Origin of the sequence: Leminorella grimontii ATCC 33999 = DSM 5078 (assembly GCF_000439085.1) — a bacterium.
Lineage (GTDB): Bacteria > Pseudomonadota > Gammaproteobacteria > Enterobacterales > Enterobacteriaceae > Leminorella > Leminorella grimontii.
In genome coordinates this window covers 1-461,373 of record NZ_AUUA01000002.1, presented here as the reverse complement: position 1 = coordinate 461,373, position 461,373 = coordinate 1, and the positions used below count along the sequence as shown (strand labels likewise).

The window sequence follows — 461,373 nt, the reverse complement described above, 5'->3', positions numbered from 1 at the left end:
CTAGCAACGCAGAGGTATTTGATAAATGTGGTTTAATCAGTCGAGATGGAAAAACTGTCACACCGGCAAAGTATAACGTTATAGATAAATATCCGGATATTTGGTTAGCATTAAAAGAAAATGGTGATACCGATGTGCTGGATCCCGACGGGAATGTTGTTGGCACCATTTCTGGTACGCCCCAAGTCCCTCCTCGTGGATCGATAATTAAAATTGCTGATAATCTTCTGTTTTCTGCAAAAGCCCATGCACTTTATGACTACCGTGGTACGTTAATTCATGCACTGAAGTCCTCTGAAAATTATTCGGATTATGGTGTGTCTGATGGAATGATAAGTGCGTTGAGGATCACCGATAGTGGTGTAAAAAGGGGATATATGGATATCCATACCGGGACATGGATTCTGGAACCGATTTATTCATCTATAAGCGAATTTAAACAAGGGTATGCAAGCGTTTCTGTAAAAAAAGAAGGGGAGTTTTATTCGACTATCATCGATAAGAAAGGTAAAGAACTTTTTCCCTTCTCTTTGGACACAAGCTTCCACTGGATTTCAAATAACAGATGGATAAAGAGCTATGACCCTTCAGGAATGAGAGGGCTTGTCGATATTCTCAATGAGAGGGGTGAAGTTTTGCTCTCACAGGTGACGGTTGAACCTTATTCGTTTTCTGAACATGCTGTTATCGTACAAAAGCAACAAAATGCAGGCTGTTATGTAGTCAAACTCCCATCAATGGAAGAACGGCGTATTTCTGAACGCTGCCGTCTCAGTAAATTTAGCGATGGCGTTATCTGGATTAAGCGCTTTACAGGAGAAGAAAAAAATTCAGAGTGGGCGTTATTTGATGAGTATGGTAAAGAGCTATTCAGGATGAATTATCGCAATGTTTCTGCATTCCATAATGGTTTCGCCGTTGTCGTTGATAATAATGAAAAGTGGGGCGTTATTGATAAAAAAGGCGAAACGGTTATTCCGTTTGAATATAGCAAAATTGGTACTCCGTGGCGTTCGTTTAGACAGCCAATATATGAAGGCGTTTGGCGTGTAAGAAAAAATGGTGTTAAGGGAGATATGTATATAGATAATAACAATCATGTTATTGCAACGCTCACAAGGGATAATATTTCTCAGGAAGGCCCGTGTAGTCAATATAATCCCATGACTCTGTTAAAAAACGAGCAGGGAAAAATCCTCTGGCAGGAGGATCTTGAAGAAACCTGTAAGGCTGTTAATAGCTATAAACAAAGCCGTTCGGATGCATCGATACGGTAAAAAAATAAAAATCCCGCGCCTGAGCGTATAGCCAATGGCGCGGGTATTACGATGATTCATCTACGTGTTAATTCAATAAAAAACAAAACTCCCCTACTCCCCCTCCATCGCCCTCTGCAACTCCCCCATCACCGCCGGCGTCTTCAAACTAAACCCCAGCAGCGCCAGGTCGTCGACCACCAGTAGCCGATGCTTTTGCCCGGCGGGCGTGTGCTTAATGCCGGGAAGCTGCCAGATTTTCTCTTCGCCGCCCAGGCTTTGGAAGCCGGTGGTAGTGATAAGCAGCAGGTCGGGCGCGGCGGCCACCACGCCTTCCTGAGACAGCGGCCGGTAGCGGCTAAAGCCCTGCATGGCGTTCTTGCCGCCCGCCTGCGTAATAATGGCCTCGGCGGCGGTGTTCTGCCCCGCAGCCATCGGTTCTCCGCCGCCGTAGTTCATCACAAACAGCACCTTGGTCGGCAGTGACTTTTTTGGCAAATCCGCCAGCTGGCGGTTGAAGTCTGCGATAAGCTTCTCGCCCTCCTGCTCTTTACCCAACGCGTCAGCGACGACGGCGATCTTCTTCGTTACCGTCTCCAGCGACGGCGTGCCGGGCACGCTGACGATATTCACGCCGGCGTTTTTCACCTGTTCCAGCGCCAGCGCAGGCTGAGAAAGCTCGCTGGCAAGTATTAGCGTCGGGCGCAGGGAGAGCAGCCCTTCGGCGTTAAGCTGGCGCATGTAGCCGACGTCCGGCAGGCTCTGGGCGGCTTTGGGCGTTAGGCTGGTCGAGTCGCGCCCAACCAGTGCGCCCTGCGCGTTCAGGGCGTAGACGATTTCCGTCACGTCGCCGCCAACGCTGATGACCCGCTGTTCGGCGGCAAAGGCCGCTGCGCTGAACAGGGCGCCGAAAGCCAGCGCCGTTTTTACTAAAGCTTTCTTCATGAAGACTCTCTTATTTATGTAGGCCCCTTTATGCAAGCATCGCGCTTTACGCAAACACCATGGGCTGTTGAAGCAGCGTATCGAGCTGCGTTCTCCACTGGGACTGTTCTGGCTTCCCTTCCGTACGCTGGCCGTAAAGCTGGGCGATTTGCGTACCGTCGGCGGCGAACAGCTCAAGGCTGGTGACGACGCCGTCTTTGGTCGGCTTGCGGGTTATCCAGCTTTCGACGATGTCGTCTTCAATCAGGTGCAGCACGAACTCGCGGTTGAAAATGTTCAGCCACCTGCCGTGGGGAACGACCCGTTCGATTTTGCCGGTAAAGATTTGCACGCAGCCGCGGTTGCCGACGAACACCATGATGTCGTTGGCGTCGCGCTTGGCCATGTCCAGCAGCTGTCGCAGGGACTGATTGTCGACGCGCCGGGCCAAGTCGTTGTCTACTGCCGCAAAGGCCTGCTGGCGCGTGACGTTATGCTTGCGCAGCAGGGTGAAAAACTGGTGGACGTCGGTCATCTCGCGCCATTCGCGGTCAATGGCCAGCTCGTCGATTTTCTGCGCTTTTTCCGATTTGGCCGGTTCCGCCGTCAGTAGCGTCAGGGCAGGGTTGTCGTCCTGTAAGAACGTATCGATGACTTTTTGCCACGCCGACGCGTCGGTGTTTTCCGTCATGTAGACCTTGTGCAGCGCGTCGCCGTACTCGTCGAAAAACTGAATGCTGCGGCGTTCGCCCCGCGCCGTTTGTTCCGTCAGGGTGAAGGCGAAGCGCCAGTGGTTGAGAAACAGGCGCAGATCCAGCGCATACGGGTTCAGGATAAGCCCGGCGTGGCCGCTGAGGTGCTGATTGGCGTAGCTTCCCACCTGCTCGTGCACCGCATATTCGTTGCGGGTGATGGCCTTGGTTTCACCGACGCTTTCAAGCGCCGCCAGCAGCGCTCTAACGTCGTCGCCGTTCAGGCGTCGGGCATCGTGGCCCACGCGCGCGTGGGTCAGTTCCGCTTCGCTGACCGAAAGTCGCTTTGCCAGATCTCTGGCGAACTCCTCCGGATGCTGCTGCTTGGCCTGTAGATAGCGATCGTATAAAGAGATTGTCATCTTTGGTTTCCCGTATGCGGTTGGTTAAACGCGGGCCACGCTTTTTATTATTAGCGCGGCCCGATACTGCTTAGAACTGATAGCTGGCGAACAGCTTCACGTTGCGGCCGTCCTGCAACACGCCGCCAGGCGTGTAGTACTCTTTATCAAAGGCGTTGGAGATCACCACGCTGGTCGTTAGCTTGTCTTTAAATACGTCCGGCTTATAGCTGACGTAGAAGTCGTGGGTGGCGTAGCCGCTTTGCGGCGTCGGCGCGTCCTTGATGCGATCGGCGAAGACGCCTATCCAGCCCACGGCGGCGTTGGTGTTGCCCAGCGGGACGTTAAGCTTGGTCGATACGGTGTCCGGGCTTACGGTCGAAAGCCACTCGCCGGTGTCTTCGTTTTTCCCGCTGGTGCGGTTGTAGGCGACGCTCATGTCGAAGTAGTGGGTCTGGTAGTCCATCATTACGTCCCAGCCCCAGATCTTGGCGCGGGGGATGTTGACCGAGGTGGTTTCGCACGGCGAGCAGATAACGCCGACGCCCGGCCTGTAGCCCACGGACATATTGACCTTGGTATCGATGTAGTCTTCCGCCTTGGTGTTGAAGTAGCTGGCCTTAAACTTCAGGTCGTCGTCAGCCATCAGCAGGTTGTCAAACCGCAGGCCAAAGCCCGCTTCGGTAGTGGCGTTGGTTTCCGGCTTCAGGTTGGGGTTCGGCTTCCAGTAGTTGTTCATGTTCGGCCCCATGCTGAAGTGCAGGGAGTCGTTATACATCTCGCCCATGGTCGGCGCGCGGAACGCCTCGGAGTAGGAGGCGAACAGGCTCAGCCAGTGGGTCGGGAAGACGCTCATCGCCACCTTCGGCGACCACTGGTCGGCGTCGATATCGCTATAGCCGCTGCTTTCGGCCTTGTAGTTGTCATAGCGCACGCCGGCGATAAACGACACGGGCAGGTCGCGCAGCGTTAGCTCGTCCTGCAGCCAGCCGGAGGCGAACTTGATTTCTGCATCGGGGTAGCTGGTGGTTGCGCCGCTGGGATTTTGCTTCTGCTTGTAGGTTTCCGCGCCGTAGGTCAGCTGGCTGGGTATGGCGCTTTGCTGGAATAGGCGGGAGCGGTTTTCCACCTTGATCCCTTCGGTTGTTTGCTTGCGATCTTCCCGGCGGCTGCCGTCCGGCGACGAGTCGATATTGGTCTCTGAGTAATAAACGCGGGTGGTGGCGTTCAGCCAGTCCATATCGGACGGGTTGATGCGATAAACCAGCTGGGCGTCTTTACTTTCCGTGGTGCGGTCGGTCATCACGTCGGTGGTGGTGGTGCCCGGCTTGGCGTTTTGCGGGTTCTTCGGCTCTCTGGCGTCGTTGTTGTAGTAGCGCAGGTTGCCCGTCAGCGACTGGGCGTCGGTAATGTACCAGGTGCCTTTGGCCAGGAAGGAGCCGATATTTTCATCGTTAGGGGCAGTTTCGCCGTTGCTTAGCCTGAGGTTTCCCTTGTCGCGGAAGTTGGCGGAGAAGAGGCCGTCCAGGCTGTCGGTTCGCCCAAAGGCGGTGACGCCCATCGCCTGGCTGTGGTCCAGCGTCGCGCCGGAGCCGAACAGGCGCACGCCGCCCTGCTCGCCGTCGCGAAGCAGGTCTTTGGCGTCGACGGTGTCAAAGGCAATGACGCCGCCCAGCGCGCCGCTGCCGTACAGCTGGGCGGACGGGCCGCGAACCACCTCAACGCGCTTTATCAGCGCCGGATCGAGGAATATGCCGTTCAGGTGGCCGGTGTCGGTGCCCTGACGCACCCCGTCGACCAGCGTCAGGATGCCGCGCTTGTCGTAGCCGCGCATGGTGATGTCCTGCCCGTTGCTGCGGCCGATGCCGGACAGGGTAATGCCGGGGATGGATTTCACCAGATCGGCCGCGCTGTTGGCGGCCAGATTTTCCGGCGCGGCGGGGTTGACGACGGTGACCATCATCGGCGCCTCAAAGGCGTTGCGATCGTTACCCGTAGCGACGACGGTCATTACGTCGTCGCCGGACGTCGCGTTTTGTGATTCGGCGTTAGCCACAAGCGGCAACGCGCAGGCAATGGTAATGCATAAGGGCGATAGGCGAAGCATAGCTGCAACACTCCATGAAAGTTATCAATGAAACGAAAGCGGCTGGCTGCCTTGACGCGGGGTCTGGGTGGCTGGCTGAAAGAAATCCGTCTACGACGCGCTGTCATCGCATGCAAACGGCAGTTTTTTACTTGGTTAAAATTAGTTTTCCCGTCTTGGTGATGCGCAGCTGGTACTGCTGGTTCTGATGCTCGATCAGCAGGATGCCGCTTTCACCAAGGAGCTCCCGGCTGTTTACCTGAGCGGGCTTTGTTGATTGCTCAGCGCAAAGGCTCGGTTCTGACTGCGGGAGGGATGGTAAGTTTGTCGATGCCATAGTGTTAATGATAACTAATTGCAAATTGATAATAAGTATCATTTAAAAAATACACATCAACAAGTCTTTCTTTATCTTTAAAGCGGGAATTTAAGAAATGTGGCTGTTTTTAATCGGATAAAATCTGATAGCCCGATCTTTTATCCGGATAAAAATTATTTACGTTATTAATCACATGGTCATTAGCGTTTGTAAGTGATTTGGTTCCCCTGGCGTTAACCATAGAGGGAACCTTCACTTGTTAAACCGAGAAAAAACTACAGCTTTCCGGCGCTCCCGCAGATAGAGATTTTCTCCTCAACCACTTTGCGCATCGCCACCTTTCCCGGCGCCATATAGTGCCTGGGGTCGTTGGCCTCGGGGTTTTCCTTAAAATAGCCCTTAACCGCGTCGGCAAAGGCGATTTTCAGCTCGGTGGCGACGTTGACTTTGCACACGCCTAATCCTATCGCCTCGCGCACCATCTTCTCCGGCAGGCCGGACGCGCCGTGCAGCACCAGCGGGATATCCACTCGGCGTCGGATCTGCTCCAGCCGGGGAAAGTCCAGCTTCGGCTCGCCTTTATACAGGCCGTGGGCGGAGCCGATGGCCACCGCCAGCGAGTCGATGCCGGTGCGCTTGGCAAATTCAGCGGCGGCGTCGGGGTCGGTGAAGGCGCCGTGCTTTTCGTCCACCGTCAGGTCGTCCTCCTGGCCGACCAGCTGACCCAGCTCGGCCTCGACGCTGATGCCGTAGCGGTGGCACAGCTGGGCGACGCGGCTGACGGTGGCGACGTTTTCCTCAAACGGCAGGTGCGAGCCGTCGATCATCACCGAGCGCACGCCCGCCTCGACCTTTCGTTCAATGTCCGGCAGCGCTTCATGGTGATCCAGATGCAGCGCGAAGGGCAGGCGGTGCTGGCGGGCCGCCGACTGGCAGATGGCGACCAGGTAGTCGATGCCCGCGTAGGTGAAGGTGCCGGGCGTACCGGCGAGGATCACCGGAGACGACATTGCTGCCGCCGTTTCGACCACTACCTGCACCGTTTCAAGGTTGTGAACGTTGAAGGCGGGCACCGCGTAGCCGCAGCGCTGCGCCTTTTTGAGCATTTCATGACTGGGAATAAGGTACATAAGCCTTTAAACCTCAACAAACCACCGTATCCCAGCAGGCAGACGCACCGGGCGTCAGGCCGTCAGGACGGTGATGTTCTGTTTCTGAAATGCAGCCTTGTCCCGCTCGCTGATGCCTTCGTCGGTAATAATCGTGTCCAGTTTGTCGATGGGCAGCACCTGATTAAAGCCGCTGCGGCCAAACTTGGACGCGTCGATAACCGCGATCACTCTGTGCGCTCGGCTGGCCATGACGCCGCTGATGGCGTAGCCGTCGTTGAAGGTGGTAATGCCCTTCTCGGCGTCGATGCCGTCCGCGCCGACGAACATCAGGTCGGCGGCAATCCCGTTGAGGGACTGCTCGGTAATGCTTCCGTGCATCGAGCGCGTCTTGTGGCGCAGCGTGCCGCCGCAGACGAACAGCGTGATCTCTTTATTTTCTGACAGGGCGAAAGCGGCCGGCAGATTGTTGGTAATGACGGTGATATTGTCGATTTTCACCAGCTCCTGGGCGAGCAGCATGGTGGTGCTGCCGCTGTCCAGAATGACGGTGTCGCCCGGCTTAACGAACGATGCGGCCAGAATGGCGATGCGCTTTTTCGGCTCCATTGCCTGCTGATAGCGCTCCTCCAGCATCAGTTCATTGGGAAGGGCCGTCGTCTGTACAGGCTCGTCGGCGGTTTTGGAGGCGCCGCCGTGAAAGCGCGTCAAAAGCCCCTTTTTTTCCAGCTGTCGCAGATCGGAACGTATCGTGACTTCGGAAATTTCAAAAGTATTCGAAAGCTGTGTAACGAACACTTTCCCCGAGGCGTTGACCATATCAACGATTTTATTTCTTCTTTCAAAAGAATTCATAAGGCAGACTCATAGAATAATATTTTCGATTAATGGAGAAAAGATAACCAAAATACGTTCTATTGTCATGTCATTACCAACGGCGTACCGGTAGGCTGCGGTGTTATTCGTTGATTTTCATCAACAGTTTTCCATTCATCGGTTTTCCTTTCAGCGCCATTATTTTCTCAGCGAAGCCTTCCGGATTTTCGATATTGGCGATAAGCGGCTGCAAATCGATGCGCTTTTGGGTAAACAGCTCCGCCGCCAGCCGCCATTCCTCTCCCGGCCACGGCGCGGAGTAGTTCATCCAGCTTCCCAAGATGCTGAGCTCCTTGCGCAAGATCAGGCCGAAGGCGGTCTGCGACAGCGTGAGGTCCTGATGCAGGGTGCCTACCAGGGCGACCTGCGCCCTCGGCCCGGCGACGTTGAGCGCCAGCTCGACGGTCTGCGGCGTGCCCGCCGTTTCCAGCAGCAGCTGATTGAAGCGCCTGTCGAGGCTGCTTTCCCGAATCTGCTCGGCCGACTCGCTCTTAGAGTTATAGACGTGCGAGGCCCCCAGTCGCAGCGCCAGGTCGAGCTTGTCGTCGTTGATGTCGATGGCGGTGACGGAGGCCGCGCCCATGGCGTTGGCGCACTGCAGCGCCAGCAGGCCGATGGTGCCCGCGCCGATAATCGTGACGTGCTTGTCTTTACATCCGCCCGCCAGCAGCAGGGCGTGCAGGCCGACGGTGATGGGTTCGAAAAAGGCGCCCTGCAAAAGCGACACGTTGTCAGGCAGGAGGAACACGTTGTTTTTATTGACGACGATGTACTCCGCGTTCCCGCCGTGCTGCCTTGAGCCGACGAAGTTGTAGCGTTTGCAAAGCGAGTAATAGCCTCGCTCACACTCTTCGCACTGAAAGCAGGGAAGTAAGGGGACGCAGGCCACCGGAGAGCCCGGCTTTACGTGATTAACCCCAGATCCCGCCTCCACCACGTGCCCGCTGAACTCGTGGCCCAGCGTAATCGGGTAAAAGTGCGCGCCGCCGTGAAAAATGCGTGGCAGGTCCGAGCCGCATACGCCGGAGTAGGCGATTCGAATAAGCACGTCGTCAGGGGACGTCAGCGCGGGCGTTGGCCGATTTTCGACGTAGGCCTGCCCGTCGCTGCCTATAGATACAGCTTTCATGTTACCTCCAAATGAAAGGGGAGCGGAGTCGCTCCCCCAAGAGAGCGCTAGCTTTGCCCTGCGGCCTGTACCTGAACGTTGGCCGGGCTTTCCGCCTGTGCGGCGAATCGCTTCGCCCTACGCCAGGTCAGGAAGATGCCGATGCCGTACAGCGCGCCGATGGCGACCAGGCCAATCACGTTTTCCAACGTTAATGCCTGTACCAGCAGATAGGTGATGGGAGAGCCGCCCTGATCCATTGAGGCGACCAGGCTGCCGTCGCCGGTCAGAGAACCGGCGTTGGCGGCAAGCTGGGTGTGCAGACCGATGGTTTGTGTGGCTATCCACAGCGTGATGGACATAATAATGACGCCTGAAATCAGGGTGCGGAACAGGTTGCCCTGATGGACGGCGACCGCCATCGCGACAAAGAAGCCGATAGTCGCCAGGTCGCCGAACGGCAGCACCTGGTTGCCTGGCGTGACCACCGCAATCAGAATGGTCAGCGGAATAAAGATCAGACTGGCGGAGACCACCGAGGTGTGGCCGAGCAGCAGCGCCGGGTCTAACCCTATCAGGAAGTCCTGCCCGCCAAACTTGGCCTGTAGGCGGCTGCGCGCCTGTTTGGCAATCGGCGTCAGGCCGTCCATGATGGGCTTGATAACGCGAGGCATCAGCAGCATGACGGCGGCGGTTTTCACCGCCAGCTGCAGCACCGCTTTTATCTCGTAGCCGGCAAGCAGGCCGATGACCAGCCCCATCACAAAGCCGATGGTGACCGGCTCGCCGAACGCGCCAAAGCGCTTTTGCACGTCGTCGGCGCTGAAGTGGATGCGGTTAAGGCCGGGAATTTTTTCAATCACGGTATCGACCAACACCGCAATTGGCCCCAGATAGGCGGAGGTACCGTGCGGAATGGCGATGCCGTCGAGGCCGAAGAAGTCCCGCGTGTCCTTGGCGAACCAATCCCCCAGCTTGTAGACGAAGGCGGCGTGGACTACGACGCCGACGATGGCCAGCGCATAAGAGCCGGTAGCGATGTGCACCAGCGCGCCGGTAAAGGTCATGTGCCAGATGTTCCAGATGTCGACGTTGACCACGCGGGTCATGCGCGTCATCAGCATCACCAGGTTAACCACGATAGCGATAGGAATGGCGATAAGCGCAATTTGAGACGCCCAGGTCATCGGTGAAGAGCCAGGCCAACCGATGTCGACCACCTTCAGGTTGATGTCGAACGCCTCCGCCATCGCCTTTGCGGCAGGGCCGATGGAGTCCAGCATCAGGCCAATTACCAGCCCGATGCCCACAAAGCCGATGCCGATGTGGATGCCTGATTTAAAGGCGTCTCCCGGCTTCATCTTCAACAGCAGCGAGAAAAGGATGACGACGATGGGCAGCATAACCGTCGGGCCCAGGTCGAGCACGTAACGCATGATTTCTGTAAACATAGGTTACCCCTTCAGAATGCCCAGAATTTTCTCTTTCAGCGCGTCCATACCGACGCCGGAAACGAAAGGCATGCCGTGGACCAGAGGAATATCACCGAAAGTCTGGGTCACTTTGGCGGTGGTGCAGATCATGTCCACATCGTCCTTATAGGTGTCGATTTCGTTGACCCGGCACTGAATGATTTCCAGATTGATGTTGTGGGCTTCACAGAGTTCTTTAATCTCTTCCGCCGCCAGCGTTGAGGTAGCGACAGCGCCGCCACAGGCGACGATAACTTTTCGTTTCACGGTTAAACCTCTTGTTATTGTGTTGTAGGGATGACTTAGCCTTGGAATGGAATGTAAACGACGATCAATGAAGCACCGCCTGAGAAAACAGCGTTGCCATGTCGTCTTCCGGCGCGGCCAGCAAGGCGTCCAGAAACGCGCTGTCCTGAAGCGCGCAGAACAGCCTTCTTAAAAGCGCCAGCTGCCTGTCCGGGTGGGTCACGACCAGAGCGATAATCAGCCTGGCCGGCACCGTACCGTCGTCATCCGCCTGATAAAAAGAGACCGGCTTATCGGGGCGGATAAGGTAGATAGCCGGCTCGTTTGCGTGGGTTGCTTCACAGTGAGGGATGGCGACCGCGTGCTGTTCCAGCGCGATGCCGGTCGGGTAGGTCGCTTCTCTCTCTAATAATGCTGACGGGTAGCTCGCTTTCACTACGCCCGCGTTAAGCAGCGTTTCGCCGATGTGGTGAAGCGCGTCGATATCGTCAGCAAACTTGATTCCGGTACGAATTAAAATCTTGCTTTGTTGCATGGGGTTATTCTCCACAGCCGTACGCATAGGCGCGCAGAACGTCCTGAATTTTGTCCATCACCAGATTTTCAGGCGTCAGACGCAGCTTGTTTTCCATCACCCGTTCAAACTGCTGGGCGAAGTATTGGCTCACTAATCCTAAGGGAATGCGGACGTTTTGTAGATTGGCCATCAGCGTATCGACGCTTTGATTGATGCGCTGGTGAGGCCAGTAATAGCGAATGCGGTCCGACAGGCTGAAGTGGATATCCAGCAGAGAGTGGCTGAAGACGTCGCTGTAGTATTTTTTCCAGTAGCCCGGCTCGTCGAGCATTACCGAGTCGATAACTTCCAGCACCCGGCTGCTTTTTTCCGGCGCTATCAGCGCCTTTTCGATATGGGCCAGCGAGAAGATGGCTTCGCGCAGCGCAAAGGTGAGCGCCGGGCCGACCTTCAGAATGGCGAAGTGGTCGTTGACCAGGCTGCGGTAGCTGGCTTTGGTCTGGTAGTCGGTAGAGTGCGCTTCATACACCAGCGGCGTTGATTCGATAAAGTCGGACAGCGCCTTGGCCTTTTCGGGTTGATAAAGAATAACCTGCGAGTGGTCGAATTCGACGCCCGGTTGAACGACGACAGCGACGATGCGAGAGATAGCGTCATCCAATCCCAGCGCGCGAAACGCCTTTTGGTGTGATTCGATGGTGTAAGCGGCGTCTTTTTGCGTTGTAACGTGGATTTCGTTAATGGCCGACGCCTCACCGCCGGGAACCGGGACCTCGGTGCCGATAACGTAGGTCAGCTGCTGCTTTTGCTCTTCGGTCGCGGCCTCTTCCGCCGCTTTACACAGGCGCGCCGCGCGAGAAGCAACTTCGTCCGGATCCAGCGGAACGGCGTCACCCGCGCAGGACATCGAAGCATCAAGGTGGATTTTGCTAAAGCCGGCCTTAACGTAGTCGGCGACCAGCGTCTGCGCCTTTTGCATTGCGACTTCAGCCGGTTCGTTCTGCCAGCAGTTTGGCCCCAGATGGTCGCCGCCCAGAATAATGCGATCGTGGGGGAAGCCCAGCCGGTCGGCAATGGCGTAAACAAACAGGCGAAAATCCTTGGGCGTCATGCCCGTATAGCCGCCGAACTGATTGACCTGATTGGAGGTCGCTTCAATCAGTACTTTTCGGTTGGTATTCAAATCGAAGTGCAGCGCGGCTTCAATGACGCGAGGGTGAGCGGAGCACACTGAACAAATCCCCTGCGCGCCGTGCTGTTTGTGCTGTTTGACGATCTCTTTCATTTTTCATTCACTTCTTCGTCTGATGATGAAAGCATAATCGTAATGAATCGAAAGTTGTTCAAGCTGTGAATTTTCGAATTGTGATCTAAATCGAATAAAATGAAAGTTGCGGTTAATATTCGAAAGTTATTTGGCGTGTTTAAGCTGATTATCGAAAGAATCGAAAGTTTGAGCGCCAAGAGTACGGCAGAAGCAGAAAATGGTGGGAAAGTTCGTGAGTTATAACCAAAAAGAATATCAAAGCCGTTTATGTTATTTCACTTCTCGTTTCGCCTGCGATTAACTCATCATCAACGGCTTCGTCAACAATAACTATTTCTTTAGGATGGCAAACATGGCTCTCAAACTTCGCGCTTTATCATTCGCACTGGCCGCAGGGCTGGCTGGCGTCGCCGGCATCGCTCAGGCGGACCAGCTCGACGACATTCAAAAAGCAGGCGTTATCAACATTGCGGTATTCGACAGCAACCCGCCGTTTGGCTACGTTGACGCCAAGAGCAAACAAATCATGGGTTATGACGTCGATATCGCCAACGCCATCGGCAAGGCGCTGGGCGTGAAGGTTGAGCTGAAGGCCACCAACCCGGCTAACCGCATCCCGCTGCTGGCCTCCAAGAAGGTGGATCTTATCGCTGCCAACTTCACCATTACCCCGCAGCGCGCCAAAGAGGTTGATTTCAGCGTGCCCTACTTCGCCACCGGGCAGAAGTTCATCGCCCGTAAAGGCGTGCTGAAACAGCCTGACGACATCGCCAAGCTTCGCATCGGCGCCGACAAGGGCACCGTTCAGGAAATCACCCTGCGCGACAAGTACCCGACGGCGAAAGTGATCTCTTATGACGATACCCCGGTCGCCTTTACCGCGCTGCGCAACGGCAACGTCCAGGCCATTACTCAGGACGACGCCAAGCTGGTGGGCCTGCTGGCCAACCTGCCGGACGCCGTAAAAGCCGACTTCGAGATTTCTCCGTTTAGCATCACCAAAGAGTATCAGGGCGTCGGCGTGACCAAAGGCGAAACCCGCCTGACTGAAGCGGTCAACAAAGTGCTGCTGGACCTGGAAAAAGACGGCCAAGCGGTGAAAATCTACGACCGCTGGTTCGGCCCCGAAACCAAATCCGCCATGCCCCGCGGCGACTTCAAGTTTGGCCCGGTAGAACCGGATCCGTCGAAGGGTTAATTCCCCAAATAGATAACGGATGCCAAAAGTAAGTTTTGAACTATGTACGGAGTCAAACGGCGGGAGAGCGTTCCGTGGGGGTCGACTTGGCGCAAGCCAACGACAAACCGGCAAAGCCGGTTTGAACAGCGCTTGCGCTGGCCCTTTAGGGTGAAGCCCTTCGGGCTTCATAACTGCCCGTAGGGACGGTAGGCCCGCCGCACTCCCAAAGCTAATACAGGCGCTCTCCCGGCCGAGCACAATGGCAATATGAGTAGATTGTATTTTCGGCCGGAATATCCTCTGAAGCCGATTTAGCAAATTCTCCACCAATCGCAGGGACTCAAAACGAGTCCCTTTTAAGCTTTCAGCTAGAGATAAACGGGCTCCGCGGACAATAAAAAATGACCGAAAAAATAACCCAATGGCTAATGGCCCCCCAGTATCTGGGCTGGCTGTGGGACGGATTCCTGCTGACGCTCGGGCTGTCTGCGGTATCTATCGTTGCAGCGACACTCCTGGGCGCCATAGTCGCCGGCGCGCGCGACAGCCGCCTCGCGTTGCTGCGCCTGCCCTCGGTGGCCTTCTGCACGCTGTTTCGCAATACGCCCCTGCTGGTACAGCTGTTCTTCTGGTACTTCGGCGTCGGCAAGCTGCTGCCGGAGGGCGTTATCCCTTGGCTGAATACGCCGCACGAGGCGACGCTTTTTGGCGTGACCGTCGCGTGGCCTTCGTTTGAATTCATTTCCGCCGTCTTCGGCCTGACGGTCTACTTTTCTGCGTTTATCGCCGAAGAGATCCGCTCCGGCATCCGCGGCGTGGCGGCCGGTCAGAAAAACGCCGCGCTGGCGCTTGGGCTCACCGGCTGGCAGTCCATGCGCTTTGTGATTTTGCCTCAGGCGATAAAAATCGCCTTTCCCCCGCTGCTCGGCCAGTACATGAACATCGTCAAAAGCACGTCGCTGGCGATGGCAATAGGCGTGGCGGAGCTGTCCTACGCGTCGCGTCAGGTGGAAACGGAAACCCTGCGAGCGTTTCAGGCCTTCGGCGTGGCGACGGTGCTGTATATCGTTACTATCGCCCTGATGGAAGCGTGGGGCATGTGGTATGAACATCGCCTGTTGGCGAAGGGGAGGCGTTAGGGATGGATTTCTCAGTGATTTATGACAATCTGGACTACCTGCTGTGGGGCGCCTATCCGGACGGCCCACTGGGCGGTGCGGCGCTTACGCTGATTATCAGCCTGATTGCGGGCGTCGCGTCGGCCGTGCTGGGCGTCATCTTCGGCGTGTGGCTTGCGATGTTTCGCGGCTGGATTGGCGGGCTGTTGGCCGCCGTTTTAGGCTTTTTTCGCGCCATTCCCGTCATTATGCTGATTTTTTGGGCCTACTTCATGCTGCCGATGCTGTTTGGCGTCGATATCCCGGCCATTACGTCGGTGATTTGCGCCCTGGCGCTGATTTCAGCCGCCTATCTGGCTCACGGCGTCAAAGCCGGCATTATCGCCATCGGCGCCGGGCAATGGCAGGCGGGGCTTTCTCTCGGGTTTAACCGCTGGCAGGTGCTGTGGCACATCGTTTTGCCTCAGGCGCTGCGCATGATGGTGCCTTCGTTTATCAACCAGTGGATATCGCTGATAAAGGACACCTCGCTGGCCTACGTGGTCGGCGTCGGCGAACTGACGTTCCTCGCTACGCAGGTCAATAACCGCAGCATGGTTTATCCGACGGAGGTGTTCCTGTTTATCGCGCTGGTCTACTTCCTGTTTTGCCTGACGCTCGACGTCGTCGCCAACGCGCTCAGCAGGCGCTACGCCGTCGCAGGCAAGGGAGCGGCGCGCTCCCGTTCGCTTTGGCGGTTTCTGCTGCCGATAAAGACCGGCGCTAGAGCGCTGTAGAAGGCTACTCTTCCTGTTCAGAAGGCGCGTCGTGCGCCTTTCTGGCCAGGAACCAGTAGGAATAAACGGCGTTAAACAGCACTACCAGCGCCGTAAAGACAAACACCGCGCGAAAGCCGAGGCTGGCGGCTACGGTAGAGCCTAAAAGCGGGCCGCTGACGTTGCCGATGTCTCGAAACGACTGGTTGTAGCTGAATATCCTGCCCGCCACCTGATTACTGCACTGATAGATAAGCAAGGACTGAACGGCCGGCAGCAGCGCGCCGTCGGCGATGCCTAACAAAAAGCGCAAAACCGCCAGCTGCCACGGGCTTTGCACGATAGACATCGGCAGCAGCACCAGTATCGAAAATATCAGCATAGCGACCAGAATGCGCTCCGGCCCGATGCGGTCGCCAAGCTTGCCCAGGCGCGGCGCGCTCAGCAGGGCGGCGAAGCCCGGCACCGAAGCGATAAACCCGCTGACGAACGCCAGGTTGTTGATGTTGCCCGCAATGTCGCGCACGTACAGCGTAAGAATGGGCGCGATAGAGCCGGTAGCGACCTGAATGATCATGGTGGTGATAAACAGCCCCAGCACCAGCTTGGGCCGCTTGAGCGAGGCGAAGACCTGACGGCCGCTGAGCATGTCCTTCTTGTGAACGCGCACGAACTGCTCTTTAACCGTAAACAGCGTCAGCAGAAAACAGACCAGCAGCACGCAGGCGGTGATGAAGAACACCGGGCGCAGGCCGTAGCGGTCCGCCAGAAAGCCGCCGATAATCGGGCCCAGCAGCGCGCCGCTGACAGCACCCGTCGACAGCGTCCCCAGCGCCCAGCCGCTGCGGTTTCTTGGCACCTGCGTGGCGATAAGCGCGTTGGCGTTCGGCACAAAACCGCCCAATACGCCGAGCAGCGCCCGCAGGATAAGAAACTGCCAGACGTTTTGCGCAAATCCCATCAGCATCATGATGATGGCCATTCCCAGCGCCGAGCGCAGCAGCATGACTTTTCTGCCGCGCCGGTCGGCCAAGCCGCCCCAAAACGGTGATGCAATGGCAGAAAACAGGAAAGTAATGCTGAATGCGACGCCGGACCACAGGTTAAGCTCCGCGTGGCCGGTGATGCCAAGCTGCTCCACGTACAGGGGCAAAAACGGCATTACCAGACTGAACCCCGCCCCGGTCAGAAAGCACCCTAGCCAGACAACGTAAAGGTTGCGCTGCCAGTTAACGGCTGAGACGGTGATGGTTTCGGGTTCTGTCGTCATGAGTAACCTGCAAACGAAAGTAAATGGCCGCTTATCATAATTTAAGTGGGTATTGGCTTAAGTTGCCATTAATGCCACTCTTTTAAAACGGGTCTGACCTCCGAAAATGGGGGCTACGTCAAGTTTAGCCCTGATAAATATTCCAGCCTCGGGCTTTCCACAGCGCAGGTAGCTCATTCATATGATAAAAGGGCGTCACCAGCGGGTGGTGGATGGGGTGCGAGTGGGGATCGGCGCAGTAGTAAAATACCGCAATGCCCGCCGCAATGCCCGCGTTGGCGCCGGAAACCGAGTCTTCCACCAGTATGCATTTTTCCAGCTCGACGTTAAGGCCGCCGCAGGCGAAGGCCAGAAGCGCCGGATCGGGCTTCCAGCGCTGGATGTCGAAAGCGCTGTAGAGCCTTTCGCCAAAGAAGTCGAGCAGGTGAGTAAGCCCAAGTGAGTGCTGCATTTTGCTGACCGGCCCGTTGGAGACGACCGCCATCGGTACGGTAATGCCCTCCAAAAGCGATCTTACGCCGTCAATGGGCTCGAGGCGCTGTTCAAACAGCACCGCCATGTTTTGGCGATACTCTTTTTCCAGCTGTTCGTCGCTTTGTGCAAGCTCGTACTCTTTTCTCACTTCGGCAAACACCTGATAAAGGTTGGTGCCCTTGAAGCGTAAAACGCACTCCTGAGTTGAAAGTGGGATGCCGTAGTGGTTAAACACGATGGAAAACGACTCGCAGCAAAGAATTTCGCTGTCGACCAGCGTTCCGTCGCAGTCAAACAGAACGCACTCAACCGGTTGCATTTTTAATTCCTTATTTTTCGTACAGGCCGCTGCGCGGCGGCGGCGCGCTATTGAGAAAAGAGCGTGTCCATAGATAGTAGAACACCCGTATCGTAAATGATAGCCGTCTGTTTATTTTAGCTTTTTGTCTTTACGCCCGCGGCTTAAAAGCGCGAACGAGGCTGGCCTATCCTAAAGGACATGCCTGATTATGAAAATAAACCATGCAATCGATTGCCTATTTTGGTATATCTAGCGGTTTGATTTTTTACCTTCTCTTCACACTTTTCTTCGGATATCGACATGAACAAACCGGTTTCTGGCCCAACCTCCGAGCGGGGGCTGTTAGAGCGCGTGTTTCAGCTACGTCAGCACGGCACTACCGTTCGCACCGAGATCGTAGCCGGCTTTACAACGTTTTTAACCATGGTCTATATCGTCTTCGTCAACCCACAGATTTTGGGCGTTGCGGGGATGGATACCGAGGCGGTTTTTGTTACCACCTGCCTGGTGGCTGCGTTTGGCAGCATCTTTATGGGCGTTTTGGCTAACCTGCCGGTGGCGTTAGCGCCGGCGATGGGGCTCAACGCCTTCTTCGCCTTCGTGGTGGTCGGCGCGATGGGGCATTCCTGGCAGGTGGCGATGGGCGCCATTTTCTGGGGTTCGTTCGGTTTTCTTCTGTTGACGCTGTTTCGCATCCGCTACTGGATGATAGCCAGCATTCCGGTCAGCCTGCGGGTGGGGATCACCAGCGGTATCGGCCTGTTTATCGGCATGATGGGGCTGAAAAACGCCGGCATCATTGTATCTAATCCGGATACGCTGGTAGCGATCGGCAACCTGACCTCGCTGCCGGTGGCGCTCGGCGTGTTGGGCTTTTTTATCATCGCGGTGCTGGCAGCGAAAAACATCCATGCCGCGGTGCTGGTGTCTATTGTCGTGACAACCGGCATTGGCCTCGTCGTCGGCGACGTCACCTATCAGGGAACGGTTTCTGCGCCACCGAGCATCGCCAGCATCATCGGCCAGGTTGACGTGAAGGGCGCGCTGGACATCGGCCTGGCGGGCATTATTTTCTCCTTCATGCTGATTAACCTGTTTGACTCCTCGGGTACGCTTATCGCCGTTACCGACAAGGCTGGGCTGGCGGATGAAAACGGCAAGTTCCCGCGCATGAAGCAGGCGCTGCTGGTGGACAGCATCACCTCGACGGCGGGCGCCTATCTCGGCACCTCGTCGATTTCTACCTATATCGAAAGCTCATCGGGCGTGTCCGTCGGCGGGCGCACTGGGCTTACGGCGGTCGTAGTTGGCCTGCTGTTCCTGCTGGTTATCTTCCTTTCGCCGCTGGCGAAGATGGTTCAACCTTACGCCGTTGCCGGCGCGCTTATCTACGTGGGCGTGCTGATGACTTCAAGCCTGTCTCGAGTGAAGTGGAACGATCTGACGGAGGCTACGCCGGCGTTTATCACCGCAGTGATGATGCCGTTCACCTTCTCTATTACCGAAGGCATCGCGCTGGGCTTTATCTCCTACTGCGTGATGAAGGTGGGCGTGGGCCGCTGGCGTGAAATCAGCCCCTGCGTGCTGGTCGTCGCGCTGCTGTTCCTGTTTAAGATAGTGTTTGTCGACCACTAGATTGTTTATTGGGAGCGCTCCGTACGGAGCGCTCTTTCACTTGCGCAGCTAAAGCGCGTCTTTTCCCACCAACCTCTTCAGAAACGTGACCAATTCCCCCTGCTCCTGGTGCGACAGGCGCGATAAAAACTCGCTGTCTACGCCGTTGGCGATCGGTATGGCCGCCTGTAGCGCGGCTTCTCCTTCGGGCGTCAGGTAAATAAATCGCCTGCGCCTGTCTTCGCTGGTGCGTTTTCTTAAGATAAATCCGCGTTTTTCCATACGGGCCAGCATTTCCGCCAGCGTCGCCTTGGTGCTGACGGCGGCATTGATAAGCTCCATCTGTTCGATGCCGGGCTGCTGTGCGACGGCGAGCATCACTGCATACTGCGGTTTGGTCAGATCGGGCAGGGCCTTAAGCCATTGAGAGGTGTGTTCCTGAAACAGCTGGCGCATCAGGTGAAAAGCAAGGTGTTCGAGTTTAGCTGCCATGTCGTTCCTTCTTTCGACGTTAGGTGAAGGAAAAAAGATAAACAAAGTATATTTCAACAAGCGTGTGACGTTAACGATTGGATGTTTCATTTTGGAAATATTCGCACAAGAACTTTTTTATCGTTCTCTCTTGCCATCCTTTTCGCTCGGCGATAAATTATTCAACCATAATGTTCGTACACGAACAAATTAATCTGGAGCCGTTATGAAACTGATTGTCGGGATGACGGGCGCCACCGGTGCGCCGTTAGGCGTTGCTTTGCTAAAGGCGCTGAAAAATATTCCCGAAGTGGAAACCCACCTGGTGGTGTCTAAGTGGGCCAGAACGACGATTGAGCTGGAAACGTCGTTGACCATTCACGACGTGGCGGCGCTGGCCGACGCCTATTATAGCCCGGCCGATCAGGCCGCCGCGATTTCATCCGGTTCGTTTAAAACCGACGGCATGGTGATTATCCCTTGCAGCATGAAGACGCTGGCGGGCATTCGCGCCGGCTATGCCGATGGGCTGGTAGGGCGCGCCGCCGACGTGGTGATTAAAGAGCGGCGCAGGCTAGTGCTGGTGCCGCGCGAAACGCCCTTAAGCCCCATTCATCTGGAAAACATGTTAGCGCTGTCGAACATGGGCGTGGCGATGGTGCCGCCCATGCCCGCTTGGTACAACCACCCCAAGACCATTGACGACGTTACCGACCATATTATCGCTCGCATTCTTGACCAGTTTGGGCTGGAACACCCTGGCGCCAAGCGCTGGCAGGGCCTGTCCGACACGCGTCGGTCAAGTGGCGATATCAACTAAAGGAGATAAAGATGGCATTTGACGATTTGCGCAGCTATCTGCGCGCGTTAGAAGAGCACGGGCAGTTACTCAAAATTGAGGAACAGGTAAAAGCGGAGCCGGATCTCGCCGCCGCCGCCAATGCGACCGGCCGCATCGGCGAAGGCGCGCCCGCGCTGTGGTTTGACAACATCGAGGGCTTTACCGACGCGCGCGTGGCGCTTAACACGCTGGGCTCTTGGAAGAACCACGCTATCGCGATGGGGCTGCCGCCGAACACCGGCACTAAAGAACAGATTGATGAATTTATCCGCCGCTGGGAAACCTTCCCGGTTGCGCCGGTTCGTCGCGATAATCCGCCCTGGGCGGAAAACAGCGTCGACGGTGAAGATATCAACCTGTTCGACATTCTACCCCTGTTTCGCTTAAACGACGGCGACGGCGGATTCTACCTCGACAAGGCCTGCGTGGTTTCTCGCGATCCGCTGGACCCGGACCACTTCGGCAAGCAAAACGTCGGCATTTACCGTATGGAAGTGAAGGGCAAGCGCAAACTTGGCCTACAGCCGGTGCCGATGCACGACATCGCGCTGCACCTGCACAAGGCGGAAGAGCGCGGAGAGGACCTGCCGGTCGCCATTACGCTCGGTAACGATCCGATCATCACCCTGATGGGGGCGACGCCGCTGAAGTACGATCAGTCCGAATACGAGATGGCGGGCGCGCTGCGCGGCTCCTCCTATCCTATCGCCACCGCGCCGCTGACCGGGTTTGACGTGCCTTGGGGCTCAGAGGTTATTCTGGAAGGGGTGATCGAAGGTCGCAAGCGGGAAATCGAAGGGCCGTTCGGCGAGTTTACCGGCCACTACTCCGGCGGGCGCAACATGACGGTGGTTCGCATCGACAAGGTCAGCTACCGCACCAAGCCGATCTTTGAATCGCTCTATCTGGGCATGCCCTGGACCGAAATCGACTATCTGATGGGGCCGGCGACCTGCGTACCGCTCTATCAGCAGCTGAAGGCCGAGTTCCCGGAAGTGCAGGCGGTGAACGCCATGTACACCCACGGCCTGCTGGCGATTATCTCCACCAAGAAGCGCTACGGCGGCTTTGCCCGCGCGGTGGGGCTACGCGCCATGACTACGCCGCACGGGCTAGGCTATGTGAAGATTGTCATCATGGTGGATGAGGACGTCGACCCGTTCAACCTGCCGCAGGTGATGTGGGCTATCTCGTCCAAGGTTAACCCGGCGGGGGATTTAGTGCAGTTGCCCAACATGTCGGTGCTGGAACTCGATCCCGGCTCTTCGCCCGCGGGCATTACCGACAAGCTGATTATCGACGCCACCACGCCGGTCGCGCCGGATAACCGCGGCCACTACAGCCAGCCGGTGCGCGACCTGCCGGAAACCAAGGGCTGGATTGAAAAACTGAACGCGATGCTGGCGAACAAGAAGGAGGATGCATGATGATTTGCCCACGCTGTGGCGATGACCACATTGAACTGATGGCGACCTCTCCGGTGCCTAACGTCTGGACGGTGCACCAGTGCCAACACTGCCTGTACACCTGGCGCTCCACCGAACCTCTGCGCCGTACCAGCCGCGAGCACTACCCTGAGGCGTTTAAGATGACGCAAAAGGACATTGACGACGCGCCGCAGGTGCCGACAGTGCCGCCGCTGCTGGCGGAAGGGAGCCGTTAATTCGGTTTCGTTCGTGTTTCAGTCGCTCAGGCTGAAATCATAGTTAACGTCGGCGGTAAACGGTGCGTTTTCGCCGACGGACTCAATGAGAAATTCCAGCGTTGGGCCCATTGAGTCGACGGCGCTCGTTTTTCCGTTCTTGTCCGCTATCTCGTATGACTGAAGGGTAAATCCGCCGAGGATGGTCACGGCGTAAAGCCCTTTTTTCAGCCTTATTTTCTCTTTTCGATGTTGCTTCAGGCTGCTTATCGCTTCCGGCGTGAAGTTTTTCAGGTAGGGAACCGTATAAAGATAGATGTCTCCGTCGCCGACGGTGAGAAGGTAGCCGCTCTGTTTATGTTGCAGCTGATTTCCCTGCTTCAGCAGCTCTGGCGCTTCACCGCCAACGTTGAAATACACCGTGTAGGGCTGGTCGATGCCCCGGATGGGGATAATAACGCCTTTTTCAACGACGTCATCGCCTGAATCCTGCGTGGTAAATTCGCCCAGCAGGTCGTTCAGCAGCCCGTTTTCGCGTTGATATTGCAGCAATAGGTCGGGATCGCCCAAAAATACCGCGTCGTACAGGTCGTTAAGCACTTCTTCAAATTTTTGCGTCGTCACAGCCTAGTCCTTTTTGCTCTGCTTTTCCTTTTCCAGCGCGTCCAAAAACAGGCTGAAAAACTGGGCTGTAGGGTACCAGCTGCCGTCTTTGCGCATAACGGGCATGTCAAAGTTGAAGATGAAGGTCTTGGCCTGCTCGTCGGCGCTGTCGGCGTATTTAACCCGCAGTGGGCACAGATAGCGTTCGCTCTCTTCCCCTTCCATTGGGCGACACTCTCCGGTGAAGTTTATCCAGCGCACGAGTTTTTTCATCGGAGGGCGATCGGGATCGCCTTGGGTTTCAATCAGGTAGCTGTCCAGCTGCCTAAGCCCTGCCATGAAGGCTTCGCCGATTTTTTGTTTCTCTTGGATGAACACATAGTTTTTCAGGTTGGCCTCTTTGACGCGTTCAATGAGCGCCTCTTTTCCCTGATGGATGTCGACGTGGCCGTCCTGGTCGACGGTATAGCCGATTTTACCGGTGAGGTTTTTTTGTCCGCCGATAACGGTAGCCTCTTTGTAGGTGACGGTCGCCTCGCACTGCCGCTGACTGGACATGCTGTCGTAACCGGTTTCGGTTAGGTCTGATACTGAGGCGAAGATAAAGGTGGCGTCGTTTTTACCGTTGCCTCCGGCCGCCTGCGTTTTTTCCTTGTCCCTGTAGCTGTATTCAAACTGCTGGCTCAGCTGAGTTTTGGCTTCCGGATTATGGCATTCCGGTACGTCAGGCTCGGAATAGAATAAAAAATAGATAATAGCGCCGAGAGCCAGCGTAATAAGAATAAGCTTACCCATACAGCCGCGCTTTTTCTTTGGCGCCTGCGCTGCGGGCTGGCGCTGCGCATTCTTGAGAGAAGCAGGGGGCACGGCCTTTTTCTTTTTGGCTTTTTTCGGCGCTTCTTTTCTCTCCGGCGCTTTTTTTACTAATTCCCGCGCTTCCAGCCAGGCCAGCAGCTCGTCGTCATCGTTAAAATGCAGCGGTGGCTGCTCGTCCAGCGCCTTTTTGGCTTTCTGTAACGAGCGTTGGTTAAGGGTGCCGGAGTAGTAAAGCAGCATCAGCCGTTCAAGCACCAGAGCCTGCGCGTCGGCGTCAGAATTTGCCTCGACGTCGCGCTGCGGCGCTTGCGTTAAGGAATTATGGGCGATAGCCTCCTGCTCTGGCTCTGGCTCTGGCTCTGGCTCTGGCTCTGGCTCTGGCTCTGGCTCTGGCTCTGGCTCTGGCTCTGGCCGTGCCTCGATGACGTCTGGCGCTGCGCTTTCCTGTGGCTGCTGAAGCTCCTCACTTTGAACAGTGGGGCGTTCGCTGATAATGCGGTTTTCCAGCAGCCAGTCAATTGCGCCCTCTTCGGTGTCGAACCCAACGTGGGAGATAAACTGGAGGTAGAGCTTGCCCCGGCTAAGCTGATCGGCGGTGATAATCTGTCGTTCAAACAGGCGGTCAAGCAGTTGGGTTCTTAGTTGGCTGTCTGACATTCCTTTTCTCTTTTTATTTCCTGCGTTGTGGACGGCCTATCTTAACCTAGCTTGGAGAAACGAGGGTGATAACGATCGCAACGGCGATGAGGGAGAAAAACGTAATAGTGATCCCGATTAAAAATTTTACGTAGAACGGGGTTTCATAACCTTTGGTTTGTATCTGGCGGTTATGGGGACGAGCCTGATGTATTTCCCCACGCCTTTGGCGTTCTTCCTGTTCAATCCGCTCGACGCTTTGTTCTATTTCGGCCTGAGCCGCCTGCCGGTCGGCCCTGTCGTCCACCAACCCCTGCTCAACCAGCCAGGAGAAAAGGTGATGAGCGGTATTGAACCGCAGATCGGCGCGGCTCAGCAGCATCGGGCGGACGATGGAATACTGCCCGTCGGTGATGAAGTCGGCGTTGTGAAGCTGGGTAAGAAGCTCCTGCGTCTGCCGCTGGGCGTCGGTTATCGTGCTGTTTGTCAAAGGCGGCGGATTCCTGTCTGTTGCGTTAAACGTTTGTATCGCTATACCTTATCCCGAGCGGCGCAGGAGGTAAACGTTAAAAGGCCGTCCGTCGGTTCGACGCAAAACGCCAGCGTATCGACGTCGATTCTCCAGACATCAATTTGCTCTGTCGTAAGCAGAGTATCGCAGGCGACGCTCCAGAGGGTGTGGCTATTTTGTTGAACGTAGCAAAAGGGCTGCGGCTCGAAGTCCGTATGGATACGCCGCTGTGCTGGTGAAATGGCTATTTGCTTCATTTGCCAAACGCCCTTGGCCGACAGCTTCAACACCGACTCCCGCAGCGTCCAAAGCCGCCAGAAGCCGTCAGTCTGCTGGTTTTCTGGCAGTGAAGTCAGCCAAAGGCACTCTTCCTCGCTGAAACTGTAGCGCGCCAGATCCATCAGTTTTCTTCTCGGCCTGCTTTGTTCTATGTCGACGCCGACGCGGCAGCCCTGTGCGAGCGCGGCCATCATGTCCTGCCCGCTGTGGCTCAGGTTGAAGTCCGGCAGAGAAGAGGTGGAAAACGAAGGCCTGCCGTTGACCGGTTCTCCCATCTCGGGCAGCTGAGCGCAGCCAAATTGATGATGCATCAGCTCAGCCAGCAGCCAACGCCCCGCTAAAAATTGACTGCGCCGCTTAGGGGCAAGAGCCTCGCTCTGCGTCAACAGCGCCTGCGGCAGCCTCCGTAAAGAGGGCGGCTGCCAGAATTCGTCGGGCAGCCGTACGGTGGCGATAGTCAGATGAGGAGGCGGCGGCATAATGGTTTACGACCAGCGTTTAATAATTAGCGACGTATTGATGCCGCCAAAGGCAAAGTTGTTGGACTGAATATAGTCAGTCTCGATATGGCGGCCTTCCCCCATAATATAGTCGAGCTTGCCGCAGGCGGGATCCGGCTGCTCCAGATTGATGGTCGGCGCAAACCAGCCGTCGCGCATCATCTCGATGCTCATCCATGCCTCCAGTGCGCCGCAGGCGCCCAGCGTGTGGCCGAAGTAGCTTTTTAATGAGGAGATCGGCGTTTTGTCGCCAAAAACGGCCTCCGTTGCCAGGCTTTCGGCGATGTCGCCGCGCTCCGTTGCGGTGCCGTGCGCGGAAATATAGCCAATATCTTGCGGCGACAGGTTAGCCGACTTCAGCGCCTGTTCGATGCAGATCTGCATGGTTTCTTTACGCGGTTGAGTGATGTGTGAAGCGTCGCAGTTGGTGGCAAAGCCGACGATTTCACCATAGATCGTCGCGCCTCGCGCCTGAGCGTGGGAAAGCTCCTCCAGAATGAGCGTCCCCGCACCTTCACCAATCACCAGTCCGTCCCGCTTGGTGTCGAACGGGCGTGGCGACAGCTCTGGCGAGTCGTTCATTTGGCTGGTGGCGAACAGCGTATCGAATACGGCGGCCTCCGAAGGGCAAAGCTCTTCCGCACCGCCTGCCACCATCACGTTTTGGTAGCCGTGGCGAATGGCCTCAAAGGCGTAGCCAATGGCCTGGCTGCCGGACGTGCAGGCGCTTGAGGTTGGAATGACCCGACCGCGCAGGCCGAAGAACAGCCCGGTATTTACCGCTGAAGTATGGGGCATCATCTGTACATACGTTGTGGCGGTGATGCTATAGACGTTTTTGTCGTTTAGCATGGTGCCGAATTCGCCGATTTGTTTGGTGCTGCCGGTTGATGAACCGTAGGCGATCCCGGTGCTGCCGTCGGTCAGGGCGTCGTGCTCCAAGAGCCCAGCCATTTCCAGCGCCAGCTCCGTTGCCCGGGTGGACAGCAGCGAAACCCGACCCATAGAGCGGATTTTCTTACGCGTGTAGTGTTCCGGCAGTGAGAAGTCGACGATTGGTGCGCCGAGGTGGGTGTTTAGCCCTTCAAACTCGGTCCAGGGCGGCATAAACCTGATGGCGTTTTTTCGCCTCTTAAGCGCGGCGTAAACGCTTGGCCAATCGTTGCCAAGCGCGGTGACGCCGCCCATTCCTGTAATAACGACGCGACGCGTCATATCATTCCTCCATTAATCGATATGACCTGACGCGTCACGTAGGCCGCGGCGTCAGACATTAAATAGCTGGCAAGCCCTGCTACTTCTTCCGGCTGCCCCATGCGCTTTAAGGGGATCATGCGCATGGCTTCATCCAGAGCAGCCGGCTCCATATCCAGAATGCCGGTGTCAATTAAACCGGGCGCGATACAGTTTACGGTAATTTTTCGCTTTGCCAACTCCAGCGCTAACGCCTTTGTCGCGCCGATGATGCCGGCCTTGGCCGCGCTGTAGTTGACCTGTCCGCGATTGCCGGTAATACCCGATACGGATGAGAGCGTGACGATGCGCCCTCCCTGCCTGAGGCCGATCATCGGCATAATGCAGGGGTGAATGATGTTATAGAAGCTGTCCAGATTGGTGTGGATCACGCCGTCCCAGTCGCTTTCCGTCAGAGCGGGAAACGCTCCGTCGCGAATGATGCCCGCGTTGCTGACAACACCGTAATAGGCGCCGAACTGCTCAATATCCTGCTCGATTTTTTCACGGCATTCCTGCCGCTGGCTAATGTCGAAACGCAGTAGGCGTCCGGTTCCGCCGGTGCTTTTTATCTGGCTTAGGGTATTTTCCGCGCCGTCGAGATCGCTTAAGTAGTGAACAATAATGCTAAATCCGTCCCGCGCGAGGCGAAGCGCAATGGCCTGGCCGATGCCTTTACTGGCACCGGTAACTAAAACTGAGCGAGTCATGGTGTGGTGTCCTTTCCATTAGGTGGCTGTATTAGCAGCCGTAATTCCGCATCGTCGGGTTGGTAAACGTTCAGCTTTGTCTGAGTCACTTCTTTGCCATCAAGCGTGAGTCGGCAATCGAAGCTTGCCAGTTTATCATCCTGCAGCAGCATGGTAACGCTAACTAAAAGCCTGCTGCCACTGGGATAAGCAGCAAGCGTTGATTTAAAGCCGCGACCGCCCAGCAGCATGCCGAGCCTGGGTTCTTGGCCTAGCTGCATACCGTGCCAACCTCGCCAGACGCCGATAGTCTGCGCCATGATTTCAATGGCAAACCAGGCGGGAAGCTCTCCCTGAGGCGTGAGAAACGGCGCCAAAATGCCGTTGCAGTCAACGTTGACTTCGCAAACTGCGCCTTGACTATCAATGGCACTCACTTTTTCGACAAACACCATTGGCGTTTCGTGAGGAAGATAGCTGGCCGCTGGCTGAAACTCTGTCATCCAACCTCTCCTAAAAGTACGCAGGCATTATTCCCACCGAAAGCGAACGAGTTGGATATGACGGCCTTTTTCGATAATTTCTGCGGATGAGTAATAAGATTGATATCGGCAAGGGCGCGGTCCTTTGCCGATAATGAAAAGTCCTGAATCGGCAGCGGAAGATCTCGATCGAGAAGCAGAAAGCAAAGGATAGCTTCGGTAATACCCGCAGCGCCCAGCGTATGTCCTGTTAGGTGTTTTGTTGAGCTACAGGGCGTTTCAGGGCCGAAAACGCGGTGAACCGCCAGGCTTTCCGCCGAGTCGTTAAGCACGGTCGCAGTACCGTGCAAATTGATGTAACCAACCTGCTGAGGCGTCATTTTCGCCTGAGCGAGCGCCATGCGCATGGCCCGCTCTGCGCCTTCCCCTTGCGGATGAGGCGCGGACATGTGCCAGGCGTCGGACGATTCACCGTAGCCTAACAGTGCAACTTTTGACGGCTCTCGGGTTAGTAAAATCAGCCCGGCGCTCTCGCCAATATTGATGCCGTCGCGGCCTTGAGCAAACGGGCGGCAGCGCTGATAAGAGACGGATTCCAGGCTGTTAAAGCCGTTTATCGCCATGCGGCATAGGCTGTCCGCGCCGCCGACTAGCGCCGCGTCGGCAAGCCCGGCCCGAATCAGACGAGCGCCGCTGATAATGGCGCGAACGCTGGAAGAGCAGGCGGTTGAAATCGTATAGGCCGGCCCGTTTAGCGACAGCAGGCTTGCCAAAAATGAAGAGGGATCGCCCAACTCCTGCTGCTGGTAGTCGTAGTGCTCAGGCAGCTTGCCGTGCGTTAGCTGATGCGCGATGGCTAGCTCTCCTTCGTGAATGCCCGACGTGCTGGTTCCCATGACGACCGCAATGCGATCGGCGCCAAAGCGGGCGATAGCGTCATCAACCCTTGGCCGTATTTGCGCCAGTGCAGCCATGAGTAGGCCATTGTTGCGTGAACGATGCTTCGCCAAGTGAGGCGGGATTTCCGGTAGCGCTTCGGCCACTTCGCCAACCCAGGTTGACTTGCCGTTTAGCAGCCAGCCTTCCTGCTGTGTGAGTCCGCTGCGGCCTGACGTCAGGCGATCGCCGATTTCGGCAAGCGATCCGCCCAATGCGTTTATCAGGCCAACGTGAGACAAATAAATCATGAAGCGTTATCCATATTCTGTATTTGGATCTGATAGCCAAAGCGATGGTGGATAATAGCGACCGGCTGTCGCTTGCCGCCCTCATTGCGATACTGGATCTCACTGACGGTTTCGCCCCGCTCGTCCTGCAACAGGCGCTTATCCTGAATGTCGGTAAGCCGCCAGCCCTTCGGGAGGTTTGGCGTCCAGGCTTCAATGGGCCAGTAGCTCATCATAATGTCTGATAAAACCTGCTCTGCAGGAGGCAGCTCCCCGAGCGCAACCGACTGTTCCGTATGAATTCCCTTCGCGTCATAAGTGACTTTAAACAGCCTGATGCCAATAGGAGAAAGCGCCGCCAGCGTGATTTTCTGTCCGTCGGCGTCCAGCATGACCATCAGCGACTGGGCTTTACCGTCGACGGTAGCCGTCAATAGCTGCTGTTGGTTTAGTTTTACGTTTAGCGTCGGCGCGGGTAGAACAACTCGAGTACCGGGCTTTAGCCATGCCTTGGGCTGAGCGCCATTTTGCGAAAGCGAGCAGCCGCCGAGAAGCAGAGCAAGCAAAGCGAAACGGGGCCATAGCCTTATGTTCATGAAGATTCCTTTTCTGAAGGCGTATTGCCTAAAGACGATTCGTCCAGGGGCAAACTGGGCAGCGCAAGCGGCGACAGCAAGAATGCGGTAAATATACCACCGCTGAGCACCAGCCCAAAGCCTGCAATCGCCTGTGTTCCACTGGCGGCCAGCAGGCCAAAGCTGAGTTCGGTCGTTAAGGCGGCCATGAAAATGGACAGCATCGACGTTGAGGGCGTACCTGAGGGATTGCTGAAAAACAGCGTATAGTCTATGCCGATGCCAAGCACCAATACCAGCGCCAGCAGTGAAAACAGGTTTAGCGTTTGGCCGCTAAGTCCGAGTACGGAGAGCCCTATTCCGAGCGATAGAAGTGTCGGTATCAGGCACCGTATTCCCTGCCGTAAGCCAAAGCGAAATAGAAACAGCACGGCGATAACCGCAACGGTGACGGCGAGTATGGTCGTTAGATGTTGCCGATAAACGGAAAACAGCGAGGAATACTCACTGTGTTTATCCACCCAAACCACGCCGGTATTGGTGTTGGCCAGTTGGCGTAGTGCATCAGGGCGTTTGACGCCGTTGACCGGCACCAGAACGGCCGAGCGACCGTCCGGAAGGCTTAGCCAAAGCAGTCTCCAGCCTTCGCTGGCCGGGCTTTTTAACCAATCGTCCAGCGAAGCGGGCGCGTCCGGCAAGGGCGTGAACCGGGCCGGCAGTCCGGCGTTTTGCAGCCTTTGAACAACGTCTGGCGCGCGCTGGTTAACCAAGGCGATATTGCTGCGCTGTTGCCGCTCTGAGGGGAACGGCATGCAGCGATACCCTTGTAGCGCCCCTTCCTGCTTTGCAGCCTCCAGCGCTTTGCCCAAAGGCTCCAATCGTTCCAGCGTCTGCTGCGGTGAGTCGCCGAAAACCATAAACCATTTTTGATCGCTGTGCTGCCCTGTCAACGCGGCAATTTGCTGCTCCTGCCGTTGAAACTCCGGCGGCAGGGTTTGCAGCTTGCGAATGTCGTCATCGACGCGAAGTTGGGATATGCCGATTGCGGCAACCACCAGCGCCAGCAGCGGAATGCCAAAGCGGATCGCCTTCTGGTTGCGCCAGCCGTCTATCCAGCGCGAGAAAAAAGCGGGGCGCAGGTGGGGGCGAACCCGCAGTTGGCGAGAAAGGTGCGGATACCAGCAGATGACGGTCAGAAATGCGCCGCAAAGCCCGGCGGCGGCGAAAATGGCCAACTGCTGTAGCCCGGGGAAAGGCGCGATAAACAGCAGCAGATAGGCTACCGCACTGGAAGCTACCGCTAATACTAACGCCGGAAACAGCTTTTTCATGCTGACCAGCGTGCTCTCCTCGTTTCCGTGGATCAGGCGTTCTGTCAGGTAGTGCAGCGCATAGTCGATGGATATGCCCACGACGCTGGTGCTCATTACCAGCGTCATAACGTGAATTTCGCCAAACAGCGCAAAAACCGCGACGCTGCCGCACAGCGCGCCAACCGAGAGCGACAGCAGCGTCAGCCAAAGGGGCCTGAGCGAACGAAATACGAGCAGAATGAGTACAATGATGCCCAACCCAGAGACGGTGCCTATGGTTGATATGTCGTTTTGGGCCTGTTGGCTTGCATAGTCGCTGTAAAACAGCGTGCCGCGCTGTAGCACTTTGGCGCCCGGCCATTTTTGTTCTAACTGCGCCTTCAGCGCGTTAAGCCGTTCTACCGTTTGGCGAGCGCTTTGGATGTCGTAGGACGACGCGCTAAGTTCCCCTCGAATGAGAAACCAGGTTCTTCCCCGTTCGTCGCGGCCGGTCAGCCAGCCTTGGCTTAGGGTAAGCGGGCCTGCGCTGAGCTGCTGGTCCATCTGTGAGGATCGCATCGCGAGCAGCGGGTCGCCGCTGAGCTCAGCGGCGCTGACCCCGGCAAACGGCGAGTAAACCTGACTGAGAACCCAGTCGGCCTGTGCGGAAGGCGATGCGGTTAAACGTGTGCGGGTTGCCTCGTCAAGCAGCGGGTAGCGGTGGTCAAAATAGAACTTTCCCCAGGAGAGCTGGTGCGATTCATCCATGCGGCCGGTGATATCGCGCAGGGCGGAAGTTTGTTGAAGCTGCTGTTGCCACCACGCTGCGGGCGCGCTGCTGTCTCCGCTAGGGGGACTAATAAGCCAAACCAGCTGGCGGTCCAGCCTTTGGTTAAACCCTTCTTCCAGCTCGGGAGGAACGTTTTGCGCGTGCTTATTTGGCAGCAGCGCCATCACGCTGCTGTTGAGCCTGCTGTTTGGCAGGATAAGGATGAGCGTTGCGAGCAGCGCTATCGTACAGGCGAGCCATCCCAGCGCCAAACGGCGATGAATGTCAGGGCGAAAAATAGCGTTTTTCATCTGGCGTGAGCGCGTCCGGTTTGGTTTTTTGGTTAAAGAAGCGGACGTGCGTTCCGTCTCCTTGCATGTCTTCTATCTGAATTTCATTAAGAAACTCTGCGCCGCTGAGCGTAATTTGGCGAAACAGTTTATTAATGGGCGTCGTGGTGGGCTGTAAAACCAGACGCCAGCGTCCGCCGCCGAGATCGCTAAACGACAGGGAAAAGTTTTGTTCGAGCGCCTTCCTGTCGGCGTGAAACAGCGCCGTCAGCAGTGAGTTGAACTGGAACAGCTGCGGGTGGCTCTGCGCCGTGACGATTTGCGGCGCTTGGCCGCTTATGCGCTGCTCCATTTTGACGTCGTTCATCAACATCATCATGGCGAAGGGCGCACTCTGGTTCCACACCAGTCCATCTTCGGGAGAGATGAGCAGGTTACCGCTGGACTTAAGCGGTTGAGACATGCCGCTGATGGTGCGTAGTTGTTCAAACTGCGCCCGCAGCGTAGTTTTTTGAGCGAAGCGCTGCTGGAGGTCGCCAAGCGTCACGGCGCGAGCGGCGGTCGATAAGCTCATCATTGCACCGCACAGCAGTACCAGACAGAGGCGTAGCGTATGGTTCATGCGGCGGCCACTCCCAGTTTCTCAAACAGAATGGGCGGGCTGACGAAACACATCTCGCCGCTTTTCTCCTCCACGGCTACCTGAATGGTGTAGCCCTTGGTGGTTCTTTTCCCGCTTTCTGCATCAGTAATGACATAGTCGATCCGCAGGCGGTTTTCATATTCCGTAAGCCTCGCGCGAACCCGAATGCGCTGCTCAAACAGCAGCGGGGAAACGTACTTAACCCGGGTGTCGATAATCGGCCAGACGTAGCCAGACTCTTTCATCTGACGGTAGCCGTAGTCGAACTGCTTTAGCAGCGCTTCGCGGGCTATTTCGAAATAGCGAAAGTAGTTGCCGTGCCAGACGACGCCCATGGCGTCGGCGTCATGAAACGGCACCGTTATCTCAACGTCAACCGAAGCGCGTGGATCGTGTTTAAGCGTCATGGTGGCGGGGTGTCTCCTTCGTATGCTGCGGTTCGGTGAGCTGCCAAAAGTCATAGAAATTAAACCAGTCAAGCGGCGACGTCAGGCAATAGTGTTCCAGACGTTTCGCGTATCGTTCAACGGCCTCTTGTAACGCCTGCTGGCGCTCTGCTCTAGGCAGCGACAGCGGGTTGGCGAAGGGCTCGAAGTGAATGCGAAACTGCCCGTCGGGCTTGAGGCCAAACATCAGATAGACCGGGCAGCGCAAAACGTGCGCTAAAATAAATGGCCCTTGGGGAAACGGCGCCGGCTGGCCCAGAAAGCGCGTCCAGACTAATCTTTGTTCGCCGTTGTTGTCGCGATGATGGCTAATTGGCGTACGATCGCCAACAATCGCTACCCATTCTCCGTCGTCCAGCTTCTGTTTTAGCATAATGGCGGTATCTGGCCCCAGATTGTCTACCTGAATCAGGTTAACGTTCGAGCGCGGATTGACTTCCTGCATGACCTGATTAAAGCGCGCGGCGTGCTGGGTAAAGACCAGTGCGTTGATCTTAACGCCAAAGGAGAGTTCGCCCAGTGCGCGACAAACCTCCAGATCGCCCAAATGGGAGCCAAGGATAAGCGTGCCTTGCTTGCAATTCATTCGTTCAACACAGGCCTGTTTGTCGGGAAAGTCGACCTGTTCCAGCCTGATGTCGCCAAGCCAGCAGGCCAATTTGTCCAGCATGGCTTCGCCAAATCGCATAAAGTGGCGGTAGCTGTTAAGCCCTGCGGAGAGCGCCACGTTTTTTTGATTCGCCGCTTCTTTCAACCGTGCTAAATACAGCTCGGAAGCCTTTCTTTGTCGGCTGCCGGTTAGCCAATAAAAGCCGATAACCGGATAAAGCAGCGCCTTAAATGCGCGCCGGCCGAAAAGACGGTAGGTTTTCACCATCAGGCGAATGCCCCACTGCCCTTTGCGTTCATCCGTTTCTGACCAGTGCGTACGCTGGTTAAAGTGCCGGGCGATGAGGCGAGGCATTTTCGGCAGCATGGAGAGAAACAGGCGCGTGTGCATCCACGAAATGCGTAGGTTATCGCGCCAAACGTCAAAGTGGGATATGCCGTCTTGCGGGTAAATCACTCGAGTGGGAACAAAGCGGGACGCCGTGCCTTCCCAATAGAGCCTGACCATGATTTCAGTATCAAAGTCCATCCGCTGGCCCAGCGTGGTGCGCTCGGCAAGGCTCAGCACCTCGTTTATCGGATAAACCCGAAAGCCGCACATGCTGTCGCGAATGGAAAATGAGAGCGTTTCAATCCAAACCCAAACGTGGGTGATATAGCGCGAATAAAGGCGAGATTTCGGCACGCTGTCGTCGTACATGGGCTGGCCGGAAACAATTTGATCAGGATAAGCCCGCGCCTCTGCCAACAGGCGAGGAACGTCTTCCAGATAGTGCTGGCCGTCCGCGTCGACCTGTAGCCCGTGGCTATAACCCAGACGCCTGGCTTCGCGCAGCGCGCTTAATACCGCGCCTCCCTTTCCCTGATTTTGCCGATGGCGAACCAGCGTTACCCAGGCGTGTTTCTGGCTTAGTCGCTCCAGCTCGTCGGCGGTTTCCTTCTGGCTGCCGTCATCAACGATTACGCAGGGCAATTCGTAAACTTCCAGCTGTTCTAATACGTCGCCCATCGTTGCGCCGTGGTTATAGCAGGGGATGACCAGACAGGGGCTGAAGGCGTTTTCTAGCGGCATAGGCTTATCCTGCCGCTGCTGGCGATGGCGCCTTGGCAGTCATACTGAAAGTTCAGCTTTTTCTTTTCATCATCCCAGGCCAGCGTTAACACGATGTCTTCATGAGGAAACAGGGGGCGTTGAAATTTGACAACGTCAATGCCGGAAAAAGAGAGATCTAAGGCGAAAGCCTCACGGGCATAGTGCAACACCCAGTGTATCTGCGTGACGCCCGGCAGCAGCGCCTGTTCCGGAAAATGCCCTTTGAACCAAAAAAGCTGCGGCGATAGCGTAAAGTGGAAGGTCGCATTGCTGTTTTCGATACGGTGACTCGTTTCTGCGGGTAGCATCATAAAAACAGCTCCTGTAGTTCGCTGTAGGCGCGTTTGCTTTGGGCATTGTGTGGAATTTCATCGACGATGCGCCAGCGTCGCGGCAGCGCCACCGGTTCGAGCCATTCTCGCAGCGACTGGCGCAGTTCACTTATCACGGCGTTATCGCCGTTTTGCCGCCTGCGTCGTTCTCCCGGCGAGGTCAGTACGATGACGGCAGCTAAAACCGACCTTCGCCCCTGAGTAACGGGAAGAACGGCCGCATCGCGAACGACGTCGAGCGCCATCAGACGCTGCTCTACGTCGGTTAAGGACAGCCGTTTTTCTTCAATTTTGACGATTCTGTCCTTACGGCCAAGAAGGTAGAAACCTTCCGGATGCAGTTCGATCAAGTCATGAATTGTTTTGCCGGCATCTCCGTCAAACAGTGGAGAAACGACGTCGATCGTACCGTCTTCTTGCTGATGAACCGTGATGCCGTCCATCGGTTTCCATAGGCTGCCGATGTCGCGCTGACAGCGCGTTGCAATAACGCCGGTTTCGCTGGTGCCATAAATTTCGTGCGGTAGCGCGTTCAGGCTCTGCTTGACGAGTCGGGCATCTTCGAATTCGAGCGGGCCGCCGGCGCTGAAGATTAAAGCGCATGAGAGCGGGGGCAGCGTTGAATCAAGCCGTTTTAAGTATGCCGGGCTTGCTATCAGCGTGAGCGGCGTCGAGCACAGGGGCTGGAGCTGCTCATGGTATTCGGTTAGCAGGGCGTTAAACGGGAGTCCCATAGCCAGAGGAAGGAAAATGCGAAACGTCAGGCCGTAGAGGTGTTGATGGGTAACCGTCGCAGCAATGCGGGTGCCCGAAAGCTGATTACCCCAACGGCGAACCAGAAGTTCGCTCTCTTTTTCCAATAGTGAAACAGGTTTACGGATAGCCTTCGGCCGACCGGTAGAGCCCGAAGTAAACAGAACGATCTCCGCATCCTGAGGCCAAAGCGGCAAGGATGTGCCGGACGTCTCGTTTTTATGCACTATGGATGAAATCCACAGCGTAGGCGTGCCGATTTGTAGCGGGAGGTCGGTTAGCATGCCGTCAAAGTCGCCCTGCTGATGCTGCTCTTGAAGCTGCTTTTGTCGCAGATGACCGGGGATAACGGGCGTTTTTCCGCAGTAGATTAACGCTAGCAGCGCGGCGGTAAACAGATAGCTGTCTTCGAAGCAAACCGCCCAGCGCTTGCCCTGCGTGGCCTGCAGTTGACGGCAGAGCGTTTTGACGCAGGCCCTCAGGTCTGACAGCGTTAGCGTTTCGGCGTTGCGCCAGGCAATGGGCGTATTGTGAGGGCGGTCCGGGCCGAGGATGTCGCTCAGGCGCAGCGTTAAGTGCGTGTGAGCCTTTTTCTGATTATCCATTCAACACCCATTAAGGTTCCCATTAAAAAATAGCTTATCGCACCGTTATACATCGTCCATATTTCGATGTCGTTATAGAGGCAGGTGAAAAGCGCGACGCCGCCGTTAAAAATAAAAAACCAGCACCATACTTTCGTCACGTTGCGCGTATAGCGAACGCCTTCAGGCGGCAGATCCGGCTCGGTTAATCTGGCCAATCGTTCAACTAGCGTTGGCGGTCGCAACAGTGACAGCCCAAACAGCGTGAGCAGCAAAATATTCACGACAACCGGATAGTAGAACAGCCAGTGGTTTTGCTTGAGCAGCCAACTGGCAAGCGCTAAAAGGAGGCCTAAAGCAGAGAATGCTTTCATCAGCCAGGTCAGTTGGCGGACTTTGCCTCGGGCCAGCACCAGCCTAGCGGCAAACAGCGCTATGAGCAGAGGCGCCAAAACGGCGACGCCCCAATAGCTGAGGCCAAAATAGACGGCAAACGGGTAGCCGATAATGGCCAGCGCGGTCAAAGCCTGAATGATAACGACGGGGCGAAACGGCATACGCCGACGGCTGTTCATCACAGTAGGCAATTGTGTTTAGCCGTTCTTCTTTTGCAAGAGCTGGCCTATCGCGTTAACGACGTCTTCTACCGTACGAACGGATTTGAACATTTCCGGGTTAATCTTTTCACCGGTCATCTTTTGCAGGTGTACAACCAGATCGACGGCGTCAATACTGTCAAGCTCCAGGTCTTCATAGAGTTTGGCGTCCATCGTAATGTCATCGGCGTCAACTTCGAAAAGCTTAACGATAATGGCCTTAATTTCTTGAAATATTTGTTGTTTATCCATGTCTTTTACCCTGGTGATTAACCGCGTTGGGACGCAACAAGCTCGGAGAGCGAAGCGACGGAATAAAAATGTTTACGCGTGTCTTCACTTTCGGCCGAGAGTATAACGCCATAGCGATTTTTAATAGCCAAACCCAGCTCCAGTGCGTCAATCGAGTCCAGGCCCAGCCCGTCGCCGAACAGCGGCGCGTCGGTTTCAATATCGTCCGGCGTCATCCCTTCTAAATTCAGGGCTTCAATAATCAGGGTTTTAATTTCTTTTGCTAAATCATCCATTATTTTTCTCATGAGTTTGAACAGGCTCTGGTATGAGCCTTTGGCTTAAAGTCTGCGTCAAACGGCGAGCGGCGATTGCCAAAGAGGCATCGTCATCTGCGACGTAATCCTTTACGCGTAGTTTTTCTTTTACCGTTATGTGGAACCGTGGTTTTACCGGCGGAATATTATACCACTTTCCCCGCTTCGTCAGCATTGGCTGGTCACAATGAATCGCTACCAGACGAATATCCGCCTGGCAGCGTAGTGCGATGTTGGCTGCGCCGCGCTGAAGGCGCATGGGCTCGCCCGGCGTCGTTCGCGTTCCCTCAGGGAAAATGAGGATCATGCCCTTGTCGTCCAGACGCGCCTTACACTGCGGCAACAGCGTCTCGGATTCGGCGTTAGGGATATAGCCAGCGGCCTTGATGACGCCGCGCATGAAAACGTTCCCTAGCAGAGACTGTTTAATGATGCAGTCGCAGCGCGGCATGCAGGATGCCAAAAAAACGTAGTCCAGCAGGCTGGGGTGATTGGCAACAACCAGGGCGCCTGCGTCTTCCGACAGCTTTTCAACGCCGTCAAAGCGGTAGTCCAGCACGCCGAGCGCTCGGGTTAGCCAAAGAAAAAGGCGAAAGTTGTGTCTGATGCTGCTCTGCGTCAGCGTCGCGCAGCGTTCGCCGTCTTTTACCAGCAGGCGTAGCGCCGTGAACCAGAACGTAGACAGCATGAGCGCGCCAATGCCGAACAGCGAGAAGCAGAAACCGGTTGCGGCAATGCGCCAAGCGCGGTTTAGCACGGACGATTGAAGGGATGGGGTTAGCGATTCCATTGCCAGTCAGACCCTGCTCCTTTAATGATAAATGACGATTCCTTTGTCAAAGCGTGACTGGTCAAATAGTGGCGTAGAAAGTCCAGTGACTGTGGGAGTTCGCTAGTTTCATGCTTCGGGCTGGGCGCTTTTTTTATTGCCTGACAGCGTAGAGCCTGGCCCTGTGTAATCAATAAGCCAACCGCGTAGGCGGGAACCGTATGGGTGATTCTGGTGCTGTAGGCTTCGGGCACGGCACCGTCAAAATCAACCAACAGCACCTTTTGCGCACCGGCGCTGATAATCGCCTGTACTTCCAGCATACCCTGCTGAAAACCGTCGATTCCCGCGGCCAGCGAAGTCATGGGCAACGGCGCCTTTCCTCCGATGGTTAGTAGCCCGGCCGCCGTGTTGTGTACCGACATGGCGAAATCGGTGGGGGATACGTCTTGCTGCCGACACAGGGATTCAATGATTTTATAGGTACGCTCAAGTTCACCGTGCCGGCTGATGAATACGGCGGCATCCGGCCGTTGCTCCAGCAGCGTCATACCAACCTCGACGCTAAGCCTACTCGGAGCGCTCATTCTACGTGCCATCATCATCGGAATATGGGGCGTGGGCGGCAGTGAGACCGACCAGTCATCGAACGATTGGCTTGACCATTGACGCCACTGTTCATGGTTGCTAAGCCCCGGCGCCAGCGCGCACCAGTCAAGGATGTTCAGTGAAAACGTCATGAAGTTAAAGAAGGCCTATGTCAGCTAAAAAACTAACGCAATAATACCTGATTGAGGCCTCATTTTATATGAGGTTAGCAATAGGGATATTCGTAAATTAGAGGGTGCGTGAATGATATCTTGGGCTGGATGCGTTGTGTTTCACAACAACAATGGGCGAGAGTATATGAAATGCCACATTGGTTATGTAAAAAGATAATTCTATTTATTTTCTTACTTGATAGGCGGTACCGAAATTTTTTCCCGTTTTGTAGATTCCCCATTTGGTATTCGGGTATGATTTGACCGGAATTTACACAGGATGGGGAAATTATATGCAGATATTTTTTCCGCTGAACTTATGGAGAGTCGTTAAATGAACATGAAGAGTTTAAAAGCCCTGCTGGTAGGCCTGATAGCCGTTATCTTTATTACCGGATGCAGCGGCAACGTCGCGGCGCGTAATATTAGCACCGATCTGGACGGCAGCTTCACCAATCAGCAAATCGAAAAAGCGATTATGGATTCCGGCAAGGCCCGCGGTTGGGAGATGAAGAAGATGCGCACCGGCCTGATTACCGGAAAAATCGTCACGCGCGGCAACTCTGCGGAGATCCGTATTCCTTATACGAAAACCGGTTACTCCATTGAGTATGTCGGCAGTCAGAATTTAACCTCCGATACCGCAAAAGTGCCGAGCAACTACAACCGCTGGGCGAGCAAGCTGGATCAGGACATTCAAAACAAGTTGCTGGCCGTTAAAGCGCTATAGCTATCGTCGGTCGCGAGTTTATTGATTGATGCGGAGAATTTTCTCCGCATCTTTGTTATTTAAGCGTGATAAGTTAAGGGAATAACCTTGAGCAGCGAAGCTGAAGTCCGTTACGGCTACGATAAAGATTCATTTACGGCGTTTGAAGCCATTACGGAAGCACAAAAGATCGCCTTTGCCCCCATGCTGTTTCAGGCAGCACTTAACCTTAGAGACAGCGGCGTTTTAGCTCATCTGGACGACGCATCAGCGGAAGGAGCGACGATTGACGATATCGCTGACGCCGTGTCGCTAAGCCGCTATGCGATCCAACTGCTGTTGGACGTTGGCTTAAGCAGCCGCATCGTCTTTCAACGAGCCGACCGCTTTTTCCTGGGTAAGGTGGGTCACTTTCTTCTGCATGACAAGATGACGCGCGTCAACATGGACTTCAGTCAGGACGTTTGCTATCAGGGAATGTTCCATTTAAAAGAGGCGCTGTCGCAGGAAAAGCCCGCAGGGCTTCGCGTTTTCGGAGACTGGTCGACTATCTATCCTGCGCTGAGTCAATTGCCTGAAGAGGCGCGTAAAAGTTGGTTTGCCTTCGATCACTTCTATTCTGATGCCGCATTTTCCGCCGCCTTCAAACACATCTTTCCCTTTAAGCCCAAGCATATTTATGACGTCGGCGGCAATACGGGCAAATGGGCGCTGTGCTGCGCGAGAAATGATGAGAACGTTAAGGTCACGCTGCTGGATTTACCCCAGCAAATTGAACTGGCGAAAAAGAATGTTGCCGAAGCAGGGCTCAGTGAGCGCATTGACGGCTATGGCGTGGATCTCCTTCAGGCGAAGCGGCTTCCTGGCGAAGCCGACATGTGGTGGATGAGCCAGTTTTTAGACTGCTTTAGCGAAGAGCAGGTGGTGCACATCCTGAAGCTTATTCACGACAGCATGGATCCAGACGCTCGCGTATGCATTATGGAAGTCTTTTGGGATCGCCAGCCCTTTGAAGCTGGAGCGCTTAGCCTGAACGCGTCGTCTTTGTATTTCACTTGCATGGCGAACGGCAACAGCCGCTTTTATCACTCCAGAGTGCTGTACGACTGCCTGCGCAAAGCCGGTTTCTATGTCGAACAGGACATCGATAATCTGGGGCTTGGCCATACCTTACTGATCTGTAAGCGCCTGTCGAAATAACGCGCAAAGGGAGGCTATCACGCCTCCCTTTGATTGCGCCCCTCCGTATATTTATTACTCCACTTTCCGCCAAAATAAAGTAAGGTAGAGCCTGATTGCCATAACGGTCTGTGAAAGGAATCAGCGGTGTCACCGTGTCATCTATGCTTTGTTCTCGTGGCCAATGGACGCTCTGTTTATTTAGTGGATACGGCTTATGATGCGCCTCGGTCATGAAAACCATTCAGAACCCTCTTTTTTCGCTGACGTGGGTGAACCACTGTCTGGCACCTGTGCTTCAGAAATCAACGGCTGGCGCATCACCGACCGACTGCCTAAGCCCGATGAGCAGCGCGATCGCTACCGGGTAGTTCATGAGGTGGACGGTCGTCGGGGCGTACTTATTTTATACGCCTACGGCTGCGAGCCGGACCCGGCCGTCTATGACGTTGTACATCGTCTTCCCAAAGAGCACGTTTCCGAGCTTTTAGACAGCGGCCGCTGGCGCGATCGCGCCTGGTACGTGATGGAGGCGCTGGACGGCGGTTCTCTGCTGGACGCCATTTCTCAAGGGGACTTCTGGCAGCCGAACGAAGTTCGGGACATCGTCCGCGAGCTTGGCAGCGCGCTGGCTAACTTTAGCGAGAACGGCCTGCGCCACCGCGACCTGCGTCCTGCCAACCTGCTTATTCGAACCCGCCACCCTCTGGATATCGTCATTATCGAATTCGGCTCCGCGTGCCTGTCTGAACGCGACGTGGACGTCGTCTCCCCGCTTGAGATGAGCCGCTACAGCGCGCCCGAGACGCTGGCGGGCGGGGTTTCCAGCGCATCGGACTGGTGGAGCCTCGGCATGATCCTGCTGGAGCAGCTAACTCAGGGGACGTGTTTTGACGACAGGCCGCTACAGGCGTTTCTTATCGAGACGTTAACCAGCGGCGTTACGCTGCCGGACGGCCTTGACGACGATATTTATCCGCTGCTGGGAGGGCTGTTGACCGTCGACCGCCGCAGGCGCTGGCAGTGGTCGGAGGTTGCCGCCTGGCTGGACGGCAGGCCGATTGAGGTCATAGAGGAAGGTTACCGAGGCGACAAACCGAGCGGCCTCCCGCTGTTTTTAGGCGATGTGCCCTATTCGGACCCCGCCGCGTTTGCGCTGGCGGCAGCGCAGGCCGATCTCTGTCCGCAGGCCTTGGCTATGATGCAAAGCGGCGCCATCGTTCGCTGGGCGCAGTCGATAGGCCTGCCGCCGTCAACGATGAATCTGCTGTATCAGGTTATGGAGCTGCATCCGCTAAGCGATGACTTCCGCCTGCTGCTGACGCTTAAGCTGCTAAGCCCCCCTATGCCCCTGATTTATCGCGGAGAGATAGTTACTCCCTCGTGGCTGGCGAAAAACCCTACGCTGGGGTATGAGCTGATAAGCGGCCCTCTGCCGACGTTTTTAGCCGACGTTGAACAAGGGCACTGGCTCGCGCTGCTTAAGGCGCGGGAGGAAAGGGTTCGCGAGAAGGGGATGCGGCTGGAGATAGCGATGGACGAAGAGCGGCTTCGGCTGCATCTTCTGGCCACCTCACGCGCGCGCCTGCTGGCGCTTTGGGAGAGCCAGCGTCGGCTGTTTCCGGAAACTCACCATGAAGGGCTGGCGCTTTTTATCGACCGCCGAACGTTGAGCGAAGAGGAGCTTATCGTTTTACTCAGCGCGGACATCGCCCAGTTTGTGGCGGCGGAAGGCATTCTGGTTCAGGCCGCCGCGCTGGCGCGGGAATATGGCGTGACGGATTTCGATAAAGAAGAGGCTCGCGAATGGATAGGGCTGCCGCGACAGGCGCTTTATCAGGAACTTAACGAGCGGATAAGCGGCTTTAACCGCTGTGCGATTGACGAACTTGACCGCTGGGCCGACGGGTTTGTGCTTGAACGTCGCCTTCCGCTGGAGCGGGCGCTGGTGATGCTGGCGATAGAGCCGCAGGCGTGGAAAATGCCGGAAAGGCAGCGCTACGTTAATCAGGTTCTGAATTTCTTTAGCCGAAAGATTCGCGCTTCATCCATGCGGGGATCTTTGGTACGGATGAGCGTCACGCCGCACTCGGCGCGGATAGATCTGACTGAACTTGACGGCAAACCCTCGGCGCAGCGGCTGCTTAATCACGTTCTGGCTCGCCACCGCTCGGCGATAGGCATTGATTCCACCGCGCTGACGGCGCAGGGCAACGCCGGCGGGCGGCTTCGCACGCTGACGTCGCAGACTCAGATGTACCAGCGCGATACCGGCATAGACAGCCTCTATCTAGGGTTTCCCTTTATTTTAACCAACCTTCAGCCGGGGCAGATTAAGCCGCGCATTGCGCCCTTGCTGCTTTGGCCCGTCAGCGTTTCTATGGCGGCGGGCGTGAGCGGGGCGGCCAGCCTGCGTTTTGACGCCGATCGAGGCGTCGCCAGGCTGAACCCCGCGTTGGAAAACGTCGTCAATGCGGCGTCCGTTAAGCAGTGGCAGGCGATAGTTGACGAGTTAATGAGCCGACGGACGTTAACGATTGACGAGGTCATGCAGGCGCTGGGCATCATGGCGAATGCCGATGGCGCAGAGCTTGTTCGCCTGCCGCCTTTGGACGCCGTCGTTCCCGAGCGTGAGACCCGGCTGGCGTGCAGCGCGGTGCTGTTCCAGGCGTCGTTTCTCAGTCAGGCGATAGGGGAAGACCTGCACCAGCTTTGCCAGCGTTCACCGGTCGGCACCGCGCTGGAAACGGCGCTGGGAATGGGCGAACCCAGCCCGGATGTGCAAGAGCTAGTGGGAGAAGCGTCGCGCTTTTTTGTTTCCGCCACCGACCCTTCACAGGAGGCCGCGGTAATGGCGGCGCGTCGAGCGCCGGGGCTTTTGATTGAAGGGCCGCCCGGCACCGGCAAAAGCCAGACTATCGTGAACATGGTGGCTGACGCCATCGGCCAGCAGCGCAGCCTGCTGGTAGTGTGTCAGAAAGCCACCGCGCTTGACGTTGTATACAAGCGCATTACGGCCAGCGGCCTGTCTGACCGGGTTGTCATCGTCAGGGATGCGCTTTCGGGGCGCGAGACGATCCGAAGCGTCAGGGAGCAGTTGGATAGCTACTATCGGTCGCTAAAGCCGGCCCCCCTCTTCCCCTGGCGAAGCGGGCGGCAAAAGCTGGCCGCTCAGATTGATCGGTTAGAACGGGAGCTGGACGACTACTATCAGGCGCTTTATCAGCCGGACCCCGCCGTCGGCATCAGCTATCGGGCGCTGATGGGAGAACTCATCCGGCTGGAGGGCGTAGCGATGCGCCTGGAAGCGCCCGAGCTGCACGAGGTGATGAAGTCGTGGGGCCTGAGTGAGCTTACGAACCATAAGCTGGAGATCCTGCCGGAAATAGCGCTGTGGCTGGCCGCAGACTATGAAGATAGCCCGCTGGCGAGGCTTAGCCCCTTTATTTCATCGGCATCGGCCATTGCCGCGTTTAGCGATGCGTTTGACGGCTTCCGCAGCCAGGAGCGCGAGCGAGACGTGGCCCTGTCCGATCCTCACCGAGACTTTGACTCGGACGACGTTGCCGGCCGCCAAAGCTGGCTTGAATCGACGGCCCACGGTTTTTTAACCCTTTCCCCAGAGCAGTGGGACACGATGGCGCGCTGGCTGCCGCTGTTTTACGTGCCCATTGGCGCGGCGGGGCCGGGCGAACCTATCTTGACGCAGCTCGGCGTGCTGATTGGCCGACTTCAGGCAATTGACGTCGATGGCAGCGATCCGCTGCTGTTCGAACCCCTTTCCCGCTGCGAAGACAGCGCGCTGATTCAGCTGGCGAAGGCGGCGGCGCAGCAGGCGCAGGGGCATTCTACGCTGCGCTATTTTAATCCGTTTTATTACTTCAACCTTCGCCGCCTGAAGGCGTTTATGGTTGAAATGGGGCTGCCGTTCAGCCTCGGCATGTGCGAACGGGTGCTGGCGTCGGTGCGCCAGGAGCAGCAGTGGCGCAGGGTCAGGGCAGAGCTTACCCGCCTTGGGGAGCCGCTGGGCGTAGAGCCCGTCGGCCCGCTAGACGGGCTTGGGCTGAGTCGGGTGCTGGCGGATCTCTACTGTCGGCTTGAGCTGGTTGAACAGCGGTATCGACAGTTGGCCGAATCGCCGGACGCCGCGCGGCTGGTATCCGCTATCGTTGCGCGGCAGCGGGACGGGTTTATCGAACAGTGCGACGAGATACGCGCCGCCGTAAACCGCAGCCAGGCGAGGGCGCAGAGCCTGAAGGCGTTGGATACGCTGCAAAACTGGCTAACCGCCGACGCGCTGAGCGACTTCACTTGTGCGATTAAAGACAATCGCTCCCTGCGGGAGACCCTTGATTTGCTTACGAGCGCGCTGCCGACGCTGGACGCTTACCAGCGGTTCCGGCCCGTCTCCGCGCAGATGAACGAGCCGGCGCTGGCGGTGCTGCACATCTTACGTCATCAGGCGCCAGCGCTTAAGGCGCTTGATGAAGCCGAGCTTATGCAAACTGTGGAAAATACCCTCGACAGAGAGGCTCGGCGAGTTTGGAAGCAGCTTATCGAATGGCGCTTCCCGATTTTACAGCAGCCGGTTTCCCATAGGGAAAAAGCGATTGCGCATATGGCCAAAGCCAGCGCCATGATGCGAGAGCGCAATATGACCGAGCTCACCGAAAACGTTACGGAAGTGCCGATTCGCCCGTCTCGCGAATGGGAGGAGATTACGCGCCTGAGCGGCAAGCGTATGCGCCGACTGCGGGAATTTATCGAAGAAGGCGTCGAGCTGGGGTTAATGACGCTGCGCCCGGTGTGGCTGATGACCCCCGACGTCGCCAGCCAGGTGCTGCCGCTGACGCCGGGCATGTTCGATACGGTGATTTACGACGAGGCATCGCAGATGCCGGTGGAATACGCCCTGCCGACCCTATACCGCAGTAAGAAGATGGTCGTCAGCGGCGATGAGAAACAGATGCCGCCGTCCGCCTTTTTCTCAGGCCGGTTGCCGGAAGACGACGATGGCGCAGAGGCGGAAGAAGCGCAGCAGGAACTGGCCGGCGAGGTATGGGACTACCGCAAGATAGGCGACTGCCCGGATCTGCTGCACCTGGCGCGGACCGTACTGCCGGTGCAGACGCTGGAGATCCACTACCGTTCGGCCTACCGAGAGCTGATTAACTTTTCTAACCATGCGTTTTATCACAACCGATTGAATATTCCGGTCCAGCATTCCGGTCGGGTTATCGATGCGGTTAAGCCCGTGAGGCTTATCGACGTCGGCGGGCTGTATCAGAATCAAAGCAATCTTGATGAAGCGAAGGCCGCAGTGGAAACGCTGGCTGACGTCTGGGCCCGACCATTTGCCGAGCGCCCCTCCGTCGGCGTCGTGACCTTTAACCAGAAGCAGGCCCAGCTTATTCAAAACGAGCTGGAAGAACGAGCATCGCGGGACGATGCCTTTCGGCAGGCCTATCGCGAAGAGCTGGCGCGCCTTGAGGATGGGGAGGATATGTCGTTTTTCGTCAAAAACGTGGAGAACGTTCAGGGCGACGAGCGGGACATGATTGTCTTTTCCACTACCTTCGGCCGCAACGCGCAGGGCGCTTTCCGACGCAACTTCGGCGTGTTGGGTCAGCAGGGCGGAGAGCGTCGGCTTAACGTTGCGGTGACCCGGGCGAAAAAGCAGGTGACTGTCCTCTCCTCTATGCCGATCGATGAGATTTCCGATCTGTTGACCACTCGCCGCAGGCCCGATATTCCAAGGGACTTTCTGCAGGGCTATCTGGAATACGTAAGAATCCTGTCCGCCGGGGAGTTTGAGCGAGGCGGCGCGTTTTTACGGCGCATGTCGCAAAGCGGCGGCGCGAGCGCGGATCGCGAGATGCAGGACGGACTCGTGCAGTCGGTGAGGGCCTTTATTCGCGACTGTGGGTGGACGGTGGCCGACGCTCGGCGCGAAGGCGCGTTTTATTTCGACGCGCTGGTAGAAGATGCCGACAGCGGGCGTTATGCTATCGGCATCGAGTGCGATATGCCGCATCATCCGCTGCTGGAGCGGGCCAGAGCAAGGGAGCTGTGGCGCCCGTCGGTAGTTGCCCGCACGGTCCCTCATCGCTACCGGATCTCTTTATGGGGTTGGTATCACGATGCACATGAGGAGCGTCGGCGGCTATCGCAAGCCATTGAGCAGGCGCTAACGTCGCTGCGAATGCCGCCGGAACGGGAAGGTACGATAAGGGACATGGAGAAGAGTAATGGCGAAGTCGGATGAAGCGCGGCCCGTAGGGCCGCTTGAGACCAACCACAACCGGCGGTTGGCGGAGCTGTTGGCGCAGGTGTCGCAGGCCGTCGAAGCCGCCGAATCTCAGGACGGCCTGGTGGCAGCCATTGAACGGGTCAGAGCCTTTGACGGACCGCTGGCGTTTAACCATACCCGGCCAAAGCTGGTGGCATGCCTGGCTCTGCTGGCCGCAGCGCTGGTTGGCGGCTATCAGTATTATGTCTATCGCCACCTGAGCGCACCGGTAGTTATCCTGATGGTGATCTTTGGGCTTTGCGCTGTGGGGCTTTTTATCTACATGTGGCGCAAAAGTTCTCGCATACGCGCCCTTGCCGAGCGGCTCTATCAGCGCGATTTGCTGTTTGATAACGACATGCGCGAGCTGGGGGACGAACTGCCTCAGCTGGAAAAGCAGCTGTTCTCGAATTTTTATGAGTTCAACCGCGGCAACTATTCAAGGGAGCTGTCCGCCGGATACGAAGGTCGGTATCAGGGGGCAACGCACGCTATTAGCTATCACTTTTACCATTTCCACTATGTGGATAAGCGAACGGAAGTCTCCACCGACAGTAAAGGGAGAGTAAGAACGCGCACGGTATACGATCATTACGATCGCTATGGCATCATGCTGCCGTTTCGTTACGTAAGCCATTTGGCGATTATCGGTAAATCCGTCAGCGGGCTTAAGGGAAGCGACTATAAGCCTTCTTCCAACCGGTTTAATAAGCTGTTCAAGGTGATAGCCGATACGGAAATGACGGCGGCCCGCTTTCTCAAACCGACGGTAGTATTGGCCTGCGAGGAGGCCGCCAACGGCTTCAGCGCGCTTAATCTGGAGTTTAATGCACAGGCGCAGCTGTGCATGTCGTTTGACAACCGCAGCGTGATTTCGGGGCAGCAGCAGCACGACTTCGCCTCGCCCGACGCCTTTATTGAAGAGGTGAGAGGGCACAACGCGCTGCCCGAACTGCAAAGAGCGCTGGACTTTATTCATATCCTCATGGTGTATTCCGACAGTAACTTTAGAAAGGATGGAGAATGATGGAAATCTTGATTCCCATTGGCGTTGTGGCGCTGGTGATTATTGCCGTCGTCGTGATTTATAACGGCATCGTGGGGCGCATGAACGCGGTGGCGCGCGCGTGGGCCGACGTCGTGGTGCAGGAGCGGCAGAAAAACAACACGATCCCGGCGCTGGAAAAAATTGCCGCCGAATATAAGGACTACGAAGCGACCATCATGAAGCAGGTTACCGAGCTGCGCGCGTCCCTCAAACAGCTCGATACGGGCGCGATGAACTTAAACGCGCTGTCCGAAACCCGCAGCAAGACCACGGCGCTGCTTAATGGCCTGTACGCGGTCGCGGAAAACTACCCGGATCTGAAGGCGAGCGATCTGTACCGCGGCCTGATGGCGGAAATCTCCGAACAGCAGGAGAACATCGGCGCGGCCATTCGCATCTTTAACCGCAACGTTGAAGACTTCAACAACGGTATCGAAATGTTCCCCAACTCGCTGGTTAACGGGATGTTCAACAAGAAGAGAAAGCTTTCGACCTTCAGCGATTCAGAGGCCGAAAGCGGCTTTGAGTACCGGCCGGACGTCCACTGATGGCCTCGCGGCGTGGCGTGTGCAGGTTGTCAGTGCTGAAATGAAGAGAGGAAGATTATTATGCAGTCAGCTTTAGATAGCGTTATCAACCGCGCCGTTTCCCCTGAGTCGGGAGAAAGGCAGGCGATTGTCGGCGCCGTCGTTTGTGTTGCTCAGGACGGTAAGCCGATATATCAGCGGGCGGCAGGGGTTGCCGATCGGGAAAACGCAAAGCCGATGGCGTTGGATACGCTTTTTCGCCTCTCTTCCGTGACCAAGCCGTTTGTGACGGCGGCGACCGGCGTTTTGCTCGAAAGGGGCAAGCTGTCGCTGGAAGATGACGTTACGCGCTGGCTGCCGGCGTTCAGGCCGACGCTGCCCAACGGCGTCAGGCCGACAATCACGATAGAGCACCTGCTTTCTCATTCTGCCGGTTTGAACTATGTCTTTGCCGAAGAGCCCGAAGGCCCCTACCATCGGCTCGGCGTGTCGGACGGAATGAATATCTCCGGCCTGACGCTTGCTGAAAATCTGCATCGCATTGCGTCCGCACCGCTGCTGTATCCGCCGGGAACGTCGGTTGCTTATTCGGTCGCAACCGACGTGCTCGGTGCGGTCGTTGCCGCCGTCTGTGACAGCAGCCTGAGCGAAGCGATTGAGTCGCTGGTCTGTCGACCTCTTGACCTGCGCGACGCCGCTTTTAGCGTGACTGACCCTGCCCGGCTCGCTGTTCCCTACGTTAATACCGAGTCAGCGCCCAGGCCGATGGCGGACGATGAAACAATGGCAAACGCTGACGTTGGGGCGGCAGGAGGCATTCACTTTTCGCCGCAGCGAGTTTTTAAGTTGGATGAGTTTCAGTCCGGCGGTACGGGGATGGTCGGCAGCGCGGACGACGTAGAGCGGCTGCTGCAGGTTTTTCGCATGAAGGGCGCGCCGCTGTTTGGGGCTCAGACGTTCGACAAGCTGGCGCGGGATCGCTGCCAGAAAGGGGAGTTTGGCCCCGGCTATGGCTTCGCCTCCAGCTGGCAGGTGCTGAAAGACCCCGCAGCGGTAAACTCCCCTCAGTCTGCCGGAACGATAAGCTGGGGAGGCGTTTACGGCCATTCCTGGTTTATCGACTTTGAGCGTGATTTGAGCGTGGTGATATTGACCAACACCGCGCCGGAAGGGCTGTTTGGGCAGTTTCCGGGGGACGTTTGTCGCGCTGTTTATAGCCAGTTTTAGCATAGAAGCGCGGTTGCCCCGTTTGGCTGCGCCTTTTACCTTCTTGGTGACGTAATACGCCGTTATTTAATTCTGTCGGCGTTTTGTACTTTAATCTCTTTTTATTTAACAACTCTTTTGTTTTCATTTTATAATATGAGATTGGCGTTTATATTGAGATGGTTTTTATTTTTCGGTTATATGTCGATCGATGTTAACACATTGGGTTATTTTCATTATTTCTCATTCTTTATTTATAATTTTCTTAAATATGGTTGTTAATATTTAAATGACTATTTTCCCTTTTTTATCAGTGCGTTTTGCTTCATTGTTTAATGCGAGTTATTTCCTATAACGGCTGGATTTTTCATTGTTATTATTTGTGATGTGTTATTCTTGAACGATAAGAGATGCATTATATTTAATAGGGTTTTTTCTTAACTTTACTTAATTTTCATTTTTTATTGCATTGGGGATATTCGTTTTATTAAATACCTCTCGCCTAAGGGCAATTGTTTATTTTCAACTTTTAAAAAGGATGTACTATTATGCGTCAATTAGATGTGAAAGAAATGGAAGCTGTAAACGGTGGTTGTATCAATGTTACTGTCGATGAGTGGGCGCAAAAAGCGCTTCAGGACGCTGGTGAGTGGTTCAAGAATACCGCTGATGCGGTTTCTCAGGAAGTAACTAAAGTCTTCGAATCAGAAGAAATGAAAACACTGTTGGACAACACCACGCTGTCTCAGTTTTTTAGCAAGCTGTTCGGCTAATTGATCGTATACTCTCGTTTATTCAAGTAATGGAACATTTCGCCATTGGCGCATCGAACCGTGGATAATGCAATCCCTGATAAATAAGGCTCGTAGATGGGAGTGTAGCGCGGTCGTTGGATCCGTTGCTTAGAAAATGATGAGTATAAAGGGTTTCAATATCCATTAAGCAAAGGGGGAGCGTTTTCCCCCTTTGTGACGCCTGCCTGAAAAAGCCTCTTATCCCCGTTTGTTAAGTGAAAAATCGCTTTAAAAAATGTAACTGCCAGCGATGCGGCCTATATCTTCTACACTCTTAACAGTATTCGTTTGGTGTAGGGGATAAACGTGGGCAATAAAATTCTGGTTGGCGTCGGCTATTGCTCAAAGGATGACGAAGCGCGTTTTGAGGAAGACGACGCGTGGCGTATGCGCGTTTTTGCGCAGCTAACGCCCTATGTGAGCGTTGAGCGCCTTCATGCCGATAGTCCGTTGCCTTTGTCTGAGCCAAAGCGCCTATGTGGCTGTATCCTGTTTGCCGATGCCTCCTGCGCGCGCGACTCGCTTACTGCCATGCTGCGTTGCCAAATGCCGTGGCTGCCCGTTGAAGAAAATGCTCATCTGCTGCACGACGATGCGCTGCGGGAGAACTTCGTTGAGCGGGTTTTTGCGCTGTATGAGCTTAACGAACTGTGGCGAAGGGGCCTGACCCGCGGCGGGCTTATCGCCTTTCACAGCCGCTATAAGCTAGTGCTGCTGGCGCATTCGCAGCCGGCGTATCGCGAGCTTGGCCCCTTTGTCGCAGGAATCGACGCGTGGCGCGACCTGACGGCGTTTGCCGTGGAATATCGCCGTCGCCTGATGTCCCTGCTAAGCCAAAGGGCGACGCGAGCCAATCATACCAACGTGCTGATGCACGTTCAGGGCTATTTTCGCCGCTATCTCAGTTCGCCCCAGCGTCAGGAACTCGCCGATGAGATAGCGCGCTATCGTCAGGGCGAGCTGCCTTTGGCGGAGCCGATCGCTCACTTGAAGCGTTACCTGAATGAATATCCGGATGCCTATTTGTCCCAACAGCGCTATTTTGTCTCTTATTCGCAAGAGATGTTTTTACGCTACGGCGGCTAACTGAAGGAAATATCATGGCCACGCACTTAGTCTGGCTGCGCAACGATTTGCGCATTACCGATAACAAGGCGCTGCATGCCGCCTGCAGCGACTCGAACGCCAAGGTGTTGGCCGTATTTATCGCGTCCCCTGCACAGTGGGCAAAGCACGACATGGCGCCGCGCCAGGCGGCCTTCATCTATCAGAACCTGCTGCAGGTGCAGCGAGACTTGGCCGCATTAGGTATCGAGCTTATTTGTCATCAGGTGGGGGATTTTGCCGAGTCCGTTACCTGGCTGGCCGATTTTTGTCGGCGGCAGCGGGTGACGAGCCTGTACTATAACCGTCAATACGAGGTGAATGAGAGGCTGCGGGACGACCTGCTTGAGAATGTGTTGGGCGCAGACGTCGCCCGTTACGCTTTTGACGACGCGCTTTTGCTGCCTCCCGGCAGCGTGCTGACCGGCAGTGGCGAGATGTTCAAGGTGTATACGCCGTTTCGCAATGCGTTTATTCGACGGCTGGCGACGTCTGACGTTGGCTCGCTTCCCGCGCCACGTTCACGAGGCGCGGCGATTGACGTCGAAAAGCCCGCGCCGTTTGACTACCCGAGTGCCGACGTGGATGCGGCTTATCCAGCCGGAGAGGCGGCGGCTTTACGGCGTTTAACCGCCTTTTGCCGAGAACGGGTGGCCGATTACGCGGCGAAGCGCGATCTTCCCGCCGTCGATGGAACCAGCGGCCTGTCGCCGTACCTTGCCGTCGGCGTCCTTTCGCCGCGCCAGTGCTTTAACCGGCTTCGGATCGAGTACCCGGACGTTTTGGAGTCCGTAAATTCCGGGGCGTTCTGCTGGCTAAATGAGCTGATTTGGCGAGAGTTTTATCGCCACCTTATCGTGGCGTTCCCCCTGCTGTGCAAGCATCGCCCTTTCATCGGCTGGACTGACGGCGTGCCGTGGCGTTCAAACGAGCAAGCGCTGTTGGCTTGGCAAACCGGCGCTACCGGTTATCCCATCGTTGATGCCGCCATGCGCCAGCTCAATAGCACCGGATGGATTCATAACCGGCTGCGCATGATCTGCGCCAGCTTTTTAGTCAAAGACCTGCTGATAGACTGGCGCATTGGCGAACGCTACTTTATGCAGCAGCTGCTGGACGGCGACCTGGCGGCGAATAACGGCGGCTGGCAGTGGGCAGCGTCCACGGGGACCGACGCGGCGCCCTATTTCCGCATTTTTAACCCTACGCTGCAGGGAAAGCGCTTTGACCCAAGGGGGGAATTTATTCGGCGGTGGCTCCCGGAGCTTGCGGGCGTGCCGGGCGACGCGGTGCATCAACCCTACGTTTGGGCGCAGAAACAAGGGGAGAGGCTCGACTATCCGCTGCCGATTGTCGAACACGGCCGGGCCAGAACGGAAACGCTGGCGGCGTTTGAGGCCGCCAGACGTTTACGCCAGCATTAATAGCCTGCGGTCAAATCGTCTTTATCCCTCGGGTCGGAAGCGCCAAACAGCCCTTCCGGCGTAACGACGATGCTTTGCGTACTGCCCATCGTTGGCTTGACGACTACCTTATGCCCCTTTTTCTCCAGAAGTTTGATGGTGTCCGCGCTGATGCCCTTTTCAACGCGCAGTTCTTCCGGTAGCCACTGGTGGTGGATACGGGGCGCGTTGGTGGCCTCGGCGATGTTCATCTTGAACTCCACGGTATTAAGCACGATTTGCAGTACGGTGGTGATGATCCGGCTGCCGCCGGGGCTGCCCGTGACCAGCACCGGCTTACCGTCGTGGGTGACGATGGTCGGCGACATGGAGGAGAGCGGGCGCTTGGCCGGCTGAATGGCGTTGGCTTCACCGCCGATCAGGCCGTAGACGTTAGGTACGCCCGGCTTGGCGGAGAAGTCGTCCATTTGGTTGTTCATCAGGATGCCGCTTTTACCCGCCACGATGCCGCTGCCGAAGTTGGTATTCAGCGTATAGGTGACCGCCACCGCGTTGCCTTCGGCATCGACCACCGAGAAGTGGGTCGTTTGATCGCTCTCATAAGGAGCCAGCTCGCCCGGCTTTATTTCAGACGACGGCCTGGCCTTGTCCATGTTGATTTGAGACGCCAGCTTTTTGGCGTAGGCCTTGCTGGTCAGGGCGGCGACCGGCACCTTGACGAAGTCCGGGTCGCCCAGGTATTCCGAACGGTCGGCATAGGCGTACTTCATGGCTTCCGCCATCACGTGAATGGCGTCGGCGCTGTTTTGCCCCATGGCGTTCAGGTCAAAGTTTTCCAGAATGTTGAGGATCTGAATGATGTGGATGCCGCCGGACGACGGGGCGGGCATAGAGAACACTTCGTAGCCCTTGTAGGTGCCGGAAACCGGCGTGCGCTCCACGGCGCGGTAGGCGGCAAGGTCCTCTTTGGTTATCAGGCCGCCGCTTTTTGCCATTTCGCCTGCGATTTCATCGGCGATTTTTCCCTTATAGAACGCGTCCGGGCCCTCTTTGGCAATAAGCTGAAGGCTGCTGGCCAAGTCAGGCTGCTTGAGCTGCTCGCCCTTTTTCCAGGGCGTGCCGTCCGGCTTAAAGAAAATGGCGCGGCTGGCGGGGTGGTCGAGCAGGACCTCTTTGCCATACACTGCCAAATCGTCCGCCAGCGCGTCGTTGACCTTAAGGCCGTCTTTGGCGAGCCGGATGGCGGGTGCGATAAGCCGGTCCATCTTCATTGAGCCGTATTTCTCATGAGCGAGGGCAAAGCCCGCTACCGTTCCCGGTACGCCCGAGGCCAGCGGGCTGGTGAGTGACTTCTTGCTGTCGGCGTTGCCCTTGTCGTCCAGGAACATGTCTCGGGAGGCCTTGGACGGCGCCATTTCGCGAAAGTCGATGGCGGTGGTTTTACCGTCTTTGGTCCTTATCAACATAAAGCCGCCACCGCCGATATTACCCGCCTGCGGGTGCGTTACCGCCAGCGTATAGCCAACGGCGATAGCCGCGTCAACGGCGTTGCCGCCCTGTTTCAGAATATCGACGCCGACCCGGGTTGCCGTTTCATCAACGGATGACACCATGCCGCTTTTGGCATAGACCGGATGAAAAATATCCTCTTCAACGCCGTAAGAGACGACCTTGGCCGCCGCCGCTCCTTGCCAGAACAGCAGTAGCGCAACGAGCAAAAAGTGGAATGGACTCCTTTTTAACTGCCTTAGCATAGACACCTCCTCATGGATTATTACGCTGAAAATGCAACAAAACGTTCACACTAATGGATAGGTGAACTTTTGACCAGAGAGTAAAAAGGGGTAAATCGCGGATTAAGTGTGATCTTCGTCACGCTATCAAAATAACGTTGTAAAAAGGTAAAATTATTAGAAAATCAAATGCTTCAATGAAGTGCATTGCCCTAATTTAGCGCGGGCAATGCGTTTGTTTTGCACTAAAATGATGCATCGTGTTTCGGGTAGTCGTCGCACAGGGTTTCCCAAGCGGCCTTGGATGCGACGAAAATATGGATTTTTTCCTCTGGATTAATGGGGGTATCCAACGTACCTATCCGCAGGCGGTAGCTTTGAGGCTGTGCGTCTCTGGCGCTATACAGCGGTGAACCGCACTCGCCGCAAAACAGGCGATGCACGCCGGGGGAAGAGGAGAAGCTTTTAATGCTCTCCTTGCCGCTGAGCAGGGTAAACTTGTCGGCGTCTATCAGCGCCGCCGAGTTGAACGCCGTACCGGTCGCCCTGCGGCACTTTTCGCAGTGGCAAAAAATGATTCGTTCAATGTCCTGATCGAGGCGATAGCTTATTCGTCCGCACAGGCAGTGTCCCGTTAACATGTTTAAGCTCCTTGTTGTTTTTTCTGTTTCCCTTTGAGTTAAGCATCAATCTTTCTGAAAAGAAAATGACTCCCATAAAATATCTAATAATGGCTATTTTTTGGGATTATCATCTGATAAATTGCCGAGGTTGACGCAATTAGTGGACGATCCTTTCTCTTTCTCCCTCCCTATAAATCTGATATTGTCCAAAAAGAGCAGAATGATATTGCCGTTTATTTTCTAACGTCACCGGCGGTCATGGACCCATACCACCGGTGACGCACCGTTTTAAAAACCGCGTATTCTCCAGCTTGTCGGTATAAAAATGCCTTTTGGCATATTTCTTGCTGATATTTCCATATGGTTCGTTTGCGAACGATGAAGGCAGTCAGGTTATCGATTTATGCCGGTTGTGAACTGGGGATAAAAAAGGAAGCGTCATGATTGAACAAAAAGTCAAAGAGTATGAATCCCTATTATGCGATATTCGCCACCAGATCCATGAAAATCCTGAACTGGGCCTGGAAGAGGTAAAAACCAGCGCGCTGGTAGCCGAAAAGCTGACTGAATGGGGCTATGAAGTCCATCGCGGTATGGCAAAAACCGGCGTTATCGGCACGTTGAAAGTCGGCGACGGCAAGAAAACCATTGGGCTGCGCGCGGATATGGACGCCCTGCCTATTCAGGAAGCCAGCGGCAAGCCGTGGTCAAGCAAGACGCCTAACCGTATGCACGCCTGCGGCCACGATGGCCACACTACCATCCTTTTAGGGGCGGCCAAGTACCTGGCGGAAACCCGCCGCTTCAACGGCACGGTGCATCTGATTTTTCAACCGGCGGAAGAGCTGATTAACGGCGGTGAAATCATGGTGAAAGAGGGGCTGTTTGACCGCTTTCCGTGCGACGCGCTTTTCGGCATGCACAACATGCCGGGCTATCCGGTCGGCGAATTCCACTTCCGTCCGGGGCCGTTTATGGCGTCGATGGATCAGTTCCAAATTATCGTACACGGCGTCGGCGGCCATGGCGCGATGCCGCAGCACGCTGTCGACCCGATCGTCGTAGCGGCGCATATCACAACGGCGCTGCAAAGCATCGTGTCGCGTAACGTCGATCCTCTGGAAGCGGCCGTCATCACCGTCGGCAGCATCGTGGCCGGCCACACCGCCAACGTGATCCCCGACAGCGCGGTCATGAAGCTAAGCGTACGCTCGCTTAGTCGTGAAACCCGCGAGCTGCTGCTCAAGCGCATCCCCGCGCTGGCCAAGGCGCAGGCGGAGAGCTTCGGCGCAACGGCGGACGTAGAACACGTCAACGGCACGCCGGTGCTGGTGAACGATAAGGCGATGATCGACCTCGCCTATGACGTCGCCAAAACGCAGTTTGGCGAAGATCGCGTGGTTTACGGATCCAAGCCGCTGATGGGCAGTGAAGACTTCGCTTTCATGCTGGAGGCGAATCCGAACGGTTGCTACATGTTCATCGGCAACGGCGACAAGGGCGAAGGTTCCTGCATGGTCCACAATCCGGGATACGACTTTAACGACAAATGTCTGGTTCCCGCCAGCGCCTTCTGGGGCGCGCTGGTCGAGCGCTATTTAAAATAATCCATTAGGCCGGGCGCTGAAGGCCCGGCCGGAAATAACAGCACAGGCGACGCCGCCCGGCGCGCCTTAATAATAAAAAGAAAATTTCCATCGCCACACAGGATGGTTAAGGAAAGGAGACACCATGGCAGACGCACTCACCGCAGAAGATAACGTAACGGACAGGCCGGTCAAGAAGGTCAACGGCCGCCGCATTATTTTCGCATCCGCTTTCGGCAACGCGCTGGAGTTCTTCGACTTCGGCGTTTATAACTTTTTCGTCGTTTATATCGGCGTGCTTTTCTTCCCGCCGAGCAGCGACTCCAACGTCGGCCTGCTGCTGGCGTTTGCCACCTTCGGCGTCAGCTTTTTCATGCGCCCGCTGGGAGGCATTATTATCGGCGCCTACGCCGACCGCTTTGGCCGCAAGCCGGCGATGGTATTGACCATCACTCTGATGAGTATCGGCACGCTGATGATCGGCATTGCGCCGACCTACGCGACGGCAGGGTATTGGGGTACCGTCACGCTGGTTGCGGCGCGTCTGATTCAGGGCGTGGCCGCCGGCGGCGAGGTGGGCGCATCGATGTCAATGCTGGTGGAGTCCGCCCCCGCCAACCGCCGCGGCTTTTACAGCAGCTGGGCGCTGGCGACGCAGGGCCTGGCGACCACCTTCGGCGGCCTGACCGCCCTGTGCCTGACCGTCTACCTGCCGGGCGTGAGCGGCAACCCTGAAGTGATGTCCGAGTGGGGATGGCGCGTGCCGTTCTTTATCGGCGTTGCGCTGGCGCCCATCGGCTGCTGGCTGCGCCTGAGCCTGGAAAACGACATGGCGCCGGCCTCGCGTCAGAATGCCGCCGCCAAAAAGGTTGAAGAGATAACCGAAAGCACCATGTCCCTGCTGATGCAGCACATTCGCGTGATCGCCGTCGGCATTCTGTTGACCATCGGCACGACGGTGGCGACCTACATTTCGCTCTACTATTACGGCACCTTCGCCGGCAAGTATCTGCACGTGGAGCAAAGCTATACCTATGCGGCCATGCTGCTGGCCGGCGTGCTGACCTTCGGCGGAGGCCTGCTGGTAGGCGCGATGAGCGACCGGTTGGGGCGTAAGAAGCTGATTGTTATTGCGCGAATTGCGGTGCTGATCCTTGCCTATCCGTCGTTCTGGCTGCTGGTGAACTACCCGACGCCCGCGGTGCTGCTAAGCGTCGTCTTCGTGATGGTGTGCTTTACCACGCTGGGCGCGGTGCCGGTGATGCTGGTTATCTCCGAGCTGCTGCCAAAGCGCATTCGAGCCATGGGCTTTGCCATGGTTTACAGCATCGGCGTTGCGATTTTCGGCGGCTTCGCTCAGTTTTTCGCCACGCAGTCTATCGTTTGGCTGGACTCGCTGACGGCGCCCGCCTGGTATCTGGGCGGCGCGACGCTGCTATCGATGCTGGCGCTGCCGTTCTTTCGCGATCCCAAGCGGTTGGAAAACTGATAGTCGGCATTACTGCCTGACAGCATGATGAAAGATGCCCCCGGTTTTTTGCGAAGTCGGGGGCATTTTGCTGAATGCACTTTTTAAATCGGATCCATGCCGTTTTTGATTTTAACCTCGTTTGTTTCAGGCGAGGTCAGGTAGTCCAGCAGGGCCTGAACCGCTTCTCTTTGCGCTGACTTAACGGTAATGCCTGCACAAAAGCGGGTAACCGTCTGGATGTCAGCGGGCAGTGGGCCAAGTACGGTGATGCCCTCTTGATGAAGCAGCTCGCTAAGCTGTTGGAAGCCGAGCTCAACTTCGCCTTTGGCTACTAATGCACCTACCGGCACGCCTGCGGGCGCCTGCACGATGCGGTCTTTAATTTGGTCGGCAATGCCCCAGCGTTGGAACAGCTCAAACAGGTATACGCCGCTTGGGCCGGTCGAATAGCCAACGGTTTTGGCGCTCAGAACGGCCTGCTTCACCGCCTCTTCGCTGCCTATGTCCATCCTTGTAGCCCCTTCCCGTACGGCGATGGCTACGCCGGATTTAACCAGACAGGTCTTGCTATCGGGAACGACCTTGCCTGATGCGATAAGCGTGTCGATTGCGCCGGAGGCAAGAATAACAACGTCGAAATTTTCTCCCGCCTCAATGCGTTTGGCGGCGTTTACTCCGCCGACCGACTCCAGCTCAATTCGATATCCCGACTGTTTTTCAAACGGTACGACAAGTTCGGACAGAACCTGACGGGTGGCCATCGAGGAGATGACCCTGAGGGTCACTGGCTTATCGGAAGAGGCGTACGCTGACGCCGAGGCCGCGAGGCCGGTAATGCTCATACATAACCCCACAGCGATCGCTTTAGGTAATTTCATCAGTGTATATCCATATGTACATTTTTCTTACTTAATTAATGTCATTGCATACGACGTTAATTAAAAAATAAGGAGCTGCATCCAAAACGAACCTTATAAATACGCACGCTATTTTTTTATTAAATAAAGGCGGTCGGCCGGTAATAGTTATTATCGGGCGGTAATATATAACGCGATATTGTTTATATGGCGGTCTTGAATTAGTTAACGATCCCCAGGAACTGCCACCAAACGTAGCCGACGGTCATTGTGACGATAAAGCATGCAATCGCAATCACCGCGCCGGATATCCACCACTTTTTAACTTCGCTATAGCCTGCGCCGAAGATAATGGGCGCTGCGCCGCCTCCATAGTGGGTTAATGAGCCGCCGTAAGAATTGGTGGCGGCCAACACCAGCGCCAGGGCCATTGGGTCCGCTCCGGCGACTTTGCCTACGGTAAGGAATACTGGCAGCATGGCGATGGCGTACGAGCTCGCCGAGGCGAAGAAGTAGCGCACGGCAATGCTGAGAAAGCCAATAACGGTTAAAACGATGAACGGGTTGTGTCCAAAATCGATGTTGTTTTGGATAAGCGACGCCAGCCAGTCAAACACCTTGGCCTTGTTCAGCGCGCTTGCCAGCCCGATGATGCCGCCGAACCAAAGCAGAGTATTCCAGGCGCCCTTGTTGTTCAGCACGTCGTCCCACTTGATGACGCCCAGTAGAATACACAGCACCGTTGCGACGATGGCAACCGCCGTTGCGTCGATTTTAAGGCCGATGCCAAACCCTTGCCCCAGAATGGACGGCAGCGCCCAGCCGAGCAGCGCGGAGATAAAAATGCCTACCAGAATTTTTTCATTTTTCGTCATTGGCCCCAGTTCGGCCAGCCCCTCCTGAGCGATCTTTTTATTATCGACGTGGGTAATTTCCGGCTTATCCAGATAGTAGCCGATAGCGGGAACGATCAGCAGCAATGCAATACCGGGGACGATCATCGCCAGCGCCCATACGCCCCAATCGAGGTGTACGTCCAGGATCTTCGCCGCAAAGTCGGCGGTGAGGAGGTTCGGCGCCATGGCGGTAATGAAGATAAAGCTGCTAACCTTCATCACGAAGTAGATGTTGGACATCAGGTAAGAACCTGCTTTCTGGGCACTTTCTCCCGGCTCTGAGCCCAATGCTTTAACGACGGAAAGCACTATAGGAAACACGATACCGCCGCTGCGCGCCGTATTGGACGGCGTGACGGGAGAGATGACGAACTCTAAAAAGGCCGTGACGTACCCGAGGCGAAGCGTCGTGCTGCCGAACGCCCTTATCATATGATAGGCGATGCGTCGGCCAAGCCCGGTCTTTACGAACGCTACGCTGATGCCGAAAGCGGCGAACACCAGCCAGACGGTTGAGGTTGAGTAGCCGACGAGGATTTTGCTCGTATTGTTAAGAAAAATACCGGCGAAGCCTACGGCGGCCATCAGTACGACCGCTTCAGAGAACGGTTTTAAAATAAGGCCAAAAATGGCTGCCAGGTAAAAGCCGAACAGGCGCCATGATGATTCGGTTAATCCGTCGGGGGGAGGAATAAACCATATGATGAGCGGTATTAATACCAAGATACACAACTTCCATATTTTATTATTCATGCTGTGGTCTCTCTTATTTAACGTGCTGTGATTTTCAATAATTCATTAAAAAGCCTTGAATTCTTTTGGGTTACGTCAGCGGGATTCCCCGTTTAGTCATTAGCTGTACCGCTATCAAAAGCGATAGAAATTCCATCCGACGCTTTTTACCGCGTCGGGATTGAATACAAAGTAGCGTGCGTTGACGAACCGAAGGCGAACGCTTCGAGTCCTGATTATGGCGGCGTCAGGTCGTCGAGAGAGTTAACGTAGCGCAGCCCTTTTTTGGCTAGTTTTTCTCGCATCTGATAGATATCAAGGCCCAGCTCGCCGTGGGACAGGCGCAGGCGTTTCTCTTCTTCGAGGTCAACGCGCTTTTGTGCGCTGTCGGCAACGGCTCGCGCCTGCGCTCTCGGTACGATGACGACGCCGTCATCGTCGGCAATAACGACGTCTCCGGGGTAGACGAGCTGACCGGCGCAGACAATCGGCACGTTGACCGAGCCGAGCGTCTCTTTCACCGTACCCTGTGCCCACACCGCCTTAGACCAGACGGGGAAGCCCATTTCACGCAGCGTTTGGCTGTCGCGAATGCCGATGTCGCCTACCAGCGCCGTTACGCCACGCGCCCGTAGCGATGTGGCCAGCAGGTCGCCAAAAAAGCCGTCGTGGCAGTCGGAGGTGGGGGAGACTAACAGTACGTCGCCGGGCCGACACTGTTCCACGGCGACGTGGAACATCCAGTTGTCTCCGGGTGTTACCAGCACGGTGACCGCGCTGCCAGCGACGCTGCGGCCCTGCTGTATGGGGCGAATGCGCACGTCCAGCAGCCCTTGGCGGCCCTGTGCTTCGTGCACTGTCGCCACGCCGTATTCAGCGAAGCGAGGCAGCAGATCGTCTTCTACCCGCTCGATATGGGTGACCACGATGCCTTTTGCGTTGACGACGCTCATGACAGGTTCTCCGTTACGCGCGGGAAGAGGCTCTGATAGCCCTCTCCGTGGGTGATGACCTTGGCGCTAGCGATGCCGACGTTGCGCTTTGCCTGCACGCCGCGCTGCAGCGCTACGCGAGTGTAGTATTCCCACAGGTGCTCCTGGCCCGCCATACATTGGATAGCGGCGTACTTTTTCTCCCATACGGAGGTGATGTCTAGCAGCACGTCAGGCTTCCAACCGCACTGCTCCGGCTGGTGGGGCTCAAAGCAGTAAACCGGCGGCGCGCCGACTATCGGTTCGCCAGGACGATACCCTTCCGCTTGGGCAATGATGCGGGCTTCCTGAGCCAGGCTGGCGGCCAGCGGGTGATCGAAGTTATAGGGGTCGGCCAGCGAATGAGTGAGTACGAAGTGGGGCTGTATCCGACGGTAAACGTCCGCCAGGCGGAACAGGTCTTCCTTGTCGGCCCGCAGAGGGTAGTCGCCCATGTCGAAAAATTCGACGCTGGCGCCGAGGATATTCGCCGCCGCCTCAGCCTCTTCGCGACGGCTCGCCTTGACGACGTCTTCCGTCATGCAGCCCTTGCGCCACAGCTTGGCGGATTCGCCGCGTTCGCCGTAAGAGAGGCAAACGATGTGTACCCGATAGCCTTGCTCAGCGTGCAGAGCGATAGCGCCGCCCGCGCGCCAGACGAAGTCGGCCGAGTGAGCGCTGACCACCAGCGCGGTTTTGGAAGAAGCGTTTGTCATGTCGATATCCTTTTTGCCGTTTATCTCTGTTCTGCATTCTGGCTTGGGCCCATAGGCGGGAGGTAGTGAGTTTTATTGCGTTAGGTATGAATTTTATTTATGTTTAAAAAATGAGCGCTCGCGGAGTGATAAAGAAATGAGAAAGAAGAATGTAAATAATTATATAAAAATTATGCAGATAAGAGCTTTTTGTATGATTGCTGAGCGGGGCTCTGCATCCATGGCTGCGCGTAATTTATTTCGTACTCAGTCCGCAATTACGTATTCAATTCGTGATCTTGAACACATTTTGACCGTCTCTCTGTTTGAGCGGCACGCCGGAGGGATGCTGTTGACAGAAATGGGAAGAAAAGTTTTGCCTCGCGCGCGCAATGCGATGGCCGAACTTAGCCGTATCCCCACTCTGTTGAGCCGACTGCGGCAGCGGGACGGGGTGGAGACCGAAGATGCAGAGCCGGTTTGGCTTTTTAACGAACGCCGCCTGCAGATCTTTCTGTCCCTCTACCGGTTGCACCACACTTTGCGCGTTGCCAACGCGTTGAGCGTGACCCAGCCGGCGGTGAGCGCGGCGCTGAAGGTATTGGAAAAGGGGGCGGGTATCGCACTGTTTGACCGCACGCCTAAGGGAATGATGCCCACGCCGGCGGGCCATGAAATCGCTCCCTGCATCAGCCGTGCGCTTAATGAAATTCGCCACATTCCTGAAGATATCGCCGCCCACCGGGGGCAACTGACGGGAACCGTTTACGTCGGCGCACTGCCGCTCAGCCGCGCCTACCTGCTGCCGCAGGCGATAATCCGGCTGGTTTCTCTTCACTCAGGCATTAAAGTCGCAACTAACGAAGGCGAGTTTTCTTCAATGGTGACGGAACTACGCGCCGGAGACGTGGACTTTATCATCGGCGCGCTGCGCGAGGAGGGCAGTATTCCAGAGGTTCATAATGAAGCGCTGTTTGAAGAGGAGTTGGTTTTATTGGTGAGGCCCGAACACCCTCTGGCCGGAAGAGAGTTAAACAAGACCGAGTTGAGCGACGCTCGGTGGATTTTACCTCGTAACCACGCGCCTTCGCGCTATTTGCTGGAAGACGCGTTTAGAAAGATGGGGATGGCGTCGCCAAAGCCGGTAGTGGAAAGCGGCGACCCCGCGGTAGTGCGAACGCTGCTGCTGGGGTCTGATATGGTGGCGGCGGTCTCTTCGCATCAGCTGGACTACGAGCTTTCTGCAGGCATTCTGGTGGCGTTGAGCATCAGCCTCGCCGATACTCGCCGAGAAATCGGCCTGATGACCCGGCTTGGCGCGCTGCATTCTCCCGCTACCGACGCGCTGCTTCGCTGTATACGCGAAATTATTCAGGAAACGAAAAATTAACCCGCATTTTAATTTGCGTTTTTTAATGCCAAAGCGGCGTTAGATAAACTTGTTTTCTTTCATTTTACGACACTATTTTTTGATGGTTTCCGCTCTCATTAGAATATAAGAAATATCGATTTCATTATCTAAGCAAGCATAATTTGAATGGAAATCAAAAATAAGCACGTTAATAAGCAAAATGGATAAATAGCCTTGTCTGGGCTAAATCCTGGCATTATTTTTTGTAAAATGTGACCGGATAAGAAAAGCACGATAGATTTACCCATCCTGTTTTGATCGCTATCAATGTGTGATTACCTCAAAAGAAGTAAGTTTAACTTGCGCGTATGTCTGCGCGCTTCTCGTCGTGTTATTAGAAAAATAAGCACCCGTTTAAACTTTTAATTGCTACTCATCCCGCTTTTCTTTGGTTGTTATCCATTTAAACACCGGGTCATTGTGCCGTAGAGCGCGGTGGGTTTCATTTTTGTGAGCGAGCGTTATGTCAAAAAAGATGAACGACTTATTAGTCAGGGATATCTCCCGACGAACGCTATTGAAAAATAGTGTTAAAACCGGTGCGGCCGTTACGGCTGTCAGCGCCGTTTCTCTGCCGTTTTCCGCCATCGCCGCTAAAGGCGAGTCGGCTCCAGCCGCCAAGGGTGGAGAAGAGACGGTGCGCCACAGCGCCTGTTTGGTTAACTGTGGCAGCCGCTGTCCTCTGAAGGTGATCGTCAAAGACGACACCATCGTGCGCATCGAGCCGGAAGACTGCAAAAATGACGCCGTGTTCGGCGAACACCAAATTCGCCCCTGCCTGCGCGGGCGCTCTAGCCGCTGGCGCGTTTACAACCCTGACCGCCTAAAATACCCGATGCAGCGCGTCGGCAAGCGCGGCGAAGGCAAGTTCAAGCGCATCACTTGGGAAGAAGCGACGGCGATTATCGCCGCAGAACTCAAGCGCATTACCGAGAAGTACGGCAACGAATCGATTTACTACAACTACCAGTCCGGCGCCTACTATCACACGCAGGGCACCAACGCCTGGAAGCGCCTGCTGAACCTCAACGGCGGCTTTCTTAATTACTACAACACCTACTCGACGGCGCAAATCAGCGTCGCGACGCCGTACACCCACGGCGTCTATGCCGGCAGCCACTTCGATCAGGTCAAGCACTCCGACCTGGTGGTGTTTTTCGGCATGAACCTGTCCGAAACCCGGATGTCCGGCGGCGGTCAGGTTGAAGAGCTGCGCCGCGCGCTGGAACAGTCCAAGGCGAAGGTTGTGGTTATCGACCCGCGCTATACCGACTCGGTCATCGCCGAGCACGCCGAATGGCTGCCGATTAAGCCGACCACCGACGGTGCAGTGGTCGCGGGCATCGTCCATACGCTTATCGTTGAAAACCTGCTGGACGAAGCGTTGATTAACCGCTACTGCATTGGTTTTGACAGCCAAACCCTGCCGGAGTCCGCGCCGTCCAACGCTGGATATAAAGACTATATCCTTGGCCGCGGCGACGACAAGACGGAAAAAACGCCTGAATGGGCGGCGAAAATCACCGGCCTGCCGGCCGAGCGCATTCGCCAGCTGGCGCGTGAAATCGCCAACGCGAAGGCGTGCTATATCGCTCAGGGTTGGGGGCCGCAGCGCCATGCCAACGGCGAGCAAACCGTACGCGCCATCCAGCTTCTGCCCGCGCTGACCGGCCACTTCGGCCGCCCCGGCACCAACAACGGCAACTGGCCTTACGCGACGTCTTACGGCGTGCCGAAGCTGCCGGAAGGCAAAAACCCGATTAAGACCGCCATCCCCTGCTATCTGTGGACGACGGCCATCGACGCGCCGGAAACCATTACGCCGACCAAGCTGGGCCTGCGTAATGCCGACAGGTTGAAGACCGGCATCAAGTTCATGCTGAACCAGGCGGGCAACACCCTGCTCAATCAGCATGGCAACGTCAACCGCACCAAGAAAATTCTGGCGGACGAGTCCAAGTGCGAGTTCATTCTGGTTATCGATAACCACATGACGCCGAGCGCGAAGTTTGCCGACATCCTGCTGCCGGAAACCAGCTATTTGGAAGCGAACGATCTGGTGGATAACTCCTACGCCTCCGGTTCCAACAACTACATGATCGCTATGCAGCCGGTCGTTAGGCCGATGTGGGAAGTGCGCAGCACCTACGACATCTGTGCCGACATCGCCGCGATTATGGGCCAGCGCGACGCGTTTACCGAAGGGCTGACGCAGCAGCAGTGGATTGAGAAAAACTACGCGGAAGTGAAAGCCAAGCGTACCTACCTGCCTGACTGGAGCGTTGCAAAAGACATGGGCATTGTCGACCAGCAGATCGCTACCGAGAAGCAGGGCATCGCGTTTGCCGACTTCCGTGAAGATCCGCAGGCGAATCCGCTCAAGACGCCGTCCGGCAAAATCGAAATCTACTCCGCCCGCCTGGCGGACATCGCCGCCAAGTGGGAGCTGGACGCCGATGAAAAGATCACGCCTATTCCGGAGTTCTGTCCGGCGTGGGAGTCCCATTTAGACACAGAAGGCCTGAAGAAATATCCGTTGCAGATGATCGGGTTTCATACCAAGGGGCGGACGCACTCCACCTACCACACCATCCCGCAGCTTCGCGAAGCGGTGCCGGATGAGGTATGGATTAACCCGCTGGACGCCAAGCCGCGCGGCATTGAGCCCCGCGACCGCGTACAGATCAAAAACGACCGGGGCGTCATTGAGATCCATGCCAAAGTCACTAACCGGGTTGCGCCCGGCGTACTGGCCGTGCCGCAAGGCGCGTGGACTCAGGACAACGGTGACGGGGTCGACGTCGGCGCCTGTATCAACACGCTGACGACGCACCGCACTTCGCCGCTGGCGAAAGGCAACCCGCAACACACCAATCTGGTGGATATTAAGAAAATCTAAGGGAGCTTAACTGTGACTCAATATGGCTTTTTCGTTGACTCCTCCAGATGTACCGGATGCAAAACCTGTCAGGTGAGCTGTAAGGATAATAAAGATCTGGATGTGGGCCCAAAGTTTCGCCGCGTGTATGAATACGGCGGCGGTGAATGGATAAAAGAAGGTGACGCCTGGCGCAACACCACGTTTTCCTATTACCTCTCTATCGCCTGTAACCACTGCGATGAGCCGACCTGCGTGAAGGGATGTCCGACCGGTGCGATGCACAAGCGCCCACAGGACGGCCTGGTGGCGGTAAATCAGGAAGTGTGCATCGGCTGTCGCTACTGCGAACTTCGCTGCCCCTACGGCGCGCCGCAGTTTGACCCGGTGAAAAAGGTGATGAGCAAGTGCGACGGCTGTTTTGACCGCGTCGAGAAAGGGCTTTCGCCCATCTGCGTTGACTCCTGCCCGCAGCGGGCACTGGAGTTCGGCAAGATAGACGAGCTGCGCGCGAAGTACGGCACCGCCAACGAAGTGGCGCCGCTGCCTTCTGCCAGCCTCACCAAGCCTAATCTTATCGTTAAACCTCACCCGAACGCGCGCCCGATCGGCGACACCGAGGGTGCCGTACAGAATCCGTCGGAGGTATAAGATGCATGAACTACCACTCGTCTTTTTTACGGTACTCACGCAGGCCGGCGCAGGGGCGTTTATTCTTTTGTACGTGGCTCACAAGCTGTCGCAGGTGAGTGACCGCCAACTGGGCGTAGGGCTGTTTTGCGCGATGGTGCTGTTCGCCTTGGGCGCGGTGTGCAGTACGTTCCACCTGGGTATGCCGATGCGCGCACTCAACGCGTTTAGCGGCATTGGCCGCTCGCCGATGAGCAACGAAATTCTGGCGACGGCGCTATTTGGCGTGGTCGGCGGGCTTTCCGCGCTTGGCCTGCTGCTCAAAAAGGGCGAATCAGGGCTGTTCAACGCGCTGGCGGGCCTTGCCGTGCTGCTGGGCATTGCCTTTATCGCAATGGTGCCGATGGTGTATCAGCTTGATACCGTCAGCACGTGGGGAAATAGCTACACCACGCTGGTGATGGTGCTGACCGCGCTGGTGTGCGGCGGCGCGGTTGCCGCCACGCTCGGCGCCGTTCGCCTGGGCGCGCTGTTCGGCGCGGTGGGCGCGGCCGTCTCTCTGGCGATGCGTACCGGGTATATCGATACCCTGACGGCGGCCAGCGAGCGTCTGGCGCAGGCGCAGGAAACCTGGTTTACTGTGCAGATGGCGATGCTGGCCGTCGTGCTGGTGCTCTGCCTGATGGCGGTTATTGGCCGCCTGAATAACAGGGGCGTTTTAGCGCTGGCCGCGTTGTTAGCGATTGCCGCAGAGCTGGCGGGGCGCGTCGCGTTTTATAACCTGTGGTTTATTAGTATGTAGTTGTGAGAAAGGCCCGCGGATGCGGGCCTATCAATATTGATAATAAGCACGAGAAGTATATTCAGAACGATTTGCGGAGCTAAACGGAGGGAGAGTCTTCCGTTGGGGTCGACTTGGCGTAAGCCAACGACAAACCAGCGTAAGCTGGTTTGAACAGCGTTTACGCTGGCCCGTTAGGGTGAAGCCGAAGGCTTCATAACGGCCCGTAGGAAGGCTATGCCCGACGCACTCCTAAAGCTAATACAAGCGCCCTCCCGGCCGAGCACATAGGCTATATAAGCACAGCGTATTTTCGGCCGGAATATCCTCTAAGGTTGATTAAGATTGTTTATCAACACGGGATTCAGGGCCTTTCATTATGAAGTCGAGTAACAAACACCCATGGAAAAACCTGTTGCGCTGATGCCGAGAATACTTGGTTCGCTGTTTTACTATTCACCGTCCGACGATCGGATTTGGGCCCTGTTGGAAGATTTGAGTGCGCTGAGCGATCTCTATGCGTGGAGCGATCGGCAGAAGGTGGAACGCCTGTGTGAAGGCGTCGCTTTACCCGAGCGGGACGAGGCCGTCTGGCAATTTTCCTCGCTTTTTGAGGGGCAGGGCGAGATGGTTGCGCCGCCGTGGGGCTCGGTCTATCTGGATAAAGACAACCTGCTGATGGGCGAAACCACGATTGAATACAGGCATTTTCTGGCGCAATACGGCATCAGCTTTGTGTCTGACGTTTGCCAGCCGGAAGATCAGTTTGGCCTGATGCTGCTGGCGGCGGCTCAGCTGCTGGAGTCGGATAACGAGAAAGCGGCGGCTGAACTGCTGGAACAGCACCTGCTGCCGTGGGCCTATCGCTATCTGGAGAAGCTGGCCGTTAACGGCGTGAGTCCGCTTTATGCGGCGCTTGCCGAGGTGGCTACGCTATTTTTACAGCAGGTTCAGCAGGAATATGGGCTAACGCCGCCGGCGCTGCGTTTACGGTTTTAAACCCACGGGTCAATGGCTTATCCGAGGCTCGTCGGATATGATGCCCTAAGATAAAAAACGCTTTCAGACGGACGCGCCGATGACCACCCTGCTTTTTCTTGCCGTTTTAGCCGCCGCCCTGTTTCATGCAGGGTGGAATGCGATCGTAAAGTTCGGCGAGGACCGGTTTTTAGGCGTTGCGCTGGTGGCCGTTTTTTCCGGCCTGGTATCGGTTGTCTGCCTGCCGTTTTTTGGTATGCCCTCGGTAGCATCACTACCTTGGCTCGCCCTGTCGATGCTGTTTCACACCGGCTACTGCCTGTTTCTAAGCCGGGCCTACGCCAGCGGCGATTTAGGCCAGGTGTATCCTATCGCACGGGGCAGTGCGCCCGTGCTGGCGGCGCTGCTGAGCTGGCTGATATTAAGCGAGGTGCCCCCGCTTATGGGGACCATCGGCGCGCTTTTATTGGTGAGCGGCGTATTGATGATGGCGCTGGCGGGGCGTAAAAGCGCTATCAGGATGAGCGGCCAAACGCTGGTATACGCGCTGGTTACCGCCATGTTTACCGCAAGCTATACCCTGTCCGACGGCGCGGGTTCGCGCGCCAGCCTCAATCCCGTCGCCTATACGCTGTGGCTGTTTGCCATTAACGGCGTGGTGATGACGTTTATCCTCTTTGTTCGCTACCGCTCGGCGGGATGGCCTAAAATTCGGCGGCACTGGCGGCCGGGGCTGCTTGGCGGCACGATGTCGCTGCTGTCGTACGGCATCGTTATCTGGGCGATGAGTCAGGCGCCGATCGCGCTGGTGGCGGCGCTGCGCGAAACCAGCGTGCTTTTCGCCATGGTGATTTCGGTGTGGTGGCTTAAGGAGCCCTTAAGCCGCATGCGCATGCTGGCGGGCCTGACGATTGTCGCGGGCGTAGTGCTTACGCGCTTGGGGTGAAGCGCGCTTTCTCCCCGCCCCGGAGAATTACCCTTTGAAATTAATTAGAAATCGCCAACATAATGTTTTATTGAGACGCATGTTTTAGTAATTTGTGACAAATTGTTGCTTAAAATCCAGCCGTTTATGCTTATTTTCGTTAAATAAGTAGCAGTCGTGTAACCATTATTCCGCTATAATCGCCCCATTCAAATCAAGACACATTGATTTGTCCAATACTTAATAGTGCGGACACAGAGACCTCTGTGCCGCATAAAAAATAACACTAGCAAGCTAACAACATGAATCTTATGGAAAATACATCTCATATTCGGGAGCTTACGCTCCGCGGGATTATCATCGGGGCGCTTATCACCGTGGTATTCACCGCATCAAACGTCTATTTAGGGCTAAAGGTGGGGCTTACCTTTTCATCGGCTATCCCTGCCGCCGTTATCTCTATGGCGGTGCTGCGCTTCTTCTCTAACTCCAACATTTTAGAGAACAACATGGTGCAGACGCAGGCGTCGGCGGCCGGTACGCTTTCGTCGGTGATCTTCATCCTGCCCGGGCTTTTAATGATCGGCTACTGGAACAGCTTCCCGTTCTGGCAAACGCTGCTCATCTGCTCCGCTGGCGGTATGCTGGGCGTCGTGTTTTCTATCCCCTTGCGCCATGCGATGGTGGTAAAAAGCAAGCTGCCCTACCCGGAAGGCGTAGCCGCGGCGGAAATCCTCAAAGCGGGCTGTGACGACTATATTGACGAGAACGACAGGCTGGTGAGCGCTAGCCACCATGCCGACGATGCGGTCGAGAAAGACAGCGGATTTCGCGACATTCTCTTCGGCGGCGCTATCGCTTCCGTCGTCAGCTTTGCCACCAACGGCCTGCGCGTATTGTCCGATAGCGCCAGCTACTGGTTTACTCAAGGCCGGGCTATTTTTCAGGTGCCGGTCGGCTTTTCTCTGGCGCTGCTGAGCGCCGGTTACCTTATCGGCATCGCGGCAGGGATCGCCATCCTTATTGGTACGCTTATCGCCTGGGGCGTGGCCGTGCCGATTTTAAGTTCGGGTGCGGACATCCCTGACGGCACCTCAATCAGCGGTTTCGCGATGGGGCTTTGGAAGAACAACGTGCGCTTTATCGGCGCAGGCACGCTGGCCATCGCCGCTATCTGGACGCTGCTGACGCTGGTCAAGCCGATTATCGAGGGCATGCGGACTTCGCTGCGGGCGCTGAACGTGAAAAACGGCAGCGTGACGATCCCCAGAACGGAGCTGGATCTGTCGCCGAAGGTGGTGCTGCTCATCAGCGTGGTGATGTTCCTGGTGCTTATCGGCACGTTCTATTCGTTCGTTGCCGACAGCGGCCTGTCGCAAACTGTCGCCTGGGGGCTGGTGCTGGCGTCGGTGATTTTCGCCTTTCTGATCGGCTTTATGGTGGCTGCGGCCTGTGGCTACATGGCTGGTCTGGTCGGTTCCTCCGCAAGCCCGATCTCCGGCATCGGCATCATCGCCATTACCGTGATCTCCCTGCTGCTGCTGTTTTTGGGCGGCCTGAACGGCATGCTGGAAACCCCGCAGGGCACTAACTTTGCTACGGCGCTGGCGATTTTCACTACCAGCGCGGTGCTTGCGATCGCCACGATTTCCAACGACAACCTGCAGGATCTGAAGACCGGCTATCTGGTAAAAGCGACGCCGTGGCGTCAGCAGGTAGCGCTTTTGATCGGCTGCGTAGTCGGCGCGGCGGTTATCTCTCCCGTGCTGGAAGTGCTGTATAACGCCTACGGCTTTGCCGGCGCGACGCCACGTCCGAACATGGACCTGAGCCAGGTTTTGGCGGCCCCGCAGGCAACGTTGATGACCACTATCGCTAAGGGCATCTTCTCCCATCAGCTTGAGTGGACGATGATTTTCATCGGCCTGGGCGTCGGCGCCGTAGCGATCGTAATTGACCTACTGCTGACCAAAAGCGGCAGCAGGCTGCGTCTGCCTGCGCTGGCCGTCGGTATGGGCATCTATCTGCCTCCGTCCATTACTGCGCCGCTGATTATCGGTTCCGTGCTGTCGTGGGTTGTGACGGTGCTGGTGAAAAAGCGCGCTCGCGCGCAGAATGCCGATTTCCACGAAATGTACAAGAAAGTGGAGCGTAAAGGCGCGCTTATCGCCTCTGGCCTGATCGTCGGCGAGAGCCTGGTGGGCGTTGCGCTGGCGGTACTGATCGTTATCAGCATCAGCAACGGCGGCAGCGACGCGCCGCTGGCGATTACGTCATGGCTGACGCCGATTTTCGGCGACTCGGGCGCGGTTGAGCAGCTTCTGGGTCTGGCGGTGTTCGTCATCGTCTGCCTGACGTTCGTCCGCCGCGTGATGGGTGCGCTGAAGGCGAAATAGCTAACCCAGCTTTAAATAACAAAGGCCCGCGGTTTACCCCGCGGGCCTTTTTCATATCCAGCGTCAGCTTTGTAAAAACGTCAGCCACGGCAGAGTGACAAGCAGCCAGACGGCCAGGAACAGGACGCCGAAGGCGGCGCCGAGCTTCCACCACAGCGCGCTGGGCAGGTAGCCGCCGCCGAAATAAACCGGGCTGGGCCCCGTTCCATAAGGCGTAATGATGCCCATCAGCCCCGCCACCGGCAGCAGCAGAAGAACGAACTGATGCATATTGATACCCGGCATGCCGGCGGCGACGGCGAGGATCACCGGCAGCAGCGCGGTGGCGTGGGCTGAGGAGCTGGCGAACAGGTAGTGTAGGAAGTAGTAGACGCAGGTGAGCAGCACCATAGCTATCGTCGGCGAAACGTCCTGCATGTGGGAGGACATGATGCCGCCGAACCAGCCGACGAAGCCGACGTTTTTCAGCGCGTTCGCCATCGCCATCAGGGTGGCGTACCACACCAGCGTGCTCCAGGCGGTGGTGTTGGAAAGCACGTCGTTCCACTTGATAACGTCGAGAATGAGCAGCGCCGCCAGCACCAAAAGCCCTACCATCGCGGTCGAGATAAACGACCCGCCGACAATCCACAGCAGCAGCGCGCAGAAGACGGCGATAAGCAGCAGGATTTCGTTACGGCTGATTTTCCCCATTGCCTGTAGCTCTGCGGCCGCCCAATTTGGAATGGAATTGCCCTTTTTGATTTCGGGCGGGCACAGCCAGTAGCTTAGCAGCGGTACCAGCAGAAGAAGCAGGATGCCGGCAGGCGCGGTGACGGAAAACCACTCGCCCCAGCTTAGCCGTATGCCGGTGATGCCCTCAACCAGGCCAATGGAAAGCGTATTGGTGGCCAGCGCGGTCATAAACAGCGTGCTAGTGACGCAGGTGGCGGCTATGGCGACCCACATCAGGTAGGTGCCGATGCGCTTCATGCTTGGGTCGTTGGGCTTGGAGTCGTAAAGCGGCGGCAGGTTGCTGATGATAGGGAAAATAATCCCGCCGCTGCGGGCGGTGTTGGACGGCGTAAAGGGTGCCAGCAGCACGTCAGACAGCATGATGGCGTAGCCCAGCGTAAGCGTGCGCTTACCTAGCGCTTTAACCAACCACAGGGCGATGCGCCTGCCAAGCCCCGTCTTGCTGTAGCCCATGGCGAACATGAACGCGCCGAAGATAAGCCAGACGGTGGTGTTGGAAAAGCCGGAAATTGCCCAGGCTAGCGCTTTGTCCGGCCAGTTAAACTTCGGCGCGGCAAGCTGCTCCGGCGAGAAGAGCGCGTGCTGGGCCAACATGGCGGTCGCCACCACGCTGATAAGGCCGATGACCGAGCCCGGCAGCGGTTCGAAGATTAACCCAATAATGCAGCCGCAGAAAATGGCGAAGAAGTACCAGGCGTGCGGCGCCAGCCCGGTGGGTACGGGAAGCAGGCTGATAATCAGCGCTGCCAGAAACGGCATAAGTATTTTTATATAGTTTTTCATGGTTGCTATCCATCATGCGGTTAAAACAAAAAAGACAGAAATAGCCAGAGGAACCGTAGGGATATTAGCACTCGAAAAATCGTTGATTAAGGCGGCAACCGTGCAGGCGATAAACACGTTTCGTGATGAATGGAACCGTGAATGAAGAGGCGTTACGATGATAATCGGAAGCGAATTTATACGGGTGAATAAATAAAAAGGGGGATTTATTAATGCAGCGTTAAATTATTTATTCTTATTTGTTTATAATGACAAAAAGAGAGGGTTTAATAATAAAAAATTTATTCTTAATAATAGAAAGCCCGCCGAATGGCGGGCTAAGATATACTACTTCGAACGCATTATATTGCGCTTAGAACATGCGGATCCCTTCAAATGGGTTCCAGCCGTCCAGCCCTTTGACTTCTTTTAGATAGTAGGCGTAGTTGGCGCTCAGTGCCCACATTGAGGCGAGAGCGATGTTGAGACCCATGTCCACACCGCGCAGGTTAAGGCCGGTCACGATTTGAACAATGGTGAAAACAATGCTGACGCCCATAGCGATACCGAATAGCACGAGATTCTTTTTCCACAGGCCTAATACAAAAAAGTAGATGAAGCCAAAGAAGAACGCGATGATGTTCATATTGAAAAGAATGCGACGACCGAAGGTCTCTGCCTTCAGCGCAGCCTTAAATTCAGGCGTGTTAGGAGCACCATACTGATCGAAAAATGCGAAGCGATCCTGCCATTTTTGTGAATATTTACTTCTGTCCATGTGAGTCCTTTTCCTTGCGTCTTGGTTTTAGTTTGCTAAATAATTAAATGGTGTTTTTTTTTAACAGCGAGATTTTACAGGAGGTAGGTAAAATTACAAGAACGCCTAATGTAAAGGTTTCGTTAATATAATTAATCTGTTTATTCAAAGAGAGCCATTTGGCTTTAAGATAGTTATTTCTATATATAGGTAAGTATTAATATTTTTATTCGATATGGCGTTGCCTACTCAATAATAACGGTTCTCTGAAGAGCGCAATCTATATTGCGCTTTCATCAATAGTCTCTAAAGCGCATCCTTAATGACGGTATGCAGAAGATGGCGCAGGTGGGCCACCGCGTCGCTTGGACTGGAGCTGCTCTCCAGCAGCGCGATGCCCATCTGTGGCAGTTCGGGAAGATCGGGGTCGTTGAGCGTTGTAAGCGTGGTCGGCAGGCCGATGCGGGTTCGCACGGTAATACCCAGCCCGGCGCTGACGGCGGCCCAAATGCCGCTCAGGCTGTGGCTGGTGAACGCCACGCGCCAAGGGATGCCCGCGTGGTTTAGCGCTTCCAGCGCAGCGTTGCGCATCAGGCAGGGGGCTTCAAACAGCACCAAAGGCAGCGGCTCGCTTTGATCCAGAATCAGCGACGGCAACGCAATCCAGCGCAGCGGCAGTTGGGCAATTGGTGGGTTAGGCAGCGCCTGATGGTGCCACGCCAACGCCAGATCCAGCTCGCCCCGTCGAACGCCGTCGACCAGCGGCTGGTTGCGATCGACACGCGCGGTGATGCGAAGCCCTGGGTGCTGGCGGTTGAAGCGCCCGAGCACTTCAGGCATCAGCGATTCGCCAAAGTCTTCCTGCATGCCCAAGTGGACTTCTCCCTGCAGCCGCTCGCCAGTAATTGTGCGCAGCGCCTCATCGTTGAGCGCCAATAGGCGGCGGGCATAGCTTAGCAGAACTTCTCCGCTGGGCGTCAGCCCTAACCCCCGGCCCCGTTTTTCCAACAGCGGCGTGCCGCACTGTTGCTCCAGCTTCTTTAGCTGTGCGCTAACCGCTGAAGTGGAGCGGTACAGGCGCTGTGCCGCAAGGGCGAAGCTGCCGGAATCGATGCCGAATACCAAACTGCGTAGGGCGTCGAGGTCGAGCGCGAGGGGGCTTTTTTCTGTCATCGTCCCGAAATCCTGAACGCTGAGTGCAAAATGTTGCGATTTATTTAAGTATTTTCCAGAGCGATGATGTTTTCAACCTGTTAACTGGAGAAATACGATGACTCGCTCTCTCGATCGCGACACGCTGCAACAGTTGGCGCCAAAGCTGGCGCAGTTGACTCAGGACGTCTTGTTTGGAGATTTGTGGCAGCGCACCGCGCTTACGCCGCGTGAACGGAGCCTTGTTACGCTAGCCGCCCTGACGGCAATGGGAAAAACGCGTCAGCTTCCTTGGCACATCGAGTTCGCACAGCAAAACGGCATTCGGCTCGATGAAATGGTGGAAGTGTTCACTCACTTGGCTTTTTACGCCGGTTGGCCCGCTGCGGTGTCTGCGCTGGAGTGCTTGCCCGAGGAGGAACGCTGATGCCTTTTACCCGCATTATTCTGCGTGAGGGATATGACGACGCCAGGCTAAAGCAGATCTCCGACGTTTTGCATCAGACGTTGGTAGATACGTTCGCCGTTCCGCAGGACGACCGCTTTCAGGTTATTGAGGCGCTGCCCGCCGGGCGGCGGGTGTATCATCCTCGCTATTTGACCGGCCAGCGTTCGGAAGACTTTATTTTGTTCCACATCGTGGCCGGTAAGCCCCGAAGCCGCGAGCAAAAGGCCGCGCTTTATCAGGCGCTGAGCGCCCGGCTCCACGCAGAGGTAGGCATTGAGCCTGATGACGTGATGGTGGTCATTCAGTTCACCCACCCTGAGGACTGGAGCTTTGGCAACGGGATGATGTTTGAGCTGCCGAAGTAGCAGGCGTTCTATCAACTATTGAGGGTGAAAAGGGCAGCGGCGTTGGCGCGCCGCTGCGTTAACGGATTAGCGCCGGCAGACCTCAAGCCGTTCCTTTTCCCACAGGCGCTTGCCCTTGGCGTCGGTGACGATGTCAATGCCGCCGCTATAGCTGTCGCACGGTTCTCCTTTTTTCTGCACGACGCGATGCTGCACGGTGGCGATGAGTTTCCCGCTGCTGCTCATTAGCTGCTGGGTGTCCGGCGCGTCCTTTTTGCTAAACCACCATACGTCGCCGAAGTTTGGCGTTTGCGCTACGGTTAGCCACGGCGTTTTAATATCTTCGTATTCAAGCGGGAAGACGACGCGGTTGCTTTTATCAATAACGCCATAGCCGTTGCTTTGGTTTCGTACGACGGAGAACCCCTGATAGAACGGCTGCGGAGCGCGGTAGTCGGCCTCAAACAGCGTCTGCCCCTGCTGGTTAACGAGCAGCCAGCTTTTAGGCGAGTAGAAGTCATTGCCCTTTTTTCCGGATATCCAGACCACGCCGTCGCTAAAATCACCGGAATAGTTACAGTCTGCCGAAGCGACGGGGGTTTCTTTCAGCGTCTCAAGATCCAGCAGGCCGCATTTGCCTTCTTGAAAGTAAGGCACGATGCGGGCGCCTTTTTCTTTGGTCACGGTGGAAATATTGCTGATAAGGACCTGGCCGGTGGTGTCGATAAGGTCTGACTTTTCCCTGTAGGGCTCTCCCGTCCAACGAAGCCACTTGTTGCCATACAGCCAAAACAGCCGGACGCCGGGTATCAGCGGGGTACGCATTTTTCCGGTTTTATCGATAAGGGTGATTTTTCGGTGGTCTTGATCGCCGACAAAGGCTTCCGCAAAGCCCTCGTGGAATTTACTCACAGAATCGTACGTGGGCGGAACAACCCACTGCAGGTTCATATCCACGTAGCCGGATTTATATTTTTGCCGTGAGTCTTGGGCAGTGGCGCGGATTAGCCCTTCCGACATTGAACCGATGAACTGCACGCTATTATTTTCTACCGGAATTTCGCTTCCATCGTAGCGATAGAAGTGCTTATTGTCGTCAACGAGTATACCGTCGCCGAGCTTATGGATGCTTGAATTGTGAATTTGCCCCAGCGGCTTGCCCTGAAGATCAAACACGTCGGTTTTGCCGTCATGACGAGCGCCAATCCAAACGTCGGGTTGGTTATAAAGTGAACGGTAAATTGGGGGCGCAACCTGTTCACCGTTTCGATTTAACAATCCGCAGTAGGTTTGATCCCAGGAGACGCACACCGGGATAAGCGACTGGGAGTCGATGGCTCTGGTGTCCTGTTTGTCCGATGGCGAACAGGCGGTCAGGCAAAGCAGGGCGAATGAAGCGAGAGCGCGTTTATTGATGCGGTAAAGGGCCATATGATGTTCTTCCATGTTTCGAGCTGTGGCGGGAGGCGGCTGAATGCCCGTAGGTCGCGCCGTTTTCCAATATAAAATGCTTTGGTGGAATATTACTCAACAAGGCGTTGGGCGTAAACGTTCCTGTCGGTTGCCTATCGATGTGAGTACACGCTAACTTTTCTAAACATCTGGCAACTCATTAATTTCCATTCCTGATTTTTTTGTCGGTTATAATATCGGGCGTTAGAGAAATTAGGACATATAGGGTAAAAAGGATTTAACCATGAGATTTTTGATAACTAACGGTATTTTACTGACGACGCTTTTTCTTTCTGGGTGCAGCAGCATTATTACCCGCTCTGATAAATATGACGAATATTACGTTTACCCCGGCGTGCGAGAGTCGGTAAGAGAGCTTAACTACCAGTGCGGCGCGGGCGGCGTTGCTGCAATGGGGTGCATAAGCCACGGTATTGCGAAACCGTTTATTATTCTCGATCTGCCGTTTAGCTTTGTGCTGGATACCGTGCTGCTGCCGGTGGATGGGGTTATTTATGGGGTGAGTTCGAAGGAAAAAGCGCCCGAGGAGCAATAAGTTATATTGCCAACTCTTCATCATTTATAACTACGAAAGTCGTAGTATCCGGCCTTTTGTCGATAACGTAATATCGCGCCATCTTTATTGTTCACAGGGGTAAACCACATGAAACAAGACTGGCATCCGGCCGATATTATTGCGGCTTTACGTAAAACGGGTACAACTCTGGCTGCGCTTTCCCGCTCCGCTGGATTGAGTTCTTCTACGCTGGCAAACGCTTTAGTTCGCCCTTGGCCGAAGGGGGAAAGGATTATTGCCGACAGGATTGGCGTTTGCCCTGAGGAGATATGGCCATCACGATATTTGGGAAGGGAACGGCGCGGAGTTTAATTTAGTAGATAAGTTGAATATTTAGCCTGTGATAGATCTGGATTCCTTGTCTATATCCGCCGGCCATTTAGCTAGCCAATTATTCGCCAAAATTTGGGGTGATGGATTGTTTTTAAATGAATATGACACGGGTTTTTTATTCATGTATTTTTGGCAATATACCCAGATAGAGTATATGTATTCAAACTCTTCATACATTTTTTTAGGGCTAAGCGGTTTTCTACAGACGTATAATGGCGCCTGGCAAATAATGTTATTGCCATCGGGCGTAAATTCGACGAGGTGAACCGCATGGTATGAAGCGCCTCGGCTTGAGGCCATGCTAACGTGCCATGCCCTAACGTTTTCAAAGTCCATCTTTTTTACGCTTAACGGCCATCGAGCAAAAATATTTTTTCTAACCTTTCTTTCGAGAAAGTAGATCTTCTTATTTTTCCGGTTAAATCTTACCGGCATTGCCTGTGGGGTGAAAAAGGAATATCTTACGCTGAATAGACTTATGTAGAGCGCTAGTAGAAAAAATATGTCAGGTATCACCATTATTTTACCTGATGTGAGAAATAGAACTGAAGATAACAAACAGGGTATTAAGAGAAAAGAGAACATAAAGCTCAAAACAATCGTATCAGGGGCAGGCCTGCGAAATTCAAAGTAATTATCATTGATTTCTGTTAACCATGGCATTTTCGCATGAATTTTATTTGATTTATCAGCAGGTGAAAGCTCATTGATTTCAAAATTACTCTTAGATGCTGAGTTAAAAAACGTTTTTGTTTCTTGATAAAGAAAGTCGTGTAGTGCGCTATGTAATAGCTCTTTTTGAATGGAAGACTGCTCCTCTTTTTCGTAGTTCATACCTTTCCTTGTAAAAATGACATGGAGTATTGCATTGCCCTTGTAATACGTGGCTTATTTAACAAAACCTACTTCCCAATACAAAAACTCGAAAAAATCCTTCCCAGAAGATCGTCAGAGGTAAACTCCCCAGTAATCTCGCTTAAGCTCTGCTGCGCCTGCCGCAGCTCCTCCGCCAGCAGCTCCCCAGCGCGAGCGCTTACTAACTGCTCCATGCCTTGGTCGAGATGTTCCGCCGCCGTTTCCAGCGCCTGCAGATGGCGGCGGCGGGCGAGGAAGCCGCCCTCGGTGTTGCTGGTAAAGCCCATGCTGGCCTTCAGGTGGTCGCGTAGGGCCTGCACGCCTTCGCCGGTGCGGGCCGACAGGCGAATAAGTGAGTGACTGCTAACCTCCGTCAATCCCAGCGGTTCGCCGGTCAGGTCGGCCTTGTTGCGCACCACGGTAATCGGGACGCTCGGATTCAGACGGGCGGTAAACTCGGGCCAGATGTCCTGTGGCGCGGTGGCGTCGGTGGTAGTGCCGTCTACCATGAACAGCACGCGGTCGGCCTGGTCGATTTCCTGCCAGGCGCGCTCGATGCCGATGCGCTCGACTTCGTCGTTAGCCTCGCGCAGGCCGGCAGTGTCAATAACGTGCAGCGGCATGCCGTCGATGTGGATATGTTCGCGCAGCACGTCGCGGGTGGTGCCGGCGATGTCGGTGACGATGGCCGCTTCCCGACCGGCCAGCGCGTTGAGCAGGCTGGACTTACCGGCGTTGGGGCGCCCGGCGATCACTACCTTCATTCCTTCGCGCAGCAGGCTGCCCTGCCGGGCCTCGGCGCGAACGCCGTTGAGTTCGTCAATCACCTGGCTAAGCTGGGCTTGGATTTTCCCGTCGGACAAAAAGTCGATCTCTTCGTCAGGGAAGTCGATGGCCGCTTCAACGTAGATGCGCAAGTGAGTGAGCGCTTCCACAAGCTGGTGAACCCGGTTGGAGAACGCCCCCTGCAGCGAATTGACCGCAGAGCGCGCCGCCTGTTCGGAGCTGGCGTCAATCAGGTCGGCAATGGCTTCCGCCTGCGCCAGATCCAGCTTGTCGTTGAGAAACGCCCGTTCGGAAAATTCGCCCGGATTGGCGATGCGAACGCCGGAAATGGTCAGGATGCGCTTAAGCAATAAATCCAGGATCACCGGACCGCCGTGGCCCTGAAGCTCCAGCACGTCTTCGCCGGTAAACGAATTGGGGCCGGGGAAGTACAGCGCGATGCCCTGATCGAGCACCTGCCCTTCGGCGTCGCGAAACGGCAGATAGTCGGCGTAGCGTGGCTTAGGGAGCTTGCCAAGCACTTGCTGTGCGACGATAGCCGCCTTTGGCCCCGAAACGCGCAAAATGCCGACGCCGCCGCGTCCCGGCGGGGTGGCTTGGGCTACGATGGTATCGGTACTGTTCATGGCTTGGCTCTCTGTTTATATAGTGATTGTTTACACCGCTTTTGGCCGAATAGATATAAAAAGGCGGCCGCTATGACTGCCTCAAATAGATGGCGAGCACCTGAAATAGGTTCTGAAAATATACGAAGTTAATCGACGGGAGAGTCTTCCGTTGGGGTCGACTTGGCGTAAGCCAACGAAGCGCCCCTAGGAAGGCTATGCCCGTCGCACTCCCAGACCTAATACAAGCCGCCCTTCCGGCCGAGCACAATGATCGTATAGGCACTGAGTATTTTCGGCCGGAACGATCGCTGAAAGTTGATTTAAATCTTTTACTACTAAATTAAAAGGCGATCTCGCGATCGCCTTTTATGTTTATCTCGTTACTGCGACGCTCGTGAATTACGCTTTCTTCTCTTTTTTCTCACGATGGTGCAGGCCCTTCTTCTCCAGACCGCGGTAGATAAGCTTCTGCTGGATAATGGTCACCAGGTTACTGACGATATAGTACAGCACCAGGCCCGACGGGAACCACAGGAAGAAGACGGTGAAGATAACCGGCATATAGGTCATGATCTTCTGCTGCATCGGATCGGTGACCGGCGTCGGCGACATCTTCTGAATCAGGAACATGGTTCCGCCCATCAGCAGCGGCAGGACGTAGTACGGGTCCTGTGCGGACAGGTCGTGGAGCCACAGTGCGAACGGCGCGTGGCGCAGCTCGACGGAGCCCATCAGCATGTAGTACAGCGCAAGGAAGATAGGCATCTGGATGATCAGCGGGAAGCAGCCGCCCAGCGGGTTAACCTTTTCTTCTTTGTACAGCGCCATCATTTCCTGACTCATGCGCTGCTTGTCGTCGCCGATACGCTCACGCATTGCCTGCAGCTTCGGCTGCAGCAGCTTCATCTTCGCCATGGAGGTGTACTGCGCTTTGGTCAGCGGGTACATGATGCCGCGCACGATGAAGGTGATAATGATGATGGAGAAGCCCCAGTTGCCGACAAAGCTCTGGATAAACTTCAGCAGTTTAAACAGCGGCTGAGAGAGGAACCACAGCCAGCCGTAGTCTACGGTCAGGTCCAGGTGATCGGCGACTTGCGCCATCTGTGCCTGAAGCTCCGGGCCGACCCACAGCTTGGCGCTGAGCTGCTCGGTGGCGCCCGGCGCTACGATGACCGGCGCGTTTCTAAAGCCGATGGAGGACAGGCCGTCTTGACCTTTGGTGGTGAAGAAGGTGTTCTCGCCGTCTTTATTCGGGATCCAGGCGGTCGCAAAGTACTGCTGAAGCATGGCGACCCAGCCGCCTTTGGTGTCTATCTTCAGGTTTTCTTCCGCCATGTCGTCGAAGCTGTACTTTTTATACTTGGTGTCAGTCGACGAATAGGCGCCGCCGCGATAGGTGTGCAGCGCAAAGTTGCTGCTGCCGTTGTCGCGAGCCTTAGGAAGTTTGGCGGTTTGCTTCAGTTGACCAAACATAACGACTTCAAGAGGCTGCTGGGCGGCGTTGTTTACGGTGTAATCAACGTCAACCGCGTAGCCGCCGCGCTTGAAGACAAACGTTTTGGTGTACTTGACGCCGCGGCTGTCGGTGTAGGTCATCGGTACGCTAAGCGTATCCTGACCGTCCGCCAGTTCAAAAACGTCCTGCGCGGTAGTGAACAGAGGGCGTTCGCCGTTGGCCGGGTTGTCCGGGCCGTCGCGGCCTACCAGGCCGCTTAAGGCCAGATAGGAGAAGTCGGGGGTGTTTTCAAGCAGCTTGAACGGCTTGTCTGAGCCCAGCGTATCCGGGTAAGCCAGCAGATCGGCTTCCTGAATATCGCCGCCGCGGGTGTTGATGACGACGGACAGAACGTCGGTTTTAACGGTGATAACACCGCCTTTGCCCGCAGCCAGCTCTGACTGGGTTGAACCGGCGCCGGTAGCGGCTGTTTGCTGCGCGGCGGGCGGCGTTGCCGGCTGCGGCGCATTATCCGTTTCCCATGTCTGCCAGATCATAAAGGTAACGAACAGCAGAGCGATAAGAAGTAGATTACGTTGAGAATCCATTGTTAATGTTCTCTATTATGGTCAGTATTGTTAGGCGGAACCGGATCGTCGCCACCTTCGTGTAAAGGATGGCATTTTAATACGCGTTTGATTGTCAACCAACTCCCTTTAAGCATGCCAAACCTGCGCAATGCCTCAATTCCGTATTGAGAACAGGTTGGCCTGAACCGGCAGTGCGGCCCCAGTAACGGGCTGATGAAAAGCTGATAACCTCGTATCAACATAATCAGGAACCGGCTACCTGCCGACGGTGACGACGCCATAGCTTATCCAGTGTCTCCGTCAGAGAGCGGTTATCCAGGTCGCCGACCCCTTTTTTGGCTATGACGACAAAATCCATCGACGGGAGATCATGCTGATGCAGGCGGAAGCTCTCGCGCGTAAGGCGCTTGATCCGATTGCGTTCATGGGCTCTCTTTACGTGTTTTTTGGCGACGGTCAGACCAAGACGTGGATGTCCCAACGTGTTGAGTCGGCCAAGGATGGTTATCTGGGGGGAACCCGCGCGCTGCGGCTGTTGAAAAACAAACGAGAAATTACCGGGAGTTAACAAACGTAACTCCCTGGGAAATGCTAGCTTAAGCTTAACCACACAGATGGTTAACTCGATTAACCGGCAACAGTTAAGCGAGAGCGGCCTTTAGCACGGCGGCGGGCTAAAACCTGACGACCGTTCTTGGTGGCCATACGAGCGCGAAAACCGTGAGCACGGTTACGCTTTAATACGGACGGTTGGAAAGTGCGTTTCATGGCGTTCTCTACCTAAATCTTAATTATCACTGAAATCAGTCAATGCGTTTGGCTACTCGACCTGAAAACGACCGGCGCCTCAATCACAATGTACAAAGAGGCGGGATTGTATAAATTGTACAGCCCGGAGTCAATTCAGAACGCTTGTCTTCGTTTAAAAACTCGTAGCTTTTGCTACGGCTTCCAGAACCTTAATGCCGTCTTACAAGGCCATCGCCACATAAAGCTGAGCGAAAGCGCTGATAAAACGAACGGGGCCGGAAAACGAGAAGCGCCACAAGTAGGGCTGAGGATTATACGTTTTCCCAAGAAAATGGCAAGGATCCGGCAACGATCCTCAATAAATTGTTGCGATCGTTGATGGTTTGTCCGGTGTATAAATGGACATAGGTTATCCACAGGCCGGTTGTTGCATTACGGTCTCAACCCATCGTAGAATCCAAAACGGGCTCCGTCGGGGAGCCCTTTCTATCTTTAGATAGTAACTTTTTGATCTAAGTAGACACTCGGCGAATCTATTTCTGTAAACTGCCGAGACCTGTGGATAAATAGCCTCTCTTGCTGTGAGATAGTGAAGATCTCTTCTGCGCTTTACGCTATTATCTATGGATGCCGAAAGCGCGCCCGCGGGCGCAACAAGGGGATGCGGATCGTTTGACCGGATCCTCACGCCATCGTCCGCGTCGTTTATAACCGCGCCAGGCCGTGGCCTATTTCGTGGTAAAGGAGTGAAACGGGAAGGATCTGTCTCCTTTGCTTTGGTTATTTATTTCTCGTTCGAGTGGAGTTCGCCGTGTCACTTTCTCTTTGGCAGCAGTGCCTTGCCCGACTGCAAGATGAATTACCTGCCACAGAATTCAGTATGTGGATCCGCCCGCTGCAGGCGGAACTGAGTGACAATACGCTCGCTCTTTACGCGCCCAATCGCTTTGTGCTTGACTGGGTCCGCGATAAGTATCTGAACAACATCAATGCGCTGCTTAACGACTTTTGCGGGACTGAAGTCCCAAAGCTTCGTTTTGAGGTCGGAGCCAAGTCGGTGGCTCCCGCTCGAGGCGTGAAGAAGGCGGCACCCAGCGGCGCAGAGCCTGCGGAGAACGCCCGTGCGGCGGCCGTGAGGCCAAGCTGGGAGAACGCATCGTCTCAGCCCGAGCTGGCCTACCGCTCCGGCGTTAATCCCAAGCATCAGTTCGACAACTTCGTCGAGGGTAAATCCAACCAGCTGGCGAGAGCGGCAGCGCGCCAGGTGGCCGATAACCCCGGCGGCGCCTACAACCCGCTGTTTTTATACGGCGGCACCGGTTTGGGTAAAACTCACCTGCTGCACGCGGTCGGCAACGGCATCATCGAGCGCAAGCCTAACGCCAAAGTGGTTTACATGCACTCCGAGCGTTTCGTTCAGGACATGGTAAAAGCGCTGCAAAACAACGCGATAGAAGAATTTAAGCGCTACTACCGCTCCGTTGACGCGCTGCTTATCGACGACATTCAGTTTTTTGCTAATAAAGAGCGCTCGCAGGAAGAGTTTTTCCACACCTTCAACGCGCTGTTAGAAGGTAACCAGCAAATCATTTTGACGTCTGACCGTTACCCGAAAGAGATCAACGGGGTTGAGGATCGTCTGAAATCCCGCTTCGGCTGGGGGCTGACGGTGGCTATTGAGCCGCCGGAGCTGGAAACCCGTGTGGCTATCCTGATGAAAAAAGCCGATGAGAACGACATTCGCCTGCCGGCGGAAGTGGCGTTTTTCATCGCCAAGCGCCTGCGTTCCAACGTGCGGGAGCTGGAAGGCGCGCTCAACCGGGTTATCGCCAACGCCAACTTTACCGGCCGCGCAATTACCATCGACTTCGTGCGCGAAGCGCTGCGCGACCTGCTGGCTTTACAAGAAAAGCTGGTGACTATCGACAACATTCAGAAAACCGTCGCCGAATACTATAAAATCAAAATCGCCGATCTGCTTTCCAAGCGCCGTTCCCGTTCGGTCGCCCGCCCGCGCCAGATGGCGATGGCGCTGGCGAAAGAGTTGACCAACCACAGCCTGCCGGAAATCGGCGACGCGTTTGGCGGTAGGGATCACACTACGGTGCTGCACGCTTGTCGTAAAATTGAGCAGCTGCGTGAAGAAAGTCACGACATTAAAGAAGATTTTTCTAACTTAATCAGAACACTATCATCATAACGCTTATGAAATTTATCATTGACCGTGAACATTTGTTAAAGCCGCTGCAACAGGTTAGCAGCCCGCTGGGCGGCCGTCCTACGCTGCCCATTCTCGGCAATCTTCTGATTCAAGTGACGGAAGGCTATTTACTGCTAACCGGTACTGACCTGGAAATGGAGATGGTCGCCCGTATCAGCCTGACGCAGCCCCATGAACCGGGCGCTATCACCGTGCCGGCGCGGAAGTTTCTCGATATTTGCCGCGGCCTGCCCGACGGCGCGGAAATCAGCTTTGCGCTGGAAAACGACCGCGTGCTGGTTCGCTCCGGGCGCAGCCGCTTCTCGCTTTCTACGCTGCCGGCGGCTGACTACCCGAACCTGGACGACTGGAAGAGCGACGTGGAGTTCACGCTGCCGCAGGCGACGCTCAAGCGCCTGATTGAAGCGACCCAGTTCTCTATGGCCCATCAGGACGTGCGCTACTACCTCAACGGCATGATGTTTGAAACCGAAGGGGAAGAGCTGCGCACCGTCGCGACGGACGGCCACCGCCTGGCGGTCTGCTCGATGTCCGTCGGCCAGAAGCTGCCGCCGCACGACGTTATCGTGCCGCGCAAAGGCGTTCTGGAGCTGTTCCGCCTGTTGGACAACAGCAACGACGTCAGGCTGCAAATCGGCAGCAACAACATTCGCGCCCACGTCGGCGACTTTATCTTCACCTCCAAGCTGGTCGACGGTCGCTTCCCCGACTATCGTCGCGTTCTGCCTAAAAATCCGGACAAAACGCTGGAAGCCAACTGCGATGAGCTCAAGCAGGCGTTTTCCCGCGCGGCGATCCTCTCTAACGAGAAGTTCCGCGGCGTGCGGCTGCATCTGAATCAGAACCAGCTGAAGATCACGGCCAACAACCCCGAGCAGGAAGAGGCGGAAGAGATCCTCGACGTACGCTACGACGGCACCGATCTGGAAATCGGCTTTAACGTCAGCTACGTGCTGGACGTGCTCAACGCCCTGAAGTGCGAAGAGGTGAGAATGCTGTTGACGGACTCGGTGTCCAGCGTACAGCTGGAAGACTGCGATAACGTCAGCGCAGCCTACGTCGTTATGCCTATGCGCCTGTAAGCGGAGCTCACGTCGTATTTAAATGGCATTAACCCGTTTACTGATCAACGATTTCCGCAACATTACGTCGGCAGACCTGACACCGTCTGCCGGCTTTAATTTTTTTATTGGCCCTAACGGCAGCGGAAAGACCAGCGTATTGGAAGCGGTATACGCGCTGGGGCACGGCCGCGCCTTTCGCAGCCTGCAAACCGGGCGCGTAGTGCGGCATGAGCAGCAGGAATTTGTATTACATGGTAGAATAGCCGACGGCGGCGAACGCGAGCTGTCGATTGGTCTGCGTAAAAGTCGGTTGGGGGATACGCTGGTGCGTATTGACGGCAGCGACGGGCACAAAGTGTCTGAGCTGGCTCAGCTTTTGCCTATCCAGCTGATAACGCCGGAAGGCTTTACGCTATTGAACGGCGGGCCGAAGTACCGTCGGGCCTTTTTGGACTGGGGATGCTTTCACAGCGAGCCTCATTTCTTTCACGGCTGGAATAACCTCAGGCGGCTGCTGAAGCAGCGTAACGCCGCGCTGCGTCAAACCCAACGCTATTCGCAGATCCGCCCGTGGGACAAAGAGATAGTCCCGCTGGCGACGCAGGTGAGCGAGTGGCGCGCGGCCTACGCCGAGGCAATCGCGCAGGATATTACTCAAACCTGCAGCGCGTTTTTACCGGAGTTTTCGCTGTCGTTCTCTTTTCAGCGCGGTTGGGATAAAGAGTGCGACTATGGCGAACTGCTCGAACGGCAGTTTGAGCGCGATCGGGCGCTGACCTATACGGCGTCCGGCCCGCACAAGGCGGATTTCCGCATTCGGGCGGACGGCGTGCCGGTCGAAGATATGCTGTCTCGCGGGCAGCTTAAGTTACTGATGTGCGCACTGCGCTTGGCTCAGGGGGAGTTCCTTACTCGCCAGAGCGGACGCCGTTGCCTGTATCTTATCGATGATTTTGCCTCTGAGCTTGACGTTCAGCGCCGCAAGCTGTTAGCTGACCGCCTGAAAGCGACCGGCGCGCAGGTGTTTGTCAGCGCCGTCAGCGCTGAGCAGATTGCTGACATGATGGACAAAAATGGCAGGATGTTCTTAGTAGAACATGGCAAAATACAGCATCAACCACAGGATTTAGAGTGAGCGAGAAACGCTAATGTCGAATACATATGATTCCTCAAGTATCAAGGTGTTAAAAGGTCTGGACGCGGTTCGTAAGCGACCGGGAATGTACATCGGTGACACGGACGACGGAACCGGCCTGCACCACATGGTATTTGAGGTTGTCGATAACGCGATCGACGAGGCGCTGGCGGGTTACTGTAAGGATATCGTAGTCACCATCCACAGCGATAACTCTGTCTCCGTACAGGACGACGGCCGCGGTATTCCGACGGACATCCACCCCGAAGAGGGCGTGTCGGCGGCGGAGGTTATCATGACCGTACTGCACGCCGGCGGCAAGTTTGACGATAACTCGTATAAAGTTTCCGGCGGCCTGCACGGCGTAGGGGTATCGGTAGTGAACGCGCTGTCCGATAAGCTGGAGATGGTTATCGATCGCGGCGGCAAGGTCTACCGACAAATCTATCGTCACGGCGTGCCGGAAGCGCCGCTTGCGCCTATCGGCGAGAGCGATAAAACCGGTACCCGCATTCGCTTCTGGCCAAGTCCGGACACCTTTTCCAGCAATCTGGAATTCCAGTACGACATTCTGGCCAAGCGCCTGCGCGAGCTGTCGTTTTTGAACTCCGGCGTTTCTATCAAGCTAAACGATGAGCGCGACGATAAGCACGATCACTTCCACTATGAAGGCGGCATCAAGGCGTTTGTCGACTACCTGAACCGCAACAAGAATCCGATCCATCCGTCGGTGTTTTATTTCTCCAACGAGAATAAAGAAGGCATCAACGTAGAGGTTTCTTTGCAGTGGAACGACGGCTTCCAGGAAAATATCTACTGCTTTACCAACAATATTCCGCAGCGCGACGGGGGGACTCACCTCGCCGGCTTCCGCGCGGCGATGACCCGTACGTTGAATAACTATATGGAAGCCGAAGGCTACAGCAAGAAGGCGAAAATCAGCGCCACCGGCGACGACGCCCGTGAAGGCCTGGTTGCCGTTGTTTCCGTTAAGGTGCCGGATCCCAAGTTCTCCTCTCAGACCAAAGACAAGCTGGTGTCTTCCGAAGTGAAGTCTGCCGTTGAATCCGTTATGGCGGAAAAGCTGTCTGAATACCTGCTGGAAAACCCTAGCGACGCTAAAATCGTCGTCGGCAAGATTATCGACGCCGCGCGCGCGCGCGAAGCCGCCCGTAAGGCGCGGGAGATGACTCGCCGCAAGGGCGCGTTGGATCTGGGCGGCCTGCCCGGCAAGCTGGCGGACTGCCAGGAGCGCGACCCGGCGCTGTCTGAACTCTACCTGGTGGAAGGGGACTCGGCGGGCGGCTCTGCCAAGCAGGGGCGTAACCGTAAGAATCAGGCGATCCTGCCGCTGAAGGGCAAGATCCTCAACGTCGAGAAGGCGCGCTTTGACAAGATGCTCTCCTCGCAGGAAGTCGCGACGCTGATTACCGCACTGGGCTGCGGCATTGGTCGCGATGAGTACAATCCGGACAAGCTGCGCTATCACAGCATCATCATCATGACCGATGCCGACGTCGACGGCTCGCACATCCGTACGCTGCTGCTGACGTTCTTCTATCGTCAAATGCCGGAAGTCATCGAACGCGGCTATGTCTATATCGCTCAGCCGCCGCTGTACAAGGTGAAGAAAGGCAAGCAGGAGCAGTACATCAAAGACGACGAGGCGATGGATCAGTATCAGATTACCACTGCACTGGATGGCGCTGCGCTGCACGTTAACCCGCATGCGCCCGCGCTGGCCGGCGAACCGTTGGAGCGCCTGGTTGCCGAGTACTATGCGATTGAGAAGATGTTTAAGCGCATGGAACGCCGCACGCCGATGGCGCTGCTGAACCAGTTGGTATACCAACCTACGCTGACGGAAGCGCTGATGGCCGACAGGGCGTCGGTTCAGTCCTGGGTCGATGCAACCGTAGCGACGCTGAACGAGCGCGAGCAGCACGGCAGCGCTTATATCGCCGACGTGCGTGAAAACGCCGAGCGCGGCGTATTTGAGCCGGTTATTGGCGTTCGCACCCACGGGGTAGATACCAACTACCCGCTGACCGTCGACTTTGTGCTCGGCAGCGAATACCGCAAAATTTGCCAGCTCGGCGAACAGCTGCGCGAACTTATCGAAGACGGCGCCTTCATCGAACGCGGCGAGCGCCGCCAGCCGGTCTCCAGCTTCGCGCAGGCTATCGATTGGCTGGTGAAAGAGTCGCGCCGCGGCCTGACCATCCAGCGTTATAAAGGTCTGGGCGAGATGAACCCCGAGCAGCTGTGGGAAACCACCATGGATCCTCAGGGCCGCCGCATGCTCCAGGTGACCATCAAGGACGCCATCGCCGCCGACCAGCTGTTCACCACGCTGATGGGCGACGAGGTTGAACCGCGCCGCGCCTTTATCGAAGAGAACGCGCTGAAGGTGGCGAACCTCGACGTGTAGCGGGGCGTTTGCCTAAGAGTAAAAGCAGAAAGGCAGCCAGTGGGCTGCCTTTCTTATATAAACAAGGGCCCTTAATATAGCCATTGTCATGAATCACATTGATATTTGTGCCGCTCCGACGCCTCATGGATATAGTGAAGACTATCTGACCATAGACGGTATCCCTATCGTTGATTGTCTGGAACAGTGGGTTTCAGAGAGCAAACACGATGCCCTGCCTCCTCTTAAGAGTCTAAAAGGGCTGTATCCGGCCTGGGGGCCGGAAATGATGTGTCGAGGAGAGCGGCTATTTATTCAGGAGCTGCTGCAAAGCCCATTAACGCAAAACGTGCCGATTCTGGTCTGCGAAGACGATCTGGACTTAAGCTGTCTGGTTATTGTCGCTAAAGTTCGTAAAGAGGCAGAGACAGTGCATTGGGACGGTATCGGCCTGTTTCAGCCCGTAGGCATGAACAATGAAGATGAGGCGATGTCTGGGATGCTGCGGTTTGGCGAACGGTGGAGAGGCTGGGTGAGCGAACGCTGGGACGAAGAGCGGCTGATGCGCTGTAGGAACTATGTGAACCGCTTTTTACAGCGGGATGAAAATATCCTTTGGATAGCGCATCCCGGCTGGAGGTTTGAGAAAAGGGCGTGGGAACAGTGCGTATCTTTTTATCAAAGCCTGGTGCGAGATTAAAATCCCAGAGACACTTTTGCCATCTGGGATTTTATTTATCAATCACATCAGAACTGGTACTTGATGCCTAACGTACCCGAAGTTCGGCTGTAATTATCGGCATCAAACTGCTGGCCAATATTTCCCCAAATAGCGAAATTATTAGTGAGTTTACCCTCGATGCCGATTTTTACTTCCGCGATATCTTTAGCCGTATCGCTTTCATAGCGTCGGGAACCCTGACTAATTTTGTAGTCCACGCCGTAATTTTCATTGCTGTGTAACCAGTTAACTTCAACAAACGGTTGGAAAATCTGGTCGTTGGCTACCGGGGAGCGGCCCTGTAGATAAGTACGGGCACCGACCCTGCTTTGCCAGTAGTCTGGCGTGCCGCTATCAATGATGCTGCCTCGCCCATCGTTAACCTTGTCCGCGTGTATTGCGGACCAGATAATTTGAGCCTGAGGCTGAATAAACAGTGCACTTTGATTAAACTCGCCAATTTTCAGGGTATAACCTGTTTCTAACGATGCGCTATAGCCTTTCGATTTATAGCTAATCGTTGAACGTTCGTCGCCGTTTACGTCGTTATCAAACCAGTTATGCTGCAGCCAGCTATCCACATACAGGCCGTCTTGATGCAAATCCTGATTAGCGTACCAGGTTGCATAAACACCTACGTTGTAGCCCTTGATATCACTTTTGGCCGAGTAACCAACCTGCCGTGAATCCGAGGTTAAATGCGCATCGCCATAGCCCGCCATGAGGCCCAGATGGGTACGTGACTCACCGGTGCTCCACTGGATGATGTCGCCGCCGAGCTGCACTACGCTTGCGTTGGTTTGAACCTCAAGACGTCCGTCAGCCGCATGATTTTTTTCATGGGAACCGACAACCCGCAGCCACATAGACTCCGCCAGAGAGTCGCCCTTGGCGGTAAATTGAGGCTCGCCCATGCGGTCATGCAGATTTAAATTAAATAGCGTGTTTGCGACCGCCTGATTCCCGATATAGGCGCCAACTTCGGGTTCAATAACCGCTTTACTCGAGGGGGTTGGCGTTGGAGCTGGAACAGGCTCCGGAACTGGCTCTGGCTCCAGGGTAGGCTCCGTTGGCGTAGGCGGTGTAGGCGTGACGTCAGAATAAACAGAGCGCAGATACCAGTCGCCGCCGTTTCCAGCCAGGTCGCCTTTATGCAGAAAATACTCATAGCCGCCGTAACCCACGCGGCCTTTTAGCGTGAAGATGCCGTCTGATTGTCCGCCAACGCTGATAACGTTAATACCGTTAACCGTATCATCACCCAGGCCCCCCACGTTCATCACCTGCAAATAGGTATGGCCAAGAGTATTGCCAGTAACGACCAATTTGTCCGTTTCTGAACTGTCATTGCCTAGAACGGTGTTCAGGATAAGGTTGGCGTCGTTTGCTATATAATCGCCGTTAACGGTTAGCGTGCGGCCAGTGCCACTCATATTGGTAAAATTAACGGTACCACTGTTTTTCAGACCGTTGACGGATGAATCACCCGTGACGTTCCAGATGCTGTTGTCGACGGTAAGCGCGCTGTTATTGATGCTGCCGGTTAAAACGGATGAATTTAACAACGCCATATTAACGGCGCTGTCAGAGGTTGCCGTAGTATCGCCGCTCGCGTTGGTATGGTCGAAAGTAATGTCGACACTGGCTGAATTATATGCCTGAAGCAGGCCTTTGCTTCCAGAAATATCCAGATTTTTCAGACTAATATCGCTGTATCCGCCAGCTGTAATAGCGGTGCCGTTTCGGCTGCTCAGTGAGCCGCCGTCCAGGCTGATACTGTTATGGTTAGCGGAGCTCCCGCTGGCAAAGTTCAGGACAGCCGCATTTTCACCTTGAACATCCGCCGTGACGTTAGTTCCAATGATTGCCGCGCCTTGTTGCACGGACAGGGCCGCACTACCTGCGCCTTTCGTTACCAATGATACGTTTTCCAGCGAGCTGGTGGCCTGTCGGCTATCATTGCCTGTATATAACGATATGCCATAGGCGCCATCTCCAGCGGTTTCAATATGGCTGTTGCTTACGTTGATATAAGATGCGCTGCTGTTAACGTTACTGCTTGAAAGATAGAGCCCTGCCGCCCCTTCGCCATGAGTGACAATATTAGAGCCTGATATTTCAGCCTGGCCTCCGGTTGAAAGATGTAAGCCATGCCCTTGCGCCGCGATCGTATCAATATCTACCCGCTTGAGGCTGAATGTACCGCACCCAACGATGCAATTTGCGACAAAAATTCCCCGCCCCAAAGGTTTATTAAGGCCTTGGATAGTCACGTCAGTCAAATCGATGCTGCTGCTGTCAACCATCAAGGAACCAATAATTTCGGAATGGTTATTAAGGATCAAGGTGCTGCCTTGCGTTGCCTGCACTCCCCAACCGTCGTTTCCCTGTAGGCTAACGCCGCTCCCGGTAAGGTTACTACTAAGGAGATTTACGCCCTTATAGTTTCCAATAGCGGAACCGCCGTTAAAAACAACGCTGCTGTTATCTCTGATATCCAGCCCGCTGATCTGACCGATTAACTTCGTATTCTCTACATGCGCCGTGGATGCTTCATCAACCTCCAAGCCGGTTCCGATGGCGGAGAGCGCGTCGACGGTGCTGTTTTTTAGCGTTATCTCCGAGCCCGCCATGGCGATAATGCCGCTATCAGCGTTGAGGTTATCAATATTGGCGGAGGCGTCGACGACTAACAGCGAGAGCGCCATATTGCCTTTGATGGCTACATTGTTCAGCTCTCCCATTGCGCCATCGCGTAACTCGATGCCGTATACAACGGAATAATCTTCCTGAATTCTTGAATCAATCAGTACCAGCTTAGAACCTTCGCCCGTTGCTAGAACTCGTCCTTGAGTAATGGTTGAACTGTCTAAAGAGATCGTTCCGCCATCGTTAGCGTAAATTAGCGTACCGATATTATTTGTGATTGAGGGATCAAGTTTAATATCCAGCCCGCTGCCCTGAATTTCATATCCGGTGCCGGAGGCGATCAATGCGGCGTCAGTATGTGCTAAACCGTTAATGACATAAACACCGCCCTGTAGCCCTGTTTGAGAGCCATGGGCTGCGTCGGCGATGATCTGTGATTCTTGAGCGGAAAGGGTTGGGGTAGCCGTTATGAGTATTGAGCTAATTAAACCAACTAATTGGCGCCTTTTAAATAAATATGTTGTTGGTTTGTTGCTTGAAGGCTTATTTACTTTTTCCATACCAATTCCTTTGATGAGATCAAAAAATGTCCAATGCGCTGTTTGTTTAATTTATAAACATCATCACCAATTATTTTGCTATTTTTGGGCAATGAAACTTGGCAAAACTACTTTTAATGAATGAAAATTTTCAATATTAACTTGTTTAAAATCAGCAGGTAGCTTTAACTAGTGAATTGAGCGATTTTTTAAATATATGATTGACTTGTTGATCTAAACGGTGTTGTTTTCACATATCAAACCCAATGCTGTTGATTGGAGCATTGTGTCATAACTAACATTTTAATCAAAATAATAGATCGAGCTATGTGTAAAAATAATATCATATATCGCATTTTGTTGTGAGTGTGATCTAATTGACTGCTTGATTTTAATTAATCAATTAATTTCACCTAATAAGTGGTTTGATATATTCATTTATTTTAATTACTATTTTATGAGGCGAGTGTGATTATATTCATCTTGTTATTTTGTTGTTTTTTGGATTTTATGGAAGTGTTAGCAGACTACTTGTTCTGACTATAATTCTCTTATGTTAATGGTATCTATTACTTTGGTAGCTACTTTTGAATAATAGAGTAGTCTAAAAGACAATGTGCATGCATAAATGAGTCTTATTGATCCCATAATTTATCTTAGTTATTGAATTTGTTGAAACTGGGCATAATATAAAAAATGTCTATTATTGGACTGTCATCTCTAAAGCAGTCCAATAAATTGGAAGGTTAAATAGGATGGATTAGAGGCCGATAAATATCAAAAAGAAAGATCTTAAGAATAAAAACAGGCTATAAAGCCGGTGATTGCCAAGGTCGGTCTTGAGAAAACGAAGCCACTTTCTTTATCTTTCGAGTTCTGTTATCCGATAAAGGCGCTATGACGTTTTTCTTTCGCTACTTCTTAGCCTCAGGCTTCTTATACCCTGAATCCCTCATCTGCCCGCTGGCCCGCTTCTGTTTGTCTGATTCGGACACCTTTTTTCGGGAGGATTCTCGCCCGTTGGTGGAGCGGTAGTAATCGTAGGGCAACAGTACGGTGTCGAGAACGGCGGTAAACGGCATGTCGAGAGCCACCAGCGAGCGCATCAGCCAGCCGCTGTTATCGTTCTGGAGCTCATTGACGTTGTGTTCGACGCCGGGGTAGTAGCCTTCGTAGGGCGCGACGTGGCCCATGATGCTGGAACAGCCCGACAGTGAAAACATCGTTGCGCTGGCGAAAGTCGTCAATAGCGTACGTTTTATGCTAACCACCATTCGTTGCCACCCACAAATCGGTTATTAAGGCCGAATTCGTTCCCTGAAGTTCGAAGACACAGAGTTATAACATTCATCTCAGAAAATGAGAATAAGCGATATCTCATAATGCTACGCCGCCGTCATTAATTAGGCGGGGCGCAGCCTGAGAAGAAAATCAAAGTCCACTATTGAAATGCGTCCCGATGTCCCCATTTATTAAGTGTAGCTGAGAAGGTTTATGCCGAATGAGGGTAAACCGCTATTTAAACCGTTCGTCCAATGGTGGAGAACGGGAATTATCACCTCGCTGATGAGTTAGGAGGCTTTGTATCTATGCGTAACTTTGACCTGTCCCCGCTGTTTCGTTCCGCCATTGGTTTCGACCGGCTGTTAAACACCCTTGAGTCTGGATTAAATCAGGGCAACGGCGGCTATCCTCCCTATAACGTCGAGCTGGTCGACGAGCACCACTACCGCATTGCGATTGCGGTTGCGGGCTTTGCCGAAAGCGAGCTGGACATCACCGCCCAACCGAACATGCTGATTGTCCGCGGCGCAAAGCAGGGGCAGCAGCCGGAAAAGACCTATCTCTATCAGGGGATCGCCGAGCGCAACTTCGAGCGCAAATTCCAACTGGCCGAGCATATTCAGGTAGAAGGCGCCCATTTGGAAAACGGCCTGCTCTATATCGAGCTGGCGCGCGTTATTCCTGAGGCCTCCAAGCCGCGCCGTATCGACATTAAGTAATTAAGGCTTGGCAAAAGCCGCAGAGATTTAATCGCCTGCCGTAACGGGGGCAAACTTCACTCGCTTCAAAGAAGGAGTTAATACCATGCGTAACTATGATTTATCACCCTTACTTCGTCAGTGGATCGGCTTTGACAAATTGGCTAACGCCCTGCAGGGAAGCGCCGACTCGAACTTCCCTCCGTACAATATTGAGAAAAGCGACGATAACCACTACCGCATTACGCTCGCGTTGGCCGGGTTTAAACAAGACGATCTGGAAATCGAAGCGGAAGGCCAGCGCCTGACCGTTCGCGGCAATCCGACGCAGGTCGAAAAAGAGGTTAAATACCTCCATCAGGGCTTGTCCTGCAAGGCGTTTGAGCTGAGCTTCACGCTGGCGGACCACATGCACGTTTCCGAAGCCAAGTTTGAGCTGGGGCTGCTGCACATTGATATCGTGCGCCAGGTGCCGGAAGCGCTGCAGGCGCAGCGGATAGCGATTGGCACGAAGGTAGAAACGCCGGCGATCGACGTTCAGCAATAGCGCTGACGGTCCAGAAATAAAAAAGGCGAAGCCGTAAGGCTTCGCCTTTTCTTTAAGCAAAATCAGCCTTCGGCGTGAGCTCGCTCGATCTCTTCGGCCAGAATGGCGATGCCCTTTTCTATCAGCTCGGGAGCGGGAACGTAGTTCATGCGCATGCACTGCTGGGTGTGCGGCCACGCCCTATCCAATCCGGGAAAGAAGTGCTGACCTGGCACCATCAGCACGCCGCGAGCCTTGAGGCGTTCATACAGCGTTTGGCTGGTAATCGGCAGGTCTTTAAACCACAGCCACAGAAAGATAGCGCCTTCCGGCTTGTGGATGAGACAGCGCTCCGGCGACAGGTAGCGGCGAAGGATGCCGAGCGTTTGTTTCACTCTGGCCTGATAAAACGGCCCGATAACCTGTTGCGACAGCTTTAACAAATCGCCGCGCTGAATCATTTCCAACGCCAGCGCGGGGCCGACGCTGCCCGGCGCCAGGCTGATAATGCCGTTCAGGTTGCCGAGGGCTGTGATTATCTCTTCATTGGCGATAACGATGCCGCAGCGCGTGCCCGGCAACCCAAGCTTGGACAGGCTCATACACAGGATCGTGTTGGCGTTCCACAAGGGCGTCGCCTGGCTGAAAATGATGCCGGGGAAAGGCACGCCGTAGGCGTTATCGATGATGAGCGGGATCCCTTTTTGGCGAGCGATGGCGTCGAGGCGGGTAAGCTCTTCGTCCGTCAGCACGTTGCCGGTCGGGTTGGTCGGTCGCGAGACGCACATTAGGCCGATATCGTCGCCAACCTGAAGGTGGTCGAAGTCGACGTGGTATTTGAACATGCCGTCCGGCAGCAGCTCAATGGTGGGCTTGTAAGAGACTAGCAGGTCGTCCTCAAGGCCGACGTCCGCATAGCCGACGTACTCCGGCGCCATCGGGAACAGCACCTTTTTTACCTGCCCGTCCGGCCGATGCCCGGCAAACAGGTTAAACAGGTAGAAGAATGCGCTTTGGCTGCCGTTGGTTAAGGCGATATTTTTTGCCTCAATCGGCCAGCCTAGGGTTTGGCTTAACAGCTCGGCCAGGGCCGTTAAAAAAGCGTTTTTCCCCTGCGGGCCGTCGTAGTTGCACAGTGACTCGGTCAGTTTGCCTTCTTTTAGCAGATCGGCGCAAAGCGTCTCAAAGTAGCTTTGCATGGCGGGGATCTGCGCAGGGTTGCCGCCGCCGAGCATAATCGCGCCGGGCGTGCGCAAGCCGTCATTCAGATCGCTCATTAACTGGGTAATGCCGGAAAAGCGGGTGAACTTATTGCCAAAAGAAGAAAAAGTCATGGGTATACGTTAAAAGTCAGGGTGAGAAAACATAGCCGGTAACAATAACCGATAGGCAAAGGCCGATGCAACGGGGCCGCAAGAGGGGATGTGCCGCCGTCGCTTGGCGTAAATGCTGCATTTGTCTTTCTATTTGGTGATATTTTCGGCGATATCCGCCGGTCGTAAACCGATTGGGAATGAGGAGCGAAAAAAACGTTGCGTTTGTGCTGGAGGAAAAAGTGCCGCTTAACCTAACCTGTATCAAAAAGCGTTTGGTTAAGCGGCGCAAAAGGGCTTAGCGGATGACCTGTGGGTTTACGCAGTTGTCGCTGATACTGTCGGCCATGGCGGCGATCAGGTTGTCCACGGCGGATTTCGCCATAGCGTAGCGGGCCTCAAAGGTGGCGGAGCCGACGTGGGGGACGGCCACGACGTTGGGCATGGAAAGCAGCGGAGAGTCCGTGGGCAGCGGTTCTCGCTCGAAGACGTCCAGCCCGGCGCCGGCGATTTTCCCCTGCGAGAGGGCGTCAATCAGCGCATTTTCGTCGACCACGGGGCCGCGCCCGGCGTTGATAAAATAGGCGTCGGGCTTCATCAGCGCCAGCTTCTCGGCGTTGATGAGATGATGGGTCTGCGGCGACAGCGGCAGGATCAGGCACACGTAGTCGGCGGTCGACATCAGCTTGTCCAAATCCATATAGATGGCGTTAAACCGATCTTCCGCTTCGGCATTGCGGGTGCGCGTGTGGTAAATGATTTTCATATCAAAGCCGAAGTGGGCGCGCTGCGCCAACGCAGTGCCTATTCTGCCCAAACCGATAATGCCCATGGTTTTATGATGTACGTCGGTGCCGAACCAGCTTTCGTCAACGCTGCCTTTCCACTCTCCCGCTTTTACCCGTTCAGCGACGTTGACGATGCGCCTGCCGCAGGCCAGCACCAGCGCCATAATGGTGTCCGCGACCGTGTCGGTCAGCGCACCGGGGGTGTGCATCAGCGGGATGCGCCTCTCGGTAAGCGCCTCAACGTCAAAGTTGTCGTATCCGGCGGAAATGGTGGACACGGCCCGCAGCCTGGGCGCTCTTTGCAGCAGGTCTCTGTCGATAGTTAACCCTGCGCCGATAAGCCCGTCTGCGTGCTCAAGCGATGCGAGGAATTCGGGAAAGTTGTCGTCGTTGATAGCGTCAAAGGCGGTAACGTTAAAGCGCTTTTCCAGTTTTTGTTTGAGTTCGGCAGGCAGCTTTTTATAACAGACGATCGAGGGTTTCATGACGTCTCCTCATGGAATAAAACGTAGAGAACAGAGTAGGAACGTAACGATAAACAATAGCATATAAAATGGGCAGAATATGACTGTTTTTTCAGCACAATGCGGCCTGCATTCCATGAAAAAGGATAGCTTTTAATGGCTTTTCTGCAATGATGTCGTTCTCTTTTATAAACAGGGTTTGGAGCGCTCAATGGACGATTTTTCCCCGCTTTTAGACACCGAGCACATGTTTAAATGGTTGGCCGATGAGCCCTTCCCGGCAATCAGAGCTGACGTTGAGTCACTGCTGTGCCAGTCGGTGGCCGGTTCGCGCTTGCTGTCTTTTCAGGTGACGTCGACGCCGCAGTGGCTGACGGGCGGACGGCGCGAGGGTGAAGATGCTAAACATGTGATTCTGGTTCGTACGGGCGTAGCGTTTGAATTTACGCTCTCGGTACAGACGCCAGCGAACGATGTTTTTGATCTAAAAGGCGTCTATACGCGATGCGGATATTGTCTGGACGATCCTGAGAACAGGAAATATCAGAGTTGGCTGGATATCGACGGCGAACTGGCGGCCTTTGGCAAAGACGGGGAGCTTATGCTCAGGCTCTATGAGGAAAATGAGGAATAGCCCCAGCAAGAAATAAAAACGCCGACAAAGGTTTGTCGGCGCCTAGTGTGTAACGAACGGTGATTACAGCGGGCTGAGCGTGATGGTCACGCGGCGGTTTTGTGCCTTGCCCTGTTCGGTACTGTTAGAGGCTACCGGCTGATCCGGACCGACGCCTGCCGTACGGATACGGCCGGCAGATACGCCCTGAGTAATCAACGAGCTGGCGACGCTGTCGGCACGCTGCTGTGAAAGCCGCATGTTGGTCGCGCGCGAGCCGGTGCTGTCGGTGTGGCCAACGACGTTAACGGCGGTTTTGTCATACTCTTTCAGCACCATCGCGACGCCAACCAGCGTATTGGCTCCAGCTGGCTTCAGAGAGCTGCTGCCGGTATCGAAGGTGACGTTATCAGGCATGTTCAGGATAATCTGGTCGCCGTTACGCGTGACGCTAACGCCGGTTCCGGCCATCTTTTCACGCAGTTTGGCTTCCTGCACGTCCATATAGTAACCCGCGCCTCCGCCCAGCAGCGCGCCGGCGGCTGCGCCGATAAGGGCGCCCTTGCCGCGATCTTTCTTCGAGGAGGAAAGCGCGCCTACGCCGGCGCCCACGGCCGCGCCGATGCCTGCGCCGATGCCGGCTTTACCGGCCTGGGATTCACCGGTATAAGGATTGGTGGTACATCCGGAGATAACCAACGTGCCGCTCAGCAGTGCGGCAAGCGCGATTGTCGATTTTTTCATGTTCATTCCTTACGAATTACTGATTTGAGCTACTGCCCAGAATAGCGCCTGAGGCTGCGCCTACCGCAGCACCAGCGGCCGCGCCGATAAGCGCGCCTTTCTTGTAATCTTTATGCGACGAAGAAAGCGCGCCTACGCCCGCACCGACTACGGCGCCAACGCCAGCGCCTACGCCGACGTTAGCCGCCTGATTGTTATTCTGGTTGCCGCCGCCATAAGGGTTAGTGCAACCCGCTAAAGTTAGCGTGGATGCGGCGACCAGCACAACGGTTGCAATCAATGTTTTCATGGTCTGTTCCTCAACAAGAATCAGCGTTTAGATACATTGATTAAAGATCAATTCTAACAAAAGGGAAGATTCTTTACGCAAACTTTTCACTTGCGCGACGTTTCTTTAACAAAGAATATCTGTTTATTTTCAGTGTATTGAGCATATCTCTATAAAAATTGAAGAAAATGTAACAGGTTCTTCTTTTGTTATCTTTTAGATAGATGAGTGGCGTGCCAGCGCATGACGTAAGTGGTTTGGCCCGTTTCCGGATGGGGCTGTTCGGCTACGGCGTTAAATCCGTGTTTTAGATAAAAGCCGACGGCGTTGGCGTTCTCTTTATACACTTCTAACAGCAGTATGGGATAAAGCGTCTTCGCCTTTTCAATCAACGCGCTGCCGACGCCGTAGCCTTGCGCCGCGCGGGTAACGAACAGCGCACCGATAAACTGCCGCTTCATAATGCTGATAAAGCCCAGCAGCGCGCCGTCTTTTTCAGCAATCCAGGTCTCAGCGTCGGGCAGATAGACGTCGCGCACCAGCGCTTCGCTCTCCAGCCAATACGATTTATCGACAAACGGGTGAGCCTCTATGGTGGTTGTCAGCCATAGAGACATCAGCGCGTCCAGCCTGTCCGCCTGAAACGGTCGGATCATGCCCCGTGTTCCGGGTGGCAAAAACACTCAATCATATGATCGTTGATAAGCCCCATCGACTGCATGTAAGCGTAGCAGATAGTGGTGCCTACAAACTTGAAGCCGCGCTTTTTCAGGGCTTTGGCCATGGCGTCGGAGGTCGGCGTTGAGGCCGGCAGCCCCGCGACGTCCTTTAATGAATAGTGGTTAATAACCGGCGCATGGTTGACGAACGACCAGATAAAGTCAGCGAAGTCTTCACCATTCTCGCGCATCGCCAGATAGGCTTTGGCGTTGTTGATAATGGCTTGAAGCTTGCCGCGGTGGCGAATAAGGCCCGGGTTTTGCAGCAGGCGTTCAACGTCGGCATCGGTCATGGCGGCCACTTTTTCCGGCGCAAACTGATGAAAGCACTGGCGATAGGCTTCGCGCTTTTTTAACACCGTTATCCAGGATAGCCCGGCCTGTTGCCCCTCAAGGCACAGCTTTTCAAACAGTTTCTGACCGTCAAAGACGGGGACGCCCCACTCTTCATCGTGATAGGCGATGTAAAGCGGGTCTTGGCTCACCCAGCTACAGCGTTGCATAACGTTCTCTCCTGACGTTGGTTTGCGTTTGGCGCGAGAATTGAGATTTTGCCCTCTGTTTATGGCTATTTATCGCCTTTCTCCTGCCCGTTGCCGCTCGAAATCTATAGGTTATATAGGTTATACTGATTAACTACACTAATTTAACCCCATTCTATCGTGCGCGGATCCAACATGCAGAAGTTTGATACTAAAACCTTTCAGGGATTAATCCTTACGCTACAGGATTATTGGTCGCGTCAGGGCTGTACCATCGTTCAACCACTTGATATGGAAGTGGGCGCCGGTACGTCTCACCCAATAACCTGCCTGCGGGCGCTTGGCCCAGAGCCGATCGCTGCCGCTTACGTTCAGCCATCGCGTCGTCCTACCGACGGGCGCTACGGCGAGAACCCCAACCGCCTGCAGCACTACTATCAGTTTCAGGTGATCATCAAGCCTTCTCCGGACAACATTCAGGAGCTCTATCTGGGCTCGCTGAAGGAGCTGGGGCTGGATCCGACCGTGCACGATATTCGATTCGTTGAAGACAACTGGGAAAACCCGACGCTGGGCGCCTGGGGCCTCGGCTGGGAAGTATGGCTCAACGGCATGGAAGTTACGCAGTTTACCTACTTCCAGCAGGTCGGCGGCCTGGAGTGTAAGCCGGTGACCGGCGAGATCACCTACGGGTTGGAGCGTCTGGCGATGTACATTCAGGGCGTCGACAGCGTCTACGATCTGGTTTGGAGCGACGGTCCGTTCGGCAGAACGACCTATGGCGATATCTACCATCAGAACGAAGTAGAGCAGTCGACCTACAACTTTGAGTATGCGGACACCGACTTCCTGTTCAGCTGCTTTGAGCAGTATGAAAAGGAAGCTCAAAGCCTGCTGGCGCTGGAAACGCCGCTGCCTTTGCCTGCCTATGAGCGCATTTTGAAAGCGGCGCACAGCTTCAACCTGCTGGACGCGCGCAAGGCCATCTCCGTTACGGAGCGCCAGCGCTACATTCTGCGCATTCGCACGCTGACCAAGTCGGTCGCCGAAGCCTACTATGCGTCTCGCGAGGCGCTGGGCTTCCCGATGTGTCACTCTTCATCAGATAAGAAAAAGGTTTAAGAGAACGCCATGACTCAACAGACTTTCCTTGTGGAAATCGGCACGGAAGAGTTGCCACCGAAAGCGCTTCGCTCTCTTGCCGAATCATTTGCCGCTAACTTTACCGCCGAGCTGGACGCGGCCTCTCTGGCTCACGGCGCAGTAGAGTGGTTCGCCGCGCCGCGTCGGCTGGCGCTAAAAGTAGCCGGGCTCAGCGCATCGCAGCCCGATCGTGAAGTAGAAAAGCGCGGTCCCGCCGTTGCGCAGGCGTTTGACGCCGACGGTAAGCCGAGCAAGGCCGCCGAGGGCTGGGCCCGCGGCTGTGGAATTACCGTAGATCAGGCCGAACGCCTGACGACCGACAAGGGCGAATGGCTGCTGTATCGCGCTCAGGTTAAAGGGCAACCGGTGCAGGACATGCTGGCCGGGCTTGTCGCACAGGCGCTGGCTAAGCTGCCTATCCCCAAGCCGATGCGCTGGGGCGATAAAGAAACTCAGTTTATCCGCCCGGTGCATACCGTAACGATGCTCTACGGCAGCGAACTGATTGCCGGTTCCGTTCTCGGCATTGAGTCTTCCCGAGTTATTCGCGGCCACCGCTTTATGGGCGAGCCGGAAATTACGCTGGAAAGCGCCGAGCAGTATCCGCAGGTATTAAAAGAACGCGGTAAGGTCATTGCCGATTACGATACCCGCAAGCTTCTTATCAAGCGCGATGCCGAAGCGGCCGCGCTTAAGCTTGGCGGCATCGCCGACATCAGCGACAGCCTGCTGGAAGAGGTGACCTCCCTGGTTGAGTGGCCGGTGGTGCTGACGGCCAAGTTTGAAGAAAAGTTCCTGGCCGTGCCGTCGGAAGCGCTGGTGCACACCATGAAGGGCGACCAGAAGTACTTCCCGGTGTATGACGCGCAGGGACGCCTGATGCCGAACTTTATCTTCGTCAGCAACATTGAGTCCAAAGATCCGCAGCAAATTATTTCCGGTAACGAGAAGGTCGTACGCCCGCGCCTGGCGGACGCCGAGTTCTTCTTTAATACCGACCGCAAGCATCGCTTGGAAGACCGCCTGCCGCGTCTTGAAACCGTGTTGTTCCAACAGCAGCTGGGCACGCTGCGCGACAAAACCGATCGCATTCAGGCGCTGGCCGGCTGGGTAGCCGAGCAGATTGGCGCCGACGTGAATAAAGCGACCCGCGCGGGCCTGCTGTCCAAGTGCGACCTGATGACCAACATGGTGTTCGAGTTCACCGATACGCAGGGTGTGATGGGCATGCACTACGCGCGCTTTGACGGTGAAGACGAAGAGGTGGCGCAGGCGCTAAACGAGCAGTACATGCCGCGCTTCGCCGGCGATAGCCTGCCGGATTCGCTGGTGGCCTGCTGTGTTGCCATCGCCGACAAGATGGATACGCTGGCGGGCATTTTCGGCATTGGCCAGCATCCGAAAGGGGATAAAGATCCGTTTGCGCTGCGCCGCGCCGCGCTGGGCGTGCTTCGCATTATCGTCGAGAAGTCCCTGCCGCTGGATTTGGCTACCCTGACCGCAGAGGCCGTTCGCCTGTACGGCGGCAAGCTGACCAACGGCAATACGGTCGACGACGTGGTGGAGTTCATGCTGGGCCGCTTCCGCGCCTGGTATCAGGATGAGGGCTACACGACGGACGTTATTCTCGCCGTTCTGGCGCGTCGTCCTACCCGCCCGGCAGACTTCGACGCCCGCGTGAAGGCGGTGTCCCACTTCCGTACCTTGGATGCCGCGACCTCTCTGGCGGAGGCCAACAAGCGCGTCTCCAACATTCTGTCCAAGTCGACGGATACGCTGCACGAAAGAACCAACGCGGCGCTTTTGAAGGAGCCGGCGGAAGTGCATCTGGCGGCGCACCTTGCCGTCATGCGCGACAAGCTGGAACCGCTGTTTGAGGAAGGGCGCTATCAGGAAGCGCTGGTCGAGCTGGCGGAGCTGCGCGAGTTCGTCGACGCCTTCTTTGATAACGTCATGGTGATGGCCGAGGATGAAAGCCTGCGGGTTAATCGCTTGACCATGCTCAGCAAGCTGCGCGAGCTGTTCTTGAAAGTGGCCGATATCTCTGTACTGAGTAAAGCCTAATCCTGCCCTACGCCGCTGAACCATAATTTACTGATATTTATGGTTCGGTGGCGTCATTTTTTGTAACCGCTACGACATTTTTTAACAATATTTCTACCTAAAATTAATTAAAAGGATATTATTTCATCAGCAGCCTTATGGGCAGCTTTTCATTTTTCGCCAAGCGGGCTTATCTCTATTTCCGCTTTCTTTTTCACTATTTCCTGTTTATCAGAGTGGGATTATTTATGGAAAAAATGACGCCACTAAAGCCAGTTCCATCCCTGATTGCAATCGCCGTTACGCTCCTTATCTGGTTTGTTATTCCTGTCCCTGAGGGCGTGACGCCCAATGCCTGGCAGCTTTTAGCGCTGTTTGTCGGCACGATTGTGGCTATTATCGGCAAAGCCATGCCGATAGGCGCGCTTTCTATTATCGCCATTGCGCTGGTGGCGTTAACGGGGGTCACCAATCCAGGCAAGCCGGGCGCGGCGCTTAACGACGCGCTGAGCGGCTTTTCCAATCAGCTTATTTGGCTTATCGGCATTTCGATGATGGTCTCCTTGAGCCTGAGTAAAACCGGTCTGGGGGCGCGCATCGGCTACTATTTCATTTCACTGTTCGGTAAAAAGACGCTGGGAATTGCGTACGCGTTAGCCATCGCCGAGACGACGCTGGCGCCGGTGACGCCCAGCAACACCGCGCGCGGCGGGGGCATCATTCACCCTATCATGCGCTCCATCGCCGATAGCTTTAACTCCAAGCCTGAGCCGGGCTCTACGGAAAAAATCGGTCGCTATCTTTCTTTGGTCAACTACAACATCAACCCGATTACGTCGGCGATGTTTATCACCGCGACCGCGCCGAACCCGCTTATCGTGGCGCTGATTATCAAAGGCACCGATCCCAGTATTGAGCTGACCTGGGGCATGTGGGCTATTGCGGCGATAGCGCCGGCCATCGTTTCGCTGCTCGTCGTGCCGTTGGTGATCTACTGGATTTATCCACCAGAAATTAAAAGCACGCCGAACGCGCCGGTATTTGCCAAAGAGAAGCTGCGGGAGCTTGGGCCAATATCGCTGTCAGAAAAGATAACGCTGGCGGTTTTCGCTCTGCTGCTGGCTCTGTGGGCCGGTATTCCCGTCTTTTTCTTCGGCGACTCGTGGGCAGTTAACCCGACTACGGCGGCGTTCATTGGCCTGGCAGTTTTGCTGATGACCGGCGTACTGAGCTGGGAAGACATACTCAAGCATAAGGGCGCGTGGGATACGATAACCTGGTTTGCCGCGCTGGTCATGATGGCGACGTTTTTGGGTAAGCTGGGGCTTATCAGCTGGCTTTCTCAATCCGTCGGCGCCGCAATAGGCAGCCTCGGCATCGGTTGGATTGGCGGAACGCTTTTGCTGATACTGGTCTATGTCTACTCGCATTACTTCTTTGCCAGTACGACGGCGCACATTACCGCCATGTTCGCCGCGTTTTTCGCCGCCGGGCTCGCGTTGGGCGCGCCGCCGGCTCTTCTTGGGCTGATGCTGGCGTTCGCCTCCTCGCTGATGATGTCGCTAACCCACTACGGTACGGGCACGGCGCCTATTATCTTTGGCTCTGGCTACGCAACGCTTTCTGAATGGTGGAAGGTCGGCTTTATTCTCAGCGTGGTCAACCTGACCATCTGGGCGGTTGTCGGCGGCGCGTGGTGGAAGTGGCTGGGCTACTGGTAACTGCTGCGAAAGGGTAAAAAGCCGCGTTAAGCGGCTTTTTCATTAAGGGCGGTCGCTAAACGACGCCTTTAGCTCGTTAAGCTGCTCGTCCTTACGCTGCCAGGTTTCGTGCAGCCACAGTTGAAACTGGCGCTTGTAGGCTTTGTCGTTCAGATAGTCGCCGCGAATGCTGTCATCTACCGGCAGGGTTTCAATACGCATAACGACGCGCTTCATCTGGCCGCAGAGCAGGTCGATAAACGGCTTTTTCTGATTATCAGGATAGAACAGCGTGACGTTGAGAATTCTGTCGAACTGCGAACCCAGCACGTTAAGCGCCAGCGCGATGCCCGCCGACTTCGGGGGTAGCAGGTTTTCATAGGGGGAATTGTTTTCCAGCCTCTTTTGTTCCGTAAAGCGAGAACCCTCTACAAAGTTAACGATGGTGGTCGGAGTATGGCGAAACTTTTCGCAGGAGCGGCGGGTGGTCTCAATATCCTTACCTCGCTTTTCCGGATGCTTTAGCAGATAGGCGCGGGAATATCTGCGCATAAACGGCATGTCCATCGCCCAGCACGCCAGGCCGATGAATGGCACCCAGGCCAGCTGCTGCTTAAGAAAGTATTTGTGCATGGGAATGCGATCGCGCAGGGCGACGCAGAGCACTACGATGTCCGTCCAGCTTTTATGGTTGCTGATAAGCAGATACCAGCTGTCTTTGCTCAGATTTTCCGTACCTTCGATGTCCCACTCTATACGTCCATTTGTTTTAAGAATAAAGGCTAAAGAGAGGCACCAGCAGTACATCATTACGTTGCAAAAGGCGCTGACGCCGCGGTGAACGGCAGGGAAAGGCAGTAAAAGTTTGAAAACTCCGGCGACGGCCATCGGCACTGAACACAGTGCGGTAAAAATAATCGTTAACGCTGTTGAGTATAAAAATATAAACGGAGCAAACAGGTTTGGCATGTCGTGGCTTTCATTGTTGTCGTTAAAAATGTGAAAATAGGCGAGGCGCTAAATTAGGGCTAATTCTAACAGAAAGCGAAAAGTATGATAAATTTTTGCTGCAATCTTAGCCTGATGCAACAGGTTGGGGTATTAAGCCGTTTGCAGGGAACCCAGAAAGCGTTAGCGTGAACTATTATTAAAAGCGCTAAACGTTGCCCCGATCTTTTGGACTCAGGAGTGGTTTTAGATGAACGCGCTGATATCCTGCCGGTTGATGGGATTATTCAGTAAATTGTCAGGAAGTCTACCTCTCCCCCTTGACAGATATGAATGACTGGTAAATCAAATATCCACAGTTGAAGATCGTGTTGTTAATGGCAAAAAAATAAGTAAGTTAATTATATCTATATGATTCAACGTTAATTAATTTTCACATAAAGCTAATTTGACATTGCTGTATCAGATTAACTTAATTTTAGTCACAGACTTATCCACAGGCATGCGTCTTTTTATGACGCTTTTTTGACGTTTTCCACCGGGCATTTTATCTCTACTTCCCGCCATTGGTTGCAGCGCGCTTAGGCAGCCTATTGTCGCGTGCGATATGTTCCGTATTGGGCAAGGTTTTTTGGTCCTGCGTCAGCGCTGTGTATAATGGACTCATATCGCCAACCTCATTCACGACTCCAACCGCGAAGAATAAATACCATGGCTAAAATAGCAGAAAATTCGTTTGTCCTCGTTGACGGTTCTTCCTATCTCTACCGGGCGTTTCACGCCTTTCCGCCGTTGACTAACCGCCATGGAGAGCCCACCGGCGCCATGTATGGCGTAATGAATATGCTGCGCAGCCTGGTGGCCCAAAGCAGCCCTAGCCATATTGCCGTGGTGTTTGACGCGAAGGGTAAAACGTTTCGTGACGAGCTGTTTGCCGAATATAAGTCCCACCGCCCGCCGATGCCTGATGATCTGCGCGCCCAGATAGAGCCGCTGCACCAAATGGTGCGGGCGATGGGGTTCCCGCTGTTGGTTGTGCCGGGCGTTGAGGCGGACGACGTTATCGGTACGCTGGCGAAGGCCGCGGCGGCAAAGGGGCGCGACGTACTGATAAGCACCGGCGATAAGGATATGGCCCAGTTGGTGACGCCCCAGATTACGCTGATTAACACCATGAACAATACCCTGCTTGGTCCGCAGGAAGTCTGCGACAAATACGGCGTGCCGCCGGAGCTGATTATCGACTTCCTGGCGCTGATGGGCGACTCGTCGGACAACATCCCCGGCGTTCCCGGCGTTGGTGAAAAGACCGCTCAGGCTCTGTTGCAGGGAATCGGCAGTATCAGCAGCATTTATGACCAGCTGGATAAAATCGCCGAGCTGAGCTTTCGCGGGGCTAAAACGATGGCGGCGAAGCTGGAACAGCATAAAGACGCTGCCTATCTCTCCTATCAGCTGGCGACGATTAAGACGGACGTAGAGCTGGACGTGACGGAAGACGCCCTCACGCTGGGCGAACCGGATGTGGATCAGCTTCGCGATCTGTTTGCCCGCTACGAATTCAAACGCTGGCTGACGGAGCTTGAAACCACCGGAACGGTGAGCGCGGGAGCGAAAAACGGCAAAAGCGCGCCAACCTCCTACCAGTCGGCGCCGGTCGAAAAGGCGCCTGCGAGCGTTAGCCTTGCGCGCGACGGCTATGAAACGGTTCTGGACAAGGCGCGTTTTGACCACTGGCTTGCCCTGCTCGCCAAGGCGGACAACGTCGCTTTTGATACGGAAACCGATGGGCTGGACTACATGAGCGCCAATCTGGTCGGCGTTTCCTTCGCCATCGAGCGCGGTAAGGGGGTATACGTTCCCTTTGGCCATGACTACATTGGCGCGCCGGAGCAGCTTCAGTGCGACGAAGTGCTCAATGCGCTCAAGCCGTGGCTTGAAGACGCCTCTATTAGAAAGATTGGCCAGAACCTGAAGTTTGACCAAAGCATGCTGGCGCGCTACGGCATCGAACTCAAAGGCATTGCGTTTGACACTATGCTGGAGTCCTACGTGCTCGACAGCGTCGCCGGTCGCCATGATATGGACAGCCTGGCCGATCGCTATCTGGGCCATAAAACCATCAGCTTTGAGGAAATCGCGGGGAAGGGCAAAAATCAGCTGACCTTTAACCAACTGGCGCTTGAAGACGCGGGCGTCTACGCGGCGGAAGACGCTGACGTCACGCTTTGCCTGCATCAGGCCATGTGGCCTAAGCTTGAGGCGGAACCGGGGCTTAAGAAAGTATTCTGCGATATTGAGATGCCGCTGGTGCCGGTACTGTCGCACATGGAGCGAACGGGCGTGCTGATTGACAGCGGCATTTTAAACCAGCACTCCGTCGAGCTGGCGGAGCGCCTTGCGGCGCTTGAGGTCGAGGCGCACGAGCTGGCGGGCGAGCCGTTTAACCTGTCGTCCACCAAGCAGCTTCAGGCGATTTTTTATGAAAAGCAAAAGCTGCCGGTGTTAAAGAAAACCCCGGGCGGCGCGCCTTCAACCAACGAAGAGGTGCTGGCCGAGCTGGCTCTCGACTACCCGCTGCCGAAGGTGATTTTGGAACACCGCGGTTTGGCCAAGCTGAAGTCGACCTATACTGACAAGCTGCCGCAGATGATTAACCCGGTCTCCGGGCGCGTGCATACCTCGTTTCACCAGGCGGTGACGGCAACCGGTCGCCTGTCGTCCAGCGATCCTAACCTGCAGAATATTCCGGTTCGCAATGAAGAAGGGCGACGCATTCGCCAAGCCTTTATTGCGCCGGAAGGCTATCGCATTATGGCGGCCGACTATTCGCAGATTGAGCTGCGCATTATGGCGCACCTTTCCGACGATAAGGGGCTGCTGGACGCATTCGCACAGGGGAAGGACATTCACCGCGCGACGGCGTCCGAAGTGTTCGGCACCCCGCTTGAACAGGTGACGGGAGAACAGCGCCGCAGCGCCAAGGCGATAAACTTTGGCCTGATTTACGGTATGAGCGCCTTTGGCTTGGCGCGCCAGTTGGGGATCCCTCGCGGTGAAGCGCAGCGCTATATGGATCTCTACTTTGAGCGCTATCCTGGCGTTCTCTCCTACATGGAGCGCACTCGCGTGCAGGCGTCGGAGCAGGGCTACGTTGAAACCCTGTTTGGCCGTCGGCTGTATCTGCCTGACATCAAGTCCAGCAACGGTATGCGCCGCAAGGGCGCCGAGCGTGCGGCAATTAACGCGCCGATGCAGGGGACGGCGGCCGATATTATTAAAACGGCGATGATTGACGTCGACCGTTGGCTTAGAGAAGAAGCGCTGCGAGTCAAAATGATCATGCAGGTACACGATGAACTGGTGTTTGAAGTTCATGAAGCGGAGCTTGCCGAATGCGGTGAGAAGGTGCGTAACATCATGGAGCAGTGCGTTACGTTAAAAATTCCGCTGAAGGTGGACGTAGGCAGCGGTATCAATTGGGACGAAGCGCATTAACGGCCTTTTGATATATTGACTACTCTTTTATTTAAATCCCCGATAGGCATATCGGGGATTTTTATTGGATTAATGTCTTTTTTCTTTAATATATCGATAAAGATAGGTTAACTATAAGTATTAGCTAATGTTTTTTATTTTTGTAATTCATTATTCTTAATCTTGATAGGCTGTTACTTATGCCTTCATTATCATCGAAATAAAATAAATAAAAAGAGCTAAACTTTATTATTTTGCGCTGATAGGCTCTCAATGCCTGATTTTTTAATGGAAAAACTAAGCTATTTCCAATTAAAAATAATAAAGGCGGATTAATTAATTCGTACATTAAAGGGAAAAGAATCACATGCGTGAACTTAATACTAATGAAGTGGAAATGGTTAACGGCGGCTGGGCTAAGAGCATCAGCGACGCTGTAGAAGGCGCGTTGTTCGGCGCTGGTGATGCGATGGCTACCGGTATGGCCGTAGGTACTCAAATCGGCGGCGGGGCTGGCGGTGGCGTACTGGGCTTTGGACTTTTCGGTAGCCTGGCTGGCGTTATCGTTGGTGGCATTGTTGGCTTAGTATATGGTACCGTCGGCGGGTTTGCATTAGGTCGTGAAGACATCGAAGACAACATTGCTGACTATCGCGACAAGTTTGGCGTCCGTTCACAAGGTCTATAATCGGTCTTCCCAACGGGTCGTTGTTAACTGACTCAGCCCGATTTAAACACAGGCGCTTATTAGCGCCTGTGTTTTTTAATAGTGCATCCAATACCATTTCTATACCCTATTGATTTTTTATATCTTTTTTCATGATAGATGAATGTTTTTGTAGAAAAATTACATAGATGCCCGCCAAATTTGTGACGCATCTAACGATGTTGGGCGTGTTTTTTGTAATTTTACTACAAAATAACTTCTCCAGAGTGAACAAATGGAGTAAAGTAACCGGTGTAGGGTACAGAGGTAAGATGTTCTATTTTTCAACCCTGTAATAGGATTGGCTCTATATTAGCCGCCCCGTTCGTTTGAACGGGGCGTTTTTTTATCTGCAAAATGAAACGTAGAAGCTTTACGGCGTAAAACGCTTTGAGATTCAGTTATTAACTGTGATACCAGCTTTTAACCTCGTACCATATTCTCTCGTCTTCATCCCGGTAAGCTTCCGGAACTTCAACGCAAACGCCGCCTCTTTGGCGTAAATCCAACCGTTGCCCGGTATGTACCTGCGGCGGCTGGCGGAGGTACATGCGAAATCCGCTGGCGTTAAATGTGATGTCGCCTCCTCCAAGCTCCAGTCGGTAATCATAGGAACAGGGGCTTTCTGGAAATATTCCTGGGATTGGCGCTGACTGATGAAGCTCGTAAATAAAAAGATGCGGCGGGCCTGCGTTAATATTTAACTTAACGTCTGAGGCCAGATCGAAGATCATGGTTGCGGGAACAAGCTGAAAATGGAAACAGCATTCCTCGTTTGTTGGCGGCGTTATCCACCCCAGAATGTAATCGATATCCAAACGCAGCTGTAAAACGTCGGCGTAGGGGACGACGGCATGTATATGCACGTCGTGCCAACCCATCTGTTCAAAGTCGCTTTCGTCCCAGCGCGTCCTTATATCACTCATTCAGCTTCTTCTGCGGGCGCTTCGTCCGTAAGGCTAAACCATTCGTCCAACTTTTGGCGCAGCTTGTCGACGCCGAACTTTTTCAAAGAAGAGAAGGCTTCCACCTGAATGTCGCCCTGAAAGGGCAGGATGGCTTCGCGCACCATGTTGACCTGCGCTCTGCGGGCGCCCTGCGCCAGCTTGTCGGCTTTGGTTAAAAGCAGCATAACGGGAAGGCCGGAGTCGACCGCCCACTGGATCATCTGCTGGTCTAGGTCTTTTAGCGGATGGCGGATGTCCATCAGAACAACCAGCCCCTTCAGGCATTCGCGCTTTTGCAGGTATTCCCCCAGCGCGCGCTGCCATTTGTGCTTCATTTCCTCTGGAACCTCAGCATATCCGTAGCCCGGCAGGTCGACCAGGTGCAGGTTTTCTTCCACCCGAAACAGGTTTATCAGCTGGGTTCGCCCCGGCGTCTTACTGGTCCGCGCCAGGCTCTTTTGGTTAGTCAGCGTATTCAGCGCGCTGGACTTACCCGCATTAGAGCGGCCGGCAAAGGCTATCTCAATGCCGATATCCTCCGGCAAATGCCGAATGTCCGGCGCGCTGGTGACGAAATGCGTCTGCTGGTAGTTAAGATTTTTTATCGTCAAAGCGTGCGTCTCCTTCGGTCATCGTTTCGGCGGCAATTATACTTATTTACCGCCATAAAGGGGGAATTTCTTGCGGAGCGGCTTGGGCACTAGCAGAAAGGCTGAGAATTGCCACCGTGAGCGTGTGAGACATTTGCCATTGCCGCGTAGGGCAATATCGTCTTTTTTATCTTCGTTTTGAGATGAATATCTTTATTTTCAGCGTGTTAATTTTGACAGGTAAAAATTGGCTCGGATTACACGCTCTGGCTACCTTGTTCGGCGCGCGCAAAGGGGTAAATTACACATCAAGCAAGGGAACGCGAGGAACGAAGTTCACAGGACGTGCGCTTCGGCTCAGGGAAGCATCAGGACGATGCGACGAGCAAAAGGGAATGACCCACAGGATGTGGGAAAGCGTTATCAGGATAGCATAACGCGCAATAGGGAAATTAAGGGAAACGCGCAAGCGTAGTTCAGGATGAACGGCTAAGGAAAGCGCCAGGGACGACTTTTATTCTTCAGGACGAGATAAGGGACGATTTTCCAGGGATTGGGCAGTAAAGCAAAAGGATAGACCGGGACGTCAATTGACTCACAGGGATGGAGCACGACAATTGCATTAGGGCGACAGAGTTATCTGTCGCCTTTTTTCTTTGTTTCTGGTAGATTCCGCGAAAGTTAATCCCCTCTGTTTGAGAACCCACTATGAAGCAGCCGCAGCAGGCCCCAAAAGGCAATATCAAGACTCCAAAAGCAAAGCGCAAAAGCCGCGAAGAGCTGAACGCCGAAGGCAAAGAGCGCAAGCGTCAGAAAAAGCATCGCGGCAACGCGGCGGGTTCTCGCGCCAATGGTTCATCCGCTTCCCAAAATTCGTCTCGGAAGGGGGGCGTAAAAGACCCTCGTATCGGCAGCAAAACGCCCGTGCAGCTGACGGTTTCCGATGAAGCGAAAGTTCAGAAAACGGTGTTAAAAGAAGAGCGCGCGCCTCGCGCCGAGCCTCTGTCTGCGGAAAAAGAGCTGGCCCGGCTTGAGAACGACGAGCGTTTGAACGAGCTGCTGGACGCGCTGGAAGCAGGAAAGGCGCTGTCGGACGAAGAGCACGACTACGTTAACGATACGTTCGATCGCATTGACGAATTAATGGTACAGTTGGGCATCGATCTGGGCGATGGCGATGAGGAAGAAGAGTCTCCCGAACAGAAGGAGAATATTCTTAACCTGCTGAAGAATAAAGGCTAAGAGAGTCGTCCGCGCTATGCAGTGGCTGTTTCCGTTTGTTGGGCTGCTGCTGGCATGCTATTTGGTCTGGCTGTTAGGCCGGCTGTTGTGGCTGAATCGGCTGAAAGATCGCCGCTATTCGGCAAAATACTCCCGCGGCACAAAGGCACCTATAACAACGACGCGACCGCGGAGAAGAAAAAACAAGACGGAGTGAGCAAATGTCTTCGCAGTTGATTGACTGGGATCTGGCCCTTATTCAGAAATACAACTATTCCGGCCCTCGGTATACCTCTTATCCAACCGCCCTTGAGTTTAGCGAAAGCTACGGCGAAGGTGATTTCGCTTCGGCGGCCGAACGTTATCCTTCGCGTCCGCTTTCTCTGTACGTTCATATCCCTTTCTGTCACAAGCTGTGCTATTTCTGCGGCTGTAATAAAATAGTCACTCGCCAGGGGCATAAGGTGGAACGCTATCTCGACATGCTGGAAAAAGAGATAGAACGACGTGCGCCGCTGTTTGCCTCCCGCCACGTGTCGCAAATGCACTGGGGTGGCGGTACGCCCACCTATCTGAACAAAGAGCAGATTACCCGCCTTAACGGCCTGCTGCGCAAGCATTTCCACTTCCAGCCGGAAGCGGAAGTATCAATCGAGATAGACCCTCGTGAAATCGAACTCGATATTCTCGACCACCTTCGCGCTGAAGGCTTTAACCGCATGAGCATGGGCGTTCAGGACTTCGACAAAGACGTTCAGCGTCTGGTTAACCGCGAGCAGGACGAAGAGTTTATCTTCTCTCTGATCCGGCACGCCAAAGAGCTCGGCTTCCGCTCGACCAATATTGATCTGATTTACGGCCTGCCGAAGCAAACGCCGGAGAGCTTTGCGCTGACGCTTAAGCGCGTCGCCGAGCTGAGCCCGGACCGCCTGAGCGTGTTTAACTACGCTCACCTGCCGAGCCGCTTTGCCGCACAGATGAAGATTAAGGATGACGACCTGCCGTCGGCTAATGACAAGCTTTCTATCCTGCAGGAAACCATCGCGTTCCTAACGGAGGCAGGCTATCAGTTTATCGGTATGGACCACTTTGCCCGCCCGGACGACGAGCTGGCCGTGGCCCAGCGTGAAGGCAAGCTGCACCGCAACTTTCAGGGTTACACCACTCACGGCGATAGCGACCTGCTGGGCCTTGGGGTTTCCGCCATCAGCATGCTTGGCGATACCTATGCGCAGAACCAGAAAGACCTGAAGGCCTACTACGCCAGCATTGAGGAGAAGGGCAACGCCCTGTGGAAAGGCCTCGCCATGACGGAAGACGACTGCCTGCGCCGCGACGTCATCAAGACGCTGATTTGTAACTTCCACCTGCGCTTTGCCGACATTGAGCGGGCCTACGGCATTCGCTTCGTTGAGCACTTCGCGCAAGACCTGGCGCTGCTCGCACCGCTGGCGAAAGACGGCCTGGTGACTATCGACGAAGCGGGCATTGACGTGACCGGTAAAGGGCGGCTGCTTATACGCAATATCTGCATGTGCTTTGACACCTACCTGCGCCAGCAGGCGCGCAGGCAGCAGTTCTCGCGCGTGATTTAAAGAACGTCAGAAAAAACAAACAGCCGCAAATGCGGCCGTTTGTCGTTTCGTGACGCGATAGCCGTCAGGAGAACAGCACAAACATAATAACGCACAGCACGGCGGCTAAACCGGTCTGTGGCGATTGCCCGGCCGCTGAGCCAATTTCTGCGCCGGACTGAAGCAGTGAATAGAGACTTTCCAACATAACCATACTCCATGCGGACCCAAAAGGTAGACGCGCGCAGGTCTTTTAAAGGGTTTTAGGCTGTATCTGCCGCGTTTTGGCCACTGTCTTGAATACGGCGCGCCAAGCGCTGCCGATACGATTCACGTAGTGGGCTAAGCCGGCTAAAGGATATCAGAATTTTGGCAAAAAAATGCGCGCCAGATTACAAAAAACGGGCGATAAATGCCTTCGCCCGTACGGTGCGTTATTCCATGCCCAGCTCTTTGAGCTTACGGGTCAGCGTGTTTCTTCCCCAGCCCAGCAGCTGTGCCGCTTCCTGCTTGTGGCCGTGAGTATGGCGCAGCGCGACCGTAAGGAGAATGCGCTCCATGTCCGGCAGCGCTTCTGACAGCAGGTCCGTTTTCCCTGCGCTCAGCGCCTGCTCGGCCCACCGTTCCAACAGCGTCGTCCAGTGGCCGTCGAACGTCGCCGATGCGGGAGGCTTCGGCGCGTCTTCGGCATTGCCGAACAGCTCCGGCGGCAGATCCTGAGGCAGAACTTCTTTACCTGCGGCCATTACCGTCAGCCAGCGACAGGTGTTTTCCAACTGGCGCACGTTGCCGGACCAGCCCATTTGGCTCAGGGCCTTCTCGGTATCAGGATGAAGCACTTTCGCCTCAACGCCCAGCTCCTGCGCGGTCATCAGCAGAAAGTGGCGGGCCAGGCGAGGGATGTCCTCGCGCCGCTCCCGCAGCGGAGGTAAATTAATGCGAATTACGTTGAGCCGGTGGAACAGGTCCTCGCGAAACTTGTGCTCTTTAACCAGCAGCTCAAGGTTTTGGTGGGTCGCGGCGATAATCCTCACGTCGACCTTAATCGGATCGTAGCCGCCCACGCGGTAAAACTGGCCGTCGGCCAACACCCGCAGCAGCCGAGTCTGGACTTCCAACGGCATATCACCGATTTCGTCTAAAAACAGCGTTCCGCCGTCTGCCTGCTCGAAGCGGCCCTGGCGGATCTGCCCGGCGCCGGTGAATGCGCCCTTTTCGTGGCCAAACAGCTCTGATTCAATCAGGTCTTTGGGGATCGCCGCCATGTTGAGGGCGATAAACTTGCCCGCGGCGCGGGGGCTGTGGCGGTGCAGCGCGTGGGCGACGAGCTCTTTCCCCGTTCCAGACTCCCCGTTGATTAATACGCTGATAGAGGAGAGCGAAAGACGACCGATGATGCGGTAGACCTCCTGCATTGCCGGGGCTTCCCCGATAATGTCCGTCGTCGGGCTTGCGTTCTGGTTAACGCTTTCCGGCTGGCGTATTTCCCGATAGTGCCCAATGGCGCGCTCAACTAGGGCAACGGCGTCGTCGACGTCAAACGGCTTGGGTAGATAGTCAAAGGCACCGAACTGGTAGGCGCTGACGGCTGCGTCGAGGTCGGAGTGGGCGGTCATAATGATGACCGGCAGCAGGGGGCGCTGCAGCTTGATTTTTTGCAGCAGCGTCAGCCCGTCGATGCCGGGCATGCGGATATCGGAGATCAGCACGTCAGGCTCGTCGTCATTTAGCGCGGCGAGCGCGCTGTCGGCGCTGTCGAAGCTAACGCATTTGACGCTGGCGCCGGTTAACGCGCGCTCGAGAACCCAGCGAATGGCGCTGTCGTCATCGACTATCCAGACGGTATCCTGACTCATCGTTCCCCCTATTTACGGATAGGCAAGTAGACCGAAAACTCGGTGTGGCCCGGCCAACTGTTAAACTCAATTTTTCCCCGGTGCCGGTCAATCAGGCTGCGGGCGATGGAAAGCCCAAGCCCTGAGCCGCCTTCGCGCCCGCTGACCATCGGATAAAAAATCGTATCCTGCAGCTGCGGCGCAATGCCGGGCCCGTTGTCTTCAATGTCGATTCGGGCGCACAGGCGATAGCGTTCGCCGTGCAGCGTCATCTGGGACGCGGTTCGCGTCCTGATGATGATAGTACCGCCCTGACTCGCCAGCGCCTGCATGGCGTTTCTGGCGATGTTGAGCAGCACCTGTTCAATCTGTTCCGGGTCGTGGCTCAGCTCCGGCATGCTCGGGTCATAGTCGCGCACCAGAGAAACGTTATCGGGCTTCTCCAGCGTCAGAAGCTGGTAAACGCGTTCGGACACCTGGTGAATGTTCTGTTCCACCCACTGGCCGGGATGCTGCGGCCCAAGAAGGCGATCGACGAGGTTGCGCAGGCGATCTGCCTGCTCGATGATGACGCGGGTATATTCCGTCAACTGAGGGTCGGGAAGCGCCTTTGCCAGCAGCTGGGCCGCGCCGCGCAGGCCGCCCAGCGGGTTTTTGATCTCGTGAGCCAGGCCGCGAACCAGCTCTCTGGCCGCCGCCTGCTGTGAATGCTGAAGCTGTTCCTGACTCAGGCGACGGTGGTTATCCAGCGCTGACAGCTCCATCAGAATATGGTCGTCGGCCAGCTTCTGCGCGCTTAGGGTCAGCACGTGCAGATGGCCGTCAATCACCATAGAAACTTCGTTATCGGTAAAGCCTTGGTCTTCGCTCAGGCTGGACCACATAAGCGGAACGTCAAGGGACAGATAGTCCACCAAATCCGGCAAAGGCGTGCCGAACAGCTTGCGCGAGCTTTGAACCAGCAGCTGCTGCGCCGAAGGGTTGGCGTAAAGGATCGACAAAGAGAGATCGAGAATCAGCACGCAGGTAACCTGCGAATTCAGAATTTGCTCCGTATCGGGCAGCGTTTGGCTCGCCATGGATAACTCCTTTGCACCAAGTCGGGGCGTTCATTGATGCAGGCTTAACTCTCGAGGTTAATCCTGAACAATTTGAGGAGTTAAACGGAGGGAGAGTCTTCCGTTGGGGTCGACTTGGCGTAAGCCAACGAAGCGCCCCTAGGAAGGCTATGCCCGACGCACTCCCAAAGCTAATACAAGCGTCCTTCCGGCCGAGCACGATGGTTATATAGGCAGGTCGTATTTACGGCCGGAATATCCACTGGTGCCGATTTAACAGGTTAGTTGAGCCCATCTCACGATGGGCTCTGGTTAATAACGCTTCGTTATTAAACGCTATAGTACAGCTCAAACTCCAGCGGGTGCGGCGCCATGCGTACGCGGTTCATCTCTTCCTGCTTCACTTCGATATAGGCGTCAATCGCATCGTTGGTGAAGACGTTGCCGCGGGTCAGGAACTCGCGATCGGCGTCCAGACAGGCGAGCGCTTCTTCCAGAGAACCGGCGACGGTCGGAATGTTCTTGGCTTCTTCCGGCGGCAGGTCGTACAGGTTCTTATCCATGGCGTCGCCCGGATGGATTTTGTTGATGATGCCGTCGAGGCCGGCCATCAGCAGCGCCGCGAAGGCCAGATACGGGTTAGCGGCCGGATCCGGGAAGCGAACCTCAATGCGGCGAGCTTTCGGGCTGGCGACGACCGGAATGCGGATTGACGCAGAGCGGTTGCGCGCAGAATAGGCCAGCATAACCGGCGCTTCGAAACCCGGCACCAGACGCTTGTAGGAGTTGGTGGTCGGGTTGGCCAGCGCGTTGATCGCCTTAGCGTGCTTGATAACGCCGCCGATGTAGTACAGCGCCGTTTCAGACAGGCCGCCGTACTTGTCGCCAGCGAACAGGTTGGTGCCGTTCTTGGACAGCGACATGTGGCAGTGCATGCCGGAACCGTTATCGCCGACCAGCGGCTTAGGCATAAAGGTAGCGGTTTTGCCAAACGCGTGGGCGACGTTGTGAACCACATACTTGTAAATCTGGGTTTCGTCCGCTTTTTTGGTCATGGTGTTAAAACGGGTAGCCACTTCGTTCTGGCCAGCGGTGGCCACTTCGTGGTGGTGTGCTTCAACGACCAGCCCCATCTCTTCCATCGTCAGACACATGGCGGAGCGCAGGTCCTGTGAAGAGTCGACCGGAGGAACCGGGAAGTAGCCGCCCTTAACGCCCGGACGGTGGCCCTTGTTGCCGCCTTCGTACTTGGTGCCGGTATTCCACGCCGCTTCGATATCGTCGATGTGATAGTAGGCGCCGGCGATGCTGTTGCCAAAGCGGATATCGTCAAACAGGAAGAACTCGGGTTCAGGCCCAAACAGCACGCAGTCAGCGATGCCGGAAGAGCGCAGAAAATCTTCAGCGCGCTTGGAGATGGAACGCGGGTCGCGCTCGTAGCCTTGCATGGTGCCGGGCTCAAGGATATCGCAGCGGATAATCAGCGTCGTCTCTTCGAAGAACGGGTCCAGCAGCGCGGTGCTCGGATCGGGCATCAGCACCATGTCGGATTCGTTAATGCCTTTCCAACCGGCGATAGAAGAACCGTCGAACATTTTTCCGTCTTCAAAGAAGTCAGCGTCGACCTGATGAGCGGGAATGGTAATGTGCTGCTCTTTACCCTTGGTATCGGTAAAGCGCAGGTCTACAAACTTTACTTCATGCTCATTAAGCATGGTCAAAACGTGTTCTGTGGACATGGTTATTCTCCCGGTGACGAATTTCGCTTAGAGTAATCCCCGTAGGGGATGGGCCTTTACTATGCAGGCCTAATGTCGCCAAGCCCGCTGCTATAAGCAAAGGCTATGCGATAATCATGCCAGTTTATTTACTCTTCGTTAACAGGCCGTTTTTCCTGTGGCTACGGGCTATGAGTATGAACGAAAATGCAAATTTTGCATCCCAAAGTGCACTATTTTAGTGCGTTTTTTTATGCGTCGCCGCTTTTTGGTGCGACAAGGCGTTTTTTGTCGTTTTTTCAATCGTGAATGCGATCACAACCTGTTCGTGTAGGCGTTGTTTTTCACGAATCTTTATGATCTTGTTTTTTTACTGCGCCTAAAGTGTGTACAATAGCGCGCTATTTCTTATGCCTGAGGCAAATCTGTGATTGAAAATCTGCGTAACATCGCCATTATCGCGCACGTAGACCATGGTAAAACCACCCTGGTTGACAAGCTGCTGCAACTGTCAGGAACATTAGGGGAGCGTAACGACGCAGGCGAGCGCGTTATGGACTCCGGCGATCTCGAAAAAGAACGTGGGATCACTATTTTGGCCAAGAACACGGCCATTACTTGGAATAACTATCGTATTAACATCGTTGATACTCCCGGACACGCCGACTTTGGCGGCGAAGTTGAGCGGGTGATGTCAATGGTTGACTCCGTTTTGCTGCTGGTTGACGCGATGGACGGGCCGATGCCCCAAACGCGCTTCGTTACGCAAAAGGCGTTTGCCTACGGCCTTAAGCCTATCGTCGTCGTCAACAAGGTTGACCGCCCCGGCGCGCGCCCTGACTGGGTTGTAGATCAGGTTTTTGACCTGTTCGTCAACCTGGGCGCTACCGACGAGCAGTTGGACTTCCCGATTATTTTCGCATCGGCGCTTAACGGCGTCGCCGGTCTGGACCACAACGACCTGGCTGACAACATGGACCCGCTGTTTGAAGCGATCGTCAAACACGTTGCGCCGCCGGCTGTCGACCTCGACGGTCCGTTCCAGATGCAGATTTCCCAGCTGGACTACAACAGTTACGTTGGCGTTATCGGCGTAGGCCGCATCAAGCGCGGTAAAGTGAAGCCGAACCAGCAGGTCACCATCATCGACAGCGAAGGCCAGCGTCGTAACGGCAAGATTGGCCAGGTGCTGGGCCACATGGGCCTGAAGCGCTATGAAGCCGACGTGGCGGAAGCGGGCGATATCGTCGCTATCACCGGCCTAGGCGAGCTGAACATCTCCGATACGGTCTGTGACGTTTCTACGCCTGAAGCGCTGCCGCCGCTGACGGTCGACGAACCGACGGTCACCATGTTCTTCTGCGTCAACACCTCGCCGTTCTGCGGCAAAGAGGGTAAATACGTGACGTCGCGTCAGATCCTCGACCGCCTGCGTAAAGAGCTGGTGCACAACGTGGCGCTGCGCGTAGAAGAAACCGAAGACCCGGATGCGTTCCGCGTTTCCGGCCGCGGCGAGCTTCACCTGTCCGTTCTTATCGAAAACATGCGTCGTGAAGGCTACGAGCTGGCGGTATCTCGCCCGAAGGTTATCTTCCGCGGCAAACAGGAACCGTTTGAGCAGGTGACCGTAGATATCGAAGAGCAGCATCAGGGGCCTCTGATGGAAGCGCTAGGCCTGCGTAAGGGCGAATTGCGCGACATGGTGCCGGACGGCAAAGGCCGCGTGCGTTTAGACTACGTGATCCCAAGCCGCGGGCTTATCGGCTTCCGTACCGAGTTCATGACCATGACTTCCGGTACCGGCCTGCTGTACTCCACCTTCAGCCACTACGACGACATTCGTCCGGGCGAAATCGGCCAGCGCAACAACGGCGTTATGATTTCCAACGGTACGGGTAAAGCGTTGGCTTACGCGCTCTACAGCCTGCAAGATCGCGGCCGCCTGTTCCTGGGCCACGGCGTAGAAGTGTACGAAGGCCAGATCATCGGCATTCACACCCGTTCTAACGACCTGACGGTCAATTGTCTGACCGGTAAGAAGCTGACCAACGTTCGCGCATCGGGCACCGATGAAGCGACGACGCTGTCTCCGGCAATCAAGATGACCCTTGAGCAAGCGCTCGAGTTTATCGATGACGATGAGCTGGTCGAAGTGACGCCGCAGTCTATCCGCCTGCGCAAACGTCACCTGACGGAAAACGACCGTAAGCGCGCGTATCGCAGCGGGAAAGAGTAACGGGTTGTTGATACAGTCCGATAGATACAGAGGGGCCGCAAGGCCCCTTTGCTTTTTTATACGGCAGATTAAAAAGCAGATGGCAGAAGTAGAAAAAGCCGTTCGGACCCAGTAAGGTGAAACCCTGCCTATTTCTTTTACGTTGAAAAAAGGATGTTTCTTCGATGAATAACATACCGTTTGCCGATTTTGACCTTACCGACTTCTGGGAAGACAGCGAGTATGCGCGTAAAGAGTATGTCAGCGCGCTGCCCGACGACGCGCTGATTGCTGAGCTGGAACGCGAATTGGGCTATCGCCTGCCAGCCTCTTACGTTTGGCTGATGAAGCAGCAAAACGGCGGCATACCGCGTAATACTAACTACCCGACCGATGAGCCGACAAGCTGGTCGGAAGATCACATTGCTATCACTGGCATTATGGGCATCGGTAAAGAAAAGCCCTGTTCTCTCGGCGGTGACTTCGGCAGCCGCTTTTGGATTGAGGAATGGGAATATCCTGATATCGGCGTCGCCATCTGCGACTGCCCTTCGGCCGGCCATGACATGATCTTTCTTGACTACCGACACTGCGGCCCAGACGGCGAACCCGCCGTTGTGCATGTCGATCAGGAAGATGACTATAAAATCACCCATTTGGCCGATAGCTTTGAGAGTTTTATCCGCGGCCTGGTGAACGACGACGTTTACGACACCTCTGAAGAGGACAGGCTGGCCGACTTGGAGATGGTGGAAAGTGGTCAATTTTCTGAACTGCTTGCCCGGCTTTGCGCCAGCGTAGATCCTAAGCTCGACGTCGAGAAAGCCATTCGCCACACGGCAAAGCGGATCGTCGAGGAAAAGGGCTTTTTTGCCCTGCACGCCGATGAGTTTTCTTCTCTACTCTACGACATCCAGTTTTGGCTTTACGTCAGTGCTCACCCGGAAGTGACGGAAGAAACGTATTTAAAAGCCTATCCAGATATGATTGCCTTTGGCGGCGATTTCAGTACGGGAGGGTATGCGCCCGGTTTTATTACTGACTGGCTAAAGAGCAAAATCGAGCAGGGCGACATTGCAAATCGGCAGGGGACGCTTTATATGCCCGAGCAGGCAGTGGCGGCGCTGATGGAAAGGGTTGCGGCAGCGGCCCGCTGATTTTCCCACGGGCGCTATTTCTGCGCCTGCTTCAACACGGCGTTAATGCTGACAGGAAAGAAGCGGTTAACGTCCACGCCGACGTTTATCGCCCTTGGCCCCAGCGCGCTTAGTCGCTTGTGCTGTTCCGGGTCTTTGCCCGAGTTGTGGACGTGCCCGTAAAGATGGATAGCGTCTCTGAAATAGCCCTGCCACTCTAAAATCGGATAGTGGAACATCACTATCTTCTGCTTTTGGTAATCCAGCTCGTAGTAGTCTTTGACCCATTCAAACATTGATGTGTCGAACTCCGGGTCGTCTAAAAACTTGTCGTGGTTGCCGCGAATCAGGTATTTCTTGCCGTTAAGCCTGCGCAGGATTTGATTGGCGTCCTGCCCCGTGCCGCGAAAAAGGAAGTCGCCCAGAATATAAATCTCATCCCGTTCGGTGACGAGGGCATTCCAGTTGTGGATAAGCGTATCGTTCATATGGCGCACGCTTTCAAACGGCCTGCCGCACAGGTTGATGATGTTTGAATGGCAGAAGTGGGTGTCTGAGGTGAAGTAAATCATCGCTGTTTTCTTATCGTCCTTGTTATTAAGAAGAGATGTCTGGCGGGGGAAGCGGCGAAGACGAATGCCTTCGCCGGAATCGGACGTTAACCGAACAGTTTCCCTTTAAGCAGCGCCATACCCAGAGACAGCATGTCCGGGTTGACCGGCTCTTCGCCCTTCGGCGACAGCTTGTCGACGATGTCCGGCAGGTATTGGGCGATAATCGCCGATGCCTGACCGTTATCCATGCCTAATTTAGCGGAAAGCTGCTCCATCGCGGCCTGGCTGATGACGTCGCGCACCTGATCTGCGCTGATGGGCAGGTTAGCGCCGGTGCCAATCCAGGACTGAACCAGCTCGGCGAGGCCGCCCTGGCGAAATGTTTCCAGCAGGCCGGAAAGGCCGCCCTGCTGCTCAAGCCATTGAAGAATGGCCATATAGTCAACGCCGCCTTTAGAAGCGCCGTTGCCGCCGAGCATGCCGCCCAGTTGGTCTAATAAACTCATTGTGATAACTCCCGATGCCCGTTTTGTGAGGAAAGCTCCCTGCCCTGCCTCTTGAAAATGACTTTTGATAAACGCCCGGCGTGAGCCGAAAGCAGATGGTGCACAATTCGGACGTTAAACAAAATCGCGAAGGATTATACCGGAGAGCGCCTAAAATGCGCGCGTTTTTCTGCCTGGCTTCTCGGCGTGAAGTAGAAATGAAATGTCTTGAGTTCCCTCTTCTTAACCTTAATCCGGTGTGATAGCGTAGGCCTACGGATAGGTTCGCATTGAGGTAGGTGCACCATGCTGTACATTTTCGACTTGGGTAACGTAATCGTCGACATCGATTTCAAAAGAGTGTTGGGCGTGTGGAGCCGACTGAGCGGCATTCCTCTGGCGACGCTGTCCGAGCGCTTTCGCATGGGAAAACCTTTCGAAATGCACGAACGAGGCGAAATCAGCGACGAGGCGTTCGCCGACCTGCTGTGCGAAGAAATGGAGATGCCGCTGAGCTTTGCGCAGTTTGCCGAGGGCTGGCAGGCGATCTTTATCGATCAGCGCGACGATACGCTGGCGGTCATGCAGCGGCTGCGCCAAGAGGGGAATCAGGTGGTGATCCTGTCCAACACTAACGCGCTGCACTGTAGCTACTGGCCCGCACGCTTCCCCGACGTCGGCGCCTCCGCCGACAGGATCTACCTCTCCCAAGAGCTTGGCATGCGAAAGCCCGAGGTGGACATTTATCTCCACGTGCTCAGGCAGGAAGGCGCTAAGCCGGAAGACGCGCTGTTCTTCGACGACCACCGCGACAACGTTCTTAGCGCCCGGTCGATTGGCCTGCCCACGGTGCACGTTATCGACCGGCGGACGGTGCCGGACTATTTTCGCTAACGCCCCGCGGGCAACGGGTTACTTCTCCAGCAGCTGCCGCGCAAGCCTGTCGATATCCTCATAGAGCCACAGCTTACCGAGCCAGTCGCTTGGTATGCCTTGGGCGCCGTAGTAAGCCCCTGCGATCTGCCCGGCAATAGCGGCGGTGGTGTCTGCGTCGTCGCCCAGATTTGCCGCGGCCAGAACGGTTTGTTCAAAGCTGTCGCTTTGGGCAAAGCACCACAGCGCGGCCTCCAGGCTTTGTACGCAATAGCCCGTACCGAAGATGGCCGAGCGCGGCTTATCAAGGTATCGGCCCTCGGCTATCTGGCGCAGGTTTTCTTGCTCCGGCAGTTCGGCAATATCCGTCAGAACGCGCCTTTTGTCTTTCCCGCTGAGCGCATTCATCAACATCTGAGCGAACAGGCGGCAGCTTTCCACCGCTTCGGGAGCCGCATGCGTTGTGCGCGAAGAGTCGGCCGCATAGCGCAGCGTTTGCTCAGGATGGGGATAATAGTAAAGCACCGCGGGCGCGAGCCGCATCAAAGAGCCGTTGCCCGCCGTTTTAGGATCGACAGAACCGGCAAAGGGATTACCGTCCAGAGAGAATCGCCTCAGCGCCTCGGCCGTCGTTGCGCCGATATCAAAGCACTGGCCGGTGGAGCTGAAGTAGCCCCATTGCCACCAGTTCAGATAGCGGTTCATTTGGTCGCGCGCGTCAAATCCTTTACGCAGAATCAGGCTTTCCGCCAGACACAGGGCCATGGACGTATCGTCGGTCCACTGCCCGGCCTGTAGGTTAAACGGGCCGCCGCCCGTCATCTCCGTGACTTCAGGAAAGGAATCTTTAGGGCTGAACTCAACGGTGGTGCCCACGGCGTCACCGCTTGCCAGCCCCAGCAGGCATCCTCGATATCGATTTAACAGGTCAGGCATGACGTTTCCCTCTTTCTTTCCGTTATCCATACTTAATTAGGTGATTGAAGCCGGTCATTTTTTCCCTCAGCGGCGCGGTGTATTATGGCACTCCCTTTTTCATCGTAGCGAGCGGAAGCAATAAAAATATGATCGCACTGATTCAGCGAGTAACGCAGGCGAGCGTGGTGGTGGACGGCCAAACCGTCGGCGCTATCGATAACGGGCTTTTGGTGCTGCTGGGCGTAGAGAAAGACGATACGCCGGAAAAGTCGGCGCGCCTGTGCGAGCGGGTGCTGGGCTATCGAATTTTTAGCGACGAACAGGGCAAGATGAACCTGAACGTGCAGCAGGCCGGCGGCAGCGTACTGGTGGTTTCCCAGTTTACGCTGGTAGCGGATACGCAAAAGGGCATGCGCCCAAGCTTTTCTCGCGGAGCGACCCCTGCGGACGCCGAGCGCCTGTATCTCGACTTCGTGGAACGCTGCAAAGAAAAGGTGCCGACCCAAACCGGCGTTTTCGCCGCAGATATGAAGGTTTCGTTGGTCAACGATGGACCGGTGACGTTTAGCCTGCAAATTTAGGGCGAGGGACGATGTTTAATAGCAGGAAATGGATGATTCTTGGCGCGGTGGCGCTGGCGTTTATAGGTTACGTTTATTTTAGCGGCGATACGGAGTACAACAACGCGTTTCGCGCCTTTTTGCGTAGCCTTGCGCGAGCGCTGTAACTCGATAGGAAAGAGCGTAGGAAAGGAGTCTTTCAATGAAGTTCGTCCTGTTTTTCTTGACGCTGTTCTGGCCGTTGTTTCAGGCCTGCGCCGATGAAAAGAGTCCTATGGTTGATGCTTATGACGGGGAAGGGATTCTTTTCTCAGAGTACAGCAAGCAAAAAGGGCTTGGAAAAATAGACTTGGTTAATGCCGGAATGGCGGTCGAGCTGGCGGAAATCTACGTCACGCACGTTTATGGCAAAGAATGCGTTGAGAAAGAACGCCCTTTTTACGTAACCGACAAAGGTCGCTACTGGCGGATAGAGGGCTACCTGCCACCGGACATGACCGGCGGCGTTTTTCTTATCGAGATCGACAAAGAGAACGGCAGAGTGATGACGCTGTCGCACGGGAAGTAGCGAAACGAAGGGTGATTTTTCTCTATGAACGATATCGAATTTGATGAAGTTCTCTATCCGGTAGCTTGGCGGCTGAACTCAAAAGACTGTCGCCTGTCGTCAGGTGAGAAAAGGCGAATCACCCTGCTGAATACCGTGCAGGCACGGCGGCTTTGGGATTCGATTTTCCCCTTTAGCCACTTAATGGAAATGCCACGTTCATTTTGTACCGTGTTGGAAAAGAGAACGCTGGACTTTGATGACGTCGAGACGTCATCCCTGTTTTTTACCGACAGGCTGCAGGGCGTGGACGCTATTCATTTTCTCTGGGGACGTAACGCAGGTGCAACGCTCCCCGTCGACGTTTTTATCGCATCGTGGGACGATTTTTTTTATCCCAGTGATGAAAGCAGCGCTATCGTTATTCCGAATGACGATAGAGTTATCTTTTCGTATGAAGAGCATTTCTTTTATGCCCGGATAAATTAAGCGCCTTAGGCATTTCCAATGGAATATGAAAAAGTTGATGAAGAAACGGTCTTCAGCCTAGCCTAGCAGGCATTAGCGGGTGATAAAGCCCATTATCTGTTAGAAACGCTGCACGCGCACTACGCAGAGAATAAGCTATTTTCTGACGGTGGCCGAAAGGGTTGGATTATCTCCGTCAGAATGAGCGTGCCTGAGTCTTTTGAACCCGACCTGCTTTTTATTGAGGTCTCCGATCCTGGCGGAGTGGTTTATATACCGGGCGTGCTGTAACTTCCCATACTCACCGGAGTGCATATTTGGCGTTACTCTTGGCAAAAGAGTAACGCCAAAGGGAGAAATAAAAGGCTTCGCTACGCGCCAGCAAACTTGTATCTCTGGTTCAGGTCGTTAGCCAGCAGCGTGAATAGCTGATTCGTTAGCTTCTCCGTCACCTCCAGCGCTTGAGTGAATACCTTATTTTCGAACGCATTGACCAATCCGAGCGCCTTACTTGAGTCGGATTCGGCGATAAAGGCTTTCTCCAGCTTTTTCTGCATTCGCGCAAACTGCATTTCGGCGTCGCGATACCCTTTCTGAACGATGGGAGCGTACTTGTGGTAGTCAACCATGACCAGCGTCTGGAGCTTTCTGAACTTCCACTGGGCCGATTCTGAGTCCGCACTGCCGTCCGTGACCTTTTTGTACCCATCGGGGAAGTCCGTCAGGCAGCCTGGGTAGAACGGAATGTAGATAGAAATAGACGGCATGCCGTAGGAGACGTATTCCACGTTGGCGATCTGTACCGGCAGGCCGTTTCTTGACTGCAAAATGTGCGACTGCTGAGTGCGAAACAGCGAGATTGGCCGCAGGGTATAGTCCGGCATGGCGGTGTACGGCATTCTGCCGAGATTCTCGTAGGTGTTTCTAAGCCCCGCCTTTACCGCATCGATATCCATTTTGGCGGACGGTCTCTCAAATACGTTAAAGCCATCGGGCTTTTCCAGACGGGTTTTGATCCCTTTCGTGTACAGATGCTGCAGCGCATATACCCGCGGGTAGTTGTAGTAGCGGTCTTTAGCATCGTCGTGGAGCGTATAGGCCTTTTCAAAATCGAATTCGCCGTCGACCTTAGGGTTATACAGCCCGTTGTCGACGGCGTATTTAACCAGCGTCTTCGAGGCCATAAAGTGACTGGTGTCGTTTGGCTTGTATTGGCGCAGCCGGCCCTGATTGCCGGTCACGAAGTAGCTGTCATCGGGTATGCGCGTTGCCAGCCACTGGTGGCCGCTGCCGGTTTCCAGATACCAAATTTCTTTTTCATCGACAAACGCGACGCCGAAGCCTTCGCCCGCGCCCTTTTCATCGATGATTTTACCCAGCTTTGCCGCACCTTCTTTCGCGCTGGTGATATAGGGCAGAATGACGTCGGTGATGCTGTCTTCCGTGATGCCGGTATCCGGCAGGTAAGGATCGTTTTTCAGCGCGGCGTCGCTGGCAAAAATGGTTTCTGTCGCCGTCATGCCGACGCCCTTATCGTTAAAACCCGCGGCGCCCCAGGTCATTTCGTCAGCGCTTTTGCCGGGTAGCCCGTTGGAGAAAGAGGTATAGCCAAAGGCGGTTTTAGGAATGGGGTAGGTGAACCGGTTTTCATTTGCCCGAAACGTGTTACCGGCGTTTTTTCTCGCAGGATGAACCAACAGCACTTTCGACAGGCAGGGATCGTGATCTTCCGTACGGGCGATAATTCTGGAACCGTCAGTCGTCGCCTGGCTGCCGACAAGAATGGTAGTACAGGAATCATAGCGGGCGACGAGTGAAGAAACGGAGGGAATGGTAGCGGGATTATTCATTTCAAACTCCTATCCAGAGGAAGTGACGTCATAAAGCCGCGTTGGGTATGTACGATTATTACGGCTATATGGAATATCTTTTTATTACGCTCTTACCGTTTAACAACATGGGAGAATGTTTTTTAATTAGCACTGTTCTTAAAAAGAATATAACAAGCACAATTAAGAATTTTCTGTGATGGAACTCGGCTTTTATATTTTTAAATGCAGCTTTTTCTATATGAGGTTCCACCCTTTTGAGGCTGAATTATTTTATACCGCAATATCAAAATATGATTATTCAATAGATTTTCTCTGTCTTAGTGAGGCTCCATCTCGTTGATATGATTTTTAAAATTTAGAATTCAGATAAATCACAGAAGAGAAATAACTTAGCTCATTGGCTGAATGATAGTTAGGCTGACCGTATTTATATAAACTGCATGATTTATTCTTAAACGTTGATTTTATTACTCCATTGGTGATTCATTTTTTTCGTTAAAGCTGATGAAATTATCTCTTGTGCTAATAAGATACCTCGATATCTGTAATGAAACTTGATAAAAAATATCATCTTCAACAACAATTAAATTTCGAATTAGGAAAGATACTCCATCTTTTTATAGAAATTAGCCGCGCTTTTACGCTTTTAATCAACGTGACGCTAAAACCAGCCGGAACGCCAAGGTGACCTACCGGAAGCTAACTGTGAATGCTTATAAAGCCAAAGCGCCGCATTTTTGCGTTACCTTTTGGCTCCCCCCATTGCCCTTTCCCCCTGAACGCGCTATCAATATAAAAAAACTATAACCACAACAACAACCAGAGAGCCTTTATGTACCACCTGCGCGTCCCCGCTACCGAACAAGAGCTAAACGACTACTATCAGTTTCGTTGGGAAATGCTGCGTAAGCCGCTGAATCAGCCGATTGGTTCGGAGAAGGACGGCTACGATCTGACGGCTTACCATCAGATGATTATCGATGCGCAGGGGCGGGTGGTGGCCGTCGGGCGGCTATACGTGAATGCGGACAACGAGGGTTCCATCCGCTTTCTGGCGGTGGCGGAGGACGTCCGCTATAAGGGGCTGGGAACGCTTCTGGCGATGACGCTGGAGTCGATAGCGCGTCAGGAAGGGGTAAAGCGGATCGTCTGCCGAGCGCGTGAAGAAACGGTCTCCTTTTTTGAAAAGCTTGGCTTCGTCAATCAGGGGGAAGTCACGGCGCCACTGACCACGCCGGTACGCCATTTTTTAATGCGTAAGCCCGTCGCCTCGCTGGACGATATTCTCCACCATCCCGACTGGTGCGCCGAGCTGCAAAACGCCTGGCACGGCTCTATTCCCCTCAGCGAAAAGATGGGCGTTCGCATCGTTCAATATACGGGCCAGCGGTTTATTACCACCATGTCCCAGAGCGTTAATACCAACCTGCACCAGACTCAGTTCGCCGGCAGCCTGTTTTCGCTGGCGACCCTGACCGGCTGGGGGCTGATTTGGCTGCTGCTTCAGGAGCAGCGGCTCGGCGGAGCCATCGTGCTGGTGGATGCCCACGTTCGCTATCATAAGCCGGTCAGCGGTCGGGCAATCGCGACGGCTGAGCGAGGCTCGGTTAAGGGCGACTTGGACCGTTTGGCGAAAGGGCGCAAGGCCCGGGTGCAGCTCGAAGTGCACGTTTGTGGAGAAGGCGACGTCGGCTGCGTTTTTGAAGGAACCTATATGGTGCTTCCAGAGGCGCATTAACGCGCCTTTCCCCTTCCTAGAACAAAGGCTGCGGAGCCGGGCTTTCTTCCTGTGGCTGCTGCGTTGGCGTCTCCTGCGCTGGTACCGCCTTTTGTTCGTCCGGATAGCGCTGGCCGTCGTCGCCCTGAATAGACAGCGAGCTTTTCAAATCGGGCTTCGCTTCAGCGCCCTTAAGGCTTCCTTTCAGCGTTAGTTTGAGGCTGCCGTTTCCCTTCAGCGGCACCGGCTCCCAGCCCCAGTTTTGTAAGATATTCACCGAAACGCCGCGCCCGCTTAGCGAGAGATCGAGCGGCCTGTCGCTGCTCTGGCCGATGGTTGCCTGCCCTTCCAGCAGCCCGGTTGCGGTGAAGGCGCTGGTGTCGCTAAAGGTAATCGCGTTGGCGTCAGCGTTTACAACGGTGGACGGGTGGCGCAGATCGGTTTTATTCAGCGTCGCCGCAGAGGCGTTAACGGTCAGATTGCCTTTCCATAGGCCGAATTGGCGGTCTTTGACGAGATGTAGATCGCTGCCGCTGCTGTCGAGCGAGGTGAACTGGAACGGAAAGTCGGGATTGATATCAATGATAATGCTGCGATTGACGGCCAACTTATTGACGTACAGTTCGCGAAGCCAGTCGGGCATCGGCTCCAGAAGGGCGCTTTTCCAGCTTTGCGGCAGCGTATAGAGCAGAGAAGTCAGCGCGACGTCGTCAAGCCGCAGGGTATGGTCTTTACGCGACCAGGCGCCGGTAGCGCGCACCAGGCCGTCCTGCCAGCGGCTGCTGAACTGTTTGATTTTTAGCGTATCGCCTTCCAGTTCCAGATTTAGCACCGGATTCACCAGATGCTGGTCGCCCAGCACGACGTCATAGGCGTTGAACAGCGCGCTGCCGGCGTCAGCCTGCCATAGGCCGCCTTCTCGCCGGAGGTCTTTTAAAGACAGTGAGAAGTCGCTAAGCGCCCAGCCGTCGCCCTGAATGTTAGTGTTGATAAGGTCGGCGCGATTTAGCGTTAGGCTTACGCCGTCAACGTAGTTGTCTATTTGCGTTAAAAGCGCAGGCAGCGCCTGATGGCTTTGATACTTGACGTCGCTCAGGCGAAAGTAGTCTATCGTCCAACGGCCGTCCGGCGCGCGTTTGGCGCTGCCGGTCAGCAGGCCTCCGGCCAGGTCGGCGCCGACGTTGGTAAGCAGCAGCTGGTTATCCCGTACGTCGCCCTGAATCAGAACGTTGGCGGTTTCCAGCTCGTTGAGCCAAAGCTTTGACGCGCTGAATTCAAAGTGGGCGTTGTCGGTTGGAATCAGGTCGGACGTCAGTCTCCACGGAAGAAAGCCGCCGTTGACGCCTTCGCCTTTCAGCGCTATCTCGGACGTTTTAACGTCGACGGACACGTTGCGCAGCTGCAGGCGTTGGCTCCTGACGTCCGGCGCGCCGGTTTTATCGGCCGAAAGCGTGAGCGCTCCTCCGTCTACTTCCAGTGAGGCAAAGCTGAGCGGCGTTTGCCAGAAGCCATCGCCTAAGTCGACGGTGAGTTTCTGCGCCTTTACCAGCGGCTCACGCTCTTTTACGCCAAACTCGGCCTGATTCAGCGTCAGCCTGAAGGGCGAGCTCAGGCTGTAGTCCAGATTGCTGAAAGCCAACCGGTAGGGCGAGTTGTTGCTTATCCATTGGCTTATCCATCCCGCGGCGTAGCCGGTTTGCGCAATAAAATAGAGCGCAGCGACGCCCAGAACGATGACGATAAGAAGCGTGTAAAAAGCTTTACGGATAAGTGCCATAGCCGGATTTAAACCACGGTAGCTGATGATAGGCATATTTTATGCCCCATTTGGCGAGGAATCTCAATGATGACGTCGAGGATTTCGAGAAAGAACGCGGTTTTTCCTTAACGAGCTGCCGTTATCAGCCGTTCGTTAAGGAACTATAAAAGCCCCTTTAGCTCGTCTGCACACAGGCTGGCCTCAAAAGGAATGACCTCGGCGGTCGCTAGGCCTAAACGTTGGAAAGGGTCCATTTGTAGACGGCGATGCAGGCTTTCAATACTGTCGCTTTTAGCGAGGATCACGCCGCCGGTTCGAGGGATTTTTCGGCCCGAGGCAAGAAATACGCCGTCGGCATAGCCCTGTTTCAGCCACTCAACGTGAGCCGGTATTTGTTCATCAATTTCGCTCAGGGGTTTGACGTAATTTAAGACGACAACATAAATCATACTCATACTGAAGGCCTTATGGTGTGAAGCGTGGAAATCAGAAAACGCGGTTGAAGCCGCCGCTTTGCGTTACTCACTGCGGGTCGTGGGGTCGGTTTGGGGATGAGCGCAAGGAAAGGGCGACAAGCGGCATTGTAACCGCTTGTCGTAGGACAGAATTTACTTCTCGTGCGGAAACACCAGGTTCAGCACGATGGCGGTAATGCCGCCAGCCGCGATGCCGGAGGATAGCAGGGTTTTCAGCCATTCGGGGGCGAACTGCAGGATCTGCGGCTGTTGAGAAACCCCTAGGCCGACCGCCAGCGACAGCGCCATAATCATGATGGCGCGGCGGTTAAGCTTCTCGCGAGAAACGATGCGCACGCCCGATGCGGCGATAGTACCGAACATCACGATGGTCGCGCCGCCCAGCACCGGTTCCGGAATGCTGAGAACGAACTGGCTGACGACCGGGAACAGGCCGAGCAGCACCAGCATGATGGCAACCACGTAGCCTACGTAGCGGCTGGCTACGCCGGTCAGCTGGATAACGCCGTTGTTTTGGCCGAAGCAGGAGTTCGGAAAGGTGTTAAACACCGCAGACAGCATAGAGTTCAAGCCGTTGGCCAGTACGCCGCCCTTCAGGCGCTTCATGTAGACCGGGCCGGTCACCGGCTGTTCGGAAACGTCAGACGTGGCGGTAATATCGCCGATGGTTTCCAGCGAAGTGATCATAAACACCAGCATAAGCGGGATAAGCAGCGTCCAGTCTATACCTAAGCCGTAGTAAAGCGGCGTTGGCACCATAATCAGCTCGCTTTCCACCTTGGCCTGCTCCGGCAGCATCCCCATCGCCCAGGCCAGCAGGTAACCGATGGCCATCGCAATCACCAGCGAGGAAACCCGCAGGTACGGATTGCGCTGGCGGTTAAGTAGAATGATGGTGGCGAGAACGACGCCGGCCAAAAGCAGGTTGCTTGGCGAACCGAAGGTGTTATTGGTTTCGGACATGGCGCCGTAGCCGCCGCCGATGGAAATCAGGCCGACCTGAATCAGCGACAGACCGATAATCATCACCACAATGCCGGAAACCAGCGGCGTAATGATGCGCTGGGCCAGATGCAGAATGCGCGAAAGGAAGATTTCCGTACAGGAGGCCAGCATCAGCGTGCCGAACAGCGTGGCCATCATGGTCGGCACGTCCGCGCCGCCGTTTTTCAGCGCAGTTCCGCCCATAATCAGCGGGGCGACGAAGTTAAAGCTGGTGCCCTGAATGGACAGCAGGCCCGAACCGACCGGCCCCCATGTGCGGATTTGTAACAGAGAGGCGAGCCCGGAAGCGAACAGCGACATGCTGATGATATGTTGGGTGTCCTGCGCGGGAAGCCCCAGCGCTTGACAGATAAGCATTGCCGGCGTGATGACGGCGACGAACATCGCCAGCAGGTGCTGCAGTGCGGCAAACAGAGTCTGCGCCAGCGGCGGACGGTCCTCAAGGTGGTAGATAAGTTCACTGCGCGAGGGCTTGGTTTGCGGCTCTGCGCGGGCAACGGGGGTAGAATCCGGGATGAGATCGGCGCTGCTCATAGGGGAAAGAAAACCTCTGAAGTTACAAAGTGGGCATTTTAATCGAATTAAAATTTATCGCAACCGTTTGCGCATACGTTTGCTGATTTAAAGAAAATGGCATTTGGCTACGGGCGTCGCGAATCGGTTGAATCGGGCGTCGGTTTGGCCCATTCTCGATAAAAACAGTCGGAGTAAAGAATGAAAAAGATAATGCTCATCGGTTTTGGCGGCATGGCGCATGAGGTGATAGCTCGACTGCCGCAGGGCGTTTCCGTTGGCTGGATTGTCGCCCGCGAGCGCCATCATGCGGCGATCGCCCAGCTCAGCGGAGGAGCGATAAAAGCCATTTCACATCCTATCGAGTGTAGCGAACGCCCCGATCTGGTGCTGGAATGCGCCAGCCAGCAGGCGGTGAAAGAGTTCGGCGAAGCGGTGCTAAGCCGAGGCTGGGATTTAGCGTTGGCCTCCACCGGCGCGCTGGCGCAGGCTCAACTGTTCGAAACGCTGCGCACTACGGCGCGGATTAATCACGCAAAGCTGACGATCCTCTCTGGCGCGGTGGCCGGCATGGATGGGCTGGCGGCGGCGCGGGAAGGTGGGCTGGAAAGTGTTACCTATGTCTCCAACAAAAGCCCGGCAAGCTGGCGAGGAAGCCCGGCGGAACAGCTTGTCGATCTCGATAACGTCAGTGAAGCAACGGTGTTTTTTGAAGGCTCGGCCCGCGAGGCGGCGCAGACCTTCCCCGCGAACGCTAACGTAGCAGCCACTATCGCCCTGATGGGTATCGGTATGGACAACACTCAGGTGCAGCTTCGCGTTGACCCCCACACCCGACGCAATACCCACCGCATCCAGGCGGCGGGCGCGTTCGGCGAGTTTCATATTGAGCTTAACGGCAATACGCTTTCCAGCAATCCGAAAACGTCGATGCTGGCCGCGCTCAGCGCGGTAGAAGCCTGTCGGCGGCTGGTGGACGACGGTTTGGCGGCATAGACGCATAGATCGTCAGGCGTGGGTGTACTTCGCGCTCTCCGGCAGCCAGCGCTCAATCAGGGCGCTGGCGCTGTCGGGGTGATTTTGGTGGATATAGCGGGCGACGCGCTGGACTTCCGGGATCATGGACTGGTCGCGCAGCAGGTCCGCCACTTTAAACTCGGTAATGCCGGTTTGTCTGGTTCCCAGCAGCTCGCCGGGGCCGCGAATCTCCAGATCTTTCTGGGCGATAACGAAGCCGTCGTTGCTGTCGCGCAGCACCTGCAGGCGCTTTTGCGCCGTTTTGCTCAGCGGCGTTTTGTACAGCAGCACGCAGTGGGAGGCGACGGCGCCGCGGCCTACTCGCCCGCGCAGCTGATGGAGCTGGGCAAGCCCCAAGCGCTCAGGGTTTTCGATAATCATCAGGCTGGCGTTCGGCACGTCGACGCCGACCTCAATGACCGTCGTGGCGACCAGCAGCTGCAGCTCGCCCTGCTTAAAGGCCTGCATGACCGCCTGCTTTTCCTGCGACTTCATGCGGCCGTGCACCAGGCCGATGCTCAGCTCCGGCAGGACGGACTTCAACTCTTCGGCGGTTGCTTCCGCCGCCTGGGCTTCCAGCACGTCGGACTCTTCAATCAGGGTACACACCCAATAGGCCTGACGGCCTTCCTGCTTACAGGCGCTTTGAACGCGGGCAATCACGTCATCGCGCCGCGAGTCGGGGATAGCAACCGTGGTGACCGGCGTACGCCCCGGCGGCAGCTCGTCGATAACCGAGGTATCCATGTCCGCATAGGCGGTCATCGCCAACGTGCGGGGGATCGGAGTGGCGGTCATCACCAGCTGGTGCGGGTGGAACCCCTGTTCTTCGCCCTTTTCCCACAGCGCCAGCCGCTGGTGGACGCCAAAGCGGTGCTGTTCATCGATGATAACCAGCGCCAGTGACGAAAATTTCACCTGCTCCTGGAAGATGGCGTGAGTGCCGATCACCATAGACACTTCGCCCGAAGCGACGGCGGCCATCTGCTCCTGGCGCGCCTTGCCCTTTTGCTTGCCGGCCAGCCAGCCGACCTTGATGCCCAGCGGCTCAAACCACTGGCGAAAGCCGTTGGCGTGCTGTTCGGCCAAAAGCTCGGTCGGTGCCATCAGCGCGACCTGTTTGCCGCTTTCTATCGCTGCCAGCGCCGCCAGCGCTGCGACCAGCGTCTTGCCGGAGCCGACGTCGCCCTGCACCAGCCGCATCATGGGGTAGGGCTTTGCCAAGTCTTGCTCAATTTCTGCGACAACGCGCGTCTGCGCACCGGTAGGGCTAAACGGCAGTGAGGACAGCAGGCATCTTTTCAACGCCTCGCCGCCCGCCAACGCCTGTGCGCGATAGCTTTGCGCGCCGGCGCGCGTGGCCAGCATGCTGAGATTGTGGGCCAGCAGCTCTTCCAAAATCAGCCGCCGCTGTGCGGGGTGTTGGCCCTGTTCAAGGGTGGCGAGCTGAATGTCCGGCGGCGGACGGTGAAGGGTTTTCAGCGCCTGCGGCAGGCTGATGAGGTTGCCCAGAAGCTCGGCGGGCAGCAGCTCAACGACGGCGCAGGTGTCCAGCAGCGCAAGGGCCTGATCGGTCAATTTGCGCAGCGTTGCCTGTCGTACCCCTTCGGTGGTGGGGTAAACCGGCGTCAGGTTTTCTTCTAACTCGATGGCGTCCCGATCGCCTTGAATTCGGTATTCCGGATGGAGGATCTCTGCGCCGTGCGTACCGCGCTTTACTTCACCGTAGGCCTTGACCCGCCGGCCCGCCGACAGGCCGTTTTTCATCGCGGCGTTGAAGTTGAAAAAGCGCATGGTAAGCACGCCGGTGCCGTCGGTAATCTGACACGTCAGCATGCGGCGGCGGCCAAAAACGATGTCGCAGCGAACGACTTCGCCCTCGACGGTGGCGTGGAGCCCCGGCAGCAGCTCGCCAATAGGATAAAGGCGCGTACGGTCTTCGTAGCGCATGGGGAGGTGGAACAGCAGGTCCTGTACGGTGAACAGGCCGAGCTTGGCCAGCTTCGCCGACTGGCTGGCGCCGACTCCGGAGAGGGCGCTGAGAGGAACGGCGTCCAGCAGGCGGCCCTTCATGGCTTAGTCCTTCCTACTCTTAGGCTTGAGCGCCTGCATGGCGGCCCACCAGGCGTCGTCGGCGACGATCTCGCCGTTTTCATCAATGAGCGGCTGAGGCAACCCCTTGCGCTTGGCGACGTTGGCCAACACCGGATAGCCGCCTTCAAATAGAAAGCGCTGCTGTTCTTCAATGCTCAGCGTGCTGCCTTCCCGCCGGTACATGCCGGCGTTCTGGCGTTGGCGCTGGGCCTCATACAGGATCAGGGCCGAGGCGACCGACACGTTGAGCGACTGCACCATGCCGATCATCGGAATAATGATATCCCGATCGGCCAGCGCCAGCGCTTCCTTGGTGATGCCGCTTTTTTCCTGCCCCAGCAGGATGCAGGTTGGGCGGGTGTAGTCGATGTCGCGAAAGTCGACGGCGCTGTCCGACAGGTTGGTCGCCAGAATCTGCATGCCCTGCTGCTTAAGGTGGCCGACGGCGCTCTGAATATCGCGATGGGTTTTCACCTTTACCCAGCTGTTGCTGCCCGCGGCGCTGGCAACCTGCGTGCGCATGCGCTCATGGGGCCAAACCGCGTGCACTTCGTGTACGCCGACGGCGTCAGCGGTGCGGATAATGGCGGACACGTTGTGGGGCTTGTGAACCTGCTCAAGGCAGACCGTCAGATCGGTCTGCCTGGTGGCCAGCATATGGCGTATGCGGGCGTAACGTTCTGGAGACATAACGCTTAGTTTCTGTTACGGGTGACTTTAATGACGTCCGGCATGATGCGAATTTTGCGCATGATGTTTGCCAGATGCACGCGGTTGTGGGTGGTCAGCCGAATGTAGGCTATGTAGACCCGCCCGTCCTTCTCTTCCGTATTCAGGCTTTGAATATTGGACTTGGCCGAGTTGATTTCTGCCGTCAGGTTGGCGAGCACGCCCTGGTGGTTGAACATCTCCACCTTGATTTCGGCGATAAACTCCTGCTCGGTGTCTTCCGCCCACTCGACCGCCATGAACTTTTCCGGCTCTTTCTGGTAGCCGCGAATGTTTCGGCAAGACTCATGGTGAATGACCAGCCCTTTACCAGGGCTGACGTGGCCGATGATTGGGTCGCCGGGGATCGGGCGGCAGCACTTGGCGAACGTCAGCAGCACGCCGTCCGCGCCGCGAATAGCCAGCTTGCGCCCGTTGATGGCCGGCTCTTCGTCCTGCGCCTCGGCGTCGTTAAGCAGGTTTTTGGCGATCATGATGCTCATGACGTTGCCTAAGCCTACTTCGGCCAGCAGGTCGTCAAGGGTGGCAAGCTTGAGGCGCTTAAGCTCGCGGTTGAGGCTTTTCGCGTCGATGTCGCTGACCTTACGCCCTTGCCCTAACGCGTGGTTGAGGAGCCTGCGCCCTAAGCCTACGGCATCATCGCGCTTGAGGTTTTTCAGCATTTGGCGGATTTTGGTTCGCGCCTTGGAGGTGACGACAAAGTTTAGCCAAGCGGCGTTGGGCCTGGCGCCCGGCGCGGTGATGATCTCCACCGTCTGGCCGTTGTGCAGCTCCTGCGACAGCGGATAGGGCTGCCTGTCGACGCGAGCGCCGACGCAGGCGTGGCCGATGTCGGTATGCACCGCATAGGCGAAGTCCACCGCCGTGGAGCCTGCCTGAAGCTCAACGATGCGCCCTTTAGGTGTGAAAACGTATATTTCGTCCGGCAGCAGGTCGGATTTTACGCTTTCGATAAATTCAAACGAGCTGCCGGCGCTTTGCTGAAGCTCCAGCAGGCTTTGCATCCAGCGCTGGGCGCGGATCTGCGCGGCTGTGCCTGACTCACCCGCCTGTTTGTAAGCCCAGTGGGCGGCGACGCCCATCTCGGCCATCTGGTCCATGTCTTCGGTGCGGATCTGCACCTCGACCGGAACGCCGTGCGGGCCAATGAGCGAGGTATGCAGCGACTGGTAGCCGTTGGCCTTAGGGATCGCGATATAGTCTTTAACCCGGCCCGGGCGCGGCTTGTACAGGCTGTGAACCTGCCCCAGAACGCGATAGCAGGTATCTACGTCGCTGACGATGATGCGAAAGGCGTAGATGTCCATAATGGAGTGAAAGCGCTGCTCTTTAAGGTGCATCTTGCGATAGATCGAATACAGATGCTTTTCCCGACCGTTAACGCGGCAGGGGATGCCCGCCTCTTTGATCCGCCCGTCTATTTCGGACAGGATGCGTTGGATCATCTCTTTACGGTTGCCGCGCGCGGCTTTCACCACTTCTTTGATGACGCGATAGCGATTGGGATAGAGCGCTTCAAAACCGAGCTCTTCGAGCTCGATCTTCAAATGATGGATGCCGAGTCGGTGCGCCAGGGGGCTGTAAATTTCCAGCGTTTCCCGCGCGATGCGGCGGCGCTTGTCAGGGCGCAAAGACCCCAGCGTGCGCATGTTGTGAGTTCGGTCGGCGAGCTTGATGAGAATGACGCGGATGTCTTGCACCATCGCCATAATCATCTTGCGGAAGTTTTCCGCCTGCGCCTCTTTTTTATCGCGAAACTTCAGCTTATCGAGCTTGGAGACGCCTTCCACCAGTTCAGCCACGCTTTTGCCAAACTGGCTTTCGATGTCCTGATAGGTGGTGGGCGTGTCTTCAATCACGTCATGAAGCAGCGCGGCGATAAGCGTTTCATAGTCCAGCCGCATGCCCGCCAGAATGCAGGCGACGGCGACGGGGTGGGTAATGTAAGGCTCACCGCTGGAACGCGCTTGCCCCTCATGGGCGTCGCGCGCGACGACGAATGCCTGCTTAAGGCACTCTATCTGTTCTTCCGGCAGGTACTGTTTCGCCAGTGTGTTTAGGCTTTCAAACAGATACAAGGGCAAGTCCGCCAGCTATTAACGACGACCTTCAGCAATAGCGGCGACGGCTTGCATTTCAGCGGCATCCTGCTCTTGCTGTTCCTGACGGGCCTGGGAATCCAGAATTTGGCTGTTGATCAGGCCTTCTTCGATTTCACGCAGGGCGATAACGGTGTACTTATCGTTTTCTTCCGGCACCAGAGGATCTTTGCCCTGGGTTTGGATTTGACGAGCGCGACGAGCCGCGACCAGAACCAGGTCAAAGCGGTTGCCAATTTTTTCTACAGCGTCTTGAACGGTTACGCGTGCCATAAATGTATCACTCCACAGATGAAAAACGGACTGGGCATCATACTGAAACCGGCCTCAGTCTGCCAATAGTTTACTGATTAACGCTTCATTTCGCAGTTTCTGACGGTCCAGACGCAGGCGTTCGCTGCGAATGATGGCCCTCAGATCGTGCAAAGCGAGATCGAAATCGTCGTTGATGAGCAGATAGTCGTACTCATCATAGTGGGACATCTCCCTTACTGCCTTATCCATACGCCCGGCGATCACTTCATCGCTGTCCTGGCCGCGTCCCTGAAGGCGGCGGACCAGTTCATCCTTAGAGGGCGGAAGAATGAATACGCTGCGGCTTTGCGGCATTTTTTCCCGGATCTGGCGGGCGCCCTGCCAGTCGATGTCCAAAAAGACGTCAATGCCCTGAGAAAGCGCACGCTCGATTTTTGCCCGCGAAGTGCCGTAGTAGTTGCCGAACACTTCCGCATATTCTAAAAACGCGTCTTCTGCGATGAGGCGCTTAAATTCCTCAGTGCTAACGTAGTAGTAGTGCTCGCCTTCGGCCTCTCCCGGCCGCTTTTCCCGAGTGGTGTGGGAAATGGAAACCTGCATATCGTACGTCGGCTGCGTTTTTAACAGTGCCTGAATCAGGCTGGATTTTCCCGCGCCGCTGGGAGCGGAAATAATATAAAGCGTACCTTTTGCCATCGAACCCTTCGCTATCGTTGTACTTGCGCGCTGCTGCCGTCGTCGTTTGGTCTTGAATATATTGAACAATAGCCCGAAGCGAACCGGATGAGATTGCCGTTCACTTAGCGCATATCGAATATAAAGGCGTAAAAAATCCCCTAATAGTATACACCGTCGCCATTACGCATAAAACCTCGTCACACCATAACCTTCTTATTTTTATTTTGTGCAGCGGAAAGTTTCTATTTCGAGCTGCTTCGCAAAATAAAGCGGCATTACATGAAATACCTTTTTTCTTTTTGGCGCGTTTTCCTCTTTTGCCGTTTTTTACTGGCCGCTTGCGATTGGTCGGATTTTAATGGCGCCAGTCAATAAAGGGAGATCGAACGTGTTATTAATCATAAGGCTGGTGCTGGCCGGGCTGCTGGTTTTTTTGCTGAACCACGCTGCGCTGGCGAAGGAAAACGGCGGCTGCCCGCCGTGGAGCGCAAAGCGGGCGACAAAGGAAATGGACGCGCTGACGTCGGCTCTGAACCGTTGGGATAGCGCCTATCGCCAGAACGGCGTTTCCCTGATTGAGGATGAGGTTTACGACCAGCTGGCGGCGCAGCGGGAGCGCTGGCGCGCCTGTTTTCCCGAGATAGAGAGCAAAAGACGCAATAGCTTACCGCCGCCGCGCGCTTATCCCGTGGTGCATCCGGTCGTCCATACGGGGTTGAACAAGCTGGAGGACGAGCGAGCGGTAAAGATGTGGATAGCGAAGCGACAAGACCTGTGGCTACAGCCGAAGATTGACGGTGTGGCCGCAACGCTGACGTATCAGAACGGCCGGTTGGTGTCCGCCGTCAGCCGAGGCGACGGCGAGCGCGGGGAGGACTGGACTGCGAGGGCGCGGGAGCTGCCCGGCGTCCCGCAGCGAATCAATACCTCCTTGCCGCTGGTTGTTGTGCAGGGAGAGCTGTTTTGGCGGCTGGGCTCCCACGTTCAGAAGCAGGACGGCGGGCAAAACGCCAGAGCGAAGGTCGCCGGCGCGATGATGAGCAAAACGGCCTCTTCGCAGGCGGCACAGCGCGTCGCCTTCTGGGTTTGGGAGTGGCCAAACGGGCCTGAGAGCATGAGCGAGCGGCTGGCAGGATTGGCGGCGATGGGCTTTACGTTCGGCTCCGGGCCTGAGGATACGCGCCGGATTTCCTCATTTGACGACGCCGCCGACCTGCGGAAGTACTGGTTCGAGCACCCTCAGCCTTTCGCCAGCGACGGCGTCGTCATTCGTCAGGGAGAGCGCCCTCCGGGCGACGGCTGGGCTGCGCGATCGCCCATTTGGGCCGCCGCGTGGAAGTACCCTCCGCCGCAGCAGACGGCGGAAGTGACGGCGATTTCCTTTAACGTAGGGCGAACGGGAAGGACGTCTGCGGTGGCCCATCTGAGGCCGGTCACGCTGGGAGATAAGCGGGTAAAACGCGTGGCGTTGGGTACGCTGTCTCGCTGGCGTGCGCTTGACGTTCGCCCCGGCGACGTCGTTGCGCTTACTCTCGCCGGGCAGGGCATCCCGCACGTGAATCGGGTCGTTTGGCGAACGGAGGAAAGGGGTGAGGTTTCCGCTCCGGATCCATCCCGCTACCACCGCTTAAGCTGCTGGCGCATCGAAGAGGAGGAATGTCGGGAGCAGTACGTTTCCCGCTTGGTCTGGCTAAGTGGAAAGCAGGGGCTGGGCCTCAGCGGCCTTAGCGAAAAAAGCTGGCAAAGGCTGGTGGATGGCGGAAAAGCGCCGGACTTGGCGTCGTGGCTGTCCCTAACCCGCGAGGAGATTGAGTCTCTACCCGGCTACGGCCCGCGCGCGGCGAACCGGCTGTATGAGCAAATCGCCAGAGCGAAGAAGCAAGACGCCGCGCTGTGGCTACGCGGCTTGGGTATGACCTTTGTGTCGCGGTCCCACATCCGCGAAACCGGTTGGGAACGTCTTGCCGCCAGAGACGAGTTGGCGTGGCGACAGGAGGCGGGCTTAAGCGAGAGCGGCGCGCACAGGGCATTTGAATTCGTTCATCATCCCGAACTGCTGGCCGTTATCGCGCGCCTTAAGGATGAAGGCATTGAAGGCTTTTAGCACGCTTCGCTCGTCGGCTCTCGGTGCATATAGCATGCGCCTTCGCCGTAGGCCTTTAGCTTTTCCCGCAGCCGCGGCGTTTCGGCTACGGGCCGATACCCCTGATTTTGCCAATAGCTTTTAGCCTGCGCCAGAGACACCAGGCTGGTGTGGCTAAGACCCTGCCGCTTCGCGCTGCGGCGAGCGGCGTTAAACAGTGCCTTACCAACGCCGAGCCGCTGGGCGTTAGGCGCAATGGCGCAGTCGTGAACGAACCAGCTGTCAGCGAACTTTGGCAGCGCGTCCAGCGTTCCGTCCAGCTCGGGCGGGAAGGCGCGTTGCCAGGGGTAGGATATCAGGTAGCCAAGCAGAGAGCCTGACGGCTCAGCGCCGTTCGCCGCGACCCAGCAGCTGTCGGCCGAGAGCGAGAGGCGGTTTTCGAAGAAGGCGGCGCTTTCTAAAATGTCGGGGGAGTAAACGGCAGCCTGTATGCGCAGGACGTTTTTAATGTCGTCCTCGGCCATCGGGCGAATGCGGTACAACACGATAAAACCTTTTAAATTAATGGATAACGGTAGAAATAAAACGCTTTTGGCTAGTATACCTGAAGTCAGGCGTGAAGGCTAAGTTGGGAAGATGCGTAGGCTTGAGTGAAGCTGTCATACTTTTATATTGTGGATTATAATGAACGAATCGAACGATTTAATCGATCTAATTAAAAGGATGACGCTAATGCAAACGTTAACTGCAAATGAAGCTAAGACACAGTTTGGCGATATGCTGCTTAAGGTGCAACGGGAGCCTGTGCAAATTAGCCGTAACGGTAAACCCGTTGCGGTTGTTATTTCAATTGAGGAGTATCAGCATATGGAAATGATTAAGAGACAGAGGTTGGTAGAGAAATTGCAACGAGCGAAAGGGGATATTGCTAATGGTGATATGGTTGATGGGGAACAGTTCTTTTCCGAACTTTTAACTGGCCCCCGAGACTAATGGGACGATATGTTTTAACAGCGGAAGCTCAAAAGGACTTAGTAGATATTCGTAGGTATACGCGTGAACAATGGGATAACCGTCAATCCGTTAGTTACCTTTCCCAAATGCAGCGCACTCTACAAAACTTAGCCGATGCACCAGCAATAGGAAAAAGTAGAGAAGATGAGTTTGGTTTGAACGTTTACAGTTTTCCTTATTCTAGCCACATAATTTATTATGCAAGGCACTCCACCGGAATAGTCATCTTGGCTGTTTTACATCAAAGTCAGATCCCTGCCAGTCATCTTCTTCACCGGCCCCACTAGATTAACCACCCAAGCCACGGCGTTTTGCCGCGGCTTGGGTTTTAGCTTATCACTCGACCGACTCTTCCGCCTTGATGCGGGGCCGGTAGGGGAAGCGCTTGCGCACCAGCACGAAGAACAACGGTACGAAGAAGATGGCCAGGAAGGTGGCGGTCAGCATACCGCCCAGTACCCCGGTGCCGACGGCGTGCTGGCTGCCGGAGCCCGCGCCGTTGCTGATGGCCATCGGCAGCACGCCGAAGATAAACGCCATCGAGGTCATCAGTATTGGCCGCAGGCGGTAGCGGCAGGCTTCCAGCGTTGCCGTCATCAGGTCTTTGCCTGCGCGGTTAAGATCGTTGGCGAATTCGACGATGAGGATGGCGTTCTTGGCCGACAGGCCGATAATCGTCAGGATCCCGACCTGGAAGTACACGTCATTTTCTAACCCGCGCAGCGACGTCGCCACTACGGCGCCGAGTATGCCAAGAGGCACTACCAGCATGACCGAGAACGGAATTGACCAACTCTCATACAGTGCGGCGAGGCAGAGGAAAACGACCAGTAGGGAAATCGCGTACAGTACCGGCGCCTGCGATCCGGAGAGGCGTTCCTGATAGGACATGCCGGTCCAGTCCAATCCGATGCCGTCCGGCAGCTGTGCGACCAGTTTCTCCATGGTGTCCATCGCGGTGCCGCTGCTGACGTTAGGCGCAGCTTCGCCAAGGATTTCCACCGCAGCGTTGCCGTTATAGCGCTCTAGCCTTGGCGAGCCGTAAACCCAGCGGGTTGAAGCGAACTCGGAGAACGGCACCATGTCGCCGTTTGCGTTGTTGACGTACCAGCGGTTGATATCGTCGGGCTGCATGCGGTAAGGCGCTGCGCTTTGGACGTAAACCTTTTTGACTCGACCGCGATCGAGAAAGTCGTTGACGTAGGTCGAACCCCAGGCGGTTTTCAGCGTGTTGTTGATATCGTCAATCTTGATGCTCAGCGCCTGCGCCTTGCGCTGGTCAATATCGACCTGAAGTTCCGGGCTGTCGTCCAGGCCGTTGTGCCGTACGCGGGTGAGCGACGGCTCTTTAGCGGCGGCTTCCAGCAGCGTATCGCGTGCCTTCATCAGCGCATCGTGCCCAAGCCCGGCGAAGTCCTGTAGCTCCATATCAAAACCGGAAGAGCTGCCTAAGCCGGAGATGGCCGGCGGGCTGCTGGCGAATACGCGGGCCTCGCTAATTTTATTGAAGGCGCGGGTGGCGCGCTCAATGATGGCGAACGAGCTGTCTTCCGACGAGGTGCGTTCCTTCCAGTCTTTCAAGCGAACGAACAGGCGCGCAACGTTTTGGCCGTTTCCTCCGGGGCCGGAACCTACGATAGCAAAAGCCGACAGCACGTTTTTCTTTTCATCATCCAGCAGGTATTTTTCTACTTTTTCAACGACTTTCAGCGTTTGTTGCTGCGTCGAACCCACCGGGAGCTGTACCTGGACCATGAATACGCCGCGGTCTTCAAGGGGAAGAAACGAGGTTGGCAATTTCATGAACAGCCAAGCCAGCCCGCCGACTATCAGTACGTAAATCAGGATAGTGCGTCCGCTGCGGTGGATAACGTTAGTGACGCCGCGCTCGTAGCAGTGGGCGCTTTTGTCAAAGGAGCGATTAAACCAACCAAAAAAGCCCCGCCGAGTGTGGATATGTCCGCTGGGGATGGGCTTAAGCATCGTGGCGCACAGCGCCGGCGTCAGAATAAGCGCAACCAGTACCGACAGCACCATGGCGGAGACGATAGTGATAGAAAATTGACGATAGATTGCGCCGGTAGTGCCGCCTAAAAACGCCATGGGGACGAATACCGCCGACAGCACCAGCGCGATGCCGACCAGCGCGCTTTGGATTTGCCCCATTGACTTACGCGTTGCCTCTCGGGGCGAAAGCCCTTCCACCGCCATGACGCGCTCGACGTTTTCTACGACGACGATGGCGTCGTCGACCAAAAGTCCGATCGCCAGCACCATGGCGAACATAGTCAGCGTATTGACGCTAAAGCCGAAGAGGTAGAGGACGGAAAATGTTCCCAGCAGTACGACCGGGACGGCGATGGTAGGAATGAGCGTTGCCCGAAAGTTCTGTAAAAACAGATACATTACCAGGAAAACTAACAAAACCGCCTCAAACAGCGTCTTTACGACGTCTTTGATGGAGGCTTCAACGAACGGCGTGGTTTCATAAGCGTATTCCGCCTTCAGCCCGTGGGGGAAGTAGTGCGACAGTTCGGCAATCTTGTCTTTTACCAGCTTGTCGGTCGCCAGCTCGTTGGCGCCGGACGCCAGCTTAATCCCCATGCCGGAGGCGGGCATGCCGTTATAGCGGCTCAGGTAGTCGTACTTTTCCGCGCCCAGTTCAACGGTGGCGACGTCGCCCAGCGTAACGAAGGAGCCGTCCTGATTTACTCGCAGCGTGATGGCGCGAAACTGCTCCGCCGTCTGCAGCTGGGCCTGTGCGTTCATGGTGGCGTTGAGCGTCTGGCCGGCTACCGACGGCGTACCGCCAACCTGACCGACGGCGATTTGCTTGTTTTGTGAAGAGATGGCGTCGACGACGTTTTGCGCCGTCAGCCTATAGCTATTGAGCTTGTTCGGATCGAGCCAAATCCGCATGGCGTATTGCGAACCGTAGGCGTCCACGCTGCCAACGCCGTTGATACGGCTGATAGGGTCCTGCAAATTACTGGCGACGTAGTCGGCAATATCCTGACGGTTCATGCTGTGATCGGTTGACACAAAGGCGACGGTCATCAGCGAGCTGTCGCCGGATTTCGACACGGTGACGCCCTGCTGCTGTACGTCCTGAGGCAGCTTTCGGGTGGCGCTTTGCAGCTTGTTTTGCACCTGCTGCATCGCTTCGTTGGGGTCAGTACCAGCGGTAAAGGTGAGCGTGATGGATGCGCTGCCGGTGTTGCTGCTCTGGGACGACATGTACATCAGGTTGTCGAGCCCGGTCATGCTCTGCTCAATAATTTGGGTGACCGTGTTTTCCAGCGTTTGGGCCGATGCGCCCGGATAGCTGGCGGAAATTCTGACCGTCGGCGGCGCCAGATTTGGATACTGTTCTACCGGCAGTGAATTGAGGGCAAGCAGCCCGGACAGGCTGAGAATAATAGCGATAACCCAGGCAAAGATGGGGCGGTCGGTAAAAAAGTTAGCCATGGATACTGCTTCTCATCAGGTAACGCCTTTTTATTGAAGACTGTTTGTCAGCATATTTGTCAATATTGCCGCCATTTTACTCCGTCCCTCACAAAAAAAGGTGGAGAAAAAATGGAGATACTGTAAAGAAGTGTGCAGCCTGTGGAAAGCGCCAGCGTATTAATTCTCGCGTTCATCGCTCTGTAGCGCCTATTTACGTCGCTGCAATTTTCCTCAATTCGCCTTTTTCCAGTGAATGGCTGATTTATAGATTATCATTAGGCTGTGTCTTCTGACTGCGTCAATCGTTATTCGAAGAGGCTTACAGGGAGGGAGGATCGCGCGCAGGATGCGGTTATTCGCCGTCAGTTTTGGCGATTTTCACTCACTCATTGATAACGTTATTCATGAAAAAGTTTATCTCCTTTCTCTATAACAGGTTGATTCAACGCGTTATCGCCCATTCGATGTCGATAGACCGCATCGAGGATGAGCGAAAGGTGAAGCACGTCATCTATACCACGGTCTTTACCGCCATTGGCGCTTTTGCGTTCGTGCCGGTTCACCTGTTTGGCGCTCAAAGCTGGCTTGCCGCGCTGTGTAATGCGGTGTGCGGTTTTCTTAGCATTATTATTCTGGTCGATCTGTGGATGAGAGGGCGCTTAAAGCAGAGCGTGTGGTTTACCGTAATATTGACCTCTCTGCTGGTCATCATCGTGTTCTGGGCGCTTCAAGGGGAATACCAAATCAGCGCCTATCTGGTGATCCCGGCGGGCTTTGCCTTCCTTCTCTTGGGCGGAAAGCAGGGGTCTGCCTACAGCGTCTGCTATTTTCTCGTTATTCTGACGATTATGTTAACCCATTTGGGCAGCTGGCCGATGTTCAACCAGAGCTATGTGGCGTTGCTCAACCTGTTGGGAGCCATCGCGCTATCGCTGTTTTGGGGATATATCGGTGAGTACATTCGCGGCGGCAGCTTTCAGGAGCTGGAAGTGATTGCCGATAGCGACAGCTTAACGTCCGCCATTAACCGACGTTCCTTTTTTGCCCACCTGCAGGGATTAAAACAGCAGGCGACGGCTGAGCGAATGACGTTCGCCATGATGATTATCGATATCGACTACTTTAAGTCCGTCAACGATACCTACGGGCATGACAGCGGCGATCGGGTGCTGGTGGACGTCGTCAAGCTGGTGAAGGGCACGGTAAGAAGCGGCGACATCGTCGGGCGCATCGGCGGAGAGGAGTTCGCGCTGCTGTTGCCTAACCTGACGCGAATCGAGGCCTTTAGCAGCGCCAGTCGCCTGTGTAAACGCGTTCAACGCCATGAATTCACCTCGACGGACGGCGCTCGGATCTCTTTGACAATAAGCATCGGCGTAACGGTGATTACGCCGGATAAAGACATGATGACGCCGGAAGATATCTACCGCTCGGCCGACAGCCAGCTGTATCGGGCGAAGAGAAGCGGGCGAAACCGCATCTCTATTGATTCCCGATAGGCCGCGTGCCGGCGCTTACTTCATGCGGCGACTGACGGAGACTTCCTGACCGAGCTGCCAGACGGCCATGGCATAGTGGGTACTGTGGTTGTAGCGCGTAATGGCGTAGAAGTTGGGCAATCCGTACCAGTACTGAAAGCTTTTTCCCATATCCAGTCTAAGCAGGCTGGTTTCCTTATAGTTCCCCAACGGAGCCGTAGGCCTGAGTTTGGCGGCGGCAAGAGCGGTCGCGGTGTAGCGCGTGTTGAAGCCGTGCTTCAGCATGGGGGCGTCGCCCTGAGCGACGATGGCCACTTTTTCGCCCGGCTGCCAGCCGTGGGCCTTAAAGTAGTTCGCGACGCTGCCAATGGCGTCAACCGGATCCCACAGGTTGACGTGCCCGTCGCCGTTGAAGTCGACGGCGTAGTCCTTAAAGGATGACGGCATAAACTGGCCGTAGCCCATAGCGCCGGCATAGGAACCCTGTAGCGACAGCGGATCCCTACCTTCTGCGCGTGCCATCAGCAGGTAAATTTCCAGCTCTTTGGTAAAGTAGGCTGCCCGGCGCGGGTAGTCAAAGGAGAGCGTCGCTAGCGCGTCGATAATGCGGGTTTTTCCCATCACTCGGCCCCAGCGGGTTTCTACGCCAATAATGCCGACGATGATTTCCGGCGGCACGCCGTACGTTTTCTCTGCCCGCTTAAGCGCATCTTCGTACTGGTTCCAGAACTCCACCCCTTTTTGCACGTTATCGGTAGTGATGAACTTGTTGCGATAGCGGATCCAGGCGCCGTTAGGCACCGGCACGCTCGGCGTTTGCGGCGTGGTTTTAGGCGTCGGCGCCTGCTGCTCCATCAGGTTTAAAACGTAGTCCAAGCGCTTGGTCTGGGCCAGAACGTCGTGAAGCTGCTGCCGGTCGAAGCCGTGGGTATTTACCATGTTGTCGATAAAGCGCTCCGCATTCGGATTGCCGGAAAAGTCGCCCGTCAACGGATGAACGCTGTGCTCTGGGTCCAGCTTAAAGCCGCCGGACATGGAACTCTCCAATTCGCTTTTGGCGCTGAGGTCGGGCTTGCTGCTACAGGCGGTGAGCAACAGGAATAGGGGCAGAAAGAGAGTCAGATAGCGCATGTCACATCCGTAGGCGGCAGAATAAAAAAACAGCCACTATGGTAAGACATTCTGATAGCCGCTTAAACCGGAATCTTTCATTGCGGGACGGCTCGCTTTTTACTAAAGATGAACGGACAGAATGCGGCTCGTCTGGGTATACTGCACATCACGACTTTTTCACGAGCAACAGTCATGACGACAACGATAAAGCGGGCGTCCTGGGCGGGCGGATGGGCGACCCTGCGCGATCTGGAAATTGTGCAAACGGTGATAGACGCCGGCAGCGTAACCGGCGCGGCGGAGCGGTTGGGGATTTCTCAACCGGCGGTGAGCCGCACGCTCAACCAGATAGAGACCCGCTGCGGCCGTCCACTGTTCCTGCGGGAGGGCAATCGCCTCAGCCCAACCGCCGACGCGCTAACGCTTTATCAGGAAATAGGCATTATCGCCGAGTCATTTAGCCGGCTGACCCAGTTTCAGCAGCGTCAGCGCCGGGCGCCGCTTCGCATTCTGGCGCCGTCGACGCTGGCCCACGGCTTTGTAAACCGCATAACTGCCGAGTTTATGCAGGCTTATCCTGAGATTACCGTCTATCTGGAGATCGTGCGCAGCGAGCAGATCCCGGCGATGATGGCGCAGGGGCAGGCGGACGTCGCGATAGCCGACGCTGTGGCCTATAACGACAACTACAGCCTTAGCCAGACGCCCGTTCGCAAAACCCGCATCGTCTGTGCGCTGCCCGTCGGGCACCCGCTTTGCGAGACGCCTGAAATTACTCCTGACGACCTTCACGGTCTTCCCTTTATCGCCCTCATCAAAAACAACATCGGCCGCGATCTGCTGGATCGGGCGCTGGCCAAATCGGGCGCCGAGCCGCGTCGGGTTGCGGAGGTCTCCGATCTGGAAAGCGCTCTGACGTTTGTCGAGGCAGGGCTGGGGCTAAGCCTGGTCAGCGCGTTTCCGCTGCCGAATTCGTCGACCGTTTGCTATCGGCCGTTTTTACCGGAAATCCAGAGCGAAATCGTCTGCTTCAGTCGAAAAGCGGCCGACGGCGACACCCAGCGCTACATCGACTTTCTGCGCGCCCGTCAGCCTGAAAGCGACGCGTTTTCCGCGCCGCTCTGAGAGGGCTATGGTCGTTCCAGAATGGCCTGAATCCCTTCGGTGAACAGCGTCAGCCCGGTCGTTAGCGCCGCCTCGTCGATGTCAAAGCGGGCGTGGTGGTGGCCGGCGGTTTGAGACGCGCCGACGATAAAGAAAATCGCCTTGCCGCCGTGTTCCTGTACGCGCCTTACCATAAGCGAGACGTCTTCGCTGCCGCCCATTGAAGCACTGACGTTGGTCAGAGCGGGGAGGCCATCAACGACGCCCTGCATAACGTCGACCATCTCTGGGTCGTTAGTAAAATCCAGCGCTTCGCCGGTTTTCTCTATTTTAGTCGTGAGCTGGTGGATTTGGGCCGCACCCAGCGCGCAGCGCTCGACGTAGTCGACCAAATATTGGGTGATTTCTGCCGTTTGCCCGCGCACTTCGATTTCCATTTTCGCCGTCGCCGGGATAACGTTGCGGCCTTCTCCTGCCCGCAGCGTGCCGACGTTGATGCGCGACATGCCGCCGCTGTGGCGGGGCGCCGCCATGATTTGCCCGGCGGCCAGGCAGGCGCCCGTCAGCGCGTTGTGGCCTTTTTCCGGGTCTGCGCCCGCGTGAGCCGGCTTGCCCTCAAAGTAGACGTCGAGCTTGGTGGTGCAGAGGAAGTCCTTCGGGTCGAGGGCCACTTCCCCCATTTTCAGATTACAGCCCAGGTGCATGCCCATCAGGTAGTCGACGTCGTCCAGCACGCCGCTGTCGCTGATTGGGCGAGCGCCGCGGACGCCCTCTTCCGCCGGCTGAAAAATCAGCTTGAACCTGCCGCGAAGCCCGGCGCGGTTTTTGCACAGCCAGGCGGCGACGCCGAGCCCGATGGCGCTGTGCCCGTCGTGGCCGCAGGCGTGCATCAGGCCGTCGCAGCGGGAGGCGAAGCCTTCTTTGGCCGGGAGGTGTTCTTGCTCATTGGATTCCTGTACCGCGACGCAGTCGATGTCGAAACGAAAGCCGAAGGTGGGGCCGGGAACGCCGGTATCCAGCTCGGCCATACAGCCGGTGAGTCCGTCCATTTCGTCCAACAGTGCTTGAGAAACGCCCTGTTCCTTGGCCGCGTCAATCGCCCGCGCAACCAACTGTTCGTCGCGGCCGAGAATGCTTTCCCGACGCACGATCTGCGGGCCGGTTTTGACCGAAAGCCCCATGCTGCGCAGGGTTTGAATAATCGTTGCGGTGGTGACGAACTCCGTCCAGCCTATTTCAGGATACCGGTGGATTTGCCTGCGCCAGGCGCGGAGCTGGTCTGGGGTGATTGATGTCATGGAGAATTCCTCTTCTTTCGTACGAGACCGGATGGGAAGCGTAAATAATATAAGTTATGATTTTAATAACCCATAAGTTATGAATGAGCAATAGCCAAAGTGAAACTAGACGTTAAACTCTAGACGCTAAACTAATGGTGCTTTAGCTGCTCCACCCCTTCGGCTTCTCGCTGGCGGGCCTTAAGAAACGCGGGCCTGTTCTGGCAGCGGCTGACGTATTCTTCATGCGGTTCTGATAGCGTAATGCCCAAGCCTTTTGCCCAAGAGAGCACGTGGCTAATAAAAATATCCGCGAGCGTAAAACTTTCACCCGTGGGTGACGGCGTGTTCGGCAAGGCTTGATAAGCAAGCTCAAATTCGCGCCGGGCGACGGGCGCGATGGCGGGAACGCGCTGCGCTTCGGGCAGCAGCATTCCGTGCTTGAGCATGGTCCACAGCGGCTGCTCCAGATCAGTCACGGCGTAGGACAGCCACATATCGACCTCAGCCCGTCTCCTTTTTTCTGCCGGATAAAGCCGACCGTCGCCGTAGTTTTCGGCCAGGTATTTACAAATGGCGACGGATTCGAACAGGCGAACGTCGTCGTCAATCAGCGCCGGTACCTTGGTTAAAGGATGCGGGCTGCCGTGGCCGGGGGCGATGCGGCTTTTGTTTTTGACGTCGATAAACTGGGTTTCATAGCTGAGCCCAAGCTCTTCGGCGGTCCATAGGGCGCGGGTAGAGCGGCTGAAGGGGTAGGCGTAAATGAGCATGACGTTCTCCGGTAGAGGTGGGGATCTTCACTTTGGCGTTTAACGGAGGGGATGTCTATAGCGGCCACGCAGTTTGGTTTTGTTTGGGATATTTAGAGCGGAAACCGCCCGACATTCTTATTGGAATTAGTGATAACCTACTAATATATAATAAATAATATTTTAATAATTCCATAATAACCCTTTCAAACCCCCACGCATGTTAGGTTGTTGGCCGTTAATTATTTGGTCTCCGCGATCGTTATTACCTCCTAAACAATGACAGACACACGCTATCGTTTACATTTTCCCTTTGGTCGAACAAAGCGCCTTGGCGTATTTTTGTTTGCGCTGACGCTTGCCTGCCCGCTAGCGGCCAAGCAGACGACGTCGACGGCGAAAGTTAAGGCTAAAGCGCATAAGGTCGTCCACATGCATCCGCACAAGCCGCCTGCTCACGTCGTCCAACCGGTTTTTAGCCACGCCGCGCTGCAGCGTATGCATAATCGGGAAATGCTGCTGGCGAAGTATCACACCTTGCAGGAGCAGAAAAAGGAAAAGATGAAGGGCGTGGTGTTTGCCACCAAGTCGGTCGTAAGGGCGCAGAACCGTAAGCTGGTTGAACAGCATCCCGAATGGTTTACGCCCTATCGAGCGCCTGAATCCCACGAGCCGGCAGACAGCGAATACGTTCAGAACGTGACGGATAAGGCCATCACCCGGCTGGAAGATCAGCTAGGAAAGCCGTACGTTTGGGGTGGTGAGACGCCGCAGGAGGGCTTTGACTGCAGCGGCCTGGTGTTTTACGCCTATAACCGCCTGCTGGCGGCAAAGCTGCCGCGCACCGCCGACCAGATGTACCACTATCCTCGAGCCCGACCGGTGAACAAAGGGGCGCTTCGCCGCGGCGATTTAATCTTTTTCCATATCCATTCGACGGACCATGCCGACCACGTGGGCGTTTATCTGGGCAACGGTCGCTTTATCGAGGCGCCGCGCACCGGAGAGCGCATTCGCATCAGCGACTTTAGCAACGACTTCTGGCAAGACCACTATCTGGGCGCTCGCAGGGTGCTGTCTGAAGATACGGTGCTTTAGGCTGCGCTCACGGCGGTAAGATATGCCTAACGTCGCTTAATAAAGCAGCGTCAGATACAGTAAAAAGCCGGTAATCAGCGCGGCAACGGTGAAGATAAATGCGTTAAAAAATCCCGCTTTTCCTTTCTCATCCTGAGCCTGTGAGGGCGGGAAGGGAACGTATTCCGGCCGGTGCTCCGCCTTATCCGTCGTCGATTCGACGCGGCGTTCATCGATGATTTTACCGCTAGAGCGCTCGACGTCTCGCCGTTGGGCAAATTCGGCCAGCGTCGGGGACGCATACGGCCTGACCTTCACTTCTTCAATCCCGTCGTCGGTCTGAATGCCCTCTTTGGCCAGTTGGAGCGTGGCGCTGGCGGAAGAGCCCAGCTGTCGTATCAGCTTGATTCTGAGCTTTTGAAGCTCAACCTTGTTTAACTCCACCGGTGCGGCAAGGCGGCGCTCGGTGCTTATTTTTTCCACCGCCGCTATGGTACGGCTGTAGAGCAGGGCGGCGCTTGCATCTTCCTCTTTTGATGAACCGGAGCCGGTGGTTAACAGTATTTGCGTGGCCGCCAGCAGAATGGCCTTGTTCAGCACGCCGTCGTCGGCATCGGCCTGTGGGGTCACCGTTTCCGGCACAGGGGCGCTTCTGGCGCCGTTCGTCATTGAAAGCCTTCCCGTCGGCGTCGGTTGATCGTTTTGGCCTGTGCCAGAGAGAGAAATCATTTCGCCTTGTTCCCTGTGTTGCTTTTCTGTCGTTTTTGTTCGTGCGGGCGAGAGGCGTTGAGATCCCGTCGTCCGAGTGGGCATCGCTGATTGATATAAGCGACGCGGGGGGCGGGAAACTTAATTGGGATTTGGACTAAATTGGCCTATAGCGTGAAACGGCAGGGCAAAGCCGATATTTTGCGGGACATCTCCAGACTCTAAATTCCTTTTCTTGTTGCGGATCGTTAGCCGCAGTATCGTCGCATCGTGCCCGCGCAAGTAGGCATCGGGATTGGTTTTCTGAATAATAAACCGCCGGCGGCGTGGGGCGAGTGAGCGTCTTTTTATTAATCGCTCGTTGGAGACTATCTTATGGCTACAGGTTCTAACCAATCCAGCTCATTACTTTTCATTTTTCTTGCTGGTCGAAAGGCGAGTGGCTGACGCAGGAGGCTTACCGCGCTGCCGTTGGGAAGAGATACTAAATCCTTAGATTTAAGAAAGGCCAGAGGCATGCCCTTACTCATACTCTGCGAGTAGCCATAATATAGGCCTTGGGGCGGCCTGGTCGCCGTATTCGTTAAGCTATCATTTTATCTTTTAGGGAAAATCACAGATACTTCCCAAATAGGGAATTTTCAGTCAAAATGAGAGTCAGAGGATTAGGGAAGATTCATGATTTCAGCCAACGGCATAATCGAGCTAGAAGTGCCTTAGATGCTTGGTATGATGAAGTTTGCAGAGCGACTTGGAAAACACCTCAAGACATAAAGAACAGGTTCCCAAGCGCCGACTTCCTTGCTAATAACAAAGTCATTTTTAATATAAAAGGTAACAACTATCGCTTGGTTGTGCTGGTTGTCTACATTGCAGGCGTAGTTGTAATTGAAAAAATTGGCACCCACGCCGAGTATGATAAGTGGAGGCTCTAATGGCACAGCAAAATTGGCGCATCTTCAAGACCCACGATGACTATGAGCGTGGAATGGATCGCTTATTGCAGCTTGCTAATAGCGATCTTCAGCCCGATACCGATGATTTTGATGAGTTCGAACTACTCAGCCTGCTTGTTGGGCATTATGAAGAATCCAAGTTCCCGATGGATAAGCCAGACCCCATTGAGGCTATCAAATTTAGGATGGAGCAGCAGGGCTTAACCCAATCTGACATGACCCGGTTCATGGGTTCTGCATCCAAAGTTTCGGAAGTGCTTAATTACAAGCGTCGCCTCAGTCTGTCAATGATAAGGCGGCTGCATAAGGGGTTGGGTATACCGGCTGATATTCTGATTCAAGATGTTAATCACGTTGAAGCTGAGGATGGCATTAAGCTTTCAGATGAAGACATTTACTGGGCAGCTTGATGCAACCATTAAGAATATGAAAAGAGTTTTTTGAATTTTGATATTTTTTCTTTCTGTATATTATATGTGAAATACAATGTCTGATTTACTTTATCTAATCCTTTGTACGGAACATTATCATTGAATGTATAACCTATGTTATCTAATTTAATCCCCAGCCTTATAAGGTGTTCGTTTTTTATATCACTATGGGATTTTAAAAATTGTATTATATGGTATAGAGCTAGTTTCTTATTTTTATTATTTGATGTGGTAATTATACTTTTTAATTCTTCATGAGATTTTTCTAATAAAAAATCCAAATTAATCAATAAAAAAACTTCAAAAATGCTATAAGGAAGGTTTTCCGCTAATTCTGAAAGTAAAAAAGCTTCTTCATGGGTTCCAAATACCTTTGATGAAGATTCCTGAATATATTTATAGTTTTTATCATAAAAAGCATCGCTTATGTCTTTTAGGAGACCGTCAAATTTATTTGATTTCATACCAAAACCTTATAGGAATAATCCTGAGTGTTATTAAACTGGATCCGACCCTATAAATCCAGGCGCTTTTTGTAATACCCGCCGACGCTGATATTCCCGTGATGAGGCCGAGCCGGGTACGCCAATACCCGCGTCAATGGAGCCGACGCCGCATCACGTCAACGCCGCAAAATAAACCGTCTGCTGCATATTGGCCTTACGCGCTTCGGCAAAGCCTTCACGGACCAGCGTTTTAAGATCGCTGCGCGCGGTGTTGTCCGACACGCCTAACCGTTCGGCGATGTGCGCTACGGTAATCCCCTGACTTTCGTCGGCCAGCATAATGTTCAGCAAAGTGACCTGCCGCTGCGTCAGGCGTTGTAACGCCCCTGAGTCAAAAAGCGTTCTGTCGAGTCGTGCGCGGCGCTTTATGACGGTATCGATGTGGCCATAGAATTTATCTAACGCCCGCTTCACGATGCCCAGCTGATATTCGAGAAAATAGGTTAAATCCATGCCGTCCGTTTCAGTGTACTGATAGCTATAGGCATATTTAGTCGACGCCGCGTAAAGCAAACTGCTGATAGAAATATAGCGAAACGCCTCGTACCCTGATTTCAGCATAAACCAGTAAAACAGGGCCCGCGCGGTTCGCCCATTGCCATCCCGGAAAGGATGCTCGTGTGCAATCATGAAATGCAGGATACAGGCGCGAACCAGCGGATGAACATAGGTTTCCGCATCCGCATTTACCCATGCGCATACCTGCTCAAGCCGTTCGTCAATATGCTCGGCCTTTGGCGGTTGATGAACCACGTTGCCGTCATAATCGGCGATGACCACGTCGTCAGTGGTTCGAAAGTAGCCCGGCGAGTACTTCCGGTCGTCAATGCCCGTCATGCCGACCGAATGAAAATGGCGAATAAGCGCGGGAGTGAGCTGTTCATCAAGGCGTGCGGAAATTTCGCCCATCAGCCGGGCGTTGCCCGCGATCATCTGTTCGCTCTCCGTTCGCGGCTTGCGCCCCGTTTCCAGCATGTTTTTCGCCACCTGCGTGGTGGTGTTGGCCCCTTCCAGCTGGGCGCTAGTGATGGCCTCATCGAGCCGCAGCTGGCTTAGCATTGCGCCAATGTCCTGTAGCCGCTGCTGCTGTTGAAGCAGGGCCTGAGCCGTTGCGTATTTATCCACCCGCTCGCACACTTCCAACATCAGCGGCGTGTTATTGAACCCTGCGCGTTCACCCTGCTCATTGGCATAGTTGAGAAACTGCATCGCGGCGCTACGCGCGCGCCGGGTGAAGCTCCAGACAAGAACCGGATCCTGCTCTTTCTTAACGCGGAACTGAAATTCGTCCCATGGGAGATAGCGCCCTTTATCATCGACAACGCGTGACCAAGAGGCGTAAGACGCCAGCTGTTCGCCGGTGATATGGCTCAATGGGACGAGCGCGGGAGGTCGTTTAATCGCCATCTAAACTATCTCAAAAAATAGGAATGTTGAGATAGTTTAGCCGATGGGGGGAGAATAACAACGCTGTTATTGTCGATTGACATGTGTGATACCGCAATTGAATTCTATTTTTTCCCCATTACAGGTGAAACCATGTTGAAAAGCCAAGTCAATCGCATGCTTTGCACTGCAAAAGATATAATCCCACAGGCAGTTATAGCCATCAAAATCAGGAGGTAGTATATAAAACTTCTTGTCATCTAAAGGTAGATAAAACCCCTCGTTGACTCTAGAGGAACCATACTCTGCCTGCTTGTCATCAGGGATGGTTAAAGATATGGAAATTTCAAATTCTTTATCTGAAGGATAGCGTCTGATTCGTTTATAAACCCCGATGCCATTCGTTGAACGAGAAGTTACCGATATCAATATGGACCAGTCGCCTAAATCACGAATATTAATAGATGCTAATATAGTTTCTACATAAGAATTTAATGCTTTATTAATAGAAAATAAATCAACTTCATTTGCAAGGCCAGGAATCTCACATGGTGTTAATACTCTTATCTTTTCACTCATTACAAAACCTTTTTTCCGCCCCACCCTGACATTCCTTTATCTGACCCACAAGCTATTCTAAGCCAGAGAGCGCTATTCACAAAATCTGTCTATACGCTATTGTGTTACGAGAAACTTTGTAGTCTCCCCAGTTTTTAGTACCACCGCCAGCTGCTCACCGGTGATATAGTTTAATGGGCCGAGCGAGGGAGGCCGTTTAATCGACATGGCAAACTATCTCAAAAAATAGGAATATTGAGATAGTTTAACTGGCAGGGGTAAAATTTCAATATTGGCGGTTGATGCGTGCGTGATACCGCAACTTACATTTTTTTGTTAACTATTTTATATAATTAGTGATGATGGATTAAAAAACACAATACTTTCATCCTTGATGCCACATGGCCATCCCCCAAGCTGATATGCCTTAAACACATTCTCAAGTAACGACCCGGTTATGTAATTATCTAAATATCTATTTATCGCTACGGTACTTAAAACAAAATATGCATCATTTCTTGCCTCAGAAAAAAGAAAGTCATCATATTTGCTATTTATTTTCTTCACTTTTTTCTTTCTATAATCAATAAGTGATGAAGCGTTTTGCGATTGTAGCTGAGCCAACAACGCATTGATGGAATCATCTGCTTCTTGAAACTTATTATTTTTTCTCAATGAGCTACGGATCTGCTCTATAATGTCTTGCCAGACTTTATATCCTCTGGGAAGATTTTGCTCAAATGCGAATTTATATGCCTCATTAATATCATTAATTATGACATAATGTTTATCTACACTGCCTGGAATTCCGCCAAAGAAATTCTCCGTAAATGCAAATTCTATTGGCTCTGTCGTGTATATTTTATCCATCACCGTCCACCTTTATTGAGAGTTATTGCCCAAACAGAATTAACTTTTGAATTATCTATTTCATCATCTACTTTTCTTAAAAAAATCCCATTCTTAGCATTATCTATATTTTGCGAGACATCTCCAGACATTAAATTCCTTTCCTTGCCGCAAAACTCGGGCCGCAGTATCGTCGCATCATGCCCGCGAAAGCGGGCATCGGGATTGGTCTCCTGGATAAACGTCGGCGACATGGGGCGTGTAAGCGTCTCTTTATTAATCGCTCGTTGGAGACTGTCTTATGGCTACAACTTCTAACCAATTTAACTCATTACTTTCCATTCCTCTAAGTTCTACTATGGATTTCACCATTCTTGCCGACTATTGCGAGCAGTTCGCCGAGGCTCAGGCCGAATTCGACTTTCCGGTGCTGCGCCCTCGTTTTGCGAGCGCCTCATCGCCTGCCTGACGTGGCTTCAGGATACGCAGAACGACCCTATCCCGCCCCATCTGGAATCGCAGTTTATTACCGACGCGTATCCTCTCATTTCTCCGAGCTTTGAGCCTGACACGGGGCAGCTGTGCAACTACAGCCTTGCGCTGGCGCAAATCCTGACTAACCGAGAGCTGCCGCACGACGTGGAGCAAGTTATCTCAGACCTGCTGTTTGGGCTGGTTTGCTACCTTGCGGCGGAACTCAAAGCTCCGCGCTGGGTGCATACGGCCAACGGGATCGTTCCCGTTAATGGAGGAGCGCTATGAAGACGCAGGACTGGCATTCCGCTGACGTTATCGCCGCATTAAAAAAGCGCGGCACGTCGCTTGCCGCCGTCTCCCGCAGCGCGGGGCTGGCGTCCACGACATTGGCTAACGCTCTGGCTCGCCGCTGGCCGAAGGGGGAAAGGCTGATTGCCGGGGCGTTGGGGGTTGCGCCGGAGGAGATTTGGCCTTCGAGGTATTGCGGTAGGTAGGAAGGGTTTTCAGGGGGCTTCCCGCGCTGCTGGTGGTGGTGCGGGATTGGTTATATCTAAAAAGTTTCCAGATTTACTATGTAACTTATTAATTTATTTTATAAAAATGAACACACGCTTCTTCCGTAACGGAAATCACATATTCTGGCTGTGTAGAAAACAAAGGTGAAATGACAAAAGGTCTTGAATATCCAGATACTACATCAACTTCATCACTTAAAAAATTTAACAGATCAGCTTTTGAGCATGAAACAAGTGCCTCCCTGAAGAACCGGTTTTTCCCTTTTGTCGTGATAACGTTGAGCGCTATATAATACTCATTATCAGCCATGAGGGAATGTAGGTCAGATAACGCATTAATCCAGGTTGGGTTAATACAATTACTCACGATGTTGTGCATAGAGAAAAAGATAATTTCTTTCTCCTCGATGCTGAAATCCCTCTTTTTCACCAGAAGATTCTCAAAAGAAAATTTTTTCTTCATAACGATGATTCCAATAGTTCATACGAGAAAGATTTCATACGAGAAAGACCTAAAAATTATTCCTGCTGAGCTGAATATAGACACGCTACCGCCACACCCTGATACTCCCTTATTTGCACCGCGCCATTCTAAACCAACGGCCTCTATTTCTAAAACGTCGCGCCAAGCCCGCCGCTCTTCTAACGCCAACGCAAAAAAATATTCCGACCAGCCATCGCGACCAATCGGAATATCCACTAACGCCTACATGAACGAAAAAGAAAAAACCTACGTCAACGACCCCAATATCTTCAACTCCAGCTCGTCCGGCACTTCGTTATAGGAGAGCACCTGCAACCCCGGCGCAAACAGCCGCGCGTAGCGCGACAGCAGCGGGCGCAGCAGCGGGGCGACCAGCAGCACCGGCTCTTTGCCGGCGGCCTTCATCTGCTCTTGTATCTGCGGCATGTTGGTCTGGAACTGGCCGAGCATGTTGGGATCGACCGGTACGCTGTCCAGCGACGTCTTGCCGCCCTGCTGGGCCTGATTGACGACGCTTAAAAGCAGGTTTTCCAGCTCGTTGTTTAAGGTATAGACCGACAGCTCGCGGTGGCGGGCCAGAGACTGCGTAATGCTTCGGCGCATCGCCAGGCGCACGTCCGAGGTAAGGAGGATCGGGTCCTTGGTGTTTACGCTGGCGGTGACCAGCACCGTTGCGACGGTGACGATATCCCTAAGCGAAACGCCCTCGGTGAGAAGCTGACGATACACCTTTAGCAGCTGGCCATAGTTCAGCGCCGCGCCGAGGTCTTCGGCAAGCCTTGGCGCCATCGAGCCCAATCGGTTGTGCAGATATGTGATGTCGTCGTAGTTGAAGAGCTCGGGAATGTAGTTGCGCACGGTTTTGTTAACGTGCGTCGCGATAACGCTGGCGGTGTCGATAACCTGATAGCCGAGATTGAGCGCTTTGGCCTTCTGCGTGGGCTGTATCCAGGTGACCGGCATACCGTAGGCCGGATCGGTGCCTAAAACGCCGTCGATTTCGCCGTAGGTTTCGCTGGAAGGCAGCGCCATCAGCCTGTCGGCGGGGACTTCCCCCTCGGCGGCGTTAATGCCGTTGATGTAGATGGCGTACTGCGTCGGCTTGAGGCGGAAGTTTTCCCGTATGCGAATTTCCGGCAGAAGAACGCCGTTGTTGTCGGATATCACCTGCCGCACGCCGCGTATGCGCTGGGTCAGCGGGTTGCCCTTGGTCTTATCCACCAGAGAAACCAGCTTGTAGCCGAGGCTCAGGCTGATGGGCTCAATCAGCGGAATGGTTTCCCAACTGACCTGCTGCTCCGCCGTCTCGGTGATGGACTTGCTCAGGTCGGCCAGGCTTTTTTCATCCGTCTCCGCTACCTGAGGGCGCTTACTCTGGCGCCATGCGACAAAGCACAGCAGGGCGGTAAAGGCCAGGAACGGCAGGTGGGGCATGCCGGGCACGATGGCCAGCACGAACATAACGCCGGCGGCGGTGTAGAGTATCGACGGCGTTGCCAGAAGCTGAGAACGCACGTCGGTCGCGATATCGCCGCTGTCGCTGATGCGGGTCACGATAACGGCGGCGGCGGTAGACAGCAGCAGCGAAGGAATTTGCGCTACCAGACCGTCACCGATGGTCATCAGCACGTACTGCTGGAAGGCCGCTTCGGCGCTGAGGTTGTGTTTGAAGATGCCGATGCAGATACCGCCAATCATGTTGATGGCGAGGATCATCATCCCGGCGATGGCGTCGCCGCGCACAAACTTCGAGGCGCCGTCCATCGCACCGTAGAAGTCGGCTTCTCCCGCCACTTCTTTACGTCTGGCCTGCGCCTGCGCCTGGTTGATAAGCCCGGCGTTCAGGTCGGCGTCGATAGCCATCTGCTTGCCCGGCATGGCGTCCAGAGTAAAGCGCGCGGAAACCTCGGAAATACGCTCGGCGCCCTTGGTGACGACGATAAAGTTGATGATCATCAGGATGATGAACACCACAAAGCCGACCACGAAGTTGCCGCCGATCACCACCTGACCGAAGGATTCAATCACCTTACCCGCTGCGCCTACGCCCTCGTGGCCGAACAGCAGGACCACGCGGGTCGACGCCACGTTGAGCGTCAGGCGCATCAGTGTGGTTATCAGCAGTACGGTTGGGAACAGGCTGAAATCCAGCGGCCGCTTGGTGGAGACGCTGACCAGCAGCACCAGCACCGCCAGCACGATGTTGAAGGTGAACAGTATGTCCAGCAGCATCGGCGGCAGCGGTAGGATAACCATCGCCAAAATACACAGCAGTACCAGAGGAACGCCAAGGCGTCCGCCCCGTAAGGCTGTCAGCACTCGTTTAATCATTTTCTGTATCCTGTTTCAACGCCTCTTGAGGGATGGATATGTGTTGGTTTAGGTGCGGGCGATCCTGCTGGCCGGCGCGCCAGCTCTTCAGCTGCAGCGTGTAAGTCAGCACGTGAGCGATGGCCCGGTAAAGCTGGAAGGGGATCTGCTGGTTAATCCGCGTGGTGTAGTAGACGGCGCGCGCGAGCTTTGGAAACTCGACGACTTCGATGCCGCTCTCTTTCGCCACCTGACGGATAAACAGCGCAATCTCGTCGGTGCCTTTAGCGACGACGAACGGCGCGGCGGCGCGCGATTGGTCATAGCGCAGCGCGACCGCGAAGTGGGTCGGGTTGACGATCACCACGTCGGCGCTCGGCACCACTTTGCGAATTTGCCCCATCGCCATTTGTCGCTGTAGCCGCCTGATTTTCGCTTTGACTTCCGGCTTGCCTTCCTGGTTTTTGTACTCTTCTTTCACTTCCTGCTTGGTCATCTTCAGCCCGCGGGTGAACATGAACTTCGCCAGCGGAGCGTCCAAGAGTGCGAAAAAGGCGAAGAGAATAATGAAGTTGAGCATGATGCCGGCATACAGCGACAGGCCAGTGGTAACGGCCTGATAGAAAAAGTGGTTTTGCAGATTAAGAAAGCTGTGGAAGTTGCTGCGCAGGCTCAGCCCCAGCATTACCAAAACGATAATCGCCTTGAGCGCCATCTTGCCGGTTTCTACCGTATGCTCTTTGGAAAACAGTTTGCCAAACCCTTTTAGCGGATTGATTTTGCCGAAGTCAGGCAGAATTTTTTTCGGTACGACGATCCAGCCGCCCGGTACCAGCGATGCCGCTGACGCCGCCAGCGGTATCGGCAGCAGCGTCAGGATGAACTTGCTTAAGACGAGCAGGTTATGCAGTAAAAATTGGCCGATGATGGCGTCGTCGCCGACCTGCTGCGCAAACTGGTGTACGGTAATGAACCCTTCGCGAATAAAGTCGCAATACCACGGGAAGCTGGTGCTGAGCACCAAATACGCGGCGAACAGCCCTGCGGCCAGGCTCACGTCTTTGGAGCGGGCGACCTGCCCCTCTTCGCGCGCTTTGCGAAGCTTCTGGGCGGAGGGTTTCTCGCTTTTTTCTTCGCTGCCGTTATCAGCCATGAGCGGGAACCCTCAGCGCATCGAGCTGTTGCAGGACAAAGTTGACCAGATGCAGATAGCGATCCGGCATGCAGTAAAGCAGGGCGGCGAAGCACACCAGCCCGAACAGCATGTTGATGGGAAAGCCTAACGAATACAGGTTGAGCGCCGGCGACACGCGGTTGAGCAGGCCAAAGCAGCCCTGAACGATAAGCATCACGAAGGTGGTGGGCAGGGCCAAAAGCGTTGCCGCGCCGAACGTCCAGGTCATCGCCAGCGCGATGCTGCGAAGCGACTGGGGCGTCAACGCGTTGCCGATGGGCCAATAGGTGAAGCTTTTGTACAGCACGCTAACCAGCAGCAGGTGGCCGTCCATAATGAAAAACAGCAGCGCGGCGTAGATATAAATAAACTGGGACAGCACGGTAACGGACGCTCCGCTGGACGGATCGTTCATCACCGCCATGCTCATGCCCATGTTGAACGAAAGAATTTGCCCCGCCAGCTGCAAGGCAAGAAAGATAAACTGAAACATCAGGCCGAACATCATGCCCCAAAGGATTTGCTCTACCGTCAGCACCAGCGTGTGCAGGCTGAGCAGCCCGGTGGGAACCGGGTGCGGCACCAGCGGCGTAATGATGACGGCCAGCGCCAGCGCCAGCAGAACCCGTACGCGCGAAGTCAGGGCCGTGTTGTCCAGCACCGGGCTAAAGCGAATAAAGGTCATTATGCGCACAAAGGGGTACCAAAGCCCCAGCACCAGGTTGCTGAGCGTTGTGATATCCGTCTGGATCATGTCAATTCACCAGCGTTGCCGCTTGAGTAAACAGGTGCATGCAGAGATCGTGCAGCTGAATGAGCATCCACTTACCGCATACGGCCAGTACTACCAGCGTGACGATAAGGCGAGGCAGGAAGCTGAGCGTCTGCTCGTTGATTTGCGTGATTGCCTGAAAAACGCTGACGCAAAGCCCGACCAGCAGGCTTGGCACCACCATAACGGAAACCAGAATAATCACTATTTTAATACCGCTGCCGACGATGTCGGCGGCGACGTCAATGGTTAACATAGCGGCTCCTACCCTAGTCCCAGACCGCGAATGCTGGCCGTCAGCGTGCCGACGGTCAAACCCCAGCCGTCAATCAGCACGAACAGCATCAGCTTGAAGGGCAGCGAGACGATAAGCGGCGACAGCATCATCATCCCCATCGCCATCAGGACGCTGGAGACAATCAGATCGATGACCAGAAACGGAATGTAGATCATAAAGCCTATCTGGAAGGCGGTTTTCAGCTCGCTAAGCACATAGGCCGGAACGACGATGGAAAGATCCTGATCCGCCGCTTCGCCTTTTGCGTTGGCGATGGTCATCACCTGCGCCATCGCCTTCTTGTTGGTTTGCGCCAGCATAAAGCGTTTGAGCGGCGAGGCGGCCTTGTCGAGCGCCTGCGACATGGTTATCTGGTCGTTTTCAAACGGCACGACCGCGTTGTCGTAGATGTTTATCCAGATAGGGCGCATTACCAGCATCGTCAGCGACAGCGCGATGCCTATCAATATTCGGTTCGGCGGCGTCTGCTGTAGGCCGAGCGCCTGACGCAAAAGCGACAGAACGATGATGAAGCGCGTGAAGCTCGTCATCATCAGCACCATCGTCGGCAGCAGGCCGACCAGCGTCATCAGGATGAGCACCTGAATGTTGACGCTGTATTCCTGCGTGTTGCCGTGGGTTGCGACGTTCAAAAGTGAAATATCGCCGCCCTTGGCTAAGACAAACGGCGACGCGACCATCAGAACGAGGCCTATTGCCGAACCGATAAGGGTCGATTTTTTCATGGGTTCAAGTCGTCAATGCTGTTCGTATTGAATTCCAGTACCCTCAGGCCGTATTTTTCATTAACGACCACCACCTCCGCCTTTCCAAGCAGGATGTTATTGACCTTGATGTCCAGCGGTTCGCCGGCCAGCTTGTCTAGCTCAATCACCGTATCGTCGTCGACGTTGAGCAGGTCAGCCAGCACGATCTCCACCGAGGCGACCTCCAGCGTGAGCGTGACGGGGATACGCTTTAGAAGCGGCATAGAGTCCGTAAGCCTGACTGCATCCGGCGTCGACGCCGAAGGCGTGCGGCGTGGGGATGCGCTGGCGGCGTCCTCAACGTTGAGTTCCAACCCTTGCTCAAGTGAATCTTCTTGGTTACTCATAGGATTTCTCAGTGGTGGTTTCCGTAATTTCTGACAGGTAAAGTTTTTCCCGATCTTCAACGATCAGAGCGTGAAATATTTCTGATTTCCCGATACAGACGGGAAATGTCTCCGGCAGGCTGATGGGCAAAATGTCGCCCGCTTTCAGCGTCGCTAAATCCGCTACGCTTAGGGGGAACTGGGCGACGTTTACTCGAAGAGTCAGCGGCAGCGTATTGGCGAGTGCGTCAACCGCCGCGCGTCTGTTTTCCAGGCGCTGCCGGGCGTCTTCCGGCGTACGAGCCGTCTCTTTTTTACGCAGGAAGTTGAGAATGTGGTCGGTGTGAGCGTCATCCAACAGAATGTAAAAGCGTCCGTTTTCATCGTCAGTCAGGTTGAGGGCTATCTGATAGGCCCAGCGCGTGCATACCGTACTGGTGTCTATCTTGATAGACAGCGGTATGCCAAGCGTATCCTTATGAAAGATAAGGCTGCAGATGTCCATCGCCAGGCGGCTTTTTAGCCGCATTTCGGTTTTTGTCGGGCGGTCGGGCGACGCGTCGTCTCTGGCCTCTTCTAGCCCGTAGAAGTTGCTCAAAAGCGTCAGCAGTAAAGGGCGGTCGATGTCAAAGGCCAAGTGGCCGACCTGCGAGGCCATCAACTCGGCGGTTTTGTTGGTAACATCCATTTCGCAGTCGATCTTTTTTAACGTAATGCTGGTGCGATGCTTTTTCAAAAAGTAGTTATTCAGTCGGGAGTCAATAACGTCAAACTTACTCATAAACATGGTTGGAAGACGGTGATAAGGTCGGCCAAGTCTGTTTCCTTCGAGCTTAAATATGCCCGGGGTTTGGCTGTATTTCAGCATGGCGTTCACTCTCTGAATAATGACATAAGTTGTATGGTTAATTGTGCTTTTTACTCACCGCTAAAAAATATTTATTTTTGCATTTAAGTTTTGCTCATTAAATGCAGCTATTAATAGTGGAGAGAAGGAAATCGTGTTTACAGATAAAGTCTTCGACTGAAACGAAGGCGGTATTTAACAGCAAGTCTATTGTTATGGCAATGGGTAAAAGGCTTTAATATATTATAAATAAATAATTTTCATATTCTTGATATTAGCTCACCTTCCGGCGCTGATACGATTTTCTGTGCCTATCTTATTGAATATTATTCATTAATTTTTTAATTATTCATTTATGTCAACACTCTTTTGATTACGATGGTACTATCCTGCTCGTTCTGAGTTTTCTTTCATTATAGAAATGAACGGAAAAAGAATAACGCCCTTTGCTTCATGCTCATATACATTCTTTTTTATCTGATTTTGAATGTGTCCTTATTCATCTCAATTTTGAGTTAAGCGTTGTAGCAAACGTGAGTGTGAATGCGTTGTGTGGCAAATAAGTGAAAGAGCGACCGCGTGAGTTTATGGCGGCTGTTTTACTTTATCGTGTATTTCTTATTAACCAAACAACTGAATAGGATTAAAGATGTCGGGATTTATCGCCGAAGCGTCCGCCAGCATCAAAGTATTGTCACTGGCCAAACGCGTAGCTTCTTTTAATATACCTGTATTAGTTCAGGGCGAAACGGGAACGGGTAAAGAGTGCATCGCCAAGCTCATTCATTCTCTGGCGTTTCCTGAACCTCAGGATGCTCCTTACATCGGCGTCAACTGCGCCGCTATTCCGGAAAACATGCTGGAAGCGACGCTGTTTGGCTATGAGAAAGGCGCGTTTACCGGCGCGGTGTCTGCGGTCCCCGGTAAGCTTGAGATGGCTAACGGCGGCACGCTGCTGCTTGATGAAATTGGCGATATGCCGCTGGCCCTGCAGGCGAAGATTTTGCGCGTGCTGCAAGAGCATCAGGTTGAGCGCCTTGGCAGCAATCGTTCGATCCGCCTGAATTTCCGCCTTATTGCCTGCACCAATAAAAACCTGGAGGCCGAAGTGGCCGCCGGGCGCTTTCGGGAAGACCTTTACTATCGCCTTTCCGTTGTGCCGATTTCTATTCCGCCGCTGCGCGAAAGGGTCGGCGACATTTTGCCTTTGGCCGAACGGTTTATACAAAAATACGCCACGGCCTTCGGCCGTCAGGCTACGCTCTCTGAATCAGCCAAAACGGCGCTTTTGAAGTACGGCTGGCCGGGCAACGTTCGCCAGTTGGAAAACACCATTCAGCGCGGCATGATTTTAAGCCGGGACGGCGTCATCGTTCCGGATTCGCTGGGCCTGCCTGCATCAACCTCCTCTTCTTATGTAGAACAGCCGTACAAAGAGAACATTTCCCATATCGCTATTTGCCCGCAGTCGCAGCCGCAGGAGAGCGACAGCCTGGGGGAACACGGCCGTTTTGCTCAGTACCAGTACATTGCAGACCTCATGCGCAAATACCACGGCAATAGAGGAAAAATCGCCGACCTCTTGGGCATTACGCCGCGGGCGCTGCGCTATCGGTTGGCCTCCATGCGTAAAAACGGCATTGAAGTGCAGTTTTCCTAAGCCTGATTTGCTTTTTCGTCACGTTCCGCTTTTGAATCAAACAGGATCAATACCATGATAATCACGACCGGCAGCGCCATTGAGTCTCAGCTGACGCAGGAAATGGGTCGAATGAAAACGCTGGCGGAATCGCCGGTGAGCCCCGCTTCCCCTTTGGATACGCCGTTAGCCTCAAAAGCGAGCGGTGACGTTTCGTTCAGCCAAGTGATGAATTCCGCCCTCGGGCGCGTCGACGAGGCGCAGCGGACGGCGTTGGAGAGCCAAACCGCCGTTGAAATGGGACAGAGCGACGATCTGGCCGGCGCCATGATCGCCAGCCAACAGGCATCGCTAACCTTCTCCGCGCTGGTGCAGGTGCGTAATAAAGTCGCAAGCGGTTTTAACGATCTGATGAGCATGTCTGTGTAATCATTATGAAACTCACCTCATTGAAAGACCTGGCGGGACCTCTGCTGGGGAAACTGCCGAAGGCCGACGGCCTGATAAAGTGGGGCCTGCTGGGCCTCGCGGCGTTTGCAGCGACGGCGGCGATCGTCGCCCTGCTGTGGAACGGCGAAGGGGACTATACGGCGCTGTACGGCGCGCAGGAAAACCTGCCGACCTCCCAGATCGTTACCGTACTGGACGGGGAAAAGCTTGAATACCGCATTGACCCCAACAGCGGACAAATTCTCGTGCCGCGAGCCGCGCTGTCGAAAACGCGCATGACGCTTGCGGCAAAGGGCGTTCAGGCCATTTTGCCCAGCGGCTACGAGCTGATGGATAAAGACGAAGTGCTTGGCAGCAGCCAGTTCGTTCAGAACGTGCGCTATAAGCGAAGCCTTGAAGGCGAGCTGGCGCAGAGCATCATGACGCTCAACGCGGTGGAAAGCGCCCGCGTTCAGCTGGCGCTGAATGAAGAAAGCTCCTTTGTCATTAACAACCAGCCGGAGAACAGCGCCTCCGTCGTGGTGCGGCTGCGCTATGGCGTCACTCTGACCGACGACAACGTCAACGCCATCATCCACCTGGTGTCGGGCAGCATTCCCGGCCTCAAGCCTTCGCGCGTAAGCGTGGTGGATCAGGCGGGCAATCTGCTTTCTGACGGCGTCAGCGAAGAGGCGCAGTCCGCCGGCGCCACGCGTAAAAGAGACCGCCTGCTGAAAGACATTCAGGACAAAACGCGCGCCAGCCTCTCCAACGTACTGGTTTCGCTGGTCGGCCAAAACAACTTCCGCGTCAGCGTCATGCCGCAGCTGGATCTCAGCCAAATAGACGAAACGCAGGAGCGCCTGGGCGATACGCCGAAGGTCAGCCATGAGAAAAGCTCTCAGGAGCATAATACCGACAAGCTGGCGATGGGTATTCCCGGCTCCTTAAGCAACCGTCCGCCGGAAACCGGCGCTGCCGCCCCGGCAGCCGGACAAAACGGCGGCGATGCCGCTAATGCGCCGTCACAGGCCCTTTCCCAACATACGGAAAGCCAGCGCGACTACGCCTACGACCGCACGGTACAGCACATCCAACATCAGGGCTTTGAAATTAAGCGCCTGAACGTCGCGGTCGTGCTTAATCAGGATTCGCCAACGGTGAAAGGCTGGACGCCGGAACAGCGCGAGCAGGTGACGGCGCTGCTTAACAGCGCGGCGGGCATTAACGCCGAACGCGGCGATAAGCTTTCTCTGTCAACGCTCTCCTTCCTGCCCGCCGCTCAGCCGGTTGAGGAAAAAGAGCCCTGGTGGCAGAACGCGGGCATTCTGGCCTGGGCGCGGCTGGGCGGCGGGATCCTGCTGGTGCTGGTGCTGCTGTTCGTCGTGATTCGTCCGTTGATTAAACGGCTGTCCGCGCCGAAAGAGCGAGCGCCCCTCAGCGAAGAACCGGCCTCCGCCTTGCCGCAAGAGAGCGATGAACGTAACGCCGATCCTTCCGGAGAAGATGAGCGCAAAAACGTCGATCTGCCTTCGTTCTCCGGCGATGACGGCCTGCCGCCGCAAAGCTCCGGCCTGGAGACCAAGGTGGAATTCTTGAAGAAGCTGGCGATAAACGATACCGATCGCGTCGCCGAAGTCATCAGACAGTGGATTACCAGCAATGAGCGAATTGACAACAAGTAAGAGCGGCACCAGCTATCTGGATCAGGCGGCGATTCTGCTGCTGTGCCTCGGAGAAGAGGCTGCCGCGACGGTGATGCAAAAGCTAAGCCGTGAAGAGGTGGTTCGCCTGAGCGAGCACATGGCGCGGCTGTCGGGCGTGAAGACCAGCCAGGCGAGGCGCGTCATCAACCACTTTCTCGATGAGTTCCGCGAGCAGAGCGGCATCAACGGCGCGTCCCGCTCAATGCTTCAGGGCATTTTGAACAAGGCGCTGGGCGGTGAAATCGCCAGCAGCGTGATTAACGGTATTTACGGCGATGAAATTCGCACCCGCATGGCGCGCCTGCAGTGGATTGAGCCTCGCCAGCTGGCGGCGCTGATTTCTGAAGAGCACCTGCAGCTTCAGGCGGTTTTTCTGGCCTTCCTTACGCCGGAAATCGCCGCCGAAGTGCTGTTTTTTATGAACGAGCCGATTCAAAACGAGATCCTCTATCGCGTCGCCAAGCTGAGCGACGTCAACCGCGACGTGGTGGACGAGCTGGATCGCTTAATCGATCGCGGCCTGTCCCTGCTGGCGGAGCACGGCTCCAAAGTGAAGGGCATCAAACAGGCGGCTGACATCGTCAACCGCATTCAGGGCAACCAGCAGCAGATCCTCGAACATCTGCGCGAGCTGGACGAAGAGGTGCTCGAGCAGCTGCAGGACGAAATGTACGACTTCTTCATTCTGGTGCGCCAGACCGAAGACGTTCGCCGTCGCCTGCTGGAAGAAGTGCCGATGGACGAATGGGCCGTGGCGCTCAAAGGCACCGAGGCGCCGCTGCGGCGTGCGATTTTCGGCGTCATGCCGAAACGGCAGGTCCAGCAGTTGGAAGGCATTACCTCTCGCCTTGGGCCGGTCCCGGTCAGCCGTATCGAACAGGCTCGCCGCGACATTATGCAGGTCGCCCGCGAGCTGGAAGAGGCGGGCGACATCTCGCTGCAGCTGTTTACCGAAAGAACGGCGGAGTAATAAACCATGGCGTTGGAAACACTGCGCGGGCGCTATCGCCTGCACCGCTTTCCTCCTCGCAGTCGTCTGCACGTGGAGCTGGAGCCTGGCCTGTCGTCGGCAGACTTTCAGCGCCGCCTGATGGACGGCTTTCAGGAGGGGATGCAAAAAGGCTTTGAACAAGGCATGCAAGAGGGCCAGGAGCAGGGCTTTAGCGAAGGCCGCCAAAAAGGCTACGACGAAGGCATGCGCGAAGGCTACGCCGAGGGCAGCCTCGCCGGGCAGCGCGAAGGGCTTAACGCCTTCACCGTCGCCGCCAAGCCGCTGGATGCCGCCGTCTCGAGCCTGAACGACTATCTGGCGCACATCGAGCGCAAGCAGCGCGAAGAGCTGCTGACGCTGGTAGAGAAGGTTACGCGTCAGGTGATCCGCTGCGAACTCGCGCTTCAGCCTACCCAGCTGCTGGCGCTGGTGGAAGAGGCGCTCGGCGCCCTGCCGTCGGCGCCCGCTTCGCTGCAGGTGCTGTTAAGCCGCGAAGAGTTTGAGCGCATCCAGAACGTCGCGCCGGACAAGGTCAGCGAATGGGGGCTAACCCCCAGCACGGACCTTGGCGCCGGGGAGTGCCGCATCGTGACCGATACCGCAGAGCTGGACGTCGGCTGCGAACAGCGGCTTGAACAATGTATGTCGGCGCTGAAGGACACCCTGACGCCGGAGGCGGGCGATGAGTGACGCCTCGCTTTTCGGCAGCGCGCTGAAGTCGATTGAATCCATCCCGCTGGCGCGAGTCGCCGGCAGGCTGGTGAGAGTCAACGGCATTCTGCTTGAAAGCGTCGGCTGCCCGCTTGCCACCGGGCAGCTTTGTCGCGTCGAGGGCGCCGACCGCTCGATGATAGAAGCGCAGGCGGTAGGGTTTAACCGCGATATCACCTACCTGATGCCGTTTAAGCAGCCGGTGGGGCTGATGGCCGGCGCACGGGTGTTCCCCGAAGATAAAGCGCAGGACATCACCATAGGCGAAGGCTGGCTTGGCCGGGTGGTTAACGGCCTCGGCGAACCGATTGACGGCAAGGGACGGCTTACGGGCAGCTGCGTGCTGTCCCCTATCGCACCCTCGGTGAATCCATTGACCCGTCGCTCCGTTAACGAGCCGCTCGACGTCGGCGTCAGGGCCATCAACGGCCTGCTGACTATCGGCAAGGGGCAGCGCGTGGGGCTGATGGCCGGCAGCGGCGTGGGTAAAAGCGTGCTGCTGGGCATGATAACGCGCCACACCCGCGCGCAGGTCGTGGTGGTCGGGCTTATCGGCGAACGCGGCCGTGAAGTGAAAGAGTTTATCGACCATTCTCTGGGGGCAGAGGGGATGGCCAAGTCTATCGTGGTCGCCGCGCCCGCCGACGAATCGCCGCTGATGCGCCTGAAGGCGACGGAGCTGTGCCATGCGATTGCCGCCTGGTTTCGCGACAGCGATAAAGACGTGCTGCTGCTGGTGGACTCCTTGACCCGTTACGCAATGGCGCAGCGGGAGATCGCCCTTTCTTTAGGGGAGCCGCCCGCCACCAAAGGCTATCCCCCGTCGGTCTTCGGCCTTATTCCTAAACTGGTTGAAAGCGCCGGCAACAGCGAAAGCCAAGGTTCCATGACGGCCATTTATACCGTACTGGCCGAAGGCGACGACCAGCAGGACCCGATCGTCGACTGCGCCCGCGCCGTGCTGGATGGTCACATCGTATTGACCCGCAAGCTGGCGGAATCCGGTCACTACCCGGCGATCGATATCGCTCAGTCGATAAGCCGATGCATGTCGCAGGTCACAAGCCCCGAGCACCTGCGTTCAGCGCGGCAGCTAAAGCAGAACTATGCCTCCTATATGGAGATTAAGCCGCTTATTCCCCTCGGCGGCTACGTGGCTGGAGCCGATCCGTCCGTCGATCGGGCGGTGAAGGTCTATCCGTCAATTGAACGTTTTTTACGTCAGGACGTCGCAGAAAGCGCGCCGCTTGAGCAGGTGCAAACGCGGCTGGCGACGCTGTTTCCGTCCGGTAAAGCGGAGAGTAGTCAATGAATCAGACAGTCATGACGCTGATGCACCTCAAGCGGCTGCGCGGTAAAGCGGTTACCGAAATGACCGTTGAGCTGGCCAAGCAGAAGCAGGTTGGCATCCGTTACGATAACAACATCAAGGCGTTGGGCTATTTGCTGCAAAAGAACGACGTCGGCGGCGCCGGCTCGTCTAATGCGGAGGCGTTGAAAAACCTGTCCGGCTATAAGGGCAGCCTTCAGCGGGTTATCGAATGGCAAAAGCAGGAGAAAGCGCTGGCTAAGGTGAAAGAAGAGCGCATTCAAAGCGACCTGACTGACGCCGCCTGTAGGGAGAAGGGCATTGCCGTTGCGCTTGAGGAACGGCAAGAGGCGCTGGCCCACGACGCGGACATCAAGCAGCAGAAGACGATCGATGAAATTGCCGGCCAGTGCTGGCAGCGGAGGATGCGGGGGCTGTTTTGAGTTCGATTGATTGGCAGTTTGTCGACAAAGTGGTCTATATCAACCTGGCGAAAAGGCGCGATCGCAATGAACAGCTGCAAAAGCAGCTGGTGGCTCTGGGTATAAGCAAAGAGAAGGTTCTGCGCTTTAACGCGATTGAAGAATCTCCCGGCTATATCGGCTGCGTTAAGTCCCACATTGCCGTCCTGCTGATGGCGATGAAAGAAAAGTGGAATAACGTCCTTATCCTTGAGGACGACGTGACGTTTATCCATGAAGAGAGCGCTCGCGTGCTCATCAATCGCCTGTTTCAGACGCTGAAAAACGTAAAGTGGACCGTCGCCTTCCTGGCCGCACACCACTATCGCGTCACCCCGTTTAAGCACGTCAACTATCTGGTGCGCGTCAATAAAGCATGGTGCGCCTGCGCTTACCTGGTCCAGCGTGACTACTATCCCATCCTGTTGGAAAACTATTTGCAAAGCCTTTATCACCTTGAGCGCGGCGGCTTGCCGAGCCGCTACGCGCTGGACGTAAACTGGTGGTCCCTGATGGAGAAAGACTGCTGGCTGGGGCTTTTCCCCAACGTCGCCTATCAGGCCGCAGACTACAGTGATATTGAAAAGGGCGTCGTGGACTACCGCGAGCTGTTTTTTAAGCCGCTGTCGGAAGTGGTGGGGCAGGAATAAGCGGACGGCTCGTCATCGTTTTTCTAACGCCGCATCCCGAATTTATCGGTAAATTCGGGATGCGGTTGGCCGTTCCGATTAGTTAAACAGCCTGCTTTTTATACTCTCGAGCAGGACGTGCTCTTCCTTGTTCTCCTCAAGCGCCCTAATAATCTCCTGCGCCGCGCGTTCCCCTGCTCGTCCATCCATATAGGCATCGCAGTACCTGCGTCGTAAATCTTCCATATCGGCGCCGCTTGATTCTGCAAGGCGTTGTCGCAGTTCCGCAACGTCGCGGGCGGCGGGCAGGTGGGCACGCAGTTCACGCGAAGCGTCGTCGGCCGTTTGAATGGTCGACTGCTCCTGCGCCTGCAGCACTATGGCGCGTTTACCCGCGTGGAGAGCATCGAAAAGGCGGGCGTCGTCGTCGGAGAGCACCACGTCGGCCTTTTTGAGCAGCGGCAGAAGCAGCGCGTCGTCGTTAACCGCGCGTTTATACAGGCGTTTAAACGAAGCCAGCGGAGAGCGGGCGCGCAGGTCGTCGTCGTTGTGCAAGAGCGTCACCAGATTGAACTCCTGGCTCAGCGGCTCCAGCTGCTCCGCCCATTGGAGCATCGACGCTCGCGCATCCAGCGACGGCGCGTAGAGCAGGGTCGGCTTGCGTTCGTCGAGGCGAAGGGAGGACAGCGCGCTCAGGTCGACGCGATCGTTATGCCAGTCGTCAAAGCGCGGATCGCCGACGATGACGGCGCTGTCGTTAATGGAGAGCGCGCGCCTGTCGTAGCTGCTGTAACAGAGCTGGCGCTGATAGAACAGGTTCCACCAGGCGAAGTTCCAGACCGCGTTTGTCTGCGTCGGCATGGCTCGAACGTTGACTTCCGCCAGCCCCTTTATTTTAGGCGTGTAGAACGGGCTGACCAGGCAGGCGTAGCGCTGCCGGCGATTTTTGACTTCGCTAAGCGGGCTGCCGCTCAGTTCGCGGTTTTCCAGCGATGCCAGCAGTCGCTTAATGCCGTCAAGGCGCTCCGGCGGCTGGGCGTCGTCAAGGAGCAGATCGCAAGCGTAGCCCGCAGCCTGAAGCACTGGCAACACGGTGCGATAGAGCTGATAGTGAAAAGGGTTGCCAATATAAAAGCCGATCTTTTCACCCAGCAGGTTGGCTATCGGCTGCTGGCTGGCCTGTAGCTTCTCCGTCCGGTGGTTTTTATTAACTCGGTTAAAGTAGAAGCGAACGTTGTCGCTCTCTTTTTTCTCAATATCGCTGTAGCCGGCCCGCTGATAGCTGAGGCTTGGGCTGCACGCCAGCCATTTTCCTTGTTCAAGCAGCGGCCGCCACTGTTCTTCAAGCGTGGCCGAAGGGTCAAGGGTCATTTGCTGGGCGAGCGTCGCATAGTAGGGCGCGTTGACCAGATAGGCGCAAACGCGCTGGCAGTCGGCGGCGTGTACTATTCCGGGCAGGCTGTTGAGCGGTCGGCCTCGGTTTATTTGTCCGCCCAGAATGACGGCCTGCCAACCCAGAGCGGAAAGCGAATTGGAAAGCCCGTTCAGGGCGTTGACGTACTTTTCCTGCTTGAGCAGTACGGCGTCGTCTTCCAGCAGCAGATAGTTTTTCCAGCCTTCCCGCTGCGCCATTTTCAGCGCTTTCAGATGCGAGCGTCGGCGACCGGCGTGGCCGTCGTCGTCTTCGCAGGCGCTGAGGCGAACGATTTTATCGGCCGGCGCTTGAAGCTGTGCGAGCTCTTCGCTTATTTGCCGCCAGCGATCCGTTCGACGATCCAGGTTGATGACCACCACCTTATCGATAAATCCCCACTCGATCGGGCGGCTGTGGGTGGCGTTGTGCAGGCTCTGGTACCAGTTTTTGAGCATGGCGTCGCTGATGACGTCGTCAAGCGCCGCGTCGAGCGATTCGCTGTTGCCGAGCACGAAGTCTTTGTCGAAGGTATTGTGGCTGTGGGATACGCACATGATTGTGCGCTCCCCCGGTAGCTGCAGAGGCGAAACGGTAAATCCGTTGGTAAACGCCAGCTCTTCGCCCAGGTTGCAGTCATCGTCATAGCGATGCTTTTTCAGGTAGTTGCGGTGATAGCAGAACGTACCGTTCAGAATGTGCTGGTTGCCGAAGCTGTGGGTCTTGAACAGGCGGTTAATGTGGCTATACCAAATGGGGATCTGATCCGAACCGGAGATAGTTGCCCCGTGCTTTTGCATCATCTCGATGGTGTAGCTGATTTTATCCGCCGGGTAGTAGTCGTCATCATCCATACAGAGGATATATTCCCCCTGCGCCAGCTCGTTGAGCATGTTGCGCTTTTTGCCGAGCGCCAGGCGCTCCGGGTGGTGAATATAGCGAATGTTGAAGCTTTCGGGGCGGCCTTGCGTCAGGGTATTAATAATGTCCTGATGGCTTTTCGGCGAGTCGTCCAAAATAACCAGCTCCCTACATTCTGCCGGATAGTCCTGATAGCGGTACATATACAGCAGGTAGGGCAAAAATTCGGCACGGTTAAACGTCGGCGTGACGACGCTGACAAACGGCAGCGACCGACGGTTTTCTGTGGATATGGCTTTCATGCGAATAGTCTTTGCGTTTAGTTTGTGAGTAGGGAAATGGCGCTGAGGATTTCATCCTGCCTGTGCGGCGCCAGAAGCGCCTCTTTTTCCTCGTCGGCCAGCGGGCCGCAGCGCCAGGCTTCAAACATCGCCACCAGACTGACGAGAACGTCGTCGCTCAAGTCGTCGCCGTCCATCATCCACAGGCAAAGCAGGCTGCGAAGCAGGAAGTAGTCGCTGACTAACGTCAGGTAGCGTGCGGGCATTGGCTGCGTATCGTGATGGGGAAACGTCTCGTGATACAGGCGATAGTAAAGGTAGTTGATAAAGACCCAGGGCATGTCGGCAAACCGGGGAACGCCGCGCTCCCGCCAGACGTCCATCATTTGCTGATGCAGGCGTGAAAGGCCGTTGTCGTCCTGCATTTGGAACAGGCCGATTTGTAGCTGTACGGCCTGCTTGCGCGGGCTTTCCGGCAGGAGGCTCCAGTCAAAAGAGAATGTTCCCAACGCGCCGGTGAGCTGGCGCTGCAGCGTCGGAATAGAGGGAAGTTCGTTAAACTGGCACTGTAGCGCCCCTTCGCGCACAAGCTCTTCAAGCTTTTTCGGCAGCGTGGCAATGACCTCCGGCGTCGTCACCTCTTCTTTGTCCAGCTTGGCGGCGTAGGAAAGGAGAATGCCGAGGGCATAAAGTCGCGCTTCCGGCGTAAGGCCGGGGAGGCCCACGGCGTCGAGCGAGGCCTGGTTGAGCGATTGAGCCCAGTCGGGCAGGGCAGGGAAGTCCGCCGACGCTTCCCGCATGGAGACGTTTAGTTCCAGTGCGCTGCTTGAGGCAAGCAGCGCACGGCAGCGCTCGCTGTCGTTTAACGGCAGGCTCAGGCGGACTTCGTGTTGCCAGCACAGGGACAGCGGTTTGCTCGCGGTCTGGGAATTATTGTTAAGGTATTGCCGAACGAATTCTGGCTCGTAGCACTCAATCTGACTCATCGCGTTTTGCTCTTTTTGTATATGCCCGCAGTTTTACAACTCGCATGTTCAGGGCATAGGGATAGACGTTGCCCGTAAGGGGCGTGCTAAGGTCTTAGCAATTGATGTGCCAATTATTTTATTTTTATTATTCAATTGGTTATTTATTTTGAGGGAAGTAGGGGAAATGGAACTTCCTTACAAACGGCTTTCAGGCTTGGGGAAGCGCAGGCGCAGCGCGCCCTCGGCCAGGACGTTCATCGCGGCCGATTGAGGCGCTTGGTTTTTCGTACGAGCGTTCTAAGGGTGGTAGAGGAAGTCCGGTTCGGTACCTAAAAAAGACTGCGCAAAGGCGTTTTGCATGGTTAGCAGTTCGCCATTTTTTTCATTCCACGCTTTGCAACCGGAAACGCGTTTTTCCAGCTGTTTCCAAGCGCCCTGCGCTCTGCGCTTTTGTTCCGCGGGCAGCCAGGAGAAAACCTGTTCCATTCCGTTCTTGTCCAGCGTTACGCCAAGCTGCGTAAGCAGCGTACGGCGCAGCCGCGTACCCTCTTTCAGCTGTTCATAGCTGTCGGTGATTTGGTCGTTGACGCTTGCCAGCTCGTCGCAGTCGCGCTTGATAATGCACAGGCGCTGGCGTTCCAGCAGGTGGCGCAGCGTCAGATAACGTTCGTCGTCAAGTACGATGCCATGCAGCAGCGCTTTTACCGATTGAAGCTTATCGTTCACGTTGGTCTACTCGTTGTGAGAAAAAAAGTTGAGCATAGATTTGGCCAGATCGTCGCTGTCGACCGTCAGCTCGCCGTTGGCAAGCGCGGTACGCATGGCATCCACCTTTGCCGCGTCGATATCGCTGTCGTCGCTGCTCAGGGTTTCCTGAGCGGACTGCAGGCCCAGCTGGACGATGTCGTCAGCCGAGGGCGTCGCGGGCACGGGCGTTTGTGCCGATGCGGTCGTGGCCTTTGTGTCTTTTTGCGTCTGTAGACGAGCCGCCTGGTTGGCAATTGGCATTGGCGTAATTTTCATACGGACCTCACGCATTGTTGTTTCGCTTTATATATGAGTGTACTCAACTAAAGCGGCGCGGCAGTTACAAAACTTAAATGTTTTTTTCAAACATGTTCGCCGGTCAGGAGCCCGCGGCTACTGCCTTAACGACGCCCTTATCGGTAACGACTGCGCTGACCGTTCTCTGGCTGCTTTCATTGCGTACTTTAATGACGTCGCCTTTGCGTCCGTTTTTCAACGCGATGCCCTCCGTTTGGGCGGTCACGTTGTCGATGCTTGAAATAAGGCTCACCTCATCGTCCCTCTTAACCAGTATAGGCGACTGTAGCGCGCCTTTGGCGATAGGGCGTAGCGGCAGCAGAGTGCGCCCTGCGGTCATGCCGACCACCTCGTCGTCGTTGACGACGAGGTCGCCGTGCTGGTGGCTGAGGTTGTACTTTTTAGATACCAGCTCGTCTTCCGTTATCACCGTTCCGCGCGTGATTTCTTCACGCGGCATGAGGACCGACACGTACACGTCGGGCTTTACGTCGACGCGGATATGCCAGCCTGCGCCATCGGCACAGCTTACGTCATAGTTGAGGCGGTTAAGCGAACCGGACGCATGAGCCGGCGCATCGACCTTAAGGGCTGCGTTACAAAAGGGCACGTTGGCAACGGATGCCGGAATGAAAACGTTCATTTTGTAGTAGTAGTCCTGCCAGCGATTCTGCTTGGCCAGACTGTTGATTTCGTCCCCGGCCTTTTTGATTACGGCGGCGTTAACCTGCTGCCGGGCGCTCTGCGCGGCAGCCTGCGGAAGTGCGGGTGCACAAAGGGCGGAAAACGTCATGCCGAAAAGGGCAGTAAACAGCGCGCTTTCCGCCGTCAGGCGGAAACGATTTTTCCTCTTGGGAAAGGCGACTTTCATAAACACGTTACCTGTCAATCAGTTAAAAACTGGCACGCAATTTGCGTACTCGACCTGCGCGTTCATGTTTAGCCTAAGAGATGTCAACGTTATGGGAATGAGTTTTCAACAAGCGTGGGGTGTTCACCCACAGGCGGTAAAGCTTCGTCTTGAGAGGACCGAGGTGCTTACCGCGAATTTGGCGAACGTCGATACGCCAAACTTCAAGGCTAAAGATATTGATTTTGCCGCCGAGATGCAACGATTAAATCAAACGGGAGAAATGTCAACCCCGACGGTGAAGTATCGCGTACCGATGCAAGCCTCGGAAGACGGCAATACCGTAGAGATTAACACCGAGCAGGCCGCATTCTCGCAAAACAGTTTGGATTATCAAACCAGTTTGACCTTTTTAAATATGCAAATCAGCGGATTACGGTCCGCTATTGAAGGGAAATAAGTCATGTCTTTTAACGACATTTATCAGATATCTGGCTCGGCGATGACGGCGCAAACCGTCAGGCTTAATACCATCGCGAGCAATCTGGCTAACGCGGAGTCCCCTGCGGCGAGCGCAAAGGACGTCTATAAGGCGCGCAGCCCGGTGTTCGCCGCCGTCTATAACAACGGGCTTATCGCTCAGGGGCGTCATGACATCGATGGCGCCAGCGTTCGCGTAATGGACGTACTGCAAAGCGGCGGATCGGTGAAACGCTTCGAGCCGCACCATCCGCTGGCGGACCGCGACGGCTATGTGTATTACCCCGACGTTAACGTTGTCGACCAAATGGCCGACATGATGTCCGCATCAAGGGACTTCGAAACCAACGTCGACGTGCTTAACAACGTAAAAAGCATGCAACAAAGCCTGCTGAAGCTGGGGGATGGAGCATGAGCAACGTAGCCTTATTAGCGGCATCGGCTGAAAAAACGCAGTCCGACAGCGCGTCGACGGTGGCCGGCAATACGCTGGGCGCAGAGTCGACCAACGGCAATTTAACCAGCGACAGCGCCTCTTCAAACTCAAACAGCAGTTCATCGAGCGCGACAACGACCACGACGACCGACGACAGCGCTTCAATGGCGGATACCTTTCTGACGCTGTTTGTCGCAGAAATTCAAAATCAGGATCCGACCGATCCAACGGACCCGACGGAATATATCGATCAGCTTTCTTCTATGGCTCAGGTGGCGATGGCGGAAGAGATGTCGGTTGAAATGAACACTAACTCGGTGCTGATGAGCAACCTGCAGGTGATGGCGCTCGGCAACATGGTGGGCGATGAAATCATGGTGCAGACCACGTCGGTTGACGTAAGCGACCAGACGATCCACGGGCGAGTCACTCTGTCCGATGCCTGTACCAACGTAACGCTGCACTTTACCGACGACGCCGGGGACGACTACACGGTCGATTTGGGAGAACAGTCTCCGGGGCAGGTCGACTTTGATATCGATCCTGCCGACTACGGCATCCCGCCGGGCTCCTATCAGGTTTCCGTCGTGACCAACACCGGCGAAGAGGAAGTGCCGGTAGAAGTAGCCGGCATGGTGACCGACGTTCGCATTCCGCTCGACGGCGGCACGCCGGTACTGAACGTCACGGGCGTAGGCGAAGTGCCGTTCACCATGATTAGTCAGTTCGGCACACCGGACGATGATTCCACGGATACGACGGCCTAATACCGTTTTTGATTATTTTTAATAAGAGATTAGTGAACCATGAGCTATGAAATAGCAGCAACCGGCCTTAACGCCGTAAACGAACAGCTGGACGGCATCAGTAACAATATCGCCAACGCCGGAACGGTAGGGTATAAGTCGACCACGACCCAGTTTTCTTCCATGTATGCGGGCTCGCAGGCGATGGGGGTCAGCGTGGCTGGCACCGCGCAGAGCATCTCCCGCGGCGGTTCAATGGTTTCTACCGGCAACGCGCTGGATCTCGCTATCAACGACGACGGCTTTTTTGTCATGCGCGACGCGGCGGGCAACGTCAGCTATACCCGTGCCGGTTCGTTTACGACGGATAAAAACGGCTATATCGTCAATCCGTCAGGCGACTACTTACAGGGCTATCCGGCTAACGCCGACGGCACCTTGCAAACCGGTACGGTTACCGATCTTCAGATTAAAACCGGCAACATCCCCGCAGAAGCCACCGACAGCATGACGTTTTCCGCCAACCTGGACGCCAGTTCTGATGCGATTGATACTGCCGCCGTGCCGTTTGACCCTACAAACGCAAGCTCTTATACCTCTACCTACACCACGTCGGTATACGACTCGCTTGGCAATGAGCACTCGGTCAGCCAGTACTTTGTCAAAACCGACAGCAATACCTGGGAAGTTCACTACAGCTTCGACGGCCAGGAGCAGACGGGCACGACCACGACCCTGACGTTCGATCCCAACACCGGACAGCTGACCTCGCCGACCGGGCCGATTTCTCTGACGTTCCCTTGCGATGACGCGGCGCCTATTACCATGACGCTCGACTATTCCAGCTGTACCCAGTACGGCTCAGAATTTTCCGTCGCCACCAACACGGCCAACGGCTATGCCTCCGCTCAGCAAAACGGCGTGCAGATCGACGACAACGGCGACGTGTATGCGACCTACAGCAACGGCGAACGCATGCTGCAAGGGCAGGTCGTGCTGGCGACGTTCCCGAATGAAGACGGGTTGGAAGCGGTCAGCGGCACCTCATGGGTTGAAACCGGAGAGTCCGGTACGCCGATTATTGGCGCGCCAGGAACCGGTTCATTAGGCTCGCTCTCTTCCGGCGTGTTGGAAAGCTCCAACGTCGACATCACCAGCGAGCTGGTGGAGCTGATGACGGCGCAGCGCAACTATCAGGCTAACACCAAGGTGATATCGGCCAGTACCGAACTCGACCAAGCGCTGTTCCAGGCAATGTAAGGGGCGGCGACCAATGGATCGTTTGATTTTTACGGCGCTTAGCGGCGCCCGCCATGCGCTGATGGAACAGCAGGTCAGCGCCAATAACCTGGCGAACGTGAACACCGCGGGCTTTCGTCGCGATCTGGAGCTCTCGCAGAGCAATCAGGTGCGCGGAAACGGCTTTGCTACGCGCTTTATGTCGCAGGAAGAAAAAAGCGCCGTTAACGATGCCCCCGGCGTCGCTGAACGTACGGAGCGTCCGCTGGACGTCGCCATTCAGGGAGAAGGCTATATCGCCGTTCAGGGCGAAGGCGGTCGTGAGGTGTATACCCGCAACGGCAACATTCAGCAAAACGATCAGGGAATGCTGACCGTTAACGGTTACCCGGTGGTTGGCGACAACGGCCCGATTATCCTGCCGCCGAACGCGATTGCCTCCTTTGGCAGCGACGGCACGATTTCCGTCACGCCGGACGACGGCGACGTCACCGCCACGATGGACGTTGACCGACTAAAGCTTGTCAACATTCCGGTCAACAACCTGACTAAGAACGCCCAGGGCATGCTGGTGACCGCCGACGGTCGCCCGGCCCAGCGCGACGAGAACATCAAAGTCAGCGGCGGTTATTTGGAAGGCAGCAACGTATCGGCCATCACTGAAATGACGGCCTCCATTTCACTCAATCGCCAGTTTGAAGCGCAGATCAAAATGATGAAGACCGCTGAAGACTTAAGCGACGCAGGCAACCGGTTACTGCGCGGTTCCTGATGGAACGTCCGGTAGGAGATAAACAATGAATTCAGCGTTATGGATAAGCAAAACCGGCCTTTCAGCCGAAGATGCTGAAATGAGCACTATCGCCAACAACATTGCCAACGTTAACACCAACGGCTTTAAGCGCGATAACGCGATGTTTCAGGACCTGTTCTATCAGACTCAGGAAGCGCCGGGCGGCATGTTGGATCAAAACAACGTGTTGCCGAGCGGCATCCAGTACGGTAGCGGCGTGCGCATCGTCGGCACCCAGAAGATTTTTACCGAAGGCAATATCGAAACCACCGATAACTCAATGAACGTTGCCATCATGGGGCAGGGGTTTATACAGGTGCAGAAGGCCAACGGCGATATCGCCTACACCCGCGACGGCAACCTGCAGGTTAACGCCGACGGCGTACTGACCAACTCTCAGGGGCTGCCGATCCAGCCGGAAATCAATATTCCGCAGGGCGCGACGAGCATCACCTTTGGCGAAGACGGCACCGTCACTGCCGTACTGGCGGGCGACAGCGATCCGACCGAGCTCGGCCAGCTGACGCTGGTGAACTTCACCAACCCGGCGGGGCTTCAGGCGGAAGGCGACAACCTGTATCTGGAAACCGCCGCCAGCGGCCAGCCGATTGAAGGCGTGGCGGGCGAGGACGGGCTTGGAACGCTCAAGGGCGGCGCTCTGGAAGGCTCTAACGTGGACATCGTCAACGAAATGGTAGCGATGATCACCGTGCAGCGTGCCTATGAGATGAACGCCAAAATGGTGTCTGCGGCTGACGAAATGCTGCAGTACGTCAACCAAAATCTGTAATCGGTTTTCTCTGTTTTAACGGGCGACGGCGTCGCCCTCTCAAGTCAAGTGGTACGTTCGTGAAAAAGTATCTTTGGTTAACGCTTCTGATTCCCCTGCTGTCGGGCTGTGAATCACCGGCGATGTTGGTGCAAAAAGACGACAAGGACTTCGCTCCGCCTAAAATGGCGCCGGAACCTACGCCCGCAGGGCGTGCGGGCGGGCTGTTTGAAACCGGCTACAACTGGTCGCTAACCGCCGACCGGCGCGCCTACCGCGTGGGTGACATCCTGACCGTAATTTTGGAAGAGTCGACCCAGTCCAGCAAGCAGGCCAAGACCGGCTTTGGTAAGAGCAGCGGCCTGTCCATCGGTGCGCCGACGGTGTTTGGCAAAGTTAAAGGCAATCTGGAGGCGGAAGGCGACGCCTCGCGCGACTTCGACGGCAGCGCCTCTTCGCAACAGCAAAACAGCCTGCGCGGCTCCATCACCGTTTCGGTTCATCAGGTGATGCCTAACGGAATGATGGAAATTCGCGGTGAAAAATGGCTGACCCTCAATCAGGGTGATGAATACATTCGCCTGAGCGGCCTGGTGCGCGCGGACGACGTTCAAAACGACAACACCGTATCGTCTCAGCGTATCGGCAATGCGCGTATCTCCTATGCCGGACGCGGGGCGCTAAGCGATGCGAACTCCGCAGGCTGGCTGACGCGCCTGTTTAACCATCCTCTGTTCCCTATTTAATCCGGAGAACGACATGCACATTCACGGGCGTTTACGCCACGGCCTGACGGCTGCGCTTTTTATCGCGCTTGCGCTGGTTCAGCCGGAGGTCGCGATGGCTCAGAGCCTGGAGTCTCTGGTCAACGTTCAGGGCATCCGCGACAACCAGCTGGTGGGCTATAGCCTGGTAGTTGGCCTTAACGGCACCGGGGATAAAAACCAGGTGAAGTTTACCAACCAGACGATCACCAACATGCTGCGCCAGTTTGGCGTGCAGCTGCCGAGCAAAATCGATCCTAAAGTGAAAAACGTCGCCGCCGTCGCGGTGAGCGCGAACCTTCCGCCTATGTACGCGCGGGGGCAAACCATCGACGTGACGGTTTCATCTATTGGCGACGCCAAAAGCCTGCGCGGCGGTACGCTGCTGCTGACCCAACTGCACGGCGCCGATGGCGAAGTGTATGCGCTGGCGCAGGGGAGCGTGGTCGTCGGGGGCGTGAGCGCCGCCGGGCACGACGGTTCCAGCGTTACCGTCAATACGCCGACGGCGGGGCTTATCCCCAACGGCGCGACGGTAGAGCGTGAGATCCCCAGCGATTTCAACATGAACGGCGTGATTACGCTGAACCTGAAACGCCCTAGCTTTAAGGACGCCAATAACATTGCCATTGCCGTCAATCGCGCCTTCGGCGGCGGGATCGCCACGGCGAAAAGCTCTACCAGCGTTGCCGTTACCGCACCCGCCGATCCGGGCGAGCGCGTAGCCTTTATGTCTCGGCTCGACGACGTACAGATTCAGGCCGAGCGGGTTCGCGCCAGGGTGGTGTTCAACTCGCGTACCGGTACGGTAGTTATGGGCGACGGCGTGGTTCTGCACGCCGCGGCGGTATCGCACGGCAACCTGACGGTTTCCATTACCGAAAGCCGCAACGTCAGCCAGCCCAACGCGCTTGCCGGCGGCAGAACGGTGACGACGCCGCAAAGCGATATCAACGTCGACAGCGCCCGCCCGCGGGTAATTTCACTGCCGGAATCCAGCAGCCTGAAAACGCTGGTCAGCGTGCTTAACGGCCTTGGCGCGTCTCCTGACGACATCATGTCGATTCTTCAGGCGCTGCACGAAGCGGGCGCGCTGGATGCTGACTTGGAGGTTATCTAAATGCAGAGAGTCAATATGGCCCTGCCGGGCGGCTCGGACGGCGCCGATCCGCTGATGGGGCCGAAAATAAAGGCTAACGACCTTAAGCAGGCGGCGCAGCAGTTTGAGGCCATCTTTTTACGCAGCATGCTTAAAGAGATGCGCAAGACCAACGAGCTGTTCGAGTCTAAAGACGATCCGCTTGGCGGCGATTCCGTAAAGACGATGCAGTCTTTTTATGACGACACGCTGTGTAACGTGCTGGCTAAGAGCCAGGGTATCGGCATCGCCGCGGCGATCGTCAAGCAGCTGTCGCCGTCCGTCACGAAAGGCGAATAGCGCAGCTTAAGAATTTTCAGCCAGGCGCCGTTTTATACCCTAAATACTGAACGACGTTTTACCGGGAGCACCCCGGAAAGGAAAAACCGATGGACATGATTAATATTGGCTACAGCGGCGCGAGCGCGGCGCAGGCCCAGCTTAACGTAACGGCGGAAAACACCGCGAATGCGATGACGCCAGGCTATACGCGTCAGGTCGTGATGACCAGCGCCGTCGGCGCCAGCTCCGGCGTGCCCAACAGCGCCGGCAACGGCGTTCAGGTCGACAGTATCTGCCGCGTTTCCAACCAGTATCTGGTCAATCAGGTATGGACTTCCGCCAGCGATAACGGCTACTACAGCACCCAGCAGCAGTATTTGACCCAGCTTGAAACTGTGCTCAGCGACGACAACAGCAGCCTGAGCACCGGCTTTGACAACTTTTTCGCTGCGCTGAACGCCGCCACGACAACGCCGGACGACTCGGCGCTGCGCTCTCAGGTTATCAGCGAAGCGAGCGCGCTGGCGCTGCGGGTTGATAACACGCTCGACTACGTTCAGTCCCAGAGCAGCGAGCTGGTAAGTCAGGAACAGGCAACGATTTCTCAGATCAATACCCTGACTTCCGGTATCGCTACCTGCAATCAGGAAATTTCCGAAGCGGAAGCGAACGGCGACAATGCCTCAGCGCTGTACGACCAGCGCGATGAGATGGTCGAAGAGCTCAGCGGCATGATGGACGTACAGGTGACCGTCGACGATGCCGGCAACTACAACGTCGCGTTGAATAACGGCCAGCCGCTGGTCAGCGGCCAGAGCAGCTCGACTATCGCTCTGAAAAGCAACGACGACGGCTCGCAGAGCATGACGCTGACCTTTGCCGGTACGGAATACAACATGACCATGGACACCGGCGGTTCGCTGGGGGCGCTGTTCGACTATCAGAGCGACGTGCTGACGCCGCTGTCGGACACCGTCAACAGCATCGCCGAGCAGTTTACCAACGCGATAAACGATCAGCTGGCCCAAGGCTATGACCTTAACGGTAATCCGGGCGCGCCGCTGTTTATCTACGATCCTACCGACCCGGACGGCCCGATGCTGGTGAACCCGGACATTTCTCCCGACGAGCTGGCGTTCTCCTCTTCACCGGACGAATCCGGTAACGGCGACAACCTGCAGGCGCTGATTGATATTTCAACCGAGCCGTTAGACATCGCCAACATGGGCAGCGTGACGGTGGGTAACGCCTGTACCAGCATTATCAGCGACATCGGTATCTACAGCCGTCAGAACCAGACCGAAGCGCAGTCCGCCAGTACGGTATATAGCGAAGCGCAAAATCAGCGTAGCAGCGTCAGCGGCGTCAACATGGACGAAGAAGCGGTCAACCTGATTACCTATACCCAAGTGTACCAAGCCAACCTGAAAGTGATTTCCACCGGCGCCGAGATTTTCGACTCGGTCCTGGAAATGTGTTGAGCCAGCGGGAGTAAATTACGATGAGAGTCAGTACACAGCAGTCTTATACGTCAATGACGAACAGCTTTGACAAGCTTTCTGCGCAGTTGGAGCAGGTCGTTACCCAAATGGCGACCGGCAAGCGGGTGAATTTGCCCTCGGACGACCCCATTGCGGCGACGCGCATTACCCAGCTTAACCGCCAGCAGTCCTCCATTGAGCAGTATCAGTCGAATATTGAGACCGTCTCTTCCAGCATGAGCCAGCAGGAATCCATTATGGACGGGGTCAACAACGATCTGCTGGCCATTCGAGACGACCTCTTGCAGGCGGCGAACGGCACCAATACGGCGGATGACCTCTCCGGATACGGGCAGGAGATACAGTCGCTGACGCAGACTATCGTTGCGGCGCTGAACTATCAGGACGAAGATGGCCACTACATTTTCGGCGGTACGGTAAACGACCAGCCGCCCATTGTGTATCAGGACACGGACGGCGACGGCGAGCCGGATGAATACGTGTATCAGGGCAACGACGAGCACCGTACCGCGACGGTCTCCAACGGCGTGGAAATTGACACTAACGTGTCGGTCGGCGAGATGTTCGGCGACAGCCTGAACGTGCTTAATTCGCTTAACGATCTGGCGACTGAACTTCAGGATCCGAGCGTCGATCCTACCGACCCGCAGGTGCAGGCGGACATTCAAAGCGCCGTTGATAGCGTCGACGAAGCTTCCGACTCCCTGAACTCGGCAATGGCGAGCCTGGGTGAAAGGCAAAATACCATGACGATGCTCAGCGACGCGCAGACCGGCGTATCAACCGCTAATGACGAGCTGATTGGGCAACTGGGCGATCTGGACTACGGTCCTGCCACGATTACTTTTACTGGATTACAGTTGGCGATGGAAGCCACGATGAAAACGTACGCTAAGGTGAGCGAACTGAATCTGTTTAACGCTATTTAACCCACGCGCCGGGAGCTATAGCGCGGCCCGGCGCTTTGAGCGAAATTGTCATGCAGATAGGTTTTAATTCATCCTCGCTTACCGGCTCCGGCGCGCTTACGCCGTCTTCTGTCCTGTCGCAGACGGCGAACGTAGAGAAAACCGCCGTCGTCGAGGCGCAGCAAGCGACCGCCGACTATCCGGCTTCGCCGCTGATTTCTACGCGCCCCCAGCGCTACAGCGTTCAGCTTAACGACCAGCTTACGGCGCTTCAGCAGGCCGACCGCTATTTAGGCCAGCTGGAACAAAAGCTGGTGGACTATCGTCATTCGGCGCGCCGAGGCGGTGATATTTCCGTTGCCAAGAATTCGGCGCAGGAGATCGAAAAGCTGTTACAGAACCGGACGACGCTGTGCGGCGGTACGGTTGACCGCCAGCTGAAGCCCGTTCTGCAAGGGCAGGCGCAGGTGGTTTTTCAGGCGCCTCGGCTTGCTCAGGCGCTTTCAAAGCCGGAATCCCGTGAGACGCTGCTGTTTAGCGTGCAGGACGGCGGTAAAACGCGCCTGTCGGCGGTATCCGTTGACGGCGAAATGGCGCCTCGCCAGTACCAAACCGTGGTGAACAACGCGCTTCGGCGGGTCGGGGTGCAAAAAGTCTCTGTTTCAGGCAAGCTGAGCGGCGACTCCTTTGCCACCGCAGAGACCGACTGGCCGCAGCTCAAGGCATCGTTTAGCGTCAAGGGCGAAGGCGTTCGCTTTGATGGCGAGCCCACGATGATAGAGACCGCGGCCGAACCGGCGCTGTCAGAAACGCTGCAAACGGCGATGTCGACGAGCGGCGCATCGGCCAATCAGGCCATTCAGAGCGCGCTTGAACAGATTAGCGAACAGCGCCTAGGGTTGGCGACGCAGCAGGAAAAGGCTCGTCGTCTGGTCGACGGCATGGCGCGCTTCCCCCAGACGCAGAGCGCGATTGACGCCTCTTCCGCGCTGGCGGGGCAGCTTGACGAAGCGAGCCATAACTATCAGGTGCTGCAACAGGCGGTCAACGGTCAGGCGAGGCTTTCGCATCTGACGGTGCGGAGTTTGTTGTCGTAAGTCGTATTATCGAACCCTTCCCGCGCCGCTAAAGGCAGCGGCGCGGGAAGGGGCTATTAAAGATTTCCTACCTACCTCAATATCGAGAAGGCCATATCTTCTCTGGCGCGCCTTTATTAAAGAGGGAACTGGCATTCCCTCTTAGGTGCGTTTCAATCTGAGAACTATTTCAGCAGATCAATCAGCCGCAATAGAGCTAGTAAAAGCTCCAGTACGGCGATGAGCACAATCAGCTTATGCATCAGCGTGTCCATCCGCTCTCCTTTTAAAAGGAGCGCAACGCCCGTACGTTACCCTTACGCTGCCTGTCAGTACGGAGTATACGTTTGTCGGAACGTTATGCCGCACTCCAGACCGGGGCACCGCCAGCGGCACCACCCGTTTGGCGACCAGGGCTTGAAATCGGTTTGGTCTGAAGCTCGGCAAGCCCGACAACGAGTATTGTAGGGGGGGATTGGCTATTTGCAATGGGGTATGGTGAGGGCTATAATCCTGCTGTCGGGACGTTTATGTCGCACAATGCCGCTCAGTTCCTCATCTGTAGGCTGAGGGTAGAAAATAAAAAAACCTACCTCACCAGTAGGTTTTTTTATTTTCTGCGATCTGCCTTCCGCGAGCACTCTCGCGCATTGCTCAACTCCTCACATCCCTACCCAAGGCTCATTCCGGTGCGCACTCCTTATCCCCCATCACCGAAAGCGGATAATCCAGCGTGATAATTCCGTTGACGTCATTTAACAACAGCAGCTGCCGCTGTTGATCAATCGGCTGTAGGTGGGTGCGCAGGCTGTGCTCTTTGACGAAGTTGATAAAGCGCGACAGGCGTGCGTCCGCCCCTTTTGATTGAGTGTTGAACTTTGCCAGACCGAAGGCGACCGTATCCGATTTTTTTACCACGCAGTGGGTTACTGCAGCGGTGAGCAACGGCGTTGCGTCGTCGGGCCTGTTAACCACGATGACGGTTTCCTGCGGTTGGGGAATGAACGTCAGGTCGTAGACGTTTCTTTCTGATGTCGTCATATCATAATGAATAAACTGCGTACGCTCGATGGCGGCATAGCCAAAAAGCGGCGACAGGCTCAACGCCGCAAACAGGATGAACCGTGCGGTATTATTTACATGCAGGCATTTCATTTAATGTTCTTTCCACTTCTTGATGGAGTAACTCGCCAACCTGTTCATTGTTGTCCTGCCAGTTGTCGACGTTGATGGCGAGCTGGTAAGTGTGTTGGCAACCGTTGGTGAGCAGTGCGTCAAAAGAAAGGCGCAGCAGCGTTGTATGGTAGTACAGCGTCATCGTTGCATTCTTTTGTTTGAGCGTTGCGTCTATCTGCTTTAGCGTATTGGGAAGGTGCTCCGCCAGCGTCGTGCTTTTTGTCTCGTTGGCGTCTGTCTGATAGACGTGATAAACGCTAATGCTGCTCGTTCCCGGAGAGGGCTCATGAATAATGTGGGACTCGTTCTCTATTGCTGAAGACGCCTGTCCTTCTCCCCCTTTCATATAGAACGTAGCCCCCACGGCAACTATGCACAGTATCGCAAGCAGCAGCATGAACGGTTTGGCATAAGCAAAGCGGCGAGGCGAGGCGGCTGGCGCGGCATCGGTTATGGCCGGTACTGCGGCAAGGTTGGCGCCGTCGGTCAATTGTTCCCGTGGGGGAAGAGAGGCCTCTTCCTGTTGGTCAGCTTCCTCTACCGGTTTAAGTTCCGGCTCTGGCTCTATTTCCGGCACTGGTGCGGGTTCCGGTAATGTAGACGCCTCTTGTTCATCGACGGGGTCGTCCGGCAGTTCAACGACCCAGTCGCTGTTGAAGATATAGCCCTTTTTCGGCACCGTTTTTATGATCTCTTGCTGCTTGCCGTCATCCCCTAACGCCAGGCGCAGGGCGTGAATGGCCGTGGGAAGGCTGTTATTGCCGACGACGCGGTTTTTCCACACTTCATTAATCAGGAAGCTGCGCGACAGCACCCGATCCGCGTTGGCGATCAGAGTTTCCAGCAATATGTAATGGAACTCTCCAAGACGGCAAATTTCTCCAGTCTGGCTATGGATGAGGGCGCTCAGGGACGGTTCCAGTTTTCTATTATTAACGCTTATGCTCATTATGTGACGCTTATCGGACCATGATTAAAAGTTGCAACGCCTCTGGCGACAATAGTTCCTGGCGTCATATGGGGAATAGGCTCCCGCATTTGTCTCATTTTGCGGCGCAGGCACACTAGCAGTTGGCCTGAACAATCTGTTTTATTAATAACGGGTGAATGATAATTTTAAATTACATGCAACGTTTTTAACATTATCTTTATATTTTTAGTCATTTTTCTGTTGAAAGGGGGGCGTTCATACTGAGCTTAGCCTATCCGCTGGTTAATTCAATGTCAGATAAAAATAGTGCGGGAGATAGTAGTTAAAAAATATATATAAAACAATGCAATGAGGCTCGTTATCTGTAAGTGAATGTAATTTATAGTTGTTCGATGTTTTAGCTTTAGCCTACAGGAAAGAGATTTTCAAAATAAATAAAAGCATAGGTAAGTGTACGTGGCTTTTATTTTTCCTGCCTTATTTATATACAGACCATTCAAGATTGCGTCGAAACGGTAAGCGGTAGATCAATTGTCAGGAACGCATCTGGCCCGTCGATATCCTCGTTATCAGATAAACATCAATGTAAGACAGGTAAAACGAAAATTGTTTTTATGCGAACAATCTTCTTATTTTATAACCCCTTCCCCTTAATTTAGGGACCAAAATCCCCTCGCGCAGCGGCCTGTTTTAATCCCAATCTAAAAAATTTTTTCTACCCGACTTAATTTCCCCGCCGGAGGGGCCGCTTTACTGGAGTAACGTGATTGAGCACGATTATCTAACCAAGGAGTAGTACCATGTTATCTATGAACACCAACGCCGCATCAATGGCATCAGTAAACGCAATCAACAAAAGTAACGCTTCACTGGCTACCTCTATGGAACGCCTGGCTACCGGTAACCGCATCAACTCTTCTGCTGATGACGCCGCTGGTAAACAAATCGCTAACCGTCTGACCGCACAGTCCAGCGGTATGGCCGTTGCTCAACGTAACATCTCTGACGCAACTGCAATGCTGCAAACTGCTGACGGCATGTTCGACGAAATGAACGACATCCTGGGCCGTATGAAAGACCTGTCTACACAAGCAGCGAACGGAACGTACAGCGATGACGACCGTGCAGCGATGCAGTCTGAGTTCGACGAACTGGGTCAGCAAATGTCAGACATGCTGCAAAACACCACTTACGGCGGTACTAACCTGTTCAACAAGTCTGCCAGCGGCCTGTTCACTAACACCAGCGGCGTGACCTTCCAGGTCGGTTCTGAATCAACTGACCAAATGACGGTTAACATTTCTAGCCAAATCGAAGATCTGGCTACTTCTCTGAGCTCACTGAGCGCAGCGTTCTCTTCTGACTACGGTACAGACGGCGCCGGCGGCACAGTATCCGGTGGTTCTGAACTGATGACGTCTGCTTCTGCAACTGACACCATCAGCGCAATCCAAGGCGTGATGAGCGATATCGGTAAGATCCAGTCTACTCTGGGTGCTTCTATCAACCGTCTGAACGACACTGCAGCTAACCTGCAAAACATGCAAGACAACACTGAAGTGGCTATCGGTAACATCATGGATACCGACTACGCGACGGAAGCGTCTAACATGACCAAGCAACAAGTGCTGATGCAAACCGGCATCACCATGCTGAAACAGTCCAACAGCATGTCCAGCATGGTCTCCAGCCTGCTGCAATAATTGTCGATTGTTGCCCGTATGGCTACTTAAGACGACGAGTTCAACACCGCCTGTGGGCGGTGTTGCTTTTTATACCCATTGGCTCGTACACGTCAGCGACCTTTCCCGAAACGCGTTTTCCGCTTTGGCGGAAAATGGACTTCCTCATTTCTGTAGCCCATTGATTTATATAGCGCGTATTTTTGGCACGGAGGTTGCTAACAAGAGAGCAAGCAGTAAGTCACTTCCCGGAGAGTAGACAATGATTAACCCAAGAACAGTGGCTCAAGAGCTGGCCTACGCAAGCGTCGCTACGCGTGCAAATCAGCTCCAGCAGCAGCAAAACGATCTGGATACTGAAAGCAGCGCGCTGTCGACGTTGGAAGACGCGCTGGACGACTTTCAAAGCGCCATTGACGCGTTAGACAGCGATACGGCGGGGCCGGTAGTGTATTCCGCCACGTCTACCGATGACTCTGCGACGATTTCCGCTAACTCCCAGGCACAGCCGGGGAAATATACCTTTTATGTCGACACGCTGGCGACCGCCCAGCAGACCACGTTTTCATTCAGCGACGGTTCGATCCCTTCCTCCGGTACATTCACTATCACCATGGGCGACAGCGAGATGGATATCGATCTTTCTCAGTCCGATGAAGACGGCGACGGCACTGTCACCGTTAGCGAGCTGGCGGATGCGATTAACCACAGTGAAGACAATCCGGGCGTAAGTGCGACTATTGTTAATACCGGCGGGGCGACCACGCTGATGCTGACGTCCGAAGAGACCGGAGAAGCAAACGCATTCACGGTCAGCGTCAGCGGAGTGGATACCTCCTCTGAGTTTTACCAACAAATCAATACCCCTAAAGATCTGTCTACCGCACAGGACGCCCTGATCTACCTGGGAAGTTCCCCCGATGACGGCATTCCCATCACCAGCAGCGACAACACCTTTGACGACCTGATCCCCGGCGTTTCCATTACGTTCACCGAAGCGTCAACCACGCCGATGACTTTCACCGTCGCAGAGGACACCAGCGCGTCGCAAGAGAAGGTGCAAACCTTCGTCGATGCCTACAACACGCTGGTGGATACGCTGGATTCTTTGACCGGCTACGACAGCAACGGTAACGCCGGCGTGTTTGCCGGTGATGCGGGGCTCTCCTCTTTGGAGCGCCGGCTCAACGACATTACCCACGCCACCTACGGCGACGTCTCCATTCTTGATTACGGCATTGCGCTGGACAGCGATGGCCATCTGGAGATTGATTCCGATCAGTTTAGCGAGGCGATGAAAGAAAACCCTGAGGGCCTGACGTCTATTTTCGTCGGTGACGACAGCATGGTGGCTCAGATGGACTCGCTGCTCGATACCTATCTGGACAGCAGCGACGGCATCATCGCACAGCGGCAAAGCACCCTTTCTGATAAGCAGGAAAAAATTGACGATCAGGTCGATCAGCTGACGAATACCTATAACACGACCTATGACCGCTATCTGAATGAGTATACGCAGACGCTGATCGAAATAACCAGTATGGAAGAGAGCATGGCGGCCTTTTCGTAAAGGTACTGAGCCATAGGAGAGATGACAGTTATGTACGGTTCACAAAACGGCTATGACCTATATAAAGAGATAGACCTGACGTCACGCACCGCGTCGGCGTCACCGTTGGATCTGGTGCTGGTGCTTTATACCGGACTGATGGACGAACTGGAGCGGGCAAAGAGCCATATTGAAAACAAACGCTTCGATCGCAAGGCGCAGAGCATCAACAAGTGTATCGATATTCTGAATGCGTTAACCAGCTCGCTGGAGTTTGATACCGGCGGAGAGCTGGTGTTGAACCTGGCGCGGCTGTACGACCACTGCGTTTACCGGCTCTACGAGGCCAGCGGCCAGATGTCCGCTGATAAGATCGATGAGGTCATCACCATTCTTGGCAATCTGCGTGAGGGCTGGGAAGGGTTGTCTAAAAGGCTGGGATAAAGAATGGATAGCGAAGCGCTTAGACGCGAAATATACACCCTGTTGGACGCCATGAATGAAGCGTTGGATAAACAGCGCTGGCGACGTCTGCCCGCGCTGCATCAGCGCATCATGACGCTGTTCAATCAATACGTTCAACTGGTTCCGCCCGACGCGGAGCTGGTTGAGCTAAAAAGCCGGCTGCGTGAAGGCTTTCAGGGGCTCATCGAGCGTCGGCGACTGCGCGCAGAGGTGTTGCAGCAAAGAATGGAAAAGCTGCGTAACGGTAAGGAAGGCATGCTGGCCTATTCGATGGTTAACCTATTTTCGGAGCAGTCATGAAAAACGTTTCTCTGGCAACAGCGCCACTAACGCCAAACGAGGGCAGCGACGTCCTGGCGGCGTTGGACAACGCGCTGGGCGAGGATGGACAGGGGAAGCGCGAGTTTTCTCTGCCGCAGCCCCTTGCCGAAGCGGCGTCGCGCCTGCGGGCCGCAAAAGAGGCCGACCGCGAACGTCGTTCAGCGCAGGAGGAGCCGCAGGGCGCCGAGCTTCAGGCGCTGATGGCGATGCTATTGGCTCAGCCGGAACGTATTCCGACGACGTCCGATGCGTCCACGCCGGATGGGAACCGCCTGCTGCAGGCGCTTTCTCAGGTTCAATCACAGCTTCCGTCCCAGCCTCAATCGCCGCTACAGCTACGTGCCCAAGCGCAGGCCCAGGCGCCGAGTGACGCAGCGTTAGGCGTACAGGACGCGGCGAAGAATGCTTCGCATGACTCCTCACAGGCTGGCGGCGATACGGCGCTCGCGCCGAAGCTTCAGGCCTTGATGGCCACGCTGGAAGCGCAAAACGCGCCGACTCCCGCAACGCCGGAGCAACAGGCGCGTCTTTCAACGTTCGCCGCACAAAATCTTCAGGCCGTTGCGCCGTCTGAAGACGGCGCTCACCTTCGCATTGACGCCGCTCGGGCGGAAGACGCAAAGGCGGCGCGGCGCGGCGTCGTAGCCGCCAAGGTGGAAGAAAAGTCTTCGTCGCCTGAGCGGCCTGAACTGCCCCTGCCCGACGTTCGCCAAAACCGAATAGAGGTTCGCGCGCAGCCGCTAGAGACAAAGGCCGTCGCGGCGCCGGCAGGGCAGTCCGACGATTGGGAGGAGAAGCTGGGGTCGCTGCTGAAAGACCGCATTCAGTTTCAGATTAGCCAGCAGCAGCAGGTATCAACCATTCGTCTCGATCCCCCGTCGTTGGGAAAACTGGAGATCGCCATTCAGTTTGACGCGGGGCGTTTGACGGTACACATCGATGCAAACCAAGGCGACGTTTATCGCTCGCTGCAGCAGTTTAGCGAAGGGCTGCGTCAGCATCTGATGGAGCAGAATTTTGTGCAGGTCAACGTTCAGGTTTCATCGGACGGACAGTCGCGTCAGCAGCAGGAACGCGGGGAGCGACAGCGCCAGGAGGAGGACGTTTTGTCCGCCGCTACGCTGTCGCAGGATGACAAGGACAACGCGCGGAATGAGTCCGTGCTGATAAAAGTGTAATCAAAACTATGAAGAAAATCTTATTGATCGGGCTGTTCAGCGCTCTGCTGGCAGCCGTTGTCGGCGGCGGTGCGGCGTTTGGCGTTATGCACTATATGCAAAAATCAATGCCGGTAAGCGGCGCTAAGGCCGAACCGGAAAAAGCCAAGTCTAAGGGTGAAGAGCGCACCAATATGTTTGTGTCGCTGCCGGAAGCCATTATCACTTTGCAAGACAGCGCAAATGACGATCGCTACATCGTGCTGGAGCTGGTCATGGTGACCGACGCCAAGCCGGGAGCCGACCGTATCAAGGCCGACGAGCCGCTCTATCAGAGCATCGTGGTTAATACGCTGATGGATATGAGCTACGAGCAGGTGCGCAGCCTGAAAATCTCCGAGATCCGAACCCTCTTGATGAGTGCGCTAGACAAAGAGCTTAAGGCCAGAGAAATCACGGTGCCTTACTCCGACGTGCTGGTTAAAAAAGTGGTCTTTCAGTAAGCCGGCTAAACGAATAGAGGGTACGAGGATGCAGGCAGCCTATTGTTCTGAGGAGTTAACCGTCTTAACTCCGGAAGAAGAAAACCGTTACTTACAGGCATACCTTCCTTTAGTGCGGAAAATTGTACGCCAGCTGGCGCCGCAGTGTTCCAGCGTGATCGACCGTCAGGATATGGAACAGATAGCCCTTATCGGGCTACTGAACGCAATCCGCCGCTACGGCGCGCCAGACGAAGCGTTCGGCAGCTATGCCGCGCAGCGCGTGCGCGGCGCGATTTTGGACGAGCTTAGAAGCCTGGACTGGCGCCCGCGCCAGCTAAGGCAAAAGTGCCATCAGCTTAGCGACCTGCTGCGCGAACTGCGTAAGCAGTTGGGCAGAGAGCCAGAGTGGGAAGAGATCGCAGCGCAGGGCGTAAGCGTAGAGGACTACCAGGAGTATCTTCAGCTGGAAAGCGCCGCCTCTCTGGCAAGCCTTGACGAAATTCTTGACGGCGAAGGCGGCAGCGGCTCGCTGTCGCTGGAGGGCCGTCGGCTTGACGATCAGTTCATCACTCAGCGGATGCTGAAAGAAGCGCTGGATACGCTGTCGGAAAAAGAGCGGCTGGTGCTGATGATGTACTACCAGCAGGACATGAATTTAAAAGAAATCGCGCTGGTGCTCGACGTTACCGAAGCCCGCGTTTGCCAAATGAACAAGAAAATTTCGGAAAAGATTCGCGAGTTTTTCGATTAGCGATTTCCCCCTTGTTTTTACCAAACTATCAACCTTTCCCGTTGAATGATTAGAGGATTTTATGCAAAAGATTTTAGGCTTAGTCGTGGTGCTTGGCTGCGTGTTTGGCGGCTATTTTGCCGCCGGTGGGCACATGATCGCCATATGGCAGCCGGCCGAAATCGTGATCATTCTCGGCGCCGGGTTTGGCGCCATGATTATCGGTAACCCGCTGCACGTATTAAAAGAGATTGCGCACCAGATTAAGGGCGTGCTCAGCAAAAAGAATATGGGCGCCGACTTTCAACGCCAGCTTCTTATGTGCCTGTATGAACTGCTGGAGATGGTGCAAAACGAAGGCCTGCGGGTGCTCGATCAGCACATTGAGCAGCCGGAGGAGAGCACCGTTTTCCAAAAATACCCGCTGGTGCTTAAGCAAAAGCGCCTGGTGACCTTTATTGCCGACAACTTTCGCCTGATGGCGATGGGGAAAATCGACGCCCACGAGCTGGAAGGGATCCTCGATCAGGAGCTGGATACGGTGGAAGAAGAGCTGATGGCGCCTTCCCGCTCCTTCCAGCGTACGGCGGAAGCTATGCCGGGCTTCGGCATTTGCGCGGCGGTGCTCGGGATTATTATCACCATGCAGTCTATCGACGGCTCCATTGCGGTCATCGGCCTGAAAGTGGCTTCGGCGCTGGTCGGAACCTTCCTCGGCGTATTTATCTGTTACTGCCTGATGGACCCGCTGGCCAACGCGATGGAACAGCAGGCGCGCGCCGAACACTCTCTGCTGGAGTGCGTGCGTACCGTGCTGGTCGCGCAGGCGGGCGGCAAGCCGACGCTTTTGGCCGTAGACGCCGGACGTAAGCTGCTGCACCTTGCATCGAAGCCCACTTTCGCCAATCTGGATGCCTGGGTTGACGCAATGTTAGAGCGAGAATAAGCATGAAAAAGCCGTCAAACAAACGCGATCGCGGGGGCCACACGACGATTATTCGTCGTCAGATTAAAAAGGGACATGCGGCGCACCACGGCGGCGCGTGGAAGGTGGCCTTTGCCGACTTTACGCTGGCGATGATGGCGCTGTTTATGACGCTGTGGATAGTCAACAGCGTGAGCCAAAAGGAGCGCGAAAAGGTGGTCGCCGCCATGCGCACCCAGTCTATTTTTGCCGGCGGCGGCATCGTGCCCTTGAGCAAGCTGAACGTGAAGGCGGTTGCCGCTTCGACAACAAAACCTGAAAAGCCCAATAAGCCTAACAGAGCGCGTCCTTCAAGCGCGACGGCGAAGGTTGGCGACAGCCGCAGCGGGCAAACCGGCAGCGGCCATGCGGTCACCGCGCAGCAGGTCTCGGAACGCGAGCTGGGTGATTTAGCGGCTGATATAAATCTGATTGCCCAGAGAGCCCACATGGAGGCCAATCTGGAAATGGAAATTGTGCCTCAGGGGCTGCGGATCCTTATTAAAGACGACAAAAACAGCAATATGTTTGAACGGGGCAGCGCGAGGATCATGCCGTTTTTTGATTCGCTGCTGACCGAGCTTGCGCCGGTGCTGGACTCATTGGACAACAAAATCATCATCACCGGCCATACCGACTCGATGCGCTATAAAAATCGGGATGCCTACAACAACTGGAACCTGTCGGGGGACAGGGCATTGTCCGCCCGCCGCGTGCTGGAGAAGGCGGGAATGCCGGAAGACAAGGTCATGCAGGTCAGCGCGATGGCGGACCGCATGCTGCTGGACAGCCAGGATCCCGGCGGCGCCGAGAACCGCCGCATTGAGATCATGGTGTTGACCAAGTCCGCCTCCGATACGCTGTATCAGTTCTTTGGCGAACAGGGGAAAAAGGTGGTGCAGCCGCTGGCCGAAAAGGTTGAAGAGCAGCAGAGGCAAACCGCTACGCGGGGACACAGCATTAAGTAGTACAAAATTGTGCCGACGACATCGGGTCGTCGGCGAAATGAATTAGCCAGGAATATGCCCCAGGCGGCGAGAAATCAGCGTGCAGACCTGCGCCAGCTCGTCGTTGACCTCGTCTATTTTGCGCAGCATGCGGTGAGTCGGCCCCGCGACGCTGATGGCGCCGACCACGCTGCCGGTATAGTTAAACACCGGCCGGGCGACGCAGGTCAGGCCCTCTTCGTTCTCTTCGTTGTCCAGCGAGTATCCCTTAAGGCGAATATCGGCCAGCGTTTCGTACAGCGCCACTCTGTCGACGATGGTGCGTTCGGTAAAGCGGGTTAGCGGCTCGTTGAGCACGCGATCGATCTCTTCCTGCGGCTGGAAGGCGAGCAGCGCCTTGCCGATGCCGGTGCAGAACGCGGGCAGGCGAGCGCCCAGTTTGGCGTTGGTCTGAATGGAGAGCGTCCCTTCGCTTTTATAGAGATAAACGACAAAGCCCGCGTTGTAGACGCCCAAAAAGCAGGTTTCAGCCGTTTTGCTGGAGAGCTTTTTCAGATAGGGAATGGCGACCTCAACCAGGTTAACGTTCATCAATCCCTTCATGCCCAGCTCAAGGCTTTTCAAATCCAGAATGTAGCGTTCGGTGATGACGTCCAGCGTGACGTACTGCCGCTCCTTGAGCGTTTCCAGTATGCGAAAGGCGGTGGTTTTAGGGATGTCCGTCTGCTTGACCAGCTCCGCCAGCGAGACTCCGTCAGAGTGGTTGCTGATTTCCTCAAGAATGGTTAACACCTTGTCGATGTTAGAGGAATTCATACTTTCGTTTTTCGACATCGCCGTTTCCCCGAATTAAACACGTTCCCATTGTACCTACAATTTTTTCGCTGGCAAAACGCGTAGTTACCAGCCTGAAGCGCATTCTATCACCGATAGCGACGGACGCTAAACGGCCTTCTTGTTTAGCGTTTTCCGCCACCTGCCTTCAACGTGTTGCGACTGCGTTGTGATGCGTCTCACGATTCTACCAAAAACGGAACGACATTCCATCAAAATAGATCTAATCTTCAAAAACGGAATGGTATTCCATTTTATTGGGTTCTGAGTTTCTACTCTGGGGAAACAGCATGCTTATTGTAACCATTGACTCCGGTACGACTAATACGAGAGTCAAAGTGTGGAAAAACGGCGAAGTCATCGCCTCCGCCAGTGAATCCGTCGGCGTCAGGGATACGGCCAAAACCGGCAGCCCGGAGGCGTTGATCAAGGGGATCCGCAAGACGCTGGAAGCCGCGTTGGCCACCGTTGACGAACAGGACAAGCGGTCAATCACGATGGTTGCATCGGGGATGATCACCTCCGACGTCGGGCTTTGCCATATCCCACACCTGACGGCGCCCGTTTCGCTGGGCGCGCTGGCGCAAGGCGCAGTGGCGCGCGTTATTCCCGAAATCAGCGACAGCCCCATCTGGTTTATTCCCGGCGTTAAAAACGCCGTTGAGGCCGTCAGTTTGGACAACTGCGACGGCATGGACGTCATGCGCGGCGAAGAGGTGGAAACCTTCGGCCTGCTGGCTGCGCACGGCGTGCGTGGCCCCGCGCTGCTGGTGCTGCCCGGCTCCCACTCCAAGTTTATCCGCATTGACGAGGAGCAGCGCATCGCGGGCTGCGCCACCACCGTGGCCGGTGAGCTGCTGGACGTGCTGACCCACCAGACGATCTTGGCCAATTCTCTGGAACACCGGTTTGCCGACGACATCGACGACGAGTACCTGTTAAAGGGCGCGGACGCCTGTAGAGACGTCGGCATCGCCCGCAGCTGCTTTTCCGTCCGCATTCTCGATCTCTTTACTTCGGCATCGGTCAACCAGCGGGCCAACTTCCTGTTGGGCGCGGTGCTCTATTCCGACCTGCTGGCGATTAAGAACAGCCGGGCGCTCGCCCTTACGCCGTCGACGACGGTCGTCGTCAGCGGCAAGGCCATTATGAAAGAGGCGCTAGCCAGGCTGATTGAGCGCGATCCGTTCTTTCGCGGCGAGCTCGTTTTGGTTGATGAAGACGCCCGCCGCCCGCTGTCGGGGCTGGGCGCGATTGAAGTGATGAAAGCGATAGCCGGGGCGGACGGTGTGGCCGCGCTTCGTGCCGCGCCGTAACGTTTTGGAGACAACGATATGAATAACACGATGAAAACGCCTCTGGTCGCCATTCTCAGAGGCATCACGCCGAGTGAAGTGGAGGCGCACGTTTCTCTGCTTATCGAGGAAGGGTTCGACGCCATCGAGATCCCACTGAACTCCCCCGAGTGGGAAACCAGCATCCGGCTGGCGGTTGAACGCTTCGGCTCCAGGGCGCTTATCGGGGCTGGCACAGTGCTTGACGTCGCCAGCGTAGACCGGCTGTCGGAGCTGGGCTGTCGGCTTATTGTCACCCCTAACACCAATCCGGACGTCATTCGCCGGGCGGTTGACTACGGTATGGTGGTGCTGCCCGGATGCGCGACGGCGACCGAGGCGTTCAGCGCTATTGAAGCGGGCGCGAAGAGCATCAAGCTGTTCCCGTCCAGCGTTTTCGGCCCGGACTACGTTCGCGCGCTGAAGTCCGTCTTGCCCAAACAGGTTCAGGTTTTTGCCGTTGGCGGCGTGACGCCGGGCAGCCTGTCGGACTATTTGAACGCCGGCTGCGTCGGCGCCGGGCTGGGGGGAGATCTCTATAAGGCCGGGCAACGGCCTGAAAAAACGCGGCTTCAGGCCAAGGCGTTTATCGATGCCTATCGGCAGGCCACGGCGACGCGCTAAGACGTTCATTTTGCTTAAGTATTCATGAGGAATTGTTATGCAGCATGATTACCTGTTTAAAAACGCGACCGTCATCGACGGCTCCGGCGGCGCCGGATACGTTGCCGACGTGGCGGTCAAAGGAGATCGCATCGTTCGCATCGCGCCTTCCATCGGCGATGCGGCTGAAACGGTTATCGACTGTACCGGCCTGGTGCTGTCCCCCGGCTTTATCGACGTTCATACCCACGACGACCTGATCGTGATTAAGCACCCCGACTACGTGGAGAAAACCTCCCAAGGCGTGACCAGCCTTATCGTCGGCAACTGCGGCATCAGCGCGGCCTGCGCGGTGATGAAAGACGAGGTGCCGGACCCTATCAACCTGCTGGGCGAGCTCGATGAGTTTCATTATCCGGACGTGGCGAGCTACCGGGAAAAAATTACGCAGGTTACGCCGTCGGTGAACGTTGGTACGCTGATTGGCCACACCACGCTTCGCAACAACTGCGTAGAAACGCTGCTTGAGCCGGCGAAAGAAAAAGACATCGCCGAGATGCGCAAGACGCTGAAGCTGGCGTTGGAGCAGGGCGCGCTGGGATTGAGCACCGGGCTGTCCTATGGCAACGCCATCAACTCGTCGACCGAAGAGGTTTGCGCGCTGTCCGAACTGCTGGCCGACGCCGGCGGTCTCTACACCACCCATATGCGCACCGAGTACGACGGCATTATCGACGCCATGCACGAAGCGTTTTCTATTGGCCGTCATGCCAAGGTGCCGGTGCAGATTTCCCACCACAAGTGCGCGGGCGCCAAGAACTGGGGCCGCACGGTGGAAACGCTGGCGCTGATTGAGAAGTATCAGGCGATGCAGGACATCAACTGCGACTGCTACCCGTACCGCGCCGGTTCGTCCAACCTCGACCTGAGCCAGGTGACCGAAGACTACGACATCCTGATCACCTGGTCGACGCCGCACCCTGAGATGGCGGGCAAAACCTTACAGGAGATAGGTCAGGCGTGGGGCGTCGACGTTCACGCCGCAGCGGCGAAGCTCCTTCCCGCTGGCGCTATCTACTTCCAGATGCACGAAGACGACGTCAGGCGCGTGCTTAAGCATCCCAGCTCGATGATTGGCTCCGACGGCCTGCCCTGCGACCCCAATCCGCATCCCAGACTGTGGGGCACCTTCCCGCGCGTGCTCGGCTACTACAGCCGCGATGAGAAGCTGTTCCCGCTGTCCACGGCGGTGCACAAGATGACCGGCATGTCGGCGGCACGCTTCTCGCTTGAAGCGCGGGGGCTGATTAAAGAGAACTACTTCGCCGACATCGTGATTTTCGATGCCGACAGGGTCAACGAGTCGGGCACTTTCCAAAATCCAAAACAAAAGGCCGAAGGCATCGAGTATGTCTTCGTCAACGGCACCCTGACCTATCGCGATAAGCAGATGACGGGCCATCGCGCCGGCAGATTTTTAACCAAAGATAACAATGTAAAAAACGGGGGACAACATGATTAAAAGATACGGCGTAGAGGGCGGCAAGGGCACGGGCGGGCAGGCGTTGCCTTTCGCTAAAGCGGTTGAGGCCGGCGGCTGGCTGTACGTTTCCGGGCAGACGCCGATGGTCGACGGTGAAATCATCGACGGCGGCATCATCGCTCAGTCGACTCAGGCGATCCAAAACTGCCTGGACATCATGACCGAGGCGGGATTCGGCAAAGAGGACATCGTTCATATGAAGGTATTTTTAAGCGATGCCCGCTACTTCCAGTCGTTCAATAAAGTGTTTAAGGGCTTCTTTGCCGAGCATCCGCCGGCCAGGGTCTGCTGCGTGGCGGATCTGGTGGTCGACTGCATGGTGGAAGTGGATATGACCTGCTATCGGGCGGATAGAAGGTAACGTTCCCTTCCCTCTGTTCCTGAGACAGAGGCCTCGCTGACGCCGGTTGCACCTATTGGGCTGAGCGTTAAAGCAAAAACGGTTATGGCATTCCTGTTTGTGAGCGCCATCGGGTTCCTTTGCTTTTTTAGAGGCCAAATCAATCAACTCAACAACGATTAGCCAGGGCGGAGATCGTTAATAACTGTCTGGAAATACGTGATGAACAGTCATATTTTTCTTATCGGATTCATTATTTATGTTCTCGCTATGATATGGCTTGGCTGGTATGTGTCGCGTCATCAGAAAGATGGCGAAGACTTCTTACTGGGCGGCCGTTCACTGCCGATGTTTTTAACGCTGGGGTCGACGGTAGCGACCATGGTGGGAACCGGGTCAAGCATGGGGGCAGTAGGTCTCGGTTACAGTAACGGCTGGGCGGGCGTACTGTACGGCGCGGGCGGCGCAATTGGCATATTGCTGGTTGCGTGGTGGTTTACCCCGGTGCGCAAGCTGCGCTTTATGACCATGAGCGAAGAGCTCTCCTACTATACCGGCGGCAGTCATCTGATTAAAAATATCGTCGGTATTTTGATTTTCGTGGCCTCTATAGGCTGGCTAGGCGCTCATATTCTTGGCGGCAGCATGTATTTAGCCTGGGCTACGGGCCTCGATCTGACGTGGGCCAAGCTGATTATCGCCTTTGCGTTTGCGGTGTATGTGATTATCGGCGGCTATTCTGCCGTGGTCTGGACGGATACCATTCAGGCGCTAATTCTGTTCTTTGGCTTTATCTTAATGGCCGTGCTGGCGGTACATCACGTCGGCGGCTGGGACGCTATCCAGCAGGCCGTGGATCCGGCGGCAATGAGCCCGTTTGCCGTTGATAAGCTTGGCGTACTGCCGGCATTTTCGATGGCGATGGTGATTTGTGTGGGCGTGCTGGCAACGCCGTCCTATCGTCAGCGTATTTATTCCGGCAAAGACGTGTCGTCCGTACGTCGTTCCTTTGTCTATACCGGCGTGCTCTACCTCTTCTTTTCCATCTTACCGGCCATTATCGGCATGGCGGCCTTTACCATGAATCCTTCGCTGGAAAACAGCAACTATGCGTTTTTGTTTGCCACCAGCTTTCTGCCGAGCATTCTTGGTTTGGTTGTGCTGATTGCCGGGCTTTCCGCCACGATGTCTTCCGCCAGCTCTGACGCTATCGCCAGCGTGTCTATCATCATGCGCGATCTCTATACGCTGGTGACCGGGAGAATGCCGGAAGGGCGCAAAGCCATTTCGCTGTCCCGCTGGTTCCTGGTGTTTGTCATTGGTCTGGCGACGGTTTTCGCGCTAACCTCCAACGACATCATCAGCTACATCACCAAAATGATCGCCACGCTGATGTCCGGCCTGTTCGTGTGTTCCATGTTGGGGCGTTTCTGGCTGCGTTTTAACTGGCAAGGGGCGCTGGTTGCGCTGGTGGGCGGTGCGGGCGCTTCGGTCGCCATGTTAATGAACGATAGCTGGTTGGCCTGGTGGGGCAACCCGTGCGTGCCGTCGGTGCTGGTGAGCCTGATCTGTGCGGTGGTCGTTACGCTGGCCACGCCGAAGAATAAGCTGACGCGTGAAGAGGCGCTGAAGCTTATCACCGACGAGCGGGAGAATACCCGGTAATTCGGCGAAACGCATTTCGCTTTAAAGCCGAGGGGCTATCCCCCTCGGTGCACGCGCATTAGGGTAGAACGAGAGGAGAATAAAATGACAGCAGCCAATAAACTGCCCGTGAATGCGGAGCACAAGGCGGCGGCGCTGCCGGCAACGGCCGATAAGATAAGCGTTATCGATGAGGACGTCTGCCTGCCGGCGGTAGTGGTGAAGGCGAGAGCGCTGGACAACAACATCCGCTGGATGCAGCGCTATGCGGCCAGCAGCGACGTTTCCCTCGCGCCCCACGGCAAAACGACCATGACTCCCGCCATCTTCCGCCGTCAGGTTGAGGCCGGAGCCTGGGGCATTGGCGTCGGCACGGCGTTTCAGGCCAAGGTGGCGATCGAGGCGGGCGTGCCGAACGTCATTATGGCCAACCAGCTGGTGGGCAAGGCTAATATCAGGCTGGTTTCTCAGCTGATGAAGCATTCCTCAACGCCGATTTACTGCTGCATAGACAGCGAAGCCAACGCTCGTCAGCTGTCAGACTATTTCGCCTCTCAGGGGCAGAAAATGCGGGTGCTGCTGGAGCTGGGCGTTCCCGGCGGCCGCTGCGGCTGCCGTACCGAAGAGGAAGCCTACGCGCTGGCAGCGCTGATTCGGCAACTGCCCGGCCTGACGCTGTGCGGCATCGAGTTTTACGAGGGCGTTATCCACAGCGATGACGAACGCGCCGATCTGGCAATTATCGACGCTTTCCTTAAGCGAGTGCTGTCCGTCACGCAGCGGCTAGCCGCCGACGGCGCGTTCGCCGACGTTGACGAAGCGCTGCTCACCGGCGCAGGTACGGTGTGGTACGACGTGGTTTGTCAGCAGATGAAGCGGGCCGACTTGCCGACCGGCTTTCGCTACGCGATCCGCCCCGGCTGCTATATCACCCACGATCGCGGCGTGTATGCGCAGGCGCAGGAAGCGCTGCGAGCGCGCGATCCGCTCTCATGCGACTTGGGCGGCGATCTGGCTTCCGCATTGGAGCTTATCGCCTGCGTTCAGTCGCTACCGGAACCGGGGCTGGCGATTGTCGGCTTCGGCAAGCGCGACGTGGCCTTTGACACCGGCCTGCCGCAGCCGATAGCGCTTTATCGCAACGGACAGAAAATGCCGTTTAAGGCAAGTTCCGCCCATACCGAAAACCTGATGGACCAGCACGCCATGCTGCGCTACGGTGAAGGGCTGTCGCTTCAGGTGGGCGATCTGCTGGTGTTCGGTACCTCTCACCCCTGTATTACCTTCGATAAGTGGAAAACCATTTATCTGGTGGATGAGGGCTATAACGTGCTGGAGGAGATGGAAACGGCGTTCTAGCCCAGCATTCTGGTTTGGCATGGCGCATCGGCTGACGGTCAGTTGGTGCGCCATTTTTATTTTTCTTTCCCGATGATGGTATACTCGCTGCCAGCATTCACTTTATCCCTGTTTACTATGTCAAATACTCTGGAAGACAGCGTTAAGCTGATTAAAGAAATACTGGCTACCGCCAGCGTGGACAAGTCGGGCGTGTTTAAACTGCCGGCGGAACGAACGCTGGCCGAGAAGATGAACCTGCAGCGCTCAACGATAAGAAACGCGCTCTCCGCGCTGGAGTTTTTCGGTTTTATTGAGCGCAATCAGGGCAGCGGCACCTATATCAAAATTCCCAACCTCTCTTTCGCCAACGTATATTTTGAAATCGCCATTCAGCTGGGCTATATCTCGCTGGAAACCATTGAGAAAGCGCGAGAGCTGTTCGAGATTATTATCGTGGAGGAGGCGGCTAAAAACGCCACCGACGATGAGGTGTCGGAGCTCGCCCGCCTGTGCAGCGTGATGACCGAGGCGAACGGCTTTGACGAAAAAATCGAGGCCGACTACGGCTTCCACCTTCAGCTTGCCGGCATGACGCGCAACCCGGTTATCGTGCTGTTTTTCCAGAGCATCGCCTCGTTTATGCGCGACATTCTGCGCAAGCGGCGCTCTATCATTCACGAAGTCAGCGACGACAAGACCCGCATCAACAGCAACCATAGCGATATCGTCGACGCCATCGCCAAGCGGGACCCGGAGCTTGCCAAGCGAGCGATGAAGGCCCACTTTGAGCAGTGGGAGCGAGAGAATTTGCTGATTAACGTGATTTTGAATCAGAAGTAAGATTTTAGCCGACGGCGCACTGCGCTGAATGTAATCTTAAGAATGGAAGAAACGGGAGCGCCTGACGTCAGGCGCTCCCGTTTTGCTTGCTAACTACTCCGGCATCGATGCGCCCGCCGGCAGCGGCTCCCTGATGGTGAGCACCACCGTCAGGCAGACGGCGGCGGCGATGGCCAGTGCGATAAACACCGCGTTCCAGCTGTAGCTGTCGAGCAGCACGCCGACGATAAGCGGCATACAGACCGCGCCAATCTGGCCGCCCATGTTGATGATGGCGTAGGCGACCGGGTAGCACTCCTTCGACGCGCGCCCCATGGCGTAGACCGAATAGGCCGAATAGCCCAAAGACAGCAGAAAGCCGATGCAAAACAGCAGCGCGCCCAGCGCCAGCTGGTTGTGCGGCGCGACCAGCATAAAGCCCATCATGATGATGGTGCAAAAGGCACTAACCAGCATCAGCGGCTTTCTTCTCTTGCCGAAGACGTTGTCCGACAGCCAGCCGCCGAGCAGGTTGCCCAGCACGTTGCCGGCAAACGGCGCGGAGGCGAGCAGGGCGGAGTTGACGATGTTGAAGTTGTGCTCTTGCAGCAGGTACTTAGGTAGCCACGACATCAGCACGCCGTCGACGATGCCCACCATGCACATGTAGCCCATGGCCGCGCCGTAGATGTCCCAGCTGGAGAAAATCTCTTTGGAGGTTTGCAGTTGGGTAAGCCTGCGGGTTCTTATCAGGCGGTCTATCAGGCCGAACTTGAACGGGCGGGCTTTGAGCCGCGAAGCCGTTTTTTGCTCGCCGCTCTGCGGCGCGACTTCGTTGATGTAGTCCGCTTCCTGCTGGTTGACGAAGGGGCTTTCCGACGGCCTGTTTCTGACCAGCAGATACCAAATCACGCCGAGCACGATGCCGGGGATCGAGAAGAACAGGAAGATGTGCCGCCAGTCGTAGTTGAGCAATATCCAGGCGCAGATCGGCGGCACCAGCAGCGGGCCGAACTTGGAGCCGGCGAGGAAAATCCCGGTGGCGGTGCCTTTCTCTTTGCTGGGGAACCAGTTGTTGATAGTGACGGTGGAACTGATGACCACCGGCGCTTCGCTGACGCCGATCAGGGTTCTGAGCATTTTCAGGTGCAGCACCGAGTCGACCCGGCCCATCATGAAGGTAAAGACCGAGGTCAGGATCATGCCCAGAGCGTAGGAGAAGCGGATGCCCGTTTTGCGAATCAGGTATCCGGCAGGAATTTGGCAAAAGCCGTAGCCGGCAAAGAACAGGCTGATAATAATGCCGACTTCGGTGTTGGTGAGGTCGAACTCTTTTTGCATAAAGGGGATGGCAAAGCCGATGTTCGCCCGGTCAGCCTGGGCGACCATAAAAATGACGAAGATCAGCGCCATGACGCACCAGCGATACTGACTCATCCTGTTATTTTGTTTTTTCATATGTGTGTGTTCCATCAATATCCAGCTTGAACAGGTTCCGGCCCGAACGCAAGAGCGTTTGAGCCGGAATGGCGCGCTATTTGCCGAGCCAGCGCTTGACGCTTTCCGCGACCGCCTTGGCTGAAATGCCGTATCGATCGTGCAGGGTCGGCAGCGCGCCTGCCGCCAGAAATTCGTCCGGCAGGCCTATTTGCCTGAAGGGACGGTGAACGCCGTTGCGCATCAGCGCAGATGCCACCGCTTCCCCCAGCCCGCCGACGACGGTGTGGTTTTCCGCCGTGACCACCAGGCAGTTTCTGGCCTGCGCTTCTTTAACAATGGTCTCTTCGTCCAGCGGCTTAATGGTCGGCGAGTGCAGCACGGCGACGCTGATGCCCTCTTTTTCCAGCATGTCGCGCGCCTGTACGGCGCGCATGGTCATCAGCCCGCTTGAGACGATAAGCACGTCCTGCCCTTCGGTCAGCAGCTTGGCCTTGCCGACTTCAAAGCGATAGTCGGGGAAGCGGTCGAGGATAACCGGCACCTTGCCGCGCAGCAGGCGCATGTAGACGGGGCCCTGATGCTCATAAATCGCCGGCACCGCCTGCTCGATGTCGATGGCGTCGCACGGGTCGATAATGGTCAGGTTCGGCATGCCGCGGAAAATGGCGATGTCTTCCGTCGCCTGATGGCTTGGGCCGTAGCCGGTGGTGAGCCCCGGCAGGGCGCAGGCGATTTTGACGTTCAGGTTTTCTTCCGCGATGGCCATGCAGATAAAGTCGTAGGCGCGGCGCGAGGCAAACACGGCGTAGGTGGTGATAAACGGCGTAGCGCCTTCCCGCGCCATGCCGGCGGCGGCGCTCATCAGCAGCTGCTCGGCCATGCCCATTTGATAGAAGCGCTCGGGGAACTCGCGGGAGAAAATGTGCAGGTCGGTGTAGGCCGCCAGATCGGCGGACATGCCGACGATGTCGTCATGCTTTTTCGCCAGCTCCACCAGCGCGTGGCCAAACGGCGCGGAGTGCGTCTCCTGACCCTCTTCGGCGATGGAGGCGATCATGGCGGACGTAGTGAGTTTTTTGGTAGACATCTTAAACCTCATAAAAACGTGTTCAGTGAAATACGCGCAGCGCCTTAGATATGGCGCTGCAGCTGACGCAGCGCCAGCTGCCATTCGTCGTCCGCGACGCGGATAAAGTGGGTTTTGTCGCGCGTTTCAAGGAAGGGAACGCCTTTACCCATCAGCGTATCCAGAACGATGACGCGCGGCTGGTCGCCCTGGTGATTTCTGGCGTTGTCGAACGCGTCGACCAATGCCTTGAGGTCGTGCCCGTTGACGCGCTGAACGAACCAGCCGAAGGCCTCGAACTTCTTATCGACCGGCTCGGTTTTCAGGATGTCCTGGCTGTTGCCGTCCGCCTGCTGGCGGTTGACGTCGACCAGCGCTATCAGATTGTTGAGCTTCCAGTGGCTGGAGGACATGGCCGCTTCCCAAGTGGAGCCTTCGTCCAGCTCGCCGTCGGAGAGCAGGTTGTAGACAAACGCCGGATTGCCCTTGCGCTTTAAGCCCAGCGCCATGCCGACGGCGATGCCAAGCCCGTGCCCCAACGAACCGCCGGTAATTTCCATCCCCGGCGTGTAGGCCGCCATGCCGGACATCGGCAGCTGGCTGCCGTCGGCGCCGTACTCTTCGATTTGGTCTTTGGACAGGACTCCGGCTTCAATCAGCGCCGCGTACAGCCCGATGGCGTAGTGGCCGATAGAGAGCAGGAACCGATCGCGGCCTTCCCACTCTGGCTCCTGCGGGCGGTAGGTCATGGCGTGGAAGTAGGCGACCGCCAGCGCGTCGGCGATGTCCAACGCCTGACCCACGTAGCCCTGCCCCTGAACTTCGCCCATACGCAGCGCGTGGTGCCGAATGGCGTAGGCGCGATCGGCAAGCGTCTCCAGTTTTTGCGTTATTTCTGTCATGAATGTATTCCCGTGATCTGTGTTTTTTTCAAACAGCTCGTTAAATGGTTAACCAATATAATCACAGGGAGATTGGGATAAGAAGATGGTCGTCCAGATAAATTGCGGATTTGTGATGAAGATCGATTAAATGGTTTACCATTTAATATCTATTTGGCGTGTGGATATAGATGATTTTTGTAGATATTATTTTATTAAACATGTTGCTATATGTTTTTAATGTGAGGGTGACGATCTGTGCATAAATTAAGGTCATCCATTTCTGGTTATCATGCACAGAGCTTTATACTCATCGCCTCCTCTTTTTTGATGTGATAAATATGGTTAATCATTTTGAGTCAGGCATTTTTGTAAAAGAGAGAAAACGTCATGTGATACCGATAGATACGGGCGTATTCTTCTGCAAGAAAATTGTCTTGGACCGATGCGGAGTACAGAGAGGGAACGTGAATATTAAAGGACTTATTATCAGCCTGGCCTTTCTTATCGTCGGCTGCTCATCCCAACCCCACGTCGTTTTACCCGAAAGCGGCTCACCAACCCCCGCCGTTCACCGTATCTACGTCACCAGCCACGGTTGGCACACCGGCATCGTCGTTCCCGCAAGGGAGATGAACAAAGTATTGCCGGCGCTGGCCGAGCGCTTCAGCGGCGGGCAGTGGTACGAGATGGGGTGGGGGGATAAAGGGTTTTATCAGGCGCAGGAGGTGACCTCCGGCCTGACGATGCAGGCGATGTTTTGGCCTTCCGGCGCCGTGATGCACGTCGTTTCTATTCCTATGTCGGTTGAGCGATACTTTCCCAACAGCGAACTGATTGCCGTTAAGCTGACCGACGCGGAGTTAAACAGCCTGTTGGCCTTTATCGCCCAAAGCTTCGAGCGCGATAAAGCGCAGCGCCTGATTATGATGAAAAGAGGCATTTACGGCGACAGCCAGTTCTACGACGCCAAGGGCCGCTATTCGATATCCAATACCTGCAACAAGTGGACGGCCAAGGGGCTGAAAAGCGCGGGGATGGACATCAGCCCAACGTTTAAGCTGACGGCGGGCAGCGTGATGGACTACCTGAAAGGCGAGCGCGGCAGGCGCGCTGCCCAAGAGGAGAACCTCGCCTGCTCACCCGCCCGTTAAATTCGCGGCTATCATTATAGAGCGACGCCGTAAGGGCCATTGGGAGGATGCAGAGATGAAAAAGATACCGCCGCTAACAGAGGCCGACGTGACGTCCGAATCGGTTTTTTTCATGCCACGCCGTCGGCTGGTGAAGCTGTTAGCTCTATCTGCGCCGGCGATGGCGCTTGCGCCGCTGGCCAAAGCGAACGCCTTCTCGTGGTTTAAGGGCGATGAACCGCCACCGAGCCCGCCCCGTCGGCCTCTCGACTTCACCAAGCCCGAGCAGTGGCGAAGCGACCTTTCGCTAACGCCGGAAGATAAGGTGATTGGCTACAACAACTTCTATGAGTTCGGGTTGGATAAGTCCGACCCGGCGGCGAACGCCGGAACGCTGAAAACCGATCCTTGGAAAGTGAACATTGGCGGAGAGGCGGGTAAACCCTTTACGCTGGGTTTGGACGATCTCTATCGAAAGTTCCCGCTGGAGGAACGTATTTACCGGCTGCGCTGCGTCGAAGCGTGGTCGATGGTGGTTCCCTGGGTTGGCTTTCCGCTGTCCAGTCTCCTGAGCATGGCGCAGCCGACCGGGAACGCCAAGTACGTGGCCTTTCAGACGCTTTACGACCCCGAAAACATGCCGGGGCAGAAGAGCGCCTTCGTCGGCGGAGGGCTGAAGTACCCTTACGTCGAGGGGCTGCGGCTCGACGAGGCGATGCACCCGCTAGCCTTTCTGGCCGTCGGCGTCTATGGCAAAGCGCTGCCGCCGCAAAACGGCGCGCCCGTTCGCTTGGTGGTGCCGTGGAAATACGGCTTTAAGAGCATCAAGTCGATTGTCAGCATCACGCTGACCAAAGAGCGCCCGCCGACCACCTGGAACCTGAGCGCACCCAACGAGTACGGCTTTTACGCTAACGTCAATCCTCAGGTCGACCACCCGCGCTGGTCGCAGGCGACGGAGCGGGTCATTGGCGCGGGCGGCCTCCTGAACGTGCAGCGCCAGCCGACGATGATGTTTAACGGCTACGCTGAACAGGTCGCTTCGCTTTATCAGGGGCTGGATCTCAAGGAGAACTTCTAACCGTGCGGCTGACGGTAAAGCGAGTTATGTGGCTGAAGGCGCTGCTGCATCTGGCCGCCTTTTTGCCGCTGGTATGGCTGTTTTTCGCCGTCAATTCCGGCGGGTTTAGCGCCGATCCGGCGAAGGACATCCAGCACTTTACCGGCCGAATGGCGCTCAAGCTGCTGCTGGCGACGCTGGCGGTTTCCCCTCTGGCAAAGTTCGCTAAAGAGCCGCTGCTGGTGCGCACCCGCCGCCTTTTGGGGCTATGGTGCTTCGCCTGGGCGGCGCTGCACCTGGCGAGCTACCTGCTGCTTGAACTTGGGGTGAACAACCTGTCGCTGTTGTGGAGCGAAATCGCAAAGCGGCCCTATCTTCTGTTGGGCGCTGCCGGTTGGATTATCCTGTTTCTTTTGGCGATAACCTCGAATCGCTTTGCCCAGAACCGGCTGGGCAAACGGTGGCAGACGCTGCACAACTTCGTCTATCTGGCGCTTATGCTTGCGGTGGCGCACTACGTCTGGTCGGTAAAAATCCTCTCGCCCCAGCCGGTGATGTATGCGCTGGGGGCGGCGCTGCTGCTGATTTTGCGGTATAAGAAGTTTCGGCGGTGGTTGGGGATTTAGCGCGGAAAACGGTGTGACCGTTTGGGTTGAGATAAAATATGAATTTATTTATTAATTTTGCAACTCATTTGATATTTGAAAAATATATTTAAATGGTATGTTAATCTTTGGGTTATTTAATTCTTAAAACCTCACGCGATCATAAAATCTTGCTTTTATCTAAAATTAACTAAAAAGCTCTGCTTAGTGTTTATATTTCCACACTAAATAAGCTCAATGGATGGAATTTTAAACTTACGTTATCAATTTATTAACTAGAGTTACCCTATGATTTTGGTATAAAAATCTAATTAACTATTTTTTAATAAATTTTTAGATCGTTTACATAATAAAATTAATCTGATAATTTGAAAGTATAGTTATCGCTAACTAAAAAAAATTACTTCAAATAAAAATTGTTTCAATATTAAATCATTTTGATTTATTTAATTGAATTTAAAAATTCATTTTAGTTAAAAACCCATTTTAATTTAATTGAAAACCTTAAAATTCAGCAGGGATGAATATAAATGCAACGCTTTAGTATAAATAAAATTACCTTTCTTATCGCATCAGTTTTTGTATCCGCTGGGCCAGCAGTGGGCGCCACTATTCAGGTCGAGGGGCCTTACCCCTACGTGACCCAATCCAATATGGGAACCCATGGGATGAACGGGGGCAGCGAAGGCGCCGGGGCTGGGTATGTATTTCTGACGGCTCCAGGGTCTACCGCCGCAGACAACCTCGTAAGCGTTGGCAGCGGTGTGAAGATCGTCGGCGGCGTCGGTTACGTTGGGGGCCATGGCGGTGCTGGAATGACCGGCAGCAATCTGACCATCACCAACGCCGGTGGCTCGGTGACGGGGGGGATCGGCGGAATTCCAAGCGGCAACGATGGCGACGGAGGTGACGGTGGCGCGGGCATATCCGGCAGCAATCTGTCGATAGCCAATAATAGCGGCGCGATTACCGGTGGCGCCGGAGGGACCAGTGGCTATAACAGTGGCGACAGCGGTTCTGGCGGCGCAGGAATATTCGGCAGCGGCTTGGATATCACCAACGGCGGATCGATTACCGGCGGTAAGGGCGGTTACCTCTATGCTAACTCCGACGACGCTGGCGGTGCGGGCGGTGCGGGAATATCGGGCAACGGCCTGTCGATAACCAATAACAGTTCAGGCACGATTAGCGGCGGCCAGGGCGCCGAGGGCGGTAGGAGCGGCGCAGGCATTTCCGGCAGCGACATGACGATAATCAATAACGGTAAGATTGTCGGCGCCTATGGCAGCTTTGGCTACGCTGACAACAGCGGCGCTAACAGCATGGGCGGTGCGGGCATATCCGGCAGCGACCTGACGATAATCAATAACCGACGCATTCTCGGTGGAGAGGGTAACTCCGGCGGAGCCGGCGGTGATGGGATATTCGGTTCCGGCCTGAAAATTACCAACAGCGAGTCTATTACCGGCGGCAAGGGCGGCTTCGGCTACGGTGAGAGTGCCGCAGGCGTTGGCGGCGCGGGCATATCCGGCAGCGATATGACGATTGATAATATTGCTGGTGGTTCAATTACCGGCGGAGAGGGCGGCTACGGCGGTCTGGACGGCGTCGGCGGCGCTACGATGCCTGCCGCCGGTGGAGTGGGAATACTCGGCGATAATTTGAAAATAACCAACGCTGGCTCTATCACCGGCGGAGTTGGCGGCTTTGCGGGCGGCGAGACGACAAGCCCTGACGGCGCGGATGGTGGCGCAGGAATATTTGGCAGCAACCTGACAATCAATAATCTGGCCAGCGGTACGATTACCGGCGGAGCGGGATATTACAGCGGCAGTAGAGATAATACCAATAGTAGCGACGGCGGCAACGGCGCCGCCGGAATATCCGGTGATAGCCTGACGATTAACAACAGTGGTTCTATCGTTGGAGGTAAGGGCGATGTTGGTTCAAACGGAGGTGCTTACGGCAACGGCGGCGCGGGCATATCCGGCAGTAATCTGACGATCGTCAACAATAGCGCTATCACCGGGGGAACTCACGGCGGGAACAGCGGTGAAAAAGCCGCCGCCATCAGCCTTACCGGCGGCAGCAGCTCGCTGACGCTGAATACCGGCTCAAACATCACCGGCGATATTACGCTGGCCGACGGCACGAGCGAAAGCGCGACGACGCTGCGCATCGTTGGGAATGATGAGGATAACCGGGCCATTAATGGCGGTCTGTTGGTTGGCCAATGGGCTGGCGTAGTGCTTGCCGAACGGCCGATTGAATTTTCAGGAAGCGCGACGTTTGCCGAAGGGGCGTCGTTAACGCTCGGCGGCGGCGTTAGCCTTAAGGCGGAGTCCGTTTCCGTCGGGGCTGACGCTTCTCTTAATGCAAATATCCTTCACTGGGATCAGCATGACATTCTGCTGGTTGAAACGACGAACGGCATTACGGGAACGTTCTCTTATAATAACGCCCTCGTGGCGGGCATGAGCCAGCCCGACTTTGCCTACATCAACACTGGCTCCCAGACCATTAAATATTCCCTGTACTGGAACGGCCAGGATTCCGACGCCCACGGGACGTTCACGCTGGATGAGGGAAGCAGCTTCAACCTCGGCGTTGCGCTGGCGGATAACGCTGTCCATACTAACCCATCCTGGGACGGCAAAAGCCTGACCAAGGCCGGGAAGGGCACCCTGATACTGTCAGCGGAAAATACCTATACGGGATCAACCCACATCAATGAAGGCATGCTGAAGACCACGACGTCGAATGCATTCGCCCATACCTCCGGCGTGACGATCGGCGAAGCAGGGACGCTGAACCTCAACGGAAACGGCCAGATCGTCAACGCGTTGGATAACCGCGGCACCCTGCTGATTGATGACTACGGCGTTCCACCCGCTTCCCCGCTTAGCGTTACGCTTGTTGGCGACGTGACCAACGGCGGCAGCATTATTCTCAACAACAGCGCGACCAGCGCCGGAAATACGCTGACTATCAACGGTGACTACGTCGGCGACGGCGGCAGCCTTTCACTGGGTACCGTTCTCGGCGGCGACAGCAGCCTGACGGACAGGCTGGTGGTCACCGGTAATGCCTCCGGCACGACCTATGTGGAGGTCAGCAACGAGAACGGCTCAGGCGCTCTGCTGCATGAAGGGATTAAAATCGTTGAGACCGGCGGATCTACGGAGGATGCCTTCGTGCAGCGCGGTCGCATCGTGGCGGGCAGCTATGAATACCGCGTACAGCAGGGAACGGCTCTTGGTGAAGACATGAATAGCTGGTATTTGACCAGCATGACCGACAGGGTAGGCTCTAGCGATCCCTCTCATTCTGTCCATACCTATCGTCCTGAAGGCGGAAGCTATGCCAGCAACCTGGCGGCGGCCAATACGCTGTTTAGTACTCGACTGCACGACCGTCAGGGCGGCTCTTGGTATACCGACCCCGTCACCGGGGAGCGCCATATGACCAGCATGTGGCTGCGAACGTCAGGCGGGCACAGCCAGGGGCGGATGTCAGACGGCCAGAATAAGTCTTCGGCCAACCGCGTTGTGGTGCAGCTTGGCGGCGATCTGGCCAAGGGGAGCGTGAACGGTACGGACCGCTATCATCTAGGGGCGATGGCGGGCTATGGCCGGCAGGACAGCAACACCCATAACCGCCTGTCGGGCTACCGTTCTCAGGGCGATGTGAGCGGCTACAGCGCCGGCCTGTACGGAACCTGGTATCAGAATGCGACGGAGAAAACCGGCCTGTACGTTGACTCCTGGATGCTCTATAACTGGTTTGACAATACGGTTAAGGGCGATGAAATTGCCAGTGAAAGCTACAAAAGCAAGGGGCTGACGGCGTCTATAGAGTCGGGCTACGCCTTCCATATTGGTTCATTCGCGACGGAGGGCGACATGGCGAATAACGTCTATATTCGCCCGCAGGCGCAGGTTACCTGGATGGGCGTGAGGGCTGACGACCATACGGAGAGAAACGGCACGCGGGTTCAGGGCCAGGGCAACGATAACGTTCAGACCCGTCTGGGCATGCGCCTTTACGTCAATGGCAAAAGCGCGTTGGATAAAAATACCGCACGTGAGTTTGAGCCCTTCATTGAGGCGAACTGGATATATAATTCAAAGCAGTACGGCGTTAGGATGAAAGATACCAGTACCCACATTCAGGGAAGCCGAAACGTCGGCGAAGTGAAAGTGGGCGTCGAAGGGCGCTTGACTCAGGGCCTTAGCGTGTGGGGCAACGTGGCCCAACAGGCGGGCAACAAGGGCTTTCGCGACACGGGCGGCATGCTGGGGATCAAATACCAGTTCTAGCCATCATTTCGTGTAACGGGCTTTTCAGAACGTTTCGGCGGCGGTTGCGGCTTTATGCGGCAACCCCGCCGAAGGCATTGATGAAAGCGTATAAGGAGTAAATTCGATGTCTCACGATCTCACGGCGCTGCCGTCCATCGGCAAGAGAATGGCGAAAATGCTTGAGGAGATCGGCATTGAAACGCCGAGCGATCTTATCGGCCAAAACCCTCTCGACCTGTATGAACGCTCCTGTCAGCGGGCAGGCATGCGAGTCGACCCCTGCGTGCTTTATACCTATCGCTGCGCGGTTTATGCCGCCGAGACGGGGGAGCGAGAAGGGGAGTTGACGAAGTGGTGGAATTGGAAGGATAGGGCGCATGGGAATGAGGGATGAGGTTGGCGGGGACTTGAGGTCAGGTAGACCATTTCGTTGAGGTCAACGAAATGGTTGAAGGCCGGTAAAATCGAGGGATTTCTGGGGGAAGTTGCCGTCCAGAAAGCGTCTTTCTTCTTTGTTCGGTTACAGCCAGCGGCTGGAAGGCGCTTTTCTCTATTATCCTCATCGCAACGTGTCGCCCGCGCTGCGGGCAGTGATAGATACGTTGAGGATTTGAGGGAAAATGATGAAGTATCAGGAAGCATTGCAGAAATTATTGTTAGATGACCCGATAAGGATGAAGGCGCTTTACGCCGTTCGGGCATTGAAACTCAGTGATGGATGGATCAGCGCTGGTTTTGTGCGAGATGCGGTATGGGACTGCTTACACGGATATGGGCAAAGGCCCGTCTCTGGCGATGTGGACGTTGTCTGGTTTGATCCAGAATGTCGTAATCCCGCTCACGATAGTGACCTGGAAGAGCGGCTTAGCCAACGGCCTTCTACGTTCAACTGGTCGGTGAAGAATCAGGCCAGAATGCATCAGCGTAACGGCGATAGCCCTTATCTCTCAACAGAAAATGCGCTGCGGTATTGGCCTGAGACGGCGACGGCTGTTGCTGTCAGAGTAGGAGATTCGAACCTTATTGAAATTATTGCGCCCTATGGGCTCGACGATCTGTTTGAGCTACGCCTACGGCCAACCCCACCATTTGAGCGTGAAAAGTTGACCATTTTTAAGCAGCGCGTTGCCGCAAAACGGTGGATGGAACGTTATCCTATGTTGCAGCTTATTGTTTCTACATAATCAGAATCAGCCAGTTTGGAGCTATCATTTTTCACGGGCTGGCCTGCCATCACCACATTATTCTATTTCTGCGAGACACCTTCAGATAAATCCCCTTGCCGCCTGAGGCGGTTCGAAGTATCTTTTCTCGGCGCCTGCAAAATCAGGCGCCGGGTTTAGCATCCTGACTAATCTTATCGGCGACATACGACGCGTCAGCGTCTTTTTTTATGTCGTGTGTTCGGCTACATCTCTATGGTGGGCTGGGCGGGGGCACCGAAAGGTGCGCCGGTATCCGATAAGGCCGGTAATGCTAACTCTGTCCAGTCCACCACCCGTGAAGTTAGCATTTCCGGTGGTGGTCATTAAATCACTTATCGGAGGCTGCCCACTATGGCTACAACCCCAACCCAAACTCGCTCGTCATCCACATCCCCCGCTAAAACCCAGCGCCGCTACACCGTCGGCTATGAGCCCAATCATGGCGACACCAGCACGCCCGCCCTGCATCTGAGCGGGAAGTGGCTTAGAGAGGCCGGATTTGAGACCGGCGTTGGCGTCACCGTAAAGATTGCCGGAGACTGCATTGTGCTTATCCCCGATAATGATGAGGTGCATGAACTACGTAAGCAGATTAAGCAGGTAAAGCAGGCCGTTAAAGGATTGAAGGAGGGGATACCGGGCTTATTGGGGAGCGAAAAGTAGGATGTTTATCGTGCCGATAGCGCTATAAGCGCATCGGCACGTTCTTATTGAATTAAAGCAAAGTGCTATTCGATGTTTTGAATCTGCTCCCGCATCTGCTCAATCAACACCTTCAGCTCAATCGCCGATGCCGTGATATCCGCATTGATAGACTTCGACGCCAGCGTATTCGACTCGCGGTTGAACTCCTGCATCATAAAGTCCAGCCGGCGGCCGACGGCCTCTTTCTTTTTCAGAATGGCGTAGGTTTCTTTGACGTGAGCTTCCAGCCTGTCCAGCTCTTCGGCGACGTCGACGCGCTGGGCAAGCATGATTAGCTCCTGCTCCAGGCGATTGCTGTCCAGTTGGACCGCCGCTTCTTCCAGCTTGCTCATCAGGCGCTCGCGCTGCCAGACCAGCACTTCCGGCATGCGCTCGCGCACTTTGCCCACTTCGACCATCACGCCCTCAAGCCGCTGTTCAATCAGCGCCTTCAGCGCGCTGCCTTCGCGTTCGCGGCTGTCGATAAAGTCGGTCAGGGCGGTCTCTAACGATGCCATCAGTTCGGTGGCGATGGCGTCAAGATCCTGGCTTTTCGCCGACATGACTCCCGGCCAGCGCAGAATGTCCAGCGGGTTGATTTCCCCTTCGTCGCTCTGCATCTTGACCCAGTTGGCGGCCTGTACCAGCTGCTGGGCGAGCTCTTTGTTGAGCATCAGCTCGGTCTGGTAGGCCGGGTCGAGGTCAAAGCGCAGGTTGCATTCGATTTTTCCGCGGGTCAGGCGCGCTCTCAGGCGCTCGCGGATCATCGGCTCAAGGCTTCGGAACTGCTCCGGCAGGCGGATATAGGTTTCCAGATAGCGTTGGTTGACGGAGCGAAGCTCCCAGGAGGCTGAGCCCCATTCGCCTTGGGTTTCGTGGCGGGCGTAGGCGGTCATGCTGCGGATCATAGTCGAGTACCCGATTGAAGAAAATAAGCTCGAGTATATCACCATTTACGGCGGGCGTTGCGATTTGCCGCGCGGGCTTTACCCATTCGCCCGTAGGCACACGGCCTGAAAATCAGTATAATGCGCGGTCAATAACATCAGCGAACGCCAAAGCCCTTGCCAAAGGCGCACGTAAACGGCCAGCTGAACCCGTCTGACCTAACCTCCGGAGAGAATTTCATGCGTCCAGAAGGCCGAAGTGCACAGCAGGTGCGCCCAATAACCCTGACTCGTCACTATACGAAGCATGCGGAAGGCTCCGTGCTGGTAGAGTTTGGCGACACCAAAGTGCTGTGTACCGCCACCGTGGAAGAGGGCGTGCCGCGCTTTCTGAAAGGCCAGGGGCAGGGATGGGTGACGGCGGAGTACGGCATGCTGCCGCGCTCGACCCACACCCGCAACCCGCGCGAAGCGGCCAAGGGCAAGCAGGGCGGCCGCACGCTGGAGATCCAGCGCCTGATCGCCCGCTCTCTGCGCGCTGCGATAGATTTGAAGCTCCTCGGTGAATACACCGTGACGCTGGACTGCGACGTGCTTCAGGCCGACGGCGGCACGCGCACCGCTTCCATCACCGGCGCCTGCGTGGCGCTGGCCGACGCCCTCAACGCCATGGTGGCCAATAAGCGTCTGGCCAAGAATCCGATGAAGGGCCTGGTGGCCGCGGTCTCCGTTGGTATCGTTAACGGCGAAGCGGTGTGCGACCTCGAGTACGTTGAGGATTCCGCAGCAGAAACCGACATGAACGTCGTAATGACCGAAGACGGCCGTATGATCGAAGTGCAGGGCACGGCTGAAGGCGAGCCCTTCAGCCACGAAGAGCTATTGACCCTGCTGGAGCTCGCCCGAGGCGGCATAGACACCATCATGGCAGCGCAGAAGGCAGCGCTCGAACAGCAGTGATTTTGAAAAAGGCGACGTAGTCGCCTTTTTTATGACTAATGAATGTAAGACAGAATGAAGCGTGAGGATGCATCGGCTATGAAACACTATCAGCGCCAGTTTATTGAGTTTGCGCTAAACAAGCAGGTTTTAAGGTTCGGCGAGTTTCACCTGAAGTCCGGGCGGGTCAGCCCTTACTTTTTTAACGCCGGGCTGTTTAACACCGGTCGCGACTTGGCGCTACTGGGCCGCTTTTACGCCTCGGCGCTGGTGGATTCCGGCATCGAGTTCGACGTGCTGTTTGGGCCAGCCTATAAGGGCATTCCGATTGCCACTACCACGGCGGTAGCCCTGTCCGAGCATCACGATATTGATATTCCCTACTGCTTTAACCGCAAAGAGGCGAAAGACCACGGAGAGGGCGGTAATCTGGTGGGTAGCCCGCTGGTTGGGCGCGTGATGCTGGTTGACGACGTGATCACCGCCGGAACGGCGATCCGTGAGTCCATGACGACGATCCGCGCTCAGAACGCGACGCTGAGCGGCGTTCTGATCTGTTTGGACCGCCAGGAGCGCGGAACCGGGCAGCTGTCGGCGATTCAGGAAGTGCAGCGCGACTACCAGTGTGAAGTGATCACCATTATCACCCTGGACGATCTGGTCGAATACTTGGGCGAAAAACCGGAAATGGCGAAGGAACTGGCGGCGATCAACGTCTATCGTGCAGAGTATGGCGTTTAGCTCAGGCGTTATAAAGAGACGTTAAAAAAGCCGATGCGCGAAGCATCGGCTAATCAACGCCAGCGAGCCGTCAGGCTCTCCGCTGGCGCCGTTAGGAATCCATCCCCGTGACTCTTGCCCGCTCGGCCTGCTTTAGGTAGCTGTTGTAGCGCTTTTGGAACCACGCCTTTTGTTCCTCGTTCATATTGCCAATCACTGCCTGAACGTTTACCGGTCTCCCCTGTGCATACATTTGGGCCAGACAGCGCGCCAGAAAGTCGAAATTTTTTACCGACTGTAAGTTTTGTGTCTCCATAGCATACCCCCCTTGTCACTTCGTGATTGATGACGGTCATATGCTTTTTCTAACTTTAGTATTCGCCTAAAATCGGCTAATTTATGAACAATACGTGCCTAAGATGCCTTATTTTTCGCCATTTTTTTAACTATGTCTGAAAAAACAAACGCCCTCGTTTAGAGAGGGCGTTCTTCTATGCTATTTCAGCGCGTTGCTACAGCAGAATATCGCACAGCGCCGGGTCTTTCCTGTCCAGATAGTGGATAGACTGGATGCGGCGGATGGTGCGAGACTTGCCGCGCACCATCAGGGTTTCCGTCGTCGCCATGTTGCCGGTACGCTGGATGCCGCCCAGCAGATCGCCCTTGGTGATGCCGGTAGCGGAGAAGATGATGTTGTCGTTGCGGGCCATGTCGCCGAGCTTCAGCACGTCGCCGGGAGTTAGCCCCATCTTGCGGCAGCGCGCCAGCTCTTCTTCGCCAATGCGGCAGTTTTCTTCCGTGTCGCCCTTCACCTGATGGCGAGCCAGCAGGCGGGCCTGCATGTCGCCGTCCAGCGCGCGGATCACCGCGGCGGAAATCACGCCCTCCGGCGCGCCGCCGATGCCGTACATCACGTCGACTTCGCTGTCCGGCATGCAGGTAAGAATTGAGGCCGCTACGTCGCCGTCAGGGATGGCGAATACCCGCACGCCCAGCTGCTGCATTTCGGCAATGATCGCGTCATGGCGCGGCTTGGCCAGCGTGATGACCGTTAGCTTTTCCAGCGGCTTGTTGAGCTTGGCGGCGATGCGCTTAAGGTTTTCCGTCAGCGGCAGGTCCAAGTCGATGGTGTCCTTGGCGCCGGGGCCGACGACCAGCTTTTCCATATACATGTCCGGCGCGTGCAAAAATGCGCCCTTTTCGGCGACGGCCAGCACCGCCAGCGCGTTGGCCTGACCCATGGCGGTCATGCGGGTGCCTTCGATGGGGTCAACCGCGATGTCTACCGCGTCGCCCTGACCGGTACCTACTTTTTCACCGATATAAAGCATCGGCGCTTCGTCAATTTCGCCCTCACCGATGACGATTTCACCGTCGATGTTGACCTGATTCAGGACGATGCGCATCGCTTCAACGGCGGCGCCGTCGGCCTTGTTTTTGTCACCGCGCCCAAGATAGCGGTAGCCGGCCAGTGCGGCGGCTTCCGTTACGCGGGAAAATTCGATTGCCAGTTCACGTTTCATGTCAGGGATCCGTTACGTTTTGGTTTTTAAAAGGGGGGAAGAAAAATTGGGCGAATTTTATCACAGTCCCGCAGGGATATTGGAGAATTCTCCATAACCGGCGGGAGAATTTTCCATAAAAAAGCGGGCCCGCGAAGGGGCCCGAAAACAGAGATGAAATTGTCGCTATATATTAACTATCTACTCGTGGTCTTCCCAATCGCGGGCGCGAGCGACGGCCTTCTGCCAGCCCTTGTAGCGATAGTTGCGCTCGGTGGTTTCGATGCCCGGCTTAAAGGTGCGCTCGATTTCCGCCTTGCTTTTCACTTCGTCCAGGTCGTTCCAGAAGCCGACGGCTAAACCGGCCAGATAGGCCGCGCCTAGCGCGGTCACTTCGCGAACGGCGGGGCGTTCAACCGAGGTGCCGAGAATATCGGATTGGAACTGCATCAGGAAGTTGTTGGACACCGCGCCGCCGTCGACCCTCAGGGCCTGAAGGCGAGCGCCGGAGTCGGCCTGCATGGCGTCCAGCACGTCGCGGGTTTGATAGGCTATTGATTCCAGCGTGGCGCGGATGATGTGGTTAGAGTTCACGCCACGCGTAAGGCCCAGAATGGCACCGCGGGCGTACGGGTCCCAGTACGGCGCACCCAGGCCGGTGAAGGCGGGGACGACGTAAACGCCGTTGCTGTCTTTGACCTTGGTGGCGAAGTACTCGGAGTCCATCGCGTCGCTGAACAGCTTAAGCTCGTCGCGCAGCCACTGGATGGAAGCGCCGCCGATGAATACCGCCCCTTCCAGCGCATAGTTCACTTCGCCGCGCGGGCCGCAGGCGATGGTGGTCAGCAGGCCGTGATCGGACTTCACGACGTCCTTGCCGGTGTTCATCAGCAGGAAGCAGCCGGTGCCGTAGGTGTTTTTCGCCATGCCCGGCTGGACGCACAGGTGGCCGAACAGCGCGGCCTGCTGGTCGCCCGCCATCCCGGAGATAGGAATACGCGTGCCGCCCTTGCCGCCGATGTTGGTTTTGCCGTAAATCTCAGACGACGGGCGAACGTCCGGCAGCATGGCGCGCGGGATGTCCAGCACTTCCAGCATCTTGTCGTCCCAGTCCAGCGTTTTGATGTTAAACAGCATGGTGCGGGAGGCGTTCGTGTAGTCGGTGACGTGGGCGCGGCCCTGCGTCATGTTCCACACAAGCCAGGTGTCTACGGTGCCAAACAGCAGTTCGCCGCGCTTGGCGCGCTCGCGGGCGCCTTCGACGTTGTCCAGGATCCACTTCACCTTGGTGCCGGAGAAGTAGGGGTCAACGACCAGGCCGGTGTTTTCGCGGATGTAGTCGGTCATGCCGTCTTTTTTGAGCTGCTCGCAGATGCTGGCGGTGCGGCGGCACTGCCAGACGATAGCGTTGTAAATCGGCTTGCCGGTTTCTTTGTCCCAAACGATGGTGGTTTCACGCTGGTTGGTGATGCCGATGGCGGCCACCATGTCGGAGCTGATGCCGGTTTGAGCCAGAACCTCAACCAGAACGGAACTCTGCGTCGCCCAAATCTCCATCGGGTCGTGCTCGACCCAGCCCGCGTGCGGATAGTGCTGGGTAAACTCCTTTTGAGCCACGCCGATCACGTTGGCGTCGTGATCTAGAATGACCGCGCGTGAACTGGTAGTGCCCTGATCGAGCGCGACAATGTATTTTGGTTCAGTCGTCATTTGGAATACTCCGTTTATTGACGTTAAAGCGGCTAAACGTTGGCCGAAATGCGTTCGGCCGAACGGAAAGCGTGTTTTATCTATTCATCAATCTTGCAGGCGTCGCACGGCAGGTTGCGGCCGATAAATATGCGATAGCCCATAGCGCCAGCGCAGGCGCCGAGGATGGGTCCGATGATAGGAATGATGAAGTAGGGGATATCGCGCCCTCCGGTCAAGGCCATATTGCCCCAGCCGGCGACGTAGGCAAACAGTTTTGGTCCGAAGTCGCGAGCGGGGTTCATGGCAAACCCGGTGAGCGGCCCCATAGAGGCGCCGATGACCGCGACCAGAATGCCGATAAGCAGTGGGGCCAGCGAGCCGCGCGGTACGCCGTTGCCGTCGTCGGTCAGCGCCAGAATCAGGCACATCAGTACGGCGGTGATGACGAACTCAACGCCGAAGGCCTGGAAGACGTTAATGGCCGGGTGAGGATAAGTGGAGAAGGTTCCTGCCAGAGATAGGCTCTCCACGCTGCCGCGAACGATGTGCTGGGCCTGCTCGACTTCGTGGAACAGGCTGAAGTAGAGGGCATAGACCAGCGCAGCGCCGCAGAACGCGCCTGCGGTCTGAGCGATAATATAGGGAACGACCTTTTTCTTGTCGAAGCAGGCGAACAGCCACAGCGCAATAGTTACGGCCGGATTAAGGTGCGCGCCGGAAACGCCGGCGGTTAAGTAGACGCCAAGGGCCACGGCCAGGCCCCAAATGATGCTGATTTCCCATTGACCAAAGCTTGCTCCGGCGACTTTCAGCCCGGCGACGCAGCCGATACCGAAGAACAGAAAAAGCCCTGTTCCAAGAAATTCAGCGATGCATTGCCCTTTTAGCGTTGGGCCTGTGGTTTGACTCATAAGCATTACCCCGTGTTGGGAAAAGTAGGTAAGAAGTAGTGTTAGCCACCTAATATTTCCTGACTTGTTACTGCCATTGTTACCGTCAGGTTATAAATTAATAGCGGTGGGGAACTGATTTTATCGTTATCGCGCCATATCGAAAAATAACGAAAGTGTAATTCTGTGTATTCGGTCAAATAATTGATCTTTTTTGTTCGAAAAGTGATGGGTGCAATTCACTTTATGAATGCAAATGGATGAAGACGAGCGTCTTTTCTATTTTTTGGCGCGTGAAGCGCATTTTGTTAAGTTAAAATTTCTGAACATTCGCGCTTTCTGAGGGTCTATGGCTGGACAGCGTACGGTCAGGTTAATACAATCGGGTGAGTGAACCACTAACGGAATATGCTCGTCTATATTACCGCTAGCGACCGTTAATGATTTTCGATTTTCCGCTTTGCGGTTATGTCTATATGAGGACGAAATAATGTCATTTGAAGTGTTTGAAAAACTGGAAGCTAAAGTCCAGCAGGCGATTGATACCATCACCCTTTTGCAGATGGAAATTGAAGATCTGAAAGCGAAAAACAATACGCTGGTTCGCGATCTTGATGCGGCTGCCGGCGGCCGTGAAGCGTTGGTAAACGAAAACGCGCAGCTCAAGCAAGAACAACAGGCCTGGCAGGAGCGCCTTCGTCTCCTGTTAGGGAAAATGGATGAAGTAAACTGATTAAGGTTTGCCTTTCTTCCAAATGAAAACGCCGCGTTGTATAACGCGGCGTTTTTCTTTATTCGGTGATGCGGCAGACGCTTTCGCTATTCGATATCCAGCGGCTCTTCACAAAGAATGATGCCGGTATTGTCCGCATAGAGGTGGTCGCCGGAGAAGAAGGTGACGCCACCGAAGTTGACGCGAATATCGCTTTCCCCAATGCCCTGAGAGTCCGCGCCGACGGGGATGGAAGCTAACGCCTGAATGCCGATGTCCAGCTCTTCAAGCTCGTCTACCTGACGCACTGCGCCGTAGACCACCAGACCTTCCCACTCGTTTTGCACCGCCAGCCGCGCCAGTTCCGCGTCGATGAGCGCCCTGCGTACGGAACCTCCGCCGTCAATCAGCAGAATGCGACCCAGACCGTTTTCTTCCAGCAGCTCGTAAATCAGGCCGTTGTCTTCGAAGCACTTGATGGTGGTTATCTGCCCGCCGAAAGAGGGGCGCCCGCCGAAGTTGGAAAACAGCGGTTCCACAACGTTGACTTCTTCGTGGTAAATGTCACAAAGCTCGGAAGTATCATATTTCATAAATATCGTCGCCTGTTGGTGTCGTTGGTTTACCGTCGGAAATGCCAGTATAGCCCACAGCTTAAGCGGATAGCAAAGCCATCCGCCTGACTTTGGGGACATAGTGCAAAATTGGCGCGTTTAGCTGAGCACGACGCCGATAGCAAAAAGGATGTTGGTCAGCAGCGCGCCCTTAACCATTTGCTCAAGCATCGGGCGCATGGCGATTGCCGTTTGTTCGTGGAGCACGTATACCGCGTGGCGAAACAGCAGCGGGGCCGCCAGAATGAACAGCCAGCCGCTCCAGCTGCGCAGGTCAAACAGGGCGAACAGCACCAGACAAAGCAGGGCGCCTGCCAGCAACAGGAAGTGATAGCGCCGCGCCCATACGGGGCCTAAGCGCACGGCCAGCGTATTTTTGCCGTTCATGCGGTCGTTATCGATATCACGCAGGTTGTTGATGTTCAACACCGCGACCGCCAGCAGGCCGCAGGCCGTTGCGGGCAGCATGACAACCGTGTCGAACGTGCCGGCCTGAAGGTAGTAGGTGCCGGCTACGCTCAGCCAGCCAAAGAAAATCAGTACGGAAATGTCGCCAAGTCCCATATAGCCGTAAGGCTTGCGTCCGACGGTATAGGTGATGGACGCGACGATGGCCAAAAGCCCGAGCACCAAAAAGCCGATAATGTCTTCCGGCTTTTGGCAGGCAATGGCGATAAGGCCAATGCCGGAAAGCACCGTCAGGCCGATGACAAGCCACAGCGCCCGTTTCATTTGAGGCAGGGTGATAAGCCCCTTTTGCATGCCGCGGTTGGGGCCGATGCGCGCTTCGGTATCGCTGCCCTTCACGGCATCGCCGTAGTCGTTCGCCAGGTTAGACAGAATCTGCAGCAGCGCAGCAGTTAAAAGCGCCATAAGCGCAATGCCCAGGCTAAAGTGGTTCATCCAGGCGGCGAGTGCGGATCCCGTAACGATCGAGGCTAAGGCCAGCGGAAGCGTACGAGGCCGCAGGCTCTCAATCCAGGCGGTAGCTTGACTTGTTGAGTGAGTTTGGCTCATGGTTTTTAAATATAAACTTCAGTGCGTAATGAACAGCTAACCGCTAATTATACGCGTATTATAGGAAAATTAACGAGAGCTTGCTTTGATTCCGGGGCATATCTGCCAAATAATTCGTCCATAGAGGCGCAAATGGACTTAGGAGCAACGTATTTTGGTGATAAAACCGGGAAAGCGGGTAAGTTTACGGGAAGCGGGGGCTTCCCGTAAATAGCAGGGAGAGATTGGTTATAGAATAAAGCGGCTCAGATCCTCATCGGCCACCAGTTCGTCCAGATGATCGCCGACGTACTGCGCGTCGATAGTGATGACCGCGCCGCCGCTCTCGCTGGCGTCGTAGGAAATTTCTTCCATCAGGCGTTCCATAACCGTATGCAAGCGACGCGCGCCGATGTTTTCCGTACTTTCGTTAACCTGCCAGGCGGCTTCGGCGATGCGGCGAATGCCGTCAGGCTGGAAGTTCACCGTTACGCCCTCCGTCGCCATCAGCGCTTTGTACTGTTCGGTCAGCGACGCGCTGGGCTCGGTCAGGATGCGCTCAAAGTCTTCCGTCGTCAGCGCCTGCAGCTCAACGCGGATGGGCAGACGTCCTTGCAGTTCAGGGATCAGATCGGACGGGCTTGCCGTCTGGAACGCGCCGGAGGCGATAAACAGAATGTGGTCGGTTTTTACCATACCGTGCTTGGTCGAGACCGTACAGCCTTCCACCAGCGGCAGCAGGTCGCGCTGAACGCCTTCGCGGGAAACGTCCGGCCCGGAGACTTCGCCGCGCTTACAGATTTTATCGATCTCGTCGATAAACACGATACCGTGCTGTTCAACGGCGTCGATAGCCTGCTGTTTTAGCTCTTCAGGGTTAACCAGCTTACCGGCCTCTTCTTCGATAAGCGCCTTGAAGGCGTCCTTGATCTTCATCTTGCGCGGCTTCTGCTTCTGGCCGCCGAGGTTTTGGAACATGGACTGGAGCTGGTTGGTCATCTCTTCCATGCCCGGAGGCGCCATGATTTCAACGCCCATCGGCACTGCGGTCAGCTCGATTTCAATCTCTTTATCGTCCAGCTGGCCTTCGCGCAGCTTTTTGCGAAACGCTTGACGGGCGGTAGAGCTTTCCTGATTGCTTTCCGTCTGGCCCCAGTTGTCGCGGGCTGGCGGGATAAGCACGTCTAAAATACGCTCTTCCGCCAGCTCTTCGGCGCGGTAGCGCATCTTTTCCACCGACTGCTGGCGCACCATCTTAACGGCCGCATCGGCAAGATCGCGGATAATAGAGTCAACCTCTTTGCCGACGTAGCCCACTTCGGTGAACTTGGTCGCTTCAACCTTAATAAAAGGCGCGTTGGCGAGTTTCGCCAGACGGCGGGCGATTTCGGTTTTACCGACGCCGGTAGGCCCGATCATCAGAATGTTTTTGGGCGTCACTTCGTGGCGCAGCTCGTCGTTAAGCTGCATGCGGCGCCAGCGGTTACGCAGCGCGATGGCCACGGCGCGCTTGGCTTTGCCCTGGCCGATAATGTAGCCGTCGAGTTCGCTGACTATCTCGCGAGGAGTCATTTCAGACATGATACCGATCCTTATTCTTTAGAGCTGAGTTCTTCAATCGTTTGGAAACGGTTGGTATAGATACAGATGTCGCCGGCAATGGACAGCGATTTTTCGACGATGTCGCGCGCGCTCAGGTCGGTATTTTCCAACAGTGCTCTGGCGGCGGATTGCGCGTAGGGGCCGCCGGAACCGATGGCGATCAGGTCGTTTTCTGGCTGCACGACGTCTCCGTTGCCGGTAATGATGAGCGACGCGGTTTCATCCGCAACGGCCAGCAGCGCTTCAAGGCGACGCAGCATGCGGTCGGTCCGCCAGTCTTTCGCCAGTTCCACCGCCGCTTTGGTCAGGTGGCCCTGATGCATTTCCAGCTTGCGTTCGAAGCGTTCAAACAGCGTAAAGGCGTCCGCAGTGCCGCCGGCAAAACCGGCAATAACGCGCTCGTTGTACAGGCGACGGACTTTACGGGCATTCCCTTTCATTACGGTGTTGCCCAGTGTGACCTGACCATCACCACCTATTACCACATGACCGTTACGGCGGACGCTTACAATTGTTGTCACGTGTTTATCCTCGCTAGCTGATAGGAAAAGAGGCCTGCGTTAAATGGAGCAGGGTATTGGAAATGTAGATGGGGAAGCGAAGCGGGGATTTCAACCCTAGCGCGCGAACAATCTTTTACCCTAAGCGGGCGTAGCCACGCTGGCCCGTCGGATGTTCCTACCGGGCCCTGATTAGCAATTAATTGAAATAAAAGGGCTAGTTTCCTGCTGCAACGGGAATGCAGCTGCCCATTCCGGCGCTTTTCAGCCGTTGTAAAGTTTTGTCTGCGCCGTCCCGATTAGAATATGGACCAAGTATGACGCGATTCCACCCGCCGCTGGCGCTAATGCGGCTCTCAAAGCCCGCAAACGCGAGCTTCACCTTTACCGAATCCGCCTGCTCTGCGGTACGGAAAGAGCCACACTGGATAGTCCAGCGCTGATTTTTAGCCTGCGCGGTAGTTTGGACTGTCGGCGCCGGAGGCGTCGTTGATTTGGGCGCGTTGGACTCCGCCGCGTTTAATGCAGGCCTGCTGCCGCCGTCTCTGGACGTCGCCGGATTAGTGGCTGCCTCGGTGCGGGGTTGAGACGCAGGCGGCTTTTGCATATCGGACTGGATCTGCTCCAGCGCCTTACGCTGTTCCGCCGTGAGCTGCGGCTGCTGTGAAAGCGGCGGCTGAGCGGCTCCCGAGTTTGGCGAGTTGGTTACCTGGCGGTTTTCCAGTTCTTCAATATAAGTCCAGCGGTTGGTCGGCCTTGGCGGCAGCCCGTTGCCTTGCGTTGCGGCCGGGCCGCTCGTCTGCGGTTCCGGTACGGATTTATTTTGCGTAATGTAGTAAAGGCCGCCGGCGAAGACGACCAAAACGGCAACGGCGAGCACAATCATCAGCTTAGAAGCCGCCCCCGATGCGCTTTTTTTCTTTTTGCTTTTACTGTTTTTTTTGCCCCGCGAGCTTGAACGGCCGCGGCTGACGTAATCTCGTTGTGCCACTATGACTCTTGTCTATTGTCGAAAATGAATAAAACGGTGCCTTATAGTACGTAATATGCAAGACCTTGGCTAGATTGTGTTTAGTTACCTAACGTTACCACCCCGTTTTTACCGGGCGCGGCTATAGCGATGCCGTGCTCTCGCGAACGATAAGCTCGCTGTCGAGCAGCACAGAGTTTCTTTTCGACGGGCTTCCTCTCAGCTGTTCCAGCAGCATTAGTACCGCCTGCTGGCCTATTTGGTAGCGCGGCTGGGCAACCGTGGTTAGCGGCGGGTCGGCGTATCTTGCCAGGGCGATGTCGTCAAAGCCGATGATAGAGAGATCCTGCGGGATCTTTAACCCCTGCTTTTTAGCCTGATGGATTGCGCCGATGGCGACGATATCGCTGTGGCAAAAAATAGCGCTGGGCGGCTGGGGGAGCGCCATGAGCCGAGACAGCGCGCTGGCGCCGCTTTCAAACGAGAGAGGGCCTTCCAGAATGTAGCTTCTCTCTATTGCAATGCCGCCGCGCTGGAGCGCCTGAACGTAGCCCTGCTGCCGATAGTGGCTCAAATGCAGGTGCGCCGGGCCGCAGATGCAGGCGATGCGGCTATGGCCGATGTGCTGTAAGTAGCTTACGGCGTTGAAGGCTGCGGTCAGGTTGTCTATGTGAATCGTCGGCAGCTTTAGCTCGGGCAGGTATTCGTTGGCCATGACCATCGGTGGGAACTGCGAGCTCTCTTCGGCGCTCAGAGCAAACGGAAAGTTGGCGTCCAGAAGGATTGCGCCGTTGGCCTGCCGCATAATGGTGGACAGCGTTTCCCTATCGACCGGCTGGCGTCGGTTGTCCAGAAACAGCACGGTATAGCCGAATTCCGCCGCCGTTTCCTGGATCCCCTGCATTACGTCGGTTGAAAAGGGATCGGTAATGTCCTGCGCCATCACCAGTAGAACGCGGTTGCCCTTTTGGCGGGCGCTTTTAGTTTGCGAGGCGGGAACGTATCCCGTCAGGGCGATGGCCTGTTCAACCTTATCGCGCGTCTGTGCTGAGACTTTGTCCGGCATCATCAGCGTTCTCGAAACGGTCGCCGTCGAGACACCGGCGTGCGCCGCCACGTCTTTCATCGTGACGCCCGCAAGCGTTTTTAACTGTTCCAAGATAGGGTACTCCCAGAGAGATTCAGCGCTATGGCTTTTATCACCTACCGTTTACTCGAATTATTTAGAGTAATTATCAATAGTTGTAAGCGATTTTTCTTCTAAAGAGTATGCACTTGCTAAGTTTTTTAGAGCAGGCTCCCAATAATATGTGGACTAACTCTCTATGGGATCGACATCCAGCGTCCATTTTACTTTGGGCGCCTGCGGCATGGACGAAATCTGGCGGCGCAGCTCGCTCAGGATCTGCTGCAGCCTCTGCCGGGAAGGGTGTTGTAACAGCAGCTGCCAGCGGAAGCGTCCGCCTCTTTTAGCCGCCAGCGCCGGTACCGGCCCCAGCACCCAAAGGGCGCCGTCCTCCGCCTGTACGGCGGACAGGCGTTCGCGCAGCTGCTGTAAGAACTGACTGGCCTGGCGATTATCGTGATCGTCGGCGCGGAACATGGCGTGATGGGTGAACGGCGGTAAAAACACCGTTTTTCTTTCCGTCAGCGTCTGCTGGGCAAATGCGTCATAGCCCTGATGGAGAAGCGTTTGCAGCAGCGGATGGTCAGGGTGGTGGGTTTGCAACAGCACTTCCCCCTGTTTTCCGGCGCGGCCCGCGCGGCCGGACACCTGCGTGTAAAGCTGAGCGAAGCGCTCCGCGGAACGGAAGTCGGCGCAAAACAGCGCCCCGTCGACGTCAATCAGGCCGACCATAGTGACGTCGGGAAAGTGGTGGCCTTTAGCCAACATTTGCGTGCCGATCAGAATGCGGGCTCCGCCCCGGTGAATATCGGAAAGATGCTGCTCTAGCGCTCCTTTTCTGCTGGTGGTGTCGCGATCGACGCGGGTGATGGGAACGTCGGGAAACAGCTGCGCCAGCTCGCTGTCGAGCTGCTCGGTGCCCACTCCTACCGGTACCAGATGGGTGGAGCCGCACTGGGGGCACTGGTAGGGGATTGGACGCTGGCTGTCGCAGTGGTGGCAGCGCAGCTGACGCTGGTTTTGATGCAGCGTGTAATACTGCTCGCAGCGCGGGCATTCGGCGATCCAGCCGCATTCATGGCAGAGCAGCGCCGGCGCGTAGCCCCGACGGTTGAGAAACAGCATGACCTGGTTGTTGGCCTTCAGGTGCTCCCGCATGCGCTTTAGCAGCGGCGCTGAAAGCCCGGCGGTCAGCGTCTGGCCCTTCAGGTCAATCAGGTGCTGCGTTGCCGGGCGGGCGCTGCCTGCGCGTAGGGTTAAGCGCAGGTGGCGATATTTGCCCGATTTGGCATTGTGCAGGCTCTCTACCGCGGGCGTGGCCGAACCGAGAACGATGGGAATATGTTCCTGGTGCGCGTGCAGCACCGCCAGATCCCGGGCGTGATAGCGCCAACCTTCCTGCTGCTTGTAGGAGCTGTCGTGCTCTTCATCGATAATGATGATGCCTAACCGTTCAAACGGCGTGAAAAGCGCCGAGCGGGTGCCGATGACGATCGCCGTTTCTCCTCGCCGCGCCCGCAGCCAGACTGCCAGCCTTTCGCTGTCGTTAAGGCCGGAGTGAACGACGTCGACGGGGGCGTTGAAACGCGCGCGAAAGCGGGCGATGGTCTGGGGCGTTAGTCCGATTTCCGGCACCAGCACCAGCGCCTGGCGTCCCTGAGCGAGCACGTTTTCCAGCACGCTAAGGTAGACTTCCGTTTTCCCGGAACCGGTGATGCCTTCCAATAGCCAGACGTTAAAACCTCGGTCGTCGCTGCGAATAGCGCCGACGGCGGTGGCCTGCTCGGTATTGAGCTTAAGCCGTTCTCCCGTGACGGCGTGTGACGCCAACCAGTGCGTCGATGCCGGCGCCGTAGGCTGGAGTTCAGCCAGCCCCTTGTCTTTTAACGCTTTAAATGCGCCTTCGTTCAGGTCCAGCTCGGCGATTTGATGGCGATAGATGGGGCTTTTTCGCAAGGCCGCCAGCGCCTGCTGTTGCTTGGGCGCGCGCTTGAGTTCGGACAGGTCAACGGCCTGGCCGGCCTCCGTTACCAGCCATCGCCAGATAGGCGGCTCTTCGGCCGGTTTTCCCTGCCGCAGCAGCACCGGCAGCGCGTGAAAAAGCACTTCGCCCAGCGGAAACTGATAGTAGGACGCCGCCCAGTTCAGTGTTTTCCAAAGCGTAGGCGTAAACAGGGATTCGTTATCAATAAGGTGATGAATCGTCTTTAGCTGCGAGAGAGGGTAGTCGCTGCCTGCGGAGTTTGCGACAATGATGCCGATAGCTTTCCTTGGCCCAAAGGGTGCGCTGACCCTGGCGCCGACGATCGCCTTTTCCCCTTCGGGAAGAAGATAGTCGAACGATCTGTCCAAAGGTACGGGGAAAACGACCTTAACAACGCGCATGCCGAGGCTGTCCTGACGATTAAAAAACGGTGAAGCGCCACAGCATAACATAAGCTGCCGCAACTGCCGAATGCCTTGCCGCTTGCGTGGTTCATCTCTAGCCTGTATAATCTGCGGCCTTTGATTCTCAATGAGGGTCAAACCACTCACCCATTATTTATCTCGTATGGTGTACGGCAAATCGGTGACCGTATAGCGATACGACTTTAGAGAGGTTTCATCATGAAACAAGGTATCCATCCAGAATACAAAGAGATTACGGCAACCTGTTCTTGCGGTAATGTCATCAAAACTCACTCAACCGTAGGTCACGACCTGAACCTGGACGTATGTGGCGAATGCCATCCGTTCTACACCGGCAAGCAGCGTGACGTTGCGACCGGCGGCCGTGTCGATCGCTTCAACAAGCGTTTCAATATGGTTGGCGGCTCTAAGTAATATTTACTTGAGCACGAAAAAAGGCGCCGCGATTCGGCGCCTTTTTCATTTCTACTGATTCTGTCTATTCGTTCTCACTTAAGCTTAAAACGGCGCCGAGCAACGTCCCGCAGCCGCTGCGTTATTTATTTTTCTGCGGCCGCGACGCTTAAGATTAATAATCCCACGTATCGGGATCGAGACCTTTCTCTCTCATCTGCACTTTCGCCACTTCCGGAATTTCATCGCTGCGCTCTTTGCGAAGATCGTTATCGTCCGGTAAAGGCTGGCCGGTAAACGCGTGCAGGAACGCTTCACAAAGCAGTTCGCTGTTAGTCGCATGCCGCAGATTGTTGATCTGGCGGCGAGTTCGTTCATCGGTCAGGATTTTCAAGACTTTCAGCGGGATAGATACCGTGATCTTCTTGACCTGTTCGCTTTTTTTACCATGTTCAGCATAGGGGCTGACATATTCGCCGTTCCACTCAGCCATGGGGCACCTTAATCATTGACCTTCTGATAGTTTGAAAGTGAGTTCACAGGGAACACACTTTACCGAGTTAATATCTATACCATGACAATTTTAGCGGATATTTTTGCTATCCTCAATCTACACGGCAAGAAGTTTAGACGTCTGGAAGTATTGACGTCTATTGTTTTCGATATTATCTTATCCGCTATTGTTTATGATTCCTTTCATAAGGGGTAGTTCAGGTGACGCGCAAACAGGCAACCATAGCGGTACGCGGCGGGCTCAACTCAGATGAACAGTACGGCTGCGTTGTTCCTCCGATCCATCTTTCCAGCACTTATAACTTCATCGATTTTAATCAACCTCGCGCTCATGACTACTCTCGCCGCGGCAACCCGACCAGAGACGTTGCTCAGGCCGCGCTGGCCGAGCTGGAGGGGGGGTGTCGGGCAGTTTTGACCGGCAGCGGCATGTCGGCGATTCACCTTATTTGCACCGCGCTGCTTAAGCCAGGCGACCTGCTTGTGGCTCCTCACGACTGCTACGGCGGCAGCTACCGGCTATTTGACAGCCAAACGCGCCGCGGCGCCTATCGGGTACTGTTTGTCGATCAGGGTAATGACGAGGCGCTGGCGCAGGCATTGGCGCAAAAGCCCAAGCTGGTGCTGGTGGAAACGCCAAGCAATCCGCTTTTGCGGGTGGTCGATATTGCGAAAATCTGCCATGCCGCCCATCAGGCCGGAGCGCTGGTCGCCGTGGACAACACGTTCTTAAGCCCGGTGTTACAGCAGCCGCTAGCGCTAGGGGCTGACATCGTGCTGCACTCCTGCACTAAATACCTTAACGGCCACTCCGACGTGGTGGCGGGCGTCGCGATCGTGAAAGACGAAGCGCTGGGAGAAGAGCTGGCGTGGTGGGCGAATAATATCGGCGTGACGGCGGCGGCGTTTGACAGCTACCTGCTGCTCAGAGGCCTGCGGACGCTGGCTCCGCGTATGAAGCAACAGCAGCAGAACGCGCTGGACGTCGTGGCCTATCTGCAAACCCAGCTGCGGGTGAAAAAGCTGTATCATCCCTCTTTGCCCGGCAATGCGGGGCACGACGTCGCCCGTCGACAGCAGTCCGGTTTCGGCGCCATGCTGAGCTTTGAATTTGACGGCGACGAAGCGGCGATGCGGCGCTTTATCAGCGCGCTGAAGCTGTTTACACTGGCGGAATCGCTGGGCGGCGTTGAGAGCCTTATTTCCCACGCGGCGACGATGACGCACGCGGGCATGTCTGAACAGGCGAGAGCGGCGGCGGGAATATCAGATCGGCTGCTGCGAATTTCGGTAGGAATTGAAGACGGCGATGACCTGATTGCCGATTTGGAACAGGCGTTTAAAGCCTAAGTCAAAGGGGTAAGCAATGAGTATTTCGGGAACCGCCGGCCTTTCGGCCAGCCGCCAACTGCACAAGTTTGGCGGCAGCAGCCTGGCTGACTGTAAGTGCTATCAGCGCGTTGCGGGCATTATGGCGGAGTACAGCCGCGAAGGGGACATGATGGTGGTATCCGCGGCGGGGAACACCACTAACCAGTTGATTAAGTGGTTACAGCTTAGTCAGCATGACAAGATTTCCGCTCATCAGGTACAGCAGGATCTTCGCCGCTATCAGAGCGGATTGATAAGCGGGCTGCTGCCGGAAGCTGAAGCCGCGGAGCTGACGACGCGGCTGATTGCCGACCTCGAGCGGCTGGCCGCGCTGCTTGACGGCGAGATGACCGACGCGGCGTATGCCGAAGTGGTCGGGCACGGCGAGATTTGGTCCGCGCGCCTGATGTCTGCGGTACTGAACCAGAAAAAGATGGCATCCGCCTGGCTCGACGCCCGCGACTTTCTGCGTGCAGAGCGTTCCGCACAGCCGCAGGTGGATGAAGGCCGTTCTTACCCTTTATTACAGCAGCTTTTAACTCAGCATCCCGGCAAGCGGCTGGTGGTGACCGGCTTTATTTCCCGCAGTGAGGCGGGGGAAACCGTACTGCTGGGCCGCAACGGCAGCGACTACTCGGCAACCCAAATCGGCGCGCTGGCCGGCGTAGATAAAGTCACCATCTGGAGCGACGTTGCCGGGGTCTACAGCGCCGATCCCCGTAAGGTCAAAGACGCTTGCCTGCTGCCTCTACTGAGGCTGGATGAAGCCAGCGAGCTGGCTCGCCTTGCCGCGCCGGTGCTTCACGCCCGCACGCTGCAGCCGGTTTCCGGCAGCGATATCGATCTCCAACTGCGGTGCAGCTATCAGCCGGAGCAGGGTTCAACCCGCATTGAGCGCGTGCTTGCTTCGGGCACCGGCGCAAAAATTGTCACCAGCCACGACGACGTTTGCCTGATTGAGCTACAGGTTGAACCGCAGCACGACTTTGTTCAGATCCATAAAGAGGTGGAACGCATTCTTAACCGCGTTCAAGTTAAGCCGTTGGCGACCGGCGTGCACGCCGACCGCAGCCTCCTTCAGCTGTGCTATACGTCTGAAGTGGTCAACAGCGTACTGAGCATTCTGGGCGACGCGCGGCTGCCGGGGCGGCTTCAGCTTCGCGAAGGGCTGTCGCTGGTGGCGTTGGTTGGCGCGGGCGTGTGTAAAAACCCGCTGCACAGCCACCGTTTTTATCAGCAGTTAAAAGATCAGCCGGTCGAGTTTATTTGGCACGCCGAGGACGACATCAGCCTTGTGGCGGTTCTCAGGGTTGGGCCGACGGAGCACCTGATTCAGGGGCTGCACGCCAGCCTGTTTCGCGCCGAGAAGCGTATAGGACTAGTGTTGTTTGGCAAAGGGAACATCGGTTCGCGCTGGCTCGAGCTGTTCGCCCGCGAGCAGAAGAATATCTCCGCCCGCACCGGGTTTGAATTCTTGCTGGCGGGCGTGGTGGACAGCAGCCGCTGCCTGCTTGACTACCAGGGGCTGGATGCCAGCCGCGCTTTGGCCTTCTTTAACGATGAGGCGCAGACGCTGGACGATGCGACGCTGCTTGGCTGGATGCGCGATCATCCGTTTGACGATCTGGTGGTGCTGGACATTACCGCGAGCCAGGAATTAGCCTCTCGCTATCTCGATTTCGCAAGCTATGGTTTCCACGTCGTCAGCGCCAACAAGCTGGCCGGCGCGTCTTCGGGCGACGAGTATCGCCAGATCCGCGACGCCTTCGCCAAGACCGGTCGCCACTGGCTTTACAACGCTACCGTAGGCGCAGGCCTGCCGATTAACTATACCGTGCGCGATCTGCGCGACAGCGGCGATACCATCCTCTCTTTAAGCGGGATTTTTTCAGGCACCCTTTCCTGGCTGTTCTTGCAGTTTGACGGCACGATCCCGTTCTCCGAGCTGGTTGAACAGGCGTGGCAGCAGGGGCTGACGGAACCCGATCCCCGCGTTGACCTGTCCGGGCAGGACGTCATGCGCAAGCTGGTGATCCTGGCTCGCGAAGCGGGCTACGACATCGAGCCGGATCAGGTGCGCGTTGAGTCGCTGGTGGCTCAGGACGCTCAGGAAGGCTCCGTAGACCACTTCTTCGAGCAGGCAGAGACGCTGAACGCGCAAATGCTGGAGCGTCTGGAAGCGGCGCGCGAGATGGGGCTGGTGCTTCGCTACGTGGCTCGATATGAAGCGAACGGCAAGGCGCGGGTCGGCGTGGAGGCGGTGCGGGAGGATCATCCGCTGGCGTCGCTTTTGCCGTGCGATAACCTGTTCGCTATCGAGAGCCGCTGGTATCGCGACAATCCGCTGATTATTCGCGGTCCCGGCGCCGGGCGAGACGTGACGGCCGGGGCAATCCAGTCTGACCTCAACCGGCTGGCGAAGCTGCTGTAGCGTTGTTTCGACGCTCTTATAAAACGCCCGGCGGCATCGGCCTCCGGGCGTTTTTCCATTTATTGCCTATTATCTTTATTTTTACTGTTGACAGCCTCAGCAACTTCAGTCATCTTATTTGGATGTTTAGACGTCTAAACGTTCAGAAGTATAATTATAGCAAACACGACAAAAACAGGGTGGATGGATATGAGCTTTTTTCATGCTAATCAGCGGGAAGCGTTAAACCAGAGTCTGGCGGAAGTGAACGGCCAGATTAACGTCTCTTTCGAGTTTTTTCCGCCGAGCACGCCGGAAATGGAGCAAACGCTGTGGCAGTCTATTGACCGCCTGAAAACGCTGAAGCCCAAGTTCGTCTCCGTCACCTACGGCGCCAACTCCGGCGAACGCGACCGCACCCACGGCATAATTAAAGGCATCAAAGAAAAGACCGGGCTTACCGCCGCGCCCCACCTGACCTGCATCGACGCCACGCGCGAGCAGCTTTTGGACATCGCTAAAGACTATTGGAACAGCGGCATCCGCCACATCGTCGCGCTGCGCGGCGATCTGCCGCCGGGCGGCGGCCAGCCGGAAATGTACGCCGCCGATCTGGTTGAGCTGCTAAGGGGCGTCGGAGATTTCGACATTTCGGTCGCCGCCTACCCGGAAGTTCACCCCGAGGCAAAAAGCGCTCAGGCGGACTTGATCAACCTTAAGCGTAAAGTCGACGCTGGCGCTAACCGCGCCATTACGCAGTTTTTCTTTGACGTGGAGAGCTACCTGCGCTTTCGCGATCGCTGCGTGGCGACCGGCATCGACGTTGAAATCGTGCCGGGCATTCTCCCGGTGTCCAACTTTAAGCAGCTCCAGCGTTTCGCCAAAATGACCAACGTGCGCGTGCCGCAGTGGATGAGTCAGGTGTTCGACGGGCTGGACGACGATTTGGAAACCCGCAAGCTGGTGGGCGCTTCCATCGCCATGGACATGGTGAAAATTCTCTGTCGCGAAGGGGTGAAGGATTTCCACTTCTATACCCTGAACCGGGCCGAACTGAGCTATGCGATTTGCCATACGCTGGGGGTAAGACCGGTGTGAATTATCTCATCTGAAACTATTTTGTTATACTTGGACGGCGCTTTTCTTAAATGAGAGCGCCGTGTGCTTTTAGGGAAATTTTGTCGATAAAAGTACCAACATATAACTTAATGAAAGGAATCAAATAAATGAAAAAATGGTTCAGCCGTTTGTTTGGGAAAACTGCGGCTATGTCTTATGTTGATTTCACCGATCATTTCGCCAAAGCGTTGCGTCAGGCTCAGCCAGATTTGGAAGTAACGATTGTTACGGAAGGAGAGATACGTATCGAAAACGACCAAGGGCTGTTTTTCGTTATGCATCTTGATAATGCTTTTTCCCACTACCAATCTCATCCCGAAACCCTTTCCGGTATTGTTGAAATGTTTATTAAATCCATCGCTCAGGCCGTGCAGCCAGATGGAATGGCGTTACAGGCCGAGGGGCGTATTATTCCGGTCATTAAAAACAAAGGATGGCTGGAGGACGTCCGGCGACAGCTAAGCCAGCTGGAGTCAGATCCCACCGCGTTGGAAGCCTCGTTAGACTACGCCTACGAAGTATATAATGATGAGCTGCTGGTGGTTTATGCAGAGGATCGTGACGAGAATATGCGTTATCTCATGCGCAGCGAAATCGAAGCGTTGGGGCTTTCGCCCGATGAGGTGAGGGAATTGGCGATGACTAACTTGCGAAGCTGTGTGTCAGAAGTGAGCGTCGAGCATACGTCAACGTTCTCCGTTATCTCGGCAGGAGAAACGTATGAAGCCAGCATGTTGCTGATGGACGAGCTGTGGGATAACGAACAGTTTGCCCCAGGCGAAGGTGAACTGCTGGTCGCTATTCCCTGCCGCAGCATGCTCATGTTCACGCGCAATGAGCCGGAAAAGGCCAAAGCGCTGCGATTGATGGCGGACGTTGTGTACAAGGGGGAAGACTATTCTCTGACCAATCGGATATTCGTTCGCCGCGACGGCAAGTTTATACCGTTTGATTAAGGCATCTGCGATGTTGTTGGGGCTTTGTCGCGATCCATCGGGGCTGAACCGCCGCTGTCGTCAGCGGCGGTTAAGAGCTTGGCCTTTGGTCTGATTACTTTTTATGTTTCCTCAAACCGAAGCGCAGCGGAACGCTTCCTCCACCGCCATACGGCAGCCGTCACCAGCAGCAGCTCCAGCACAAACGACCAGTTCAGGATGAAATTCAACCACCACGGATGATATCTGCCCTCAATATGAAACAGGGAGAACGGCCGGTCGATAAACGGCATCAGCCACCAAACGTCGCCGACGATGCTGTCCAACAGCAGGTGAACGAATCCATTGAGGCAAAACGCCACGGCCAGCACCGCCGTTGACTTCTTCGGCGTCAGCCGGAACCAGACGAACGCTATCGCCAGCAGCCCGGCCCAAACGATCGGGTAGTGGGTAAAGTAGGTGTGGTGATGATGCTGACGCTGGTCGAACAGGTAGAAATAGAGCAGATCGATATCCGGCGCAAGCGCGCCAACCATGCACCATCCTAAAAAGCGATTTACACTATCTTTGGCAACGCCAAGCTTTTCTACCAGCGTTGTGCCGATTAAGTAACCGGCGGGAAGATGACCAATAAACATAGTATCCTTACCGTTTGGAGTTTTTACCGTTTCTTGGCTTACCCTAGCCGGGTTCGGTGAAGTCTGGATGAAAACGCGCAATAAATAGGGAAGCATAGAATGGCGCACCGTTGGTGGAAGGACGTTTTGGATAGTGCCCAGAGCTGGCAAGGCTTGGAATTGACGATAGGCGTCAGCGGGCGTTCTGATAAAACCATGGAAATGGTCAGCGGCCATCGGGGCCGCATGTCGCTGTGGATCGGCGGCGAGCCGCTGTTTTGGGCTACCGTGCTGGAAGATCACTCGGGCGTATGGCTGGTGATAAATGAGGATCATCGGGTGCAGTCGACGCTGCTGCCGCATGTGGCTTCCGCTGCCGTCGAAGCGGCGAAGCGCGTCGATCCTGCGCAGAGGATGGCATGGTGGAGCCGCTATTTCGCCGAGCGTTTGGCCGACGTTGAGTCGCCGATGCTGTCGGCAGGTCGCTGGCTGCTGCTTCCTATGTACTATTGTCCTCCTTCCGCGCCCTATAAGAGCTACACGCCCCAGACGGTTGATAAGTGGAGCTTTCGCTCGCCCGCGCTGGCTTCGTCGCACGGCTTTAACTGGACGCTCTACGGTGAAGACTTTCCTGACTTGCTCAATCTGGAACGGGTATCCTTCGTCGACTGGTGGTGGAACGGCTATTTGCTGCGGGGCCGCTACGCCGTTAGGCCAGACGATGGTCGACTTAAGTGGTGGCGTAAAAAGTGCCGGGAAGGCAGCCTGCCGCCGGTGCTGGTGTGGTATATCGCAGGGATTGCGTCCTACGTCATTCTGGACGGCCACTGCCGCTTACAGGCGGCTCTCGAAGAGGGCGTTCCCCCTGATTTCCTTGTGATTACAGAACTGGCGGAAAAAGAGGTACGGCCCGATCCTGAAAGACAGGCCCGTATCGTCAAATCGGTTGAGCAGCGGCTTTGCGATCGCCCGGGAGAAAATGTCGACAGTATTAATCAGGTGTTAATAGGCCTGTATGATGACCGCTACTGCTACGAAACTACCCGCAGCCGCGCGATTTTAGGCAGCGGTGAATCGTGGGAGAGGGAAGTGCGGGAGTATTTAGCTCGGCACGGGCTGGATGATTTTCTTGAACGGATTTTAAATCGGGTAGAGTAAGCAGGCCGCTCTTGCGAGCGGCCTTTCTATACAAGGCCTCGAACTACCCCGTATTGCGCATCCCCGCCGCAATCCCGGCGATCGTCACCATCAGCGCCTGCTCAACGCGCGGATCGGCGGTTTCCTGCTGGCGGGAACGGTGCAGCAGTTCAACCTGCAGTACGTTCAGCGGGTCGGTGTAGATGTTGCGCAGCGAAATCGACTCGGCGATCCACGGCAGCTTTTCCATCAGCTTCGTGTCGTGAGCCAGCGTGAGCACCACGTCAATGTCTTCTTCCAACTGAGTCCGAAGCCGCTGTCCCAGGCGCCACAGGTTTTTGTCCACCAGCCTCAGGTCGTAGTACTCCGCCAGCCACAGGTCGGCCTTGGCGTAGACCATCTCCAGCATGTTGATGCGGGTGTTGAAGAACGGCCAGTCGCGGCACATGGCTTCCAGTTCCTGCTGCCTGCCGTTTTCAATGGCGTGGCGCAGTGCGGCTCCGGCCCCAAGCCAGGCGGGGAGCATCAGGCGGTTTTGCGTCCAGGCGAAGATCCAGGGGATGGCGCGCAGGCTCTCAACGCCGCCTTTCGGGTTTCGCTTGGCGGGGCGAGAGCCGAGCGGGAGCCTGCTTAATTCCTGCTCCGGCGTTGCCGAGCGGAAGTAGGGGACGAAGTCCGGCTCTTCGCGAACGACATTGCGATATTCTTTGCAGGAGTAGGCTGACAGTTCGTCCATGATGGTGCGCCACTGCGGCTTCGGATCCGGCGGCGGCAGCAGGTTGGCCTCCAGGATCGCGCTGGCGTAGTTGGTCAGGCTGGCGACCGTCACTTCCGGCAGGCCGAACTTGAAGCGGATCATTTCTCCCTGTTCGGTAACGCGCAGGCCCCCCTTAAGCGAGCCAGGCGGCTGAGACAGAAGCGCGTCGTGGGCCGGCGCGCCGCCCCGACCGATGGTGCCGCCGCGACCGTGGAACAGCGTCAGCTCGACGCCAAAGGCTTCGCAGGTTTTTATCAGCGCTTCCTGCGCGTAGTATTGCGCCCAAGAGGCGGCCAGCACGCCGGCGTCCTTCGAGGAGTCGGAGTAGCCGATCATGATCATCTGCTTACCGCCGATAAAATTGCGGTACCAGTCGATGTTTAACAGCTGGGTCATCACGTCGTTGGCGTTGTTCAGGTCGTCCAGCGTTTCAAACAGCGGGCAGACCGGCAGCGCGAAGTCGCAACCTGCCTCTTTTAGCAGCAGGTGGACCGCCAGCACGTCCGACGGCGTGCGAGCCATGGAAATCACGTAGGCTGCGATGGAGCCCCTGGGCGCTTTAGCGATGACTTTGCAGGTATCGAGAATTTCCTGCGTTTCGGCGCTGGGCTGCCAGTCGCGCGGCAGCAGCGGGCGCTTGGACTGCAGCTCTTTGACCAGAAACGCCTGCTTTTCCTGCTCTGACCAACTGTCGTAGTCGCCGAGTTCAAGATAGTTCGTCAGCTCGGCTAAGGCGTCGCTGTGGCGGGTGCTTTCTTGGCGGATATCGATACGCACCAGCGGCAGGCCGAAACAGCCGATGCGGCGCAGGGTGTCCAACAGCTGACCGTTGGCGATAATGCTCATGCCGCAGGCCTTTAGGGACTGATAGCAGGCAAACAGCGGCTCCCAGAGCTGCTCGTTGTAGACCAGCAGATCGTCTGGGCGGGTGGCCCGCTCGCCGTTGACGCGGGCGGTCAGGTAGGCGTGAGTGGAAATCAGCTGCGCGCGAAGCTTTTTCATAATCTCGCGGTAAGGCTCTAACACGTCATCGCCGCCCGCCATCGCCCTCAGCTCCGGCGTACAGTCGGACATCGACAGCTCGGACACCAGCACCTGGACGTCGTTTAGGAACAGCTCTGCGGCCTTCCAGCGGCCGTACAGCATCACGTGTTCGGTAATTTTGGCGGTGACGTTGGGGTTGCCGTCACGGTCTCCTCCCATCCAGGAGGTGAAGCGCACCGGCACGGATTCGACCGGCAGATGCTGGCCAAAGGCTTCAACCAGCTGGTCGTTGAACGCGCGCATAAAGGCGGGAACGCCTTCCCACAGGCTGTTTTCCACCACGGCGAAGCCCCACTTGGCTTCGTCGATCGGCGTCGGTCTGAGCTTTCGGATCTCATCGGTATGCCACGACTGGGCTACCAGCTGGCGCAGGCGGCGCATGATTTTGTCTCGCTCGTAGTCGGCGAGATCGTTGTGGTCGAGCTGGCTTAAGCAGTTATTGACCTCAACCAACTTGTGGATCATGGTGCGGCGAGCGATTTCCGTCGGGTGGGCGGTCAGCACCAGCTCAATGGAAATCTGTTCGATGGCCTTTTTAATTCCCGCATCGTCGATGTGCTTTTCCCTCAGGCGGCGGAACAGTTCGGCAAACGCTTCTGGGTTGTTCGCCGCTTCGCCGTGGGATGAAATAGTGTGGTACTGCTCTGCCGTGTTGGCGAAGTTAAGAAACTGGTTAAACGCTTTGGCGACAGGCAAAAGCTGTTCGTTGGACAGGTTTTGCAGCGTAGACAGCAGGGCCTGACGATTTGCTTCATTGCCTGCTCTGGAGGACTTTGACAGCTTACGGATGCTCTCTACTCGGGAGAGGATCTCTTCTCCCAGCGCGTCTTTTATCGTGTCGCCAAGCAGTGTGCCGAGCATGCTGACGTTGCTTCGCATTGCGGAATATTGTTCGTTCATGTGTCTCCAGCCCGGTTAGTGTCGTTTGGTTTTATGGATCGCTATGAAGATTGCTGCGTTGTCGATCTATTTTGATCGCTAAAGTTAGAGTTGTATCACACAAAATACGTATTTCCACCCCTTTGTTGAATCCTTTAAGCATTTCTTATCAATAGGCGAAGTTAACAAAAAAATCTACTTATCAGGATGAAAAGGCGGAAATAGGCTACCCGCCCGAAGGGGCGGGAGCCGCGCTTATGCCGTACGGCAAAAGTGGTGAATAAGCTGCGTGAGCAGCGCACGCGTGGGCTGAATAAAGGCGGTGGCTAAAAATTCGTCCGGCTGGTGCGCCTGTTCGATAGAACCAGGGCCAAGCACCAGCGTTGGGCATACCTGTTGAAGGTAGGGCGCTTCGGTACAGTAGTTGACGGTTTGGGCCCGATCGCCGACCAGCTTTTCTACTACCTCAACCAGCGGCGCGTGGACGGGGCACTCGTAGCCGGGAACGGAGGCGTGCAAAGGCTCAACGCTGACGCGCCCCGGAAAGCGCTGGCTAACGGGCTCCAGCGCCTGGCTTATCAGCTCATCGACGGATGCCAGCGTCATACCGGGCAGCGGCCGCACGTCAAGGTGCAGCTCGCAGCAGGCGCAGATGCGGTTTGGCGCATCGCCGCCGTGAATATGGCCGAAGTTCATGGTGGGATAGGGGATGGCGAACGCTGGGTGGCTATAGCGCTCTTTCAGGCTGTCTCTGAGCTGCATCAGGCGGCCGATGGCGTCATGCATGATTTCGATGGCGTTGACGCCGCGATCCGGATCGCTGGAGTGGCCTGACTGCCCGACAATGCGTACGGTGTCGGCCATGTGGCCCTTGTGAGCGCGCACCGGTTTGAGCGACGTGGGCTCGCCGATGATGGCGCAGTCGGGCTTAATGTTAGCGGAGGAGGCGAAGTAGCGCGCGCCGGCCATCGAGGTTTCTTCGTCGGCGGTGGCCAGCACATAGAGCGGGCGCGTCAGCTTGTTCCTGTCGATATCCCTAAGCGCGTCAAGAATAAAGGCGAAGAAGCCCTTCATATCGGCGGAGCCCAGGCCGTAAAGCCTATTGTCGTGCTCCACGAGCTTAAAGGGATCGCGGCTCCAGCGGCCGTCGTCAAACGGTACGGTATCGGTATGGCCGGTCAGCAGCAGCCCGCCGGGCCCTTCGCCGAGCGAAGCCAGCAGGTTGTACTTATTGCGCGTCTCCGGCACCGGCTGTACGTCAACGCGAAATCCCAGAGACTCGAACCAACCGGCTAAAAGGCCTATCAGCGTTTCGTTGCTTTGGTCGAGCGAAGCATCGGTAGCGCTGATGCTGGGGGTCGCTATCAGCTGGCGATAGATCTCCATAAATGAGGGAAGCTGGTTATTCACTGCAGACCGCCTTTTAAGTTATTTTTGGAGTATAAATCCAATATAAATTCATTTTTATTGCATAAAAATACATTAAGCCCTTGTCTAAGGGAACAGAATTTCGTACCTTAAACGTCATTGTATTCACATTACCGTAAGCGCACGGCGATTGCCAAATGCGCCGGGCGTACAGACAGGTCTATCTTCTATGCTTAAAACCATTATTGTAGGTGCCAGCGGCTATACCGGCGCGGAGCTGGCGAGCTATTTGCGGCGCCACCCGAACGTTCAGCTTGAGAGCCTGTGGGTATCGGCGCAGAGCGCCGACGCAGGGAAAAAGATCTCCGATTTACATGCCCAGCTTAAGGGGCTGGTGGATCTTCCCCTCAACCCGTTGGACGACGTCGCCAAGGCTGCCAAGGGCATTGACGTGGTCTTTTTGGCGACGGCGCACGAGGTCAGCCACGATTTGGCGCCGCAGTTTTTGGCGGCCGGCTGTGCGGTGTTCGACCTGTCGGGGGCGTTTCGCGTCAATCGCCCTGATTTCTATACGCAGTATTACGGCTTTACCCATCAGCACCAAGGCCTGCTGGCGGAAGCGGTTTACGGCTTGGCCGAATGGCAGGCGGAAAAAATCAAGCAGGCTCGCCTGGTAGCGGTGGCCGGCTGCTATCCTACCGCGTCACAGCTGGCGCTTAAGCCGCTGGTGGAGGCAAACCTGTTGGACGAGCAGCAGTGGCCGGTGATTAACGCCGTCAGCGGCGTCAGCGGCGCCGGGCGCAAGGCGAGCATGACCACCAGCTTTTGCGAGGTGACGCTACAGCCTTACGGCGTATTTACCCATCGCCATCAGCCGGAAATTGCCGCCCATCTGGGAATTCCGGTTATCTTTACCCCCCACTTGGGCAGCTTCCCGCGGGGCATTCTGGCGACCATTACTTGTCGGCTTAGGCCGGGTGTGGGCGAGGATGAGGTCAGAAGCGCGTTTTATAGCGCCTATCACAATAAGCCGCTGGTGCGGGTCTATGAAAAGGGCTTCCCGGCGCTAAAATCGGTTATCTGTCAGCCGTTTTGTGATATCGGCCTTGCGGTGGACGGCCAGCATCTGATCGTCGTAGCGGCGGAAGACAACTTATTAAAAGGCGCAGCGGCCCAGGCCGTGCAGTGCATGAACCTGCGCTTTGGCTTTGACGAAACGCAGTCCTTGATTTAGGGAGAAGGCAATGAATCCGTTAATTATCAAACTCGGCGGCGCCCTGTTGGACAGCGATGAAGCGATGGCGCGCCTGTTCTCTGCACTGGCGGCCTATCGGCAAAAGCATCAGCGCGAGCTGGTGATTGTGCACGGCGGCGGCTGCGTAGTCGATGAGCTGATGAAAAAGCTGGCGCTGCCGGTGGTTCGCCGCAACGGTCTTCGGGTGACGCCCGCCGATCAGATAGGCACCATTACCGGCGCGCTGGCAGGCACCGCGAACAAAACCTTGCAAGCGGCGGCCAGAAAGCACGGCATTGAGGCGGTCGGCCTGTGCCTGGCTGACGGCAACATGGTGGAAGTACGCAGGCTGTCTGAAGATCTGGGCCACGTGGGCGAAGCGACGGTGGGGAGCAAAGGGCTTATCCAAACCCTGTTGGCCGGCGGCTTTCTGCCCATCGTAAGTTCCATCGGCATTACGCCCGAAGGCGAGCTAATGAACGTCAACGCCGATCAGGCGGCCACCGCGCTGGCGGCGACGCTGGGGGCGGATCTGGTGCTGCTTTCCGACGTGAGCGGCATTCTGGATGGTAAAGGCCAGCGGATCGCCGAAATGACGGCGCAAAAGGCTGAAAAGCTGATTGAACAGGGGATTATCACCGACGGTATGGTGGTGAAGGTCAACGCGGCGCTGGACGCGGCCCGAGCGCTGGGCCGCCCGGTAGACATCGCCAGCTGGCGCCATGCGGAGCAGCTGCCCGCGCTGTTTAACGGCGTGCCGGTGGGCACCCGAATTTTGGCGTGAATAAGAGCTAGCCCCATTAGGCTATTTTATTTGTCATTTTGAACCTGGGCAGTGCTCGCAATCCTCACGTACTACGTGTACGCTCCGGTTGCTGCGCGCTGTCCGTGTTCAAAATTCCTGCAACAATATACGCCTAATGGGGCAGGCTCTAAGAAAGCGATTAACGTTTTACCGCGAAGGCGTTATGCTTTGGCGAATACAAAAGCCCGGGGCGATAGTGACTATCGCCCCGATTTTTAGGAGTAGAAAGCGATGGCATTGTGGGGCGGCAGGTTTAGTCAGGCGGCGGACGACCGTTTTAAGCAGTTTAACGACTCTTTACCTTTCGATTATCGTCTGGCCGAGCAGGACATCATCGGCTCCGTGGCGTGGTCAAAGGCGCTGGTGACGGTGAACGTACTGAGCGCACAGGAACAGGCGGCGCTTGAAGCGGCGCTAAATGAGCTTTTAGCCGAGGTGCGCAGCGCGCCGCAGGCGATTTTGGAAAGCGATGCGGAAGATATCCACAGCTGGGTTGAGCAGAAGCTTATCGGCAAAGTGGGCGACCTGGGCAAGAAGCTTCACACCGGCCGCAGCCGCAACGATCAGGTGGCGACCGACCTGAAGCTTTGGTGTAAGGATCAGGTCAACGTGCTCTTGACTGCGGTGAGAGAGCTGCAGCAGGCGCTGGTAGCCACTGCCGAGCAGAATCAGGACGCCGTGATGCCCGGCTATACCCACCTTCAGCGCGCTCAGCCGGTCACCTTCGCTCACTGGAGCTTGGCCTACGTGGAGATGCTGGCGCGCGACGAAAGCCGCCTTCAGGACGCGCTTGAACGCATGAACACCAGCCCGCTGGGCTGTGGCGCGCTGGCGGGAACCGCTTATGCTATCGACCGCGACCAGCTGGCCGGCTGGCTGGGCTTTGGCGCAGCTACCCGCAACAGCCTGGACAGCGTCTCCGACCGCGATCACGTGCTGGAGCTGCTTTCTATCGCCTCTATCAGCATGATCCACCTGTCGCGCTTTGCCGAAGACATGATTTTCTTTAACAGCGGCGAATCCGGCTTTATCGAGCTGTCCGACCGCGTAACCTCCGGCTCTTCGCTGATGCCTCAGAAGAAGAACCCGGACGCGCTGGAGCTGATTCGCGGCAAGTGTGGCCGCGTACAAGGCGCGCTGACCGGCATGATGATGACCTTAAAAGGGCTGCCGCTGGCCTATAACAAGGACATGCAGGAAGACAAAGAGGGCATTTTCGACGCGTTGGACGCCTGGCTCGACTGCCTGCACATGGCCGCGCTGGTGCTGGACGGCATTCAGGTGCGCCGCCCGCGCTGCCAAGAAGCCGCCCAGCAGGGCTACGCTAACGCGACAGAGCTGGCGGACTATCTGGTCGCTAAGGGCATTCCGTTTCGCGAAGCGCACCACATCGTCGGTGCGGCGGTGCTCGGCGCAATTAAGCAGGGCAAGGCGCTGGAGGCGTTACCCCTTGATGCGCTGAAAGCGTTTAGCCCGGTGATTGAGGAGGACGTTTACCCGGCGCTGTCGCTGGAGTCCTGCCTTGAGAAGCGCTGCGCCAAGGGCGGCGTTGCGCCGTCGCAGGTGGCGCTCGCCATCTCTGAGGCGAAGGGGCGTTTGGGGATGTAGTCAGGTTTTTTATCGACGGTGATTGCATATTGCGTCACCGTCTTCGCTTTTTCAGCATTTGAAAGAAAATGAGAACGCCTATTTTTGGGATATTACATGCAAAGGATATGTAGATAATGACGCCGGATATTGCCCTTCTTCGTAAAAATCTTGGTCAGCTTTCCAATATTATGGACACTATTCAGCTTACGCTGATTGACAATTCTGACTGGGAACAATTCCTTAACGATAACTATTTTTTCAACGTAAAAAATTGTACGGATCCCGACATCATAGATAACACCAAGGCGATGAGAGAGACAAATCGCCTAATTAGCTGGTTCGGTCAGGATCATGAGGGGTATGTCGGACTATGGCGAGGCCCAAACGAGATCCCTCTGGAGAAGGCTCAGATTGTCCGTCTGGATACTGAAGGTGAGTATGCTTTGGTTGCGGATACCGTACCGAACTATCTTGTAATGACCTATTTTTATGGCGATGAAGATGCGGATAAAACGGAGTTTAATCGCGTCAGGCAGCTGCTTGTTAAGGCGGGTTTTACCGTTGCTGCCGACATAGAGGCTATTTGGGATCATATTGATTACAATAGCGTCCAGCCTAATGATTATAGAAATAAGCTATACAATCAGGCGAGAGCGCTTCGCGGGCTTCCTCCCGTCGAATAGAACCTTTCTGAGGCGGTAAGCGCCTTTTAAGGCGCCTGTGGTTACAGGCGCTTATTAGGGAAATTAGAAACGGTAGCCTACGCCAACGTTAAATCCGTTGATCGAGTAGCTTTTGCCGTCAACGTCCAACTGGGAGCCTTCATAACCCGCGTCAATCGTCAGGTTCGGCATCGGATTGATTTGCACGCCAGCGCCGTACATGAAGGAGGTTTTGGTTTCGCTGCCGCTGACCTTGCCAACGTAGTCAGGCGTGCCGCTGTAGTAAACGTTGTTGTACCAGGTGCTGGAATAGCTGACGTCGTTAACGTTAAAACCTACCAGTCCATAAATACTGAACATGTCGTTAATACGGTAGGCTGGACCCACGCCCAGAGAGTAGTAGTCAATGTCGCCTTTGTTTTTTACCGCGTCATAGTCCAACCGATACTCGTTTGAGACATCGCCGCTCATATAGGTAAACGATGCGATAAGGCTTAACGGAGAATCCCACTCATAGCGATACTTGACGTTAATACCGTCAATATCGTCGAAGTCTTGAACGTCGCTTTGTGCATATCCTAACGTAACGGTATGCTCCCCTGCGTTGGCAGCGCTGAAGCCGTTAAGAGAGAAAAGTACTGCAGCGGCTAAAATCGCCTTCTTCATTGCCATCATCCTTAATAAAAAAATAGTAATAAAAGTCGATAATCGACGATGATTATTATATTTTTATTGTTGTGTAAATTAAATAACTATTTGATGAAAAATGAAAAAATTCGATTTAGTGGAGGGGTTACGCAAGAAGCCCCGCCAACGGCGAGGCGATAATTGAACGTCTATATCAGCCGTAGAATAAATAGAAAAGCATTAAGGAAATCATTCCGCCGGTGAGCTTTTTATATATAAATAAAATAAACGTATTTATAGCAAATAAAGACAGCGTATTTTTTATCGTGCCGTTTCTAAATAAGTACGTCGCCGGCAGAGCCAGCAGCAGCGAGTTAAATAGCGTCACGATCGTAAGATAGTGGGGAAGCGATAGTTTCTCGATCATGGAGGGGACTGATACTATCGTCGACGTTATTCCATAGGTAACGGCAGAACAGGCAAGCGAGGATATTGCGCCATAGAGGAAAGCAACCGCATGCCATTTTTTTAAATAGAGCCTATGCAGTAAAAAGAATATTAGCCCGGTTGAAACCGCGCCAACGGCCAAAGAGGCAATAGTGAAGGTTAGTCGTGTTGTATCCATACTGATTCTCTTTCAATTATTCCATTAATAGTGCCCTGCTCCGGGCGATTTCTATAGCAGGCGACCAAACGCCGTCCTTTTACTCACTCTGATTACACAGCGTCAGCTGCCCCGGCGACAGTTCCGGCGCGACGCCGTCTTTTAGCACGACCCAGTTGAAGTAGTTGGGCTCTTTTGCCAAGCCGTTTAGCTTACGGCTGTCGTAAAGCGACTTCAGGCGTTGATATACCGCCCGATGGGCGTCGTCAATCTTTCCCTCTTTGGCCTGCTTGAAAAAGTCGGCGTTGATGAGCTCGCGTGGGATCATTTGCTCAACGGTGACGATGATACGATCGCCGTCTTTTCTTTCAGAGCGGATTTTGTAGGTGATTTCCCCGTACAGGTACTGGCTGAGAGCGTAGTACTCGTTGTCCGGAGGCAGCGGGTTATGTTCCAGCATCGCCAGCTTATCTATTCCGCCGGGGCACTTGGCGGATATGCTGGGAGACAGCAGATGGCTATCGTGTGTGTTGAGATAGCCCATCACTTTTTCTCCTGCGGTTTGCTCGCAGGCGCAGAGCATTATTGCACTAACAAGCAATAGTAGACATTTTTTCATTGTGGGTCTTGAGCGGGTTTAAATACTGGCGGTGATAATAGCCGCTTTAGCGCGCGATGTAGAGAACGTATATCAAAGAAACGCGGCTTTTCTCGACATAAATGCACCAATTCCGCTTTATGGAATTTTTGTCAAACAATTCTCATTACCGTTTATGTATGATGTGGGCATTCCTCTTTCATCAATATCAGGACGTTAATAATGAAAAAGCCGTTTACCGTTTTATCTGCGCTGCTGGCGTTTACGCTGTCAATGGCCGGGCAGGCCTATGCGCATGAGGAGCATGCGAATCACGGCGAGAGTAAAGCCGTCAGCAGCGGGCCGAAAGCAGGGGAAGAGCGTCACTATACGAAAGGGATAGTCAAGCAGGTGGATGCCGACAGGGGCCTTATCATTATTCATCATCCGCCGATTGAGAGCCTGGGTTGGGAAGAGATGACGATGCCGTTCCCGATTGTCGATAAGGCGCTTTTACAGGGGATTAATGAGGGTGATAGCGTGGCTTTGGAGCTTACAATGCCAAACGACGTGGCGACGATAGATAAAATCAGCGTGGTGAAGTAGCGTCGGCTCGATTGAAAATATCGGTCTGCTTGGCACTCCAAAAGCGGCTTGCGGTCTTGAGACTGAGTTCTTATAGTGCGTAGGTGCATTTTTGCGCTTCTGAACGAGGGATCCCATGAAGCTTACCGTTTTGCTCGACAATAATACCCTTATCGATCGCTATCTGGTGGGAGAGCCGGGGGTGTGTTATCACATCGAGGTTGATGGTCATCGCGTTCTGCTGGACACCGGTTACTCCGACGTCTTTATCACGAATGCGCAAACGCTGGGCGTCGATCTCCAGGGCGTTGAGGCTATCGTACTTTCCCACGGTCACAACGATCACACCTGGGGGCTTCGGCACCTGATGCAGTATTTCGATCGCAGCGACAGGCCGGTTGAACTGCGCATTAAGCTTATTGCTCACCCGGATGCGTTTATCGCCAAATATCACGGCGACAAGGTGATTGGCGTAAACTTTCCGCCGGACTGCTATGAAAACTATCTCGATAAAGTCGTCACTAAAGCGCCCTACCGCGTTACCGAGAACCTGATCTTTTTGGGCGAAATCCCTCGCGCAAATGATTTTGAGGCGCAAAGGCCGGTCGGGCAGGTTAAGGACGAAAGCGGCGGCCTGGTTGGCGACAGGGTTTTGGATGACAGCGCGCTGGTCTATACCGGCGAAGAGGGCATCGTGGTGATCACCGGCTGCTCCCATTCCGGCATCTGTAACATCGTAGACTACGCCATCGCCGTTACCGGAGACGACCGCGTACAGGCGGTTATCGGCGGATTCCACCTGCAGAAGGCGGCAGACGGGCTGATGGCTCGTACGGTGGAGGGCCTCAGGCGACATGCTCCCGATACGCTTTATCCGTGCCACTGTACCGACCTGAACGCGAAGGTAGCGCTGGCCGGCGCGCTGAACGTTAAGGAAGTTGGCGTCGGCAGCGTGCTGAATTTTAGTTAAGACAGGTTAAAACAGGAACAGGGTATCCACAGTGGAAGATTTAGTGATAAGAGCCGCGCGCGCCGAAGACGCAGGCCGGTGCTATGACATTGAGATCGGTGCGTATGAGGGCGATGAAGCGGCGACGCTTGAAAAAATCACCAAGCGGATCGCGGTTTATCCAGAAGGATTTATCGTTCTGGAGTCGCCTGAGGGCGTGGTCGGCTTTATTAACAGCGGCTGCGCCTACGACGTTGTGATGTCTGACGAAGAGTTTAAAGAGCTGGTGGGGCACGATCCGCAGGCGCCCAACGTCGTTATTATGTCGGTCGTGGTTCACCCTGATTCTCAGGGAAAGGGGTACTCATCCCTCCTAATGAAGGCGTTTATTGAGCGCATGGCCAATATGGGGAAAAAGACCATTCACCTGATGTGCAAGGAGCGTCACGTCTCGCTGTATGCCAAATTCGGCTTTAGCTACGTCAGGCCCTCTGAGTCCGATCACGGCGGCATGGCGTGGCATGAAATGGTGATGACGCTCTAGGCCGAACGCCGATAAACCCTAACTAGTGGCCGTGAAACTGCCCCCAGAGGGTGACCAAAATCCAGGCGGCGATCCCCCAGGCCAGGCAGGCCATCAGCAGCGAAGGCACTAGTCGGAAGTGGCCGACCAGCGCGTACAGCGCGACCAGATAGGTCAGCATTGGGATGGTGGCAAAGCCGCTAAACAGGATGGTTTCGCGCAGATCGGCGACCGGGCGGCTTGAACCGACGCTGTAGTGGGCTATAAGCGCAAAGGTGGGAAACAGCGGCGCAAGCCCGGCGATATAGTAGTACTTGGACTTCGACAGCAGCGAAATCAGAATAACGACGCCCGCGCCGATAAGGGATTTGAGAAACAGAGCCATAGAATGCGTTGCTTTCAGAGTAACGAGAAGGATGGGATATACTATAGGTCGTTATAGGCCATTACCTCAACGGCAATATGCCTATCCATTTGTTAATTAAAGGGGAGACCGACTACGTGAGCGATGACGTTTTTGACTTTGATATCGACGCCGAATTAGAAGAGGCGGAAAAGAAGGTGGCCGAGAAGGCCAGCGAGCTGCCAGAGCAAACCTTTGACGAAAGCGACTGCGAAGGTTGCAAAATTTAACTTCGTCTAAAGGTTGTACAATGCGGGGTGAGTAGAGGATGCTTTACTCACCCCGCATCGTTTCAGGTTTCTACCACGCCAGCGGCAAATCTTCGCTTTTCCAGAACAGCCATCGGCGATGTTCGTAGTGGCCGCCGTTGCCAATCTGATAGGGCTGCTGTCGGCCAGCATCTAACTCAATGACGGAAATAAATCCTGCGCAGGTTGAAGCAAACAGCGTTTTTCCGTCCGCAGAGATGTCTACTGCGTTTATGGTTGAGCCGATAAAGTGCTGCCAGCGGCTCTGACCGTCGGCGGTGACTGCGCGAAGGTAGCCGTAGGCGTCGCCGAGAATAAATTCGTCCCCTCGGGCCGTGCCCGCATAAACGCGCGCGCCGGGCTCAATAACGGTCAGGCCGTCAATATCTTCGTAGTAGTCAGAGTCGGTGCCGGGCAGCAGCTCCGTCGGCATCGCGATGGTTGCGCCGTTGTAAAAGTGGCAGGCGTTCATCGCCAAGTGGCTCCCGTCGGCGCTAAACAGCGCATAGTGAGGATATTCTCCGTGCGGTCCGACCTGAGCGATGCAGTCAAGAGCGTCGTTAAATACTGCGTGGCGACCGTCCTGAGCGCCTACGGCGATAAGCTTTCCATCGGGAGAAATGGCGCCGTGCTCCATTGACAGCCCCAGCGGCAGCTCTTCGTCAGCAAAGTCTTCATTCTGAGCGAGGTCGTCGCGCAGCTGTTCAAGCTGTGCGCAGGTAGGGAACAGGCGCCGTACGCCGCTTTGGCTCAGCACAAAGATGCCGTCGCTGGAAACCAGAAGCACCCGCTTTCCGTCAGGGAAGGGGATAAGCTGGGTTGGGCGCGGGATACCGGATAGCGGCGTGACTGATATTCCTTCAGGGAGATCTTCAACTCCCTGCGGCCAAGAGAAGGTTGCAACCTGTGGGCCTTGCCAGCCGTCGGTGACGATAATGCCCTGTGCGTTGGCTATAGCATAGAAACGTCTTTGCGGGCAGCGGCCAAAAAATTCGATATCTTCCAGTTCGGTAACCTCATCGCCCCGGATACGCACCACGCGGCCAGGCTCATAGGTCGCTCCGATGCGCGCCAGCAGGCTGCCGTCAGGCAGTGCGCAAAGCGCCGAAATGTTTTGCCCGTTGTCATCGAGAAGCGGGTGGATCATTTCATATGAAATCGGCCACAGCGCTTTGACGTCCTGACGAACGTCGCCTTGGTTAGCCTTGCGCAGGGCGCCAAGCAGCGCCGGCAGCGCTTCGTCAAGCTGCGGAGAATTGGGCTGTTCGCCCACGTTATCCCAGCCTTCGCTCATGCCTTTGGCGACGTAGGCGTTAATTTTTTGGGCGAACTCAATTGCCTGAGTTTGCCATTGTTGCTGTTTGTCCGTCATCTTTATACTCCATAAAGGCTGTAGCGTCCGTGCGTGACGACATCGACTAGTGGGTTGATTTTTGTTCGGCGAACTTCAGTTCAATCAGAGCAATAGCCTTTTGGACCGCGCGCATCGTGATGGGATCTTCCGTCGCGCCGCCGGCAAAGTTGATGTTTTTTAGCTGGGCCGACATCTTATTGCGCACCTCGACCGGGGCGATGACGTCAAGCACATCAAGAATTTGCTTTATAACCAGCTGGCAGGCGACGATATCGGATATCAGCTCTTGATCGGCAGAAAGGGGCTTTGTCATAAGGGGCTCCATAAAATAAGTACGTGTATATACTACCTGCGTGAGTAGTAAAAGATAAGCTGCAATCGGTTTATACATCTCTCCCAGAAAATCCCTGTGTGGATCGTGCGTCGCGCTTCGTTCCTCTTGGTCGATGCGACTGTGCTCCGCCTTGCTTTTTACCTTTTGGGATTGAGTTATGACGGGAAGAAATGACTTCTATTGAGTATTCTTCACTAACGCTTTAGAGCGAGGGGGATATACGCTTAATGAGGAACCTTTTCTAAAGTTCATAAGATAAAACGATAGTAACCCCATTTTTTAAGAGGAAATAGTGAGCCTCTTTTCTAATTAAAAGGGATATTTTTCTATTATAGAAATCCCTGCATTCTGCTTTTTATTGTGTTTTTTATTATGAATAAAAGTGATACGCGTCTCTTTTTATCGCATGTATTATCTTCTCTAATCATCCAGATTTAAATTTTCATTCGTTATTGTTATTTTTAAGTTAATAAAGTAACCGTGTTGTCTGAATATTATCGGCTCGCATTCACACGCAATTAACTTTTGAAATCAACGTGGTTCAGCCGTTTGTTATGGTATAATTTGTTGATATTAAATGCATTTAATTGATGGTAATCATTAATGGGTAAAAATTTTACCTGCATCAAAAAATAAAAATTTTAAAGGCTATATAGTCAAAAGAGCTTAAGGGGTCATGAAATTATTTTTATTAATACTCCCTAAGTTTACAAAGGTGATGCAGTCGTTTTATCTCTAGGCAATGTGACGGGGGATGCTGATAAATAAAAAACGAACGACAACGTAGTGCCATTTTTTTGATTTTTAATTTTTTGACGTTAATGGGTTTGCTCGGGGGTATACATGGAATTTGCTATACAGCTAATTATTATATTGATTTGTTTGTTCTACGGAGCCAGAAAAGGCGGTATTGCGCTTGGCCTTTTAGGCGGTATCGGTCTGGTTATTTTAGTCTTTGTATTTCATCTTCAGCCGGGTAAACCGCCGGTTGACGTAATGTTGGTTATTATTGCCGTCGTGGCCGCATCGGCGACGTTGCAGGCTTCAGGCGGTTTGGACGTTATGCTGCAGATTGCTGAAAAGCTTTTGCGTCGTAACCCCAAGTATGTTTCTATCGTTGCGCCGTTCGTTACCTGTACGCTGACCATTCTGTGCGGTACCGGCCACGTGGTGTATACGATCCTGCCGATTATTTATGACGTCGCCATTAAGAACAATATCCGCCCCGAGCGCCCGATGGCGGCAAGCTCTATCGGCGCACAGATGGGTATTATTGCAAGTCCGGTTTCCGTTGCGGTGGTTTCGCTGGTCGCGATGCTCGGCAACTTTACGTTTAACGGCAAGCATCTGGAGTTTTTAGATCTTCTGTCAATCACCATTCCGTCTACGCTGCTGGGCATTCTGGCTATCGGCATTTTCAGCTGGTTCCGCGGTAAGGATCTGGATAAGGACGAAGAGTTCCAGAAGTTCATTTCTACGCCGGAGAACCGCCACTATGTGTACGGCGATACCGCAACGCTGTTGGATAAGAAGCTGCCGACCAGCAACTGGGTCGCCATGTGGATCTTCCTGGCTTCTATTGCCGTGGTCGCTATTTTGGGCGCGTTCTCCGAGCTGCGTCCTTCCTTCGGCGACAAGCCGCTGTCGATGGTGCTGGTCATTCAGATGTTCATGCTGTTGTCCGGCGCGCTGATTATTATCATTACCAAAACAAACCCAGCTTCGATTTCTAAAAACGAAGTGTTCCGTTCGGGGATGATAGCTATCGTCGCGGTGTACGGCATCGCGTGGATGGCGGAAACCATGTTTGGCGCGCACATGTCTGAGATTAAAGGCGTGCTGGGCGAAATGGTGAAAGAATATCCGTGGGCTTACGCTATCGTTCTGCTGCTGGTATCCAAGTTTGTAAACTCTCAGGCTGCGGCGCTGGCGGCGATCGTTCCCGTTGCGCTGGCGATAGGCGTCGATCCTGCTTACATCGTGGCTTCCGCGCCGGCCTGCTATGGTTACTATATTCTGCCGACCTACCCGAGCGACCTGGCCGCTATCCAGTTCGACCGCTCAGGCACCACTCACATCGGTCGTTTTGTCATTAACCACAGCTTCATTCTGCCTGGGTTAATTGGCGTGGGCGTATCGTGCGTATTTGGCTGGGTATTCGCCGGCCTGTACGGCTTCCTGTAATTGCGCAATTGCGTGCCGCTTATTTGTGAGCGGCACGCGTTTTAATACGTAATTTTGAAGAAGCGCGTTGGTCGTTGTAATGCTTTTCTTTAGGCGTTTTTTAGATTTTTTAAGTTCATTAAATTCATAATGAAATTAAATAAATGTTAGTAAAGTTAATGGGTTATGAGATTGTTGGCTTTACTGGCTAAATCTGTCCATCGGCTATTGTCTAAAGCATTCCCTTACTTTATGGTGTCCGTGGTACTCGGGCATCTATCCTAATTAAAATGACCGTATTCTATTTCTAAATAACGAATAAAAGGCTGGAGCAATGTCAAACGTTGAATTTAAATATCAAGAGCCTTTCCCGATGGGAGAGGACAAAACGGAATACTATTTACTGACCAAAGATCACGTTTCCGTTAGCGAATTCGAAGGGCATGAGATCCTTAAAGTCGCACCGGAAGCGCTGACGCTGGTCGCTCAGCACGCCATTCATGACGCCTCTTTCCTGCTTCGCCCGGCTCACCAGGCGCAGGTTGCCAAGATTCTGGCGGACTCGGAAGCCAGCGAAAACGATAAGTACGTTGCGCTGACGTTTTTACGCAACGCGGAAATTGCGGCCAAGGGTATTCTGCCGTTCTGTCAGGACACCGGCACCGCTATCATCATGGGCAAAAAAGGCCAAAACGTCTGGACCGGCTGCGATGATGAAGAAGCGCTGTCCCGCGGCGTATTCAATACTTTCGTCAATGACAACCTGCGCTACTCTCAAAACGCGCCGTTGAACATGTATGACGAAATCAACACCTGCTGTAACCTGCCGGCGCAAATCGATCTTTACAGCACCGAAGGTTCAGAATACAAGTTCCTGTGCATCATTAAGGGCGGCGGCTCGGCCAACAAAACCATGCTGTATCAGGAAACCAAAGCGCTGCTGACGCCTGAAAAGCTGGAAAAATACCTGATTGAGAAAATGAAGAGCCTCGGTACGGCGGCCTGCCCTCCTTACCATATTGCTTTCGTTATCGGCGGCACGTCGGCTGAGACGAACCTGAAAGTGGTTAAGATGGCCTCCGCCAAGTATTACGACGAACTGCCGACTACCGGCAACGAAGGCGGCCGCGCTTTCCGCGACGTGGAAATGGAAGAGAAGTTGCTTAAGGCGGCACAGGGACTGGGCATCGGCGCTCAGTTTGGCGGCAAGTACTTCGCTCACGACATCCGCGTTATTCGCCTGCCGCGTCACGGCGCTTCCTGTCCGATCGGCATGGGCGTTTCCTGCTCCGCTGACCGCAACATCAAGGCAAAAATCAACAAAGACGGCATCTGGATCGAGAAGCTGGAAGATAATCCGAGCAAGTACATTCCAGAAGAGTACCGTAACGCTGGCGAAGGTGAAGCGGTTCACATCAACCTCAATCGTCCAATGAAGGAAGTGCTGGCTGACCTGTCGAAGTATCCGGTCTCTACCCGCGTATCCTTAACCGGCACCATCATCGTTGCTCGCGACATCGCTCACGCGCGCCTGCAGGCAATGTTGGACAAAGGCGAGGACCTGCCGCAGTACGTTAAAGATCACCCGATTTACTACGCGGGGCCGGCGAAGAAGCCGGAGGGATATGCGTCTGGCTCATTAGGCCCAACGACCGCAGGCCGAATGGATTCCTATGTTGATGCCTTCCAGTCCCACGGCGCAAGCCTGATCATGCTGTCGAAGGGCAACCGTAGCCAGCAGGTAACCGACGCCTGTAAGAAGCACGGCGGTTTCTATCTGGGCAGCATCGGCGGCCCGGCTGCCGTACTGGCGCAAAACAGCATTAAGAAGCTTGAGTGCGTAGCCTATCCGGAGCTGGATATGGAAGCCATTTGGAAGATTGAAGTTGAAAACTTCCCGGCCTTCATTCTGGTTGACGACAAGGGCAATGACTTCTTCCAGAAGTTTAAATAATCCCTGAATGCGTTTGAAAACGAGGCCCCGGCAGAATCGCTCTGTCGGGGCCTTTTAAATTGCATTATGCCTATTGTGAAAGCGTTTTTCTTTTCTCTGATCCCCCTTTTTTCGGCCCCTTTTTTCCACGCTAAGCGTTGCTCTTAAAAACAGCCTACAATTAATAAGGTTATTTTTACCTTTTTAGCACAATATGTTCCTTTGAAATGTAAATTTATCGTTAATATTTATGGGAGTTTTTGTTGTGCCTTAACCGGATAATAAAAAACAGAAATAACAAAAAAGCAGCGAGGAAGCCTATGTCAGAGACCAAACACTCCAACGCCAGGCGTGATTTTCTACGCAAAGGGCTTGGAATCATCCCGGTTGTTGCCGTTGCCGGCGGCGGATTAGTGAGCAATATCGCCCAGGCAGAATCCCCCACGCCTCTCAATAAATACCGACCTACGTTTTTTTCCGAAGCCGAATGGGCCTTTGTTATGGCGGCCTGCGATCTGCTTATCCCTGAAGATCGGTACGGTGCGGGCGCTATTACCGCCTGCGTGCCGGAGTTCATCGATAAGCAGATGGATACGCCTTACGGGCGCGGTGAGCTTTGGTATATGAAGGGGCCGTTTCACCCGGATGCTGCGCCTGAGTTCGGCTATCAGCTGAAGCTTGCGCCCAGAGACGTATATCGTTTGGGCATCGCCGGCTGCGATAAGTGGTGCCAGCAGCAGTATAAAAAGACGTTCGCCGAGCTGGATAAAGAGGCGCAGACGTCCGTCCTGAAACAGCTGGAAAGCGGAAAGATTGAGCTGGCCGACGTCCCGTCAAAAACCTTTTTTTCATTCCTGTTGGCAAATACCAAAGAGGGCTATTTTGCCGATCCTCAGTACGGCGGCAATCGCCATTTGGCCGGATGGAAAATGATTGGTTTCCCCGGCGCCCGGGCCGACTTTATGGACTGGGTAGAACATTCGGACAGGCCTTATCCGTTAGGGCCGGTATCTATTTCCGGCGAGCGGGGGTAATGGAAAATGACAATTAAAAAAGAACCTGTGGACGTTGTGCTGGTGGGCTTCGGCTGGACCGGCGCTATTATGGGACAGGAGTTGACCGAAGCGGGCCTGAACGTTTTGGCGCTCGAGCGCGGTGGAATGCACGACACGCCCACCGAAGGGAAATATCCAAACGTCGCCGACGAGCTGGCCTATTCGGTGCGCGGCAAGCTGTTTCAGGACCTCTCCAAGGAGACGGTCACTATTCGCCACTCGACCGGCGAGCAGGCGGTTCCCTATCGCCAGCACGGCTCGTTTTTACTGGGAACGGGGGTAGGCGGAGCAGGCTTCCACTGGAACGGCCTCCACTGGCGCGCGTTTCCGGAAGAGCTGAGAATTCGCAGCCACTATGAGGAACGCTACGGTAAGAGCTTCATTCCCGAGGGTATGACCATTCAGGACTTCGGCGTCACCTACGACGAGCTGGAGCCCTATTTCACCAAGTTCGAATACGTTTGCGGCGTCTCCGGGCGCGCGGGCAACATTAACGGGCAGAAGCAGGAGGGCGGTAACCAACTTGAGGCGCCGCGCAGCAAAGAGTACCCGCTGCCGCCGTTAAAAGACGTCTATAGCGCCACGCTGTTTGCCAAGGCTGCGCAGGAGCTGGGTTATAAGCCGTTCCCTATTCCGGCATCCAACGCCTCTGAGCCCTATACCAACCCCTATGGCGTGCGCCTTGGCCCCTGTAACTTCTGCGGCTATTGCGAGCACTACGCCTGCTATCTTTACTCCAAGGCCTCTCCGCAGACGACCATCCTGCCCGTTTTGTTAAGAAAGCCTAACTTTGAGCTTCGCACCCACTCTCAGGTCATTCGCGTAAATCTGGATTCGACCGGTAAAAAGGCGACCGGCGTGACCTATATCGACGCTCAGGGACGAGAGATTGAGCAACCGGCCAATATCGTTATTCTGAGCGCCTTCCAGATGCACAACGTGCGCCTGCTGCTGCTTTCCAAGATAGGGAAACCCTATAACCCGATCACCAATGAAGGCGTCGTCGGGCGCAACTACGCCTATCAGATGCTGACGTCCGTAAGCGTGATGATGCCTAAGGGAACGACGCTCAACCCGTTTATCGGCACCGGCGCTGGCGGGCAGGCTATCGATGATTTTAACGGCGACAATTTCGATCACGGCCCGCTCGGCTTTATCGGCGGCGCTAACATTAACCACCACCGCTCCGGCGGTCGCCCGATCAAGCAGGCGACGGTACCGGCCGGAACGCCGGCCTGGGGCAGCGAATGGAAGGGAGCGATACAGGACAGCTATCAGCGCGCGATGAGCATCGGTTCTTCGGGGTCAGTGATGTCCTATCGCGATAGCTACCTCGATCTAGACCCTAATTATACTGACAGTAACGGCCAGCCCTTATTGAGAATGACCTTTAACTGGCACGATAACGAGATCAAGATGGCGCAGTTCACCACTAACAAAGCCGGTGAGATTGCCAAAGCCATGAATCCGGAGTCGTACAAGGTCAATGTGAAGAAGCTTGGCGCCCAGTACGATACGCGGCCCTATCAGACGACTCACAACACCGGCGGCGCGATTATGGGCAGCGATCCCAGCAGCAGCGTGGTTAACCGCTACCTGCAAAGCTGGGACGTGCCGAACGTGTTTGTGATGGGCGCCTGCGTGTTCCCACAGAACTTCGGCTATAACCCAACCGGGTTGGTTGGTGCGCTGGCGTACTGGTCTGCGAATGCGATTCGCGAACAGTATCTTAAAAATCCTGGCCCGCTGGTTCAGGCGTAAGGAGGAGACGATGATGAACAGACTTCTTTTCGCCGCTGGGCTGGCTCTGGGGCTGAGCGCGCCGCTTTTCGCGGCTGAGTCGGTTGACTATAAGGACGCAACGCTAATCAAACAGGGTGAATATTTGGCCCGCGCCGGCGACTGCGTTGCTTGCCACACGGCGTCGGGCGGCAAGCCGTTCGCCGGTGGGCTGCCGATGGAATCACCCGTTGGAACGATATATTCCACTAACATTACGCCGGATAAGCAAACCGGGATCGGCGAGTACAGCTTCGAGGACTTCGACAACGCCGTGCGTCACGGTATCGGCAAGGACCATACTCTCTACCCGGCGATGCCATACCCTTCCTATGCTCGAGTCACCGATGCGGACATGCGCGCGCTGTATGCCTATTTTATGCACGGCGTGCAGCCGGTAAATCAGGCCAATAAGCCGACGGACATCACCTGGCCGCTCTCTATGCGCTGGCCGCTGACGGCCTGGCGCTGGATGTTTGCGCCGGAAGTGAAGGCGTTTGAACCCGCGTCCGGGCAGGATCCTGTCATCGCCCGCGGTGCCTATCTCGTTGAGGGATTAGGGCACTGCGGCGCATGCCATAGCCCTCGCGGCATCGGCATGCAGGAAAAAGCGCTGACTGCGCAAGAGGGGGCGCTTTATCTATCCGGCGGCAATGCGATGGAAGGCTGGGTAGGGAAAAACCTGCGGGGCGACCTGCGCGACGGGCTGGGAAGCTGGAGCGAGGCGCAGCTGGTGCAGTTTTTGAGTACCGGCCGCACCGAGCATACGGCGGTTTTCGGCGCCATGAGCGACGTGGTGACGCAGAGCATGCAGTACATGACGCAGGAGGATCTGACGTCGATTGCCCGCTATCTTAAATCGCTGCCGCCGGTTGATGCGGGTCAAAAGCCGTTTAAGTATGACGATACGGCCTATAAGGCGCTGTTTAACGGTGACGACAGCGCCGTAGGCGCCAGCGTATACGTTGACAGCTGTGCCGCCTGTCACCGTACTGACGGCAAAGGCTATGCGGAGGTTTTCCCCGCGTTGGCGGGTAATTCTGCGTTAGCCACTAAAGACGCAACGTCCCTGATTCATATCATTTTGAAAGGGGGAACTCTGCCGTCTACGTTTAAAGCGCCTACGCCTTATGCTATGCCTGACTTTGCTACTCGACTTACGGATAAGCAGGTGGCCGACGTGGTCAACTTTATTCGCAACAGCTGGGGCAATAAGGCTGAACCCGTTACGGAAAAGGACGTAGCCAACGTGCGTGAAGAGGTGAACGCGCCGCTCTATGGCGCAGCATCGGTATCGCAAGCCGCTAAGTAACCTGTTTCCAAGTTCGGAAATAAAGAGGGGCGGTGTTAACACCGCCCCTCTTTATATATGCGTCGCGCCGTATAGGCTACTGAAGCTGAAGCGCCAGCATCGGCCAGCGTAGCTCAAACTCTTCCGTCGGGCGGTAGCGAAACTCCGAGCGTACAAAGCGGGACATCATACCTTCACAAAAGGCGAGCAGCTGGCTGGCTATCAGGCTTTCGTCATAGGCAAAAGACTCTCCTTCGCGCAGCTTTCTTTCCCGCAGCACCTGCCGCAGCTGGGTTTCTATCCGCTCAAACAGCTGATTTATCCTTCCCTGAAGCCTGTCCTGTTCGAACATCAGGGCGTGGCCGGTCATAATCCGCGTCAACCCCGGATTCTTTTCCGCAAAGCCCAGAATGAGAAGCATAATGAGGCGAATGCGGTGAAAGGTGTCTTTTTCATCCTGCAGTATCAGATTGATGCGGCTGTTGAGGCTATCCTCAATAAACTCGATCAGGCTGTCAAACATCCGCATTTTGCTGGGAAAGTGGCGATAAAGCGCCGCTTCGGACACGCCAACGTTCGCCGCCAGCTTGGCGGTCGTAATGCGCTGGCTGCCGTCGCTTGACTCCAGCATCTGGGCTAACGCCTGCAGAATGTCTTCTTTACGATTTTTCTTTGTAACTTTTTCTACCATGTCCAGTGACGTCCAAATTAGGGCGGGATACAGCCCACGCCCAATCGACCGGCGGTAAGCCGGCCTGATAACCGTTATTTTTTATGGTGAAAACGCTACTGGCGTCCGGAGTGGCCGAAACCGCCTTCGCCGCGCTCACTGCTTTCAAAGTCTTCAACGATGTTGAATTCAGCCTGTACGACGGGAACAAAAACCATTTGTGAAATACGTTCACCCGGTTCAATAACGAAAGGCGTCTGGCCGCGGTTCCAGACTGAAACCATGAGCTGCCCCTGATAGTCGGAGTCGATAAGGCCGACCAGATTGCCCAGCACGACGCCGTGCTTATGTCCAAGCCCGGAACGCGGCAGGATCACCGCAGCGAGAGACGGGTCGGCAACGTGAATGGCCAGGCCCGTCGGCAGCAGCTTCGTTTCTCCCGGATTTAACGTAACGGCTTCGTCCAGACAGGCGCGAAGATCCAGCCCGGCAGAGCCCGGCGTTGCGTAGGCGGGAAGCGGAAAGGTTGTCCCGATGCGGGGATCGAGAATTTTTACATCAATTTTTTTCTTCATAGCGTTTGACGATTTCGTCCATCAGTTTTTGACCAAGCAAAGATTTATCGCTTAAGGGTAAGCTCATCTCGCCGTTTGACCAGTACAGATGCAGAGCATTGCTGTCGCTGTTAAATCCTTGTCCCGGCCGTGACACGTCGTTTGCGCAGATGAGGTCAAGATTTTTGCGGGCCAGCTTTGAGCGCGCATATTCTTCCACATTCTGCGTTTCGGCGGCAAATCCCACGACGAACGGGCGCGCAGCCGGCATAGCGGCGACTTCAGCCACGATATCGGGGTTTTTTATCATTTTCAGGGTGAGCTCGTCGCCCTGTTTTTTAATTTTCTCATCGGCAATGTGGAGCGCACGATAGTCGGCAACGGCAGCGCAGGCAATAAAAATATTTTGCCCTGCGGCGCGAGACATGACGGCTTCACGCATTTCCAGCGCGCTGGTGACGTTAACGATTGTAACGTTGGCGGGCGGCGCGAGATCTACAGGGCCGCTAACCAGCGTGACGTTAGCGCCGCGCGCGGCCGCCGCGCGGGCGATGGAATAGCCCATTTTTCCGGAGCTGTGGTTGGTGATGAATCGAACGGGGTCCAGCGCCTCGCGGGTTGGGCCTGCGGTAAGCAGAACGTTGAGGTGAGCCAAGTCCTGCGGCGTATGCAGTATTTCTTCACAGCGCGCGATGATGTCCTGAGGATCCAGCATTCTTCCCGGCCCGACGTCACCGCAGGCCTGAGAGCCGCTGTCTGGCCCTAGAAGGTGGACTCCCCGAGCTCCTAGCGTTTTGAGATTATCCTGCGTCGCCTGCGCGCGATACATTTGCTGGTTCATCGCAGGCGCAGCGGCGACGGGAGCCGCGCTGGCAAGGCACAGGGTGGTCACCAGATCGTTGGCCATTCCGGCGGCCAGGCGAGCCAACAGGTCGGCCGTCGCAGGGGCCAGTAGAATAAGATCCGCCCATTTGCCTAGCTCGATATGACCCATAGCGGCTTCGGCCGCCGGGTCCAGCAAATCGTCAGAAACGGGATGGCCGGAAACGGCCTGCAGCGTTAGCGGCGTGATAAAGGCCTTTGCCGCTGGCGTCATCACAACCCGCACGTCGGCGCCCTTGTCGCGCAGGCGACGTACGATTTCCGGGCACTTATAGGCGGCGATGCCGCCGCCTATGCCTAATACTATTTTTTTTCCGTTTAGCGCTGCCATCATCGCCGCCTCATTCTGTTTTCACTGATTTGTTTTCGCTGATTTGTTTTAACGGACTTGTTTTAAGGGAAAACCCTGAAATTGGAAAGCATGCCGCGGAGTTTATCACAACCTTCGATAGGGCGAAGAGAACAAGCATTCCTTGCACATTCTTATTGCGAAAAGAATGAATCAGAATACTGATTATATATACAGTAACGCCGATATACTAGCACAAATAGAGTTTCAGGATTTGTATTTATACCGTTTATTGAATGCAGGAAAAACATAACGCGAAGTATCTCGCACGATAGTATGTAATGTACTGGTAAATAAAATATTTTATTGGAAGTATGTTCCGACATTGTTCACAGTGAGTAGATTCATTTCCCCCAGGTTGCCAAAGTATTTGACCAAGGAGGTGGAGATGAAAGAAAAAGATGCACCGTTTTGGGAAGGAGGCTGTGCGCCCAGAGAAAAGCTGCTGGCGTATGGCGCAGAAGCGCTCTCTGATAGGGAACTGCTGGCGGTATTTTTTAAGACTGGCCGAGGAGGGCTTCACGTTATGGACTTCTCGGCCCGAATATTAAGGGAGTTTGGGTCTATCCACGGGCTGCTGTCGGCTGATTATAACCAGTTTTGTCAGGGGTACGGACTGGGGCTGGCGCGTTTTGCACAGCTGCATGCGACGGTTGAGCTGTCCCGCCGGTATCTCGGGCACCAGCTAAAGGTCATGTGCCCGATAAGCAGCCCGTCGCTGACCTTCGGCTACCTGCAAAACCTGCTGTCGCATCGGGAGCGGGAGGTGTTCGTCGTCATTTTTTTGGATAATCAGCACCAGGTGCTTTACCATAAGGAGATGTTCAGCGGTACGCTCAACAGCGTTGAGGTCCATCCCAGAGAGGTTGTCCGCGAGGCGTTAAAATCGAACGCGGCTGCGGTGATTCTGGCTCATAATCATCCGTCCGGTAGGGCTGAGCCCAGCCAGGCCGACAGAAGAGTCACTCAGCGGATACAAGATGCCTGTGCGATCGTAGACATACGGGTGCTCGATCACGTAGTGGTGGGGCAAGGAGCGCACGTTTCTTTTGCCGAACGGGGCTGGATTTAGCGCTTTTTTACGATCCTTGAGGATCTTTTCCCTTCAGCACTTGAGCCGTATTCGCTAAGAGCGTATACTACGCCACCTTTGAGAATTATGGATGTGGTATGCGAGCCTATCTCAGCAGGTTCTGACCGTAGACGTCTCGCCTCAGCAGAGCATGCTGAGATTGGCTCTAAAGCCTGACGAGGCTGCCAACATCCTAAAGAAGCTCGAGCTGATATTGATTTTTGGAGAATTTTGACATGTCACGAGTCTGCCAAGTTACCGGCAAGCGCCCTATGTACGGCAACAACCGCTCTCACGCGTTGAACGCCACAAAGCGTCGCTTCCTGCCGAACCTGCACTCACACCGTTTCTGGGTTGAGAGCGAAAAGCGTTTTGTAACTTTACGTGTATCTGCTAAAGGTATGCGCGTTATTGATAAGAAGGGTATCGATGCGGTGTTAGCCGATCTTCGTGCCCGCGGTGAGAAGTTTTAAGGAACTGAACCATGGCTAAAGGTATTCGCGAGAAGATCAAGCTGGTTTCTTCAGCTGGTACAGGTCACTACTATACCACCACGAAGAACAAGCGTACTAAGCCGGAAAAACTGGAACTGAAAAAGTACGATCCGGTTGTCCGTCAGCACGTTATCTATAAAGAAGCCAAAATTAAGTAAGCTTCGTTATACGGCGTGATGCTAAAAACCCGACCTTGGTCGGGTTTTTTTGTTTCCGTCGTTCGGTATTTTTAGCCGCTGTTTCCGGCGAGTGGGTAGGGAAGACGCTGGCATAGCGGTTGAATGACGCGCTCGGTTCACATATTGTTTAACGCCGTACATCACTATTTAATTTCAAGGAGACTCGGCGAATGCCAGAACTGCCGGAGATAGAAACCAGCCGCCGCGGCATTGAGCCCCATCTGGTTGGATATTGCATTGTCAACGCCGTCGTGCGCCAGCCCAAGCTGCGCTGGCCGGTATCCGCACAGATTTTGTCATTGAAGGACAGGCAAGTACTGAGCGTACAGCGCAGGGCGAAATATCTGCTGATTGAGCTCGATGGCGGTTGGATTATTGGCCATCTCGGCATGTCGGGCAGCGTGAGGGTACTGCCGGAACCCATTGCTCCAGGCAAGCACGATCACGTCGACTTCGTGCTCTCTAATGGTAAAGTCCTGCGCTATACGGACCCTCGCCGATTCGGCGCCTGGCTTTGGGCTGACGATTTGTCCGACTGCGGCGTGCTGAAGCATCTGGGGCCGGAGCCTTTGAGCGACGAATTTGATGGGGAATATCTGTTTAAGAAATCCCGCGCTAAAAAGACGCAGGTCAAGCCTTGGCTGATGGACAACAAGCTGGTTGTCGGCGTGGGTAATATCTACGCCAGCGAATCTCTGTTTGAGTCCCGAATATTGCCAACTCGCCCGGCGGGATCGCTGACGGAAGCGGAGTGTGGCATTTTAGTCGCCGAGATAAAACGCGTTCTAAGCCGATCTATAGAGCAGGGCGGGACGACGCTGAAAGACTTCCTGCAGGCGGACGGAAAGCCCGGCTATTTTGCGCAAGAGCTTCAGGTATACGGCAGAATGGGAGAACCCTGCCGGGTTTGCGGCACTGCGATAGAAAGCGAAAAGCTTGGGCAGCGCTCCTCGTTCTTTTGTCGGCGCTGCCAGAAGTAACCCGCTAGCTAAGCTTCTTTATCAAGGCTTCGGAAACGACCGGCGGTAGAAAAGAGGTGATATCGCCCCCGTGGCGCGCCACCTCTTTGACCAGCGACGACGAGACAAAAGACCACTTCTCTGAAGGCATCAGAAAAATACTTTCCAAGTCGGCCATCAGGTGTCGGTTCATGCTGGCGAGTTGAAGCTCGTACTCAAAGTCGGAGATGGCCCTCAGCCCTCGGATCAGCACGTTCGCCCCCTGCTTTTGCGCAAAGTGCGCCATCAGCTCGCTAAATCCGACGACTTCTACGCGGGGAAGGTGTGCCGTAGCGGCCTTGGCGAGTTCGACTCGCTCTTCCAGCGTAAACAGCGGGCTTTTGCTCGGGCTGCGCGCGATAGCAATAACCAGATGGTCAAACATGCGAACGCTGCGGGTGATGATATCCAGATGACCGTTGGTCATCGGATCGAACGTTCCCGGATAGATGGCTTTGGTATATTCAGCGCGTTGAGTCGTCATGGCATCTCCTCGGGCAGCCGGCGGCCCCCTGCGTAGCAAACTTACTGTGAGTATACCGCACGCGCCGTTAAACGGACGTGCGGACTCAGTGGATCCGCGTTGGTAAATAGGGCTCCAGCAGCGCCAAAAGCTTTTCCAGCGCGCCCTGATTTTGCATCAACACGTTGGTGGCGTTTTGTCCGCAGCGTTGACGGTATTCTTCATTGCTCAACAGGCCTTCAACCGATTCGGCCAGAGAGCCCGCATCGGTAGCGACGATCAGGCCTTCTGCCTGCTGAAGCTTGCTGCAAATGTCTTTGAAGTTAAACGTGTGCGGGCCCATGACTACCGGTACGCCGTGGGCTGCGGGCTCCAGCGGATTATGCCCACCTCGCTCAACCAGGCTGCCGCCGACAAACGCCACGTCGGCGATGCCGTACAGCAACATCAGTTCGCCCATCGTATCGCCGATAACGACCTGTTCGTCCCCGGTCGGCACTTTGCCGCTGCTGCGGGTAATAAACTTCAGCCCGGCCGCGGCGGTCAGCTGTTCGGCGGTAGAGAAACGTTCCGGATGACGGGGCACCAGAATTAACAGCAGATCGGGATGGCGCTCAAGCAGCGCCTTATGGGCGTTAAGAACGATTTGTTCTTCACCGTCGTGCGTACTGGCGGCGATCCACACCGGACGGTGAGGAGCCCACTGTCGGCGTAGGCTAAGCGCGCGGGAGGAGAGCTCGGGCGTTACGGAAATATCGAATTTCAGGCTACCGGTTACCGCCAGCTGCGAGCGCTTCAGGCCAAGCTGAATAAATCGCTCGCCGTCTTCCTGGTTCTGTGCGGCGATAAGCGTAATTTTGCGCATCATGTCCCGAATGGTCTTACCCAGCTTCTGATAACCGTTGGCGGAACGCTCGGAGAGCCGCGCGTTGGCGATGACCAGCGGTATCTGACGGCGATTAAGCTGATGGATAAGATTGGGCCACAGCTCCGTTTCCATAATGATGACAAGCTTGGGGCGAACCTGATTTAAAAAGCGGTTTACCGATCCGGGCAGATCGTAGGGCAGATAGACGTGGTGGACGTCGTCGCCAAAAGCCGACAGCACGCGCTCTGACCCGGTGGGCGTCATGGTGGTGACGGTGATCGGTAGCCGAGGGTAGCGATAGCGCAGGGCGCGAACTAGCGGGATCGCCGTCAGGGTTTCTCCTACGGAAACGGAGTGCAGCATAATGCCGTCCGGTTCAACTTTACCGCGACAAAACCCGTATCTTTCTGCCCATCGCTTTCTGTATTGCGGCGCTTTACGCCCGCGCAGGAAGAGGCGCAGCCAGATGAAAGGCTGTAGAAGATAAAGCAGAAATGAGTAAATAAACCTCAGCATAGCGTATCCACACTCGACGGCGCATTGATCGGCCGATCGTTAAAATAAATAGCCGCTTCGAGAGCGGGTATTATTGAGTGACGGGCATAATATCATACCTGGGTCACACTTTTTTATTATTCCAGCGGCCGGTCGCCGCCGGGCTGGATTATCTGTAACAGGCGCTCTTTCACCGTTTGTGCGCTTAGCGCATTGAGATCCTGCCCCGGCGCCAGTATTTCACTTTGATTGCTGCCGTAGCCGCCGATAAGCCCCGGATCGGTCGGGCCGTATAGCGTCAGGTTCGGCCTTCCCAGCGCGGCCGTCATGTGGCTTAGGCCGGTATCGACGGAGACGACGGCCTTTGCGCCCGCCAAAACGCGGGCGATTTCTTCAAGCGTCAGCTTGGGCAACACCTCGACGTTAGGATTGCCTTCCGCCAGCCTTAGCGCCCTTTCGCGTTCGTGGGGCGCGCCCCACGGCAGCTTTATTTTAAGGTCGCAATCCGCTATGGAGGCGATAAGCTCCCGCCAGCGACGCTCGGGCCAGTGCTTGTCGTCACGCGTTGTCGCGTGCAGAAAGACCAGATAGCGGTTAGCGTCCTGCGGAGGAACGCTTAGAAAACGTTCGGCAATGGCAAAGTCGCCTTCTTCAGTGGGAACGGGGTAACCGAGGCTCAGGGCGAACAGTTGGCGGGTGCGCTCTACCGCGTGCTGGTTTTTGGCAACGTAATGCTTTACGTCGAAAAAACAGCTGGCGAGAGGTTCTCTGGCGCTGCGGCGGTCCTGCCCGTGCTTAACGCCTCTGGCCTTGCGCGTGACCAGGAAGGCGCTTTTTATCAGCCCCTGAGCGTCAATAACGGCGTCGTACTGCCGTTCCTGAAGGCGAGCCTTAAACGCCTGCCTTTCTTTACGCGTCTGGGCGTGGAACCACGACTTGCGCCAGCGGCGGATTGCCACCGGAATGACGCGATCGACGGCGCTGTGCCAGCTAGGGATTTGAGCGAAGCCTTCTTCCACTACCCAGTCGAAGCGAATGTCCGCAATAGCCCGCTGCGCATCCGTCAGCGCCGCAAGCGTATGCAGCACGTCGCCCATCGAGGAGGTCTTTACAATAAGCACCCGCATCTATTGAGCTTCCTTATTGTCCGGCTTGTTCAGCAACGCCGTAAGTTCAGTGAGTACCTGCTGTGGCTGAATGTCTATCAGGCTTTGGTGATAACCCTGAGCGGCGTCGCCTTTGCGCACCTTGTGGTAGCCGGTTATCAGTCTAATCACTTTCGCGTCATGAGACAGCGGCGGCGTGAAGTCCGGGCTGCTGGGGCCGTAGAGCGCGACCAGCGGCCTGTTCAGCGCGGCCGCGACGTGCATCAGGCCTGAATCGTTGGTGACGACGGCGCGGCAGCCGACAATCAAAGCCACGGCTTGCTCGAGCTGCGTTTCACCCGCCAGGTTGTAACAGCGCTCCCGCTGCGATTCGGCCAGCGCGCGGCGGATCTCTTCTCCCGCCTCTTTGTCTTTTGCCGAGCCGAACAGAGCGATTTGATAGCCCATCTCAATCAGAGAGCCTGCCAGCGCCGCATAGTGATAGTGGGGCCAGCGTTTGGCCGGGCCGAATTCGGCGCCCGGGCAAAATCCGATAACCGGGCGGTCTGCGTTCAGGTGGAACGCCTCCTGCGCCAGCTTGGCTTCACCTGGCTCAACGCGCAGCTGAGGCCAGAGGATCGGCTGTGGGATGTCTTCCGCTCTCTGAATGCGCCGTCCGTCATAGGCCAATGCGACGTAGCGCTGCACCATCAGGGGAAACGCGGCCTTATTCAGCGTGCGGATGTCGTTGAGCAGGCCATAGCGCATTTCTCCGCGCCAGCCCGTGCGTTTAGGAATTTTTGCGAAAAAGGGGATTAACGCCGACTTGAGGGAGTTCGGCAGGACGATTGCCTGCTCGTAGCCGCTGTCGCGAAGCCGCTTGCCCAACTGATAACGCTCGCCCACGGCCAGCGCGCCGTGCCCCAGCGGCATGGGGATCGCCTGACTGACTTCCGGCATGCGCGCCAACAGCGGTCGACACCAGGCTGGCGCCATAACGTCGATGTCAATCTCTGGGTTTTCCGCCTTCAGCGTTCGGTACAGGCTTTGAGACATCATCATGTCTCCAACCCAAGAGGGGCCAATGATCAGCGTTTTCATGCGTTCTTCCCACAGGTCTGACAATGCGTAATTTATTATTATGGCGTTAAAATAAAAGCCCGAAAACGTTTAATTTCGGGCTTTGAATTTCGAGCGCGCCTATGGGCGCGCGCGGGGCTTAGGCGTCTCTGTTAAGCCAGGCCATGTATTCGGCAACGCCTTCGGCTACGGTTTTAAACGGCAGGTCATAGCCCGTTGCCTTCAGCTTGGTCAAGTCCGCCTGAGTATAAGACTGATAGCGGCCCTTTAGGTGCTCAGGGAAGGGGATGTACTCGACTTGCCCTTTCTTGTGGTACGCCAGTACGGCATCGGCGACCGCCTGGAAGGACTCGGCGCGGCCGGTTCCGCAGTTGAATATGCCCGATGCGCCGTTTTTCCAGAACCACAGATTCATCTGAGCGACGTCGCCGACGTAGATGAAGTCGCGACGGAAGCCTTCGCTGCCGGAAAACAGCTTCGGATTTTCGCCTTTATTAATCTGATTATTCAGATGGAAGGCCACGCTGGCCATGCTGCCCTTGTGGTTTTCCCGCGGGCCGTACACGTTGAAATAGCGGAAGCCGCAGATTTGCGATTCGGCGTGCGGCAGGATTTGGCGCACGTATTGATCGAACAGGAATTTGGAGTAGCCGTAAACGTTCAGCGGTTGTTCGTACTGCCGGTCTTCAATAAAGTTGTCGCTGCGCCCGCCGTAGGTGGCGGCGGAAGAGGCGTACAGAAAGGGGATCTGGCGATCGAGACAGTAGTGAAGCAGATCTTTGGAGTACTGATAGTTGTTGTCCATCATGTACTTGCCGTCCCACTCCGTCGTGGAAGAGCAGGCCCCTTCGTGGAAAATGGCGTCGATGTCGCCCAAGTCGTCATCGGCGATGATGTGGGCAAGAAACTCTTCTTTATCCATGTAGTCGGCGATGTCTAAATCCACCAGATTGGCGAACTTGGTGCCGTCTTTCAGGTTATCGACAACCAGAATATCCTGGTAGCCGGTCTGGTTTAGTGCCTTGATGATGTTGCTGCCGATAAATCCGGCGCCGCCCGTTACGATAATCATGGTTCCACCGTCCGTCCCCGTAGGGTTCGTTGTCTAATGCCGCGCTGCGGGGGCATTTTCAGGTATGTCAGAAAGCGTTTATCGTCTGAACGCTTTCCGCGCGATTCATCTATTTTGATAAATAAAGTGGGGATGGGTTCCCTTTTATTGAGGGGGTAGATAGTAGCGTAGCCGCCGGTTTTGTTCAATTCAGCGTGCGTAAGCTCGACCTACCGCTTCTCGGCGTTTTCCGTCTGCGGCGCTTCAGGCCTTGAGGTTCTTTGGCAATAGCCCATATAGGCATCGAGAGAAAGCGTGGCCGGCGTAGCGCCGATCGCCGTTTTTACGGTTTTATAGGCTAAAGAGGACAGATGGCTATGGGCGGCGGAACACTGCTGAAAGCCGCTTAAATCCGGCATTTTCTTCTGTGATTCTTCTGGCTCCGAATGTGGTTTTGCTGAAGGCAGAAGGGCACTGACGGGAACCAGCTTAACGTCGGCCGGGAGTTCAGGGATCATCAACTGCAGCGTTCGCACGGTGGAAGGGTGAGGGTGGCCGATAGCGATGGCGGAACCGTTTTTCTGCGCCATCCTCACTGCCAATAAAAACTGTTTACGCACGGCGGCTTCGCTCTGATCGTCATCGAGAAATACTTTTCTTTTAACAACCTGTACCGATGTTCCTTCCGCCGCCTGCGTCGCTTTACTGCTGCCTATCGTCATGCTGTCCAGGAAGTAGAGCTGATAGTGGCTCAGGGTTTTCATTACGCGCCGCATCGCTTCAAGGTCGGACGTCATGGCGCTGCCCATGTGGTTGTTCATCCCTTTGGCGTGGGGAACGTTGCGTATGGCCTGAGCGATAATGCGGCGGATCTCTTCTATTCCCATCGTAGGCTTGAGCGTGTCGCGTTCGAGGGGCTGCTTACTGATAGGCGCCATCGGCATGTGGATAAGGATCTCGTTGCCGTTTTGATAGGCTTTCTGAGCCATCTCTTTTGACAGCGGCGCGTTGGGTAAAATAGCGACCGAAATCGCCGGCGTCAGGCTCAAAACCTGCTCTTCGTTGTGTTTTCGATAGCCGAAGTCGTCGATAACGATAGCCAGCCGGGCGGGAGCGGCAAATGCGCTGAGGCAGTAAAACATCAGCGCGCTTGGCAATAAGGTACGGATAATGCGTTTAAACATGCTTAATTTCCCAGCCAGGGGCGCGGATTGACCGCTTTACCCTGCCGACGGATTTCAAAGTAGAGCGAAGGCTCTCCCTGGCCGCCGCTGGTACCCACTAGCGCAATGGGCTGCCCGGCCTTCACCTGGCTGCCGACGCTGACCAGCGCGCTTTGGTTGTAGCCGTACAGGCTCATGTCGCTTTTGCCGTGTTCAACCACCACGACCAGCCCATAGCCCTGAAGCCAGTCGGCTAACAGGACGCGGCCATCGGCAATTGCGCGAACTTCACTGCCCTCTGGGGCGTTGATGACCATTCCCTTCCAGCGCAGCTCGCCCTGAAGGGCCTCGCCAAAGCTGTGGCTTACGCGGCCTTTAACCGGCCAAAGCGCCTGGCCGGCCGGTCGTCCGAGCCCGCCGGTACGCGCCATCAGCGCGCGTTCCTCTTCGGTTGGCTTATACACCGAGCCGGATTTTTGCGCCTGCTGCTGCCTGGCGCGCAGTTTTTCCGCTTCCCGCTGCTCGCGCTCTGCTCGGGCCTTGGCTTCTCGCTCCGCTTTGGCGATTTGATCGCGCAGTCGGGCTTCGTTTTTCTTTAGTTCCGCCAGCTTTTGCTGGTCAGCCTGAATGGAAGCGTCCAGCTCGCTAAGGGTTTTTTGGCGGGCCTGGCGGGCTAATTCCAGCTGCTCTTGCTGGCTTTTTTGTTCGCCAAGCAGGTTTTTCTGTTCGGTCTGCTTTTGCTGTAGGCGACTTTTTTCTTCCGCCAGATCGGTTTGCGTTTCTTTTAGCTGACCGATCGTTTTCTGGCGAGATTCATTTAGATAGCCATAGTAGGCCAGAATGCGCTCACTGCGCTGGCTCTCCTCGCTTTCAAGAATGAGCTGAAGCTCAGAGCTTTTCCCCAGGCGAAAAGCCGCGTCGAGCTGTTTGGCCAACTGTTCCTGCTGTGCGTTTTGCTGTTTTTGCAGGCGCTTGATGTTAACGTTGAGCGCGCCTATCTCGCCGCTCAGCGTTTTTAACGCGCTCTGCGTTTTACGCAGCGCCAGGCTTGACTGAGCGATGGTCTTTTCCTGCTCCTGCAGTTGGCTCTGTAGTCCTTCCCGCTGCTTTTGCTGGCGCTTAACGTTTTGTTCTTTTTCGGCGATATCTTGCAGTACGCTGTCTAACTGCTGTTTGTTGTTTTCAGCGTAAAGAGGTAAAGAGAAGAGCTGTGCGCCCGCATAGATTGCGCCGGCGCACAGGAGAGATAAACCGCGTCGGCCGGTCGATGTGTGCAGTGCAGGTAACTTTTTCGCTGGCTGCACAATCGACCTCCTGGCGGTAGATAAATAAGTAAAAGCCTTTCCCTTCATGGGAAGGGATTATTTCACGATGAACAGGGGCTTGCCAGTCATCTCTTTTGGTATTTCCATTCCCATCAGGCTAAGCATGGTGGGCGCCAGATCGGAAAGCTTGCCGCCGTTTACCGTTTCGGCCGCTTTTCCTACGTAAATCAACGGTACCGGCAGGTTGGTGTGGGCGGTATGCGCTTGGCCCGTCTGCGGATCGCGCATCTGCTCGGCGTTACCGTGGTCGGCGGTGATGAGCAACTGGCCGTCGGCGCGCTTGACGGCGTCAACCACCTGTCCAATACAGTCATCAAGCGCTTCAATCGCTTTGACCGCGGCGTCGTAAATGCCGGTGTGTCCTACCATGTCGCCGTTAGGATAGTTACAGATGATGGCGTCGTATTTTCCGCTTTCGATCGCGGCGACCAGCTTCTCAGTGAGTTCGGCAGAGCTCATTTCCGGCTGAAGATCGTAAGTAGCGACTTTCGGCGAATTGATCAAAATGCGATCTTCTCCGTTAAACGGCTGCTCCACTCCACCATTATAGAAGAAAGTGACGTGGGCATATTTTTCAGTCTCGGAAATGCGAAGCTGAGTCTTGTCATGCTTCATCAGCCATTCGCCGAAGGTGTTGTTCAGCGACTCCGGCGGATAGGCGCAGCTGGCCTTGATGTCGGCGGCGTACTCCGTCAGCATCACGAATTCGCCAAAGTTAATCACGCGGTTGCGCCTGAAGCCGTCAAAATCCTGATTAATGAAGGTGCGGGTGATTTGACGGGCGCGGTCGGCGCGGAAGTTCATGAATACCATGACGTCGCCGTCCTGCATGGCGGCGGAGGGCTCGCCGGCTTTTTGTACGACGGTAGGCTTAACGAACTCGTCGTTTTCATCGCGCGCATAGGCAGCCTGCAAGGCGCTGACGGCGTCCTCGGCGTTAAATTCGCCCTTAGCGTCGACCATCAGATCGTAAGCCAGCTGAACGCGATCCCAGCGGTTGTCACGGTCCATGGCGTAGTAGCGCCCGACTACCGAAGCAATGCGGCCGTTACCCAGCTCGGCAAATTTTTCAGTGAATCGTTTCAGTGTTGATTCCGCACTACGGGGTGGGGTGTCGCGTCCGTCTAAAAAGGCGTGCAGGTAAACGGCTTTAGCTCCGCGCTTTGCCGCTAGCTCGATCATCGCAATAATGTGATCTTCATGGCTGTGAACGCCGCCAGGCGACATCAGGCCCATAATGTGAAGCGCTTTCCCGGTCGTGACCGCTTTATCTACCGCTGAGGTTAATACGGGGTTGGTAAAGAAGTCGCCGTCTTTGATTTCTTTATCCAGACGAGTGAGATCCTGATAAACGATGCGCCCCGCGCCCAAATTGACGTGGCCGACTTCCGAATTGCCCATTTGACCATCGGGCAGGCCTACGTCCAGGCCGGAAGCGGCGATAAGCGTATGCGGATAGTTTTGCCACAGGGCGTCCATTACGGGCCTTTTGGCGTTAACAATGGCGTTATCCTGCTTCTCTTCCCGATAGCCGTAGCCGTCAAGGATAACGAGAACCATCGGTTTCTTTGTGCTCGACATGCAATTAACCTCGTAATAAATGATAAAACGCGAATTTCTCAGTCTTATACCATATTAGGAAATTGGTAGTAACGATAAGTGCTATAGCCAGACGCCCAATTTTACTACACTCGCGGTAAATAAGCGTAAAAATCGAAATCGCAGGAATATTTTTACGATTTTTCAATATATATGACTGACAACTCTTGATAGAATTTCTAGAGATATGCCGTATTTTCTGCACCACGTTGGGGATTTGGGCTGTATTTGACGCCGGGCGCAGGTATACTCCATAACCTTAGAGATTAATCCTAAACAGCGAGTTGTTATCCTCCATGGAACAAGTTATGCAATTTGTCAGCAACCACCCACTCCTGAGCTTTGGATGGCTGGGTTTGCTGATCGCCGTTATTTTTACAACGTTTAAGAGCGCGACCTCAAAAGTTAAAGAAATCGGCAATACCGACCTGACGCGCCTTATCAACAGCGAAGAAGCGGTCGTCGTTGATACCCGCACGATCGATGATTTCCGTAAGGGCCACATCGTCGGCGCTATCAACCTGACGCCTACCGATATCAAAAACGGAACGCTTGCCGTTCTGGATAAGCACAGGGATCGCCCGGTAATCGTACTGTGCGCCAACGGCACGGCCTCTAAGGCGCCGGCGGAAGCGCTGGTTAAAGAGGGCTTCTCTCGGGTTTATACGCTGAAAAACGGCCTGTCTGGCTGGACCGGCGAAAATCTTCCCTTAGTCCGTGGTAAATAGATTCGTGGTAAATAACGCACCCGGCGTGCGCTTTTAGCATTCTGCCTGGCCGCTTTTTGACGCAAAAATTAAGGCGGCTCGGCAAAGGACATCTAACTTAAAGGTAATTTCTTATGTCAGAGCAAAGCAATCCAGATATGAGCTTCCAGATCCAGCGCATTTACACGAAGGACATTTCCTTTGAATCGCCGGGCGCGCCGTTGGTTTTCCAAAAAGAGTGGGAGCCTGAAGTCAAGCTGGATTTGGACACGGCCTCAAGCCAGCTGGCTGAAGACGTTTATGAAGTTGTGCTGCGCGTGACGGTGACGTCAATGCTGGGCGAAGATACCGCATTCCTGTGTGAAGTTCAGCAGGCGGGTATTTTCCACGTTACCGGCCTTGACGGCTCCCAGATGGCGCACTGCCTGGGCGCGTACTGCCCGAATATCCTGTTCCCTTATGCGCGTGAGTGCGTGACCAGCCTGGTTACTCGCGGTACTTTCCCGCAGTTGAACCTGGCGCCGGTTAACTTTGACGCGCTGTTTATGAACTATCTGCAGCAGCAGGCTGAAGCAGAGCAGGCTGAAGCCTCACAACAATAAGGACGCTCGCGTGAATCAGGTCGATATGACGGTCATCGGGGCCGGATCTTACGGTACGGCGCTGGCCATTACGCTGGCGCGTAATGGCCATTCGGTCGTTCTGTGGGGGCATGACCCTGAACATATCGACCGGCTCCAGCGGGACAGAAAGAACCAGGCTTTCCTGCCGGACGTGTCGTTTCCCGACAGCCTGCGGCTGGAAAGCTCTCTTGAAAAGGCCGTTGGCGCCAGCCGCGACATTCTCGTCGTCGTGCCGAGCCACGTTTTTGGCGACGTATTACGTCAGATTAAACCGTTCCTGCGGCCCGACGCCCGCATCGTGTGGGCGACAAAAGGGCTGGAGGCCGACACCGGTCGGCTGTTGCAGGACGTTGCCCGAGAGGCGCTGAGAAACGATATTCCTCTGGCGGTGATTTCCGGCCCAACCTTTGCCAAAGAGTTGGCAGCGGGGCTGCCTACGGCGATTGCCGTTTCTTCCTCCGATCCCCACTTTACTGAAGATCTTCAAAAGCTGCTGCACTGCGGGAAGAGCTTTCGCGTGTACAGCAACCCTGACTTTATCGGTGTTCAGCTCGGCGGCGCGGTGAAGAACGTCATTGCGATAGGAGCAGGAATGTCTGACGGCATCGGCTTTGGCGCAAACGCCCGCACTGCATTGATTACCCGCGGGCTGGCCGAAATGAGCCGCCTGGGCGCGGCTCTGGGCGCTGAACCCTCTACCTTTATGGGCATGGCGGGCCTGGGCGATCTGGTCTTGACCTGTACCGACAATCAGTCACGCAACCGCCGCTTCGGTATCATGCTGGGGGAAGGGAAATCGGTTTCTGAAGCTCAAGCGCTGATTGGTCAGGTGGTTGAAGGGTATCGCAATACCAAAGAGGTCTGGATTCTGGCCCAGCGCTACGGCGTTGAAATGCCGATAACCGAGCAGATTTATCAGGTGCTTTATGCCGGTAAAAACGCTCGCGAAGCGGCGCTTTCCCTGCTCGGCAGGACAAGCCGGGACGAACAGAGCGCGCTCTAACGCGCGCCTGCCCCTGCGCTCGCTTATCTTTTTCACTTTATCTTTATCTGTTGTGTACGGCGGTGTTATCAGGAGCTGAAAGATGTCATCAGAGTCAATGCAGGTTTGGCTGGAAATCAAACAGGAAGCGAGAAAACTGGTAGAGTGTGAACCCATTCTTGCCAGCTTCTTTCATTCGACGCTGCTGAACCACGAGTTCCTGGGCAACGCCCTTAGCTACATTCTTGCCAACAAGCTGGCCAGCGCGACCATGCCGGCCATTTCAGTCCGGGAAATCATTGAGGATGCCGTCAAGTCTGACGACAACATTACGGAATGCGCCGCTCGCGACATTCTGGCCGTGCGGCAGCGCGACCCGGCCGTTGACAAGTATTCAACGCCGCTGCTTTACCTTAAGGGGTTTCATGCGCTGCAGGCCTACCGCGTAGGGCACTGGCTGTGGAATCAGAACCGTAAGGCGTTGGCAATCTATCTGCAAAATCAGGTTTCCGTCGTATTTGGCGTTGATATTCACCCGGCGGCCCGCATTGGCCACGGCATCATGCTTGACCATGCTACCGGCATCGTTATTGGCGAGACGGCAGTTGTTGAAAACGATGTATCCATTCTTCAGTCGGTGACGCTGGGCGGTACCGGTAAAGAAGGCGGCGATCGTCATCCGAAGATCCGTGAAGGGGTGATGATTGGCGCCGGCGCGAAAATTTTGGGCAATATTGAAGTTGGGCGCGGAGCAAAAATCGGCGCGGGCTCTGTCGTATTGCAGGCCGTACCGCCTTATACAACGGTAGCGGGCGTCCCGGCAAAAATCGTGGGCCGCTCAGGCTGCGATAAGCCCTCAATGGAAATGGACCAAAGCTTTAACGGCGACAGAGGCGAGCTGGATCTCTCCCTCGACGATTGAGCCGCTGTTTATCTATCGCCACGCATTTCTGATTAAGGCCGATTGTATCGGCCTTAATTATTCTCGCTGCAGCGCGCCCTGATACCCCAGCTGGCGCCAGGCCTCATACACCACAACCGATACCGCATTTGACAGGTTCATGCTGCGGCTGTCCGCCTGCATGGGAATACGTATCTTCTGTTCTTTGGGCAACGCGTCCAGAATGTAAGCAGGTAGCCCTCTGGTTTCGGGGCCGAACAGCAAATAGTCTCCTGCCTGATAGGCAACGGCGCTGTGGGCAGGCGTTCCCTTGGTTGTCAGCGCAAAGAGGCGAGCCGGACGCTCGCTGTCGATAAACGACTGATAGTTCCTGTGGCGCTTGACGGCGGCAAACTCATGGTAATCAAGCCCTGCGCGGCGCAGGCGCTTGTCGTCCCAGGTAAAGCCCAAGGGCTCTATCAGGTGAAGCTTAAAGCCGGTGTTGGCGCACAGGCGGATAATATTGCCCGTATTTGGCGGAATTTCAGGCTCAAATAAAACGATGTTTAACATACGCCTCCAAGTCGAAGAGAGGCGCAGGATAGCAGAAAACGGCGGCGAGCTGAACGGCCGCCGTATCTTAACGTACGTAGACCGGCAGCCAAATCGTCAGGCGCAGACCGCCCAGCGGGCTTTTGTCAGCCTTAGCCCAGCCGCCGTGCTGGTTGATGGCGGATTCTACTATAGCAAGCCCCAGACCGGAGCCGCCGGAGTTGCGGTCTCGCGCTTCGTCGGTGCGGTAGAAAGGGCGGAAAATCTGCTCGCGATCTTCTTCAGCTACGCCAGGGCCGTCATCGTCTACGTTGATTTCGATGCCTTTATCGTCGCTGTGAAATGAGACGACGATGTGGTTATGGCAGTAGCGAAACGCGTTTCGAATGACGTTTTCCAGCGCGCTGTCAAGGGCTGCGCGATTGCCGAAGATAGGCCAAGGACCTGGAGGAACGGCGATTTCAAGCTTTTTCCCGGTGTTTTCAGCCTCAAACTTGGCGTTGTCCAGCACGTCAGCCCAGAGTTCGTCAGCCATCATGCGCTCTCTGGATATTTCGCTTTTGTATTGATTGCGCGACAGGGCGAGCAGGTGGTTAATCATGTGGTCCAGCCGCTGGGCTTCGGTCTCGATTCTGAGCAGCTCTTTTGACTCGCCGTGGCGTCGGCGCATGAGCGCAGTCGCCAGCTGAAGGCGGGTTAGCGGCGTGCGCAGTTCGTGGGAAATATCGGAAATCAGCCTCTGCTGGGCTTTAACCATGCGGTCCAGGCCTGAAACCATCTGGTTAAAGCTGGCCCCGGCGGCGCGGAACTCCAGCGGGCCGAACTCAAGCTCGGGGGATTCTTTAAGGTTGCCTCTCGCTACTTCATCTGCCGCTCGCTTAAGCTTACGTGCGGGCTTGGCCAGGCTCCACGCCAACCAGAGAAGCAGCGGAATGCTGATGACCATCGTTACCGCCAGCAGCATCAGCGGGCGGTCAAACAGCAGGTTGATAAAGTCGGACTGGGCGCTGTTTGCCGGGCGCACCAGATACAGCTGATAGTGCTCTTCCCTATCCCGTACTGAAAAAGGGCCAACCATTTCCGTCAGGCCGTACTTTTTCTTCATAGGGTAGTCGGAGTTATCGGCTTGGCCGATAAAGTTACGCACCATCTGCATTTCATTACGTTTCAGAACGCCGACGATGCGGCCCTCCGTCGTGACCAGCAACATTCGCTGGCCGGGAGGCGACCATTTTTCAATGGCCTGCAACAGCCTGCGCCACCACATCAAATCGCTGTTTGGCGTACTGGCCAGCTCCGCTTCCACGTGCTGCTCCAGCATGGTCCCCTGACGGCGTTCGCTGTCGAGAACGGGCGCCAGCTGACGGGAGTCAAGCTTGGGCACCATCAGAACGACCATCATCACCAGCGTCAGCGTCAGCCAGAAAATGGCAAAGATGCGGGTTGTCAGGCTGTTAAAGGTCATCATGTTGCGGTCACCATTAAATATCCGCGGCCGCGTAGCGTTTTAAACCAGGGAAGTCCGTCGTGGCGATCGGGCAGCTTACGGCGAAGGTTGGATATATGCATATCGATGGCGCGATCAAACGGCGTCAGGCGTTTTCCCAGTACTTCCTGGCTCAAATATTCACGGGAGACAACCTGCCCCAGGCGTTGGGCCAACAGGTACAGCAGCGTAAATTCGGTGCCGGTCAGCTCCAGCGTCTGCCCGTCAAAGCTGGCTTCCTGACGCCCCGGATTGAGGCGCAGTCGGTCAACTTGCAGCGTATTGCTGCCGGTCTCGGGTTCCTGCTGCTGCTCCGTCCAGTTTGAACGGCGAAGAATGGCGCGAATTCGGGCGATAAGTTCGCGATCGTTAAACGGCTTGGGCAAATAGTCGTCTGCGCCGAGCTCCAGGCCGAGCACGCGATCCAGCTCGCTGCCGCGAGCGGTCAGCATAATGACCGGCGTCTGATAGTTTTGGCGCAGTTCTTTAAGGGTATCGATACCGTTTTTCTTCGGCATCATGATGTCTAACAATAGAAGATCGATGGAGTTATCCAGCATGTTTATTGCCTGTTCGCCATCATAAGCAACAACAACTTCGAATCCTTCCAGTTCGAGTAGTTCTTCTAGTAGTGAAGTGATTTCACGATCGTCATCAACAAGCAATATTTTACTCATAGCGTTTCCTCCGAAAGCAAAATTACTTGAATAGGTAGCGTTATTCCATGACTTTACACACATTTACATGCGCTGACGCTAGTTTTCATCCGCGAAAGTACACTGTTTTACATCGGTTCGATACGATGATGTTTGTGGAGACGATGATGCATAAAGTGAACGTATTAATTATGGCATCAATGCTGGCTCTGAGTACATCCAGCGCGTTAGCCGCAGATACAGAAAGCGCAGAACCAACGGAGTGTTCGCAACCGGGCGTTACCGCCATACAGGCTTCGGTCGTCGGGAGCGATGTGTTAAGAGACCGCGTCATGCAACAGCGCGGGATGTTTGAAGGATTAGAGCTTTCAGCAAAGCAGCGTCAGCAGATGCGAGACCTGATAAGGCAGAACTATCACGACGTGATGCCGAAAATGTATCTGGACAACGTTGAAGCGATGCACTCGCTGATTATCTCAGACAGCTTTGATGAGGCAGCTGCTTTCAGACAGGCCGAATTGATTGCACAGGCTCAGGTTGAAAAGCAGGTTGCGTTAGCGAAGGTAAGCCACCAGTTTTATAGCCTGTTGACGCCGGAACAGAAGGCCGTGTTTAACCAAAAGCACGCCGAGAAAGTTGCCAGGCTTCAGCAGAAGTTAGACCAATTGCGGAAGTATGAAGATTCCCAACCCTAGTAGTGTATGTAGTCGTATGTAGTTCCTATGATGTATGTTTTTCCTTGCCTTAGACACCATCCATGTCTTCCCCGCGTAACAGCGGGGTTTTTTTTGTCTGAAAAATGCTAACTGACTATACTAGCGGTTTAAATCGGCCTTGAATGAGGGAGTTTGGCGTGAGCGAGCAGTATGGGCACTGGGTTAAAAGGGCAGCGGCTTTAGCGACGGCGACGGCGTCTTTGCTGCTGTTGATAAAGGTGATTGCCTGGTGGATTAGCGGTTCTGTCAGCCTGTTGGCCGGTCTGGTGGATTCGCTGGTGGATATTGCCGCGTCGCTGACCAACCTGTTTGTGATTCGCTATGCGCTGCAGCCGGCCGACGAACAGCATACCTTTGGTCACGGTAAGGCTGAATCCTTGGCCGCTCTGGCGCAAAGCATGTTCATTAGCGGTTCGGCCATTTTTCTGTTTCTGACCGGTTTCCAACACCTTTTAAACCCGCAGCCTCTCAAGGCGGCCGGCGTGGGCATTCTGGTAACGGTAGCTTCGCTCTTCTGTACGATGTGTCTGGTGCTGTTTCAGCGCTGGGTGGTCAAGAAAACGCAGAGCCTGGCGATTAAGGCGGACATGCTGCACTACAAGTCCGATATTTTTATGAATGCGGCGATCCTTGCGGCCCTGGGGCTAAGCGCCTATGGTTTTATCATGGCCGACGCCATCTTCGCGCTGGCTATCGGTGGATATATTTTGTACAGCGCGCTGCGAATGGCTTATGATGCGGTTCAGACGCTGCTCGATCGCGCTTTGCCCGACGGCGAGCGCGAAGAGATTATGAAGATCGTGCTCTCCTGGCCGGGAATTATTGGCGCTCACGATCTAAGGACCCGCCAGTCCGGGCCGACGCGTTTTATTCAGCTACACGTCGAAATGGACGACGATCTTCCCTTATTGGAAGCGCACCATATTGCAGACAGGGTTGAGCAAGACCTGCGCCGACGCTTTCCCGATTCGGAAGTGATCATCCACCAAGATCCTCATTCCGTAGTGCCTCCTGACCAAAGTGGAAGATTCCAGATCTGAGGCGGAGCAGCGTCGATGAGAAACTATTTTCGCGTAGCGAAAAAATAGTTGTTTTATTGCTGTAAATCGTTACGCTTTTTAGCTTAAACTGAATCAATTCAGCCAATCCGCTTTGCTATACTGATACACAGTACGCGTCGGTTGGCTGACCGTACGTTTAACGTACTCTGGTCAAAGCGGGTTACCCTACGCTTTCCCGCCGACGGCCTGTTATCGTAGGGCCGGTTCTGCCAGCTTTACCGTTATGTCTGACGTGGCTTGTCGTAAAACGATATCTCAAAATAACATCTTCAGTTCAGAGGTAGTCATGATCAAAAGAATTGGCGTTTTAACGAGCGGGGGCGATGCTCCGGGGATGAATGCGGCTATTCGAGGCGTCGTTCGCTCGGCATTATCCCAAGGACTGGAAGTCTTCGGAATTTATGATGGCTATCAGGGGCTGTGTGAAGACCGCATGGAGCGGCTGGATCGCTATAGCGTCTCCGACGTTATTAACCGCGGCGGTACATTTTTAGGTTCGGTGCGCTATCCGGAGTTTAAAGACCCCGCAGTGCGGGAAAAGGGCATAAACAACCTGAAAAACAGAGGGATAGATGCGCTTGTCGTTATCGGCGGCGATGGTTCTTATATGGGCGCCAAGCTGTTGACCGAACGCGGCATTGCCTGCATCGGCCTGCCGGGAACGATTGATAACGACGTTGCCGGTACTGACTACACCATCGGCTTCTTTACCGCTCTGCAAACCGTGGTTGAGGCCATTGACCGTCTGCGCGATACCTCTTCATCTCACCAACGCATTTCCATCGTAGAAGTCATGGGGCGCCACTGCGGCGATCTGACGATGGCGGCGGCTATCGCCGGCGGCTGTGAGTTTATCGTCCTGCCTGAGATCGAGTTTAAGTCAGATGATTTGGTGGAAGAGATCATGGCGGGCATCAGCAAGGGCAAGAAGCACGCAATTGTGGCCATTACCGAGCACGTATGCGACATCGATGAGCTGGCAAAATACATTCAGGAAAAAACCCATCGCGATACGCGGGCGACGGTGCTGGGCCACATCCAGCGCGGCGGTTCTCCGGTTGCCTATGATCGAATCTTGGCCTCACGCATGGGGGCTTATGCTATTGACCTGCTGCTTCAGGGATATGGTGGCCGCTGCGTCGGCATTCAGAACGAAAAGATGGTGCATCACGACATCATCGACGCGATTGAGAATATGAAGCGTCCGTTTAAGAGCGACTGGTTGAAGACGGCAAAAGAGCTGTACTAACTTAGGCCGCGTGCCCAATAAAAACGCCCGACGCTAGCTGCGCCGGGCGTTTTTATTTATCTCTCTATCTTACTTCGCTTTTTTCGCTTCAGCTGCGGCTTTTACGATAGTTGCGAACGCGTCGGCCTTCAGCGATGCACCGCCAACCAGCGCGCCGTCGATGTCCGGTTGGGAGAACAGCTCGGCCGCGTTAGCCGCATTGACGGAACCGCCGTACTGAATGATAAGGCCGGCGGCGACCTGCGCGTCGTGCTTAGCGACGTGATCGCGGATAAACTTGTGCACCGCCTGCGCTTGGGCCGGGGTGGCGGACTTGCCGGTACCGATAGCCCATACGGGTTCATAGGCGATAACGGTGCCTTCCATCGCTTTAGCGCCCAGCGTCTTTAATACGGCGTCAATCTGCCTGGCGCATACGGCTTCCGTTTGGCCAGCTTCGTTTTCTGCTTCGGTTTCACCGATGCACAGAACGGGGATCAGGCCGGCCTCTTTCAGAATGGCGAATTTTTCAGCGATAACTTCATCGCTCTCTTTATGATAAGTGCGGCGCTCGGAGTGGCCGATGATGATATATTTGGCGCCAATGTCTTTAAGCATGTTGGCAGAGGTTTCGCCGGTAAACGCGCCGGACAGGTTAACGTCAACGTTTTGCGCACCCAAGGCGATGCGGCTACCGGCAAGCTCGTGCTTCGCCTGGTCCAGATAAATAAACGGCGGTGCAATAGCGACGCCACAGCCGTCTACGCTACTCAGTTCCTGACGAAGACCCGCTATCAACTCATTGACCATATGTCTGCTGCCGTTGAGTTTCCAGTTTCCCATAACTAGTGGATGACGCATATTTTTTCTCCAATCGTGTTTTATGGTGATAGCTTTGATAGTCGCGGCGCAGTTTCAGTACGAACGCAGCCGCGCTGGCGTGTTTCATAGTATAGAGTGACTCAATACAGAAGGCTTGGTTTTTTGTCCCACTCTGTGAGCCATTTGGGTTTTACCGCGCTACTTGTCAGATAGCGACAGCTTAATCGGTTCAAGTGCGAATGTTATACCCTTTTCACCGCGATCCGCTATCACAAAACGGAGTGTGCCTTCCGTTTGTTGATAAAACGGCTCTCCTTTACCCCTTTTCAGCAGCTCAATGGCCTTTTGGCGGCAGGATTGCCGGGTTTGGGTGGGCTCAAACAGCAGTATGAAGGCGGCCATGTAGTTCGTCATCAGCTCGGCGGCGGCCTTTTCTCGCTTGGCCGCGCTTTCGGCCGTCTCCGGCACGGAGAGCGCCGTTGCTGCAGGCAGATAGGTTAACTGCAGGCTTTTTATTTGGCGCTGGCTCTTTTCCAGCGCCACGGAAGAGTAGAGCGTCGTGTTAATGCGGCTTGCGGCGCGAACGATCGGCGATTTATCTTCCTGCTGTTTAATGATTTTGTATTCCGCCAGCGTGAGGCCGGGGTTTGCAGCGTTAAACTTGTCTCTGAACTGTTGAATCGTCAGGTTGAACGCGGGGGCTTCTTCTCTCAGGTAAGGCGCAACGGCAGGCTCGGACTGGCCTACGCCGAGTGCGGGCGCGGGTTTCTCTTCGCCGTGAGCGAATGCTATCGCTGCGAACGTCATCGTGAAGGCCAGAAGGCGCATTGTTCCTGTTTTTTTCAACATGTCATGTTCCTGAGAATGCGTGCGCCGACGGCTACCAGTACTGTTCGCTGGTGATATGCCCCGGCTTACGGCGCAGGTGCTTTGCCATTCCGCGCTGCTGTTTAAGCAGCTGTTGGGTGTCCTTGGTCATTTCCGGATTACCGCACAGCATAACGTGGCCGCTTTCAGGGCTAATCTTCAGGCCGACGCTCTCCTCCAGCTCGCCGCTCTCGATAAGCGCGGGAATTCGCCCGTGCAGCGAGCCTTCCGCGCGTTCGCGGCTGACGACGGTCTGAATACGCAGCTTTCCCTGATAGCGTTTTTCCAGTTCGCGCATGAGCGGCAGGTAGCTGAGATCCCGCTGATAACGAACGGCGTGCACCAGTACGATATTGTTAAAGCGCTCTAGGTCCTGGCCCAGCTGCAGGATAGAGAGGAACGGGCCAATGGCGGTGCCGGTAGACAGCATCCACAGCGTATCGGCACAGGGAACCTCTTCCAATACGAAGAAGCCGGCGGCGTCCGTCGTAACCAGTACGTCGTCGCCTTCTTTCAGGGCGCGTAGCTTGGGGCTTAGCCTGCCCTCGGGGACGGTAACCAGATAAAACTCAAGCTCGGGGTTGGTCGGGGAGTTCACGTAGGAGTAAGCGCGCTGCACGCGTTCGCCTTCAACATCCAAAGCCAGCTTGGCAAACTGCCCCGCGGTAAAGCTGTGAACGGGGGCATTAATTTTTAGGCTAAATAAACTTTCTGTCCAGTTATCGACCTTAACCACTTTGCCCGTAACCCAATCCGCCATGAATATTTCCTCACCGGTGTTGCTGCCTTCGCAGAAAAAAGGGAAGGCGTGACTTTACGATATTTCTGGGATGTATCCGCCGCTGCGAGTAACGGTAGAACGCCGCTTAGGATATCACTTATTTTCATTGACCTTGAGCGATTTCAGGAGTTACTTCTTAACCAAACGGCTATTTTCATATGGATAAGGCATTGACGAAAGGTGAAAGCAGCAGTAACATGCGGCCAGCTTAACGGCGAGTAGCGCAGCCTGGTAGCGCAACACGTTCGGGACGTGTGGGTCGGAGGTTCAAATCCTCTCTCGCCGACCAAATTAAAAATCCCCGGTGTACTCTGTACGCCGGGGATTTTGTTTTTTGAATGATTTCGTGTTTGTGTATAGAGGCTTTCGCTTATCACTGAGGATAAGGGGTCCAGCTGGCGCCCTTGAGGCGGATGTAGAACTTATCCTGATACTTCATCACGACGGTGTTGGAGGTTTCCGATACCGCCGGCGTCTGCGGCAGGTTCGCCGTCAGGGCCTGCCAGTCAATCTGCTCGGCGTTGAACAGCTTGCCGTCCAGCGTTCTGTTTACCAGTTCGGAAATGGCCAGATAGCTGCTCGGTTGCGTTATATGAAGCGGCTGAACCGTCGTCGCCTTATCGCCTATCAGGCGGACGCCTGCCGGAACGTGAGTGATGCTTGGGCTTGGAATATCGCGCAGGCCTGAAACCTGCATTTTATCTCCAACCAGCGCCGCTCCATGCTCAGGAACGATCACGACCATGATTTTCCTGCCGGACTTGTCCAGCTCATCAAGAAACTCATCGAGGTCGTCAAACAGATCCTGCAGACGCTTTTTGTACTCTACTGGCTTGTTAGTGGCGCTACTGCGGTTGCCGTCGTGCAGCTCAATCGTGTTATAGAACGTGGCCGTTCGTTCGGAGGCATCTTTCTGGCGCGCGTCCAGCCACGACTTCAGCATGCCGAGATCCCGGTACAGCGGTTCACCGTCGAAGGAAACCAGCTCAGGCTTGACGTTCCCCGGCGGCAGCGGCTGTGCCTGAATTCCCGCATAGTCGCGCAGTTCCTGCAGGTAGTTGCCGAACTTGCCTGAGTGGTCCATAACCAGCGCATTTTTAAACCCTAGCTGTTCGAGGTTATTGAACAGATAGCACTGTCTGTCCGCCGCACTGTAAAGGGCGGTATGGGTTGTCTGTCCGCAGCTGGCGCGAGCAAGGCGAATGGCTGCGGGGCCGCTGTAAGAGGTGGCCGAGTTGAAGTCGTCAAAGACGATGTTCATCTTTTTCCACAGCGGATGTTCCGTCAGGCCAGCGGCCTGCATGTCCGACCATGAAAGGGAGCAGACGTTGACGATCAGCAGGTCAAACGGCACCGCGTCAGCCGGTAATGCGCTTGGAAATGAGGTACGCAGTCCCTTTTGCTGTTGGATAAAGCCGTCATAGTAGGCCGACAGGTTTTGTTCGGTCGGCGGTCCGGCGGCATCCGGCGCGCTCCCCTTGCCGTCTGCTGCTGGCGGCTGTGCGCCCTCCGTCGCAGTAACGTTCTGAGCTGTCGTTGCCGACGGTAGAAGGGAAACGGCCGGGCCGTCCAGCGTGATGACGTTGAGCCAGACGAGCGCCGCAACGATGAACGGCGTAAAGCGGATCCATTGAGAGGTAAACAGGTAGCCAACCCACAGGGCAAATGCGGCGCCTACCCAGCTCCAGTTGATGAAGCGCTGTAGGAACTCCAGCACATAGCTCAGGCTCATGCTGGTTGCCTGGCCGCGCAGGCTGATGATGCTGTCGAGGCTGGGCAGCCAGGTATCGTAATAAAACAGCGCCAGGCCTACCGGGATGGCGATAAGATTGCGCAGCGTTCGGATTTTTCCTGCGGGAAGAGGGAAAAGTACGGCGGCGACGAAGACCAGATTGGCCAGCGGATGAAAGTTGAGATAGCCGCCCCAGAGCAGGGCGAATTTGATCAGGAAGTAGTAGTTCCATCCGCGAAGGCCCTGCCAGTTTTTCCACACGCTGCCCTCTGTCGCGGCGGGCAATGGGGAAATGTTTTCATTTTTCGTCATATTAATTCTAGTTATCCACAGTAACCGTTTTTATTTTCACCATACTTTGCCGTTCAGCCTCCCGCGTTTATCGTTTATTCCTTAGGAGTTTTCCTTTTCGGGGCTGGCATTTCATCATTAGAGCGCTTGAAAGTATATGTCGATTAATTTCGCTGTATTTAAATAATAGCCTGCGCGCCGTTGGCGGTTAGGTAAACCACAAAATAAATGTCAGATTATGAAAAGTGTACAGAAATAATGCCTATATCATTTCTGACGATATGTACTTTAATCCCTTATTCCATTTTTTGTTCATAAGACATCTGTTATTATGCTAGCACAGCTTGACATTTAGATACCTTTATTTAATTGGGGTTTTACCTGAGCCATTCGTTATTGTACGAAGCGAAAACGTATTTGTCTTAGGGGGTTACGTTTTACCCGTTAAAAGCAAAATTCTTGTTATCGTCTACACTGAATAAAGTGGCTTAACCGATCGAGTTATAAAATGAGTGACGAAATAACTGACGCTGACGAGGGGCAACAGCAGGGACGGAATCAGACGCAGGGACTCAATGCTTCGAATGGCGATCGTAGCGATATTGTGGCCGTAGCTAAAGCCTATCACCTTTCTTCCGTTGACTATCAGGACTTCTCAGGAAGTCACGCTCTGGCTGCGGCGCGCTCTCGCTGGCCTCTGCTGGCCGAACTGCACGATAAGAAGGTTGAAGCATGACCAGAATCGCCGTGATTGACGGCGTTCGAGGGGGATGCGGGGCGACGTCCGTTTGCGCTTCTCTTGCATGGGCGCTTGCTCAGCGAGGGAAGTCCGTTTTAGCGCTGGATTTTAGCGTATCCAATCTGTTGCGACTTTATTTTAATCATTCCTGGGAAGATAAAGACGGTTGGGCATTAACGCTTATTCGCACCATGTCGGTAACGCCTATAAACTACGCTTTAAAAATAGACTATTTGCCTTTCGGTTTATTAAACGAAGGACAAGAAGCAGAATTAAAAAAGAGACTAACTGTTCAAAATAGCGGTGACGATAATAATAAACAAAAAGCGTTGTATTTTCTGAATGAATCACACTATGACTGGGTGGTTATTGACGCTTCTTCAACCCCTTCATGGTTGAAACAATGGGCTAATTCGCTGGCGGATTTTTCTATTTCTTTGCTTAATCCGGATCCGGCCTGTTACCTGTTGGCGAAGCAAAATGCGCCACGGCGAAACGGTTTTTTTCTTATAAATCGGTTTTCTCCCTCGTTTGAGCTCCAACAGGACATTTGTCGCCTTTGGCGAAGCGAATTGGCGAATTTGATTCCCATCGCGCTTCACGCCGATGAGGCGTTGCCCGAAGCGCTGGCGGTAAAAAAACCGTTAGGGGAGTACCAGCCGGGCAGCATGGTTGCACACGACGCCGATGAGCTAAGCGAATGGTGCCTGACGTTTGGCGGCTGGGAGCGTTAGCGATGCGTCCTTTGAAAGCCGTAGCCAGCATCATAATTCCTTCCGGGCCTTTGAAAGCGATAGCGGCGCGTTACAGCGCTTATCGCCAGTGTGGAAGCTGGCCGCTGACCGCGCTGCTGTACTGCGTTGGCTATGTTGCGGTGTGGAGCGTCCTTTGTCTTGAGTCGCCAGCCTGGCGACAGGTGAGGGAGAGCCGTGAAGCCTGGTTTCCCCAGGTGTCAGCGGAGAGGCCGCGCGCTGCCGACGTTATTCGCTACGTGGTGCAGGGGGCCTGGCTGGTCACCGTGCGGCAGGAAAAGTCTCCTTCGCTTTTAACGCTGCGCCGCTGGAGTCGGAGCCTGCGAACGTGGTGCCATGGCCGATATCATCAGGCGACCCAGTGGCTTCATCACCTGCCGGATCTGGCGCAAAAAGGAAAGTGGGAATCCCGTTCTGAAGAACGGCTGAGGTCTTTGCATCCGACGCTGCGCAAGGTTGTTTTTATCTTTTTCAGCCTGTTGGCCGCCGTTTTAGCCATTATTTGCGTTTCCCAACCGTTCGATTTGTTCGCGCAGTTCATTTTTGTTCTGCTGCTGTGGGGGATTGCGATGGTGATGCGCCGCATCCCGGGCCGCTTTGCCTCTCTGATGCTAATCGTACTTTCCCTTACGGTTTCCTCCCGCTATATCTGGTGGCGATATACTTCGACGCTAAACTGGGATGACCCGGTCAGCCTGATGTGCGGCCTGCTTTTGCTGATGGCGGAAACCTACGCCTGGGTTGTGCTGGTGCTTGGGTTTTTCCAAACCATTTGGCCGCTTCACCGCAAGCCCGTACCGCTGCCGCAGGACGTTTCCCTGTGGCCGAGCGTAGACATCATGGTGCCCACCTACAACGAGGGCCTGAACGTGGTGAAACCGACCATCTACGCTGCGCTTGGCGTTGACTGGCCGGAAGACCGAAGAACCATTTACATTCTGGACGACGGCAACCGGCCGGAGTTCCGGGCGTTCGCCGAAGAAGTCGGCGTTGAGTATATTGCACGGCCGACCCACGAGCACGCCAAGGCCGGCAACATCAACCATGCGCTGAAGCAGGCCAAGGGCGAGTTTGTTGCTATTTTCGACTGCGACCACGTGCCGACGCGCACGTTTCTGCAGTTGACCATGGGCTGGTTTTTTAAAGACAAAAAGCTGGCGATGCTGCAGACGCCGCACCACTTTTTCTCTCCCGACCCCTTTGAACGCAATCTGGGTTCGTTTCGCCATACGCCTAACGAGGGGGCACTGTTTTATGGCCTGGTGCAAGACGGCAACGACATGTGGGACGCGACGTTTTTCTGCGGCTCCTGCGCCGTCATCAAGCGAACCGCGCTGGACCAAGTCGGCGGCATTGCGGTAGAAACGGTAACGGAAGATGCGCATACCTCTTTGCGCCTGCACCGGGCGGGCTATACGTCCGCCTATATTCGAATCCCTCTGGCGGCCGGGCTTGCCACCGAAACGCTGTCCGCCCACATCAGCCAGCGCATTCGTTGGGCGCGCGGCATGGTGCAGATTTTCCGCTTGGACAACCCGCTTTTGGGCCGGGGGCTGAAGCTAAGCCAGCGGCTTTGCTACGTTAACGCCATGCTGCACTTCCTGGCGGGGATCCCCCGGCTTATCTTTTTGACCGCGCCTCTGGCCTTCCTGTTTTTCCACGCCTACATCATTTTTGCCCCGGCTCTGGCGATAGCCCTTTACGTGCTGCCGCACATGATCCACGCCAGCCTGACCAACTCGCGGCTTCAGGGAAAGTTTCGCCACTCTTTCTGGAGTGAAATTTATGAAACGGTGCTGGCTTGGTATATCGCCCGACCAACGACGGTCGCGCTGTTTAACCCCCATAAGGGTAAATTTAACGTCACGGCAAAGGGCGGGCTGGTAGAAAACAGCTACGTAGACTGGGTCATCTCTCGCCCCTATTTTATTTTGGTCATTCTGAACGTCGTCGGGCTGATTGCCGCAGCCTGGCGCATCTACAGCGGCCCTCAAAATGAAATATCTACTGTACTGGTTAGCGCGGCGTGGGTTACCTATAACCTCATCGTTTTGGGCGGCGCCGTGGCCGTTTCGGTAGAAACGAAACAGGTTCGCCACTCCCACCGCATTCAAATCTCAATGCCCGCGGCCATCGCCAGAGAGGACGGGCGGCTGTTTCCCTGTACGCTGCGCGACTATTCCGATGCGGGCGTGGGGCTTGAAATGCTACAGCCGGATTTGGCCAGCAAAGGAGACCGGCTGACGCTTATTCTCAAGCGCGGTTCGCAGGAGTTTGCTTTCCCCTGCGAAGTGATGAGGGCATTTAATAACGTGGTGGGGGTTCAGCTCCAACTGGTCACTACTCAGCAGCACATTGACTTTATGCAGTGCACTTTCGCTCGGGCGGATACCTGGGCCCTATGGCAAAACAGCGTTCCGGAAGATAAGCCTATGAGCAGCATGCGGGACGTCATGCTGCTGGGGCTGCGTGGCTATAAGAAGATGCTGGAATACTCACCGCCTTTTCTCTATTCAATTTTGGGACGGATGGCGTCGGTTATCATTTGGTTAACCTCGTTTTTGCCCCATCGTGTTCGGCAGCCAAAAGAAGCGGCATCGATATGAAAACAGAAAAATCAACAGTAAAGCACAGTGGGTTAAAAGGGCGTCGGCGGCTATTGGGCCTGATGATGTTAAGCCTGGCGGGCGCCGTTTATGCCGACCCGGTGGGCGTGTCGACGCCTTCGCTTGAGCCATCTGGCGAAGCGATGACGGCACAGGTCGCGCCTGAGAACGCACAACCAGCCGCCCCGGTTCGCAGCGATACGCTGTCGTTTAAGGCGCTGGCTCCGGAAGGCAGTCTGGTGCTTCGCGGCGTACATAACACGTCGCAGATGACTTTTACGGTGCGCAGCGACGAGGTGGTTTCTCAGGCCATTTTGAATCTGGACTACACCGTGTCTCCGGCGCTTTTGCCGCTGCTGTCTCACATCAAAGTTTATCTTAACGATGAGCTGATGGGCGTGGTTGCGGTTAATCAGGAATCGCCCGGCAAGCGGGGAACGATAACGCTGCCGCTCGACGCTCGCTTTATCAGCGACTTTAACCGCCTTCGCCTGGAGCTGGTGGGGCACTATAAGGACGTCTGTGAAGATCCGACCCACAGCAGCATTTGGATCGACGTCAGCAAGGCCAGCTCGGTTGCGTTGACCTACCAGAAGTTGGACGTTAAAAACGATCTTTCTCGTTTCCCCGAGCCGTTTTACGACAGCCGCGACTTCCGGCCGTTAACGTTGCCGGTTGTGTTTGGCGCCGAGCCTGACGTCGAGCAGCAGCGGGCGGCGGCCATTCTAACGTCGTGGTTTGGCACCAAGGCGCAGTGGCGGGGGCAGAATTTCCCGGTGCTGTTTAACCAGCTGCCGGACAGCAACGCCGTGGTGTTCGCCACCAACGACAGGCGTCCCGACTTCCTGCGGGACTACCCGGCCGTTTCCGCGCCGACGGTAGAGATGATTTCCCATCCGGACAATCCCTACGTCAAGCTGCTGCTGGTGCTCGGGCGCGACGATAACGATCTGCTGCTCGCGGCTAAAGGCATCGCGCAGGGCGATCCGCTGTTTCGCGGCCAGAGCGTAACGATTGACGACGTTAAGCAGCTGGCGCCGCGCAAGCCTTACGACGCGCCGAACTGGGTTAATACCGACAGGCCGGTAAGGCTTGGTGAATTGACGTCGTATCCAGAACAGCTCAGCGTTTCCGGCGGGCGTTTATCCCCTATAGATTTGGACATGAAGCTGCCGCCCGATCTGTTTTTACTGCGCAGTCAGGGCGTAACGCTGGATCTGAAGTACCGCTATACGCCACCGGCCTACGTCGACGACTCCCGGCTGAACGTCAGCCTGAACGGCCGCTTTTTGCAGGCTTTCCCGCTCAAACCTTATGAAAGCAAGAGCCTGCAGGTGATGCATATTCCGGTTATTCAGGGGCTTTTGAACGCGGGCGAAGAGGTGTTTATTCCTGCCTTCCAGCTTGGCGGAAACAACCGTCTGCGCTTTGACTTCGACTTTGTGTCCAACATCGGCGCCAGTACGGTCGACGTCTGTCGTACGATGACGCCGGTTAAGCATGAGGCCATTGTCGATGAGGATTCCACGGTTGATTTTTCCGGCTATCGCCACTATTTGGCTATGCCAGAGCTGAAAACGTTCGCCCAGTCCGGCTTCCCCTTTAGCCGGATGGCGGACCTTTCTGACACGCTGATTGTGATACCGGAAAAGCCAAGTGCGGCTCAGCTTTCGCTGATGCTGAACGTTCTGGGGCAAATCGGTTCTGAAGTTGGCTACCCCGCGCTGGGCGTTACGCTGACCGCCAGCCCTGACGACAAGCAGTATGCCGATAAGGACGTTTTGCTGATAGGCGCGCTGCCTTCCGCTTTCGAGCCGGAGAAAAAGGTAGAGGTTTTGATAGAGGGGGCAAAAAGCCAGCTTAATCGCCCAGAGAGAAACCGCCTGGACGTACGCGCGGTTGACATAGCCCAGAAGCCGACCGAACCGACGCCTCAGATTAATGCGGCGGTAAGCTCGGAAGGTGCCATTGGTGCCATCACCGGTTTTCAGTCGCCCTATAACGAGCAGCGCAGCGTGGTGGCGCTAATGGCCAGCGGAGACCGAGGGTTCCAGCTGCTGGACGGCGCCTGGCGGGACAGCGGCAAGCGCGCGGCGATGGCAGGCTCGGTTTCCATCGTACGCGACTCTGGCGTCAGCAGCCTTCGCGTCGGCGATACCTACTACGTCGGCTACCTGCCGTGGTGGGATAAGCTCTGGTATCGCCTGTCGAATCACCCGGTGTTGATGGCAGTTATGGCCGCGCTGAGCGTGGTGCTGATTGCGATTATGCTGTGGCGCGGCCTGCGTATTCTCAGTCGCCGTCGCCTGTCCGGCGGCGAACGGCCCGGCAATGAAAAGTAATGCGATGAAACGGGCTATTGTGCTGCTGTGCAGCTGGCTGCTTGTCGCACAGGCATGGGCCGCCGAGTGCGACTGGCCGCAGTGGCAGAGCTTTAAGCGAGACTACGTCAGTCAGGACGGCCGGGTTATCGACCCCGCTGACGGAAAAAATATCACTACTTCGGAAGGGCAGAGCTACGCGATGTTCTTTGCGCTGGTGGCGGGAGATCGCGACGCCTTCGGTCGGCTTTTCGCCTGGACGGAAAACAATCTGTCCGCAGGCGACCTGTCAGCCCGCCTGCCCGCTTGGCTGTGGGGTAAGCGGGAGGACGGAAGCTGGGGCGTGCTGGATGATAATTCGGCCTCCGACGCCGATCTCTGGATTGCCTACTCTCTGTTGGAGGCCGGCAGGCTGTGGCATTCGCGCGGCTATCAGGTCGCGGGCCTGCGCTTTTTGCAGCGCATCGTCAAAGATGAAGTGGTGAACGTCCCCGGCCTTGGGACAATGCTGATGCCTGGGCGAGTTGGGTTTATCGAAGCGGAAAAACGTTGGCGGTTGAACCCAAGCTATTTGCCACCTCAACTGCTGACGAGGCTTGGGCGTGAAAGCCGAACGCTTGCCGACGTTGAGGCGACGACGCAGAAAATGCTGCTGGAAGCCGCTCCTGCGGGCGTTGCGGCGGATTGGGTAGTATGGAGCCCCGAAAAGGGCTGGCTCAGCGATGAAAAGACGGGCGCGACGGGAGACTATGACGCTATCCGCGTTTACCTGTGGCTCGGCACGTTGGCGGACGATGCGCCGCACAAGCGGGCGCTGATGTCCCACTACCAAACGATGGCCAAGCTGACGCAGGAAGCGGGCCTCCCGCCGGAAACGGTGGATACCCAAACGGGAAAAGGCAGCGGTACGGGGCCGGTCGGCTTTTCTGCGGCGCTGCTGCCCTTCCTGGCGGGCACCCCCGCCCTGTCGGTTCAGCGTGAGAGAGTGCTTGCTCACCTCCCCGGAAGCGATGCCTACTATAGCAGCGTGTTGACGCTGTTTGGATTGGGATGGGAGCAGCAACGTTACCGCTTTACATCGCAGGGAGAGCTGCTGACGTCTTGGGAGAGAGGCTCATGCAAAGCGACCGACTGACTATGACGAACAGAATGAAACGCCACCATTTCCCTTTATCCCTGCGGGACGTTTTTGCCCACCGCATTTCTTTTTCTTTGGCTCTGCTGCCCTTTGCGCTATCTCCTCTGGCCGCGCTGGCGGCGGATGCCGTTTCTCCCGAAGCCTGGCTTCAGGAGCAAATTCGACTGGGCGAAGCGGCGCACAGGGACGACCTGGTGAAAGAGTCGCTTTACCGGCTGGAGAAAATCAGCCCCAACAGCCCTGAGACGCTGTCCGCCCAGATCCACTATGCGCTGCGGCAGGGCGACCTGGCCAAGGCGACCCAACTGCTGAGTCAGTTGGAAAAACGGGCTCCCGGTACGGACGCCTACTTGACCGCCAGGTTGGAGATTGAGCTGGCGAAGCCGGAAGGAAAGAATAAGCTCCAACAGGCGCGCCTGTTAGCGACGGGCGGGCAGCTGGAACAGTCGAAGGCGGCGTTTGACGAGCTGTTTGATGGAAAGATGCCGACGTTGGATTTGGCCGTCGAGTACTGGTCGCTGGTCAGCCGAATACCGGGAGAACGCGCTCGCGCTCTGGATAAACTGCTGGCTTTACAGAAACGGTTCCCCGCCTCTGGCGAACTGGGGGCCGCGGCCGCTAATGCGCTTTTTGCCGAGGGTAAGGCGCAGCAGGCCTATCAGGTGCTTGAAAGCATGGCGCATAGCCCGGCCGGAGCTGGCCAAGCGGCCGATATTTGGTATGACAGGATAAAAGGCGCTGCGGCCAGCGAGCAAAGCGTCGCCCAGCTTCAGCGGTTTATCTCGGTATTTGACGGTCAGCCTGTGGCAAACGAAGCGCGTTCAGAGTTGCAGCGCCAGCAGGCGTTGCTGAACGATCCTGCCTATCGCGCTAAGGTTCGCGGTCTTGAGATGGTGGAAAAGGGCGCGGGGCAGGGTTCCATCGCTTCGCTTCGACAGGCGCTTGGCGCTTCGCCTGACGACCCCGAACTATTGACCGCGCTTGGCCAAGCTTATGCCCGTAGCGGCAATCGTCAGCAGGCGCTGGCGGCGTTTGCCAAAGCGAAAGAGAACGATAAAAACGCTGAGTTCGCCGGTAAGCTCGACAGCTTGATTCAGACTAACCGCTACTGGCTGCTTATCGACAGCGCGGGGAAAGCGCTAAAAGACAATCGGCTGGATGAGGCCGAGACCCTCTACCGTCAGGCTGGCGCGGTAGACTCGACGGACGCGCAAAGCCTGATTGGCTTGGGCGACGTCGCCTTGGCCCGTAACGACGCGCATACGGCGGAATCGTTCTATCAGCGAGCCCTGCGCCGCGAGCCGGGAAGCGGCTCTGCCGTGCGGTCGCTCGTTTCCCTGTATGAAAAAGAGTCGCCGGAAAAGGCGCTAGCCTATTTACAAAGCCTGCCCGCGTCGGTGAAAAACGGCATGAAAAGCAGCCTGAATTCGCTGACGGCGGACAGCCTGAAGCTGCAGGCGGAAGCGCTGGCGGCGAATGGTCGCCTGGCGCAGGCGGAAGAAAAGTACCTACAGGCGAAAAAGCTAACGCCGGACGACCCCTGGCTCACCTATCGGTTGGCAAACGTCATGCAGCGCATGCAGAAAGGGCGCGAGGCCGATCTCACGTTTAGCTCTGGCATGGATGCGCACCGGCAAAACGCCGAGTGGACCCACGCCTATGCCCTTTACCTGTCGGGCAGCGATCGCGACGCGCTGGCCGTTGAAGCGCTACAGAAGCTGCCAGCAAGCCAGTGGGACGACGGCATTCGCGAACTGTCTCAACGGCTTAAGGCGCAGCAAGTTATCGCTGAAGCCGAGCAGATCCGCGCCGAGCAGGGCGAAGACGCCGCGGTCGCGTTTTTACAGCAGCAGCCTGAGAACACCCGCATTAACCTGACCTTGGCGGAATGGGCGATGGCTCGTAACGACGCCGGGCAGGCGCAGGAGCAGTATCGCTATATTTTGGCGAGAGAGCCGGACAACAAAGATGCCCTGCTGGGAAATATTGAAGCCCAGATTGCCGGCGGCCAGCTTGACGAGGCCAAAACGTCGCTGAACGCGCTGCCGCTTGACGCGCAGGAAAACGACCTCGGCTCAGCCCGTCGTCTTGCCAGAGCCTGGTCTTTGGTGGGGGAACGGGAGAAGTCGGAAAGCCTGTATTCTCAACTGATGGCTTCAGCCAGACAGCCTACGGCGCAGCCAGATATGGAACGCGCCCGCTTTTTGAGAGACGCGGCGTCGGCCTCGGCGACAAGCGGAGACCCCAAAGAGGCGCTGGCGTCCTATAAATACGCGATGGCTGCCTACGGCATCAGCCCGACGGCCGATATTGATGATGAAACCTTTACCCGCTACATGCGCCGCGACGATAGCGACGACTGGCTAAGGCGCGGCATAAAGTCTGACGCCGAATCGTTGTACAAGCAGCAGTCTACGACGGTTACGCTCGATCACGACTACTGGGGCTCCAGCGGCACCGGGGGCATTTCCGATCTCAAGGCGCATACCACCATGCTGCACGTGGCTTTCCCGGTTGGACGCGGCACCGGTTTCTTGCGCACCGACGCGGTATCAATGGATGCCGGCAGCTTCAGTACGGACAGCGATGGAAAATACTACGAGAAGTTTGGCACCTGTTATGAAGTCGGGTGCGACAAGGACAAGAGTCAGAAGTCCAGCGGCGCCAGCGTGGCGGCAGGCTGGCAGGATGACCGATGGCAGATGGATATCGGCACCACGCCGATGGGGTTTGAAGTCGTTGACTGGGTGGGCGGCGTAAGCTACGGCAGCGACTGGCGCAACCTGGGGTGGACGCTGACGGCGTCTCGACGCCCGGTATCCAGTTCCCTGCTGTCGTTCGGCGGGGCGGTCGACTCGAATACCGGTACGACCTGGGGCGGCGTGCGTAAAAACGGCGCCCAGCTCGATCTAAGCTACGATCGCGGCGGACCGAGCGGCCTGTGGGGCAACGTTGCCTTTCATCAGTTGACCGGTAAAAACGTCGCGGATAACGAGAGAATGCAGGCGATGGCGGGCTATTATTATAAGGTCGTCAACGAAACCCACCGTCAGGTACGGGTTGGCGTGAACACCATGTGGTGGCACTATCAGAAAGATCTCAGCGACTATACGCTGGGGCAAGGGGGCTATTATAGCCCGCAGCAGTATCTGTCGCTCTCTCTGCCGGTGCTGTATCGGGAGCGAACGGAGAACTGGTCGTGGGAGATTGGCGGTTCGGTGTCTCTTTCGCACGCCAAAACTGACGGCAGCCCGCGCTATCCGCTACAGGGGCTGACGCCGGTCGATCTCCCCGACAGGGACGCGAAGTCGAGCGGCAGCAGCAGTACGGGAACCGGCTATACGCTACGCGCCCTGATTGAGCGTAAGTTAACGCCTCATTGGCACATCGGCGCTGGCATCGATATTCAGCAGGCGAAAGACTATACTCCAAGCCACGGACTGGTATTTTTACGCTACTATTTTGAGCCCTGGTCCGGCGATATGGATTTACCGCCTCAGCCGTTGACGCCGTATGCTGACTTTAAATAGTCAAAGATAAACTCATTCTGCGGCAGTACCTAATCCGGAGATGACGCTTTGCTGGTCAAACGATCATTGACAATTAAACAGATGTCGCTGGTGACTTTGGTTGCCATGGTGACCATTTGCCTGTTTATTGCGATACAGATGTTTGACTTTATACAACAGCGTCGCAGTGATTCTCTAAGCCAGCTTAACAATATTGGCCGCGCGATTTCTTATCCCGTCGAGCATGCGCTGTGGAATCGCCGCTTCAAGGACACTCAGCGGATCCTCGACAGCCTGATAGAGCAGGGGACGCTGAACCGAGCCACCGTATTAATGAATACGGAGCTGATTTCTATGAACAGCGAGAAGCCGCAGCAAAATCAGGTGACGCCGCTGTTCGCCCTTTTGCTGTCTTTACCCGTGACGTCGCAAATCCCGCTATATTCACCCGAACGCAACGCTATCGATCCGCTACCGATTGGCTATCTGATTCTGGAGGCGGATTCCTATAGCCTGTATCAGACGACGCTAAAACGTTTCACTACCGTACTCGTAACCTATCTGCTGCTGGCGCTGATGCTGTCCGTCGCTATCAGCTGGTGCCTGAACCGCCTGCTGGTTTATCCTCTGCGCGCGATTGCAAACGATCTGAAAAGCATGTCGGATGACGGCTTTCAGTACCACCAGCTAACGCTTCCTCTAAGCCATCAGGACGACGAGCTGGGAATGCTTGTCCGCAACTACAATCGCAATCAGGAAGCGTTGGCTCAGGCGTATCAGCAGTTAAGCCGCCTCAGCACTCGAGATCCGGTTACCGAACTGCCAAACTACACGCTGTTTCAGGAGCTGCTCAAACAGCAGATAGCGAGCAGTAAACACGACAAAACGCCGTTTAGCCTGCTGTTTGTCAGCCTGGACTCCCTAAAGGACGTCTTCCAGGCCTGGGGGCAGCAGGAAGGAAACCACCATCTGCTTGAGGTTACAAAGAGGATCCAGTCTTTGCTTAGCCCTCATGCGGTGTTGGCTCGCCTGCACGGTGAGGAGCTGGTGATTATGAGCCTGCTGTCGCAAACGCCGCTGCAGGCCATGCAGTTTGCAACACGGCTGATTGAAACAATCGGTGAACCCATTGCGGCAAACGACCTGCGCCACTCTCCTCGGCTAAGCATCGGCATCGCACAGTATCCCGGCGATGGAGAAGACGTCGACGGCCTGATGGCTCACGCACAGTCGGCCATGCTGCTGGCCCAGCGGCGAGGGAAAAATCAGGTGCTGTTCTTCGAGCCGGACATGACCAACGAAATCCAGCAGCGAATGCAGTTGGAAAGCGAGATAGTGAAGGGAATTGCTCAAGATCAGTTCCAGCTTTATCTCCAACCCCAGATAGACATCGAGACGGGCCGTCCCGTCGGAGCGGAAGCGCTGATTCGCTGGCACTATGCGCCAGGCAAGGTCCGCTATCCGATAGAGTTTATTCCGCATGCGGAAGAAAGCGGTCTGATTCTGCCTCTGGGGCAATGGGTTTTAGAAGAGGCGTGCCGCATTTTGGCGCAGTGGAAGGTTCGTAAGGTGCCCTTAACGCTGTCGGTTAACCTGTCGGCAATGCAGCTGCAGCATGGGCTGATAGAGCAGCTTTCTTCTTTACTTCGTCGCTATGATTTTGAGCCAGAGCGTTTAGTGCTAGAGCTGACCGAGACCGGATTTATTCATGACGTAGAGGCCATTTTGCCGACGCTTAAGCACATTCGGGAGCTGGGGATCGCCATCGCGTTGGACGATTTCGGCAGCGGATACAGCAACCTGAACTATCTTCAGCGTCTTCCGGTAGACCTACTGAAAGTGGACAAGAGCTTTATTGACGGCCTGCCGTATGAGGATTCGCTGGTGAGGATAGTCTATTCCATCGCCCAGACGCTGCGCCTGAAGCTGGTCGCTGAAGGCGTGGAAAGTCAGTCTCAGGCCGATTGGCTGCTGGCGAACGGCATCCGCTATGCGCAGGGATACCTGTTCTCACGCGCTATTCCCTATGAGCAGTTTAACAGCGCCTACCTATCGGCCTTCCCTACTACCGATAAATGATTATTTAGTCTTGTTCTCCAAGTGGTTTTTTATTCTGCCAAAATAGATGAATTTTGGGCTTTGAATGCGTAAAAACCATTGCCGTGATGCGATCCAGTTCATAATTCTTAATCTTGCCCGTTGCCTTCCTTAGATTTTAATATTCATAGTGTTAAATAGATGTTATTTTCCTGCGCCTAGACCGTGTTGCTAAATAATAATTAAGGAAACATCATGAAAATATCCATTTTCAAATCGCTCTATATTCAGGTGTTAATCGCAATAACGGTTGGTGTACTGTTGGGGCATTTTTATCCTGAGATTGGTGCGTCGATGAAGCCGTTGGGTGATGGCTTTATCAAACTCATCAAAATGATTATCGCACCTATCATCTTCTGTACCGTAGTGACCGGTATAGCGGGAATGGAAAGCATGAAGGCCGTCGGTCGTACCGGGGGCATCGCGCTGCTTTATTTTGAACTGGTAAGTACGCTGGCGCTGATTATCGGCCTGCTGGTGGTTAACATCATCAAACCGGGCGCCGGTATGAACGTCGACGCTTCGCAGCTGGATGCAAGCGCCGTTGCGGCCTATGCGGACGCGGCCAAATCGCAGGGAATCGTTCCTTTCCTGCTGGACGTGATCCCAGGTAGCGCCGTAGGCGCGTTCGCCAGCGGCAACATCCTGCAGGTGCTGCTGTTCGCCGTGCTGTTTGGCTTTGCTCTGCACCGTCTGGGAGAAAAGGGTCAGCTGGTGTTCAACGTCATCGACAGCTTCTCTCGCGTTATTTTCGGCATCATCAACATGATCATGCGTCTGGCGCCTCTCGGTGCGTTCGGGGCCATGGCCTTTACTATCGGTAAATACGGCGTAGGTTCGCTGATTCAACTGGGGCAGCTTATCCTGTGCTTCTACCTGACCTGCGTTATCTTCATCGTGTTCGTTATTGGCGCTATTGCTAAAGGCTTCGGCTTTAACATCTTCAAGTTTATCCGCTATATCAAAGAAGAGCTGCTTATCGTTCTCGGCACCTCTTCTTCCGAATCGGTTCTGCCGAGAATGCTGGAGAAAATGGAGCGTTTAGGCTGTCAGAAGTCCGTTGTTGGGCTGGTTATTCCAACAGGCTATTCGTTTAACCTCGACGGTACGTCGATTTACCTGACGATGGCGGCGGTCTTCATTGCTCAGGCGACCAATACGGAGATGAGCGTTCTGAACCAGATTACGCTGCTCGTGGTGCTGCTGCTTTCCTCTAAAGGCGCGGCGGGCGTAACGGGAAGCGGATTCATCGTACTGGCTGCGACGATTTCCGCCGTTGGCCACCTGCCGCTGGCGGGGCTGGCGCTGATTCTGGGCATCGACCGCTTTATGTCCGAAGCGCGCGCGTTAACCAACCTTATCGGCAACGGCGTAGCCACCGTTGTGGTTGCCAAGTGGTGCCGTCAGATTGATAACGACAAGCTTAGCCGTGAGCTTAACAATCAGGGCCGGGCGAAAGAGCAGGTCGCTTAATCTTTCTTTAACGGTTCTGGAATTAAAGAAAACCGCTCGCGCAATCGAGCGGTTTTTCTTTTGTTCGCGAGGAACTACAGTTTTTTCTAAACAGGGGGAGATCCAGCTCTCTTTTTCTAAAAAAATACGTCTCTAACGGTTCGAGTTCTACGAACTTATCTTTGGAAAGAAGGCGCCAGTGTGAGAATAAGATGCGAGAGCATCGCCTCTGTAGTAGTATAAACCCCTGCTCAGACGGTTTTCCTCGGTTTCCGGTCGCGTATTGTCCCATTTTCCCCTTATGGCTTGTCGCAGTTCCGATTCTTTGCATAATGTTATTATTTGCAAGTTAGCCGTCAGTTTTATAGTCAAGTTAGCGGTAACATCAGGCAGTATCTCGACGATCTGCTTTATAAATTACAATAACAGGGATGCCGCCGTTAGTCGGTATGTAGGCAGTAAATGAGGTTTTACGCTATGCACAGTCAGTATTTGTTTTCTGCTCTCGGCGGGCTAATGTTTCTGGCGGTGGGGGCCAGCGTACAGGCTGAACCGCTGCGGGCCGATCCGGCTTGGCAGGTAGGAAAACTGGATAACGGATTCAAGTGGCAGATCCTCTCTACGCCCCATCGACCTACCGATAACGTAGAGATTCGACTGGAGGTTAACGCCGGTTCGCTGCAGGAAGGCATTCCGCAGGTGGGCTTTTCCTATCTTTTGCCTCGTCTGGCGGTGGCCGGCACGCCGCACTTTTCCCATGAAAGCCTCGACGCGCTGCTGCCGCAGATCGCCCCTGCCGCGGGCGCTAAGCCGCTGGTCGACGTTTCCTACGACTATACCCGCTATAGCCTGAGCTTTCCCCCTAGCCGTCCGGAGTTGTTAAAAGAGGCGTTTAGCTGGCTGTCTGACGCGGTCAGCAAGCCGAAAGCAACTGACGAACAGATTCAATCCGTACGCGCCGACTGGCTTTCTCCAAGGCTTGCGCTGCCGCAGGGCATGAGCGAGCCGTGGTGGCGCTACCGTATTAAAAATTCTCCGCTGGTGGATCACGATCCCGGCCAGCCCGTTGCCGAAGGCGCAACGATACAGCAGCTGGGCGAGTTCTACGCTAAGTGGTACACCCCGGACGCCATGACGCTGTACGTCGTCGGCAACGTCGACAGGCGGCAGCTGATGGAGCAGATCGGCCGCGCCTTTGGCGGCCTGGCCGGTAAGCGTGAGGCTCCTGCTACTATCGCCGCGCTGAGCGCGCTGCCTGCCGAACCGATTAACTTTTTATCCACCGAAGTAGAAAAAGACCGCCTGACCCTGGTGTGGGATGAGCCGTGGCACCCGATAGTGGCCTCCGCCCCGCTGGAGCGGCAGTGGCTGGACAATATGGCGCAAGAGCTGATTACCCTGCGCTTAAACCAGAGGTTGGCTAAAAGCGGGCTGAAGGGCGTTTCTCTGGACTTTAGCTGTCAGGTTATGTATCAACGCAATGCGTGTAAAATCACTATCGATTCACCTCTTACCGGTCTGAAACCCAGCCTTAAGTATGTCGGAACCGAAATCGCCAAACTGAGCGCAGAGGGGGCGACGGAAGCGGAATATAGCGCGCTGGTGGCGGAGAAAAAGGAGCGGCTTTCTCAGGTGATGGTGACCTACGCCAAGACGGATACCGCCGCGATTATGGACCAGCGCCTGCTGATAGAGAAAAGCGGCTCTATCGGCGTTGCTCCCGAACTTTACATGCGGCTTCGTCAGGCGTTCTTAGACAGTATGACGCTACAGGTGCTTAATGCGCACATTCACCAGCGCCTGACCGTAAAGCCGACGTTGGTGCTACGCCAGCCGACCGGAGAGACGGAAGAGAACGTCAAGGCGCTGGCGGAAATGCTTGAAGGAATTATCTCCCCTGCGCCTAAGGGCGACGCTAAAGGCTAGGCTAAGCGGGGAACAGGTCGATATGGTTAGCCGCCAGCTGATATAGCCGCTCGTCAATGAGCGGTTCTTGCTCGTCATAACGTGCGCAGCCAGCGGCGAATTCGACGTCCCGTTGGATAATCCCGTTTGTCTCGATGTAATCTTTACCCGCATGTTGTTCTTGCAGCAAAAGCTGGCGGTGATGGGCTTGTTCTAGCGCCTGCGCCAGCTCGCCAAGCCCGATAAACCGAAGCTGCTCGGCGACGCGCTCCAGATGGAAGTAAAGCGCGGAGTCCAGCCCCTCCCAACCCGCATAGTTCTGCCATTCGTGGATCGTCATAAAGCAGCGCAGCTCCGGCGCGAGGTCGTCCAGGTTTTCCAGCGATAGCCAGTAGTTGCGCGTCAGCTTCTTTTCCTGTTCGATGGCGTTCGCGATGAGATCGACCGCGTTGCCCTTATCTTTTGCATTTTTTCGCAGAATGCGTTCCGTCAGCGTGAACCGGGCGTGGTCAATGGCCTGTAGCGCGCGGGCCATATCGTAGCCGGATGCGCGTAAATAGCCGCGGGCTTCCTCTAAAGACAGCGCTGATTTTTCAGCCAGCTGCTGAGCCAGTTCTTGCTGAAAAAGAGCAACGGCTTCTTCTATGCGGCCGTCGCACTTTTCAATCAGCGCCTGTGCATAGCGAATGCCGACGGGGACGCGCGCTCTGAGCGCGTTGATTTCCTCAAGCCGCTTCTTTTCCATAAAGGCCTCCGGTTGGACACAGTCTGGTTGAAATCATACTGAAAAGCGCAGCCCGGAGGGAGGCCGAATAAAGAAAAAGCGGCTTCAAATTTGAAAGCCGCTTTTACTCGTTAGGGGAAGCGTTAGATCTTTGGCATCGCTTCCTGCGGGATAATGGCTCCGCGGTACTGAATCACCGTGCTGGCCGTCAGGTGGCCACGCTTGGCCGCATCCACCGCGCTGCCGCCCAGCAGGCGGACGGACAGGTAGCCCGCGCTGAAGGAGTCGCCGGCGGCGGTGGTGTCTACTACCTTTTCCTTCGGCAGCTTCACGGCCGGGACTTCCTCAACGCTACCGTCGCCAAGCGCGATAATGCAGGCGTCGGAGCCTCGCTTGATAACGATCTCGCCTACGCCCAGCGCGCGAGTGCGCTCAATGACGTTCTGATAGGGAGCGGCTCCCCACAGCAGGTCTTCGTCGTCCAGCGTCAGGAAGGCGATATCGGTGCAGGCCAGCACGTCGCGATAGGCGCTCTGAGCCTCTTCTTTGTTCTTCCACAGGCGAGGGCGATAGTTGTTATCGAAAATAACCTTGCCGCCGTTTTTGCGGCATTCGGCCAACAGCGCAACCAGCTTTTGGCGGCTTTGGGCGTCAAGAATAGCGATGCTGATGCCGCTCAGGTAGAGATAGTCGAAGCGGGCGAGTCGACGGCAGATTTCGTCAGACTCTAAAGAGGCCAGCCAATAGCGCGCGGCGGCTTCGTTGCGCCAGTAGTAGAACGTTCTCTCGCCGGCGTCGTCCGTTTCGATGTAATAAAGCCCCGGCAGCCTGTCGGCCATGCGCTGTACCAGACTGGTATGCACGCCCTCTTTCTGCCAGGTCGCGATCATTTGATTGCTGAAGGCGTCTGTGCCTAGCGCGGTCACGTAGTGCACGGACAGCGCGTCCGCAGGGACTTGGCGAGCAACGTAGACCGACGTGTTGAGCGTATCTCCGCCAAACCCGCGGCTCACGTCCTGCCCTTTTTCAGAGAGTTCAATCATGCATTCGCCGATAACGGCGATTCGTTTGGTCGTCATGGTGAGGCTTCCCAGTTTAACGGTTTAGTCTGGGAGTAGTTTTATGACTAACGGTGGCTTAGTCAAGAAAAATAAAACGGCGTTTCAAAAAATGAACGGCGACCTATGGCGCCTTGCGCTGGTTCTCTTGCGCCGTCGCTATCCACGCTGCGCAAAACAGCGTCAGACGGGCGAAGAAATAGAAGAAGGCCATCAGGCCGATGATCGAGCCGAACGCCGCGCCGGACGGAGACTTGGCCAGCTGGGGCAGCGTGATAGTCATGATGAATTTGATGACCTCAAAGCCGATGGCGGCGAGCAGCGTGCCTTTTAACACCGCCTTTGTGTTGGGCCTCGGCTTGGGCAGGATCCAGAAAATCCACAGGAACATGAAGTAGTTAGCCATGATGGAAATGATCAGGGCGATTGACGTCAGGGTGGGGCGCAGCCAGGTGATGGCGTCCAGCCCTAGGGCGCTGACGATGGTCTGCTGGGCTGAGCCGGCGATAGAGGTGAGCGCGATAGTGACGATAAGCGCCACCAAAAGCCCCGTCAGACAGGCAAAGTCTTTCAGGTAGCGAAAGTGGATTTGCTCTTTTTCTTCCGGATTGCGTTCCCAGACGTCGCGAGTCTGCGCGCGAATGGCCTCACGCAGGTTTCCCATCCAGCTCACGCCGGAGTAGAGGGCTATCAGCAGGCCCGTCAGCCCTACGGTTGTGCGCTGGCGGATTGCCGTATTGACGGTGTTCTCCAGCGTGGCCGCCAGGTTAGGGTCGGACACGCTGGTGACGATTTTATTGATAAGATTAGACAAAAGCTCCGGGTTCGACGCGAGGACAAAGCCCGCAGCGGCGAAGGACACCATCAAAATAGGGATCAGCGACAGAAAAGAAAAATAGGTAATCGCCGCGCCGAACTGGCTGCCCAGGCGGTCGTTAAAGCGGTCAATGGCCCGCAGAAAGTGAGCGACGGTGGGGACAGATTTGATTCTTTCCACCAGGCTTGTTGCCGTTTTAACCGTTTTATTCATTTTGCTTAAACGCTTTTTGAGCTTAGGTGATAATAGACAGGCTATTGACGATATTAGCAAAGTTTGGCCATAACGACAAAAAGCGTGTCGGCGCACGGGGCGGATTTTTCAAACGTAACGGGCAGGGTGCGCTATGATGGCGGTGGACGTTAAGGTTCATGGACGGATATCCGAATGTTTATCAACCCCAATTTTTATCTTGCGCTGCCTATTTCAGCGGCGCTGTTTTTTGTCGGTCGAGCCTTCGGTTTACGCCGACCGGCAGGGATCGCGCTTTTCCTGCTTGCCCTCGTCAGCCTGCTTATCCCTCTGCCTTATCTAAGCGAGCGCGTGGGTGAAGATCCGACGTACGCCAACTTTCGCGCTCTGCCTTTTGCGGAGCTGACCGTTTGCCTGGCCGCGCTTTTTGCCGGCTGGCTGTCCTTTCAGCTGCCGTTGCGCCGCCTGTCGTTGCCCCTGTGCCTAATTGTCTCGGTGGGCTACGTCAGCCTGCCGTTTATCAAGCCTATCGTTCGCCCGGCGGGAGAGATAGCGGAAAAGTGGCGCGACGGCATCGCGCTGCAAAGCACCTCGGCCACCTGCGGCCCGGCGTCGCTGACCACGCTGTTAAGCCGATTGGGGGCGACGGTCTCACAGCGTGAAGTCGCACGGGGAAGCTATAACTCAGGGTCGGGCACGGAGAACTGGTATCTGGCGCGCTACGCGCAAAGCCGCGGTTTTAGCTATCGCTTTTTAAATCAGCCGAAGCTTGACCTGGCGCCCGTCCCGTCGATTATCGGCGTAAAGCTGGGGCAGGCGGGGCATTTCATTACGCTGCTGGAAAAAGAGGGTGAGGTTTTTACCATCGGCGACTCCTTAAACGGCGTTCACCGCCTGAGCAAGGCGCAGTTTGACGAACGCTATCGGTTTACCGGATTTGTGCTGCATATCGTGCGGGAGTAAGCTCTGGGGGCATAAAAAAACGGCGGAGATCGATTCGCTGTTAGAGATTGTTGATAAAGGTCTTAAATAAAACTTACGGAGTTAAACGGCGGGAGAGGCCTCCGTTGGGGTCGACTTGGCGTAAGCCAACGAAGTGCCCGTAGGAGGGCTAGGCCCGCCGCACTTACAAAGCTAATACAAGCGCCCTTCCGGCCGAGCACGATGGTGATATAAGTAGGTCGTATTTTAGGCCGGAATATCCTCTGAAGTTTATTAGGACGGTTTGCCAGTAACCCGAAACGGCGGAGATCGATCCGCCGTTTTTCAAGCACGCTAAGCGATTAACGCATCGTCACAAACTCTTCCGCCGCCGTCGGGTGGATGGCGACCGTGTTGTCGAAGTCTTTCTTGGTCGCGCCCATTTTGACAGCTACCGCAAAGCCCTGCAGGATTTCGTCCATGCCGAAGCCAATGCCGTGGATGCCGACGATCTTCTCTTCCGCACCCGCACAAACCAGCTTCATACGGCACGGCTGGCGGTGAGAGGTGACGGCGGTGTACATGGCGGTGAAGGAGGATTTATACACCTTCACCTGGTCGTCGCCGTACTGCTTGCGCGCCTCTTCTTCCGTCAGCCCGACGGTGCCGATAGGCGGGTGGCTGAAGACTACGGTCGGGATGTTGCTGTAGTCCAGATGCTCGTCCGGCTTATTGTTAAACAGGCGTTCGGACAGGCGACGGCCCGCAGCCACCGCGACCGGCGTCAGCTCAACGGCGCCGGTGTTGTCGCCTACGGCGTAAATGCCGGGGACGTTGGTGTTCTGGTACTTGTCGACCGTAATATAGCCGCGCTCGTTGACCTCAACGCCGGCCGCGGCCAGGTTGACGTTGTCCGTTGCCGGAACGCGCCCGATGGCCCAAATCAGGCAGTCGGTCTGGTGCTCAACGCCGTTTTCCAGCTTAAGCGTCAGACTGCCGTCGGCGTTTTTAACCACCTCTTTCGGGACTGAGTTGGTGTGCAGCTGCGGACCTTCCGCCGCCATCACTTCCAGCAGCGTATCGACGATCATCGGGTCGAAGGTTCTCAGCGGCGCGTGTTTACGCACGAACAGGTGGGCGTCTGCGCCCAGCCCGTTAAGCACGCCGGCGATCTCCACGGCGATATAGCCTGCGCCTACTACGGCGACGCGCTTGGGCATGGCGTCCAGCGCGAAGAAGCCGTCGGAAGTAATGCCGTATTCCGCACCCGGTACGGACGGAATGGACGGACGCCCGCCGGTGGCGATAAGAATGTGGTCGGCGGTGATTTTCTCGCCGTTCACCTCAACGGTGTGGGCGTCGACAAAGCGCGCAAAGCCCTGAATGACGTCAACGCGGTTGTTGCCAAGCACGCGATCGTAGGACTGATGAATGCGGTCGATGTAGGCGCTGCGGCTCTTGATGAGCGTCTGCCAGTCAAAGCGGTTTACGGTGGTGTCAAATCCGTAGTCCGGGCCATAGAGGTGAATGGCTTCGGCGATCTGCGCCGCGTGCCACATGACCTTTTTCGGTACGCAGCCTACGTTAACACAGGTGCCGCCGAGGTATTTGGCTTCAATCAGCGCGCACTTTTTACCGTAAGAGGCCGCGCGGTTAATCGAGGCGATGCCGCCGCTTCCGCCGCCGATGGCGAGATAGTCATAGTGTTTAGTCATAGTGTTGTCTGCTTCTCTACGCTTAAAGAATAGTCAAAGGTTCTCATAACCCGCCGGAGATTAAAAGGGTGCCAGCGGGGGGTACTCCATCACGTTTCGTCATCAATCTGCTGGCAGGGGTTGCTGTCGGTCTCCAGCCAGCCGTTGACGATGGGAATAGCCAGCTCGTGCGAGAATTTTTCCAGCGTTGCGTCAAGCCAGCGCTCGGCCTGGGGCATCAGCGGATCGTTTTCGCCTGCAGCCGGAATGCTCGGCAGCTCCTCAAGCTCTTGCGAATTGACGACTTTGCCGTCGCGGTATTTCTGATAGAGCCAGCGCCCGCCGTTTTGTAAGGTATAGCGAGTGCCGTCAATCAGTGCGTCGTTGCGATAGCGTATCGGTATCGCTCTGCCCATGATGTTATCCGCCCGCCAGCCGATGGTGTCGCCAGGGCGCGCCGGGTCCGGGTAGTGCCAAAAATAAACGCCGCTGCCGGGCATGGCGCGTAGATAGGTCTGTGCGCCGCTGCTGTCGATATACTCTATCTGTACGTTAAACGGACGGCTTTCGCTAAAGCGGGCGATGCGTATTTCTCCGCTTTTTGCCTTAACGGTAAGAATGCACTGCTTAACGTCGGGCCACAGGGACAGCAAAACGCCGTTGCCACCCGGGATCTCGGGGCGATCTTCCAACATGCCGGTCACGCTATCGAGGGCCGGCGGATAGGTATATCCGCGCACTTCCCGTCCGTCCTTGCCGTAAAACGTCCACGCCGCGATCGGCGCGGGGGGATAAAAGCGCCAAATCAGCCACCAGGCGACGACGATGGCCAGAAGGAGGTAAGCAACGTTGAGCAGCGTGAATTTTTTCATCGCATCCTCCAGGCTATGGCGCGCTTATTCCGGCGTTATCCAGTTCAGGCTCGTGTGGCCAATGCCTTCCGGCACCAGCACCCGGTGCAGCCAGGGCAGGGCGACGGACATCTGTTTTTCAAGCTTCCACGGCGGATTAATGACGATCATGCCGGAGGCCGTCATGCCCCGGCGGTCGCTGTCCGGTTGGACCGCCAGCTCGATTTGCAATATGTTGCGAATACCGGTGTCTTTCAGCGCCTGTATCATCCTTTTGACCTGCTGGCGCAGCACCACCGGATACCATAGGGCGTAAACGCCGGTAGCGAAGCGCTTATAGCCTTCCTGAATGCCGTCGACCACCGCCTGGTAGTCCGTTTTCATCTCATAGGGCGGATCGATAAGAACAAACCCGCGCCGGGAGGAGGGCGGAAGCTGCGCTTTCAGCTGTTGGTAGCCGTTGCCGCGCACCGTCGTCGCGCGAGAGTCTTTGGCGAACTCCTGGCGCAGCAGCGGGAAATCGGTGGGGTGCAGCTCCGTCAGATGCAGTTTGTCCTGTTCGCGCAGCAGGTGGCGCGCAATCAGCGGCGAGCCTGGGTAATACTTCAGATTTCCGCTTTTGTTGTAGGCCCCGATCGCAGACAGGTAAGGCTCAAGCTCGCTCGGCACGTCGTCGCGCTGCCAGACGCGGGCGATACCGGCCAGATACTCACCGGTTTTTTCCGCATGCTCGCTGCCCAGATAGTAGCGCCCTGCGCCCGAGTGGGTGTCGAGATAAAGAAAGGGTTTCTCTTTCTCTTTCAGCGACTCAATGATAAGGCTCTGGACGGTGTGCTTCACGACGTCGGCGTGGTTGCCGGCGTGAAAACTGTGGCGATAGCTGAGCATGGCGTTTTGGGCTTTCCTGTTATTAAATTATTATTTAAACCAGCCTAATACGGCATACGGTCTTTGCGCCTATTGTAGCCGTCAACATGTCATTAACCTACTTAATTTGGCAACGCCGACATTTTTTACTGGGAGCGCCGCCGTTGCCGAGTAAACTGGCTCAGCGAATCGAAAACGACGGGAAGCTTAAAATGACGAAGACCTATAGTATCTTAGGCCTGAATTATGAATTACCCAACGTCGCCTATTTTTACGATAGCCTCTCGCTATTAGACTTCGATAAAGAGCCAGGTGACGATGTGTGGGGCCTGGACGAAGATTTACTGCAGGTCCTATTTTCCGATGCGGAGGAAACTACGGTTGACGTCGGCTGGTATCCCTCATTTGACGAAGCGGGCGAATTTGTCGTCATGGTGATAAAAAACCGCGACTGGGATTCGCCGCTGCTCAGAGTCAGCGCCGGGTGGGATAGGGCGGAGTTAAGCGACAAGATAGCGGAAGCGTTGGATATCTGGCGGCCCCGATAATTACCCCTCATCCTTCACCTTCAACAAGTGCGCCAAAAAGTGTCGCAGCGCGTCCGACGGCAGGTCGTTTTGCCGCCAGAATACGCCGACGCTTCCCTTCTGCTCAATGCGCGGCAGCGGCAGGATAGCCAGCTGTTCCTGACTGGCGTAACGCTCGGCGAGCCGCAGCGACAGGATAGAAACCATATCGCTGCTCTGTACCAGATTGAGCGTGACGCTCATAGAGGACGACTCCAGATAGCTTGCCGGCAGAGTGATGCCCTGATCGACCAATGCGTTGTCGATGCTGACGCGGATTGGCGTGCCGGTGGGCCAGACTATCCAGCGGTATTCCAGCAGATCCTGCCAGTTTATCCGCGCCTTTTGCGCCAAGGGGTGGTTACACGCCCCGACAAAGCACACCGGCTCGGTGTACAGCACGCGGTAATGAAGCGGAAGCTGCAGCGCCTTGCTGCCGACGCGACCCACCACCACGTCGACCTTACCCGCGATGAGGCTTTCCAGCAGCGGCGTCATAACGTTTTCCACGATTTGAATATGAACGCCAGGGTGCTCCTTAACCAGCGATAAAACGCCGGCCGACACGCAGTCGGTCGCTACCGGAGAGCAGCCGATAAGCAGGCTGCCCTGAGCGCCCTGTTTAAACAGTTCGATGTCTTCTCGGGAACGTTCCAGATCGTTGAGCAGCCTGCTTGCGTGTTCCAGAAGCAGCCTGCCGCCGGGGGAAGGGCGCATGCCTTTGCTGTGGCGTTCAAACAGCGTCAGCCCCATTTCTTCTTCCAGCGCGGTCAGCCATTTCGACAGGGCCGGCTGGGTGATATTCATAAGCTCCGCCGCCTTGGTCAGGTTGCCCTGCTCCCCAATGCACACCAGCACCCGCAGGTGCTGCACTCTCAGTCTCTGCGTCCAGTCGCTCACAGGTATAACTCCAGGTTATGGCTCGGCCCGAAATACCATTATCTTTTCACATTATCGGGAAACATAATATTTACAAATAAACAACATTGGTCACAAAACCGAGAAAAACCCTAGCCACTGTGAGGCATTACCATGACATCTACACGTAGCATAACCGTACAGGAAGAGATCGACGCAGCGCGCGTCTCCGCGTTTCAGTGGCGGGTGATCGTTTGCTGTTTTGTGATTGTCACGCTGGACGGCTTCGACACGGCGGCCATCGGCTTTATCGCTCCCGCCATTCGCCAACACTGGGCGCTGGACGCCGCGCACCTGGCGCCGCTGTTCGGTTCCGGCCTGTTGGGCCTGACGCTGGGCGCGCTGGTCTTTGGACCGCTTTCCGACAGGTTTGGCCGTAAAAGCATCATGCTGTTCAGCGTGGCGTTTTTCGGCCTGATGAGCCTGATTTCGGCTTTTTCAACCGATATGCAGATGCTCATTACTTTACGCTTTTTAACCGGACTGGGCCTCGGCGGCGCGATGCCAAACGCTATTACCCTGACGTCGGAATTTGTCCCTACCCGACACAGGTCGGCGCTGGTCACGTTGATGTTTTGCGGCTTTACGCTTGGGTCGGCGCTGGGCGGCGTGGTCAGCGCTCAGTGGGTGGCAAGCATCGGCTGGGAAGGCATTTTGATCCTCGGTGGCATACTGCCTCTGGCCTTTATGTTCGTACTGTGGTTCGCCCTGCCGGAGTCGCCCCGCTATCGGGTGCTCAAACAGCAGCATCCGGAAAAGATAGCGCCGACGCTTTCGCGCATTACCGGTAAAAACTACGACGGCGCACATTTTCATCTCAACGAAGAGCCTGCCAAGAGGGGCTCCGTGGCGGCGCTGTTCTCCAAAGAGCTGCTGTCGGTCACGCTGCTGCTGTGGTGCGCGTTCTTTATGAGCATGCTGATTATCTATTCGCTGTCGAGTTGGCTGCCGACGCTTTTAAACAACAGCGGCATCGATCTGCGCCGGGCGGCTTGGATAACCACGGCGTTTCAGGTCGGCGGCACCGCGGGGGCAATCCTTATCGGCATGATGATGGACCGCTGGAACCCCTACTGGACGCTGGCGGGCTGTTATGGCTTAGGCGCGGTGTTCATCGTGCTTATCAGCCAGTCGGAGGGCTCTTTACTGGCGCTGGCGCTGACGGTGCTCGGCGCGGGTGTCGGCACCAGCGGCGCACAGGTGGGAATTAACGCGTTAACCGCCGCGCTATATCCAACGCAGTGCCGCGCGACGGGCGTGAGCTGGTCAAACGCGGCGGGCCGCTGCGGCGCAATATTCGGCTCGCTCAGCGGCGGCGCCATGCTGTCGTGGAACGTATCGTTCAGCGTCATGTTTATGGTGATTGCGCTGCCGGCACTGGTCGCCGCGGCAATGCTGATTATCCTTCGCTTCCTGCGCCGACCGATGGAAGCGGAACCTTCAACCGTAACCGTTCTTGAATAAACATCGTTGTCCATAGCTCGTTAAACAATAGCTCGTTAAATAAATGATAATAAAGGAGATGAGTATGTCCCAATCAGAGAACCTTACCGCCGTTGCGCCCGAGCGAGCGCGCTTTTACCAAGAAATTTCGGGCCTGAACCTGTCGCCGCTGTGGGAATCCCTGCACCAGTTGGTGACCACCGGGCCGCAGATTGCCGCCGTGCCCGCACTGTGGCGCTACCGCGACCTGCGACCGTTCCTGATGCGTAGCGGAGAGCTTATCGGCGCGCGCGAAGCGATTCGACGCGTGCTGGTGCTGGAAAACCCGGCGCTGAAAGGTCGGGCGTCTATCAGCAACGCGCTTTATGCGGGCCTTCAACTGATTATGCCGGGGGAAGTCGCTCCCAGCCATCGTCATACCCAATCGGCGCTGCGCTTTATCGTCGAAGGGCAGGGGGCGTTTACCGCCGTCGACGGCGAGCGCACCATGATGCATCCCGGCGACTTTATCCTCACGCCGCAGTGGCGCTGGCACGACCACGGTAATCCCGGCTCGGAGCCGGTCGTGTGGCTAGACGGCCTGGACTTGCCGATCGTCAACTATCTGGGCTGCGCCTTTGCGGAAGACTATCCGCAGGAGCAACAGCCCGTCACGCGGCCGATGGACGACTATCAGCCTCGCTATGCGGCCAACATGCTGCCGGTCCGCTACCAGTCCGGCAACTCTTCGCCGATCTTCAACTATCGCTATGAGCGCAGTCGCGATGCGCTGGAGCAGCTGCGCCGCAACGGCGAGCCGGACGAGTACGAAGGCTTCAAGCTGCGCTACGTCAACCCGGCCAACGGCGGTTCGCCGATGCCGACCATGGCAACCTTTATGCAGCTTTTGCCCGCAGGCATGAAGAGCAAGAAGCAGCGTTCGACCGACAGCACCATCTATCACGTGGTTGAAGGCCAGGGCAAAGTCACCATCGGCGACAAGACCTTCACCTTTGAACCGAAGGACGTGTTCGTCGCGCCGTCGTGGCAGCCGGTGAGCTTTGACGTATCTGAGGACGTCGTGCTGTTTAGCTTCTCTGACAGGCCGGTTCAGCAGGCGCTGGGGCTGTTCCGCGAATTCAGAGAATAGGTTGGCCGACCTTTTTTATTTCCACCCTAACAAAGAAGGAATTTCGTGATGACTCAATATGCTTTTTCTCCCGCTCCTCGGGTCGCCGTGCCGATTGTCGGCAGCGACGAGTACTTTCCGGTGCATCGCGTTTACTGCGTCGGCCGCAACTATGCGGCGCACGCCAGAGAAATGGGCTTCGATCCGGACAGAGAACCGCCGTTCTTTTTCTGTAAGCCCGACGACGCGGTCGTGCCGGTAAAGGCCGGAGAAACGCTGGCGCTGCCCTATCCCGCAAAGACCGAAAACTTCCACTATGAAATCGAGCTGGTGGCGGCGATAGGTAAGGGCGGCAGCAACATTCCGGTCGATAAAGCTCTGGAGCACGTATACGGCTATGCTACCGGTCTGGATATGACCCGTCGCGATTGCCAAATGGAGATGCGCAAGATGGGGCGTCCGTGGGAAATCGGCAAGTCGTTTGACCTGTCGGCGCCCATCGCGCCGCTGCATCGCGCCGCCGAGTGCAAAGGCGTCGAGACGGCGGCTATCTGGCTGCAGGTCAACGGAGAGGACCGCCAGCGCAGCGGCGTGAATTTCCTTATCTGGTCCGTTGCGGAGACCATCAGCTATCTGTCGGACTTCTTCGAACTGCAGCCGGGCGACCTGATCTATACCGGAACGCCGGAAGGCGTCGGGCCGGTCGTCAAGGGCGACACCATTACCTGCGGCGTGGACGGCCTGACGGGGCTCACCGTTTCCATAGTTTAAGTTCCTGTTTTAGCCTGGCATAAGAAGGTCATCATGAAATTGTTCAGCTTTTTTAACAGCTCAGCCTCTTATCGCGTGCGCATCGCACTGGCGCTAAAGGGCATCGATTATCAGATGGAAGGCGTCAACATTCGTGCCGGAGAGCAAAACGGGGCCGACTATCTTCGCCGTAACCCCATTGGCCTGGTGCCGACGCTGGTAGGCGATAACGGCGAGGCGATAGGACAGTCGCTGGCCATTATCGACTATCTGGACCGACTCTACCCCGACGTGCTGCTGCTGCCTGCCTCCGGCGAAGCGCGTACGAAGGCGTTGGAAATTGCGTTTGTCATTGCCTGCGATATTCATCCGGTCAATAACATGCGCGTGCTGCGCTATTTGACGGACGAACTGGGGATAAGCGAGGCGCAGAAAAAGGCATGGTACGCCCACTGGATAGCGGTTGGGCTAACGGCGGTCGAATCGCTGCTGCAAAAGGCCGGCTCAGGCAACTTTTGCATTGGCGACAGCCCGACGTTGGCAGACTGCTGCCTGATCCCCCAGTGGGCCAACGCCCTGCGGATGGGCTGCGATTTGTCGGCCTATCCGCGCTGCCGACGCGTTTATGAGCACTGTACGTCGCTGCCCGCGTTCGCGAGCGCAGCGCCCGAGCGGCAAAGCGACGCGGTTGCGGCGTAAGCAGCAAAATAGCCTCTGTTACCCGCGTTAATGAATAACGCTAACAAATAACAAAAATGAAGGGGAGCCATCGTGAACAAAACAGAAACAGCTATCGTTGTCGGCGGCGGCATTGGCGGCGCGGCCGCCGCGCTGGCGCTGGCCAAAGTAGGCATTAAGGTGCTGCTGCTGGAACAGGCACATGAAATCGGCGAAATCGGCGCCGGCATTCAGCTAGGACCGAACGCGTTCTCCGCGCTTGACAGCCTCGGCGTTGGCGAAGTCGTTCGCCAGCGGGCGGTGTTTACCGACCATATCTCAATGATGGACGCGGTGGACGGCAAAGAGGTGGTCCGGGTGGAAACCGGCCCTGAGTTTCAGGCGCGCTTCGGCGGCCCCTATGCCGTTATCCACCGCGTTGATATCCACGATGCCGTATGGCAGGCGGCGCTGAAAAACCCGCTGGTCAGCTATAAGACCGCGACCAGAGTCGTCGACCTGCATACGTATGAGAACGGCGTTGAAGTTATCGACGAGCAGGGCAACCGCTACCGGGCCGACGTCCTGGTCGGCTGCGACGGCGGCAAATCCATCGTTCGGGCTAAGACGCTGAACGACTCACCGAGGGTGACGGGGCACGTGGTCTACCGCGCGGTGGTGGATAAGGACGACATGCCGGAAGATCTGCGCATCAACGCGCCGGTGCTGTGGGGCGGGCCTCGCTGCCACCTAGTGCACTACCCTCTGCGCGGCGGCGCCCAGTATAATCTGGTGGTGACGTTCCACAGCCGTAAGCCGGAAGAGTGGGGCGTAACCGACGGCAGCAAAGAGGAAGTGCTGTCCTACTTTGAAGGCATCCACCCGCGCCCCAGACAAATGTTGGACAAGCCGACTTCGTGGCGCCGCTGGGCGACCGCCGATCGCGAGCCCGCTGCGTCTTGGGGAACCGGGCGCGTCACGCTGCTCGGCGACGCCGCGCATCCCGTCGCACAATACATGGCGCAGGGCGCGTGCATGGCGCTGGAAGACGCAGTGACGCTGGGCGAAGCCATAAAGGCCTGCGACGGCGACGCGGTGAAGGCGTTTGAACTCTATCAGTCGGTGCGCATTCCGCGTACGGCGCGCATCGTGTGGTCCACCCGCGAGATGGGACGGATCTATCACGCCGACGGCGTCGAGCGTCAGGTGCGAAACCTGCTGTGGAAAGGGAAGGGCCAGCAGGACTTCTACCGGGGGATGGAGTGGCTGTACGGCTGGAAGGAGGAAAACTGCCTGGAGCCGCGTTAACCCACCGTTTTGATTGATTGTTTTTCCGGGCGGCGCGGTTTGCGTCGCCCGGCACAACAGGCGTGTGGTTTTGAGTCGTATAATCGTCCGTTTACTAATAGCGGGAATTTTTAGCTACTGGCATAGCGGCGTTTCTTTCGACGTTATTTATGGATGATTAAATGGATATTAAGTTTTCGGATAGAAAAGAAGGCCATGTAGTAGAAATTGTGTTTAATTTAGATAGAGAATTTACCGATCCTCAAGAAGCGGATCTCTTTCTGACGTTGGAGATGGAAAACCCCGACGCTCAGGAATATTACTTTGAAATGGATATTCATGAGGACGTGACAGAAGAGGACGCTCTTAAATCCGCCAATTTCTTAAGAAAGGCGCTGGCGGCGCATAGGAAATAAGGCGTTTCGCTGGGAGGGAAATATGCTTCCCCGCGTTGTTTTATAGGTAATTAAATGACGAAAGCTTAGTACGAAAAAGGAGTGACATGAACCCGCCGGAAAGTCTCAATGAAACGCTAAGCACCGCCGTTAACCAATATAGGTGTGAACGCTGGCAGGAAGAAAATCGTGAGGGAATAGAGGCGATGAACGTTTTTGTAGAACGTAATGGCTCGTTTACGGACGACGAAAATTTTCAGGTGCTGTAACGGCGTATTTTTACCGTTCTTAAAATATTAACGATTTCAGCTATCGCTGTCGCTCCCCGTTGATTTCTACCATAATGATCCCCATGTTGTTTCCATCTGCAAAATTCAAGGATCGCCGCTATGACTAATCCGCTGTTAACCTCCTGGGCCCTGCCCCCGTTTTCCTCTATTCGCCCTGAAGACGTCGTCCCTGCCGTGAAAAGCTCGCTGGACGACTGCCGGGCGGCGGTTGAGCGCGTTGTTGCGCAGCCGGGGCCGTTCACCTGGGAGAACCTGTGTCAGCCGTTGGCGGAAATGGACGATCGCTTGGGGAAAATCTGGTCTCCGGTAAGCCATCTGAATTCGGTAAAAAACAGCGCCGAACTGCGCGAAGCCTACGAGCAGTGCCTGCCGATGCTGGCGGAGTACGGCACTTGGGTTGGGCAGCACAAAGGGCTGTACGACGCCTATCGCAACCTCAAGCAGGGCGCGGCGTTCTCTCAACTGAGCAAGGCGCAGAAGAAGGCGGTGGACAACGCGCTGCGCGACTTTGAGCTGTCAGGCATCGGCCTTGAGCCCGAGAAGCAAAAGCGCTACGGCGAAATCGTCGCCCGGCTGTCGGAACTGGGTTCGACCTACAGCAACAACGTGCTGGACGCCACCATGGGCTGGAGCAAGCTGATTACTTCCGCCGACGAACTGGCGGGCCTGCCCGAAAGCGCGCTGGACGCGGCCAAAGAGCGAGCGGCGGCCAAGGAGCAGGAAGGCTGGCTGCTGACGCTGGACATGCCGAGCTATCTGCCGGTGATGACCTACGCCGACAACCGTGAACTGCGCTATGAAATGTATCAGGCGTTTACCACCCGCGCCTCCGACCAGGGGCCGAACGCCGGCAAATGGGACAACGGCGGGATCATGGCTGAAATTATGGCGCTGCGCCACGAACTGGCCCAGCTGCTCGGCTTTAACACCTATGCCGATAAGTCGCTGGCGACTAAAATGGCGGAGAACCCGCAGCAGGTGCTCGACTTCCTAAACGACCTGGCCAAGCGCGCCCATAATCAGGGCGAAAAGGAGCTGGCGGATCTGCGCGCCTTCGCCAAAGAGCACTTCGGCAAAACCGAGCTGGAACCGTGGGACGTCAGCTACTACAGCGAAAAGCAAAAGCAGCACCTGTATTCCATCAGCGACGAGCAGCTGCGCCCCTACTTCCCCGAGCAGCGCGTGGTTGAAGGGCTGTTCGAAGTGGTTAAGCGGGTGTTCGGCATTACCGCCAAAGAGCGTACCGGCGTTGACGTCTGGCATCCGGAAGTGCGTTTCTTCGATCTGTTTGACGCCAAGGGCGAGCTTAAGGGCAGCTTCTATCTGGACCTGTACGCCCGCGAGCACAAGCGCGGCGGCGCCTGGATGGACGACTGCATCGGCAGCCTGCGCTACGCTGACGGCCATCTGCAAAAGCCGGTGGCCTATCTGACCTGCAACTTTAACCGCCCGGTCGGCGACAAGCCGGCGCTGTTCACCCACGATGAAGTGACCACGCTGTTCCATGAGTTTGGCCACGGCATTCACCACATGCTGACCCGCATCGACACTGCCGGCGTCTCCGGCATTAACGGCGTGCCGTGGGACGCGGTCGAGCTGCCGAGCCAGTTTATGGAAAACTGGTGCTGGCAGCCCGAGGCGCTGGCCTTTATCTCCGGTCACTATCAGACCGGCGAGCCGCTGCCGCAGGCGATGCTGGATAAGATGCTGGCGGCGAAGAACTACCAGGCGGCGCTGTTTATTCTTCGCCAGCTGGAGTTCGGCCTGTTCGACTTCCGCTTGCACTACGAGTATCAGCCTCAGACCGGCGCGAAGATCATGGAAACGCTGGCCGAGGTGAAAAAGCGGGTGGCGGTGATGCCTTCACCCGCCTGGGGCCGCTTCCCGCACGCCTTTAGCCACATCTTCGCCGGCGGCTACGCGGCGGGGTATTACAGCTATCTGTGGGCGGAAGTGCTGTCGGCGGACGCCTTCTCTCGCTTTGAAGAAGAAGGCATTTTTAACGCAGAAACGGGCAACGCCTTCCTGGACAACATCCTGTCACAGGGAGGATCCGATGAGCCGATGACGCTGTTTAAAAACTTCCGCGGCCGCGCGCCGACGCTGGACGCCATGCTGCGCCACTACGGCATCAAAGGATAACCGTGTCCGTTTTTTTAACTCACGAAGCAGGCGCCGATCCCGGCGCCTTGTCGCTTTTGGCGCAGCGCTGGGGGCTTTCGAGCGATGAAGGTTCGCCGTTAGCGCTGGTGCTGACGTCCGAACGCCTTGAGCTGCGAAAGCGCGACGAACCAAAGCTTGGCGCGATTTACGTCGACTTCGTTACCGGCACGATGGCCCACCGTCGTCGGTTCGGCGGCGGGCGTGGTGAAGCGGTAGCCAAAGCCGTCGGCATTAAGGGCGACTATCTTCCCGACGTGGTCGACGCCACGGCGGGGCTGGGGCGCGATGCGTTCGTACTGGCCTCCGTAGGCTGCCGGGTGCGCATGTTGGAACGTCACCCGGTGGTGGCCGCCCTGCTGGACGACGGGCTCAGGCGAGCCTATAAAAACGAAGAGATTGGCCCTTGGCTTAAAGAGCGGCTCACGCTGCTGCACGCCTCGAGCCTGACCGACCTTGAGCATCTCTCGCCCGCGCCGGACGTGGTGTATCTTGATCCGATGTTTCCCCATCGCCAAAAAAGCGCGCTGGTGAAAAAGGAGATGCGGGTGTTTCAGTCGCTGGTCGGGGAGGATGCCGATGCGGACGGCCTGCTGGAACCCGCCTGTCGACTTGCTAAACGAAGGGTAGTGGTCAAGCGGCCCGACTACGCGCCGCCGCTGGCGGACAAAGCGCCTTCGGCGTCAATCAGGACGAAAAGCCATCGGTTTGATTTATACGTTACGCTGTAGGCTGTGAGTATCGGGAAAGATGTCAGAAAGGAGCGGCGGCCATTGGCCGCCGTTCTCGTTTTTATGGTGATTACAGCACGCCCTGACCCATCATGGCGTCGGCGACCTTCACGAAGCCGGCGATGTTGGCGCCGCTGACGTAGTTGGTCTGTGCCGCGTCGCCGCCGTAGTTGACGCAGGCTTCATGGATGTCGTGCATGATGTGCTGCAGGCGCAGGTCGACCTTCTCGGCTCTCCAACTGATGCGGCCCGCGTTTTGAGACATCTCCAGGCCTGAAGTGGCAACGCCGCCGGCGTTGGCCGCCTTACCCGGCGCAAACAGCACGTTAGCTGCTATCAGGGCGTCGGTCGCATCGATGGTGGTCGGCATGTTGGCGCCTTCGGCAACCGCCTGTACGCCGTTTTGAATCAGAAGCTTGGCGTCCGCCAGCTCCAGTTCGTTTTGCGTGGCGCACGGCAGAGCGACGTCGACCGGTACGGACCACGGACGCTGGCCTTCGAGATAGGTCAGGCCACGCTCGTTGGCGTAGTCTTTGATGCGGCCATAGCGGCTGTTCTTGATGTCCATCAGGTGAGCCAGCTTGTCGGTGGTAAAGCCTTCTTCGTCAACGATGGAACCGCCGGAGTCAGAGGCGGTGATCACCTTGGCGCCCAGCTCCATTGCCTTTTCAATGGTGTACTGCGATACGTTGCCCGAGCCGGACACGGAAACGCGTTTGCCTGCAAGGCCTGAGCCGTGGCGCTTAAGCATTGCTTCGGTAAAGTAAACCAGGCCGTAGCCGGTGGCTTCCGGGCGGATCAGGCTGCCGCCGAAGGAGAGGCCCTTGCCGGTAAAGACGCAGCCGGTATTGTTGGACAATTTTTTCATCATGCCGGCCATATAGCCGACTTCGCGCCCGCCAACGCCGATGTCGCCGGCCGGTACGTCGGTGTCTGGCCCCAGGTGGCGATAAAGCTCCGTCATCAGCGCCTGACAGAAGCGCATGATTTCACCGTTGCTCTTGCCCTTGGGATCGAAGTCGGAACCGCCTTTGCCGCCGCCCATGGGCAGCGTGGTCAGCGCGTTCTTAAAGGTTTGTTCGAATCCCAGAAACTTCAGGATGGAAAGATTGACAGACGGGTGAAAGCGCATGCCGCCCTTGAACGGCCCGATGGCCGAGCTGAACTGAACGCGCCAGGCGCGGTTCACCTGAACGACGCCCCGGTCGTCAAGCCACGAAACGCGAAACTGAATGACGCGCTCCGGCTCAACTAAGCGCTCTAATAGCCCCTGTTCGGTATAGCGTGGGTTTTGCTGCAAAAAGGGCCACAGAGATGAAAACACTTCGCGTACGGCCTGCAGGAACTCTGGCTGATTAGCGTCGCGTTTTTGGAGCATGAGGAGAAAATCGTCCACGGTTTTGTATTGACTCATTGATATCATTCCTATCTTATTTTTTTATTTCATCCACGAAAAAACGCTATTCAGAACGATGAATATTGCGGGCTTCATGAGAATGTGATGTATGTGCGTTTCGACTATAACACTAACCAACCGTGAGATAGCAAGGTTTTTTAGCAGGATTTTTTTATTATTTAAAGCGCTAAAGGGGATTATTAGAACCTATTATCTCGGCCTTTCGGCAATTAAGGAAACTGATTTCTTTTCTTTTTGTGGACTCTAATATTCTGATTTAGTGTGAGAATTTTGATGTTAAATTGAGGTTATAATTAATTTAACAGAGATATAGAGCGATGACTGACGAAAGTAGTAGTATATATCTCTGCCGATTACGTCGTTTATTTATATATTAACTTAGCCGAAACGGTCGAATTTTTTATAAGAAAACAATAAGGCAAAAATTGTTTTTATGTATGAAAAACGCCCGCGGTGCGGGCGCTTTATTATAACGACTCAAGTCTAATTATTATTCTTCGTCCCTTAGCGGAACGATCAGCATATCGATATGCACGGTATTAATCAGCTGGCGCGCTGAAGACATTAGCTTGCTCCAGAAGTCCTGATGGTGGCCGCATAGCACCAGATCGACATCATACTTCTTAATCGCGTCAACCAGCACTTGGCCAAGATCTCCGCTTCCGCTCAGCGTTTCGGTGATAGGGTAGCCCGCGTTCTTCGCAAGCTCGGTCAGCGCGTCGTGAGTTTCTTCAGACACACGCTTTTGCATATCGCCCATGTTCACATCAATCAGCCCGGTGTACAGATCGGAGTAATTGACATCCACGTGGATCAGAGAAACCTTTGCATCGTAGGGACGGGCCATTGATACCGCTTTCTCTACCAGAACGTTGCTTTCCGGGGAGAGGTCAACTGCAATCAGAATATGTTTATATGCCATAAGAGAACTCCTTCTGTAGGATCCGCTAACTTCTTTAAATAAATAATAGCATCAGTACGTGCGATGAAAGTGGTAGGTCGATCACAGGGTGAATGCCTTTTTACTGAACAATCACGGTATTGCACAATCCCATCGTCGCCATGAATATAAAATAACGGGCGTTTGTTGGCTACCGCTATGTGGCCGATTGTTTAATTATTGTGACACTTCACGATTCAAGTCGAAAACAAAGGCCCGCCGAAGCGAGCCTTTGATAGCGAGGATTAGCGCAGACGATTAGATAATCTGAAGCGCAATCCAGTACAGGAGGGAAGACAGGCCGATGGTGGCCGGTAGCGTCAGTACCCAGGCCATGAAGATATTCTTCACGGTTTTGCCCTGAACGCCGCCGCCGTCAACCAGCATGGTGCCAGCGACTGCGGAAGAAAGCACCTGCGTGGTGGAAACCGGCATGCCGGTGTAGCTGGCAACGCCAATAGACACCGCCGCCGTGACCTGAGCCGATACGCCCTGTGCATAGGTCATGCCTTTCTTACCGATTTTTTCACCGATGGTTACCGCGACACGGCGCCAGCCCACCATGGTGCCCAGCGCAAGCGCCAGAGCGACGGAGACGATGATCCAGATAGGCGCGTACTCAACGGTAATCAGCAGGTCTGTACGCAGATCTTTGATGTAACGCTTATCCTGTGCGCTGGTTTCCGGCAGCTTGGTGACCTTGGCCGCCGTGTCGGCTACGCACAGCAGTGAACGGCGCAGCTGGCTGCGCTGCTCGGCGGGAAGCTGATCGTAGCCGGTAATGCCTTCCAGCATTTGCTTGGAGTGGCCGATGGCGATAAGCGAGCGGCTGCTGTCGCAGTGGTATTCCGTCGTTGACGGAATGGCGGGCAGCGCGGTCGCTGCGGCGTTATCTTGGCCTACGATGTGTGGGATAGCTTCACGGTGCTTCTCATAGTACTGCTCTAAGTGAGTCAGCGCGTCGCGCGTGCGGGCGAGGTCATAGCCGCTGGCGCTCATATCTACCACGAAGCCGGCCGGCGCTACGCCAATCAGCACCAGCATTAGCAGTCCGATACCCTTTTGGCCGTCGTTAGCGCCGTGCGAAAAGCTTACGCCGATAGCGGACACGATCAGCATGATACGAGTCCAGAACGGCGGTTTACGCTTGCCGTCTTTTTTCTCACGCTGCGCCGGGGTCAAGTGAATGCGCTGACGCTTCTTGTTGCCGCTCCAAAAGCGACGCAGCAGGAAGATCATGGCGCCCGCGATAATCAGGCCCACCAGCGGAGACAAAATCAAAGAGGCGAAGATTTGCAGCATCTTGGGGATGTTCAGCGCGTCGACGATAGACGTGCTGGTGACGATCGCGTTGGTGATGCCGATGCCGATAATGGAGCCGATCAGGGTATGGGAACTGGAGGCAGGAATACCGAAGTACCAGGTGCCTAAGTTCCAAATGATCGCCGCCAGAAGGATTGAGAACATCATGGCCAAGCCATGAGTCGAGTTAATGTTGAGCAAAAGATCGGTCGGCAGAAGGTGGACGATGGCGTAGGCTACGCTCAGTCCGCCCAATACGACGCCGAGGAAGTTGAATATCCCGGCCATAACGACGGCAAGCTGCTCGCGCATCGCACGGGTGTAAATAACGGTCGCTACCGCGTTGGCTGTATCGTGAAAGCCGTTGATGGCTTCATAAAACAGAACGAAAAGTAACGCGAGACCCAGCATAAGGGCAGTGTGGAATTCTAGACCTGCAAAAATGTTTAGCATAAATCTAACTGTCAGTAGTGGGAGGACGGGCGCATTATCAGCAGAATTGCGTTGGTGGAAAAGGGAAAATTCACTTTTTTTTCTTTTCTGCTAGCGGATTTACAGGCTTTTACAAAGATAACGTATTGTTATCTTTGCTATTAATGAGCAACAAAAAATAAATTAGTTATGTTGAGAAACTATTTCATGACTGGTGCCAACCATGGTGGATCGCTACAATTCGGCGACAAAACGCGATAGCGTTGGGGTACGGGTAAAAAAACGGGAGTTGAAGGTGGCAGAGCGAGTGGATGTAGTCATTATTGGCGCCGGAGCCGCGGGGCTTTTTTGCGCCGCGCAGGCGGGCCAGTCCGGCCTGAAGGTGACCGTCGTGGACAACGGCAAAAAGCCGGGCCGTAAGATCCTGATGTCCGGCGGCGGCCGCTGCAACTTCACGAATATGTATGCCGATCACACTGCCTATCTGTCGCACAATCCGCATTTTTGCAAGTCGGCGCTGGCGCGCTATACCCAGTGGGACTTTCTTGATTTGGTGAACCGCTACGGCATCGCCTGGCACGAAAAAGCGCTGGGGCAGTTGTTTTGCGACACGTCGGCGCAGGAGATTGTCGATATGCTGCAAAGCGAATGCGAAAAAGGCGGCGTTGCCTTTCGCATGCGCAGCGAAATTCTGGACGTAGAACGGACCGAGAACGGCTTTCTGCTGCGCCTGGCCAGCGGCGAGATTGAAGCCGGTGCGGTGGTGGTCGCAACCGGTGGGCTGTCGATGCCGGGGCTTGGCGCATCGCCTTTCGGCTATCGTCTGGCGGAAAAGTTCGGCCTCCCCGTTTTGCCAACGCGCGCGGGGCTGGTGCCCTTTACGCTGCACAAGCCGCTATTGGCCCAGTTGGAGGCGCTGGCGGGCGTTTCTGTACCGGTACAGGTGACTGCGCAAGATGGCACAAGCTTTAAGGAGAGCCTGCTGTTTACCCATAGGGGGCTGTCCGGCCCGGCTATTCTGCAGATTTCCAGCTACTGGCAGGCGGGTGAAGCGGTATCGATTAACCTGCTGCCGGATCTTGACGTCGAGGATTTCTTTCAGCGATCGCGTGAAGAGCACCCCAACCAGAGCGTGAAAAATACGCTGGCCCGCTGCCTGCCCAAGCGGCTGGTAGAGTGCCTACAGGCACAGGATGTTGTTCCCGACATGGCGCTTAACCAGCTTTCCAACGCGAGGCAGCAGGCGCTTGTCGAAGCGTTGACCGACTGGCGCATTCAGCCAAACGGCACCGAAGGCTACCGCACGGCGGAAGTGACGCTGGGCGGAGTCGATACCAAGGCGCTGTCGTCCAAAACGATGGAGGCGATTAACGTACCCGGTCTCTATTTCATCGGAGAAGTGATGGACGTGACCGGCTGGCTGGGCGGGTACAACTTCCAGTGGGCGTGGAGCTCGGCATGGGCCTGCGCGCAGGCGCTGGCGCAGCGAGGACATTTCTGAAAGCCAGCCGGCCGTTACCTTAACTGGCTGTCTTTACTGCCGCGTCGGTTGTAGCCGGCGCTGTGCTGATTCTTGATGTCCTGCTCCTGCTGGCAGGCGATGCAGTACCGTACGCCGGGAAGAGCATCCCGGCGCGCCTGAGGAATTTCTTCCCCGCACGATAAACAGTAAATGGCGCTTTCACCGTCGTGAAGCTGCGCCCGTGCTTTAGCCACGGCGTCGGATATCGTGCTGTCAATTTGGTCCTGTACGGCGCCGTCGGCGGCCCATCCGCTTGCCATTGGGTTTTCCTCCGCAATAGGCTCTAAAAAGTGAGACTGTTTCTTTTACTATGGCGGCGTTTTATTTCCACGCAAGTTTCATGGTTAATCTTTGCGCTTTTTTGTTTTTATTTAATTGATTTTTATATGAAAATAAAAATAATCATAATTTCTTCGTTTTTGTAGAAAAAAGAGCTTTACAGGCGATATTGATAATGATTATTATTTCCATGTTTTCAAGGGGCGGTCAACATGCTCACCCCGGGAAAGCACGACATTGCTCACATTGCTTCCAGTGTTTATTTTTAGCCAGCCCACGCGCTGGCTTTTTTTTTATTTATATAAATCAGCCTAATATAGCCACCTTTTGCCTCTAATGACGCAGTGCTACAATAGCGCTGCTTCCCTCCCGTCCCCGGCCCAGAGATGACCTCTTATGGATATCAGTCAGATAGATCTCATTTTTTCTTTGCTGCAGCAGATGTGCGTGTATCTGGTGATTGCCTACCTGTTGAGTAAAACGCCGCTGTTTATCCCTCTGATGCAGGTCACTATCAGGCTGCCGCACAAGCTGCTTTGCTACTTCACCTTTTCCATGTTCTGCATCATGGGGACTTACTTTGGCCTACAGATCGACGATTCCATCGCTAATACGCGCGCAATGGGCGCGGTGCTGGGCGGCGTTCTCGGCGGCCCTTCCGTCGGCTTTTTCGTCGGCCTGACGGGGGGATTGCACCGCTACTCCATGGGCGGCATGACGGCGACCGCCTGCATGCTCTCCACCATCGTCGAAGGGCTGGTCGGCGGCCTGCTTCACCGCTACCTGATTCGCCATAACCGCATGGATCTGCTGTTTCAGCCGCTTATCGTCGCCGCTATCACGCTGTTTGCGGAAGGACTACAGATGTTGATTATTCTGCTGGTCGCCAGGCCGTTTTCTCAGGCGGTTCATCTGGTCAACGATATCGCTCTGCCGATGATGATTACCAATACTATCGGCGCCGCGATGTTTATGCGGATTTTACTCGACAGGCGAGCGATATTTGAAAAGTATACGACGGCCTTTTCCGCGAAGGCGCTGCAAATCGCCGCCCGTTCTGAGGGGGTGCTGCGCGCCGGGTTCGATCGGCAAAACAGCATGCGGGTGGCCCAAATACTGTATGAAGAGCTGGAAGTCGGCGCCGTCGCCATTACCGACAGGGAGAAGCTGCTGGCCTTTATCGGCATCGGCGCTGACCACCACCTGCCGGGCACGCCTATTACGTCTCACTACACCCATAAAGCGATAGAGGACAATCAGGTGGTGTACGCCGACGGCAACGAGGTCCCCTACGCCTGCTCAATCACGCCAAACTGTAAGCTTGGCTCTACGTTAGTCATTCCGCTGCGGGGCGCAGAGAAAACGGTTATCGGCACGATTAAACTTTATGAGCCGAAAAGTAAGCTCTTCTCTTCTATTAACCGCACTCTGGGAGAAGGCATCGCCCACCTGCTGTCGGCGCAGATCCTGGCCGGAACGCTGGACAACCAAAAGCAGCTGCTTTCTCAGTCAGAAATAAAGCTGCTGCACGCACAGGTGAACCCGCACTTTCTGTTCAACGCGCTTAATACTCTGTCAGCCGTTATCCGTAAGGATCCGGATCGGGCTCGCGGCCTGGTACTTTCGCTATCCACCTTCTTTCGTAAAAACCTCAAGCGCAGCAACGACGAGGTAAGTCTGGGCGACGAGCTGGAGCATATCAACGCTTATTTGGAAATTGAAAAGGCGCGCTTTGCCGATCGCCTGACGGTGGATATTGATATCCCGACCGAGCTTGAGCCTCTTTTATTACCCGCCTTTTCGCTACAGCCGATCGTTGAAAACGCCATTAAGCACGGCACGTCGCAAATGCTGACGGAAGGGCATATCAACATCAGAGGGTACTGCGACGGTTCGCAGGGGCGCCCTGCGCTGGTGCTGGTGGTGGAAGACAACGCAGGCCTGTATCAGCCGCGTTTAAACGGTGATGGGCTGGGCATGAATCTGGTCGATAGGCGCATTAAGGCCCGCTACGGCTATGACTACGGCATTACCGTTGAAAGTGAACCCGAACGGTTTACGCGAGTGGTAATACGGCTTCCCGCATTAGGCGAGGATGAGGTAATAGACAGCCTCGCAGGCACATGCGCACGGGCAGGGTAAAGGCGAGGGGCGTTTTGAGCGCCTTACGTATAAAAGCGAAAAGAGGGTTGATTTTTCAAAGGCCTTTCCGGCTAAATGTGAGCAGAATTCAGCCGGAGCTTTTTGCGTGACGCTTGACCACGTTATTCAGGTAACCATGAACTTTGTGCGCGACCACCAGACTTGGGGGCCGCCCATCGTCTTTGCGCTGGCGTTCGGTGAATCCATCGCGTTTCTCTCCTTGCTTGTCCCGGCGACCGTCATTTTGATCGGCATCGGTGCCATTATTGGCGAAAGCGGCATTGGCTTCTGGCCTCTGTGGCTGGCAGCCAGTGCCGGTGCGTTCTTTGGCGACTGGGTCTCTTACTGGTTCGGCTGGCGCTATAAGGACAGCGTTGCCCACATTTGGCCACTTTCTCGCGATCCTAATCTGCTGCTTCGCGGCCAGCGTATTTTCGAACGTTGGGGCGCGCTGGGCGTGTTTGTCGGACGATTCTTCGGCCCGCTGAGGGCAACGGTGCCGTTGGCTGCCGGGGTCTGTAATATGCCGCTAAGGTCGTTTCAGGTCGTCAACCTGCTGTCCGCCATGCTGTGGGGATTCGCCATGCTGGCGCCGGGCGCCTTTGGCCTACAGTGGGCGATGCACTATCTGCGCTTTTGACGTACCCACTCTGCGGGTTACCTTCCGGAGTTGCTTAAATCATTCTGGACATTCATACAGTATTTCCTTACTTTTAATCCCTACTTTAAACAGTCAGTGAAATTATCAACCGGAGGCTCGGTGGACAGCAGCTTAACAATCGTGATTGGCGCAGCGCTGGCGGGGTTTATCGCCGCCGGCCTGGTGTCGATGCTGATTAACCAGCGGGCGCGCCTGCGGCTGGAGGGGCAGCTAGAGCTACAGGCGGCTCAGCTTGAACAGGCTCAAAGCGAAAGGGACGGGCTGAAGCGGGAAAAAGAGTCGGCGCAAAAAGCGCTGCAGGCGGGGCAAGAAGAGCTGCGCGAGGTGTATGCGCGCCTGGCCGCCGCGCAGGAAAAGGCGCAGCAGCAGGCGCTGTGGCATGAGGAATGTGAACGCCTTAATCAGGAGCTGCGCGGGCTACAGGGCATCAACAGCGCGCTTGAGGTTGAACTGCGGGAGATGTCGACCCGCCTTGAAGAGACCCGATTCGCCGCTGAGGAAAAGCAGCGCCTGTTGATTAACAGCGAGCAGCGGCTAACGGTGCAGTTTGAAAATCTGGCCAACCGCATTTTTGAGCAAAGCGGCAGGAAGGTAGACGAACAGAATAGGCAAAGTTTAGACAGGCTCTTACTGCCTTTAAGCGAACAGCTGGACGGTTTTCGCCGTCAGGTGCAGGAAAATTACGGGCAGGAAGCGCGCGAACGTCATACGCTGACCCATGAGATCCGCAATCTCCAGCAGCTTAACGCACAGATGGCGAAAGAAGCGCTGAACCTGACCAATGCGTTGAAAGGCGATAATAAAACGCAGGGCAACTGGGGCGAAGTGGTTCTGGGGCGCGTGCTTGAGGCTTCAGGGCTTAGAGAAGGCTATGAGTACCAAACTCAGGTCAGTATGCAAAGTGAAGGCGGGAACCGGCAGCAGCCGGACGTCATCGTCCATTTGCCGCAGGATAAAGACGTAGTTATCGATGCGAAAATGTCGCTGGTCAGCTATGAACGCTACTTTAACAGCGACGATGAGCAAGAGCGAACGCAGGCGCTGCACGAGCACATCGCGTCGATTCGTTCCCATATCCGTCAGCTTGGGCGAAAGGACTATCATCAGCTACCGGGGCTGCGTTCTCTGGATTATGTGCTAATGTTTATTCCCGTTGAGCCCGCATTTTTGCTGGCGATAGACCGACAGCCGGAGTTGATTGGCGAGGCGTTGCAAAATAATATCATGCTGGTCAGCCCGACGACGCTGCTGGTGGCTCTGAGAACAATCAGCAACCTTTGGCGCTATGAGCACCAGAGCCAAAACGCCCAGCTGATTGCCGAGCGGGCGGCGAAGCTGTATGACAAAATGCGGCTGTTCGTCGACGATATGACCGCATTAGGCGCCAGCCTGGACAAAGCTCAGGGCAGCTACCGTCAGGCGGTGAATCGCCTGTCTCAGGGGAGAGGAAACGTGCTGGGGCAGATAGAGAGCTTCCGCGCTTTGGGTGTAGAGGTTAAACGGCCGATAGGCTCGGAGATATTCACGCCGGCCCGCGCTGACGATTTATCGGACATATCGGAGAGTCAGGAGGCATCGGAACATTCATCTAATATTGCTCGGATTTAACAAAAAAGAGTTATTGGTGGGTATGTTTCAGAGTGTTTCTGGTAGACTAAATCGATTCACAGAGATTTATAGTACTTATTAAATTTTCTCTAGGCATTAAACTTTCTTCAGGCATTAAACATGATGAACGATCCACAGGAAACCACGCACTTTGGCTTCCAAACCGTAAACAAAGACGAAAAGGCCGATATGGTGGCCCACGTCTTTCACTCCGTAGCGTCTAAGTACGATCTGATGAACGACCTGATGTCGTTCGGCATCCACCGAATCTGGAAGCGCTTCACCATTGACTGCAGCGCCGTGCGCGAAGGCCAGCGGGTGCTCGATCTGGCCGGCGGTACCGGCGATCTGACGGCAAAGTTTTCCCGCATGGTTGGTGAGAAGGGCAGCGTTGTGCTGGCGGATATCAACGATTCGATGCTGAAAATGGGCCGTGAAAAGCTGCGCAATATGGGCATCATCGGCAACGTCAACTACGTTCAGGCTAACGCCGAGGCGCTGCCTTTCCCTGACGACTATTTTGACTGCATCACTATTTCTTTTGGCCTTCGCAACGTGACCGAGAAGGATAAGGCGCTGCGCTCCATGTTCCGCGTGCTGAAGCCGGGCGGTCGCCTGCTGGTGCTGGAGTTTTCCAAGCCCACCGCCAAGGTGCTTAACTCAGCCTATGATGCCTACTCATTCCACGTTCTGCCGAAAATCGGCGAGTGGATCACCAGAGACGCTGACAGCTATCGCTATCTGGCAGAATCCATCCGCATGCATCCCGATCAGGAAACGCTGAAGGGAATGATGCTGGAAGCTGGTTTTGACAGCGTGGAATACTTTAACCTGACCGGTGGTATCGTCGCGCTGCACCGCGGTTATAAGTACTAAACGTCGTTTATTCATCATGTTCTGAAACGCTGCGCGATGCTCGGAAACTGAAACGAGCTTCGCACAGCGGTTTCCGCTGGCCCTTATGTGCGAGGGGTAAGCGCTGTTTGTTTCATTATTGTTAATTTTTTTATGGCCGTCGAGTACGCGTTCTTACTGAGTTAATGCATTAATAAAACTGTGTTTTTTCTGTTTTTTCTACATTTCTTCTACTCTCTTTAAGGTCATCCCCCGCTGTACTCTGACGCCATTCATGATTACTATGACTGGATTGTATTTATCCTCGTCATGCTTCAAGGATCGCTATGCTGCTTGTTCCTCTGGTTTCCGGCCTGATAGAAACGTCGCTTAACGGCCTGCTCTTTCGCGATCGCAATATTCAGTTGGCCAGCCATCGACTGGCGGGAAAAACGCTGACGCTCTGCCTGCAGGAACTCTCAACGACCCTGACGCTGGTGTTCAGCGTGAACCATATCGACGTTGTCAGCCAGTGGCAGCCGCCAGCGGACTGTACGCTGACGACGCGACTGGCGACGTTGTTTTCCCTGCGCGACAGGCAGCGGCTTTCCGCGCTGATGCGTGACGGCGAAGTTAGCGTTGATGGGGACATTCAGATTATTCAGCAGTTTGTGACCCTGATAGATTTGGCAGAATGGGATCCGGCCGAGTGGCTGTCTCCTTATATCGGCGACGTTGCCGCCGAAACGCTGAGCCAGGGCGTGCAAAACGGCGTAAAAAGCGTTAGCCGCTGGGCCTCTCGCCAGCAGGGCTACTTAGCTCAGGCCGTAACGCAGGAGTGGCGTTTGGCTCCCGGTCGGCTTGAGGTTTTGCACTTTAGCGACCAAACGGAAAGGTTAAGCCAGGACGTAGACGCGCTGGTTTCTCGCATTGAGCGGCTGGAGCGAGCCTGATGACTCCTTCTGAACTGTTTCGGCTGTATGCCATTATTCGCGTATTTTTAAACCACGGGCTGGACGAACTGATCCCCAAGATGCGGCTGACCTGGCCGCTTCGCGTAGGATGCCGGGCGCTGTTTTGGCTGCGCAACCAGCATCCGGAAAAGCCGCTGGGCGAGCGGCTGCGTCTGGGGCTTCAGACGCTGGGGCCGGTTTGGATCAAGTTTGGTCAAATGCTGTCCACCCGCCGCGATCTGTTTCCTCCGTCCATTGCCGATCAGCTGGCTCTGCTGCAAGATCAGGTGACGTCGTTTGACGGAGCGCTGGCGCGTCGGCAGATAGAGGACGCCATGGGCGGCCCGCTTGAGCGCTGGTTTGATGACTTTGACTCAACGCCGCTGGCGTCGGCCTCTATTGCGCAGGTGCACACCGCAACGCTTAAAAGCAGCGGGCAGGAAGTGGTGCTGAAGGTGATCCGCCCGGACATCAAGCCGGTCATTGAGGCGGACATTCGCCTGATGTACCGCATTGCGGGCTGGGTGCCCAAGCTGCTCCCTGACGGTCGTCGCCTGCGGCCCAGAGAGGTAGTGCGTGAATATGAAAAGACGCTGCTCGACGAGCTCAACCTGCTGAGAGAGGCGGCCAACGCCATCCAGCTTCGCCGCAATTTCGACGGCAGCCCTATGCTCTATGTGCCCGAAGTGTACAGCGACCTTTGTTATGAAAACGTGCTGGTCATGGAGAGGATCTACGGCATTCCCGTTTCTGACATCGACGCGCTGATAGCCAACGGCACCAACATGAAGCTTTTAGCGGAACGGGGCGTGCAGGTGTTCTTTACCCAGGTGTTTCGCGACAGCTTCTTCCACGCGGACATGCACCCCGGCAATATTTTTATCAGCTACGAGAAGCCTGAAGACCCTCAGTATATCGGCATTGACTGCGGCATCGTCGGCTCTTTGAGCAAGGCGGACAAGCGCTATCTGGCGGAAAACTTTATCGCCTTTTTCAACCGCGACTACCGCAAGGTGGCGGAGCTTCACGTTGATTCCGGCTGGGTGCCTGCGGATACCTGCGTTGAGGAGTTTGAGTTCGCCATCCGCACCGTGTGCGAACCCATTTTTGAGAAACCGCTTTCTGAAATTTCGTTTGGCCACGTGCTGCTGAACCTGTTCAACACGGCGCGTCGTTTTAATATGGAAGTTCAGCCTCAGTTGGTTTTACTGCAAAAGACGCTGCTCTATATCGAAGGGCTGGGGCGCCAGCTCTATCCGCAGCTTGACCTGTGGACGACGGCCAAGCCGTTCCTTGAGTCGTGGATGCGCGAGCAGGTCGGCATTCCCGGCGTGTTAAAAACGCTAAAAGAGAAGGCGCCGTACTGGGTAGAAAAATTACCGGAATTGCCCGAGCTGTTTTACGACAGTTTGCGGCAGCACAAAGAATTACAAAATAGTATTGATAAACTCAGTGCCCGATTGAGTGAAAATGAGAGTAAACGGCGACGCTCCGGCTACCTTTTTGGGGTAGGTGCCACGCTGCTGGTTAGTGCTACAATGCTGTTTATTGGTCAGATTTCATTTTGGCCGCTCTGCCTGACCGGTGTAGGTCTTGCGGTTTGGCTAATAGGCTGGGTGAAGGCCGCCTGAGGAAATTTATTACTATAGTTTAAGGAAACCGCCGTATATACTTGGCGGCAATCGTAACGTTAACCCACGATCTATAGAGGCATATCACATGGGTGGAATTAGTATTTGGCAACTGCTTATTATTGTTGCAATTGTCGTGCTGCTGTTCGGAACGAAGAAGCTGCGCACGCTGGGTTCAGACCTCGGCGCATCGGTCAAAGGCTTCAAAAAGGCGATGAGCGACGAAGAGTCCACGCCGAACAAAGAAGAAGCTCAAAAGGAAAAAGATGCTGACTTCGTCGTGAAGTCTATCGAAGAACAGCAGGAAAACACGGTTAAAACCGAAGAACAAAAGAGCCAGAATAAAGAGCAGGTGTAATCCGTGTTCGATATAGGATTTGGTGAAATTGTACTGGTGCTGATCATCGGCCTTATCGTGCTCGGCCCCGAACGGTTGCCCGTTGCGGTGAAAACGGTTGCCGGTTGGATCCGAGCCATGCGCTCTCTGGCGTCATCGGTACAAAACGAGCTGACTCAGGAACTGAAGCTGCAAGAGCTGAAAGATAGCCTGAAGAAAGCGGAGCAGGCCGGTCTGCAAAACCTCTCCCCGGAGCTTAAAGCGTCGATGGAGGAGCTTAGAGAGATGGCGAGCGGTATGAAACGTACCGTTCAAACCGATCTTAATAAGGCTGCCGAATCATTCAAAGAGACACCATCTCCTGACACTACCGCGACTGCGGCCGGCGACGCTGAAGCGCCGGCCCGCGTCGTTAGCGATCCGGCGATGAATCGTCAGAACGTCCCGCCCGTGGATTCAATGACGAAGCCTGAGGCTGTTGTAGTTGAAGCCGCGCCTGCCGCTGACGCAGAGTCTAAGCCGCAGGAGGCTCAGCCCGAAGCCCCATCCCCAAGTAAAACCGATGGCGAAAAATAATTCATGGCCGTAGAAGATACCCAACCGCTTATCACTCATTTGATAGAGCTGCGCAGTAGGTTGCTGCGTTCAATGGTCTGTATCATCGTCGTGTTTCTGGCGCTGGTCTATTTCTCTAACGATATCTACCACATGATTTCCGCGCCGCTGATGAAGCAGCTGCCGGAAAAAGCCAGCATGATCGCTACCGACGTGGCGTCGCCATTTTTAACGCCTATCAAGCTGACGCTTATCGTGTCGGTTTTTGTTTCAGCGCCCTATATTCTGTATCAGATCTGGTCGTTTATCGCGCCGGCGCTGTATAAGCACGAACGTCGCCTGATGATGCCGCTGCTGTTTTCCAGCACTGCGCTGTTTTACCTCGGCATGGCGTTTGCCTACTTCGTCGTGTTCCCGCTGGCGTTCGGCTTTTTTGTCAAAACCGCGCCGGAAGGCATTCTGATATCGACCGACATCAACAATTACCTGAACTTCGTCATGGCGCTGTTTTTTGCCTTTGGCGTGTCGTTTGAGGTGCCGGTCGCGATTATCCTGCTGTGCTGGAGCGGCGTAACGACGCCTGCCGAACTGAAGAAAAAGCGTCCCTACATCGTTGTTGGCGCTTTTGTTGTCGGCATGCTGTTAACGCCGCCGGACGTCTTCTCTCAGACGCTTCTCGCGATCCCTATGTGCATCCTGTTTGAGATTGGCGTGTTCTTTGCCCGTTTCTACGTGGGTAAAGGGCGTCGGGAAGGGGAAGAAGGTGATGAGGACAGCGAGGCGGACGACGCCGACGAAAGCGGCGACAAGCCTTCAGCCTGACGCTGTTGCGAGACACACCCTATGCTGTCTGCAAATAAGCCGCCTTTTGGGCGGCTTACGTTTTTTACGGGAGCCAAATACCGTGTTTGATATTGGAATTAACCTGACCAACCGACAGTTTGCCGCCGATCGGCACGACGTGGTTGAACGCGCGAAGCAGGCCGGCGTGAAGGGAATGCTGATAACCGGAACGTCCTTGAAAGAAAGCCGCGCCGCGCAGGCGCTGGCGGCGGAATATCCCGACTACTGCTGGAGCACGGCGGGCGTCCATCCTCACGACGCTTCGGGCTGGTCGGACGAATGTGCAGAGCAGATATATCGGCTGTTACAAAAGCCGCAGGCGGTCGCCGTCGGCGAGTGCGGGCTGGACTTTAACCGCAACTTTTCTACGCCTGAGCAGCAGGAACGGGCCTTTTCCGAGCAGCTTTCGATGGCGGCCGAGCTGTCGATGCCGCTGTTTCTGCACTGTAGGGACGCCTATCCGCGCTTTATTGAGCTGCTTAAGCCGTGGCTTTCGAAAGTACCGGCGGCAGTCGTACACTGCTTTACCGACGACGGACGCGCGCTGGAGGACTATCTGTCCCTGGGGCTTTATGTCGGCATTACCGGCTGGGTGTGCGACGAGCGGCGCGGTCTTGAGCTTCGCGAGCTGGTGTCGCGTATTCCTGCGGACAAACTGCTGCTGGAAACCGACGCGCCTTACCTGTTGCCCAGAGACTTAAAGCCTAAGCCGACTTCCAGACGCAATGAGCCTGCCTATTTGGCCCATATCCTGCGGGAGGTCGCAAAGCTTCGGGGCGAAGATGCGAACGAGCTGGGAGAAATAACCCGCCAAAATGCGCTGCGCCTGCTGGGTGTTAGTCAAAGCGATTGAAGCGTATGATATATACACTGCGGCGGTGAGCTTTCCTGATCCTCTTTCTTGCCGTCGATAGAACAAAATAAGGAGAACGAGTGTGAGCTATGTTATTCCCGGGGCGTATCCCCACCGTCGCCTGCGCCGCGTGCGCGCCCACGACTTCAGCCGCCGCCTGGTGTGCGAAAACCAGCTGACGGTTAACGACCTGATTTATCCGGTATTCATTATGGAAGGCGAGAACCGTCGTCAAGACGTGCCTTCCATGCCGGGCGTCAGCCGCATGACGGTCGATATCCTGATAAAGGAAGCGGAAGAGCTGGCGAAGCTGGGCGTTCCGGTTATCTCCCTGTTCCCGGTGATTGAGTCCGATCTTAAAAGCCTGTACGCAGAGCAGGCCTACAACCCGCAGGGGCTGGTGCCTCGGGCGGTAAGAGCGCTGAAGCAGGCGGTTCCTGAGCTTGGCGTCCTGACCGACGTTGCGCTTGACCCTTATACCACTCATGGGCAGGACGGCATTATCGACAGCGACGGCTACGTGATTAACGAAGTGACGAAAGAGATTCTGGTCCGCCAGGCCCTGTGCCATGCGGAGGCCGGCGCTGACATCGTCGCGCCCAGCGATATGATGGACGGCCGCATCGGCGCGGTTCGCCAGCAGCTGGAGGCCCAGAGCTTTATAAACACGCAAATTATGGCCTATTCCGCCAAGTATGCTTCCTGCTACTACGGGCCGTTCCGCGATGCGGTCGGATCAAGCGGCAACCTGAAGGGCGGCAACAAGAAAACCTACCAAATGGATCCGGCTAACGGCAATGAAGCACTGCAAGAAGTGGCTCAGGACCTGCAGGAAGGGGCTGATATGGTGATGGTGAAGCCGGGGATGCCGTATCTTGACGTGATTCGTCAGGTGAAGGACACCTTCGCAGTGCCGACGTTCGCCTATCAGGTCTCCGGCGAGTACGCCATGCACATGGCGGCTTTCCAAAACGGTTGGCTGCAGGAGCAACCGGCCGTGCTGGAATCCCTGCTGTGCTTCAAGCGCGCCGGCGCCGACGGCGTGCTGACCTACTTTGCCAAACGCGTCGCCCAGTGGCTGCGCGACGAAGCGACGCGTCGCTAACGACGTTGGGGAAGCGGCGCGCGCCGCTTCCTGTTAGGCTGTGTCCCGCCATTGTCCCCACCGTGGACAATGGCGGGACACAGCCTAGTCTCGTTTTTCAAACTGCGTATTGTCGACGCGATGCGACACCTGCTGGTTAATCAGGTTAAGCAGCAGAATAGAGCGCGTCTCTCCATCGGGCTCTGCGTAGATAGCCTCCAACCCTTCAAAAATTCCTTCGGTAATGACGACCTTATCCCCGCTTTTAGGCAGGGAAGGCGAGCTTATCAGCGGCTTTGGCTGCATCATCAGGCTTTTTATCAGGCTAAACGGTACCGTCACCGGGTAGCGCCCAAAGCGAATAAAGTGGCTGACTCCGCGCGTTGAGCTGATAGTGGTCGTGTGGATCCTTTCCGGATCGAGTTCGATGAACAGATAGTTGGGAAACAGCGGCTCGCTGACTACAGTCTTTTTACCCCGAACTATTTTCTCTATCTCATACATAGGGCTAAAACAGGGAACCTCCTGACGCTCGAGGTTCTCCTGGGCCCGCATCAGTTGCCCGCGTTTACAGTAAAGCAGATACCATGATTCCATATACGTTTGCCGGACTTTGAGTTACGGGACACGGGCCTAAGCATAGCAAAAGCACGAATGAATAAACATATACCCGTCATACTTCAAGCCGCAGGCGCGTTGGCTGCGCTTGCTCACCCTAGTCACTTACTTATGTAAGCTCCTAGGGATTCCCTCGCTTGCCGCCTTCCTGCAACTTGAATTATTTAGGGTATAACAGGGTATGCGTTGGTCGATTAATTAGGCGATTAGGATTATTCTGGTAAGGACAGTCCGCACGGTTTCGTTACCGCCGCTCTGCCGATTGGTGATGAATTAACCGTCGGAGGGGGCATAAGCGGTAAGCGATCACAGTAAAGATGCGTGTTTTTTCGTATCCTTATGCGGCAAAATCCAGGCTGGCTTCCGTCCTTTTTTCCACTGAAGCGGAAGTTGGCCGGTACGTTAACAAACTAAACAGAGGTAGATTGTATGGAACTCATATTGTTGAGTAATGGCAAGACGTCCGGTGACGCAGAGCTCTTAGGCTATGCAAAAAAGCAAATTTTGGCCGTTCTAGAAAGCCGGAAGGTCGCCAAGGCAATATTGATTCCTTATGCCCTGATTCGTAGTGATTATGACTCACGCGCTCGTGACTTGGAAAAAAGCCTCGGTATTTCCGTCACCAGCGTTCACCACTTTGATAACCAGGCCGAAGCTATCGATCAGGCCGAGTGCATTATCATCAGCGGTGGCAATACCTGGATGTTGAATCAGATGATGCATGAGAAAGGGCTGATTGTGCCTATTCAGCGCGCGGTGCGCGAGCGCAACATTCCTTATATCGGTTGGAGCGCCGGCTGCAACGTGGCCTGTCCTTCCATCAGAACCACCAACGATATGCCCGTTCGCAGCAGCGTAGTACTGCCTTCGCTGGGCCTGTTCCCCGTCCAGATTAACCCGCACTACATTGACGCTCACGTAAGCGGCCATATGGGCGAAACGCGCGACGAGCGCATCGCAGAATTTTGCGCGGTAAACCCGACGGAGTCCGTCGTGGCGATCCGTGAAGGCAGCCTGCTGCAAATTTCCGGCAACGACCTGACCTATTTCAGCGCCAAAGGGCAAGGATTCAAAATTTTCCGCCACGGTCAGGAAACCACAGAGCATATGGACACGAAGGCGCTGAGCAAGCTTGTCCCCTTTACCTGCTGTTAATTGGCGGTAATTAGAAGTAAAGTAAGGGAAACCTTCTATACCCCGTCATACTTCAAGTTGCCTGTGCGTTGGCTGCGCTTGTTATTCGGCCCATTTATATGGGCCTCACCTCTAACGAGGCCGCCGCAAGCGGCGTTCAAATCTGCTTTCGCAGATTTGTCACCCCAGTCACTTACTTATGTAAGCTCCTGGGGATTCTCTCGCTTGCCGCGTGATTCGGCCCTTAGGGCCTCACCCTAAAGGGCCAGCGCTTTACGCTGTTCAAAACGCCATTAGCGTTTTGTCCTGCAACTCGAATTATTTAGGGTATACTTTTCAAACTTCCGGCTGCGCGTTTTGCAGCCGGAAGTATTCAGAATAGTCTATTAACGCCTTTGGCCTGCGGTAGAGAGCGAATGAAATATCGAGACCTGCGGGAGTTTTTGGCGCTGCTTGAGCAGCGGGGAGAACTCAAGCGCATTAAACAGCCGATTGATCCCTATCTGGAAATGACCGAGATCGCCGACCGTACGCTGCGGGCCGAAGGTCCTGCCCTGCTGTTTGAAAATCCGAAAGGGTACGACGTGCCGGTGCTGTGCAACCTGTTTGGTACGCCCAAGCGTGTCGCATTGGGGATGGGACAAGAGGAAGTGAGCGCGTTGCGCGACGTAGGCGAACTGCTGGCGTTCCTCAAGGAGCCCGAGCCTCCTAAGGGCTTTCGCGACCTGATGGACAAGCTGCCGCAGTTTAAGCAAGTGCTGAACATGCCGACGAAACAGCTGTCCTCGGCTCCCTGTCAGGAGCAGATCTGGCAGGGGGACGACGTCGACCTCACCAAATTACCCATCATGCACTGTTGGCCAGAGGATGCAGCCCCGCTGATTTCATGGGGGCTCACGGTGACGCGCGGCCCACACAAAGCGCGCCAGAATCTGGGTATCTACCGTCAACAGGTGCTGGGCAAGAACAAGGTTATTATGCGCTGGCTGTCCCACCGAGGCGGCGCATTAGACTATCAGGAGTGGCGTCAGAAGCACCCCGGAGAGCGTTTTCCCATCGCGGTCGCGCTGGGCGCCGACCCGGCGACGCTGCTGGCCGCCGTGACGCCGGTGCCGGATACTCTGTCCGAATACGCTTTTGCCGGGCTGCTGCGCGGCTATAAGACCGACGTGGTTAAATGTATCTCCTGCGATTTGGAAGTCCCGGCCAGTGCCGAGATCGTGCTGGAAGGGTACATTGAGCCAGAAGAACTCGCCCCCGAAGGGCCCTACGGCGATCACACCGGCTACTATAACGAAGTGGACAACTTCCCCGTTTTCACCGTTACCCACATTACCCGCCGCGCCGACGCGATTTACCATTCCACCTATACCGGACGGCCGCCGGACGAGCCCGCCGTCATGGGATTGGCGCTCAACGAAGTGTTTGTGCCCATCCTGAGAAAGCAGTTTCCGGAAATCGTCGATTTCTACTTGCCGCCGGAGGGCTGTTCTTATCGAATGGCCATCGTCACGATGAAAAAGCAGTACGCTGGCCACGCCAAGCGCGTAATGATGGGCGTCTGGTCTTTCCTGCGGCAGTTTATGTACACCAAGTTCGTTATCGTTTGCGATGACGACATTAACGCCCGCGACTGGAAGGACGTCATCTGGGCGATAACGACGCGTATGGATCCGGCGCGCGACACGGTGCTGATGGAAAACACGCCGATAGACTATCTGGACTTCGCCTCACCGGTATCCGGCCTGGGTTCTAAAATGGGGATGGATGCCACCAACAAGTGGCCGGGTGAGACGCAAAGAGAGTGGGGACGCCCGATTACCAAGGATCCAGAGGTTTGCGCGCGCATCGATGCGCTTTGGGACGAGCTGGGCATATTTGAATCGAGCAACGCCTCCCGCTAATATGACTGACGCACCGCTTAACGGCACTTTTGATTTTAATGACCCCGCTTTAGAGGGAACACATGGCAACGTTGAACTGTAAAATCGCCTCCGTGGAATCTATTACCGATACGGTGTTTCGCGTCAGGTTAATTCCGCAAGAGCCGGTTTCATTTCTGGCAGGCCAATACCTGCTGGGCGTTATGGATGAACGAGACCGCCGCCCGTTTTCAATGGCCTCGACGCCGATGGAAGACGGCGTTATCGAACTGCACGTCGGCGCGTCCGAGTTTAATCTGTACGCCATGGCCGTGATGGACCGCCTGCTGACGGAAAAGAGCATCAGCGTGGATATTCCCCACGGAGACGCGTGGTTTCGTCAGGATTCCGATCGCCCCATGCTGCTTATCGCCGGCGGCACCGGTTTTTCTTACGTGAACTCCATCCTGATGACCGCGCTGTCGCAGACGCCGACGAGAAAGATTTCGCTGTACTGGGGCGGGCGTGAAGCCGAGCACCTGTACGACATGGGGCGTTTGGAGGCGCTGACGGTGCAGTATCCCAATCTGGACGTAGTTTCCGTCGTCGAACAGCCGAATGAAGGGTGGCGCGGCCGCACTGGAACGGTACTGGCGGCGGTATTGGCTGACTTTGGCTCGCTGGCGGACTATGACATTTACATCGCCGGCCGTTTCGAAATGGTAAAAATAGCCAGAGAGCGCTTCTGTCTTGAGCGCGGCGCTGATGAAAAGCGCATGTTTGGCGATGCGTTCTCATTTATCTGATACTCACTTCTTCACGCCGCTGTGCTAACGCAAAGCGGCGGCCTTACGGGCTCGTCGCCTTTATCGCGAGGACGTTTAGCGTCCCCCGCCATCGTAATCTTTACGGTACTTTTTATCATGAACCAAGCTAGCTGAAACAAGAGGGAATTATGGCCACTATTGATTTATTACACGCATCGCTACTGCCGCTACAGGGAGGCATCAACTTTCGCGATCAGGGAGGCAACATAGCCGCCGATGGTCGCAGGGTTAAGTCGGGCAAGCTGCTGCGCGCAGGCGCGCTGGACAGGCTGACGGAACGCGACTGTGATTATCTGAGCCAAATTCCCTTAACCAGCATTATCGACTATCGGGATGCCGACGAAGTGGCGCTTCGACCGGACGTAGTTTGGCAGGGCGTAAGCTATGACAACGTTCCGGCTAACCCGCTGACGGACGACGTCAACGCCAACTTTTCCAAGCTTACGGATGAAGCGCTGGCGGCGTTCGACGCCGCCGACTTTATGAACCGGCTGTATAACCAGCTGCCGTTTGACAACCGGGCCTATCGCCACCTGGTGCAGGTCATGTTGGCGCCGGGCGACGGCGCGCTGGTGCAGCACTGCGCGGTAGGGAAAGACCGTACCGGCATTGGCTCGGCGCTGGTGCTGTTAACGCTGGGGGCGTCGAAGGATACCGTTATAGAAGACTATATGCTGACGGAAACCACCCTTGAACCCTTCCGCCAGGAGATGATGAGCCATCTGGCTAAGCAGCTGACGCAGCAGCACGGCATCGACAGCCTGAACTACGTGATGTCGGCCAAGGAGTCGTTTATCGGCACTGCGCTGAAGGCGATTGAGCAGCGCTACGGCAGCACCGACAGCTGGTTGGAGCAGGAGTTTGGCCTGACGCCGCAGGTGCGGGTGAAAATTCAGGATAAGTATCTGGAGTCCTGAGTAAAGAAACTTCTCCCCTCCGCAAAGGCGGAAGGGAGAGGGGTACGGTAGGATTACAGCAAAATGCGCAGCATGCGGCGCAGCGGCTCTGCGGCGCCCCACAGCAGCTGATCGCCGACGGTGAAGGCCGACAGATATTCCGGCCCCATGTTCAGCTTGCGCAGACGGCCTACCGGCGTTGCCAGCGTGCCGGTGACGGCGGCGGGGGTTAGCTCGCGCATGGTGATTTCGCGATCGTTCGGCACCACCTTCACCCACTCGTTGTGCGACGCCAGCATGCTTTCGATTTCGCTCAGAGAGACGTCTTTCTTCAGCTTCAGGGTAAACGCCTGACTGTGGCAGCGCAGCGCGCCGATGCGTACGCACAGGCCGTCGACCGGGATAGTGCTGGCGGTGTTGAGGATCTTGTTGGTCTCAGCCTGACCTTTCCACTCTTCGCGGCTTTGGCCGTTTTCCAGCTGCTTGTCGATCCATGGGATCAGGCTGCCGGCCAGAGGCACGCCGAAGTTGTCTACCGGCAGCGCGCCGTTGCGCATTTGCGCGGTAACGCGGCGCTCAATGTCCAAAATGGCGGAGGCCGGATCTTCCAGCTCTTTTGCCGCCACGGCGTGCAGCATGCCCATTTGGGTCAGCAGTTCGCGCATGTGGCGCGCGCCGCCGCCGGAGGCCGCCTGATAGGTGGCGACGGAGGCCCACTCAACCAGATTGCTGGCGAACAGGCCGCCTAAGGCCATCAGCATCAGGCTGACGGTGCAGTTGCCGCCGACGAAGGTTTTTACGCCCTGATTTAGGCCCTGATCGATGACGTGCTGGTTGACCGGATCGAGGATAATAATCGCATCGTCTTTCATGCGCAGCGTAGAGGCGGCGTCGATCCAGTAGCCGTTCCAGCCCGTAGCGCGAAGCTTAGGATAGATTTCGCTGGTGTAGTCGCCACCCTGACAGGTGACGATGATGTCCAGCGCGCGAAGCGCGTCGATATCGTTAGCGTCCTGCAGCGTGCCGCCCTGACCGGTGAATGAGGGCGCAGCCTGGCCCGTTTGTGAAGTAGAGAAAAAGACCGGGCGAATAGCGTCAAAATCGCGTTCTTCGATCATTCGTTGCATCAGAACGGAGCCAACCATACCGCGCCAGCCAACAAAACCGACGTTTTTCATATTTAGTATCCTAACCTTGCTGTAATCAATTGGCGGGGTGGGCGCGGAGCGGCCGCGCTGCCCTTGAATGTTGTGTTTCTGAGTTATCTTGCACAGACCTCTTCCACATTACAAAATGTATCCAGCCGTGCAAGTAAATTTATTCGATATAAACAAAATATTTAGCAATAAAACTTATAATTCGGCGTTTTCTTTCGCCGCAGGGCGCTTAATGCGTCGCCCTGCGCGCCATCAACAGCAGGCCGCCGACCAGAATAAACAGTGAACCGAACAGGCGGTTAAGAAGCCTCATCTGGTGCGGCTGACGGACCCACTTGGCTACGCGGCTGGCGAGCAGCGCATAGCCAACCATGACGACAATATCCACCGCGACGCTGGTGACGCCAAGAATCAGATACTGGGCGGCCTGCGGCTGATTAGGCACGATAAACTGCGGAAACAGCGCGGCCAAAAACACGATGCTTTTAGGGTTGGTCAGGTTAACCAGCACGGCGCGCTTAAAGCGGCCGCTTTTGGGCAGCGACTGGGACACCGCGTTAAGGTCCATCGCTCCCGCCGCTCGCCACTGCTGGATACCGAGCCAGATAAGATAGGCCGCACCCAGCCACTTCAACGCGACGAACGCCATCGCCGACTGCGACAGCAGCGTCCCCAGCCCGACGCCAACCAGTACGATGTGTGCCGCAAGGCCGACCTGAAGGCCCGCTATCGCGGGGATAGCGCCGCGAAAGCCGTAGGTGATGCCGGTGCTCATGGTGTTTATTGCGCCAGAGCCGGGAGAAAGGCTAAGAATAATCGTTGTGACTAAATAGGTTAGCCACCATTCAAAAGTCATGGTAAAGGTTCTGCGTTAATGGGAGGGGATACGATTTTTTATCACGCTTTCAGACGCCAGCGCCAGATTTTTTAATCCGCGTCGGTGAGGTAAACAAACGGCGGGCAGACCCTGCCGTTTGTTTTCGGAAAAAGTCAGCGTCGGAGGGCTATTTTTTTACGATCGTACGGAATTTTTCCGGCGAATTCACCATCACGCCGTCCGCCCCCAGCTCTACTGCCGTTTGATAATCCTGCGGGCTATTGACGCCAAACAGAATGACGTGGGCTTCTCCCTGGGAGCGGAAGCAGGCCATGGCTTCTTTATCCCAGGTCAGCGTGGCCTGAGAACGGCCTTCGCCCAGGGTGAACGTCTCCACCACTTCAACCTTCCTGTTCAGCTCCAGGCCGTACCAGCGGGGCTTATCGCTGTTTTCTATGCGACATGAATGGTTAAGGGAAACGTTGGCCAGTATCGTTCTGGTCGCATCGCGGCTTTCAAAGCGAGGAACGCTGGCCGGAAGGGCGTTAAGATAGCCCTCTTCCGTGGAATAAACCCGCACCCGCGAGAACGAGCCGGTTTTTTTCAACACGGCGGTCAGCGCATCGGCAAAGCGTGCGGGATCGGCATCGGGGGATTTTATATCCAAATAAAAGAACGTGGACGGGTAGCGGGTTAATACGGCCTCAAGGGTGGGAATAGTAATGTTCTTTCCCCTGTAAGGGTGGCTGTCCTTGCCAAATGACCAACCGGCGTCCGCAGCGGCAAGCTGTGACAGCGTATAGTCGGAAATTGGCCCCTGTTTATCCGTTAGCGCTTCCAGTTTGGAAGGGCGATAAAGGACCGGGACGTTGTCCTTGGTTAATTGAAGGGTTATCCATATGGCGTCAGCGCCGTTGCTGAGCGACTTCTCTATTGCTACGAGGGTGTTTTCCGGCGCGTCGTCCGTTCCTGCTCGGTGCGCGACGATTTGAGGCTGGGCGAACGCGCCGAATGAACTTCCCAGTAGAACCAGTATCGCCATTGTTTTCATTTGAACGCTCCTTTTCTATCCATTGAGTATTAATCAAAAAATATCGGGGGACTGTTAGTAAAAAACCGATCTACCATACTAGTCGTTGTCTTTTTTTAGAACGTATTTTTTGTATTGGTAGTACGATGTTGGTATGTAGTCATGCCGATGAAGGTTATAAAATTATTGGATTAAATGACGACTGAGTCTTTTTAATGTGCGCATCGCTTCGCGATAAACAGCATTAACGCCAGCGGGGGCCCTTAATTTATGACAACGGATTTCTTTGCGTTAGAGCTGGAGCTATTAAGTCGTGAAAAACGCTTTGCTGCGTTTTCCTCCGGCCCGCTGCTGGATTTCTGGCAGCTGCGGCGGGAAGCTGACTTTGAAGGCGTTGGCGGCATTGAAATTTCCTACGTTCGATTTACGTCCCCTGAACACCGGCGCGCAGTGGTTATCTCCCCCGGCAGAACGGAGGGCTATATTAAATATCAGGAGTTGGCCTACGACCTGTTTCACTGCGGCTATGACGTCTGGATTATCGATCACCGCGGGCAGGGTTTTTCCGGCCGCCTGCTGGAAGACGGCCAGCGTGGGCACGTAGAGGAGTTTGATGACTACGTCGAGGACTTCGAAACCTTTTGGCAAACCGCCTTTACGCCGCATCGCTATGCGCACGCGTTTCTTATCGCCCACTCCATGGGGGGCGCGATTTCCGCGCTGTTTCTCGCTCGCCATCCGGGCGCCGTCTCCGCCGCCGCGCTCTGTTCGCCAATGCTGGGTATTCGCCTGCCGATGCCCAAGTGGCTGGCAAAGCGCATTACGGACGTGGCAGAACGCTGGCAGAGCGTCAGGGAGCATTATGCGGTCGGCACCGGCCGCTGGCTCCCGCTGCCCTATGCGGTTAATATTTTGACTCACAGCAAGGTGCGCTACCGCCTTTATTCTCGCCACTATTCGGACTACCCGGAGCTTCGCATCGGCGGCCCGACCTATCGCTGGGTCAAAGAGTCAATAGAAGCCGGCGAACAGGCGATTGCCCTGGCGCCTCAAATTACCACGCCTCTTATGCTGCTACAGGCCGGAGAAGAGCGCATCGTTGATAACGACGCACAGGACGCTTTTTGTCAGGCGATGGCGCAGGCTGGGCACCCTTGCGAAAGCGGCGGACCGATAGTTATCAAGGGCGCTTTTCACGAAATCCTCTTTGAACGCGACGTGCTGCGTACGGAGGCGTTGCTGGATATTTTGCGCTTTTTCGCGCAGTATTGATGTTTAGTTATAATGAATTCTTTTTTCGTTAAGGGTTGATATTAATATGTATCCTATCGTTGCATCCGATCTGGACGGCACGCTGTTGCAGAACGACCACACGCTTTCACCCTACGCTAAAGATACGCTGCGCCTGTTATCCCAAAGCGGAATTCACTTTGTATTTGCCACCGGCCGCCATCACGTTGACGTAGGGCAGATCCGCGACGGTTTAGGCATTGACTCCTATATGATTACCTCCAACGGCGCTCGGGTGCACAACCCTCAAGGGGAGCTTATCTTCAGCCATAATCTCGATCCCAATATCGCCTACGAGCTCTACCATATCGTGGAGAGTAATCCACATATTGAAACCCACGTATACCGCAACGACGACTGGTTGACCAACCGCGACAGCGAGGACCTGAAGAACTTTCACAAAGAGTCGGACTTCAGCTATCGGCTGTTTGAACCCGATACGTTAGCGACGGACGGCGTCTGTAAGGTATTTTTCACCAGCTTTGAACACGACAGGCTGCTCAAGCTGGAGGAGGACATCAATCGGCGCTACGGCGATAAGGTTAACGCCAGCTTCTCTTTAGACTATTGTCTGGAAGTGATGGGCGGTCACGTGTCAAAAGGGTGGGCGCTGCAAGAGGTCTCGGGGTTGATGGGCTACGGTTTGAAGGACTGTATCACTTTCGGCGACGGCATGAACGACGCGGAGATGCTGTCGATGGCCGGCAAAGGCTGCATTATGCAAAACGGCTCGCCGCGCCTGAAGAAAACCCTGCCCCAGCTTGAGGTGATCGGCAGCAACGTCGACGATGCGGTGATGCACTACTTGAGAAATATGTATCTATAGTCAAAAGAAAGCGGGCGCAAAGGCGCCCGCGGCGTTCATGATTCTTTTTGCGGCTATTTATGCTGCCCCTGCTTCTCCAGAAATTTCACCGCCATATCGGGGAAGTCGGAGAACAGCCCGTCAACGCCCGCCTGGTTGTACATGACGTCCAGCAGCTGGTTCATGTCCTTCGCATAGGGCGGCAGCGCGTCAGCGCGCAGCGTGTAGGGATGTACTTCCATTCCTGCCTTATGGGCGTCTTTCGTCATCGATGAAAGCACGACCTTGCCCGGCTTGGATGCCTTCACGTCAAGCAGCATCGGATATTGAGGGCCAATGCCGTCGGCGTACTTGGCGATTTCCGTCATGGCGCCGGGCTTGAACATCCAGTCGTAGCTATAGTTTACAAGCTTGCCCTGAGCATCGGGTTCGAACGTCTCTTCCCAGTCGGTGTAGGCGATTAGCTGGACCAGCTTCAGATCCATTCCCGCTTTGGGCATCAGCTCGGTCTTGATGCGCTTAAGTTCATTGAAGTCGAAGCACTGAAGGTAGACGTTGTCGCTTTTCTTGGTGTAGCCATATTTTTTCAGGACTTCCAGCGTTTTGGCCGTGATGTCTTTACCTTCGCTGCGATGGAACCAGGGCGCTTTGATTTCGGGATAAATGCCGATGTTTTTGCCAGTAGAGTGGTTCAGGCCCTGCACGAACTCGATTTCATCTTCAAAGGTGTGGATGCGGAAATCGGATTTTCCCATCGGGAAGCGGCCAGGATAGCTCTGTACCTTTTTTCCGTCCTTAATGTCGAAACCTTCGGTGAATTTCAGCGACTTGATTTCATCCAGCGTAAAGTCGATAGCGTAATAGCGGCCGTCCTTGCGGGCGCGATCGGGAAACCTGTCGGCCACGTCGGTGACGCGGTCAAGATAGTGGTCGTGCAAAACGATAAGCCTGTCGTCTTTAGTCATGACCAGATCCTGCTCGAGGAAGTCAGCCCCCTGCTGGTAAGCCATGGCCTTTGAGGCCAGCGTATGTTCGGGAAGATAACCGCTGGCGCCGCGGTGAGCGATAACGACCTTGTCGGCCTTTTGCGCCGCCTGAACGGCCGGGAGTAGGGCCATGCCTAAAACCATGCCAGCCAAAAGCGTTTTAAAACCTGTCTTCATCCTTTTCTCTCCGTGTGAGTATTTTAGAAGCACAGCAGGGGCGTTGAAAACCGCTGGCCGTGCAGCGTACGTTTTAAGCCGAATTGCTTTTTGTTTCTGTTACACATGACTGATGAAAATGGTATCCGCGTTAGATGACGTCAGGATGACGTTCGCGAATTGGGTTTGAAGCGCGTTTTATGTTTTTATTGTTATTGAGAGTGAAGATATGCGCTGCGGCCAGCGTTGGCCGCAGCGTTTATTGCAACGTAAACGGATTAATTACCGGCCTGTTTTGCCAACATTTCCGCTTTGTGTTTGTTTTCGCTCAGCATGGTCATTACCAGCAGAACGACTGCCAGAGCGCTGCCGCCGATCATGACCATAAAGCCGCCGTCCCAACCGAAGAAGTCAACGGTGTAGCCGACGATGGCGCTTGCCGCAACCGAACCGCCCAGGTAGCCGAACAGGCCGGTGAAGCCCGCTGCGGTACCGGCCGCTTTCTTCGGCGCCAGCTCAAGCGCGTGCAGGCCGATAAGCATAACGGGACCGTAGATCAAAAAGCCGATAACGGTCATGCACAGCATGTCGATGCCGGGGTTGCCCGCCGGGTTCATCCAGTAAACGACGGTCGCGATGGTAACCAGAATCATAAAGAATACGCCGGTTGCGCCGCGGTTGCCCTTGAACACTTTGTCGGACATCCAGCCGCACAGCAGCGTGCCGGGGATACCCGCGTATTCATAGAAGAAGTAGGCCCAGGAAGACTTGTCCAGCGCGAAGTGCTTCACTTCCTTCAGATAGGTCGGTGACCAGTCCAGAATGCCGTAGCGCAGCAGGTAAACGAACACGTTAGCGATGGCGATGTACCACAGCAGCTTGTTCGGGAAGACGTACTTCATGAAGATTTCTTTCGCGCTCAGCTCTTCTTCGTCTTTTTCCGTGTAGTCCGGCGGATAGTCGTTTTTGTACTCTTCAATCGGCGGCAGGCCGCAGGATTGAGGCGTATCGCGCATCAGCGCAAAGGCGATCAGAGCAACGATGATGGCGGCGATAGCCGGCATGTAGAATGCGGCCTTCCAGTCGTTAAACCAGGCCATACCCAGCAAGAACAGCAGAGGTGGAATACCGCCGCCGACGTTGTGGGCGCAGTTCCAGACGGAAACGATGCCGCCGCGCTCCTTCTGCGACCACCAGTGAACCATGGTACGGCCGCACGGCGGCCAGCCCATGCCCTGGAACCATCCGCAGATGAACAGCAGCACGAACATCATCATGATGCTGGAGGTTGCCCAAGGCATAAAGCCCATCAGCAGCATGACGACGGAAGCCAGAATCAGACCCGCCGGCAGGAAAACGCGCGGATTCGAACGGTCAGAGACGGAACCCATGATGAACTTGGAGAAACCGTAAGCGATGGAGATGCCTGAAAGCGCAAAGCCCAGATCGCCGCGGCTAAAGCCCTGTTCTACCAGGTAAGGCATTGCTAACGCAAAGTTTTTTCTTACCAGATAGTAGGCGGCATAGCCGAAGAAGATCCCCATGAAGATTTGCCACCTCAGACGGCGATAAGTCGGATCGATCTTATCCTGTGGCAGACGCGCGGTGTGCTGCGCGGGTTTAAAAATACTTAGCATAGTGCCTCCACTGGCAGTCATTTATCTCTGTATTTTCGTATGAATGTAATAATGAGAGCGAACATCGATCGGATGCTCATATTATTTTCTTTATCGCTCAGTACGTTGTCATCCTTTCTTACGGTACGGCGCTTTTTATCTGCGAATTCCTATAATTTTTTCACTTTCGCCGAGCGAAATGTACCATCTTTTTAACCAAATGTATGGAATGTTAATGCTGATGTTGTGAGAATGGTCACATTAGTGTTCTTTTTTGCTCGAATGAACTCTAAATATGCTCGAATTTGTTCCTTATCAAACAAAATTGGCGCAGGATATGTATTAATAACACCATAGACGTATTCTGAACGTTAAGAATGACTGCGGGAGCAATTGACAATGAGCGTTTTTCCTTCAATCGAGACGGATGTCATCATCATTGGCGGCGGCGCGACGGGGGCCGGCGTTGCCCGCGACTGCGCTCGCCGCGGGCTGCGCACTGTTCTGTTGGAGCGCTATGACATTGCTACCGGCGCAACCGGGCGCAACCACGGCCTGCTGCACAGCGGGGCGCGCTATGCCGTGACGGACGCTGAATCGGCCCGTGAGTGTATAGAAGAAAACAAAATCCTAAAGCGCATTGCCCGCCACTGCGTAGAGCAGACCGACGGCCTGTTCTTAACGCTGCCGGAAGACGACATCGCGTTTCAATCTACCTTTATTGACGCCTGTCGCGCTGCCGGCATTGACGCGCAGGCGATGGACCCGAAGGAAGCCCTTCGCTTCGAGCCGTCCGCTAACCCCGACATGCTTGGCGCCGTCAGGGTGCCCGACGGCACCGTCGACCCGTTCCGCCTGACGGCGGCGAACGTATTGGACGCGCGCGAACACGGTGGGCAAGTGTTCACTTACCACGAGGTTATCGGCCTGATCCGCGAGGGCGACCGCGTCGTGGGCGTGAAGGCTTACGATCACTATCGCAAAGAGATGCGTGAAATACGCGGCGAGATTGTTGTTAACGCGGGCGGCATCTGGGGGCAGCGCATTGCGGAATATGCCGAGCTGCGCGTTCGCATGTTCCCGGCCAAAGGGGCGCTGCTGATTATGGGGCACCGCATCAACAACCGCGTTATTAACCGCTGCCGCAAGCCTGCCGATGCGGACATTCTGGTGCCGGGGGACACGATTTCCCTGATTGGCACTACCTCTACCCGCATTCCTTATGAAGACATCGACAATATGGTGGTTACGCCGCAAGAGGTTGATGTGCTTATTCGTGAAGGCAGCCGTCTGGCGCCGAAGTTAGCGCATACTCGCATTCTTCGCGCCTATGCCGGAGTGCGCCCGCTGGTCGCCAGCGACGACGATCCGTCCGGGCGCAACGTCAGCCGCGGCATCGTGCTTTTGGATCACGCCGTGCGCGACGGGCTGGAGGGCTTTATCACCATTACCGGCGGCAAGCTGATGACCTACCGCCTGATGGCGGAGTGGGCAACGGATAAAGTGTGCGAAAAGCTTGGGCACCGCGGTGAATGTACCACTGCGCAGGAAGCGCTTCCCGGCTCCCGACAGTCGGCCGAAGATACGCTGGGGAAAGTAATTTCTCTGCCATCCACTATTCGAGGCTCTGCCGTCTATCGCCATGGGGATCGAGCGACTCAGCTGATAAGCAATGGTCGTCTGGACAACAGCCTGGTGTGCGAGTGCGAGGCGGTAACCGCCGGTGAGGTTCGCTACGCCGTTGAGTCTCTAAACGTGAATAACCTTATCGACCTGCGTCGGCGCACGCGCGTCGGCATGGGGACCTGTCAGGGTGAGCTGTGCGCCTGCCGTGCGGCCGGTTTGTTGAATCGGTTCAAGGTGACGACGCCTCAGCAGTCGCTCACGCAGCTTTCAACCTTTTTGAACGAGCGCTGGAAGGGCGTTCGTCCGATCGCCTGGGGAGACGCCCTGCGCGAAAGCGAATTTACCAGTTGGGTCTACCAGGGGCTATGTGGTCTGGATCCCTCATCCAGCGTGGAGAAGAGTAATGAAATTTGATGTAGCCATCATCGGCGGCGGTCTGGCCGGGTTGTCCTGCGGGATTCGACTGGCGGAGCAGGGCAAACGCTGCGCGATTATCAGCGCAGGACAAAGCGCGCTGCATTTTTCCTCCGGTTCGCTGGACTTTTTGAGCCAACGCACCGACGGTTCAACGATTGAAAAACCGCTGGACGCATTGGCCGAGCTGGGGGCCGATCACCCTTACGTCCGACTTGGAGGAGAGGCCGTCTCCCGCATGGCAAAGCAGGCTGAAGCGATGCTGGCGGACTGCGGGCTGCATTTTTTTGGCTCAATTGAGCAAAACCACCGTCGGGTTACTCCTCTGGGTACGCTTAGGGCGACCTGGCTGAGCCCGAAAGAGGTTCCCGTTGCGCCGATTGGCGGCGAGCTTCCGTGGCGGCGCGTCGCCGTGGTCGGCATCGAAGGCTTTTTGGACTTCCAGCCTCAGCTGGCCGCCGCCTCTCTGGCCGAGCGGGGCGTCGAGGCGACGATCGAGTATTTGCACTTACCCGCGCTCGACGGCCTGAGGAAGAATCCCAGCGAGTTTCGCGCGACGAATATCTCCCGCGTGCTGGACCTGCCTGAAAATCTCGCTCTGCTGGCGCAGGAGGTAGCGCGGCTGGCCGAAGACGTCGACGCCGTCATCCTCCCGGCCTGCGTAGGGCTGGAAGATTCGAACGCAATTGAAACGCTTCGCGAGCACGCCGGTAAGCCGGTGATGTTAGTACCCACTCTCCCGCCTTCGCTGCTCGGTATTCGACTGCATCAGGCGCTGCGTCGCCGCTTTTTGCAGCTGGGCGGCCAGTTTATGCCGGGTGATACCGTGCTGAAGGCCGAACTGGAAGGCCAGCGCGTTGCGCGTATCTATACCCGCAACCATACGGACATTCCCATCGAGGCGCAGCAGGTGGTGCTGGCCAGCGGCAGCTTCTTTAGCAACGGCCTGATCGCTGAATTCGAGCGCATTTTTGAGCCGGTGTTCGGGTTGGACGTTTTGGACGTACCGGAACGCCCGCAGTGGACGCATCAGAACATGTTTGTTCCTCAGCCCTATTTACGCTTTGGCGTAAAGGCCGATGAAACGCTGCGCGGAACCGTAAACGGCCAGTCGCTCGACAATCTGTACGTTATCGGCGCGGTGCTGGGAGGGTACGATCCGCTGCAGCAGGGCTGTGGCGCGGGCGTCTCTCTGGTAACGGCGCTGTATGCCGCGGAACGGATCCTTACCCAGGCGGAGGTGGCGCAATGAGCCTGACGACCGACAACAGCTTTGAGAGCTGCATCAAGTGCACCGTCTGTACGACGTACTGCCCCGTAGCGAAAGTGAATCCTAACTATCCGGGGCCCAAGCAGGCCGGGCCGGACGGCGAGCGTCTGCGGCTTAAAGACCCTACGCTGTATGACGAAGCGCTGAAATACTGCACTAACTGCAAGCGCTGCGAGGTCGCCTGTCCTTCTAACGTGAAGATCGGCGATATCATCCAGCGGGCGCGGATCAACTATGCGCCGCCCAAGTTTAAGCTGCGCGACGCGATTTTGAGCCACACTGACCTGATGGGTACGCTGTCTACGCCGTTTGCGCCGCTGGTGAACGCGACAGTAGGCCTTAAGCCGGTAAAAGGCATTCTGGACAGCGCGCTAAAAATCGATCACCGTCGCGATTTGCCTAAGTACTCGTTTGGCACGTTCCGCCAGTGGTTTCGCAAGCAGGCGGCAAAGCAGCAGGCGTTTTCCGACCAGGTGGCCTTTTTCCACGGCTGCTTCGTCAACTATAACCATCCGCAGTTGGGCAAAGACCTGGTGCGGGTGCTTAACGCGATGGGGATGGGCGTTCAACTGCTGAAAAAGGAGAAGTGCTGCGGCGTCCCCTTAATCGCTAACGGTTTCATCGATAAGGCGAAAAAGCAGGCCAACGTGAACGCTGAATCGCTGGTGGATGCGGTAATAGGCAAGGGAATTCCGGTCGTTGCGACCTCCTCGACCTGTACGTTTACGCTTCGCGATGAGTACCCCCATCTGCTGGGCGTCGATACGACGCCGGTGCGCGATAAAATCGAGCTGGCGACCCGCTTTATCTACCGGCTGCTGTCCGAAGGACGCGAGCTGAAGCTTAAGCATACGCCGATGAAAATCGCCTACCACACGCCCTGCCATATGGAAAAGATGGGCTGGACCGCCTATACGCTGGCGCTTTTAGAGCGCATTCCCGGCGTTGAGCTTATCGTTCTCGATTCCCAATGCTGCGGCATTGCGGGAACCTACGGCTTTAAGAAGGAAAACTATGAAACGTCGCAGGGCATCGGTGCGTCTTTATTCAGGCAGATTGAAGAAAGCGGCGTGGACTTCGTCGTCAGCGACTGTGAAACCTGTAAATGGCAAATAGAGATGTCGACGTCCAAACGCTGTGAGCACCCGATTACGCTGCTGGCGCAGGCGCTAGCGGACTAGCGAGAGAGTCATGGGAAGGCCCGAAAGGGCGTTTTTCCGGTCGACGTTAACTCTGGCGGACGACCGGATTTTACGATGGAAGTATTTATCCTCTGTTTCAGGCGGCCTTCGAGCCGCCTTTTTTTATATCCTACGGCTGGATTTTTAGCGAAGCGATGAAGGCATCGACCGCCTTCTCGGCATCGGCCTGCTGTTCGGCAGGGTAGGTCAGCTGTATGGTCAGCAGCTGTTGGCCTATTTGGCCAAGGATGGTGGAGGAGTAGTTTTTCTTACCGTCGATGCGTACCAGCGTATCAAGACGCTGCAGCGTTTGCCCGCCGGCCTCAACCGGCGCTTTTTTCAGCAGGGTAAGCTCACCGTCGCGCATTTTTTGCTGCGCTTCCATACGGGTAATCAGGTTTTCCAGCGAGTCGCCGGGCATTGAGCTGCTGATGACGATTAGCATTTTTTGCGCGGCGTTATCGGCAAATACCGCCATGTTAGTGGTCTGAGAGGGGCTTTTCCCGCTCTGATCCTGAAGGCCTTTGGGAACGTTAAAGCTGACCTTTCCTCCCAGCACCTGAGTTTGCCCGTCAGCGGATGCGCCGGGCTGCGCCGCAGCAGAAGAACCGTTGTCCGCTGGCGTCGTAGACGAATCCTTGTTGCCGTCACAGGCGGCGAGGCTTACGGCAAACAGACACAGACCCATTGTTTTCATTAACTTCTGCATGGCACTTCCTTCATCTTTTATATGAGCGTCAAAACGTAACCGCGGCATTGCTATTAAGCCGCGGCGTCGAGCGATTAGACTATAAAAATATCATCAAGGTTCGGCATGCGCCAAAATTATCTGAATTATCTACGCCGCATCGCGCATAAGCTTGGGCGTCGACTGAATGCGCACCAGCCGCTTTAGCAGCACGTTTAGCAGGATGCCGTACATCGGCAGGAAGAACAGCGCGCAGATAAGCAGCTTGAACGCATAGTCGACTAGCGCGATTTCTACCCAGTTATCCGCCATAAACGCGTTGCTGCTCTTGTAGAAGGCGATAGAGAAGAACGCGATGGTGTCGCTTAGGTTGCCGAACACGGCGGAAACGCTGGGAGCGACCCACCAGGCCTTAAGCTGGCGGAGCCGGTTGAATACGTAAATATCGAGGATCTGCCCCAGCACGTAGGCCATAAAGCTGGCGATAGCGATGCGGGCGACGACGATGTTGAGATGATAAATAGCCTGATACCCTTGCCACGCCCCTTCATAGAACCAGGTCGACAGCAGGTAAGAAATAAGCAGCGCCGGCATCATTACCACCAGAATGATGCGTCGGGCCAGCGGCGCGCCGAACACTCGAACGGTAAGGTCCGTCGTTAAAAAGATAAACGGGAAGGTAAACGCGCCCCAGGTCGTATGGAAGCCAAAAATGGTTATAGGCAGCTGAACCAGATAGTTGCTCGAGGCAATAATCAGAATATGGAAGAACGAAAGCCATAGCAGCGCTTTGAGCCGCTGTTGTGCGGAAAATTCAAACATGTTGTGACCTTTTTAGTTAAACGGCTTACGCCTGCTGGGGTGAGGGAACCCAGCGTTGTATAAAATATGTTCGCCAAAGATACGGCAGCCGCAGATGATACCGCGTCAGAGAGGGAATGCAACCGGAGATTGCTCTGCGGTATTTATTTACGGCATTTACGGTATTGTTGGCGCAGGCGTCGGCGGCTGTCCGGCGTTTGGCACCGTACCGAAGCGGGCGCTGCCAGCGTTCCACTCTTCAACGGCGTTTCGAAGCTCTTCCTTACTGCGTCCGACGAAGTTCCACCACATCAGCACCTCTTCACCCAAGGGTTCGCCGCCAAGCAGCAGGACCCGGCTGTTTTCCGCCAGCGTTAGCGGCAGTTCGACATGGTCTGGGTCGATATAGGCCAGCTCGTTTTGGGCGAAGGTTTCTTTCCCAATTTGAGCTTCCCCTTCCAGAATAAACAGGCCGTATTCGAAATCTCGGCGTAGAGGCAGCGTCAGCGTCGCCTTCTGGCGGTTGGCGACGTCTACGCCAACCAGCTCCGAGAAGCCGAGCGTCGGCGCGCGGCGGCCGAAAAACTCTCCCGTTAGCAGCGTGAAGCCCACGCCGCCGTCTTGCCATTTCGGCAGGTTAGGGTAGTGATCGAAGCGCGGCGGCATGTCTTTCACCGCCTCAGGCAGCGCGATCCAGAGCTGTGCGGCGTGCAGCTTCAAACAGCCGGGTACGGAATCTTCCGAATGGGATATACCGCGCCCCGCCGTCATCAGGTTAACTTGCCCGGGGCGAATCACCTGTTCATAGCCCAGGCTGTCGCGATGCAGAATTTCCCCCTCCAGCATCCAGGTAAAGGTTTGTAGTCCGGTATGGGGGTGGGGCGCTACGTGCATGCTTTGCGCATCGCTTTGAAATACGGCGGGGCCGGCGTGATCGAGAAAGCACCAGGCGCCGATAAGGCGTCGTTCCTTAACCGGCAGCCCGCGCGCAACGGGGATGCCGCCAACGTCTTTCGTTCGGGAAGCGATGCGCTGAAGGTCGGGCGCTTGGGGAGTTGGTGTATGGGGCATAGTTTGTCCTCACTGTTCTTCGAACAACCGTCTGGTATATCCGTTAGGCTTGCGCTCATTGCGCATCGTATTAAACTAGGCGAACGTTTTTTTAGACCGCTCTTTTAGAACAAGGGCAGAAAACAGCAGCAGGTTTTTTATGACAGACGCGTTTGCCAATCCCGACTGTACCCTTGATGCGTTAGGGCTGCGTTGCCCTGAGCCGGTTATGATGGTGCGTAAAACCGTGCGCCACATGGCGAGCGGGCAGACGCTGCTTATCGTTGCGGACGACCCGGCGACGGTTCGCGATATCCCCGGCTTTTGCCGCTTTATGGACCATGAGCTTCTGGCTTCTGAAGTTGAAGCGACGCCCTATCGCTATCTTATTCGTAAGGGCGAAGCCTGATCTCTTCTACGCCAGCGTCAGATATGCAGCGATCTGACGATCGTAAAGTGGCCTAAAAAGTAGCACACCGCAATGGCCGCATTGGCGGCTTTAAACGGCACGTAGTATTTGTTCGTCAGCCATAAAAGGGCCGAGAGCAGCAGCAAAACGCTGCCGATAAGCTGGCTAAACGCCATATCGTCCGGCTTGGCCAAGTAGCCCCCCGCCGTTACCCAAACCATAATTAGCGTAATCGCCAGATAGGTAGCGACGGGCCAGCGCATCTCGGCTAATCGATTCCAAAGCAGCGCCAGCGCAGCCAGGCCGATGGCCAGCAGGACAACGATCGGCGGCCAGTAAAAGCTTAAGCTGAGCGACGAAGCGAAGCAGAGCGTGTAGGCCAGATGGGAGATAAACAGCGCGCCGACGGTGTATAGCGTCCGCTCCTGAGAAAACGCCTGTATGACGTCCGCCGTCAGGCTGGCCAGTATCCCTACCAGAATAAGGTAGTTAAAGTTTGTCAGCTCGGGTGACTGCCATGCCCACAGCAGCATCAACAGCATCGTGACGGGTTTAAACGCCCAGCGCTGCCAGCGGGGGCCGCGATAGGCGGCGTCGACATAAATCCAACCGGAAAAAATAACGGCTAAAAGAGGCCAGCTCATAGTGTGAAATCCCTCTATTTAGAATGTTTCAAGTGTAGGCAGAACCCGTTGATTAAACAATCTTTAATCCCCATCTCCCTTAGTGCAGTCGCATTCCCTTGGTAGTTATGTTAATTTCTGGAAAGTCTGAATCCTTAAGCATTTGTGAGATAAAGCAACGTCATGAGTGAAGAAAGGCCGCTGTACCGCATTCAGTTTATAAATAACGGCAAAAACTATCAGCTATACGTGCGAGAGCTTACGCAAAGCTCGCTGTTTGGCTTTATTGAAATCGGCGATTTCGTTTTTGACAGTGAAAACGCTTTACTGGTCGATCCCAGCGAAGAGCGGCTCAAGACGGAGTTTGCGGGCGTTACGCGCAGCTTTATTCCCATGCACTCCGTGATCCGTATCGATGCGGTGGTCAAACAGGGCAGCGCGCGCATTTCCGATTTAGGCGATAACGTTACGCCGTTTCCCTATTTCCCCGGTAGGAAAGGCTAAGGCATCTTCTGCCGTCAGCGGCGTTTTTGTTGATTTTGCTGCCAGGCCAGAAGTTCAAAAACGCCGAACAGCAGGATCCTGATTGACTGAGCTCCGCTCATTTTTTCCCCGTCTTTGGGCAGCGTCGACTTGAGCAGCGCCAGCTGTAGCCCGTGCATAAACAGCGTAAAGCCCATGGCGACGTACAGGAAGTATTTCAGCGGGCTGGGGAACGGCTGAAACAGGTTGAGGAGTAAGAACCCCCAGACGCCAATCATCATCAGGCGGCCTACGTTGATCACCAGCTGTTTCATCTTCATGTTCTCCCTGCTTTTAGGTTGATAGTGGGCCGCGTTGATAGAGGCGATAAGCGACCTGGCCTGCAATCTTTTCCCGATGCAGGCGCCATTCGGGCGGCGTTTCTATGGCGGCGCTCTCTGACTCGGTTTCTACGTAAATCCAGGCCTCTTCGGCCAGCCAGCCGCGCTGTTCCAGTAAGGCCATCGTTTTGGGGAGCAGCCCCTGGCGAAAGGGCGGGTCAAGAAAGACGACGTCAAACGGCGTCGCATCGCCTTCCAGCCAACTGAGAGCGTTGGTATGAATCACCTGACCGCAGTCTGTATCCAGCAGAGCCAGATTTTTTTGCAGCCCCTGAGCGATAGCGCGTTCGGCTTCCAGCATGATGACCTTCCCCGCATAGCGGGAAAGGGCCTCGAATCCAAGCGAGCCGCTGCCGGCGAAACAGTCCAGACAGCGGGCCTCCTGAATCACCGGCGCCAACCAGTTAAACAGCGTCTCTTTCACCCTGTCGGTCGTCGGCCGAAGGCCCGGGCTGTCAGGGACGGGAAGCTTTCTTCCCCGCCATTTTCCGGCGATGATGCGAATTTGACCGGCCTTAGTGGGTGAACTCTTTTTGCTCATATTTTGCTTATCGCGCGGTAACTTGCCTGAAAACGGTTAATGAAATTGAACCGCTATTATAGCGAGAGCGAGAGAATTTAAAAATGCGCGCTGGTTTGCCTGCACGAGCTCATTTTTTGCGTCCATTTTTCCCGCTTAACGGCATGATTTTGCCCCGTTGGATGTTAAAATAAAGCCGTTTATCGCGCCGGAGAATGATAGACTTGAGAAAAGGCGTAAAAAGTCACAGTTAGCGTGGAGGTTGTGGTTACAGCATGGCGAAAGATAAAAAGCGCGGTTTCTTTTCCTGGTTAGGGCTTGGCCGTCAGGACGAAGAGCGGGAAGAAGAAACGGAAAAGAATGAAGAAGCGTTGTCCGAGCGGGAAGACGAGACTTCTGTAGAAAGCGATGACGCTGAACGCGCGGTAACCGACACGCCTGCCGAAGCTGAGCCGGCCGCTGATTTTACTGATGAAGCTTCAGTGGAAGTCGCTCTCGACGGCGCGAAGCCACATGACGAAGCGGATGAGGTACTCTCGGCTGAAGCCGATGCCGAGCCGGTTTTTCCGGAAGAACCGGAAGAAATAGAAGGCGACGTCGAAAGTGAAGCTGAGCGGATTGAAGAGGCCGAGCTGGCTGCCGACGTTGAAATCGTTGGGCGGGAAGAGCAGGAAGAAGCGCTAAATGAGCCTTTTGACGAACAAGAACTCGACGCGGCCGAAGAGCTGGCGCTTGACGATCTGCAGCAGGAAGAAGGGGCTGAAGAACCAGCTCTGATGCAAGAGCAGGAAAGGCCGACAAAGGAAGGCTTTTTCGCCAGGCTTAAGCGAAGCCTGCTGAAAACCAAGCAGAATCTGGGCTCCGGCTTTATGGGGCTGTTTCGCGGCAAGCGCATTGACGACGAGCTGTTTGAAGAGCTGGAAGAGCAACTGCTGATTGCCGACGTCGGCGTCAACACCACCAGTAAGATCATCGCATCGCTGACCGAACACGCCAGCCGCCGCGACTTAAAGGACGCCGAAGCGCTGTACGATCGCCTGAAAGAAGAGATGTCCCAAATTCTTCAGACCGTCGATAAGCCTCTGGACGTTAGCGGCCATAAGCCGTTTGTTATCCTGATGGTCGGCGTTAACGGCGTTGGAAAAACGACCACTATCGGCAAGCTGGCGCGCCAGTTCCAGGCGCAGGGCAAGTCGGTGATGCTGGCGGCGGGTGACACCTTCCGCGCGGCGGCGGTCGAGCAGCTGCAGGTCTGGGGGCAGCGCAATAATATCCCGGTCATCGCTCAGCATACCGGCGCCGACTCCGCGTCGGTTATTTTCGATGCAATAGAGGCGGCCAAAGCGCGCAACGTCGACGTACTGATCGCCGATACGGCGGGACGCTTACAGAATAAGTCTCACCTGATGGAAGAGCTGAAAAAGATCGTGCGGGTGATGAAGAAGTTAGACGAAGAAGCGCCCCACGAAATTATGCTGACCATCGATGCCAGCACCGGTCAAAATGCCATTAGCCAGACTAAACTGTTTAGTGAAGCCGTCGGCCTGACGGGCATTACGCTCACTAAGCTGGACGGTACGGCGAAGGGCGGCGTTATCTTCTCCGTTGCCGATCAGTTCGGCGTGCCGATCCGCTATATTGGCGTTGGCGAGGGCATCGATGACTTACGGCCTTTCCAGGCCAACGATTTTATTGAGGCGCTTTTCGCTCGAGAGGACTAAGCAACAATGATTCGTTTTGAGCAGGTCAGTAAAGCCTATTTGGGAGGACAGCAGGCGCTGCAGAGCGTCAGCTTCCACCTTCAGCAGGCCGAAATGGCGTTTTTGACCGGCCATTCCGGCGCGGGTAAGAGTACGCTTTTAAAGCTGATTTGCGGCATTGAAAGACCAAGCGCCGGGCATATCTGGTTTTCCGGCCACGACGTGAGCCGCCTAAAGCCGGCGGAAGTGCCCTTCCTGCGTCGCCAAATCGGCATGGTTTTTCAGGACCACAACCTGCTGGCCGATCGAACGGTGTACGACAACGTATCTTTGCCGCTGATTATCTGCGGCGCTGCGCCGGAAGAGATCCGTCGCCGCACGTCGGCCGCGTTGGATAAGGTCGGACTGCTGGACAAGGCGAAGTGTCTCCCTATACAGCTTTCCGGCGGCGAACAGCAGCGGGTCGGTATTGCGCGCGCGGTGGTCAACAAGCCTGCGGTGCTGCTGGCGGATGAGCCTACCGGCAACCTGGACTATGAGCTGTCGGTCGGAATTTTGCGGCTGTTTGAAGAATTTAACCGGGTTGGCGTAACGGTGCTGATGGCGACGCACGACAGGGGGCTTATCGCCAGCCGTTCCTATCGAACGCTGACGCTTTCCCACGGGAGAATGGGAGGCGGCTCCGATGCGTAGTAATAAACCACAGGTGAAAAAGAGCTCTGCTCCCAAGCCAAAAGTCGTCAAGCGCGAGCGAGGCGGGTGGCGCGAGCAGTGGCGCTACGCCTGGCGCAATACCGTTATCGACATGCTGCGCCAGCCGGTGGCGACGCTGATGACGGTGGCGGTTATCGCTATTTCGCTCACGCTGCCGAGCCTCTGCTATCTGGTGTGGAAAAACGTCGGAACCGCTGCGGCCAAGTGGTATCCCACTCCACAGGTTACCGTTTATTTGGAAAAGAGCGTCGGTGACGAAGCGGCCAACGCGTTGGTTGAGCAGATCAAAGCGATGGAGAGCGTAAAAAGCGTCGACTATATGTCGCGCGATAGCGCCCTGAAGGAGTTTCGCGAGTGGTCTGGGTTCGCCTCCGCGCTGGATATGCTTAGCGAAAATCCGCTGCCGGCCCTCATTGTCATAACGCCCAAAGTCGATTCCCTGAACGCGGCGGCGCTCGGTGGCCTGCGGGATACGGTTGCTAAAATGCCCGGCGTCAATGAAGTGAAAACCGACGACAGCTGGTTTTCTCGCCTGTCTGCCCTAACGAAGCTGGTTGGCTCCGTTTCCGTCACGATCGGCGTGCTGATGATAGTGGCGGTGTTTCTCGTTATCGGCAACAGCGTGCGGCTCAATATATTCAGCCGCCGGGATACGATTAGCGTCATGAAGCTTATTGGCGCGACGGACGGATTCATCCTGCGCCCGTTCCTCAACGGCGGCATGCTGCTGGGGCTGTTTGGCGCGGTGCTGTCTTTAATCATGTCGCAGGCGCTGGTGTGGATGCTGGACTCTTCCGTCACGCAGGCGGCCAGCGTGTTTGGCGCACTGTTTTCTATCGACGGTTTAAGCTGGGACGAAAGCCTACTTTTGCTGCTGGTTTCATCAATGATCGGCTGGGGAGCCGCTTGGCTTGCGACGGTGAGACATTTACGCCAGTTTACACCGGGGTAGGTTATTTCTGGTATACTAAAAAATGTGCCTGAAGCCACGGGGTCGTTTAGCTCCAGGGCTTGAAATGAAGGCGCACATTTGCTGATATAACGGTCCGGTTTCTCTAAAGGCGAATGAACTTTTAGGCGAAATTTTGGTCTACATATCGGATGTAGCGGTGAGTAAGGCGGTCCCGCTGCGATGAGATGAAAATCCGTCATGCATGAATTCTTATTTAAGAGGGTTTGAATGACTAAAGAAATGCAAACTTTGGCCCTGGTTCCACAAGGTAGCCTGGAGGCCTATATTCGGGCAGCCAACAGCTATCCGATGCTTACGGCAGATGAGGAACGCGAGCTGGCTGAACGGCTGCATTATCACGGCGATTTGGCGGCAGCGAAGAAGCTTATCCTGTCCCATCTGCGCTTCGTTGTTCACGTCGCTCGTAACTATTCAGGCTACGGCCTGCCTCAGGCCGACCTGATTCAGGAAGGCAACATCGGCCTGATGAAGGCGGTGCGCCGCTTTAATCCGGAAGTGGGCGTAAGGCTGGTTTCCTTCGCCGTGCACTGGATCAAGGCTGAGATCCACGAATACGTTTTACGCAACTGGCGCATTGTTAAAATCGCGACCACCAAGGCGCAGCGCAAGCTGTTCTTTAACCTGCGTAAGTCCAAACAGCGCCTCGGCTGGTTTAACCAGGAAGAGGTTGAGCTGGTGGCCCGCGAGCTGGGCGTTTCAAGCAAAGACGTGCTTGAGATGGAATCTCGCATGGCCGCTCAGGACATGGCCTTTGACGCCTCTCCCGACGACGATAGCGAAAGCAACATCGTCGCGCCGGCAGTGTATCTGGAGGATAAGTCCTCTGACTTCGCCGAAAGCATTGAAGACGAAAACTGGGACAGCGACGCGGCTGATAAGCTGACGCAGGCGCTGAACGGTTTAGACGAGCGCAGTCAGCACATTATCCGCGCCCGCTGGCTGAACAGCGACGACTCAAAGGCCACGCTGCAGGAGCTGGCCGACCGCTACGGCGTCTCCGCCGAACGCGTGCGCCAGTTGGAAAAGAACGCGATGAAGAAGCTTCGCGTCGCCATTGAGGCGTAACCCAAACTCTGCTGAAACAGCGCCGTTTATCGGCGCTTTTTTTATTCTCTTTTTGAAAGGGCTATCGAACCATAGCAACCGAGTAAAAAGCCGCTATAATAGTTGAGTCTTTTACTATGGTATGGCGAGTTATGGAACCTTTTTCTATTATCAGCGTCTCAGACGCTCTTGAACGCCTTCAGCAGGGCGACGCCCTGCTGGTGGATATTCGTGACGCTCAAAGCTTTAACGCCGGCCACGCCCCCGGCGCTTTTCACCTGACGGACGCCAGCCTGAACGGTTTTATGCAAAGCGCCGACTTCGACAGGCCGGTCATGGTCATGTGCTATCACGGCATCAGCAGCCAGGGCGCGGCGCAATACTTGGCGCATCAAGGGTTTGAACGGGTGTATAGCGTTGAGGGCGGATTTGAGTCATGGGCGCGCAGCTTTCCTGAAAACGTAGTTTCATCCTGACGGCGCGTTTACTTTCCTACACATTCTTATCCTGATAATCCCTCATCGCGGCGGCGCTATTGTGATAAATTAACCTTTTTAGAGGTGAGGGCTCTCGCTCAGCGAGGCCCTGACGACCTGCAACCGTGTAGAGTGAGTCTGGATGATTCTACTGACCGTTTTTTCTAACGCCCGTGCGGCGCAGGCCTTTGCCGACTATATGGCGACGCAGAACGTCGAAATGGAAGTTCGCCAGCAGCCGCAGCGCGCTGAGCTGTGGTTGCTCAACGATAGCGACGAATCAAAGGCGCGCCGGGCGCTTGAACACTTTATTCACTATCCCGACGATCCGCGCTATATGGCTGCCAGCTGGGAGTCAGGAACGACCAACGCCGATATTCACTATCAGCGTACGCCGATGCTTCCTTCCCTACGTCAGCAGGCCGGACCGCTGACGGTTTCGGTGATCGCTATTTGTGCGGTAGTTTACCTTCTGATGCAGCTATTCGGCGACGACACGCTGATGGCGTTTTTGGCCTATCCTGTGGATAGCAGCCAGTATCTTGAGGTATGGCGCTGGGTGACCCATGCGTTTTTACACTTTTCTCTGCTGCACATTCTTTTTAACCTCGTCTGGTGGTGGTATCTCGGCGGCCCGCTGGAAAAGCGCCTGGGGACGGGGAAGCTGTTGGAAATCACGCTGCTATCGGCTGTGCTGTCCGGCTATGGGCAGGCGGTGTTTAGCGGCAACCTGTTCGGCGGCCTGTCGGGCGTGGTCTATGCGCTGATGGGATACTGTTGGCTGTCGGGGGAGCGGGCTCCGGAAAGGGGCGTCTCTATGCAGCGCTCCCTGATGGCGTTCGCGGTAGTCTGGTTACTGGCGGGATATTTTGATATGTTCGGATTTTCCATTGCCAATGCGGCCCACGTCGGCGGCCTGGCCGTGGGTCTGGCGCTGGCCTGGTGGGATACGCGGCCGTCTAAAAGGCGCCAGGGGCGCTAGGCGCGTTAATGGGCATGTGTATAATGGGCGCAGTACGGTTAGCCACAATAATAACAAGGGCGCATCAGGATTAGCGTATTTAGGATCTCAAAGTGAAACAAACACAGCGACATGAGTCCATTATTGATTTAGTTCGTAAGCACGGTTACGTCAGTACCGAAGAGCTGGTGGAGCACTTCGGCGTGAGTCCGCAGACCATTCGTCGCGACTTGAACGAGTTGGCGGAGCAGCATAAGATTCAGCGCCATCACGGCGGCGCGGCGCTGCCTTCAAGCTCTGCCGTTAACGCGGCCTATCACGATCGTAAGGTGATGTGGTTTGAAGAAAAGGCCCGCATCGCCGAGCGCGTCGCCAGCCACATTCCCGACGGCGCGACGCTGTTTATCGATATCGGCACTACGCCGGAAGCGGTGGCCCATGCCCTGTTGAATCACAAAAACCTGCGCGTGGTGACCAATAACCTGAACGTTGCGACCCTGCTGACGGGGAAGCCCGATTTTCGCCTGATTTTAGCCGGCGGTGAAGTGCGATCGCGCGACGGCGGCATTATTGGCGAAGCGACGCTGGACTTTATTTCCCAGTTCCGACTGGACTACGGCATTCTTGGGATAAGCGGCATTGACGCTGACGGCAGCCTGTTGGAGTTTGATTACCATGAAGTGCGCACCAAGCGCGCCATTATTGAAAATTCCCGCTGTGTGATGCTGGTGACCGACCACTCCAAGTTTGGCCGGAACGCGATGGTTAACCTGGGCAATATGGGCCTGATTGACTATCTGTTTACCGACCAGGAGCCGCCCGATAGCGTGATGAACATCGTGCGGCAGTATGACGTAAAGCTCGAGCTTTGCTGATTTGCTCGCATATATAAAGAAGCAGGCGAGTTCTTCGCCTGCTTTCGAAATTCCCTTTTGTAGGTCAACCCGGTAAAGCCCGCTATGATGAAGCGGCGCTTGCCTGCTTAGGCGCTGGAAGCAGCAGTTGTCCTTTGTCGTCCAGCGGGATTTGGCTGCCGGGCTGCTGGTCCATTCGAACTTTTCCCTGCTGGTCGCCTATTTTATAGGTCACGTCGTAGCCTATCGTTTTTTCAACCTTGTCGTGCTCGGTCTTACAGCGTTTTTCCGTCGTGGTGTAGGTATCGCCATCCTGCAATGCCCCCTGAACCTGATGGCCGGTATAGCCTCCGGCAGCCGCGCCCGCAATGGTGGCAAGCTGCTTTCCGTGGCCGCCGCCGAACTGGTGGCCTATGACGCCGCCAGCGACAGCGCCCAGCAGAGAGCCAGCAATTTTATGCTCGTCACGCACCGGCTTTTTATGGGTGACCGTGACGTCGTGGCACGTTTGCTTTGGCGTGGTGACGGTTTCTTTTACCGGCGTAACGGAAAGCACCTGTGCGTAAGTGGGGCGCGTTTGAAACAGCCCCGGGCCGTTTGACGCAACGGCGGCGATCCCCAGCGCAAGGACAACGCCCGCGCCAAGGCCAATTAGCATGGATTTGTTCACTTACCCCTCCAAACTCGCTCAGTAAGTCGTTTATTAATTGTATAACATGTCCCTAACAAATTCCGGTAACCATGAATTTATTGTGGATATCGTGTTAGTTAGATCACGTTTAAATGTTTTTATTTGGTTAATTTTCTGGCCGTTTGAACATTATTTCGCTAATATGATTTTCGAATACGAACATTTTGCGCTCTTTCGAGCATAATGGGTGGTTGAAATGGACATAAAAGATCTCATCGTTATCGGCGGCGGAATCAATGGTGCTGGCATTGCGGCTGACGCTGCCGGTCGTGGGCTTTCCGTTTTGCTACTGGAAGCTCAGGATCTGGCCTGCGCTACGTCTTCAGCAAGTTCGAAGCTTATTCACGGCGGGCTTCGTTATTTAGAACATTACGAGTTTCGCTTAGTCAGCGAAGCGCTGGCTGAACGCGAAGTTTTACTGCGGCTTGCGCCCCATATCGCTACGCCGCTGCGCTTTCGTTTACCGCATCAGCCTCACCTGCGCCCTGCGTGGATGATTCGCGCCGGCCTGTTTTTGTACGATCACCTGGGTAAGCGCACCAGCCTGCCCGCCAGCCACGGCCTGAAGTTTGGCCCGCAGTCGGTACTAAAGCCAAGTTTGACGCGCGGCTTTGAATACTCTGACTGCTGGGTCGATGATGCCCGTCTGGTGGTATTAAACGCGCTGGAAGTGGTTGAGCGCGGAGGAGAGGTTCGCACCCGCACGCGAGTAACCCGCGCCTGGCGTGAAGAGGGAATTTGGGTCGTTGAAGCGCATGATGAAGCGACGGGCGAAACGCTGACATGGAAAGCCAAAGGGCTGGTGAACGCCACCGGGCCGTGGGTTAAACAGTTTTATGACCAAGGGCTACAGCTCAAGTCGCCGCGCGGCATTCGCCTGATTAAGGGCAGCCACATCGTGGTGCCGAAAGTGCACGATGAGCCGCAGGCCTATATCCTGCAAAACGAAGACAACCGAATTGTGTTCGTCATCCCGTGGCTGGGGGAATTCTCCATTATTGGCACGACCGACGTCGAATATCACGGCGATCCGCGCAGCGTACACATAGATGATAATGAAGTGGGCTATCTGCTGAAGGTTTATAACGACCACTTCAAAAAGCAGCTTACCCGCGATGACATCGCCTGGACCTATTCCGGCGTTCGCCCGCTGTGTGACGATGAATCCGATTCCCCGCAGGCGGTGACCCGCGACTATACGTTGGAAGTCGCAGACGAAGGCGGCAAAGCGCCGCTGCTGTCGGTATTCGGCGGTAAGCTGACGACCTACCGCAAGCTGGCTGAACACGCGCTGGAAAAATTGGCCCACTACTATCCGGGCGTCGGCGGAGCCTGGACAAAGAACGGCGTACTGCCGGGCGGCAATATGGGAACCGATCGCGATAGCTATGCGAAGACGCTTTTGCGCAACCATTCGTGGCTGCCCGAAGAGCTGGCTAGACGCTATGCCCATACCTATGGCTCATTGACCGAAGTGCTGCTTGATAATCGCCACAGCCTTGAGGACATGGGCGAAGCGTTCGGGCACGGCCTGTATGAAGCGGAGCTGGTATATCTGGTTAAGCATGAGTGGGTCAAAGAGCTCGACGACGCCATTTGGCGCCGCACCAAGCTCGGCATGTGGCTGAGTGAAGAGGAGAAGCGTCGCGTGGCCGAGTGGCTGGCGGCGACGGCTAACCGCGGTTCGGCGTTTGCTGAATAGTTGTCTGGTCGACGGTGAAACGTGAAAAGGGGCGAAAGCCCCTTTTTTATGGCGCTTTTCTGCCAGTAGAGCCTCTCCACTCGACATAAACCGCATTGCTTATTGTAAAACGAGATGAAATATAAGCGAAAACGCGGAGGCTAGAGAGCGTGGATCGTTAATCAGTTCATGATAGACTGGGGCGCAGCCTAAGGCGCTAGGCGAATTTTAACTTAAAAACAGGCTTACAAGCCGGGTTTGCGGTGATGACAGAAATAAAACAAGACTCAAATAAAGACTTTGTTGATAAGCTCATTCAGGAGTGGCTGGACGCCGTTCCTTCGCTGGATTTAAGCGGCCTGCCCGTGATTGCGCGGATTGTGCGCATGAGCCACTATATTTCTCAGTTTGTCGACGCAAACTTCGCGCGCTATAACCTCAACGTCGGTGAGTTTGAAGTGCTGGCCGCGCTGGCCCGAAACCCCGACCGCCAGCTGTCGCCAAAAGAGCTGCAAAAGAAAATTCTTATTTCATCGGGCGGGCTGTCTAACCGCATCAATCGCCTTGAGGAAAAGAAATACATCGTCCGGATCCCCGATCCGTCAGACCGGCGAGGCGTGATCGTCAAGATCACCCCCGAGGGCAGGAAGCTGACCCTTGAGGCGGTGGTGACCCACGTGGCTATCGAGAAGGCGCTGATTCAGGGGCTTGATGTCGAAGACAGAGAGCAGCTAGCCGAGCTGTTAAAGAAGCTCATCAAGTCGCAAAAAAGCGAACTCAACGAAAAGAGCGAATAGCTCCGCACCCTCATCATGAAAAAGGCTCACAAACGTGAGCCTTTTATTTTATTAAACCCCTACACTACGCCTTCTGCTGGCTTTCCGAGCGTAATACCAACCACAGCCCGACCAGTATTAGGCATAGCCCGACCGTCGCCAGCAGGTTAACCGCCTCGTGCGCGACGGCGATAGCCAGAATAAACGCAACGATAGGCTCAATAAGGCCCAGCGCGACGCCGGTTGGGGCGCTGATGTGCCTTAAGGCCTGCGTATAGAGCAGATAGGCAACCCCCGTGGTCAACAGCCCCAGATAGAGTATAACGGCTACGCTCATCGGGCTTATCGTCGGCGTACCCGCCAGCGCCCAGGCAATGGGCGTTGCAATAAAAATGGCGGTGGTGAACGTATGCTTTGTGATAGTGAGCGGTGACGAAGTGCTTACCAGCCTTTTGCTGACCAGCGTATAAAGCGCGTAACAGAATCCGGCGCTTAGGCAAATAAGCAGCCCTGTAGCGTTTATCTGCCAGGAGTCGCTTTGTGAAATCACCATCCAGGTTCCGCCCGCCGTGGCGCAAAGCGTACCGAGCCACCAAATTCCAGGCAGGGGCTTTTTCATCCCGATGGCCTGCATGAGCCCGGCCCAAATCGGCGCGCTGCCGATGGTGGTCGCCGTACCTATGGCGATACCCGTTGCCTTTATGCCGGCAAAAAACGCCAGGTTATAAAGCCCCATACACACCCCGGCAATAGCGATAAGCAGCCAGTATTCTTTTCTACCGAGCGTATGGGGCAAATGAATGGCATGGCCGTCTTGGGCTTTTCCGCCGACGGACGCACGATAGAAAAAAAGCAGGTGAAAGAACAAACAGGCTACCATCAGCCTGAATGCCCCTATCCAGTAGGGGGAGGTCGCTCCACGCACGAAGCTTTGCGCCGTCCCCGCCGTTCCCCATAAGAAGGCCGCAGACAGGGCCAACGCGATACCAATAATAGATATTTTTTTCATAATTAATGGTTTTCAATTAGTCGTTTATATCAAAATGAAAGTATCTTCATGCTAAGATACTTCATATAAAGATTCAAGGCGGGTTTTTATCTGAAGAAGATGTCAAGCCAAAACTGATACTGAGGTCAAGGTTTTTAACTTTGTCTATTGCGTGAGCAACGCTGATTGCTGATACTTCGATTTATCTTCATTTGAAGATATTTAATAAGAAGAGTTAACGTGAGGCGGCTATGACTGTAATCATAATCAGTGTAATAGTGCTTGTATTAGCAGGCTATGCAATAGCGAAGAATTACGAAGCGAAGCTTGTCTTGTTTGTTGCCGGTATCGCGCTGATGGTCGGTGCGGCGACTCTGGGGATGCCCGTTTTAGACGTGAAGCAAAGTACGGGAAACGTTTGGCTCGATCCGTTAAAACAGATTCAGTTAGGGTTTATTAAACAGTTTGGCGGAGCCGGCATCATCATCATGGTTCTCTTCGGCTTCTCTTCCTATATGTCGCGCATCGGCGCAAACGACGCGGCGGTTCACCTGGTGTCGAAACCGATTTCGAAAATCCGATCGCCGTACATACTGGTGCCTATCGTATTCTGGCTCGGTAACCTGCTGTCTCTGGTTATCCCGAGCGCGTCTTCTCTGGCGGTTATTTTAATGGCGACGCTGTATCCGATACTGCGGGCGGCAAAGATGTCGTCAATGACGGCCGCCGGAATCATCGCCACGACGGCGACCATTATGCCGACGCCGCTGGGCGGCGATAACGTGGTGGCGGCAAGGCTGCTGGGCTTTGAGCACGTCGTTGATTATGTCACTGTGCACCATGCGGTTATTTCGCTGCCGGTTTTGGTCCTGATGGGAATTGCGCACTATTTCTGGCAGAAATATATGGACAAACGCCAGGGCGAGGCGGCATTCACCGACGTGGATGAGAGCAAGCTTGAAAGCGCGAAGGCGCTTCCACCCGCTTACTATGCACTGTTCCCGCTGGTTCCCCTTATTCTTATCATCGTGCTGGGGCTGTTTTTCCGCCAGATTAAGGTTGGCCTGGTAGAGATAACTCTCTTTTCCTTTGCGCTGGCGTTCGTGACCGAGCTTATCCGCAAGCGCGACGTTAAAGAGCAGATGACGCAGGCGGGCCTGTTCTTCAAAGGCATGGGAGAAGGATTCTCACAGGTGGTGGTGCTTATCGTTGCGGCCGGAACGCTGGTTGCCGGCCTGAATGCGATTGGCATTATCGACATGATTTCCGGCGTAGTGAAAAACGTCGATAACGCCGGCGTTGGCCTGATGTTTATATTCTCCGGCCTTACTGCACTGATTACGTTTATCAGCGGCAGCGGCAACGCGGTGTTCTATTCCTTTATCGAAATCATTCCGTCGATTGCTAATCAGGCCCACGTCGATCCGATAATGGTTGCGCTGCCGATGCAATTCACATCTAACCTGGTTCGCGCCATATCGCCGGTTTCCGCCGTCGTTATCATCGTTGCCTCGGTCGTTAAGGCAAGCCCTATCGACGTCGTGAAAAGAACCGCAGTGCCTTTGGCCGTAGGGACGATAGCTACGTTAATCGCCGCTTTTATTCGCTACGCGCTCTAGTTGGATTACGCAAAATAGGAAAGTAAAGATGACAACGATAGACAACGATACGTTAGTTAAATGGCGGCGTGAGTTTCATCGCTATCCTGAAACGGGCTGGGCTGAATTTGTCACCACCGCCAGGCTTATCGAAAAACTTGAAGCTATGGGGCATACCGTTTTAACCGGTGAAAGTATTATTAATCCCGCCTTCGTTCGCGGGCGTAGCCCGGCCATTGTAGAAAAGGCGAAGCGGGCGGCAAAAGAGCGCGGGATCGATGATGCGCTGCTGGCGCGCATCGGCGACTATACCGGATGCGCCGTGGTGTTTGACACCGGACGTCCTGGCCCGACCGTTGCGTTTCGCTTTGATATTGACTGCGTTAACGTGCAGGAAACCGATCGAAACGAACACGCACCGAATCGGGAGGGCTTTGGCTCAACCAACCCCGGCTATATGCACGCCTGCGGCCATGACGGCCACACGGCGATAGGGCTGGGCGTAGCCCGCTGGCTTGTTGAGAACAGGGACATGCCGTTAAAGGGCGTTATCAAACTTATTTTTCAACCGGCGGAGGAGGGCGTCAGGGGCGCGAGGCCTATCGCCGAGAGCGGTATTCTTGACGACGTCGACTACTTTGCCTGCGGCCATCTCGGCTGTGATATTCCCAGCGGCGTGGTTGTCGCTGCGCCGGAGCGCTATCTCTCCACGCTGAAGATGGATATGCGCTTTAAGGGCAAGGCCGCCCACGCCGGCATGGAGCCGCACGCGGGGAAAAACGCGCTGTTGGCGGCCTGTAACGCAACGGTGCAGATTATGAGCCTGCCGACCCACGGCGAAGGCATGACCCGCGTCAACGTCGGCGTGCTGAAAGCAGGCGAAGGGCGCAACGTCATACCGTCGTTTGCCGAAATGCAGGTCGAAGTGCGCGGAGAAAATGAAAAGATTAATAACTACATGACCGAAGAGGCCCTAAGGCGTGCAAAGGGTGTTGCACAAAGCTTTGACGTCGAGTTGGAAACGGAAGTTATGGGGGAAGCGGTGGATTTCATCCCCGATGACGAGATGACCGCGTACGTGACCGACATTGCGCAAACCGTTCCCGGCGTGAAGGAAGTCCAGCGCACGATGAACTTCAACGGCAGCGAGGACGCAACGCTGTTGATTAAGCGAGTGCAGGCCCACGGCGGCAAGGCGGCCTATTTTGTCGTCGGTTCAGATATTCCAGCCGGGCACCATCAGGCCGAGTTTGATATTGATGAAAAACAGCTGTTTACCGGATTCTCCATTTTTACCGGCCTGCTTAAACGCCTGTCAGCGTGAGAAATGGCAATAGTCGCGGCAAAGCGCCTGCGCTGGCCGCATAGAAAATGGTTTTTCTAACCTATTACGAGGGGTGTGATTATGAAAAAAGCGCTATTGAGCGCGCTGCTGTCCGGCGCGCTGGTTTGTGCCGCTGCGCCCGCGCTGGCGGCGGCCGATGTGGCCAAGCCGAACGTTACCATTTTAGCCACCGGCGGCACGATTGCCGGAAGCTCTGCATCTAACACCGATACCACCGACTACAAGGCGGGGTCGCTGGGCATTGACGTATTGATAAAAGCGGTGCCGGAAATGAGCGACGTCGCAACGGTGAAAGGCGAACAGATTTCCAACACCATCAGCGGAAATATCAGCAGCGAAATATTGTTAACGCTAAGCAAGCGGATAAACGGGCTCCTCGGTAGCGAAGGGCAGCAGGGCGTGGTGGTTACTCACGGTACGGATACCCTTGAGGAAACGGCCTTTTTCCTTGATTTAACGGTAAAAAGCGATAAGCCGGTAGTGCTGGTCGGCGCCATGCGCCCTGCCACGGCCATCAGCGCCGACGGCCCGATGAACCTGCTGGAGGCCGTGACGTTAGCCGCGGATAAAAAGGCGCAGAAGCGCGGCGTGATGGTGGTGCTTAACGATCGCATAGGCTCGGCGTTTTATACCACCAAGACGAACTCAACCACGATAGATACCTTTAAGGCCTATGAGCCGGGCTATCTGGGCGTCTTTGTCAGCGGCAAGCCGAAGTTCTATTACACCCCGGCAAAACCCGTCGACAGCGCCTTCTTTGACGTCAGCAAGCTCGACAGCCTGCCTGCCGTTGAGATCCTATACTCCTATCAGGATCAGCTGCCGGCCATGCTTGACGCCGCCTTAAAGAACGGCGCTAAGGGCATTGTCGTTGCGGGCAGCGGCAACGGCAACGTTTCCAGCAAAATGGAGGAGGCGATTAAACAGCTGAGCGAAAAAGGCATTCCCGTCGTGATGGCGACGAGAGCCGGAGCGGGCTACGTAAGCTCAAAGTCGTTCGCTATCGGTTCAGGCTTCCTCAATCCGCAAAAATCGCGCATTTTACTCCAGCTTGCGCTGGCGAGCGGCGCGGATTTGAAGCAGATTGCGGGATATTTTGATAGTCAGCGCTGATTGGGAATGAATAAATAATAAAGGGAGCCTAGGCTCCCTTTGAGATTGATGACAAAGGTCTTGAATCAAACCAACGGGGTCAAACGGCGGGAGAGGGTGCCGTGGGGGTCGACTTGGCGTAAGCCAACGACAAATCAGTGTAAGCTGATTTGAACAGCGCTTGCGCTGGCCCTGAAAGGGTGAAGCCCGAAGGGCTTCATAACGGCCCGTAGGCAGCCTAGGCCCGCCGCACTCCCAAAGCTAATACAAGCGTCTTTCCGGCCGAACACGATGGTTATATAGGTAGATTGCATTTTCGGCCGGAATATCCTCTGAAGCTAATTAGGATAGTTTGCCAACAGGCTGAAAAAGGGAGCCAAGGCTCCCTTTGTTCATTTCACACTGATCGTGTTAGCGGTAATAGGAGTGCTCGCCGCTTTGGTGTTCAGTCAGGTCCTTCACGCCCTTAAGCTCGGGGAAGCGCGTGAGCAGCTCTTTCTCGATGCCTTCTTTCAGGGTGTAATCAACCATGGAACAACCGTTACAGCCGCCGCCGAACTGCAGAATGGCGTAGCCGTCGTCGGTGATTTCCATCAGCGACACGCGACCGCCGTGGCCCGCCAGCTGAGGGTTGATTTGAGACTGTAGAATGTACTCTACGCGCTCAATCAGCGGCGCGTCGTCGTCTACTTTACGCATTTTAGCGTTAGGCGCTTTCAGCGTGAGCTGGGAGCCCAGCTGGTCGGTCACGAAGTCGATCAGCGCGTCTTCCAGGAACGGTGCGCTGATTTCGTCTACGTAAGCAGAGAAGCCGCTAAACTTAAGCTCGGTGTCGTTCGCCTCTACGGCGTCCGGCGGGCAGTAGGAAACGCCGCACTCGGCGGTTGGCGTACCGGGATTAATTACAAACACGCGGATCTGCGTGCCTTCTTCCTGGCTGGAAAGCAGCTTTTGGAAATGCGATTGGGCGGATTCGGTAATAGTAATCATGACATGCTCAGTAGTTGACCTTTCTTGTCGGATATAATACGCCTATTTGCTTTCACTCTTCAAGGTGCGGCACAAACACCAAACCTGCACCGACGCTGCCCCATGGTGTAACAAAAGCTGTCCAATTTCTTCGACCGTGCTGCCCGTCGTGACGACGTCGTCAAAGATGGCGACGTGAAGCCCCCTGACGTCGGCCCGGCAGGCAAATGCGCCGAGCAGGTTATCTTTTCGCCGCTGAGCTTCCAGCGACTGCTGGGGCTGGGTGGCCCTGATCCGAACCAGCGCCGAGGCGTGCGTTCGGCATCCCGCCCACTTTGAGAGCAGGCGGACGACGCGCTCCGACTGGTTAAAGCCCCGCCGCCAGTGGCGCATCCGATGTAGAGGTACGGGAAGCAGCAGGTCGGGGCGCATTAGCCCACGCCGCCTGCGGGCTTCCAGCCAGGCTAACAGCATCAGACGGGCGAGCGTTGGCGCATATTTGTCTTCGCGCTGAAACTTGAGGCGGGCGATTAGCCACTTTAGCGGGTAAACGTAGTCGCTGACGGCAATCAGCTGCGACCAGGCGGGAGGACGCGCCCGACATTCCGGGCAGGGCACCTTTTCACTGCGCGCCGGTAGCCCGCAGCGCGGGCAGCAGGATGGAAGCTTGGGTATCAACGTCAGGCAAACGGAACAAACGCCGTGTCGGGCGATGCGTAACGGTTGCAGGCAAAGCCAACACAGGCTATCAATAGTCAGCATTATTTCTCCTTGGCCCAAAGGGGCGAACGACGGTCAGGATATTAACTTATGGCAACGCTGTTTAAGCGGACGATCGGAGAAGGGCGGTGCGATCTTGTGCTGCTGCACGGATGGGGGCTGAATGCCGAGGTTTGGCATTGCATTACGGGGCGGCTTGCGCCGCATTTTCGCTTACACCTTATCGACTTGCCCGGCTACGGCCGCAGCCGGGAGTTTGGCGTTTTAACGCTTGGGGAGATGGCGAAAGTCGTTACGGACAACGTTCCTTCCGGCGCCGTATGGTTAGGCTGGTCGATGGGCGGGCTGGTGGCGAGCCAAGCGGCGCTGGATTACCCGGAGAGGATAGAGGCATTGATTACGGTTGCGTCCTCCCCCTGCTTTGTTGAAAAGCCGCAGGAAGGCTGGCCCGGTATTAGAAACGCGGTTTTACGCGGGTTTGAACGCCAGCTCAGCGCGGACTTCGAGCTTACCGTCCACCGCTTTTTAGAACTTCAGGCGCTCGGCGCACCCGACGCCCAGGCCGACGTGCGCCTTCTGAAGCAGGCCGTTTCCGGCAGCCCGATGCCGGACGTCGCAGTGCTGAACGGCGGTTTGACCCTGCTGGCTGAAAACGATCTGCGCGCGGCCCTCAAAACGCTGCCGATGCCGGGCTTGCGGATCTACGGCTCTCAGGACGGCCTGGTGCCAAGGCGCGTCATCCCTCTGGTTGACGCGCTCTGGCCCGGTTCCGCGTCGCGGACGATAGCCCACGCCGCCCATGCGCCGTTTATGTCGCATCCGGAGGCGTTTTGTCGCGAAGTCAGGGAGTTTGTTGAAGGTGCGGCAGGTTAGGCAGAGATGTGCTTCTTGATTCTGTAAGCCTCGGTCACGCAAGCCTTCCCCTCCGGGCAGTTCTTACAGGCGCCGATGGCGCAGTGCTCGTCCACTTCAACGCGTTCAATTTGCCCCATGCTTTCGAGCTGCTTTAGCATCGCCTGCATCAGAGCCGGCGGTTGGTTAAACTGCCGGCTGAGCTGGTTGAGTTCGGCGATGCCGAGCAGGGCGACGGCATCCCGAATGGCGATAAGGCTTGCCATTAGTGGCAGTGCCCCGTTTTGTTGTCGCAGCAGGACTGAGGCGTTTTGGTCGGAACGCGCATCATCGCCCGATCCCGCATGCGGTAGAGCGCGTATATCACCAGGGCGTTAAACGCGACGATAAGCGCAATGGCGACCGTACTCTGAGTAGGGTGCGCGCTGAAGTTGGCCAACTGGTAGAAGCCGGTCGCCAAGCTGTAGGCGACGTCCAGACCCCAGAGGATGGAGAACAGCATCCAGCTTTTGCTGCTTTCCCTCGCGATAGCACCCATCACGGAGACGCAGGGAATATAGAGCAGAACAAAAATCAGGTAGCTGTAGGCGGCGGAAACGCTGCCGAATTTGCTGCTCATCACGCCCATTGACGTGCCGGCCATTTCACCGTCGCCCTTGCTGGCCTCGATGGGGTTGCTCAGCGCGCTCAGGGAGAAGGTGTCTTTCAGGCTGTCCCAGGTTTCGGTGACGGCGCCTTCCAGCTCGGTGAGCAGGTTGAAGTTTTCATAGTCAAACGGCTCGCTGGTGATTTGCTCGGCGGTATACAGCGTGTTGAGCGTGCCGACTACCACCTCTTTGGCCATCGCGCCGGTAATCAGACCGACCGTCGCCTGCCAGTTGTCTTCGGTGACGCCCATCGGCTTAAGCAGCGGCGTTATTACGCGGCTGGTGGCGGCCAGGGCCGAATCGTTAATGTTATTTACCGGCTTGCCGGAGAAGGAGAAGCTGTTGAGGCCGCCTATCAGCACGCTGGCGATGACGATCACCGTCCCTGCGCGCAGCACGAATCCTTTCAGGCGCTGCCAGGTTTGCAGCAGCAGGCTTTTGACGTGGGGAACGTGATAGACCGGCAGCTCCATAATGAACGGCGTCGCTTCGCCGCGCATGATGGTGTACTTGAGCATCAGCCCGGTCAGGATGGCGACCACGATGCCCAGAATATAGAGCGAGAACACTACCAGCGCGCCGTCTTTACCAAAGAACGCGGCGGAGAAAACGGCGAAGATGGCCAGCCGCGCGCCGCAGGACATAAACGGCGCCATCAGGATGGTCATGATCCGCTCGCGCGGCGCGTCCAGCGTGCGGGTGCCCATTACCGAAGGCACGTTGCAGCCGAAGCCGACGATAAGCGGAACGAACGACTTGCCGGGCAGCCCCAGCGCGTACATCAGCTTGTCCATGACGAACGCCGCACGGGCCATGTAGCCGGAGTCCTCCAGAAAGGCCAGGAACAGGTACATCAGGCCAATCTGAGGAACCAGCGGCAGCACGGTGTTGATGCCGCCGCCGATGCCCTGAGCGAGAAATATCGTCAGCCAATCGGGGAAGCTTAGCGTATGGCCGACCCACTGAATGCCGGAAATAAAGATGGCCGAAGAGCCGACGTCGAACAGCGGCTGCAGCGCGCCGCCGATGTTAATCGCCAGCACGAACATCAGGTACATCACAAACAGAAAGATGGGCAGCCCCAGCCAGCGGTTGATGACGATTTTATCCAACTGCTGCGTCAGCCTGCTCGGCGTGGCCTGGCTGAGGTTGTGGACGTCGTGGCAAACGGAAGCGATGACCTGATAGCGCGTATCGGCAATGATGAGCCCGGGGTCTTCCTGATAGTGGCGCTGTAGAATTTCTCGCGCTTCCGGCAGTAAGGATTCGGCCTGCCCTGCCAGCGTGCGGCTATAAATATCGCCTTCAAGCATCTGTAGCGCCAGCCAGCGTCTTTCCTGTGCGGAAAGCGTTTCCGGCATTTTTTCCGCCAGGCGTACCGCTTGGGCTTCGATCTCTTCCGGGTAGGTTGTCAGCGATGCGTGAAGGTTAGGCCTGCGGTTATCAATCGCCGCCTTCAGCTCTTTTAAGCCGCGTCCGCGGGTGGAAACCAGCGGGATAACCGGGCATCCGAGCTTATTGGACAGCGCATCGATATCGATGTCGATGCGCTGGTGGCGGGCAATGTCGAGCATGTTCAGCGCGACGATGCAGGGAATGCCCAGCTCCAGAATCTGCAGCGTTAAATAGAGGCTGCGTTCCAGATTGGATGCGTCGACCACGTTCAGGATCAGGTCCGCTTCGCCGCTTAAAATATAGTGGCAGGCGATTTGCTCATCGAGAGAAGCCTGAGCGGAAATCGTCGTCAATGAATAGGTACCGGGCAGATCGACCAGCGTGGCCTGATGCGCTTCGGTTTTGAAATGGCCTTCCTTACGCTCAACGGTGACCCCGGCCCAGTTTCCTACGCGCTGGCGCGAGCCGGTCAGCTGATTGAACAGCGTGGTTTTACCTGAGTTTGGGTTACCGATTAACCCGATAGTAAGTTGTTTCATGTGTTAACCAACGGCGAAAAGTCAATGAATTAGCGAAGCTGCGGGCGGGAGCGTCAGCGCTTCAGTCGGCCGGGCTGAGCCTGATTAAATCCAAATCCTTTCTGCGAAGCATTAGGCAAACGCGCGGCGTTTCTATTTGAATGGGGTCGCCCAGCGGAGCAATTCGGATCACTTTAAACACGGAGCCGGGGAGCATGCCCAGAGAGAGCAGCTTTTGGCGATACGCAGGATTGATGCTCGGCGTAAAGCCAACGATTTTGTAGGAGTGCTGAGGCTGTAGCGGTGTCATAGCGTATTTTTAACCTAAACTCACGATTGACGACAATACTCGACTTCACAGAATAAAGTGTGGCAATAAGCGGTAATTTCCCGCCGCTTTTATTAGTCAACGGGCAATTTATACGCGGTTTGTACTCACCGCGTTAATGTTAGTAATAATGATTATCGTACACAATGCCACACTGGCCGCTAAGCGTAAATAATTATTACGCCGTTTGTCTATCGCCGTCACGGAAGTAAATTAAATTGTTATTTTTATGTGAAAATTACGAGTAACTCACACTGCGGCCAGGCTCTGACGGTTGATTAACGCTGGGTGAGGGGCGTCGGTGCCGCCGTAAAGTGAGTCTTTCGTAACTCGACGAAATAACGGCGTTTTATTTTTGGCAATGTGAGCCGGCGAAAAAGAGAAAACAATAAAAAGAATATTTATCGTCCTTTACTATTCGTTTTTATAAAAAGCGGCGAAGGCAGAATGTTAAATAAAATGTGTTGTTATTCGGCCGGTGATTAAAAGGAAAATGTAACCGTCATCAAACAATTTTAATGTCGCTCCCTTGCCCGCTATGCATAGCGGGCAAGGGCGTCGAACTTAAAAAGCTAACGCTTCATTTTGCCAAACGCCGCGGCGAGCGCGTCGCCCATAGCGCTGTTGTTGGCGCCGGGCGCAGGCTTGCCGCGTTGGCCTGAAGACGGACGCTGTGATTTTTCTCTCTCCGGCGAGGACGACCGGCGGCTATTGCCTTCCCCCGGCTGTTCGTCCAGTCGCATCGACAGTGCGATGCGCTTGCGGGCCAGATCGACCTCCATCACTTTGACCTTAACGATATCGCCGGTTTTCACCACCTTGTGCGGATCTTCAACAAACTTGTCCGCCAGAGACGAGATGTGAACCAAGCCGTCCTGATGGACGCCGATGTCGACAAACGCGCCAAAGTTGGTGACGTTGGTGACGGTGCCTTCCAGAATCATGCCGATCTTCAGGTCGTCCAGCGTCTCTACGCCGTCGGCGAAGCTGGCGGTTTTAAATTCAGGGCGCGGATCGCGGCCCGGCTTTTCCAGCTCTTTGAGGATGTCGTTAACGGTCGGCAGACCGACGCGCTCGTCGATAAAGTCGCGGGCGTTGATGCCGCGCAGCGACTCTGGGTTGCCCATCAGGTCGTGCAGCGTTTTACGGGTAGCGGCCAGAATTCGCTCGACGACCGGGTAGCTTTCCGGGTGAACGGTAGAGGCGTCCAGCGGGTTGTCGCCGTGGTTGATGCGCAAAAAGCCGGCGCACTGTTCGAAGGCCTTCGGTCCCAGGCGGCTGACCTTCAGCAACTGTTCGCGATTGCTGAACTTGCCGTTGGCGTCTCGCCAGTCGACGATGTTCTGCGCAATGGCGCGGCTTAAGCCCGCCACGCGGGTCAAGAGCGGCACCGAGGCGGTGTTGAGGTCGACGCCGACGGCGTTAACGCAGTCCTCGACGACCGCATCCAGCCTGCGCGCCAGCAGCGTTTGGCTTACGTCGTGCTGGTATTGGCCTACGCCGATTGATTTGGGGTCGATCTTCACCAGTTCCGCCAGCGGATCCTGCAGGCGACGAGCGATAGACACCGCGCCGCGCAGGGATACGTCCAGATTCGGGAATTCGGCGGCGGCCAGCTCAGAGGCGGAATACACCGACGCGCCCGCTTCGCTGACGATCACCTTTTGCCCTTTGACGTCGGGGAATTGGCGCTGTACGTCCAGATAGAAGCGTTCGGTTTCTCTGGAGGCGGTGCCGTTGCCGATAGCGACCAGCTCAACGCCGTGCTTAATGCAAAGCGCGGCCACTACGGCGGCGGCTTTGGCTGCCTGCCCGGTGTGGGGGTAGATGGTGTCGGTGGCGACCAGCTTGCCGGTCGCGTCGACGACGGCGACCTTAACGCCGGTGCGAAGGCCCGGATCCAACCCCATGGTGGCGCGAAGCCCTGCGGGCGCCGCCATCAGCAGATCGTGGACGTTGCGGGCAAAAACGTTAATCGCCTCTTCCTCTGCCTTTTCGCGCAGGGCGCCCATCAGCTCGGTTTCCATGTGCATCAGCACTTTTATGCGCCACGTCCAGTTGACGACCGCCTTGCGCCAGCCATCGGCCGGCGCGCCGTTAAGGCGAAGGTTCAGGTGATCGGCAATAATTTGCTCACAGTGGCTTTCACGCGGCGGCTCGTCGTGATGCGGGTCGGCGTTGAGCGTCAGGTTCAGGATGCCCTCATTGCGGCCGCGGAACATGGCCAATGCGCGGTGGGACGGCGTCGTGGAGATGGGTTCCTGATGGGCGAAGTAGTCGCGGAACTTGGCGCCTTCTTCCTCTTTTCCCTCAATTACGCGGGAAGTCAGGTAGGCGTTTCGCGACAGGTAGTCGCGCACTTTCGCCAGCAGAGCGGCGTCTTCCGAAAACCGTTCCATCAGGATATAGCGCGCGCCGTCGAGCGCCGCTTTGGTGTCGGCCACGCCTTTTTCTTCACTAACGTAAGCAGCGGCGGCCTGTTCCGGATCCTGCTGCGGGTCTTGCCACAGGCCGTTGGCCAGCGGCTCAAGGCCTGCTTCGATGGCGATTTGCCCACGGGTTCTCCGCTTGGGCTTGTAGGGCAGGTAGAGGTCTTCCAGCTCGGTTTTATTGAGCGTCTCGTTAATCGCTTTGCTCAGTTCCGGCGTTAGCTTACCCTGTTCTTCAATAGAATTAAGTATCGTTTGGCGGCGGGCCTCAAGTTCGCGCAGATAGGTAAGCCGGGTTTCCAACTGGCGAAGCTGGGTGTCGTCCAGCCCCCCGGTGACCTCTTTACGATAGCGGGCGATAAAGGGAACGGTGTTGCCTTCGTCCAAAAGATTAACGGTGGATAAAACCTGTTCGGGCCTGACCTGAAGCTCAGCGGCAATCGTGTGACTTAATCGATTATTCATAAAGCTTGTACGCTGTTGTGTGAAAAATGAGTCCGTTATACGGATTCCTGAATAAAAATTCCAGATATACTCGTCATACTTCAAGTTTCAGGTGCGTTGGCTGCAAATACTCGGCCCCTCCATGGGCCTCGCCCTTACGGGCCGCCGCAAGCGACGTTCAAATCTGTTCCAGACAGATTTGTCGCTCACCCTAGTCACGTACTTACGTACGCTCCTAGGGATTCCCTCGCTTGCCGCCTTCCTGAAACTTGAATTATTTAGAGTATAAACCGGATGAAATCAGCCTAAATAGCGATAAGATAGACAGAATTTTATGCCTGACTCAGCGAGACGTCAGGTTAACTTCCAAGAGTTACGCTACAATTTGAGAGCAATTGTAGCGTAGGGAATCTGATGGCAAAAAGTAATTACATTACGCGTCAGGGCTGGATGGCGCTTGACAGCGAGCTTAAGTATTTATGGCGTGAGGAACGTCCCAGAGTGACGCAGGCGGTATCTGAAGCCGCGGCTCTCGGCGATCGTTCTGAAAATGCGGAATATATTTACGGTAAAAAGCGGCTGCGGGAAATCGACCGCCGGGTACGTTTTCTCACCAAGCGCCTTGAGGTGTTGAAGATAGTCGACCCCAGCCCGCAGCAGGAAGGTCGGGTGTTTTTCGGCGCGTGGGTTAAGGTCGAAAACGAAGACGGAGAGGTTAACGTTTATCGCCTGGTCGGGCCCGACGAGTTTGAACCGTTTAAAAAATGGATCTCGATTGATTCGCCCGTAGCCAGGGCGCTGCTTGGAAAGCGGATTGATGATGAAGTCAGCGTACAAACGCCCAACGGCTGGGCGACTTACTGGATTTTGGACATTCGCTATCGCCCGTTTGATGAAAGCGAAGAGGCGTAGTGCCTGACAGTAATTGACGATTATTATTATTTGTAACATTTTTCAAGTGTGCGTTATGTAGATTGAGATGTCTCAGCTAACGTATTAATTACGTTTAGCTGTTAAGCAAAAAACTATTGGAGTGAAATCATGCAAGAGAATCATAAGATTCTGGTCGTTGATGACGACATGCGTTTACGCGGTTTATTGGAACGTTATCTTACCGAGCAGGGCTTTCAGGTGCGCGGTGTGGCCAACGCTGAGCAAATGGATCGCCTGTTGACCCGTGAGTCATTCCACCTAATGGTCCTTGACCTGATGCTGCCGGGAGAGGACGGGCTTTCAATCTGCCGCCGCCTGCGTAGCCAAAGCAATCCGATCCCCATCATTATGGTGACGGCCAAAGGCGAAGAGGTCGATCGCATCGTCGGTTTGGAAATCGGCGCCGACGACTATATTCCCAAGCCGTTCAATCCACGCGAACTGCTGGCGCGCATCCGTGCGGTGCTCCGCCGCCAGGCCAACGAGCTGCCCGGCGCACCCTCTCAGGAAGAAGCGGTGATCGTGTTCGGCAAGTTCAAGCTGAACCTGGGAACGCGGGAAATGTTTAAAGACGACGAGCCGATGCCGTTGACTAGCGGAGAGTTTGCCGTGCTTAAGGCGCTGGTGAGCCATCCCCGTGAGCCGCTGTCTCGCGATAAGCTGATGAACCTGGCTCGCGGACGCGAATACAGTGCAATGGAGCGCTCCATCGACGTACAGATCTCCCGCCTGCGCCGCATGGTGGAAGAAGACGCCGCACATCCGCGCTATATTCAAACCGTATGGGGGTTAGGCTACGTCTTCGTGCCGGACGGTAGCGCTGCATGAAGTTTTGGCGGTTCCCACCCCGAAGTGCAGTCGCACGGACGCTGCTTTTAATCATCACTCTGCTGTTTATCAGCCTGGTGACGACGTACTTCGTGGTGCTGAATTTCGCCATTTTGCCGAGCATTCAGCAGTTTAATAAAGTGCTCGCCTATGAGGTCCGTATGCTGATGACGGACCGCCTGAGGCTGGAGGACGGATCGTATTTGGAGGTCCCTCCTCAGTTTCAGAAGGAAATGTACCGCGAGCTGGGCATCTCGCTGCATACCGATGAATCTGCAGAAGAAAGCGGCCTGCGTTGGGCGCAGCGCTATGAGTTTCTTAGTCGTCAAATGGAACAGCAGCTCGGTAGCCCGACGGAAGTGCGCATCCAGCTGGGCAACCATTCGCCGGTGGTGTGGCTAAAAACCGATCTCTCGCCCGAGGTTTGGGTGAGGGTGCCGTTGACCGAAATTCGTCAGGGGGAGTTCGCCCCGCTTTTCCGCTATACGCTGGCTATCATCCTGATGGTGATAGGCGGCGCATGGCTGTTTATTCGCATTCAAAACCGGCCGCTGGCGGACCTTGAACACGCGGCCCAGCAGGTAGGGACCGGCGTTATTCCACCTCCGCTGCGGGAGTACGGCGCGTCGGAGGTCCGTTCGGTGACGCGCGCCTTTAACCGTATGACCTCGGGCGTTGAGCAGTTGGATAAAGACCGCGCGCTGCTGATGGCCGGCGTAAGCCACGACCTGCGTACGCCGTTAACTCGCATCCGCCTGGCGGCGGAAATGATGGATGAAAAAGAGAGCTATCTGGCGGAATCGATAAGTAAAGATATCGAAGAATGCAACGCTATTATCGAACAGTTTATCGACTATCTGCGCACCGGGCAGGAGCAGCAGACCGAGCCTTGCGACATCAACACCATTCTCGCGGAAGTCGTATCGGCCAGCGGCATGGAGCAGCCGGTGGAGACCGAACTGTTTAGCGGCGAACTGATTGCCGACGTCCACCCGCTTTCAATCAAGCGTGCGGTAGTAAACCTGATAGTCAACGCCTCTCGCTACGGTAACGGTTGGATTAAGCTCAGCAGCGGGCGGGCGTCTGGCCGCGTCTGGTTTCGCGTTGAGGACGATGGCCCGGGGATCCCGGCAGATCAGCTGGAGATGCTGTTTCGCCCCTTCGTGCGCGGCGATCGCGCCCGCAGCATCAGCGGAACCGGGCTTGGGCTTTCTATTTTGAAACGGATCATCGACAGCCATGACGGTGAGATCGTGATGGGAACCAGCAGGCGGGGCGGGCTGAGCGTGAAGGTGTTCCTGTATGAGTGGAAAGAGAAGGAAGAGTAGCCCTCTTTGGAGTTATCTCTCTCATAAATACAAGGAAGGCGCCCAATTGGGCGCCTTTTGCTTGGTTTGATTGCCGGGCTATTTCTTCAACTTCGGCCCCGCCGCGACCAGCGCAGCGCCAGCCGGGGTATCGGTATATTTATCGAAGTTCTCGATAAACAGGCCCGCTAGCTTCTCGGCCTTTTCTCGCCACTGCTGCTCGGAAGGGTAGGTAGCGCGCGGGTCGAGGATAGCCGGGTTGACGCCCGCAAGCGCCGTGGGCACCGCCAGATCGAAGATCGGCAGGGTGATGGTTTCGGCGTTCTCGATTTCACCGCTCAGAATGGCGTCGATGATGCCGCGCGTATCCTTGATGGAGATGCGCTTGCCGGTGCCGTTCCAGCCGGTGTTGACCAGGTAGGCGGTGGCGCCGCTGGCCTGCATTCTTTTCACCAGCACTTCCGCGTATTGGGTCGGGTGCAGAGAAAGGAACGCTGCGCCGAAGCAGGCGGAGAAGGTCGGCGTCGGTTCGGTGATGCCGCGCTCGGTACCCGCCAGCTTGGCGGTAAAGCCGGACAGGAAGTGATACTGGGTTTGGTCCGGCGTCAGCTTGGATACCGGAGGCAGTACGCCGAAGGCGTCAGCGGTCAGGAAGATCACCTTCTTGGCGTGGCCCGCTTTGGACACCGGCTTCACGATGTTGTGGATATGGTAAATCGGGTAGGAGACGCGGGTGTTCTCGGTTTTTGACGCATCGTCAAAGTCGACGCTGCCGTCGGCGCGTACGGTGACGTTTTCAAGCAGAGCGTCGCGTTTGATGGCGTTATAAATATCCGGCTCGGCCTCTTGGGAGAGCTTGATGGTCTTTGCGTAGCAGCCGCCTTCGAAGTTGAATACGCCGTCATCGTCCCAGCCGTGCTCGTCATCGCCGATAAGCTGGCGCTTCGGATCGGTTGACAGCGTAGTTTTGCCGGTGCCGGACAGGCCGAAGAAAATCGCCACGTCGCCCTTGTCGCCCACGTTGGCGGAGCAGTGCATGGAGGCGATGCCCTTGAGCGGCAGCAGGTAGTTCATCATCGAGAACATGCCTTTTTTCATCTCGCCGCCGTACCAGGTGCCGCCGATAAGCTGAACGCCCTCGGTCAGATTAAACGCCACGAAGTTTTCAGAGTTCAGCCCCTGGGCTTTCCAATCCGGGTTGGTGCACTTGGCACCGTTCATGACGATAAAGTCGGGCTTAAAGACGGCGAGCTCTTCGTCGCTTGGACGGATGAACATGTTTTTGACGAAGTGAGCCTGCCAGGCCACTTCGGTAATAAAGCGAACGCTCAGGCGGGAGTCCCTGTTGGCGCCGCAGAAGGCATCAACGATAAACAGACGCTTGCCGGAAAGCTGGTCGGCGACGCGTTTTTTCAGCGAGGCCCAGACTTCTTGTGAAATCGGCTTGTTGTCGTTTTTACCTTTGCCCTGATCGGCCCACCACACGGTGTTGCGGGTCGTGTCGTCGCGGACGATATATTTATCTTTGGGTGAACGACCGGTAAAGATACCGGTGTCGACGGCGACAGCGCCAAGCGTCGTGACGGTACCTTTTTCGTACCCTTGCAGGTCCGAGCGGGTTTCTTCCTGATACAGATAATCATAGCTCGGGTTGTACACAATCTCAGTGACGTTCTGGATCCCGTAGGCAGTCAGATCTTCCGGTGTGATACGGTTTGTGCTCATAATTATTCCTTATAAAGATAAATACTGCTAATTATTGTAAAGGCTTCCCTAACGCTGACTGAGACAACTATCAAGGATCGGCATATTGTTCTAAATTTTGATAAAAGATGCGATCCAGGTCGCTGTGATCTGAGACGTGAAGCGATTAAGGCGGGGAAGCAAATAGCGATAAAGATTAAAAAGCCGGGGAAATCGGGATATTCCTCCCGGCGGTTAATCAGTCGTTTTATCTTGTGAATTAAGGAAAAAGATAACGGTGGTTATTTTCTACCCTTAGTGGCGATTCTCGCTCTCCACCAGCGTACCACCGTTCAGGCGCAGCGCGTCGATATCCATTTTCTCAAACAGATAGTGTTTGCCGCAGTAGTCGCAGTGCATGTCGATGTGCCCCATCTCCTCCAGCATTGCGTCGGTTTCTTCTACCGGCAGCGTTATCAGCGCCTGAGCGCAGCGCTCTCTGGAGCAGGTGCAGCGGAAGATAACCGGTTGGCCTTCAAACAGCGTCACCTCTTCTTCGTGATACAGGCGGTGCAGCACATCTTCAATCGGCAGGCTGAACAGCTCGTCGGCAGTGATGGTTTCCGTCAGCGTCGCCAGATGGTCGAACTCTCCGTCATTGCTCTTGTGCGCAGGCAGAACCTGAAGCAGCATGCCGGCGGCGGCAGGGCGCTCCTGATGAGCGCCGGTTTTGATAAACAGTCGAGTAGGCAGCTGTTCGGACTGGCGGAAATAGGCCTCCAGGCAGCTGGAAACGGTTTCTCCTTCAAGGCCGACCACGCCCTGATAGCGTTCGCCCTCTTTCGGCATGATAGTGATGACCAGATAGCCGTTGCCCAGCATTTCTCTGAGCGTGGCCTTATCGTCGATATCGCCCTGAAGGCGCGCTACGCCGCGCATTTGCTGTAGATTATTGCCGTTAATGACGGCCAGCTTCAGCGGGCCATCGCCCTGAAGCTGAACGGTAATGTCGCCGTCAAATTTCAAAATGGCCGTCAGCAGGCTGGTGGCGACCAGCAATTCGCCCAGCAGGCGCTGCACCGCGACCGGATAGTCGTGGTTTTCAAGAATATGGCAGTAGGTGTCGCTTAGCGTGACGAGCTCGCCCCTAACGTCGTGCTTTTCGAACAAATAGCGGTGTAGTAAATCTGCGTTCGGCATGGTTTCTCTCTTGACTCTCGTCTTCATTTATCAATTATACGGCGGCCGTGTAGCCCCTTTGTCCCTGCAATATTTGCTTTTTAAACGCCCTGCGGCGTCGCGCTTACTGCTCTTCTTCGCCGTACTTAAATTTTATCAGCGTACGCCGCTCCTTTTTATCGGGACGGCGGTCCGGATGGGGCATCGTCAGGGCATTAAGCTTACGCGCCTGAGATATGACCTCGCGCTTGGTGATGCTTTCAGCCGTTTCCTGATAAAGCGTCTGGGCCTCGTTAGCGCCCCGGCGCTGGGCGCTGAGGGCGTTAACGATAACGGTTCTTTCGTCGTTGCCCTGGCGTAGACGAACTTCGGCGCCGACTTCGACCAGCTTGCTCGGCTTGGTTCTCTGCCCGTTGTAGTGAACCTTGCCGCCGTCAATCATGTCTCTTGCCGCCGCGCGGGTTTTATAAAAACGCGCCGCCCACAGCCATTTATCGAGTCGGATCCCGCGATCTTCTTCTGATTGAACCGCCATACAGGGTCTCCCGCTGAAGGCCTCACCGATGTCGTCATCGATGGGGATTATGAATATAGGCCTAATATATGGGCCGTGGACGGAAATTCAAGCCGCGCGCCATCGGGAGCGGAAGCGGTTTAACTATGCTGCACTTTCTGCCTGAAGCTTTTTGCGAAGCAGCGGTCATAGTAGCTTTGGATTTGCGGGATGCGTTGTGCGTTTTTACGCAGCCGGATGAACAACAGCGCGGCGTTATACAGCAGGCTGATACCCATGATGATAAATAGCAGGCTGGCTCCCAAATAGCGCCAGAATGAGATCAGGCTGGATTCGCTGTGTAACGTGATTTGCGTCGTTTGGTTTTCTATCTTACTAATGCCGATAACAATACCGTTAGCGTTAAAGGGAACGTGCATCAACCGGCTGGAAAGGCGTTTAAGCTCGAACCACTGCTTGATTGCCGTATTGTTATAAAGCGTATCGAGCGGAATGTCAGGATTCATCAAGCTGGCGATTTCGTCCTTGTCGAGCATCTGCTCTTTGCCGCTGTCGTTAAGCAGGTAAAAACCGCCGGAGGGCTTGTTGTAAAGCGACTGGGCCGCTTGGTGCGTTTGGCTATAAAAGAAGGTCGAAACCAGCGTGTTGACCTGAGAACGCAGAGAGTCTGCCACTACGGGCCTGACGAAGAGATCCTGCTCCTGTTCCGGATTCTGCTGCGATTTTTTTACCAGCTCTTCCCATTCTTTTTCGTGAGCGAGGGAGAGCAGAGACTTTTTAAACCGCTGGCAGTCGCCCGGATCTTTACACAGCCTGTCCGTTTTCAACACGATGTCAGGAAAGTTGGGCACCAGCGTCATGCCCGCTCGTTCAGCGTTTCTTGCCAGGTCCGGATTGTTTTTAATCGCCCGATCGTTTAACGGATTAAGCTGATAGTCAATGGTATACAGCAGCTCTATTGCACGGTCTATCACGTTTGAGGACGGCAGCTCGGGCAGGTTGCTAGCGCCCCAGTACATTTGAGTGCAGTCAAACGGCATAAATGGATAGGCGACGTCGCTTTGATAGACCGTAGGGAGGCTGCACATCCCGTTGCCTTTAATCGTTAAGTGATCGCCAATCTTTATATTGGCGGCCTTGAGTTCTTCCGGCGAACTGACGCTTACGTTCGTGGGATGTTTAAACCAGGCTTTGGTCAACTCTAAAGGCAGCTTAAGCGGGATGGCTGAAAGCAGCAGCAGGATAACCATCAGGGAGGCGGCGGCCAATGCCAGATTTTTTCCCCAGTGGTGGAGTGGAAAGTTGATAGATTCATTATGCAGCGAAAGAAACTTCCCCTGCCTGACGACGTACCGGTTAAGGTAAATATCGATGTTGGTTTTACGATCGAGGTCGTAGCCAACGTAGGGCTGCCAGTGCGGCGGATAAACCAGGTCGATAGTGCCGACGGAGATATTCGTTAACTGCCCGTTGTCCGATTCGCCAAAAAGCCCCCAGCGTTTTGGAACGCCCCGCAGGCAGTGGATATTGTACTGAGGCGCCTTCGGCGAGCGGCGAAACATGTGCCACAGGCCGGCACAAAGCGTTAATACGGCGATAATAACCAACCACGGCAATAGCTCAATCGGGCTTACCAAACTACAGAAAAATATCCCATAGGAAGCGGCGATGACCAGCGAGGCGAACAGCTTCTGTTTTGGTTTAAGCGCCGATTCGGCTTCGGTTTCTTTTCTCAGCCGGATAAGCTCAACGTTTTCACTGCCGTCGCTCTTTTTGTGTAACGCGTGGTTTGGATAACGATCCCTCTCTGCGTCAGAGGCGCGTTTCGACTGAATAAAGTCGGCTAGCGTAAGGCCGTTGAGCGATAAGATAAGCGGCGTTGTCTGCGTTTTTATCAGCTCGAGCCGGTTGACGCTTTTGATATATGCGCTCCACTCCGGCTCAAGATAGACCTCTATTCCATGAACGTAGTGCCGATAGCCGTCCGGAAGCTCTTGATCGGGCAGCGACGTCACGGGGGATTCGAACTCGTACACGTTGTCGCTGTAGGGCGTCAGCGCCGTTTTAATGACGTCCCGAAGGGCGCCGTCCTGCGTTTTGTTTTCCAGATGCTCCAGATATTCACTGATTGTGGCGATTTCTTCTGCGGAAAGCTTACGCGTGCTGTTATGAACAAACGGCAGGGTATTGTCTGACGGGCGATGACGAGCCACGCGTTGACGCATAGCCCATTGATAAAGGACTACGATGATTATGATAATGAATACGACAAGCAGCAATAACGTTAATATGCTGATATCGCTATCGTTCAACATGAAAAATTCTCATTCGTCATCTTATGATTTCGACAGTACGCTATATCGCTCTGTGTTGAATACCCTTTTAGCCTAACCCAACGGTCGGCGATCGTCAGGGCGTCTTTTGCGATAAAGTGCGTATAAAGGAACAATGACATTCTCGTTCAGGCGAAAATAATTCGCATATAGTAAATCGCTATAGTTCAGAATACAAAGGCAGTAAAGTTTTCTGTGATGGGTTTTGTCAGTTCGGCGAAATAATGGATGAAGATTATTCGTTAGAAATGACATAAAATAGCAACATATTTATTACACGGATATGCGGTTTTGAGGCCGACAAGATGAACAAAGCTCAGCAAAAGCCTAAAATTCTGAACGTTGAAACCGTTGCCCGTTCGAGGTTGTTTCACGTTCAGTCCGTTGAGCTGGCGTTCAGCAATGGTGAAAACAGGATTTACGAACGCCTTTTGCCCAAAGGAAGTAAGGCGGTGATGATTGTTCCCGTCAGCGGTAATGACATCCTGCTTATCCGCGAGTACGCGGTAGCGATTGAAGACTATGAGCTCGGATTCCCTAAAGGGCTGGTCGAGCCGCAGGAGGATATTCTCGCCGCTGCCAACCGGGAGCTTATGGAAGAGATAGGCTTTGGCGCTAAAAAGCTCACGATGCTGACCGAGCTTACGATGGCGCCGACCTATTTCGCCAGCACGATGTGCATCGTTCTGGCAGAAGATCTGTACAGCCAGAAGCTTGAAGGGGACGAGCCGGAACCCCTGACGCTGGTTCCCTGGCCGAAGGCGAACATGATGTCGCTGCTGCAAATGAAAGACTTTAATGAATCGCGCAACGTAGCGGCGCTGTTTCTTGCCAGAGAATTCCTTCAGCAGCGCGACGGGCAGCTATAGCCATATCTACATTGAAATAAGAAAGGGCCGCTTCAGCAATGAAGCGGCCCTTTTCATCGGATATTCTACCAAATATCAGAACAGTTCGTGCGAGTTGCCGCCGCTGTCGGTTACGGTGGTGCCGACTTCAGAGTAGGCGCGCGACGTAGGCTCCGTGCCCTTCATAAAGAACTCGGAGCGCGTTTTTCCGCTGCTAGGCAGCTGGCCTGTAGACATATCAATCGTCACGCTGACAATGCCCTTGGGCGGCGTGGTTTTCTTGATCGGCAACCCTTCAAGCGCGGCCTTCATAAAGTCAATCCAGGCCGGCTGGGCGCTTTGCGCCCCCGCTTCGCCGCGGCCGAGGCTGCGGCGGTGATCGTCAAAGCCGATCCATACGGAAGTGACGGTCGAAGGCCCGAAGCCGGAGAACCAGGCGTCCTTCGAGCCGTTGGTGGTGCCGGTTTTGCCGCCGATGTCCGAACGCTTCAGATCTCTTGCCGCTCTCCAGCCCGTGCCGTTCCAGCCGCCGCCCGGCTCACCGGCGATATTGCTCTTAAGCGCATCCTGCATCAGGAAGGCAAGATCTGAGCTGATAACGTGCGGCGCATAGGGATCGGCCTCGGTGGCCTGCGGTTGATTCGAAGACGTCGCCTTCAGGTCAGTGACCGGAGAAATGTCGTTGACGGCGCTTTCCGTCACCTGGTCGACTTCCTCATCGTTCTCTTCTTCACCGTTGGCGTTAGGCGTGTTCGCGTTGGCCGCTTCTGCCGCTGCCATTTCTTCTTTTTGCTTGCTCAGATCGATGGTGTTGCTGACCAGCGCCTGAGATTTTTCCGTTGTGCCGTAAATGACCGGAATATCGCAGTCGAATCCGCAGGCGACCTTAGGCTTGGCTTCAAAGATGACTTTCCCGTCGTCTGATTCAATCTTGGCGATAAAGTAAGGGTCGATCAGGTAGCCGCCGTTAGCGAAAACGGCATAGCCACGCGCCAGCTGTAGCGGGGTAAAGGACGCCGCGCCCAGCGCCAGAGATTCCGTACGGGAGATGTTCTGTGCCGGGAAGCCGAAGCGCTGCAGATAGTCAGCCGCATAGTCGACGCCGATAGCGCGCATCACGCGGACGATCATGACGTTTTTCGACAGGCCAAGGCCTACGCGCAGGCGAAGCGGACCGTCGTAACGCGGCGGCGAGTTCTTCGGCGACCAAATCTTACCGCCGCCGACCGGCATGCTGATAGGCAGGTCGGTCAAAATCGTAGACAGCGTCATTCCGCGGTCCAGCGCTGCAGCGTAAACAAACGGCTTAATGTTAGAGCCGACCTGACGTACGGACTGGGTGACGCGGTTGAATTTGCTTTGGTTAAAGTCAAAGCCGCCCACGACCGCTTTCACCGCGCCAGTGTTGGGATCTAACGATACCAGCGCAGAGTTCACGCTCGGTACCTGCGCCAGCAGCCAGCTGTCTTTACCCTTACGTATCCAGATTTGCTGACCGACCGCGACGGCGTCGGTCACTTTACGCGGGCTGGCACCCATCGCGCGATCGTTAATAAAAGGGCGCGCCCAGCGCATGCCGGAGAAGGGCAGTGCTTGAGTTTCACCGTTGGCCAGCATAACGATAGCCTGCTGCGCTTCGGTTTGAGTGACGACGGCAGGGATGAGAGGCCCGTAGTTAGGCAGCTTTTTCAGCGCCGCTACGATTTGGTCTTTCTCCCACGCGGGATCGCTTGCTTTCCAAAGCACTTCGGCGGGGCCGCGGTAGCCGTGGCGCATATCGTACTGAATGATGTTATTGCGTACGGCGTCGGTGGCGGTGGTTTGCAGGGTTTTCGTTACCGTGGTGTAAACCTTGTAGCCGTCGGTATAGGCGTTTTCACCGTACTTATCGAACATTTCCTGACGCACCATCTCCGCCAGATAGGGCGCGGAGAAGGCAATTTCAGGTTCGTGATAGTTGGCCACCAGCGGCGCGCTTTTCGCGTCGCTGTATTCCTGCTGGGTGATGTATTTTTCTTCCAGCATCCGATACAGCACCGTGTTGCGACGCATCAGGGCTTTTTCTGGGTTATTTATCGGATTATAGCTGGAAGGCGCCTTCGGCAGACCGGCCAGCATCGCCATTTCGCTTAGCGTGAGCTGGTTAACGTCTTTACCGAAGTAGACCTGAGCCGCCGCGCCAACGCCGTAGGCGCGCGACCCCAGATAAATTTTGTTCAGGTACAGCTCAAGAATTTCATCCTTTGACAGCGAACGCTCGATGCGAATGGCCAAAAACGCCTCTTTCGCCTTGCGAATCACGGTCTTTTCCGGGCTTAAGAAGAAGTTTCTCGCCAGCTGTTGGGTAATGGTGCTGGCGCCCTGCTGAGCGGAACCCGCGCCGAGAGCCACCACCACCGCACGGGCGATGCCGATGGGATCCAGCCCGTGGTGCTCATAGAAGCGGCTGTCTTCCGTTGCGATAAACGCATGAAGAAGCTGTGGCGGCATCTGCTTAAGCGTTAATGGAATACGGCGTTTTTCACCGAATTGAGCAATCAAATCTCCGTCTGCGCTAAACACCTGCATTGGCGTTTGCAGGCGAACCTCTTTCAACGTTGAGACGTCCGGCAGCTCCGGCTCAAGGTATTTATAGAGGCCAAAAATCGCGCCAATTCCCAAAAAAAAGCAACAGATTGCAATGATGAAAAGATACTTTACGAACTTCACCTGATAATTCCCATAACGATGGTATTGGACGGTTTATAAACAAACACCGGATAGTATAAAGCCAATGAGACGCTGTGGATATGTTCTTTTATCAAGATGAAGAGAAGGTGAAGTTCTAAAGGAGTATTTAGTCGAAATGACCATCTGGCAGGCAGGAATAGATATTCATTCAGCGGGGTTTTACGCCGTGATTTTACAGCGCCAGCGATACGGCTGGCAGATGAGGAACTGGCACCTGTGGCGCGCGCCGCCTTTGCCGGAAGGCTATGCCTATCCTTCTCAGAGCGACGGCATTTCTCAGGCGCTGCTTCAGGCGCTGAAGGCTTGGCGAAGCCGGCTACCGAAGCGCGTTTCTTTTCGAATCGCGCTGCCCGCCGAGGCCATCCTACAGCAGACTCTGCCTTTGCCCGACGGCGTAGAGTCGCCTTCCGCCAGGCAGTGGTTAATTGAAGACTCCGTAGACAGGCTGTTTCCTCTGTCGCTAAGGGAACTGGCCGTTGATTATCGAGTGATTTCATCCCTCGATGGCAAGGCTAACGCTCAGGCCGTCGTCAGCGCAACGCGGCGAAAAGACATGACTTCGCTTTTATCCGGCCTGGCGGAGGCCGGGATTGCGCCGGACATCGTCGATGCCGCGCCCTGCGTTTTACGTTCGATGGCCTTGGCCGCCGGCGTCGATCGGGGCGCGCTTTTGCTTCACCGAATGGCGCGGCGATTCATGTGGGTATCCCCTTTGAATGACGCCTTTTGCTATCAGCTATTGCCGGAAATGAGCGATGAATCCCCGCTTTTCTCCGCCTCACAGGCGCGTGAAGCCTATCGGCTGGCGGGCGGTGACGCGCAGCGGGTGCTTCTTAGCGGAGAAATTGACGAACCTGAAGCACAGGGCGGCGCGGCGCTATGGTCGCCGTTGGCGGCTATAGACCAAATGCATCCTCCGCTGCCGCCGGAAGAACACCGCTTTGTTTTAGCCTGCGGCCTCGCTCTGCGCGAGGAGGACCGTTAATGCTGCAGGTGAATTTTCTTCCGTGGCGGGAGCGGCAAAGAAAGCGGGCGTCAAAGTGCTTTGCTGCGCTGGTCGCGGTATATGCGGCAGGCGCCGTCGTCGCGATAGCCTCCGCCTACGGTTTTCAACAGTACCGTTACCGAGCAGACATTGAGGCGCTGCGGGCGATTGAAGAAGCCGACGCTATGATTCAGGCGCGGATAGCGCAGGCTGCGGTATTGCAAGCGCGCTTCGCTTCTCTTAGCGCGACGGTTGAGCAGATTGAACGCTACAGGCAGTCAACCGGTGACGTTTCCCGTCGGTTTCTGACGATTGAAACGACGCTGCCCGAGGCGCTGTGGCTGAAGCGGGTTACGTACCAGGACGACGCATTTACGATCTTAGGGCAGGGATGGGCGGAAGGCGACGTTGTTGAATATTTGCAAAACCTTGGGGCGTCTCTCACCGGCTGGCGGCTTCGCTTAACCGAAATGGTCGGCGCGGCGGGGGCCAGTGGCGGGCAGGTGACGTTTATTTTAGATGGCCAACGTAAAGAGGCGCTACCGTGAGCAGAGAAGAGGACATTAGCTGGAATAGCCTCGCCTTTGCGTCTTTATGGGTTCGGCAGGGCGTGGCTTTGGCGGTTGCTCTTTTTGTGGGTATCGCAGGGGTATACCTGTTCGTTTTCCCTTTACAGGATGAGAGAGAAAAGCAGGGACAGGACTTGCAGGAGGCCAAGGCTCGCTATGCTCAGCGCCTGCTGCAATTAGGGACGACGCCCTCGCTGAGCCAGCTTGATGAACGGGTAGAGGAGAAAGCCGCCTATCTGAGAACGTATAGCGCGTTACCTATGGGCGTTCAAAGCCTGATGGCGGCGGCGCGCCGTTCTCAATGTCGAGTTGTTGATGCTAAGCACCTGGCCGATGCGGAAAGCGGAGCGTTCTGGGCACAGCGCTGGCAGCTTCGATTAAAGGGCGACTACTTTCAGCTGCTTCGCTTTATTCAACATATGGATAAGGACGCCGTTGCCGCGGTAGCTGAGAGACTGGTGATGGAGGAAGACGGCGGTCTGACTGTTTCATTGACCGTGACGCAGTATCGGCTAAGGGAGGACGCCCGGTGACGACAGGCGTTTTGCGGCGCCGCGCCGCGCTTTTTTCTCTTCTGCTGGTTCTGTTCTCGGCCAACGCCGAACGGCGCGATCCCTTTCAGGCGGAAGAGGCGCAGCGGTGTCAGGTTCAGGTGCGTAAAGAGGCCGAGGCGCTGTCGTCCTGGCGGCTGCGCGGCGTTATTCGCAGCCGGGGCGTGGAGCGCGGCTGGGCGCAAACGCCTGAAGGGAAATGGCGAGCGCTGAGCGACGGTTTCTCGCTGGCCTATTGGCGACTGTTGAATATCGAGGGCGGAACGGCGCGTTTTTCCGCCGTGCCTTCACTGAAAAGTCGCTGTCGGCCCGGCGACGTTATTGAACTTACGTTAGGGAAATACTGATGTTGAGATGGAACGTGGTTAAGGCCCTGTTGGCCGCCCTTTTTTTACTGACCGGCGGCGCTTTATTTGCGCAAAGCGAGATCCCTTTTGAGGACCAACAGCCCGTCTCTCTGGCGTTTCAGGACGCGCCGGTTAGCGTCGTTTTGCAGGCGCTGGCGGACGCCCGGCGGCTGAACCTGGTGGTGGCCGACGGCGTCGAGGGTAAGCTTAGCCTGCGGCTGGAGGAGGTCCCGTGGGAACAGGCGCTTGCGATTGTGCTTAGAGCGGGCAAGTTGGAGGCTGAACGAGAAGGCGGCGTTATCAGCGTGTTTCCCTTTCGAGAACCAACGCCCGAAGAGGTTGCTCCGCCGCCTCCCGTTCTGGTTACGTTTAGCTACCGCGTTCGCCACGCTGATGCCGTTGAGCTGGCAAAGGTGCTAAATAGCCAGCGGGGCGTCGCGCTTTCCGATAGCGGCAGCGCCGTAGCCGACGGCAGAAGCAACAGCCTGCTGGTGCGAACCGAGGAGGGGGCCGTTGACGCCGTTAAGGCGCTGCTGGCCGAGGTTGACGTTCCGCAGCCGCAGGTTTTGCTGACGGCTCACATCGTGACGATTAACAGCGAACGGCTGGAAGAGCTGGGCGTTAGGTGGGGGTGGGGCGACGTAGAGGCGGCCGGTGCAGGCGTCGCGAGCCGGTTTAGCGTTAATTTGCCGCTGTCTACTCCGGCCGGGCAGTTCGGATTTCAGATGGCCAGAATCGACGGCAGGCTTCTCGGGTTAGAGCTGTCCGCGCTGGAGGCTGAAAATAGCGTAGAAATTATCGCCAGCCCCCGCTTAATCACCCTTAGTCAACAAACGGCGAGCATCAAACAGGGAACCGAAATTCCCTACGAAGTCTCCAGCGGTTCAAGCGGAGCGACGTCGATTGAGTTTAAACAGGCGGTTCTGGGGCTAAAGGTGACGCCGCGCATATTCTCCGACGAACGGCTGGAGCTCGATCTGCAAATAAGTCAAAACATGCCGGGGAAGGGGTTGAAAAAGGGAGACGGCAGCGAAGTGCTGACGATAGACACCCAAGAGATACAAACCCGCGTCTTTGTCGCCAACGGCGAGACGATAGCGCTGGGCGGCATTTTTCAACACAGCCGCGTGGCAAGCAAAGAACAGGTTCCCGTTTTAGGTGATATCCCCCTGCTGGGTTCGCTGTTTCAGCGAGACGCCAACAAGCGCGTTCGACGAGAGCTGGTTATTTTTATTACGCCGACGATCTTAGGAACGGGAGCGGAAAGCGAGAAAAGAAAAGAGGGATAGAATAGATTAAAATGAACGCCGATTTGACGCTGGCCGTTATTTGGCATACAAGGAGCTATCTGAAACCCTAATGCTAAAGTGAAAAACGTAATTACGGTGATTTTCTTAGAGTTCTGCCGGCGGTTAGACGGGCGGGGCTAAACCGCCTATTGCCAACTATCTACAGTGTTGAGATAATTTCAAGTCTGATCTCACACATATTGCTCATGAGGTTTCAGGTGAACTCCCGCTGCGTCGGCATGCCGTAGGGTGGGGCGTCCATTAACGAATTATCTTAGTAATACCAAAAAACATGGCAGAGAAACGCAATATCTTTCTGATTGGTCCAATGGGGGCAGGTAAAAGCACCATAGGCCGTCAGTTGGCTCAACAGCTTAATATGGAGTTTGTGGACTCCGATCACGAGATTGAACGCCGTACTGGAGCTGATATAGCCTGGGTATTCGATGTGGAAGGCGAAGAAGGGTTTCGCGATCGTGAAGAAAAAGTGATTAATGAACTGACCGAGAAGCAGGGGATTGTTCTTGCGACCGGCGGCGGTTCCATTAAATCCAAAGAGACCCGTAATCGTTTGTCCGCCCGCGGTATCGTTGTCTATCTTGAAACCACAATCGAAAAACAGCTGGCCCGCACTCAGCGCGATAAAAAGCGCCCTCTGCTGCAGGTTGATACGCCAAGAGACGTATTGGAAACGCTGGCAAAAGAGCGCAATCCTCTTTATGAGGAAATTGCCGACGTCACGATCCATACCGACGATCAAAGCGCGAAGGTTGTTGCCAATCAAATCATTCAACTAATCGAAAATCGCTGATTCTTTTGTCCGATTGGCGTATATCTTAGTCTAACTCTATATAAAAAGGCGGACGATGGAGAAGGTAACGGTCACTTTAGGCGAACGCAGCTATCCGATTATAATTGAAGCGGGGCTGTTCCACTGCATCGACGCTTTTTCTCCCCTTAAAGAGGGAGAAAAAGTGCTGATTGTGACCAACGAGACCGTTGCGCCGCTGTATCTGGCGGTAGTGAAAGAAAGTCTTGGAAAGCGCGGCGTGGTGGTGGATGACCTTATCCTACCGGATGGAGAGCAGTATAAGACGCTGTCCATCATGGACCGCGTTTTTACCCGACTGCTTGAAAATAATCACGGTCGCGATACGACGCTGATTGCCTTAGGCGGCGGCGTTATCGGCGATTTGACCGGCTTTGCGGCAGCCAGCTATCAGCGGGGCGTGCGTTTTATTCAGGCACCCACGACGCTGCTGTCTCAGGTGGATTCCTCCGTTGGCGGAAAAACCGCCGTTAATCATCCGCTCGGTAAAAATATGATCGGCGCGTTTTATCAGCCCGCTTCCGTTATTATAGACCTGAACTGTTTAAAAACGCTGCCTGCGCGCGAGTTGTCGTCGGGGCTGGCCGAAGTTATCAAGTATGGGATTATACTGGACGCCGATTTGTTTGAATGGCTCGAGGCCCACATTGACGAACTGATGGCGTTGGACGAAAAGGCGATGGGATACTGTATTCGCCGGTGCTGTGAAATTAAGGCGCAGGTTGTCGCCGAAGATGAACGAGAAAGCGGCGCGCGGGCGCTGTTGAACCTCGGGCATACTTTTGGCCATGCCATTGAGGCTGAAATGGGGTATGGTAACTGGCTGCACGGGGAAGCCGTTGCCGCCGGTACGGTCATGGCGGCATATGCGGCGTCGAACCTGGGCATATTCCCGCGTGAAGATATTGTTCGCATTAAGCGCCTGCTGGCGCGCGCCAACCTGCCGACGAAAGGTCCAAAAGAGATGACTGCTGAAGCCTATATTCCCCATATGCTGCGAGATAAAAAGACGCTGGCGGGGAAACTTCGGCTTGTGTTGCCAACGGCTATCGGGCAATCCGAGGTCGTAGGTGGGATAGCGCACGATGTTGTATTATCGGCTATCCTCGATTGCCAACGGGATAACTGATTGGCTGTTTTTTAAAATACTTCTTTGAGTCGGTCTGTTGCAGGCTCTGGATGTAGGGGAGGGGTTAGAAAAGTGCGAAACGAAGACGATGCACCGGAAGATTTTGAATCTGACGGTATGAGGCCTGACGCTGAAGACCGTGCGCCTCGCCGTGAGCGCAGTAAGCCCAGCAGATCCGGTAGAGGTTTTACCGTATCTCGGCAGCACGTTAAGCTCGGTATTGGTATTGTCGTTCTGTTGCTGCTCATCTACCTCATTAGCTCGGCGTTAAAGTCTCCGGCACCGCAAAGCGGCGGGCCGCGCGAGGTTGATCTAGGCTCCGGCACGTCGGCTCAGCAGGCGCAGCCTCCTGCCGATAGCGGCGCGAATAGCGCTGCGGGTTCGCAGTCTTCTTCACAGCCGGTAATGCCGCCGCCGATCGCAGGCACGCCAACGCAGTCGCCCCCGGTTCCCGAAACGCCCAACCAGCAGCGGGTGGAAATTCCAGGTGAGATTACCGACGCGCTTTCCGCTCAGCAAGAGCAGCTAAATCGACTGAAAGAGACGGAAATGGCCGGCAGCGGTTCCACGGGCCAAACGTCAGGCGCCGAGGCTCAGCCGACCCATACGTCCTCCCCGCCGGTAAAAGCGCAAGATCCGGTACAGAGCGGCCAGACAAAGTCAAAACCGGCCGAGCCGCAGCCGACTAAAACCGCGCCTAAAGCAACCGAGAGCCCCACTAAGGCTCCCGCTGCGAAAGGTTCTTCAACGCCGGGAAGCGCTTCTGCGCTGGCGTCTATACCAGCAAACCGAGTTACGCTTCAGGTTAGCAGCGCTTCGCGCTCCGATACTCTGGTGGCCTTTGCCAAGAAAAACGGCATGACGGATTACTGGGTATACCAGACGCAGCGTAACGGTAAGCCCTGGTTTATTCTGATTACCGGCAACTATGCGTCGGCTTCTGAGGCCAGGTCTGCGCTGTCAACAATGTCTAAAGACGTACAGGCGAATAAGCCGTGGGTAAGATCGATGCAACAGGTGCATCAGGATCTAAAACAAAAATAATTATATGTGCAAATGTGCTGCTTGAAACAGAGTGCAAAACGCCGTTGTGAATTGTATAAGTAGCTGACTCGCAGCATGAAGAAAAAACGTTCTTTTTTAAAATGGGCCGGCGGTAAATATCCGCTGGTCAATGAAATTCGGGAATATTTACCTAAGGGTGAATGTTTAGTTGAGCCGTTCGTCGGCGCTGGTTCAGTATTTTTAAATACGGATTATGAAAAATACGTTCTGGCAGACATCAACAGTGACTTAATCAACCTCTACAATATCGTAAAAGAGCGCGTAGAGCAGGTAGTGGAGGACTCTCGCAAACTGTTTGACGGGAGCAATAACGAGGAACAGACGTACTATAAGCTGCGGACTGAATTTAATGAAAGCCGAGACCGCTACCGTCGCGCGCTTCTATTTCTCTATTTAAACCGCCACTGTTATAACGGGCTATGCCGCTATAACCTCAGCGGAGAGTTTAACGTGCCTTTTGGCCGCTATAAGAAACCCTATTTTCCGGAAGCCGAGCTGTACTGCTTTGCTGAAAAGGCAAAGCGGGCGACGTTTTTTTGTGAAAACTACGAACAAACGATGAAAAAGGCCCTGCCGGGTTCGGTCGTGTACTGCGATCCACCGTATGCGCCGCTGTCGGCGACGGCGAACTTTACCGCTTACCACACTAACAGCTTCAACGTTTACGATCAGCAGGCGCTGGCGGTTTTGGCGCAGGACGTTGCCGAGAGAGTGGGCGTGCCGGTACTGATCTCAAACCATGACACGGAGCTGACTCGCGAATGGTATCGCGCAGCGGAGCTCACCGTAGTCAGAGGGCGGCGTACCATAAGTCGAAACGTGACGGGGCGAACCAAGGTTAACGAACTGCTGGCGCTTTACCGTCAGCGTTAATACATTTCTCAACGGGTGGATAGCTAATGAACAACTTTCTGATTGCTCCTTCAATACTTTCCGCTGACTTTGCCCGCCTGGGCGAGGATACGGCCAAGGTATTGGCCGCCGGCGCTGACGTTGTCCATTTTGACGTCATGGATAATCACTATGTGCCGAACCTGACGTTTGGCCCCATGGTATGTAAAGCGCTGCGTGATTACGGCATTACGGCGCCGATTGACGTACATCTGATGGTTAAGCCGGTCGATCGCATCGTGCCCGACTTCGCCAAGGCGGGAGCAAGCTATATCTCTTTCCATCCTGAAGCCTCAGAGCACGTCGATCGGACGCTACAGCTGATTAAAGAGCACGGCTGTAAGGCAGGGCTGGTGTTTAACCCGGCGACGTCGCTGAGCTACTTGGACTACGTTATGGACAAGCTGGACGTTATCCTGCTGATGTCAGTTAACCCAGGCTTTGGCGGCCAGTCCTTTATCCCTTCCACGCTTGAAAAGCTGCGTCAGGTTCGCCAGCGCATTGACGAAAGCGGGCTGGACATCCGTCTGGAAGTCGACGGCGGCGTGAAGGTCGACAACATCGGTGAAATTGCGGCCGCCGGGGCCGATATGTTCGTTGCCGGCTCCGCCATTTTCAGCCAGCCAGACTATAGGTCAGTGATTGACAGCATGCGCGCCGAGCTGTCCAGGGTGAAAGGATGAGTATTTTTACCGGCATTAAGGGGCTAGGGTTCGATCTTGACGGCACCTTGGTCAACAGCCTGCCGGGTCTGGCTGAGGCCGTTGACGCAACGCTGAAGACGCTGGGCTTCAAGCCTGCCGGGGAAGAACGGGTCGCTCACTGGATTGGCAACGGCGCGGGCGTGCTGATTATGCGCGCGCTGGACTGGGCCGGGGGCGAAAGCGCCAGAGGGCATCAGGACAACGCCCGCATTCTGTTTGATAGGTTTTACGGCGAATCCGTCGAGCAGGGCACCCGCCTGTATCCGCACGTGGCCTCGACTCTGTCTCTTCTAGCCAAAGACGGTTTGAAAATGGCGCTGGTCACCAACAAGCCGACCCGCTTTGTTCGCCCGCTGCTCAATTCTCTGGGCATTTTGGACTACTTTAGCGTGATTATCGGCGGCGACGACGTGGTGGAGAAGAAGCCTCATCCCGCGCCGCTGTATCTGGTTTTAGGGCAGCTGGGGCTGAGGGCGGATGAGCTGGTATTCGTCGGCGATTCCCGCAACGATATTCAGGCCGGAAGGGCGGCTGGCTGCCCGACGATTGGCCTTTCCTACGGCTATAACTACGGTGAACCTATCGCGCTGAGTCAGCCCGACCGCGTGTTGGATTCGTTTGCCGATCTTTTGCCCACCATCGGGCAGTTGACTACTAAAGTGAATTAGGACGACATCATGAGCAAACCCATTGTATTTAGTGGCGCACAGCCCTCCGGCGAACTGACTATCGGTAACTACATGGGTGCACTGCGTCAATGGGTTCAAATGCAGGATGAATACGAATGTATTTACTGCATCGTTGACCTGCATGCGATTACCGTGCGGCAGGATCCGGAAAAGCTTCGTAAAGCGACGCTGGATACGCTGGCGCTGTATTTGGCCTGCGGCATTGACCCTGACAAGAGCACCATCTTTATTCAGTCTCACGTCCCCGAACACGTGCAGCTGAGCTGGGTGCTGAACTGCTATACCTATTTTGGCGAACTGAGCCGCATGACGCAGTTTAAGGACAAGTCGACCCGCTACGCAGAAAACATCAACGCGGGCCTGTTTAGCTACCCGGTGCTGATGGCGGCCGATATCCTGCTTTATCAGACTAATCAGGTGCCCGTAGGGGAAGACCAGAAGCAGCATCTGGAGTTAAGTCGCGACGTTGCCCAGCGCTTTAATGCGTTGTACGGCGATATTTTTAAAGTCCCTGAACCGTTTATTCCTAAATCCGGCGCGCGCGTTATGTCGCTATTAGAGCCGACTAAAAAGATGTCGAAGTCGGACGATAACCGCAATAACGTTATCGGCCTGCTGGAAGATCCCAAGTCGGTGATGAAGAAGCTTAAGCGTGCGGTAACCGATTCGGACGAGCCGCCCGTCGTTCGCTATGACGTAGAGAACAAGGCCGGCGTGTCCAACCTGCTGGACATTCTCGCTGGCGTAACCGGCAAATCTATTGCCGAGCTGGAAGCCCAGTTTGAGGGCAAGATGTACGGCCACCTGAAGACGGAGACTGCAGAGGCGGTTGCCGGCATGCTGACCGAGCTTCAAGAGCGCTATCACCGTTTCCGTAACGATGAAGCCTATCTCCAGCGCGTGATGAAAGAAGGCGCCGAGAAGGCCAGCGCCCGCGCCAGAGAAACTATGGTTAAGGTTAATCAGGCCGTCGGGTTCGTGCCGATGCCATAAGCCGCATTGCGCGTTAGGCTGTAAAAAATCAAACGCCCCGCAGCATATAAATCTGCGGGGCGTTTTTTTAAGGTAGCTTACTGCACTGCCTTGACGGTCACTTTTTCACCAACGACCTGACGGCGAACGTCGTCGACGTCAACCTTTCTAAGGTACTGAATAATATTGTAATAAGCCCAGCGATGGTAGCCGAACTCCGGCCGCTGAAGCTCCTCAATCGCAGCCTCTTTGCTCCAGTTTTGGAACACCAGGCGATACATGGCGACGGTAAGCCCCGTTCTGTCGCTGCCGTGCCAGCAGTGCACAAGTACGGGCTTCGGCGCGAGATAAACGGCCCTTAAAGCCTCGATGACCTGCTCCTGCGTAAACCGGCCGGCTTCCATGGGAACGTGATACAGTGCGAGCGACGTCCCTTTGGCTTCGTCGTCGTCAGTATGGAAGTTTCTCAAGTTCAGCACCGATTTGACGCCGCGCCTTTCCAGTTCCTTCATCTGCGCTTCACCAGGCTGCCCTGAACGATAAAGACTGTCGTCAATCTGGTAGAAGTTTTCTAACGTCGTCGCATTAATTTTTTTAGCTGAAGGCGGGCCGTTTTCGCTATTGGTCACATCACCGGCTACAGAAAGAAAAGAACATGAGAAAAAGAGCGTTAAAAAAATAATAGTCATCCGCTGAAAGCGTTTCATTTTATATCCGTTAGTATCAAAAAAATTACTTTATATTTCATCATTATGACATATCCAGTAGAAAAAACATTGACGAAAACGTTTGCTTTATCCTGAGAAGTGTATATCATGCGGCGGATTTTTTGGCCCGGATTTAAGGAGATATTGTGTCGCAAGATAACAATTACGGTCAGGGGCCCGTCCCCCTGGCGGCGCGAAAAGGCGTGATCCCGTTGACGTTTGTGATGTTGGGATTAACGTTTTTTTCAGCCAGTATGTGGACCGGTGGTACTCTCGGAACTGGTCTTTCCTATAACGATTTCTTTCTAGCAGTTCTCTTCGGTAATCTCCTCCTCGGTATTTATACAGCATTCCTCGGATATATCGGCGCAAAAACCGGACTTTCCACCCACCTCCTGGCTCGTTACTCATTTGGCGTTAAAGGCTCATGGCTCCCCTCACTGCTGTTAGGCGGCACTCAGGTAGGCTGGTTTGGCGTCGGCGTGGCAATGTTCGCCATCCCGGTAAGCAAGGCGACGGGGATTGACGCCAATATCCTGATTGCGGTGTCCGGCCTGTTGATGACGGTCACCATATTTTTCGGCATCTCGGCGCTGACCGTTCTGTCGGTCATCGCCGTTCCCGCCATCGCCGTTTTGGGCAGCTATTCCGTCTGGCTTGCGGTCAACGACGTTGGCGGATTGGATCACTTAAAAACCATCATGCCGCAAAATCCGCTCGACTTTTCTACGGCGCTGGCGCTGGTTGTAGGATCCTTTGTCAGCGCGGGTACGCTAACCGCTGACTTCGTGCGCTTTGGCCGTAACGCAAAGGGCGCGGTGCTAGTGGCGCTGATTGCCTTCTTCCTCGGTAATTCGCTGATGTTTATCTTTGGCGCGGCGGGCGCTGCCGCCGTAGGGCAGGCGGATATCTCCGACGTGATGATAGCCCAAGGGCTGCTTATCCCGGCCATTATCGTGCTTGGCCTTAACATCTGGACGACTAACGATAACGCGCTGTACGCATCCGGCCTTGGCTTTGCCAACATTACCGGCCTTTCCAGCCGCACCCTCTCGGTCGCTAACGGTATTATCGGCACGCTGTGCGCCCTGTGGCTGTATAACAACTTCGTCGGCTGGCTGACCTTCCTGTCGGCGGCGATCCCTCCCATCGGCGGCGTTATTATTGCCGACTACCTGATGAACCGTCGGCGCTACGCCGACTTTAACAAGGCGAAGTTTATCCCGGTCAACTGGATGGCGATTCTTTCCGTTGCGCTGGGCATTGCGGCAGGTCACTATATTCCGGGCGTCGTACCGGTCAATGCCGTGCTCGGCGGCGTATTTAGCTATATGATTTTGAATCCGCTGTTTAATCGCGGCGTAGTGACATCTTCAGAGGTAAGTCATGCAGAATAATACCATCACAGTTCGCCAGGCCCGCCTGCAAGGGCAAGAAGGGCTGTGGCAGCTCACCGTAGAAAACGGGCGCTTTGAGCGCATTGAGCCTCAGGATGCGGCATCTCCAGCGGTGGGGAACGTGATTGACGCCGAGGGCGGGCTGGCCATTGCGCCGTTCGTTGAGCCGCACATCCACCTGGACACAACGCAGACCGCCGGCGAGCCGAGCTGGAATCAGTCCGGCACGCTGTTTGAGGGCATTGAGCGCTGGGCGGAACGCAAAGCGATGCTGACTCATGAAGACGTAAAGGCCAGAGCCATGCAGACCCTGAAGTGGCAGATGGCTAACGGCATCCAGCACGTGCGCACCCACGTAGACGTTTCCGACCCGACGTTGACGGCGCTGAAGGCTATGCTTGAGGTGAAGCAAGACGTTGCGCCCTGGGTAGACCTTCAGATCGTCGCCTTCCCGCAGGAGGGAATTCTTTCTTATCCTAACGGTGAAGCGCTGTTGGAAGAGGCCTTGCGCCTCGGAGCGGACGTGATTGGCGCCATCCCACACTTTGAGTTTACCCGCGAATACGGCGTTGAGTCGTTGCATAAAATCTTCGCGCTGGCGCAAAAGTACGATCGCCTGATCGACGTGCACTGCGATGAAATTGACGACGAACAGTCGCGCTTTGTAGAAACCGTTGCCGCGCTGGCGCATCGCGACGGCACGGGCGCTCGCGTTACCGCCAGCCACACGACGGCGATGCACTCTTATAACGGCGCGTATGCGTCCCGGCTTTTCCGCCTGCTGAAAATGTCCGGCATTAACTTTGTGGCTAACCCGTTGGTGAACATTCACCTGCAGGGGCGCTTCGATACCTATCCCAAGCGCCGCGGCGTTACCCGGGTTAAAGAGATGCTGGAAGCGGGTATTAACGTCTGCTTCGGCCACGACGACGTGTTCGACCCGTGGTATCCGCTGGGAACGGCTAACATGCTTCAAGTGCTGCACATGGGGCTACACGTCTGCCAACTGATGGGCTACGGCCAGATTAACGACGGCCTCAACCTGATCACCACCCACAGCGCTAAAACGCTAAACCTGCAGGATTACGGGATTGCGGTTGGAAACAGCGGGAATCTGGTGATCCTGCCGGCGGAAAGCGGCTTCGACGCCGTTCGCCGCCAGACGCCGGCCCGCTACTCTATCCGCCGCGGTCAGGTGATTGCCGAGACTGTGCCCAGTCAAACGACTTTGAACCTGACGCAGCCGGAAATCGTTACCTTTAAACGCTGAGTCCGTTTCTGTTGTGGTGGAAAAGCGCCTTCGGGCGCTTTTTCTCTATGTGTGCCGCCTGAAAAATGCGCAGAAAAGTAGTAGCCCCGCCGTAACAAAATTACTAGAATCGGAAAGACTTCCGTTTATCGTTAACTTATAAAAGGTTTCTCTATGTTAAAGCGTATTTGTGTCACTCTGGCGGCCGTGTTTTCACTGGTCGTTCTGGCGCCGGCGGTGCAGGCGGCGGATAGCAATCCTCACGTTGTGTTGACCACCACGCTGGGCACCATTGAGGTTGAGCTGGATAAAGAAAAAGCACCGATTTCTACCAAGAACTTCCTGGCCTACGTGAAGGACGGCTACTACAACGGCACGATCTTTCACCGCGTAATCCCCGGCTTCATGGCTCAGGGCGGCGGCTTTACGGCGGACATGGCCCAGAAGAAGCCTTCCGCGCCGATTAAAAACGAGGCTGAAAACGGCCTTAAGAACGTCAGAGGGACGCTGGCCATGGCGCGTACTAACGTGGTTGACAGCGCGACCAGCCAATTCTTCATCAACGTGGTCGACAACGACTATCTTGACCATTCATCCGATAACTTTGGCTACGCGGTATTTGGTAAAGTGGTGAAGGGAATGGACGTCGTGGATAAAATGATAACCATGCCGACCACCGCGAACGGCCAGCACCGCGACGTGCCTGTAACGCCAATCGTGATCACTTCTGCTGAGATCGTGAAGTGATTTAGCGGAATTTCTACCGTAAATAAAAAAGCGCCGTAAAGGCGCTTTTTTACTGTCTGACGGTTACGCCTCCAGCGGACGCGTAACCCTATCTACTACGTACAGAATCGAGCGATAGGGGATGCCCGAATGCTCCGTCAGGCCGATTTCACAGGTGCGGCTGTTGGAAACCCCTTCCGTACAGTTGGCCGGAACCTGCTCTTTGAGCAGGCGAAGCGCGCTGGCGTTCAGCTCCGGCGTCTTCATGCCCTTGTCGCCGGCAAATCCGCAGCAGTGGATGCCGTCAGGAATGACAACCTGAGTGCAGCAGCGTTCAAGCAGGCTCTTCATCGGCGCGGAGAGGCCCATCTTCACGCTGGAGCAGGTGACGTGCAGCATGATGGGGTTGTGCTCCGGCGTGAACTTCAGCCGCTCTACCAGATAGTGGTGGGTAAAGCCGACCGGCTCAAACAGCGCCATCGGCTTGGTAAACCCTTCAACCGCCCGCAGCGCGCAGGGGCTGGTGTCCATCAGCACGGGGTATTTACCCTGCTCGCTGGCTTTCCAGATGGCCTCTTCCATATCCGCCAGTCGCTCTTTGGCGACCGTCGTGATGCCCTTACTGTTGTACGGCATGCCGCAGCACAGGCTGTCGAGGTTTTCCGGATAAATAATGCTGAAACCGGCTTTGGTCAGCAGCTTCTCGATGACTTCCGTCAGCGGGCGCTGGTCAGGATCGTTAGCGGAGGCGCCCATGGTCCTTGACGCGCAGCTAGGAACATAAACCACCTTGAGATCGCCGCTTGAAAGCACCGGCGCAACCGGGGAACGGGTTCCGCGCGGGAACGATGGCGTCAGAAGCGGAATGTGGCCGAGGCTTGCGACGTGCAGCGCTTTGGTTATTTTCCCCATTCGCTCCACGCCAATCGCTCTGCCGGCTCCGGCAACGGTATTTAGCGCCAGGCGAGCGCCAGCGGTGACGGTGGTAAAGTGATCGGCCGTCCAGCGGGCAATCCTTTCGTGGCGCATGTTGCGGCGGGTACGAATATCGCGAATAAGCTCGCCGGTATTGATGCCGACCGGGCAGCGCTTGGCGCACAGGCCGGTGGCTGCGCAGGTGGCGTCGCCCAGGTAGAGGAAGTCCTTTTCAAGCCGCTTAAGGCGCTTGTTGTCATCGCCGCTGCGCTTGAGGCGGTTGATTTCGCGCCACATGACGATGCGCTGGCGCGGCGTGAACGAAAGGCCGGTTGAAGGGCACACCGGCTCGCAGAAGCCGCATTCGATGCAGCTGTCGACGCGAGGCTCGGCGGCGGGCAGCAGCTTCAGATTTTGCAGGTGGGCGTTATGGTCGCGGTTGAGCAGGACGCCGGGGCTTAGCAGATGGTTTGGATCCAGCAGGTTCTTTAACTTCCACATCAGCTCATAGGCTTCTGCTCCCCACTCCAGCTCGACGAACGACGCCATGTTGCGACCGGTGCCGTGTTCCGCCTTCAGGGAACCCTTGTACTCAACCGCCACCAGGTGGGCGATGTCTTCCATAAACGCCTGATAGCGGGCCACTTCGGCCGGCGTATCGAACGACTGCTGGAAGACGAAGTGCATGTTGCCATCCAGCGCGTGGCCGTAAATGACGACTTTGTAGTCATGCTTGACGAACAGCTTGCGCAGGTCGCGTACGCCGGAGGCCAGCTGTTCAATCTGGAAAGCGACGTCTTCAATGATGACCGTCGATCCGACCGGGCGCACGGCGCCGATGGCCGGGAATATGCCCTTACGGATGGCCCATAGGCGGCCGAACTCCTCCGGCTTGTCGGTAAAGGGCACCTGCTGTTCCAGCGTAAAGTCGGAAACGGTCGACATGATGAGCGCCATCTTTTCTTTCAGCGCGTCGGCGTCGGCGGCGCGAACTTCAACCAGCAGCGCCGTGGCGTCTTCGCTCAGGTGCGGCATGAAGTCAGGCAGGCCTTCTTCATTTTCAACCGAGGCTAGCGCGCCGCGGTCCATCAGCTCGACGGCGGAGACCGGCTGCTGTTTGAGAACGATAGTGGCCTTACAGGCGTCTTCAATGTCTTTGAATACAAACAGCGCCGAGGCCTTAAACTTATGCTCTTCCACCGTTTCATAGGTGATTTCGGCAATAAAGCCGAGAGTACCTTCGGAGCCGATCATCAGGTGGGTCATGACGTCAAGCGGATCGTCAAAGTCGACCAGCGCGTTGAGGCTGTAGCCGGTAGTGTTTTTAATGCGGTACTTGTGGCGAATGAGCTCGGCGAGGTGCGTATTGGCCTTGGTTTGGCTCGCCAGCTCGCGAAGCCCGTCAAGAATGTGGGCGTGCGTTTTTTTAAAGGAAGCGACGGATTCGCTGTCGGCGGTGTCAATAAGCGTGCCGTCCGCCAGAATGAGGCGCATGGACGCTAACGTTTGATAAGAGTTTTGCGACGTGCCGCAGCACATGCCGCTGGCGTTGTTGGCGGCAATGCCGCCGATTTTACAGGCGTCGATAGATGCCGGATCCGGGCCTATTTTTCGGCCAAACGGCGCCAGATAGCGGTTAGCGTCAGCGCCGATAACACCAGGCTTAAGCGAGATATAGCCCGCGTCGCCAAAGATCTTATACTGCCGCCAGTTGTCGCCGAGCATAATCAAAATCGAGTCGGTAATAGCCTGGCCGGACAGGCTGGTGCCGGCGGCGCGAAACGTAACGGGAAGATTGTGCTTTTGCGCCAGCACCAGCGTTTTCTGAACGTCCTTTTCGCTATCGAGGCGAACAACGATCTGCGGGATCAGGCGATAGCAGCTGGCGTCTGTACCGAACGCCATCGTTCTGGAAGGATCTGTATAAACGTTTGATTTTGGAACAAAACGACAGAGCTCATTATAAAAAGATTGGTAAGACGCTTTCATTTAATGCTTCCTTGATTATCATTTCGGCAACAATAATGTTGCTTGTTTGTTGATTATAATGAGGAAAGTTAAAATTTATCGTGATCTCACTCTCCATTTAATCGCAATTGAAACGATTCATATGATAAATGATGTTTTCATAGCGTGGCGACGTGAGTCTAATTTTGAACCGTGGGCTTAGCTTAAAGGGTAGCGCTTAATGATTTGCCTTGCCTTACTTATACTCGCTATGCTTCAAGCCTCAGACGCGTTGTCCTGCAGTTTGAATCGGTTAGATATATACTGAAGGCAGTAAGAATCAGGGGGCGACGGGAGGTGTTTGACCCGAGCGCATAGGCTTTAAGGGCTCTCTGCCCCGTTTGGGCACAGGGATGGCCAATTAAATAGGATATATGCTGATGTTAGAACCGCTTGTTATTGCCAAGAGTCATGAGACGCCGCTGGCCATTCTGCCCGCGCTGGCGAACCGCCATGGGCTGATTACCGGCGCTACGGGAACCGGGAAAACCGTCACGCTGCAAAAAATGGCGGAGCGCTTTTCGCAAGCTGGAGTGCCGGTGTTTATGGCGGACGTGAAGGGCGACCTGTCCGGTATCGGCGCTGAGGGCGTTTTGAACCCTAAACTGCAGTCTCGCCTTGAAGCGCTTGGCGTAACAGACTGGGATCCGGCCGCGTGTCCGGTCGTTTTTTGGGACGTCTTCGGCGAGAAAGGGCATCCGGTTCGAGCGACCGTGTCGGACATGGGGCCGATTCTACTTTCCCGACTGCTTAACCTTAACGACGTGCAGTCCGGCGTTCTGCAGCTAGTGTTCAAAATTGCCGATGATAGCGGCCTTTTGCTGTTGGATATGAAGGATCTGCGCTCGATGGTGCAGTTTGTCGGCGATAACGCCAAACGCTTCCAGACGCAGTATGGCAACATTTCCAGCGCTTCCATCGGCGCTATCCAGCGCGGGCTGTTGACGCTGGGAGAGCAAGGCGGCGAGCGCTTCTTCGGCGAGCCGATGCTGGATATCTTCGATCTGATGAAAAACAACGCATCCGGGCAAGGGATAGTAAACATTCTGGCGGCCGACAGGCTTTATAACCTGCCGAAGCTCTATTCCGTTTTCCTGCTTTGGCTGCTGTCCGAGCTGTTTGAGCACCTGCCCGAAGTGGGCGATATGGACAAGCCGAAAATGGTGTTTTTCTTTGATGAAGCCCACCTGCTGTTTAAAGACGCACCGCCCGCTCTGTTAGAGAAGATTGAACAGGTCGTACGCCTTATCCGTTCAAAGGGCGTCGGGGTCTATTTTGTCACACAAAACCCGTTAGACATTCCCGACAGCGTGCTCGGCCAACTCGGCAATCGCGTGCAGCACGCTCTGCGCGCGTTTACGCCGCGGGACCAAAAAGCGGTGCGCGCCGCAGCGCAGACGATGCGCGCCAATCCGGCCTTTGACGCCGAGCAGGCGATTACCGAACTGGGCGTCGGTGAAGCGTTGGTCTCTTTCCTTGATGAGAAAGGGAGGCCCAACGTGGTCGAGCGCGGCTTTGTTATTGCTCCCCGTTCGCGCATGGGGGCGCTGAGCGACGACGAGCGCAACGCGCTGATTAATCATTCTCCGCTTTACGGGCGTTATGAAGAGGCTATAGATCGCGAGTCGGCTTATGAAAAGCTGGCAGCCGGATCCTCGGTATTAACGGATGAAGCTTCGAAGAGTGAAGCCAGGCCTTCGGCACAGGATGAAAAGTCCAACGACGGCGGCGGGCTGTTTGGCAGCCTGAACGAAATCCTGTTCGGCAGCACCGGGCCGCGTGGCGGTAAGAAGGACGGCCTTGTCCAGACGGCGGCGAAGTCTATGACCCGCCAGTTGAGCAGCCAAATCGTGCGCGGCATTCTCGGCAGTATTTTAGGCGGTAAGAAGCGTTAGTTGTTCTATATCGTCAGTGAAACGGCGGCCAAAAGGCCGCCGTTCTTATAATCGGATATCCGAGAAAGGCTACTCGCCGGTTTCGAACCAGTCGGTATTACGCTGCGAAATGGTGGTGATCGTGGTGATCATTTCACGCAGGTGCTGGTGAATGGCTTCTTCGGCGGCATCGGGATCGCGCTTTTCCAGCGCGTGATAAATGCGGTAGTGTTGCTCAATCAGGCCTTCCGGCGGTGAGACGTCCGCCAGGCTCATAAATCGTACCCGGTCCATCGTTGCCTTGATGGTTTCGATGGTTTCCCACGCCATTGGGCAGTCGACGATTTCGGTAAACGTGCGGTGGAATTCGTCGTCCAGCTCCAGAAACTCTTTGTCCCGCTTGTTGGCGGCGGCCAACTCCTGACGGTGGAGATTATGCTTTAGCTGCATCAGGCGCTCGGGCGTTATTGCCGTCGCCACGCGGCGGATAATGGCCGACTCCAGCGCTTCTCGAATAAACCGACCGTCGGATACGCGTTTAGCCGAGATTTTCATGACGAATGTCCCACGTTGGGGAAGTATCTGCACTAAACCGGTTTCAGACAGCTTGATGAACGCTTCTCTCACAGGCTGACGGGAAACGCTAAAGCGAGTGGAAATCTCTTTTTCAGACAACAGCGTTCCGGGCCTGATGGTACAGTCCACGATCTCCTGACGCAGCAGGCGATAAATCTGTTGATTGACGGGTTCACTCGTCGTGAAAGGGTAAACAATGCTCATTGACGTTCGCTATTCTCTGACTTTTATCCGCAGCTTTTTGCATTATGGCGATAATTCCCGCAAGTTTCACTAGAATTCTTAACTTATTGGCGAATTAATGCGATAAGAATAGGATATCTTAGGTCCGATTTTTACGCTTATTGCTGAATATATATGATGAAATGAATAATAATTTTCTTTTTCAAAAGCGCAACCGTGTGGGAATTATCATATCTAATTCTTAATTTGTTAATTTTTAATTGAAAAAAATAATCTAATGTAAATTGGAGATCGGTTTTTTTACATTTTTGAGGGCAGAACAAATAGGCATTTTTATTTATTTTCGATTTAATGATGTGGAAAAATCGACGTTTTTTATTTTGCTAAAGATATTAAAAAAGCCGAAGAGCGCGGAGCCCTCGGCTTTTTTGGATAATTGCGTTTAGCGTTTAAAAACGCTTCAGAAGGTCTTCACCAACCGCGCAACGCTCTCTTTAGCGCCTAAGTCCAGCAACTGCTGATAGGCGCCGGTGACGGCGCTGACAAAGCGTTCATTGTTAGGCAATTCGCTACCGAATACGACTTTCAGTGACAGCAGCGCCTTAACCCGCGCTTCGCCTTCTGCGCTGCCGTTGACCAGCGTACGCAACTGCTCAAGGAGCGGATCGCTGACTTCAATCGGCTGCCCCTGCTCGTCAACGCCGCCGACGTAGCGGATCCATGCGGCAACGCCTAGCGCCAGGCAGTCAAAAGAGGTGCCGTTGGCCAGGTGATAACGGATGGAATCCAGCATGCGCTGGGGCAGCTTTTGCGTACCGTCCATCGCGATTTGCCAGGTGCGGTGCTTCAGCGCCGTATTGCGATAGCGGTTAAGCAGCGAATCGGCGTAGGCGACCAGATCGACGCCTTGCGTTCTCAGCGTAGGAGCCTGCTCATTGAGCATCAGACGGCGAGCGGCGGCGGCGTAGTTGTCGTCCTGCATGCAGTCATTGATGTGCTGATAGCCCGCCAGATAGCCTAAATAGGCGAGAAAAGAGTGGCTGCCGTTAAGCATGCGCAGCTTCATTTCTTCATACGGCAGCACGTCGTTAACCAGCTCCGCACCCGCTTTTTCCCATTCAGGACGACCGTTGACGAAGTTGTCTTCAATGACCCACTGGCGGAAGGGCTCGCAGGCCACGCCGGCCGGATCCTGAACGCCGCCCAGCTTCTGGGTGACCTTTTCCAGCGTTTCCGGCGTAACGGCGGGCACAATGCGGTCGACCATCGTGGAGGGGAAGCTGACGTTGGCTTCGATCCACTTGGCCAGTTCCGCATCCTGCTTTTTCGCCAAACCCAAAATGACGTTGCGAGTCACGTGCCCGTTTTCCGGCATGTTGTCGCACGACATGACGGTAAACGCAGGCAGGTTGCGATCGCGCCGCATGCGCAGCGCCGCAACGATGGCGCCGGGGGCGGATTTCGGCCTGGTCGGATTAGCGATATCGTGCTGAATCATCGGATGGTCTTCAATCAGCGTACCGGTGGCGGGCTGATAGCAGTAGCCTTTTTCCGTGATGGTGATGGAGACGATAGCGACCTGCGGTTCGGCCATCGTTTCCAGCACGGTATCAATGCCGTCGATTTCCGCATGCAGCGCGCGGCGTACGACACCGACCACGCGACCAGACCAGCCTTCCGCCGCCATTTCGGCGACGGAATAGAGCAGATCCTGTTGATTAAGGTCGTTGATTTGCTGTTCGCCGCCAATCAGGTTGACTTCGCAGTAGCCCCAGTCGCTGCCGTGTTCCGTTGCCAGAATATCGGCATAGACCGCCTGGTGGGCGCGGTGAAACGCGCCGAATCCCAGATGAACGATGCGAGGTTTTACCTTTTCCCTGTCGTAAGACGGCGTAATGACGTCTTTTGGCAGATTGGACAGCGCGTTATTCGATAGTTTCATAGTATTACAGGCTCTTGGGACTAAACGTAACTTTGGGCATTGGCCGTTACCGGCTTAGCGGGTACTTCTGCAGCGTCCTCTTCTGCGCTGAGGTCGCGATCCTTAACTTCAGGCATGCAAACGGCAGAGATAAGCCCGATGACGGAGTAGACGATAATCATCACGACGATTGGCCACCAGGAACCGGTCGCATTACAGAAGATGCCGGCCAGAACGGGACCAAATCCGACCGCAACCAGGCCGCCCGCCTCTTTGGAAATCGCCATGCGGGTAAAGCGGTTACGGGAACCGAACATTTCCGCCATGGTGATGTTTTCCAGCGCGAACAGGCCCAGAACCGCCACGTTGTGAATGATAATAATGCTGGCCATGATGACGTTTGGCGCATTATCTTTGTCGACAATCATGGATACCATCGGGTAGGCCAGAATAATGGCGCCGATGCACAGGATAATATAGGGAACGCGACGGCCAACTTTATCTGACAGCCAGCCCAACAGCGGATTAGTCAGGAAGCCGAGAATGGAGCTTATCATCAGGGCGTCGGTAGGAATCGCCTTTTCAAACATCAGCGTTTGTACCAGATAGCCTGCCAGGAACGTTTGGATAAGGCCCGAGTTACCCGCCTGGCCAAAGCGCAGGCCGGTGGCCAACCAGAAGGACTTGCTGGTGAACATGGCAAAAGAGGATTCTTCTTTCACTGTGGTTTTCGCTGCAACCGGGCCGTCTTCAGAAACCTGCTCAAAGACCGGGCTTTCTTTCAGGTTCATACGAAGCCAGATGGCAAAGAACATAACGACGACGCTTGCCAGGAACGGTACGCGCCAGCCCCAGTCCAGCAGTTGCTGTCTGTCGAGCGCAAAGAACATCACGGCCCAGATAGCGGTGGCGCTCAGGGTGCCGCAGTTAGTGCCCATGGCGACCAGTGAGGAAATAATGCCGCGCTTACCTTTTGGCGCATATTCTGCAAGCATGGTGCCCGCGCCGGAAATTTCAGCTCCGGCTCCCAAGCCCTGAATAATCCGCAGCAGAATCAGCAGCAGCGGCGCGAAGATGCCGATCTGCGCGTAGGTCGGCAGCACGCCGATAAGGGTCGTACAGATGCCCATCATGGTAATGGTGATGAACAGGACTTTTTTACGGCCGATAGTATCGCCCATGCGTCCGAAGAAGAATGCGCCGACGATGCGCGCAATGTAGCCTGCGCCATAGGTGCCCATGGCAAGAATAAGCGCCATCGCCGCTGACTGTTCGGGGAAGAAGATTTCGTGAAAGACCAGCGCTGCGCCGAGGGAGTACAGCTGAAAGTCCATAAATTCCAGAGCCGTGCCGAGCCAGCCGGAAACGGCTGCCTTGACCAGGTCTGCGGTGCTTCTTTCAGGGGTATTCTGTTTTAAGTCCATATAATTGCTCTCTACGAGTTGTCGTTATGGGTACAGCAATGCGTTAGGTACAGAGATAGTTAGTTCCGCTTTTTATTCATCAGTGCGCGGCTTTCGCCGATTCCCGATAACGCCAGAGAATGTTACCGGGAATTAGCGCCGTTGCCTCATCGCCGCGCCTGAAGCTAAGAAGCTAAAACGTCAATAAGACTTTGCAGCACTGCTTCTGGTCCTTTTCAAAGGTTTCCAGCGCATTGATGACCTGCGTATAGTCGAACTGATGGGTGATGAGTTTTTCCGGGTGAATTTTTTTCTCCTTCATCCAGTCAATAACCATCGGGAAGCGGTTGCTGTTCAGGCGGGAGCTATAAATCGTCAGCTCCTTACTGGTGATCCCCTGTTGGTTAATGACGCACGGGTCGGAAGAGAATCCCATAATGCCGATGCGAGCGGCCGGAGACGCAAGGCCGATGGCTTCAGGCAAAATGGACGGATGGCAGGCGGCGTCAACGATAAGGGTTGGACGAACGCCCAGCTTCGTCAGTTCGTCAGCCAGGCTGACGTTGGTGTTGTTGATAGTGCGATCGGCGCCGTTTTCCTTTGCCATCGCAAGGCGCTCATCGATGCGGTCTGCAACGATGATTTCCTTAACGCCGTATACGCCGCGCAGCGCCTGAATGGTGGTTAATCCCATCGGGCCCGCGCCGTAAACCAGCGCCACGTCCTGCGGGCCGGGGTTCATTTGGCTGCAGATGTTGGCAGCAATAGTAAAGGGCTCAATCATCGTGGCTTCGCGATCCGCGATGCTTTCTGGAACCACGTGAGCGTTTTTCGCCGGCAGCGTGACGGATTCGCTGAAGCCGCCGTCGCGGTGTACGCCGATAACCTGTAGCGACGTACATACGTTCGGACGGCCGACGGAGCAAGGGTAACAGTGGCCGCAGCTCACGACGGGATCGCCCACAACGCGCTCGCCGATACGGGAGGCGTCAACGCCTTCTCCTACGGCGTCAATGCGGCCAAAAAATTCGTGACCGATAACGCGGGGGTATTTGGCGAACGGGTTATGTCCGCGATAAATATGTACGTCAGAGCCACAGATGCCGGCGCTCTCTACGCGGATGCGAACTTCACCCGGCAGTGGTTCTGGCAGTGGGCGGTCTTCGATAACTAACTGACCTGGCTCTTGAATAACTACGCTTTTCATTATGTGCTCTCCGTTAATTACCAGTTCCACAGCGTACCGTCTTCGAGACGGGCGACCGGTAAGTAAGCCGGCTCATAGGGGTATTTGGCCGCCAGTTTTTCGTCAAAGTCGATGCCCAGGCCCGGCTTGTCGCTCGGGTGCATATAGCCGTCTTCGAAGGTCCAGTTGTGTGGGAAGACTTCCAGCATCTGCTCGGAGTAGCCCATATATTCCTGAACGCCGAAGTTCGGTACCCACATGTCGAAGTGCAGGGCTGCGGCGTGGCAAATCGGAGACAGATCCGACGGGCCGTGGGAGCCGGTGCGCACCTGATACATGGCGGCAAAATCGGCGATGCGGCGCATATGGGTGATGCCGCCCGCATGGGTGATGGTGGTGCGGATATAGTCGATAAGCTGCTCTTCGATAAGCTGCTTGCAGTCCCAAATGCTGTTGAAGACTTCGCCGACGGCGATAGGGGTCACGGTGTGCTGACGGATCAGGCGGAAACATTCCTGATTTTCCGCAGGGGTCGGATCTTCCATCCAGAACAGGCGGTAGTCTTCGATGCTTTTACCGAAGCGAGCGGCTTCAATAGGCGTCAGACGGTGGTGCATGTCGTGCAGCAGATGCTCGTTAAAGCCAAATTTGTTACGCACGGCTTCAAACAGCTTGGGCGTAAAGTCCAGATATTTCTCCGTCGACCACAGCTGCTCTTCCGGATAGGCGCCCTTGGTGGCCGGCTCGTAAGCCAGATTTTTGCCTTTGCTCAGGCCGTAAGTGGTTTTCATGCCCGGCACGCCGCACTGAACGCGGATCGCTTTAAAGCCCATTTCCTGATGCTTGGCGTAGTCTTCCAGCACTTCGTCGATAGTGCGGCCGGTGGTGTGGCAGTACACCATGACGCCGGTACGAGAAGCCCCGCCCAGCAGCTGGTAAACCGGCATGTTGGCCGCTTTACCCTTAATGTCCCAGAGCGCCATATCGATAGCGGAGATCGCCGACATGGTGACTGGGCCGCGACGCCAGTAAGCGCCTTTGTAGAAAAATTGGAAGATGTCTTCGATCTGATGGGCGTCGCGGCCGATAAGCTGCGGGCACAGGTGGTCTTTCAGATAGGAGGCCACGGGAAGTTCACGTCCGTTGAGCGTGGCGTCGCCGACGCCGTAAATGCCTTCATCGGTTGTGATTTTCACGGTTACAAAGTTACGGCCCGGGCACGTAACGAACACTTCAGCCTTTACGATTTTCATAGTGTATCTGTCCTGACGGGTAAAAATGGATCTTAAGATCGAATCAATAGTTAACGTCCGCACAAGATACTTCTAGTTTGACTACCATACAAGTAGTGCTGTTTGGATTTATGGCATGAGGTTTTGGTTATGTGATGCCAGTCACTTTGTATACACTGACGTTTTTTGGATGGTTTGTTGTATAGCCGCCCGCAGAGTAGGCCAGATAAGGCGTCGGAAGGGGGGCGTTTTCATTTTTCTGGGAGATGAAAGCACATATTTTTTAGAAAAGTGTTACTTCGCTCAAATAACAAACACAAAGGTATTTAAAAGGTACTGTTTATTGGTATCTTAAAGGTCTCTAACGGCCTGTCATGAAGGATGTGATTATGAAAACTACAGCAAAGCTGTCGTTCATGATGTTTATTGAATGGTTTATTTGGGGAGCCTGGTTTGTTCCCCTGTGGTTGTTTCTGAATAAAAGTGGCTTTACCGCCGGGGAAATCGGCTGGTCCTATGCCTGTACCGCCATCGCGGCCATCCTGTCGCCTATTTTAGTCGGATCGCTGACCGATCGCTTTTTTGCCGCGCAAAAGGTGCTGGCCGTGCTGATGTTCGTCGGCGCAGTGCTGATGTATCTGGCGGCCCAGCAGACCGAATTTGCCTATTTCTTCCCGCTGCTGTTGGCCTACTCGCTGACCTATATGCCCACCATCGCGCTGACCAACAGCATCGCATTTGCCAACGTGCCGGACGTCGAGCGCGATTTCCCCCGCATTCGCGTCATGGGCACCATAGGCTGGATCGCCTCCGGCATCGTGTGCGGCTTTTTGCCCGAATGGCTCGGGTTTAACGATATTTCCCCGACCAATATTCCGCTTGTCATTACTGCCGCCAGTTCGGCGCTGCTGGGTGCGTTTGCCTTCTGGCTTCCGAATACGCCGCCCAAGAGCACCGGCAAGCTGAGCTTCAAGGTGATGCTAGGGCTGGACGCTATTGTTTTGCTTAAGGACAGGAACTTTCTGGTCTTCTTCATTTGTTCATTCCTGTTTGCGATGCCGCTGGCCTTTTACTATATCTTCGCCAACGGCTTTCTCACCGAAGTGGGAATGAAAAACGCCACCGGCTGGATGACGCTGGGGCAGTTTTCTGAAATCTTTTTCATGCTGGCGCTGCCGTTTTTCACCAAGCGCTTCGGCATCAAGAAAGTGCTGCTGCTCGGCCTTATCACGGCGGCTATCCGCTATGGTTTTTTTGTCTACGGCGACGCCTACCACTACTTCACCTATGCGCTGCTGTTCCTCGGCATTTTGCTGCACGGCGTGAGCTACGATTTTTACTATGTGACCGCCTACATCTACGTGGATAAAAAGGCTCCGGTGTACATGCGTACCGCGGCCCAGGGGCTGATTACGCTGTGCTGTCAGGGATTCGGTAGCCTGCTGGGCTATCGGCTGGGCGGCGTGATGATGGAAAAAATGTTCGCCTATCAGGAACCGGTAAACGGCCTGACGTTTAACTGGGTCGGCATGTGGGGATTCGGCGCCGTGATGATTGCCGTTATCGCCGTACTGTTCATGCTGCTGTTTCGCGAATCGGACAGAGAAATTACCGCCATTGCCGTGGACAACGATGGGGAAAGGCTAAGCACAGAGGAAGCAAAATGAAACAACAACGTATTCTCGGCGCGCTTTACGGTCAGGCTTTAGGAGATTCGATGGGCATGCCGTCGGAGCTTTGGCCGCGCTCACGCGTAAAGGCTCACTTCGGTTGGATAGATCGCTTCCTTCCGGGGCCGGCCGAAAACAGTGCGGCCTGCTACTTTGGGCGGGCGGAATATACCGATGACACTTCCATGGCCTGCTGCCTGATTGACGCCATTATCGAACGCGGCGGTGAAATCGACGCACAGGCTATCGGGCGACACATTCTGGCGTGGGCCGAATCTTTCGACGCGTTTAACAAAAACGTGCTGGGGCCGACGTCGAAAATCGCGCTTAACGCCATTCGCGACGGGGAGCCCGTTGACCGTTTGGAAAACAACGGCGTGACCAATGGCGCGGCCATGCGCGCGTCTCCGCTGGGCTGCCTGCTTCCGACAGGAGATTTAGGAAGCTTTATCGAACAGGTGGCGCTGGCCTCAAGCCCTACCCACAAGTCCGATTTGGCGGTGGCGGGCGCGGTGGCGATAGCCTGGTCGGTGTCCTGCGCGGTTGAGGGGACAAGCTGGTCTGAAATCAGAAATTCACTGCCCTCGGTCGCGCGCCTGGCGCAGGAGGCGCGGGTAACGACGTTTAGCGCATCGCTTTCCGCCCGCATTGAGCTGGCGCTGGAGGTTGCACGCACGGCCGCCGGCATCGAGTCGGGCAGCGAGCGTATTTATCAGCTGATCGGCGCAGGGACCAGCACGATTGAGTCGGTTCCGGCGGCTATCGCCATGGTGGAACTGGCGCAAACGGATCCTAATATCTGCGCGACGCTGTGCGCCAACTTGGGGGGCGATACCGACACTATTGGCGCGATGGCGACGGCCATCTGCGGCGCGCTGCACGGCGTCGGCGCTATTAATCCGGTATGGAAGCAGGAGCTGGACGCCGTCAATCGGCCGCGCTTTGAGCAGTATGCCGAGCAGCTTTTACAGTTCAGACGCTATCGGGAGGCGAAATGAACGTCGATGAGCTGATTGGCGCGTTGGACCAACTTACGGCCCGGCGGCCGGTGACGGTGCTGGGGGCGGTCGTCATCGACGTTATTGCTGACGCCTACGCGCTGCCGTGGCGCGGTTGCGATATCGAGCTTAAACAGCAGGGCGTCAACGTCGGCGGCTGTGCGTTTAACGTCGCGCTGGCGCTCAAACGCCTTGGCGTTGATACGCAGAACGCGCTGCCGCTGGGGCAGGGGGTGTGGGCCGACATTATTCGTAACAGCCTGACCAAGCGGGGTATGCATAGCGCGATTGAAACGGATGAAGGCGATAACGGCTGGTGCCTGGCGCTGGTTGAGCCCGATGGGGAAAGGACGTTTATGTCGTTTAGCGGGGTGGGAAACCAGTGGCGGGAAGCGTGGTTGGCGAAGCTATCCGTTCCACCCCAGAGCCTGATGTATCTTGCCGGCTATCAGCTGGCGTCTCCACGGGGAGACGTACTGGTTAGCTGGCTGGAAGCGCTCTCTCAGGTGACGCCTTTTATCGACTTCGGCCCGAGGATTGCCGATCTTCCCGATGGGCTGATGTCGAGGATTATGGCGCTTAAGCCTATCGTCTCTCTAAATCGTCAGGAAGCGGACATCGCCGCGCGCTCTTTAGGAATATCCGGCGGCGTTCAGGCGTTGGGCGAGGCGTGGCTTGCGCGCTACGGTTCTCCGCTTATCGTCCGTCAGGACAGCGAAGGCGCCTGGTTTTTCGACGTCGAATCGCAGGGGCGGGCTGCACCGTTTAGCGCGGCGGTGGTGGACACCATCGGTGCGGGCGATAGCCATGCGGGCGGCACGCTGGCCGGGCTGGCGGCCGGATGGCCTCTGTCTGATGCGGTCACGCTCGGCAACGCCGTAGCGTCTTTCGTCGTCAGCCGCCGCGGCGGAGACTGTGCGCCGACGCTTGAGGAACTGAAGCTACGCCTCGCAAACGAACGTATATAAATCGCTGCGGCAGTGGCTGATGCTGTATTCTATCGGCCCTCGCTGTCCGTCAAACGCCACCTGCTTGATGACCAGCATCGGTATGTTGTCGTCGGTTTGCATGTGGGCGCGAAATTCGGCGTCCGGCATGCGGGCGCTGACGTAGCTTTTGGTTCTTTGCGGGTGAATGTTCTGGCTGCGGAAGTAGTCGTAGAGCGAAATTCCGATGTCTTCTACGTTGCCGATAAGCCCGACCGGTACGTAGGACTCTTCAATGGATACGGCCTCGTCGTCCACATAGCGGATGCGCTTAAGCAGAAAAACCTCATCGCCGGCAGAAATCGTCAGCCTGTCCGCCACGTCGGCGGGGCACTTTACTACCTGCCTGTTCATCCACAGCGTGCTCGGCTTTTTGCCCAGCAGGGCGACCTGTTGAGAAAAGCCGGGGGCTTCTTTCAGCGAGTATTCAAAGATATTGTTGATTTGGGTGCCATAGCCGCGCGAACGGGTCACGACGCCCTCTTTTTCCAGTGCTTCCATCGCGTTACGGACGGTGATGCGCGAAACGCCGGTAAGCTGGCTCAGGTCCCGCTCGCCGGGAAGAATGTTGCCGTGCTCAAGCGTGCCGTTACGAACGGCGTTCTTTATCGTTTGGGCGAACTTCAGATAAAGCGGTGCGTTGTCGGCTGCCGCCAGACGCTCGTTTAGCTGTTCAATTAATAGGACGTGGGCCTGTTCCATCCGTACCGTTCCTGCAAAGTGATTCTGCAAACATCATACCATTTTCCGCCGTTGTCGTATTCATTCACCTTTGCTTCTCGCCGCCTTTGGTTAAAAATAATTCTGTATTTTTATGTTTAAAAATTGATTTATTATTCATTTTTGATAGTGTTTCACTATTCGTCTAAAAACAGAATGGGACAGACAAAATGGGTGGTGAAAAGGTAATAGATCGGAATACGTTTGATGACGTCATGTTGCCCGTTTATGCACCGGCAGCTTTCGTTCCCGTGAAGGGAAAAGGAAGCCGGGTATGGGATCAGCAGGGGCAGGAGTTTATCGATTTCTCCAGCGGCATTGCGGTTACCGCGCTCGGGCACTGTCACCCTGCGCTGGTTCGCGCGCTGAAAGCGCAGGGCGAGCTAATCTGGCATACCAGCAACCTGTTTACCAATGAGCCCGCTCTGCGGCTGGCGCAGAAGATGATCGACGCGACGTTCGCCGATCGCGTATTTTTCGCCAACTCGGGGGCCGAGGCCAACGAGGCCGCCTTCAAGCTGGCTCGCCGCTACGCTATCGAGCGCCACGGCCCGTACAAGACCAAGATTATTGCCTTCAAGAATGCGTTTCACGGCCGTACGCTGTTTACCGTTTCCGTCGGCGGCCAGGCCAAGTATTCTGACGGCTTTGGGCCTAAGCCGGCGGATATCGTCCACGTACCCTTTAACGATCTGGATGCCGTGAAGGCGGTCATTGACGACCATACCTGCGCGGTGGTGCTTGAGCCGGTTCAGGGCGAGGGCGGCATTACGCCCGTAGACGCGGACTTTTTGCGCGGGGTCCGCGAGCTGTGCGACAAGCATCAGGCGCTGCTGGTGTTTGACGAGGTGCAGTCCGGCATGGGCAGAACCGGTACGCTGTTTACCTACATGCGCTACGGCGTGACGCCGGACATCCTGACGTCGGCGAAGGCGCTGGGCGGCGGCTTCCCGATCAGCGCCATGCTGACTACTAACGCGGTTGCGCAGGTGATGGAGCCCGGCGTGCACGGCACGACCTACGGCGGCAACCCGCTCGCCTGCGCAGTGGCCGAAGCGGCGTTTGACACTATCAACACGCCGGAGGTGCTGTCGGGCGTGCAGGCGCGCTATGAGTTTATCGTCTCCCGATTGGCGGAAATCAACCGGCGCTACGCCGCGTTTGCCGACGTGCGCGGGCTGGGGCTTTTGATCGGCGCGGAGCTTTCGGATGAATATAAAGGCATGGCCAGAGAATTTTTGGCGGCGGCGGTGGACAACGGCCTTATGCTGCTTAACGCCGGGCCTAACGTGCTGCGCTTCGCGCCTTCGCTGGTTATCCCAATGGAAGACCTGAAGCAGGGTATGGATCGCTTTGAAAATGCGGTGAGGCAGATGGTCGACGGCAAAATGGATAAGCCATGATGCCGTAATCAATGAACAGGCTTCCGGTTGACAGGGAAGCCTGTTCTCTTTATTGCTATGAAAACAGCGCGAGGCAGTACTTATAGAGGGCCTTTAGCGACTCGGACGGGAGATATTCATCGTGATACTGTTCATATGTCGGATCGATGCTTTCATCCAGCGTCATGCCGAAAAGGTGGCGCCCAAACTGTTCACAATTTTTTATTTCTTCTCCTTCAAATAAGGCGCTGAGTTTTCCCTTGCTGACTTTTCGTATCCAGGCGAATTCTCCTGCGGTTCCTAAATTAACCCTCCCGTCAAAATGAAAATCGTGGCTGGTATAAACGGAAATATCTTCGCCTGCGGCGCAGTGGATACGCTTTCCTATTTGATTGACAATAATTCTATTTCCCGTTTCTTCTCTTACTTCCCGCCGTATCACTTTTAGTGCGAAGTCTTTTTCGTCGGGGCGGCCATCTTTTTTAGCGTCGGCGGTACCGCCAAAAAGCATGGGGCACCCTCTGGCAAAACCTTGGTTTTTTAAACCTAGCAGGATGAAGTCATCATTTTGGTTGCTTCTGGGATTTGTATCTAAAATGACGTAGTTTTTTGTGCTCATCATAAAACTCCTTGGATTTGTGATAAAAGGTGCCGTGTGATGAGTAAATTTAGAGGGTAGGAGGGCGCCGCCATAGCCGACGTATGGCGTAAAAGAGCGGGAAAGGCTGCCTAGGGCGTTAGGCTTGCCGTTTGCTATTCATCCCGCAGCCTGCGCTTAAGCCAAATACCGTGGTGGGGACGCTGCTGCCACGCCAGCGACGAAATGGTGTGCATGGCCTTCAGGTGCGACAAAATGCGTTCTATGTGCCTTTCCATTGAGGTTTCCGGCATTTCATCATTGGGTTCGGCGATAGCCATCATGCTGGTGTCGCTGCTGGGGCCGTCGTATTCCAGCCGCTGCTGACAGATTTGGATCAGAATTTCACAGGAGTTTAAGTAGCTTTGCGCCAGTTCGGGCGTTAATACGTACTGATCGCGAACGATCACCGTCATGCCGTTAAGATGCTCGACGATAAACTGGCTGTGGGTGATCCAAAGGCGCATGTCCGTCAGGTAGCGAGAGTTGAAGCCTGGCTCCTGCATAGCTTGGTTCAATGCGGTAAACAGCGCGTTGTGGGCCTGATTCATCTTCATCCTTGCGTACGACAGCGCGGTGGCGTCGTCCGTCTGGGCAAACATCTGCCTTAGATGATTTTGATAGGCTTCCAGCGCGCTGTGGGCGTTTTTGCGCAGCTGGCCGCTTTGCCACTGGGGCCATAGCCAGATGGTTCCTGCGAATACCAGCATGCAGCCAATCACCGTATCCACCAGCCGGGAAAGCAGAAACTCCATGCCGCTACCGGCGATAATCTGCAGCGTATATACGGCGGTGATGGTAAAGCCAACGACCGCAATGCCGTAGTATTTTCGTACCGCCAGATAGGCGGCAAGGGTAATCGCCAGCATCAACAGCAGCATGACGTATTCAGGGTACTGTAGCCGCAAGATGAATGCGCCGACGATGATGCCGAACAGCGTACCGAGAGCACGGTGCTGAATACGGATGCGGGTGGCGTTGTAGCCGTTTTGGCTGACCAGCATGACGGTCAGCAGTATCCAGTACGGTTTTGGCAGGTTGAGGACCATGCCAATCGCGCTGCCTGCGGCCAGCGTAACCCCCAGGCGCGCCGCGTTGCGAAGCGCGGCGGACTTCAGCGAACAGTAGCCTTTTAGCGCTCGCCAGAACGGAAGCCGGTTCTGCGACGGCATCAGGCTGCGGTTGTAAAGCGGCCGCTGGTGGCTGAGCAATTGGGCTATGCGGCTGAAGTGGTAATAACAAAACGCGCCGACCGGATTGTCGGGATGCTGATTGGCGATTTTTTCCAGCGCGGCCAGCTCGTGCTCAATAGAAAATGGCTTGGGGCGTCGATGGTAGAGAATATCGTCGGAAAGGGTTCTAAGCTGTCGGCTGATGATCCTGGCGTTGTGGCGGATAACCGCTTCCGCATGGCTTTGCTCTACCAGCCTTTGCACTTCGTCAGGCTGGTGCAGGCTCACCGTGATGTGCTCTTGCAAATCGAGCGCAACCTGAAAGGCCTGCATCAGGCGCTGGTGGCGCGGGTGCTTCAGGTCGGTGATCATATAGAGCTGTTGGTAGATGAGCGTAATGCTGTCCATAACCTGCTGCTGGCGGCTCAGCAGCGGCGGCAGCGCCGTTTCCGGATCGGTGTGCTGAGTCAGCAGGCTGTATTTGGCTTCAAAATAGTCCGCGAGCTGGCGGTAAAGCAGGCTTAGGGACTCCCGCATCGGCTGTTCCTGCCACAGGCGAAACCAGACGTAGGTAAACAGCCCATACCAGAGCGTGCCGATGATGAACAGCGCGGGCGCATACCAAATGGGCATGGTGTCCACCAGGCTTAGGGTGAAGATACCGGCGACCAGCGCGGCGGGCATCAGACGTCCGTGTAGGGGGCTGATTTCCGCGGTCACGCCAAACAGTATCGCCATAATGAACATGCAGGCGGCAAGCGGAATTGAAAGGTCGAGAAACAGCTGCAATAAAAAGCTGCTGCCGGCAAACAGAGCGCCGCCAATGGCTAAACGTTTAAAAAATCGTTTGTGGGGCGTATCCAGACCGCCGATGTTGCAGCAGGCCGGGACCAAAGAAAGCATAAAGCCGGTACGCAGATCGTTTAACAGCCAGAACAGCAGGATAGGTAGGCAGAGAACCAGCGTTTGGCGCAGAGCATAGTTAACTTCAGGATGATAGATAACGCGGCGCCACATACGCTTCCGTAGTAGATAAAGCGGGCGCCACGTTAAAGCGCCCGCCTTGTAGAGTAGTTAACGTGTCCCGTAGACGACGATGGTTTTACCATGCGCCGAAATCAGGTTTTGATCTTCAAGCATCTTCAGGATGCGGCCGACCGTTTCGCGAGAGCAACCGACGATTTGGCCGATTTCCTGACGGGTTATTTTTATCTGCATTCCGTCTGGGTGGGTCATCGCATCGGGCTGTTTAGCCAGGTTCAGCAGGGTTTGAGCAATGCGTCCCGTGACGTCAAGGAAGGCAAGGCTGCCCACTTTCTCTGAGGTGACCTGCAGGCGGCTGGCCATCTGTGCCGACAGGCGCATGAGAATATCGGGATTGACTTGAATCAGCTGGCGAAACTTTTTATAGGATATTTCCGCCACTTCACAGGCGGTTTTCGCTCTTACCCATGCGCTGCGTTCCTGGCCTTCTTCAAACAGGCCAAGCTCACCGATGAAGTCCCCTTGGTTGAGGTAGGAAAGAATCATTTCTTTACCTTCTTCATCCTTAATGAGAACGGCTACGGCTCCTTTGACGATGTAATAAAGCGTCTCCGCCTTCTCTCCTTGATGGATAAGAGTGCTCTTGGATGGGTATTTATGGATATGACAATGAGACAAAAACCATTCAAGAGTCGGGTCTGTTTGCGGTTTGCCGAGAACCATCTGTTGTTATCCTCTTTGTTGTCACTACCTAAAACAGCAAAGCGAGAAGCCTGCCGAAAAAATCCTACTCGCTCGAAACCGCCAGAAAGGCTCGGTGAGCGCTATTATAGCCGATGCGTGAAAGAATAGAGAACGTTTGTATGCATCAGCTTGAGCATAACCTAATTTATGGACTTCTACACCGTAAGCTTTTAACACAGCTTGAGGCAAGAGTCTTGTTCCTCGTTACTAAAATGCGGGGCGTCTGGCGTATTGCAGCGCCATTCGCCTATTTTTACGGCATTATTATTTTAGCGGCTTACCCTGCAAAAGCTGCTGAATCAGCGGGGTAATAATCAGCTCCATCGCCAGCCCGACTTTTCCCCCCGGAATTACCAGCGTATTGGTTTGCGAAATGAACGATCCCTGCAGCATGGCCAGCAGATAGGGGAAGTCTATCCCGCTGAGCCCGCGAAAGTGAATAACCACCAAGCTTTCATCGAGGGTGGGGATGCTTTTGGCCGAAAAGGGGTCCGAGGTGTCTACCGTAGGTACGCGCTGGAAGTTGATGTGCGTGCGGGAAAACTGCGGTGTGATGTAGTTAATGTAGTCGTCCATTGAGCGAACGACGGAATCCAGCACCGCCTCTCGCGAATGCTCGCGCTCGACGGTGTCGCGAATAAGCTTCTGTATCCATTCCAGGTTGACGATAGGCACGACGCCGACCAGCAGGTCTACGTGGCGCGCTACGTCGTGCTTTTCAGTAACGATCCCGCCGTGAAGGCCTTCATAAAACAGCAGATCCGTACCGTCGGGTAGCCCGCTCCAGGGCGTAAAGGTGCCGGGAAGCTGGCGATAGGGAACGGCTTCGTCATAGGTATGCAGGTACTTACGGGTGCGGCCTGAACCGCTTTGGCCGTATTCGGCAAATCCGCTCTCCAGCGCAGCGAAGTCGTTCGCTTCCGGGCCGAAGTAGCTGATGTGGCGCCCCTGCTCTCTGGCCCTGCGGATTTCCGCGTCCATTTCTGGACGGGTGTAGCGGTGATAGGCGTCGCCGTCGATGCGAGCGGCGTTAAGGTTGAGCTGTTGGAAAATTTTCCGAAACGCCTGGCTGGTGGTGGTGGTCCCCGCTCCGCTGGAGCCGGTAACGGCGATGATGGGGTGCGCTGCTGACATAGGCCGAGGTCCTTGCGTTTATTATTGTCGTTTGAGCATAGCCTAGTCGGCGATGCGCGGGAATATGGGTAAGAACGTTTAAGCGTGGTTATCTACATTATTAAATACGCTCGACCATGCGGCGGTTAGCGCAGCATACTCGTCATTGGAAAGCTGCTCGCGCATAGCGAACGCCATCGCTGCATGTAAAAACGCTTTTCTTGCCGCGCGCCACTTGGGCGTAAGCGCCTCTTCCGTTTCTCCGTCTTCGATAATCTGGATAACGGCATCACTACCTTCTTGCTTCTTGGCTTGTAGTTCCAACAATTCGGCAATCAGATGAAATCCTCCATTTACGGGGGAGCTTTCGTCATCATCGCGTCCCATTGCGCTGAGCGTCATCCCGTCCTTGTCGTCATACTGATGTTGCCGGGGAAACGCTAGCTGGCTGTCCCAGAGTACCCAAGCTTTAGTCCATGCAGAGTCGGCGTCGGCGGATAAATTGTTCTGCAATTGCTCGGTCTGCTCAGCCGTTACGGCAGAGATCTGCTGTAGCAATATCACAATGTCTTGGCCGTAGTCGCCAAAAAGCATTGCTAGCGGCAGCGGTTCAAGCAGCCTGATGGCGCTTGCTCGCCAGTAGCCGGGGTTATCAATCAATCCGGACATATCCCCAAGCGTGACGACCTGCGCTCGCCACAGTTGGCCGGGCCAGCAATCGGCAGTCACGATGATGGAGATTATTTTCCGATCGACGATCTCATATGGCGGGCCTTCGTGAGCGTTTTGGATCACTTGGCCCAATGCATAGGGGAGATCGTCTTTTACACTGCCATACCAGTAACCAATTCTTTCGGCTTCTTCGGCAGGTTCCTTTATCTCAGTATTCAGGGGGATATTCCGTTTCATTATTGTCCTTAAACTGCGCTTTCATCATGATATTCACGGTCTCATGCAGTTGCGACCACACCAGCACCGCTTCGCCGCTTTTGAGCAGGCGCTTCACGTCCTCGACCTTCTGCGGTAAAGACTTCTCCTGCTCGCCGTAGTCGGTGCCTTCTCGCAGAACGAAAGACTCAATGATGGCTTCCAGCGTATCGGGATTAACGGACTGCCAGGGAATAATCATGACGTGCTCTCCAGGTAGGGCGACAGCCACTGCGGAATGCGTTTTTCCAACCACATTTCGGGCTTTTTCCAAGTGCCTCCGACAAAGCCTACGTGGCCGCCGTGTTCGGTAAGCTGGTATTCGATATTGCTTGGGAGCCGGGTTGGGTCCGGAATGACTTCCGGCGACATAAAGGGGTCGTCCTTGGCGTGCACGATAAGAAGCGGAACTTTGACGTTGGGCAGCATTGGCAGCGCGCTGCATTGATGATAGTAGTCCAGCGCGTTGGAAAAACCGTGCAGCGGCGCGGTTATCGCATCGTCAAAGGCCTGTAGGGAGCGGATGCCCTTCAACTCTTTTTCCGTCAGCGACACCAGCTGCGGGTAGCGTTTTTGCTTACGCAAAACGCTTTGCTTGAGCTGGCCGAGCAGGTAGCGGTGGTATATGCGCGACGATCCCGTTGCTAAACGCCGCGAACAGGGCGCCAGCATCAGTGGCGCGGAAACGATGACGGCCGCCTGCAGCGGCGCCCGTTCGCCTTCTTCCGCCAGATAACAGGCCAGCATGTTGCCGCCCAGCGAGTAGCCGACGGCGGCGGTTGGCGCATCGCCAAAGCGCTCCCGAAGCCAGCTGAGGAAAAAACGCGCGTCCTGCGTTTCCCCTGAATGATAGGCGCGGGGCGCCAGGTTCGGTTCGCCGCTGCAGCCGCGAAAGTGCATGACGACGCCTAGCCAGCCGAGACGCCGACAGGCTTCCAGCAGTCCGTGCGCATAGGGGCTGTAGAAGTTGCCCTCCAGCCCGTGAAAAATGGCCAGCCGCGGCCTGTGCGCCGCGCCTTCCGGCGCGTCGCTCCACGCCAGATCGACAAAGTCGCCGTCCGGCAGGTCGAGGCGCTGCCAAACCGGGGACAGACTAATGCGGCGGCGAACGAGGCGCGGTAAAAGCGTCTGCAGATGGGGATTAGCGGTTCCACGCAGCGGCTGAAAGTCGGTGTTCATCGTATGATTAAATTTGTCAGGAAGTTATGCGATCAATATCACACCGTGTGCGGGAATGGAATGATGCAACGCCTTTTGATTGCGAGGCATGTCGAGATTTTATAAGGGATGGGGAATACAGGAACGCGCCAGGCCGCGCGCTCCCATTTATTTTTACTATTCGCTTTCCTGATTAAAAAGCGTCGTCATTTCTTCCAGGCGCTCCTGCTGTTCCAGCCAGTTCATTTCATGTTCCTCCTGAGCGGATTTTAGCGAAACCTGCTGTTGTAGCAGCTTAGTTAGCTCAGCCTTTTTCTCGGGCTCATAGATAGCGCTGTCGGACAGCGCCTGCTCTACTTCTCCCAGCGCCTTGCTCACTTTTTCCAGCTCTTTATCGAGCTTTTCAATCGCTTTTCTGACGGGCAGCGTTTGGGCGCGAAATTCGGCTTCGCGGCGCTTTTGATCTTTACGCGACTGGGCGCTGTTGCCGTTCTGCTCTGACGGCTCGCCGCCCTGCGGCTGGAGATCCTGCTTTTGCAGCTCGGAAAGCCAGCGCTGGTAGTCGTCCAGATCGCCGTCAAACTGCTCAACGCGGGCGTCGTGCACCAAATAAAGCTCGTCGGTGGTGGAGCGCAGCAGATGCCTGTCGTGGGAAACGACGACCAGCGCACCGTCGAAGTCAATCAGCGCCTCGGTCAGCGCTTGGCGCATGTCCAGATCGAGGTGGTTGGTCGGCTCATCGAGCAGCAGCAGGTTAGGGCGCTGCCAGACGATCAGCGCCAGCACCAGACGCGCCTTTTCGCCGCCGGAGAAGCGTTCGGTTTTTTCGGTCACCTTGTCGCCATGAAAGCCAAAGCCGCCCAAATAGTCGCGCAGCGTCTGTTCATACTCTTGAGGCGCCAGTCGGCTTAAGTGCCACAGGGGCGATTCGTCCGAACGCAGGGTTTCGAGCTGGTGCTGCGCAAAGTAGCCAAGCTGGATGCCTTTTGCCAGGCTGATGTCTCCGCGCTGCGGCGTCAGGGCGCCCGCCAGCAGCTTGATAAGCGTTGACTTGCCCGCGCCGTTTCGCCCGAGCAGGCCGATGCGAGAGCCGGGCACCAGGTTCAGCTTAATTGACGCAAGAACGGTTTTGTCACCGTAGCCGGCGCTGACGTTTTCCATGCGCAGCAGCGGGTTGGGCAGGCTTTCCGGCGTGCGAAAGCTAAAATGAAACGGATTATCGACGTGGGCCGGGGCTATCAGCTCCATGCGTTCCAGCATTTTTATCCGGCTCTGGGCCTGCCTCGCCTTGGTGGCTTTAGCCTTGAACCGATCGATATAGCTTTTGAGGTGTGCGACCTTTTCCTGCTGGCTTTGGTACATCGCCTGCTGCTGAGCCAACCGGGTAGCTCGCTGGCGCTCAAAGGAGGAGTAGTTGCCGGTGTATTCAAACAGCTGCTGCTGTTCGATATGCAAAATCTTGTCGACAATCGGATCGAGGAAATCCCTGTCATGCGAGATCAAAATCAGCGTGCCCTCATAGCTCTTTAGCCACTTTTCCAGCCAGATGACCGCATCGAGATCCAGGTGGTTGGTGGGTTCGTCGAGCAGCAGCAGGTCGGAGCGACATAGAAGCGCCTGCGCGAGGTTCAGGCGCATACGCCAGCCGCCGGAAAAGGCGCTGACGGGGTGCTGTAGCTGTTCCTGAGTGAAACCGAGGCCGTGCAGCAGGCTGGCGGCGCGGGACTGAATCGTCCAGGCCGAGATGGCGTCAAGCTGGCCGTGCAGCAGTGCGATGCGGTGGCCGTCGTTCTTCTCGTTCGCCTCGGCTAATTCTCTCTCCAAACGACGATATTCCCTGTCGCCGTCTATCACGTAGTCGAGCGCGGCGGTTTCCAGCGCGGGGGTTTCCTGATTGACCCAGGCCATCGACCAGTTTGTCGGCAGCGTTACGCTGCCGCCGTCGGCGGAAAGCTCACCCTTAAGCAATGAGAGCAGCGTAGACTTTCCACAGCCGTTTTTACCGACCAGTCCTACTTTCTGTCCTGGGTTAATCGTAGCGCTGGCGTTATCAAGCAGGACGTTGACGCCGCGGCGAATCTGTAGTGAAGAGAATAAAATCATAGCGATGGCTTTAGTTTTTTATCATAACCCGTTAAAGACGAGGCGCTTCGTCATCGGCGTGCTAAAAGGTGAAGTTGGACATGATTTTTGACGCTGTCATTCAAAAATTCGTTGTTTAACCCGGCAGGTCCGGCAGATATCATGACGTCCGGCTGGGCGTTTAGCCTTTTATCAAGCTACTCTAATTACATGACTAATTGCGTTATCAGCCCGACGCAGCGGCCGGCCAAGTATGCCTGTCGGCTTTCTGGAACGCCAGCGCTTCCTGCCGGGTATGGTAACGAAAATCCTTTGCGATGACGATTGCCCAGGGAGGTAAAATGTCGAATTTACCCACTACGCTTATCCTGTTTGCGCACCCCGAGCCGAGGAGCTCGGTCGCTAACCGTGCGCTGCTGAGGATCGCCAAAACCTTGGACAACGTGACGTTTCGCGATCTCTATGCCCACTATCCGGATTTTTTTATTAACGTGCAGCGTGAGCAGCAGTTGCTGCGAACGCATGACGTCATTGTGTTTCAGTTCCCTATTCACACCTACAGCTGCCCCGCGCTGATGAAAGAGTGGATAGACCGGGTGCTGAACCTACAGTTTGCCGGCAGCATCGGCGCAAATGAGCTTTCCGGCAAGCGGTTTCGACTGGTGGTAACGGCCGGCGCGGCGGAGAACAGCTACCGTTCGGATGGTTTGGTCGGCTTTTCTCTGCATGAGATCCTGCTGCCGTTTCGCATCATGGCGAAGGCCTGCGGCATGGAGTGGGTTGAGCCGATGATAGTCTACCGCGCCCGGCGTCAGGAGGAGAGCGAGCTTCAGCAGTTAGCCCTACAGTATGCTGAATGGTTGAGCCAGCCCGTTACGGAAAGGAGCGATGCGTAAATGGAAACGTCACCACAGCTTATCGCTGCCCTCATTTTTCTCGCCGTGGCCGTTTTGGCCGTTCCCGTCGCTCGTCGAATCGGCATTGGCGCCGTGCTCGGCTATTTGATCGCAGGGATTGCCATCGGCCCCTGGGGATTTCGGTTGATTAACGACGTCGATGAGATTTTGCACTTCTCTGAAATGGGCGTCGTTCTGCTGCTGTTCGTTATCGGGTTAGAGCTGAATCCCGCCAAGCTGTGGAAGATGAGAAAGCCCATTTTCGGCCTGGGAACGGCGCAGGTCTTAGTGACGACGGCGGTGATTTGCGCCCTGCTGCATTTTGCCGGCTTCGGCATTCCCGCCGCCGTTATCGGCGCGCTGGGGCTGTCGATGTCGTCTACGGCGATGGCGCTACAGCTAATGAAGGAAAAGGGGATGCGCGGCGACGGCGGTCAGTCCGGTTTTGCCGTACTGCTGTTTCAAGATATGGCCGTCGTGCCGGCGTTGGCGCTGGTGCCGATCCTGGCCGGAACGGGGAACGCCGACGCGGGCTGGATGGCGGTCTTAAGCAAAGTTTTGGGGCTGGTCGTCCTGGTTGTCGCCGGTCGCTATCTGCTGCGGCCGCTGTTTCGCTACGTGGCCTCTTCCGGCGTAAGAGAAGTGTTTACCGCGATGGCGCTGCTGGTGGTGCTGGGGGCGGCGGTGCTAATGCAGGCGATCGGCTTTTCTATGGCGCTGGGCACCTTTTTGGCCGGCGTGCTGCTGGCTGAAAGCGAATATCAGCACGAACTGGAGGCGGCGATTGAGCCGTTTAAGGGGCTGCTGCTTGGGCTATTCTTTATCTCCGTCGGCATGGTGCTTAACCTGGGCGTGCTTTATGTCCATCTGCTGCAGGTGTTTCTCTGGGTTTGCGCATTGGTGGCAATAAAAGGCGCCGTTCTGTTTGGGCTGGCCTGCTTTTTCCGCATCAATCCTTCGGAACGGCTGCAGTTTTCTGCCGTACTGAGCCAGGGGGGAGAGTTTGCGTTTGTTCTGTTCGCCGCCGCCAAGGCGCAGAATATTTTCAACGCAGAGCAGATCGCGCTGCTGCTGGTGGTGGTCACCGTATCCATGATGACAACGCCGCTGTTGATGCAGCTGGTGGACCGGATTTTGACCCGCCGTTATAACCGAACCGAAAGCGAGAAGGCGGAATCGGACGTTGAGGACGATGAGCCGCAGGTCATCGTGGTGGGATTTGGGCGCTTTGGTCAGGTTGTCGGTCGCCTTCTGATGGCCAATGAAATCCGCCTGACGGTGCTTGAACGCGACATTAGTCAGGTGAGCATTCTGCGGCGCAACGGCTATAAGGTCTACTACGGCGACGCCACCGAACTGGATCTGCTGCGAGCCGCTGGCGCGGAAAAGGCAAAAGCTATCGTTATCGCCAGCGACTTTCCGGATGAAACGATGGCGGTCGTGCACCTCTGTCAGCAACACTTTCCCAACCTGTCCATTCTGGCCCGAGCCCGTGGGCGAGTCGAAGCGCATGAGCTTCTGAGCGCGGGCGTGGAACTGTTTTCCCGAGAAACGTTTAACAGCGCGCTGGATCTTGGCCGTAAGGCGCTTATTGATTTAGGGATGCACCCTCATCAGGCCTATCGGGCGCAGCAGTATTTTAAGCGGCTGGATGAGAACATGCTGCGCGAGCTGATGCCCCTTCGGCAGGGGGACGTGAAGGAGGTATCGCGTCCCGTAGAGGCGCGGCGCGAACTGGAAAATCTGTTTCAGCGTGAAATGCAGCATGACAGCAAGCTGTCCGAAGGTTGGGATTTTGAAGACGACGTGCAGGAGTCTCGTAGCGACACGCTGGATTGAGGCGAGGCGCCTCGTATTCTTTTAATCAAAAGTCGACATCGTAGCGTTCGGTAATATAAAGTTGCTTAAATTTTTATCTCAATATGTACAGGACGCCGTTGATTTCAGCTACAATCAGCGGAATTTGAGTATCAACGGTAGGAGAAATCATGAAAGTAGCAAAAGACCTAGTGGTCAGCCTGGCCTATCAGGTTCGTACAGAAGACGGTGTGTTGGTTGATGAGTCTCCGGTGAGCGCACCGTTGGATTATCTGCATGGACATGGTTCTCTGATCGCCGGTTTGGAAAAGGCGCTGGAAAGTCACAACGTAGGCGATCGTTTTGACGTGTTTGTTTCCGCAAACGAAGCTTACGGCGACTACGACGAAGCGCTGGTTCAGCGCGTGCCGAAGGACGTCTTTATGGGCGTTGACGAGCTGCAGGTAGGGATGCGCTTTCTGGCGGACACCGATCAGGGTCCAGTGCCGGTAGAGATTACCGAAGTAGAAGACGATCACGTCGTGGTTGACGGCAACCACATGCTGGCAGGCCAAAACCTGAACTTCAACGTTGAAGTCGTCGCCATTCGCGAAGCTACGGCTGAAGAGCTGGAGCACGGCCACGTTCACGGCGCGCACGGCCATGAAGAAGGCGGCTGCTGCGGCGGTCATGGTGAAGGCGGTTGCTGCGGCGGCGGTGGTCATGACCACGATCACGACCACGGCGAAGGCGGCTGCGGCGGTCATGGAAAAGGCCACGGCGGTTGCGGCTGTAGCCACTAATCAGTTTGAATAGCAAAATGGCAGCTTTATAACGGCTGCCATTTTTTTAGCTTATTGCGCCGAATTTGGCGCTAATAATGCGGCGGCGGAGTTTCTTCCGCTTGCGAAGCGATCATGGAGGGCGCAGAGGCCTTCAGCTTGTCGCTAAGCAGTTTAAGCTGTTCCTGTAGTTTTAGGATTTCACGCTGTTGCAAAACGAGCGCCTGGTTGAGATCGTCGATAGTCGCTTCCTGAAATGCCTGCTTGCTTTCGAGCAGTTCAAGGCGTTCTAAGAGGTCGTTGTCTATCGTTTGCATATTATCTCCGGTGGATCGCAGTAGTTTAGAACAAAACGAATAACGCGATCGCCGCGTAGGGTCGTTCGTATTTTGCAAGAGTTTACTTATCATTCGCGCGAAGAAGAAGCGGAAGGTAGGGTAAGTTTTATTTCATTATGAAATACAAGGGATCGACACATGGCTTTTTTAAATAAAAAGGGAAGCGCGTTGGGCGCGCTTTTGCTGATAGCGCCGTCTTTCTACGCATTGGCCGAAGAGGCTCAGGCCCCGGCGAATGCCGCGGCATCATCTCCTGCTGAAGTACAGCAGGCGCCGGAAAGCGACGCGGTAGCCGTTCCGGAAGCGGAAAAGCCGACACAGGCCGCTCCGACTGCGGACGATAAGGCTGAAAGCTCCGCTCCGGCGCAGGCTGTAGGAAAAGACGGTAGTTTGCAAGAAGAAAGCGCTAAAGAAGAGAGCGTGAAAAAGGAAGCGCCGCCGGTGAATGCGCCAGCGGCGGGCGATGCTGATAAAACCGCCTCCGCTGATGATGCCAAGGCAAGCACTGAAGTAAAAACCTCGCCTCTTCCCGCGATTACGTTTTCGTTAAACAGCGAAGAGCAGCGTCGCGCCTACGCCAGCGGCGTAACGCTTGCCCGCTATCTGCAGGAAAATATGGCGCACCAGCGCAAGCTGCACATTACTTTAGACCCGAACATCGTTCTGGCGGGGATCGTGGATACGTTCGGCAACGATATCAAGATGGATGATAACGCGGTTCGCCAGACAATGGCGGTGTTTGACGAACAGGTTAACGTGCTGAACAAGGCTAAAGCCGAGCAGGAGGCCGTGCGCGAGCGTGAAATGGGACAGGCCTTCTGGAGCGATTTCGAACGGCAGGACGGGGTTAAGAAAAGCCGTTCTGGCCTGCTGTACCGTATCGATAAGAAGAGCAGCGGCGCAGCGATTAGCGACAGCGACATTGTGGAAGTCGAGCTGACGGGAACGTTGGTTAACGGCACCGTGTTTGAAAAAACGGTGAATCCTATTCGATTAAAAGTGTCTGACGTGATACCGGCGCTGCGCAGCGCCATTAAGCTGGCTGGCCGCGGCGGTGAAGCTCGGGTGGTTATCCCGCCTGAACAGGGATATGGCGCCAAGGGAGCTCAGCCGGGGATCCCTCCTTACGCGACGCTGATTTTTGATATCAAAGTATTACAGGTTACTTCGGGTAAAGGTAAATAGTCAGGAGAGAGGGGCGGCGCTGCGTTTTGAGCACAAGCGCCTTTCTGTTTGAATGCGTATGCGATGGTCTGTGCCGATATTTTGAATAAATTGACGTATACCATTGAATAAGAGCATATTTAGGTTTTCTTTGACGATGTTCAGACGTAAGCTATAGGGCAGCTGTCTTTCTCATATTATGGCTTTACGCGTTTCCAGCACTGGAGAATAAAATGAAATCATTATTTAAAGTAACTCTGTTGACGGCTTCCATGGCTTTAGCCGCAGGGGCAATGGCCAATGAAGCGCCCGCCAAACCGGCGGCACCGGCTGCGGCAGCGTCAACGGCGAAGTTTGAAAGTGAAGACAGCAAAGCGGCCTACGCTTTAGGCGCGTCTTTAGGTTCCTACATGGCCAGCTCTCTGAAAGATCAGGATAAGCTGGGCGTTGAGCTCGATCGCGCGCAGATTCAACTCGGTTTTAAAGACGCTTTTGACGGTAAGAGCAAGCTGTCCGAATCTGATATCGAGCAGGTTCTGCAGGCGTTTGAAGGCCGCGTGAAGGAAAAAGCGCACGCCAAAATGAAGGCTGAGGCAAAGGCAAACGAAGACAAGGGCGCAGTCTATCGCGATAAGTATGCGAAAGAAGCGGGCGTGAAGAAAACCCAGTCCGGCCTGCTGTATAAAGTTGAGAAGGCGGGCAGCGGTGAAGCGCTGAAAGACAGTGATACCGTTGTGGTTAACTATAAGGGTACGCTGACTGACGGTACCGAGTTTGATAACTCTTATACCCGCGGCCAGCCGGCAACGTTCCAACTGGGCAACGTTATCCCAGGCTGGACCGAAGGCCTGAAGTACATTAAGAAGGGCGGCAAGATGACGATGGTTATCCCACCCGCGCTGGCCTATGGCGAGAATATGGTTCCCGGCATCCCGGTGAATTCTACGCTGGTGTTTGAAGTTGAGCTGCTGGACGTGAATCCGGTTGCCGCTGAGCCTGCCGCCGGCGCTGATAAAGCCGCCAAATAAGCTTCGCTGTAATAAAAAAACCGCATGAGAAATCCTGCGGTTTTTTCGTTAATTGAATTCTTACATTTTTTGTTAGACTAGGCCGCATCGATTAATAGAATTACGTCTCCAGGTTTTTCAGTCTGAGGACGAGTGTGGCGACGGCGTACACCTGGGCGTTAATTTATAAAGACGCCGTCTAAACGTATCGGAGAAGAGTAATGCCAAATTCGCAACTGTCCGGCGAATATGATGCGCTGGACGAAAAACCTTTTACCCCCGAAGACCACGATATTCTACGTTCTTATGAGTCTGTAGTTGACGGTTTGGCGATGCTGATTGGGCCCCACTGCGAGATAGTCTTACATTCTTTGGAGGATCTGAAATGTTCGGCTGTCCGTATTGCGAATGGAGAACATACCGGACGTAAAATTGGCTCGCCTATCACCGATATGGCGTTGAGAATGCTGCACGCGATGTCTCATGACGACACCAGCGTGTCCAAGGCCTACTTTACTCGCGCGAAAAGCGGCTCGTTGATGAAGTCGCTGACGATAGGGATCCGCAATAAAGACCGTCGGGTTATAGGGCTGCTGTGTATTAACATGAATCTGGACGTGCCTTTTTCCCAGATTATGCAAACCTTTATTCCTCCGCAGACGCAGGAAGTTCACTCAAACGTCAATTTTGCCTCTTCCGTCGACGATCTGGTTGCACAAACGCTGGAGCACAGCATTGAAGAGGTTAACGCCGATCGCGGTGTGTCTAACAATGCCAAAAACCGCCAGATCGTTTTGAACCTCTATGAAAAAGGCATTTTTGATATTAAAGACTCTATTAATCAGGTTGCCGACCGTTTGAATATTTCTAAACATACGGTTTATCTCTATATTCGCCAGTTCAAAAACGGCGATTTTTCCGGGGGAGAGCGGTGAGCCTACGTTATGCGCTGCTGGTCACCGGGCCGGCCTACGGCAGCCAGCAGGCGACCAGCGCATGGCAGTTCGCCAATGCTCTGATAAAGAAGGGCCACCGCCTTGAGAGCGTCTTTTTTTATCAAGAAGGCGTGCATAACGCCAACCGGCTGGTTTCTCCCGCCAGCGATGAGTTTGACCTTGTAAGGGCGTGGCGCGCGCTCTCCTTGCAGCACGGCGTTGCGCTGAACGTCTGCGTTGCCGCAGCGCTTCGGCGTGGGGTTATGGATGAGCAGGAAGCCGAAAGGCAAAGCCAAACGGCGGACAATCTTCAGCCGGGCTTTACGCTTAGCGGGCTGGGTGAGCTGGCGCAGGCTATGCTGACCGCCGATCGCATTATTCAGTTTTGAGCAGAGCCCATGAAAAAAATTGCGTTTGTATTTACTCAGGTTCCTCACGGCAGCGCTTCCGGTCGTGAAGGGCTGGACGCGGTTCTGGCAACGTCGGCGCTAACGGAAGATATCGGCCTGTTCTTTCTCTCTGACGGCGTGCTGCAACTTTTGCCGGAACAGAAGCCGGAGCTTATTTATTCTCGCAACTATATTGCTACCTTCGGCGTGCTGGCGCTTTATGACATCAACCGCCTGTACGTATGTAAAGCGTCGCTGGCGGAGCGCGGGATCGGTGTCGATGAAAAACTGTTATTGGACGCCGAGCGGCTGTCGGGTGATGAAATGGCCGAAAGGCTGGCCGACTACGACGTAGTATTAACTTTCTGAGGTTTTTTTCGTGCTGCATACGCTTTCCCACTCTTTTAGCCACGTTGATGCCGAAGCCCTGCTGCGCACCGTTAGCAGCGGCGATGCGCTGCTCTTTATTCAGGACGGCGTGGCTGGCGCGCTCGTAAAATCACCCAGTCTTGAGGCGATAATAGAAAAGGGCGTTGTTGTTTACGCGCTGCGTGAAGATCTGGAAGCCAGAGGGCTCCTTTCCCGAGTTGTTGGAGGGGTTATCGTTGTTGACTTCGCGGGGTTTGTTGATTTAAGCGTTTCCCATCGTTCGCAAATGGCGTGGTAGAGCGTTGGCCATGCGCGTCAATTATTCCTTTCATCTGCTCTGATAGCTGTATATTTCTTGACACATCCCGTCATCAGCCATAAAATTTTGCGTCCCTCAGTGTACCTTTGTGCTCTGGGGGGATTTATTACGTGTCTACGAAAGTAAAAAACCAGGAGCTTTTTTAATGGCAACAATTAATCAGCTGGTACGCAAGCCGCGCGCTATGAAGGTTGCAAAGAGCAACGTTCCCGCGCTGGAAGCATGCCCGCAAAAACGTGGCGTATGTACTCGCGTATATACCACCACTCCGAAAAAACCAAACTCTGCATTGCGTAAAGTTTGTCGTGTACGTTTAACCAACGGTTTTGAAGTTTCTTCATACATCGGTGGTGAAGGGCACAACCTTCAGGAGCACTCCGTGATCCTGATCCGCGGCGGTCGTGTTAAGGACCTGCCGGGTGTGCGTTACCATACCGTTCGCGGTGCGCTGGACTGCTCAGGCGTTAAAGACCGTAAGCAGGCCCGCTCCAAGTACGGCGTGAAGAAGCCAAAGGCTTAATGGTTACCCGTTAAGTAAGGCCAAACATTTTTAACTTAATGTCAAAATAAACTCATCGAGTTTTGGACAATCCTGAATCAATAACGGAGTATTCCCATGCCACGTCGTCGTGTTATAGGTCAGCGTAAAATTCTGCCGGACCCGAAGTTCGGATCGGATCTGCTGGCTAAATTTGTAAATATCTTAATGGTAGACGGTAAGAAATCTACCGCAGAAGCTATCGTTTATAATGCTCTTGAGACGCTGGCTCAGCGCTCAGGTAAAAGTGAACTTGAAGCTTTTGAAATTGCCCTGGACAACGTAAGACCAACTGTAGAAGTTAAGTCTCGTCGTGTTGGTGGTTCTACTTATCAGGTACCGGTTGAAGTTCGCCCGGTTCGCCGTAACGCGCTTGCCATGCGCTGGATTGTAGATGCTGCCCGTAAACGCGGTGATAAATCCATGGCTTTACGCTTGGCGAATGAACTGTCTGACGCTGCGGAAAACAAAGGTACCGCAGTTAAGAAGCGTGAAGACGTTCACCGCATGGCTGAAGCCAACAAGGCGTTCGCTCACTATCGCTGGTAATTTTTCCCGATAGTCATGCTAATCATCATGCGGGCGCTTTTTACGTGACCCGCATGGGTTATCTGAAGAACGACCTAGTAATCGAGGAATAAAATGGCTCGTACAACCCCTATTGAGCGTTACCGTAATATCGGTATCAGTGCTCACATTGACGCCGGTAAAACAACGACTACAGAGCGTATTCTGTTTTACACCGGTGTAAACCATAAGATCGGTGAAGTTCACGACGGCGCTGCGACGATGGACTGGATGGAACAGGAGCAGGAGCGTGGTATCACCATCACCTCAGCTGCGACTACCGCATTCTGGTCCGGTATGGCTAAGCAGTTTGAAGCGCACCGCGTCAACATCATCGACACCCCGGGGCACGTTGACTTCACCATCGAAGTAGAGCGCTCTATGCGCGTGCTTGACGGCGCTGTCATGGTTTATTGTGCCGTCGGCGGCGTTCAGCCTCAGTCTGAAACCGTTTGGCGTCAGGCTAACAAATATAAAGTTCCACGCATCGCGTTCGTTAACAAAATGGACCGCATGGGTGCTAACTTCCTGCGCGTAGTTGAGCAGTTGAAAACTCGTCTGGCTGCTAACGCAGTGCCAATTCAGCTGCCTATCGGCGCTGAAGACAACTTTACCGGCGTTGTTGACCTGATCAAAATGAAGGCCATCAACTGGAATGACGCCGATCAGGGCGTAACCTTCGAATACGAAGATGTTCCTGCCGGAATGCAGGCGCTTGCCGAAGAATGGCGTCAAAATCTGGTCGAGTCTGCGGCTGAGGCATCAGAAGACCTGATGGACAAGTATTTGGGCGGCGAAGAGCTGACTGAAGAAGAGATCAAGAAAGCGCTGCGTCAACGCGTTTTGAACAATGAAATCATTCTGGTTACCTGTGGTTCTGCGTTCAAAAACAAAGGCGTTCAGGCGATGCTGGATGCGGTTATCGAATACCTGCCGGCGCCGACTGACGTTCCTGCTATCAACGGCGTTCAAACCGACGGTGAAACGCACGACGAACGTCATCCTAGCGATGACGAGCCGTTTGCTGCGCTGGCGTTTAAAATCGCGACAGACCCGTTCGTGGGCAACCTGACGTTCTTCCGCGTTTATTCCGGCGTGGTTAACTCAGGCGATACCGTTCTGAACGCAGTGAAGGACAAGAGAGAACGCTTTGGCCGTATCGTTCAGATGCACGCCAACAAGCGTGAAGAAATTAAAGAAGTTCGCGCCGGCGACATCGCCGCAGCGATCGGTCTGAAAGACGTAACTACGGGTGACACCCTGTGTGACCAAGCTAAACCGATTATCCTGGAACGCATGGAGTTCCCTGAGCCGGTTATCGCTGTAGCCGTTGAGCCGAAAACCAAGGTCGACCAGGAAAAAATGGGCATCGCTCTGGGCCGTCTGGCTCAGGAAGACCCGTCTTTCCGCGTTCAAACTGACGAAGAGTCAGGCCAGACCATCATTTCCGGTATGGGCGAGCTTCACCTGGACATCATCGTCGACCGTATGCGTCGCGAGTTCAACGTAGAAGCTAACGTCGGTAAGCCTCAGGTTGCCTATCGTGAAACTATCCGCCAGACGGTGACGGATGTTCAAGGTAAGCACGCCAAGCAGTCAGGTGGTCGCGGTCAGTACGGTGATGTCGTTATCGACATGTCTCCGCTGGAACCAGGCGGCGTGGGTTACGAATTTGTCAACGACATCAAGGGCGGCGTCATTCCTGGCGAATTTATCCCTGCCGTTGACAAAGGCATTCGGGAACAGCTTAAGTCTGGTCCGTTAGCTGGCTATCCGGTAGTTGATATCAAGGTGCGTCTGCACTATGGTTCTTACCATGACGTCGACTCTTCTGAACTGGCGTTTAAACTGGCCGCGTCAATTGCCTTTAAAGAAGGCTTTATGAAGGCGAAGCCGGTTCTGCTTGAGCCTATCATGAAGGTTGAAGTTGAGACTCCGGAAGACTACATGGGTGATGTTATCGGTGACCTGAACCGTCGCCGCGGCATGATCGATGGTATGGAAGATACCGCAACCGGTAAAACCGTTCGCGCACAGGTTCCACTGTCCGAAATGTTTGGTTATGCTACCGACCTGCGTTCACAAACTCAGGGTCGCGCTTCATACTCCATGGAGTTCCTGAAGTACAGCGAAGCACCGAATAACGTTGCTACCGCAATTATCGAATCTCGCAAGGCTAAGTAAGCCTTAACGAGTATTAAATGTATATTCCGCCCCCTTTTTAAAGGGGGCAGTGTAAAGGAAGAAAATCGTGTCTAAAGAAAAATTTGAACGTACAAAACCGCACGTTAACGTCGGTACTATCGGCCACGTTGACCATGGTAAAACTACGCTGACGGCTGCAATCACCACCGTTCTGGCTAAGACCTACGGCGGTAACGCTCGCGCATTCGACCAAATCGACAACGCGCCGGAAGAAAAGGCTCGCGGTATCACCATCAACACTTCTCACGTTGAATACGACACCCCGACTCGCCACTACGCGCACGTTGACTGCCCGGGGCACGCCGACTACGTTAAGAACATGATCACCGGCGCCGCTCAGATGGACGGTGCAATCCTGGTAGTAGCAGCGACTGACGGCCCGATGCCTCAGACTCGCGAGCACATCCTGCTGGGTCGTCAGGTAGGCGTTCCGTACATCATCGTATTCCTGAACAAGTGCGATATGGTTGATGACGAAGAGCTGCTGGAGCTGGTTGAGATGGAAGTTCGCGAACTGCTGTCTCAGTACGACTTCCCGGGCGACGACACGCCGGTAGTCCGCGGTTCAGCGCTGAAAGCGCTGGAAGGCGAAGCCGAGTGGGAAGCGAAAATCATCGAGCTGGCAGGCCATCTGGATACTTATATCCCAGAACCTGAGCGTGCGATTGACAAGCCGTTCCTGCTGCCGATCGAAGACGTATTCTCTATCTCCGGCCGTGGTACCGTTGTTACCGGTCGTGTAGAGCGCGGCATCATCAAAGTCGGTGAAGAAGTGGAAATCGTCGGTATCAAAGATACCACCAAGACCACCTGTACCGGCGTTGAAATGTTCCG

Annotated in this window: 434 protein-coding genes, 1 tRNA gene and 2 pseudogenes (1 of these 437 only partly in view); 236 read left to right on the top strand and 201 right to left on the bottom strand. The window is 55.4% G+C overall.

What is annotated here, in order from left to right; translation table 11 throughout:
• On the top strand, positions 1-1,277 hold the 3' portion of the coding sequence (locus G544_RS0106600; RefSeq protein WP_027273860.1) for a WG repeat-containing protein. 118 nt of this gene lie to the left of the window's left edge; the window shows 1,277 of its 1,395 coding nt (coding positions 119-1,395); its start codon lies beyond the left edge, outside the window; the stop codon is at positions 1,275-1,277.
• 93 nt (positions 1,278-1,370) lie between these two features.
• Here G544_RS0106600 and G544_RS0106595 read toward each other — a convergent pair whose 3' ends face one another.
• The 11 genes from G544_RS0106595 to gatZ form a co-directional block, all read right to left on the bottom strand.
• Entirely contained in the window at positions 1,371-2,201 is an 831-nt protein-coding gene (locus G544_RS0106595) for a heme/hemin ABC transporter substrate-binding protein (protein WP_027273859.1), read from the bottom strand.
• A gap of 46 nt (positions 2,202-2,247) precedes the next feature.
• Positions 2,248-3,294, bottom strand: coding sequence for a hemin-degrading factor (locus tag G544_RS0106590; RefSeq protein WP_027273858.1), 1,047 nt, complete (start codon positions 3,292-3,294; stop codon positions 2,248-2,250).
• 70 nt (positions 3,295-3,364) lie between these two features.
• Positions 3,365-5,380 (bottom strand): TonB-dependent hemoglobin/transferrin/lactoferrin family receptor, encoded by a 2,016-nt coding sequence (locus tag G544_RS0106585; RefSeq protein ID WP_027273857.1) that lies wholly within the window; start codon positions 5,378-5,380, stop codon positions 3,365-3,367.
• Positions 5,381-5,507: 127 nt separating this feature from the next.
• A complete protein-coding gene (gene hemP / locus G544_RS0106580; RefSeq protein WP_051155613.1) occupies positions 5,508-5,696 on the bottom strand; it encodes a hemin uptake protein HemP in 189 nt (62 codons plus the stop codon).
• A gap of 257 nt (positions 5,697-5,953) precedes the next feature.
• Positions 5,954-6,808 carry a tagatose bisphosphate family class II aldolase gene (locus tag G544_RS0106575; protein ID WP_027273855.1) on the bottom strand — a complete coding sequence of 285 codons (855 nt, stop codon included), beginning with the start codon at positions 6,806-6,808 and terminating at the stop codon, positions 5,954-5,956.
• A 54-nt stretch (positions 6,809-6,862) separates the two neighbouring features.
• Positions 6,863-7,642 carry a DeoR/GlpR family DNA-binding transcription regulator gene (locus tag G544_RS0106570; RefSeq protein WP_027273854.1) on the bottom strand — a complete coding sequence of 260 codons (780 nt, stop codon included), beginning with the start codon at positions 7,640-7,642 and terminating at the stop codon, positions 6,863-6,865.
• A gap of 103 nt (positions 7,643-7,745) precedes the next feature.
• Positions 7,746-8,792: a galactitol-1-phosphate 5-dehydrogenase gene (gatD, locus tag G544_RS0106565; RefSeq protein ID WP_027273853.1), complete on the bottom strand. Its 1,047-nt coding sequence runs from the start codon at positions 8,790-8,792 to the stop codon at positions 7,746-7,748.
• 47 nt (positions 8,793-8,839) lie between these two features.
• A complete protein-coding gene (locus G544_RS0106560; protein WP_027273852.1) occupies positions 8,840-10,222 on the bottom strand; it encodes a galactitol-specific PTS transporter subunit IIC in 1,383 nt (460 codons plus the stop codon).
• A gap of 3 nt (positions 10,223-10,225) precedes the next feature.
• Positions 10,226-10,510, bottom strand: a complete 285-nt coding sequence (gene gatB, locus G544_RS0106555) for a PTS galactitol transporter subunit IIB (RefSeq protein WP_027273851.1) — start codon at positions 10,508-10,510, stop codon at positions 10,226-10,228.
• Positions 10,511-10,574: 64 nt separating this feature from the next.
• Positions 10,575-11,024, bottom strand: coding sequence for a PTS galactitol transporter subunit IIA (gene gatA, locus G544_RS0106550; protein WP_027273850.1), 450 nt, complete (start codon positions 11,022-11,024; stop codon positions 10,575-10,577).
• A gap of 4 nt (positions 11,025-11,028) precedes the next feature.
• A complete protein-coding gene (gatZ, locus tag G544_RS0106545; RefSeq protein ID WP_027273849.1) occupies positions 11,029-12,291 on the bottom strand; it encodes a tagatose-bisphosphate aldolase subunit GatZ in 1,263 nt (420 codons plus the stop codon).
• A 334-nt stretch (positions 12,292-12,625) separates the two neighbouring features.
• On the opposite strand from gatZ, the gene G544_RS0106535 reads away from it, so the two are divergent.
• The 3 genes from G544_RS0106535 to G544_RS0106525 all read left to right on the top strand — a co-directional run bounded on the left by G544_RS0106535 (position 12,626) and on the right by G544_RS0106525 (position 15,347).
• A complete protein-coding gene (locus G544_RS0106535; RefSeq protein ID WP_027273848.1) occupies positions 12,626-13,471 on the top strand; it encodes an ABC transporter substrate-binding protein in 846 nt (281 codons plus the stop codon).
• A gap of 383 nt (positions 13,472-13,854) precedes the next feature.
• Complete coding sequence (locus tag G544_RS0106530) at positions 13,855-14,592, top strand: amino acid ABC transporter permease (RefSeq protein WP_027273847.1); 738 nt, start codon at positions 13,855-13,857, stop codon at positions 14,590-14,592.
• A 2-nt stretch (positions 14,593-14,594) separates the two neighbouring features.
• Positions 14,595-15,347, top strand: a complete 753-nt coding sequence (locus tag G544_RS0106525; RefSeq protein WP_027273846.1) for an amino acid ABC transporter permease — start codon at positions 14,595-14,597, stop codon at positions 15,345-15,347.
• A 4-nt stretch (positions 15,348-15,351) separates the two neighbouring features.
• On the opposite strand, the gene mdtG is transcribed toward G544_RS0106525, so the two are convergent.
• On the bottom strand, positions 15,352-16,596 hold the full coding sequence (mdtG, locus tag G544_RS0106520) for a multidrug efflux MFS transporter MdtG (protein WP_027273845.1): 1,245 nt from the start codon (positions 16,594-16,596) through the stop codon (positions 15,352-15,354).
• Between the two features lie 124 nt (positions 16,597-16,720).
• On the bottom strand, positions 16,721-17,389 hold the full coding sequence (gene yieH / locus G544_RS0106515) for a 6-phosphogluconate phosphatase (protein ID WP_027273844.1): 669 nt from the start codon (positions 17,387-17,389) through the stop codon (positions 16,721-16,723).
• Between the two features lie 282 nt (positions 17,390-17,671).
• Between yieH and G544_RS0106510 the strand changes: the two genes are divergently transcribed.
• Positions 17,672-19,006 carry an NCS2 family permease gene (locus G544_RS0106510; RefSeq protein ID WP_027273843.1) on the top strand — a complete coding sequence of 445 codons (1,335 nt, stop codon included), beginning with the start codon at positions 17,672-17,674 and terminating at the stop codon, positions 19,004-19,006.
• Between the two features lie 48 nt (positions 19,007-19,054).
• Here the strand turns inward: G544_RS0106510 and G544_RS0106505 are convergent, their stop codons facing one another.
• Positions 19,055-19,477 (bottom strand): MarR family winged helix-turn-helix transcriptional regulator, encoded by a 423-nt coding sequence (locus tag G544_RS0106505; protein ID WP_027273842.1) that lies wholly within the window; start codon positions 19,475-19,477, stop codon positions 19,055-19,057.
• Between the two features lie 205 nt (positions 19,478-19,682).
• Between G544_RS0106505 and G544_RS0106500 the strand changes: the two genes are divergently transcribed.
• Genes G544_RS0106500 through G544_RS0106490 form a run of 3 tightly spaced genes read left to right on the top strand, consistent with a single transcriptional unit; the run spans position 19,683 to position 21,960 of the window.
• Positions 19,683-20,276, top strand: coding sequence for a non-oxidative hydroxyarylic acid decarboxylases subunit B (locus G544_RS0106500; protein WP_027273841.1), 594 nt, complete (start codon positions 19,683-19,685; stop codon positions 20,274-20,276).
• Between the two features lie 11 nt (positions 20,277-20,287).
• Positions 20,288-21,724, top strand: a complete 1,437-nt coding sequence (locus G544_RS0106495) for a non-oxidative hydroxyarylic acid decarboxylases subunit C (RefSeq protein ID WP_027273840.1) — start codon at positions 20,288-20,290, stop codon at positions 21,722-21,724.
• On the top strand, positions 21,724-21,960 hold the full coding sequence (locus G544_RS0106490) for a non-oxidative hydroxyarylic acid decarboxylases subunit D (RefSeq protein WP_027273839.1): 237 nt from the start codon (positions 21,724-21,726) through the stop codon (positions 21,958-21,960). Before G544_RS0106495 ends, G544_RS0106490 begins: the two co-directional genes overlap by 1 nt.
• Before the next feature lie 18 nt (positions 21,961-21,978).
• On the opposite strand, the gene G544_RS0106485 is transcribed toward G544_RS0106490, so the two are convergent.
• Genes G544_RS0106485 through G544_RS0106390 form a run of 20 tightly spaced genes read right to left on the bottom strand, consistent with a single transcriptional unit; the run spans position 21,979 to position 38,893 of the window.
• Positions 21,979-22,563 carry a hypothetical protein gene (locus G544_RS0106485; protein ID WP_027273838.1) on the bottom strand — a complete coding sequence of 195 codons (585 nt, stop codon included), beginning with the start codon at positions 22,561-22,563 and terminating at the stop codon, positions 21,979-21,981.
• Between the two features lie 3 nt (positions 22,564-22,566).
• Positions 22,567-24,015, bottom strand: a complete 1,449-nt coding sequence (locus G544_RS22345; protein ID WP_027273837.1) for a hypothetical protein — start codon at positions 24,013-24,015, stop codon at positions 22,567-22,569.
• Positions 24,016-24,061: 46 nt separating this feature from the next.
• The gene (locus G544_RS0106475) at positions 24,062-24,484 is read right to left on the bottom strand and encodes a hypothetical protein (RefSeq protein ID WP_027273836.1); all 423 of its coding nucleotides are present in this window, start codon (positions 24,482-24,484) and stop codon (positions 24,062-24,064) included.
• A 41-nt stretch (positions 24,485-24,525) separates the two neighbouring features.
• The gene (locus G544_RS20100) at positions 24,526-25,263 is read right to left on the bottom strand and encodes a 4'-phosphopantetheinyl transferase family protein (RefSeq protein WP_051155606.1); all 738 of its coding nucleotides are present in this window, start codon (positions 25,261-25,263) and stop codon (positions 24,526-24,528) included.
• A 6-nt stretch (positions 25,264-25,269) separates the two neighbouring features.
• A complete protein-coding gene (locus G544_RS0106465; protein ID WP_027273835.1) occupies positions 25,270-26,499 on the bottom strand; it encodes a beta-ketoacyl-ACP synthase in 1,230 nt (409 codons plus the stop codon).
• Complete coding sequence (locus G544_RS0106460; protein WP_027273834.1) at positions 26,496-27,227, bottom strand: 3-ketoacyl-ACP reductase FabG2; 732 nt, start codon at positions 27,225-27,227, stop codon at positions 26,496-26,498. The genes G544_RS0106465 and G544_RS0106460 overlap by 4 nt, the downstream gene beginning before the upstream one ends.
• Positions 27,224-27,709 carry a hotdog family protein gene (locus tag G544_RS0106455; protein WP_027273833.1) on the bottom strand — a complete coding sequence of 162 codons (486 nt, stop codon included), beginning with the start codon at positions 27,707-27,709 and terminating at the stop codon, positions 27,224-27,226. The genes G544_RS0106460 and G544_RS0106455 overlap by 4 nt, the downstream gene beginning before the upstream one ends.
• Complete coding sequence (locus tag G544_RS0106450; protein WP_027273832.1) at positions 27,706-28,875, bottom strand: beta-ketoacyl-[acyl-carrier-protein] synthase family protein; 1,170 nt, start codon at positions 28,873-28,875, stop codon at positions 27,706-27,708. The genes G544_RS0106455 and G544_RS0106450 overlap by 4 nt, the downstream gene beginning before the upstream one ends.
• Complete coding sequence (locus tag G544_RS0106445) at positions 28,872-29,450, bottom strand: DUF3261 domain-containing protein (RefSeq protein ID WP_036023418.1); 579 nt, start codon at positions 29,448-29,450, stop codon at positions 28,872-28,874. Before G544_RS0106445 ends, G544_RS0106450 begins: the two co-directional genes overlap by 4 nt.
• Positions 29,447-31,801 carry an MMPL family transporter gene (locus G544_RS20095; RefSeq protein ID WP_051155605.1) on the bottom strand — a complete coding sequence of 785 codons (2,355 nt, stop codon included), beginning with the start codon at positions 31,799-31,801 and terminating at the stop codon, positions 29,447-29,449. The genes G544_RS0106445 and G544_RS20095 overlap by 4 nt, the downstream gene beginning before the upstream one ends.
• Positions 31,776-32,402, bottom strand: a complete 627-nt coding sequence (locus G544_RS0106435) for a LolA family protein (protein WP_134388930.1) — start codon at positions 32,400-32,402, stop codon at positions 31,776-31,778. Before G544_RS0106435 ends, G544_RS20095 begins: the two co-directional genes overlap by 26 nt.
• Entirely contained in the window at positions 32,399-32,830 is a 432-nt protein-coding gene (locus G544_RS0106430) for an acyl-CoA thioesterase (protein ID WP_027273829.1), read from the bottom strand. Before G544_RS0106430 ends, G544_RS0106435 begins: the two co-directional genes overlap by 4 nt.
• Positions 32,820-34,550 (bottom strand): glycosyltransferase family 2 protein, encoded by a 1,731-nt coding sequence (locus G544_RS0106425; protein WP_027273828.1) that lies wholly within the window; start codon positions 34,548-34,550, stop codon positions 32,820-32,822. The genes G544_RS0106430 and G544_RS0106425 overlap by 11 nt, the downstream gene beginning before the upstream one ends.
• Positions 34,541-34,882: an ApeI family dehydratase gene (locus tag G544_RS0106420; RefSeq protein ID WP_027273827.1), complete on the bottom strand. Its 342-nt coding sequence runs from the start codon at positions 34,880-34,882 to the stop codon at positions 34,541-34,543. The genes G544_RS0106425 and G544_RS0106420 overlap by 10 nt, the downstream gene beginning before the upstream one ends.
• Positions 34,879-36,261 (bottom strand): AMP-binding protein, encoded by a 1,383-nt coding sequence (locus tag G544_RS0106415; protein ID WP_027273826.1) that lies wholly within the window; start codon positions 36,259-36,261, stop codon positions 34,879-34,881. Before G544_RS0106415 ends, G544_RS0106420 begins: the two co-directional genes overlap by 4 nt.
• Positions 36,228-36,797, bottom strand: coding sequence for a COG4648 family protein (locus G544_RS0106410; protein WP_027273825.1), 570 nt, complete (start codon positions 36,795-36,797; stop codon positions 36,228-36,230). The genes G544_RS0106415 and G544_RS0106410 overlap by 34 nt, the downstream gene beginning before the upstream one ends.
• Before the next feature lie 36 nt (positions 36,798-36,833).
• Positions 36,834-37,088 carry an acyl carrier protein gene (locus G544_RS0106405; protein WP_027273824.1) on the bottom strand — a complete coding sequence of 85 codons (255 nt, stop codon included), beginning with the start codon at positions 37,086-37,088 and terminating at the stop codon, positions 36,834-36,836.
• A gap of 17 nt (positions 37,089-37,105) precedes the next feature.
• Positions 37,106-37,363, bottom strand: coding sequence for a phosphopantetheine-binding protein (locus tag G544_RS0106400; protein ID WP_027273823.1), 258 nt, complete (start codon positions 37,361-37,363; stop codon positions 37,106-37,108).
• Entirely contained in the window at positions 37,356-38,174 is an 819-nt protein-coding gene (locus G544_RS0106395) for a lysophospholipid acyltransferase family protein (RefSeq protein ID WP_027273822.1), read from the bottom strand. Before G544_RS0106395 ends, G544_RS0106400 begins: the two co-directional genes overlap by 8 nt.
• On the bottom strand, positions 38,162-38,893 hold the full coding sequence (locus G544_RS0106390) for a beta-ketoacyl synthase chain length factor (protein WP_027273821.1): 732 nt from the start codon (positions 38,891-38,893) through the stop codon (positions 38,162-38,164). Before G544_RS0106390 ends, G544_RS0106395 begins: the two co-directional genes overlap by 13 nt.
• A 355-nt stretch (positions 38,894-39,248) precedes the next feature.
• Here G544_RS0106390 and G544_RS0106385 point away from each other — a divergent pair, with 355 nt between their 5' ends.
• The 9 genes from G544_RS0106385 (at position 39,249) to phrB (ending at position 53,194) form a co-directional block, all read left to right on the top strand.
• Positions 39,249-39,644: a hypothetical protein gene (locus tag G544_RS0106385; protein ID WP_051155603.1), complete on the top strand. Its 396-nt coding sequence runs from the start codon at positions 39,249-39,251 to the stop codon at positions 39,642-39,644.
• Positions 39,645-39,731: 87 nt separating this feature from the next.
• A complete protein-coding gene (locus G544_RS0106380; protein ID WP_027273819.1) occupies positions 39,732-40,823 on the top strand; it encodes a methyltransferase in 1,092 nt (363 codons plus the stop codon).
• Between the two features lie 196 nt (positions 40,824-41,019).
• Positions 41,020-47,067 carry a protein kinase domain-containing protein gene (locus tag G544_RS20090; protein WP_051155602.1) on the top strand — a complete coding sequence of 2,016 codons (6,048 nt, stop codon included), beginning with the start codon at positions 41,020-41,022 and terminating at the stop codon, positions 47,065-47,067.
• On the top strand, positions 47,051-48,118 hold the full coding sequence (locus G544_RS0106370) for a hypothetical protein (RefSeq protein ID WP_027273818.1): 1,068 nt from the start codon (positions 47,051-47,053) through the stop codon (positions 48,116-48,118). Before G544_RS20090 ends, G544_RS0106370 begins: the two co-directional genes overlap by 17 nt.
• Positions 48,115-48,687: a LemA family protein gene (locus tag G544_RS0106365; RefSeq protein WP_051155601.1), complete on the top strand. Its 573-nt coding sequence runs from the start codon at positions 48,115-48,117 to the stop codon at positions 48,685-48,687. Before G544_RS0106370 ends, G544_RS0106365 begins: the two co-directional genes overlap by 4 nt.
• 60 nt (positions 48,688-48,747) lie before the next feature.
• On the top strand, positions 48,748-49,893 hold the full coding sequence (locus tag G544_RS0106360) for a serine hydrolase domain-containing protein (RefSeq protein ID WP_036023414.1): 1,146 nt from the start codon (positions 48,748-48,750) through the stop codon (positions 49,891-49,893).
• 527 nt (positions 49,894-50,420) lie between these two features.
• A complete protein-coding gene (locus G544_RS0106355) occupies positions 50,421-50,645 on the top strand; it encodes a hypothetical protein (RefSeq protein WP_027273815.1) in 225 nt (74 codons plus the stop codon).
• A gap of 327 nt (positions 50,646-50,972) precedes the next feature.
• Positions 50,973-51,752: a YbgA family protein gene (locus tag G544_RS0106350; RefSeq protein ID WP_027273814.1), complete on the top strand. Its 780-nt coding sequence runs from the start codon at positions 50,973-50,975 to the stop codon at positions 51,750-51,752.
• A 14-nt stretch (positions 51,753-51,766) separates the two neighbouring features.
• On the top strand, positions 51,767-53,194 hold the full coding sequence (gene phrB / locus G544_RS0106345) for a deoxyribodipyrimidine photo-lyase (protein WP_027273813.1): 1,428 nt from the start codon (positions 51,767-51,769) through the stop codon (positions 53,192-53,194).
• Here phrB and ggt read toward each other — a convergent pair.
• Together ggt and G544_RS0106335 are read right to left on the bottom strand one after the other, a co-directional pair.
• Positions 53,191-54,849 (bottom strand): annotated as a pseudogene (gene ggt / locus G544_RS0106340) (gamma-glutamyltransferase); the annotation flags it as partial. The gene phrB and the pseudogene ggt overlap by 4 nt on opposite strands.
• A gap of 302 nt (positions 54,850-55,151) precedes the next feature.
• On the bottom strand, positions 55,152-55,547 hold the full coding sequence (locus G544_RS0106335) for a GFA family protein (RefSeq protein WP_027273811.1): 396 nt from the start codon (positions 55,545-55,547) through the stop codon (positions 55,152-55,154).
• A 422-nt stretch (positions 55,548-55,969) separates the two neighbouring features.
• Between G544_RS0106335 and G544_RS0106330 the strand changes: the two genes are divergently transcribed.
• The gene (locus G544_RS0106330) at positions 55,970-57,136 is read left to right on the top strand and encodes a M20 aminoacylase family protein (RefSeq protein WP_027273810.1); all 1,167 of its coding nucleotides are present in this window, start codon (positions 55,970-55,972) and stop codon (positions 57,134-57,136) included.
• Positions 57,137-57,260: 124 nt separating this feature from the next.
• Positions 57,261-58,604, top strand: coding sequence for an MFS transporter (locus G544_RS0106325; RefSeq protein WP_027273809.1), 1,344 nt, complete (start codon positions 57,261-57,263; stop codon positions 58,602-58,604).
• A gap of 83 nt (positions 58,605-58,687) precedes the next feature.
• Here the strand turns inward: G544_RS0106325 and G544_RS0106320 are convergent, their stop codons facing one another.
• From G544_RS0106320 to galB, 4 genes are all read right to left on the bottom strand, one after another.
• The gene (locus G544_RS0106320) at positions 58,688-59,464 is read right to left on the bottom strand and encodes a substrate-binding domain-containing protein (protein WP_027273808.1); all 777 of its coding nucleotides are present in this window, start codon (positions 59,462-59,464) and stop codon (positions 58,688-58,690) included.
• A gap of 200 nt (positions 59,465-59,664) precedes the next feature.
• Positions 59,665-61,092 (bottom strand): anion permease, encoded by a 1,428-nt coding sequence (locus G544_RS0106315; RefSeq protein WP_027273807.1) that lies wholly within the window; start codon positions 61,090-61,092, stop codon positions 59,665-59,667.
• A gap of 215 nt (positions 61,093-61,307) precedes the next feature.
• On the bottom strand, positions 61,308-62,024 hold the full coding sequence (locus G544_RS0106310; RefSeq protein ID WP_027273806.1) for a 4-carboxy-4-hydroxy-2-oxoadipate aldolase/oxaloacetate decarboxylase: 717 nt from the start codon (positions 62,022-62,024) through the stop codon (positions 61,308-61,310).
• The gene (gene galB, locus G544_RS0106305; RefSeq protein ID WP_027273805.1) at positions 62,021-62,758 is read right to left on the bottom strand and encodes a 4-oxalmesaconate hydratase; all 738 of its coding nucleotides are present in this window, start codon (positions 62,756-62,758) and stop codon (positions 62,021-62,023) included. Before galB ends, G544_RS0106310 begins: the two co-directional genes overlap by 4 nt.
• Positions 62,759-62,894: 136 nt before the next feature.
• On the opposite strand from galB, the gene G544_RS0106300 reads away from it, so the two are divergent.
• The 7 genes from G544_RS0106300 (at position 62,895) to G544_RS0106270 (ending at position 72,736) form a co-directional block, all read left to right on the top strand.
• Positions 62,895-64,127 (top strand): LysR family transcriptional regulator, encoded by a 1,233-nt coding sequence (locus G544_RS0106300; RefSeq protein ID WP_027273804.1) that lies wholly within the window; start codon positions 62,895-62,897, stop codon positions 64,125-64,127.
• 496 nt (positions 64,128-64,623) lie between these two features.
• Positions 64,624-67,047 carry a DMSO/selenate family reductase complex A subunit gene (locus tag G544_RS0106295; protein ID WP_027273803.1) on the top strand — a complete coding sequence of 808 codons (2,424 nt, stop codon included), beginning with the start codon at positions 64,624-64,626 and terminating at the stop codon, positions 67,045-67,047.
• A gap of 12 nt (positions 67,048-67,059) precedes the next feature.
• On the top strand, positions 67,060-67,677 hold the full coding sequence (locus G544_RS0106290) for a DMSO/selenate family reductase complex B subunit (protein WP_027273802.1): 618 nt from the start codon (positions 67,060-67,062) through the stop codon (positions 67,675-67,677).
• Position 67,678: 1 nt separating this feature from the next.
• Positions 67,679-68,458 (top strand): dimethyl sulfoxide reductase anchor subunit family protein, encoded by a 780-nt coding sequence (locus G544_RS0106285; protein ID WP_027273801.1) that lies wholly within the window; start codon positions 67,679-67,681, stop codon positions 68,456-68,458.
• 381 nt (positions 68,459-68,839) lie between these two features.
• Positions 68,840-69,436, top strand: a complete 597-nt coding sequence (locus G544_RS0106280; protein WP_027273800.1) for a TorD/DmsD family molecular chaperone — start codon at positions 68,840-68,842, stop codon at positions 69,434-69,436.
• A gap of 79 nt (positions 69,437-69,515) precedes the next feature.
• Complete coding sequence (locus G544_RS0106275) at positions 69,516-70,361, top strand: EamA family transporter (protein WP_027273799.1); 846 nt, start codon at positions 69,516-69,518, stop codon at positions 70,359-70,361.
• 290 nt (positions 70,362-70,651) lie between these two features.
• Positions 70,652-72,736: an OPT family oligopeptide transporter gene (locus G544_RS0106270; RefSeq protein ID WP_027273798.1), complete on the top strand. Its 2,085-nt coding sequence runs from the start codon at positions 70,652-70,654 to the stop codon at positions 72,734-72,736.
• 63 nt (positions 72,737-72,799) lie between these two features.
• Here G544_RS0106270 and G544_RS0106265 read toward each other — a convergent pair whose 3' ends face one another.
• The 3 genes from G544_RS0106265 to G544_RS20080 form a co-directional block, all read right to left on the bottom strand.
• A complete protein-coding gene (locus G544_RS0106265) occupies positions 72,800-74,254 on the bottom strand; it encodes an anion permease (protein WP_027273797.1) in 1,455 nt (484 codons plus the stop codon).
• 352 nt (positions 74,255-74,606) lie between these two features.
• On the bottom strand, positions 74,607-75,011 hold the full coding sequence (locus tag G544_RS0106255) for a DUF2628 domain-containing protein (protein ID WP_027273796.1): 405 nt from the start codon (positions 75,009-75,011) through the stop codon (positions 74,607-74,609).
• Between the two features lie 285 nt (positions 75,012-75,296).
• A complete protein-coding gene (locus tag G544_RS20080) occupies positions 75,297-76,163 on the bottom strand; it encodes a LysR substrate-binding domain-containing protein (RefSeq protein ID WP_036023406.1) in 867 nt (288 codons plus the stop codon).
• Between the two features lie 97 nt (positions 76,164-76,260).
• Here G544_RS20080 and G544_RS0106245 point away from each other — a divergent pair, with 97 nt between their 5' ends.
• Both G544_RS0106245 and G544_RS0106240 read left to right on the top strand, forming a co-directional pair.
• Positions 76,261-76,569, top strand: coding sequence for a carboxymuconolactone decarboxylase family protein (locus G544_RS0106245; RefSeq protein WP_027273795.1), 309 nt, complete (start codon positions 76,261-76,263; stop codon positions 76,567-76,569).
• The gene (locus G544_RS0106240) at positions 76,569-76,955 is read left to right on the top strand and encodes a tautomerase family protein (protein ID WP_027273794.1); all 387 of its coding nucleotides are present in this window, start codon (positions 76,569-76,571) and stop codon (positions 76,953-76,955) included. Before G544_RS0106245 ends, G544_RS0106240 begins: the two co-directional genes overlap by 1 nt.
• A 66-nt stretch (positions 76,956-77,021) precedes the next feature.
• On the opposite strand, the gene G544_RS0106235 is transcribed toward G544_RS0106240, so the two are convergent.
• Positions 77,022-78,380 (bottom strand): WG repeat-containing protein, encoded by a 1,359-nt coding sequence (locus G544_RS0106235; protein WP_081650746.1) that lies wholly within the window; start codon positions 78,378-78,380, stop codon positions 77,022-77,024.
• 250 nt (positions 78,381-78,630) lie between these two features.
• On the opposite strand from G544_RS0106235, the gene G544_RS20075 reads away from it, so the two are divergent.
• Both G544_RS20075 and G544_RS21615 read left to right on the top strand, forming a co-directional pair.
• Positions 78,631-78,942 carry a YceK/YidQ family lipoprotein gene (locus tag G544_RS20075; RefSeq protein ID WP_051155599.1) on the top strand — a complete coding sequence of 104 codons (312 nt, stop codon included), beginning with the start codon at positions 78,631-78,633 and terminating at the stop codon, positions 78,940-78,942.
• Between the two features lie 108 nt (positions 78,943-79,050).
• Positions 79,051-79,275, top strand: a complete 225-nt coding sequence (locus G544_RS21615; RefSeq protein WP_071783295.1) for a helix-turn-helix domain-containing protein — start codon at positions 79,051-79,053, stop codon at positions 79,273-79,275.
• Between the two features lie 21 nt (positions 79,276-79,296).
• On the opposite strand, the gene G544_RS0106225 is transcribed toward G544_RS21615, so the two are convergent.
• The 6 genes from G544_RS0106225 to rpmH all read right to left on the bottom strand — a co-directional run bounded on the left by G544_RS0106225 (position 79,297) and on the right by rpmH (position 84,341).
• On the bottom strand, positions 79,297-80,130 hold the full coding sequence (locus G544_RS0106225; RefSeq protein WP_027273792.1) for a DUF6708 domain-containing protein: 834 nt from the start codon (positions 80,128-80,130) through the stop codon (positions 79,297-79,299).
• 68 nt (positions 80,131-80,198) lie between these two features.
• Positions 80,199-81,563, bottom strand: a complete 1,365-nt coding sequence (gene mnmE, locus G544_RS0106220; protein WP_027273791.1) for a tRNA uridine-5-carboxymethylaminomethyl(34) synthesis GTPase MnmE — start codon at positions 81,561-81,563, stop codon at positions 80,199-80,201.
• A gap of 381 nt (positions 81,564-81,944) precedes the next feature.
• On the bottom strand, positions 81,945-83,591 hold the full coding sequence (gene yidC, locus G544_RS0106215) for a membrane protein insertase YidC (RefSeq protein ID WP_027273790.1): 1,647 nt from the start codon (positions 83,589-83,591) through the stop codon (positions 81,945-81,947).
• Positions 83,592-83,593: 2 nt separating this feature from the next.
• The gene (gene yidD / locus G544_RS21610; protein WP_071783293.1) at positions 83,594-83,854 is read right to left on the bottom strand and encodes a membrane protein insertion efficiency factor YidD; all 261 of its coding nucleotides are present in this window, start codon (positions 83,852-83,854) and stop codon (positions 83,594-83,596) included.
• Complete coding sequence (rnpA, locus tag G544_RS21605) at positions 83,818-84,183, bottom strand: ribonuclease P protein component (protein WP_071783292.1); 366 nt, start codon at positions 84,181-84,183, stop codon at positions 83,818-83,820. The genes yidD and rnpA overlap by 37 nt, the downstream gene beginning before the upstream one ends.
• A gap of 17 nt (positions 84,184-84,200) precedes the next feature.
• Entirely contained in the window at positions 84,201-84,341 is a 141-nt protein-coding gene (gene rpmH / locus G544_RS21600) for a 50S ribosomal protein L34 (protein WP_071783290.1), read from the bottom strand.
• A 793-nt stretch (positions 84,342-85,134) separates the two neighbouring features.
• Here rpmH and dnaA point away from each other — a divergent pair.
• From dnaA to G544_RS0106185, 5 genes are all read left to right on the top strand, one after another.
• Positions 85,135-86,523 carry a chromosomal replication initiator protein DnaA gene (gene dnaA, locus G544_RS0106205; protein ID WP_027273788.1) on the top strand — a complete coding sequence of 463 codons (1,389 nt, stop codon included), beginning with the start codon at positions 85,135-85,137 and terminating at the stop codon, positions 86,521-86,523.
• 5 nt (positions 86,524-86,528) lie between these two features.
• Positions 86,529-87,626: a DNA polymerase III subunit beta gene (gene dnaN, locus G544_RS0106200; RefSeq protein ID WP_027273787.1), complete on the top strand. Its 1,098-nt coding sequence runs from the start codon at positions 86,529-86,531 to the stop codon at positions 87,624-87,626.
• A 22-nt stretch (positions 87,627-87,648) separates the two neighbouring features.
• Positions 87,649-88,743: a DNA replication/repair protein RecF gene (gene recF, locus G544_RS0106195; protein WP_027273786.1), complete on the top strand. Its 1,095-nt coding sequence runs from the start codon at positions 87,649-87,651 to the stop codon at positions 88,741-88,743.
• A 13-nt stretch (positions 88,744-88,756) separates the two neighbouring features.
• Positions 88,757-91,174 (top strand): DNA topoisomerase (ATP-hydrolyzing) subunit B, encoded by a 2,418-nt coding sequence (gene gyrB, locus G544_RS0106190; protein WP_027273785.1) that lies wholly within the window; start codon positions 88,757-88,759, stop codon positions 91,172-91,174.
• 88 nt (positions 91,175-91,262) lie between these two features.
• On the top strand, positions 91,263-91,853 hold the full coding sequence (locus G544_RS0106185; protein WP_027273784.1) for a hypothetical protein: 591 nt from the start codon (positions 91,263-91,265) through the stop codon (positions 91,851-91,853).
• 47 nt (positions 91,854-91,900) lie between these two features.
• Here the strand turns inward: G544_RS0106185 and G544_RS21265 are convergent, their stop codons facing one another.
• Both G544_RS21265 and G544_RS20065 read right to left on the bottom strand, forming a co-directional pair.
• Entirely contained in the window at positions 91,901-95,083 is a 3,183-nt protein-coding gene (locus tag G544_RS21265; RefSeq protein WP_051155598.1) for an autotransporter family protein, read from the bottom strand.
• An 893-nt stretch (positions 95,084-95,976) separates the two neighbouring features.
• Positions 95,977-96,336, bottom strand: a complete 360-nt coding sequence (locus tag G544_RS20065; protein ID WP_036023402.1) for a YceK/YidQ family lipoprotein — start codon at positions 96,334-96,336, stop codon at positions 95,977-95,979.
• Between the two features lie 315 nt (positions 96,337-96,651).
• Here G544_RS20065 and ibpA point away from each other — a divergent pair, with 315 nt between their 5' ends.
• Positions 96,652-97,065 (top strand): small heat shock chaperone IbpA, encoded by a 414-nt coding sequence (ibpA, locus tag G544_RS0106170; protein WP_027273783.1) that lies wholly within the window; start codon positions 96,652-96,654, stop codon positions 97,063-97,065.
• Between the two features lie 85 nt (positions 97,066-97,150).
• Positions 97,151-97,591 (top strand): small heat shock chaperone IbpB, encoded by a 441-nt coding sequence (gene ibpB, locus G544_RS0106165; protein ID WP_027273782.1) that lies wholly within the window; start codon positions 97,151-97,153, stop codon positions 97,589-97,591.
• A gap of 62 nt (positions 97,592-97,653) precedes the next feature.
• Here the strand turns inward: ibpB and G544_RS0106160 are convergent, their stop codons facing one another.
• Positions 97,654-98,904 (bottom strand): valine--pyruvate transaminase, encoded by a 1,251-nt coding sequence (locus G544_RS0106160; RefSeq protein WP_027273781.1) that lies wholly within the window; start codon positions 98,902-98,904, stop codon positions 97,654-97,656.
• 277 nt (positions 98,905-99,181) lie between these two features.
• A complete protein-coding gene (gene ghrB / locus G544_RS0106150) occupies positions 99,182-100,156 on the bottom strand; it encodes a glyoxylate/hydroxypyruvate reductase GhrB (protein ID WP_027273780.1) in 975 nt (324 codons plus the stop codon).
• 190 nt (positions 100,157-100,346) lie between these two features.
• On the opposite strand from ghrB, the gene G544_RS0106145 reads away from it, so the two are divergent.
• Complete coding sequence (locus G544_RS0106145; RefSeq protein WP_027273779.1) at positions 100,347-100,769, top strand: hypothetical protein; 423 nt, start codon at positions 100,347-100,349, stop codon at positions 100,767-100,769.
• Between the two features lie 63 nt (positions 100,770-100,832).
• Here the strand turns inward: G544_RS0106145 and G544_RS0106140 are convergent, their stop codons facing one another.
• The 4 genes from G544_RS0106140 to G544_RS0106125 all read right to left on the bottom strand — a co-directional run bounded on the left by G544_RS0106140 (position 100,833) and on the right by G544_RS0106125 (position 102,982).
• Positions 100,833-101,492, bottom strand: coding sequence for an OmpA family lipoprotein (locus G544_RS0106140; RefSeq protein WP_027273778.1), 660 nt, complete (start codon positions 101,490-101,492; stop codon positions 100,833-100,835).
• A 16-nt stretch (positions 101,493-101,508) separates the two neighbouring features.
• Positions 101,509-101,781 carry a glycine zipper 2TM domain-containing protein gene (locus tag G544_RS0106135; protein WP_027273777.1) on the bottom strand — a complete coding sequence of 91 codons (273 nt, stop codon included), beginning with the start codon at positions 101,779-101,781 and terminating at the stop codon, positions 101,509-101,511.
• A 188-nt stretch (positions 101,782-101,969) separates the two neighbouring features.
• Entirely contained in the window at positions 101,970-102,416 is a 447-nt protein-coding gene (locus tag G544_RS0106130) for an N-acetyltransferase (RefSeq protein WP_027273776.1), read from the bottom strand.
• Positions 102,413-102,982, bottom strand: coding sequence for a DNA-3-methyladenine glycosylase I (locus G544_RS0106125; protein WP_027273775.1), 570 nt, complete (start codon positions 102,980-102,982; stop codon positions 102,413-102,415). The genes G544_RS0106130 and G544_RS0106125 overlap by 4 nt, the downstream gene beginning before the upstream one ends.
• Positions 102,983-103,156: 174 nt before the next feature.
• Between G544_RS0106125 and glyQ the strand changes: the two genes are divergently transcribed.
• The 3 genes from glyQ (at position 103,157) to G544_RS0106110 (ending at position 107,868) form a co-directional block, all read left to right on the top strand.
• Complete coding sequence (gene glyQ, locus G544_RS0106120) at positions 103,157-104,083, top strand: glycine--tRNA ligase subunit alpha (protein ID WP_027273774.1); 927 nt, start codon at positions 103,157-103,159, stop codon at positions 104,081-104,083.
• A 9-nt stretch (positions 104,084-104,092) separates the two neighbouring features.
• Positions 104,093-106,168, top strand: a complete 2,076-nt coding sequence (gene glyS / locus G544_RS0106115) for a glycine--tRNA ligase subunit beta (RefSeq protein WP_027273773.1) — start codon at positions 104,093-104,095, stop codon at positions 106,166-106,168.
• A 227-nt stretch (positions 106,169-106,395) separates the two neighbouring features.
• Positions 106,396-107,868, top strand: a complete 1,473-nt coding sequence (locus G544_RS0106110) for a DASS family sodium-coupled anion symporter (RefSeq protein ID WP_027273772.1) — start codon at positions 106,396-106,398, stop codon at positions 107,866-107,868.
• Between the two features lie 42 nt (positions 107,869-107,910).
• Here G544_RS0106110 and G544_RS0106105 read toward each other — a convergent pair whose 3' ends face one another.
• Positions 107,911-108,816, bottom strand: a complete 906-nt coding sequence (locus tag G544_RS0106105) for a 1-acylglycerol-3-phosphate O-acyltransferase, YihG family (protein WP_027273771.1) — start codon at positions 108,814-108,816, stop codon at positions 107,911-107,913.
• Positions 108,817-109,506: 690 nt separating this feature from the next.
• Here G544_RS0106105 and polA point away from each other — a divergent pair.
• Both polA and G544_RS20055 read left to right on the top strand, forming a co-directional pair.
• A complete protein-coding gene (gene polA / locus G544_RS20060) occupies positions 109,507-112,293 on the top strand; it encodes a DNA polymerase I (protein ID WP_036023398.1) in 2,787 nt (928 codons plus the stop codon).
• 346 nt (positions 112,294-112,639) lie between these two features.
• A complete protein-coding gene (locus G544_RS20055; RefSeq protein WP_051155597.1) occupies positions 112,640-112,960 on the top strand; it encodes a DUF5862 family protein in 321 nt (106 codons plus the stop codon).
• Positions 112,961-113,382: 422 nt separating this feature from the next.
• Here the strand turns inward: G544_RS20055 and G544_RS20050 are convergent, their stop codons facing one another.
• Positions 113,383-113,904, bottom strand: a complete 522-nt coding sequence (locus tag G544_RS20050) for a hypothetical protein (RefSeq protein WP_036023396.1) — start codon at positions 113,902-113,904, stop codon at positions 113,383-113,385.
• On the bottom strand, positions 113,901-114,536 hold the full coding sequence (gene yihA, locus G544_RS0106080) for a ribosome biogenesis GTP-binding protein YihA/YsxC (RefSeq protein WP_027273770.1): 636 nt from the start codon (positions 114,534-114,536) through the stop codon (positions 113,901-113,903). Before yihA ends, G544_RS20050 begins: the two co-directional genes overlap by 4 nt.
• Positions 114,537-115,223: 687 nt before the next feature.
• Between yihA and yihI the strand changes: the two genes are divergently transcribed.
• Positions 115,224-115,757, top strand: a complete 534-nt coding sequence (gene yihI / locus G544_RS0106075) for a Der GTPase-activating protein YihI (RefSeq protein ID WP_027273769.1) — start codon at positions 115,224-115,226, stop codon at positions 115,755-115,757.
• 200 nt (positions 115,758-115,957) lie between these two features.
• Entirely contained in the window at positions 115,958-117,331 is a 1,374-nt protein-coding gene (gene hemN / locus G544_RS0106065) for an oxygen-independent coproporphyrinogen III oxidase (RefSeq protein ID WP_027273767.1), read from the top strand.
• A 64-nt stretch (positions 117,332-117,395) separates the two neighbouring features.
• Here the strand turns inward: hemN and G544_RS22110 are convergent, their stop codons facing one another.
• The 4 genes from G544_RS22110 to glnA all read right to left on the bottom strand — a co-directional run bounded on the left by G544_RS22110 (position 117,396) and on the right by glnA (position 121,942).
• A complete protein-coding gene (locus tag G544_RS22110; RefSeq protein ID WP_147654607.1) occupies positions 117,396-117,518 on the bottom strand; it encodes a YshB family small membrane protein in 123 nt (40 codons plus the stop codon).
• A gap of 226 nt (positions 117,519-117,744) precedes the next feature.
• Entirely contained in the window at positions 117,745-119,166 is a 1,422-nt protein-coding gene (glnG, locus tag G544_RS0106055; protein ID WP_027273766.1) for a nitrogen regulation protein NR(I), read from the bottom strand.
• A gap of 8 nt (positions 119,167-119,174) precedes the next feature.
• Entirely contained in the window at positions 119,175-120,224 is a 1,050-nt protein-coding gene (gene glnL / locus G544_RS0106050) for a nitrogen regulation protein NR(II) (protein ID WP_027273765.1), read from the bottom strand.
• 308 nt (positions 120,225-120,532) lie between these two features.
• Positions 120,533-121,942: a glutamate--ammonia ligase gene (glnA, locus tag G544_RS0106045; RefSeq protein ID WP_027273764.1), complete on the bottom strand. Its 1,410-nt coding sequence runs from the start codon at positions 121,940-121,942 to the stop codon at positions 120,533-120,535.
• 406 nt (positions 121,943-122,348) lie between these two features.
• Between glnA and typA the strand changes: the two genes are divergently transcribed.
• Entirely contained in the window at positions 122,349-124,157 is a 1,809-nt protein-coding gene (gene typA, locus G544_RS0106040) for a translational GTPase TypA (RefSeq protein WP_027273763.1), read from the top strand.
• Positions 124,158-124,321: 164 nt separating this feature from the next.
• Positions 124,322-125,293, top strand: a complete 972-nt coding sequence (locus tag G544_RS0106035) for an SMI1/KNR4 family protein (RefSeq protein WP_027273762.1) — start codon at positions 124,322-124,324, stop codon at positions 125,291-125,293.
• A 14-nt stretch (positions 125,294-125,307) separates the two neighbouring features.
• Here the strand turns inward: G544_RS0106035 and G544_RS0106030 are convergent, their stop codons facing one another.
• Together G544_RS0106030 and G544_RS0106025 are read right to left on the bottom strand one after the other, a co-directional pair.
• The gene (locus G544_RS0106030) at positions 125,308-125,844 is read right to left on the bottom strand and encodes a metallophosphoesterase (protein WP_027273761.1); all 537 of its coding nucleotides are present in this window, start codon (positions 125,842-125,844) and stop codon (positions 125,308-125,310) included.
• 86 nt (positions 125,845-125,930) lie between these two features.
• The gene (locus tag G544_RS0106025; RefSeq protein ID WP_027273760.1) at positions 125,931-126,332 is read right to left on the bottom strand and encodes a YidB family protein; all 402 of its coding nucleotides are present in this window, start codon (positions 126,330-126,332) and stop codon (positions 125,931-125,933) included.
• Between the two features lie 285 nt (positions 126,333-126,617).
• On the opposite strand from G544_RS0106025, the gene yihX reads away from it, so the two are divergent.
• Positions 126,618-127,205, top strand: coding sequence for a glucose-1-phosphatase (gene yihX / locus G544_RS0106020; RefSeq protein WP_027273759.1), 588 nt, complete (start codon positions 126,618-126,620; stop codon positions 127,203-127,205).
• An 18-nt stretch (positions 127,206-127,223) separates the two neighbouring features.
• Here yihX and G544_RS0106015 read toward each other — a convergent pair whose 3' ends face one another.
• Positions 127,224-128,120 carry an ADP-ribosylglycohydrolase family protein gene (locus G544_RS0106015; protein ID WP_027273758.1) on the bottom strand — a complete coding sequence of 299 codons (897 nt, stop codon included), beginning with the start codon at positions 128,118-128,120 and terminating at the stop codon, positions 127,224-127,226.
• A 128-nt stretch (positions 128,121-128,248) separates the two neighbouring features.
• Between G544_RS0106015 and dtd the strand changes: the two genes are divergently transcribed.
• Genes dtd through G544_RS22340 form a run of 4 tightly spaced genes read left to right on the top strand, consistent with a single transcriptional unit; the run spans position 128,249 to position 129,698 of the window.
• Positions 128,249-128,683 (top strand): D-aminoacyl-tRNA deacylase, encoded by a 435-nt coding sequence (dtd, locus tag G544_RS0106010; protein ID WP_027273757.1) that lies wholly within the window; start codon positions 128,249-128,251, stop codon positions 128,681-128,683.
• Positions 128,684-128,694: 11 nt separating this feature from the next.
• Complete coding sequence (locus G544_RS22595; RefSeq protein WP_255309095.1) at positions 128,695-128,829, top strand: hypothetical protein; 135 nt, start codon at positions 128,695-128,697, stop codon at positions 128,827-128,829.
• A gap of 35 nt (positions 128,830-128,864) precedes the next feature.
• Positions 128,865-129,230 carry a YbbC/YhhH family protein gene (locus G544_RS20045; protein WP_051155596.1) on the top strand — a complete coding sequence of 122 codons (366 nt, stop codon included), beginning with the start codon at positions 128,865-128,867 and terminating at the stop codon, positions 129,228-129,230.
• Positions 129,231-129,254: 24 nt separating this feature from the next.
• On the top strand, positions 129,255-129,698 hold the full coding sequence (locus tag G544_RS22340) for a hypothetical protein (protein WP_027273756.1): 444 nt from the start codon (positions 129,255-129,257) through the stop codon (positions 129,696-129,698).
• A gap of 350 nt (positions 129,699-130,048) precedes the next feature.
• On the opposite strand, the gene G544_RS0105985 is transcribed toward G544_RS22340, so the two are convergent.
• A complete protein-coding gene (locus G544_RS0105985; protein WP_027273755.1) occupies positions 130,049-131,527 on the bottom strand; it encodes a C69 family dipeptidase in 1,479 nt (492 codons plus the stop codon).
• Positions 131,528-132,341: 814 nt separating this feature from the next.
• On the opposite strand from G544_RS0105985, the gene fabY reads away from it, so the two are divergent.
• The gene (gene fabY, locus G544_RS0105980; RefSeq protein WP_027273754.1) at positions 132,342-133,247 is read left to right on the top strand and encodes a fatty acid biosynthesis protein FabY; all 906 of its coding nucleotides are present in this window, start codon (positions 132,342-132,344) and stop codon (positions 133,245-133,247) included.
• Between the two features lie 16 nt (positions 133,248-133,263).
• Here fabY and G544_RS20030 read toward each other — a convergent pair whose 3' ends face one another.
• From G544_RS20030 to G544_RS0105965, 3 genes are all read right to left on the bottom strand, one after another.
• Positions 133,264-135,039, bottom strand: a complete 1,776-nt coding sequence (locus tag G544_RS20030) for an AsmA family protein (RefSeq protein ID WP_051155595.1) — start codon at positions 135,037-135,039, stop codon at positions 133,264-133,266.
• A 107-nt stretch (positions 135,040-135,146) separates the two neighbouring features.
• The gene (locus G544_RS0105970) at positions 135,147-135,440 is read right to left on the bottom strand and encodes a YciI family protein (RefSeq protein ID WP_027273753.1); all 294 of its coding nucleotides are present in this window, start codon (positions 135,438-135,440) and stop codon (positions 135,147-135,149) included.
• Positions 135,441-135,593: 153 nt separating this feature from the next.
• On the bottom strand, positions 135,594-137,000 hold the full coding sequence (locus G544_RS0105965) for a uracil-xanthine permease family protein (RefSeq protein ID WP_036023393.1): 1,407 nt from the start codon (positions 136,998-137,000) through the stop codon (positions 135,594-135,596).
• A 180-nt stretch (positions 137,001-137,180) separates the two neighbouring features.
• On the opposite strand from G544_RS0105965, the gene G544_RS0105960 reads away from it, so the two are divergent.
• Positions 137,181-137,975, top strand: coding sequence for an aspartate dehydrogenase (locus G544_RS0105960; RefSeq protein WP_027273751.1), 795 nt, complete (start codon positions 137,181-137,183; stop codon positions 137,973-137,975).
• A 12-nt stretch (positions 137,976-137,987) separates the two neighbouring features.
• Here the strand turns inward: G544_RS0105960 and recG are convergent, their stop codons facing one another.
• From recG to gmk, 5 genes are read right to left on the bottom strand one after another with little or no spacing between them, the layout of a single operon-like run.
• On the bottom strand, positions 137,988-140,069 hold the full coding sequence (gene recG / locus G544_RS0105955; RefSeq protein ID WP_027273750.1) for an ATP-dependent DNA helicase RecG: 2,082 nt from the start codon (positions 140,067-140,069) through the stop codon (positions 137,988-137,990).
• A gap of 3 nt (positions 140,070-140,072) precedes the next feature.
• The gene (gene trmH, locus G544_RS0105950) at positions 140,073-140,780 is read right to left on the bottom strand and encodes a tRNA (guanosine(18)-2'-O)-methyltransferase TrmH (protein ID WP_027273749.1); all 708 of its coding nucleotides are present in this window, start codon (positions 140,778-140,780) and stop codon (positions 140,073-140,075) included.
• A 5-nt stretch (positions 140,781-140,785) separates the two neighbouring features.
• Positions 140,786-142,897, bottom strand: coding sequence for a bifunctional GTP diphosphokinase/guanosine-3',5'-bis pyrophosphate 3'-pyrophosphohydrolase (spoT, locus tag G544_RS0105945; protein WP_027273748.1), 2,112 nt, complete (start codon positions 142,895-142,897; stop codon positions 140,786-140,788).
• 18 nt (positions 142,898-142,915) lie between these two features.
• A complete protein-coding gene (rpoZ, locus tag G544_RS0105940) occupies positions 142,916-143,191 on the bottom strand; it encodes a DNA-directed RNA polymerase subunit omega (protein WP_027273747.1) in 276 nt (91 codons plus the stop codon).
• A gap of 54 nt (positions 143,192-143,245) precedes the next feature.
• Positions 143,246-143,869: a guanylate kinase gene (gene gmk, locus G544_RS0105935; protein ID WP_027273746.1), complete on the bottom strand. Its 624-nt coding sequence runs from the start codon at positions 143,867-143,869 to the stop codon at positions 143,246-143,248.
• Between the two features lie 370 nt (positions 143,870-144,239).
• Between gmk and ligB the strand changes: the two genes are divergently transcribed.
• Positions 144,240-145,955 carry an NAD-dependent DNA ligase LigB gene (gene ligB / locus G544_RS0105930; protein WP_051155594.1) on the top strand — a complete coding sequence of 572 codons (1,716 nt, stop codon included), beginning with the start codon at positions 144,240-144,242 and terminating at the stop codon, positions 145,953-145,955.
• On the opposite strand, the gene G544_RS0105925 is transcribed toward ligB, so the two are convergent.
• Positions 145,952-146,479 carry a GNAT family N-acetyltransferase gene (locus G544_RS0105925; protein WP_211218895.1) on the bottom strand — a complete coding sequence of 176 codons (528 nt, stop codon included), beginning with the start codon at positions 146,477-146,479 and terminating at the stop codon, positions 145,952-145,954. The genes ligB and G544_RS0105925 overlap by 4 nt on opposite strands.
• Before the next feature lie 187 nt (positions 146,480-146,666).
• Between G544_RS0105925 and G544_RS0105920 the strand changes: the two genes are divergently transcribed.
• Together G544_RS0105920 and G544_RS21590 are read left to right on the top strand one after the other, a co-directional pair.
• Positions 146,667-146,927 carry a type II toxin-antitoxin system Phd/YefM family antitoxin gene (locus G544_RS0105920; RefSeq protein WP_027273743.1) on the top strand — a complete coding sequence of 87 codons (261 nt, stop codon included), beginning with the start codon at positions 146,667-146,669 and terminating at the stop codon, positions 146,925-146,927.
• Positions 146,927-147,235 carry a type II toxin-antitoxin system RelE/ParE family toxin gene (locus tag G544_RS21590; RefSeq protein WP_071783285.1) on the top strand — a complete coding sequence of 103 codons (309 nt, stop codon included), beginning with the start codon at positions 146,927-146,929 and terminating at the stop codon, positions 147,233-147,235. The genes G544_RS0105920 and G544_RS21590 overlap by 1 nt, the downstream gene beginning before the upstream one ends.
• A gap of 49 nt (positions 147,236-147,284) precedes the next feature.
• On the opposite strand, the gene acrD is transcribed toward G544_RS21590, so the two are convergent.
• Complete coding sequence (gene acrD, locus G544_RS0105915) at positions 147,285-150,416, bottom strand: multidrug efflux RND transporter permease AcrD (protein ID WP_027273742.1); 3,132 nt, start codon at positions 150,414-150,416, stop codon at positions 147,285-147,287.
• A 386-nt stretch (positions 150,417-150,802) separates the two neighbouring features.
• Here acrD and G544_RS0105910 point away from each other — a divergent pair, with 386 nt between their 5' ends.
• Entirely contained in the window at positions 150,803-151,897 is a 1,095-nt protein-coding gene (locus G544_RS0105910; protein WP_027273741.1) for a GGDEF domain-containing protein, read from the top strand.
• A 15-nt stretch (positions 151,898-151,912) separates the two neighbouring features.
• Here the strand turns inward: G544_RS0105910 and mltB are convergent, their stop codons facing one another.
• Positions 151,913-153,007, bottom strand: a complete 1,095-nt coding sequence (gene mltB / locus G544_RS0105905) for a lytic murein transglycosylase B (protein WP_027273740.1) — start codon at positions 153,005-153,007, stop codon at positions 151,913-151,915.
• Positions 153,008-153,181: 174 nt separating this feature from the next.
• Between mltB and G544_RS0105900 the strand changes: the two genes are divergently transcribed.
• Positions 153,182-154,114 (top strand): LysR substrate-binding domain-containing protein, encoded by a 933-nt coding sequence (locus G544_RS0105900; protein WP_027273739.1) that lies wholly within the window; start codon positions 153,182-153,184, stop codon positions 154,112-154,114.
• Positions 154,115-154,119: 5 nt separating this feature from the next.
• On the opposite strand, the gene G544_RS0105895 is transcribed toward G544_RS0105900, so the two are convergent.
• Both G544_RS0105895 and G544_RS0105890 read right to left on the bottom strand, forming a co-directional pair.
• Positions 154,120-155,391 carry an amidohydrolase gene (locus tag G544_RS0105895; protein ID WP_027273738.1) on the bottom strand — a complete coding sequence of 424 codons (1,272 nt, stop codon included), beginning with the start codon at positions 155,389-155,391 and terminating at the stop codon, positions 154,120-154,122.
• Positions 155,392-155,522: 131 nt separating this feature from the next.
• On the bottom strand, positions 155,523-156,143 hold the full coding sequence (locus G544_RS0105890) for a glutathione S-transferase family protein (protein WP_027273737.1): 621 nt from the start codon (positions 156,141-156,143) through the stop codon (positions 155,523-155,525).
• A gap of 258 nt (positions 156,144-156,401) precedes the next feature.
• Here G544_RS0105890 and G544_RS0105885 point away from each other — a divergent pair, with 258 nt between their 5' ends.
• Positions 156,402-157,220 carry a C40 family peptidase gene (locus G544_RS0105885; RefSeq protein WP_373876283.1) on the top strand — a complete coding sequence of 273 codons (819 nt, stop codon included), beginning with the start codon at positions 156,402-156,404 and terminating at the stop codon, positions 157,218-157,220.
• Between the two features lie 36 nt (positions 157,221-157,256).
• Here the strand turns inward: G544_RS0105885 and G544_RS0105880 are convergent, their stop codons facing one another.
• Positions 157,257-157,928, bottom strand: a complete 672-nt coding sequence (locus G544_RS0105880) for a hypothetical protein (RefSeq protein WP_134388934.1) — start codon at positions 157,926-157,928, stop codon at positions 157,257-157,259.
• A 629-nt stretch (positions 157,929-158,557) separates the two neighbouring features.
• Here G544_RS0105880 and G544_RS0105875 point away from each other — a divergent pair.
• Both G544_RS0105875 and G544_RS20025 read left to right on the top strand, forming a co-directional pair.
• Complete coding sequence (locus G544_RS0105875; RefSeq protein ID WP_027273734.1) at positions 158,558-158,842, top strand: type II toxin-antitoxin system HigB family toxin; 285 nt, start codon at positions 158,558-158,560, stop codon at positions 158,840-158,842.
• Entirely contained in the window at positions 158,842-159,273 is a 432-nt protein-coding gene (locus tag G544_RS20025; RefSeq protein WP_051155593.1) for a helix-turn-helix domain-containing protein, read from the top strand. Before G544_RS0105875 ends, G544_RS20025 begins: the two co-directional genes overlap by 1 nt.
• Before the next feature lie 8 nt (positions 159,274-159,281).
• Here G544_RS20025 and G544_RS0105865 read toward each other — a convergent pair whose 3' ends face one another.
• The 5 genes from G544_RS0105865 to G544_RS22590 form a co-directional block, all read right to left on the bottom strand.
• Positions 159,282-159,758 (bottom strand): hypothetical protein, encoded by a 477-nt coding sequence (locus G544_RS0105865; RefSeq protein WP_027273733.1) that lies wholly within the window; start codon positions 159,756-159,758, stop codon positions 159,282-159,284.
• A 153-nt stretch (positions 159,759-159,911) separates the two neighbouring features.
• On the bottom strand, positions 159,912-161,207 hold the full coding sequence (locus tag G544_RS0105860; RefSeq protein WP_027273732.1) for a Fic family protein: 1,296 nt from the start codon (positions 161,205-161,207) through the stop codon (positions 159,912-159,914).
• A 66-nt stretch (positions 161,208-161,273) separates the two neighbouring features.
• Positions 161,274-161,765, bottom strand: a complete 492-nt coding sequence (gene imm9, locus G544_RS21585) for an Imm9 family immunity protein (protein ID WP_071783306.1) — start codon at positions 161,763-161,765, stop codon at positions 161,274-161,276.
• Between the two features lie 324 nt (positions 161,766-162,089).
• A complete protein-coding gene (locus tag G544_RS0105855; RefSeq protein WP_027273731.1) occupies positions 162,090-162,614 on the bottom strand; it encodes a hypothetical protein in 525 nt (174 codons plus the stop codon).
• Positions 162,614-162,745, bottom strand: coding sequence for a hypothetical protein (locus G544_RS22590; protein WP_255309096.1), 132 nt, complete (start codon positions 162,743-162,745; stop codon positions 162,614-162,616). The genes G544_RS0105855 and G544_RS22590 overlap by 1 nt, the downstream gene beginning before the upstream one ends.
• 232 nt (positions 162,746-162,977) lie before the next feature.
• On the opposite strand from G544_RS22590, the gene G544_RS20020 reads away from it, so the two are divergent.
• Entirely contained in the window at positions 162,978-163,355 is a 378-nt protein-coding gene (locus tag G544_RS20020; protein WP_245614605.1) for a hypothetical protein, read from the top strand.
• Positions 163,352-163,564 (top strand): helix-turn-helix domain-containing protein, encoded by a 213-nt coding sequence (locus tag G544_RS0105840; protein ID WP_027273729.1) that lies wholly within the window; start codon positions 163,352-163,354, stop codon positions 163,562-163,564. The genes G544_RS20020 and G544_RS0105840 overlap by 4 nt, the downstream gene beginning before the upstream one ends.
• Positions 163,565-163,652: 88 nt before the next feature.
• Here the strand turns inward: G544_RS0105840 and G544_RS20015 are convergent, their stop codons facing one another.
• The 8 genes from G544_RS20015 to G544_RS0105800 form a co-directional block, all read right to left on the bottom strand.
• On the bottom strand, positions 163,653-164,048 hold the full coding sequence (locus tag G544_RS20015; protein ID WP_027273728.1) for a hypothetical protein: 396 nt from the start codon (positions 164,046-164,048) through the stop codon (positions 163,653-163,655).
• 267 nt (positions 164,049-164,315) lie between these two features.
• Positions 164,316-166,400 carry a flagellar biosynthesis protein FlhA gene (gene flhA / locus G544_RS0105830; protein ID WP_134388935.1) on the bottom strand — a complete coding sequence of 695 codons (2,085 nt, stop codon included), beginning with the start codon at positions 166,398-166,400 and terminating at the stop codon, positions 164,316-164,318.
• Complete coding sequence (gene flhB, locus G544_RS0105825) at positions 166,393-167,532, bottom strand: flagellar type III secretion system protein FlhB (RefSeq protein WP_027273726.1); 1,140 nt, start codon at positions 167,530-167,532, stop codon at positions 166,393-166,395. Before flhB ends, flhA begins: the two co-directional genes overlap by 8 nt.
• On the bottom strand, positions 167,525-168,307 hold the full coding sequence (gene fliR, locus G544_RS0105820) for a flagellar biosynthetic protein FliR (RefSeq protein ID WP_027273725.1): 783 nt from the start codon (positions 168,305-168,307) through the stop codon (positions 167,525-167,527). The genes flhB and fliR overlap by 8 nt, the downstream gene beginning before the upstream one ends.
• A 1-nt stretch (position 168,308) precedes the next feature.
• On the bottom strand, positions 168,309-168,581 hold the full coding sequence (locus G544_RS0105815) for a flagellar biosynthetic protein FliQ (protein WP_027273724.1): 273 nt from the start codon (positions 168,579-168,581) through the stop codon (positions 168,309-168,311).
• 8 nt (positions 168,582-168,589) lie between these two features.
• Positions 168,590-169,348 carry a flagellar type III secretion system pore protein FliP gene (gene fliP, locus G544_RS0105810; RefSeq protein ID WP_027273723.1) on the bottom strand — a complete coding sequence of 253 codons (759 nt, stop codon included), beginning with the start codon at positions 169,346-169,348 and terminating at the stop codon, positions 168,590-168,592.
• Entirely contained in the window at positions 169,345-169,716 is a 372-nt protein-coding gene (locus G544_RS0105805; RefSeq protein ID WP_027273722.1) for a FliM/FliN family flagellar motor switch protein, read from the bottom strand. The genes fliP and G544_RS0105805 overlap by 4 nt, the downstream gene beginning before the upstream one ends.
• Complete coding sequence (locus G544_RS0105800; protein WP_027273721.1) at positions 169,709-170,563, bottom strand: FliM/FliN family flagellar motor switch protein; 855 nt, start codon at positions 170,561-170,563, stop codon at positions 169,709-169,711. Before G544_RS0105800 ends, G544_RS0105805 begins: the two co-directional genes overlap by 8 nt.
• Before the next feature lie 628 nt (positions 170,564-171,191).
• On the opposite strand from G544_RS0105800, the gene G544_RS0105795 reads away from it, so the two are divergent.
• Genes G544_RS0105795 through G544_RS0105760 form a run of 8 tightly spaced genes read left to right on the top strand, consistent with a single transcriptional unit; the run spans position 171,192 to position 178,438 of the window.
• Positions 171,192-172,202, top strand: a complete 1,011-nt coding sequence (locus G544_RS0105795; RefSeq protein ID WP_027273720.1) for a sigma-54 interaction domain-containing protein — start codon at positions 171,192-171,194, stop codon at positions 172,200-172,202.
• 54 nt (positions 172,203-172,256) lie between these two features.
• Positions 172,257-172,610, top strand: coding sequence for a flagellar hook-basal body complex protein FliE (fliE, locus tag G544_RS0105790; RefSeq protein ID WP_027273719.1), 354 nt, complete (start codon positions 172,257-172,259; stop codon positions 172,608-172,610).
• 5 nt (positions 172,611-172,615) lie between these two features.
• Positions 172,616-174,295, top strand: coding sequence for a flagellar basal-body MS-ring/collar protein FliF (gene fliF / locus G544_RS0105785; RefSeq protein ID WP_051155592.1), 1,680 nt, complete (start codon positions 172,616-172,618; stop codon positions 174,293-174,295).
• A complete protein-coding gene (locus G544_RS0105780) occupies positions 174,273-175,286 on the top strand; it encodes a flagellar motor switch protein FliG (RefSeq protein WP_027273717.1) in 1,014 nt (337 codons plus the stop codon). Before fliF ends, G544_RS0105780 begins: the two co-directional genes overlap by 23 nt.
• A gap of 6 nt (positions 175,287-175,292) precedes the next feature.
• Positions 175,293-175,997 carry a flagellar assembly protein FliH gene (fliH, locus tag G544_RS0105775; protein ID WP_027273716.1) on the top strand — a complete coding sequence of 235 codons (705 nt, stop codon included), beginning with the start codon at positions 175,293-175,295 and terminating at the stop codon, positions 175,995-175,997.
• Positions 175,990-177,330, top strand: coding sequence for a flagellar protein export ATPase FliI (gene fliI / locus G544_RS0105770; protein ID WP_027273715.1), 1,341 nt, complete (start codon positions 175,990-175,992; stop codon positions 177,328-177,330). Before fliH ends, fliI begins: the two co-directional genes overlap by 8 nt.
• Entirely contained in the window at positions 177,327-177,770 is a 444-nt protein-coding gene (locus tag G544_RS0105765; RefSeq protein WP_027273714.1) for a flagellar FliJ family protein, read from the top strand. The genes fliI and G544_RS0105765 overlap by 4 nt, the downstream gene beginning before the upstream one ends.
• Positions 177,767-178,438, top strand: coding sequence for a glycosyltransferase family 25 protein (locus G544_RS0105760; protein ID WP_027273713.1), 672 nt, complete (start codon positions 177,767-177,769; stop codon positions 178,436-178,438). The genes G544_RS0105765 and G544_RS0105760 overlap by 4 nt, the downstream gene beginning before the upstream one ends.
• Before the next feature lie 78 nt (positions 178,439-178,516).
• Here the strand turns inward: G544_RS0105760 and G544_RS0105755 are convergent, their stop codons facing one another.
• The 5 genes from G544_RS0105755 to flgA form a co-directional block, all read right to left on the bottom strand.
• A complete protein-coding gene (locus G544_RS0105755) occupies positions 178,517-180,991 on the bottom strand; it encodes a glycosyltransferase (RefSeq protein ID WP_036023389.1) in 2,475 nt (824 codons plus the stop codon).
• Between the two features lie 17 nt (positions 180,992-181,008).
• Positions 181,009-181,956: a hypothetical protein gene (locus G544_RS0105750; RefSeq protein WP_027273711.1), complete on the bottom strand. Its 948-nt coding sequence runs from the start codon at positions 181,954-181,956 to the stop codon at positions 181,009-181,011.
• Between the two features lie 279 nt (positions 181,957-182,235).
• Entirely contained in the window at positions 182,236-182,664 is a 429-nt protein-coding gene (gene flgN / locus G544_RS0105745) for a flagellar protein FlgN (protein ID WP_027273710.1), read from the bottom strand.
• A gap of 6 nt (positions 182,665-182,670) precedes the next feature.
• On the bottom strand, positions 182,671-182,961 hold the full coding sequence (gene flgM, locus G544_RS0105740) for a flagellar biosynthesis anti-sigma factor FlgM (RefSeq protein ID WP_027273709.1): 291 nt from the start codon (positions 182,959-182,961) through the stop codon (positions 182,671-182,673).
• 103 nt (positions 182,962-183,064) lie between these two features.
• Positions 183,065-183,853: a flagellar basal body P-ring formation chaperone FlgA gene (flgA, locus tag G544_RS0105735; RefSeq protein WP_051155591.1), complete on the bottom strand. Its 789-nt coding sequence runs from the start codon at positions 183,851-183,853 to the stop codon at positions 183,065-183,067.
• Between the two features lie 91 nt (positions 183,854-183,944).
• Here flgA and flgB point away from each other — a divergent pair, with 91 nt between their 5' ends.
• From flgB to G544_RS0105675, 12 genes are all read left to right on the top strand, one after another.
• On the top strand, positions 183,945-184,292 hold the full coding sequence (gene flgB / locus G544_RS0105730; protein WP_027273707.1) for a flagellar basal body rod protein FlgB: 348 nt from the start codon (positions 183,945-183,947) through the stop codon (positions 184,290-184,292).
• A gap of 3 nt (positions 184,293-184,295) precedes the next feature.
• Positions 184,296-184,727, top strand: coding sequence for a flagellar basal body rod protein FlgC (gene flgC / locus G544_RS0105725; protein WP_027273706.1), 432 nt, complete (start codon positions 184,296-184,298; stop codon positions 184,725-184,727).
• A complete protein-coding gene (locus tag G544_RS0105720) occupies positions 184,724-185,515 on the top strand; it encodes a flagellar hook capping FlgD N-terminal domain-containing protein (RefSeq protein WP_027273705.1) in 792 nt (263 codons plus the stop codon). Before flgC ends, G544_RS0105720 begins: the two co-directional genes overlap by 4 nt.
• 39 nt (positions 185,516-185,554) lie before the next feature.
• Positions 185,555-186,754 carry a flagellar hook protein FlgE gene (gene flgE / locus G544_RS0105715; RefSeq protein ID WP_027273704.1) on the top strand — a complete coding sequence of 400 codons (1,200 nt, stop codon included), beginning with the start codon at positions 185,555-185,557 and terminating at the stop codon, positions 186,752-186,754.
• Positions 186,755-186,767: 13 nt separating this feature from the next.
• Positions 186,768-187,505 carry a flagellar basal body rod protein FlgF gene (locus G544_RS0105710; protein ID WP_027273703.1) on the top strand — a complete coding sequence of 246 codons (738 nt, stop codon included), beginning with the start codon at positions 186,768-186,770 and terminating at the stop codon, positions 187,503-187,505.
• Between the two features lie 25 nt (positions 187,506-187,530).
• Entirely contained in the window at positions 187,531-188,316 is a 786-nt protein-coding gene (gene flgG / locus G544_RS0105705) for a flagellar basal-body rod protein FlgG (RefSeq protein WP_027273702.1), read from the top strand.
• 59 nt (positions 188,317-188,375) lie between these two features.
• Positions 188,376-189,041 (top strand): flagellar basal body L-ring protein FlgH, encoded by a 666-nt coding sequence (gene flgH, locus G544_RS0105700; RefSeq protein ID WP_027273701.1) that lies wholly within the window; start codon positions 188,376-188,378, stop codon positions 189,039-189,041.
• 13 nt (positions 189,042-189,054) lie between these two features.
• Positions 189,055-190,179, top strand: a complete 1,125-nt coding sequence (locus G544_RS0105695) for a flagellar basal body P-ring protein FlgI (RefSeq protein ID WP_051155590.1) — start codon at positions 189,055-189,057, stop codon at positions 190,177-190,179.
• Positions 190,180-190,497: a rod-binding protein gene (locus G544_RS0105690; protein ID WP_027273699.1), complete on the top strand. Its 318-nt coding sequence runs from the start codon at positions 190,180-190,182 to the stop codon at positions 190,495-190,497.
• An 89-nt stretch (positions 190,498-190,586) separates the two neighbouring features.
• Positions 190,587-191,960, top strand: a complete 1,374-nt coding sequence (gene flgK, locus G544_RS0105685; RefSeq protein ID WP_027273698.1) for a flagellar hook-associated protein FlgK — start codon at positions 190,587-190,589, stop codon at positions 191,958-191,960.
• Between the two features lie 20 nt (positions 191,961-191,980).
• Complete coding sequence (gene flgL / locus G544_RS0105680; RefSeq protein ID WP_027273697.1) at positions 191,981-192,910, top strand: flagellar hook-associated protein FlgL; 930 nt, start codon at positions 191,981-191,983, stop codon at positions 192,908-192,910.
• A 50-nt stretch (positions 192,911-192,960) separates the two neighbouring features.
• Entirely contained in the window at positions 192,961-193,986 is a 1,026-nt protein-coding gene (locus G544_RS0105675) for a hypothetical protein (protein WP_027273696.1), read from the top strand.
• A 660-nt stretch (positions 193,987-194,646) separates the two neighbouring features.
• Here the strand turns inward: G544_RS0105675 and G544_RS0105665 are convergent.
• On the bottom strand, positions 194,647-195,120 hold the full coding sequence (locus G544_RS0105665) for a hypothetical protein (RefSeq protein ID WP_027273695.1): 474 nt from the start codon (positions 195,118-195,120) through the stop codon (positions 194,647-194,649).
• The gene (locus tag G544_RS0105660) at positions 195,098-196,090 is read right to left on the bottom strand and encodes a transcriptional regulator (RefSeq protein ID WP_027273694.1); all 993 of its coding nucleotides are present in this window, start codon (positions 196,088-196,090) and stop codon (positions 195,098-195,100) included. Before G544_RS0105660 ends, G544_RS0105665 begins: the two co-directional genes overlap by 23 nt.
• Positions 196,091-196,872: 782 nt before the next feature.
• Between G544_RS0105660 and lafA the strand changes: the two genes are divergently transcribed.
• The 9 genes from lafA (at position 196,873) to lafU (ending at position 204,393) form a co-directional block, all read left to right on the top strand.
• Entirely contained in the window at positions 196,873-197,775 is a 903-nt protein-coding gene (gene lafA, locus G544_RS0105655) for a lateral flagellin LafA (RefSeq protein WP_027273693.1), read from the top strand.
• A 241-nt stretch (positions 197,776-198,016) separates the two neighbouring features.
• Positions 198,017-199,324 carry a flagellar filament capping protein FliD gene (gene fliD, locus G544_RS0105650; RefSeq protein WP_027273692.1) on the top strand — a complete coding sequence of 436 codons (1,308 nt, stop codon included), beginning with the start codon at positions 198,017-198,019 and terminating at the stop codon, positions 199,322-199,324.
• 30 nt (positions 199,325-199,354) lie between these two features.
• Positions 199,355-199,747, top strand: coding sequence for a flagellar export chaperone FliS (fliS, locus tag G544_RS0105645; RefSeq protein ID WP_027273691.1), 393 nt, complete (start codon positions 199,355-199,357; stop codon positions 199,745-199,747).
• A gap of 3 nt (positions 199,748-199,750) precedes the next feature.
• Positions 199,751-200,068, top strand: coding sequence for a flagellar protein FliT (locus tag G544_RS0105640; protein ID WP_027273690.1), 318 nt, complete (start codon positions 199,751-199,753; stop codon positions 200,066-200,068).
• A complete protein-coding gene (locus tag G544_RS0105635) occupies positions 200,065-201,267 on the top strand; it encodes a flagellar hook-length control protein FliK (protein ID WP_036023388.1) in 1,203 nt (400 codons plus the stop codon). The genes G544_RS0105640 and G544_RS0105635 overlap by 4 nt, the downstream gene beginning before the upstream one ends.
• A gap of 8 nt (positions 201,268-201,275) precedes the next feature.
• Entirely contained in the window at positions 201,276-201,749 is a 474-nt protein-coding gene (locus tag G544_RS0105630) for a flagellar basal body-associated FliL family protein (protein WP_027273688.1), read from the top strand.
• Between the two features lie 28 nt (positions 201,750-201,777).
• Positions 201,778-202,482 carry a FliA/WhiG family RNA polymerase sigma factor gene (locus G544_RS0105625; protein ID WP_027273687.1) on the top strand — a complete coding sequence of 235 codons (705 nt, stop codon included), beginning with the start codon at positions 201,778-201,780 and terminating at the stop codon, positions 202,480-202,482.
• A gap of 61 nt (positions 202,483-202,543) precedes the next feature.
• A complete protein-coding gene (gene motA, locus G544_RS0105620) occupies positions 202,544-203,407 on the top strand; it encodes a flagellar motor stator protein MotA (RefSeq protein WP_027273686.1) in 864 nt (287 codons plus the stop codon).
• A gap of 2 nt (positions 203,408-203,409) precedes the next feature.
• A complete protein-coding gene (lafU, locus tag G544_RS0105615) occupies positions 203,410-204,393 on the top strand; it encodes a putative lateral flagellar export/assembly protein LafU (protein WP_027273685.1) in 984 nt (327 codons plus the stop codon).
• Between the two features lie 42 nt (positions 204,394-204,435).
• On the opposite strand, the gene G544_RS0105610 is transcribed toward lafU, so the two are convergent.
• A complete protein-coding gene (locus G544_RS0105610) occupies positions 204,436-205,206 on the bottom strand; it encodes an IclR family transcriptional regulator (protein ID WP_027273684.1) in 771 nt (256 codons plus the stop codon).
• A 290-nt stretch (positions 205,207-205,496) separates the two neighbouring features.
• Here G544_RS0105610 and G544_RS0105605 point away from each other — a divergent pair, with 290 nt between their 5' ends.
• The 7 genes from G544_RS0105605 (at position 205,497) to G544_RS0105575 (ending at position 212,851) form a co-directional block, all read left to right on the top strand.
• Positions 205,497-206,522: a 2-dehydro-3-deoxygalactonokinase gene (locus tag G544_RS0105605; RefSeq protein WP_027273683.1), complete on the top strand. Its 1,026-nt coding sequence runs from the start codon at positions 205,497-205,499 to the stop codon at positions 206,520-206,522.
• A gap of 18 nt (positions 206,523-206,540) precedes the next feature.
• Entirely contained in the window at positions 206,541-207,164 is a 624-nt protein-coding gene (locus G544_RS0105600; RefSeq protein ID WP_027273682.1) for a 2-dehydro-3-deoxy-6-phosphogalactonate aldolase, read from the top strand.
• A gap of 37 nt (positions 207,165-207,201) precedes the next feature.
• Entirely contained in the window at positions 207,202-208,665 is a 1,464-nt protein-coding gene (locus tag G544_RS0105595) for an N-acyl-D-amino-acid deacylase family protein (RefSeq protein ID WP_027273681.1), read from the top strand.
• Positions 208,658-209,047, top strand: coding sequence for a RidA family protein (locus tag G544_RS0105590; protein WP_027273680.1), 390 nt, complete (start codon positions 208,658-208,660; stop codon positions 209,045-209,047). The genes G544_RS0105595 and G544_RS0105590 overlap by 8 nt, the downstream gene beginning before the upstream one ends.
• 201 nt (positions 209,048-209,248) lie before the next feature.
• Positions 209,249-210,691, top strand: a complete 1,443-nt coding sequence (locus G544_RS0105585; RefSeq protein ID WP_027273679.1) for a sodium:solute symporter family protein — start codon at positions 209,249-209,251, stop codon at positions 210,689-210,691.
• 84 nt (positions 210,692-210,775) lie between these two features.
• Complete coding sequence (locus G544_RS0105580; RefSeq protein WP_051155588.1) at positions 210,776-212,029, top strand: amino acid deaminase; 1,254 nt, start codon at positions 210,776-210,778, stop codon at positions 212,027-212,029.
• A 117-nt stretch (positions 212,030-212,146) separates the two neighbouring features.
• A complete protein-coding gene (locus tag G544_RS0105575) occupies positions 212,147-212,851 on the top strand; it encodes a FadR/GntR family transcriptional regulator (protein WP_161624109.1) in 705 nt (234 codons plus the stop codon).
• Between the two features lie 93 nt (positions 212,852-212,944).
• Here the strand turns inward: G544_RS0105575 and G544_RS0105570 are convergent, their stop codons facing one another.
• The 3 genes from G544_RS0105570 to G544_RS0105560 form a co-directional block, all read right to left on the bottom strand.
• A complete protein-coding gene (locus G544_RS0105570) occupies positions 212,945-214,288 on the bottom strand; it encodes an MFS transporter (protein ID WP_051155587.1) in 1,344 nt (447 codons plus the stop codon).
• A gap of 76 nt (positions 214,289-214,364) precedes the next feature.
• On the bottom strand, positions 214,365-215,357 hold the full coding sequence (locus G544_RS0105565; RefSeq protein WP_036023504.1) for a transketolase family protein: 993 nt from the start codon (positions 215,355-215,357) through the stop codon (positions 214,365-214,367).
• Between the two features lie 44 nt (positions 215,358-215,401).
• Positions 215,402-216,238, bottom strand: coding sequence for a transketolase (locus G544_RS0105560; protein WP_027273674.1), 837 nt, complete (start codon positions 216,236-216,238; stop codon positions 215,402-215,404).
• Between the two features lie 452 nt (positions 216,239-216,690).
• Here G544_RS0105560 and G544_RS20010 point away from each other — a divergent pair, with 452 nt between their 5' ends.
• The 9 genes and pseudogenes from G544_RS20010 to G544_RS0105525 all read left to right on the top strand — a co-directional run bounded on the left by G544_RS20010 (position 216,691) and on the right by G544_RS0105525 (position 225,184).
• Entirely contained in the window at positions 216,691-217,371 is a 681-nt protein-coding gene (locus G544_RS20010) for a TIGR02117 family protein (protein ID WP_081650751.1), read from the top strand.
• Positions 217,372-217,426: 55 nt separating this feature from the next.
• Entirely contained in the window at positions 217,427-218,431 is a 1,005-nt protein-coding gene (gene msrP / locus G544_RS0105550; RefSeq protein WP_027273673.1) for a protein-methionine-sulfoxide reductase catalytic subunit MsrP, read from the top strand.
• 2 nt (positions 218,432-218,433) lie between these two features.
• Positions 218,434-219,036, top strand: a complete 603-nt coding sequence (msrQ, locus tag G544_RS0105545) for a protein-methionine-sulfoxide reductase heme-binding subunit MsrQ (RefSeq protein WP_027273672.1) — start codon at positions 218,434-218,436, stop codon at positions 219,034-219,036.
• 509 nt (positions 219,037-219,545) lie between these two features.
• Positions 219,546-223,334, top strand: coding sequence for an autotransporter outer membrane beta-barrel domain-containing protein (locus tag G544_RS22585; protein WP_134388939.1), 3,789 nt, complete (start codon positions 219,546-219,548; stop codon positions 223,332-223,334).
• Positions 223,335-223,440: 106 nt separating this feature from the next.
• Entirely contained in the window at positions 223,441-223,710 is a 270-nt protein-coding gene (locus tag G544_RS0105535) for a helix-hairpin-helix domain-containing protein (RefSeq protein ID WP_027273671.1), read from the top strand.
• A gap of 127 nt (positions 223,711-223,837) precedes the next feature.
• Positions 223,838-223,930: pseudogene (locus tag G544_RS22105) on the top strand (LysR family transcriptional regulator); the annotation flags it as partial.
• A 9-nt stretch (positions 223,931-223,939) separates the two neighbouring features.
• Positions 223,940-224,500 (top strand): nucleotidyltransferase family protein, encoded by a 561-nt coding sequence (locus G544_RS0105530; protein ID WP_027273670.1) that lies wholly within the window; start codon positions 223,940-223,942, stop codon positions 224,498-224,500.
• Positions 224,501-224,734: 234 nt separating this feature from the next.
• On the top strand, positions 224,735-224,848 hold the full coding sequence (locus G544_RS22630; RefSeq protein WP_071783283.1) for an ash family protein: 114 nt from the start codon (positions 224,735-224,737) through the stop codon (positions 224,846-224,848).
• 24 nt (positions 224,849-224,872) lie between these two features.
• The gene (locus G544_RS0105525; protein WP_027273669.1) at positions 224,873-225,184 is read left to right on the top strand and encodes a SymE family type I addiction module toxin; all 312 of its coding nucleotides are present in this window, start codon (positions 224,873-224,875) and stop codon (positions 225,182-225,184) included.
• Between the two features lie 65 nt (positions 225,185-225,249).
• Here the strand turns inward: G544_RS0105525 and G544_RS0105520 are convergent, their stop codons facing one another.
• Positions 225,250-226,113, bottom strand: a complete 864-nt coding sequence (locus G544_RS0105520) for a YicC/YloC family endoribonuclease (protein WP_027273668.1) — start codon at positions 226,111-226,113, stop codon at positions 225,250-225,252.
• Positions 226,114-226,332: 219 nt separating this feature from the next.
• Between G544_RS0105520 and rph the strand changes: the two genes are divergently transcribed.
• Together rph and pyrE are read left to right on the top strand one after the other, a co-directional pair.
• Positions 226,333-227,052 carry a ribonuclease PH gene (rph, locus tag G544_RS0105515; RefSeq protein WP_027273667.1) on the top strand — a complete coding sequence of 240 codons (720 nt, stop codon included), beginning with the start codon at positions 226,333-226,335 and terminating at the stop codon, positions 227,050-227,052.
• Positions 227,053-227,130: 78 nt separating this feature from the next.
• Positions 227,131-227,772, top strand: coding sequence for an orotate phosphoribosyltransferase (gene pyrE, locus G544_RS0105510; RefSeq protein WP_027273666.1), 642 nt, complete (start codon positions 227,131-227,133; stop codon positions 227,770-227,772).
• A gap of 91 nt (positions 227,773-227,863) precedes the next feature.
• Here pyrE and G544_RS0105505 read toward each other — a convergent pair whose 3' ends face one another.
• The 4 genes from G544_RS0105505 to G544_RS0105490 form a co-directional block, all read right to left on the bottom strand.
• A complete protein-coding gene (locus G544_RS0105505) occupies positions 227,864-228,067 on the bottom strand; it encodes a glycogen synthase (protein WP_027273665.1) in 204 nt (67 codons plus the stop codon).
• Positions 228,068-228,263: 196 nt separating this feature from the next.
• Positions 228,264-229,274 carry a class II fructose-bisphosphatase gene (glpX, locus tag G544_RS0105500; protein WP_027273664.1) on the bottom strand — a complete coding sequence of 337 codons (1,011 nt, stop codon included), beginning with the start codon at positions 229,272-229,274 and terminating at the stop codon, positions 228,264-228,266.
• A 180-nt stretch (positions 229,275-229,454) separates the two neighbouring features.
• Positions 229,455-230,963 (bottom strand): glycerol kinase GlpK, encoded by a 1,509-nt coding sequence (glpK, locus tag G544_RS0105495; RefSeq protein WP_027273663.1) that lies wholly within the window; start codon positions 230,961-230,963, stop codon positions 229,455-229,457.
• Between the two features lie 80 nt (positions 230,964-231,043).
• Complete coding sequence (locus G544_RS0105490) at positions 231,044-231,856, bottom strand: MIP/aquaporin family protein (RefSeq protein WP_027273662.1); 813 nt, start codon at positions 231,854-231,856, stop codon at positions 231,044-231,046.
• A gap of 469 nt (positions 231,857-232,325) precedes the next feature.
• Here G544_RS0105490 and zapB point away from each other — a divergent pair, with 469 nt between their 5' ends.
• Positions 232,326-232,568 carry a cell division protein ZapB gene (gene zapB, locus G544_RS0105480; RefSeq protein WP_027273661.1) on the top strand — a complete coding sequence of 81 codons (243 nt, stop codon included), beginning with the start codon at positions 232,326-232,328 and terminating at the stop codon, positions 232,566-232,568.
• Between the two features lie 86 nt (positions 232,569-232,654).
• Here zapB and rraA read toward each other — a convergent pair whose 3' ends face one another.
• The 7 genes from rraA to priA form a co-directional block, all read right to left on the bottom strand.
• A complete protein-coding gene (gene rraA / locus G544_RS0105475; RefSeq protein ID WP_027273660.1) occupies positions 232,655-233,140 on the bottom strand; it encodes a ribonuclease E activity regulator RraA in 486 nt (161 codons plus the stop codon).
• 120 nt (positions 233,141-233,260) lie between these two features.
• A complete protein-coding gene (locus tag G544_RS0105470) occupies positions 233,261-234,178 on the bottom strand; it encodes a 1,4-dihydroxy-2-naphthoate polyprenyltransferase (protein ID WP_027273659.1) in 918 nt (305 codons plus the stop codon).
• A 228-nt stretch (positions 234,179-234,406) separates the two neighbouring features.
• The gene (gene hslU, locus G544_RS0105465; RefSeq protein ID WP_027273658.1) at positions 234,407-235,738 is read right to left on the bottom strand and encodes an ATP-dependent protease ATPase subunit HslU; all 1,332 of its coding nucleotides are present in this window, start codon (positions 235,736-235,738) and stop codon (positions 234,407-234,409) included.
• Positions 235,739-235,749: 11 nt separating this feature from the next.
• A complete protein-coding gene (hslV, locus tag G544_RS0105460) occupies positions 235,750-236,280 on the bottom strand; it encodes an ATP-dependent protease subunit HslV (RefSeq protein ID WP_027273657.1) in 531 nt (176 codons plus the stop codon).
• Between the two features lie 196 nt (positions 236,281-236,476).
• A complete protein-coding gene (locus G544_RS0105455; protein WP_027273656.1) occupies positions 236,477-237,250 on the bottom strand; it encodes an SPOR domain-containing protein in 774 nt (257 codons plus the stop codon).
• A gap of 121 nt (positions 237,251-237,371) precedes the next feature.
• Positions 237,372-238,388, bottom strand: coding sequence for a DNA-binding transcriptional regulator CytR (gene cytR, locus G544_RS0105450; protein WP_027273655.1), 1,017 nt, complete (start codon positions 238,386-238,388; stop codon positions 237,372-237,374).
• Positions 238,389-238,544: 156 nt separating this feature from the next.
• The gene (priA, locus tag G544_RS0105445) at positions 238,545-240,740 is read right to left on the bottom strand and encodes a primosomal protein N' (protein ID WP_027273654.1); all 2,196 of its coding nucleotides are present in this window, start codon (positions 240,738-240,740) and stop codon (positions 238,545-238,547) included.
• A gap of 222 nt (positions 240,741-240,962) precedes the next feature.
• Between priA and rpmE the strand changes: the two genes are divergently transcribed.
• Positions 240,963-241,178: a 50S ribosomal protein L31 gene (rpmE, locus tag G544_RS0105440; RefSeq protein ID WP_027273653.1), complete on the top strand. Its 216-nt coding sequence runs from the start codon at positions 240,963-240,965 to the stop codon at positions 241,176-241,178.
• Between the two features lie 154 nt (positions 241,179-241,332).
• On the opposite strand, the gene metJ is transcribed toward rpmE, so the two are convergent.
• Positions 241,333-241,650, bottom strand: a complete 318-nt coding sequence (gene metJ / locus G544_RS0105435) for a met regulon transcriptional regulator MetJ (protein WP_027273652.1) — start codon at positions 241,648-241,650, stop codon at positions 241,333-241,335.
• A gap of 221 nt (positions 241,651-241,871) precedes the next feature.
• Between metJ and metB the strand changes: the two genes are divergently transcribed.
• The 4 genes from metB to G544_RS0105415 all read left to right on the top strand — a co-directional run bounded on the left by metB (position 241,872) and on the right by G544_RS0105415 (position 247,526).
• On the top strand, positions 241,872-243,020 hold the full coding sequence (gene metB / locus G544_RS0105430; RefSeq protein ID WP_027273651.1) for a cystathionine gamma-synthase: 1,149 nt from the start codon (positions 241,872-241,874) through the stop codon (positions 243,018-243,020).
• 16 nt (positions 243,021-243,036) lie between these two features.
• Positions 243,037-245,472 (top strand): bifunctional aspartate kinase/homoserine dehydrogenase II, encoded by a 2,436-nt coding sequence (locus G544_RS0105425; protein WP_027273650.1) that lies wholly within the window; start codon positions 243,037-243,039, stop codon positions 245,470-245,472.
• 189 nt (positions 245,473-245,661) lie between these two features.
• On the top strand, positions 245,662-246,549 hold the full coding sequence (metF, locus tag G544_RS0105420) for a methylenetetrahydrofolate reductase (protein ID WP_027273649.1): 888 nt from the start codon (positions 245,662-245,664) through the stop codon (positions 246,547-246,549).
• Positions 246,550-246,719: 170 nt separating this feature from the next.
• Entirely contained in the window at positions 246,720-247,526 is an 807-nt protein-coding gene (locus tag G544_RS0105415) for a DUF1444 family protein (RefSeq protein ID WP_161624108.1), read from the top strand.
• A gap of 101 nt (positions 247,527-247,627) precedes the next feature.
• Here the strand turns inward: G544_RS0105415 and G544_RS0105410 are convergent, their stop codons facing one another.
• Positions 247,628-248,143 (bottom strand): metal-dependent hydrolase, encoded by a 516-nt coding sequence (locus tag G544_RS0105410; protein ID WP_027273647.1) that lies wholly within the window; start codon positions 248,141-248,143, stop codon positions 247,628-247,630.
• Positions 248,144-248,242: 99 nt separating this feature from the next.
• Here G544_RS0105410 and G544_RS0105405 point away from each other — a divergent pair, with 99 nt between their 5' ends.
• Complete coding sequence (locus G544_RS0105405; protein WP_027273646.1) at positions 248,243-249,280, top strand: ParB N-terminal domain-containing protein; 1,038 nt, start codon at positions 248,243-248,245, stop codon at positions 249,278-249,280.
• Between the two features lie 43 nt (positions 249,281-249,323).
• Here G544_RS0105405 and ppc read toward each other — a convergent pair whose 3' ends face one another.
• Both ppc and argE read right to left on the bottom strand, forming a co-directional pair.
• Positions 249,324-251,960: a phosphoenolpyruvate carboxylase gene (gene ppc / locus G544_RS0105400; RefSeq protein ID WP_027273645.1), complete on the bottom strand. Its 2,637-nt coding sequence runs from the start codon at positions 251,958-251,960 to the stop codon at positions 249,324-249,326.
• A gap of 234 nt (positions 251,961-252,194) precedes the next feature.
• Positions 252,195-253,349, bottom strand: coding sequence for an acetylornithine deacetylase (argE, locus tag G544_RS0105395; protein ID WP_027273644.1), 1,155 nt, complete (start codon positions 253,347-253,349; stop codon positions 252,195-252,197).
• Between the two features lie 187 nt (positions 253,350-253,536).
• On the opposite strand from argE, the gene argC reads away from it, so the two are divergent.
• The 4 genes from argC to G544_RS0105375 all read left to right on the top strand — a co-directional run bounded on the left by argC (position 253,537) and on the right by G544_RS0105375 (position 257,619).
• On the top strand, positions 253,537-254,541 hold the full coding sequence (gene argC, locus G544_RS0105390; RefSeq protein ID WP_027273643.1) for an N-acetyl-gamma-glutamyl-phosphate reductase: 1,005 nt from the start codon (positions 253,537-253,539) through the stop codon (positions 254,539-254,541).
• A gap of 10 nt (positions 254,542-254,551) precedes the next feature.
• Entirely contained in the window at positions 254,552-255,325 is a 774-nt protein-coding gene (argB, locus tag G544_RS0105385) for an acetylglutamate kinase (protein ID WP_027273642.1), read from the top strand.
• 252 nt (positions 255,326-255,577) lie between these two features.
• Positions 255,578-256,954, top strand: coding sequence for an argininosuccinate lyase (gene argH / locus G544_RS0105380; RefSeq protein WP_027273641.1), 1,377 nt, complete (start codon positions 255,578-255,580; stop codon positions 256,952-256,954).
• 116 nt (positions 256,955-257,070) lie between these two features.
• On the top strand, positions 257,071-257,619 hold the full coding sequence (locus tag G544_RS0105375; protein WP_027273640.1) for a hypothetical protein: 549 nt from the start codon (positions 257,071-257,073) through the stop codon (positions 257,617-257,619).
• A gap of 63 nt (positions 257,620-257,682) precedes the next feature.
• Here the strand turns inward: G544_RS0105375 and G544_RS0105370 are convergent, their stop codons facing one another.
• The 3 genes from G544_RS0105370 to G544_RS0105360 form a co-directional block, all read right to left on the bottom strand.
• Entirely contained in the window at positions 257,683-258,264 is a 582-nt protein-coding gene (locus tag G544_RS0105370; protein ID WP_027273639.1) for an Ail/Lom family outer membrane beta-barrel protein, read from the bottom strand.
• Between the two features lie 175 nt (positions 258,265-258,439).
• On the bottom strand, positions 258,440-258,850 hold the full coding sequence (locus tag G544_RS22100; RefSeq protein ID WP_134388942.1) for a hypothetical protein: 411 nt from the start codon (positions 258,848-258,850) through the stop codon (positions 258,440-258,442).
• A 79-nt stretch (positions 258,851-258,929) separates the two neighbouring features.
• A complete protein-coding gene (locus G544_RS0105360; RefSeq protein WP_027273637.1) occupies positions 258,930-259,373 on the bottom strand; it encodes a hypothetical protein in 444 nt (147 codons plus the stop codon).
• 276 nt (positions 259,374-259,649) lie between these two features.
• Between G544_RS0105360 and G544_RS19995 the strand changes: the two genes are divergently transcribed.
• From G544_RS19995 to G544_RS0105345, 3 genes are all read left to right on the top strand, one after another.
• Positions 259,650-260,012, top strand: coding sequence for a copper-binding protein (locus G544_RS19995; RefSeq protein WP_036023386.1), 363 nt, complete (start codon positions 259,650-259,652; stop codon positions 260,010-260,012).
• Between the two features lie 115 nt (positions 260,013-260,127).
• A complete protein-coding gene (locus tag G544_RS0105350) occupies positions 260,128-260,961 on the top strand; it encodes an MBL fold metallo-hydrolase (protein WP_027273636.1) in 834 nt (277 codons plus the stop codon).
• Positions 260,962-260,992: 31 nt separating this feature from the next.
• Entirely contained in the window at positions 260,993-261,484 is a 492-nt protein-coding gene (locus G544_RS0105345) for a GNAT family N-acetyltransferase (protein WP_036023380.1), read from the top strand.
• A 22-nt stretch (positions 261,485-261,506) separates the two neighbouring features.
• Here G544_RS0105345 and G544_RS0105340 read toward each other — a convergent pair whose 3' ends face one another.
• Complete coding sequence (locus tag G544_RS0105340; protein WP_027273634.1) at positions 261,507-261,848, bottom strand: GlpM family protein; 342 nt, start codon at positions 261,846-261,848, stop codon at positions 261,507-261,509.
• Positions 261,849-261,964: 116 nt separating this feature from the next.
• On the opposite strand from G544_RS0105340, the gene G544_RS22580 reads away from it, so the two are divergent.
• Complete coding sequence (locus G544_RS22580) at positions 261,965-262,096, top strand: hypothetical protein (RefSeq protein WP_255309099.1); 132 nt, start codon at positions 261,965-261,967, stop codon at positions 262,094-262,096.
• Positions 262,097-262,166: 70 nt separating this feature from the next.
• Here G544_RS22580 and G544_RS0105330 read toward each other — a convergent pair whose 3' ends face one another.
• Positions 262,167-263,486, bottom strand: a complete 1,320-nt coding sequence (locus tag G544_RS0105330; RefSeq protein WP_036023371.1) for a WD40 repeat domain-containing protein — start codon at positions 263,484-263,486, stop codon at positions 262,167-262,169.
• 46 nt (positions 263,487-263,532) lie between these two features.
• Complete coding sequence (locus G544_RS0105325) at positions 263,533-263,781, bottom strand: DUF2766 family protein (RefSeq protein WP_027273632.1); 249 nt, start codon at positions 263,779-263,781, stop codon at positions 263,533-263,535.
• A gap of 864 nt (positions 263,782-264,645) precedes the next feature.
• Here G544_RS0105325 and dcuB point away from each other — a divergent pair.
• The 5 genes from dcuB (at position 264,646) to G544_RS19990 (ending at position 272,044) form a co-directional block, all read left to right on the top strand.
• Positions 264,646-265,986 carry an anaerobic C4-dicarboxylate transporter DcuB gene (gene dcuB / locus G544_RS0105320; protein WP_027273631.1) on the top strand — a complete coding sequence of 447 codons (1,341 nt, stop codon included), beginning with the start codon at positions 264,646-264,648 and terminating at the stop codon, positions 265,984-265,986.
• A 313-nt stretch (positions 265,987-266,299) separates the two neighbouring features.
• Positions 266,300-267,919, top strand: a complete 1,620-nt coding sequence (locus G544_RS0105315; RefSeq protein WP_027273630.1) for a fumarate hydratase — start codon at positions 266,300-266,302, stop codon at positions 267,917-267,919.
• 299 nt (positions 267,920-268,218) lie between these two features.
• On the top strand, positions 268,219-268,932 hold the full coding sequence (locus tag G544_RS0105310; RefSeq protein WP_027273629.1) for a gluconate 2-dehydrogenase subunit 3 family protein: 714 nt from the start codon (positions 268,219-268,221) through the stop codon (positions 268,930-268,932).
• Between the two features lie 6 nt (positions 268,933-268,938).
• Entirely contained in the window at positions 268,939-270,714 is a 1,776-nt protein-coding gene (locus G544_RS0105305) for a GMC family oxidoreductase (RefSeq protein WP_027273628.1), read from the top strand.
• A gap of 13 nt (positions 270,715-270,727) precedes the next feature.
• Entirely contained in the window at positions 270,728-272,044 is a 1,317-nt protein-coding gene (locus tag G544_RS19990; RefSeq protein WP_051155609.1) for a cytochrome c, read from the top strand.
• Positions 272,045-272,120: 76 nt separating this feature from the next.
• Here the strand turns inward: G544_RS19990 and slmA are convergent, their stop codons facing one another.
• From slmA to coaBC, 3 genes are all read right to left on the bottom strand, one after another.
• Positions 272,121-272,714 (bottom strand): nucleoid occlusion factor SlmA, encoded by a 594-nt coding sequence (gene slmA, locus G544_RS0105295; RefSeq protein WP_027273627.1) that lies wholly within the window; start codon positions 272,712-272,714, stop codon positions 272,121-272,123.
• 95 nt (positions 272,715-272,809) lie between these two features.
• Positions 272,810-273,268: a dUTP diphosphatase gene (gene dut / locus G544_RS0105290; protein WP_027273626.1), complete on the bottom strand. Its 459-nt coding sequence runs from the start codon at positions 273,266-273,268 to the stop codon at positions 272,810-272,812.
• Complete coding sequence (gene coaBC, locus G544_RS0105285) at positions 273,252-274,463, bottom strand: bifunctional phosphopantothenoylcysteine decarboxylase/phosphopantothenate--cysteine ligase CoaBC (protein WP_027273625.1); 1,212 nt, start codon at positions 274,461-274,463, stop codon at positions 273,252-273,254. Before coaBC ends, dut begins: the two co-directional genes overlap by 17 nt.
• Before the next feature lie 403 nt (positions 274,464-274,866).
• On the opposite strand from coaBC, the gene radC reads away from it, so the two are divergent.
• From radC to mutM, 4 genes are all read left to right on the top strand, one after another.
• Positions 274,867-275,550, top strand: coding sequence for a RadC family protein (radC, locus tag G544_RS0105280; protein WP_027273624.1), 684 nt, complete (start codon positions 274,867-274,869; stop codon positions 275,548-275,550).
• A 236-nt stretch (positions 275,551-275,786) separates the two neighbouring features.
• The gene (gene rpmB / locus G544_RS0105270; RefSeq protein WP_027273623.1) at positions 275,787-276,023 is read left to right on the top strand and encodes a 50S ribosomal protein L28; all 237 of its coding nucleotides are present in this window, start codon (positions 275,787-275,789) and stop codon (positions 276,021-276,023) included.
• 11 nt (positions 276,024-276,034) lie between these two features.
• Positions 276,035-276,202, top strand: a complete 168-nt coding sequence (gene rpmG / locus G544_RS0105265) for a 50S ribosomal protein L33 (RefSeq protein WP_027273622.1) — start codon at positions 276,035-276,037, stop codon at positions 276,200-276,202.
• 191 nt (positions 276,203-276,393) lie between these two features.
• Positions 276,394-277,203, top strand: coding sequence for a bifunctional DNA-formamidopyrimidine glycosylase/DNA-(apurinic or apyrimidinic site) lyase (gene mutM, locus G544_RS0105260; RefSeq protein ID WP_027273621.1), 810 nt, complete (start codon positions 276,394-276,396; stop codon positions 277,201-277,203).
• Between the two features lie 4 nt (positions 277,204-277,207).
• Here mutM and coaD read toward each other — a convergent pair whose 3' ends face one another.
• The 8 genes from coaD to gpmM all read right to left on the bottom strand — a co-directional run bounded on the left by coaD (position 277,208) and on the right by gpmM (position 286,332).
• Complete coding sequence (gene coaD, locus G544_RS0105255) at positions 277,208-277,705, bottom strand: pantetheine-phosphate adenylyltransferase (protein WP_027273620.1); 498 nt, start codon at positions 277,703-277,705, stop codon at positions 277,208-277,210.
• 85 nt (positions 277,706-277,790) lie between these two features.
• A complete protein-coding gene (gene waaA, locus G544_RS0105250) occupies positions 277,791-279,068 on the bottom strand; it encodes a lipid IV(A) 3-deoxy-D-manno-octulosonic acid transferase (RefSeq protein WP_027273619.1) in 1,278 nt (425 codons plus the stop codon).
• Positions 279,069-279,184: 116 nt separating this feature from the next.
• Positions 279,185-280,174 (bottom strand): lipopolysaccharide heptosyltransferase RfaC, encoded by a 990-nt coding sequence (rfaC, locus tag G544_RS0105245; RefSeq protein WP_027273618.1) that lies wholly within the window; start codon positions 280,172-280,174, stop codon positions 279,185-279,187.
• A complete protein-coding gene (rfaF, locus tag G544_RS0105240; RefSeq protein WP_027273617.1) occupies positions 280,175-281,233 on the bottom strand; it encodes an ADP-heptose--LPS heptosyltransferase RfaF in 1,059 nt (352 codons plus the stop codon). It lies immediately after the preceding gene.
• A gap of 118 nt (positions 281,234-281,351) precedes the next feature.
• Complete coding sequence (rfaD, locus tag G544_RS0105235; protein ID WP_027273616.1) at positions 281,352-282,284, bottom strand: ADP-glyceromanno-heptose 6-epimerase; 933 nt, start codon at positions 282,282-282,284, stop codon at positions 281,352-281,354.
• Positions 282,285-282,493: 209 nt separating this feature from the next.
• Positions 282,494-283,405 (bottom strand): divergent polysaccharide deacetylase family protein, encoded by a 912-nt coding sequence (locus G544_RS19985; RefSeq protein WP_245614610.1) that lies wholly within the window; start codon positions 283,403-283,405, stop codon positions 282,494-282,496.
• A 44-nt stretch (positions 283,406-283,449) separates the two neighbouring features.
• Positions 283,450-284,778 carry a murein hydrolase activator EnvC gene (gene envC, locus G544_RS0105225; RefSeq protein ID WP_036023368.1) on the bottom strand — a complete coding sequence of 443 codons (1,329 nt, stop codon included), beginning with the start codon at positions 284,776-284,778 and terminating at the stop codon, positions 283,450-283,452.
• 9 nt (positions 284,779-284,787) lie between these two features.
• Positions 284,788-286,332 carry a 2,3-bisphosphoglycerate-independent phosphoglycerate mutase gene (gpmM, locus tag G544_RS0105220; RefSeq protein ID WP_027273614.1) on the bottom strand — a complete coding sequence of 515 codons (1,545 nt, stop codon included), beginning with the start codon at positions 286,330-286,332 and terminating at the stop codon, positions 284,788-284,790.
• Between the two features lie 314 nt (positions 286,333-286,646).
• Between gpmM and G544_RS0105215 the strand changes: the two genes are divergently transcribed.
• The 4 genes from G544_RS0105215 to cysE all read left to right on the top strand — a co-directional run bounded on the left by G544_RS0105215 (position 286,647) and on the right by cysE (position 289,584).
• Positions 286,647-287,078 (top strand): rhodanese-like domain-containing protein, encoded by a 432-nt coding sequence (locus G544_RS0105215; protein ID WP_027273613.1) that lies wholly within the window; start codon positions 286,647-286,649, stop codon positions 287,076-287,078.
• 113 nt (positions 287,079-287,191) lie between these two features.
• Positions 287,192-287,659 carry a protein-export chaperone SecB gene (gene secB, locus G544_RS0105210; RefSeq protein WP_027273612.1) on the top strand — a complete coding sequence of 156 codons (468 nt, stop codon included), beginning with the start codon at positions 287,192-287,194 and terminating at the stop codon, positions 287,657-287,659.
• A gap of 25 nt (positions 287,660-287,684) precedes the next feature.
• The gene (gene gpsA / locus G544_RS0105205) at positions 287,685-288,683 is read left to right on the top strand and encodes an NAD(P)H-dependent glycerol-3-phosphate dehydrogenase (RefSeq protein ID WP_134389244.1); all 999 of its coding nucleotides are present in this window, start codon (positions 287,685-287,687) and stop codon (positions 288,681-288,683) included.
• Positions 288,684-288,765: 82 nt separating this feature from the next.
• Complete coding sequence (cysE, locus tag G544_RS0105200) at positions 288,766-289,584, top strand: serine O-acetyltransferase (protein WP_027273610.1); 819 nt, start codon at positions 288,766-288,768, stop codon at positions 289,582-289,584.
• Between the two features lie 57 nt (positions 289,585-289,641).
• On the opposite strand, the gene trmL is transcribed toward cysE, so the two are convergent.
• From trmL to cpxR, 3 genes are all read right to left on the bottom strand, one after another.
• Entirely contained in the window at positions 289,642-290,115 is a 474-nt protein-coding gene (gene trmL, locus G544_RS0105195; RefSeq protein ID WP_027273609.1) for a tRNA (uridine(34)/cytosine(34)/5-carboxymethylaminomethyluridine(34)-2'-O)-methyltransferase TrmL, read from the bottom strand.
• A 67-nt stretch (positions 290,116-290,182) separates the two neighbouring features.
• Positions 290,183-291,559: an envelope stress sensor histidine kinase CpxA gene (cpxA, locus tag G544_RS0105190; RefSeq protein ID WP_036023481.1), complete on the bottom strand. Its 1,377-nt coding sequence runs from the start codon at positions 291,557-291,559 to the stop codon at positions 290,183-290,185.
• Complete coding sequence (cpxR, locus tag G544_RS0105185) at positions 291,559-292,257, bottom strand: envelope stress response regulator transcription factor CpxR (RefSeq protein WP_027273607.1); 699 nt, start codon at positions 292,255-292,257, stop codon at positions 291,559-291,561. The genes cpxA and cpxR overlap by 1 nt, the downstream gene beginning before the upstream one ends.
• A 146-nt stretch (positions 292,258-292,403) precedes the next feature.
• Between cpxR and cpxP the strand changes: the two genes are divergently transcribed.
• The 3 genes from cpxP (at position 292,404) to pfkA (ending at position 295,262) form a co-directional block, all read left to right on the top strand.
• Entirely contained in the window at positions 292,404-292,931 is a 528-nt protein-coding gene (cpxP, locus tag G544_RS0105180; RefSeq protein ID WP_027273606.1) for a cell-envelope stress modulator CpxP, read from the top strand.
• 158 nt (positions 292,932-293,089) lie between these two features.
• Complete coding sequence (fieF, locus tag G544_RS0105175; RefSeq protein ID WP_027273605.1) at positions 293,090-293,992, top strand: CDF family cation-efflux transporter FieF; 903 nt, start codon at positions 293,090-293,092, stop codon at positions 293,990-293,992.
• Positions 293,993-294,299: 307 nt separating this feature from the next.
• Entirely contained in the window at positions 294,300-295,262 is a 963-nt protein-coding gene (gene pfkA / locus G544_RS0105170; RefSeq protein WP_027273604.1) for a 6-phosphofructokinase, read from the top strand.
• A gap of 69 nt (positions 295,263-295,331) precedes the next feature.
• Here pfkA and tpiA read toward each other — a convergent pair whose 3' ends face one another.
• The 3 genes from tpiA to fpr all read right to left on the bottom strand — a co-directional run bounded on the left by tpiA (position 295,332) and on the right by fpr (position 297,690).
• A complete protein-coding gene (gene tpiA, locus G544_RS0105165) occupies positions 295,332-296,102 on the bottom strand; it encodes a triose-phosphate isomerase (RefSeq protein ID WP_027273603.1) in 771 nt (256 codons plus the stop codon).
• Positions 296,103-296,261: 159 nt separating this feature from the next.
• Complete coding sequence (locus tag G544_RS0105160; protein ID WP_051155584.1) at positions 296,262-296,912, bottom strand: DUF1454 family protein; 651 nt, start codon at positions 296,910-296,912, stop codon at positions 296,262-296,264.
• A 31-nt stretch (positions 296,913-296,943) separates the two neighbouring features.
• Positions 296,944-297,690 (bottom strand): ferredoxin--NADP(+) reductase, encoded by a 747-nt coding sequence (gene fpr, locus G544_RS0105155; protein ID WP_027273601.1) that lies wholly within the window; start codon positions 297,688-297,690, stop codon positions 296,944-296,946.
• Between the two features lie 233 nt (positions 297,691-297,923).
• On the opposite strand from fpr, the gene G544_RS0105150 reads away from it, so the two are divergent.
• Positions 297,924-298,000, top strand: a tRNA-Pro gene (locus tag G544_RS0105150).
• Between the two features lie 84 nt (positions 298,001-298,084).
• Here G544_RS0105150 and bcsG read toward each other — a convergent pair.
• Positions 298,085-299,755 carry a cellulose biosynthesis protein BcsG gene (gene bcsG / locus G544_RS0105145; RefSeq protein ID WP_051155583.1) on the bottom strand — a complete coding sequence of 557 codons (1,671 nt, stop codon included), beginning with the start codon at positions 299,753-299,755 and terminating at the stop codon, positions 298,085-298,087.
• A 487-nt stretch (positions 299,756-300,242) separates the two neighbouring features.
• Between bcsG and bcsR the strand changes: the two genes are divergently transcribed.
• The 9 genes from bcsR to G544_RS19970 all read left to right on the top strand — a co-directional run bounded on the left by bcsR (position 300,243) and on the right by G544_RS19970 (position 316,274).
• The gene (gene bcsR / locus G544_RS19980; protein ID WP_036023366.1) at positions 300,243-300,470 is read left to right on the top strand and encodes a cellulose biosynthesis protein BcsR; all 228 of its coding nucleotides are present in this window, start codon (positions 300,243-300,245) and stop codon (positions 300,468-300,470) included.
• 11 nt (positions 300,471-300,481) lie between these two features.
• On the top strand, positions 300,482-301,207 hold the full coding sequence (gene bcsQ, locus G544_RS0105135; protein WP_161624107.1) for a cellulose biosynthesis protein BcsQ: 726 nt from the start codon (positions 300,482-300,484) through the stop codon (positions 301,205-301,207).
• A gap of 11 nt (positions 301,208-301,218) precedes the next feature.
• Complete coding sequence (gene bcsA, locus G544_RS0105130; RefSeq protein ID WP_373876284.1) at positions 301,219-303,831, top strand: UDP-forming cellulose synthase catalytic subunit; 2,613 nt, start codon at positions 301,219-301,221, stop codon at positions 303,829-303,831.
• Positions 303,828-306,173, top strand: a complete 2,346-nt coding sequence (gene bcsB, locus G544_RS19975; protein WP_051155582.1) for a cellulose biosynthesis cyclic di-GMP-binding regulatory protein BcsB — start codon at positions 303,828-303,830, stop codon at positions 306,171-306,173. The genes bcsA and bcsB overlap by 4 nt, the downstream gene beginning before the upstream one ends.
• 4 nt (positions 306,174-306,177) lie before the next feature.
• Positions 306,178-307,287 (top strand): cellulose synthase complex periplasmic endoglucanase BcsZ, encoded by a 1,110-nt coding sequence (gene bcsZ / locus G544_RS0105120; RefSeq protein WP_036023355.1) that lies wholly within the window; start codon positions 306,178-306,180, stop codon positions 307,285-307,287.
• The gene (gene bcsC, locus G544_RS0105115) at positions 307,269-310,820 is read left to right on the top strand and encodes a cellulose synthase complex outer membrane protein BcsC (protein ID WP_245614607.1); all 3,552 of its coding nucleotides are present in this window, start codon (positions 307,269-307,271) and stop codon (positions 310,818-310,820) included. The genes bcsZ and bcsC overlap by 19 nt, the downstream gene beginning before the upstream one ends.
• A 48-nt stretch (positions 310,821-310,868) precedes the next feature.
• Positions 310,869-312,878, top strand: coding sequence for an EAL domain-containing protein (locus G544_RS0105110; RefSeq protein WP_027273595.1), 2,010 nt, complete (start codon positions 310,869-310,871; stop codon positions 312,876-312,878).
• 213 nt (positions 312,879-313,091) lie between these two features.
• Complete coding sequence (locus G544_RS0105105) at positions 313,092-314,369, top strand: dicarboxylate/amino acid:cation symporter (RefSeq protein WP_027273594.1); 1,278 nt, start codon at positions 313,092-313,094, stop codon at positions 314,367-314,369.
• Positions 314,370-314,825: 456 nt separating this feature from the next.
• Positions 314,826-316,274: a M16 family metallopeptidase gene (locus G544_RS19970; RefSeq protein ID WP_051155580.1), complete on the top strand. Its 1,449-nt coding sequence runs from the start codon at positions 314,826-314,828 to the stop codon at positions 316,272-316,274.
• A 1-nt stretch (position 316,275) separates the two neighbouring features.
• On the opposite strand, the gene G544_RS0105095 is transcribed toward G544_RS19970, so the two are convergent.
• The 3 genes from G544_RS0105095 to yhjD form a co-directional block, all read right to left on the bottom strand.
• Positions 316,276-316,998, bottom strand: coding sequence for a hypothetical protein (locus G544_RS0105095; protein ID WP_027273593.1), 723 nt, complete (start codon positions 316,996-316,998; stop codon positions 316,276-316,278).
• 122 nt (positions 316,999-317,120) lie between these two features.
• Positions 317,121-318,056, bottom strand: coding sequence for a 2-dehydro-3-deoxygluconokinase (gene kdgK / locus G544_RS0105090; RefSeq protein ID WP_027273592.1), 936 nt, complete (start codon positions 318,054-318,056; stop codon positions 317,121-317,123).
• A gap of 103 nt (positions 318,057-318,159) precedes the next feature.
• Positions 318,160-319,065 (bottom strand): inner membrane protein YhjD, encoded by a 906-nt coding sequence (yhjD, locus tag G544_RS0105085; RefSeq protein ID WP_051155579.1) that lies wholly within the window; start codon positions 319,063-319,065, stop codon positions 318,160-318,162.
• A gap of 174 nt (positions 319,066-319,239) precedes the next feature.
• Between yhjD and G544_RS19965 the strand changes: the two genes are divergently transcribed.
• On the top strand, positions 319,240-320,007 hold the full coding sequence (locus G544_RS19965) for a cysteine peptidase family C39 domain-containing protein (RefSeq protein WP_051155578.1): 768 nt from the start codon (positions 319,240-319,242) through the stop codon (positions 320,005-320,007).
• 320 nt (positions 320,008-320,327) lie between these two features.
• Here the strand turns inward: G544_RS19965 and gorA are convergent, their stop codons facing one another.
• From gorA to G544_RS0105065, 3 genes are all read right to left on the bottom strand, one after another.
• Complete coding sequence (gene gorA / locus G544_RS0105075; RefSeq protein WP_027273590.1) at positions 320,328-321,680, bottom strand: glutathione-disulfide reductase; 1,353 nt, start codon at positions 321,678-321,680, stop codon at positions 320,328-320,330.
• A gap of 89 nt (positions 321,681-321,769) precedes the next feature.
• Entirely contained in the window at positions 321,770-322,531 is a 762-nt protein-coding gene (locus G544_RS0105070; protein ID WP_027273589.1) for a hypothetical protein, read from the bottom strand.
• 24 nt (positions 322,532-322,555) lie between these two features.
• Positions 322,556-323,398 (bottom strand): 23S rRNA (adenine(2030)-N(6))-methyltransferase RlmJ, encoded by an 843-nt coding sequence (locus G544_RS0105065; protein WP_027273588.1) that lies wholly within the window; start codon positions 323,396-323,398, stop codon positions 322,556-322,558.
• 191 nt (positions 323,399-323,589) lie between these two features.
• Here G544_RS0105065 and G544_RS21255 point away from each other — a divergent pair, with 191 nt between their 5' ends.
• Positions 323,590-323,925, top strand: coding sequence for a hypothetical protein (locus G544_RS21255; RefSeq protein WP_071783301.1), 336 nt, complete (start codon positions 323,590-323,592; stop codon positions 323,923-323,925).
• Here G544_RS21255 and G544_RS0105055 read toward each other — a convergent pair whose 3' ends face one another.
• Entirely contained in the window at positions 323,926-324,843 is a 918-nt protein-coding gene (locus G544_RS0105055; protein WP_027273587.1) for a LysR family transcriptional regulator, read from the bottom strand.
• 132 nt (positions 324,844-324,975) lie between these two features.
• Here G544_RS0105055 and G544_RS0105050 point away from each other — a divergent pair, with 132 nt between their 5' ends.
• The 9 genes from G544_RS0105050 (at position 324,976) to rsmJ (ending at position 333,682) form a co-directional block, all read left to right on the top strand.
• On the top strand, positions 324,976-326,325 hold the full coding sequence (locus G544_RS0105050) for an MFS transporter (protein ID WP_027273586.1): 1,350 nt from the start codon (positions 324,976-324,978) through the stop codon (positions 326,323-326,325).
• 64 nt (positions 326,326-326,389) lie between these two features.
• Entirely contained in the window at positions 326,390-327,433 is a 1,044-nt protein-coding gene (gene gtdA, locus G544_RS0105045; protein ID WP_027273585.1) for a gentisate 1,2-dioxygenase, read from the top strand.
• A gap of 48 nt (positions 327,434-327,481) precedes the next feature.
• Positions 327,482-328,183 (top strand): fumarylacetoacetate hydrolase family protein, encoded by a 702-nt coding sequence (locus tag G544_RS0105040; RefSeq protein WP_027273584.1) that lies wholly within the window; start codon positions 327,482-327,484, stop codon positions 328,181-328,183.
• A gap of 33 nt (positions 328,184-328,216) precedes the next feature.
• The gene (gene maiA / locus G544_RS0105035) at positions 328,217-328,861 is read left to right on the top strand and encodes a maleylacetoacetate isomerase (RefSeq protein WP_027273583.1); all 645 of its coding nucleotides are present in this window, start codon (positions 328,217-328,219) and stop codon (positions 328,859-328,861) included.
• 72 nt (positions 328,862-328,933) lie between these two features.
• The gene (locus G544_RS0105030; RefSeq protein ID WP_027273582.1) at positions 328,934-330,127 is read left to right on the top strand and encodes a 3-hydroxybenzoate 6-monooxygenase; all 1,194 of its coding nucleotides are present in this window, start codon (positions 328,934-328,936) and stop codon (positions 330,125-330,127) included.
• Between the two features lie 161 nt (positions 330,128-330,288).
• On the top strand, positions 330,289-330,522 hold the full coding sequence (locus G544_RS0105025) for a hypothetical protein (RefSeq protein WP_027273581.1): 234 nt from the start codon (positions 330,289-330,291) through the stop codon (positions 330,520-330,522).
• 86 nt (positions 330,523-330,608) lie between these two features.
• Positions 330,609-330,770, top strand: coding sequence for a type II toxin-antitoxin system CcdA family antitoxin (locus G544_RS21575; RefSeq protein ID WP_071783280.1), 162 nt, complete (start codon positions 330,609-330,611; stop codon positions 330,768-330,770).
• A 120-nt stretch (positions 330,771-330,890) separates the two neighbouring features.
• Positions 330,891-332,933, top strand: coding sequence for an oligopeptidase A (gene prlC, locus G544_RS0105015; RefSeq protein ID WP_027273580.1), 2,043 nt, complete (start codon positions 330,891-330,893; stop codon positions 332,931-332,933).
• A gap of 2 nt (positions 332,934-332,935) precedes the next feature.
• Positions 332,936-333,682 carry a 16S rRNA (guanine(1516)-N(2))-methyltransferase RsmJ gene (gene rsmJ / locus G544_RS0105010; protein ID WP_027273579.1) on the top strand — a complete coding sequence of 249 codons (747 nt, stop codon included), beginning with the start codon at positions 332,936-332,938 and terminating at the stop codon, positions 333,680-333,682.
• 70 nt (positions 333,683-333,752) lie between these two features.
• Here the strand turns inward: rsmJ and gdhA are convergent, their stop codons facing one another.
• From gdhA to pitA, 3 genes are all read right to left on the bottom strand, one after another.
• Entirely contained in the window at positions 333,753-335,096 is a 1,344-nt protein-coding gene (gdhA, locus tag G544_RS0105005) for an NADP-specific glutamate dehydrogenase (RefSeq protein WP_027273578.1), read from the bottom strand.
• 493 nt (positions 335,097-335,589) lie between these two features.
• A complete protein-coding gene (gene uspA / locus G544_RS0105000; protein ID WP_027273577.1) occupies positions 335,590-336,021 on the bottom strand; it encodes a universal stress protein UspA in 432 nt (143 codons plus the stop codon).
• Between the two features lie 276 nt (positions 336,022-336,297).
• Positions 336,298-337,794 carry an inorganic phosphate transporter PitA gene (pitA, locus tag G544_RS0104995; protein WP_027273576.1) on the bottom strand — a complete coding sequence of 499 codons (1,497 nt, stop codon included), beginning with the start codon at positions 337,792-337,794 and terminating at the stop codon, positions 336,298-336,300.
• Between the two features lie 274 nt (positions 337,795-338,068).
• On the opposite strand from pitA, the gene G544_RS0104990 reads away from it, so the two are divergent.
• Positions 338,069-339,274, top strand: a complete 1,206-nt coding sequence (locus G544_RS0104990; protein ID WP_036023454.1) for a BaiN/RdsA family NAD(P)/FAD-dependent oxidoreductase — start codon at positions 338,069-338,071, stop codon at positions 339,272-339,274.
• Between the two features lie 14 nt (positions 339,275-339,288).
• Here G544_RS0104990 and G544_RS0104985 read toward each other — a convergent pair whose 3' ends face one another.
• Positions 339,289-339,555 carry a DksA/TraR family C4-type zinc finger protein gene (locus tag G544_RS0104985; RefSeq protein ID WP_027273574.1) on the bottom strand — a complete coding sequence of 89 codons (267 nt, stop codon included), beginning with the start codon at positions 339,553-339,555 and terminating at the stop codon, positions 339,289-339,291.
• Positions 339,556-339,970: 415 nt separating this feature from the next.
• Between G544_RS0104985 and G544_RS19950 the strand changes: the two genes are divergently transcribed.
• The 11 genes from G544_RS19950 to hemB all read left to right on the top strand — a co-directional run bounded on the left by G544_RS19950 (position 339,971) and on the right by hemB (position 351,096).
• Entirely contained in the window at positions 339,971-341,716 is a 1,746-nt protein-coding gene (locus G544_RS19950; protein WP_051155576.1) for a sensor histidine kinase, read from the top strand.
• A 106-nt stretch (positions 341,717-341,822) separates the two neighbouring features.
• Positions 341,823-342,356, top strand: coding sequence for a DedA family protein (locus G544_RS0104975; protein WP_027273573.1), 534 nt, complete (start codon positions 341,823-341,825; stop codon positions 342,354-342,356).
• Between the two features lie 120 nt (positions 342,357-342,476).
• Positions 342,477-343,985 (top strand): DNA recombination protein RmuC, encoded by a 1,509-nt coding sequence (gene rmuC, locus G544_RS0104970; RefSeq protein ID WP_027273572.1) that lies wholly within the window; start codon positions 342,477-342,479, stop codon positions 343,983-343,985.
• Positions 343,986-344,105: 120 nt separating this feature from the next.
• Complete coding sequence (gene ubiE / locus G544_RS0104965; protein WP_027273571.1) at positions 344,106-344,861, top strand: bifunctional demethylmenaquinone methyltransferase/2-methoxy-6-polyprenyl-1,4-benzoquinol methylase UbiE; 756 nt, start codon at positions 344,106-344,108, stop codon at positions 344,859-344,861.
• A 305-nt stretch (positions 344,862-345,166) separates the two neighbouring features.
• Positions 345,167-345,772: a ubiquinone biosynthesis protein UbiJ gene (gene ubiJ, locus G544_RS0104960; protein WP_027273570.1), complete on the top strand. Its 606-nt coding sequence runs from the start codon at positions 345,167-345,169 to the stop codon at positions 345,770-345,772.
• Positions 345,772-347,403, top strand: a complete 1,632-nt coding sequence (ubiB, locus tag G544_RS0104955; RefSeq protein ID WP_027273569.1) for a ubiquinone biosynthesis regulatory protein kinase UbiB — start codon at positions 345,772-345,774, stop codon at positions 347,401-347,403. Before ubiJ ends, ubiB begins: the two co-directional genes overlap by 1 nt.
• 88 nt (positions 347,404-347,491) lie before the next feature.
• Complete coding sequence (gene tatA, locus G544_RS0104950; RefSeq protein ID WP_027273568.1) at positions 347,492-347,761, top strand: Sec-independent protein translocase subunit TatA; 270 nt, start codon at positions 347,492-347,494, stop codon at positions 347,759-347,761.
• A gap of 3 nt (positions 347,762-347,764) precedes the next feature.
• Positions 347,765-348,316 (top strand): Sec-independent protein translocase protein TatB, encoded by a 552-nt coding sequence (gene tatB / locus G544_RS0104945; RefSeq protein ID WP_027273567.1) that lies wholly within the window; start codon positions 347,765-347,767, stop codon positions 348,314-348,316.
• Positions 348,317-348,319: 3 nt separating this feature from the next.
• Entirely contained in the window at positions 348,320-349,117 is a 798-nt protein-coding gene (tatC, locus tag G544_RS0104940) for a Sec-independent protein translocase subunit TatC (protein WP_027273566.1), read from the top strand.
• Positions 349,118-349,199: 82 nt separating this feature from the next.
• On the top strand, positions 349,200-349,991 hold the full coding sequence (gene tatD, locus G544_RS0104935) for a 3'-5' ssDNA/RNA exonuclease TatD (protein WP_027273565.1): 792 nt from the start codon (positions 349,200-349,202) through the stop codon (positions 349,989-349,991).
• Between the two features lie 82 nt (positions 349,992-350,073).
• Entirely contained in the window at positions 350,074-351,096 is a 1,023-nt protein-coding gene (gene hemB, locus G544_RS0104930; protein WP_027273564.1) for a porphobilinogen synthase, read from the top strand.
• 84 nt (positions 351,097-351,180) lie between these two features.
• On the opposite strand, the gene rfaH is transcribed toward hemB, so the two are convergent.
• A complete protein-coding gene (rfaH, locus tag G544_RS0104925; protein ID WP_027273563.1) occupies positions 351,181-351,672 on the bottom strand; it encodes a transcription/translation regulatory transformer protein RfaH in 492 nt (163 codons plus the stop codon).
• Between the two features lie 450 nt (positions 351,673-352,122).
• On the opposite strand from rfaH, the gene pepE reads away from it, so the two are divergent.
• From pepE to G544_RS0104905, 4 genes are all read left to right on the top strand, one after another.
• Complete coding sequence (gene pepE / locus G544_RS0104920) at positions 352,123-352,848, top strand: dipeptidase PepE (RefSeq protein ID WP_027273562.1); 726 nt, start codon at positions 352,123-352,125, stop codon at positions 352,846-352,848.
• Positions 352,849-353,243: 395 nt separating this feature from the next.
• Positions 353,244-354,731: a 4-hydroxy-3-polyprenylbenzoate decarboxylase gene (ubiD, locus tag G544_RS0104915; protein WP_027273561.1), complete on the top strand. Its 1,488-nt coding sequence runs from the start codon at positions 353,244-353,246 to the stop codon at positions 354,729-354,731.
• A gap of 62 nt (positions 354,732-354,793) precedes the next feature.
• Positions 354,794-355,495 (top strand): NAD(P)H-flavin reductase, encoded by a 702-nt coding sequence (fre, locus tag G544_RS0104910; protein ID WP_027273560.1) that lies wholly within the window; start codon positions 354,794-354,796, stop codon positions 355,493-355,495.
• 149 nt (positions 355,496-355,644) lie between these two features.
• Entirely contained in the window at positions 355,645-356,433 is a 789-nt protein-coding gene (locus tag G544_RS0104905) for a tyrosine-protein phosphatase (protein WP_027273559.1), read from the top strand.
• A gap of 53 nt (positions 356,434-356,486) precedes the next feature.
• Here the strand turns inward: G544_RS0104905 and asd are convergent, their stop codons facing one another.
• The 3 genes from asd to G544_RS0104890 form a co-directional block, all read right to left on the bottom strand.
• Complete coding sequence (gene asd, locus G544_RS0104900; RefSeq protein ID WP_027273558.1) at positions 356,487-357,590, bottom strand: aspartate-semialdehyde dehydrogenase; 1,104 nt, start codon at positions 357,588-357,590, stop codon at positions 356,487-356,489.
• Between the two features lie 208 nt (positions 357,591-357,798).
• Positions 357,799-358,425 (bottom strand): homoserine/homoserine lactone efflux protein, encoded by a 627-nt coding sequence (gene rhtB / locus G544_RS0104895; protein WP_027273557.1) that lies wholly within the window; start codon positions 358,423-358,425, stop codon positions 357,799-357,801.
• 148 nt (positions 358,426-358,573) lie between these two features.
• The gene (locus G544_RS0104890; protein WP_027273556.1) at positions 358,574-359,437 is read right to left on the bottom strand and encodes a glycerophosphodiester phosphodiesterase family protein; all 864 of its coding nucleotides are present in this window, start codon (positions 359,435-359,437) and stop codon (positions 358,574-358,576) included.
• A 249-nt stretch (positions 359,438-359,686) separates the two neighbouring features.
• Between G544_RS0104890 and pldB the strand changes: the two genes are divergently transcribed.
• Both pldB and yigL read left to right on the top strand, forming a co-directional pair.
• Positions 359,687-360,688, top strand: a complete 1,002-nt coding sequence (pldB, locus tag G544_RS19945) for a lysophospholipase L2 (protein ID WP_036023348.1) — start codon at positions 359,687-359,689, stop codon at positions 360,686-360,688.
• Positions 360,689-360,734: 46 nt separating this feature from the next.
• Positions 360,735-361,532, top strand: coding sequence for a sugar/pyridoxal phosphate phosphatase YigL (gene yigL, locus G544_RS0104880; protein ID WP_027273555.1), 798 nt, complete (start codon positions 360,735-360,737; stop codon positions 361,530-361,532).
• A gap of 53 nt (positions 361,533-361,585) precedes the next feature.
• On the opposite strand, the gene glpQ is transcribed toward yigL, so the two are convergent.
• Together glpQ and glpT are read right to left on the bottom strand one after the other, a co-directional pair.
• On the bottom strand, positions 361,586-362,674 hold the full coding sequence (glpQ, locus tag G544_RS0104875) for a glycerophosphodiester phosphodiesterase (RefSeq protein ID WP_027273554.1): 1,089 nt from the start codon (positions 362,672-362,674) through the stop codon (positions 361,586-361,588).
• Between the two features lie 257 nt (positions 362,675-362,931).
• Positions 362,932-364,290 (bottom strand): glycerol-3-phosphate transporter, encoded by a 1,359-nt coding sequence (glpT, locus tag G544_RS0104870; protein WP_027273553.1) that lies wholly within the window; start codon positions 364,288-364,290, stop codon positions 362,932-362,934.
• A gap of 378 nt (positions 364,291-364,668) precedes the next feature.
• Between glpT and glpA the strand changes: the two genes are divergently transcribed.
• From glpA to glpC, 3 genes are read left to right on the top strand one after another with little or no spacing between them, the layout of a single operon-like run.
• Positions 364,669-366,309 (top strand): anaerobic glycerol-3-phosphate dehydrogenase subunit A, encoded by a 1,641-nt coding sequence (gene glpA, locus G544_RS0104865; protein WP_036023333.1) that lies wholly within the window; start codon positions 364,669-364,671, stop codon positions 366,307-366,309.
• Positions 366,299-367,561 carry a glycerol-3-phosphate dehydrogenase subunit GlpB gene (glpB, locus tag G544_RS0104860; RefSeq protein ID WP_027273551.1) on the top strand — a complete coding sequence of 421 codons (1,263 nt, stop codon included), beginning with the start codon at positions 366,299-366,301 and terminating at the stop codon, positions 367,559-367,561. Before glpA ends, glpB begins: the two co-directional genes overlap by 11 nt.
• Complete coding sequence (glpC, locus tag G544_RS0104855; RefSeq protein ID WP_027273550.1) at positions 367,558-368,760, top strand: anaerobic glycerol-3-phosphate dehydrogenase subunit GlpC; 1,203 nt, start codon at positions 367,558-367,560, stop codon at positions 368,758-368,760. The genes glpB and glpC overlap by 4 nt, the downstream gene beginning before the upstream one ends.
• A 130-nt stretch (positions 368,761-368,890) precedes the next feature.
• Here glpC and G544_RS0104850 read toward each other — a convergent pair whose 3' ends face one another.
• From G544_RS0104850 to G544_RS0104840, 3 genes are all read right to left on the bottom strand, one after another.
• Positions 368,891-369,469 carry a DcrB-related protein gene (locus G544_RS0104850; RefSeq protein WP_027273549.1) on the bottom strand — a complete coding sequence of 193 codons (579 nt, stop codon included), beginning with the start codon at positions 369,467-369,469 and terminating at the stop codon, positions 368,891-368,893.
• Between the two features lie 129 nt (positions 369,470-369,598).
• Positions 369,599-370,270 carry a 7-cyano-7-deazaguanine/7-aminomethyl-7-deazaguanine transporter gene (locus G544_RS0104845; protein WP_027273548.1) on the bottom strand — a complete coding sequence of 224 codons (672 nt, stop codon included), beginning with the start codon at positions 370,268-370,270 and terminating at the stop codon, positions 369,599-369,601.
• A gap of 156 nt (positions 370,271-370,426) precedes the next feature.
• Positions 370,427-371,320: a pirin family protein gene (locus tag G544_RS0104840; protein WP_027273547.1), complete on the bottom strand. Its 894-nt coding sequence runs from the start codon at positions 371,318-371,320 to the stop codon at positions 370,427-370,429.
• Between the two features lie 139 nt (positions 371,321-371,459).
• On the opposite strand from G544_RS0104840, the gene tusA reads away from it, so the two are divergent.
• The gene (gene tusA / locus G544_RS0104835) at positions 371,460-371,708 is read left to right on the top strand and encodes a sulfurtransferase TusA (protein ID WP_027273546.1); all 249 of its coding nucleotides are present in this window, start codon (positions 371,460-371,462) and stop codon (positions 371,706-371,708) included.
• A 17-nt stretch (positions 371,709-371,725) separates the two neighbouring features.
• On the opposite strand, the gene G544_RS0104830 is transcribed toward tusA, so the two are convergent.
• Positions 371,726-372,352 (bottom strand): lysoplasmalogenase, encoded by a 627-nt coding sequence (locus G544_RS0104830; protein WP_027273545.1) that lies wholly within the window; start codon positions 372,350-372,352, stop codon positions 371,726-371,728.
• A gap of 162 nt (positions 372,353-372,514) precedes the next feature.
• Here G544_RS0104830 and G544_RS0104825 point away from each other — a divergent pair, with 162 nt between their 5' ends.
• Positions 372,515-372,835 (top strand): DUF1820 family protein, encoded by a 321-nt coding sequence (locus tag G544_RS0104825; RefSeq protein WP_027273544.1) that lies wholly within the window; start codon positions 372,515-372,517, stop codon positions 372,833-372,835.
• Between the two features lie 14 nt (positions 372,836-372,849).
• On the opposite strand, the gene G544_RS0104820 is transcribed toward G544_RS0104825, so the two are convergent.
• Both G544_RS0104820 and rsmD read right to left on the bottom strand, forming a co-directional pair.
• A complete protein-coding gene (locus tag G544_RS0104820) occupies positions 372,850-373,119 on the bottom strand; it encodes a DUF1145 family protein (RefSeq protein ID WP_027273543.1) in 270 nt (89 codons plus the stop codon).
• A gap of 28 nt (positions 373,120-373,147) precedes the next feature.
• Positions 373,148-373,735, bottom strand: a complete 588-nt coding sequence (gene rsmD, locus G544_RS0104815) for a 16S rRNA (guanine(966)-N(2))-methyltransferase (RefSeq protein WP_027273542.1) — start codon at positions 373,733-373,735, stop codon at positions 373,148-373,150.
• A 254-nt stretch (positions 373,736-373,989) separates the two neighbouring features.
• On the opposite strand from rsmD, the gene ftsY reads away from it, so the two are divergent.
• The 7 genes from ftsY (at position 373,990) to G544_RS0104780 (ending at position 380,457) form a co-directional block, all read left to right on the top strand.
• Complete coding sequence (gene ftsY, locus G544_RS0104810; RefSeq protein WP_027273541.1) at positions 373,990-375,435, top strand: signal recognition particle-docking protein FtsY; 1,446 nt, start codon at positions 373,990-373,992, stop codon at positions 375,433-375,435.
• Between the two features lie 6 nt (positions 375,436-375,441).
• On the top strand, positions 375,442-376,107 hold the full coding sequence (gene ftsE, locus G544_RS0104805; protein WP_027273540.1) for a cell division ATP-binding protein FtsE: 666 nt from the start codon (positions 375,442-375,444) through the stop codon (positions 376,105-376,107).
• The gene (ftsX, locus tag G544_RS0104800; protein ID WP_027273539.1) at positions 376,100-377,080 is read left to right on the top strand and encodes a permease-like cell division protein FtsX; all 981 of its coding nucleotides are present in this window, start codon (positions 376,100-376,102) and stop codon (positions 377,078-377,080) included. Before ftsE ends, ftsX begins: the two co-directional genes overlap by 8 nt.
• A gap of 228 nt (positions 377,081-377,308) precedes the next feature.
• Entirely contained in the window at positions 377,309-378,166 is an 858-nt protein-coding gene (rpoH, locus tag G544_RS0104795; RefSeq protein WP_027273538.1) for an RNA polymerase sigma factor RpoH, read from the top strand.
• A 131-nt stretch (positions 378,167-378,297) separates the two neighbouring features.
• The gene (gene glpE / locus G544_RS0104790) at positions 378,298-378,621 is read left to right on the top strand and encodes a thiosulfate sulfurtransferase GlpE (protein WP_027273537.1); all 324 of its coding nucleotides are present in this window, start codon (positions 378,298-378,300) and stop codon (positions 378,619-378,621) included.
• A 142-nt stretch (positions 378,622-378,763) separates the two neighbouring features.
• Positions 378,764-379,603: a rhomboid family intramembrane serine protease GlpG gene (gene glpG, locus G544_RS0104785; RefSeq protein ID WP_027273536.1), complete on the top strand. Its 840-nt coding sequence runs from the start codon at positions 378,764-378,766 to the stop codon at positions 379,601-379,603.
• A gap of 92 nt (positions 379,604-379,695) precedes the next feature.
• Positions 379,696-380,457, top strand: a complete 762-nt coding sequence (locus tag G544_RS0104780) for a DeoR/GlpR family transcriptional regulator (protein ID WP_027273535.1) — start codon at positions 379,696-379,698, stop codon at positions 380,455-380,457.
• An 82-nt stretch (positions 380,458-380,539) separates the two neighbouring features.
• On the opposite strand, the gene G544_RS19940 is transcribed toward G544_RS0104780, so the two are convergent.
• On the bottom strand, positions 380,540-381,106 hold the full coding sequence (locus G544_RS19940) for a glycine zipper 2TM domain-containing protein (RefSeq protein WP_051155575.1): 567 nt from the start codon (positions 381,104-381,106) through the stop codon (positions 380,540-380,542).
• Between the two features lie 217 nt (positions 381,107-381,323).
• On the opposite strand from G544_RS19940, the gene glpD reads away from it, so the two are divergent.
• Positions 381,324-382,829, top strand: coding sequence for a glycerol-3-phosphate dehydrogenase (gene glpD / locus G544_RS0104770; RefSeq protein ID WP_027273534.1), 1,506 nt, complete (start codon positions 381,324-381,326; stop codon positions 382,827-382,829).
• 245 nt (positions 382,830-383,074) lie between these two features.
• The gene (locus tag G544_RS0104765; protein ID WP_027273533.1) at positions 383,075-383,605 is read left to right on the top strand and encodes a MarR family winged helix-turn-helix transcriptional regulator; all 531 of its coding nucleotides are present in this window, start codon (positions 383,075-383,077) and stop codon (positions 383,603-383,605) included.
• Between the two features lie 64 nt (positions 383,606-383,669).
• Here the strand turns inward: G544_RS0104765 and G544_RS0104760 are convergent, their stop codons facing one another.
• Positions 383,670-384,593 (bottom strand): DMT family transporter, encoded by a 924-nt coding sequence (locus tag G544_RS0104760; RefSeq protein WP_027273532.1) that lies wholly within the window; start codon positions 384,591-384,593, stop codon positions 383,670-383,672.
• A gap of 230 nt (positions 384,594-384,823) precedes the next feature.
• Here G544_RS0104760 and dcuC point away from each other — a divergent pair, with 230 nt between their 5' ends.
• The 3 genes from dcuC to G544_RS0104745 all read left to right on the top strand — a co-directional run bounded on the left by dcuC (position 384,824) and on the right by G544_RS0104745 (position 388,628).
• Positions 384,824-386,191, top strand: coding sequence for a C4-dicarboxylate transporter DcuC (dcuC, locus tag G544_RS0104755; protein ID WP_027273531.1), 1,368 nt, complete (start codon positions 384,824-384,826; stop codon positions 386,189-386,191).
• Between the two features lie 28 nt (positions 386,192-386,219).
• The gene (locus G544_RS0104750) at positions 386,220-387,494 is read left to right on the top strand and encodes an amidohydrolase (protein ID WP_027273530.1); all 1,275 of its coding nucleotides are present in this window, start codon (positions 386,220-386,222) and stop codon (positions 387,492-387,494) included.
• A gap of 81 nt (positions 387,495-387,575) precedes the next feature.
• A complete protein-coding gene (locus G544_RS0104745) occupies positions 387,576-388,628 on the top strand; it encodes an asparaginase (protein ID WP_027273529.1) in 1,053 nt (350 codons plus the stop codon).
• Positions 388,629-389,018: 390 nt separating this feature from the next.
• Here the strand turns inward: G544_RS0104745 and nfuA are convergent, their stop codons facing one another.
• Together nfuA and gntX are read right to left on the bottom strand one after the other, a co-directional pair.
• Positions 389,019-389,597 carry a Fe-S biogenesis protein NfuA gene (gene nfuA, locus G544_RS0104740; protein ID WP_027273528.1) on the bottom strand — a complete coding sequence of 193 codons (579 nt, stop codon included), beginning with the start codon at positions 389,595-389,597 and terminating at the stop codon, positions 389,019-389,021.
• 42 nt (positions 389,598-389,639) lie between these two features.
• Positions 389,640-390,338 carry a DNA utilization protein GntX gene (gntX, locus tag G544_RS0104735; RefSeq protein WP_027273527.1) on the bottom strand — a complete coding sequence of 233 codons (699 nt, stop codon included), beginning with the start codon at positions 390,336-390,338 and terminating at the stop codon, positions 389,640-389,642.
• Positions 390,339-390,386: 48 nt separating this feature from the next.
• Between gntX and bioH the strand changes: the two genes are divergently transcribed.
• A complete protein-coding gene (bioH, locus tag G544_RS0104730) occupies positions 390,387-391,169 on the top strand; it encodes a pimeloyl-ACP methyl ester esterase BioH (protein ID WP_027273526.1) in 783 nt (260 codons plus the stop codon).
• Here bioH and G544_RS0104725 read toward each other — a convergent pair.
• The 4 genes from G544_RS0104725 to G544_RS0104710 form a co-directional block, all read right to left on the bottom strand.
• On the bottom strand, positions 391,166-391,414 hold the full coding sequence (locus G544_RS0104725) for a FeoC-like transcriptional regulator (RefSeq protein WP_027273525.1): 249 nt from the start codon (positions 391,412-391,414) through the stop codon (positions 391,166-391,168). The genes bioH and G544_RS0104725 overlap by 4 nt on opposite strands.
• Complete coding sequence (feoB, locus tag G544_RS0104720; protein ID WP_027273524.1) at positions 391,414-393,729, bottom strand: Fe(2+) transporter permease subunit FeoB; 2,316 nt, start codon at positions 393,727-393,729, stop codon at positions 391,414-391,416. Before feoB ends, G544_RS0104725 begins: the two co-directional genes overlap by 1 nt.
• Positions 393,730-393,790: 61 nt before the next feature.
• Positions 393,791-394,018 (bottom strand): ferrous iron transporter A, encoded by a 228-nt coding sequence (gene feoA, locus G544_RS0104715; RefSeq protein WP_027273523.1) that lies wholly within the window; start codon positions 394,016-394,018, stop codon positions 393,791-393,793.
• A 590-nt stretch (positions 394,019-394,608) separates the two neighbouring features.
• Positions 394,609-396,930: a Tex family protein gene (locus G544_RS0104710; RefSeq protein ID WP_027273522.1), complete on the bottom strand. Its 2,322-nt coding sequence runs from the start codon at positions 396,928-396,930 to the stop codon at positions 394,609-394,611.
• Between the two features lie 393 nt (positions 396,931-397,323).
• Here G544_RS0104710 and greB point away from each other — a divergent pair, with 393 nt between their 5' ends.
• The 3 genes from greB (at position 397,324) to envZ (ending at position 399,998) form a co-directional block, all read left to right on the top strand.
• Positions 397,324-397,821 (top strand): transcription elongation factor GreB, encoded by a 498-nt coding sequence (gene greB / locus G544_RS0104705; RefSeq protein ID WP_027273521.1) that lies wholly within the window; start codon positions 397,324-397,326, stop codon positions 397,819-397,821.
• A 129-nt stretch (positions 397,822-397,950) separates the two neighbouring features.
• Complete coding sequence (ompR, locus tag G544_RS0104700) at positions 397,951-398,670, top strand: osmolarity response regulator transcription factor OmpR (protein WP_027273520.1); 720 nt, start codon at positions 397,951-397,953, stop codon at positions 398,668-398,670.
• Positions 398,667-399,998: a two-component system sensor histidine kinase EnvZ gene (gene envZ, locus G544_RS0104695; RefSeq protein WP_027273519.1), complete on the top strand. Its 1,332-nt coding sequence runs from the start codon at positions 398,667-398,669 to the stop codon at positions 399,996-399,998. Before ompR ends, envZ begins: the two co-directional genes overlap by 4 nt.
• 78 nt (positions 399,999-400,076) lie before the next feature.
• On the opposite strand, the gene pckA is transcribed toward envZ, so the two are convergent.
• The 4 genes from pckA to G544_RS19935 all read right to left on the bottom strand — a co-directional run bounded on the left by pckA (position 400,077) and on the right by G544_RS19935 (position 405,668).
• Positions 400,077-401,702, bottom strand: coding sequence for a phosphoenolpyruvate carboxykinase (ATP) (gene pckA / locus G544_RS0104690; protein ID WP_027273518.1), 1,626 nt, complete (start codon positions 401,700-401,702; stop codon positions 400,077-400,079).
• A gap of 273 nt (positions 401,703-401,975) precedes the next feature.
• On the bottom strand, positions 401,976-402,860 hold the full coding sequence (gene hslO / locus G544_RS0104685) for an Hsp33 family molecular chaperone HslO (RefSeq protein WP_027273517.1): 885 nt from the start codon (positions 402,858-402,860) through the stop codon (positions 401,976-401,978).
• Between the two features lie 103 nt (positions 402,861-402,963).
• Positions 402,964-403,374: a ribosome-associated heat shock protein Hsp15 gene (gene hslR, locus G544_RS0104680; RefSeq protein WP_027273516.1), complete on the bottom strand. Its 411-nt coding sequence runs from the start codon at positions 403,372-403,374 to the stop codon at positions 402,964-402,966.
• 119 nt (positions 403,375-403,493) lie between these two features.
• Complete coding sequence (locus tag G544_RS19935) at positions 403,494-405,668, bottom strand: IgaA/UmoB family intracellular growth attenuator (RefSeq protein ID WP_051155574.1); 2,175 nt, start codon at positions 405,666-405,668, stop codon at positions 403,494-403,496.
• A gap of 323 nt (positions 405,669-405,991) precedes the next feature.
• Between G544_RS19935 and nudE the strand changes: the two genes are divergently transcribed.
• Positions 405,992-406,555 carry an ADP compounds hydrolase NudE gene (nudE, locus tag G544_RS0104670; protein WP_027273515.1) on the top strand — a complete coding sequence of 188 codons (564 nt, stop codon included), beginning with the start codon at positions 405,992-405,994 and terminating at the stop codon, positions 406,553-406,555.
• A 75-nt stretch (positions 406,556-406,630) separates the two neighbouring features.
• On the opposite strand, the gene G544_RS0104665 is transcribed toward nudE, so the two are convergent.
• Positions 406,631-409,243 (bottom strand): PBP1A family penicillin-binding protein, encoded by a 2,613-nt coding sequence (locus tag G544_RS0104665; RefSeq protein ID WP_027273514.1) that lies wholly within the window; start codon positions 409,241-409,243, stop codon positions 406,631-406,633.
• A gap of 136 nt (positions 409,244-409,379) precedes the next feature.
• Here G544_RS0104665 and pilM point away from each other — a divergent pair, with 136 nt between their 5' ends.
• The 12 genes from pilM (at position 409,380) to trpS (ending at position 419,305) form a co-directional block, all read left to right on the top strand.
• Entirely contained in the window at positions 409,380-410,249 is an 870-nt protein-coding gene (gene pilM / locus G544_RS0104660; protein WP_027273513.1) for a pilus assembly protein PilM, read from the top strand.
• Positions 410,249-410,797 (top strand): PilN domain-containing protein, encoded by a 549-nt coding sequence (locus G544_RS0104655; protein ID WP_027273512.1) that lies wholly within the window; start codon positions 410,249-410,251, stop codon positions 410,795-410,797. The genes pilM and G544_RS0104655 overlap by 1 nt, the downstream gene beginning before the upstream one ends.
• On the top strand, positions 410,794-411,351 hold the full coding sequence (locus G544_RS0104650; protein WP_027273511.1) for a hypothetical protein: 558 nt from the start codon (positions 410,794-410,796) through the stop codon (positions 411,349-411,351). The genes G544_RS0104655 and G544_RS0104650 overlap by 4 nt, the downstream gene beginning before the upstream one ends.
• On the top strand, positions 411,348-411,716 hold the full coding sequence (locus tag G544_RS19930; RefSeq protein WP_036023330.1) for a DNA utilization family protein: 369 nt from the start codon (positions 411,348-411,350) through the stop codon (positions 411,714-411,716). The genes G544_RS0104650 and G544_RS19930 overlap by 4 nt, the downstream gene beginning before the upstream one ends.
• Positions 411,716-413,005: a secretin N-terminal domain-containing protein gene (locus tag G544_RS19925; RefSeq protein WP_051155573.1), complete on the top strand. Its 1,290-nt coding sequence runs from the start codon at positions 411,716-411,718 to the stop codon at positions 413,003-413,005. Before G544_RS19930 ends, G544_RS19925 begins: the two co-directional genes overlap by 1 nt.
• Before the next feature lie 292 nt (positions 413,006-413,297).
• Entirely contained in the window at positions 413,298-413,816 is a 519-nt protein-coding gene (gene aroK, locus G544_RS0104635; protein WP_027273510.1) for a shikimate kinase AroK, read from the top strand.
• Between the two features lie 55 nt (positions 413,817-413,871).
• Positions 413,872-414,963: a 3-dehydroquinate synthase gene (gene aroB / locus G544_RS0104630; RefSeq protein ID WP_027273509.1), complete on the top strand. Its 1,092-nt coding sequence runs from the start codon at positions 413,872-413,874 to the stop codon at positions 414,961-414,963.
• A gap of 72 nt (positions 414,964-415,035) precedes the next feature.
• Positions 415,036-416,007 (top strand): SPOR domain-containing protein, encoded by a 972-nt coding sequence (locus tag G544_RS0104625; RefSeq protein WP_036023327.1) that lies wholly within the window; start codon positions 415,036-415,038, stop codon positions 416,005-416,007.
• Between the two features lie 75 nt (positions 416,008-416,082).
• The gene (dam, locus tag G544_RS0104620) at positions 416,083-416,901 is read left to right on the top strand and encodes an adenine-specific DNA-methyltransferase (protein WP_027273507.1); all 819 of its coding nucleotides are present in this window, start codon (positions 416,083-416,085) and stop codon (positions 416,899-416,901) included.
• 26 nt (positions 416,902-416,927) lie between these two features.
• Entirely contained in the window at positions 416,928-417,602 is a 675-nt protein-coding gene (gene rpe / locus G544_RS0104615) for a ribulose-phosphate 3-epimerase (RefSeq protein ID WP_027273506.1), read from the top strand.
• Positions 417,599-418,291 (top strand): phosphoglycolate phosphatase, encoded by a 693-nt coding sequence (locus tag G544_RS0104610; protein WP_027273505.1) that lies wholly within the window; start codon positions 417,599-417,601, stop codon positions 418,289-418,291. The genes rpe and G544_RS0104610 overlap by 4 nt, the downstream gene beginning before the upstream one ends.
• A gap of 9 nt (positions 418,292-418,300) precedes the next feature.
• Positions 418,301-419,305: a tryptophan--tRNA ligase gene (gene trpS, locus G544_RS0104605; RefSeq protein WP_027273504.1), complete on the top strand. Its 1,005-nt coding sequence runs from the start codon at positions 418,301-418,303 to the stop codon at positions 419,303-419,305.
• A 77-nt stretch (positions 419,306-419,382) separates the two neighbouring features.
• Here the strand turns inward: trpS and G544_RS0104600 are convergent, their stop codons facing one another.
• Positions 419,383-419,991, bottom strand: coding sequence for a dual specificity protein phosphatase family protein (locus tag G544_RS0104600; protein WP_051155572.1), 609 nt, complete (start codon positions 419,989-419,991; stop codon positions 419,383-419,385).
• A 146-nt stretch (positions 419,992-420,137) separates the two neighbouring features.
• Here G544_RS0104600 and codB point away from each other — a divergent pair, with 146 nt between their 5' ends.
• From codB to G544_RS0104585, 3 genes are all read left to right on the top strand, one after another.
• Positions 420,138-421,388 carry a cytosine permease gene (codB, locus tag G544_RS0104595; protein WP_027273502.1) on the top strand — a complete coding sequence of 417 codons (1,251 nt, stop codon included), beginning with the start codon at positions 420,138-420,140 and terminating at the stop codon, positions 421,386-421,388.
• Positions 421,378-422,658, top strand: coding sequence for a cytosine deaminase (locus G544_RS0104590; protein ID WP_027273501.1), 1,281 nt, complete (start codon positions 421,378-421,380; stop codon positions 422,656-422,658). The genes codB and G544_RS0104590 overlap by 11 nt, the downstream gene beginning before the upstream one ends.
• A 153-nt stretch (positions 422,659-422,811) precedes the next feature.
• Positions 422,812-423,384 (top strand): peptidylprolyl isomerase, encoded by a 573-nt coding sequence (locus G544_RS0104585; protein ID WP_027273500.1) that lies wholly within the window; start codon positions 422,812-422,814, stop codon positions 423,382-423,384.
• Between the two features lie 63 nt (positions 423,385-423,447).
• Here the strand turns inward: G544_RS0104585 and G544_RS0104580 are convergent, their stop codons facing one another.
• Positions 423,448-426,183, bottom strand: coding sequence for an FAD-binding and (Fe-S)-binding domain-containing protein (locus G544_RS0104580; protein ID WP_211218894.1), 2,736 nt, complete (start codon positions 426,181-426,183; stop codon positions 423,448-423,450).
• A 476-nt stretch (positions 426,184-426,659) separates the two neighbouring features.
• Between G544_RS0104580 and G544_RS0104575 the strand changes: the two genes are divergently transcribed.
• Positions 426,660-428,180 carry a helicase HerA-like C-terminal domain-containing protein gene (locus tag G544_RS0104575; protein ID WP_373876160.1) on the top strand — a complete coding sequence of 507 codons (1,521 nt, stop codon included), beginning with the start codon at positions 426,660-426,662 and terminating at the stop codon, positions 428,178-428,180.
• 69 nt (positions 428,181-428,249) lie between these two features.
• On the opposite strand, the gene G544_RS0104570 is transcribed toward G544_RS0104575, so the two are convergent.
• The 5 genes from G544_RS0104570 to manD form a co-directional block, all read right to left on the bottom strand.
• A complete protein-coding gene (locus G544_RS0104570) occupies positions 428,250-428,939 on the bottom strand; it encodes a GntR family transcriptional regulator (protein WP_027273497.1) in 690 nt (229 codons plus the stop codon).
• 439 nt (positions 428,940-429,378) lie between these two features.
• A complete protein-coding gene (locus G544_RS0104565) occupies positions 429,379-430,860 on the bottom strand; it encodes a mannitol dehydrogenase family protein (RefSeq protein WP_051155571.1) in 1,482 nt (493 codons plus the stop codon).
• A 20-nt stretch (positions 430,861-430,880) separates the two neighbouring features.
• Positions 430,881-432,263: an MFS transporter gene (locus G544_RS0104560; RefSeq protein WP_027273495.1), complete on the bottom strand. Its 1,383-nt coding sequence runs from the start codon at positions 432,261-432,263 to the stop codon at positions 430,881-430,883.
• A gap of 172 nt (positions 432,264-432,435) precedes the next feature.
• Positions 432,436-433,449, bottom strand: a complete 1,014-nt coding sequence (locus G544_RS0104555; RefSeq protein WP_027273494.1) for a Zn-dependent oxidoreductase — start codon at positions 433,447-433,449, stop codon at positions 432,436-432,438.
• Between the two features lie 17 nt (positions 433,450-433,466).
• Positions 433,467-434,681 (bottom strand): D-mannonate dehydratase ManD, encoded by a 1,215-nt coding sequence (gene manD, locus G544_RS0104550; RefSeq protein WP_027273493.1) that lies wholly within the window; start codon positions 434,679-434,681, stop codon positions 433,467-433,469.
• Between the two features lie 368 nt (positions 434,682-435,049).
• Between manD and G544_RS0104545 the strand changes: the two genes are divergently transcribed.
• The 3 genes from G544_RS0104545 to G544_RS0104535 are packed head-to-tail and all read left to right on the top strand — an operon-like array spanning position 435,050 to position 438,296.
• Positions 435,050-436,327: a nucleoside permease gene (locus G544_RS0104545; protein ID WP_027273492.1), complete on the top strand. Its 1,278-nt coding sequence runs from the start codon at positions 435,050-435,052 to the stop codon at positions 436,325-436,327.
• On the top strand, positions 436,324-437,328 hold the full coding sequence (locus G544_RS0104540; protein ID WP_027273491.1) for an ADP-ribosylglycohydrolase family protein: 1,005 nt from the start codon (positions 436,324-436,326) through the stop codon (positions 437,326-437,328). Before G544_RS0104545 ends, G544_RS0104540 begins: the two co-directional genes overlap by 4 nt.
• Complete coding sequence (locus G544_RS0104535) at positions 437,325-438,296, top strand: PfkB family carbohydrate kinase (RefSeq protein WP_027273490.1); 972 nt, start codon at positions 437,325-437,327, stop codon at positions 438,294-438,296. The genes G544_RS0104540 and G544_RS0104535 overlap by 4 nt, the downstream gene beginning before the upstream one ends.
• Here the strand turns inward: G544_RS0104535 and G544_RS0104530 are convergent.
• On the bottom strand, positions 438,270-439,016 hold the full coding sequence (locus tag G544_RS0104530; protein WP_027273489.1) for a GntR family transcriptional regulator: 747 nt from the start codon (positions 439,014-439,016) through the stop codon (positions 438,270-438,272). The genes G544_RS0104535 and G544_RS0104530 overlap by 27 nt on opposite strands.
• Positions 439,017-439,204: 188 nt before the next feature.
• On the opposite strand from G544_RS0104530, the gene argD reads away from it, so the two are divergent.
• Complete coding sequence (argD, locus tag G544_RS0104525) at positions 439,205-440,437, top strand: bifunctional acetylornithine/succinyldiaminopimelate transaminase (protein WP_027273488.1); 1,233 nt, start codon at positions 439,205-439,207, stop codon at positions 440,435-440,437.
• Positions 440,438-440,492: 55 nt separating this feature from the next.
• Here the strand turns inward: argD and G544_RS0104520 are convergent, their stop codons facing one another.
• From G544_RS0104520 to G544_RS22575, 9 genes are all read right to left on the bottom strand, one after another.
• The gene (locus G544_RS0104520) at positions 440,493-441,035 is read right to left on the bottom strand and encodes an NUDIX hydrolase (RefSeq protein ID WP_027273487.1); all 543 of its coding nucleotides are present in this window, start codon (positions 441,033-441,035) and stop codon (positions 440,493-440,495) included.
• Between the two features lie 134 nt (positions 441,036-441,169).
• Complete coding sequence (locus G544_RS0104515) at positions 441,170-443,242, bottom strand: YccS/YhfK family putative transporter (protein ID WP_027273486.1); 2,073 nt, start codon at positions 443,240-443,242, stop codon at positions 441,170-441,172.
• Positions 443,243-443,299: 57 nt separating this feature from the next.
• Positions 443,300-443,932 carry a cAMP-activated global transcriptional regulator CRP gene (gene crp / locus G544_RS0104510; RefSeq protein ID WP_027273485.1) on the bottom strand — a complete coding sequence of 211 codons (633 nt, stop codon included), beginning with the start codon at positions 443,930-443,932 and terminating at the stop codon, positions 443,300-443,302.
• 285 nt (positions 443,933-444,217) lie between these two features.
• Entirely contained in the window at positions 444,218-445,087 is an 870-nt protein-coding gene (locus G544_RS0104505; RefSeq protein WP_027273484.1) for a phosphoribulokinase, read from the bottom strand.
• A gap of 78 nt (positions 445,088-445,165) precedes the next feature.
• Complete coding sequence (locus G544_RS0104500) at positions 445,166-445,975, bottom strand: hypothetical protein (RefSeq protein ID WP_027273483.1); 810 nt, start codon at positions 445,973-445,975, stop codon at positions 445,166-445,168.
• The gene (locus G544_RS0104495) at positions 445,947-446,195 is read right to left on the bottom strand and encodes a YheU family protein (protein WP_027273482.1); all 249 of its coding nucleotides are present in this window, start codon (positions 446,193-446,195) and stop codon (positions 445,947-445,949) included. The genes G544_RS0104500 and G544_RS0104495 overlap by 29 nt, the downstream gene beginning before the upstream one ends.
• Positions 446,192-447,172, bottom strand: a complete 981-nt coding sequence (locus G544_RS0104490) for a hydrolase (RefSeq protein WP_027273481.1) — start codon at positions 447,170-447,172, stop codon at positions 446,192-446,194. Before G544_RS0104490 ends, G544_RS0104495 begins: the two co-directional genes overlap by 4 nt.
• A gap of 156 nt (positions 447,173-447,328) precedes the next feature.
• Positions 447,329-449,254 (bottom strand): ABC transporter ATP-binding protein, encoded by a 1,926-nt coding sequence (locus tag G544_RS0104485; RefSeq protein ID WP_027273480.1) that lies wholly within the window; start codon positions 449,252-449,254, stop codon positions 447,329-447,331.
• A 205-nt stretch (positions 449,255-449,459) separates the two neighbouring features.
• The gene (locus G544_RS22575; RefSeq protein ID WP_261798559.1) at positions 449,460-449,591 is read right to left on the bottom strand and encodes a hypothetical protein; all 132 of its coding nucleotides are present in this window, start codon (positions 449,589-449,591) and stop codon (positions 449,460-449,462) included.
• Between G544_RS22575 and kefG the strand changes: the two genes are divergently transcribed.
• The 3 genes from kefG (at position 449,575) to slyD (ending at position 452,729) form a co-directional block, all read left to right on the top strand.
• The gene (kefG, locus tag G544_RS0104480) at positions 449,575-450,129 is read left to right on the top strand and encodes a glutathione-regulated potassium-efflux system ancillary protein KefG (protein ID WP_027273479.1); all 555 of its coding nucleotides are present in this window, start codon (positions 449,575-449,577) and stop codon (positions 450,127-450,129) included. The two genes, G544_RS22575 and kefG, sit on opposite strands and share 17 nt — an antisense overlap.
• Positions 450,130-451,968 carry a glutathione-regulated potassium-efflux system protein KefB gene (kefB, locus tag G544_RS19920; RefSeq protein WP_051155570.1) on the top strand — a complete coding sequence of 613 codons (1,839 nt, stop codon included), beginning with the start codon at positions 450,130-450,132 and terminating at the stop codon, positions 451,966-451,968.
• 149 nt (positions 451,969-452,117) lie between these two features.
• On the top strand, positions 452,118-452,729 hold the full coding sequence (gene slyD / locus G544_RS0104470; RefSeq protein WP_027273478.1) for a peptidylprolyl isomerase: 612 nt from the start codon (positions 452,118-452,120) through the stop codon (positions 452,727-452,729).
• A gap of 71 nt (positions 452,730-452,800) precedes the next feature.
• Here slyD and G544_RS0104465 read toward each other — a convergent pair whose 3' ends face one another.
• Entirely contained in the window at positions 452,801-453,025 is a 225-nt protein-coding gene (locus G544_RS0104465) for a SlyX family protein (protein ID WP_027273477.1), read from the bottom strand.
• Between the two features lie 159 nt (positions 453,026-453,184).
• Here G544_RS0104465 and G544_RS0104460 point away from each other — a divergent pair, with 159 nt between their 5' ends.
• From G544_RS0104460 to tuf, 10 genes are all read left to right on the top strand, one after another.
• Complete coding sequence (locus G544_RS0104460) at positions 453,185-454,231, top strand: FKBP-type peptidyl-prolyl cis-trans isomerase (RefSeq protein ID WP_027273476.1); 1,047 nt, start codon at positions 453,185-453,187, stop codon at positions 454,229-454,231.
• Between the two features lie 212 nt (positions 454,232-454,443).
• Positions 454,444-455,238, top strand: a complete 795-nt coding sequence (gene fkpA / locus G544_RS0104455) for an FKBP-type peptidyl-prolyl cis-trans isomerase (RefSeq protein ID WP_027273475.1) — start codon at positions 454,444-454,446, stop codon at positions 455,236-455,238.
• Positions 455,239-455,438: 200 nt separating this feature from the next.
• A complete protein-coding gene (locus G544_RS0104450) occupies positions 455,439-456,152 on the top strand; it encodes a helix-turn-helix transcriptional regulator (RefSeq protein WP_027273474.1) in 714 nt (237 codons plus the stop codon).
• On the top strand, positions 456,149-456,541 hold the full coding sequence (gene tusD, locus G544_RS0104445; RefSeq protein WP_027273473.1) for a sulfurtransferase complex subunit TusD: 393 nt from the start codon (positions 456,149-456,151) through the stop codon (positions 456,539-456,541). The genes G544_RS0104450 and tusD overlap by 4 nt, the downstream gene beginning before the upstream one ends.
• Positions 456,542-456,550: 9 nt before the next feature.
• Positions 456,551-456,910 (top strand): sulfurtransferase complex subunit TusC, encoded by a 360-nt coding sequence (gene tusC / locus G544_RS0104440; protein WP_027273472.1) that lies wholly within the window; start codon positions 456,551-456,553, stop codon positions 456,908-456,910.
• Between the two features lie 10 nt (positions 456,911-456,920).
• The gene (tusB, locus tag G544_RS0104435; RefSeq protein ID WP_027273471.1) at positions 456,921-457,208 is read left to right on the top strand and encodes a sulfurtransferase complex subunit TusB; all 288 of its coding nucleotides are present in this window, start codon (positions 456,921-456,923) and stop codon (positions 457,206-457,208) included.
• Between the two features lie 166 nt (positions 457,209-457,374).
• The gene (rpsL, locus tag G544_RS0104430) at positions 457,375-457,749 is read left to right on the top strand and encodes a 30S ribosomal protein S12 (protein ID WP_027273470.1); all 375 of its coding nucleotides are present in this window, start codon (positions 457,375-457,377) and stop codon (positions 457,747-457,749) included.
• Between the two features lie 96 nt (positions 457,750-457,845).
• Positions 457,846-458,316, top strand: a complete 471-nt coding sequence (rpsG, locus tag G544_RS0104425) for a 30S ribosomal protein S7 (protein WP_027273469.1) — start codon at positions 457,846-457,848, stop codon at positions 458,314-458,316.
• Positions 458,317-458,409: 93 nt separating this feature from the next.
• Positions 458,410-460,518, top strand: a complete 2,109-nt coding sequence (fusA, locus tag G544_RS0104420) for an elongation factor G (protein WP_027273468.1) — start codon at positions 458,410-458,412, stop codon at positions 460,516-460,518.
• Positions 460,519-460,585: 67 nt separating this feature from the next.
• A partial coding sequence (gene tuf / locus G544_RS0104415; protein WP_027273467.1) for an elongation factor Tu occupies positions 460,586-461,373 on the top strand: 788 nt, incomplete at its 3' end.

Coding starts and splice junctions, on each gene's coding strand:
- G544_RS0104505 (WP_027273484.1), bottom strand. CDS start 445,087: ATGTCAGCAGCGCACCCCATCATCGCCGTTACCGGCTCCAGCGGAGCG.
- argC (WP_027273643.1), top strand. CDS start 253,537: ATGCTTAAAACCATTATTGTAGGTGCCAGCGGCTATACCGGCGCGGAG.
- G544_RS22595 (WP_255309095.1), top strand. CDS start 128,695: ATGTTTAATAGCAGGAAATGGATGATTCTTGGCGCGGTGGCGCTGGCG.
- metF (WP_027273649.1), top strand. CDS start 245,662: ATGAGCTTTTTTCATGCTAATCAGCGGGAAGCGTTAAACCAGAGTCTG.
- G544_RS0104465 (WP_027273477.1), bottom strand. CDS start 453,025: ATGCAAACGATAGACAACGACCTCTTAGAACGCCTTGAACTGCTCGAA.
- G544_RS0105580 (WP_051155588.1), top strand. CDS start 210,776: ATGACAGCAGCCAATAAACTGCCCGTGAATGCGGAGCACAAGGCGGCG.
- metJ (WP_027273652.1), bottom strand. CDS start 241,650: ATGGCTGAGTGGAACGGCGAATATGTCAGCCCCTATGCTGAACATGGT.
- flgA (WP_051155591.1), bottom strand. CDS start 183,853: ATGAAAGTCGCCTTTCCCAAGAGGAAAAATCGTTTCCGCCTGACGGCG.
- G544_RS0105910 (WP_027273741.1), top strand. CDS start 150,803: ATGAAAAAGTTTATCTCCTTTCTCTATAACAGGTTGATTCAACGCGTT.
- fliI (WP_027273715.1), top strand. CDS start 175,990: ATGAGTGACGCCTCGCTTTTCGGCAGCGCGCTGAAGTCGATTGAATCC.
- G544_RS0105600 (WP_027273682.1), top strand. CDS start 206,541: ATGAATAACACGATGAAAACGCCTCTGGTCGCCATTCTCAGAGGCATC.
- galB (WP_027273805.1), bottom strand. CDS start 62,758: ATGACAAACGCTTCTTCCAAAACCGCGCTGGTGGTCAGCGCTCACTCG.
- G544_RS0106465 (WP_027273835.1), bottom strand. CDS start 26,499: ATGACGCGTCGCGTCGTTATTACAGGAATGGGCGGCGTCACCGCGCTT.
- G544_RS0105605 (WP_027273683.1), top strand. CDS start 205,497: ATGCTTATTGTAACCATTGACTCCGGTACGACTAATACGAGAGTCAAA.
- G544_RS0105965 (WP_036023393.1), bottom strand. CDS start 137,000: ATGAGCAGCGCCGATCTCATCCCGGATTCTACCCCCGTTGCCCGCGCA.
- G544_RS0106505 (WP_027273842.1), bottom strand. CDS start 19,477: ATGGCAGCTAAACTCGAACACCTTGCTTTTCACCTGATGCGCCAGCTG.
- G544_RS0105360 (WP_027273637.1), bottom strand. CDS start 259,373: ATGGGCTATCTCAACACACACGATAGCCATCTGCTGTCTCCCAGCATA.
- G544_RS0105025 (WP_027273581.1), top strand. CDS start 330,289: ATGGATATTAAGTTTTCGGATAGAAAAGAAGGCCATGTAGTAGAAATT.
- G544_RS0105755 (WP_036023389.1), bottom strand. CDS start 180,991: ATGAAAGCCATATCCACAGAAAACCGTCGGTCGCTGCCGTTTGTCAGC.
- G544_RS0106240 (WP_027273794.1), top strand. CDS start 76,569: ATGCCTTTTACCCGCATTATTCTGCGTGAGGGATATGACGACGCCAGG.
- G544_RS0104600 (WP_051155572.1), bottom strand. CDS start 419,991: ATGAAACGCTTTCAGCGGATGACTATTATTTTTTTAACGCTCTTTTTC.
- G544_RS0105410 (WP_027273647.1), bottom strand. CDS start 248,143: ATGTTTATTGGTCATCTTCCCGCCGGTTACTTAATCGGCACAACGCTG.
- G544_RS0106410 (WP_027273825.1), bottom strand. CDS start 36,797: ATGCCGTTTCGCCCCGTCGTTATCATTCAGGCTTTGACCGCGCTGGCC.
- aroB (WP_027273509.1), top strand. CDS start 413,872: ATGGAGAAGGTAACGGTCACTTTAGGCGAACGCAGCTATCCGATTATA.
- recG (WP_027273750.1), bottom strand. CDS start 140,069: ATGAAGGGCCGCCTGCTGGACGCCGTTCCTCTCAGCGCCCTCTCCGGA.
- G544_RS0105800 (WP_027273721.1), bottom strand. CDS start 170,563: ATGCTGAAATACAGCCAAACCCCGGGCATATTTAAGCTCGAAGGAAAC.
- G544_RS0105885 (WP_373876283.1), top strand. CDS start 156,402: ATGACAGACACACGCTATCGTTTACATTTTCCCTTTGGTCGAACAAAG.
- yigL (WP_027273555.1), top strand. CDS start 360,735: ATGTATCCTATCGTTGCATCCGATCTGGACGGCACGCTGTTGCAGAAC.
- radC (WP_027273624.1), top strand. CDS start 274,867: ATGAAAGAAAAAGATGCACCGTTTTGGGAAGGAGGCTGTGCGCCCAGA.
- dam (WP_027273507.1), top strand. CDS start 416,083: ATGAAGAAAAAACGTTCTTTTTTAAAATGGGCCGGCGGTAAATATCCG.
- G544_RS19950 (WP_051155576.1), top strand. CDS start 339,971: ATGGATATCAGTCAGATAGATCTCATTTTTTCTTTGCTGCAGCAGATG.
- G544_RS0105520 (WP_027273668.1), bottom strand. CDS start 226,113: ATGATCCGCAGCATGACCGCCTACGCCCGCCACGAAACCCAAGGCGAA.
- dcuC (WP_027273531.1), top strand. CDS start 384,824: ATGACTGTAATCATAATCAGTGTAATAGTGCTTGTATTAGCAGGCTAT.
- G544_RS0105610 (WP_027273684.1), bottom strand. CDS start 205,206: ATGTCGAAAAACGAAAGTATGAATTCCTCTAACATCGACAAGGTGTTA.
- G544_RS0106430 (WP_027273829.1), bottom strand. CDS start 32,830: ATGACGCTTAAACACGATCCACGCGCTTCGGTTGACGTTGAGATAACG.
- G544_RS0106335 (WP_027273811.1), bottom strand. CDS start 55,547: ATGTTAACGGGACACTGCCTGTGCGGACGAATAAGCTATCGCCTCGAT.
- mdtG (WP_027273845.1), bottom strand. CDS start 16,596: ATGACGACAGAACCCGAAACCATCACCGTCTCAGCCGTTAACTGGCAG.
- gatA (WP_027273850.1), bottom strand. CDS start 11,024: ATGCAACAAAGCAAGATTTTAATTCGTACCGGAATCAAGTTTGCTGAC.
- ppc (WP_027273645.1), bottom strand. CDS start 251,960: ATGAACGAACAATATTCCGCAATGCGAAGCAACGTCAGCATGCTCGGC.
- G544_RS0105305 (WP_027273628.1), top strand. CDS start 268,939: ATGACAATTAAAAAAGAACCTGTGGACGTTGTGCTGGTGGGCTTCGGC.
- gtdA (WP_027273585.1), top strand. CDS start 326,390: ATGTCCCAATCAGAGAACCTTACCGCCGTTGCGCCCGAGCGAGCGCGC.
- G544_RS19970 (WP_051155580.1), top strand. CDS start 314,826: ATGCACAGTCAGTATTTGTTTTCTGCTCTCGGCGGGCTAATGTTTCTG.
- G544_RS0106590 (WP_027273858.1), bottom strand. CDS start 3,294: ATGACAATCTCTTTATACGATCGCTATCTACAGGCCAAGCAGCAGCAT.
- G544_RS0106450 (WP_027273832.1), bottom strand. CDS start 28,875: ATGATTTATTTGTCTCACGTTGGCCTGATAAACGCATTGGGCGGATCG.
- fusA (WP_027273468.1), top strand. CDS start 458,410: ATGGCTCGTACAACCCCTATTGAGCGTTACCGTAATATCGGTATCAGT.
- pitA (WP_027273576.1), bottom strand. CDS start 337,794: ATGCTAAACATTTTTGCAGGTCTAGAATTCCACACTGCCCTTATGCTG.
- G544_RS0104760 (WP_027273532.1), bottom strand. CDS start 384,593: ATGAAAAAAATATCTATTATTGGTATCGCGTTGGCCCTGTCTGCGGCC.
- glpB (WP_027273551.1), top strand. CDS start 366,299: ATGAAATTTGATGTAGCCATCATCGGCGGCGGTCTGGCCGGGTTGTCC.
- yieH (WP_027273844.1), bottom strand. CDS start 17,389: ATGCAACCGGTTGAGTGCGTTCTGTTTGACTGCGACGGAACGCTGGTC.
- G544_RS22585 (WP_134388939.1), top strand. CDS start 219,546: ATGCAACGCTTTAGTATAAATAAAATTACCTTTCTTATCGCATCAGTT.
- polA (WP_036023398.1), top strand. CDS start 109,507: ATGGCTAAAATAGCAGAAAATTCGTTTGTCCTCGTTGACGGTTCTTCC.
- G544_RS19985 (WP_245614610.1), bottom strand. CDS start 283,405: ATGTTTTACTGCCTCAGCGCATTTGCCGCTCCCGCCCGGCTGGCTATC.
- rfaH (WP_027273563.1), bottom strand. CDS start 351,672: ATGGAATCATGGTATCTGCTTTACTGTAAACGCGGGCAACTGATGCGG.
- ubiJ (WP_027273570.1), top strand. CDS start 345,167: ATGCTGCTTGTTCCTCTGGTTTCCGGCCTGATAGAAACGTCGCTTAAC.
- G544_RS19990 (WP_051155609.1), top strand. CDS start 270,728: ATGAACAGACTTCTTTTCGCCGCTGGGCTGGCTCTGGGGCTGAGCGCG.
- cpxA (WP_036023481.1), bottom strand. CDS start 291,559: ATGACCTTTAACAGCCTGACAACCCGCATCTTTGCCATTTTCTGGCTG.
- G544_RS0105095 (WP_027273593.1), bottom strand. CDS start 316,998: ATGGAAAAGAAGCGGCTTGAGGAAATCAACGCGCTCAGAGCGCGCGTC.
- ibpB (WP_027273782.1), top strand. CDS start 97,151: ATGCGTAACTATGATTTATCACCCTTACTTCGTCAGTGGATCGGCTTT.
- G544_RS0106310 (WP_027273806.1), bottom strand. CDS start 62,024: ATGAGCGTCGTCAACGCAAAAGGCATCGTGGTCACCCATATCGAGCGG.
- G544_RS0105215 (WP_027273613.1), top strand. CDS start 286,647: ATGGAACAAGTTATGCAATTTGTCAGCAACCACCCACTCCTGAGCTTT.
- G544_RS0104765 (WP_027273533.1), top strand. CDS start 383,075: ATGACAGAAATAAAACAAGACTCAAATAAAGACTTTGTTGATAAGCTC.
- rpsG (WP_027273469.1), top strand. CDS start 457,846: ATGCCACGTCGTCGTGTTATAGGTCAGCGTAAAATTCTGCCGGACCCG.
- G544_RS0104580 (WP_211218894.1), bottom strand. CDS start 426,183: ATGGCGTTCGGTACAGACGCCAGCTGCTATCGCCTGATCCCGCAGATC.
- envC (WP_036023368.1), bottom strand. CDS start 284,778: ATGAAGGGAAAGGCTTTTACTTATTTATCTACCGCCAGGAGGTCGATT.
- asd (WP_027273558.1), bottom strand. CDS start 357,590: ATGAAAAACGTCGGTTTTGTTGGCTGGCGCGGTATGGTTGGCTCCGTT.
- yhjD (WP_051155579.1), bottom strand. CDS start 319,065: ATGAATAAAACGGTTAAAACGGCAACAAGCCTGGTGGAAAGAATCAAA.
- G544_RS0106585 (WP_027273857.1), bottom strand. CDS start 5,380: ATGCTTCGCCTATCGCCCTTATGCATTACCATTGCCTGCGCGTTGCCG.
- fabY (WP_027273754.1), top strand. CDS start 132,342: ATGTACCACCTGCGCGTCCCCGCTACCGAACAAGAGCTAAACGACTAC.
- G544_RS0105750 (WP_027273711.1), bottom strand. CDS start 181,956: ATGAGTCAGATTGAGTGCTACGAGCCAGAATTCGTTCGGCAATACCTT.
- G544_RS0105640 (WP_027273690.1), top strand. CDS start 199,751: ATGGATAGCGAAGCGCTTAGACGCGAAATATACACCCTGTTGGACGCC.
- G544_RS0105375 (WP_027273640.1), top strand. CDS start 257,071: ATGACGCCGGATATTGCCCTTCTTCGTAAAAATCTTGGTCAGCTTTCC.
- tatC (WP_027273566.1), top strand. CDS start 348,320: ATGGCCGTAGAAGATACCCAACCGCTTATCACTCATTTGATAGAGCTG.
- pfkA (WP_027273604.1), top strand. CDS start 294,300: ATGATCAAAAGAATTGGCGTTTTAACGAGCGGGGGCGATGCTCCGGGG.
- dcuB (WP_027273631.1), top strand. CDS start 264,646: ATGGAATTTGCTATACAGCTAATTATTATATTGATTTGTTTGTTCTAC.
- G544_RS0105330 (WP_036023371.1), bottom strand. CDS start 263,486: ATGACGGACAAACAGCAACAATGGCAAACTCAGGCAATTGAGTTCGCC.
- gatD (WP_027273853.1), bottom strand. CDS start 8,792: ATGAAAGCTGTATCTATAGGCAGCGACGGGCAGGCCTACGTCGAAAAT.
- ubiE (WP_027273571.1), top strand. CDS start 344,106: ATGATGAACGATCCACAGGAAACCACGCACTTTGGCTTCCAAACCGTA.
- G544_RS0105105 (WP_027273594.1), top strand. CDS start 313,092: ATGAAAATATCCATTTTCAAATCGCTCTATATTCAGGTGTTAATCGCA.
- G544_RS0106395 (WP_027273822.1), bottom strand. CDS start 38,174: ATGGAATCGCTAACCCCATCCCTTCAATCGTCCGTGCTAAACCGCGCT.
- pldB (WP_036023348.1), top strand. CDS start 359,687: ATGACAACGGATTTCTTTGCGTTAGAGCTGGAGCTATTAAGTCGTGAA.
- fliD (WP_027273692.1), top strand. CDS start 198,017: ATGATTAACCCAAGAACAGTGGCTCAAGAGCTGGCCTACGCAAGCGTC.
- G544_RS0105765 (WP_027273714.1), top strand. CDS start 177,327: ATGAATCAGACAGTCATGACGCTGATGCACCTCAAGCGGCTGCGCGGT.
- G544_RS0104540 (WP_027273491.1), top strand. CDS start 436,324: ATGAAACAACAACGTATTCTCGGCGCGCTTTACGGTCAGGCTTTAGGA.
- fliH (WP_027273716.1), top strand. CDS start 175,293: ATGGCGTTGGAAACACTGCGCGGGCGCTATCGCCTGCACCGCTTTCCT.
- G544_RS0106365 (WP_051155601.1), top strand. CDS start 48,115: ATGATGGAAATCTTGATTCCCATTGGCGTTGTGGCGCTGGTGATTATT.
- glnA (WP_027273764.1), bottom strand. CDS start 121,942: ATGTCCACAGAACACGTTTTGACCATGCTTAATGAGCATGAAGTAAAG.
- G544_RS0105780 (WP_027273717.1), top strand. CDS start 174,273: ATGAGCGAATTGACAACAAGTAAGAGCGGCACCAGCTATCTGGATCAG.
- flgG (WP_027273702.1), top strand. CDS start 187,531: ATGAATTCAGCGTTATGGATAAGCAAAACCGGCCTTTCAGCCGAAGAT.
- trmH (WP_027273749.1), bottom strand. CDS start 140,780: ATGTCTCCAGAACGTTACGCCCGCATACGCCATATGCTGGCCACCAGG.
- G544_RS0106160 (WP_027273781.1), bottom strand. CDS start 98,904: ATGACTTTTTCTTCTTTTGGCAATAAGTTCACCCGCTTTTCCGGCATT.
- hemP (WP_051155613.1), bottom strand. CDS start 5,696: ATGGCATCGACAAACTTACCATCCCTCCCGCAGTCAGAACCGAGCCTT.
- G544_RS0106355 (WP_027273815.1), top strand. CDS start 50,421: ATGCGTCAATTAGATGTGAAAGAAATGGAAGCTGTAAACGGTGGTTGT.
- G544_RS0106510 (WP_027273843.1), top strand. CDS start 17,672: ATGAACAAACCGGTTTCTGGCCCAACCTCCGAGCGGGGGCTGTTAGAG.
- ftsY (WP_027273541.1), top strand. CDS start 373,990: ATGGCGAAAGATAAAAAGCGCGGTTTCTTTTCCTGGTTAGGGCTTGGC.
- manD (WP_027273493.1), bottom strand. CDS start 434,681: ATGAAAATCGTAAAGGCTGAAGTGTTCGTTACGTGCCCGGGCCGTAAC.
- gatZ (WP_027273849.1), bottom strand. CDS start 12,291: ATGAAAGAGATCGTCAAACAGCACAAACAGCACGGCGCGCAGGGGATT.
- uspA (WP_027273577.1), bottom strand. CDS start 336,021: ATGGCATATAAACATATTCTGATTGCAGTTGACCTCTCCCCGGAAAGC.
- G544_RS20045 (WP_051155596.1), top strand. CDS start 128,865: ATGAAGTTCGTCCTGTTTTTCTTGACGCTGTTCTGGCCGTTGTTTCAG.
- cpxP (WP_027273606.1), top strand. CDS start 292,404: ATGCATAAAGTGAACGTATTAATTATGGCATCAATGCTGGCTCTGAGT.
- G544_RS0105570 (WP_051155587.1), bottom strand. CDS start 214,288: ATGAAAAAACAAAATAACAGGATGAGTCAGTATCGCTGGTGCGTCATG.
- G544_RS0105695 (WP_051155590.1), top strand. CDS start 189,055: ATGCACATTCACGGGCGTTTACGCCACGGCCTGACGGCTGCGCTTTTT.
- G544_RS0104905 (WP_027273559.1), top strand. CDS start 355,645: ATGGCCACTATTGATTTATTACACGCATCGCTACTGCCGCTACAGGGA.
- G544_RS0105690 (WP_027273699.1), top strand. CDS start 190,180: ATGCAGAGAGTCAATATGGCCCTGCCGGGCGGCTCGGACGGCGCCGAT.
- G544_RS0106455 (WP_027273833.1), bottom strand. CDS start 27,709: ATGACAGAGTTTCAGCCAGCGGCCAGCTATCTTCCTCACGAAACGCCA.
- G544_RS0106330 (WP_027273810.1), top strand. CDS start 55,970: ATGATTGAACAAAAAGTCAAAGAGTATGAATCCCTATTATGCGATATT.
- G544_RS0104515 (WP_027273486.1), bottom strand. CDS start 443,242: ATGTGGCGCCGCGTTATCTATCATCCTGAAGTTAACTATGCTCTGCGC.
- dut (WP_027273626.1), bottom strand. CDS start 273,268: ATGAAGAAAAAAATTGATGTAAAAATTCTCGATCCCCGCATCGGGACA.
- G544_RS19965 (WP_051155578.1), top strand. CDS start 319,240: ATGTTTATCAACCCCAATTTTTATCTTGCGCTGCCTATTTCAGCGGCG.
- G544_RS0104850 (WP_027273549.1), bottom strand. CDS start 369,469: ATGCAGAAGTTAATGAAAACAATGGGTCTGTGTCTGTTTGCCGTAAGC.
- kefG (WP_027273479.1), top strand. CDS start 449,575: ATGTCGAATTTACCCACTACGCTTATCCTGTTTGCGCACCCCGAGCCG.
- G544_RS0104750 (WP_027273530.1), top strand. CDS start 386,220: ATGACAACGATAGACAACGATACGTTAGTTAAATGGCGGCGTGAGTTT.
- kefB (WP_051155570.1), top strand. CDS start 450,130: ATGGAAACGTCACCACAGCTTATCGCTGCCCTCATTTTTCTCGCCGTG.
- G544_RS0104535 (WP_027273490.1), top strand. CDS start 437,325: ATGAACGTCGATGAGCTGATTGGCGCGTTGGACCAACTTACGGCCCGG.
- G544_RS0106105 (WP_027273771.1), bottom strand. CDS start 108,816: ATGCCAAACCTGTTTGCTCCGTTTATATTTTTATACTCAACAGCGTTA.
- G544_RS0106140 (WP_027273778.1), bottom strand. CDS start 101,492: ATGAAAAAATCGACAATCGCGCTTGCCGCACTGCTGAGCGGCACGTTG.
- G544_RS0105310 (WP_027273629.1), top strand. CDS start 268,219: ATGTCAGAGACCAAACACTCCAACGCCAGGCGTGATTTTCTACGCAAA.
- glpK (WP_027273663.1), bottom strand. CDS start 230,963: ATGACGACTGAACCAAAATACATTGTCGCGCTCGATCAGGGCACTACC.
- rpmE (WP_027273653.1), top strand. CDS start 240,963: ATGAAACAAGGTATCCATCCAGAATACAAAGAGATTACGGCAACCTGT.
- rhtB (WP_027273557.1), bottom strand. CDS start 358,425: ATGACTTTTGAATGGTGGCTAACCTATTTAGTCACAACGATTATTCTT.
- rpmB (WP_027273623.1), top strand. CDS start 275,787: ATGTCACGAGTCTGCCAAGTTACCGGCAAGCGCCCTATGTACGGCAAC.
- G544_RS20100 (WP_051155606.1), bottom strand. CDS start 25,263: ATGCCGCCGCCTCCTCATCTGACTATCGCCACCGTACGGCTGCCCGAC.
- gntX (WP_027273527.1), bottom strand. CDS start 390,338: ATGCTGACTATTGATAGCCTGTGTTGGCTTTGCCTGCAACCGTTACGC.
- G544_RS0105505 (WP_027273665.1), bottom strand. CDS start 228,067: ATGGAGACACAAAACTTACAGTCGGTAAAAAATTTCGACTTTCTGGCG.
- G544_RS0106295 (WP_027273803.1), top strand. CDS start 64,624: ATGAACGACTTATTAGTCAGGGATATCTCCCGACGAACGCTATTGAAA.
- G544_RS0104520 (WP_027273487.1), bottom strand. CDS start 441,035: ATGAGCACAAAAAACTACGTCATTTTAGATACAAATCCCAGAAGCAAC.
- gorA (WP_027273590.1), bottom strand. CDS start 321,680: ATGACTAAACACTATGACTATCTCGCCATCGGCGGCGGAAGCGGCGGC.
- ompR (WP_027273520.1), top strand. CDS start 397,951: ATGCAAGAGAATCATAAGATTCTGGTCGTTGATGACGACATGCGTTTA.
- fliF (WP_051155592.1), top strand. CDS start 172,616: ATGAAACTCACCTCATTGAAAGACCTGGCGGGACCTCTGCTGGGGAAA.
- gmk (WP_027273746.1), bottom strand. CDS start 143,869: ATGGCAAAAGGTACGCTTTATATTATTTCCGCTCCCAGCGGCGCGGGA.
- G544_RS20030 (WP_051155595.1), bottom strand. CDS start 135,039: ATGCCTATCATCAGCTACCGTGGTTTAAATCCGGCTATGGCACTTATC.
- glpA (WP_036023333.1), top strand. CDS start 364,669: ATGAGCGTTTTTCCTTCAATCGAGACGGATGTCATCATCATTGGCGGC.
- G544_RS0106270 (WP_027273798.1), top strand. CDS start 70,652: ATGGAAAATACATCTCATATTCGGGAGCTTACGCTCCGCGGGATTATC.
- rpe (WP_027273506.1), top strand. CDS start 416,928: ATGAACAACTTTCTGATTGCTCCTTCAATACTTTCCGCTGACTTTGCC.
- argB (WP_027273642.1), top strand. CDS start 254,552: ATGAATCCGTTAATTATCAAACTCGGCGGCGCCCTGTTGGACAGCGAT.
- G544_RS0104845 (WP_027273548.1), bottom strand. CDS start 370,270: ATGTTTGAATTTTCCGCACAACAGCGGCTCAAAGCGCTGCTATGGCTT.
- lafA (WP_027273693.1), top strand. CDS start 196,873: ATGTTATCTATGAACACCAACGCCGCATCAATGGCATCAGTAAACGCA.
- pilM (WP_027273513.1), top strand. CDS start 409,380: ATGACCATCTGGCAGGCAGGAATAGATATTCATTCAGCGGGGTTTTAC.
- kdgK (WP_027273592.1), bottom strand. CDS start 318,056: ATGACGACCAAACGAATCGCCGTTATCGGCGAATGCATGATTGAACTC.
- gdhA (WP_027273578.1), bottom strand. CDS start 335,096: ATGAGTCAATACAAAACCGTGGACGATTTTCTCCTCATGCTCCAAAAA.
- flgL (WP_027273697.1), top strand. CDS start 191,981: ATGAGAGTCAGTACACAGCAGTCTTATACGTCAATGACGAACAGCTTT.
- glpG (WP_027273536.1), top strand. CDS start 378,764: ATGATTCTACTGACCGTTTTTTCTAACGCCCGTGCGGCGCAGGCCTTT.
- argD (WP_027273488.1), top strand. CDS start 439,205: ATGGGTGGTGAAAAGGTAATAGATCGGAATACGTTTGATGACGTCATG.
- fpr (WP_027273601.1), bottom strand. CDS start 297,690: ATGGCGGATTGGGTTACGGGCAAAGTGGTTAAGGTCGATAACTGGACA.
- G544_RS0106225 (WP_027273792.1), bottom strand. CDS start 80,130: ATGAACTACGAAAAAGAGGAGCAGTCTTCCATTCAAAAAGAGCTATTA.
- G544_RS0104890 (WP_027273556.1), bottom strand. CDS start 359,437: ATGAAAACAATGGCGATACTGGTTCTACTGGGAAGTTCATTCGGCGCG.
- lafU (WP_027273685.1), top strand. CDS start 203,410: ATGAAAAAGCCGTCAAACAAACGCGATCGCGGGGGCCACACGACGATT.
- G544_RS0106255 (WP_027273796.1), bottom strand. CDS start 75,011: ATGGACAGAAGTAAATATTCACAAAAATGGCAGGATCGCTTCGCATTT.
- aroK (WP_027273510.1), top strand. CDS start 413,298: ATGGCAGAGAAACGCAATATCTTTCTGATTGGTCCAATGGGGGCAGGT.
- gyrB (WP_027273785.1), top strand. CDS start 88,757: ATGTCGAATACATATGATTCCTCAAGTATCAAGGTGTTAAAAGGTCTG.
- hslR (WP_027273516.1), bottom strand. CDS start 403,374: ATGGCGGTTCAATCAGAAGAAGATCGCGGGATCCGACTCGATAAATGG.
- phrB (WP_027273813.1), top strand. CDS start 51,767: ATGGCCACGCACTTAGTCTGGCTGCGCAACGATTTGCGCATTACCGAT.
- G544_RS0104840 (WP_027273547.1), bottom strand. CDS start 371,320: ATGCCCCATACACCAACTCCCCAAGCGCCCGACCTTCAGCGCATCGCT.
- tpiA (WP_027273603.1), bottom strand. CDS start 296,102: ATGCGTCATCCACTAGTTATGGGAAACTGGAAACTCAACGGCAGCAGA.
- G544_RS0105065 (WP_027273588.1), bottom strand. CDS start 323,398: ATGCTCAGCTATCGCCACAGTTTTCACGCCGGCAACCACGCCGACGTC.
- flgE (WP_027273704.1), top strand. CDS start 185,555: ATGAGCTATGAAATAGCAGCAACCGGCCTTAACGCCGTAAACGAACAG.
- G544_RS21255 (WP_071783301.1), top strand. CDS start 323,590: ATGACGAAGACCTATAGTATCTTAGGCCTGAATTATGAATTACCCAAC.
- rfaC (WP_027273618.1), bottom strand. CDS start 280,174: ATGCGGGTGCTTATTGTAAAGACCTCCTCGATGGGCGACGTGCTGCAT.
- G544_RS0106535 (WP_027273848.1), top strand. CDS start 12,626: ATGGCTCTCAAACTTCGCGCTTTATCATTCGCACTGGCCGCAGGGCTG.
- G544_RS0105720 (WP_027273705.1), top strand. CDS start 184,724: ATGAGCAACGTAGCCTTATTAGCGGCATCGGCTGAAAAAACGCAGTCC.
- msrP (WP_027273673.1), top strand. CDS start 217,427: ATGAAAAAGATACCGCCGCTAACAGAGGCCGACGTGACGTCCGAATCG.
- G544_RS0106400 (WP_027273823.1), bottom strand. CDS start 37,363: ATGGATGATTTAGCAAAAGAAATTAAAACCCTGATTATTGAAGCCCTG.
- mutM (WP_027273621.1), top strand. CDS start 276,394: ATGCCAGAACTGCCGGAGATAGAAACCAGCCGCCGCGGCATTGAGCCC.
- glpQ (WP_027273554.1), bottom strand. CDS start 362,674: ATGAAGACAGGTTTTAAAACGCTTTTGGCTGGCATGGTTTTAGGCATG.
- rpoZ (WP_027273747.1), bottom strand. CDS start 143,191: ATGGCACGCGTAACCGTTCAAGACGCTGTAGAAAAAATTGGCAACCGC.
- G544_RS22590 (WP_255309096.1), bottom strand. CDS start 162,745: ATGTCTGGAGATGTCTCGCAAAATATAGATAATGCTAAGAATGGGATT.
- bcsG (WP_051155583.1), bottom strand. CDS start 299,755: ATGACGAAAAATGAAAACATTTCCCCATTGCCCGCCGCGACAGAGGGC.
- G544_RS0105490 (WP_027273662.1), bottom strand. CDS start 231,856: ATGAGTCAAACCACAGGCCCAACGCTAAAAGGGCAATGCATCGCTGAA.
- G544_RS22630 (WP_071783283.1), top strand. CDS start 224,735: ATGGTGGGCTGGGCGGGGGCACCGAAAGGTGCGCCGGTATCCGATAAG.
- G544_RS0105855 (WP_027273731.1), bottom strand. CDS start 162,614: ATGGATAAAATATACACGACAGAGCCAATAGAATTTGCATTTACGGAG.
- imm9 (WP_071783306.1), bottom strand. CDS start 161,765: ATGAGTGAAAAGATAAGAGTATTAACACCATGTGAGATTCCTGGCCTT.
- hslU (WP_027273658.1), bottom strand. CDS start 235,738: ATGTCTGAAATGACTCCTCGCGAGATAGTCAGCGAACTCGACGGCTAC.
- fliE (WP_027273719.1), top strand. CDS start 172,257: ATGATAATCACGACCGGCAGCGCCATTGAGTCTCAGCTGACGCAGGAA.
- acrD (WP_027273742.1), bottom strand. CDS start 150,416: ATGGCTAACTTTTTTACCGACCGCCCCATCTTTGCCTGGGTTATCGCT.
- G544_RS0106445 (WP_036023418.1), bottom strand. CDS start 29,450: ATGAACATAAGGCTATGGCCCCGTTTCGCTTTGCTTGCTCTGCTTCTC.
- G544_RS0106490 (WP_027273839.1), top strand. CDS start 21,724: ATGATTTGCCCACGCTGTGGCGATGACCACATTGAACTGATGGCGACC.
- G544_RS0105405 (WP_027273646.1), top strand. CDS start 248,243: ATGGCGCACCGTTGGTGGAAGGACGTTTTGGATAGTGCCCAGAGCTGG.
- G544_RS0104460 (WP_027273476.1), top strand. CDS start 453,185: ATGGCTTTTTTAAATAAAAAGGGAAGCGCGTTGGGCGCGCTTTTGCTG.
- G544_RS0106500 (WP_027273841.1), top strand. CDS start 19,683: ATGAAACTGATTGTCGGGATGACGGGCGCCACCGGTGCGCCGTTAGGC.
- G544_RS20080 (WP_036023406.1), bottom strand. CDS start 76,163: ATGACAGAAAAAAGCCCCCTCGCGCTCGACCTCGACGCCCTACGCAGT.
- G544_RS0104830 (WP_027273545.1), bottom strand. CDS start 372,352: ATGAGCTGGCCTCTTTTAGCCGTTATTTTTTCCGGTTGGATTTATGTC.
- G544_RS0104745 (WP_027273529.1), top strand. CDS start 387,576: ATGAAAAAAGCGCTATTGAGCGCGCTGCTGTCCGGCGCGCTGGTTTGT.
- G544_RS0105525 (WP_027273669.1), top strand. CDS start 224,873: ATGGCTACAACCCCAACCCAAACTCGCTCGTCATCCACATCCCCCGCT.
- G544_RS19995 (WP_036023386.1), top strand. CDS start 259,650: ATGAAAAAGCCGTTTACCGTTTTATCTGCGCTGCTGGCGTTTACGCTG.
- G544_RS0105470 (WP_027273659.1), bottom strand. CDS start 234,178: ATGAGCCAAACTCACTCAACAAGTCAAGCTACCGCCTGGATTGAGAGC.
- glnG (WP_027273766.1), bottom strand. CDS start 119,166: ATGAGTCAGGATACCGTCTGGATAGTCGATGACGACAGCGCCATTCGC.
- G544_RS0106525 (WP_027273846.1), top strand. CDS start 14,595: ATGGATTTCTCAGTGATTTATGACAATCTGGACTACCTGCTGTGGGGC.
- rfaF (WP_027273617.1), bottom strand. CDS start 281,233: ATGAAAACGCTGATCATTGGCCCCTCTTGGGTTGGAGACATGATGATG.
- G544_RS0104585 (WP_027273500.1), top strand. CDS start 422,812: ATGTTAAAGCGTATTTGTGTCACTCTGGCGGCCGTGTTTTCACTGGTC.
- fre (WP_027273560.1), top strand. CDS start 354,794: ATGGCAACGTTGAACTGTAAAATCGCCTCCGTGGAATCTATTACCGAT.
- yidD (WP_071783293.1), bottom strand. CDS start 83,854: ATGGCGTCGTCACCGTCGGCAGGTAGCCGGTTCCTGATTATGTTGATA.
- flhB (WP_027273726.1), bottom strand. CDS start 167,532: ATGGCTGATAACGGCAGCGAAGAAAAAAGCGAGAAACCCTCCGCCCAG.
- G544_RS0105040 (WP_027273584.1), top strand. CDS start 327,482: ATGACTCAATATGCTTTTTCTCCCGCTCCTCGGGTCGCCGTGCCGATT.
- G544_RS0105070 (WP_027273589.1), bottom strand. CDS start 322,531: ATGAAAAAATTCACGCTGCTCAACGTTGCTTACCTCCTTCTGGCCATC.
- G544_RS0105960 (WP_027273751.1), top strand. CDS start 137,181: ATGAAAAAGATAATGCTCATCGGTTTTGGCGGCATGGCGCATGAGGTG.
- G544_RS0106495 (WP_027273840.1), top strand. CDS start 20,288: ATGGCATTTGACGATTTGCGCAGCTATCTGCGCGCGTTAGAAGAGCAC.
- G544_RS0106530 (WP_027273847.1), top strand. CDS start 13,855: ATGACCGAAAAAATAACCCAATGGCTAATGGCCCCCCAGTATCTGGGC.
- G544_RS0104545 (WP_027273492.1), top strand. CDS start 435,050: ATGAAAACTACAGCAAAGCTGTCGTTCATGATGTTTATTGAATGGTTT.
- G544_RS0106185 (WP_027273784.1), top strand. CDS start 91,263: ATGAATCACATTGATATTTGTGCCGCTCCGACGCCTCATGGATATAGT.
- G544_RS0105595 (WP_027273681.1), top strand. CDS start 207,202: ATGCAGCATGATTACCTGTTTAAAAACGCGACCGTCATCGACGGCTCC.
- G544_RS20075 (WP_051155599.1), top strand. CDS start 78,631: ATGAGATTTTTGATAACTAACGGTATTTTACTGACGACGCTTTTTCTT.
- flhA (WP_134388935.1), bottom strand. CDS start 166,400: ATGATTAAACGAGTGCTGACAGCCTTACGGGGCGGACGCCTTGGCGTT.
- dnaN (WP_027273787.1), top strand. CDS start 86,529: ATGAAATTTATCATTGACCGTGAACATTTGTTAAAGCCGCTGCAACAG.
- G544_RS0106275 (WP_027273799.1), top strand. CDS start 69,516: ATGACCACCCTGCTTTTTCTTGCCGTTTTAGCCGCCGCCCTGTTTCAT.
- G544_RS0104575 (WP_373876160.1), top strand. CDS start 426,660: ATGCTGATGTTAGAACCGCTTGTTATTGCCAAGAGTCATGAGACGCCG.
- G544_RS0105535 (WP_027273671.1), top strand. CDS start 223,441: ATGTCTCACGATCTCACGGCGCTGCCGTCCATCGGCAAGAGAATGGCG.
- G544_RS0105805 (WP_027273722.1), bottom strand. CDS start 169,716: ATGAGTAACCAAGAAGATTCACTTGAGCAAGGGTTGGAACTCAACGTT.
- bioH (WP_027273526.1), top strand. CDS start 390,387: ATGGCAACGCTGTTTAAGCGGACGATCGGAGAAGGGCGGTGCGATCTT.
- G544_RS22345 (WP_027273837.1), bottom strand. CDS start 24,015: ATGTCAGACAGCCAACTAAGAACCCAACTGCTTGACCGCCTGTTTGAA.
- G544_RS0106360 (WP_036023414.1), top strand. CDS start 48,748: ATGCAGTCAGCTTTAGATAGCGTTATCAACCGCGCCGTTTCCCCTGAG.
- G544_RS0105675 (WP_027273696.1), top strand. CDS start 192,961: ATGCAGATAGGTTTTAATTCATCCTCGCTTACCGGCTCCGGCGCGCTT.
- ubiB (WP_027273569.1), top strand. CDS start 345,772: ATGACTCCTTCTGAACTGTTTCGGCTGTATGCCATTATTCGCGTATTT.
- glnL (WP_027273765.1), bottom strand. CDS start 120,224: ATGGCGAGCCAAACGCTGCCCGATACGGAGCAAATTCTGAATTCGCAG.
- feoB (WP_027273524.1), bottom strand. CDS start 393,729: ATGAAACAACTTACTATCGGGTTAATCGGTAACCCAAACTCAGGTAAA.
- glyS (WP_027273773.1), top strand. CDS start 104,093: ATGACTCAACAGACTTTCCTTGTGGAAATCGGCACGGAAGAGTTGCCA.
- fliR (WP_027273725.1), bottom strand. CDS start 168,307: ATGATCCAGACGGATATCACAACGCTCAGCAACCTGGTGCTGGGGCTT.
- G544_RS0106245 (WP_027273795.1), top strand. CDS start 76,261: ATGACTCGCTCTCTCGATCGCGACACGCTGCAACAGTTGGCGCCAAAG.
- recF (WP_027273786.1), top strand. CDS start 87,649: ATGGCATTAACCCGTTTACTGATCAACGATTTCCGCAACATTACGTCG.
- rpmG (WP_027273622.1), top strand. CDS start 276,035: ATGGCTAAAGGTATTCGCGAGAAGATCAAGCTGGTTTCTTCAGCTGGT.
- flgB (WP_027273707.1), top strand. CDS start 183,945: ATGGGAATGAGTTTTCAACAAGCGTGGGGTGTTCACCCACAGGCGGTA.
- fliP (WP_027273723.1), bottom strand. CDS start 169,348: ATGAAAAAATCGACCCTTATCGGTTCGGCAATAGGCCTCGTTCTGATG.
- G544_RS0105560 (WP_027273674.1), bottom strand. CDS start 216,238: ATGACAGAAATAACGCAAAAACTGGAGACGCTTGCCGATCGCGCCTAC.
- rpmH (WP_071783290.1), bottom strand. CDS start 84,341: ATGAAACGCACTTTCCAACCGTCCGTATTAAAGCGTAACCGTGCTCAC.
- G544_RS0105630 (WP_027273688.1), top strand. CDS start 201,276: ATGAAGAAAATCTTATTGATCGGGCTGTTCAGCGCTCTGCTGGCAGCC.
- G544_RS0106415 (WP_027273826.1), bottom strand. CDS start 36,261: ATGGATAATCAGAAAAAGGCTCACACGCACTTAACGCTGCGCCTGAGC.
- G544_RS19925 (WP_051155573.1), top strand. CDS start 411,716: ATGTTGAGATGGAACGTGGTTAAGGCCCTGTTGGCCGCCCTTTTTTTA.
- motA (WP_027273686.1), top strand. CDS start 202,544: ATGCAAAAGATTTTAGGCTTAGTCGTGGTGCTTGGCTGCGTGTTTGGC.
- G544_RS0105865 (WP_027273733.1), bottom strand. CDS start 159,758: ATGAAATCAAATAAATTTGACGGTCTCCTAAAAGACATAAGCGATGCT.
- G544_RS0105370 (WP_027273639.1), bottom strand. CDS start 258,264: ATGAAGAAGGCGATTTTAGCCGCTGCAGTACTTTTCTCTCTTAACGGC.
- G544_RS0106125 (WP_027273775.1), bottom strand. CDS start 102,982: ATGCAACGCTGTAGCTGGGTGAGCCAAGACCCGCTTTACATCGCCTAT.
- cpxR (WP_027273607.1), bottom strand. CDS start 292,257: ATGAGTAAAATATTGCTTGTTGATGACGATCGTGAAATCACTTCACTA.
- G544_RS0106420 (WP_027273827.1), bottom strand. CDS start 34,882: ATGATGCTACCCGCAGAAACGAGTCACCGTATCGAAAACAGCAATGCG.
- flgM (WP_027273709.1), bottom strand. CDS start 182,961: ATGAAAATTACGCCAATGCCAATTGCCAACCAGGCGGCTCGTCTACAG.
- G544_RS0106425 (WP_027273828.1), bottom strand. CDS start 34,550: ATGCCGCTAGAAAACGCCTTCAGCCCCTGTCTGGTCATCCCCTGCTAT.
- pepE (WP_027273562.1), top strand. CDS start 352,123: ATGGAACTCATATTGTTGAGTAATGGCAAGACGTCCGGTGACGCAGAG.
- G544_RS0106135 (WP_027273777.1), bottom strand. CDS start 101,781: ATGAAAACATTGATTGCAACCGTTGTGCTGGTCGCCGCATCCACGCTA.
- glpT (WP_027273553.1), bottom strand. CDS start 364,290: ATGCTAAGTATTTTTAAACCCGCGCAGCACACCGCGCGTCTGCCACAG.
- G544_RS0104985 (WP_027273574.1), bottom strand. CDS start 339,555: ATGGCAAGCGGATGGGCCGCCGACGGCGCCGTACAGGACCAAATTGAC.
- ftsE (WP_027273540.1), top strand. CDS start 375,442: ATGATTCGTTTTGAGCAGGTCAGTAAAGCCTATTTGGGAGGACAGCAG.
- glpD (WP_027273534.1), top strand. CDS start 381,324: ATGGACATAAAAGATCTCATCGTTATCGGCGGCGGAATCAATGGTGCT.
- G544_RS0105900 (WP_027273739.1), top strand. CDS start 153,182: ATGACGACAACGATAAAGCGGGCGTCCTGGGCGGGCGGATGGGCGACC.
- gpmM (WP_027273614.1), bottom strand. CDS start 286,332: ATGTCGAGCACAAAGAAACCGATGGTTCTCGTTATCCTTGACGGCTAC.
- priA (WP_027273654.1), bottom strand. CDS start 240,740: ATGCGCGTTGTTAAGGTCGTTTTCCCCGTACCTTTGGACAGATCGTTC.
- G544_RS22100 (WP_134388942.1), bottom strand. CDS start 258,850: ATGGATACAACACGACTAACCTTCACTATTGCCTCTTTGGCCGTTGGC.
- G544_RS0104490 (WP_027273481.1), bottom strand. CDS start 447,172: ATGAACACCGACTTTCAGCCGCTGCGTGGAACCGCTAATCCCCATCTG.
- G544_RS0105635 (WP_036023388.1), top strand. CDS start 200,065: ATGAAAAACGTTTCTCTGGCAACAGCGCCACTAACGCCAAACGAGGGC.
- G544_RS0105425 (WP_027273650.1), top strand. CDS start 243,037: ATGAGTATTTCGGGAACCGCCGGCCTTTCGGCCAGCCGCCAACTGCAC.
- G544_RS0106390 (WP_027273821.1), bottom strand. CDS start 38,893: ATGACGTTTTCACTGAACATCCTTGACTGGTGCGCGCTGGCGCCGGGG.
- G544_RS21590 (WP_071783285.1), top strand. CDS start 146,927: ATGGGACGATATGTTTTAACAGCGGAAGCTCAAAAGGACTTAGTAGAT.
- G544_RS0105920 (WP_027273743.1), top strand. CDS start 146,667: ATGCAAACGTTAACTGCAAATGAAGCTAAGACACAGTTTGGCGATATG.
- G544_RS0106235 (WP_081650746.1), bottom strand. CDS start 78,380: ATGGAAGAACATCATATGGCCCTTTACCGCATCAATAAACGCGCTCTC.
- rpsL (WP_027273470.1), top strand. CDS start 457,375: ATGGCAACAATTAATCAGCTGGTACGCAAGCCGCGCGCTATGAAGGTT.
- G544_RS0105340 (WP_027273634.1), bottom strand. CDS start 261,848: ATGGCTCTGTTTCTCAAATCCCTTATCGGCGCGGGCGTCGTTATTCTG.
- G544_RS0105315 (WP_027273630.1), top strand. CDS start 266,300: ATGTCAAACGTTGAATTTAAATATCAAGAGCCTTTCCCGATGGGAGAG.
- rfaD (WP_027273616.1), bottom strand. CDS start 282,284: ATGATTATCGTAACGGGCGGCGCCGGATTTATCGGCAGCAACATCATC.
- yihX (WP_027273759.1), top strand. CDS start 126,618: ATGCTGTACATTTTCGACTTGGGTAACGTAATCGTCGACATCGATTTC.
- cysE (WP_027273610.1), top strand. CDS start 288,766: ATGTCATCAGAGTCAATGCAGGTTTGGCTGGAAATCAAACAGGAAGCG.
- argH (WP_027273641.1), top strand. CDS start 255,578: ATGGCATTGTGGGGCGGCAGGTTTAGTCAGGCGGCGGACGACCGTTTT.
- G544_RS0105325 (WP_027273632.1), bottom strand. CDS start 263,781: ATGACAAAGCCCCTTTCTGCCGATCAAGAGCTGATATCCGATATCGTC.
- tatA (WP_027273568.1), top strand. CDS start 347,492: ATGGGTGGAATTAGTATTTGGCAACTGCTTATTATTGTTGCAATTGTC.
- yidC (WP_027273790.1), bottom strand. CDS start 83,591: ATGGATTCTCAACGTAATCTACTTCTTATCGCTCTGCTGTTCGTTACC.
- ibpA (WP_027273783.1), top strand. CDS start 96,652: ATGCGTAACTTTGACCTGTCCCCGCTGTTTCGTTCCGCCATTGGTTTC.
- G544_RS0104570 (WP_027273497.1), bottom strand. CDS start 428,939: ATGAGCATTGTTTACCCTTTCACGACGAGTGAACCCGTCAATCAACAG.
- fliS (WP_027273691.1), top strand. CDS start 199,355: ATGTACGGTTCACAAAACGGCTATGACCTATATAAAGAGATAGACCTG.
- crp (WP_027273485.1), bottom strand. CDS start 443,932: ATGGTTCTCGGCAAACCGCAAACAGACCCGACTCTTGAATGGTTTTTG.
- G544_RS0105840 (WP_027273729.1), top strand. CDS start 163,352: ATGAAGACGCAGGACTGGCATTCCGCTGACGTTATCGCCGCATTAAAA.
- G544_RS21615 (WP_071783295.1), top strand. CDS start 79,051: ATGAAACAAGACTGGCATCCGGCCGATATTATTGCGGCTTTACGTAAA.
- G544_RS0104495 (WP_027273482.1), bottom strand. CDS start 446,195: ATGATTATTCCCTGGCAGTCCGTTAATCCCGATACGCTGGAAGCCATC.
- G544_RS0104825 (WP_027273544.1), top strand. CDS start 372,515: ATGAGTGAAGAAAGGCCGCTGTACCGCATTCAGTTTATAAATAACGGC.
- G544_RS0105050 (WP_027273586.1), top strand. CDS start 324,976: ATGACATCTACACGTAGCATAACCGTACAGGAAGAGATCGACGCAGCG.
- G544_RS0104450 (WP_027273474.1), top strand. CDS start 455,439: ATGCCAAATTCGCAACTGTCCGGCGAATATGATGCGCTGGACGAAAAA.
- tusA (WP_027273546.1), top strand. CDS start 371,460: ATGACAGACGCGTTTGCCAATCCCGACTGTACCCTTGATGCGTTAGGG.
- ftsX (WP_027273539.1), top strand. CDS start 376,100: ATGCGTAGTAATAAACCACAGGTGAAAAAGAGCTCTGCTCCCAAGCCA.
- G544_RS0106370 (WP_027273818.1), top strand. CDS start 47,051: ATGGCGAAGTCGGATGAAGCGCGGCCCGTAGGGCCGCTTGAGACCAAC.
- bcsZ (WP_036023355.1), top strand. CDS start 306,178: ATGAAACGGGCTATTGTGCTGCTGTGCAGCTGGCTGCTTGTCGCACAG.
- gpsA (WP_134389244.1), top strand. CDS start 287,685: ATGACGGTCATCGGGGCCGGATCTTACGGTACGGCGCTGGCCATTACG.
- G544_RS0106030 (WP_027273761.1), bottom strand. CDS start 125,844: ATGATTTACTTCACCTCAGACACCCACTTCTGCCATTCAAACATCATC.
- G544_RS0104610 (WP_027273505.1), top strand. CDS start 417,599: ATGAGTATTTTTACCGGCATTAAGGGGCTAGGGTTCGATCTTGACGGC.
- G544_RS0105880 (WP_134388934.1), bottom strand. CDS start 157,928: ATGATTTCTCTCTCTGGCACAGGCCAAAACGATCAACCGACGCCGACG.
- G544_RS0105970 (WP_027273753.1), bottom strand. CDS start 135,440: ATGAGTATGATTTATGTTGTCGTCTTAAATTACGTCAAACCCCTGAGC.
- G544_RS0106265 (WP_027273797.1), bottom strand. CDS start 74,254: ATGAAAAACTATATAAAAATACTTATGCCGTTTCTGGCAGCGCTGATT.
- nudE (WP_027273515.1), top strand. CDS start 405,992: ATGAACAAAGCTCAGCAAAAGCCTAAAATTCTGAACGTTGAAACCGTT.
- bcsC (WP_245614607.1), top strand. CDS start 307,269: ATGCAAAGCGACCGACTGACTATGACGAACAGAATGAAACGCCACCAT.
- G544_RS0105660 (WP_027273694.1), bottom strand. CDS start 196,090: ATGAGCATAAGCGTTAATAATAGAAAACTGGAACCGTCCCTGAGCGCC.
- G544_RS0106570 (WP_027273854.1), bottom strand. CDS start 7,642: ATGAATTCTTTTGAAAGAAGAAATAAAATCGTTGATATGGTCAACGCC.
- greB (WP_027273521.1), top strand. CDS start 397,324: ATGGCAAAAAGTAATTACATTACGCGTCAGGGCTGGATGGCGCTTGAC.
- tusC (WP_027273472.1), top strand. CDS start 456,551: ATGAAAAAAATTGCGTTTGTATTTACTCAGGTTCCTCACGGCAGCGCT.
- G544_RS0106325 (WP_027273809.1), top strand. CDS start 57,261: ATGGCAGACGCACTCACCGCAGAAGATAACGTAACGGACAGGCCGGTC.
- G544_RS0106595 (WP_027273859.1), bottom strand. CDS start 2,201: ATGAAGAAAGCTTTAGTAAAAACGGCGCTGGCTTTCGGCGCCCTGTTC.
- G544_RS0106285 (WP_027273801.1), top strand. CDS start 67,679: ATGCATGAACTACCACTCGTCTTTTTTACGGTACTCACGCAGGCCGGC.
- yihI (WP_027273769.1), top strand. CDS start 115,224: ATGAAGCAGCCGCAGCAGGCCCCAAAAGGCAATATCAAGACTCCAAAA.
- G544_RS0106385 (WP_051155603.1), top strand. CDS start 39,249: ATGAACATGAAGAGTTTAAAAGCCCTGCTGGTAGGCCTGATAGCCGTT.
- G544_RS0105860 (WP_027273732.1), bottom strand. CDS start 161,207: ATGGCGATTAAACGACCTCCCGCGCTCGTCCCATTGAGCCATATCACC.
- G544_RS0104485 (WP_027273480.1), bottom strand. CDS start 449,254: ATGATTTTATTCTCTTCACTACAGATTCGCCGCGGCGTCAACGTCCTG.
- bcsR (WP_036023366.1), top strand. CDS start 300,243: ATGAGTGACGAAATAACTGACGCTGACGAGGGGCAACAGCAGGGACGG.
- G544_RS0106315 (WP_027273807.1), bottom strand. CDS start 61,092: ATGAATAATAAAATATGGAAGTTGTGTATCTTGGTATTAATACCGCTC.
- pckA (WP_027273518.1), bottom strand. CDS start 401,702: ATGAGCACAAACCGTATCACACCGGAAGATCTGACTGCCTACGGGATC.
- G544_RS20055 (WP_051155597.1), top strand. CDS start 112,640: ATGCGTGAACTTAATACTAATGAAGTGGAAATGGTTAACGGCGGCTGG.
- G544_RS19935 (WP_051155574.1), bottom strand. CDS start 405,668: ATGTTGAACGATAGCGATATCAGCATATTAACGTTATTGCTGCTTGTC.
- flgK (WP_027273698.1), top strand. CDS start 190,587: ATGGACATGATTAATATTGGCTACAGCGGCGCGAGCGCGGCGCAGGCC.
- hslO (WP_027273517.1), bottom strand. CDS start 402,860: ATGCCGAACGCAGATTTACTACACCGCTATTTGTTCGAAAAGCACGAC.
- G544_RS0104530 (WP_027273489.1), bottom strand. CDS start 439,016: ATGGAACAGGCCCACGTCCTATTAATTGAACAGCTAAACGAGCGTCTG.
- G544_RS0105565 (WP_036023504.1), bottom strand. CDS start 215,357: ATGTCTACCAAAAAACTCACTACGTCCGCCATGATCGCCTCCATCGCC.
- G544_RS0105815 (WP_027273724.1), bottom strand. CDS start 168,581: ATGTTAACCATTGACGTCGCCGCCGACATCGTCGGCAGCGGTATTAAA.
- G544_RS0104555 (WP_027273494.1), bottom strand. CDS start 433,449: ATGAAAAGCGTAGTTATTCAAGAGCCAGGTCAGTTAGTTATCGAAGAC.
- mnmE (WP_027273791.1), bottom strand. CDS start 81,563: ATGAACAGTACCGATACCATCGTAGCCCAAGCCACCCCGCCGGGACGC.
- dtd (WP_027273757.1), top strand. CDS start 128,249: ATGATCGCACTGATTCAGCGAGTAACGCAGGCGAGCGTGGTGGTGGAC.
- G544_RS0105575 (WP_161624109.1), top strand. CDS start 212,147: ATGTCAAATACTCTGGAAGACAGCGTTAAGCTGATTAAAGAAATACTG.
- G544_RS20090 (WP_051155602.1), top strand. CDS start 41,020: ATGATGCGCCTCGGTCATGAAAACCATTCAGAACCCTCTTTTTTCGCT.
- trpS (WP_027273504.1), top strand. CDS start 418,301: ATGAGCAAACCCATTGTATTTAGTGGCGCACAGCCCTCCGGCGAACTG.
- G544_RS0106560 (WP_027273852.1), bottom strand. CDS start 10,222: ATGTTTACAGAAATCATGCGTTACGTGCTCGACCTGGGCCCGACGGTT.
- G544_RS0105795 (WP_027273720.1), top strand. CDS start 171,192: ATGTCGGGATTTATCGCCGAAGCGTCCGCCAGCATCAAAGTATTGTCA.
- G544_RS0106015 (WP_027273758.1), bottom strand. CDS start 128,120: ATGCCTGACCTGTTAAATCGATATCGAGGATGCCTGCTGGGGCTGGCA.
- glyQ (WP_027273774.1), top strand. CDS start 103,157: ATGCAGAAGTTTGATACTAAAACCTTTCAGGGATTAATCCTTACGCTA.
- trmL (WP_027273609.1), bottom strand. CDS start 290,115: ATGTTAAACATCGTTTTATTTGAGCCTGAAATTCCGCCAAATACGGGC.
- G544_RS0105710 (WP_027273703.1), top strand. CDS start 186,768: ATGGATCGTTTGATTTTTACGGCGCTTAGCGGCGCCCGCCATGCGCTG.
- G544_RS0106145 (WP_027273779.1), top strand. CDS start 100,347: ATGGACGATTTTTCCCCGCTTTTAGACACCGAGCACATGTTTAAATGG.
- G544_RS20015 (WP_027273728.1), bottom strand. CDS start 164,048: ATGAAGAAAAAATTTTCTTTTGAGAATCTTCTGGTGAAAAAGAGGGAT.
- rraA (WP_027273660.1), bottom strand. CDS start 233,140: ATGAAATATGATACTTCCGAGCTTTGTGACATTTACCACGAAGAAGTC.
- bcsB (WP_051155582.1), top strand. CDS start 303,828: ATGAAAACAGAAAAATCAACAGTAAAGCACAGTGGGTTAAAAGGGCGT.
- G544_RS22110 (WP_147654607.1), bottom strand. CDS start 117,518: ATGTTGGAAAGTCTCTATTCACTGCTTCAGTCCGGCGCAGAAATTGGC.
- G544_RS0106300 (WP_027273804.1), top strand. CDS start 62,895: ATGAGAAAGAAGAATGTAAATAATTATATAAAAATTATGCAGATAAGA.
- G544_RS0105590 (WP_027273680.1), top strand. CDS start 208,658: ATGATTAAAAGATACGGCGTAGAGGGCGGCAAGGGCACGGGCGGGCAG.
- G544_RS20065 (WP_036023402.1), bottom strand. CDS start 96,336: ATGGTGGTTAGCATAAAACGTACGCTATTGACGACTTTCGCCAGCGCA.
- G544_RS0104560 (WP_027273495.1), bottom strand. CDS start 432,263: ATGGACTTAAAACAGAATACCCCTGAAAGAAGCACCGCAGACCTGGTC.
- secB (WP_027273612.1), top strand. CDS start 287,192: ATGTCAGAGCAAAGCAATCCAGATATGAGCTTCCAGATCCAGCGCATT.
- rph (WP_027273667.1), top strand. CDS start 226,333: ATGCGTCCAGAAGGCCGAAGTGCACAGCAGGTGCGCCCAATAACCCTG.
- G544_RS0105875 (WP_027273734.1), top strand. CDS start 158,558: ATGAGAGTCAGAGGATTAGGGAAGATTCATGATTTCAGCCAACGGCAT.
- G544_RS0106575 (WP_027273855.1), bottom strand. CDS start 6,808: ATGTACCTTATTCCCAGTCATGAAATGCTCAAAAAGGCGCAGCGCTGC.
- G544_RS21575 (WP_071783280.1), top strand. CDS start 330,609: ATGAACCCGCCGGAAAGTCTCAATGAAACGCTAAGCACCGCCGTTAAC.
- G544_RS0106460 (WP_027273834.1), bottom strand. CDS start 27,227: ATGACTCGCTCAGTTTTAGTTACCGGTGCCAGTAAAGGCATCGGCCAG.
- G544_RS0105530 (WP_027273670.1), top strand. CDS start 223,940: ATGAAGTATCAGGAAGCATTGCAGAAATTATTGTTAGATGACCCGATA.
- waaA (WP_027273619.1), bottom strand. CDS start 279,068: ATGCTGAGGTTTATTTACTCATTTCTGCTTTATCTTCTACAGCCTTTC.
- flgC (WP_027273706.1), top strand. CDS start 184,296: ATGTCTTTTAACGACATTTATCAGATATCTGGCTCGGCGATGACGGCG.
- G544_RS0105665 (WP_027273695.1), bottom strand. CDS start 195,120: ATGAAATGCCTGCATGTAAATAATACCGCACGGTTCATCCTGTTTGCG.
- coaBC (WP_027273625.1), bottom strand. CDS start 274,463: ATGATGGCAGCGCTAAACGGAAAAAAAATAGTATTAGGCATAGGCGGC.
- G544_RS0106280 (WP_027273800.1), top strand. CDS start 68,840: ATGGAAAAACCTGTTGCGCTGATGCCGAGAATACTTGGTTCGCTGTTT.
- G544_RS0106110 (WP_027273772.1), top strand. CDS start 106,396: ATGGAAAAAATGACGCCACTAAAGCCAGTTCCATCCCTGATTGCAATC.
- slyD (WP_027273478.1), top strand. CDS start 452,118: ATGAAAGTAGCAAAAGACCTAGTGGTCAGCCTGGCCTATCAGGTTCGT.
- G544_RS0105895 (WP_027273738.1), bottom strand. CDS start 155,391: ATGACATCAATCACCCCAGACCAGCTCCGCGCCTGGCGCAGGCAAATC.
- G544_RS20095 (WP_051155605.1), bottom strand. CDS start 31,801: ATGAAAAACGCTATTTTTCGCCCTGACATTCATCGCCGTTTGGCGCTG.
- G544_RS0106435 (WP_134388930.1), bottom strand. CDS start 32,402: ATGAACCATACGCTACGCCTCTGTCTGGTACTGCTGTGCGGTGCAATG.
- G544_RS0106130 (WP_027273776.1), bottom strand. CDS start 102,416: ATGATCCGACCGTTTCAGGCGGACAGGCTGGACGCGCTGATGTCTCTA.
- G544_RS22340 (WP_027273756.1), top strand. CDS start 129,255: ATGAACGATATCGAATTTGATGAAGTTCTCTATCCGGTAGCTTGGCGG.
- G544_RS0105350 (WP_027273636.1), top strand. CDS start 260,128: ATGAAGCTTACCGTTTTGCTCGACAATAATACCCTTATCGATCGCTAT.
- G544_RS0106405 (WP_027273824.1), bottom strand. CDS start 37,088: ATGGATAAACAACAAATATTTCAAGAAATTAAGGCCATTATCGTTAAG.
- fkpA (WP_027273475.1), top strand. CDS start 454,444: ATGAAATCATTATTTAAAGTAACTCTGTTGACGGCTTCCATGGCTTTA.
- feoA (WP_027273523.1), bottom strand. CDS start 394,018: ATGACACCGCTACAGCCTCAGCACTCCTACAAAATCGTTGGCTTTACG.
- G544_RS0106320 (WP_027273808.1), bottom strand. CDS start 59,464: ATGAAATTACCTAAAGCGATCGCTGTGGGGTTATGTATGAGCATTACC.
- G544_RS0105985 (WP_027273755.1), bottom strand. CDS start 131,527: ATGAATAATCCCGCTACCATTCCCTCCGTTTCTTCACTCGTCGCCCGC.
- G544_RS0105415 (WP_161624108.1), top strand. CDS start 246,720: ATGTCTTATGTTGATTTCACCGATCATTTCGCCAAAGCGTTGCGTCAG.
- glpC (WP_027273550.1), top strand. CDS start 367,558: ATGAGCCTGACGACCGACAACAGCTTTGAGAGCTGCATCAAGTGCACC.
- slmA (WP_027273627.1), bottom strand. CDS start 272,714: ATGGTAGAAAAAGTTACAAAGAAAAATCGTAAAGAAGACATTCTGCAG.
- G544_RS20050 (WP_036023396.1), bottom strand. CDS start 113,904: ATGAGTGATATAAGGACGCGCTGGGACGAAAGCGACTTTGAACAGATG.
- coaD (WP_027273620.1), bottom strand. CDS start 277,705: ATGACGACTCAACGCGCTGAATATACCAAAGCCATCTATCCGGGAACG.
- nfuA (WP_027273528.1), bottom strand. CDS start 389,597: ATGATTACTATTACCGAATCCGCCCAATCGCATTTCCAAAAGCTGCTT.
- G544_RS0104500 (WP_027273483.1), bottom strand. CDS start 445,975: ATGAAACGGAATATCCCCCTGAATACTGAGATAAAGGAACCTGCCGAA.
- G544_RS20025 (WP_051155593.1), top strand. CDS start 158,842: ATGGCACAGCAAAATTGGCGCATCTTCAAGACCCACGATGACTATGAG.
- G544_RS0106035 (WP_027273762.1), top strand. CDS start 124,322: ATGAATAACATACCGTTTGCCGATTTTGACCTTACCGACTTCTGGGAA.
- rpoH (WP_027273538.1), top strand. CDS start 377,309: ATGACTAAAGAAATGCAAACTTTGGCCCTGGTTCCACAAGGTAGCCTG.
- G544_RS0104590 (WP_027273501.1), top strand. CDS start 421,378: ATGCAGAATAATACCATCACAGTTCGCCAGGCCCGCCTGCAAGGGCAA.
- G544_RS0104710 (WP_027273522.1), bottom strand. CDS start 396,930: ATGAATAATCGATTAAGTCACACGATTGCCGCTGAGCTTCAGGTCAGG.
- G544_RS0106025 (WP_027273760.1), bottom strand. CDS start 126,332: ATGAGTTTATTAGACCAACTGGGCGGCATGCTCGGCGGCAACGGCGCT.
- hemN (WP_027273767.1), top strand. CDS start 115,958: ATGTCTTCGCAGTTGATTGACTGGGATCTGGCCCTTATTCAGAAATAC.
- glpX (WP_027273664.1), bottom strand. CDS start 229,274: ATGAAACGTGAACTGGCAATCGAATTTTCCCGCGTAACGGAAGCCGCC.
- envZ (WP_027273519.1), top strand. CDS start 398,667: ATGAAGTTTTGGCGGTTCCCACCCCGAAGTGCAGTCGCACGGACGCTG.
- G544_RS21265 (WP_051155598.1), bottom strand. CDS start 95,083: ATGGAAAAAGTAAATAAGCCTTCAAGCAACAAACCAACAACATATTTA.
- glpE (WP_027273537.1), top strand. CDS start 378,298: ATGGAACCTTTTTCTATTATCAGCGTCTCAGACGCTCTTGAACGCCTT.
- G544_RS0105160 (WP_051155584.1), bottom strand. CDS start 296,912: ATGTTGAAAAAAACAGGAACAATGCGCCTTCTGGCCTTCACGATGACG.
- rsmD (WP_027273542.1), bottom strand. CDS start 373,735: ATGAGCAAAAAGAGTTCACCCACTAAGGCCGGTCAAATTCGCATCATC.
- G544_RS0105890 (WP_027273737.1), bottom strand. CDS start 156,143: ATGCTCATTTACGCCTACCCCTTCAGCCGCTCTACCCGCGCCCTATGG.
- pyrE (WP_027273666.1), top strand. CDS start 227,131: ATGAAACACTATCAGCGCCAGTTTATTGAGTTTGCGCTAAACAAGCAG.
- ghrB (WP_027273780.1), bottom strand. CDS start 100,156: ATGAAACCCTCGATCGTCTGTTATAAAAAGCTGCCTGCCGAACTCAAA.
- maiA (WP_027273583.1), top strand. CDS start 328,217: ATGAAATTGTTCAGCTTTTTTAACAGCTCAGCCTCTTATCGCGTGCGC.
- G544_RS0104725 (WP_027273525.1), bottom strand. CDS start 391,414: ATGGCAAGCCTTATCGCCATTCGGGATGCCGTCGCCCTGCTCGGCATC.
- ubiD (WP_027273561.1), top strand. CDS start 353,244: ATGAAATATCGAGACCTGCGGGAGTTTTTGGCGCTGCTTGAGCAGCGG.
- zapB (WP_027273661.1), top strand. CDS start 232,326: ATGTCATTTGAAGTGTTTGAAAAACTGGAAGCTAAAGTCCAGCAGGCG.
- G544_RS0104655 (WP_027273512.1), top strand. CDS start 410,249: ATGCTGCAGGTGAATTTTCTTCCGTGGCGGGAGCGGCAAAGAAAGCGG.
- G544_RS0105625 (WP_027273687.1), top strand. CDS start 201,778: ATGCAGGCAGCCTATTGTTCTGAGGAGTTAACCGTCTTAACTCCGGAA.
- prlC (WP_027273580.1), top strand. CDS start 330,891: ATGACTAATCCGCTGTTAACCTCCTGGGCCCTGCCCCCGTTTTCCTCT.
- mltB (WP_027273740.1), bottom strand. CDS start 153,007: ATGCGCTATCTGACTCTCTTTCTGCCCCTATTCCTGTTGCTCACCGCC.
- G544_RS0105585 (WP_027273679.1), top strand. CDS start 209,249: ATGAACAGTCATATTTTTCTTATCGGATTCATTATTTATGTTCTCGCT.
- G544_RS0104565 (WP_051155571.1), bottom strand. CDS start 430,860: ATGAAACTATCGAATAACGCGCTGTCCAATCTGCCAAAAGACGTCATT.